At 71.2% G+C, this 460,364-nt stretch carries 391 protein-coding genes and 9 pseudogenes (1 of these 400 running past the window's edge); 221 read left to right on the plus strand and 179 right to left on the minus strand.

Going from position 1 to position 460,364, the window contains the following annotated elements:
* Positions 1-116: the 5' end (the start) of an Hsp70 family protein gene (locus H4W31_RS27285; protein WP_192769252.1), read on the minus strand. It extends 2,095 nt beyond the left edge of the window; only the first 116 of its 2,211 coding nucleotides appear in the window; the start codon lies at positions 114-116; the stop codon falls past the left edge of the window.
* 164 nt (positions 117-280) lie between these two features.
* Between H4W31_RS27285 and H4W31_RS27290 the strand changes: the two genes are divergently transcribed.
* Positions 281-1,153, plus strand: a complete 873-nt coding sequence (locus H4W31_RS27290; RefSeq protein WP_192772425.1) for a pentapeptide repeat-containing protein — start codon at positions 281-283, stop codon at positions 1,151-1,153.
* Between the two features lie 153 nt (positions 1,154-1,306).
* Here the strand turns inward: H4W31_RS27290 and H4W31_RS27295 are convergent, their stop codons facing one another.
* The 4 genes and pseudogenes from H4W31_RS27295 to H4W31_RS27310 all read right to left on the minus strand — a co-directional run bounded on the left by H4W31_RS27295 (position 1,307) and on the right by H4W31_RS27310 (position 5,067).
* Positions 1,307-2,590: a multidrug effflux MFS transporter gene (locus H4W31_RS27295; protein WP_225945709.1), complete on the minus strand. Its 1,284-nt coding sequence runs from the start codon at positions 2,588-2,590 to the stop codon at positions 1,307-1,309.
* Positions 2,591-2,809: 219 nt separating this feature from the next.
* Positions 2,810-3,334 carry a CGNR zinc finger domain-containing protein gene (locus tag H4W31_RS27300; RefSeq protein ID WP_192769253.1) on the minus strand — a complete coding sequence of 175 codons (525 nt, stop codon included), beginning with the start codon at positions 3,332-3,334 and terminating at the stop codon, positions 2,810-2,812.
* Positions 3,335-3,645: 311 nt separating this feature from the next.
* Positions 3,646-3,873 (minus strand): annotated as a pseudogene (locus tag H4W31_RS27305) (sigma factor); the annotation flags it as partial.
* A gap of 54 nt (positions 3,874-3,927) precedes the next feature.
* On the minus strand, positions 3,928-5,067 hold the full coding sequence (locus H4W31_RS27310; protein WP_192769254.1) for a cation diffusion facilitator family transporter: 1,140 nt from the start codon (positions 5,065-5,067) through the stop codon (positions 3,928-3,930).
* 121 nt (positions 5,068-5,188) lie between these two features.
* On the opposite strand from H4W31_RS27310, the gene H4W31_RS27315 reads away from it, so the two are divergent.
* The 5 genes from H4W31_RS27315 to H4W31_RS27335 all read left to right on the plus strand — a co-directional run bounded on the left by H4W31_RS27315 (position 5,189) and on the right by H4W31_RS27335 (position 9,333).
* Positions 5,189-5,545, plus strand: coding sequence for an ArsR/SmtB family transcription factor (locus H4W31_RS27315; protein ID WP_192769255.1), 357 nt, complete (start codon positions 5,189-5,191; stop codon positions 5,543-5,545).
* A gap of 206 nt (positions 5,546-5,751) precedes the next feature.
* Positions 5,752-6,744 (plus strand): sugar kinase, encoded by a 993-nt coding sequence (locus tag H4W31_RS27320; protein ID WP_318783432.1) that lies wholly within the window; start codon positions 5,752-5,754, stop codon positions 6,742-6,744.
* A gap of 14 nt (positions 6,745-6,758) precedes the next feature.
* Entirely contained in the window at positions 6,759-7,511 is a 753-nt protein-coding gene (locus H4W31_RS27325) for an IclR family transcriptional regulator (protein ID WP_192769256.1), read from the plus strand.
* Entirely contained in the window at positions 7,508-8,137 is a 630-nt protein-coding gene (locus tag H4W31_RS27330; RefSeq protein WP_192769257.1) for a bifunctional 4-hydroxy-2-oxoglutarate aldolase/2-dehydro-3-deoxy-phosphogluconate aldolase, read from the plus strand. Before H4W31_RS27325 ends, H4W31_RS27330 begins: the two co-directional genes overlap by 4 nt.
* Positions 8,138-8,226: 89 nt before the next feature.
* Complete coding sequence (locus H4W31_RS27335; protein ID WP_192769258.1) at positions 8,227-9,333, plus strand: CapA family protein; 1,107 nt, start codon at positions 8,227-8,229, stop codon at positions 9,331-9,333.
* Positions 9,334-9,346: 13 nt separating this feature from the next.
* Here H4W31_RS27335 and H4W31_RS27340 read toward each other — a convergent pair whose 3' ends face one another.
* From H4W31_RS27340 to H4W31_RS27355, 4 genes are all read right to left on the minus strand, one after another.
* Entirely contained in the window at positions 9,347-10,426 is a 1,080-nt protein-coding gene (locus H4W31_RS27340) for an ABC transporter permease (protein ID WP_192772428.1), read from the minus strand.
* A 59-nt stretch (positions 10,427-10,485) separates the two neighbouring features.
* On the minus strand, positions 10,486-11,370 hold the full coding sequence (locus H4W31_RS27345; protein ID WP_192769259.1) for an ABC transporter ATP-binding protein: 885 nt from the start codon (positions 11,368-11,370) through the stop codon (positions 10,486-10,488).
* Positions 11,371-11,541: 171 nt separating this feature from the next.
* A complete protein-coding gene (locus tag H4W31_RS27350; protein ID WP_192769260.1) occupies positions 11,542-12,273 on the minus strand; it encodes a response regulator in 732 nt (243 codons plus the stop codon).
* Positions 12,270-13,631, minus strand: a complete 1,362-nt coding sequence (locus H4W31_RS27355; protein WP_450091425.1) for a sensor histidine kinase — start codon at positions 13,629-13,631, stop codon at positions 12,270-12,272. Before H4W31_RS27355 ends, H4W31_RS27350 begins: the two co-directional genes overlap by 4 nt.
* Before the next feature lie 204 nt (positions 13,632-13,835).
* Here H4W31_RS27355 and H4W31_RS27360 point away from each other — a divergent pair, with 204 nt between their 5' ends.
* The 4 genes from H4W31_RS27360 to H4W31_RS27375 all read left to right on the plus strand — a co-directional run bounded on the left by H4W31_RS27360 (position 13,836) and on the right by H4W31_RS27375 (position 17,235).
* A complete protein-coding gene (locus H4W31_RS27360; protein ID WP_225945710.1) occupies positions 13,836-15,053 on the plus strand; it encodes an LLM class flavin-dependent oxidoreductase in 1,218 nt (405 codons plus the stop codon).
* The gene (locus H4W31_RS27365) at positions 15,050-15,664 is read left to right on the plus strand and encodes an FMN reductase (RefSeq protein ID WP_192769262.1); all 615 of its coding nucleotides are present in this window, start codon (positions 15,050-15,052) and stop codon (positions 15,662-15,664) included. The genes H4W31_RS27360 and H4W31_RS27365 overlap by 4 nt, the downstream gene beginning before the upstream one ends.
* A gap of 139 nt (positions 15,665-15,803) precedes the next feature.
* A complete protein-coding gene (locus tag H4W31_RS27370; RefSeq protein WP_192769263.1) occupies positions 15,804-16,274 on the plus strand; it encodes a hypothetical protein in 471 nt (156 codons plus the stop codon).
* Between the two features lie 43 nt (positions 16,275-16,317).
* Positions 16,318-17,235 carry a copper transporter gene (locus H4W31_RS27375; protein WP_192769264.1) on the plus strand — a complete coding sequence of 306 codons (918 nt, stop codon included), beginning with the start codon at positions 16,318-16,320 and terminating at the stop codon, positions 17,233-17,235.
* 77 nt (positions 17,236-17,312) lie between these two features.
* Here H4W31_RS27375 and H4W31_RS27380 read toward each other — a convergent pair whose 3' ends face one another.
* From H4W31_RS27380 to H4W31_RS27390, 3 genes are all read right to left on the minus strand, one after another.
* Positions 17,313-18,152 (minus strand): aldo/keto reductase, encoded by an 840-nt coding sequence (locus H4W31_RS27380; protein WP_192769265.1) that lies wholly within the window; start codon positions 18,150-18,152, stop codon positions 17,313-17,315.
* A 237-nt stretch (positions 18,153-18,389) separates the two neighbouring features.
* Positions 18,390-19,379 (minus strand): FAD binding domain-containing protein, encoded by a 990-nt coding sequence (locus H4W31_RS27385; protein ID WP_192769266.1) that lies wholly within the window; start codon positions 19,377-19,379, stop codon positions 18,390-18,392.
* Positions 19,376-19,951, minus strand: coding sequence for a 2Fe-2S iron-sulfur cluster-binding protein (locus H4W31_RS27390; protein WP_192769267.1), 576 nt, complete (start codon positions 19,949-19,951; stop codon positions 19,376-19,378). Before H4W31_RS27390 ends, H4W31_RS27385 begins: the two co-directional genes overlap by 4 nt.
* A gap of 96 nt (positions 19,952-20,047) precedes the next feature.
* On the opposite strand from H4W31_RS27390, the gene H4W31_RS27395 reads away from it, so the two are divergent.
* The 3 genes from H4W31_RS27395 to H4W31_RS27405 all read left to right on the plus strand — a co-directional run bounded on the left by H4W31_RS27395 (position 20,048) and on the right by H4W31_RS27405 (position 25,454).
* Positions 20,048-23,404, plus strand: a complete 3,357-nt coding sequence (locus tag H4W31_RS27395; RefSeq protein ID WP_225945711.1) for an AfsR/SARP family transcriptional regulator — start codon at positions 20,048-20,050, stop codon at positions 23,402-23,404.
* A 185-nt stretch (positions 23,405-23,589) separates the two neighbouring features.
* On the plus strand, positions 23,590-24,585 hold the full coding sequence (locus H4W31_RS27400) for an ATP-binding cassette domain-containing protein (protein ID WP_192769268.1): 996 nt from the start codon (positions 23,590-23,592) through the stop codon (positions 24,583-24,585).
* Positions 24,586-24,701: 116 nt separating this feature from the next.
* The gene (locus H4W31_RS27405; protein WP_192772430.1) at positions 24,702-25,454 is read left to right on the plus strand and encodes an ABC transporter permease; all 753 of its coding nucleotides are present in this window, start codon (positions 24,702-24,704) and stop codon (positions 25,452-25,454) included.
* Between the two features lie 130 nt (positions 25,455-25,584).
* On the opposite strand, the gene H4W31_RS27410 is transcribed toward H4W31_RS27405, so the two are convergent.
* Entirely contained in the window at positions 25,585-26,160 is a 576-nt protein-coding gene (locus H4W31_RS27410) for a TetR/AcrR family transcriptional regulator (protein WP_192769269.1), read from the minus strand.
* Positions 26,161-26,253: 93 nt separating this feature from the next.
* On the opposite strand from H4W31_RS27410, the gene H4W31_RS27415 reads away from it, so the two are divergent.
* From H4W31_RS27415 to H4W31_RS27425, 3 genes are all read left to right on the plus strand, one after another.
* Positions 26,254-26,955, plus strand: coding sequence for an SDR family oxidoreductase (locus tag H4W31_RS27415; RefSeq protein WP_192769270.1), 702 nt, complete (start codon positions 26,254-26,256; stop codon positions 26,953-26,955).
* A 156-nt stretch (positions 26,956-27,111) separates the two neighbouring features.
* A complete protein-coding gene (locus H4W31_RS27420; protein ID WP_192769271.1) occupies positions 27,112-28,167 on the plus strand; it encodes an SPFH domain-containing protein in 1,056 nt (351 codons plus the stop codon).
* A gap of 25 nt (positions 28,168-28,192) precedes the next feature.
* Positions 28,193-29,107, plus strand: coding sequence for an NAD(+)/NADH kinase (locus H4W31_RS27425; protein ID WP_192769272.1), 915 nt, complete (start codon positions 28,193-28,195; stop codon positions 29,105-29,107).
* A gap of 120 nt (positions 29,108-29,227) precedes the next feature.
* Here H4W31_RS27425 and fmdA read toward each other — a convergent pair whose 3' ends face one another.
* Both fmdA and H4W31_RS27435 read right to left on the minus strand, forming a co-directional pair.
* Positions 29,228-30,478 carry a formamidase gene (gene fmdA, locus H4W31_RS27430; protein WP_192769273.1) on the minus strand — a complete coding sequence of 417 codons (1,251 nt, stop codon included), beginning with the start codon at positions 30,476-30,478 and terminating at the stop codon, positions 29,228-29,230.
* 19 nt (positions 30,479-30,497) lie between these two features.
* A complete protein-coding gene (locus H4W31_RS27435; protein ID WP_192769274.1) occupies positions 30,498-30,791 on the minus strand; it encodes an FmdB family zinc ribbon protein in 294 nt (97 codons plus the stop codon).
* Positions 30,792-31,242: 451 nt separating this feature from the next.
* Here H4W31_RS27435 and H4W31_RS27440 point away from each other — a divergent pair, with 451 nt between their 5' ends.
* The 5 genes from H4W31_RS27440 to H4W31_RS44445 all read left to right on the plus strand — a co-directional run bounded on the left by H4W31_RS27440 (position 31,243) and on the right by H4W31_RS44445 (position 37,149).
* A complete protein-coding gene (locus tag H4W31_RS27440; protein ID WP_318783433.1) occupies positions 31,243-31,839 on the plus strand; it encodes a class I SAM-dependent methyltransferase in 597 nt (198 codons plus the stop codon).
* Between the two features lie 212 nt (positions 31,840-32,051).
* Positions 32,052-33,173 (plus strand): sensor histidine kinase, encoded by a 1,122-nt coding sequence (locus H4W31_RS27445; RefSeq protein WP_192769275.1) that lies wholly within the window; start codon positions 32,052-32,054, stop codon positions 33,171-33,173.
* A 50-nt stretch (positions 33,174-33,223) separates the two neighbouring features.
* Positions 33,224-33,937: a response regulator gene (locus H4W31_RS27450; RefSeq protein ID WP_192769276.1), complete on the plus strand. Its 714-nt coding sequence runs from the start codon at positions 33,224-33,226 to the stop codon at positions 33,935-33,937.
* Between the two features lie 138 nt (positions 33,938-34,075).
* The gene (locus tag H4W31_RS27455; RefSeq protein WP_192769277.1) at positions 34,076-36,172 is read left to right on the plus strand and encodes an MMPL family transporter; all 2,097 of its coding nucleotides are present in this window, start codon (positions 34,076-34,078) and stop codon (positions 36,170-36,172) included.
* Positions 36,173-36,408: 236 nt separating this feature from the next.
* Positions 36,409-37,149, plus strand: a complete 741-nt coding sequence (locus tag H4W31_RS44445) for a D-Ala-D-Ala carboxypeptidase family metallohydrolase (protein WP_318783434.1) — start codon at positions 36,409-36,411, stop codon at positions 37,147-37,149.
* A gap of 264 nt (positions 37,150-37,413) precedes the next feature.
* On the opposite strand, the gene H4W31_RS27465 is transcribed toward H4W31_RS44445, so the two are convergent.
* The gene (locus H4W31_RS27465) at positions 37,414-38,352 is read right to left on the minus strand and encodes a hypothetical protein (protein ID WP_192769279.1); all 939 of its coding nucleotides are present in this window, start codon (positions 38,350-38,352) and stop codon (positions 37,414-37,416) included.
* A 500-nt stretch (positions 38,353-38,852) separates the two neighbouring features.
* On the opposite strand from H4W31_RS27465, the gene H4W31_RS27470 reads away from it, so the two are divergent.
* A complete protein-coding gene (locus tag H4W31_RS27470; RefSeq protein ID WP_225945712.1) occupies positions 38,853-40,154 on the plus strand; it encodes an alpha/beta hydrolase family protein in 1,302 nt (433 codons plus the stop codon).
* A gap of 33 nt (positions 40,155-40,187) precedes the next feature.
* On the opposite strand, the gene H4W31_RS27475 is transcribed toward H4W31_RS27470, so the two are convergent.
* A complete protein-coding gene (locus tag H4W31_RS27475) occupies positions 40,188-40,814 on the minus strand; it encodes a TetR/AcrR family transcriptional regulator (RefSeq protein ID WP_192769280.1) in 627 nt (208 codons plus the stop codon).
* A 52-nt stretch (positions 40,815-40,866) separates the two neighbouring features.
* On the opposite strand from H4W31_RS27475, the gene H4W31_RS27480 reads away from it, so the two are divergent.
* A complete protein-coding gene (locus H4W31_RS27480) occupies positions 40,867-41,316 on the plus strand; it encodes an SRPBCC family protein (RefSeq protein WP_318783435.1) in 450 nt (149 codons plus the stop codon).
* 97 nt (positions 41,317-41,413) lie between these two features.
* Here H4W31_RS27480 and H4W31_RS27485 read toward each other — a convergent pair whose 3' ends face one another.
* Entirely contained in the window at positions 41,414-44,494 is a 3,081-nt protein-coding gene (locus tag H4W31_RS27485; protein ID WP_192769282.1) for an AfsR/SARP family transcriptional regulator, read from the minus strand.
* 303 nt (positions 44,495-44,797) lie between these two features.
* Here H4W31_RS27485 and htpG point away from each other — a divergent pair, with 303 nt between their 5' ends.
* Both htpG and H4W31_RS27495 read left to right on the plus strand, forming a co-directional pair.
* Positions 44,798-46,711 carry a molecular chaperone HtpG gene (htpG, locus tag H4W31_RS27490; protein ID WP_192769283.1) on the plus strand — a complete coding sequence of 638 codons (1,914 nt, stop codon included), beginning with the start codon at positions 44,798-44,800 and terminating at the stop codon, positions 46,709-46,711.
* Between the two features lie 101 nt (positions 46,712-46,812).
* Positions 46,813-47,766, plus strand: a complete 954-nt coding sequence (locus H4W31_RS27495) for a diacylglycerol/lipid kinase family protein (RefSeq protein WP_192769284.1) — start codon at positions 46,813-46,815, stop codon at positions 47,764-47,766.
* Positions 47,767-47,781: 15 nt separating this feature from the next.
* On the opposite strand, the gene H4W31_RS27500 is transcribed toward H4W31_RS27495, so the two are convergent.
* On the minus strand, positions 47,782-48,495 hold the full coding sequence (locus tag H4W31_RS27500) for a hypothetical protein (RefSeq protein WP_192769285.1): 714 nt from the start codon (positions 48,493-48,495) through the stop codon (positions 47,782-47,784).
* Positions 48,492-49,982, minus strand: coding sequence for a helix-turn-helix transcriptional regulator (locus tag H4W31_RS27505; protein ID WP_225947162.1), 1,491 nt, complete (start codon positions 49,980-49,982; stop codon positions 48,492-48,494). The genes H4W31_RS27500 and H4W31_RS27505 overlap by 4 nt, the downstream gene beginning before the upstream one ends.
* A 373-nt stretch (positions 49,983-50,355) precedes the next feature.
* Between H4W31_RS27505 and H4W31_RS27510 the strand changes: the two genes are divergently transcribed.
* Together H4W31_RS27510 and H4W31_RS27515 are read left to right on the plus strand one after the other, a co-directional pair.
* The gene (locus tag H4W31_RS27510; RefSeq protein WP_192769287.1) at positions 50,356-50,652 is read left to right on the plus strand and encodes a hypothetical protein; all 297 of its coding nucleotides are present in this window, start codon (positions 50,356-50,358) and stop codon (positions 50,650-50,652) included.
* A 29-nt stretch (positions 50,653-50,681) separates the two neighbouring features.
* Entirely contained in the window at positions 50,682-51,056 is a 375-nt protein-coding gene (locus H4W31_RS27515) for a VOC family protein (RefSeq protein WP_192769288.1), read from the plus strand.
* Between the two features lie 55 nt (positions 51,057-51,111).
* Here H4W31_RS27515 and H4W31_RS27520 read toward each other — a convergent pair whose 3' ends face one another.
* Entirely contained in the window at positions 51,112-52,131 is a 1,020-nt protein-coding gene (locus H4W31_RS27520; protein WP_192769289.1) for a phosphotransferase family protein, read from the minus strand.
* Between the two features lie 225 nt (positions 52,132-52,356).
* On the opposite strand from H4W31_RS27520, the gene H4W31_RS27525 reads away from it, so the two are divergent.
* The 3 genes and pseudogenes from H4W31_RS27525 (at position 52,357) to H4W31_RS27535 (ending at position 55,372) form a co-directional block, all read left to right on the plus strand.
* On the plus strand, positions 52,357-54,435 hold the full coding sequence (locus H4W31_RS27525; protein ID WP_192769290.1) for a carboxypeptidase-like regulatory domain-containing protein: 2,079 nt from the start codon (positions 52,357-52,359) through the stop codon (positions 54,433-54,435).
* Between the two features lie 97 nt (positions 54,436-54,532).
* Positions 54,533-55,018: pseudogene (gene smpB, locus H4W31_RS27530) on the plus strand (SsrA-binding protein SmpB); the annotation flags it as partial.
* A 90-nt stretch (positions 55,019-55,108) separates the two neighbouring features.
* Complete coding sequence (locus tag H4W31_RS27535; protein ID WP_192769291.1) at positions 55,109-55,372, plus strand: hypothetical protein; 264 nt, start codon at positions 55,109-55,111, stop codon at positions 55,370-55,372.
* A 96-nt stretch (positions 55,373-55,468) separates the two neighbouring features.
* Here H4W31_RS27535 and H4W31_RS27540 read toward each other — a convergent pair whose 3' ends face one another.
* From H4W31_RS27540 to H4W31_RS27595, 12 genes are all read right to left on the minus strand, one after another.
* Complete coding sequence (locus H4W31_RS27540) at positions 55,469-57,211, minus strand: metallophosphoesterase family protein (RefSeq protein ID WP_192769292.1); 1,743 nt, start codon at positions 57,209-57,211, stop codon at positions 55,469-55,471.
* Positions 57,212-57,320: 109 nt separating this feature from the next.
* Positions 57,321-58,004 (minus strand): hypothetical protein, encoded by a 684-nt coding sequence (locus H4W31_RS27545; protein WP_192769293.1) that lies wholly within the window; start codon positions 58,002-58,004, stop codon positions 57,321-57,323.
* An 11-nt stretch (positions 58,005-58,015) separates the two neighbouring features.
* Entirely contained in the window at positions 58,016-59,056 is a 1,041-nt protein-coding gene (locus H4W31_RS27550) for a hypothetical protein (protein ID WP_192769294.1), read from the minus strand.
* A gap of 19 nt (positions 59,057-59,075) precedes the next feature.
* Entirely contained in the window at positions 59,076-60,386 is a 1,311-nt protein-coding gene (locus H4W31_RS27555) for an MCE family protein (RefSeq protein WP_192769295.1), read from the minus strand.
* Positions 60,383-61,843 carry an MCE family protein gene (locus tag H4W31_RS27560; RefSeq protein WP_192769296.1) on the minus strand — a complete coding sequence of 487 codons (1,461 nt, stop codon included), beginning with the start codon at positions 61,841-61,843 and terminating at the stop codon, positions 60,383-60,385. Before H4W31_RS27560 ends, H4W31_RS27555 begins: the two co-directional genes overlap by 4 nt.
* A complete protein-coding gene (locus tag H4W31_RS27565; protein ID WP_192769297.1) occupies positions 61,840-63,114 on the minus strand; it encodes an MCE family protein in 1,275 nt (424 codons plus the stop codon). The genes H4W31_RS27560 and H4W31_RS27565 overlap by 4 nt, the downstream gene beginning before the upstream one ends.
* 54 nt (positions 63,115-63,168) lie before the next feature.
* A complete protein-coding gene (locus tag H4W31_RS27570) occupies positions 63,169-64,158 on the minus strand; it encodes an MCE family protein (RefSeq protein WP_192769298.1) in 990 nt (329 codons plus the stop codon).
* Positions 64,155-65,207: an MCE family protein gene (locus tag H4W31_RS27575; protein ID WP_225945713.1), complete on the minus strand. Its 1,053-nt coding sequence runs from the start codon at positions 65,205-65,207 to the stop codon at positions 64,155-64,157. Before H4W31_RS27575 ends, H4W31_RS27570 begins: the two co-directional genes overlap by 4 nt.
* Before the next feature lie 73 nt (positions 65,208-65,280).
* Complete coding sequence (locus H4W31_RS27580; RefSeq protein ID WP_225945714.1) at positions 65,281-66,606, minus strand: MCE family protein; 1,326 nt, start codon at positions 66,604-66,606, stop codon at positions 65,281-65,283.
* A 4-nt stretch (positions 66,607-66,610) separates the two neighbouring features.
* A complete protein-coding gene (locus H4W31_RS27585; RefSeq protein WP_192769299.1) occupies positions 66,611-67,414 on the minus strand; it encodes an MlaE family ABC transporter permease in 804 nt (267 codons plus the stop codon).
* Position 67,415: 1 nt separating this feature from the next.
* On the minus strand, positions 67,416-68,282 hold the full coding sequence (locus H4W31_RS27590; RefSeq protein ID WP_450091426.1) for an MlaE family ABC transporter permease: 867 nt from the start codon (positions 68,280-68,282) through the stop codon (positions 67,416-67,418).
* A complete protein-coding gene (locus tag H4W31_RS27595) occupies positions 68,279-69,268 on the minus strand; it encodes an ABC transporter ATP-binding protein (protein ID WP_192769300.1) in 990 nt (329 codons plus the stop codon). The genes H4W31_RS27590 and H4W31_RS27595 overlap by 4 nt, the downstream gene beginning before the upstream one ends.
* A gap of 216 nt (positions 69,269-69,484) precedes the next feature.
* Here H4W31_RS27595 and shbA point away from each other — a divergent pair, with 216 nt between their 5' ends.
* The 3 genes from shbA to H4W31_RS27610 all read left to right on the plus strand — a co-directional run bounded on the left by shbA (position 69,485) and on the right by H4W31_RS27610 (position 72,067).
* The gene (shbA, locus tag H4W31_RS27600) at positions 69,485-70,063 is read left to right on the plus strand and encodes an RNA polymerase sigma factor ShbA (protein WP_192769301.1); all 579 of its coding nucleotides are present in this window, start codon (positions 69,485-69,487) and stop codon (positions 70,061-70,063) included.
* Positions 70,060-71,289, plus strand: a complete 1,230-nt coding sequence (locus H4W31_RS27605; protein ID WP_192769302.1) for a hypothetical protein — start codon at positions 70,060-70,062, stop codon at positions 71,287-71,289. Before shbA ends, H4W31_RS27605 begins: the two co-directional genes overlap by 4 nt.
* 562 nt (positions 71,290-71,851) lie before the next feature.
* The gene (locus H4W31_RS27610; RefSeq protein ID WP_192769303.1) at positions 71,852-72,067 is read left to right on the plus strand and encodes a hypothetical protein; all 216 of its coding nucleotides are present in this window, start codon (positions 71,852-71,854) and stop codon (positions 72,065-72,067) included.
* A 610-nt stretch (positions 72,068-72,677) separates the two neighbouring features.
* On the opposite strand, the gene H4W31_RS27615 is transcribed toward H4W31_RS27610, so the two are convergent.
* Positions 72,678-73,067 carry a winged helix-turn-helix transcriptional regulator gene (locus tag H4W31_RS27615; RefSeq protein ID WP_192769304.1) on the minus strand — a complete coding sequence of 130 codons (390 nt, stop codon included), beginning with the start codon at positions 73,065-73,067 and terminating at the stop codon, positions 72,678-72,680.
* A 75-nt stretch (positions 73,068-73,142) separates the two neighbouring features.
* Here H4W31_RS27615 and H4W31_RS27620 point away from each other — a divergent pair, with 75 nt between their 5' ends.
* Both H4W31_RS27620 and H4W31_RS27625 read left to right on the plus strand, forming a co-directional pair.
* Positions 73,143-73,328, plus strand: a complete 186-nt coding sequence (locus tag H4W31_RS27620; protein WP_192769305.1) for a hypothetical protein — start codon at positions 73,143-73,145, stop codon at positions 73,326-73,328.
* A 62-nt stretch (positions 73,329-73,390) separates the two neighbouring features.
* The gene (locus tag H4W31_RS27625) at positions 73,391-74,041 is read left to right on the plus strand and encodes a DsbA family oxidoreductase (RefSeq protein WP_192769306.1); all 651 of its coding nucleotides are present in this window, start codon (positions 73,391-73,393) and stop codon (positions 74,039-74,041) included.
* A gap of 286 nt (positions 74,042-74,327) precedes the next feature.
* On the opposite strand, the gene H4W31_RS27630 is transcribed toward H4W31_RS27625, so the two are convergent.
* Positions 74,328-74,903 carry an RICIN domain-containing protein gene (locus H4W31_RS27630; protein ID WP_192769307.1) on the minus strand — a complete coding sequence of 192 codons (576 nt, stop codon included), beginning with the start codon at positions 74,901-74,903 and terminating at the stop codon, positions 74,328-74,330.
* 360 nt (positions 74,904-75,263) lie between these two features.
* Positions 75,264-75,722, minus strand: coding sequence for a carboxymuconolactone decarboxylase family protein (locus tag H4W31_RS27635; RefSeq protein ID WP_192769308.1), 459 nt, complete (start codon positions 75,720-75,722; stop codon positions 75,264-75,266).
* A gap of 154 nt (positions 75,723-75,876) precedes the next feature.
* Between H4W31_RS27635 and H4W31_RS27640 the strand changes: the two genes are divergently transcribed.
* Positions 75,877-76,749: a sigma-70 family RNA polymerase sigma factor gene (locus H4W31_RS27640; protein ID WP_318783436.1), complete on the plus strand. Its 873-nt coding sequence runs from the start codon at positions 75,877-75,879 to the stop codon at positions 76,747-76,749.
* Between the two features lie 173 nt (positions 76,750-76,922).
* Here H4W31_RS27640 and xylB read toward each other — a convergent pair whose 3' ends face one another.
* From xylB to H4W31_RS27660, 4 genes are read right to left on the minus strand one after another with little or no spacing between them, the layout of a single operon-like run.
* Positions 76,923-78,308, minus strand: a complete 1,386-nt coding sequence (gene xylB, locus H4W31_RS27645) for a xylulokinase (protein WP_192769310.1) — start codon at positions 78,306-78,308, stop codon at positions 76,923-76,925.
* Positions 78,305-78,508 carry a hypothetical protein gene (locus tag H4W31_RS27650; protein WP_192769311.1) on the minus strand — a complete coding sequence of 68 codons (204 nt, stop codon included), beginning with the start codon at positions 78,506-78,508 and terminating at the stop codon, positions 78,305-78,307. The genes xylB and H4W31_RS27650 overlap by 4 nt, the downstream gene beginning before the upstream one ends.
* Positions 78,509-78,564: 56 nt before the next feature.
* Entirely contained in the window at positions 78,565-78,789 is a 225-nt protein-coding gene (locus H4W31_RS27655; protein WP_192769312.1) for a DUF397 domain-containing protein, read from the minus strand.
* On the minus strand, positions 78,789-79,655 hold the full coding sequence (locus H4W31_RS27660; protein ID WP_192769313.1) for a helix-turn-helix domain-containing protein: 867 nt from the start codon (positions 79,653-79,655) through the stop codon (positions 78,789-78,791). Before H4W31_RS27660 ends, H4W31_RS27655 begins: the two co-directional genes overlap by 1 nt.
* A 549-nt stretch (positions 79,656-80,204) precedes the next feature.
* Here H4W31_RS27660 and H4W31_RS27665 point away from each other — a divergent pair.
* Complete coding sequence (locus H4W31_RS27665; protein WP_404825626.1) at positions 80,205-80,510, plus strand: hypothetical protein; 306 nt, start codon at positions 80,205-80,207, stop codon at positions 80,508-80,510.
* A 15-nt stretch (positions 80,511-80,525) separates the two neighbouring features.
* On the opposite strand, the gene H4W31_RS27670 is transcribed toward H4W31_RS27665, so the two are convergent.
* Together H4W31_RS27670 and H4W31_RS27675 are read right to left on the minus strand one after the other, a co-directional pair.
* The gene (locus H4W31_RS27670; protein ID WP_192769314.1) at positions 80,526-81,125 is read right to left on the minus strand and encodes a dihydrofolate reductase family protein; all 600 of its coding nucleotides are present in this window, start codon (positions 81,123-81,125) and stop codon (positions 80,526-80,528) included.
* A 137-nt stretch (positions 81,126-81,262) separates the two neighbouring features.
* Entirely contained in the window at positions 81,263-81,580 is a 318-nt protein-coding gene (locus H4W31_RS27675) for a hypothetical protein (RefSeq protein ID WP_192769315.1), read from the minus strand.
* A 95-nt stretch (positions 81,581-81,675) separates the two neighbouring features.
* On the opposite strand from H4W31_RS27675, the gene H4W31_RS27680 reads away from it, so the two are divergent.
* Positions 81,676-81,822 carry a hypothetical protein gene (locus H4W31_RS27680; protein WP_192769316.1) on the plus strand — a complete coding sequence of 49 codons (147 nt, stop codon included), beginning with the start codon at positions 81,676-81,678 and terminating at the stop codon, positions 81,820-81,822.
* On the opposite strand, the gene H4W31_RS27685 is transcribed toward H4W31_RS27680, so the two are convergent.
* Entirely contained in the window at positions 81,792-82,430 is a 639-nt protein-coding gene (locus tag H4W31_RS27685) for a TetR/AcrR family transcriptional regulator C-terminal domain-containing protein (RefSeq protein WP_192769317.1), read from the minus strand. The two genes, H4W31_RS27680 and H4W31_RS27685, sit on opposite strands and share 31 nt — an antisense overlap.
* Before the next feature lie 260 nt (positions 82,431-82,690).
* Between H4W31_RS27685 and fabG the strand changes: the two genes are divergently transcribed.
* From fabG to H4W31_RS27700, 3 genes are read left to right on the plus strand one after another with little or no spacing between them, the layout of a single operon-like run.
* Positions 82,691-83,455 (plus strand): 3-oxoacyl-ACP reductase FabG, encoded by a 765-nt coding sequence (fabG, locus tag H4W31_RS27690; protein WP_225945715.1) that lies wholly within the window; start codon positions 82,691-82,693, stop codon positions 83,453-83,455.
* A gap of 17 nt (positions 83,456-83,472) precedes the next feature.
* Positions 83,473-84,645 (plus strand): acyl-CoA dehydrogenase family protein, encoded by a 1,173-nt coding sequence (locus H4W31_RS27695; protein WP_192769319.1) that lies wholly within the window; start codon positions 83,473-83,475, stop codon positions 84,643-84,645.
* The gene (locus tag H4W31_RS27700; protein ID WP_192769320.1) at positions 84,642-85,109 is read left to right on the plus strand and encodes a MaoC family dehydratase; all 468 of its coding nucleotides are present in this window, start codon (positions 84,642-84,644) and stop codon (positions 85,107-85,109) included. Before H4W31_RS27695 ends, H4W31_RS27700 begins: the two co-directional genes overlap by 4 nt.
* A gap of 36 nt (positions 85,110-85,145) precedes the next feature.
* Here the strand turns inward: H4W31_RS27700 and H4W31_RS27705 are convergent, their stop codons facing one another.
* From H4W31_RS27705 to H4W31_RS27720, 4 genes are all read right to left on the minus strand, one after another.
* Complete coding sequence (locus H4W31_RS27705) at positions 85,146-85,505, minus strand: MmcQ/YjbR family DNA-binding protein (protein WP_192769321.1); 360 nt, start codon at positions 85,503-85,505, stop codon at positions 85,146-85,148.
* A 120-nt stretch (positions 85,506-85,625) separates the two neighbouring features.
* Positions 85,626-87,854 (minus strand): xanthine dehydrogenase family protein molybdopterin-binding subunit, encoded by a 2,229-nt coding sequence (locus H4W31_RS27710; RefSeq protein WP_192772437.1) that lies wholly within the window; start codon positions 87,852-87,854, stop codon positions 85,626-85,628.
* Between the two features lie 2 nt (positions 87,855-87,856).
* A complete protein-coding gene (locus tag H4W31_RS27715; protein WP_192769322.1) occupies positions 87,857-88,834 on the minus strand; it encodes an FAD binding domain-containing protein in 978 nt (325 codons plus the stop codon).
* Positions 88,831-89,337 carry a (2Fe-2S)-binding protein gene (locus tag H4W31_RS27720; protein WP_225947168.1) on the minus strand — a complete coding sequence of 169 codons (507 nt, stop codon included), beginning with the start codon at positions 89,335-89,337 and terminating at the stop codon, positions 88,831-88,833. The genes H4W31_RS27715 and H4W31_RS27720 overlap by 4 nt, the downstream gene beginning before the upstream one ends.
* Positions 89,338-89,675: 338 nt before the next feature.
* Here H4W31_RS27720 and H4W31_RS27725 point away from each other — a divergent pair, with 338 nt between their 5' ends.
* Both H4W31_RS27725 and H4W31_RS27730 read left to right on the plus strand, forming a co-directional pair.
* The gene (locus tag H4W31_RS27725; RefSeq protein ID WP_192769324.1) at positions 89,676-90,488 is read left to right on the plus strand and encodes a hypothetical protein; all 813 of its coding nucleotides are present in this window, start codon (positions 89,676-89,678) and stop codon (positions 90,486-90,488) included.
* A 168-nt stretch (positions 90,489-90,656) separates the two neighbouring features.
* A complete protein-coding gene (locus H4W31_RS27730; protein ID WP_318783437.1) occupies positions 90,657-91,508 on the plus strand; it encodes an SAM-dependent methyltransferase in 852 nt (283 codons plus the stop codon).
* A gap of 79 nt (positions 91,509-91,587) precedes the next feature.
* Here the strand turns inward: H4W31_RS27730 and H4W31_RS27735 are convergent, their stop codons facing one another.
* The gene (locus tag H4W31_RS27735) at positions 91,588-94,014 is read right to left on the minus strand and encodes a M64 family metallopeptidase (protein WP_225945716.1); all 2,427 of its coding nucleotides are present in this window, start codon (positions 94,012-94,014) and stop codon (positions 91,588-91,590) included.
* A gap of 147 nt (positions 94,015-94,161) precedes the next feature.
* Between H4W31_RS27735 and H4W31_RS27740 the strand changes: the two genes are divergently transcribed.
* Complete coding sequence (locus H4W31_RS27740) at positions 94,162-95,202, plus strand: TRM11 family SAM-dependent methyltransferase (protein WP_192769325.1); 1,041 nt, start codon at positions 94,162-94,164, stop codon at positions 95,200-95,202.
* A 65-nt stretch (positions 95,203-95,267) separates the two neighbouring features.
* Here H4W31_RS27740 and H4W31_RS27745 read toward each other — a convergent pair whose 3' ends face one another.
* Positions 95,268-96,206 (minus strand): golvesin C-terminal-like domain-containing protein, encoded by a 939-nt coding sequence (locus tag H4W31_RS27745; protein WP_192769326.1) that lies wholly within the window; start codon positions 96,204-96,206, stop codon positions 95,268-95,270.
* Between the two features lie 241 nt (positions 96,207-96,447).
* On the opposite strand from H4W31_RS27745, the gene H4W31_RS27750 reads away from it, so the two are divergent.
* The 5 genes from H4W31_RS27750 (at position 96,448) to H4W31_RS27770 (ending at position 102,751) form a co-directional block, all read left to right on the plus strand.
* Positions 96,448-97,554, plus strand: a complete 1,107-nt coding sequence (locus H4W31_RS27750; RefSeq protein WP_192769327.1) for an L-dopachrome tautomerase-related protein — start codon at positions 96,448-96,450, stop codon at positions 97,552-97,554.
* 279 nt (positions 97,555-97,833) lie between these two features.
* On the plus strand, positions 97,834-98,094 hold the full coding sequence (locus tag H4W31_RS27755; protein ID WP_192769328.1) for an acyl carrier protein: 261 nt from the start codon (positions 97,834-97,836) through the stop codon (positions 98,092-98,094).
* Complete coding sequence (locus tag H4W31_RS27760) at positions 98,084-99,313, plus strand: beta-ketoacyl synthase N-terminal-like domain-containing protein (RefSeq protein ID WP_192769329.1); 1,230 nt, start codon at positions 98,084-98,086, stop codon at positions 99,311-99,313. Before H4W31_RS27755 ends, H4W31_RS27760 begins: the two co-directional genes overlap by 11 nt.
* A gap of 43 nt (positions 99,314-99,356) precedes the next feature.
* Positions 99,357-100,502: a beta-ketoacyl synthase N-terminal-like domain-containing protein gene (locus H4W31_RS27765; RefSeq protein WP_192769330.1), complete on the plus strand. Its 1,146-nt coding sequence runs from the start codon at positions 99,357-99,359 to the stop codon at positions 100,500-100,502.
* Positions 100,469-102,751: an AMP-binding protein gene (locus H4W31_RS27770; protein WP_192769331.1), complete on the plus strand. Its 2,283-nt coding sequence runs from the start codon at positions 100,469-100,471 to the stop codon at positions 102,749-102,751. Before H4W31_RS27765 ends, H4W31_RS27770 begins: the two co-directional genes overlap by 34 nt.
* 425 nt (positions 102,752-103,176) lie before the next feature.
* On the opposite strand, the gene H4W31_RS27775 is transcribed toward H4W31_RS27770, so the two are convergent.
* From H4W31_RS27775 to H4W31_RS27800, 6 genes are all read right to left on the minus strand, one after another.
* Positions 103,177-104,040, minus strand: a complete 864-nt coding sequence (locus H4W31_RS27775; protein ID WP_192769332.1) for an ABC transporter permease — start codon at positions 104,038-104,040, stop codon at positions 103,177-103,179.
* A complete protein-coding gene (locus tag H4W31_RS27780) occupies positions 104,040-104,984 on the minus strand; it encodes an ABC transporter permease (protein ID WP_318783438.1) in 945 nt (314 codons plus the stop codon). The genes H4W31_RS27775 and H4W31_RS27780 overlap by 1 nt, the downstream gene beginning before the upstream one ends.
* Complete coding sequence (locus tag H4W31_RS27785; RefSeq protein WP_192769333.1) at positions 104,981-106,105, minus strand: ABC transporter ATP-binding protein; 1,125 nt, start codon at positions 106,103-106,105, stop codon at positions 104,981-104,983. Before H4W31_RS27785 ends, H4W31_RS27780 begins: the two co-directional genes overlap by 4 nt.
* 58 nt (positions 106,106-106,163) lie before the next feature.
* A complete protein-coding gene (locus H4W31_RS27790; protein WP_192769334.1) occupies positions 106,164-107,375 on the minus strand; it encodes an ABC transporter substrate-binding protein in 1,212 nt (403 codons plus the stop codon).
* A gap of 112 nt (positions 107,376-107,487) precedes the next feature.
* Positions 107,488-110,634 (minus strand): glycosyl hydrolase 115 family protein, encoded by a 3,147-nt coding sequence (locus H4W31_RS27795; RefSeq protein ID WP_192769335.1) that lies wholly within the window; start codon positions 110,632-110,634, stop codon positions 107,488-107,490.
* A 256-nt stretch (positions 110,635-110,890) separates the two neighbouring features.
* On the minus strand, positions 110,891-111,814 hold the full coding sequence (locus H4W31_RS27800) for an oxidoreductase (protein ID WP_318783752.1): 924 nt from the start codon (positions 111,812-111,814) through the stop codon (positions 110,891-110,893).
* A 21-nt stretch (positions 111,815-111,835) separates the two neighbouring features.
* Between H4W31_RS27800 and H4W31_RS27805 the strand changes: the two genes are divergently transcribed.
* Positions 111,836-112,141 carry a hypothetical protein gene (locus H4W31_RS27805; RefSeq protein ID WP_192769336.1) on the plus strand — a complete coding sequence of 102 codons (306 nt, stop codon included), beginning with the start codon at positions 111,836-111,838 and terminating at the stop codon, positions 112,139-112,141.
* 10 nt (positions 112,142-112,151) lie between these two features.
* On the opposite strand, the gene H4W31_RS27810 is transcribed toward H4W31_RS27805, so the two are convergent.
* Positions 112,152-113,567, minus strand: a complete 1,416-nt coding sequence (locus H4W31_RS27810; RefSeq protein WP_192769337.1) for an aminopeptidase P family protein — start codon at positions 113,565-113,567, stop codon at positions 112,152-112,154.
* Between the two features lie 403 nt (positions 113,568-113,970).
* On the opposite strand from H4W31_RS27810, the gene H4W31_RS27815 reads away from it, so the two are divergent.
* A complete protein-coding gene (locus H4W31_RS27815; RefSeq protein ID WP_225945717.1) occupies positions 113,971-114,564 on the plus strand; it encodes a class I SAM-dependent methyltransferase in 594 nt (197 codons plus the stop codon).
* Positions 114,565-114,694: 130 nt separating this feature from the next.
* Here H4W31_RS27815 and H4W31_RS44885 read toward each other — a convergent pair.
* From H4W31_RS44885 to H4W31_RS27895, 16 genes and pseudogenes are all read right to left on the minus strand, one after another.
* Positions 114,695-115,303: pseudogene (locus tag H4W31_RS44885) on the minus strand (transposase); the annotation flags it as partial.
* 129 nt (positions 115,304-115,432) lie between these two features.
* Complete coding sequence (locus tag H4W31_RS27825) at positions 115,433-117,094, minus strand: extracellular solute-binding protein (RefSeq protein ID WP_192769338.1); 1,662 nt, start codon at positions 117,092-117,094, stop codon at positions 115,433-115,435.
* Positions 117,095-117,146: 52 nt separating this feature from the next.
* Complete coding sequence (locus H4W31_RS27830) at positions 117,147-118,043, minus strand: carbohydrate ABC transporter permease (protein WP_192769339.1); 897 nt, start codon at positions 118,041-118,043, stop codon at positions 117,147-117,149.
* On the minus strand, positions 118,040-118,957 hold the full coding sequence (locus tag H4W31_RS27835; protein WP_192769340.1) for an ABC transporter permease: 918 nt from the start codon (positions 118,955-118,957) through the stop codon (positions 118,040-118,042). The genes H4W31_RS27830 and H4W31_RS27835 overlap by 4 nt, the downstream gene beginning before the upstream one ends.
* Positions 118,958-119,245: 288 nt before the next feature.
* Positions 119,246-120,115, minus strand: coding sequence for an NAD(P)-dependent oxidoreductase (locus H4W31_RS27840; protein WP_192769341.1), 870 nt, complete (start codon positions 120,113-120,115; stop codon positions 119,246-119,248).
* Between the two features lie 140 nt (positions 120,116-120,255).
* Complete coding sequence (locus H4W31_RS27845) at positions 120,256-123,159, minus strand: ricin-type beta-trefoil lectin domain protein (RefSeq protein WP_192769342.1); 2,904 nt, start codon at positions 123,157-123,159, stop codon at positions 120,256-120,258.
* 70 nt (positions 123,160-123,229) lie between these two features.
* Positions 123,230-125,380 carry a ThuA domain-containing protein gene (locus tag H4W31_RS27850; protein ID WP_225947174.1) on the minus strand — a complete coding sequence of 717 codons (2,151 nt, stop codon included), beginning with the start codon at positions 125,378-125,380 and terminating at the stop codon, positions 123,230-123,232.
* Between the two features lie 254 nt (positions 125,381-125,634).
* Complete coding sequence (locus H4W31_RS27855; RefSeq protein ID WP_192769344.1) at positions 125,635-126,306, minus strand: FadR/GntR family transcriptional regulator; 672 nt, start codon at positions 126,304-126,306, stop codon at positions 125,635-125,637.
* A gap of 180 nt (positions 126,307-126,486) precedes the next feature.
* On the minus strand, positions 126,487-127,524 hold the full coding sequence (locus H4W31_RS27860) for an ABC transporter permease (RefSeq protein ID WP_192769345.1): 1,038 nt from the start codon (positions 127,522-127,524) through the stop codon (positions 126,487-126,489).
* Positions 127,521-129,128 carry a sugar ABC transporter ATP-binding protein gene (locus H4W31_RS27865; RefSeq protein WP_225945719.1) on the minus strand — a complete coding sequence of 536 codons (1,608 nt, stop codon included), beginning with the start codon at positions 129,126-129,128 and terminating at the stop codon, positions 127,521-127,523. Before H4W31_RS27865 ends, H4W31_RS27860 begins: the two co-directional genes overlap by 4 nt.
* Positions 129,125-130,177: a sugar ABC transporter substrate-binding protein gene (locus H4W31_RS27870; protein ID WP_192769346.1), complete on the minus strand. Its 1,053-nt coding sequence runs from the start codon at positions 130,175-130,177 to the stop codon at positions 129,125-129,127. Before H4W31_RS27870 ends, H4W31_RS27865 begins: the two co-directional genes overlap by 4 nt.
* 81 nt (positions 130,178-130,258) lie before the next feature.
* Positions 130,259-131,569, minus strand: coding sequence for an L-fuconate dehydratase (locus tag H4W31_RS27875; RefSeq protein ID WP_192769347.1), 1,311 nt, complete (start codon positions 131,567-131,569; stop codon positions 130,259-130,261).
* Between the two features lie 376 nt (positions 131,570-131,945).
* The gene (locus H4W31_RS27880; protein ID WP_192769348.1) at positions 131,946-133,514 is read right to left on the minus strand and encodes a discoidin domain-containing protein; all 1,569 of its coding nucleotides are present in this window, start codon (positions 133,512-133,514) and stop codon (positions 131,946-131,948) included.
* A gap of 362 nt (positions 133,515-133,876) precedes the next feature.
* Positions 133,877-134,746, minus strand: coding sequence for a nickel/cobalt transporter (locus H4W31_RS27885; RefSeq protein ID WP_192769349.1), 870 nt, complete (start codon positions 134,744-134,746; stop codon positions 133,877-133,879).
* Positions 134,743-135,444 carry a hypothetical protein gene (locus H4W31_RS27890; protein ID WP_192769350.1) on the minus strand — a complete coding sequence of 234 codons (702 nt, stop codon included), beginning with the start codon at positions 135,442-135,444 and terminating at the stop codon, positions 134,743-134,745. The genes H4W31_RS27885 and H4W31_RS27890 overlap by 4 nt, the downstream gene beginning before the upstream one ends.
* A gap of 72 nt (positions 135,445-135,516) precedes the next feature.
* Positions 135,517-137,184, minus strand: a complete 1,668-nt coding sequence (locus H4W31_RS27895; protein WP_192769351.1) for a purple acid phosphatase family protein — start codon at positions 137,182-137,184, stop codon at positions 135,517-135,519.
* Between the two features lie 266 nt (positions 137,185-137,450).
* Here H4W31_RS27895 and H4W31_RS27900 point away from each other — a divergent pair, with 266 nt between their 5' ends.
* Positions 137,451-137,936: a hypothetical protein gene (locus tag H4W31_RS27900; RefSeq protein WP_192769352.1), complete on the plus strand. Its 486-nt coding sequence runs from the start codon at positions 137,451-137,453 to the stop codon at positions 137,934-137,936.
* Between the two features lie 80 nt (positions 137,937-138,016).
* On the opposite strand, the gene H4W31_RS27905 is transcribed toward H4W31_RS27900, so the two are convergent.
* Both H4W31_RS27905 and H4W31_RS27910 read right to left on the minus strand, forming a co-directional pair.
* The gene (locus tag H4W31_RS27905; protein ID WP_225945720.1) at positions 138,017-138,805 is read right to left on the minus strand and encodes an SDR family NAD(P)-dependent oxidoreductase; all 789 of its coding nucleotides are present in this window, start codon (positions 138,803-138,805) and stop codon (positions 138,017-138,019) included.
* Positions 138,806-138,868: 63 nt separating this feature from the next.
* Positions 138,869-141,028, minus strand: a complete 2,160-nt coding sequence (locus tag H4W31_RS27910) for an amylo-alpha-1,6-glucosidase (RefSeq protein ID WP_318783439.1) — start codon at positions 141,026-141,028, stop codon at positions 138,869-138,871.
* 203 nt (positions 141,029-141,231) lie between these two features.
* Here H4W31_RS27910 and H4W31_RS27915 point away from each other — a divergent pair, with 203 nt between their 5' ends.
* Positions 141,232-141,675 carry a PPC domain-containing DNA-binding protein gene (locus H4W31_RS27915; RefSeq protein WP_192769355.1) on the plus strand — a complete coding sequence of 148 codons (444 nt, stop codon included), beginning with the start codon at positions 141,232-141,234 and terminating at the stop codon, positions 141,673-141,675.
* 110 nt (positions 141,676-141,785) lie between these two features.
* Positions 141,786-142,865, plus strand: a complete 1,080-nt coding sequence (locus H4W31_RS27920; protein WP_318783440.1) for a S66 peptidase family protein — start codon at positions 141,786-141,788, stop codon at positions 142,863-142,865.
* A gap of 151 nt (positions 142,866-143,016) precedes the next feature.
* On the opposite strand, the gene H4W31_RS27925 is transcribed toward H4W31_RS27920, so the two are convergent.
* Complete coding sequence (locus tag H4W31_RS27925; protein ID WP_192769356.1) at positions 143,017-143,976, minus strand: methionyl-tRNA formyltransferase; 960 nt, start codon at positions 143,974-143,976, stop codon at positions 143,017-143,019.
* A gap of 210 nt (positions 143,977-144,186) precedes the next feature.
* Between H4W31_RS27925 and H4W31_RS27930 the strand changes: the two genes are divergently transcribed.
* Together H4W31_RS27930 and mptB are read left to right on the plus strand one after the other, a co-directional pair.
* Entirely contained in the window at positions 144,187-145,551 is a 1,365-nt protein-coding gene (locus H4W31_RS27930) for a lysine N(6)-hydroxylase/L-ornithine N(5)-oxygenase family protein (protein ID WP_192769357.1), read from the plus strand.
* A 93-nt stretch (positions 145,552-145,644) separates the two neighbouring features.
* Positions 145,645-147,264: a polyprenol phosphomannose-dependent alpha 1,6 mannosyltransferase MptB gene (mptB, locus tag H4W31_RS27935; protein WP_192769358.1), complete on the plus strand. Its 1,620-nt coding sequence runs from the start codon at positions 145,645-145,647 to the stop codon at positions 147,262-147,264.
* Positions 147,265-147,415: 151 nt separating this feature from the next.
* Here the strand turns inward: mptB and H4W31_RS27940 are convergent, their stop codons facing one another.
* Positions 147,416-147,709 carry a DivIVA domain-containing protein gene (locus H4W31_RS27940; RefSeq protein WP_192769359.1) on the minus strand — a complete coding sequence of 98 codons (294 nt, stop codon included), beginning with the start codon at positions 147,707-147,709 and terminating at the stop codon, positions 147,416-147,418.
* 292 nt (positions 147,710-148,001) lie between these two features.
* Here H4W31_RS27940 and H4W31_RS27945 point away from each other — a divergent pair, with 292 nt between their 5' ends.
* Both H4W31_RS27945 and H4W31_RS27950 read left to right on the plus strand, forming a co-directional pair.
* Positions 148,002-148,241 (plus strand): winged helix-turn-helix domain-containing protein, encoded by a 240-nt coding sequence (locus tag H4W31_RS27945; RefSeq protein ID WP_192769360.1) that lies wholly within the window; start codon positions 148,002-148,004, stop codon positions 148,239-148,241.
* A gap of 168 nt (positions 148,242-148,409) precedes the next feature.
* Positions 148,410-149,063, plus strand: coding sequence for a hypothetical protein (locus H4W31_RS27950; RefSeq protein ID WP_192769361.1), 654 nt, complete (start codon positions 148,410-148,412; stop codon positions 149,061-149,063).
* A gap of 19 nt (positions 149,064-149,082) precedes the next feature.
* On the opposite strand, the gene H4W31_RS27955 is transcribed toward H4W31_RS27950, so the two are convergent.
* From H4W31_RS27955 to H4W31_RS27970, 4 genes are all read right to left on the minus strand, one after another.
* Positions 149,083-150,591 (minus strand): hypothetical protein, encoded by a 1,509-nt coding sequence (locus H4W31_RS27955; protein ID WP_192769362.1) that lies wholly within the window; start codon positions 150,589-150,591, stop codon positions 149,083-149,085.
* A 6-nt stretch (positions 150,592-150,597) separates the two neighbouring features.
* Positions 150,598-150,915 carry a hypothetical protein gene (locus tag H4W31_RS27960; protein WP_192769363.1) on the minus strand — a complete coding sequence of 106 codons (318 nt, stop codon included), beginning with the start codon at positions 150,913-150,915 and terminating at the stop codon, positions 150,598-150,600.
* 127 nt (positions 150,916-151,042) lie between these two features.
* Positions 151,043-151,912: a TIGR03619 family F420-dependent LLM class oxidoreductase gene (locus tag H4W31_RS27965; RefSeq protein ID WP_192769364.1), complete on the minus strand. Its 870-nt coding sequence runs from the start codon at positions 151,910-151,912 to the stop codon at positions 151,043-151,045.
* A 40-nt stretch (positions 151,913-151,952) separates the two neighbouring features.
* A complete protein-coding gene (locus tag H4W31_RS27970; protein ID WP_192769365.1) occupies positions 151,953-152,318 on the minus strand; it encodes a MerR family transcriptional regulator in 366 nt (121 codons plus the stop codon).
* 223 nt (positions 152,319-152,541) lie between these two features.
* Between H4W31_RS27970 and H4W31_RS43880 the strand changes: the two genes are divergently transcribed.
* Both H4W31_RS43880 and H4W31_RS27980 read left to right on the plus strand, forming a co-directional pair.
* Positions 152,542-152,865, plus strand: coding sequence for a DivIVA domain-containing protein (locus H4W31_RS43880; RefSeq protein WP_192769366.1), 324 nt, complete (start codon positions 152,542-152,544; stop codon positions 152,863-152,865).
* Between the two features lie 80 nt (positions 152,866-152,945).
* A complete protein-coding gene (locus tag H4W31_RS27980; protein WP_192769367.1) occupies positions 152,946-153,671 on the plus strand; it encodes a restriction endonuclease in 726 nt (241 codons plus the stop codon).
* Here the strand turns inward: H4W31_RS27980 and H4W31_RS27985 are convergent.
* Positions 153,665-155,068, minus strand: a complete 1,404-nt coding sequence (locus H4W31_RS27985; protein ID WP_192769368.1) for a glycoside hydrolase family 5 protein — start codon at positions 155,066-155,068, stop codon at positions 153,665-153,667. The genes H4W31_RS27980 and H4W31_RS27985 overlap by 7 nt on opposite strands.
* A gap of 8 nt (positions 155,069-155,076) precedes the next feature.
* Entirely contained in the window at positions 155,077-156,207 is a 1,131-nt protein-coding gene (locus tag H4W31_RS27990) for a LacI family DNA-binding transcriptional regulator (protein WP_192769369.1), read from the minus strand.
* A gap of 405 nt (positions 156,208-156,612) precedes the next feature.
* On the opposite strand from H4W31_RS27990, the gene H4W31_RS27995 reads away from it, so the two are divergent.
* The 4 genes from H4W31_RS27995 to H4W31_RS28010 all read left to right on the plus strand — a co-directional run bounded on the left by H4W31_RS27995 (position 156,613) and on the right by H4W31_RS28010 (position 161,986).
* On the plus strand, positions 156,613-157,527 hold the full coding sequence (locus H4W31_RS27995; RefSeq protein ID WP_225945721.1) for a carbohydrate ABC transporter permease: 915 nt from the start codon (positions 156,613-156,615) through the stop codon (positions 157,525-157,527).
* Positions 157,520-158,395: a carbohydrate ABC transporter permease gene (locus H4W31_RS28000; protein WP_318783441.1), complete on the plus strand. Its 876-nt coding sequence runs from the start codon at positions 157,520-157,522 to the stop codon at positions 158,393-158,395. The genes H4W31_RS27995 and H4W31_RS28000 overlap by 8 nt, the downstream gene beginning before the upstream one ends.
* 88 nt (positions 158,396-158,483) lie before the next feature.
* A complete protein-coding gene (locus tag H4W31_RS28005; RefSeq protein ID WP_192769370.1) occupies positions 158,484-159,776 on the plus strand; it encodes an ABC transporter substrate-binding protein in 1,293 nt (430 codons plus the stop codon).
* The gene (locus H4W31_RS28010) at positions 159,773-161,986 is read left to right on the plus strand and encodes a hypothetical protein (RefSeq protein WP_225945722.1); all 2,214 of its coding nucleotides are present in this window, start codon (positions 159,773-159,775) and stop codon (positions 161,984-161,986) included. The genes H4W31_RS28005 and H4W31_RS28010 overlap by 4 nt, the downstream gene beginning before the upstream one ends.
* 18 nt (positions 161,987-162,004) lie before the next feature.
* Here the strand turns inward: H4W31_RS28010 and H4W31_RS28015 are convergent, their stop codons facing one another.
* Complete coding sequence (locus H4W31_RS28015; RefSeq protein ID WP_192769371.1) at positions 162,005-162,670, minus strand: hypothetical protein; 666 nt, start codon at positions 162,668-162,670, stop codon at positions 162,005-162,007.
* Positions 162,671-162,852: 182 nt separating this feature from the next.
* On the opposite strand from H4W31_RS28015, the gene H4W31_RS28020 reads away from it, so the two are divergent.
* Positions 162,853-163,320: a MarR family winged helix-turn-helix transcriptional regulator gene (locus tag H4W31_RS28020; protein ID WP_192769372.1), complete on the plus strand. Its 468-nt coding sequence runs from the start codon at positions 162,853-162,855 to the stop codon at positions 163,318-163,320.
* Positions 163,321-163,392: 72 nt separating this feature from the next.
* On the opposite strand, the gene H4W31_RS28025 is transcribed toward H4W31_RS28020, so the two are convergent.
* The 3 genes from H4W31_RS28025 to H4W31_RS28035 form a co-directional block, all read right to left on the minus strand.
* Positions 163,393-164,202: an ABC transporter ATP-binding protein gene (locus H4W31_RS28025; protein WP_225947178.1), complete on the minus strand. Its 810-nt coding sequence runs from the start codon at positions 164,200-164,202 to the stop codon at positions 163,393-163,395.
* Positions 164,203-164,290: 88 nt separating this feature from the next.
* A complete protein-coding gene (locus H4W31_RS28030) occupies positions 164,291-165,355 on the minus strand; it encodes a FecCD family ABC transporter permease (protein WP_192769373.1) in 1,065 nt (354 codons plus the stop codon).
* Positions 165,356-165,358: 3 nt separating this feature from the next.
* Positions 165,359-166,435 (minus strand): FecCD family ABC transporter permease, encoded by a 1,077-nt coding sequence (locus tag H4W31_RS28035; protein WP_318783442.1) that lies wholly within the window; start codon positions 166,433-166,435, stop codon positions 165,359-165,361.
* A gap of 345 nt (positions 166,436-166,780) precedes the next feature.
* Between H4W31_RS28035 and H4W31_RS28040 the strand changes: the two genes are divergently transcribed.
* From H4W31_RS28040 to H4W31_RS28075, 3 genes are all read left to right on the plus strand, one after another.
* Positions 166,781-167,800, plus strand: coding sequence for an iron-siderophore ABC transporter substrate-binding protein (locus H4W31_RS28040; protein ID WP_192769374.1), 1,020 nt, complete (start codon positions 166,781-166,783; stop codon positions 167,798-167,800).
* Between the two features lie 95 nt (positions 167,801-167,895).
* On the plus strand, positions 167,896-185,358 hold the full coding sequence (locus H4W31_RS43190) for a non-ribosomal peptide synthetase (RefSeq protein WP_318783443.1): 17,463 nt from the start codon (positions 167,896-167,898) through the stop codon (positions 185,356-185,358).
* Positions 185,359-185,411: 53 nt separating this feature from the next.
* Positions 185,412-185,642 carry an MbtH family protein gene (locus H4W31_RS28075; protein ID WP_192769375.1) on the plus strand — a complete coding sequence of 77 codons (231 nt, stop codon included), beginning with the start codon at positions 185,412-185,414 and terminating at the stop codon, positions 185,640-185,642.
* 6 nt (positions 185,643-185,648) lie between these two features.
* Here the strand turns inward: H4W31_RS28075 and H4W31_RS28080 are convergent, their stop codons facing one another.
* From H4W31_RS28080 to H4W31_RS28100, 5 genes are all read right to left on the minus strand, one after another.
* Positions 185,649-186,125, minus strand: coding sequence for a macro domain-containing protein (locus H4W31_RS28080; RefSeq protein ID WP_318783444.1), 477 nt, complete (start codon positions 186,123-186,125; stop codon positions 185,649-185,651).
* A 73-nt stretch (positions 186,126-186,198) separates the two neighbouring features.
* The gene (locus H4W31_RS28085; RefSeq protein WP_192769377.1) at positions 186,199-188,007 is read right to left on the minus strand and encodes an ABC transporter ATP-binding protein; all 1,809 of its coding nucleotides are present in this window, start codon (positions 188,005-188,007) and stop codon (positions 186,199-186,201) included.
* Between the two features lie 80 nt (positions 188,008-188,087).
* Positions 188,088-189,782, minus strand: coding sequence for an ABC transporter ATP-binding protein (locus H4W31_RS28090; protein WP_192769378.1), 1,695 nt, complete (start codon positions 189,780-189,782; stop codon positions 188,088-188,090).
* Positions 189,783-189,871: 89 nt separating this feature from the next.
* On the minus strand, positions 189,872-190,801 hold the full coding sequence (locus H4W31_RS28095; RefSeq protein ID WP_225945723.1) for a hypothetical protein: 930 nt from the start codon (positions 190,799-190,801) through the stop codon (positions 189,872-189,874).
* 135 nt (positions 190,802-190,936) lie between these two features.
* On the minus strand, positions 190,937-192,385 hold the full coding sequence (locus H4W31_RS28100) for a M28 family peptidase (RefSeq protein WP_225945724.1): 1,449 nt from the start codon (positions 192,383-192,385) through the stop codon (positions 190,937-190,939).
* Positions 192,386-192,595: 210 nt separating this feature from the next.
* Between H4W31_RS28100 and H4W31_RS28105 the strand changes: the two genes are divergently transcribed.
* A complete protein-coding gene (locus H4W31_RS28105; RefSeq protein WP_225945725.1) occupies positions 192,596-193,771 on the plus strand; it encodes an ankyrin repeat domain-containing protein in 1,176 nt (391 codons plus the stop codon).
* A gap of 27 nt (positions 193,772-193,798) precedes the next feature.
* Here the strand turns inward: H4W31_RS28105 and H4W31_RS28110 are convergent, their stop codons facing one another.
* Positions 193,799-195,214 carry a WD40 repeat domain-containing protein gene (locus tag H4W31_RS28110; RefSeq protein ID WP_192769381.1) on the minus strand — a complete coding sequence of 472 codons (1,416 nt, stop codon included), beginning with the start codon at positions 195,212-195,214 and terminating at the stop codon, positions 193,799-193,801.
* Positions 195,215-195,745: 531 nt separating this feature from the next.
* Between H4W31_RS28110 and H4W31_RS28115 the strand changes: the two genes are divergently transcribed.
* The gene (locus H4W31_RS28115) at positions 195,746-196,045 is read left to right on the plus strand and encodes a hypothetical protein (RefSeq protein ID WP_192769382.1); all 300 of its coding nucleotides are present in this window, start codon (positions 195,746-195,748) and stop codon (positions 196,043-196,045) included.
* Positions 196,046-196,272: 227 nt separating this feature from the next.
* On the opposite strand, the gene H4W31_RS28120 is transcribed toward H4W31_RS28115, so the two are convergent.
* Positions 196,273-199,065, minus strand: coding sequence for an AfsR/SARP family transcriptional regulator (locus tag H4W31_RS28120; RefSeq protein ID WP_192769383.1), 2,793 nt, complete (start codon positions 199,063-199,065; stop codon positions 196,273-196,275).
* A 760-nt stretch (positions 199,066-199,825) separates the two neighbouring features.
* Positions 199,826-200,818, minus strand: a complete 993-nt coding sequence (locus H4W31_RS28130) for a glycoside hydrolase family 11 protein (protein WP_225945726.1) — start codon at positions 200,816-200,818, stop codon at positions 199,826-199,828.
* Between the two features lie 645 nt (positions 200,819-201,463).
* Here H4W31_RS28130 and H4W31_RS28135 point away from each other — a divergent pair.
* Positions 201,464-201,802, plus strand: a pseudogene (locus H4W31_RS28135) (dihydrofolate reductase family protein); the annotation flags it as partial.
* A 40-nt stretch (positions 201,803-201,842) separates the two neighbouring features.
* Here the strand turns inward: H4W31_RS28135 and H4W31_RS28140 are convergent.
* Positions 201,843-202,427 (minus strand): DUF1707 SHOCT-like domain-containing protein, encoded by a 585-nt coding sequence (locus H4W31_RS28140; RefSeq protein WP_192769385.1) that lies wholly within the window; start codon positions 202,425-202,427, stop codon positions 201,843-201,845.
* Between the two features lie 211 nt (positions 202,428-202,638).
* Positions 202,639-202,765, minus strand: a pseudogene (locus H4W31_RS44890) (flavin reductase); the annotation flags it as partial.
* Positions 202,766-203,379: 614 nt separating this feature from the next.
* Here H4W31_RS44890 and H4W31_RS28145 point away from each other — a divergent pair.
* On the plus strand, positions 203,380-204,156 hold the full coding sequence (locus tag H4W31_RS28145; RefSeq protein WP_192769386.1) for a helix-turn-helix domain-containing protein: 777 nt from the start codon (positions 203,380-203,382) through the stop codon (positions 204,154-204,156).
* The gene (locus H4W31_RS28150) at positions 204,147-204,338 is read left to right on the plus strand and encodes a DUF397 domain-containing protein (RefSeq protein WP_192769387.1); all 192 of its coding nucleotides are present in this window, start codon (positions 204,147-204,149) and stop codon (positions 204,336-204,338) included. Before H4W31_RS28145 ends, H4W31_RS28150 begins: the two co-directional genes overlap by 10 nt.
* A 97-nt stretch (positions 204,339-204,435) precedes the next feature.
* On the opposite strand, the gene H4W31_RS28155 is transcribed toward H4W31_RS28150, so the two are convergent.
* The gene (locus H4W31_RS28155; protein ID WP_192769388.1) at positions 204,436-204,804 is read right to left on the minus strand and encodes a hypothetical protein; all 369 of its coding nucleotides are present in this window, start codon (positions 204,802-204,804) and stop codon (positions 204,436-204,438) included.
* 142 nt (positions 204,805-204,946) lie between these two features.
* On the opposite strand from H4W31_RS28155, the pseudogene H4W31_RS43195 reads away from it, so the two are divergent.
* Both H4W31_RS43195 and H4W31_RS28160 read left to right on the plus strand, forming a co-directional pair.
* A pseudogene (locus tag H4W31_RS43195) lies at positions 204,947-205,174 on the plus strand (ATP-binding cassette domain-containing protein); the annotation flags it as partial.
* The gene (locus H4W31_RS28160) at positions 205,169-206,755 is read left to right on the plus strand and encodes a carboxylesterase/lipase family protein (protein WP_225947183.1); all 1,587 of its coding nucleotides are present in this window, start codon (positions 205,169-205,171) and stop codon (positions 206,753-206,755) included. The pseudogene H4W31_RS43195 and the gene H4W31_RS28160, both read left to right, overlap by 6 nt.
* A gap of 230 nt (positions 206,756-206,985) precedes the next feature.
* Here the strand turns inward: H4W31_RS28160 and H4W31_RS28165 are convergent, their stop codons facing one another.
* Positions 206,986-207,657, minus strand: a complete 672-nt coding sequence (locus tag H4W31_RS28165; protein ID WP_318783445.1) for an HAD family hydrolase — start codon at positions 207,655-207,657, stop codon at positions 206,986-206,988.
* A 174-nt stretch (positions 207,658-207,831) separates the two neighbouring features.
* Here H4W31_RS28165 and H4W31_RS28170 point away from each other — a divergent pair, with 174 nt between their 5' ends.
* Positions 207,832-208,491, plus strand: a complete 660-nt coding sequence (locus H4W31_RS28170; protein WP_192769391.1) for an HAD family hydrolase — start codon at positions 207,832-207,834, stop codon at positions 208,489-208,491.
* Between the two features lie 68 nt (positions 208,492-208,559).
* Here the strand turns inward: H4W31_RS28170 and H4W31_RS28175 are convergent, their stop codons facing one another.
* Positions 208,560-209,540, minus strand: coding sequence for an LLM class flavin-dependent oxidoreductase (locus H4W31_RS28175; protein WP_192769392.1), 981 nt, complete (start codon positions 209,538-209,540; stop codon positions 208,560-208,562).
* A 203-nt stretch (positions 209,541-209,743) separates the two neighbouring features.
* Between H4W31_RS28175 and H4W31_RS28180 the strand changes: the two genes are divergently transcribed.
* Entirely contained in the window at positions 209,744-210,787 is a 1,044-nt protein-coding gene (locus H4W31_RS28180; RefSeq protein WP_192769393.1) for a LacI family DNA-binding transcriptional regulator, read from the plus strand.
* Positions 210,788-210,901: 114 nt separating this feature from the next.
* Entirely contained in the window at positions 210,902-211,501 is a 600-nt protein-coding gene (locus tag H4W31_RS28185; protein ID WP_318783446.1) for a nucleotidyltransferase domain-containing protein, read from the plus strand.
* 55 nt (positions 211,502-211,556) lie between these two features.
* Here H4W31_RS28185 and H4W31_RS28190 read toward each other — a convergent pair whose 3' ends face one another.
* From H4W31_RS28190 to H4W31_RS28200, 3 genes are all read right to left on the minus strand, one after another.
* On the minus strand, positions 211,557-214,256 hold the full coding sequence (locus H4W31_RS28190) for a hypothetical protein (RefSeq protein WP_192769395.1): 2,700 nt from the start codon (positions 214,254-214,256) through the stop codon (positions 211,557-211,559).
* A gap of 195 nt (positions 214,257-214,451) precedes the next feature.
* Positions 214,452-215,846 (minus strand): endo-1,4-beta-xylanase, encoded by a 1,395-nt coding sequence (locus tag H4W31_RS28195; protein WP_192769396.1) that lies wholly within the window; start codon positions 215,844-215,846, stop codon positions 214,452-214,454.
* A 332-nt stretch (positions 215,847-216,178) separates the two neighbouring features.
* A complete protein-coding gene (locus H4W31_RS28200; RefSeq protein WP_192769397.1) occupies positions 216,179-217,354 on the minus strand; it encodes a low temperature requirement protein A in 1,176 nt (391 codons plus the stop codon).
* Positions 217,355-217,795: 441 nt separating this feature from the next.
* On the opposite strand from H4W31_RS28200, the gene H4W31_RS28205 reads away from it, so the two are divergent.
* The gene (locus H4W31_RS28205; RefSeq protein ID WP_192769398.1) at positions 217,796-217,963 is read left to right on the plus strand and encodes a hypothetical protein; all 168 of its coding nucleotides are present in this window, start codon (positions 217,796-217,798) and stop codon (positions 217,961-217,963) included.
* A gap of 38 nt (positions 217,964-218,001) precedes the next feature.
* Here H4W31_RS28205 and H4W31_RS28210 read toward each other — a convergent pair whose 3' ends face one another.
* Positions 218,002-219,084, minus strand: coding sequence for an acetate/propionate family kinase (locus H4W31_RS28210; RefSeq protein ID WP_318783447.1), 1,083 nt, complete (start codon positions 219,082-219,084; stop codon positions 218,002-218,004).
* Between the two features lie 394 nt (positions 219,085-219,478).
* Between H4W31_RS28210 and H4W31_RS43200 the strand changes: the two genes are divergently transcribed.
* The 4 genes from H4W31_RS43200 (at position 219,479) to H4W31_RS28230 (ending at position 227,332) form a co-directional block, all read left to right on the plus strand.
* Complete coding sequence (locus tag H4W31_RS43200) at positions 219,479-220,780, plus strand: cellulose-binding protein (protein ID WP_225945728.1); 1,302 nt, start codon at positions 219,479-219,481, stop codon at positions 220,778-220,780.
* Between the two features lie 64 nt (positions 220,781-220,844).
* Positions 220,845-223,337 (plus strand): glycoside hydrolase family 127 protein, encoded by a 2,493-nt coding sequence (locus H4W31_RS28220; RefSeq protein ID WP_318783448.1) that lies wholly within the window; start codon positions 220,845-220,847, stop codon positions 223,335-223,337.
* Between the two features lie 77 nt (positions 223,338-223,414).
* Complete coding sequence (locus tag H4W31_RS28225) at positions 223,415-226,747, plus strand: discoidin domain-containing protein (RefSeq protein ID WP_192769400.1); 3,333 nt, start codon at positions 223,415-223,417, stop codon at positions 226,745-226,747.
* 192 nt (positions 226,748-226,939) lie between these two features.
* Positions 226,940-227,332 carry a winged helix-turn-helix transcriptional regulator gene (locus H4W31_RS28230; protein ID WP_192769401.1) on the plus strand — a complete coding sequence of 131 codons (393 nt, stop codon included), beginning with the start codon at positions 226,940-226,942 and terminating at the stop codon, positions 227,330-227,332.
* An 11-nt stretch (positions 227,333-227,343) separates the two neighbouring features.
* On the opposite strand, the gene H4W31_RS28235 is transcribed toward H4W31_RS28230, so the two are convergent.
* From H4W31_RS28235 to H4W31_RS28250, 4 genes are all read right to left on the minus strand, one after another.
* Positions 227,344-227,970 carry a GAF domain-containing protein gene (locus H4W31_RS28235; protein WP_192769402.1) on the minus strand — a complete coding sequence of 209 codons (627 nt, stop codon included), beginning with the start codon at positions 227,968-227,970 and terminating at the stop codon, positions 227,344-227,346.
* Between the two features lie 377 nt (positions 227,971-228,347).
* Positions 228,348-229,016: a BON domain-containing protein gene (locus tag H4W31_RS28240; RefSeq protein WP_192769403.1), complete on the minus strand. Its 669-nt coding sequence runs from the start codon at positions 229,014-229,016 to the stop codon at positions 228,348-228,350.
* A 99-nt stretch (positions 229,017-229,115) separates the two neighbouring features.
* On the minus strand, positions 229,116-229,886 hold the full coding sequence (locus tag H4W31_RS28245) for a SigB/SigF/SigG family RNA polymerase sigma factor (RefSeq protein ID WP_192769404.1): 771 nt from the start codon (positions 229,884-229,886) through the stop codon (positions 229,116-229,118).
* A 429-nt stretch (positions 229,887-230,315) separates the two neighbouring features.
* Positions 230,316-231,893: a restriction endonuclease gene (locus H4W31_RS28250; protein ID WP_192769405.1), complete on the minus strand. Its 1,578-nt coding sequence runs from the start codon at positions 231,891-231,893 to the stop codon at positions 230,316-230,318.
* A gap of 285 nt (positions 231,894-232,178) precedes the next feature.
* Between H4W31_RS28250 and H4W31_RS28255 the strand changes: the two genes are divergently transcribed.
* Entirely contained in the window at positions 232,179-232,682 is a 504-nt protein-coding gene (locus H4W31_RS28255; protein ID WP_192769406.1) for a hypothetical protein, read from the plus strand.
* Positions 232,683-232,690: 8 nt separating this feature from the next.
* Here H4W31_RS28255 and H4W31_RS28260 read toward each other — a convergent pair whose 3' ends face one another.
* Positions 232,691-233,485 (minus strand): YcnI family copper-binding membrane protein, encoded by a 795-nt coding sequence (locus H4W31_RS28260; RefSeq protein WP_192769407.1) that lies wholly within the window; start codon positions 233,483-233,485, stop codon positions 232,691-232,693.
* A 239-nt stretch (positions 233,486-233,724) separates the two neighbouring features.
* On the opposite strand from H4W31_RS28260, the gene H4W31_RS28265 reads away from it, so the two are divergent.
* Together H4W31_RS28265 and H4W31_RS28270 are read left to right on the plus strand one after the other, a co-directional pair.
* On the plus strand, positions 233,725-234,909 hold the full coding sequence (locus tag H4W31_RS28265; protein WP_192769408.1) for a monooxygenase: 1,185 nt from the start codon (positions 233,725-233,727) through the stop codon (positions 234,907-234,909).
* A gap of 132 nt (positions 234,910-235,041) precedes the next feature.
* A complete protein-coding gene (locus H4W31_RS28270; RefSeq protein ID WP_192769409.1) occupies positions 235,042-235,980 on the plus strand; it encodes a DUF2726 domain-containing protein in 939 nt (312 codons plus the stop codon).
* Between the two features lie 128 nt (positions 235,981-236,108).
* Here the strand turns inward: H4W31_RS28270 and H4W31_RS28275 are convergent, their stop codons facing one another.
* Positions 236,109-237,278, minus strand: coding sequence for a lytic polysaccharide monooxygenase auxiliary activity family 9 protein (locus tag H4W31_RS28275; protein WP_225945729.1), 1,170 nt, complete (start codon positions 237,276-237,278; stop codon positions 236,109-236,111).
* 170 nt (positions 237,279-237,448) lie between these two features.
* Complete coding sequence (locus H4W31_RS44895) at positions 237,449-237,970, minus strand: hypothetical protein (RefSeq protein WP_404825627.1); 522 nt, start codon at positions 237,968-237,970, stop codon at positions 237,449-237,451.
* 217 nt (positions 237,971-238,187) lie between these two features.
* Between H4W31_RS44895 and H4W31_RS28285 the strand changes: the two genes are divergently transcribed.
* Positions 238,188-238,988, plus strand: a complete 801-nt coding sequence (locus H4W31_RS28285) for a helix-turn-helix domain-containing protein (RefSeq protein WP_192769410.1) — start codon at positions 238,188-238,190, stop codon at positions 238,986-238,988.
* The gene (locus H4W31_RS28290) at positions 238,979-239,170 is read left to right on the plus strand and encodes a DUF397 domain-containing protein (RefSeq protein WP_192769411.1); all 192 of its coding nucleotides are present in this window, start codon (positions 238,979-238,981) and stop codon (positions 239,168-239,170) included. The genes H4W31_RS28285 and H4W31_RS28290 overlap by 10 nt, the downstream gene beginning before the upstream one ends.
* 195 nt (positions 239,171-239,365) lie before the next feature.
* Here H4W31_RS28290 and H4W31_RS28295 read toward each other — a convergent pair whose 3' ends face one another.
* Entirely contained in the window at positions 239,366-240,370 is a 1,005-nt protein-coding gene (locus H4W31_RS28295; protein WP_225945730.1) for a CU044_5270 family protein, read from the minus strand.
* Positions 240,367-241,008: an RNA polymerase sigma factor gene (locus tag H4W31_RS28300; protein WP_225945731.1), complete on the minus strand. Its 642-nt coding sequence runs from the start codon at positions 241,006-241,008 to the stop codon at positions 240,367-240,369. The genes H4W31_RS28295 and H4W31_RS28300 overlap by 4 nt, the downstream gene beginning before the upstream one ends.
* A 221-nt stretch (positions 241,009-241,229) precedes the next feature.
* Here H4W31_RS28300 and H4W31_RS43205 point away from each other — a divergent pair, with 221 nt between their 5' ends.
* The 12 genes from H4W31_RS43205 (at position 241,230) to H4W31_RS28360 (ending at position 254,902) form a co-directional block, all read left to right on the plus strand.
* Positions 241,230-243,056 (plus strand): right-handed parallel beta-helix repeat-containing protein, encoded by a 1,827-nt coding sequence (locus H4W31_RS43205; RefSeq protein WP_225945732.1) that lies wholly within the window; start codon positions 241,230-241,232, stop codon positions 243,054-243,056.
* A gap of 248 nt (positions 243,057-243,304) precedes the next feature.
* Positions 243,305-244,477, plus strand: coding sequence for a cytochrome P450 (locus H4W31_RS28310; RefSeq protein WP_192769413.1), 1,173 nt, complete (start codon positions 243,305-243,307; stop codon positions 244,475-244,477).
* Between the two features lie 5 nt (positions 244,478-244,482).
* Complete coding sequence (locus tag H4W31_RS28315; protein ID WP_192769414.1) at positions 244,483-244,713, plus strand: ferredoxin; 231 nt, start codon at positions 244,483-244,485, stop codon at positions 244,711-244,713.
* 43 nt (positions 244,714-244,756) lie between these two features.
* Positions 244,757-245,254: a metallophosphoesterase family protein gene (locus H4W31_RS28320; RefSeq protein ID WP_192769415.1), complete on the plus strand. Its 498-nt coding sequence runs from the start codon at positions 244,757-244,759 to the stop codon at positions 245,252-245,254.
* Positions 245,255-245,429: 175 nt separating this feature from the next.
* Positions 245,430-246,833 carry a Si-specific NAD(P)(+) transhydrogenase gene (gene sthA / locus H4W31_RS28325; RefSeq protein ID WP_192769416.1) on the plus strand — a complete coding sequence of 468 codons (1,404 nt, stop codon included), beginning with the start codon at positions 245,430-245,432 and terminating at the stop codon, positions 246,831-246,833.
* Between the two features lie 223 nt (positions 246,834-247,056).
* Complete coding sequence (locus H4W31_RS28330) at positions 247,057-247,632, plus strand: CHRD domain-containing protein (protein WP_192769417.1); 576 nt, start codon at positions 247,057-247,059, stop codon at positions 247,630-247,632.
* A 304-nt stretch (positions 247,633-247,936) separates the two neighbouring features.
* Entirely contained in the window at positions 247,937-248,728 is a 792-nt protein-coding gene (locus H4W31_RS28335; RefSeq protein ID WP_192769418.1) for an ABC transporter ATP-binding protein, read from the plus strand.
* Entirely contained in the window at positions 248,725-249,597 is an 873-nt protein-coding gene (locus H4W31_RS28340) for an ABC transporter ATP-binding protein (RefSeq protein ID WP_318783449.1), read from the plus strand. Before H4W31_RS28335 ends, H4W31_RS28340 begins: the two co-directional genes overlap by 4 nt.
* Positions 249,594-251,492 carry an AMP-dependent synthetase/ligase gene (locus H4W31_RS28345; protein ID WP_192769419.1) on the plus strand — a complete coding sequence of 633 codons (1,899 nt, stop codon included), beginning with the start codon at positions 249,594-249,596 and terminating at the stop codon, positions 251,490-251,492. Before H4W31_RS28340 ends, H4W31_RS28345 begins: the two co-directional genes overlap by 4 nt.
* 48 nt (positions 251,493-251,540) lie before the next feature.
* Positions 251,541-252,431: a branched-chain amino acid ABC transporter permease gene (locus tag H4W31_RS28350; protein ID WP_192769420.1), complete on the plus strand. Its 891-nt coding sequence runs from the start codon at positions 251,541-251,543 to the stop codon at positions 252,429-252,431.
* Complete coding sequence (locus H4W31_RS28355) at positions 252,428-253,555, plus strand: branched-chain amino acid ABC transporter permease (RefSeq protein ID WP_225945733.1); 1,128 nt, start codon at positions 252,428-252,430, stop codon at positions 253,553-253,555. Before H4W31_RS28350 ends, H4W31_RS28355 begins: the two co-directional genes overlap by 4 nt.
* Positions 253,556-253,585: 30 nt before the next feature.
* Positions 253,586-254,902: an ABC transporter substrate-binding protein gene (locus H4W31_RS28360; protein WP_192769421.1), complete on the plus strand. Its 1,317-nt coding sequence runs from the start codon at positions 253,586-253,588 to the stop codon at positions 254,900-254,902.
* A gap of 81 nt (positions 254,903-254,983) precedes the next feature.
* On the opposite strand, the gene H4W31_RS28365 is transcribed toward H4W31_RS28360, so the two are convergent.
* Positions 254,984-256,315, minus strand: a complete 1,332-nt coding sequence (locus H4W31_RS28365) for a glycosyltransferase (RefSeq protein WP_192769422.1) — start codon at positions 256,313-256,315, stop codon at positions 254,984-254,986.
* 257 nt (positions 256,316-256,572) lie between these two features.
* On the opposite strand from H4W31_RS28365, the gene H4W31_RS28370 reads away from it, so the two are divergent.
* The 9 genes from H4W31_RS28370 to hpnH all read left to right on the plus strand — a co-directional run bounded on the left by H4W31_RS28370 (position 256,573) and on the right by hpnH (position 267,940).
* On the plus strand, positions 256,573-257,961 hold the full coding sequence (locus H4W31_RS28370) for a glycosyltransferase (RefSeq protein WP_192769423.1): 1,389 nt from the start codon (positions 256,573-256,575) through the stop codon (positions 257,959-257,961).
* 99 nt (positions 257,962-258,060) lie between these two features.
* Positions 258,061-258,903 (plus strand): DMT family transporter, encoded by an 843-nt coding sequence (locus H4W31_RS28375; protein ID WP_192769424.1) that lies wholly within the window; start codon positions 258,061-258,063, stop codon positions 258,901-258,903.
* 229 nt (positions 258,904-259,132) lie between these two features.
* On the plus strand, positions 259,133-260,062 hold the full coding sequence (gene hpnC, locus H4W31_RS28380) for a squalene synthase HpnC (RefSeq protein ID WP_318783451.1): 930 nt from the start codon (positions 259,133-259,135) through the stop codon (positions 260,060-260,062).
* Positions 260,059-260,937: a presqualene diphosphate synthase HpnD gene (gene hpnD / locus H4W31_RS28385; protein ID WP_192769425.1), complete on the plus strand. Its 879-nt coding sequence runs from the start codon at positions 260,059-260,061 to the stop codon at positions 260,935-260,937. Before hpnC ends, hpnD begins: the two co-directional genes overlap by 4 nt.
* A complete protein-coding gene (gene hpnE / locus H4W31_RS28390) occupies positions 260,934-262,283 on the plus strand; it encodes a hydroxysqualene dehydroxylase HpnE (RefSeq protein ID WP_192769426.1) in 1,350 nt (449 codons plus the stop codon). The genes hpnD and hpnE overlap by 4 nt, the downstream gene beginning before the upstream one ends.
* 73 nt (positions 262,284-262,356) lie before the next feature.
* A complete protein-coding gene (locus tag H4W31_RS28395) occupies positions 262,357-263,394 on the plus strand; it encodes a polyprenyl synthetase family protein (protein WP_192769427.1) in 1,038 nt (345 codons plus the stop codon).
* Entirely contained in the window at positions 263,394-265,343 is a 1,950-nt protein-coding gene (gene shc, locus H4W31_RS28400; RefSeq protein ID WP_192769428.1) for a squalene--hopene cyclase, read from the plus strand. Before H4W31_RS28395 ends, shc begins: the two co-directional genes overlap by 1 nt.
* A gap of 29 nt (positions 265,344-265,372) precedes the next feature.
* Positions 265,373-266,854 (plus strand): 4-hydroxy-3-methylbut-2-enyl diphosphate reductase, encoded by a 1,482-nt coding sequence (gene ispH / locus H4W31_RS28405; RefSeq protein WP_192772459.1) that lies wholly within the window; start codon positions 265,373-265,375, stop codon positions 266,852-266,854.
* A gap of 81 nt (positions 266,855-266,935) precedes the next feature.
* Positions 266,936-267,940: an adenosyl-hopene transferase HpnH gene (gene hpnH, locus H4W31_RS28410; protein WP_192769429.1), complete on the plus strand. Its 1,005-nt coding sequence runs from the start codon at positions 266,936-266,938 to the stop codon at positions 267,938-267,940.
* A gap of 69 nt (positions 267,941-268,009) precedes the next feature.
* Here hpnH and H4W31_RS28415 read toward each other — a convergent pair whose 3' ends face one another.
* The 3 genes from H4W31_RS28415 to H4W31_RS28425 form a co-directional block, all read right to left on the minus strand.
* A complete protein-coding gene (locus H4W31_RS28415) occupies positions 268,010-268,771 on the minus strand; it encodes an SDR family NAD(P)-dependent oxidoreductase (RefSeq protein ID WP_192769430.1) in 762 nt (253 codons plus the stop codon).
* A gap of 203 nt (positions 268,772-268,974) precedes the next feature.
* Positions 268,975-269,841 (minus strand): helix-turn-helix domain-containing protein, encoded by an 867-nt coding sequence (locus tag H4W31_RS28420; RefSeq protein ID WP_192772460.1) that lies wholly within the window; start codon positions 269,839-269,841, stop codon positions 268,975-268,977.
* 323 nt (positions 269,842-270,164) lie between these two features.
* Positions 270,165-270,404 (minus strand): DUF397 domain-containing protein, encoded by a 240-nt coding sequence (locus tag H4W31_RS28425; RefSeq protein ID WP_192769431.1) that lies wholly within the window; start codon positions 270,402-270,404, stop codon positions 270,165-270,167.
* 462 nt (positions 270,405-270,866) lie between these two features.
* Here H4W31_RS28425 and H4W31_RS28430 point away from each other — a divergent pair.
* Positions 270,867-271,457: pseudogene (locus H4W31_RS28430) on the plus strand (GGDEF domain-containing protein); the annotation flags it as partial.
* Between the two features lie 200 nt (positions 271,458-271,657).
* Positions 271,658-271,939, plus strand: a complete 282-nt coding sequence (locus H4W31_RS28435; protein ID WP_192769432.1) for a hypothetical protein — start codon at positions 271,658-271,660, stop codon at positions 271,937-271,939.
* Positions 271,940-271,969: 30 nt separating this feature from the next.
* Here H4W31_RS28435 and H4W31_RS28440 read toward each other — a convergent pair whose 3' ends face one another.
* Positions 271,970-272,377: a hypothetical protein gene (locus H4W31_RS28440; RefSeq protein WP_192769433.1), complete on the minus strand. Its 408-nt coding sequence runs from the start codon at positions 272,375-272,377 to the stop codon at positions 271,970-271,972.
* Between the two features lie 190 nt (positions 272,378-272,567).
* On the opposite strand from H4W31_RS28440, the gene H4W31_RS28445 reads away from it, so the two are divergent.
* Positions 272,568-273,509 carry a hypothetical protein gene (locus H4W31_RS28445; RefSeq protein ID WP_192769434.1) on the plus strand — a complete coding sequence of 314 codons (942 nt, stop codon included), beginning with the start codon at positions 272,568-272,570 and terminating at the stop codon, positions 273,507-273,509.
* A 5-nt stretch (positions 273,510-273,514) separates the two neighbouring features.
* On the plus strand, positions 273,515-275,098 hold the full coding sequence (locus H4W31_RS28450) for an asparagine synthetase B family protein (protein WP_192769435.1): 1,584 nt from the start codon (positions 273,515-273,517) through the stop codon (positions 275,096-275,098).
* A 40-nt stretch (positions 275,099-275,138) separates the two neighbouring features.
* Here the strand turns inward: H4W31_RS28450 and H4W31_RS28455 are convergent, their stop codons facing one another.
* From H4W31_RS28455 to H4W31_RS28465, 3 genes are all read right to left on the minus strand, one after another.
* Entirely contained in the window at positions 275,139-276,551 is a 1,413-nt protein-coding gene (locus H4W31_RS28455; RefSeq protein WP_192769436.1) for a hypothetical protein, read from the minus strand.
* Entirely contained in the window at positions 276,541-277,071 is a 531-nt protein-coding gene (locus H4W31_RS28460; protein ID WP_192769437.1) for a SigE family RNA polymerase sigma factor, read from the minus strand. Before H4W31_RS28460 ends, H4W31_RS28455 begins: the two co-directional genes overlap by 11 nt.
* Before the next feature lie 142 nt (positions 277,072-277,213).
* Complete coding sequence (locus H4W31_RS28465) at positions 277,214-278,413, minus strand: aminotransferase-like domain-containing protein (protein ID WP_192769438.1); 1,200 nt, start codon at positions 278,411-278,413, stop codon at positions 277,214-277,216.
* A gap of 201 nt (positions 278,414-278,614) precedes the next feature.
* Here H4W31_RS28465 and H4W31_RS28470 point away from each other — a divergent pair, with 201 nt between their 5' ends.
* The 4 genes from H4W31_RS28470 (at position 278,615) to H4W31_RS28485 (ending at position 282,435) form a co-directional block, all read left to right on the plus strand.
* Complete coding sequence (locus H4W31_RS28470) at positions 278,615-279,988, plus strand: hypothetical protein (protein ID WP_192769439.1); 1,374 nt, start codon at positions 278,615-278,617, stop codon at positions 279,986-279,988.
* A gap of 241 nt (positions 279,989-280,229) precedes the next feature.
* Complete coding sequence (locus H4W31_RS28475) at positions 280,230-280,835, plus strand: response regulator (RefSeq protein ID WP_192769440.1); 606 nt, start codon at positions 280,230-280,232, stop codon at positions 280,833-280,835.
* 222 nt (positions 280,836-281,057) lie between these two features.
* Positions 281,058-281,657 carry a response regulator transcription factor gene (locus tag H4W31_RS28480; protein ID WP_192769441.1) on the plus strand — a complete coding sequence of 200 codons (600 nt, stop codon included), beginning with the start codon at positions 281,058-281,060 and terminating at the stop codon, positions 281,655-281,657.
* A 145-nt stretch (positions 281,658-281,802) separates the two neighbouring features.
* A complete protein-coding gene (locus H4W31_RS28485; protein ID WP_192769442.1) occupies positions 281,803-282,435 on the plus strand; it encodes a TetR/AcrR family transcriptional regulator in 633 nt (210 codons plus the stop codon).
* A 40-nt stretch (positions 282,436-282,475) separates the two neighbouring features.
* Here H4W31_RS28485 and H4W31_RS28490 read toward each other — a convergent pair whose 3' ends face one another.
* Entirely contained in the window at positions 282,476-283,957 is a 1,482-nt protein-coding gene (locus H4W31_RS28490) for a carbamoyltransferase C-terminal domain-containing protein (RefSeq protein ID WP_192769443.1), read from the minus strand.
* Between the two features lie 111 nt (positions 283,958-284,068).
* On the opposite strand from H4W31_RS28490, the gene H4W31_RS28495 reads away from it, so the two are divergent.
* On the plus strand, positions 284,069-284,641 hold the full coding sequence (locus tag H4W31_RS28495; protein ID WP_192769444.1) for a GtrA family protein: 573 nt from the start codon (positions 284,069-284,071) through the stop codon (positions 284,639-284,641).
* Positions 284,642-284,708: 67 nt separating this feature from the next.
* Here H4W31_RS28495 and H4W31_RS28500 read toward each other — a convergent pair whose 3' ends face one another.
* From H4W31_RS28500 to lanKC, 4 genes are all read right to left on the minus strand, one after another.
* Entirely contained in the window at positions 284,709-286,463 is a 1,755-nt protein-coding gene (locus H4W31_RS28500; RefSeq protein WP_192769445.1) for an ATP-binding cassette domain-containing protein, read from the minus strand.
* A complete protein-coding gene (locus H4W31_RS44455) occupies positions 286,460-288,256 on the minus strand; it encodes an ABC transporter ATP-binding protein (RefSeq protein WP_192769446.1) in 1,797 nt (598 codons plus the stop codon). Before H4W31_RS44455 ends, H4W31_RS28500 begins: the two co-directional genes overlap by 4 nt.
* 73 nt (positions 288,257-288,329) lie before the next feature.
* Positions 288,330-288,455 (minus strand): SapB/AmfS family lanthipeptide, encoded by a 126-nt coding sequence (locus H4W31_RS28510; protein WP_192769447.1) that lies wholly within the window; start codon positions 288,453-288,455, stop codon positions 288,330-288,332.
* Positions 288,456-288,470: 15 nt separating this feature from the next.
* Positions 288,471-291,275: a class III lanthionine synthetase LanKC gene (gene lanKC / locus H4W31_RS28515; protein ID WP_192769448.1), complete on the minus strand. Its 2,805-nt coding sequence runs from the start codon at positions 291,273-291,275 to the stop codon at positions 288,471-288,473.
* 490 nt (positions 291,276-291,765) lie between these two features.
* Between lanKC and H4W31_RS28520 the strand changes: the two genes are divergently transcribed.
* From H4W31_RS28520 to H4W31_RS28555, 8 genes are read left to right on the plus strand one after another with little or no spacing between them, the layout of a single operon-like run.
* Positions 291,766-293,163, plus strand: coding sequence for an extracellular solute-binding protein (locus H4W31_RS28520; protein ID WP_192769449.1), 1,398 nt, complete (start codon positions 291,766-291,768; stop codon positions 293,161-293,163).
* On the plus strand, positions 293,138-294,112 hold the full coding sequence (locus H4W31_RS28525; RefSeq protein ID WP_192769450.1) for a carbohydrate ABC transporter permease: 975 nt from the start codon (positions 293,138-293,140) through the stop codon (positions 294,110-294,112). Before H4W31_RS28520 ends, H4W31_RS28525 begins: the two co-directional genes overlap by 26 nt.
* Positions 294,113-294,138: 26 nt before the next feature.
* On the plus strand, positions 294,139-294,966 hold the full coding sequence (locus H4W31_RS28530) for a carbohydrate ABC transporter permease (protein ID WP_192769451.1): 828 nt from the start codon (positions 294,139-294,141) through the stop codon (positions 294,964-294,966).
* On the plus strand, positions 294,966-296,087 hold the full coding sequence (locus H4W31_RS28535) for an ABC transporter ATP-binding protein (protein ID WP_192769452.1): 1,122 nt from the start codon (positions 294,966-294,968) through the stop codon (positions 296,085-296,087). Before H4W31_RS28530 ends, H4W31_RS28535 begins: the two co-directional genes overlap by 1 nt.
* Positions 296,084-297,289 (plus strand): CehA/McbA family metallohydrolase, encoded by a 1,206-nt coding sequence (locus H4W31_RS44460; protein ID WP_192769453.1) that lies wholly within the window; start codon positions 296,084-296,086, stop codon positions 297,287-297,289. The genes H4W31_RS28535 and H4W31_RS44460 overlap by 4 nt, the downstream gene beginning before the upstream one ends.
* The gene (locus H4W31_RS28545; RefSeq protein ID WP_318783452.1) at positions 297,280-298,332 is read left to right on the plus strand and encodes a sugar phosphate isomerase/epimerase family protein; all 1,053 of its coding nucleotides are present in this window, start codon (positions 297,280-297,282) and stop codon (positions 298,330-298,332) included. Before H4W31_RS44460 ends, H4W31_RS28545 begins: the two co-directional genes overlap by 10 nt.
* Positions 298,329-299,498, plus strand: a complete 1,170-nt coding sequence (locus H4W31_RS28550; RefSeq protein WP_192769454.1) for a Gfo/Idh/MocA family protein — start codon at positions 298,329-298,331, stop codon at positions 299,496-299,498. Before H4W31_RS28545 ends, H4W31_RS28550 begins: the two co-directional genes overlap by 4 nt.
* The gene (locus tag H4W31_RS28555; protein WP_192769455.1) at positions 299,495-302,410 is read left to right on the plus strand and encodes a glycoside hydrolase family 38 N-terminal domain-containing protein; all 2,916 of its coding nucleotides are present in this window, start codon (positions 299,495-299,497) and stop codon (positions 302,408-302,410) included. Before H4W31_RS28550 ends, H4W31_RS28555 begins: the two co-directional genes overlap by 4 nt.
* Before the next feature lie 19 nt (positions 302,411-302,429).
* On the opposite strand, the gene H4W31_RS28560 is transcribed toward H4W31_RS28555, so the two are convergent.
* Together H4W31_RS28560 and soxR are read right to left on the minus strand one after the other, a co-directional pair.
* Positions 302,430-302,636: a hypothetical protein gene (locus H4W31_RS28560; protein ID WP_192769456.1), complete on the minus strand. Its 207-nt coding sequence runs from the start codon at positions 302,634-302,636 to the stop codon at positions 302,430-302,432.
* Positions 302,637-302,757: 121 nt separating this feature from the next.
* Positions 302,758-303,198: a redox-sensitive transcriptional activator SoxR gene (gene soxR, locus H4W31_RS28565; protein WP_404825734.1), complete on the minus strand. Its 441-nt coding sequence runs from the start codon at positions 303,196-303,198 to the stop codon at positions 302,758-302,760.
* Between the two features lie 122 nt (positions 303,199-303,320).
* On the opposite strand from soxR, the pseudogene H4W31_RS28570 reads away from it, so the two are divergent.
* The 8 genes and pseudogenes from H4W31_RS28570 to H4W31_RS28600 form a co-directional block, all read left to right on the plus strand.
* Positions 303,321-304,169: pseudogene (locus H4W31_RS28570) on the plus strand (SDR family oxidoreductase); the annotation flags it as partial.
* Between the two features lie 36 nt (positions 304,170-304,205).
* Positions 304,206-304,574: a nuclear transport factor 2 family protein gene (locus H4W31_RS43215; RefSeq protein ID WP_318783753.1), complete on the plus strand. Its 369-nt coding sequence runs from the start codon at positions 304,206-304,208 to the stop codon at positions 304,572-304,574.
* Between the two features lie 3 nt (positions 304,575-304,577).
* Positions 304,578-305,009, plus strand: a complete 432-nt coding sequence (locus H4W31_RS28575; protein ID WP_192772463.1) for a nitroreductase family deazaflavin-dependent oxidoreductase — start codon at positions 304,578-304,580, stop codon at positions 305,007-305,009.
* A gap of 91 nt (positions 305,010-305,100) precedes the next feature.
* Positions 305,101-305,892: a methyltransferase domain-containing protein gene (locus H4W31_RS28580; protein WP_192769459.1), complete on the plus strand. Its 792-nt coding sequence runs from the start codon at positions 305,101-305,103 to the stop codon at positions 305,890-305,892.
* Between the two features lie 80 nt (positions 305,893-305,972).
* A complete protein-coding gene (locus tag H4W31_RS28585) occupies positions 305,973-306,980 on the plus strand; it encodes a hypothetical protein (protein WP_192769460.1) in 1,008 nt (335 codons plus the stop codon).
* Positions 306,977-307,633: a hypothetical protein gene (locus H4W31_RS28590; protein ID WP_192769461.1), complete on the plus strand. Its 657-nt coding sequence runs from the start codon at positions 306,977-306,979 to the stop codon at positions 307,631-307,633. The genes H4W31_RS28585 and H4W31_RS28590 overlap by 4 nt, the downstream gene beginning before the upstream one ends.
* Positions 307,634-307,677: 44 nt before the next feature.
* Positions 307,678-308,592, plus strand: coding sequence for an inositol monophosphatase family protein (locus H4W31_RS28595; protein ID WP_192769462.1), 915 nt, complete (start codon positions 307,678-307,680; stop codon positions 308,590-308,592).
* Between the two features lie 298 nt (positions 308,593-308,890).
* A complete protein-coding gene (locus H4W31_RS28600) occupies positions 308,891-309,940 on the plus strand; it encodes an aldo/keto reductase (RefSeq protein ID WP_192769463.1) in 1,050 nt (349 codons plus the stop codon).
* A gap of 117 nt (positions 309,941-310,057) precedes the next feature.
* Here H4W31_RS28600 and H4W31_RS28605 read toward each other — a convergent pair whose 3' ends face one another.
* The 3 genes from H4W31_RS28605 to H4W31_RS28615 all read right to left on the minus strand — a co-directional run bounded on the left by H4W31_RS28605 (position 310,058) and on the right by H4W31_RS28615 (position 313,268).
* Positions 310,058-310,639, minus strand: coding sequence for a TetR family transcriptional regulator (locus H4W31_RS28605; protein WP_192769464.1), 582 nt, complete (start codon positions 310,637-310,639; stop codon positions 310,058-310,060).
* 114 nt (positions 310,640-310,753) lie between these two features.
* Positions 310,754-312,403, minus strand: a complete 1,650-nt coding sequence (locus tag H4W31_RS28610) for an FAD-binding oxidoreductase (protein WP_192769465.1) — start codon at positions 312,401-312,403, stop codon at positions 310,754-310,756.
* A 268-nt stretch (positions 312,404-312,671) separates the two neighbouring features.
* On the minus strand, positions 312,672-313,268 hold the full coding sequence (locus tag H4W31_RS28615; protein WP_192769466.1) for a TetR/AcrR family transcriptional regulator: 597 nt from the start codon (positions 313,266-313,268) through the stop codon (positions 312,672-312,674).
* Between the two features lie 82 nt (positions 313,269-313,350).
* Here H4W31_RS28615 and H4W31_RS28620 point away from each other — a divergent pair, with 82 nt between their 5' ends.
* The 3 genes from H4W31_RS28620 to H4W31_RS28630 all read left to right on the plus strand — a co-directional run bounded on the left by H4W31_RS28620 (position 313,351) and on the right by H4W31_RS28630 (position 316,313).
* Entirely contained in the window at positions 313,351-314,193 is an 843-nt protein-coding gene (locus H4W31_RS28620; RefSeq protein WP_192769467.1) for an alpha/beta hydrolase family protein, read from the plus strand.
* The gene (locus H4W31_RS28625; protein WP_192769468.1) at positions 314,190-315,359 is read left to right on the plus strand and encodes a YbfB/YjiJ family MFS transporter; all 1,170 of its coding nucleotides are present in this window, start codon (positions 314,190-314,192) and stop codon (positions 315,357-315,359) included. Before H4W31_RS28620 ends, H4W31_RS28625 begins: the two co-directional genes overlap by 4 nt.
* A 105-nt stretch (positions 315,360-315,464) precedes the next feature.
* Positions 315,465-316,313 carry a potassium channel family protein gene (locus H4W31_RS28630; protein ID WP_225945736.1) on the plus strand — a complete coding sequence of 283 codons (849 nt, stop codon included), beginning with the start codon at positions 315,465-315,467 and terminating at the stop codon, positions 316,311-316,313.
* On the opposite strand, the gene H4W31_RS28635 is transcribed toward H4W31_RS28630, so the two are convergent.
* Entirely contained in the window at positions 316,211-317,473 is a 1,263-nt protein-coding gene (locus H4W31_RS28635) for an SLC13 family permease (protein ID WP_192769470.1), read from the minus strand. The genes H4W31_RS28630 and H4W31_RS28635 overlap by 103 nt on opposite strands.
* A 221-nt stretch (positions 317,474-317,694) precedes the next feature.
* Between H4W31_RS28635 and H4W31_RS28640 the strand changes: the two genes are divergently transcribed.
* Both H4W31_RS28640 and H4W31_RS28645 read left to right on the plus strand, forming a co-directional pair.
* Complete coding sequence (locus H4W31_RS28640; protein ID WP_318783453.1) at positions 317,695-323,559, plus strand: WD40 domain-containing protein; 5,865 nt, start codon at positions 317,695-317,697, stop codon at positions 323,557-323,559.
* 126 nt (positions 323,560-323,685) lie between these two features.
* On the plus strand, positions 323,686-324,882 hold the full coding sequence (locus H4W31_RS28645) for a glycosyltransferase (protein ID WP_192769472.1): 1,197 nt from the start codon (positions 323,686-323,688) through the stop codon (positions 324,880-324,882).
* Between the two features lie 106 nt (positions 324,883-324,988).
* Here H4W31_RS28645 and H4W31_RS28650 read toward each other — a convergent pair whose 3' ends face one another.
* From H4W31_RS28650 to H4W31_RS28685, 8 genes are all read right to left on the minus strand, one after another.
* Entirely contained in the window at positions 324,989-326,251 is a 1,263-nt protein-coding gene (locus H4W31_RS28650; RefSeq protein WP_192769473.1) for a nucleotide sugar dehydrogenase, read from the minus strand.
* 172 nt (positions 326,252-326,423) lie between these two features.
* On the minus strand, positions 326,424-327,815 hold the full coding sequence (locus H4W31_RS28655; protein ID WP_192769474.1) for a serine/threonine-protein kinase: 1,392 nt from the start codon (positions 327,813-327,815) through the stop codon (positions 326,424-326,426).
* Positions 327,816-327,979: 164 nt separating this feature from the next.
* Positions 327,980-329,071, minus strand: a complete 1,092-nt coding sequence (locus tag H4W31_RS28660) for an ABC transporter ATP-binding protein (protein ID WP_192769475.1) — start codon at positions 329,069-329,071, stop codon at positions 327,980-327,982.
* A 64-nt stretch (positions 329,072-329,135) separates the two neighbouring features.
* The gene (locus tag H4W31_RS28665) at positions 329,136-329,957 is read right to left on the minus strand and encodes a carbohydrate ABC transporter permease (RefSeq protein WP_318783455.1); all 822 of its coding nucleotides are present in this window, start codon (positions 329,955-329,957) and stop codon (positions 329,136-329,138) included.
* Complete coding sequence (locus H4W31_RS28670; RefSeq protein WP_318783456.1) at positions 329,954-330,877, minus strand: carbohydrate ABC transporter permease; 924 nt, start codon at positions 330,875-330,877, stop codon at positions 329,954-329,956. The genes H4W31_RS28665 and H4W31_RS28670 overlap by 4 nt, the downstream gene beginning before the upstream one ends.
* Complete coding sequence (locus H4W31_RS28675; protein ID WP_192769477.1) at positions 330,874-332,226, minus strand: ABC transporter substrate-binding protein; 1,353 nt, start codon at positions 332,224-332,226, stop codon at positions 330,874-330,876. Before H4W31_RS28675 ends, H4W31_RS28670 begins: the two co-directional genes overlap by 4 nt.
* Positions 332,227-332,345: 119 nt before the next feature.
* Positions 332,346-333,230, minus strand: a complete 885-nt coding sequence (locus H4W31_RS28680) for an SRPBCC family protein (protein WP_192769478.1) — start codon at positions 333,228-333,230, stop codon at positions 332,346-332,348.
* Complete coding sequence (locus H4W31_RS28685) at positions 333,230-333,652, minus strand: ArsR/SmtB family transcription factor (protein ID WP_192769479.1); 423 nt, start codon at positions 333,650-333,652, stop codon at positions 333,230-333,232. The genes H4W31_RS28680 and H4W31_RS28685 overlap by 1 nt, the downstream gene beginning before the upstream one ends.
* Before the next feature lie 134 nt (positions 333,653-333,786).
* Here H4W31_RS28685 and H4W31_RS28690 point away from each other — a divergent pair, with 134 nt between their 5' ends.
* The 4 genes from H4W31_RS28690 (at position 333,787) to egtD (ending at position 338,223) form a co-directional block, all read left to right on the plus strand.
* Positions 333,787-335,016 (plus strand): glutamate-cysteine ligase family protein, encoded by a 1,230-nt coding sequence (locus tag H4W31_RS28690; RefSeq protein WP_192772464.1) that lies wholly within the window; start codon positions 333,787-333,789, stop codon positions 335,014-335,016.
* Positions 335,013-336,347, plus strand: a complete 1,335-nt coding sequence (egtB, locus tag H4W31_RS28695) for an ergothioneine biosynthesis protein EgtB (protein WP_192769480.1) — start codon at positions 335,013-335,015, stop codon at positions 336,345-336,347. Before H4W31_RS28690 ends, egtB begins: the two co-directional genes overlap by 4 nt.
* A 37-nt stretch (positions 336,348-336,384) precedes the next feature.
* Positions 336,385-337,182, plus strand: a complete 798-nt coding sequence (gene egtC / locus H4W31_RS28700) for an ergothioneine biosynthesis protein EgtC (RefSeq protein WP_192769481.1) — start codon at positions 336,385-336,387, stop codon at positions 337,180-337,182.
* Positions 337,183-337,257: 75 nt separating this feature from the next.
* A complete protein-coding gene (egtD, locus tag H4W31_RS28705) occupies positions 337,258-338,223 on the plus strand; it encodes an L-histidine N(alpha)-methyltransferase (protein ID WP_192769482.1) in 966 nt (321 codons plus the stop codon).
* Positions 338,224-338,300: 77 nt separating this feature from the next.
* Here egtD and H4W31_RS28710 read toward each other — a convergent pair whose 3' ends face one another.
* Positions 338,301-338,717 carry a VOC family protein gene (locus H4W31_RS28710; RefSeq protein ID WP_192769483.1) on the minus strand — a complete coding sequence of 139 codons (417 nt, stop codon included), beginning with the start codon at positions 338,715-338,717 and terminating at the stop codon, positions 338,301-338,303.
* Positions 338,718-338,796: 79 nt separating this feature from the next.
* On the opposite strand from H4W31_RS28710, the gene H4W31_RS28715 reads away from it, so the two are divergent.
* From H4W31_RS28715 to H4W31_RS28725, 3 genes are all read left to right on the plus strand, one after another.
* Positions 338,797-339,387, plus strand: a complete 591-nt coding sequence (locus H4W31_RS28715; RefSeq protein WP_192769484.1) for a TetR/AcrR family transcriptional regulator — start codon at positions 338,797-338,799, stop codon at positions 339,385-339,387.
* A 225-nt stretch (positions 339,388-339,612) separates the two neighbouring features.
* On the plus strand, positions 339,613-340,200 hold the full coding sequence (locus H4W31_RS28720; protein ID WP_192769485.1) for a TMEM165/GDT1 family protein: 588 nt from the start codon (positions 339,613-339,615) through the stop codon (positions 340,198-340,200).
* 94 nt (positions 340,201-340,294) lie between these two features.
* A complete protein-coding gene (locus H4W31_RS28725) occupies positions 340,295-340,513 on the plus strand; it encodes a hypothetical protein (protein ID WP_192769486.1) in 219 nt (72 codons plus the stop codon).
* Between the two features lie 17 nt (positions 340,514-340,530).
* Here H4W31_RS28725 and nhaA read toward each other — a convergent pair whose 3' ends face one another.
* Complete coding sequence (gene nhaA / locus H4W31_RS28730) at positions 340,531-341,877, minus strand: Na+/H+ antiporter NhaA (protein ID WP_192769487.1); 1,347 nt, start codon at positions 341,875-341,877, stop codon at positions 340,531-340,533.
* A gap of 311 nt (positions 341,878-342,188) precedes the next feature.
* On the opposite strand from nhaA, the gene H4W31_RS28735 reads away from it, so the two are divergent.
* The 4 genes from H4W31_RS28735 (at position 342,189) to H4W31_RS28750 (ending at position 347,621) form a co-directional block, all read left to right on the plus strand.
* The gene (locus H4W31_RS28735) at positions 342,189-343,664 is read left to right on the plus strand and encodes a polysaccharide biosynthesis tyrosine autokinase (RefSeq protein WP_192769488.1); all 1,476 of its coding nucleotides are present in this window, start codon (positions 342,189-342,191) and stop codon (positions 343,662-343,664) included.
* A gap of 36 nt (positions 343,665-343,700) precedes the next feature.
* Complete coding sequence (locus tag H4W31_RS28740; protein WP_192769489.1) at positions 343,701-344,945, plus strand: glycosyltransferase family 4 protein; 1,245 nt, start codon at positions 343,701-343,703, stop codon at positions 344,943-344,945.
* Between the two features lie 193 nt (positions 344,946-345,138).
* On the plus strand, positions 345,139-346,923 hold the full coding sequence (locus H4W31_RS28745; RefSeq protein ID WP_318783457.1) for a DUF4012 domain-containing protein: 1,785 nt from the start codon (positions 345,139-345,141) through the stop codon (positions 346,921-346,923).
* Between the two features lie 68 nt (positions 346,924-346,991).
* Positions 346,992-347,621, plus strand: coding sequence for a hypothetical protein (locus H4W31_RS28750; protein WP_192769490.1), 630 nt, complete (start codon positions 346,992-346,994; stop codon positions 347,619-347,621).
* Between the two features lie 131 nt (positions 347,622-347,752).
* On the opposite strand, the gene H4W31_RS28755 is transcribed toward H4W31_RS28750, so the two are convergent.
* Positions 347,753-348,709: a zinc-binding dehydrogenase gene (locus tag H4W31_RS28755; protein WP_192769491.1), complete on the minus strand. Its 957-nt coding sequence runs from the start codon at positions 348,707-348,709 to the stop codon at positions 347,753-347,755.
* A gap of 191 nt (positions 348,710-348,900) precedes the next feature.
* Between H4W31_RS28755 and H4W31_RS28760 the strand changes: the two genes are divergently transcribed.
* Both H4W31_RS28760 and H4W31_RS28765 read left to right on the plus strand, forming a co-directional pair.
* Entirely contained in the window at positions 348,901-349,881 is a 981-nt protein-coding gene (locus H4W31_RS28760) for a pirin family protein (RefSeq protein WP_318783458.1), read from the plus strand.
* Between the two features lie 91 nt (positions 349,882-349,972).
* Positions 349,973-350,638 carry a hypothetical protein gene (locus H4W31_RS28765; RefSeq protein WP_192769492.1) on the plus strand — a complete coding sequence of 222 codons (666 nt, stop codon included), beginning with the start codon at positions 349,973-349,975 and terminating at the stop codon, positions 350,636-350,638.
* Positions 350,639-350,883: 245 nt separating this feature from the next.
* On the opposite strand, the gene H4W31_RS28770 is transcribed toward H4W31_RS28765, so the two are convergent.
* Both H4W31_RS28770 and H4W31_RS28775 read right to left on the minus strand, forming a co-directional pair.
* The gene (locus tag H4W31_RS28770; RefSeq protein ID WP_318783459.1) at positions 350,884-351,552 is read right to left on the minus strand and encodes a DUF1345 domain-containing protein; all 669 of its coding nucleotides are present in this window, start codon (positions 351,550-351,552) and stop codon (positions 350,884-350,886) included.
* A gap of 33 nt (positions 351,553-351,585) precedes the next feature.
* Positions 351,586-351,858, minus strand: coding sequence for a DUF2795 domain-containing protein (locus H4W31_RS28775; RefSeq protein ID WP_192769493.1), 273 nt, complete (start codon positions 351,856-351,858; stop codon positions 351,586-351,588).
* A gap of 161 nt (positions 351,859-352,019) precedes the next feature.
* Between H4W31_RS28775 and H4W31_RS28780 the strand changes: the two genes are divergently transcribed.
* Complete coding sequence (locus tag H4W31_RS28780; protein ID WP_192769494.1) at positions 352,020-352,973, plus strand: sulfotransferase domain-containing protein; 954 nt, start codon at positions 352,020-352,022, stop codon at positions 352,971-352,973.
* Positions 352,974-353,008: 35 nt separating this feature from the next.
* Positions 353,009-354,163 carry an alkaline phosphatase PhoX gene (locus tag H4W31_RS28785; RefSeq protein WP_192769495.1) on the plus strand — a complete coding sequence of 385 codons (1,155 nt, stop codon included), beginning with the start codon at positions 353,009-353,011 and terminating at the stop codon, positions 354,161-354,163.
* Positions 354,164-354,197: 34 nt separating this feature from the next.
* On the opposite strand, the gene H4W31_RS28790 is transcribed toward H4W31_RS28785, so the two are convergent.
* Positions 354,198-355,373 carry a CaiB/BaiF CoA transferase family protein gene (locus tag H4W31_RS28790; RefSeq protein ID WP_192769496.1) on the minus strand — a complete coding sequence of 392 codons (1,176 nt, stop codon included), beginning with the start codon at positions 355,371-355,373 and terminating at the stop codon, positions 354,198-354,200.
* A gap of 162 nt (positions 355,374-355,535) precedes the next feature.
* Here H4W31_RS28790 and H4W31_RS28795 point away from each other — a divergent pair, with 162 nt between their 5' ends.
* The 4 genes from H4W31_RS28795 to H4W31_RS28810 all read left to right on the plus strand — a co-directional run bounded on the left by H4W31_RS28795 (position 355,536) and on the right by H4W31_RS28810 (position 359,230).
* Entirely contained in the window at positions 355,536-357,413 is a 1,878-nt protein-coding gene (locus H4W31_RS28795; RefSeq protein WP_192769497.1) for a glycosyltransferase family 2 protein, read from the plus strand.
* Positions 357,414-357,471: 58 nt separating this feature from the next.
* Complete coding sequence (locus H4W31_RS28800) at positions 357,472-358,062, plus strand: molybdopterin-dependent oxidoreductase (protein WP_318783754.1); 591 nt, start codon at positions 357,472-357,474, stop codon at positions 358,060-358,062.
* Positions 358,032-358,796: a ferredoxin reductase gene (locus H4W31_RS28805; RefSeq protein WP_192769499.1), complete on the plus strand. Its 765-nt coding sequence runs from the start codon at positions 358,032-358,034 to the stop codon at positions 358,794-358,796. The genes H4W31_RS28800 and H4W31_RS28805 overlap by 31 nt, the downstream gene beginning before the upstream one ends.
* Positions 358,797-358,936: 140 nt before the next feature.
* Positions 358,937-359,230 carry a DUF6510 family protein gene (locus H4W31_RS28810; RefSeq protein ID WP_192772468.1) on the plus strand — a complete coding sequence of 98 codons (294 nt, stop codon included), beginning with the start codon at positions 358,937-358,939 and terminating at the stop codon, positions 359,228-359,230.
* Here H4W31_RS28810 and H4W31_RS28815 read toward each other — a convergent pair.
* Entirely contained in the window at positions 359,220-360,557 is a 1,338-nt protein-coding gene (locus H4W31_RS28815) for an MFS transporter (protein WP_192769500.1), read from the minus strand. The two genes, H4W31_RS28810 and H4W31_RS28815, sit on opposite strands and share 11 nt — an antisense overlap.
* Before the next feature lie 630 nt (positions 360,558-361,187).
* On the opposite strand from H4W31_RS28815, the gene H4W31_RS28820 reads away from it, so the two are divergent.
* Together H4W31_RS28820 and H4W31_RS28825 are read left to right on the plus strand one after the other, a co-directional pair.
* Positions 361,188-361,601, plus strand: coding sequence for a TrmH family RNA methyltransferase (locus H4W31_RS28820; protein ID WP_225945738.1), 414 nt, complete (start codon positions 361,188-361,190; stop codon positions 361,599-361,601).
* A 92-nt stretch (positions 361,602-361,693) separates the two neighbouring features.
* Complete coding sequence (locus tag H4W31_RS28825) at positions 361,694-364,141, plus strand: DUF4132 domain-containing protein (RefSeq protein WP_192769502.1); 2,448 nt, start codon at positions 361,694-361,696, stop codon at positions 364,139-364,141.
* A gap of 69 nt (positions 364,142-364,210) precedes the next feature.
* Here the strand turns inward: H4W31_RS28825 and H4W31_RS28830 are convergent, their stop codons facing one another.
* Both H4W31_RS28830 and H4W31_RS28835 read right to left on the minus strand, forming a co-directional pair.
* On the minus strand, positions 364,211-365,164 hold the full coding sequence (locus H4W31_RS28830; RefSeq protein WP_192769503.1) for a permease prefix domain 1-containing protein: 954 nt from the start codon (positions 365,162-365,164) through the stop codon (positions 364,211-364,213).
* Positions 365,161-365,502, minus strand: a complete 342-nt coding sequence (locus H4W31_RS28835; RefSeq protein WP_192769504.1) for a PadR family transcriptional regulator — start codon at positions 365,500-365,502, stop codon at positions 365,161-365,163. Before H4W31_RS28835 ends, H4W31_RS28830 begins: the two co-directional genes overlap by 4 nt.
* A gap of 188 nt (positions 365,503-365,690) precedes the next feature.
* Between H4W31_RS28835 and H4W31_RS28840 the strand changes: the two genes are divergently transcribed.
* From H4W31_RS28840 to H4W31_RS28850, 3 genes are all read left to right on the plus strand, one after another.
* Positions 365,691-366,293 carry a TetR/AcrR family transcriptional regulator gene (locus H4W31_RS28840; RefSeq protein WP_192769505.1) on the plus strand — a complete coding sequence of 201 codons (603 nt, stop codon included), beginning with the start codon at positions 365,691-365,693 and terminating at the stop codon, positions 366,291-366,293.
* Positions 366,294-366,682: 389 nt separating this feature from the next.
* Positions 366,683-367,432 carry a glucose 1-dehydrogenase gene (locus tag H4W31_RS28845; RefSeq protein WP_192769506.1) on the plus strand — a complete coding sequence of 250 codons (750 nt, stop codon included), beginning with the start codon at positions 366,683-366,685 and terminating at the stop codon, positions 367,430-367,432.
* A 158-nt stretch (positions 367,433-367,590) separates the two neighbouring features.
* Entirely contained in the window at positions 367,591-368,448 is an 858-nt protein-coding gene (locus H4W31_RS28850; protein WP_192769507.1) for a TIGR03620 family F420-dependent LLM class oxidoreductase, read from the plus strand.
* A 67-nt stretch (positions 368,449-368,515) separates the two neighbouring features.
* On the opposite strand, the gene H4W31_RS28855 is transcribed toward H4W31_RS28850, so the two are convergent.
* Positions 368,516-368,770 (minus strand): hypothetical protein, encoded by a 255-nt coding sequence (locus tag H4W31_RS28855; protein ID WP_192769508.1) that lies wholly within the window; start codon positions 368,768-368,770, stop codon positions 368,516-368,518.
* Positions 368,771-369,323: 553 nt separating this feature from the next.
* Here H4W31_RS28855 and H4W31_RS28860 point away from each other — a divergent pair.
* From H4W31_RS28860 to H4W31_RS28870, 3 genes are all read left to right on the plus strand, one after another.
* Positions 369,324-370,121, plus strand: coding sequence for a helix-turn-helix domain-containing protein (locus tag H4W31_RS28860; RefSeq protein WP_318783460.1), 798 nt, complete (start codon positions 369,324-369,326; stop codon positions 370,119-370,121).
* Complete coding sequence (locus tag H4W31_RS28865; RefSeq protein ID WP_192772469.1) at positions 370,118-370,312, plus strand: DUF397 domain-containing protein; 195 nt, start codon at positions 370,118-370,120, stop codon at positions 370,310-370,312. Before H4W31_RS28860 ends, H4W31_RS28865 begins: the two co-directional genes overlap by 4 nt.
* 75 nt (positions 370,313-370,387) lie before the next feature.
* Entirely contained in the window at positions 370,388-371,251 is an 864-nt protein-coding gene (locus H4W31_RS28870) for a hypothetical protein (RefSeq protein ID WP_192769510.1), read from the plus strand.
* A 192-nt stretch (positions 371,252-371,443) separates the two neighbouring features.
* On the opposite strand, the gene H4W31_RS28875 is transcribed toward H4W31_RS28870, so the two are convergent.
* Positions 371,444-371,776: a DMT family transporter gene (locus tag H4W31_RS28875; protein ID WP_192769511.1), complete on the minus strand. Its 333-nt coding sequence runs from the start codon at positions 371,774-371,776 to the stop codon at positions 371,444-371,446.
* Positions 371,773-372,315, minus strand: a complete 543-nt coding sequence (locus H4W31_RS28880; protein WP_192769512.1) for a TetR/AcrR family transcriptional regulator — start codon at positions 372,313-372,315, stop codon at positions 371,773-371,775. Before H4W31_RS28880 ends, H4W31_RS28875 begins: the two co-directional genes overlap by 4 nt.
* A 73-nt stretch (positions 372,316-372,388) precedes the next feature.
* On the opposite strand from H4W31_RS28880, the gene H4W31_RS28885 reads away from it, so the two are divergent.
* The 4 genes from H4W31_RS28885 (at position 372,389) to H4W31_RS28900 (ending at position 375,828) form a co-directional block, all read left to right on the plus strand.
* Complete coding sequence (locus H4W31_RS28885; protein WP_192769513.1) at positions 372,389-373,360, plus strand: GlxA family transcriptional regulator; 972 nt, start codon at positions 372,389-372,391, stop codon at positions 373,358-373,360.
* Between the two features lie 91 nt (positions 373,361-373,451).
* Complete coding sequence (locus H4W31_RS28890; protein ID WP_192769514.1) at positions 373,452-374,036, plus strand: hypothetical protein; 585 nt, start codon at positions 373,452-373,454, stop codon at positions 374,034-374,036.
* 138 nt (positions 374,037-374,174) lie between these two features.
* The gene (locus H4W31_RS28895) at positions 374,175-374,894 is read left to right on the plus strand and encodes a VOC family protein (protein ID WP_192769515.1); all 720 of its coding nucleotides are present in this window, start codon (positions 374,175-374,177) and stop codon (positions 374,892-374,894) included.
* 307 nt (positions 374,895-375,201) lie between these two features.
* Positions 375,202-375,828 carry a hypothetical protein gene (locus H4W31_RS28900; RefSeq protein WP_225945739.1) on the plus strand — a complete coding sequence of 209 codons (627 nt, stop codon included), beginning with the start codon at positions 375,202-375,204 and terminating at the stop codon, positions 375,826-375,828.
* A 483-nt stretch (positions 375,829-376,311) separates the two neighbouring features.
* Here the strand turns inward: H4W31_RS28900 and H4W31_RS28905 are convergent, their stop codons facing one another.
* Both H4W31_RS28905 and H4W31_RS28910 read right to left on the minus strand, forming a co-directional pair.
* Complete coding sequence (locus H4W31_RS28905) at positions 376,312-376,977, minus strand: response regulator (protein ID WP_192769517.1); 666 nt, start codon at positions 376,975-376,977, stop codon at positions 376,312-376,314.
* Complete coding sequence (locus H4W31_RS28910) at positions 376,974-378,131, minus strand: sensor histidine kinase (RefSeq protein ID WP_192769518.1); 1,158 nt, start codon at positions 378,129-378,131, stop codon at positions 376,974-376,976. Before H4W31_RS28910 ends, H4W31_RS28905 begins: the two co-directional genes overlap by 4 nt.
* Before the next feature lie 185 nt (positions 378,132-378,316).
* Between H4W31_RS28910 and H4W31_RS28915 the strand changes: the two genes are divergently transcribed.
* Positions 378,317-380,440, plus strand: a complete 2,124-nt coding sequence (locus H4W31_RS28915; protein ID WP_192769519.1) for an MMPL family transporter — start codon at positions 378,317-378,319, stop codon at positions 380,438-380,440.
* Between the two features lie 70 nt (positions 380,441-380,510).
* Here the strand turns inward: H4W31_RS28915 and H4W31_RS28920 are convergent, their stop codons facing one another.
* The gene (locus H4W31_RS28920) at positions 380,511-381,962 is read right to left on the minus strand and encodes a M20/M25/M40 family metallo-hydrolase (RefSeq protein ID WP_192769520.1); all 1,452 of its coding nucleotides are present in this window, start codon (positions 381,960-381,962) and stop codon (positions 380,511-380,513) included.
* Positions 381,963-382,135: 173 nt separating this feature from the next.
* On the opposite strand from H4W31_RS28920, the gene H4W31_RS28925 reads away from it, so the two are divergent.
* Complete coding sequence (locus tag H4W31_RS28925; RefSeq protein WP_192769521.1) at positions 382,136-383,434, plus strand: NAD(P)/FAD-dependent oxidoreductase; 1,299 nt, start codon at positions 382,136-382,138, stop codon at positions 383,432-383,434.
* 9 nt (positions 383,435-383,443) lie between these two features.
* On the opposite strand, the gene H4W31_RS28930 is transcribed toward H4W31_RS28925, so the two are convergent.
* A complete protein-coding gene (locus H4W31_RS28930) occupies positions 383,444-384,463 on the minus strand; it encodes a DUF2267 domain-containing protein (RefSeq protein WP_192769522.1) in 1,020 nt (339 codons plus the stop codon).
* Between the two features lie 404 nt (positions 384,464-384,867).
* Here H4W31_RS28930 and H4W31_RS28935 point away from each other — a divergent pair, with 404 nt between their 5' ends.
* Positions 384,868-385,179, plus strand: coding sequence for a hypothetical protein (locus tag H4W31_RS28935; RefSeq protein ID WP_192769523.1), 312 nt, complete (start codon positions 384,868-384,870; stop codon positions 385,177-385,179).
* Positions 385,180-385,205: 26 nt separating this feature from the next.
* On the opposite strand, the gene H4W31_RS28940 is transcribed toward H4W31_RS28935, so the two are convergent.
* Positions 385,206-386,054, minus strand: coding sequence for an aldo/keto reductase (locus H4W31_RS28940; RefSeq protein ID WP_192769524.1), 849 nt, complete (start codon positions 386,052-386,054; stop codon positions 385,206-385,208).
* 158 nt (positions 386,055-386,212) lie between these two features.
* On the opposite strand from H4W31_RS28940, the gene H4W31_RS28945 reads away from it, so the two are divergent.
* The 3 genes from H4W31_RS28945 (at position 386,213) to H4W31_RS28955 (ending at position 387,753) form a co-directional block, all read left to right on the plus strand.
* Complete coding sequence (locus tag H4W31_RS28945; protein WP_192769525.1) at positions 386,213-386,563, plus strand: STAS domain-containing protein; 351 nt, start codon at positions 386,213-386,215, stop codon at positions 386,561-386,563.
* A gap of 113 nt (positions 386,564-386,676) precedes the next feature.
* Positions 386,677-387,123: a response regulator gene (locus tag H4W31_RS28950; protein WP_192769526.1), complete on the plus strand. Its 447-nt coding sequence runs from the start codon at positions 386,677-386,679 to the stop codon at positions 387,121-387,123.
* A gap of 129 nt (positions 387,124-387,252) precedes the next feature.
* A complete protein-coding gene (locus H4W31_RS28955) occupies positions 387,253-387,753 on the plus strand; it encodes an ATPase (protein WP_192769527.1) in 501 nt (166 codons plus the stop codon).
* Positions 387,754-387,983: 230 nt separating this feature from the next.
* Here the strand turns inward: H4W31_RS28955 and H4W31_RS28960 are convergent, their stop codons facing one another.
* Positions 387,984-388,820 (minus strand): hypothetical protein, encoded by an 837-nt coding sequence (locus tag H4W31_RS28960; protein WP_192769528.1) that lies wholly within the window; start codon positions 388,818-388,820, stop codon positions 387,984-387,986.
* 399 nt (positions 388,821-389,219) lie between these two features.
* On the opposite strand from H4W31_RS28960, the gene H4W31_RS28965 reads away from it, so the two are divergent.
* Positions 389,220-390,170 carry an endonuclease/exonuclease/phosphatase family protein gene (locus H4W31_RS28965; protein ID WP_318783461.1) on the plus strand — a complete coding sequence of 317 codons (951 nt, stop codon included), beginning with the start codon at positions 389,220-389,222 and terminating at the stop codon, positions 390,168-390,170.
* A 118-nt stretch (positions 390,171-390,288) separates the two neighbouring features.
* Here H4W31_RS28965 and H4W31_RS28970 read toward each other — a convergent pair whose 3' ends face one another.
* A complete protein-coding gene (locus H4W31_RS28970; RefSeq protein WP_192769530.1) occupies positions 390,289-390,711 on the minus strand; it encodes an OsmC family protein in 423 nt (140 codons plus the stop codon).
* Positions 390,712-390,989: 278 nt separating this feature from the next.
* Between H4W31_RS28970 and H4W31_RS28975 the strand changes: the two genes are divergently transcribed.
* From H4W31_RS28975 to H4W31_RS29015, 9 genes are all read left to right on the plus strand, one after another.
* Positions 390,990-391,130 (plus strand): hypothetical protein, encoded by a 141-nt coding sequence (locus H4W31_RS28975; RefSeq protein ID WP_192769531.1) that lies wholly within the window; start codon positions 390,990-390,992, stop codon positions 391,128-391,130.
* Positions 391,127-391,216 (plus strand): K(+)-transporting ATPase subunit F, encoded by a 90-nt coding sequence (gene kdpF, locus H4W31_RS28980; RefSeq protein WP_192769532.1) that lies wholly within the window; start codon positions 391,127-391,129, stop codon positions 391,214-391,216. Before H4W31_RS28975 ends, kdpF begins: the two co-directional genes overlap by 4 nt.
* Positions 391,217-392,872, plus strand: coding sequence for a potassium-transporting ATPase subunit KdpA (gene kdpA / locus H4W31_RS28985; protein ID WP_192769533.1), 1,656 nt, complete (start codon positions 391,217-391,219; stop codon positions 392,870-392,872).
* Between the two features lie 41 nt (positions 392,873-392,913).
* Positions 392,914-395,118, plus strand: a complete 2,205-nt coding sequence (gene kdpB, locus H4W31_RS28990) for a potassium-transporting ATPase subunit KdpB (protein ID WP_192769534.1) — start codon at positions 392,914-392,916, stop codon at positions 395,116-395,118.
* The gene (locus H4W31_RS28995; protein WP_192769535.1) at positions 395,118-396,023 is read left to right on the plus strand and encodes a potassium-transporting ATPase subunit C; all 906 of its coding nucleotides are present in this window, start codon (positions 395,118-395,120) and stop codon (positions 396,021-396,023) included. The genes kdpB and H4W31_RS28995 overlap by 1 nt, the downstream gene beginning before the upstream one ends.
* 40 nt (positions 396,024-396,063) lie before the next feature.
* Positions 396,064-398,607: a DUF4118 domain-containing protein gene (locus tag H4W31_RS29000; RefSeq protein WP_192769536.1), complete on the plus strand. Its 2,544-nt coding sequence runs from the start codon at positions 396,064-396,066 to the stop codon at positions 398,605-398,607.
* Complete coding sequence (locus H4W31_RS29005; RefSeq protein WP_192769537.1) at positions 398,604-399,284, plus strand: response regulator; 681 nt, start codon at positions 398,604-398,606, stop codon at positions 399,282-399,284. Before H4W31_RS29000 ends, H4W31_RS29005 begins: the two co-directional genes overlap by 4 nt.
* 104 nt (positions 399,285-399,388) lie before the next feature.
* The gene (locus H4W31_RS29010) at positions 399,389-399,970 is read left to right on the plus strand and encodes a TetR/AcrR family transcriptional regulator (RefSeq protein ID WP_192769538.1); all 582 of its coding nucleotides are present in this window, start codon (positions 399,389-399,391) and stop codon (positions 399,968-399,970) included.
* Positions 399,971-399,987: 17 nt separating this feature from the next.
* Positions 399,988-400,809 carry an MBL fold metallo-hydrolase gene (locus tag H4W31_RS29015; protein ID WP_192769539.1) on the plus strand — a complete coding sequence of 274 codons (822 nt, stop codon included), beginning with the start codon at positions 399,988-399,990 and terminating at the stop codon, positions 400,807-400,809.
* Positions 400,810-400,845: 36 nt separating this feature from the next.
* Here the strand turns inward: H4W31_RS29015 and H4W31_RS29020 are convergent, their stop codons facing one another.
* A complete protein-coding gene (locus H4W31_RS29020) occupies positions 400,846-401,787 on the minus strand; it encodes an EamA family transporter (RefSeq protein WP_192769540.1) in 942 nt (313 codons plus the stop codon).
* A 71-nt stretch (positions 401,788-401,858) separates the two neighbouring features.
* Between H4W31_RS29020 and H4W31_RS29025 the strand changes: the two genes are divergently transcribed.
* The gene (locus tag H4W31_RS29025) at positions 401,859-402,851 is read left to right on the plus strand and encodes a LysR family transcriptional regulator (protein ID WP_192769541.1); all 993 of its coding nucleotides are present in this window, start codon (positions 401,859-401,861) and stop codon (positions 402,849-402,851) included.
* A gap of 91 nt (positions 402,852-402,942) precedes the next feature.
* On the opposite strand, the gene H4W31_RS29030 is transcribed toward H4W31_RS29025, so the two are convergent.
* Entirely contained in the window at positions 402,943-404,097 is a 1,155-nt protein-coding gene (locus H4W31_RS29030) for a phospholipase D-like domain-containing protein (protein ID WP_192769542.1), read from the minus strand.
* A gap of 102 nt (positions 404,098-404,199) precedes the next feature.
* On the opposite strand from H4W31_RS29030, the gene H4W31_RS29035 reads away from it, so the two are divergent.
* Positions 404,200-404,889, plus strand: a complete 690-nt coding sequence (locus tag H4W31_RS29035) for a helix-turn-helix domain-containing protein (protein WP_192769543.1) — start codon at positions 404,200-404,202, stop codon at positions 404,887-404,889.
* 23 nt (positions 404,890-404,912) lie between these two features.
* Here the strand turns inward: H4W31_RS29035 and H4W31_RS29040 are convergent, their stop codons facing one another.
* The gene (locus H4W31_RS29040) at positions 404,913-405,317 is read right to left on the minus strand and encodes a VOC family protein (protein WP_192769544.1); all 405 of its coding nucleotides are present in this window, start codon (positions 405,315-405,317) and stop codon (positions 404,913-404,915) included.
* A 264-nt stretch (positions 405,318-405,581) separates the two neighbouring features.
* On the opposite strand from H4W31_RS29040, the gene H4W31_RS29045 reads away from it, so the two are divergent.
* The 7 genes from H4W31_RS29045 to H4W31_RS29075 all read left to right on the plus strand — a co-directional run bounded on the left by H4W31_RS29045 (position 405,582) and on the right by H4W31_RS29075 (position 414,301).
* Positions 405,582-405,731: a hypothetical protein gene (locus H4W31_RS29045; protein WP_192769545.1), complete on the plus strand. Its 150-nt coding sequence runs from the start codon at positions 405,582-405,584 to the stop codon at positions 405,729-405,731.
* Between the two features lie 16 nt (positions 405,732-405,747).
* Positions 405,748-407,217, plus strand: coding sequence for an SAM-dependent methyltransferase (locus tag H4W31_RS29050; protein WP_192769546.1), 1,470 nt, complete (start codon positions 405,748-405,750; stop codon positions 407,215-407,217).
* Positions 407,210-409,399 (plus strand): sulfatase-like hydrolase/transferase, encoded by a 2,190-nt coding sequence (locus H4W31_RS29055; RefSeq protein ID WP_318783462.1) that lies wholly within the window; start codon positions 407,210-407,212, stop codon positions 409,397-409,399. The genes H4W31_RS29050 and H4W31_RS29055 overlap by 8 nt, the downstream gene beginning before the upstream one ends.
* A gap of 293 nt (positions 409,400-409,692) precedes the next feature.
* Positions 409,693-410,976, plus strand: coding sequence for a citrate synthase (locus H4W31_RS29060; RefSeq protein WP_192769547.1), 1,284 nt, complete (start codon positions 409,693-409,695; stop codon positions 410,974-410,976).
* Between the two features lie 240 nt (positions 410,977-411,216).
* Entirely contained in the window at positions 411,217-411,945 is a 729-nt protein-coding gene (locus tag H4W31_RS29065) for an acetate uptake transporter family protein (RefSeq protein WP_192769548.1), read from the plus strand.
* Between the two features lie 193 nt (positions 411,946-412,138).
* Positions 412,139-413,071 (plus strand): SRPBCC family protein, encoded by a 933-nt coding sequence (locus H4W31_RS29070; protein ID WP_192769549.1) that lies wholly within the window; start codon positions 412,139-412,141, stop codon positions 413,069-413,071.
* A gap of 57 nt (positions 413,072-413,128) precedes the next feature.
* The gene (locus H4W31_RS29075) at positions 413,129-414,301 is read left to right on the plus strand and encodes a zinc-dependent alcohol dehydrogenase (protein ID WP_192769550.1); all 1,173 of its coding nucleotides are present in this window, start codon (positions 413,129-413,131) and stop codon (positions 414,299-414,301) included.
* 18 nt (positions 414,302-414,319) lie between these two features.
* Here H4W31_RS29075 and H4W31_RS29080 read toward each other — a convergent pair whose 3' ends face one another.
* Positions 414,320-414,697 (minus strand): transcriptional regulator, encoded by a 378-nt coding sequence (locus tag H4W31_RS29080; protein WP_192769551.1) that lies wholly within the window; start codon positions 414,695-414,697, stop codon positions 414,320-414,322.
* Complete coding sequence (locus tag H4W31_RS29085) at positions 414,694-415,329, minus strand: hypothetical protein (RefSeq protein WP_192769552.1); 636 nt, start codon at positions 415,327-415,329, stop codon at positions 414,694-414,696. Before H4W31_RS29085 ends, H4W31_RS29080 begins: the two co-directional genes overlap by 4 nt.
* 138 nt (positions 415,330-415,467) lie before the next feature.
* Between H4W31_RS29085 and H4W31_RS29090 the strand changes: the two genes are divergently transcribed.
* Positions 415,468-416,433, plus strand: coding sequence for a PrsW family intramembrane metalloprotease (locus H4W31_RS29090; RefSeq protein ID WP_192769553.1), 966 nt, complete (start codon positions 415,468-415,470; stop codon positions 416,431-416,433).
* A gap of 88 nt (positions 416,434-416,521) precedes the next feature.
* Here the strand turns inward: H4W31_RS29090 and H4W31_RS43220 are convergent.
* Positions 416,522-417,340, minus strand: a pseudogene (locus tag H4W31_RS43220) (DMT family transporter); the annotation flags it as partial.
* A 262-nt stretch (positions 417,341-417,602) separates the two neighbouring features.
* Here H4W31_RS43220 and H4W31_RS29095 point away from each other — a divergent pair.
* Positions 417,603-417,992, plus strand: coding sequence for a DUF3817 domain-containing protein (locus H4W31_RS29095; RefSeq protein ID WP_192769554.1), 390 nt, complete (start codon positions 417,603-417,605; stop codon positions 417,990-417,992).
* Positions 417,993-418,030: 38 nt separating this feature from the next.
* On the opposite strand, the gene H4W31_RS29100 is transcribed toward H4W31_RS29095, so the two are convergent.
* Positions 418,031-418,576 carry a hypothetical protein gene (locus H4W31_RS29100; protein WP_192769555.1) on the minus strand — a complete coding sequence of 182 codons (546 nt, stop codon included), beginning with the start codon at positions 418,574-418,576 and terminating at the stop codon, positions 418,031-418,033.
* Between the two features lie 173 nt (positions 418,577-418,749).
* On the opposite strand from H4W31_RS29100, the gene H4W31_RS29105 reads away from it, so the two are divergent.
* From H4W31_RS29105 to H4W31_RS29120, 4 genes are all read left to right on the plus strand, one after another.
* Positions 418,750-419,874: a baeRF2 domain-containing protein gene (locus tag H4W31_RS29105; protein WP_192769556.1), complete on the plus strand. Its 1,125-nt coding sequence runs from the start codon at positions 418,750-418,752 to the stop codon at positions 419,872-419,874.
* On the plus strand, positions 419,867-421,768 hold the full coding sequence (locus tag H4W31_RS29110; RefSeq protein ID WP_225945741.1) for a thiamine pyrophosphate-binding protein: 1,902 nt from the start codon (positions 419,867-419,869) through the stop codon (positions 421,766-421,768). Before H4W31_RS29105 ends, H4W31_RS29110 begins: the two co-directional genes overlap by 8 nt.
* A 357-nt stretch (positions 421,769-422,125) precedes the next feature.
* Positions 422,126-423,529: a hypothetical protein gene (locus H4W31_RS29115; protein WP_192772472.1), complete on the plus strand. Its 1,404-nt coding sequence runs from the start codon at positions 422,126-422,128 to the stop codon at positions 423,527-423,529.
* 314 nt (positions 423,530-423,843) lie between these two features.
* Positions 423,844-424,980 carry a SigB/SigF/SigG family RNA polymerase sigma factor gene (locus H4W31_RS29120; protein WP_192769557.1) on the plus strand — a complete coding sequence of 379 codons (1,137 nt, stop codon included), beginning with the start codon at positions 423,844-423,846 and terminating at the stop codon, positions 424,978-424,980.
* A gap of 31 nt (positions 424,981-425,011) precedes the next feature.
* On the opposite strand, the gene ctaD is transcribed toward H4W31_RS29120, so the two are convergent.
* The 4 genes from ctaD to H4W31_RS29140 all read right to left on the minus strand — a co-directional run bounded on the left by ctaD (position 425,012) and on the right by H4W31_RS29140 (position 429,922).
* On the minus strand, positions 425,012-427,024 hold the full coding sequence (gene ctaD, locus H4W31_RS29125) for an aa3-type cytochrome oxidase subunit I (RefSeq protein WP_192769558.1): 2,013 nt from the start codon (positions 427,022-427,024) through the stop codon (positions 425,012-425,014).
* Positions 427,025-427,153: 129 nt separating this feature from the next.
* Positions 427,154-427,600: a DUF4383 domain-containing protein gene (locus H4W31_RS29130; protein ID WP_192769559.1), complete on the minus strand. Its 447-nt coding sequence runs from the start codon at positions 427,598-427,600 to the stop codon at positions 427,154-427,156.
* A gap of 119 nt (positions 427,601-427,719) precedes the next feature.
* Positions 427,720-428,868 (minus strand): glycosyltransferase, encoded by a 1,149-nt coding sequence (locus tag H4W31_RS29135; protein ID WP_192769560.1) that lies wholly within the window; start codon positions 428,866-428,868, stop codon positions 427,720-427,722.
* Positions 428,869-428,914: 46 nt separating this feature from the next.
* Positions 428,915-429,922 carry a glucosyl-3-phosphoglycerate synthase gene (locus H4W31_RS29140; RefSeq protein WP_192769561.1) on the minus strand — a complete coding sequence of 336 codons (1,008 nt, stop codon included), beginning with the start codon at positions 429,920-429,922 and terminating at the stop codon, positions 428,915-428,917.
* 227 nt (positions 429,923-430,149) lie between these two features.
* Here H4W31_RS29140 and secA2 point away from each other — a divergent pair, with 227 nt between their 5' ends.
* The 3 genes from secA2 to H4W31_RS29155 all read left to right on the plus strand — a co-directional run bounded on the left by secA2 (position 430,150) and on the right by H4W31_RS29155 (position 434,036).
* Positions 430,150-432,444: an accessory Sec system translocase SecA2 gene (secA2, locus tag H4W31_RS29145; RefSeq protein WP_192769562.1), complete on the plus strand. Its 2,295-nt coding sequence runs from the start codon at positions 430,150-430,152 to the stop codon at positions 432,442-432,444.
* Positions 432,445-432,682: 238 nt separating this feature from the next.
* Complete coding sequence (locus H4W31_RS29150; protein ID WP_192772473.1) at positions 432,683-433,420, plus strand: GAF and ANTAR domain-containing protein; 738 nt, start codon at positions 432,683-432,685, stop codon at positions 433,418-433,420.
* 109 nt (positions 433,421-433,529) lie between these two features.
* A complete protein-coding gene (locus H4W31_RS29155) occupies positions 433,530-434,036 on the plus strand; it encodes a DUF2231 domain-containing protein (RefSeq protein WP_192769563.1) in 507 nt (168 codons plus the stop codon).
* Positions 434,037-434,097: 61 nt separating this feature from the next.
* Here the strand turns inward: H4W31_RS29155 and H4W31_RS29160 are convergent, their stop codons facing one another.
* Together H4W31_RS29160 and H4W31_RS29165 are read right to left on the minus strand one after the other, a co-directional pair.
* A complete protein-coding gene (locus H4W31_RS29160; protein WP_192769564.1) occupies positions 434,098-435,051 on the minus strand; it encodes a DUF3500 domain-containing protein in 954 nt (317 codons plus the stop codon).
* Positions 435,052-435,121: 70 nt separating this feature from the next.
* Entirely contained in the window at positions 435,122-435,472 is a 351-nt protein-coding gene (locus H4W31_RS29165; protein WP_225947222.1) for an ankyrin repeat domain-containing protein, read from the minus strand.
* A 244-nt stretch (positions 435,473-435,716) separates the two neighbouring features.
* On the opposite strand from H4W31_RS29165, the gene H4W31_RS29170 reads away from it, so the two are divergent.
* A complete protein-coding gene (locus tag H4W31_RS29170; protein ID WP_192769566.1) occupies positions 435,717-437,177 on the plus strand; it encodes an LVIVD repeat-containing protein in 1,461 nt (486 codons plus the stop codon).
* Between the two features lie 164 nt (positions 437,178-437,341).
* A complete protein-coding gene (locus tag H4W31_RS29175) occupies positions 437,342-437,713 on the plus strand; it encodes a cupin domain-containing protein (protein ID WP_192769567.1) in 372 nt (123 codons plus the stop codon).
* Between the two features lie 100 nt (positions 437,714-437,813).
* On the opposite strand, the gene H4W31_RS29180 is transcribed toward H4W31_RS29175, so the two are convergent.
* Positions 437,814-438,947, minus strand: a complete 1,134-nt coding sequence (locus H4W31_RS29180) for a cellulose binding domain-containing protein (protein ID WP_192769568.1) — start codon at positions 438,945-438,947, stop codon at positions 437,814-437,816.
* A gap of 182 nt (positions 438,948-439,129) precedes the next feature.
* Between H4W31_RS29180 and H4W31_RS29185 the strand changes: the two genes are divergently transcribed.
* Entirely contained in the window at positions 439,130-439,837 is a 708-nt protein-coding gene (locus H4W31_RS29185) for an N-acyl homoserine lactonase family protein (protein ID WP_192769569.1), read from the plus strand.
* Between the two features lie 10 nt (positions 439,838-439,847).
* Here the strand turns inward: H4W31_RS29185 and H4W31_RS29190 are convergent, their stop codons facing one another.
* Both H4W31_RS29190 and H4W31_RS29195 read right to left on the minus strand, forming a co-directional pair.
* Entirely contained in the window at positions 439,848-440,393 is a 546-nt protein-coding gene (locus H4W31_RS29190; protein WP_192769570.1) for an MOSC domain-containing protein, read from the minus strand.
* Between the two features lie 129 nt (positions 440,394-440,522).
* The gene (locus H4W31_RS29195) at positions 440,523-441,410 is read right to left on the minus strand and encodes an aminoglycoside phosphotransferase family protein (protein WP_192772474.1); all 888 of its coding nucleotides are present in this window, start codon (positions 441,408-441,410) and stop codon (positions 440,523-440,525) included.
* A 223-nt stretch (positions 441,411-441,633) separates the two neighbouring features.
* On the opposite strand from H4W31_RS29195, the gene H4W31_RS29200 reads away from it, so the two are divergent.
* The 7 genes from H4W31_RS29200 (at position 441,634) to H4W31_RS43895 (ending at position 448,314) form a co-directional block, all read left to right on the plus strand.
* Positions 441,634-442,473, plus strand: a complete 840-nt coding sequence (locus H4W31_RS29200) for a nitrilase-related carbon-nitrogen hydrolase (protein ID WP_192769571.1) — start codon at positions 441,634-441,636, stop codon at positions 442,471-442,473.
* A gap of 17 nt (positions 442,474-442,490) precedes the next feature.
* Positions 442,491-443,894, plus strand: coding sequence for a dihydropyrimidinase (gene hydA, locus H4W31_RS29205; protein WP_192769572.1), 1,404 nt, complete (start codon positions 442,491-442,493; stop codon positions 443,892-443,894).
* Positions 443,895-443,914: 20 nt separating this feature from the next.
* On the plus strand, positions 443,915-445,396 hold the full coding sequence (locus H4W31_RS29210; protein WP_192769573.1) for a CoA-acylating methylmalonate-semialdehyde dehydrogenase: 1,482 nt from the start codon (positions 443,915-443,917) through the stop codon (positions 445,394-445,396).
* A 6-nt stretch (positions 445,397-445,402) separates the two neighbouring features.
* Positions 445,403-446,428 carry a TIGR03842 family LLM class F420-dependent oxidoreductase gene (locus H4W31_RS29215; RefSeq protein WP_192769574.1) on the plus strand — a complete coding sequence of 342 codons (1,026 nt, stop codon included), beginning with the start codon at positions 445,403-445,405 and terminating at the stop codon, positions 446,426-446,428.
* Positions 446,429-446,536: 108 nt separating this feature from the next.
* Positions 446,537-446,998 (plus strand): cysteine dioxygenase, encoded by a 462-nt coding sequence (locus H4W31_RS29220; protein ID WP_192769575.1) that lies wholly within the window; start codon positions 446,537-446,539, stop codon positions 446,996-446,998.
* A 55-nt stretch (positions 446,999-447,053) separates the two neighbouring features.
* On the plus strand, positions 447,054-447,557 hold the full coding sequence (locus H4W31_RS29225; protein ID WP_318783463.1) for a rhodanese-like domain-containing protein: 504 nt from the start codon (positions 447,054-447,056) through the stop codon (positions 447,555-447,557).
* A 52-nt stretch (positions 447,558-447,609) separates the two neighbouring features.
* Entirely contained in the window at positions 447,610-448,314 is a 705-nt protein-coding gene (locus H4W31_RS43895; RefSeq protein WP_192769576.1) for a winged helix-turn-helix domain-containing protein, read from the plus strand.
* Between the two features lie 21 nt (positions 448,315-448,335).
* On the opposite strand, the gene H4W31_RS29235 is transcribed toward H4W31_RS43895, so the two are convergent.
* Positions 448,336-449,259, minus strand: a complete 924-nt coding sequence (locus tag H4W31_RS29235) for an AEC family transporter (RefSeq protein WP_192769577.1) — start codon at positions 449,257-449,259, stop codon at positions 448,336-448,338.
* 194 nt (positions 449,260-449,453) lie between these two features.
* Here H4W31_RS29235 and H4W31_RS29240 point away from each other — a divergent pair, with 194 nt between their 5' ends.
* A complete protein-coding gene (locus H4W31_RS29240; RefSeq protein WP_192769578.1) occupies positions 449,454-450,068 on the plus strand; it encodes a winged helix-turn-helix domain-containing protein in 615 nt (204 codons plus the stop codon).
* 68 nt (positions 450,069-450,136) lie between these two features.
* Here H4W31_RS29240 and H4W31_RS29245 read toward each other — a convergent pair whose 3' ends face one another.
* Both H4W31_RS29245 and H4W31_RS29250 read right to left on the minus strand, forming a co-directional pair.
* Positions 450,137-450,814 (minus strand): response regulator, encoded by a 678-nt coding sequence (locus H4W31_RS29245; RefSeq protein ID WP_192769579.1) that lies wholly within the window; start codon positions 450,812-450,814, stop codon positions 450,137-450,139.
* A 1-nt stretch (position 450,815) separates the two neighbouring features.
* Entirely contained in the window at positions 450,816-452,066 is a 1,251-nt protein-coding gene (locus H4W31_RS29250; RefSeq protein WP_192769580.1) for a sensor histidine kinase, read from the minus strand.
* Between the two features lie 176 nt (positions 452,067-452,242).
* Here H4W31_RS29250 and H4W31_RS29255 point away from each other — a divergent pair, with 176 nt between their 5' ends.
* From H4W31_RS29255 to H4W31_RS29280, 6 genes are all read left to right on the plus strand, one after another.
* Entirely contained in the window at positions 452,243-453,154 is a 912-nt protein-coding gene (locus H4W31_RS29255; protein WP_192769581.1) for an ABC transporter ATP-binding protein, read from the plus strand.
* Positions 453,154-453,987 carry an ABC-2 transporter permease gene (locus H4W31_RS29260; RefSeq protein WP_192769582.1) on the plus strand — a complete coding sequence of 278 codons (834 nt, stop codon included), beginning with the start codon at positions 453,154-453,156 and terminating at the stop codon, positions 453,985-453,987. The genes H4W31_RS29255 and H4W31_RS29260 overlap by 1 nt, the downstream gene beginning before the upstream one ends.
* Before the next feature lie 138 nt (positions 453,988-454,125).
* The gene (locus H4W31_RS29265; RefSeq protein WP_192769583.1) at positions 454,126-454,764 is read left to right on the plus strand and encodes a nucleoside/nucleotide kinase family protein; all 639 of its coding nucleotides are present in this window, start codon (positions 454,126-454,128) and stop codon (positions 454,762-454,764) included.
* A 127-nt stretch (positions 454,765-454,891) separates the two neighbouring features.
* Positions 454,892-455,290, plus strand: coding sequence for a TraR/DksA family transcriptional regulator (locus H4W31_RS29270; RefSeq protein ID WP_192769584.1), 399 nt, complete (start codon positions 454,892-454,894; stop codon positions 455,288-455,290).
* 65 nt (positions 455,291-455,355) lie between these two features.
* Positions 455,356-456,225: a DUF72 domain-containing protein gene (locus H4W31_RS29275; RefSeq protein WP_192769585.1), complete on the plus strand. Its 870-nt coding sequence runs from the start codon at positions 455,356-455,358 to the stop codon at positions 456,223-456,225.
* Positions 456,226-456,302: 77 nt separating this feature from the next.
* Entirely contained in the window at positions 456,303-456,767 is a 465-nt protein-coding gene (locus H4W31_RS29280; RefSeq protein WP_192769586.1) for a DUF2267 domain-containing protein, read from the plus strand.
* 6 nt (positions 456,768-456,773) lie between these two features.
* Here H4W31_RS29280 and H4W31_RS29285 read toward each other — a convergent pair whose 3' ends face one another.
* Positions 456,774-457,541, minus strand: coding sequence for a DUF72 domain-containing protein (locus H4W31_RS29285; RefSeq protein ID WP_192769587.1), 768 nt, complete (start codon positions 457,539-457,541; stop codon positions 456,774-456,776).
* Between the two features lie 71 nt (positions 457,542-457,612).
* The gene (locus H4W31_RS29290) at positions 457,613-460,156 is read right to left on the minus strand and encodes a beta-xylosidase/alpha-l-arabinosidase (RefSeq protein WP_318783465.1); all 2,544 of its coding nucleotides are present in this window, start codon (positions 460,154-460,156) and stop codon (positions 457,613-457,615) included.
* Between the last annotated feature and the right edge of the window lie 208 nt (positions 460,157-460,364).

A 460,364-nucleotide genomic window follows, 5' to 3' on the forward strand; every position in this document is an offset into this window, starting at 1 on the left:
AGCAGGGGAGAGGCGTCGAACAGCAGTGGTTTGATCCGACCGTCCGGCCAGGCCAACGCGGCGACTGTGGTGGACGTGCCGAAGTCGATGCCCAACCAGTATTCGCCCGTGGCCACCGGTCAACTCTATGAGGTTGGCCAACTCTCCCGCTCGTACCGTTTCGCCCGGCGGGGGTCGGTACCCTTCTACCCAGCTCAACCACCAGGAGACCGATCACTTGTCCGGAAATTCCGAAGCCGGGGCACCGCTGCCCACGCGTCCGCCGCCGGACCCGGGTGCCGTGCCGAGCGGCGGACCGGCCGCCCTGCGCGCCGACTGTGAACGCTGCTTCGGGCTCTGCTGCGTGGTGCCCGCCTTCTCCGCCTCGTCGGACTTCGCGCTCGACAAGCCCGCCGGGCAGGCCTGCCGGAACCTGCAACCGGACTTCCGCTGTGGCATCCACCGCAACCTGCGGGAACGGGGCTTTGCCGGTTGTACGGTCTTCGACTGCTTCGGCGCCGGACAGCAGGTGTCCCAGGTCACCTTCGGCGGGCGGGACTGGCGAACCAGCCCGGAGATCGCGGCCCGGATGTTCGAGGTGTTCCCGGTGATGCGGCAGCTGCACGAGCTGCTCTGGTACCTGACCGAGGCACTGGCACTGCGACCGGCGGATCCGCTGCCGGCCGAGCTGGCCGCCGCCCGGGACGAGACCGAACGGCTCAACGGTGCCGATCCGGAGACCCTCGTCCGGCTGGACGTCGCGACCCATCGCCGGGACGTCAACGCCCTCCTGCTACGGGCCAGCGAATCGGTGCGGAGTCGGGCCGGCCTCAGCGGGAACGATCACCGGGGTGCGGACCTCGTCGGCGCCGATCTGCGGAGAACAGACCTGACCGGCGCCAACCTCCGGGGGGCGTACCTGATCGGGGCCGACCTGCGCGGCGTCGACCTGACGATGGCGGACCTCACCGGGGCCGACCTGCGCGGTGCGAACCTGCGCGGCGCCGACCTACGCGGCAGCATCTTCCTCACCCAAGCCCAGGTCGACGCGGCCAGGGGCGACGTCACCACCGGACTGGCGCCCGCGCTGCGTCACCCCGCGCACTGGCAGCTCTCGATCGCCCCGACCCGGCGCCCGGCCGGCAAGCCCACCCGCAAGCCCCGGCGCCGGTAGGCCGGACCACCGTCGGCCCCCGAACTTGTCGACCTGTTGTCGTTCCGACCGCAACAGGTCGACAAGTTCGGGGGCTTCCACTGTCCGGCGACCGTGACCGGTCACCGCGCGGCGACCGGACCTGCGGTCAGTGCGCGGCGACCGGACCAGTGGTCAGTGCGCGGCGACCGGGGCCACCTCCGGGGTGATCCCGGCGAGGCGGGCGGGCCGGACGACCAGGAACAGGACGGTCAGCGCCGCCACCATCCCGCCGGAGACCACCGTGCCCATCGCGACGCTGCCGTTGCCGAGCACCCCGACCATCGGTGCCGTCACGGCGCCGATTCCGAACTGCACCGCACCGAGCAGGGCGGCGGCGGTACCGGCCGCCTCCCCGTGCCGGCTCAGCGCCAGGGCGGGTGCGTTCGGCATGGCGAGGCCGGAGGCCGCGAGGACCACCCAGAGCGACACCAGGATGGTCGGCAGGCCGCCGAACCCGGTGGCGGCGAAGGCGAGCAGCGCGAACCCCGCCCCGGCGCCGACGGCCAGCGCGGTGATCAGGATCCGCTGCGGCGAGTACCGGCGCAGCAGTCGGACGTTCAGTTGGGAGGCGGCGATCAGGCCGACCGCGCCCGCCCCGAAGACGATCCCGAACTGCTGCTCGTCGAGGCCGTACTGCTCCTGGAAGACGAAGGAGGAGCCGGAGACGTACGCGAACAGCGCGGCCATCGCCAGCCCGGCGACCAGGACCAGGCCGATGAAGGTACGGTCCCGCAGCAGCGAGCGGTAGATCCGGCCGGTGCCGAGTACGCCCCCACTGCGGCGCCGGTGCACCGGCAGCGTCTCGGGAAGCTTGAACACCGCGAGGACGACCAGCACGATCCCGAACACGCCCAGCGCGACGAAGACGCCACGCCAGTCCGTCCAGCCCAGCACCGCGCTGCCCAGCGTCGGGGCGAGCACGGGTGCCGCGCCCATCACCAGCATCAGCCGGGAGAAGATCCGGGCGAACGCGCTGCCGCTGAACAGGTCGCGTACGACCGCCATCGCGACGACCGAGGCTGCGGCGGCACCCAGTCCCTGGAGCACCCGCAGCACGCCGAGGGTTCCGATGTTCGGTGCGACGACGCACAGCGCCGATGCCACCACGTGCAGCACCAGGCCGGCGAGGAGTGGCGTACGCCGGCCGACCGCGTCGGAGACCGGCCCGATCAGCAGTTGGCCGAGGGCGAGTCCGGCGAGGGTTCCGGTCAGGGTCAGCTGGACCGCTGCGCTTCCGGTCTGGAAGCCGGCGGCGATGGCGGGCAGCGCCGGCAGGTACATGTCGATCGTCAGGGGCCCGATCGCGATCAGCGAGCCGAGCACGAGGACGAGCCGTAGCCGCTGCCGGCCGTCCATCAGGTCGCCCGGCGTCGGTGCCGACGCGCGCGTCTCGACGGGCTCAGCGGTGACGGTCATGGGGTCCTTCCGGTGGACGGTCGGTCGTCGTACGTCTGGGCGGGAACTGCGAAGATCACACCAGCCAGCAACCACCGGCGCTCCCGCACATTCCCCGAGGATCGAGAGGTAACCGAGTTCACATCCGCTGCGCGCGTACCGGCCGGGCAGGTTCGGACATCGCGCGGGATGCGGGACACGACGCCGAGCCGGAAGATCGTAAGGCGAGGGCCCGGTGCCCTATCGGCGGCGGGCCGTGGCGCGGTGCCGGCGGACCGCGTCGCGGTTGGCGCAGCGGGGCGAGCAGTAGCGCTGCCTACCGCCCCGTGAGGTGTCGACGTAGACGATCTCGCAGTCGCTTCCGGCGCAGCGGCCCAGGCGATCCATCCCGCGTCCCGCGAGGTGCAGGGCGGTGCCGACGCCGACCAGGGCACGCAGTACCGAGCCCAGCGGGACGCCGTCGTCGCGGTAGTGCAGGTGCCAGCCGGTGCCGCCGTGGTCGGTGAGCCGGGGGTACGCGGACGCCGCCGCCAGCAGCCGGTTGACCAGGGCGGCCCGCTGCGCCGGGTCGGTGGTGTCGGCGACCTCGCACCACCGGTCGACGAGTTCGAGCGCCACGGCCAGGTCCTGCTCCTCGACCGGCATGTCGATGACCAGACCGGCGGCGGCGCACCGGCGTACCAGTTCGGGCAGGGACCGGGGACGGTCGTTGGCCAGCTCGGTGATCAGCCGGACCGCGTCCTGGCCGTAAGGGTTGAGATGCACAATGCCATTACAGCAGGCTTGGTCCATGACCAACGAGAACGGGCACGACTGGCAGACCCGATCGCGGCACTGGACCAGTGACGGGGTCGTGAGCTACCAGTCGTGCCACTGCGGGGTGTGGCGCCTGCTGACCGGGCCAGGTACGGCTGGCGCCGCTGGTTCGGCGGCGGACGGCTCGGCCTCGTGGTTGAAGAACCCGACCGGATCTACTCGTGATGCAGCACCCGGGCGATCGGCAGACGCGCGGCAGACCAGGCGGAGCCCAACGCGCCGAGGACGGCTATGACGACGCCGGCCAGGGCCAGGGCCGGCCACGGTCGTACCGTGCCACGGTCCTCGAACCGTTCCATACCGCGCCAGGCTCGGTCCAGGGTGTCCTGGACGGCGTCCTCCGCGTCGTGGACCGAACCCGGCATCCGGTAGCAGTGTGCCCGCAGTTCGTCCCGCAGCGGCCCGACCAGGCGACCGAAGGCCCCGTCGTCACCGGCGTGGGCCGCGACCAGCAGTTCCGCCACGTCGGACTCTTCCGTCCACCCCACCCCGGACTTCCGTACCGCCGCTTCCTGGTCCGACCTCACCGCAGCCAGGCTACGTCAGGCCGGGGCCGCGGCCCGGGACACCGGATGCGTCCCGTGGCTGTGGCGGCGCCGGTCAGCGTGGTGGGCCAGCGCCGCGTGCGAGTCGACGTCCGCGGGGTCGGTGTGGATCGTCGCGGCAACCAACCGGGGTACGGCGTGCCGCAACCGGTGCTCCGCCTCGACGGCGATGGCGTGGGCGTCGAGGACCGACAGGGTGGCGTCGACCCCGAGGTTGGTCTCGGCGTGGAGTTGGTGCCCGACCCATCGCACCCGCAGCCCGGTCACGGAGCGGACTCCGGGAGTGGTCGCCAACGCCTGTTCGGCCGTGCCGACCAGTTCGGGGTCGACGGCGTCCATCAGCCTCCGGTAGACCTCCCGGGCGGCGCTCCTGAGCACGACCAGCACCGCCACGGTGATCAGCAGCCCGACGACCGGATCCGCCCAGCCCCAGCCGATCGCCACCCCACCGGCGCCCAGCAGTACGGCGAGCGAGGTGAACCCGTCCGTACGGGCGTGCAGCCCGTCGGCGACCAGCGCGGCGGAGCCGATCCGCCGGCCGACGGTGATGCGGTACCGGGCCACCAGTTCGTTGCCGACGAAGCCGACCAGCCCGGCACCGGCGACCGCCCACAGGTTGTGCACCGGTGCCGGGTCCAGTAGCCGGTTCACCGCCTGGTAGCCGGCCAGCGCCGCCGAGACCGCGATGAACGCCACGATCACGATTCCGGCCAGGTCCTCGGCCCGGCCGTAGCCGTAGGTGTAGCGGCGGGTCGCGGGCCGGCGCCCGAGCAGGAACGCGAGGCCGAGCGGGACCGCCGTGAACGCGTCGGCGAGGTTGTGCAGGGTGTCGCCGAGCAGGGCCACCGATCCGGTGAACGCCACCACGACCGCCTGGAGCAGCGCGGTGGCGCCCAACGCGGCCAGGGAGATCCACAACGCCCGGAGGCCGGCCCGGCTGCTCTCCAACGGGGCGTCGACCCGGTCCGCGCTGTCGTGCGAGTGCGGGGTGAGGAGGTGCCGTACCCGCCCCCACCAGTTCCCGGAGCCCGGCCCGTGCTCGTGCTCGGGCCCGTGCTCGTGCTGGTGGTCCTGCTCGTGCTGGTGGGCATGCTCGTGCTGGTGGGCATGCTGATGGTCGGGTGCCGAGGACGCCATGCGTGTGCTCCGGGGTGCTCGTCGGCAGCCGGGGTGTGCGGAGGGCCGCTCCATCCACCGGAGGCGATGAGTGGGGGACCCCGCCTTGCACCCGGGCGGAACACCGCCACAATATGTGCTCATGTACGCACGCGACAACGCGGCAACTGCCGATGATGGGCAACAGCTACCCGGCAGCGCTCAGATCGAGGCGGCGGTGACGGCTCTGCGGATGCTGGCCGACCCCACCCGACTGCGCCTGCTGTGGCTCCTGCGCGACGGTGAGTACGACGTCGGCAGCCTGGCCGCGGAGGTCGGCGCAGCCCGGCCGGCGGTCTCGCAACACCTGGCCAAACTGCTGCTCGCAGGCCTGGTGAAGGTACGGCGCGACGGGCGGCGCGCGCTCTACCGGGCCCGGGGCGGGCACGTGCGCCGGCTGGTCACCGAGGCACTGCACGCCGCCGAACACCATCTCACCGGCGCTCCTGATCACGACTGAGCCGTGAGCCGTGAGCCCGGAACCGGGATCGGGGCGAGCCAAATGCGCCGCTGTGACCGGCCCTGGGCGTGGCCATCGCCACTTAACCGCTCTTGGGGCGGGTCGAGATGTCGCGCTACCGGGACCGCTGATCTAGGGTTGTGCCCCCGACCAGGGGATGCACATCTTGAGCAGCGGTTGCAGCATATGCAACGGATGGGAGCGCCGTGACATCGGTGGCGACGGCCGCTGGGCGGTCCTCGACGCCGCTCGACGCGATCTGCGTCGGCGAGACGATGGTGATGGTTACCCCGACCCCGGGCGGGCGGCTGGACGCGGCGTCGACCTTCGTACTGCGGGCCGGCGGTGCCGAGTCCAACGTCGCGATGTTCCTGGCTGCGCTGGGCCACCGGGCGGCCTGGGCCAGCCGGGTCGGTGCCGATCCACTGGGCGACCTCGTCGTCGAGCAGGTCGCCGCGACGGGCGTGGACACCTCGCTGGTCGAAATCCACCCGGCCCGCCCCACCGGCGTCTACCTGAAGGACCCCGGGCCGGCCGGCACCAAGGTCTACTACTACCGGCGCGAATCGGCGGCGGCCAGCATGGATCCGGCGTACGCGGCGCGGATCAGTGCCGTGCCGTCGGCCGTACTGCACCTGAGCGGCATCACCGCCGCGTTGTCGGGGAGCTGCCGGCAACTCGTCGACCAACTGCTCCTCGCCGGCCCGGACGGTCGCCGGCTGATCTCGTTCGACGTCAACTACCGCCTCGCGCTCTGGGACGGGCGGGCCGGCACCGACCTGCTCCGACTGGCCCAGGCCGCCGACGTGGTCTTCGTCGGCCTGGACGAGGCGGCGCAACTCTGGGACGTCCGGACCCCGCAGGACGTCCGGAAGCTGATCGACCTGCCCGGCACCCTGGTGGTGAAGAACGGCTCCGTGGACGCCGTCGCGTTCCACGGCGACGGCGTCACCGTCGAGCCGGCCCGCCGGGTCGACGTGGTGGAACCGGTCGGCGCCGGTGACGCCTTCGCCGCGGGATGGCTCTCCGCCGCGCTGCGTGGCCTCGACCAGACTGCCCGGCTGAAGCTGGGCCACCTGGTTGCCGGTGCCGCACTCGGCTCCGTCGGGGACTTCGCCGCCCTGCCGCCCGTCGACACCATCTGCGCGGTACTCGGCATCGAACCGGACTTCTGGTACAGCCCCTCCGAAGCGGCCTGACGGAGTTCCCGGCGATGTCACAGACCGTTGAACGCGCACTGAGCATCATCGAGTTCTTCGCCGAGCGGCCGCGCTCACTCGGCGAGGTCGCCGAGCATCTCGGCGTACACAAGTCCACCGCGCTGCGACTGTTGCAGACCCTGGAACGTGCTGGTTTCGCCCGGTCGGTCGACGGCCGGTACACCGTCGGCTTCCGGATGGTGGCGATCGCCCACCAGGCCGTGGAACACCTCGAACTGCACCCCGTCGCCCAGCCGCACCTCGTCCGCCTCGGTGACCGGTACGGCCACACCGTCCATCTCGCCCAGCTGGTCGACGACGAGATCGTCTACCTGGCCAAGGTCGACGGCCGAGGGGCCCTGAAGATGCGGTCCCGGGTCGGCCGGGCGGTCAACCCGCACACCTCGGGAGTCGGCAAGGCGATCCTGGCGCACCTCGACGAGTCGTCCCGGGAGCGGTTCCTGGCGCGGCTCACGTACCAGCGGCACACCGCGACGTCCATCACCAGCCCGGCGGCGTTCCGGGCGGAGCTGGCGCGGATCGCCGAGCGCGGCTGGGCCGAGGACGACGGCGAGTTCGAGGACTTCGTCAACTGCGTCGCGGCCCCGGTCCGCGACGCCCGGGGCCGCGTCGTCGCGGCGGTGTCGATCACCGCGCTGCGGGCCGTCGCCCCGCTGGACCAGCTCCGCGAGCTCCTACCGCAACTTACCGAAACCTGTGCCGCGATCTCCCGGGACCTCGGCTGGACCGGAGATCAACGACCATGAACGGAGCGACGGTGGACAGCCACTCGACGACCTTCTTCAACAACCTCTTCGTCGACCAGCCGGTGATGGCGATCCTGCGCGGCCTGCCGCCCGCACAGACCGTCGCACTGTGCCAGCGGGCCTGGGACACCGGCATCGACGTGGTGGAGGTGCCGGTGCAGAGCGCGGACGCGCTGCCGTCCCTGCATGCGGCGATCGCCGCCGGCCGGGAACGCGCCCGGCCGGTCGGCGCCGGCACGGTCGTCACCCCCGAACAGGCCAGAGCGGTGTACGAGGCCGGCGCGGTCTTCACCGTCGCGCCCGGGTACGCCCCGGACGTCGCGGCCGAGTGCGCGGCTCTCGGCCTGGCCCACCTGCCGGGTGTCGCCACCTCGTCGGAGATCGGCCAGGCGCTGCGGACCGGTCACACCTGGCTGAAGGCGTTTCCGGCCAGCGAACTGGGCACCGGCTGGATCCGTGCCCAGCTCGCTCCCTTTCCGACGGTGAGGTTCGTCGCGACCGGCGGTATCGACGCCGACAACGCGGCCGACTTCCTCGCCGCCGGCTGCCGGGTGGTGGCTGTCGGCTCCGCGTTGCAGGATCCCCGGCAACTCGACCTGCTCGCCGGGCTGACCGCCGCCCGATAGCGGGCAGGGGTGTTAGGAAGGGGCCCTTCTTCTACAGAAAACGATATGCGGGGGCCCTTCCTTGCATCTTGATGCGTACGCTCTGCCGGATGGGTGGCGGCGTGGTGCGGGTCGGGCGGGCGGTACTGGCGGGCGTCCTGGCGGTGGTCGTACTGCTCGGATGTACGGCGGAGCCGGCGGCCGATCCGTCGAGCCCGACGGCGCAACCGGGTACGGCGGGACCGAGTGCGTCGGCCAGCCCGGTCGGTACGGCCTCACCGAGCCCCGCGGCGCCGGCCCTGCTGCGGTTGGCGTTCGCCGGTGACGTGCACTTCACCGGTCGTACCCTGCGGCTGCTGGACGAGCCGGAGAGCGCGTTCGGCCGGATCGCACCGGTGCTGCGGGACGCCGACCTCACGCTGCTGAACCTGGAGACGGCGGTGACCGGTCGGGGCACGCCGCAACCGAAGCGTTTCCACTTCCGGGCACCGAAGAGCACGTACGCGGCCCTGCGCGCCGCCGGGGTCGACGCCGCCTCGGTCGCCAACAACCACGTCCTCGACTACGGACCGGTGGGACTGCGCGACACCCTCGACTCGGCGGCGGCGGCGAAGTTCCCGGTGTTCGGCGCGGGGCCGAACGCCGACGCGGCGTACGCGCCGTGGCTGACCACCGTACGCGGGGTCCGGATCGCCGTACTCGGCATGTCGCAGGTGCACGAACTGTCCGCACAGTGGAAGCCGACCGCGACCCGTCCCGGGGTGGCGATGGCGTTCGACGCGACCCGGGCCACCGCCGCCGTCCGGGCGGCCCGGAGCCAGGCCGATCTGGTGATCGTGTTCATGCACTGGGGGATCGAGGGCAGCTCCTGCCCGAGCGGCGAGATGAAGACCTTCGCCTCGCGGATGTCCCGGGCCGGCGCCGACATCGTGCTCGGTACGCACGCACACACGCTGCTCGCCGACGGTTGGCTGGGCCGGACGTACGTGCACTACGGACTCGGCAACTTCCTCTGGTACGGCGACTCGAAGAGCACCGACTCCGGGGTGCTCCGGCTGACCGTGCAGGGCCGGACGGTGGTCCGCAACGAGTTCCTGCCCGGCACGGTCTCCCGTACCGGGCAGCCGGTGCTCGTCACCGGTGGAGCCAGGGAGCGGATCCAGGACAAGATCGGTGCGGCGAGGCGCTGTACCGGCCTCGCCGCGAAACGACCGTGACCCCAGTCCCCGCTCAGGAGACCCGGGTCTCCCGCTCCCGCCAGGCCGCGGCCAGCGAGGTCTTTCCGTTGGTACGCAGCAGCGAACCCTCGTAGAGCCGGGCGGCGAACATCAGGAACAGCCCGGCGGCGACGAGCAGGATCAGCAGCGCCAGGATCGGCTCCCAGGGGGCGGCGTCGCCGAAGAACAACCGCAGCGGCATCGCCGTCGGTGCCGAGAACGGCACATAGGACAGGATCGTCATGGCCATCGGGTTGTCGTTGAGGAAGAGCACCCCGAAGAACGGCAGCATGATGACGATCTGGGCCGGGCCGGACGCCCCGCTGATGTCCTCCTGCCGGCTGACCAGCGCGCCGGTGACCGCCCACATCGAGGCCAGCAGCACGAAGCCGACGACGAAGAACGGAAGGAACCAGGCGATCGCCGGGCCGAGTTGGCCGAGCAGCCCGTCGGCGCTGTCCACCACCTGCATGGAGACCACCGACACCAGCGCGATCAGGGCCACCTGGCCGAGCGCGAGCGCCCCGTTGCCGATCACCTTCCCGGCCAGCAGCGCCCGGACCGGTACGGCGGCCACCAGGATCTCCACGATCCGGGTCTGCTTCTCCTCGGTGACGCTCTGCGCGATCTGGATGCCGAAGGTCAACGAGGCGAAGAAGAAGATCATCCCGAACGCCATCGGCACCATGAAGGCCAGGACCGGGCTGACCGCGTCGGGATCGAGCAGTTGGACCGGGGGTGGGCTGCTCAGCGACCTGACGACGGAATCCGGCGTACGGTCCATCGCGAGCACCGTGAGTCCGCCGGGTCCGTCTCCCGGTACCACCGCGGCGTCGACCTCGCCGTCCCGGACGAGTTGCTCCGCACTCTGGACGTCGGGGACCGACACCACCTCCATCCCGGCCTGCTCCAACTGGGCGGCGGCGTCGGCCTGCACGACGGCCACGGTGGAACTGCTGGTCGCGAAGAGCGCCGGCAGGATCACACCGGCCATGGCGACCAGCAGGAAGACGACGGTGCTGATCAGGAACGTCTTGTCCCGGAGCCGTACCGTGATCTCCCGGCCGGCGACCAGCTTGGTCGCTCCCCACAGCGAGGGGGCGGTCGCCGCGTCGTCGTGGGTCGGCCGGGTGGTGGGTGGGGCGAGCGTCGTCACTGGGTGACCTCCCGGAAGATCTCGGAGAGCGTGGGGACGATCGGACCGAAGGTGCGGACGGGACCCCGGGCCAGGGCCGCCCGGAGCACCGTCTGGTCGTCGTCGGGGTTGGCGAGTTGGATCACGACCCGGGTGTCGTCGAGGTCCACGATGGTCACCCCCGGCAGGTCACGGACCCAGCCGGCGTCGCCGTCGAGGACGAGTTCGAAGCGCGGCGTCGCGAACTTGGTCCGCAACTCGGTTCGGCTGCCGGAGGCGCGTACCGCACCGGCGGCGATGATGACCAGGTCGTCGCAGAGCCGTTCGACCACGTCGAGCTGGTGGCTGGAGAAGAGCACCGGTACGCCGTTCGAGGCCCGCTCCCGCAGCACCCCGGCGATCACCTCGACGGCGATCGGGTCCAGCCCGGAGAACGGCTCGTCGAGGATCAGCAGCTCCGGGTCGTGCACCAGGGCGGCGGCGATCTGTGCCCGCTGCTGGTTGCCGAGCGACAGCTTCTCCAGGGGGTCGTTCGCCCGCTCGGCCAGGCCGATCCGTTCGAGCAGGTCGTCGACGTTGCGTTGGGCGGCCGAGGTGGTCATCCCGTGCAGCCGGCCGAGGTAGGTCAGCTGCTCCCGGACCTTCATCTTCGGGTAGAGGCCACGCTCCTCGGGCATGTACCCGAAGCGTTGCCGGACGGGCCGGGTGACCGGCTCACCGTTCCACGTCACCGCGCCGGAGTCCGCCGAGAGCAGGCCGAGGATGATACGCATCGAGGTGGTCTTGCCAGCCCCGTTGGCGCCGACGAACCCGGTCATCCGGCCGGCGCTCACCTCGAAGGAAATGTCGTCGAGCACCTTGCGGTCGCCGAATGTCCGGTTCACGGACGAGACGCGCAGCATCCAGCCTCCTCAGCCAGTCCTGCTCTGGGGCACGCTGCTCCAGCGCCGTAGACGCTAGTGCTGGCGCCCGCTGCTGACGTCCGCCGTGCGATGGAACCGCAAGGATGATCCACTCATTGCCCGGCGACGGGTCGCCGCCCCGATGCGGACGGTCCCCGGTTCCCGCCGGGCTCAGCCGCCCGCACCCCGTGGGGTGACCACGCCGTGCTCGTACGCGAAGACCACCGCCTGGGTCCGGTCCCGCAGCCCCAGCTTCATCAGCACCCGGGAGACGTGGGTCTTCACGGTCGCCTCGCCGAGCAGCAGCCGTCCGGCGATCTCCGCATTGGATGCGCCCCCGGCGAGCTGCACCAGGACCTCCCGCTCTCGTTCGGTGAGTTCCGCCAGCCGGCGCCGGTCATGGTCCGGCCGCCCGCTGCCGACGCCCGGCCCCCCGCCCGGCCGGGCAGCACCCGGTACGGCGGCGAATGTCGCGATCACCCGTCGGGTGATCTGCGGAGCCAGCAGCGCGTCCCCCCGGGCGAGTACCCGCACCGCGTCGATGAGGTCCTCGGGAGAGCCGTTCTTGAGCAGAAATCCACTGGCCCCGGCCTGTAGCGCGGCGAACAGGTAGTCGTCGCGGTCGAAGGTGGTCAGGATCAGCACGGCGGGGCCGCCGGTCTCGGAGGCCGCCACGATCTGTCGGGTCGCCTCCAGCCCGTCCACGTGCGGCATCTCGACGTCCAGCAGTACGACGTCGGGCCGGTGGGCCAGGGTCAGCTCGACGGCCTGCCGCCCGTCCGCCGCCTCGCCGACCACCTCGACGTCGTCCTCCGTCTCGAGGATGATCCGCAGGCCGGCCCGGACCAGTTGCTGGTCGTCGGCGAGGAGGACCCGGATGGGGCGGGAGTTCGGCTCGGTCATGCCGACGCCGTCGCAGCGGAGGTGCTGACGGTACCGAGGTCAGCGGGGGCGATCGGGAAGCGGGCGCGTACCCGGAAACCGCCGCCGGTCCGGGCACCCACCTCCAGGCTGCCGTCGTGGGCGGCGACCCGTTCCCGCATGCCGATCAGGCCGAGTCCACCCGCGCTGGGGCGCTGGGCCGGTACGGCGACGGCCCCGGTCCGGCCGTCGTCGGTGACCTCCACCTCGACCTCGCGCCGCAGGTACCGGACCCGTACGTCGACGGCGCTGGCCCGGGCGTGCTTGATGGTGTTCGTCACGGCTTCCTGGACGACCCGGTACCCGGCGAGGGACACCGACTCCGGCATCGGCAACGGCTCGCCGAAGATCTTGTATTCGACGGTGAGCCCGGCGTCCCGAGCGCCCTGAAGGAGGCTGTCGACCTGATCGAGGCCGTACCCGAGGGCCTGGTCGGTCGCGCCCGCGTCGCGGAGTACTCCGAGCATCCGGCGTAGCTCGTCGACGGCGGTCCGGGCGCTCTGCTCCACGGCGGCGAGCGCGGTCTTGGCCTTGGCCGGGTCCTTGTCCATGACCCGCCGGGACGCGCTCGCCTGGACACCCATCACCGAGACGTGGTGGGCGACGACGTCGTGCAGTTCGCGGGCGATCCGGACCCGTTCCTGCGTCACCGCCCGTTCGGCGTTCTCGGCCCGGGACTGCCGCAGCGCCTCGGCCTGCACCTCCAGGAGATGCTGGCGGCGGGCCGAGGTCCAGGTGCTGTTGCCCAGCAGGTACGCGAGCAGGAAGAAGGCGAGGTTGAACAGGATGCTGGTGATGGCGACCGCCAGGAACGGCGGCAGCGGTCCGGCCGCGCCCACGAACTCCGGCTCGCTCGACAGCACGGAGATCGTGGCCGAGAGGGCCAGCCAGCCGAACATCGCGGCGATGACCCCGATCCGGATCTGGGCCGCCAGCCGGCGGTTGCGCCCCCAGGCCCCGAGGCTGTAGATGGCGACGAACAAGGCGGCCGAGGAGGCCAGCGTCTCCGGGCTGGATCGCGCCTGGGCGGCGATGAAGACCACGGCGATCACCAGGGTGCACAGCTCCGGTCGGCTGCGTCGCCAGACCAGTGGCAAGCCGACCGCGACCGCCCAGCCGAGCTGTTCGGGCCAGGACGGCGGTGGCCCGAGCGGAAAGCTTCCCATGCTGTTCGACAGGATGACGCTGAGCAGGGCGGCGGCGGCCATCGACAGACCCAGGTACAGGTCCCGGCGGCGCTGCCGCGGCGTCGGCTCGGCGCGGACCCACGGATCCGGGCAGTCGTCGCCGGGCGCGGGCGTGCGCGGTACGTCGTCGTCCGGTGCTCGGGCTGCCGTCACCTGACATGGATAACGTATCCGCCGCCCGGTGCGCATCCTCGGCGCGCCGGCATGGCGGAGATCACGCACGGTAGTTGGTGCCCCGGCCCCAGCGGGTACCCGTGCACATGACATCGTTCCGGGCGGAATAGTTGACTCGGCAAGTATGTTGTGCGGGGCGTTCCGGGTATCGGGCGTACACCCGGTTTGACGTGAGGAGCTGTCATGCAGTTCGGGGTCTTCACCGTCGGTGATGTGACCACGGATCCGACCACCGGGCGGGAGCCGTCCGAGGCCGAGCGGATCAAGGCGATGGTGACCATCGCCCTGAAGGCGGAGGAGGTCGGTCTCGACGTCTTCGCCACCGGTGAGCACCACAACCCGCCGTTCGTGCCCTCTTCGCCCACCACCATGCTGGGCTTCATCGCGGCGCGGACCAGCAGGCTGCTGCTGTCGACCGCGACGACGTTGATCACCACCAACGACCCGGTGAAGATCGCCGAGGACTACGCGATGCTGCAACATCTGGCGGACGGCCGGGTCGACCTGATGATGGGCCGGGGCAACACCGGACCGGTGTACCCGTGGTTCGGCCAGGACATCCGGACCGGCATCCCGCTGGCGATCAACAACTACGACCTGTTGCGCCGGCTGTGGCGGGAGGACGTCGTCGACTGGCAGGGCAAGTTCCGGACCCCGTTGCAGTCGTTCACCTCGACGCCCCGGCCGCTGGACGGGATACCGCCGTTCGTCTGGCACGGCTCCATCCGCAGTCCGGAGATCGCCGAGCAGGCCGCGTACTACGGCGACGGGTTCTTCGCCAACCACATCTTCTGGCCCAAGGAGCACACCGAGCGGATGGTCGGGCTGTACCGCCAGCGGTTCGCGCACTACGGCCACGGCTCCGCCGACCAGGCCATCGTGGGCCTCGGCGGCCAGGTGTTCATGCGGCGGAACTCCCAGGACGCGGTACGCGAGTTCCGGCCGTACTTCGACAACGCCCCGGTCTACGGTCACGGGCCGTCCCTTGAGGAGTTCACCGAGCAGACGCCGCTGACCGTGGGCAGCCCGCAGCAGGTGATCGACCGGACCCTGGCCTTCCGGGAGTACGTCGGCGACTACCAGCGGCAGCTCTTCCTGCTGGACCATGCCGGGCTGCCGCTGAAGACCGTACTGGAACAGTTGGACATCCTCGGCGAGGAGGTCGTACCGGTGCTACGCAGGGAGTTCGCCGCGCTCCGCCCCGCGCACGTCCCGGCGGCGCCGACGCACGCGTCGCTGCTGGCCGAGCGGAACGCGGCCCCGGCACCCGCCACTACGGAGGCGACCAGCGGTCCCGGGGCGAACAGCGGTCCCGGGGCGAGCAGCGGTCCCGGGGCGAACAGCGGTGCAGAGGCGAACAGCGGTGCGGGGGCGGTCAGCGAGGCGGGGGGCGGACGATGAAGCAGCGCACCCTCGCCGTGGTCTCGGCCGGGCTCCGGCAGCCCTCCTCGACCCGGTTGCTGGCCGACCAGCTCGCCACGGCGACCGGCGACGAACTGGAGCGGCGCGGCGTACAGGTCCGGACCGAGGTGGTGGAACTGCGGGACCACGGGCACGACGTGGTCAACCACCTGCTGGCGGGCTTTCCGTCGGCGGCACTGAAGCAGGCCATCGACACGGTCTCCGGCGCGGACGGACTGATCGTGGTCTCGCCGATCTTCAACGCCTCGTACAGCGGACTCTTCAAGTCGTTCTTCGACGTGCTCGGCGACGACGCCCTGGTCGACCGGCCGATCCTGATCGGGGCCACCGGCGGTACCGCCCGACACTCGCTGGCGCTCGACCACGCGCTGCGGCCGATGTTCAGCTACCTGCGGGCGGTCGTGCTGCCGACCTCGGTCTTCGCCGCACCGGAAGACTGGGCCGGCGGCAACGCCCAGGGCACGTTACGCGGCCGGATCGACCGGGCGGCCGGGGAACTCGCCGAGCAGGTGAGCCGGCGCGAGGCGACCACCACCGCCGATCCGTTCGCCCTGACCGCGAGCTTCGACCAGCTGCTGACCGGAGACTGACCGCTCGGCGTCGAGCGGCTTCCGGCGGATGGGTGTCGGGCCACGGCGCCCGGCGCCAGGGCCCGTCGGTGCGGGGCCGGACCGCCCGGACCCGGATGCCAGCGCATCCGGGTCCGTGGTCGTCCGGTTGAATGTCCGGATGAATTCCGCACGGGTGGCCCGGGCCATCAGCCAGGCCACGACCGGTGCCGTCGAGGCGGCCCGGGCCCAGGATCTGCCCGCGCTCGACCGGGCCGCCGCAGAGCTGGTCGGAAACAGCCCCGAACAGGTCGGGCTGGTGCTCGGGGCGGTACTGCGGATGCTGCTGGAGGAGACACATCCGGACGGCCTGGCCGGCGAGGACGTCCAGGCCGTGCTGGAGCGGTGCGCCCGGACCAATATCGGCTGGTTCGCCGACCTGGACGTCTCGGTGCTGGCGCTGCTGCTCACCGGCGCGCTCGGCGTACACCAGATGGCGGAGGAGATGCCGCCGGCCGATCCGGCGGCGGTGGCCCGGCACGCCCCGCTGCTCGTCGCCGACCTGCTCGCCGTCACCGGCCGCCCGGTCGGCGACTACCTGGACGCCGCGCTGACCGAGATCGCCGTCTCGGAGACCATGGAGCTGCCGTGACGGCTGCGCCGACGCAGCCCGGAGTTGTCCATAAAATACGGCAATGATCAATTTCCGCTATCACATGGTCTCGCTCGCCGCGGTGTTCCTCGCCCTTGCGGTCGGCGCGGTATTCGGCACCACGGCGGCGAATGGTGTCGCGTCGGACGCGCTCAGCGACTCGGTCAGCGCGGCACACAAGTCCAACAGGCAGCTTCGTCAGACGGCCAACGAGTTCCAGGAAGAGGCGGGTCGGAAGGACGACTACATCAACGAGACCGCGCCGGCCCTGTTGCGCGGGACGTTGACCGGCCGCCGGATCGTGGTGCTGACGACGCCGTCCGGCCGCGAGCACGCAGACGGCGTGATCGAGAAACTCGGACTGGCCGGAGCGGCCGTGACGGGGCCCGTCGAGATGCGGGGGACCTTCTTCGACCCGAGGAACAACCTGGATCTGCTCGCCCTGACCCGTACCGTGTCGACCGATACGCTGCCGGCCAACGCCGACGCGGTCGAGACCGCCGGCGCACTGCTGGCCACGGTCCTACTCAGCCCCGATCCGCCCGGAGCCCCGACCGGCGACCGCCGTTCGGCGGTGCTCTCCGGGTACGCCAGGGCCGGATATCTCACCGCACCCGAGCGACTCGACGGCCCAGCCGACGCCGCGCTGCTGGTGACCGGGGCACCATACGTGGAGCAGGGCTCGGCCGAGCGCAACGCCGCGATCCTGACCATGGCCGTACAGCTCGGCGCCACGGGCCGGACCGTGGTGGCGGGCACCGGCGCCGGTGACGGCAGCGTCATCGGGGCGGTACGCGGCGACGACGCGCTCGCCGCGCGACTCTCGACGGTGGACGGGGTGGCCGGTGTGCAGGGCCAGGTCGTCACCGCGCTCGCATTGGTCGAGCGGGTCGTCGCCGACCGGGTGGGCCGCTACGGTACGGCCGCCGGCGCGGACGCTCTCACGCCGCAACGGCGGTGAGACGGTCCCCGGCAGCGGCCGGCCGGCCCGGCGGGTCCCCGGCAGCGGCGGCCGGCCCGGGGCGGTACGTCAGCGGATCAGTGTCCGGTCGTGTCGGAGTCGGTGGCGGCGTCCTCACCCCGGTCGAGCGCGGAGAGCGCGGCGACCTCCGCCGGGGCGAGGGTGAAGTCGAAGACGTCGATGTTGCTCTTCATCCGCTCGGGCGAGGAGGTCTTCGGGATCGGGATGAGCCCGAGTTCGAGGTGCCAGCGGAGGACGATCTGTGCGGGCGTGCGGCCGTACCGGTCCGCGATCTCGGTCACCACCGGCTGGGCGAGGAGTTCGCCGCCGTGGCCGATCGGTCCCCAGGACTGGGTCACGATGCCGTGCGCCTGGTGGTACGCGCGGGCCGCCTCCCGACCCAGCGTCGGGTCGAGCTGGATCTGGTTGACGTCCGGCGTCACGTCGGTCGCGGCGAGAATCCGGTCGATGTGCGCCGGCTTGAAGTTGGACAGCCCGATCGCCCGGACCCGTCCCTCCCGCAGCAGGTCGGTGAGGCCGAGGAAGGCGTCGACGTACCGGTCCTGCCACGGCATCGGCCAGTGGATGAGGTAGAGGTCGAGGTAGTCCAGGCCGAGCCGCTCGATGCTGTCCTGGAACGCCTCCCGTACCGCCTCCCGACCGTGCCACTCGCCGTTCAGCTTGCTGGTGACGAAGAGATCCTCCCGGGAGACCCCGGAGGCGCGCAGCCCGCGACCGACGCCCTTCTCGTTGCCGTACTTATAGGCGGTGTCGACGAGCCGGTAGCCGATGGTGATGGCCTCGGCGACGGCCCGCTCGGCCTCGGCGTCCGACATCGGCCAGGTGCCGAGCCCCAGTCGCGGGATCTGGGCCCCGTTGGCCAGCGGTTGCGTCGGTACGGTCGGCTGCTCGCTCATTCGGCTGATCTCCTGGGATCCGGGACGGCCTGACGTCGGGTCACCAGGCGGCACGGCGGCGCGCCAGGTTCGCCGAGGTCAAACCCTATCCGGCGGCTCAGGTACGGCGCGAACGGCCCGGCACCCGTACCGATCTTCGGCCGGCGGCAGGAGGCGGCGTACCGGACGGCCGCCACGCTTCCCGAGGTCTTCGCGGCACACCCGGCGTTTGCACCGGGACGCTGGGCGGGCTCGTGGTCAGGCCGGCGGTCGGGCCAGATCCAGCAGCGTACGGGCCAGGGTGTTGCGGGCCAGGGGAACCTTGAAGGCGTTGTCCGGCAACGGCCGCGCCTCGGCCAGTTCCGCCTCGGCCGCCGCCCGGAACCGATCCTCCTCTACCGGGCCGCCGCGCAGAAACTCCTCGGCCCGGGTGGCCCGCCACGGTTTGTGCGCCACCCCGCCGAGCGCGATCCGGACGTCCCGGACCACCCCGTCCACCACGTCGATCGCCGCCGCCACCGAGACCAGCGCGAACGCGTACGACGCGCGGTCGCGTACCTTCCGGTAGTGCGAGCAGGTGGCGAACGGCAGCGGTGGCACCTCGATGGCGGTGATCAGCTCCCCGTGCTGGAGGATGGTGTCCCGCTGCGGCTCGTTGCCCGGCAGCCGGTGCAGGTCGCCCATCGGGATGCTCCGGCCGCCGTCCGGGCCCTCGGTGTGCACCACGGCCCCCAGAGCGGTAAGCGCCACCGCGAAGTCCGACGGATGGGTCGCGACGCACTCCGGCGAGGTGCCCAGGATCGCGAGTTCCCGGTGATGCCCGTCGATCGCCGAGCAGCCGGTGCCGGGCTGCCGTTTGTTGCACGGCGTGGTGACGTTCTGGAAGTACACGCACCGGGTGCGTTGCAGCAGGTTCCCGCCGGCCGTCGCGAGATTGCGCAGTTGCCCGGAGGCGCCGGAGAGCAGCGCCTGGGACAGCACCGGATAGCGGCGGCGGACCAGTGGATCCGCCGCGAGATCGCTGTTCGGGGTGGCCGCACCGATCCGGATCCCGCCGCCCGGCAGTTCCTCGACCCGGTCGGAGGTCAGGCGCCGGACGTCGACCAGCAGGTCCGGGGTGACGACGTCGAGCTTCATCAGGTCGACCAGGTTGGTGCCACCGCCGAGGAAGGCACCGCCCGGCGTCCGGGCGAGCAGCGCGACCGCCCCGGGGACGTCGTCGACGCGGGCGTACCGGAACGGCCTCATCGGCGGGCCAGTTCCTGGATCGCCGGGACGATGTTGGCGTAGGCGGCACAGCGGCACAGATTGCCGCTCATCCGCTCGCGGATCTCGTCCGCGTCGAGGATCATCCGGCTCCGGCCGTCGGCACCGCCTCCGTCTCCGTCGCCTCCGTCGCCTCCGTCGCCTCCGTCGCCGTCCGGCGTCACCGCGCTCGGCCACCCCGCCTCGGCCTCGCGGAGCATCGCGACCGCCGAGACGATCTGGCCCGGGGTGCAGTAGCCACACTGGAACGCGTCGTGCTGGATGAAGCAGCGCTGCATCGGGTGCAGTTCGCCGTCGGATCCGAGCCCGGCGGCGGTGACGATCTCGGCCCCGTCGTACGCGACGGCGAGGGCCAGGCAGCTGTTCACCCGCCGACCGTCCAGCAGGATCGTGCAGGCCCCGCACTGCCCGTGGTCGCAGCCCTTCTTCGGGCTGGTGTTGCCGAGTCGTTCCCGCAGGGCGTCGAGCAGGGTGGTCCGGATGTCGACGGTGACCCGGTGCGCGGTGCCGTCCACCCGGATGCTGACCTCGACATCCGTGGTCTCGACGTCCATGGTTCCGGCCCTCCTGTGCGATCGGGTCGCTACGAATACCCACAAAGCTAGCCATAGCAGGACGACAAAGGGTCGAAATGGGCAAAGCCCGCGTCGATGCCGTATGGCATCCCGCCGCCGGATCCGTCGCCGCAGGTGCGTACCGCCGGGTGCCGGTGGCGGGCGGCCGAGTCCGGCTGGGCGACAATCAACGGCATGCGGTTCGGCATCCTGGGCACGACGGAGGTGTACGCGACCGACGGGCGCCGGCTCGTCGTCGGCGGACCGCGCCTGCGCGCCCTGCTGGTACTGCTGCTCCTCGACGCGGGACGACTGGTCTCCACCGACCGGCTGATCCACGGCCTGTACGGCGACACCCCGCCGAGCCGCGCCGCGAACGCCCTGCAGTCCCAGGTGTCCCGGCTGCGTCAGGTTCTGTCGGCCGGGAACGGGCCGGAGCCGCTGCTGGAGTTCCATCCGGCGGGGTACCGGCTGACGGTCGATCCGGAGGCCGTGGACGTGCACCGGTTCACCCGGCTGGTCGGGGAGGGACACCGGGCGCTGGCCGCCGACGACCGGCGGCGCGCCGCCGACCTGCTGGGCGAGGCGCTGGACCTGTGGCGTGGCGAGCCGTTGGCGGACGTCCGCGACGCGTCGTTCGCGCCGCCCCAGGCGGTACGCCTCGACGAACTGCGGCTCTCCGCCGTCGAGGACCGGATCGAGGCGGAGCTCCGGCTCGGGGCGGCCGGAACGCTCCTGGCCGAGCTGCGTGAGCTGGTGGCGGCGTACCCGCTGCGGGAGCGACCGCGCGGCCAGCTGATCCGCGCGCTGCATGCCGACGGCCGGCGGGCCGAGGCGTTGGCCACCTTCGCCGACGTCCGGCGCCTGCTCGCCGACGAACTCGGCACCGACCCGTCCCCGGAGCTGGCCGCGCTGCACGTGGCCGTGCTGCGGGACGATCCGGCGCTGACCCCGGACCGGACCCCCGGACCCGGAGCGCCGGACCGGCCGGCCGCGGGTACGGCCGGCCCCGCCGAGGGCCGCCGATCCGGTCGAGGGGATTCCGCTCCGGTCGTCGCCGGCCCGGTCGGCACCGGCCAGTTGACCGGGTTGCCGGGACAACTCAGCAGCTTCGTGGGCCGGGAGGAGGAGCTGCGCCGGGTCGGCAAGCTGCTCGGCGAGGCCCGGTTGGTCACCCTGCACGGCCCGGGAGGCGCCGGCAAGACCCGGCTGGCGATCGAGGCTGCCGGCCGGCAGGACGGCGAGGTCTGCCTGGTCGAACTGGCGTCGGTGGCCGCCGGCGCGGACGTGACCCAGACGGTGCTCGCCGCACTCCACCTGCGTGAGGCCGTGCTGCGGGCCCCTGGCGGACCCCGGGACGCCGCCGAACGGCTGGTCACGGCGCTCGCGGACCGGCGCCTGCTGCTGGTGCTCGACAACTGCGAACACGTGGTGGCCGACGCCGCCCGGCTCACCGCCCGGCTGCTCGGCTCCTGTCCGAAGGTCCGCGTCCTCACCACCAGCCGGGAACCGCTCGGGCTCACCGGCGAGGCGCTGTGCCCGGTGTCCGGACTGACCCTGCCGCCGGTCGACGCGAGCCCGGCGACGGCCCGGCAGTACGCCTCGGTGCGGCTCTTCGTCGAACGGGCCGCCGACGTGTCGCCGGACTTCGATCTCGACTCCGGCAACGTGGCCGATGTACTGCGGATCTGCCGTACCCTCGACGGCCTGCCGCTCGCCATCGAGCTGGCCGCCGCCCGGCTCCGCGCCCTGCCGGTCGGGCAGATCGCGGCCCGGCTCGACGACCGGTTCCGGCTGCTGACCCGGGGCAGCCGGCTGGCCCAGCCCCGGCACCAGACGCTGCGTGCGGTGGTGCAGTGGAGCTGGGACCTGCTGGACGAGGTCGAACAGCGGTTGGCCCGCCGGCTCACCGTGTTCGCCGGAGGTGCCGACCTGGATGCCGTCGAGCGGGTCTGTGGCCCGCTCGGGGCGGACGTTCTGGACGTGTTGCCATCTCTGGTGGACAAGTCCCTGGTCGAGGCCGGCGGCGGGCGGTTCCGGATGTTGGAGACCGTGCGCGCGTTCGGCGCCGAACGGCTGGTCGAGGCCGGTGAGGCCGAGCGGCTGCGCGCGGCGCACGCGGCGTACTTCCTCGATCTGGCCCGGACCGGCGACGAGCGGCTGCGCGGCGCGGAGCAATTGGACTGGCTACGCCGGTTGGACGCCGACCGCGACGACCTGCACGCCGCGCTGCGTCGGGCGGTGGCCGGCCCCGACACCGGTACGGCACTGCGGCTGGTCGCGGCCCTGTCGTTCTACTGGTGGCTGCGCGGACTGCGGGGCGAGGGTGCCGCGCTGGCCGCCCAGCTCATCGAGCGGCTCGACGCCGGGCCGCCGCCCGGTCTGGAGGAGGAGTACGCGCTCTGCCTCCTGCACGCCTCCCTCGGCGGGTACCGGGCGGCTCCCGACGTCGGCGTCGCCAGTTCGATCCTGTGGAACCTGCGCCAGCCGCCCCGGCAGCCGTTCCTGCTCTACCTGTCGGGGATCGCCAACGGTCCACCGCCGGACATGCCGCTGTCGCTGATGACGACCGAGGGCTGGGCCGGCGTGCTGGGTGCCGATCCGTGGAGTCGGGCGCTGGCGGCGCTCGGCGTCGGGATGATGTGGATGCTCGACCGCCGGTACGACCAGGCCCGGACGCAGTTCGAGATCGCGCTGGCCGGCTTCCGTACCCTCGGTGAGCGCTGGGGCACCATCCTGATCCTGACGAACCTCATGGAACTCAGCTACCGCGATGGCGACCACACCTCGACCGAGGCGGTGGACGAGGCGCTGCGGCTGGCCGACGAACTCGACTCGACGCTGGACATGGCGGAGCTGCTGCGTACCCGGGCGGACGGGCGGATCAGCGTCGGCGATCTGGTCGGGGCGAGCGCCGACTACCAGCGGGTGGTGGAACTCGCCCTGCCGGCCGGGGCGCCGGAACTGCTCGCCGCCGCCCACTTCGGGCTCGGCGAGATCGCCCGGCTCCGGGGCGACCCGGACCGGGCCCGCGAGCTGTGCGAGCAGGCGCTGGCGGAGTGCCCGACCGGCTGGTTCGGTGCCGAGGGGGTTCGGCTCGGCGTACTCGTCACGCTGGGCGGGATCGCCGAGGCGACCGGCGACATCGCGACGGCCCGCCGCCGCTACCGCGAGGTGCTCGTCGCCACCCAGGGAATCTGGGAACCGGCGACCATCTCCGCCGCCGTCGAGGGGCTGGTCGGACCGGTGCTGCGGGACGGCGACGCCGAGCGGGCCGCCCTGCTGCTGGGCGCGGTGGCGGCGCTCCAGACCGGTGTCTCGGCCGCCGCCGCGGCCGCCCCGGTGGCGGACGCCACCCGGGCCCGGCTCGGCGATGCGGCGTACGAGCGGATCCTCGCCCAGGGTTCGGGGATGACCCGCGACCAGGCGCTGGCGGTGTTCGACCCGGCATGAGTGCCCCGGCGGACCGGACGCTTGCCCAGGGCCGTCAGCGCGCGGTGCCGGGGGCTGACGGCGGGCATCGACGGACCCGGCGTTGACCTGGGGCCGTCAGCGCGCGGTGCCGGAAGCCGGGCGTTGACCTGGCGCCGTCAGCGCGCGGTGCGTGCGTCGTCAGGGCCGTCGGCGACCGTCGGGGCATGACAACCGAAACACCAGCCGTCGTCGCCGAGGGACTGCACAAGCGGTACGGCGCGACCAGAGCCCTCGACGGGTTCGACCTCACCGTGCCGGCCGGCACGGTATGCGGACTGCTGGGACCGAACGGGGCCGGCAAGACCACGGCGGTCCGGATTCTCTCCACCCTGCTCCGGTTCGACGCCGGCCGGGCCTGGGTCGCCGGGCACGACGTGGTCCGCCAGCCGGAGCAGGTCCGCGGCGTGATCGGGCTGACCGGGCAGTACGCCGCCGTCGACGAGATCCTCAGCGGCCGGCAAAACCTGATCCTCTTCGGTCGCCTGCACCACCTTCCGGCCCGGGCTGCCCGGCGGCGCGCGGACGAGCTGCTGGAGCAGTTCGGGCTCACCGAGGCGGCGGGCAAGTCGGCGGGGGAGTACTCCGGTGGGATGCGCCGCCGGCTGGACCTGGCTGCCAGCCTGATCATGACGCCCCGGGTGCTCTTTCTCGACGAGCCGACCACCGGCCTCGACCCGCGCAGCCGCAACCAGCTCTGGGCGGCCGTACGCGGTCTGGTCGCCGACGGCACCACCGTGCTGCTCAGCACCCAGTACCTGGAGGAGGCGGACCAACTCGCCGACCGGATCCTGGTGGTCGACGCGGGGCGGGTGGTCGCCGAGGGCACCTCGGCCGAGTTGAAGTCGCGGATCGGCGCAGACCGGATCGAGGTGGTGGTCCGGGACGCGGCGGAGCTGGCCGCCGCCGCCGCGATCGTCGAACGGCTCGCCGCCGGGCCGGTCGCGGTGGACGTCGAGATCCGACAGCTCGGCGCGCCGGTCGTGGACCGGGTCGCCGCGCTCGCCGACATCATGCGGGCGCTGAGCGACGCCGCCATCGCGGTCGAGGACGTCGGTCTGCGTAGACCGACCCTGGACGAGGCGTTCCTGCACCTGACCGGGGAGCAACCGCCCGGTACGCGGTCGGCGGGCCGCCCGGCCGGAGCGGGGGTGGCGGCGTGACCAGCACCCTCCAGCCGCAGTTCCGGACGCCCGACGCCCGTTCCGCCGTACGACCCGATCCCGTTCCGGTCGGCGCGCTGGCCCGGTTCCGCCGGGCCCTGGTCGACGGCGGGGTGATGACCGGTCGCAACATGGCACACGTGATCCGGTCGCCCGAGGAAATCATGATCTATTTCAGTCTTCCGATCGTGTTCGTGCTGGTCTTCGGCTACGTGTTCGGCAGCGGAATGACGGTGTCGGGCGCCGGCTACCGGGAGTACCTCCTGCCCGGGGTCTTCGTGATGACGATGCTGTACGGCCTCGGCGCGACCGCGAGCGGCATCGCCATGGACGTGAGCCGGGGCGTCGTCGACCGGTTCCGTTCGATGCCGATGGCCCGGTCCGCGCTGGTGGTCGGCCGGACCGGCGCAGACCTGCTCCGCGCCCTGCTGGAGATGGCCACCCTGGTCGTCTGCGGGCTGCTGGTCGGCTGGCAGTGGCGCAACGGCCTGGGGTCCGCGCTCGCCGCAGTGGGGCTGATCCTGCTGCTGCGGATCGCGCTCACCTGGGTGGGCATCTTCTTCGGACTGGTCGTACCGAATCCGGACACCGTCGGCGTGATCGTGTTCCCGCTCGCGTTTCCGCTCACCGCGCTCTCCAACGTGTTCGTCGCGCCCGACCTGATGCCGCAGTGGCTCGGCGCGATCGCGGCGTGGAATCCGCTCTCCGCGACGGTGGCGGCGGCTCGCGACCTGTTCGGTAACCCGGGGGCGGGTGGGGACTCGTGGCCGGCCCAACATCCGATGGTGTTGGCGATCGCCTGGCCGGTGATCCTCATCGCGGTCTTCGCGCCGCTGGCCGTCCGTCGCTACCAGCGGTTGAGCCGCTGAGCCACTGGACCGCTGGGACACCGGTGGCGGTCACCGTCGGCTGGGCCGCTAAGACACCGGTGGCGGTCACCGTCGGCTGAACCGGGAGGAGACGGCGGTCACCGTTGGCTGGGCCACCCGTGGCGGTGGCTCAGCCGGCGGCCTGGTGGGCGTCGAGCAGCGCCGTGGCGGTCAGCAGGCTGAGCCCGTCGAGACCGGTGTGCAGCATCACCGACCGGGCGGCCGAGCCGTCGAACACGATGGTGAGCTGGTTCGCCAGCGTCTCGGGATCGCGGGCACCGGCCAGGGCCGCCTGCCGGGCGAAGTAGTCGGTCAGCTGTTGCTTGTGGTCCCGGGCGACCACGCTCGCCGGATGGCTCGGGTCGCGCAGTTCGGTGGCGGTATTGACGAACGGGCAGCCGTGGAACTCCGGCTCGGCCGTGAGTTCCTCCAGGCGCTCGAATACACGCAGAATTCGCTGCCGAGGGGGCATTTCGGAGGTTTCGTCCGGAATGTGAGAGGCGATCGTCGCCGGGCCGTACTCGGCGAGGCTCTCCGCCACCAGTGCGTCCTTGGTCTCGAAGAGCTGGTACATCGTCCGCTTCGAGACGCCGGCCGTCTGGCAGAGCTTCTCGACACCGGTCGTCGCGATGCCCTCCCGACCGAACAGCTCGGCGGCGGCACGCAGCAGGCGTTCCCGCGGTGACGTCCGGGTGGTCGAGGTCATGACGATCAGCGTACCTGCTGGTCTTGCGGTTGGAAACCGATCGGTTTACGGTTGCCGAAACCGATCGGTTTCCAACCCTCCTGGAGAGCCCACATGCAGATCGAAGACGCTGTCGTACTGGTGACCGGTGGCAACCGTGGCCTGGGCCGCGCCATCGCCGCCGAGGCGGTCGCCCGGGGTGCCCGGAAGGTCTACGCCGCCGCCCGCGACCCCCGTACGGTCACGGATCCGGGCGTCGTGCCGCTGGCACTCGACGTGACCGACCCGGAGTCGGTGGCGGCGGCTGCCCGGGTGGCCTCCGACGTCACCATCCTGGTCAACAACGCCGCGAGCTCGGTGAACGCGAACTTCCTCGATTCGGACGTCGAGGGGATCCGTCGGGAGTTCGAGACGAACTTCTACGGCCCGCTCCTGCTCACCCAGGCGTTCGTGCCGGGCATCGTGGCCAACGGCGGCGGTCACATCCTCAACATCAACTCCGTTCTCTCCTGGATCGGGCTCACCGATTCCTACAGCGCGTCGAAGGCGGCGCTCTGGTCGATGACGAACTCGGTCCGCCTGCAACTGCTGCCCAAGGGTGTGGGTGTGACGGGGCTGCACGTCGGCTACATCGACACCGACATGTCGGCGCACGTCGACGCGCCGAAGATCGCCCCGGAGGACGTGGCCCGGCAGGCGATCGACGGTATCGAGGCGGGCGCCTTCGAGGTGCTGGCGGACGGGATCGCCCGGCAGGTGCGGGCCAGCCTGTCGGCTGAGGTGGCCGCGATGTATCCGCAGCTCGCCGCCGCCTGATCCGCCTCGCCGGAGGGGTGGCCGAGGTCCACGGGACATCGCCGAGGTCGGTGCCCGGTGGGCGTCGGCCGCCCCTCCAGCGTTTATCGGCAGCTTGACGCGAAACTGCTTCAGCCTTTATCGTCATCGCGACGAAAATAGGGGAGGTGGCGCGTCATGACCGACGTGACCAGAAGGCTGTTCCTGCGACACCTGCGGGGAGCGCCGACGACCTGGGTGCGACACCAGGCCCGGGGCCGGGTTCGACACGAGGGGATCGGGCAGTCGTTCTGGTACCGCCCGCTGGTCGCCGTACTGAGCGAGGTGCCGATCGACGACCGCGAACTGCCGCTGCTCTTCCACGCCCGGACCAGCGACTTCGCCGACGTCACGGTGCAGGCGACCGTGACGTACCGGATCGCCGACCCGGCGCTCGCCGCGAGCCGGTTGGACTTCTCGATCGACCCGCACCGGGGCGTCGCCCGGGCCAGGCCGCTCGACCAGGTCGCCACGCTCCTCGCCGAGCTGGCCCAGCAGCCGGCCCTCGACCTGCTGGCCCGGGTGCCGCTGGCCGAGGCGCTGACCGACATCGCCGGGGTCCGGGAGGCGGTGTCGGCCGCGTTGCGCGACGAGGCCCGGTTGGCCGACATCGGAGTCTCGGTGGGCAGCGCCCGGGTCGTGGCGGTGCGCCCCGAGCCCGAACTCGAACGGGCGCTCCAGACTCCCACCCGGGAGGCGGTGCAGGTCGAGGCCGACCGGGCCACCTACGCCCGGCGGGCCCAGGCCGTCGAGCAGGAGCGGGGCATCGCCGAGAACGAGTTGCAGAACAAGATCGAGCTGGCCCGTCGGGAGCAGCAACTGGTCGAGCAGCGCGGCGCCAACGCCCGCCGCAAGGTCGAGCTGGAGGCCGAGGCCGAACTCGCGGTGGCGCAGGGCAAGGCCGGGCGGGAGAAGGTGGCCAACGCGGCGGCGGCCGACCGGGCCCGGGTGCTGGCCGCCGCCGAGGCAGAGAAGGAACGCGTCCTCGCCGGGGCCAAGGCCGACGGCGTACGCGTGGTCGGCCTCGCCGAGGCCGAGGCGGAGACCGCCAAGCTCGCGGCGTACCGGGACCTGCCGCCGGCGGTGCTCCATGCGCTGGCGCTGCGGGAGGTGGCCGGCCAGCTTCCCGAGATCGGCCAGCTCACCGTCACCCCGGACGTGCTGACCGGCCTGCTCGGCCGGCTGTCGCGATGAGCGTCGCGGCGGCGAGGCGGCCACGGTGAGTGCCACCCTCGCGCCCCGGGTCGTCCTGGTGAGTCGGCGCAGCGAACTCGACGAGCTGCTGGCCCATCACGGCACTCGGGGTGCCGCCGGCTACTACCTGCGCCAACGGGGCCGGGACCTGGCCGAGGTCGTGGCCCGGCACGACGCGCTCCAGGCGGCGCTGACGATCGTCGGGGCGGCCATCCCGGCCGACTGGCGGCGCGGGCAGGCGGACCGGGAGGACCTGGCCCGGTTTCCGTTCGCCCCGGAGGACATCGTGGTCGCGGTCGGTCAGGACGGCCTGGTCGCCAACGCCGCGAAGTACCTCGACGGGCAGCCGGTGATCGGTATCGACCCGGAGCCGGACCGCAACGCCGGGGTGCTGGTGCCGTTCGCGCCATTGGAGATCGCCCGGCTGCTACCCGAGGTGGTCGCCGGCCGCGCGCCGATCCGCGAACGCACGATGGTCCGGGCCAGGCTGGACGACGGGCAGGAACTGCTCGGGCTCAACGAGATCTACGCCGGCCATCCCGGGCACCAGTCGGCCCGGTACGTGCTGTCGACCGTCGACGGCCGTCGGGAACGGCAGTCGTCCTCCGGACTGGTGGTCGGCACCGGTACCGGCGCCACCGGCTGGTGCGCCTCGATCGCCCGGGAACGGTCCGGCGCCCCACCGTTGCCGGCGCCGGGGGAGCGGGCGCTCTGCTGGTTCGTCCGGGAGGCGTGGCCGTCCCCGTCGACCGGCGCGTCGTTGACGGCCGGCCGGCTCGGCACGGACGAGACCCTGGAGATCGTGGCGGAACGGGAGCGGCTGGTGGTCTTCGCCGACGGTCTGGAGGCGGACCACCTGGCGATGGCCTGGGGACAGCGGTTGACGATCGGCCCGGCCACCCGGCGCCTGCGCCTGGTCGAGCCGGCCGGTGCCGACTAGAGCGGGCCGACCGGCGCCGATCAGGAACGGGCCGATTCGCGGGCCGATCGGCAGCGGACCGACCGGGCACCGATCAGGGACGGGCCGACCGATGCCGATCAGCGGGTCGACCCGGGTGGGTCAGAAGGTCGACTTCGGGGCGCTCGCGCCCGGCTTGATCCTGGTCGGCCCGGCCGCCGACGGGCGTACGTCGACGTCGAAGATCGCGGTCGGCAGGTAGACCGTGGCGCACGAGTTCGGAATGTCCACCACCCCGGAGAAGCGCCCCTCGATCGGTGCCGCGCCGAGGATCAGGTACGCCTGCTCGGGGCTGTACCCGAACTTGGTCAGGTAGTCGATCGCGTGCAGGCAGGCGCGCTGGAACGCCAACTGCGAGTCCAGGTAACGCTGTTCCCCGTCCGTGGTGACGGAGATTCCGGAGAAGGCCAGCCACTGGCTGTACTGCGGCGCGACGTTCCCGGGCAGGAAGATCGCGTTCTCCGACACCCCGTACGTCGTCATCCCGCCCTTGATCACATCCACGTGCAGGTCGATGAAGCCGCCCATCTCGATCGCGCCGCAGAAGGTGATCTCCCCATCGCCCTGGGAGAAGTGCAGGTCGCCCAGGGACAGGTTCGCGCCGGGGACGTACACCGGATAGAAGACCCGGGTCCCCTTGGTCATGTTCTTGATGTCCTGGTTCCCGCCGTTCTCCCGGGGCGGGGCCGTCCGGGCCGCCTCGGCGGCGACCCGGTCGAAGTCGGCACCGGTCAACGATCCGAGGATCGCCCCGTCCGGCAGCGGCGGCAGCGACAGTGGCGGTACCCGGTCCGGATCGGTGGCCCGCAGCGCTCCCTCCCGCTGGTTCCACTTCGCCAACAGCGCCGCCGACGGGGCGGTGCCCATCAGACCGGGATGGATCATTCCGGTGAAGGTCACTCCGGGGATGTGCCGCGAGGTCGCCTGCTGCCCGCTGAAGTCCCAGATCGCCTTGTAGGCGTCCGGGAAGTAGTCGGTCAGGAAGCCTCCGCCGTTCTGCTTCGGGAAGATCCCGGTGTAGCCCCAGCCCTGGCCGGCCAGCGGGCCGGTCTCCTGCGGAATCGGCCCGACGTCCAGGATGTCGACGACCAGCAGGTCACCGGGCTCGGCGCCGCTCACCGAGAACGGCCCGCTGAGCGCGTGCACGATCGGCAGTGGCGCGTCGCGGACGTCGTCGGCCGAGTCGTCGTTGTGGATGGCGCCGTCGAACCACTCCCGGCAGTCCACCCGGAACGACTGGCCGGGCCGGACGGTGGCGACCGCCGGGATGTCGGGGTGCCACCTGTTGTGGCCCACCAACACCTGCTCGGTGAACTTCTTCGTCGAGTCGAGCGGAAACAACACCTCGGGCATCGCGCTTTCCCTTCACCGGTCAGGGTCGTGGCAGCCGGGCATGGCCGGGATGGGACGGCCGGTTCGGCCCGGTCGGCGGCGTACGGCGCCGGCCGGGAATCCGGGACACCACCTCCGGCGCCTCGGCACTGCGGCCGGCCTGGTCGAGTGCCGCGGTCAGCGGGTGTGGCATGGCATTCAGCAGCGGCGCGGAGAAGACCCGGTCGGCCTCCGCGGAGCAGGTCGCGCAGCGCGCCCGCGTCGGGGCCTGCCCGATCGGGTACGTCGCATCGAAGGCGCCGTCGCGCGGACACCGGTACTCGTACGTCGCCACGGCTCAAGAATCGGACCGGAAAGGTCGCCTCCGCAGGTCAACGCGACAAGTAGGGGCCGGTGGTGCGGCAGTGCCCGGTGTGGTTGCCCGGGCACGATGCGCCCGGTCGGCGGGTCCCGGCGCGGAGTTGCCCGGCTGCGGCGCCGGTTAACCGGTTGCGGTTCCGGTGGCGGGCTCGGCAGGATCGGCCGGGTGGCGACATCGATCGACATTCTGGACTACTACCGGCGGGGCGGCGAGCACGCCCGGCTGACCAGGGGAGTCGGACGGCTGGAGTACCTGCGCACGCTGGACGTACTGACCAGGATGCTGCCGCCGGCCCCGGCCGCCGTACTGGACGTAGGCGGGGCCACCGGGGTGTACGCGGAGCCGCTGGCCGCGGCCGGCTACCGGGTGTACCCTGCTGGACCTGCTGCCGGAGCACGCGGCGGCGGCCGCCGGCCGCGCCGGGGTGACCGCCCTGGCCGGGGACGCCCGGGCCCTGCCGGTGCCCGACGGGCGGTTCGACGCGGTGCTGATGCTCGGACCGCTCTACCACCTGCTCGACCGGGCCGACCGGGTCACCGCCTGGCGGGAGGCGGCCCGGGCCGTCCGCCCCGGTGGGGCGGTGGTGGCCGCGACGATCAGCCGGTACGCCTCGCTGTTCGACGGGTTCGCGAAGGGACTGTTCGACGATCCCGACTTCCGGCCGCTGGTGGAACGGGCCCTTACCGACGGGCAGCACCTGAACACCCGGACCGAGCAGACCTGGTTCACCAGCGCGTACTTCCACCACCCGACAGAGCCGGCGAGCGAGGCGACCGAGGCGGGTCTCGCGGTGCGCCGGGTGGTCGCGGTGGAGGGCCCGCTCGGGTTCGCCGGCGGGCGGCTGGCCGAGATCCTGGCCGATCCGGGGCAGACCGATCTGATGCTGGAGCTGTTCCGCCGGGTCGAGGCCGAGCCGAGCCTGCTCGGCGCGAGCGGTCACCTGCTCACCGTGGCCGGCCGGCCGTCCGATCACCACGCCGCGTCCGGCGGACGGGACGGCGTCGCACCCGCCGCCCGATAGTCAGTCGACGACCCGGACGACGGTGTCGGTGCTCTCGGCGACGACCAGGTCGTTCTAGATGGCTTTCGGCGTGACCCCACACTATTCCGGTCCGCCCCGGTCGCCGAGGACCCGGCCGGGGGACGGCGGATATCCGCCCGCCGTGCCCGGGGCGCCCGGAACTCGCTCCCCGGAGGGAGGCGCCGCACGGGTCCGCCTCGGATACTGGGGCGATGCGCGAGCGCCGGAACCGGCTCATCGACTGGGGGCGTACGAGGCCGCCCCTGGTGGTGGACGCGCTGATCGCGATCGTCTGCTACGTGTTCATCGTCGTCAACGCGTTCACGCACCAGCGGACCGAGTGGTGGGTCTTCCTCCTCGCCGGCCTGAACGCGACCCCGCTGGTCTGGCGGCGCAGGTACCCGTTCCGGGTCACCGCGCTGGTCGGCGTCGGCACCACCTGGCTGGCCCTGGAGGGGACGCTGGGCGAGATCCCGACCGCGCAACTCGTCGCCACCTACACGTTCGCCGCGCTCTGCCCGCCGGTGCAGCGGGTCATCCTGATGCTCGGCACCCTCGTCGGGGTGATCGTCTCGGTGCCGCCGGAGAAGCTGCTCGAATTCGGCCCGTCCGGGATCGCGTTCCTGGTCGCGTACGCGATGGGGGTCAGCGCGCGGGCGCGCCGGGACCGGATCGCGATGCTGGAGGAGCGGGCCCACCGGTTGGCCGAGGAACAGGACGCGTCGGCGGCCCGGGAGCGGGAGCGGATCGCCCGGGAGGTGCACGACATCCTCGCCCACTCGATGAGCCTGGTGGTGGTGCAGGCCGAGGCCGGGCCGGTGGTGGTGCGGACCGATCCGGGCAAGGCCGAGGAGGTCTTCGACACCATCTCGGCGACCGCCCGGGAAGCTCTCACGCAACTGCGTCGGACGCTCGGGGTGCTCCGCGCGGAGGGCCCGGTGCGGGCGCCGTTGCCCGACCTCGACGCGGTGCCCCCGCTGGTCGAGGGGGCCCGCAGGGCCGGCCTGGTCGCCACCCTGGAGGAGCACGGCGAACGCCGTCCGGTGCCGGCGGATCTGGGCGTGACGGCGTACCGGATCGTGCAGGAGTCGTTGACGAACACGCTGCGGCACGCCGGAGCGGGGCAGGTCCGGGTCCGGCTGGACTGGGCGGACGCGGTGCTGCGCCTGGAGGTGAGCGACGATGGACGCGGGCGGCCCGGTGCCGGCCGGCCGGACGGACACGGACTGGTCGGCATGCGCGAGCGGGTCTCGGCGGTCGGCGGCGTGCTGACCACCGGTCCGGGGCCGGACGGCACCGGTTTCCGGGTCGCGGCGACCCTGCCACTACGGTAGGAGCGGCCGTCCCGACAGGACGGGGAGGTCGGCGCGGCGGGGAGGGGCAGATGGCCGGAAAGACCGCGCTCCGGGTGCTCATCGCCGACGACCAGGCACTGGTCCGGGACGGGTTCGGCATGATCCTGGCCGCCCAGCCCGACATCACCGTGGTCGGCGAGGCCGCCGACGGAGCCGAGGCGGTCCGGTGGGCCCGCGAGCTGACCCCGGACGTGGTGCTGATGGACATCCGGATGCCGAACGTGGACGGCATCGCGGCGACCGCCCGGATCTGCGCGGAGACCTCCGCCCGGGTGCTGGTGCTGACCACGTTCGACCTCGACGAGTACGTCTACGACGCGTTGCGGGCCGGCGCGAGTGGCTTCCTGCTCAAGGACATGCGCCGGGACGAACTGGTCAACGCCGTCCGGGTGGTGGCCGCCGGGGAGGCCCTGCTGGCACCCACCGTCACCCGTCGACTGATCGCCGACGTGGTGTCCCGGGACCGGCCGGTCCGGCCCGGTCCGGGATCGCCCCGGCTCGCCACCCTGACCGCCCGGGAGTCGGAGACGTTGCGCCAGGTCGCCCGGGGGCTGTCCAACGCCGAGATCGCCGGCGCGCTCTTCGTCAGCGAGCACACCGTGAAGACCCACGTCAGCAACGTCCTGGCGAAACTCGGCCTGCGGGACCGGGTCCAGGCGGTGGTGCTGGCGTACGAGTCCGGCCTGGTGGCGCCCGGCGAGGCCGGCGTACCGGGTGAGGCCGGGCGGTCGACTCAGTCCTGAGAGTGACCCCGGAGGCCGCCGGACACCTCCGGTCGACGGAGTCAGGGTCCCCTCTCGGCGGCGATCCGCGCAGCGGCCCCGGCGGACGACCATCATGGCAGCTCGCGATCGGGCGGGCTATCCACATCGGAGAGTGCCATGTTACGTGCCATCACCGGGTACGCCATCCGGCGACCCGTCGTCGTCCTCACGCTCTGGCTGATCGTCCTGGCCGGTGGATTCGGCGCCGGAGCGGGGATCTTCCAACGGCTCTCGGCGGACGTCGGCGCCGTTCCGGGCAGTGAGTCGGACACCGCCCTGCACCGGTTGGCCGACGCCCCGGACGAGCCGGCCCGGCTGACCGCCCTCGTCCACGGCATGCCGGCCACCGATCCGGCGGTACGCGACAGCGTCGCGGCGGCCGTCGCCGACGTACGGGCGATGCCGGGGATAGCCGCGGTCGCCGATCCTGTTCCGTCGACGGAGACCGGGAAGGCCCTGCTGATCGTGGTCACCCTCCGGCCCGAGCGGGACGCGGACGAGGCGGCCGAGGCCGCGGCCGAGCGGCTGCACCGGATCGAGGCGCCCGAGGTGGTGGTCTCCGGTGGGCCGATCACCGACGCCGAGTTCAACGTGCAGGCGCAGCGGGACGTCGCGCGGGCGGAGATGGTGAGCCTGCCGGTGGTGCTGGTGTTGCTGCTGCTCGTCTTCGGCGGGCTCGTCGCGGCCGGCCTGCCGCTGGTGATCGCCGTCGTCGGGATCGGCTCGACCTTCGGCATCCTGTACGCCTTCAGCCTGGTCTCGGACGTCTCGGTCTACGCCGTACAGGTCACCACGATGCTCTCGGTCGGGTTGGCGGTGGACTACGCACTGCTGATGGTGAGTCGGTTCCGGGAGGAGCGGGCGACCGCTCCGGACGTACCGACGGCGGTCGCCCGGACCGTCGCCACCGCCGGCCGTACCGTGTTGTTCGCCGGGCTGACCGTGACGGTCGCCCTCACCGGCCTGCTGGTCTTTCCGGACCCGTTCCTCCGCTCGATGGGACTCGCCGGGGCGGCGGTGGTCGCGGTCGACATGGTCGCGGCGCTCACCCTGCTGCCCGCCCTGCTGGTGCTGCTGGGCCGGCGGATTCCGGCCGCGAAGCCGCGTACCAGGGCCGGGGTGTTCGCCGCCGTGGCCCGGGTGGTGCAGCGCCGGCCGGTGCTGACCCTGGTCGCCACCGTCGGGGTGCTGGCCACGCTGGCCATCCCGGTCCTGGACCTGCGACTGTCCCCCGGGGACGCGCGACTGCTGCCCACCAGCACCGAGACCCGCCGGATGTGGGACGCGTCCACCGTCCACTTCCCGGAACACACCGCGCCGAACGACATCGTGGTGGTGGCGTCCACGCCGTCGGACGACCCGGAACTGGCCAGCCTGCGGGACCGGGTCGCGGCCGTCGCGGGGGTCACCGGGGTCGAGGTGGTGTCGGCGGGGCCGGAGCTGACCGTGCTGCGGGCGGCCCCGGGGGCGCGACCGGAGCAGGACGCGGCGGCGGAGACGGTGGCCGCGATCCGGGCCCTGCCGGCGCCGTTCGAGGTCGTGGTCACCGGTGAGGCCGCCCGGCTGGTCGACTACCGACAGATGCTCGCCGAGCGGCTGCCCTGGGCGATCCTGGTGGTCGTGCTCGCCACCCTGGTGCTGCTGTTCGCGCTCACCGGCTCGGTGCTGCTGCCGGTCAAGGCGGTGCTCACCAACGTGCTGAGCCTCGGCGCCGCCCTCGGGGTGGTGGTCTGGGTCTTCCAGCAGGGCCATCTGGCCGGCCTGTTCGGCACGGTACGTCTCGACGCGACCCACCTGACCATCCCCGTACTGGTCGGCGCCATCGCCTTCGGGCTCTCCGTCGACTACGAGGTCTTCCTGCTGTCCCGGATCCGGGAGCGCTGGCTGGCCGGGGCCGATCCGCAGCAGGCGGTGGCGGAGGGCCTCCAGCGGACCGGCGCGATCGTCACCTCGGCGGCGCTGTTGCTGGTGGTGGTCTTCGCCGGATTCCTGATCGGCGGGTTCGCGCCGATCAAGGCGATCGGTCTGGGACTGGTGCTGGCGATCGCCCTGGACGCCACCATCGTCCGGATGCTGCTGGTGCCGGCGACGATGACGCTGCTGGGCCGGTACAACTGGTCCGCGCCGGCCCCGCTGCGCCGGTTGCACCAGCGGTTCGGCACGCGGGAGGACGAACCGGCGGCGCCCCGGCCGGCCCCGGTGCCCGTCCGTTAGCCGGCGGCCCACGCCCGCCCGACGTTCACCGTCCCGTCGTTCACCGTCCCGTCGTTCCCCGTCCCGTCGTTCCCCGTCCCGTCGTCCCTCATACCGGGCGGCGGGGCGGTGAACGTCGTCCGCCGAACAGGTGAAGAAAACCGCCGTCACTGAAAAGGACGCTGGTAAATATTGACACGCGATCGAGGGACAGCCATCCTCGTCGATATTCACCCCCGCTCGGTATGGAGGACCCCTTGTTCAGACGTACCGTCAGATTCGTCGCGGCGCTCACCCTCGCCGCCGCCGCAACGCTCGTCGCGACCGTGACGACCGCCGCCCCCGCGCAGGCCGACGGCTGCTACACCTGGGGCCGGCAGCTCTCCGAGGGCATGACCGGCGAAGACGTCCGGCAGTTGCAGATCCGGGTCGCCGGTTACCCCGGCAACAACGCCGTACTGGGCATCGACGGCGCCTTCGGACCGGCCACGCGCTCCGCCGTCATCCGCTTCCAGCAGGCCTACGGTCTCGGCGCGGACGGCATCGCCGGGCCGCTGACGTTCAACCGGATCTACGCTCTCCAGGACGACGACTGCACGCCGATCAACTTCAACTACGCCGAGTTCAACGACTGCAACTCGGACTGGTCCGGCGGCGCGGTCTCGGCCTCGACCGCCCGGTTCAACGCCCTGGTCAACATGTGGAAGCTCCAGGCCATGCGGCACGCCCTCGGCGACCAGCAGATCCGGGTCACCAGCGCGTTCCGTAGCCACGCCTGCAACAACGCCGTCGGCGGCTCGGCCAGCAGCCGGCACCTCTACGGCGACGCGGTCGACCTCGGCGCCAGCCCGCACAGCCTGTGCCGGCTCGCCCAGCAGGCCCGCAACCACGGCTGGCGGGAGATCCTCGGCCCCGGCTACCCCGGGCACAGCGACCACACGCACGTCGCGCACAAGTCCAGCCGTACCTGGTCGGCCAGTTCCTGCGGCGTCTCCTGACCCATGCGCGGGTGCCCGTCGGCGGCGGGGCGGGCACCAGCCGCAGGTGTCAGGGTGTCTGCGGGGTCAGGGTGTGGTGGCGAGCCACCTTTGACCGGCGTTACGAACGCCCCTCGGTCATGGGCAGACCTCGACGAACGGCGCGTCGTCGGTGACGAGCTCCACTCGTACTTCACCGCGTACACCGTTCCGTGCTATCCGGACGGCTACGCCCGCGGACCAGGATCGGTCGGCGGGCGTAGCGGACTACGGGATCGGACGGGGTCAGCCGGTGCAGTTGGGTACTGCTGGAGCGCTGCCGACACAGTTGCTCAGGGTGTTGGCGCTGATCGGTGAACTGGTGGTGGTCATGGTGCCGTTCTGGCGGCTGACGCCCCCGGCACCGAGCACCGCATGGTTGGTGGTCACGGCGGTCTGGGTGAGGGTGGTCGCGGTGGAGTTGAGCGCGGCAATGCCGCCGCCGCTGACCGCCGCGGTGTTGCCGGTGATGAACATCGGACTGCCGGAGACGCCGGTCGTGGTCAGGGTGCCTCTGCGGCCGTTGTAGATGCCGCCGCCGTTGAGTAGGGCGCTGTTGTTGGATACCGGAGACCTGGTAAAGGTCGCAGCGGGCGCGGTGCCGGAGGGGGTGTCGACGTTGGCCAACCCGCCGCCGTTGAGCGTCGCGCTGTTGCCATACAGACTGCTTCCGGTGAGGGTTACCGCACCGCGGTTCAGGATTGCGCCGCCATTACCGACCGCACTGCCGTTGGTAAATGTCACCGCCGTCGTGAGCGTGAGATTTCCAGTGGTAGCCACCTCCGCGATGCGGAATGGCAGCAGTGATACGCGGGCAACGGTCGCGGGCCCGATCATCTCGATCGGAGTGGTGATCACCGGCAACGCGTTGGTGAGCCCGCCATGGCTGGAGGTCATCCGGTAGGTACAGCCGGACGCCAGGACGAGGGTGTCGCTGGTCGGGGTGGAATTGGCCAGGTTGATCGCCGTGACGAGGGCGTTCTGGCTGCATGCCACGGGAATCGTGGCAGCCCACGCCGCGGGGGTGAGGGTGGCCAGGCTCCCGGCCACAACGGCGACGCCGAGCAGGGCCTGGCTGATGATACGTGTGCGTCTGATGACGCCTTCTCTCCTGATACAGGATAGGAGCGGCCCGCGAACAATGCGGTGCGCCCGGAAGAACATGCCGCGATGCCAGCTTTCCATCAGTATCGCGAAGTACTCCCGACTCGTCGATCAAGGCGGACATTCTTCCGCCATCGAGGTCTGGGATGACAATATGTCGACCCTACCGTTCCTTCATAAAAAGGTCAACCTGCGATTTTCGGATGAGTGGGTATTGGAAAGTGGTCAGGTAAACAGGTTGGTCCCATATTTATTTGCAAAAGCCGCGTTGCGGCTGGTCAGGCAATTGCGTGCTGATCACGGTGACCCGAAAAGCTCGCGTCGGGAGCGAAGGAGGGCCAGGGTTGGGGTGCGCGCTGCTGTCACCGCTGCCTGGCCGGGCCGCCGCACTGTACGGGTGCCGCACGGCGGGCACGAGGACCTCCCCTACGGGGCGGTTGAGCTGTTGGTCGGGTGGCTCGATGACCGTTTCTCGGCGCCACCTGGCGGGCTCGCGCTCCACGCCCCTGAGATTTCTCCGGGTCCGACCGGCCACCTTCGACAGATGTGGCCGGTCGGGCCGCCGCGACAGGCTTCCGGGTATGCGAACACTTTCTCGACGATGGCTACTGGGCGGGCTCGCGGCGCTGGTGGCGGTGTCGGCGACGTCCGCCGCACCGGCCGCGCTCGCCCGTACCGGGCCGTCGGCCTCCGGCCCGACCGGCTCGTCGGCGCCCGACCGCATCCCGCCGCTGCGGCTGAGCCTGCCCGAGCCGACCGGCCGGTACCCGATCGGCACCACCGAACTGCACGTGGTCGACACCGACCGGCCCGATCCCTGGGTCGACGGCCGGCCCAGGGAACTGATGCTGACCGTCTGGTACCCGGCCTCGTCCTCCACCGGCGGGAGGCTGGCGCCGTACCTGTCGCCGTCGGCGGCACCTCGGCTCGGGGAGCGGATCGCCGGGCTGCTCGGACTCCCCGCCGACCAGGTCGACTGGGCGGGGGTCAGCACGCACGCCCGGTCCGGAGTGCCGGTACGGCCGCGTCCGGGTGGGCATCCGGTCGTCCTCTTCTCGCCCGGCGGGGAGGAGCCCCGGGCGGGCGGCACGATCCTGGTCGAGGAGCTGGCCAGCCAGGGGTACGTCGTGGTGACCGTGGACCACACGTACGAGACGCCGGCGGTCGAGTTTCCGGGAGGTCGGGTCGAGACGCAGCAGTTGCCCGAGATCGATCCGACCGAACTCAACCACCGGGTGTTGGGAACCCGGGTGCTGGACACCCGGTTCGTTCTCGACCAACTCGCGGTCCTCGCCGGTGGCGGCAATCCCGACGCCGGAGGGCGGCACCTACCGCGCGGTCTCGGTGCCGGGCTCGACCTGTCCCGGGTCGGGATGTTCGGCCACTCTGCCGGCGGCTTCACCTCGGCCGAGACGATGCTCGTCGACCGGCGGCTCGACGCCGGAGCCGATCTGGACGGCAGCATGGCGTACAGCTTCTCCGCGAACGACTTCGGCGACGTGGTCGAACGCGGGCTCGACCGACCGTTCCTGTTGATGGGCGCGGGGCTGAGCAGCGGCGTTCCGCACACCCACCAGCACTCCCGGGACTGGGCGGGCTTCTGGGCGAACTCCACCGGCTGGCAGCGGGACCTGTACGTAGCCGACGGCGAGCACTTCAGTTTCACCGACTACCAGCACCTGGTGCCGCAGCTCGGTGCGGTGTTCGACCTGCCGCAGGAGGTCGTGACCGGTGCGATCGGCACGGTCGACCCGGACCGCCTGGTCGGATCGCTGCGGGCGTACCTCACCGCGTTCTTCGACCAGCACCTGCGGGGTCGGCCGCAGCACCTGCTCCAGAACCCGTCGCCGCGACACCCCGACATCACCTTCGTCCGGCCGTAACCCGTCCGGACCGGGCGATCCGGATCCGGACGGTCAGGACCGGGCGCGTCCGGTCGTCGGCGGTGAGTCGTCGGCGACCGGACGTACCCGGGTCGGGATCGGCAGCCCGGCCTCGTATCCGACGGCGAACGTCTCCAGCGCCGCGTCGGTGCCGGCCCGGTCGCCGGTGGCGAGCAGGTCGAGGAGCAGTCCACGGATCACCGCGAGGCCGAGCCGGGCGTGGGTCCGGGCCACCTCGGCGGGTACCTGCCAGCGCGCGGCCAGCTCGACGTTGAGGTCGAGCCAGTTGTCCACCAGGCCCTCGAGCAGTGGCGCCGTGCCGGGGTGGCCCTGCACCGCCTGGCCGTACATCTCGAAGAACAGCCGCTCGTACGGCCACAGCGCCGGGTCGGCCAGCCGGTGCCACATCGCCCGGATGGTGTCGGCCAGCGAGGTGGCCGGATCGAGGTCCAGGGTGGCCAGGGCGGCCCGCTGTCGGGCCTCCACCTCGCGGACCACCTCGACGAGGAGTCCCTCCTTCGAGCCGAAGTGGTAGATCAGCATCCGGTGGCTGGTACCGATGCCGGCGGCCAGTCCGCGCAGGGTCAGCGCGCCGACGCCGTGCTCCGCGATGTGGTCGACGGCGCGGGACAGCAGGTGTCCTCGAAGCTCTCCAGCCATGTACCATACGGTACATGTACCACCTGGTACAGGAGCGGGAAGAGGTGCTGAGGTGGGGCGTCAACAGATCGACGTACGGGTGCGCAGTGCGGCCAGCCCGGCCGCGGTCCACGCGTTGCTGCGGGACGGGGCGGGCTGGCCCACCTGGTCACCGATCGATTCCTTCGAACTGGAGCGGCCGGGCCCGGACGAGCCGGAGGGGGTGGGTGCGATCCGGATCTTCCGCACCGGCCGGACGACCAGCCGGGAACGCGTGGTCGAGCGGGTGCCGGACCGCCGGTTCAGTTACGAACTCCTCTCCGGACTGCCGATCCGCGACTACCGGGCCGACGTCGACCTCACCCCGGACGACGGCGGCACCCTGATCCGTTGGCGCTCCTCGTTCTCGGCCACGGTGCCCGGCACCGGCTGGATCTACCGGCGGGCGCTGGGCCGCTTCATCAGGCAGACCGCCGAAGGCCTGGCCAGCCACGCCGCCGCCCGCGCCGCCCATCCCGCCTGACCGGACCAGCCCGCCCGGCGATCCGCCTCGGGGCGCCCGGACCCTCCGGCCCAGCCAGCCACCGCCGCTCCCGCCCGGACGTGTCCGCGTTCCGCGCTCAGGTGGGGGCAGGCTGGGCCGGCAGCTTGGGCAGCAGCACGGCGACCCGGGCCGCGGCCGGTTCGTTGTCGAGCTGGCGGAACAGCGCGTACGCGCCGGACCACGCCGTCCCGGCGGCAGCGTGGTCGCCGACGCTGGCGTAGGCGTGCCCGAGCACGGTCAGCGCCCGGGCCCGGAGGAAGTGGAACCGTAGGTCCCCGAGCAGTTGGAGAACCCGGCGGAGCAGCGCCACGGCCCGCGCCGCCCGGCCGTCGATCAACTCCAGTTCGCCGAGCCCGGCCAGGGACACCGCCTCACCGAATGCCAGACCGTCGACCTGACTGCGGGCCAGGGCCGTCTCCAGGGTGTGCCGGGCGGACGGGTGGCCGTCCAGGGCGTAGACGTGGCCGAGCCGGGCCAGCGCGTACGTCTCCTGGACCTGGTCACCGGTCTCCCGGGCGACGGCGACCGCCTGCCGCAGGTACGTCCGGCCGGGCTCGGGCCGCCCCAGCTCACGGTAGGTCAGGCCGAGCAGGGTGAGCGCGGTGCTCTCGTCGCGGCGGGCGCCCATGCTGCGGGCCAGGTCGAGATAGCGGTGGCCCAGGTCCCGGGTGACATCGTCGAGTCCCTGTTCCCGGCTGATGATTGCGCGCTGTGCCAGGGCGTGGCACTCGCCGAGCCGGTAACCGGCGGCGGCGGAGATGGACAGCGCCTCGGCGAGCAGCGGCGCCGCCTCCCGGTGCCGACCGGTGATCCGGTACACGTCGGCGCACAGCCACAGCGAGTCGGCCACCCCGCGCGGCTCGTCGACCAGCCGGAAGATCCGTAGGGCCGCCTCGGCGGCGTCGAGCTTCTCCCGCAGTTCGGCACCGCGCCGCGAGGTCCACAGGTCGGCGAGGTTGCGGAGCAGCACCGCCTCGCCCCGGCGTTCCCCGGCGCGCCGGCACGCGCGGAGCGCCGCCTCGTGCGCCTGCCGCGCCTCGTCGTGCATTCCCCGCAGCTCGTAGAACACCTGCGCCGACGCGGCGAGGTTCCAGGCTATGCCGGTCAGCTCCAGATCGGCCGCCTGGTAGATCGAGGCGACCAACGCGACCCGCTCGCGCTCGAACCAGGAGACCGGGTCGCCGACCGACCCCACCTCGGGCGTCGGTCGCCAGCGCCGGGCGGGGCCACGGATCGGCGCCAGCGTCCGGGTCGGCAGCAGGGCGTCGGCCGCCTCCGCCTCGGCCAGCCAGGCGCCGAACGCCCGTTCCAAGGCGGCAAGCCGGACCTCCTCCGGCTCCTCCTCGGCGGCGCGTTCCCGGGCGAAGAGCCGGACGAGGTCGTGCATGCCGTACCGGGGCCCGTCGGCGGCTGGATCGGCCACCGACGGGAAGTCCGTGGGTGTCCCCGGCAGCAGTTCCAGCAGGGACGCGTCGACCAGCGACTCCAACAGTCTCTCGGCCTCAGGCGGCGGCACGTCGAGCATCGCCGCACCTATCCAGGCCGGTACGTCGGGGGCGTCGAGCAGGCTCAACAGCCGGAGCATCCGCCGGGCCGGCTCGGCCAGGGCCCGGTAGCTGAGGCCGAGGCTGGCCCGTACCTCCAGGTCGTCGGTGGCGAGTTCGTCGAGCCGGTTCAGTTCGTCACGCAGTCGTTCGGCGAGCTGGGCGAGGCGCCAGTGCGGCCGCGCGGCGAGCCGGGCCGCCGCGATGCGTACGGCGAGCGGCAGGTACCCGCACAGCCGGGCGATCTCGGCCACCGCCTCCGGCTCGGTGGCGACACGTCCGGAGCCGACGATCCGGTCGAGCAGCCCGACGGCCTCGGCCGGCTCGAACGTCGCCAGTCCCAGCTGGGCCGCACCCTCCAGCCCGGTCAGTCGCTGCCGGCTGGTGACGATGACCGCACCCGCCGCACCCCCAGGCAACAGCGGGCGGACCTGGGCAGCCGATCTGGCGTCGTCGACCACGACGAGCAGCTCCCGGTCGTGGACCGCGTCGCGGAACTGGCCCGCGCGCTCCTCAACGGTGTCGTAGTGCAGGTTGTCGGGCACCCCGAGCACCCGCAGGAAGCGCCCCAGCACGGCGAGCGGGTCGACCGGGTCCGGCCAACTGCCCCGCAGGTCGGCGTAGAGCTGGCCGTCCGGGTACCGCTGCCGCAGCCGGTGTGCCACGTACCAGGCCAGGCTGGACTTGCCCACTCCGGCCGGGCCGGAGAGCGCGATGACCCGGAGCCGCTCGGACGGCCCGGTGAGGCTGCTCTCCAGCCATCCGACGGCCCGGCGCCGGCCGGTGAAGTCGGCGACCGTCGGCGGCAGTTGGTGGGGCCGCTGCGGCTGCGGTTCGGCCGGGCCCGCCGTCCCCCGGCCGGTGCCGGCCGGGCTGGTCAGCCCGGGATCGTTGTGCAGCATCCGCAGGTGTAGCTGTTGTAGTTCGGGGCCGGGATCGACGCCCAGGGTGTCGGCCAGGCGGTGTCGCAGTCGGGCATAGTGGTCCAGCGCGTCGGCCTGCCGTCCGCTGCGGTAGAGGGCGAGCAGGAGCTGCCCGGCCAGGCGTTCGTCGAGCGGCTGTTCGGCTGCCCGCCGGGTCAGCTCCGGGAGCAGTTCTCCGTGCAGGCCCCGCCGGAGCGCGATGTCGCACCGGTCGAGTTCGACCGCGAACCGCTCCTGGCCGAGCGCCTCCCGCAGCGCACTGAGCCAGGGGGTCTCCAGATGCGCGAACGCCTCGCCCCGCCACAGCCCCAGCGCCTCGTCGAACAGCGGCAGCGCCGCGGCGTCGTCCTCGGTGTTCCGGGCCTGCCGGACCAGCCGGCGGAAGCGGTGCAGGTCGACGGCGTCCGGCGGAACGGTGAGCAGGTACCCGCCCGAGCGTCGGGTAACCGTCACCCCGGCGGCGGGGGAGAGGCGCTGCCGCAGCCGGGACAGGTAGCTGTAGAGGCTCTCCCGGGCCCTCTGCGGTCGACGGTCGGCCCAGACCCGGTCCAGGAGCTGCTCCACCGAGACGATTTCGTTCGCGTCGACGAGGAGGGCCACCAGGACACACCGCTGCCGGGCGGGCCCCGACTCGACCCGGACTCCGTCGACCTGGACGTCGACATCGCCGAGCAGCCGAAACTCCAGCACCGTCTGCGAACCTCCACCCGGTCAGGGCGAACCTGCCCTCTAGTCGCTCGGCGAGCGGATTCCAGGATCACACAATGCCAGCGGGCGGAAGATCGACGGGGCGGGTCGTCCCACATGGCAATCGTGGCACATCGACGCCGGAGCGTCGGATCACCGTCCGATCAACCGAGTACCGGTGTTCGTGGTTGTCGCACCCGGTCAATTACTATGGCGCCGGCTAAGGCGCCAGCGCAGGTCCGGTACGGGTCCTGATCGGGGCGTCGGGCCGTTGTCGGCGACGAGGGCACTTTGTGGAGGAGTCACATGAGCACCGGGACTGAGACTTTCGAGTTCCAGGCCGAGGCGCGTCAGCTTCTGCAGCTGATGGTTCATTCGATCTATTCGAACAAGGACATCTTCCTGCGGGAACTCATTTCGAACGCCTCCGACGCGCTGGACAAAGTGCGGCTGGCCGCCTTCGCCGACAAGGATCTGGCGGTCGACACCTCCGACCTGCACATCGACCTGGAGATCGACTCCGAGGCGCGTACGCTCACCGTCCGGGACAACGGGGTCGGCATGTCCCGGGACGAGGTGATCATCCTCATCGGCACCATCGCCAAGTCCGGTACGGCGGAACTGATGCAGAAGATCAGGGAGTCGAAGGACGCGGCCGGCTCGCAGGAACTGATCGGGCAGTTCGGCGTCGGCTTCTACTCCAGCTTCATGGTCGCCGACAAGGTCACCCTGCTGACCCGGCGTGCGGGTGAGGACACCGCGACCCGGTGGGAGTCCGACGGCGGGGCCACCTATGTGATCGAGACGGTGGACGACGCCCCGCAGGGCACCGCCGTCACCCTGCACCTCCGGCCGGAGGACAAGGACGACCAGCTGTTCGACTACACGGCCGGCTGGAAGGTCAGGGAGATCGTCAAGCGCTACTCCGACTTCATCGCCTGGCCGATCAGGATGGCCGTCGAGCGGACCGACAACGACGGCAACACGACGTCCGAGATCCAGACGCTCAACTCGATGAAGGCGCTCTGGGCGCGGTCGAAGGACGACGTCAAGGAAGACGAGTACAAGGAGTTCTACCGGCACCTGAGCCATGACTGGTCCGACCCGCTGGAGATCATCCATATGCGGGCCGAGGGGACGTTCGAATACGAGAGCCTGCTCTTCATTCCGTCCCGCGCCCCGTTCGACCTGTTCACGCGCTCGGCCAAGCGCGGCGTCCAGTTGTACGTCAAGCGGGTGTTCATCATGGACGACTGCCAGGAACTCATGCCGGAGTACCTGCGCTTCGTCAAGGGTGTGGTGGACGCCCAGGACCTGTCGCTCAACATCTCCCGGGAGATCCTCCAGCAGGACCGGCACATCCAGCTGATGCGCCGCCGCCTGGTCAAGAAGGTGTTGTCGACGGTCAAGGGCATCATGGCCAGTGACGCCGAGCGTTATCAGACGTTCTGGTCCGAGTTCGGTCGTGCGGTCAAGGAAGGGCTGCTCGACGACCACGACAACCAGAAGACGATCCTCGACATCAGCTCCTTCGCCTCGACCCGCGACCAGGACGAGTTGACCACCCTCGCGCAGTACGTCGAGCGGATGAAGGACGGCCAGACCGAGATCTACTACTCGACCGGCGAATCGCGCTCGACGATCGAGAACTCGCCGCACCTGGAGGCGTTCCGGGCCAAGGGCTACGAGGTGCTGCTGCTCACCGACCCGGTCGACGAGATGTGGGTCCAGTCGGTCCAGGACTACGACGGCAAGCGGTTCCAGTCGATCGCGAAGGGCCAGGTCGACCTCGACACCGAGGAGGAGAAGGCCAACGCCGGTCCGGAGCGCGAGCAGCAGGAGAAGGACTTCGCCGAGCTGCTCTCCTGGATGACGGACCAACTCGGCGAGAACGTCAAGGAGGTACGGCTCTCGTCCCGGCTGACCACCTCGCCGGCCTGCATCGTCGGCGATGCCCAGGACATGACTCCGACCCTGGAGAAGATGTACCGGGCGATGGGGCAGGAGATGCCGACCGTCAAGCGGATCCTGGAGCTGAACCCCACACATCCGCTGGTGACCGGGCTGCGGGAGGCACACGGGCAGCGCAAGGAGGACGCCTCGGTGGCCGAGACCGCGGAGCTGCTCTACGGGATGGCGCTGCTGGCCGAGGGCGGCGAACTGAGCGATCCGGCCCGGTTCACCCGGCTGCTCGCCGACCGGCTGGCCCGTACCCTCTGATCTTCGCCGACGGGTCGGCCCCGCACACCGGGGCCGGTCCGTCGCGGCGGTCGGCCCGGTCCCGGCGTGGAAGGCCCGACCGCTGGGTATAGATCCCAGCCATGAGCACCCTGCTGACCGACTCCTCCGCCACCGCTGCGACCCCGGGACCCGAACCGACACCCGTGCCGGTCGGCCGGGTCGCGGTCGTCGCCCATCGCAAGAAGGTCCTCGGCGGGGGCCTGGACGAGCTGCGTTCCCGGTTGCGCGGCGCCGGGGTCGAGGATCTGCTCTGGTACGAGGTGCCGAAGAGTCGCAAGGCGCCGAAGAAGGTCCGTAAGGCGCTCAAGGAGGGCGCCGAGCTGATCTTCGTGTGGGGCGGGGACGGGATGGTGCAGCGCTGCGCCGACGCGCTGGCCGGCTCGGATACCACCCTGGCGATCCTGCCCGCCGGTACGGCGAACCTGCTCGCCACTAACCTGGGCATTCCGGCCGATCTGCCCGAAGCACTCCAGATCGGGCTGACCGGGCCGCGTCGGGCGATCGACCTCGGCCGGCTGAACGGCGAGCACTTCGCGGTGATGGCCGGCGCCGGCTTCGACGGCGAAATGATCCGGGACGCGGACCGTGAACTCAAGGACAAGCTCGGCCGGCTGGCGTACGTCTGGACCGGGCTGCGGCACGTCCGGAGCGAGACCACGCGGCTGCGGATAACGGTGGACGGAGACGAGTGGTTCGACGGCGAGGCGAGCTGCGTGCTGTTCGGCAACGTCGGCACGGTCACCGGTGGGATTCCCGCGTTCGACGACGCCCGTCCCGACGACGGCTGCCTGGAGGTGGGTGTGGCGACCGCCAGCGGGGTGCTGGAGTGGGCCCGCACGCTCGGCCAGATGGCCGTGGGCCGGTCCGACGAGTCGCCGTTCGTCCGGATCACCCGGGGGCGCAAGATCGACGTCAGGTTCGCCGAACCGATGACGTACGAGCTGGACGGGGGAGCGCGGGACCGGGTGAAGCGGCTGAAGGCCCGGGTCGTACCGGCGGGGTTGACCCTCTGCGTACCCGAGCGGCGTCCCTGATCCGCCGCCCGCCGGCTACAGCCGTCTGACCTCGGCGCTCGCCGCCAGCATCTTGGCGCTCGTCTGGAGGCAGAGGCCGTACGCGCAGAAGAACGAGTCCTCCAGGCCCGCGTTCAACCGACCCGTGTCCCGGGTACGGGTCATCGCGACGAAGTCGTCGATGTCGGCCCACACGAGTGGGTTGTACGACGCGGTCAACGCCGGGACGTGGTCGTCGCCCTTTCTCAGCCGTACCAGGGCGTTGAACATGGTCAGGCTCTCGGTGACCGCGCTTCCGTCGGTCTGCTCGCCGATCACGCTGATGCCCTGGAAAGCGGTGAGTGCCTCCACGTCGAAGTGGACCTCACCGCGCTCCTGGGCGTCGGAAAGGCCCAACTTGCGGCTGAAGATGTTCGCCACCTCATCCCGAAGATCGTGTCGTCCGGGGGTGGACGAGCTTCGGTAGGTCCGGAGGTGCCACAGCCAGCTTCTCGCGATCGCCGGTTGTACCCGCCGCGTCGGCACGCTCGCCACGTTCTGGTGTGTCCGGTTGGCCTTCGGGTCCCGAACCCCGACCAGGATCTCGGGGCGACTCTTCGACTCACGCAGCACGGTCAGCGCGAGAACCGGCGGATAGCTGCCGAGGGGCCGGTGGAGCCCGGGCAGGAGCTTGCTTCCGCCCCAGGTCTGCGCACCGGGCCGGGTGGCGGCGAACCTGAGCCGGGAACGGATGCCTTCGCCGACCATCATCGCCCCGCCACTCCCAGACTCTCCATCAGTGGGAGGAGGAAGCCACCGTCCCGGGCCATCACGAGGAAGCTGTTCAGGCGTGAACTCTCGGCGATGTCGTCGATGCCGATGACCTCGCTGTCGGCGGTCGCGGAGAGGACGTCCAACTCCGGCTCCGCGCCAGTGGGATCGAGTTCGAGGGCGAAGACGTGCGGAGCCACGGCCGCGCGGGGCCGTCCACCCGCCGCCGGTTTATGGATCAATCGCAGGTCGGTGGGGAGTTGTATCGGCCGCAGGCGCTCCGGCGCCACGTCCAGGCCGAACATCGCGAACTCGCGGGCAGCCGCGATCTGAAAGGCGAGGTCGGGTATCACGCCATCCTTGCCCCTCAGATAGTCGTTGATGTCGAGGGTCGCCGCCAGGGCGCCACGCGTCGAGCGAGCCACCTCCGGGTCGGTGCCCGCCTCGATCGACCGGGCGGCCCGGATGTCGGCATCGTCGACGTTGTTACTGAACAACGACAGGCGGCCCCGGTCGTGTCTGGCACTCGGCCGCTTGTACATGATCACCCTCGGCGCCACGCCGTAGTGCTTGCGCGGGCAGAGCGCGACGGCCAGGACGAGCGCCACGGCGAATCCTTCGTCCTCCGCGACGTCCTCCTCCTGGTCCGTACCCACCGCGAAGTAGCGGGTGAATCGCGGCTTGGTCGTGGCCTCGTCGACCCGGCACAGTGCCTCGTTGGTGCGCAGGGGCTCACGACCGGCCAGTAGGTGTGCGACATGAGCCTCAAGTCGTCCGTTGGTGTAGGTGTCGACGGTCGACATGACCGGCAACTTGCCGCCCTGCACCTTGGTCGCGATCGGCAGCGGCGGCCAGTACGCGCACTGGGTACCGGTCCTCGTACTGGCGATCACACAGGAGGTGAGGACATCGTCCGACTCGAACACCCGCAAGCTGCCGAACGGGCGGTACTCCGAGCCCTGCAGGTCTGCCAGGTGCTTGATCTGGTATTCGATGTGCCCGTACAACGGTTGGCCGCCGAAGAGCTGGCGTTCCCGTTCCACACTCGGAAAGATGATGTTGACCTCGCGGGCGTCCAACCGGGGCGAGTCGCTGCTGCTGTCGTAGATCGTTCCGAAGACGTCCAGGTCGTCCGCGACGACGATCGTGACCGACTCCAGGGCTGGCGTTTCGCGCAGCAGCCTTCGGACCACCGGGTCTCGCTGGTTGTCCGCCGTGGTTCCGGCGGTGTCACCGAGCCGGCGGACCAACGCCGCCAGTTCGGTCGTCCCCAGCACCTGGTCGAGCTGTTCGGCCTGGTCGAGCGTGAGGTCCTGCTCGCCCTTCTCGATCCGGATGATCAGGAAGCGGTTCTTGCCGATGGCGCTGCCCAGATCGGCCTGGCTGATCTTCCGCTGCTGCCGGGCTTCCCTGATCAGTTCCCGGATCTGTAACCGGAGTTCGTTGGCGCGGCCATCCCTGGGGGACGGAACGTCCGCCGTTAGCATCTCGGACACCTCGACCACCTCGGCTGACGCGGCTGGTATGTGCGGCAGGGTGTGCACGCGTACACATGCTAGCCCAGATGTTCTCGGTGGACGGTCCACTTGACGACGACTTACGGACGGCATAACGGGAGCTGGCGACGGTAGCGCAGGTCATGGACGGCAGCTGCGGGATCTTGTGATTCGAGATCGACAACGCGCGGCAGGATCGGTGACGACGTGAGTGATTTTCCGTGACTGTTGACCGCATGTGCAACGCCGCGCACACTTGACATGAACGTGCACACCTCTTCGCACAGTTGGAGATGGCCCCGTTACCGAACGGGGTGACCTCCTTCCCGCGCAGTGCCTGTGACTCAGGGCGGTGATCGCACCGATGGTGACAGACTTCGTCGCCCACCTGCCGCAGGCGTTGTCCTGGCCCTTCCTGATCGCGCTCCTCATCATGATCGTTCCGCGGGTGCTCGACCGGATCCCTGGAATCATCCGGGCCTGCACACTCCGGCGACTCGGCAAGGCTGTCGACGAGAAGGCGGACTGGCAGCGGGAGGAGACCGTCGCGCGGGTGTTGAAGCTGATGAGCGAGTTTGACCGACAGCCGGTCTCGGGCGAGCCGGACGATGCCGGAGCCGATCAGAGCGGTACTGCCGACGGGACGCCACCGAGCCCGTGACGTGCCCCCGGTCCCCTATGGTTGGCGGCATGTTGCTGCGCCACGTGACCATTGACTGTGCCGATCCGTACGAGCTGGCGGGATTCTGGAGCAAGGTGACCGGTTGGCCGGTGTCCGATGTGGACAAGCCGGGTGACGACGAGGTGCTCGTCGAGGCACCCGCACCCGTGCCGGGCCTCCTGTTCATCCGGGTTCCGGAGGCCAAGACGGTGAAGAACCGGGTCCACTTCGACTGGGTGCCGACCGAGCTGACCCGGGACGAGGAGGTGGAGCGCATCGTCGCCCTCGGTGCCAAGCTGCACGAGGACCACCGCACCGCCGAGGGGCGTGGCTGGGTCACCCTGCTCGACCCGGAGGGCAACGAGTTCTGCGTCGAGCAGGGCAAGCCCACGCCCGTCGGCTAGTCGCCGCCGTCGGCGACGACCTCGTCGGCAGCTGTCCGTACGCCTCACGAGAAGGCTAGCCGGGCTCGGGTTCGGGCTCGGTGAGCCTCTCCAGCCAGGCGCCGACCGCGCTCGCGTGCTCGGGCGCGATCCGGGGCGGACCGCCGAGGGCAGCCTGCCACCCCGGGTCAGTCGCGCCCGCCAGCGCCCGCCGCCAGGAGAGGGCCCGGCCCACCTTCGCCACCCGCAGCGCGAGCCGAACCGACCGGAGCAGTCCGGCCCGGCCACACGGTCCGGTCCACGGCTCCAGGTAGGCGTCCCGGAGCCGGGCCAGCTCCGGTCCGGTCGGATCGAACCCGAACCGGTTGGCGGCGGCGTTCAGCGTCACCAGCAGGGTGCCGAACGGATGGGCGAGACAGGCGTCGCCCCAGTCGAAGAACCGCAGTCTCTCGCCGCCGACGAAGACGTTGTCGTCGTGCAGGTCGTCGTGCTGGATCGACGGCGGCAGTCCGTCGGCGGCGAGTTCGGCACACCAACGGTCGTACTCGGGGATCAGCGCGACCAGCGCGGCCCGGACCGGCGCGGCCAGGATGACCGTCGGGTCGGCCAGCAGGTCGGCCAGGGCCGCCGGCATCCGGCCGGGCCGCAGGTCCGGTAGGCCGAGACCGACCAGCCGGTCACCGTGCGGGGCCACGAGGCGCTGCAATTCGGCGTACCTGGAGAGCAGTTCCGCCCAGCGGTCCGGGTCGGGCCGGTCGGCCATCGCCGCCCGCAGCGTCGGCCCACCATCGGGGGAGAGCAGCCAGCCCCGGTCCGGGTCGACCGCCAACGGAGGTACGACGAAGTCCGGCGCCCAGCCCGCGAGCGCCTCGACCACGGCCGCCTCGAACCCGTTGCCCGGTACGTTCGCCTTGAACCACACCACGCCGGTGCTGGTCGGCACCTGGCGCAGAATCGACCAGGCCCGGACCCGGACGGTCCGCACCGGCCCGGTGCTCCTGCCGCCGAGCGCCGCCAGCCGTTCCGCCATCCACGAGTCGCTCTCGGCACGCCAGTCCGGGGCGAGGCTCTCGTCGGCCCGAGCATCAGTTGGCACCACGTCACGCTAGTGCCCCGCTCCGGCACCGCCCAGTGATTTCCCGTCGCCATCGCCCTCGGCGGCGCCCCGACCGACGACATTGGACGGTCCGGGCGAATATCCGGGAAACCGTCGTAGCGATGATCTACTATCCCGGCGTCGGTCTGGCCGCGGGACGCGGACCGGCGCGGTCATCCACCGAAATCGGGGCGTCCCGCCTTCCACCACCACTGAGGAACCGCCATGACTTTCGTACGCCTGAGACGCGCCGCCCTGAGCGGTGCGGTCCTCGGGGCTCTTGTCCTGTCGGCCGCACCACCTGCGCTGGCCGCCGCCCCCACCGGATCGATCACCGGCCAGGTCACGACGGCCGCCGGTCAGCCCGCCGCCGACACCACCGTGGCGCTCTACTCCGGCGGTGAGAACCTGCGGGACTTCATCGGCACCACCGTCACCGAACCCGACGGTAGTTACCGGTTCGGCGGGTTGAAGACCGCGCCCTACGTCCTGAGCTTCACGCCATCCGGCGGGCCGGAGCAGTTCTACCACCGCAAGAGCGACCTCGGGGCGGCAGACGACATCGCCGTGACCGACGGGGTGGCCACGACGGTGGACGAGCAACTGCTCGCCAGCGGCACCATCACCGGGCAGATCCGCGACGCGGCGGGCACCGGGGTCCCCGATCTCCTGCTCTCCTTCACCCGGCACGACGAGTCCGGCTTCAGCTACCGCCTGACCGACGCCGACGGCCGGTATACCGTCGCCGTCCTGCCCGGCACCTACACCGTCTCCTTCCGGCCGCTGGCCGACTCGAACCAGCAGCAGTTCGTCCCGGGCAGGCTCGACGAGGAGGAGGCGAAGCGGTTCGAGGTGCCGGCGGATGGCGAGGTTGTCGCCGACGACACCGTGCTCGGCACCGGCAGCCTCGCCGGCCGGCTCAGCACCGCCGCGGGCACACCGGCGGTCGGCGCCGACGTCAGCCTCTACAGCTTCCGGGGAAATCCTGCCGGCAACGCGAGCACCGACAGCGCCGGTGACTTCAACATCACGGGGTTGCTGGCCGGCTCCTACCAGTTGTCGTACTACCACGGCGGCCTCAGCCAGTACTACAAGGGCAAGCTCGCCCCGGAACAGGCCGATCCGGTCGTCGTGACCGCGGGCGAGGAGACCCGGGTCAGCGACAGTCTGTTGGCCACCGGCTCGGTCCGGATCACGGCCGTGGACGCCGTAACCGGCAGCATCATCGGCAGGTTCTGCGTCGAGGACTGGTGCAGCAACGGCACCGGCCGGGTAACCATCCCCAACCGTCCGACGGTGCCGCAGCAGTTTCGCGTCTATACCGACAGCCCTACCTACCTGATGACCGACACCGAGTGGATCACGCCGGTGCCGAACCAGACGGTGAACATCACCGTCGCGCTCCACCGGGCAGCCCGGGTCACCGCCACGGTGCTGGACCGGGAGACCCGGCTGCCGCTGCGTGGCGTCTGCGTCACCGCGCTGTCGGTGCGGGACCCCCGGCTCCCCGACGGGCACGGAGACTGCTCGAACAGTGCCGGCGTGATGACGCTCGGCGCACTCAAGGCCGGTTCGTACCACCTGTTCGCCGACCCCATCGACGACCGCTCGTACGGCCGGCAGTGGGTGGGACCGTCGGGCGGCACCGGTGACCAGCGCTCGGCGGCGACCGTGGTGGCTGTCGCCGGAACCACCGTGGCCGGTCCCACCGTGCTACTCGACCGGGCCGGTGCGATCGGTGGCCGGGTGACGAACGAGACCGGTGCTCCGGTCGCCGACGTCCGGGTCAACCTGCTGGGCTACCAACCGGGCAGCGGTCCGCCGGACGACATCGTCACCGACTCCGACGGCCGGTACGAGGTGACCGGGCTCGGCCCGTACGCCTGGCCGTTGCTCTTCCAGCAGGACGGGTTCGGGCAGTGGTCCGGCGGCGTCGCCAACCGCCACGACGCGACTCCGGTCACGGTCACGGCCGGCGGCACCAGCGGCTACGACCTCGCTCTCCGGCCCGGGATCGAGCTGCGGGGCACGGTGCGGAGCCAGGACGGCCGGCCGCTGGGCGGCGGGCACCTGATGGTGCACAACACCGGCACCGGCGACATCATCAGTTTCACGTCGATCGGGAACGGCGCGTTCAGCCTGCCGGTGCTGCCGAACCAGTCGGTCCAGCTCAGCTACGGCATCTCCGACGGCGGACGGTATCTCAGCGGCCCGTACGTCCCGTGCTCCGGCACCGAGCCGGCGGTGTTCGCGCTGCCGGAAACCGGTCCGTTCACCATCGACATGGTGATCTGCACTCGCTGACCGGCGAGCGCACGTGAAGGGTCGGTGGCCGGTGCCACCGGCCCTTCGTCGTAGCATGGTGTGACGGCGAAGGCGACGTGATCGGGAGGCAGCCGCGTCCAGGGAAGTCGGTCGTAAGCTCATCGCCTCGAACAAGAAGGCGCGACACGATTTCGCGATCCTGAAGACGTACGAGGCGGGCCTCGCGCTGCGCGGGACAGAGGTCAAGTCCCTGCGGGCCGGCCAGGCTTCGCTGGTGGACTCCTTCGCCCAGGAGCGGGACGGGGAACTCTGGTTGTACGGGCTGCACATCGCCGAGTACGCGTACGGCACCTGGACGAACCACCAGCCCCGGCGGCTGCGGAAGCTGCTGCTCCGCCGCGTCGAGATCAACAAGATCCTGGACCGGGTACGCGATCCGGGGCTGACACTCGTGCCGCTGTCGATGTACTTCGAGAACGGCTGGGCGAAGGTCGAGCTCGGCATCGCCCGTGGCCGGCGGTCGTACGACAAGCGGCAGGCCCTCGCCGAACGGGACGCGAACCGCGAGATCGCCCGGGAGATGGGCCGCCACCTCAAGGGCATGCCGAGGCGAGACGGCTGATCGGTCTCGTCATCGATCCTCTGGTACCACGGCGGTTCCAGGTGGCCGCCGACGCGTAGCGGGCGTCGGCGGCGGGTATGGACCCATGCCATGAGCGAAGACACCAGTGATCGGGTCGAGAACCGGGCCGCCCACCTGCTGCCGGAGGAGCGGGCGGCGGGCAGCGACGACCCCAGGGAGCAGGCGGCGGCCATCCTCGCCGACTCCGACCGACGGGAGGCGGGCGGCGTCGCGGTCGCCGAGTCCGAGCGGCACTCCGTCGACTCGGCGACGGCCGACGAGGCCGCCCCCGACTCGTTTCTGGAACGGCGCACCTCGGAGCAGACGGTGACCGCGCAGGAGCCGCCGGACTGACTCCGGCCGCCCCGCCGCCGAACCGCGCCGGTGGTGTGCGGTTCAGGCTGCGGTTCACGCTGCGGTTCAGGCTGCGGCGAGGAAGCGGACGAGAGCTCAGGCGAGCGGGAACTCGTCGAACAGCACCACCGGCGAATCGGGATCCCGGGTGTCGAACCGGTACGACCGGACCACCCCGGCCGCCGAGTCCAGAATCGTGAAAACCGTGATGTCGTTACTGGCCACGTACGGCAGCGGTGCGCCGGCCGGTCCGGTCAGCGGTGCGATGGTCGGCACGATCGGTACCAGTCCGCCCGGATCACCCTGCCGGACGTAGTCCGGACCGTCCGGCAGGGTGCGCGAGACCCCGGACGACGTGTCGTACGCGCCGTAGCTGTTGCCCACGTTCGAGGTCTCCAGCCAGTTGACCCCGGCCGGGTTCCGGAACCGGTTCCACAGGTGGGCGTGCCCGTTGTGCACCAGGTGCACGCCGGTGGCGGAGAAGAGTGGTTCGAGATCGCGCAGGATGTGGTCCTCGGCGAGCGGATAGGCGTACTCGACGGAGCGGACCGCGCCGCTGTCCGGGTCGCGGCGTACGGTCGGGACCGGATCGGTGAACGGCGGTGTCGAGTTGTCGCCGAGCCCGTGACCGGGCTGGTGGAACATCACCACCCGGAACCGGGCCCGACGCGCCTGTGCGGAGGTCAGTTCCCGCTCCAGCCAGCGGTACTGCGCCGAGTCCCGGTGGACCGGCTCGAAGATGAACTGGCCGTGTCCCCACCGGGTCGGATCCGCCCGCGTGGCGGCGCCCTCGGAGAACATGCCCCGCCCCGGCGTCACGCCCGGCCGCCAGATCGTCGCCACGAAGAGCGTGATCAGGTGTACGTCGCCGATGGTCCGGGACCACCAGCGCGGCCCGCCCGCCGCACTGCGCGGGTACGGGAACAGTTCCTCGTACGTCGTGACGTCCCAGGACCGATCCGCCAGCCAGGCATCCCCGGGTGCGTCCTGCCCGGATCCGTCCCCCTCGGACCAGCGCTCCTCGGCCACTCTCCGGGGTTGCGGGTCGGTGAACTGACTCTCCAGGCTCTCCGTCTCGGACCACCGGCCCATCACCTCGTGGTTGCCGATCGCCGGATAGATCGGCGTGTGCTGGAGCAACGGGGTACCCCGGTAGGTGCGGCCGGCGATCGTGTGCTCCGCCCGCCCGGACATGCTGGCGAAGAAGGCGAGCCCGCTGTCGCAGTCGAACCAGTCGCTCGCCCGGTCCGAGACGTTGACCATGTCGCCGGCCATCAGCACCCCGTCGAGCCGGAACCCCACCGTCTCGGCGACCTTCTCCAGATTGGCCGGCGTCATCCCCTTCAGTTGGTGGTCACTGGTCAGCAGCAGCCGTACGCCCGCCTCGCCGGGTGCCGCCGCGGCGACCGAGTACGCCGCCGTGACCGTGCCCCGGCCACGATCGTCGACCGACACCACCCGGTACGGCGTACGCCCGGCGGGCAGCTCGGTGACCTGGACGAGGTGCCGGTACACCGGCCGGGGCGCCACCGCCGGGAAGTTCTGTCCGGGCACCCGTGAGTCGGCGTCCTCCCGGGTACGGGTCAGCCGGTGGGTGTCGGCCGTGAACCGCCGCCAGTCCGGCCCGGACTCCTGGTCTCCGGTCGCGGCGTCCACCGCCTGCCGTTCGGTCATCGCGGTCACCCCGGCACCGAGCAGCACGTACTGGCCCATGCCGGGCTCCTCGGTGTGCCACACGACGTACGCGCTCGACGGGCCGGGATCGAGCAGATAGGGCTCGCAGAGCAGGGGACGGCCCCCCGTCCGGTCGGCGGTTCCGGATTCGGGATCTTGCGTCATGGCAGGAGAGTCAACCAGCGCCGGATGTCGCGGCGGCACCCGGGCGGTGTCGGCACCGTCCCCGGCCCGAGATCTGCCCCGACCCGGCACCCTGACCGGGCGGGGTGGGTCAGATGGCGGTGGCCCGGAAGACCTTCCACTCCTCGCCGACCCGGCGCAGTTCGAGGACGACCCGGTTCTGGTCGACCTTCTCGCCGTCGGTGTTGACGTTGCGCCGGTACTGGTTCAGGTAGACCAGCAACTCGACCCGCTCCGGATCGGCCCGGACCACTCCGCTGGCGGACACCTCGGCGAGCACCACCGCCTGCTCGGTGACGGCGGTCGACTTCAGCGCGGACGTCGTCTCCGCGTACTCGTCGGCGAACGGGCCGGTCACGAACGCCCGACCGTTCGCCACGCTGGCGTCGAAGCTGCGGTAGTCGTAGGAGAAGATCGCCTTGGCGGCCGGGCCGGCGGTGGCCAACGCCTGACGTACCGCCGAGTCCCGCTCGCCGGTGCGGTGGTGGGCGTACCCGGCGGTGCCGGCGACACCGGTGGCCAGCACGGTGGCCACCACGAGGACGAGGTGCAGGCGGTTGCCGGCGTACCGGCGCCGGCGCGGCCCGGTACCGTCCGGCTCCGGGCCGCCGGCAGCATCCCCGGTCGGGCTCTCGCCGGCCTCGGTCGGGCTTTCTCCGGTCCCGGCCGGGTTCTCCGAGGTCCCGGCCGGGTTCTCCGAGGTCCCGGCCGGGCCTTCTCCGGTACGGCGCCGTAGGCGCAGTCGTCGGGCCAGTGCGGCGGCGGACGATCGCATGAGGGCTCCTCTCAGCCGACGAACTGTAGGCGGGACACCAGCCAGGCGCCGGAGTCACGGTCCCGGGTCAGGTCGACCTGGATGCGGTAGTGCGCGGGTCGCCCGTCGGGGGCGTGCACGTTCTTCACGGTCGCGTCCACCGCCACCAGCGCCACCGCCGAACGCAGGTTCCCGGAGACCAGGCCGGCGCGCAGCACCGTACCCGTGGACTCGACCTTGTTCTCGATGACCGCCGCACGGACCTGGGCCTGGCCCCGGGTGAACTCCTCCTTGAAGTCTCCGGCAGCGCCGGCCGTGATCCGCTGGAGGTCACTGTCCACGCTGGACGCACTGACCGAGACGAAGTTGACCGTCGTCTGCCTCGCGGCGGCCAGGGCGTGCGCCCGTGCCTGTTCCACCGCCCGGTCCTGATACCACTGGTAGCCGAGCAGACCGGCCAGGGCCAGCGCCACACAGAGCGCGGCGGCGAGTGCGACCGTGGTTCCCGGCCGTCGCTCCTGCGGTCCGGGCCGAGCAGCCGGCCGCCGAAGACGCCCGCCGAGTCGGATCCACCGTCGAAGACGGCGTCGCGGCGCGTCCGGGCCGGCCGTCAACGTCTCGTCCACGGAGTCGGAGTCGGAAGCGGCGTCGGTACCCAAAGCGTCGGCGGCAGGGGTCTCGGTGGTGGGAGTTTCGGTGGTGGGAGTTTCGGCGGTTGCCACCTTGGCGGACCGGGCCGACGATGTCGGGTCGGGACCGGCCGGCTCCTCAGGGACGATCCGCGCCTCGGAATCGATCGGCTCCTGGTCGGGATCGGCCGGCTCCTGGTCGAGCCGTTTCAGGATCGATTCCACCGGATCCCTGGGCTCCGGGACCCGACGGGTCACGGTACGGCGAGCGGGCTGTCGCCGACGGCGGGCCGGCGCCCGTATCTCGTCGGCCGGCGCCCGTACCCTGTCGGCCGGCGGTCGTGCCTCGACGCGCAGAGGCTCCAGGTCGTCGCCGCCGGAGGTCGGCTCGACGATCGGTGCGGCCTTGACCAGTTTCAACCTGCGTTCCTCGCCGGTTGGCATGGGTCGGCTCCTCGGATGATCAGGGCGCTAGGCCGGCGAGCAGGAGTTGCTTCCAGGACTGGTCACCGGCGAGCTGGTACTGCCCGCCGGTCGAGCCGAAGGTCAGCGGGGCGCCACCCGGCCCGAGGACCACGCCGGTCGCGGGGTCGTAGCCGGCGACCGGGCCACCCAGGACCGGCAGCACCGACTCGTCGTCGGTGGCGCCGGTGTCGGCGTTGTCGTCCGACTCCGGTGCCGGCGGCCGTGCCGGGTCTGGGGGAGCGGGATCGCCGCCACCGGGTCGGGGAACGTTCCCGATGCCCCGCACGTTCGAGCCGCGAGCGGTCTCCGCGCCGGTGCAGCGGGCGTTCGACCCGGCGTACACGCACGACGGGGGATCGCCGATGTTCACCACCAGCCCGAAATGCGCCGTGCCGTCCCCCGGGGCGACGGTGAAGCCGCCGTCGACCACCAGCGGGTAGACCACGAGGAGGTGTTCGATGCCGGGCAGCCGCCGGGCGGCCACCCCGTTCACCGAGACCAGGTTGCCGAGCAGGGTGCCGATCGACGGGTCCAGGTCGCGTACCAGTCTGACCAGCTCGGTCGCGGCGGGCGGTCCGTCGGCGAGGATCCGGCGCAGGTCGGGGTTGGCCGCCCGGAGCGTCGCGGCGAGCCGGGCCAGCCCGTCCGCCCAGCGCCGCAACGCGGCGGCGGACTCCTCCTGGGTACGCAGCACCGTCCGGCCGTCCCGGATCAGCGCCACCGTCTCGGGCAGCCGGGCGGTCGCCTCGGCCAACAGGTCGCCGCCGGCGTCGAGGATCCGGCGCAGCGCCTCCTCGTTGCCCTCGAACGCCACTCCCAGCTCGTCGATGACCACCGCCAGGTCGTCCGGGTCGATCGACCGGACCAGCGCGTCCAGGTTGGCCAGCAGGGTCTCCGGGGCCAGCGGTACCCCGGTCCGGTCCGGCGGGATCACCGAGCCGTTCCGCAGGTACGGGCCGTCGTCGCGCTCGGGGCGCAGGTCGACGTACTGCTCGCCGACGGCGGAGCGCTGCGACACCACCGCCCGCAGGCCGGCGGGCACCCGGACCTTTCCGTCCAGGCGCAGGTCCACCCGGACCGCACCGGCGCGCAGGGTCACCTGCTCGACCCGTCCGACCGGTACGCCCCGATAGCTGACCGACGCGTTCGGGAAGATGCCGCCGGCCTCGGCGAAGTCGGCGTGCACCAGGTAACCGGCGCCGAACAGCCGGTCGCCGAGCCCGACGTAGCGCACCGCCACGTAGCCGACCGCGAGCAGGCTCACCACGAGGAAGACCAGGACCTGTAGTCGCGCCGTACGTCCGATCATTCGAGCAGCCCCCCGCCGAGTACGTCGAGCAGCCCGCCGGTCCGCCCGTTCGTCGCCCCGTCCGGTGGCGGCAGCAGGCAGCCGGGGGTCAGGATGGTGCCCAGCGGCAGCCGGGTACCGGGTGGGAAGACGGTCCCCGGCGGCACCACACCGCCCGGTGGCAGCAACCCGCCCAGTGGCAGCAGGGATCCCGGTCCCAGCAGCTTGCACTCGGGCGGCAGTTTGCACTCCGGCAGCAGCGGCGGCAGCCAGTCCAGCGGAAGCAGGCCGCCGACCGGCAGACAGATCGCGGGCAGTACGCCGGGCAGCAGCGGCCCGATCCCGTCCGGCCGATCATCGGTCCCGCCGGGACGCTGGCCACCGCCCGACGGGTTGGACGGGTTCCGGCCGGAGCTGCCGGACCGGGATCTCGGCGGCGGCTTCGCGACCGGTTTCGCCGAGAACAGGTTGGCCAGGATGGTCGCGGCGTCCAGGTCGGCGGTCAGCGACATGTTGATGAAGTCCCCGACGATCGCACCGGTCACGTTGGGCGGGAACGGGTACGACAGCATGAAGTCCAGCGACTTCGGCAGGGCGTCACCGGCCCGGACCAACTGGTCCAGGATCGGTTGCAGGGCCCGGAGGCTGGCGACGGTGTCCTCGCGGCTCTCGACGACGACCCGGCTGCCGACCCGGCCCAACTCACCGAGCGCGGTCACCGCGTCGCTGAGCTGGTCCCGCTCCGCGGCCAGTACCCCGAGACCGGGGTCGAGTGCCGCCAGCGCGTCGCCGAGCACCGCACGTTGCCGGGACAACCGGCCGGTCAGCCGGTCGAGCGCGTCCACCGCCCGGACCAGGTCGGCCCGCTGCCGGTCGAGTCCGCCGACGAAGGCGTCCAACTGGCGCAGCGCGTCCTTGGCGGTCGACTCCCGCCCTTCCAACGCCTTCGACAGCTCCTCGTTGATCGTCTTGAGCTGGGCCAGGCCACCGCCGTTGAGCAGCAGCCCGAGCGCCGCCAGCACCTCTTCGACCTCGGCGGACCGCTTGGTCCGGGACAGCGGGATGACGGCGCCCTCGCCGAGCTGCCCGCTGGCGGACTCGGTGACCGGGGCGGCGACCGCGACGTACTTCTCGCCGAGCAGGCTGGTCTGCCGGACCGCCGCGGTGGCGTTGGCGGGCAGCCGTACCGCGCGGTCGATCCGTAGCCGGGCCCGGGCGGTCCACCCGGACAGGGAGATCTCCTCGACCGAACCCACGGTCACGTCGTTGACCTTGACGGCGGCCTGCGGCACCAGGTCGAGCACGTCGGTGAACTCCACCGTCACCCGGTACGCCGGACCGGACGGCGCGCCGCCGGGCAGCGGCAGGTCGGCCAGTTCCGGCATGCCACAGCCGCCGACCGCGACCGCCGTCGCCGTCAGCACCGCCGCCAGCGCGGCCGGCGCCGATCGACGTACCCCGGACCTGGGAGCGCTCATCGGATGCCTCGCAGGATTCCGCCGAGGGTGCGGTCGAGCGACACCTCCGGGCCCGGCGCCCCCTGGCTGGGAGCGGGGGCCGGTGGGTTCGCCCCCGACGGGCCGGGCGTCGCCGGTTTCGGGGTCGCCGGTCCGCGCTTCGTCGTGGGCGGCAGGTTGAGCAGCTTGCGCAGCTCCTCCGGCAGCGGAAGCCGTTTCAGGTTGAGGGTCTGGGCCAGTTCGAAGCAGCGCCGGGGCACCTTCGGCGCCGGCAGCAGGTCGGCCAGCACGGCGCAGACGTAGGCGGCCGGGTCGTACGGCCCCAGGATGTTGTCCCGGGTGTCCAGGGTGCCGGACCGGGCGTTGTAGCCCAGGTTCATGTTGGACAGCGCCAGCGGCGCCACGTCCAGGATCTTGATGATCGCCTTCTGCTGCCGGGCCAGCACGCCCGTGACGTCGGCCAGCGCGTCCACGTTGGACTTCAGCAGGCTCCGGTTCTGCCGGATGAACCCGGTGACGTCGGCCAGCGCGGCGGCCAGGTTCCGCAGCGCGGCGGCGAGGTCGTCCCGTTCGGCGGCGAGCTGGCCGGCGACGTCGGCGAGCTGCTGATTGAAGCTGCGTACCTGCTGGTCGCTGCGGGCCAGCGCGGTGGTGAACTGTTGCAGGTTCGCCACCGTGCCGAAGAGGTCCTGCCGCCCCTCGGCGAGGGTGGCCAGGGCCCGGGACAGCCCGTCGAGGGTGTCGTGCAGCTCCGCGCCGCTGCCGGCCAGGTTGGCCCGGCCGGTCTCGAGCAGGTCGGATAGGGCGCCGTCGGCGTTCGCGCCCGTCGGGCCGAGCGCCCGGTTGAAGTCGTCCAGCGCGCGGTAGATGTCGTCGATCTCCATCGGCGCCGCCGTCCGCCGCACCGGCAGGTCCGCCCCGTCGGGCAGCCGGTCGCCGCCGGAGTAGGCCGGGGTGAGCTGCACGTACCGGTCGCTGACCAGGCTCGGGGGGACGATCACCGCCGACGCGTCCGCCGGGATGTCGTGCTTCGCGTCGTACCGCAGCTCGATCCGGACCGTCCGTCCCTCGGGTACGACCGCGACGACCTCGCCGATCCGGACCCCGAGCACCCGTACGTCCGAGCCGACGTACACCCCGACCGCCCGGGTGAAGTGGGCGACGAGGCGCCGCTGCGGCGTACCCGGGTACGGCACGGCGACCGCCGCCGCCGCGACAACCAGCACCGCCAGTACGGCGGCGAGCAGCGCCCTCCGCCGTTTCGCCGAGCTGGGCAGGGTCGGCCGGCGCATCAGCGTCCTCCCGTCGTCGGCGACATCAGCGTCGCTCTCCCGTCGTCGGCGACATCAGCGTCGCTCTCCCGTCGTCGGCACGTACGGCTGGAGCAGTCCGCGCAGGTATGAGTCGAACCACCGCCCGTTGCCGAGCACGTTGGTGAACGAGTCGAGGAACGGCCCCATCCGCTGCAACGTGCGCTCCAGGTTGTCCCGGTTGCGTTGCAGCGTGGCCACCACCCCGCGCAACTGCCGCAGCGTCGGCTCCAGCGTGCTCCGGTTGTCGGCGACCAGTCCGGAGAGCTGGCTCGCCAGGTCCCGGGTGCCGACCAGCAGATCGTGGATCGCGTCGCGCCGCCGGCTCACCTCGGCCAGCAGCAGGGTCCCGTCCGCGACCAGTCGCCGGAACTCCTCGTCCCGGGCGGCCAGTACGTCGGTGACGTCCCGGGCCCGGCTGAGCAGTTCACGCAGCTCGGTGTCCCGGCTGGCGACCGTCCGGGACAGCCGGGAGAGCCCGTCCAGCGAGGACCGTACGTTCGCCGGGGTGTCCGCGAAGGTTTCCGACAGGGCGGTGAACGCCGTCGCCAACTGCTCGGTGTCGATCTCGTCGAAGGTGCCGGCGAGGCCGGTGACCGCCTGCATCACGTCGAACGGTGAGGCGGTGCGGGTCAACGGGATCTCGGCGTTCTCGGGCAGCCGGCCCGATCCCGCTGGAGCCAGCGCGAGGTACTTCTGCCCGAGCACCGTCTTGATCCGGATCGTCGCCCCGGTGTCCCGGCCGAGCCGTACGCCGTCGTCGTCGAGCCGGAACCGCACCCGGACGTACGGGCCGGTGTCGCCCCGCGCCAGGTCCACCTCGGTCACCTTGCCGACCCGTACCCCGGCGACCCGGACCTCGTTGCCGACGGCCAGGCCGCTGGCGTCCCGGAACGCCGCCTGGTACGGCCGGTCGCGCAGCGCCACCAGGTCGTCGAGCCGGAACGCCGCCAGCAGCACTCCGGCCAGTACGGCCAGCCCGACCGCGCCGACGACGGCGGGGTTGCGTTCCCGGAACGGCTTCATCGGGCACCTGCCGGTCCGGCGCACCGGGCTGCCGTGGAGCTGAACGTGGCCGGGTTGATACCGCCCTGACCGGCCAGGGCGACCCGACCGTCGAAGTCGCACACGAAGAAGTTGAGCCAGGATCCGTGCGAGGCGGTCCTGGTCAACGCCTCGTACCGGCCGGGCAGCCGGCCGAGCGTCCCGTCGAGCACCGCCGAGTTGCGGTTCAGGGTGCCGGCCAGTTCGCCGAGCGCGGTCACGTCGGCGGCGATCGCCGGCCGGGCGTCGGCGAGCAGTCCGGCGGTCGTGCCGGTGAGTTTGCCCAGGTTGACCAGTGCCTCGCCGATCGCCTCCCGGTCACCGGCCAGGCCGGAGACGAACTGCTGCAACGAGCGGATCGTCTGGTCGAGTTCGTCGTCCCGGTCGGCCAGGGTGGCCAGCACCGAGTTCAGGTTCGTCACCACCCGGCCGATCACCGCGTCCCGGTCGGCCAGGGTGTTGGTCAGCGAGGCGGTGTGCGCCAGCAGGCTGGAGACCGTACCGCCCTCGCCCTGGAGGACCTGGATGATCTCGTACGCCAGCTTGTTGACGTCGTCCGGAGTCAGCGCGGTGAACAGTGGCCGGAATCCGTTGAAGAGGGTGGTCAGGTCGAGCGCCGGGGTGGTCTGGGTGAGCGGGATCAGCCCGTCCGGGCGCAGTGGCGGGCCGGCGCCGGCTCCCTCGGCGAGCGCGACGTAGCGCTGGCCGATCAGGTTGCGGTACCGGATCTTCGCGAGGACGGTCGAGGTCAACGGCACCTCCTCGGTGATCGTCAGCGATACCTCGGCGACGCTGTTGTCGACGACTCGGATCTTGTCGACCCGGCCCACCCGTACTCCGGCGATCCGGACGTCGTCGCCGGGAAGCAGGCCGGTGACGTCGGTGAACCTGGCCCGGTAGTCGGTGCCGCCGAACGAGACCGAGCCGAGGGCCTGGCCGAGCAGCGCGGTGAGCAGCAGCGTCACCACGGCGAAGGCGACGAGCTTGACCAACGACGCGACCGGAACCCGGGTAAGACTCTTCATGGTCATGCCGTCTCCTCGCTTCGCTCGTCGGCGTCATGACCCGATTGGCTGAGCTGGCTGATGCCCTCGCTCCGCTCGGTCAAGGGAGGTTCACCACCGCTCCGCGTAGCAGCGGGCCCCAGAGCAGCACCGCGATGTCGGGGACCTCCACCGGCAGGGTGTTGGTGGCGGCGCCGATGATCGGTTTGATCAGGTCCTGTTCCTCGGCCGTGCCGGCGTACCCCATCGCGGGCGCGGAGCCGGTGGCGGGGCCCGACCCGGCTGCCGGTGGGATTCCGACCGGCAGCTTCACCGGACCGGGCCGGGAGCCGCCGTGGTCGTAGCCGTCATTGACCTGGACCTCCGGGGCCGGCGGCGACGGGTTGGGCAGTTCCCGGCACTGCGGACCGGTCCGCGCGCCGTACACCGGGTCGTCCCGGCCGGGCTGGTACGCCCCGTTGTCCCGGGTGACCTCCAGGGTGATGTGCATCCTGCCGTTCCGGAACACCTCCTCGACCCGGGGTTGCAGCGCCACCAGCCCACGCATCAGGCACGGATACTCCGGGGCGTAGGTGGCCAGCAGTTCCAGCACCGGCCGGGTCACCTCGCCGAACCGGATGAGCTGGTCGTCGTGCCGGTCGAGGAAGATCCGGGTCACGTCGGCGGCGTCGGTGGTGTCGGCGAGGAACGCGGCGAGCTGGGTGCGCTGGTCGGCGATGGTGGTCGCCGTGGGCACGACGTCCCGCAGGATGTCCAGCAGGTCCGGCAGTGCCGCGTCGTACGCGTCGAGGACGGCGGCGAGCCGGCGTACGTCCTCGGTGATCGTCGGCAGTTCGCGGTTCAGTTCCCTGAGGTAGCCGTCCAGCGCCTCCAGGTTCTTTCCGAGTTGCTCGCCCCGGCCGTCGAGCGCGGTGGCCAGCGCGGCCAGGGTGCTGGCCAGCTTGTCGGGTCGGATCGACTGGAGCAGCGGCAGTGCCGCGTCGAGCACCCGTTCCAGCTCGACCCCGTTGCGGCTGCGGTCCTGGCTGATCACCGCCCCGGCCCGGATCGGTCCGGCGGTGGAGTCGGGTGGGGCGAGCAGTGCGACGTACCGCTCGCCGAAGAGGGTCTTCGGCAGCAGTCGGGCGCTGACGTCGGCCGGAATCCGTCCGATCAGCGCCGGGTCGAGCGCGAGCCGGAGCCGGGCCTGGTCGCCGTCGCTGTCGATCTCGCGTACCTCGCCGACCGGCACACCACGCAGTTTCACGTCCGCGCCGGGGCTGAGCTGCATTCCGGTCGCTCCGGTGTAGAGGGTCACCCAAGCGACCGGGGTGAACACCTTGCGGTACTGGAGGACGGCGAGCGACAGCGCCGCGGCCAGTACCACCACGAAGACGACGCCGAGTACCCGCCGACCGGCGACCGATCCACGATGTTCCATGCTCATCCGTTCACCCCGCGATCCGGACGGTCGTGGTCGCGCCCCAGATGGCCAGCGACAGGAAGAAGTCGACGATGTTGACCGAGACGATCGCCGTGCGTACGGCGCGGCCGACGGCCACTCCGACGCCGGCCGGTCCGCCGCTGGCGGTGTAGCCGTAGTAGCAGTGCACCAGGACGACTATCAGGCTGAACACCATCACCTTGCCGAACGACCAGAGCACGTCCACCGGAGGCAGGAAGAGGTGGAAGTAGTAGTCGTAGGTGCCCGCCGACTGTCCGAAGTAGAAGATTGCGATGGTCCGGGTGGCGAGGTAGCTGGAGAGCAGGCCGAGCACGTACAGCGGGATGACCGCGACGAAGCCGGCGATCATGCGGGTGGTGACCAGGAACGGCAGCGACGGTACGCCCATCACCTCCAGGGCGTCGACCTCCTCGGAGATCCGCATCGCCCCGAGCTGGGCGGTGAACCCGCACCCCACCGTCGCCGACAGCGCCAGCGCGGCGACCAGTGGCGCGATCTCCCGGGTGTTGAAGTACGCCGAGACGAAACCGGTGAAGGCGCTGCTGCCGAGCTGGTTGAGCGCCTGGTAGCCCTGTAGCCCGACCTCCGTGCCGGTGAAGAAGGTCAGGAAGCAGATCACCCCGACCGTGCCACCGGTCACCGCCAGCGCGCCCCGACCGAAGCTGATCTCGGCCAGCAGGCGGACCACCTCGCGCTTGTACCGGCGCAGCGTGCGCGGCGCCCAGGCGAACGCGCGCAGGTAGAAGGCGAGTTGCCCGCCCAGGTCGTCGAGGGTACGCAGTACCGGCATCTCACATCCCCCGCTGCGGTACGAGTTGGAAGTAGACCGCGGTGATGACGAAGTTCAGCGCGAAGAGCAGCATGAATGTGATCACCACGCTCTGGTTGACCGCGTCGCCGACCCCCTTCGGCCCGCCCTTCGCGGTCATCCCGTGGTACGACGCCACCAGCGCCGCGACCGCACCGAACAGCAGCGCCTTCACCTCCCCGACGATCAGGTCCGGAAACTGGCCCAGGGCCTCGAAACTGGCCAGGTACGCGCCCGGGGTGCCGCCCTGGAGGACCACGTTGAAGAAGTAGCCGCCGGCCACGCCGACGACGCTGACCAGCCCGTTGAGCAGTACGGCGACCAGCATCGAGGCCACGATCCGGGGTACGACCAGCCGGTGCACCGGATCGATCCCGAGTACCTCCATCGCGTCCAGTTCCTCGCGGATCTTCCGGGCGCCCAGGTCGGCGCAGATCGCCGAACCACCGGCACCGGCGATGATCAGCGCTGTCACGATCGGGCTGGCCTCGCGTACCACCGCGAGCACGGAGGCGGCACCGGTGAACGACTGGGCGCCGAGCTGACGTACCAGGGAACCGAGTTGCAGCGCGATCACCGCGCCGAACGGGATCGCCACCAGCGCCGCCGGCAGGATCGACACCGAGCTGATGAACCAGGCCTGCTGCACGAACTCCCGGACCTGGAAGGGACGCCGGAACATGCTGCGCAGCGCGTCCAGGCAGAACGCGAAGAAGTGCCCGGGGCCGCGCAGCCCGGCGGCGAACCGGCCGCCCGCCCACTCTCCGCCCGCCGCCGGCCCGGCCATCGTCGGCCCGTCCGCCGCCGGCCCGGCCGTGGTGGGCTCGTCCGCCCTCGGCTCGCCGCTCACCGCAGCACCTCGTCGGGTTGCCACCCGCCGGGTTGCCAGGCGCTGCCGTCCGCGTTCCGGAACGATCCGGTCGGCGGGTCGACGCCGTGCTCCGCGCACCACTGCCCGGGTGGTTGCTCCGCCCGTCGGGGACGCCCGTCGGAGGGGCGGAGTTGCAGCGGGATCGGCGGCAGTGGTGGGAGTTCCACCCCGGCCTCGGCCTCGGCCCGCAACTCGTCGGAGTCCTTCTCCTCGGCCATCCCGATCGGACCGATCCGCTGTGCGTTGAGAAACTGCCGGACCACCGGCTCGGTGCTGGAGAGCAGCATCTCGCGCGGCCCGAACATGGCCAGGTGGCCGTGGTAGATCAGCCCGATGTTGTCCGGCACCGTACGCGCGGTGTTGATGTCGTGCGTGACGATCAGGAAGGTCGCCCCGGTCTGCTGGTTGAGGTCGATGATGAGTTGGTTGAGGTACGCGGTGCGGACCGGGTCGAGTCCGGAGTCGGGCTCGTCGAAGAGGATGATCCGGGGGTCCAGCACCAGGGCCCGGGCCAGCCCGGCCCGTTTACGCATGCCGCCGGAAATCTGACCCGGCAGTTTCCGCTCCGCGCCGAGCAGCCCGACCATCTCCAGTTTCTCGTGCACCAAGGCCCTGATCTGGGACTCCGACTTGCGGGTGTGCTCACGCAGCGGAAAGGCGACGTTGTCGTAGATGCTCATCGAGCCGAACAGTGCGCCGTCCTGGAACAGCACGCCGAAGAGCTTGCGGACCTCGTACAGGGCGCGTTCGGAGAGCCGGGGGAGATTCTGGTCCTCGATCCAGATCGCGCCCCGGTCGGGCTTCAGCAGTCCGACGAGCGTCTTGAGGAACACCGACTTGCCGGTGCCGGACGGGCCGAGCAACACCGAGATCTCGCCGGCCGGCAGGGTCAGACTCACGTCGGACCAGACCGGCTGACCGCCGAAGGACTTGGTCAGCCCTTCGACGCGCACCTCGACGCCCATCCGTGCTCCCGCCCGCCGCACTCCGCTGGACGTCTCCGTCCACCGCCGTCTGTGGTGGACATCGCGCCAACCCCGTCCGGCGTAACAGCGATAGCGGGTAATTCTTCGATTACTTTGTGTTCTGTGGTCGGTGGTCCGGACCCCAGCGGTGGTGTGAACTCCAGGGTGCCGATACGGTGCGGTCAACCCACCGGTAACGAAGGTGCAGCCGCATAGATGACCGCAGCACCCGAGACAGATCTCGTCGCTCGGGCCGCCCGTCGCGACCCCGAGGCGACGGCGACGCTGCTCGCCGAGGTCCGCCCCGGTCTGGTCCGATACTGTCGGGCCCGGCTGGGCCGCATCGGCGGCGCGTACGCCACCGCCGACGACGTGGCCCAGGAGGTGTGCCTGGCCGTGCTGCGCGCGTTGCCGCGCTACCGCGACGAGGGCCGCCCGTTCTCCGCCTTCCTGTACGGGATCGCCGCGCACAAGGTCGCCGACGCCCAGCGGGCCGCCATCCGGGACTCCGCCGTCACGGCACCTGCCGCACTGCCCGACGGCCCGGACGCCGATCCCGGCCCCGAGCAGCGGGCCGTCGCGACCGATCTCGCGCGCCGGCTCTCCGCGTTGCTGGCCCGGCTGACCGAGGTGCAGCGGGAGATCGTCCTGCTCCGGGTGGCGGTCGGGCTGACCGCCGACGAGGTGGGCGTCATCGTGGGGATGTCGGCCGCCGCCGTCCGGGTGACCCAGTCGCGTGCCCTCGCCCGGCTGCGCGCGCTCGCCGGCACCGCCCTGGACGAGGTCGCCGCATGAGTAACCTGCGGGACGGTGCAGAACGAGGCGACGGCGTGGGGGAGCGGAGCGGTGACGTGACCGGACGGGACGGTGACCTGGCCCGGCCGGGCCGCACCCCGGCCGAGCTGTTGCCGGAGAACCCGGAGCTGGTCGAGCCGTTGCCGGAAGACCCGGATCTGGTCGAGCCGTTGTCGGATCTGGCCGGGCCCGGGGAGCGGCTGCCGGACGAGTCGGTGGGCCCGGACGGCAGTGCCGGGGACCTGGTCGGAATCGCGTTGATCGAGCCGGATTTGGCCGTACTCGTCGCCGACGACCTGCTGCTCGACGCCCTGGGCCGGGGCGAGGCGGCGCCGGCCGACGACCCGCTCGCCGCGCTGCTGGCGGCCTGGCAGACGGACCTCGACGCCGAGCAGCCGGCCGGCCCGGTCGACGATCCCGCGGTGGTCCGGACGATGCCGTCCTCGGTGGCCTCCCGCCGTCCGGGAACGCCGACCGGAGCCCCTTCCGGCCGAGCCTCCGCGGCGGACAGGACGCCGACCCGGGTACGCCCACCTCGACCGGGGCCGCCCGAGGGTCCCGGCCGGCCCGGTCGACTCCGCCCCGATCCGCCGCGACCCGTGCCGGGGCTCCGACCTCGGCGGAAAGGGCTGTTCCGGCGACTGGCGCTCGCCGCCGTGGTCGTGATCGTCGCCACCGCCCTGCTGGGGCTCGGCGTCAACCGGGCGGGGCCGACGAGTCCGTTGTGGCCGATCGCGTCAGCGGTCTATCCCGACCGGTCGGCCGTCCGCGTCGTCGAGCACACGCTCACGCTCGCCGAGGACGCCGTGGCCGCAGGCCGGTACGACGACGCACGTCAGCGGCTGGACCAGGCTCTCGCCCAGGTCGCGGAGGTACGTCATCCGGCACCGGCGGAACGCCTGCGGGCCGACATCGAACGGATCCGGCGCGGGCTGCCCGGTACGGGGCCGGACGAGGTGGAGCCGGACGGGAGTACGACGTCGGGCGCTGTCCCGGCCGTACCCGTGCCGGCGACCTCACCTCCGGGTGGCCGTCCGACGCCGACGCGTACGCCGGCCGGAGTCGAGTCCTCGGCCGGGCGGCCACCCGCTGCCTCGGATCCGCCGGTCAATCCGTCACCCCGGCAGTTGCTGCCGTTGCCCGTACCGGTGCTGCCGTCGTTGCTGCCCTCGGGGCTTCCGGTGCTGCCGAGCGGCGGTTGCCTGCTGATCTGCCCACGGGACTGAACAGCCGAGATGAGTGCACTCTAAAAATCGCCCTCACAACGCGCAGCCCCGTCTAGAGACCTTTCGGGTTGGGGTCTGTGTCTGGTCCACCTTGAAGCTTTCGGGTGATCGTCTCGGCAGGGGTGTCGAGTTGTGCTGATCGCATGTGGTACGGCGGTGGCGTGGACCAGGTAGAACGTGGACGACAGGGCGGGTGCGGCGGTCGCTCGGGTCCGGCGGTGGCCAACAACTGGAAGCGGAGTTGGAGTTCGGCGAGCGACAACGCGCCAGTACTTGCGTGTAGGGGAATCCTCCGCGTTGCGACCTGCGAGTGGTGACTGCAGCCGGCAACACGGCCGGCAGGTAGCTCGCCGACTGACCGGCGAGCAGCGCGGCCAAGCCGAAGAGGGTGCGATCGCGTGCCGGAGCGGCCCAGTCTGCGGCCCGTACGACCAGAAACGGGAGCAAGACGGAGTCGATGGCCGCCACCTGTCATCCGGGCTCTCGAGGCAGGCGGGTTGTGGTGAGTGCATCGTTGGGTGATGTCCGGCAAGCTTTGCTTCCAAGGCTTAGGTTGCACGCTATGAATAGACGAGCGCAGATCGGCTATCTGTTGGTCATCGTCGGCTTGGCGGTGGCCGGGTTCTTCCTGGAGGTTCTGCCCTGGTGGGGGCTCATCCTGATTGGCGTGATCGCCATGCTGCCGGTGGTCGTGGCCGACTGGGTTGTCTCGGCCCGTCGGAAGAAGCGCAGCGTCATCCAGCCGGACGAGTCTTGCCGCCGTCCCATCAGCCACTGACGCGCACCCGAGCATCGAGCCTGTCCTGGGTGACATAGCGAAGGTGCTACAAGTCTCGATCGCCGAGTTGAATGCGCCGCTAGTTCCGCCGATTACGGCTGGCTTGTCGGCCACAATCCTCGGCGAACGAGGCGATCAAGGTAGTCGAGCAGCCTGACCTCGCTGCGAACGAGCCTCTCACGCTCGGGCCTCGGCAGATCGGCAAGCAGGTCCGGAAAGTGTTCATGCTGCGGTACAAACACCAGGGAACCAGAGTAATCGCGGCAGTTCGAGCACCACACCAGTCCAATGCAGCGCTCGTTGAGGCTGTCGCCGGAGGACGCGTGGAAGCGGTACCTGTGGGAGTAGGTTTCACCGGCACACGCGGCGGCACCACCATCATGGACCCCGTGAATCGTGCTGACCTTTGACCATGACCACTTGGCAGATGCGCGCCCCATGACCCTTATTCTTCCCTGGCCAAAACGTCCCCACCGCCATCCGGATCTGGTAGCCGCCGTCCGTGCGCGCTGCCCCAGCCGTAGTCGTCACGCTTCGTAACCGGGTTGCCGTGCCGGTCGACATCCGGAACTGACGCAGCCGTTGCCCGCCCGGTATGGCCCGGTCCGGTTCAGCCGGCGGCGGCGTCCTGGTCGTGCCGCTGGCGCGCCGCCCGGATGTCGTCTCGGTGTGTGCTGGCCCACTCGTCCAGGGCGATGAGGGGGACGAGCAGGGTCCGGCCGAGGTCGGTCAGCTCGTAGTCGACCCGGGGTGGCACGCTCGCGTGCGCCGTACGGCTGACCAGGCCGTCGCGGACCAGGGCACGAAGGGTCAGCGTCAACATGCGTTGGCTGATCCCGTCGATGGCGCGGTGCAGTTCGGTGAAGCGGTGCGTACGCCGACCGAGGAGCACCACGATCGACACGCTCCACTTGTCGCCCACCCGGTCCAGCACCTCACGAACCGGGCAGTCGCCGTCCGCGTCCGGGGTGAAGGGAACACGGGTGTTCGTAGCTGACATGTATGTGCCTCCTGACGGTCGTTTCCATGCTGACGCATAATTGGGCTACGAACAATTAGTAACTAAGGAGACCTGATGAGTGCGTCCAGTCCGGAAGGGGAGTTGACGGCGGAGCAACGGGACATTCCGGTCGAGAGTTCGCCGGTCGATCTGTCGCCGGCCGCCGTGTCGCCGGCTGCGACGCCGCTTCCGGCGGTCTCCGGCCTGGTGTTCCTGGGCGCCGAGGACGCGCAGGTGTGCGCGGACGGCACCTGCCTGTGAGCGCGTCCGGTGAGCGTTCGGTGAGTGGTTCGATGAGTGGTTCTGTGAGCGAGGAGATAGCGGTGAGAGTCGAAGTCTGGTCCGACGTCGTCTGCCCGTGGTGCTACATCGGCAAGCGGCGGCTGGAGACGGCGCTCGCGCAGTTCGAGCACGCCGACGAGGTAGAGGTGGTCTGGCGCAGCTTCCAACTGGACCCGACGTACCCGAAGGGCGACCCGCAGCCGGTGCACGAGCAGTTGCAGAAGAAGTTCGGCGGGTCGCTCGGCCAGGTCCGCGCGATGACCGACCATGTGACGGCGCTGGCCGCCGAGGAGGGTCTGACGTACGACCTCGGGCGGTCGATCATGGTCAACACCGTTGACGCCCATCGGGTCACCCACCTGGCGAAGGCGCACGGGTTGGGTGGGGAGATGCACGAGCGGCTGCTCCGGGCGCAGTTGGTGGAGGGCGAGACGCTCGACGACGCCGAGACGCTCGTCCGACTCGGCGCCGAGGTAGGGGTGCCGGCCGACGAGGCCCGCCGGGTACTGGCCGGTGACGAGTACGCCGGGGAGTTCGCCGAGGATGTCCGGGAGGCGCGGGCGCTCGGTGTGACCGGTGTCCCGTTCTTCGTGCTCGACCGGAAGTACGGCATCTCCGGAGCACAGCCGGCCGAGGCGTTCCTGTCCGCGCTGCGTACGGCGCACGGCGAGGCGCGTACGCCGGCCGGCTGAGTCGTCTAACCGCTGTCCTACCGCGCGGAAGAACCCGGGCGTCGGGACGAGGGGCGTTCCTGGCGGGTCACTTCCTGGTGCCCCGTCGGTGCAGGAGAGCCCAGATCGTGCCGGCCCCGGCAGCCGCGAGCGGCAGCAGCAAGCAGAGGACAGCTACGAACAGATGCCACGGTCTGATAGCGCCCATGGCGGGCGACAGTAGTTGTCGATCGTAATTTCCGCTGTCCCGGGTCCCGGCTTCTGCCAGTGACCCGGGACAGCAGTTTTGTTCGGTTCGGCAACGGGTTCAGTTGGCCAGGGACCAGTTCTGGTTGGTCCAGCCGTTGCAGGCCCACAACTGCACCCGCGAGCCGTTGGCGGGGATGGTGGTCCGATCGCCGTCGAGGCACTGGCGGCCGTAGTAGTTCCGGAACTGCGCGCCGTTCCAGATCCAGACCTGGTTGGTCCAGCCGTTGCAGGCCCACAACTGCACCCGCGAGCCGTTGGCCGGAATGGTGTTCCGGTCACCGTCGAGGCACTGGCCGCCATAGTAGTTCTGAATCCGGTAGTAGCCGACCGGATATCCACTCGCCGACGTGAGAATCCAGCCCTGGTTGGTCCAGCGGTTGCAGGCCCACAACTGGACCTTCGAGCCGTTGGCCGGAATGGTGGTGCGGTCACCGTCGAGGCACTGGCCGTAATGGCCGTTGCGGACGTACTGGAAGAAGTAGCTGGCCTGGATCCCGGACCTGGATTCGGTCGCGCCGGCCTTGGGAAGCTGGGACAGGTCGGTCAGCGTCAGGGTGACCGCGCTGGTCGACGCCGGATCCGTCACCTCGGCTCCCGATCGACCCGGTGCGGCGTACGCGGTGCCGGCGGTCATGGCCAGTACCACGCCGATCGCCGTGAGCGTTACAGTGAGCCGGCGGCCGAGGCGGCGTCTGGCACCAGCCTCCGAATGGTGTGACAACGGTTTCATATTCGTTCCCCGATCTGTTGCTGGTTCCGTGCCGTGCATGCACTGTCGAATGTCGACGACGGTAGCCAGAAATCGGGTGGGGGGCTGTCGCCAAAGGGACTGAGCTGGCAGTCGGCTTATGGCCGGAAATACTGAAACAATTTCGAGATGACCGCGTTCCTTTTCGGGTTCAGCCGTCGATGTCGGATGGCGGTGCTTCTCAGGTGACGACGAGGTCGCCGCCACCTGAGAAGCGTTCGGCTACCGGGCGCAGGGGTGCTGCGGTCAGCCCCAGTTCTGCGGAGCGAGTTGCCGGGTCGTGGCGTTGATCCGGTTGAAGAGGTTGGTGGTGGCGATCCATAGCACCAGCGCCGCGAGTTCCTTCTCGTTGAAGTGCCGGGCCGCGTCGGCCCAGATCTCGTCCGGTACCGGGTCCGGCCGGTCGGCCAGCCGGGTGGCCGCCTCGGCGAGGGCGAGTGCGGCCCGTTCGGCGTCGGTGAAGTACGGCGTCTCCCGCCAGACCGCCACCGCGAACAGCCGCTCGTCGGTCTCGCCGTTCTTCTTGGCGCTCCGGGCGCCACCGTCCACGCACGCGCTGCACCCGTTGATCTGGCTGGCTCGCAGGTGTACGAGTTCCAGCGTCGAGGCGGGCACCCCGGCCGAGTGGCTCTCCTTGTAGAGGATGTTGACGGCCTTGACCGCCTCGGGCAGGAGCGCTGCCGGGTTGTTGATCCGTGCCTGCATGACTGTCTCCTTCTGGATCCTGGTGAGGGCCGGTGTGTCGCCGTCACATCCGCGCCGTTGTGTTCGTCGCTGCTGTGACGGACCGGGGCGGGGGCTTGTGACAAAAGTGGTATGGCTCACAAATGCGGATGAAGATGCGAAGCGAGGGTGCTGGGTGAGTGAGAAGGACGTGCTGGCCGAGCGGTTCGAGGCGAACCGGTCGAAGCTGCGGGCGGTGGCCTACCGGATGCTCGGCTCGACCGCCGAGGCCGACGACGCGGTCCAGGAGGCGTGGCTGCGGCTGAGCCGTACCGACACGACCGGGGTCGACAATCTCGCCGCCTGGTTGACCACCGTCGTCGGCCGGATCTGCCTGGACATGCTCCGGTCACGCGGGTCGCGGCACGAGGAATCGCTCGACGCCCGTACGGTCGAACCGGTCGCGACCGCCGATCGGACCGACCCGGAGCAGCAGGCGCTGCTGGCCGACTCGGTCGGTCTCGCGCTGCTCGTCGTCCTGGAGACCCTGAACCCGATCGAGCGGCTCGCCTTCGTACTGCACGACATGTTCGCCGTCTCCTTCGACGAGATCGCCCCGATCGTGGGGCGCAGCCCCGCCGCGGCGCGGCAGCTCGCCAGCCGGGCGCGCCGCCGGATCCAGGCCGACGCCGCGACCCCGGAGGCCGACGTGTCGCGCCAGCGGGCGATCGTCGACGCGTTCCTGACCGCCGCCCGGGGCGGCGAGTTCAGTACCCTGCTCACCCTGCTCGACCCGGACGTTGTCGTACGGGCCGACGGCGCCGCCGTCCGGATGGGCGCCACCGCCGGGGTACGGGGCTCGGAGGCCGTCGCCGGCTTCTTCGCCGGCCGGGCTCCATCCGCACGGCTGGCCCTCATCGACGGCGCTCCGGGTGCCGTGGTGGTGCGGGGCGGCCAGACCCGGATCGCCGTCAGCTTCATCGTCACCGAGGGCCGGATCATCGGTCTCGACGTGGTTGCCGACCCCGAACAGTTGGGCGAACTCGACATCGCGCTGGTGGACGGCTGACCGGCCACCGCCGCCGTAGCCACCGCGGCGGCGCGGAAGGTGTGCACCAGCTGACCGGAGACTGGCTGGCCCAGCGGCGGGGACGAAGAAGCGTTACGCGGGTGGTGGGGGTGCGGCGCCGGGTACTGGGTGGGGACCCGCCGCCGCGTTCGACCCGCCGCGCTCCGTCGGCGTTACGTCAGCAGCCGTAGCGCCCGTTGGCGGACGTCGACGTAGCGCTCGTGCACCTCCGGGGTACCGGCGGCGGCGACCTCCTCGGCCGCGACCGGCCACTGTGGCGGCTCGGCACCGCCGGAGAGCGCCCAGGCCGCCTGACGCGCCGCGCCGAGCGCGACGTACTCGACGGGGCTCGGCACGCTCACCGGCGCGTCGAACAGCGCCGGCGCGACCGCCCGTACCGCGCGGGACTTGGCCGCGCCGCCGATCAGCAGCACCCGGTTGACCGGGGTGCCCTGGGCGCGGAGCGCGTCGAGGGCGTCGGCGAGGCCGCCGAGCATGCCCTCCACCGCGGCCCGCGCCAGGTTCGCCGCCGACGCGTTCGCCCGGGTCAGCCCGGCGAGCAGACCGCGCGCGTCGGGCAGGTTGGGGGTACGTTCCCCGTCCAGGTACGGCAGGAGCGTCAACCCGCCCGCGCCCGGCGGAGCCGAGAGCGCCAACTCGTCGAACTCGGCCAGCGACCGTCCCAGCAGGTCGGCGACCGTGCCCAGCACCCGGGCCGCGTTGAGCGTGCACACCAGCGGCAGGAACCGGCCGGTCGCGTCGGCGTAGCCGGCCACCAGCCCGCTCGCGTCGGCGATCGGGACCTCACTCACCCCGAACGCACACCCCGAGGTACCCAGCGACACCACCACGTCGCCGGGCCGCAGGCCGACGCCGAGCGCCGCGCCCATGGTGTCACCGGTGCCGGCCGCGAGAAGCGCACCGGACGCGGTCTCGCCGACCGTCTCGGCGGGCCCGGCGACCCGGGGCACCGCCAGGTCCCGGCCGAAGGCGAGCTTCAGCAGGTCCCGGCGGTACTCCCCGGTCGCCGGCGACCAGTACCCGGTACCGGAGGCTTCGCCACGGTCGGTCGTCGGCTCTCCCCCGTCCGCGCGCAGCCGATGGGTGAGCCAGTCGTGCGGCAGCAGCACGGTGCTGGTCCGGGCCGCGAGTTCCGGCTCGGCGCGGGCGAACCAGCGCAGCTTGGTGACCGTGAAGCTGGCCACCGGCACCAGCCCGACCGCGTCGGCCCACGCCTGCGGGCCGCCGAACTCGCCGGCGAGGTCGACCGCGGCGCGCGCCGAGCGGGTGTCGTTCCACAGCAGGGCGGGACGCACCACCTCGCCGGCCTCGTCGAGGCACACCATGCCCTGCTGCTGCCCGCCGACGCCGATCGCGGCGACACCGTCCAGCAGCCCGGCGCTGGCCTGCTCGTACGCGGCCCACCACAGCCGCGGATCGACCTCGGTACCGTCGGGGTGTGCGGCGCGGCCCTCGCGGAGCACCTCGCCGGTGTCCGCGTCGCACACCACGACCTTGGTCGACTGGGTGGACGTGTCGACCCCGGCAACCAGAGTCATCGCACGCCCAGCAGGTGTTGCATGGCCAGTTGGTCGAGGCGCTCGAACGTTGTGCCGGTGGCCGTCAGGCTGTCCATCTCGATCTCCTCCGCGCGGATGTCGGCCAGGGTCTCGCCGGCCGCGAGCGTCGGCTCGCGCAATTGTGGCACCCGAGCCGACGCCTGTGCCCCGACGACCTCCGGGTCGGCGCGGTACGCCACGGCCGTCTCCTTGGGGATCAGATGGCCGACCGCAGACCTCGCCCGGGAGCGGGCGGTCAGGCGGGCGGGGTGAAGTCGAACTCGCCGTCCTTGGCACCGGCCAGGAACGCGTCCCACTCCGCGCGGGTGTAGACGATCGTCGCCGCGTCCGGGGCCTTGCTGTGCCGTACGGCGACTCGGCCGGAGCCGTCCAGCACCGGACCGGCCTCGACACAGCTTCCGCCGTTGCTGTTGCTTCTGGTGCTGATGTGCCAGGCCACCGCCGGCAGAAACTCGTCCATCACAGCTCCTCCGCGATCGTCGCGATCAGCTTTGCCGACCCGGACGGGTCGAGTGCGATGTGCTGCAACTGAGCGTACGCCTCCGCGTACCGCTTGGACTTCGGCGATTCCATGAAGAGCCGGCCGCCGAGGGTCTCGGCGTAGGCGACCTCGGGATTGGGCTTCGGCATTCTGAACACGACGAACGAGCCGTCCAGGCCGGGGTGCAGGCCGACGGTGGCGGGCAGGATCCGGACGTCCACGTTGGGGCGGCGGAGCAACTCGCCGAGGTGCTTCAGTTGGCCGCGCATCAGGGCCGGGCCACCGACCGGGCGGCGCAGCACGCTCTCGTCCAGCACCGCCGAGATTGTGACGCCGAACTCCGGCTCCAGCACCCGCTGCCGATCCAGTCGCAACTGCATCCACTTGCCGACCGAGAACGGGGTGGCCCGCCTACCCTCGGCGTTGCGGATCACCGCCTCGGCGTACTCCGGGATCTGCATCAGTCCCGGCATCAGCATCGCGTCGAACGAGCAGATCTGCTCCGCCCGGGTCTCCAGCCATGGGAAGTCGATGAACGAGGAGTCGACGATCTCGTCGTAGTCGTCGTCCCACCGGTCGGTCCGCCAGGCGTCCTCGGCAAGCTGGATGAAGTGCGCCCGGGTACGCGGATCGTGCTCGCCGTAGAGGTCGAGCAGGGAGACGACGACCCCGCGCCGGAACGGCCATTCGGCGCGCTCCCAACGGGCGACCGAAGAGAAATCGCGTTCCAGGAACTCGGCGGCCCGCTTCAGGGTGAACCCGCGCTGCTCGCGCAGTTCCCGCATCTGCTGACCGAGCCACTGGGCGCGCAACGTCTGCACAAAGGATTCACTTTTCGTCGGCATACTCCACCTCTCGGACGCGTTGGATCCCAGCCAGGGAATTGGTGTCTCTTGCACCAAGACCGGAGCCACTGGAAACGTGGTCTCCGGATGAAGGGTGATCACCGGCCCCCGGGAAAATCCGGTGCAAGCACGGCAACCGCGGCTGGGCCAACAGCCGAGAAGGTGACGAGGACGGGCGTCGCGGGTGGCAGCCGCACTACCGGACCTCGTCGGGTCTCAACTGGAGCATCGGGATCCTCGTGGACCCCGGCTCCGAACCGACTTGTCGAATACTTATCACGGAAAGGCGCCATCGCGCGACCCTGCGCTTTACTCAACCCACCGGTTTCCGCCCCGAAACTGCTCTGGTGCCGTACTCGCCGAGGGAGGCTGCGGTGTCAGGGCGGGGCGATCCGGCCCGGATCCGGCAATCGGGCCGGGTCGCCCCATCCAGAAGACGGGCAGATCATGTGAGAGGAATCAGCCGTGGACCCAGTTCCCCGAACGAGAACAGTCGGAAGCTTCGCTCCGGAACGGCGGCGGACAACGCCTAATCAGATCGCCGATCGGGTGTTCGACGCGCTGCCCCGGGCCGCCGTGGAGGCGATCGCCGGGCGGGACAGCCCGGTGCCCCGGTACGTCATTCACCTTCCCGCCAGCAGCGCCGACCTGGCCGGGGCGGTGGAACTCGCGTACGCGCTGGTCCGGTCGCTCGACTTCCTGCCGGAGATCGACGCCGGGGAGACGACGGTGTCCGAGGAGGACGCGCAGTACGTACATCATCGGGTTTGCTGTGACCGGTTGTTGCCCGGACGCCGCCGCTGCGCCCTGCGGGCCGGGCACGACGGGACGTGCGACACCGAGTCTCCCGGTTGACGCCGACCTCGTCGGTCACCTCTTGACGCGGTAGCGGATATGGGTGACGCCCGTGCCCTGGATCAGCCTGATCGGGCCTTCGAACTGCGCGGGTGTGCCGCCCAGGCCGGCGAAGAGCGGAGTACCGCCGCCGAGCACCACGGGTACGAGTTCGATGCCGATCTCGTCGAGCAGGCCGGCTTCGAGGCACTGCCGGGCGATCTGGCCCCCGTTGACGACGACGTCCCGGTCACCGGCGATCGCCTTCGCCCGCGCGACAGCGGCGGCGACGCCCTCGGTGACGAAGACGAAGTTCTCGTCGGCGGCCGGCCGGTCCTGCGGCGGGCGGTGGGTCAGCACGACCGTCGTGACATCCATGGGATGCCGGCCGCCCCACGCGTTGGTCATGTCGTAGAGGTGCCGGCCGACGACCAGGGCACCGGTGTTCCCCCACTCCTCCTTGAGGAGCTTCGCGCTCACGGCCGACATCCGCATCGGCGGCACGTCCGGGCTCGCGGTCGGAATCTCGACATCGCCGTTGCCGTACCACTGGAACAGCAGGTCGAATCCGCTCTCGTCGGGCCCGGCGATGTAGCCGTCGAGCGACATCGACCCACCGGTGATGACCTTGCCCATCTCACTGCTCCCGTCGTCGGGGTGTCCGGTAAACGCGTCGTCCGGCCGAGTATCGGTAGGCTTGAGCGCCGCGTCGAGCAGTACACGCCATCGAGCGGGGTCCACGCCACGGTCGCGGTGCCGGGGGCGTTGCCGGGCTAGCCGGGGGCATTGCCGGGCCAGGCGGGCTCGTCGACCAGGGTGCCCTCCTCGGAGCTGATGATCTCGCCGATCAGCTCGAAGAAGGCCTGGATGCCGGGCCGGTTGCCGCCCTTGGCCCGGGACGCGGCGAGGTCGGCCGAGGACCGCCAGGAGACGATGTCCAGCCACTCGTCGTCGGCCAGCCGAACCAGCTGGGCGTCGAGAAATCCGTCGCGATCGAGCCGGAAGTCGCGCAGCATCGCCGATCGCGTGGCGACCAGCGCCTCGCCCAGGGCGGGCGACACGCGGAAGCGCGTCAGTTCTACGGTGGTCACCGGCCATCTCCTGTCTGGTCGTGGGTGCTGGTGGTGTCGTTGCTGGCGATGGCGGAGGTGGACGGTCCAGGCGGCACAGGCAGGATATCGGCACCATGCCGGATATCGACACCAAGCCGGATATCAGCGTCAACCCGGATATCGGCGTCAAGCCGGACAAATTCGGAAGCCTCGGTGACCCGGGTCGGCGTACCCCGTTCGCCGTCCAGGGTTACGGCAGCGGGCCGACGATCCGCTCGTAGGTCTGCGCCAGGCCATCGATGAGCGCGTCCAAGCCGAGCGCGAACGCCCCCTCGTCGACGCTCTGCTGATGCTCCGCGAGCCGGTGCGCCTGGCGCAGGTGTGGATAGTGCGCGGCGTACAGCTGCGGGTCCTCGACGAAGCCCCGGGCGAACGACCCGAGCGCCGAACCGGCCACGAAGTAGCGCATCAGCGCGCCGATGTGGGTGGCCCGGGCCGGTGGCCAGCCGGCCTTGACCAGGCCGCCGTACACCGCATCCGCCATCGCCAGCGCCGCCGGCCGGCGGCCGGGCCCCTGTGCGAGGTACGGCACGATGTTGGCGTGGGTCGCGAGCGCCTGCCGGTACGACAGTCCCCACATCCGCAGGGCGTCCCGCCAGTCGTGGGTGGCGAAGAACGAGACGTCGACCTTTGCGGTGATGGCGTCGGCGACCGCGTCGAGGATCTCGTCCTTGTTGGCGAAGTGGTTGTAGAGCGACGGGCCACGTACTCCCAGTTCGGTGGCGAGGCGGCGGGTGGAGAGCGCGTCCAGCCCCTCGGCGTCGATGAGCGCGGCGGCGGCGTCGACGATGCGCTGCCGGCTCAACAGGGCCTGGCGGGGTCGGGGCATGCTCACTCGCCTCTCTACTCGGGCTCCCGGTGCGCCGGCGCCCTTCCGGGCTCGGTGCGCCGCCTTCTCGGGCTCCCGCCTTCTCGGTGCACCAGGACTGGCGCCAGAAAACTTCCAGCGCTAGTTTAGCGGGCAGTGACCTGGTTCCACGGCCGGCGGCCCGAAGCCCGTCCGGGTGTTAGGAAGGGGCCCTTGTTCTACAAAAAGCGATAGGAAGGGGCCCTTCCTTGCACCAGCGGCCAGGCATGACGAGCGAGGAGATGCACGTGGGTAGATTCGCCGACCGGGTCGCCGTCGTCACCGGCGGGGCCCAGGGGATCGGCTCGGCCACCGCACGCCGGCTGGCCGCCGAGGGAGCCAGCGTGGCGGTGGTCGACCTGGATGCGCAGCGGGCCCAGGGGACGGCCGACGAGATCGTGGCGGCCGGGGGGCGCGCGAGCGGGTTCGGCTGCGACGTCACCGACGGCGCGGCGGTGTCCGCGACGATCGACCAGGTCGTCGAGGCGTACGGGAAGCTCGACATCCTGGTGAACAACGCCGGGATCACCCGGGACAACCTGCTGTTCAAGATGCCGGCCGCCGAGTGGGACTCGGTGATCACCACGAATCTGACCAGCATGTTCCACTGCTGCCAGGCGGCGCAGCGGCACATGGTGGCGGCCCGGTACGGCAAGATCGTCAACCTCAGCAGCCGGTCCGCGCTGGGCAACCGGGGCCAGGTCAACTACGCGGCGGCGAAGGCCGGGGTGCAGGGCCTGACCGCCACTCTCGCGATCGAACTCGGCCCCTTCAACATCAACGTCAACGCCGTCGCGCCCGGCTACATCGCCACCGCGATGACCGCGGCCACCGCCGAGCGGATGGGCGCCAGCCCGGCCGACCACCAGAAGTACGCCGCCGAGCAGACACCACTGCGCCGGGTCGGCCAGCCCGAGGAGATCGCCTCGGTCGTCGCGTTCCTGGCCAGCGACGACGCGTCGTACGTCAGCGGTCAGACGCTCTATGTCAACGGTGGTGCGCGCTAGGCGGGGGAGGGAACACGATGGACTTCTCGATCAGCGAGGAGGAGCGGGCGATCCGGGACACCGCCCGTGCCTTCATCCGTAACGAGGTCATGACGCTGGAGTCGGAGGTGCTGCGCCGGGAGCGGGCCCACGAGCCGGGGCTGCGCCGCGACGAACTGCGGGAGCTGCAACTCAAGGCGAAGGCGTTCGGCTTCTGGGGCCTGGACACCCCGGAGGAGTACGGCGGAATGAGCCTGCCCGCCGTGACGCAGTCGCTGATCTGGACCGAGATCGGCCGCAGCTTCGTGCCGTTCCGGTTCGGCGGCGAGGCGGACAACATCCTGTTCCACGCCGACGAGGCGCAGCGGAAGGAGTTCCTGCTGCCGACGATCGCCGGCGACCGGATCTCCTGCTTCGCCATCACCGAGCCCGGCGCGGGATCGGACGTGGCCAACATCAGGCTGCGGGCCCGGCGCGACGGCGACGACTGGGTGCTCAATGGTGAGAAGACGTTCATCACCAACGGCAACGACGCGGACTTCGCCATCGTCGTCGCGATCACCGACCCGGACCGGAAGGTGCACGACGGAGGCGCGACCGCGTTCCTGGTCGACCGGTCGATGGGCTGGCGGTCGGAGCCGATCCAGACGATGGGCGAGGGCGGACCGGCGGCGCTGGTCTTCACCGACGTACGGGTACCGAGCCGCAACATCCTCGGCGAACTCGGCCAGGGCTTCACCCTCGGGATGAAGTGGATCGGCAAGGGCCGGTACCTCATCCCGTCACACGCGCTGGGCATCGCCGAGCGGGCCCTGTCAATGGCGATCGAGTACGCCAACACCCGGGAGACGTTCGGCAAGCCGATCGGCACCAACCAGGCGATCCAGTGGATGATCGCCGACTCCGAGACCGAGTTGGAGGCGGCCCGCTGGCTCGTGCTCCGGGCGGCGTGGACGGTCGACGCCGGGCTCGATCCCCGGCACGCCTCCTCGATGGCCAAGCTGTACGGCGCGGGCATGATCAACCGAGTCGTCGACCGGGTGCTCCAGATCCACGGCGGCATGGGCTACACCCGGGAGCTGCCGATCGAACGCTGGTACCGGCAGGTCCGGCTGCTGCGCATCTTCGAGGGCACCGACGAGATGCAACGACTCATCATCTCGCGGGACCTGCTCCGCGGTTACACGAAGCTCGGAGGGCACCTGGAATGAGGACGTTCGCCTCCATCGCGGAACTGGCCGGGGCGGTCGGCGAGGTCATCGGGCCCGGCCCGTGGCACCGGGTCGAGCAGGACCGGGTCAACGCCTTCGCCGACGCGACCGGTGACCACCAGTGGATCCACATCGACCCCGAGCGCGCGGCCACCGGCCCGTACGGGACCACGGTGGCGCACGGCTACCTGACGCTCTCCCTGCTCCCGGCCCTGATGCGCGACGTCTACCAGGTCGAGGGTGTACGGATGGGCATCAACTACGGGCTGAACCGGGTGCGGTTTCCCGCGCCGCTGCGTACCGGCGACTCGATCCGGGTGAGCGCGGAGATCGTCGCGGTCGATCCGGTCCCCGGTGGGGTGCAACTGGTCGCCCGGGTCACCGTCGAGCCGGACCGGGGCGGCAAGCCCTGCTGCGTGGCCGAGACTGTCTCCCGGCTCTACGCCGAGGAGGAGTCGGGCTGAGTCGCGCCCACCCGCCGTCGACGGTCCCGCCGCTGGTCACTGCGGTGGGGCCGTCGGCCGTTCCCGCTTCGGCAGTTTGCTGACCACGGTGTCGTAGGAGGCGTCCACGGCCTCCAGTAGTTCGTCGTCGGGGATCGCACCGCCGATCCGCAGCCTGTTCCAGCCCGACCGCCCGATGTAGGCCATCACCGAGGCGTCCTCGGGGAACCGCAGCAGCCACTCGTCGGCCGCCTCCCGGTTCTGGCCGCACTTGACGCCGACGCCGGCTTCCGACTCCTGGCCGAGGAAGGCGAAGATCTTGCCGCCGACCTTCACCACGACGTCGCCCTCCCACGGCTCGTCCTGCCACGCGCCGGGCTTTGCCAGGCAGTGGGCGAGCATGTCCTCCCAGGTCACCGACGGCTCCTTCCGGATCGGTGGGTGCTTCGGGGAACACCCTGCCAGACCCTCCGGCCGCGCCGGGTCGAACTCCCCGGCCGGCCGGTGACAGTCCGGGCGCGTCGTCCGGCACCGGCGTCAGTCGAGGAGCTTGTCCAGGGTGATCGGCAGGTCGCGGATCCGGCGTCCGGTGGCGTGGTGGATCGCGTTGCCGATCGCGGCGGCGACGCCGACCGTGCCGACTTCGCCGATCCCGCGCGCACCGAGCGGGTTGAACAGGGTGTCCGGGTGGTCCAGGAAGTGGACGTCGATCGGCGGTACGTCCGCGTTCACCGGCAGCAGGTACTCGGCGAGGTTGGCGTTGGCGATCCGCCCGGTCGCCGGCTCCACCTGGGCCCCCTCCAGCAGCGCCTGCCCGATGCCGAAGATCACGCCACCGCTGATCTGGCTGCGGGCGGTCTTGGCGTTGACGATGGCGCCGCCGTCGATGACGGTGGTGATCCGGGTGAGCCGGGGCTCACCGGTCCACCGGTTGACCCGGACCTCGCAGAAGTGTGCCCCGAACGAGGTGAAGGCGTGCTGCCCGTGTTCCGGGCCGGGCGCCGCCGAGCCGGTCGCCTCGACGCCGGTCACGCCGACCGCCTGGAGGAGGGCGGCGAATCCGATCCGCCGTTCCGGGGCGACGAGGTCGCCGCGGTCGTACCGGACGTCGGCGGCGGGTACGCCGTGCAGCGGTGAGCGCTCGTGCGTGACGGCGAGGGTGATCAGCTCCGTCCGGGCCGCCTCGGCGGCGACGGCGACGGCCGGCCCGGTACTGGCGGTGGCGCCCGAGCCGAACGCCCCGATGTTGGTGGCCAGGGTCGAGTCGCCGAGGTCGGTACGGATCCGGGCGACCGGCAGGCCGAGCGCTTCGGAGCCGAGTACGGCCAGCACCGTCCACATCCCGGTACCGAGGTCGGCGGTGGCACTGGACACCGCGACGTCCCCGTCGGCCTGGAACCGCACCTTCACCGACGCCGGAAAGCGTTCCGCCGGATACACGGCGGTGGCCATCCCCATCCCGACCAGCCATTCGCCGCGTACGACGGACCGGGGTGCCGGATCGCGTCGGTCCCAGCCGAACCGCTGCGCCCCGACCCGGTAGCACTCGTCGAGGTGTTTGCTGGACCAGGGCACGTTCCGCCCGGGGTACACCGTCGCGTTGTTCCGCAACCGCAGGGCGACCGGATCCATCCGCAGCTTGACGGCGAGTTCGTCCAGGGCGGTCTCCAGGGCGAACGAGCCGGACTCCTGACCCGGAGCCCGCATCCAGGTCGGTGGCGGTATGTCCAGCGTCACGATCTTCTGGTCGAGGTGGATGTTCTCCGACCGGTAGAGATAGCGCGAGGTGGTGTGCGGCGAGGCCTCGAACGTTCCGCCCGAGGTCGACTGGCTGGAGTACGCCTGGTGTTTGACGGCGACCAGGGTGCCGTCGCGGCGGGCGCCGAGCGTGACGGTCTGCTGCACCGCCGAGCGGTTTCCGGTGATCGTGAAGGTCTGCTCCCGGGTCAGCACGATCTTGACCGGCCGACCGAGCGTACGGGCGGCGGCCGCCGCGAGCAGCGGATGTGCCCAGGTCGCGATCTTGTTGCCGAAGCCGCCCCCGACGTGCGGGCTGATCACCCGTACCCGGGCCGGTTCGACGCCGAGCGCGGCGGCGATGGTGCCGAGGGTCAACGACGCGCTCTGGGTGCCGTTGTGGAGGGTGAGTTGGTCGTCCTGCCAGACCGCCACCGTGGCGTGCGGCTCCATCGCGCTGTGGTGCTTGAGCGGCTGGGTGTAGGTGCCGGAGACGGTCACCTCGCTGGCGGCCAGCGCCTCGTCGATCGTGCCGACGCCCTCGGCGAGCAGGTCCAGCACCGACGGCTCGCCGTTGACCCGGCCCGGGTCGGTGGCCTGCGCGATCCCGTCCGGAAGCGACGCCGCCGGTGGGCGTACGTCGTAGTCCGCACTGACCAACGCGGCGGCATCCCGGGCCTGCTCGAAGCTCTCCGCCACGACCAGTCCGATGGCCTGCCCGTGGTAGCGCACCTCGGCGTCCTGCAACGGCAGCCAACTGTGGCCCACGCTGAACGGGTTGCCGCCGCCCTGTAGCTCCAGCTTCCGGAACGGGGTGTACACCGCCAGTACCCCGGGGGCGCGTTCGGCGGCGGCGACGTCCATCGACCGGATCGTGCCCCGGGCCACCGTGCTGAGCAGCAGGTAGCCGTGCGCGGCCCGTTCGGCGAGATGGTCGGCGGCGTACCGGGCCCCGCCGGTGACCTTGAGTCGGCCGTCGACCCGGCTCACCGACACCGTCCGGGCCGCGCCCGGTGCTGCGTTCTGCATGGTCAACCCGCCAGGCTCGTCAGGGCGCGCACGATGGTGCGCCGGAGCAGCGTCATCTTGAACCGGTTGTGTGCCAGCGGCCGGGCCTGCGCAACGGCCCGGTCGGCGGCCGCCTCGATGACGTCCGGACGCGGCGACTTTCCACGCAGTGCCTCCTCCACCTCCGGCAGCCGCCAGGGTCGGGTACCCACACCGCCGACCGCCAGCCGTACGTCGCGGATGACGCCGTCGCGCAGGTCCAGGGCCACGGCGGCGGAGGCGAGGGCGAACTCGTACGACTGCCGGTCCCGGATCTTCAGGTACGCCGACCGGCGGGCCCACTCCAGTGCCGGCACCGTGACCCGGGTGACCAGTTCCCCCGGGCGTAGGTCGTGTTCGAGCTGCGGTGTGTCGCCGGGCAGCCGGTAGAAGTCGGCGAGCCGGACGTCCCGGGTTCCGCCCCGGCCGACCAGCCGGACCGAGGCGTCCAGCGCGACCAGCGCCACCGCGAGGTCGCTGGGATGGGTGGCGACGCAGGAGTCGCTGGTGCCGAGGATGGCGTGGCCCCGGTTCTCGCCCTCGATCGCCGGGCAGCCGGAACCGGGTTCCCGCTTGTTGCACGGCGTACTGGTGTCCCGGAAGTAGCCGCAGCGGACCCGTTGCAGCAGGTTGCCGCCGATGCTCGCCATGTTGCGCAGTTGCGGCGACGCGCTGCGGGCCAGCGCCTGCGCGATCACCGGGTAGCGCGAGGTGACCAGCGGATGGACGGCCACGTCGCTCATCCGCTCCAGCGCGCCGATGTGCAGGCCGCTCCGGTCGGCCGAGACGCCGCGCAGCGGCAGGCGGTTGATGTCCACCACCTGGCGCGGGCTCATCACCTCGAGCTTCATCAGGTCCACCAGCGTGGTGCCGCCGGCCAGGTAGGCGGAACCGGTACCGCCGCCGGACCGGCTCAGCGCCTGGTCGAGGGTCTCCGCGACCGCGAAATCGAACGCTCTCATCGGTCCGCCCCGTCCCGCCGGGCCGTCCGGACCGCGGCCACGATGTTGTCGTACGCCCCACAGCGGCAGATGTTGCCCGACATGTTCTCGCGGATCTCGTCGTCGGAGTGGATGTGCCCCTCCTCGACCAGCGCCACCGCCGACATGATCTGGCCGGAGGTGCAGAATCCACACTGGAACGCGTCGCAGTCGATGAACGCCTGCTGCATCGGATGCAGCCGGTCGCCGTCGGCCAGTCCCTCGACCGTGGTGACCTGCCGGCCGGCGGTGGCCACGGCCAGGGTCAGGCAGGACAGCACCCGGCGGCCGTCGACGTGCACGGTGCAGGCCCCACACTGGCCACGGTCGCAGCCCTTCTTCGACCCGGTCAGCGCCAGTCGCTCGCGCAGCGCGTCCAGCAGGGTCACCCGGGGATCGATCCGGAGCCGCTCGGTGTCGCCGTTCACCACCAATCGGACCTCGACCAGTGAAGTTCCGACCGCCTCCGGTGCGGGCGCCGCCATTGCCGGTTCGGCGCCGACCGTCGGGCCGGCGGTCGCACCGACGGCCAGCCCGGCCGACGCGGCGGCGGTCCCGCGCAGGACACCACGCCGGGACAGCCCGGGTGGTGGAAGCACGGTCGGGGGCGAGTCCGGTTCGGACTCACGGGTCATGGCACACCTCCGGGCGTGGCCGCCGGCCGGTACGGGGCGAGTCCGAGGACGCGCGGTGCGGTGGGCACCGGAGCACGGCCGGGACGCCCAGTAAACCAAAGAAGATCCTCTATGTCGACCCTCCGTGCGGTGGTGGTCGGCAGTCGGTGACTGGCGCCATCCATCGACATCTGTCATGCTCTTGCGCCATGGCCCGGCTTCCGAAACGGTTCCCCCTCATCCTGCTGACCGTCGCCGCGGTGCTGGCGAGCGGCGGTGCCGCGCAGGCCGGCGACGGCGGGGCCGAGGCCCGGCACGGCTCCGGTCACGGCGCCGCCTGCGGCAACCGGGCCCTGCTGTTCTGTGAGGACTTCGAACGGTTGCCCGTCGGCGGGGCCGCCTCGCTGGCCTGGGGAATCGACACCAAGGACGGCACCCTGACCGTCGAGCGGCAGCGGTCGGACAAGGTGCTGCGGGTGCACACCGAGGGCAACGGCCGGGCGTTCCTCCGGGTCGACGACTTCGCCGCTCCGGAGAACAGTTTCCACGGCCGGATGCGGCTGAAGGTCGACGCCTTCCCGACCGCGCCCGACTGGGCGCACTTCACCCTGGTCGAGGCGACCGGCTCGGGCAGCTCCGAGGTCGTCCGGCCGATCGGTGGGCAGTGGGCACCGCCGTTGGGCGCGTCGTACTGGGGTGTCGGGGCCGACGGTGGTCCGACCGGTGACTGGACCAACTGGCGCGAGTCCGCACCCACGGTCGAGGACCGGTGGCAGTGCTTCGAGTGGCGGTGGGACGCGTCGGACAACCGCATCGCGGTGTGGATCGACGGCGTGGCCCAGCCGGACATGACCGTCACGACCACCGAGCACGGCGGCAACCCGGTCGACTTCGTCCTGCCCCGGGCCGACACGGTGAAGATCGGCTGGCAGCTCTACCAGGGCGGCCCGACGCCGGACCACTTCGACCTGTGGCTGGACGACATCGCGCTCGCCCCGAACCGGATCGGTTGCGGTCGCTGAGGCCGTACCAGGTCCGGGAACCGGTCAGCGGTCCTGGAAGAGGCCGCCGGATCGGGCCCGCGACGGGTCGGTTTTTCGGCCCGTTTTCGGCGGTACTCGGGAAGGGGGCGTCGGGCGGAAACCGCTACCCTGGTAGTCCGTTCCCCACGACAGTACGGAGCTGATCTCGTGACCGCGCCCAACGACGGAGGGTATCCCGCCTTTCCGATCGACGTCCCGACCTCGGCCCGGATGTACGACTACTCGCTCGGCGGGAAGGACAACTTCCCGGTCGACCGGAAGGCCGTGCTGCACGTGTGTTCGCAGCAACCGGCCAGTTTGGACGTCACCCGGGAGAATCGCCTCTTCCTCTACCGGGCGGTCCGGTTCATGGCCCGCGACCTCGGAATCCGACAGTTCATCGACCTGGGCAGCGGCCTGCCGACCCAGGCGAACGTGCACCAGGTGGCGCAGGAGTTCCAGCCGGGCGCCCCGGTGGTCTACGTCGACTTCGACCCGATCGTGCTGGCGCACGGGCGGGCCCTGCTGGCCGACGACGAGACGACCACGGTGATCGCCGCCGACGTCACCGTGCCGGAGAAGATCCTCGCCGACGAGCAGGTACGTCGGATGATCGACTTCTCGCGACCGGTGGGCGTACTGCTGCTCTCGGTGACCCACTCCATTGTCGACGACGCGGCCGTGCACCATCTGCTCGGCGCGGTCCGGGAGGCACTCGTTCCGGACAGCTACCTGGCGTACTCGCAGTTGGCCGGGACCACCCAGGAGGGTGTGGACGAGGGCAACGCGATGGTGAAGAAGATGGGCATTCCCTGGAAGAACCGCACCCTGGCGGAGGTGGCGGAGTTCGTGCGCGGCTTCGAGCCGGTGGAGCCGGGAATGGTCGACGTGAAGACCTGGCGTCCCGACCCCACCCAGCCGCCGTTGTCGCCGGTCGACGAGGCGCTGCGCCCGTACCTCGGCAGGGGCGCGGAGGAGACCCGGTTCTACGAGTACGGCGGCGTGCTGCGCCGTCCCTGACACCAACGCGTCATCCGCGAGTGGCCGGTGGTGGAACGGCTGACGACACCGTCCCACCACCGAGGCCCAACACCACAGGTCAGAGCGCCGCGCACTCGCCACTGCGCTGGCCGCGCAGCTCGTTGCGGACCCCGAAGTCGGAGACCGGACCTCCGGTACAGCTGAGCAGACCACTGATCCGGTTGCCGACCAGTGCCAGCCCGTGCTCGCCGGAGGCGTTGCCGGCGAGCCGGACCGCGCCGCTGAAGGTGCTGCCGACACTCGTCACGGTGCCGGTCGTGCCGGAGATCTGGACGGAGCCACTGACCGTGGCGCCGAGCAACTGCACCACGGCGGCCCGGTCGGCCCGGACCCCGCCCGCGATCGCGCCGCCGGAGACGACCAGCGAGGCGCCGGGTCGCACCGTGACCAGGCCGGCCACCCGGGCGTCACGCAGGCAGGTCACCCCGGCGGCGACGACCAGGTTGCCGGCGTACGGCCCCGAGAGCGTACGGGTGCAGGACGGTGACGCCCCGGGCAGTACGGTCGCCCGGAACTCGTCGGGGCTGCCGATGTTCCCGGCGGCGTCGATGCCCCGGTGCTCGACGGTGTGCGTACCGTAGCCGGGCTCGGTCTCCTCGAACACCGCCTTCGAGAGCCCACCCGAGCCCAGGTTCCCGTAGACCAGGGACTTGATCACCGTTCCGGTCGGGGTGAACAGGAACGGCGTGCCGGCCGGCGCGTCCGGCCAGCCGAAGTAGTTGAACCAACCGTCCCGGTCGAGGCGGAACTCGCCCACCGTGAACCCCGGACGGTCGTCGACCGGGTCGAGGCCCATGGTGAACCGCTCGAAGTACACGTTGTGCGGCACGTTGCCGGCCAGCGTGGTGAGCGGCGGGGAGAGGGTGGCGGTGGTACCCGCCTCGACGTTGTCGACCGTCCAGGTACGGCTGTCGGAGTCCCCGCCCGGGTCGGCCGGGTCGGTCACCGTCGCGGTCAGCTGGTGGCTGCCGGCGGGCAGACGTAGGGCGCCCAGGTCGAGGTTGCGGCTGTTGTGCGGGTTGGGCACGACCGCGCCGTCGAGTCGCCAGGTCACCTCCAGCACCCGGTCGGTCGGGTGGGTGGTCTCGACGTAGACGACGTCCTGGCCGCCCACCGCACGCCCGTCGGTCTGGGTCGACGCGGTGATCGCCACCTGCACCGGTGCCGGAACGGTCGGCTCGGCGCCCACCGTCCACTGCCGGCTCTGGGTCAGGGCGGGGCCGGTGCGGATCGCCGGGTCCCGGACGAACCCGGTCGGATCCTGGACCGTCACCCGTACGACGTCGCCGGGGCGGACGTCGAGGGTGGCGAGGTCGAGGTTGCGGCTGTTCGCCGTGTCGGGGACCGGTGCACCGTTCACCGTCCAGCTCACGTCGAGTTCGTGGTACCCGGGATGCTGGGTCTCCACCCAGAGCACGTCCGTCCGGCCGACGGGCCGGTCGGTGGGGCGGGCGGAGAGGGCCATCGCGTTGGTGTCCCGGCGACCGGAGATCCGTTGCGTCATGATCTCGCGGCTGACCTGGTCGTAGTGGAAACCGATCCAGCGCATGATCGAATGCTCGCTGGGCCGCCAGACGTTCGACGTCGAGTACATCCCGCTCTCGTACCGGCCGATGACGCCGCCGGACTCGCTCTCCTCGCCGAGCCAGCGCCACCACTTGGCCTGCTGGGCGATCATCTGCTGCTCGGTCAGCCGGGTGTGGTGCCGCGACGTCGGCTCGGTGCAGTTGCTGGTGCAGTACGGGCCGCCGGGCACGGGCCGGTCCGAGTACGGGTACTCGTCCTGGAGTTGGCCGAGCGAGTGCCCCAGCTCGTGCGGGCTGATCAGTGGTCCCTGCGGGGCGCCGCCCGAGGTGGTCGCGTTGGTGCCGCCGATCCCGCCGTAGGTGTCGGTGTTGGCGATCGCCAACACCTGCCGGTTACTGGCGGTGACGCCCAGCGGTGCCACCAGGTCCCGCAGATAGCCGTTGAGCGCCTGGGTGCCGTAGCTCTGGAAGGTGATGCCCCGGGCGAGCGGGTTCGTGCAGCCGTCCGCGTAGTGCAGGCCGAGCGGCGTGATCCGGTCCGGGTTCGGCGGATCGTCGTCGGGATCGCAGCGGATGCCGGACTCGCCGGAGACGATCTCGATGACGTACACGTTGAAGTAGTTGCGGTAGCTGCGGTACGGCTCGATGCTCCACTGCACGTTCATGTGCCGGTCCACGTCCGCGTGGAACTTTCCGAGTTCGGCCGCCGTGTAGCCGTCGCCGAGGACCACGAGATTGAGTCGCTCGCTGGCCGGGCCGGTGACCTGGAGCGGTACGAGTCGCGCGCTGCCGACCTCGGGGCCGGCGGCCTGGGTGGGCTGGGCCACGGCGAGCAGCGCGGCGACGAGGGCCAGGGAGCCGAGGGCGGCGAGGGGGCGCCGGATCGACCTTCCCGGACCCGATCGGGGGTGGTCGTCGCCGGCAGGACGCCCGGCGATCCAGTGGTCGGCATCGATCATCGGCCGAGGCTAACCCGGGCCGGCCGGTCGGGATACCCATCAACTGCCGTAACTCTCCGCCGGGCTCGCCCTACAGGCGCCGGAGGGCCATCTACGATCTAGCCGGTTGCCTGAACCGAATTGTCATCGTTGGCCCCGGAAGGATATATGAGCGAGTACGCGTTGTTGATTCTGCCGTCGTCGAACCGCGTCTACGCGGAGGCCTCGGTCGCCCTGACCCGGGCCGAGCTGGCGGTCTTCGACCGGGCCGTACTCGGCGGTCGGCTGTCCGACGTCTCGGAGACGACCATCGGCGGCGTCCGGTACGTCACCTTCGCGGCCGACCGGCTCGACGAGCGGGACACGGCGTACCTGGCCAACCTGTCGTCGATCTACGCGTTGTTCGAGGTCACCGGCGAACTGCTCCGCCCGGTCGAACTGCACCGGCTCGACCGGTTCGACGACGACCTGCTGACCATTCCCAAGTATCCGGGGAAGACCAACGAGCAGTTCACCAAGCTGCTGCTCAACGTGACGCTGCTCGCCTCGGACTTCGCGCCGGAGATGCTCCGCCGGAAGTTCACCGTGCTGGATCCGCTCTGCGGCCGGGGCACCACCCTGAACCAGGCGCTGACGTACGGCTTCGACGCCGCGGGGATCGACCGGGACCAGAAGGACTTCGAGGCGTACTCGACGTACATCCAGACCTGGTTGAAACGGAAGCGGGTCAAGCACCGGGTGGAGTCGTCGGGGCTGGTACGCCGGGAGCGGAAGGTGGTGGGTCGGCGGCTACAGGTCACCCTGGCGGCCGACAAGGAGGCGTACAAGGCGGGGGAGACACAGCGGCTGGACGTGGTGAACGCGGACACCACCCGGAGTCTGGAGTTCTTCCGGCCCGGCACCGTGGACCTGCTCGTCGCGGACGCCCCGTACGGCGTACAGCACGGCAGCCGGACCGCCGAGAAGGGGCTGGCGCGTAGCCCGCTCGCCCTGCTCGACGAGGCGGTACCCGTCTGGGCCGAACTGCTGCGTCCCGGTGGGGCGATCGGCATTGCCTGGAACACCCACGTCGCCCGCCGCGAGGAGGCGGCACAACTGCTCGCCGACTCCGGCCTGGAGGTGCTGACGACCGGCCCGTACCTGGAGTTCGCGCACCGGGTCGACCAGTCGATCGTCCGGGACGTCCTGGTCGCCCGCCGCCCCCGCTAGGTATTTCGGTTAGGAAGGGCCCCTTCTTCTACAGAAAACGATAGGAAGGGGCCCTTCCTTGCACGTCAGTAGCTGCAGCCGGAGGTGGGGAGGCTGGTTGCCGCCGGCGGGGTGACGCCGTCGTAGAGGGCCAGCAGGAAGTTCTGCGGGCACCGGAGAGTGCCGCTGGTCCGGATGCCGAAGTGCAGGTGTGGACCGGTGGAGTTGCCGGTGTTGCCGGTCGAGCCGATCCGCTGACCGGCGGTGACGGTGGCGCCACTGGCGACCGACCACGCGGAGAAGTGGCAGTAGGTGTAGACCGCGCCGTCGGTGCCGGTCAGGTTGATGCCCTGGCCGCAACTGCTGTCGTTGACCCGGGCCACGGTGCCGGCCCGGACGGCGTACGCGGCGGTGCCGCTCGGTACCGGCAGGTCGATGGCGGCGTAGTCGTGGTGCGGGTCGTCGTACTCGCTGCGCGGCAGGGCGGTCCGGGGCAGTGGCATCGAGTACGTGGTACCGCCACCGGTGGCGGTGGTGACCCGTACGGCGTCGGCGATCACGTAGCCGGTGCCGCTGGTCCACCGGCTGACCCCGACCGCGTTGTAGTCACCGGCGGCGAGGGAGAAGGTGCCCAACGCGACCCACCGGCCACCGTTGGCCCGCTGGTTGACCGGGATGCTCTGGGTGCCGCTGGTGGTGACCACCATGAACGGGGTGGCGTTGTTGTACCCGGGATCGGCGGGGTACCAGACCTCGACGAGATAGCTGCCGGCGCTCGGCACGTTGACCTTGAACCAGGCGGCGTCGCTGGCGGTGGTGTCGGGGTCGGCGAACCGGTAGTCGGCGCCCTGCTTCTGGCTGGAGTAGCTGGAGGTACCCCAGCTCGCGCTGCCGGTGAACCGGTCGGCGGTGGCGTTGTCGACGGTCACCGTCGCGGCGGCGGCCGGGGCGCTCGGCAGCAGGACCGTGGTGGCGAGTGTGGCTGCGACGAGGACGGTCCAGCTACGTGCGTAACCGATCTTCATGGAGGACCCTTCGCGACTCGGGCGGGGCACAATGTGAAGGTATTTAACCAACCAGCGCTAAGTTTGGAAAGACTTCTACATAGGTCCGGCTGGATGGTTCGAATCGACGTGACGAGCGGTTTGCCGGGCTAATCCGGCTATTCGAGTATTAGGGGGCTCAGCCCCGATTTAGAGTGACCTGGTCGGACGAGCTGACCGCCAGCGGTGCCGGTCGCCCCGACGTACCACGGAGGGGTCCGGAATGACTGACCAGCTGACCAGCGACGAGCCCTGCGGCGCGCTCGAACTGGTCTGCGCCTTCACCGGGGCCATGCCGACCGGGGTCGGCGTCTCCCGGCGCGGTCGGATCTTCGTGACCTTCCCGAAGTGGGGCGACGAGGTCGGCGCCACCGTCGTCGAGCTGCGCGACGGCACCTGCCAGCCCTATCCCGACCAGGCCTGGAACGACCCGAGCGGAAACGACGACGCCGAGTCGTTCGTCTCGGTGCAGAGCGTGGTCGTCGACCCGTCGGACCGGCTCTGGGTGGTGGACACCGGCAGCCCGATGCTCCAGCCGACCCGCCCCGGCGGACCGAAGCTCGTCTGCGTCGACCTCGACACCGACCGGGTCACCCAGACCATCCTGTTCCCCGCCGAGGTGGCGCTGCCGACGTCGTACCTCAACGACGTCCGGTTCGACCTGCGTCGGCGCTCGGCCGGGGTCGCGTTCGTCACCGACTCGACCAACTCGGGACCGAACGGGATCATCGTGGTGGACCTGGCCAGCGGTACGTCCTGGCGACGCCTGCACGACCATCCGTCCACCAAGGCCGAGTCCCTGGTCGACTTCCGGCCACTCGTCGAAGGGCGCCCCTTCCTGATGCGGCCGCCCGACGCCCCGCCCAGCCCGGTCAGCTTCGGCTCGGACGGCATCGCGATCTCGGCAGACGGCAGCCGCCTCTACTACTGCCCGTTGATGTCCCGCCGGCTCTACAGCGTCGACATCGACGCGCTCGTCGACCGGTCGATGGACGACGCCGAGGTGGCCGCCACGGTCTGTGACGAGGGGGACAAGGGCAGCGGCGCCGATGGTCTGGAGACCGACGACGCCGGCCGGATCTACGTCACCGCGTACGAGCAGAACGCCATCCTGCGCCGGAACCCGGACGGGGCGTACGAGACGGTGGTCCGCGATCCACGGCTGCTCTGGCCGGACACCATGTCGATCGGCGCCGACCGGTACCTCTACGTCACGGCGAACCAACTCCACCGCCAGCCGGACTACTCCGGCGGGATCGACCGACGGCGCCGCCCGTACGCCCTCTTCCGGTTCGCCATCGACGCCGGCCCGGTTTCACTCGTGCCCTGACGTCGCTGAGATCAATTGAACCGAATCATTAGCGCCAATATCAACATCAGAACAGGTCATCGTCTGACACCGGCTGATCGTTCGGCGGCGATATCGGTTTCTTGGCACTGAATCAACCTGATCGGGCTGCGGTAACGACCTATTCGGTCGGCGCGATCGAGCTCTTTGGTCGCATCTTGAACGATTCCCGCCTCGTTTCCTTCCTGGAAAACTTCACTGGGAGCCCACCCGCAACTTCCACGGAAACGTGGCGCGCGGGGATCGGGAGAGGAGCCGGACTTGGCACAGACGGAGGCGGTGTCGGCCGCAGGGCTGCGCGACCTGGCGGCCGAGATTTTCGAGGTCAGCCCGGACGAGGTCACCGATGCGGCGGCGTTCTACGAGGACCTCGGGATCGACTCGGTGCAGAAGGTCGAATTCGTGGTCCGGATCGAGCGGCAGCTGGGCGTACGGCTGACGAACGAGGAGGCGGCGGGACTCCAGGACTTCGGTGACGCTCTCGCCGTACTCCGGGATCGGGGTATCTCCATTGAGCCGTGACCGGATCAGCGACCGGCGCCGAGCCGTGGCGATCTCGGGCGTCGGCGCGGTGTCCGGGGCCGGACTCGGCAGCGAGGCACTCTGGACGGCGGTGACCGACCGGCGGGTCCTGACCGGCCCGGTGACCCGGTTCGACATGTCCCGGTACCCGGCGCGCTGCGGCGTCGAGGTGCCGTCCGCCGCCGTCGCCGCGCTCGACTCGGTGGTACCCGGGCACGAATCCCTCGCCGCCCGCTACCTCGCGGCCGCCGCGCTGGAGGGACTCCGGCACGCCGGCCTGCCGGCGCACGGACCCAAGCAGCGGCTGGGCGCGTTCGTCGGCACGGTGATGGCCACCCGGCCGATCCTGGACCGGGGCATCGGGCCGGGCCGGCTCGCCGTTCCCGGGCTCGGGTGGGCCCGGCCCGACGGTGTGCTGGACACGCTGCGGGAGACGGTCCAGGTCACCGGACCGACGGTGCTGCTCGCACCCGGCTGCGCCGCCGGGAACAGCGCGATCGCCGCCGGCTGCCGGGCGATCGCCGCCGGTGAGGTCGACGTGGCCGTCTGCGGCGGGGTCTCCGAACTGTCCCTGGAGATCCTCGCGATGTTCACCTCGCTGCGGGCCCTCGCGGTGGACATGGTCCGGCCGTTCGACGTCAACCGCCGGGGCACCATTCCGGGGGAGGGGGCCGGGGTGCTGGTGCTGGAGCCGGCCGACCGGGTCGTGGCCCGGGGGCGACGCCCGTTGGCCCGGGTGCTGGCCTGTGCAGCCGCCGCCGACGCGCACAATCCGACCCAGCCGCATCCGGACGGCAACGGTCTGGTGTCGACGGTGCACGGCTGCCTGGACCAGGCCGGACTGACCGCCGACGACGTCGACTGGGTCTGCGCGCACGGTACCGGCACGCCGGCCAGCGACGGGATCGAGGCGCGGGCGGTGGCGAAGGCGTTGGCCGGGCGGCGCCGACCGGTGGTCTCGTCCCTCAAGGGACAGTTCGGGCACGCCGAGGGCGCCGCGGCTGCCCTGGAGGCGGTGGTCGCGGTCCGGGCCCTCGCGGAGGACTTCGTGCCGGGCAACGTGACGCTGATCGAGCCGGATCCCGTGTGCGGGGGCATCGATCTGGTCGAGCCCGCGGGCCGCCGGACACCGGTGCGGTCCGTGCTCAGCCAGGCCTTCGGATTCGGTGGCGGCGTGTCGACCATACTGCTGGGAAAGGGCGAGAGTGCTGCCGGTTAGCGAGTGTCTGTCCGTTCGTGGCCTGGGGCTCCGGCTGCCGGGCATGACCGGGCCGGAAGACCTGGCCCGCCTGGTCGGCGGGGCGTCGGTGGCACCGTCGGAGGTACGGCGGTTCGAGGCCCCGTACACCGATCTGGATCCGGTGGACCGGCTGGCCGCCGGTCCGGTCGAACCCCGGATGCCCCCGGGCGTCGCCGTCCGAGGGCTGCGGGCGGTGCCCCGCGAATCGCTGCTCGCGCTCGCCGCGGCGGTCACGGCGGAGGACGCCGCCTCGACGATCGGCACGCCGGTGACCGGTGCGCCGGTGACCGGGGTCGGCACACCGTCGGTCGGCGCGGCGTCGGTCGGCACACCGCCGGGCGGTACGCCGGTCTTCGCCGCCGATGTCGGTCCGGTCGCAGTGCTCTGGGCCAGTTCGAGTGCCGGGCTGGCCGAGTACGCCACCATCTGCGTCGAGGCCGCCGTGCTGGACCCGGGCCTGAGCAGCCCGATCATCGGTCCCGCGTCGGCGTTCAACGGACCGGCGGCGACGGTGTCCATCCGGCTCGGACTTGACGGACCGAACGAGACGGTCACCGGCGGTACGACGGCCGGGCTGACCGCCCTGATCGAGGCGGGTCGGTTCGTGGCCGACGGCGCGGCGACGCGGGCCCTGGTCGGCGCCTCGGCGACGGTGAGCCGGTGGAGCCTGGCCGGCCTGGCCGAGAACTTCGTCGCGGCCGAGGGCGCCGGATGTCTCGCGGTCCAGCCGTGGCGCGACGGCGACCCTGGCGTCCGCCTCGGGCGGTTCCGCCGGGTGGGCCTGGACCGGTCCCGGCTGGCGGCCGAATGCCACGACCTGGTCCGCACCGCGCTGCTCACCGGCGGTGTCCGGGACGGAGCGCCCGGCGCCGGAGCGACGGCCGACGGGGGAGGCGGCGGCCTGGCACCGTTGATCGTCTCAGCGCTCGACGTCGACCTGGTCGACGCGCTGACCCAGGAGTACCCCGGGCCGGTGTGGCACCTGGAACGGTCGCTCGGCGACTTCGGTGCGGCCGGCGGCTTCATGGCGGTGGCCTGTGCCGTCGCGTACTGCGCCAGCGTTCCGGCGCCGACGAGCATGCTCGCGCTGGCGATCGAACCGTCCGGAAACACCGCCATCATGGAGGTCTTCACATGGGAAGCGCCAACCTCGTCGAGCGGCTGGTAGGGCGGCAACTCGCGCTCGGCCGGGGTGAGCGGGTCGCCTACCTGGACCCGGACGGGCAACTCAGCTACGCGGAGTTGTACCGCGCGGTGCGCTGGTACGCGGCGCGGCTGGCCGGAGCCGGGATCCGACCCGGAGTCCGTGGGTTGATCGTCGCCGACGACGCCATTCCGACCGTGGTCGCGATCCTGGCACTGTGGTGGCGGGGCGCGGTCGCGGTTCCGGTGAGCCCGATGCTGACCGAGGCGGAGCTGGCGTTCATCGCCGAGGACTGTCAGGCCGGCTTCCTGCACGCCGACGAGCGCGGCGGCGAGCTGGCCACCCGGGCCGGCCTCGCCGGGCTGCCCCGGGGCGACGCGGGTTGGTCGGAGCACGGCAGTCCGCCGGCGCCGCCGCCGGTCAACCAGGACCCGTCCGAGGTGCTGCTGATCCAGTACACCTCGGGCAGTACCGGCAAGCCGAAGGGCGTGCTGCACAACGGATCCGGAGTGGAGGCCGTACTCGCGGGCTTCGGCCGGGTCCTCGACCTCCGGCCCGAGGACACCGTGCTCTCCACCGCCAAACTTCCCTTCGGGTACGGCTTCGGCAACTCGCTGCTCTTCCCGCTCGCCACCGGGGCGGCGGTGATCCTCAACCAGGGTCCGCCGGACGTCTACCGGCTCGCCGCGACGATCGCCCGGCACCGGCCGACCGTGCTCTGCGCGGTGCCCCGGATCTACGCCGCGCTGCTCGACCGGGCCCGCGCCGCGACGACTCCGACGGCCGCCGCGACTCCGACGGCCGCCGGGACTTCGACGACAGCCGGGACTTCGACGGCCGCCGCGAGCCCGACGGTGGGGCAGGCGGACGGGGCCGGCCCGCCCGACCTTCGCTCCGTGCGGCTCGCCGTATCGGCCGGCGAGCACCTGCCCGGGGCGCTCTGCGACGGGTTCACCCGAACCTTCGGGGTGCCACTGGTCAACGGCCTCGGCGCGACCGAGGTGCTGCACATCGTGGTCGCCACCCGGGGCAGCCGACCCGGGTCGACCGGGACCGCCGTGCCCGGCATGACGGTCAGCGTCCGGGACGACGCCGGTCACCCGCTGCCGGTCGGATCGGAGGGGCGGCTGCACGTGGCGGGCCCGTCCGTCGCCGCCGGCTATCTGGACCGTCCCGAGTCGCAGGCCCGTACCTTCGCCGACGGCGGGGCGTACACCGGTGACATCGTCGCGCAGCAGCCGGACGGCGAACTCCGGTACCTGTGTCGGCACGACGACCTGATCAACATCGGCGGGTACAAGGTGTCACCCCTCGACGTGGAGGCGGCGGTGCGGGACCTGGCCGGGCTGGCCCAGTGTGTGGTGGTCGGGTCACGGGACCAGAACGGACTGGAGCAGGCGGTCGCCTACCTGGTACCGGCACCCGGGGCCGATCCGGTTCCGCTGCGCCAGAGCGCCCGGGCCGCCTTCCGGGCCGGGCTGCCACCGTTCAAGCGCCCCGCCGTCGTCGAGGTCGTCGAGCACCTGCCGACCACCTCCACCGGCAAGCTCGCCCGGTACAAGCTCCGGGCGGCGGGTACGGCGCCGGCGGTGGTCCGGATGCGGGTACTACGCGACGGTCCGGGACGGACCCTGGTCTGCATCCCGTACGCGGGCGGCTCGTCCGGGGCGTTCACCCGGTTGGCCCGGCACCTGCCCGGCTCCTGGCGGGTGGTGGCGGGCGAGGCGACGTACCGGGACGGCGTCACCATCGCCGACGCGGCCCGTGCCTGGTGGCAGGCGGGTACGCCGTACCTGTCCGACGGGGCGGTCCTGTTCGGACACAGCCTGGGCGCCGTGCTTGCCGCCGCGGTCGCCGACGCGGCCGGGGAGGGGCTGGCCGGTACGCAGGTCGTACTCTCCGCCCCGCCGCTGCTGCCCGGAGCGGAGCGCCCGGCGCTGGTCTCCGACGACGACGAGACGCTGCTGGCCGGGTTGCGCAGCACCGGGCTGCTGCCGACCAGCGGGCTGACCTCGGAGGAGATCATCCGGCTGCTGCTGCCCCGGTTCCGTCGGGACATCGCGCTCGCGCCGAACGGGTTCGAGGGCGTACGGACCCGGGCGGTGCACGTGCTGCTCGGTACCGACGACGGACTCTGTACCCGGGAGGCGCTGGCCGCCCGGATCCCCGTCGACCGGATAGCCAGCCTGCACCTGATCACCGGCGACCACTACTTCGTCACCACCAATCCGGTGCAGACCGCCGAAGTGCTGGCCGGGATGTTCCAGGACTGACGCCCCGCCTCGGCGGCGGTCACTTCGCCTTGACGACGTGCGGGAACTGCTCGCCGCGGGCGGTGGCGTTCCGGGCGGGGCGCCATCGAGGTGATGCGACACGGATACTCCTGGCGTGGAGAGCGGGACAGATCTTCCGTTTACTAGGTGATTTGCCCCACCCAGCCGTCGCCAGGCCACCTGCCGGTGGATCCGCCAGTGGGTGTACGCGAACGTGCTGAGGAACAGCGCGGTCAACTGGATCACCGCGAAGAGGAAGGTCAGGTCGAAGAAGAGCTCTTCCCAGGTCACCCCCCTTGTCCGACTGCTGGTGCTGCACCGCCTCAACATACCGATCACCATTGGTGGTTTCGCCGGCTCGACGGATCCGGCGGGGGCGGTACGGAACCCGGGGCAGCCGACGGTGCCCCGGGTCCCGTACCGCGTCAGTCGACGTCCTCCCGGACCCGGGCGACCAGTTGGGTCGGATTGACGAACCGCAACGCGATCACCAGGAGCACCAGCATCATGGCGGTGTACATGACCGCCATCGCGTCGATGGACTGTTGGGCCCGGATACCGGCCGCCGACATCGAGTAGTACAGCGCCACGACCAGGGTCTGCGAATCCGGCCCGGCCGTGAGGAAGGTCAACTCGAACATCCCGACCGTACGCACCAGGACCAGGATCGAGGCGGCCAGGATCCCCGGGGTCAACAGGGGGGCGAGGATCCGGACGAAGATCTGCCGGGTACCGGCCCCACACATCCGGGCCGCCCGCTCCACCGCCGGGTCGATTTGCTCGATGAACGGCGTCATGGTGAGGATCACGAACGGCACCGAGGGCACCAGGTTCGCCAGCACCACCCCGGACAGGTGGCCGGCGAAGCCGTACTTGTAGAGCACCGTCGCCAGCGGAATGCCGTAGGTGATCGGCGGCATCAGGATCGGAAGCAGGAACAGCAGGTAGAGCAGCCGCCGGCCGGGGAACGAGCGACGGGCCAGCACGTACGCCGCCGGCACCCCGACCAGCACCGAGATGCCGACCACCAGCAGCGACACCTCCAGGGTCACCACCAGCACCTGGAACAGGCCGAACTCCTGCCAGGACTGGCCGTACCACTTCGTGGTGAACTCCTGCGGGAACCAGGTGTCGAACCAGCGGTTGCCGAAGGAGCTGACCAGCACCGAACCGATCACGCCGGCCAGGTTGACGAAGAAGAACGCCACCACGCCCCAGATCAGCCAGGCGGCCGGCCTGGCGACCAGACGTCGACGGCGGCGCGCCAGAGTCGTTCCGGACGACGTCATCAGCCCTTTCCTCCCGCCGTCGCACCGGTGTAGAGCAGCGCCCGCCAGCCGAGTACGGCGGCGATCACCAGCAGTTCGACCAGCCCCATCAACACCGCGATGGTGGCCGCCATCGGATAGTCGTACTGCACGTACGCCGCGTCGTACGCCGCGATCGAGATGACCCGGGTCGTACCGGCCGGGTCACCGACCAGGATGGCCGACGGGAAGACGCTGAACGCCAACACGAAGGTCAGGCAGAACGTGGTGGCGAGCCCGGGCGCCAGCAGCGGCAGCGTGATCCGGCGGAACCGCTGCCACCAGTTCGCCCCGAGGGTGGCGGCGGCCCGCTCCAACGTCGGGTCGATCCCCGACAGGTACGACAGCACCAGCAGGAACGCGAACGGGAAGCCGGTGATGACGATGGAGAAGAACACGCCCCAGTAGTTGTTGGTGAGCCGGATCGGATCATCGGTCAGGCCGACGGCCAGCAGGGTCCGGTTGAACCAGCCGGTCGGGCCGAGGAAGTTGAGCAGCCCCTGTGCGGTCAGCACGGTGCCGAGGGTGATCGGCACCACCAGCACCGTGGTGAGCAGCCGCTTGCCCCGGAACCGGCCGCGCATCCGGTAGGCGATCGGCACCGAGGCCGCGACGTTGAGCAGGGCCGCCGGCAGCGACAGCTTCAGGGTCGTCCAGATGGTGTCCCGGAGGTACGCGTCGGAGAAGAACTCCTGGTACGCGGCGAACGGGCCGCCCTCGGCCGGCTGGAACGACAGCCCGACGCCGTACCCGAACGGGTAGATGAAGAGCACCAGGATGAAGACCGCGGCCGGGACCAGCAGCAGGAGTTGCCGGTCGATGCCCCGCTCGGCCAGCCGGTGCCGGAGCGCCACCCGCGTCCCGACCCGCGACCGGCCGTCCGGTGCAGGGTCGTCGGTGCGTGGTGGCGTCGCCGTGGCGCTCACCGGGCACCCTCGACGGCCGGTCCCGGAGACACCGTGTCGACGGGCTCGTCCAGCAGGCCGGCGTCGGCCTCGTCCGTCGGAAAGACCAGCAGTCGTACGGGATCCACCGCGATCCCGATCCGGTCACCGAGGGTCGGACGCACCTCGGTACGCAGGTTGAACTGCACCCCCTCGGCGGTGCGGGCCTCGACCGCCACCTCGCGGCCCTGGTACTCGACCACCTCGACGACGGCCGGTACGCCCTCCTCCGGACCGGTGATCCGCAGGTCCTCGGGGCGGACTCCGGCGACCACCTCGGCCCCGGCGGACACCGGCCCGACCGGGGTGCCGACCAGCCGCAGCCCGTGACCGGTCACCACCACCTCCGAGCCGGTACGCTCGTCCGCCCGCAACCGCAGCAGGTTGCGGTATCCCATGAAGTCGGCGACGTGCCAGTTCACCGGCCGGGTGTGCAACTCCTCCGGGGTGCCGATCTGCTGCACCCGGCCGGCGCGGAGCACCACCAGCCGATCCGCCAGAGACAGCGCCTCCTCCTGGTCGTGCGTGACGTACACCGTGGTCAGCCCCAGCGACTGGTGCAGCCGCCGGATCTCGGTACGCATCTCCAGCCGCAACTTTGCGTCTAGATTGGACAGCGGCTCGTCCATCAGTACGAGCGAGGGTTCCAGCACCACCGCGCGGGCGATGGCGACCCGCTGCTGCTGCCCGCCGGAGAGCTGTCCGGGCAGCTTGGTCGCGTGTTCCTCCAGCCGGACCAGCCGGATGGCCTCCTCGGTCCGGCGCCGGACCTCGGCCCGGGGCAGCCGACGCATCTGCAACCCGAAGGCGATGTTGCGACGTACCGACATGTGCGGGAAGAGCGCGTAGTTCTGGAAGACCATCCCGAAACCGCGTCGTTCCGCCGGCACCGTGTCGAGCCGGGTGTCGTCGGACCAGATGCTGCCCCGGGTCAGTGGGAGCAGGCCGGCCAGGCAGTTCAACGCGGTGGACTTACCGCAGCCCGACGGTCCGAGCAGGGCGATGAACTCCCCGCTGCGGACCGTCAGGTCGAGGTCGGTCAGCGCGTCGTGGCCGGCGAAGCTCCGCGTCACACCGTCCAGCCGCAGTTGCGCGAACTTCACTTGTTCCTGTCCTCTGTTCGTGACTGCGGGGCTCGCAAACCCGGCTCACTCCTCGCCCTCACTTGCTCACCTTTGCGCCGCCGATCTCGCGGTCCCATTTGCTGAACGCCTCGACCAGCGCCTTGGCGTCGAGCGGCACCTCGAGGGGGTTGTTGGCGATGAGTTGCTCGTACTCGGGCCGGCCGAACTGCTCGATCGCCTTGCGGCTGGCCTCCGGCGCCATCGACAGCGGCACGTCCTTGATCGCCGGCCCGGGGTAGAAGTAGCCCTGGTCGTACGCCTTGGCCTGCTGCTCGGGGGTCAGCATGTGGTTCAGCAGGGCCAGGATGGCGGCCTGCTTGTCCGTCGACACTCCCTTGGGGACGACCGCGTAGTGCGCGTCGGTGACCCAGTGGAAGCCCTCCAGCGTGCCGACCTTCGCCTCCTCCGGCACGGTGCCGAGCACCCGTGGGTTGATGTCCCAGCCGGTGGTGCTGACGATGATCTTCGCGGATCCGTTGGCCAGGTTCTTCATCGTCTCGCCGGTACCGGACGGGTAGAGGGTGACGTACTTGTTCAGTTCGGCGAGGTACGCCCAGGTCTTGGCCCAGCCGTTCACCGGGTCCTTCGGGTCCGTGTCGCCCAGCAGGTACGGCAGGCCCATCAGGAAGGTCCGGCCCGGTCCGGAGTTGGACGGCCGGGCGTACTGCACCGCACCCGGGTTGGCCTTGGCGTAGTCGAGCAGCGCCTGGGCACTGGTCGGCGGGTTCGGCACCTTCGCCGGCAGGTACTCGATCAGCGGCCCGGACGGGTAGTAGGTGACCGTCACGCCGTGGTCGCGGGCCAGCTTCTGCATCGCCGCCGCGCCGGGCAGGTAGTTCGCCATCCCGGACAGCCGGTCGGCATGGGTGGGCAGCAGCGGCGTCCACAGGTTCTGCTCGATGCCGGCCGCCAGCCCGTCCACACCGGTCAGCACCAGGTCGATCTCGACCCGGTTGGCGTCCTGCTGGGCCTTGACCTTGCCGACCAGCTCCGGCGAGGGCGACTTCGAGTACGTCACCTTCGACACCGTGTCCGAGTTCTTCGAGACGAAGTCGTCGATCATCGTCTGGGTGAGTTGCAGGTTGCCCGCGACGTCGAGAATGTTCAGCACGACCGGTGAACCGGGCTTGTCGGGGACCGCGCCTCCGCTCGGCCCGGGTTGCGCGGCCTCGGGCGCACCGCAGGCGGCGACCAGGCTCAGCGCGGTCAGGGCCGTGGCGGCGAACAGTCGGCGTTGGCTTCGACGCATGGCATTCCCCTCTCTCTATGCTGCTACATGATGTCTCTCTATGCGGTGGCGGTCCGCGCCGGCCCCCGGGAAGGGCTGACGCGGACCGCCACCGGTTGGAGGATGTCGGGGATCAGTGACCGATCCTGGTGCTCTCCGGTGGCCCCAGATAGCTCGGTCGCAGTCCGCCGGTGTCGACGACGAGCTGCTGCACCACCACTGTCGGGTCGACCATCCAGAACTTGAGCGTGTGTACGCCCGGCCGGTCGACGGTGTGCAGAGTGGTCGTGACGTTGACGTTGTCGGAGGTGTTCCGCTCCCACTGCCGGTTCATCGTCGTGTCGTTCGCGCCGGTGCTGGTGGTGGCGTTGACGATCTGTGGAGCCCCGCCGTCGATCGAGACCGCGTACCGGAGTCCCTCGGTCGGCAGCACGTTGTTCCGGGGGGACAGGTACGCCGACACCTTCACCGGACCGGGCGTGGTCAGGGTCATCTCGTACTCCAGGCGCGGGGTGTTGCCGCCCGGCGTACGGCTGGCGGCGGTGACCGGGAACGGCGTCAGGCCGTCACCGGTCCGGCCGAGGTCGGGGATCCGCTTCCAGTACACCCCGCCGGTGTTCACCGCCCGGGTGTAGTGCGCGGCCGGAATCGAGACGTAGCCGTTCGCCTCGACGTGCCCCTTCGGGCGCAGCCCCTGCGGGTTATCAACCTTTGCCTGCACCACGACGCTGGCGCCGTCCGGGCCGGTGACCGTGATGGGCACCGTGGTGCTGCCCTTCGGGGCGCGCCGCCAGTCGACCCGGACCTCGATCCGGACCTGGTCGTCGACCCGGCCGCCGCGCCGGTCGAGCTTCAGCCAGGGCGCGTCGGCGCGGACCGTGTAGTCGAACGGGACGCTGCCCCGGTTGAACACCTCGAGGTACTGCCCCGGCTGGCTCTGGTACGGGCTGAACGTCGGCAGCACCGCCGGCCCGGTCTCGGCCGGCCACCACCTGTCGGAGCCGTCGATCGCGACACCCAGTTCGGCCGTTGCCGGCACCTCGATCCGCTTCAGGTGCGGGTAGAAGGCGTCGGGCAGCGCCTGGTAGTTCAGTTCCGGCTGCTGCCAGGGCGCGTTCGGGCCGTACCGGGCGATGTCGCCGTACCCGATCTTGGGTTGGGTCTGGAAGCCGCGCCACTTCCCGCCGGCCAGGGTGTTGTTGTAGTAGTCGGACATCGCCTGGTCCTCGGCGAACCGCTCCTCGGCCTCCTCGGCCACGGCGTTGGTGGCGGCCCGGCCCTGGGCGGCGTAGAGCAGGTTGGTGAACTGCGCCTCCCGCAGGGCGTAGAGGTTCGCCGTCGCCGCCACCTGGTAGTGGACGAGCTGGTAGTAGGCGTCGTCGTAGCCGTCCGGAAGCCGGCCGCGGACCTGTTCGGCCCGCGCGGCGAGCTGCCGCCACTCCTGTACGACCCGGCGCGTCTCCTGGTAGTCGGTCAGGCTGTACGGGCTGGTGTCGGTGTAGACCACCGCCGAGGAGTCGGTCGCCGGGTCCTTGGCCGGGTCGAGGGTGATCCTCCGGTTCAGTAGTTCCGGCTTGCGCCGGGCCTGGAGCTGGCCGTACTCGTGCAGGATCTCGCCGATCTCCCCGGCGTACCGGTCGGGGAAGTTCTGCGCCGCGTACGCCTGCTGCCATTCGTCGAGCTTCTCGATCGGGATGCTTCCCGGATCCCAGGCGTAGTCGAGGAAGAGCTGGAGCGGCAGCTCCTCGTTCTTCATGTCACCGACGTTGACCACCCAGAGCTTGTCGACGCCGTACGTGTACGTCAGGTTCAACTGCTCCCAGGTGCTGGCCAGGTTGATCGTGTCGACCCACTTGTAGTTCCGGCCGCCACCGACGTAGTCGAAGTGGTAGTACATCCCGTACCCGCCGCCGCGGGCCGGCAGGCTCTGGTCCGGCAGCTTCCGCATGTTGCCCCAGTTGTCGTCACAGAACACCACCGTGACGTCGTCCGGCGGGCGCATGCCCCGGTCCCAGTAGCGCTGGACCTCCTTGTAGAGGGTGAAGACCTGCGGGATGTCCGGCAGTTCACGGTCGCTGACCTCGTCGAGGATCTGGCGCTGGCTGGCGATGATGCTCTCCATCAGCTCGATGCCGTCCCCGTCGGGCAGGCTGACGTCGCCGTTGCCGCGCATGCCGAGGGTGACCACGCCCTCGAAGTCCTGCTCCTCCATCCGTTCGATGCCGTCCCGCCAGTACCCCTTGAGCGCATCGGAGTTACGCCGGAAGCTCCACTCACCGGTGCCGCCGTACGGGTCGGTGCCGCCTCTGGCGTGCCGGTTCCACTCCTCGATGCCCCGCATCATCGGCGCCTCGTGCGAGGTGCCCATCACCACGCCGTACTCCTTGGCGGTGGCATGGTTGGCCGGGTCGTCCTCGGCGAACGCCCGGCCCCAGACCGCCGGCCAGAGGTAGTTGGCCTTCAGCCGCAGCATGGTCTCGAAGACCTTGGCGAAGAAGTGCCGGTTGAAGCCGCCCTCGAAGCCCGGCGCGAGGCCGGGGCCGAAGAAGTTCGGTGCCCAGGTGCCCAGGGCCGGGTTCTCGTCGTTGATGAAGAAGCCGCGGTACTGCACCGCGGGCGTGCCCTGGGTGTGCCGGCCGGGCAGGACGTGCAGCGCGTCGCTGGACCGGGCCGGGACGTCGTCCCACCAGTACCAGGGGGAGACGCCCGCCTGTTTGGACACCTCGTACGTCCCGAAGATGGTGCCCCGCTGGTCGCTGCCGGCGATCACGAGGGCGCGACGGACGCCGGGCAGCGGGTTCTGGACGATCTGTTGCAGCGAGGTCTCCCACTTGCCGGCGATCCCAGTGACGTTGAGCTTGCGACTGGCGACGAGTTGGTCGATCAGCGGGCTCTTGCCGATGGTGCCGACGAGCACGACCTCGCCCTGCCGGGGCACCCGGTCCACCGAGACCGTGGGGCGTACCTCGGTGACCCGCTCGATGTCGGCCTGCAGGTCGCTCACCACCCGGACCACGCCGGGGTGGTCGCTGGCGCTCACCACCAGCGTCGCGGCCCGGCCGCGCTCGACAAGCGGCAGGCTGCCCGGCTTGGACCGGGTCGAGATGAAGCCGGCGGGATCGGACCTGTCGTCGGGTCCGGAGGCCCCGGCCGAGGACGCGGCCAGGGCGGGCGCCGCCGTGACGGCGACGGTCAGGGAGAGCAGGGCCCGGCAGAGTTTCGCGCCGGTGGGTCTGCTGCGGAGGAAAGCCGGCAGGCCGGCAGGGGTGGACCTTCTCATCTCGCGCTCCGGGCCTAGGAGGAGGTGGGGGAAGGTGCGCGGTGCGAAACTTCTCGGAAGTGTTCCGGAAAGGAAATCTAAGCGCATCCCTAGTGAAGGTCAAGGCGGTCGTCGATACGCAGCGCGCCCGGAGCGGTACGGAATACGACGAGCCGACGGCTGTCCCTGACCAGCGAATTCCGCTCAGCCCGTGGTTGCCTTGGTCATCCAATCTACGGGCGGTGAAACATTTTGGACCCGTCTCCGGAAATTTTCATCAGCGTTCTGGGTTGCTGCGATTCCCGCCCGGCCATAGGTCACCGAGGAACTGGTATTCGACCCGGGTCAGTCCTTCCGAGAGCTCCCACAGCCGGCGACCGATCTCCGGGTCGGTGGCGGTGCTCGGCAGCCGTACCGGTCCGGGTGCGCCACGCCCCTCGCCCCGCCCGGTCGGCCCGATGAACTCTCCGCCGGTGAGACCGGGGTGGGTGGCGGCGTACAGCGACGGCAGCGCCGCCCGGTCGGTGCTCTGGAACAGGATCGGTCGGAGTAGCAGGTTGATCGCCGCCAGCGCGCGCGGGACCTCGCGGGTGAGGTTGGTCTGGCTGACTCCCGGATGTGCCGCCACGGCGACGAGGCCGGTGTCCCCGCCGCGCCGGGCCAGTTCCTGGGTGAAGACGACGTTGGCGAACTTCGACATCGCATAGGCGCGCATCGGTCGGTACGTCTGCTCGCTGGCCACGTCCACCAGTTCGCCCGACCGCCAGCGCGAGGCGATCGCGCTCACCGTCACCACCCGGGCGGCCTTTGCCCGAAGCAGGGCCGGCAGCAGCCGTCCGGTCAGCGCGAAGTGCCCGAGGTGGTTGGTGCCGAAGGTGAGTTCGAAGCCGTCCGCGGTGGTGCGCCGCTCCGGGATGGCCATCACCCCGGCGTTGTTGATCAGCAGGTCGAGCGGGCGGTCGGCGGTCAGTACGCCGTCCGCCGCCGCGTTGATCGATTCGAGGTCGGCCAGGTCGAGTCGCCGGGTTTCGATGACGGCATCCGGCGACTCGGCCTGGATCGCCGAGGCGGCGTCGGTCAGCCGCGCCAGGTCTACACCTACTTCGGCGGCAAGGACGACCTCTTCGACGCGGTCTTCGACGCCATCGTCGAGCAGGCACTCGCGGAGACCCCGATCACTCCCGAGGACCTGGCCGGTTATGCCGGACGGCTCTTCGACGCCATGGAGGCCTACCCGGACGTCGCCCGGATCGCCACCTGGTACCGGCTCGAACGGACCGGGTCCGGGCGGACCATCCCGGCCATCACGGCGGCCAGCAAGGCCAAGGCGGACGCGATCCGGATCGCCCAACGGGCCGGCACGGTCTCGGGCCGGTTCGACGCCGAGCAACTGCTCGCCCTGGTGCTCACCCTCGCGTCGATGTGGTCGTCCCTGTCGATCGAGGCCGTCGAACTGGCCGCCGCCGCCGACCCGGACCGGCGTCGCGCCACCGTCACCGCCGCCGTCCGCCGTCTCGTCGAGCCCTGACCACCGCCGGCTAACCGGCCAGGGCGGACATCCACCCCTCGATGTCGTCGGCGGTCCGGGGCAACGCGGCGGACAGGTTCCGACTGCCGTCCTCGGTGATCAGCAGATCCTCCTCGATCCGCATCCCGAGTCCCCGCAGCTCGACCGGGACCAGTTCGTCGTTGGGTTGGAAGTACAACCCCGGCTCGACCGTGAGCACCATGCCGGCCTGCAACTCGCCCTCGACGTACCGGGCGGAGGTGGCCCGGCCGCAGTCGTGCACGTCCAGCCCGAGCATGTGCCCCGAGCCGCAGAGCGTCCAACGGCGGTAGAGCTGCCGCTCCGGGTCCAGCGCCTCGTCGACCGAGCAACGCAGCAACCCGAGGTCGACCAGGCCGGCGGCGAACACCGCCATCGCGGCCCAGTGGTAGTCCCGGAACATCGCGCCCGGACGAAGCTGCCCGATCGCCGCGTCGTTGGCCCGCCGGACCAGTTCGTAGACGTCCCGTTGCAGCGGGCTGAACCGGCCGTCCACCGGCAGCACCCGGGTGATGTCGGCGGTGTAACGGGACCCGACCTCGACCCCGGCGTCCAGCAGCAGCAACTCGCCGGGACGTACCGGACCGGTGTTGCGGTTCCAGTGCAGGATCGCCGCGCGGGCTCCGGACGCGACGATCGGCTGGTAGCCGACCTCCTCACCGTCGGTACGGGCCCGTCGCGAGAAGCTGCCCTCCAGCCAGCGTTCGCCACCGCCGGCGAGCGCCTCGGGGATCGCCCGCACCACGTCCTCGAAGCCCCGCACGGTGACGTCGACGGCGTGCTGGAGCTGTCCGACCTCCCACTCGTCCTTGATCAATCGCAGGTCGGCCAGTGCTACCACCAGATCCGTGTCGGCGATCGGATCGGTACGCGGCACCAGGGCGTCCACCCCGGCGTCGACCGTACGCAGCAGCCGGGCCCGGCCGGCCGCGTCGAGTGCACCGGGCAACTCGGCGAGCGAGCGGCAACGGAGCTGCAACGCCTCGCCCAGCGCGGCCAGGTCGGCCCGGGGACCGTTCCAGACGATGCCTGCCGCGCGGTCGGTCCAGTACGGCGCCGTACCCGGCCGGGGCGGCTCGTCCGAGTAGAGCGTGGCGTCGCCGGACGGATCCAGCACCAGCACGCCGCCCCGGTCCCCGTCACCGGTCAACCAGGTGTAGTCCGAGCCGGGCCGGAACCGGAAGTACTGGTCGTTGCTGCGTACCGGTGGCGCGCCGGCCGGCACGACGAGATGCTCGCCGGGGAACATGCCGGTCAGCCGGGCACGGCGCTTGGCCGCCCAGCTCGCGACCTCGGGATGCACCCGGACCGGCGCCTCCACCGGGGCCCAGCCGTCGAGCATGAACTCCGCGAGAGCCGGCGGCACCGGCAGATCGTGACTACTGGTGGCGGGGGCGCTGTCGGACATGCGAGACCTTTCACCGCCGGGTCGGCAATCCCGGACGGAGAATCACACCATGGCCGCCAACCGGTTCACCCCGCAAGGTCGCGCCGCGAAGTACCGACAGGAGTACGCCTGCGGCCCGACACGGTTCCAGCAGCTGTCCGAAGACCCGGCATCGGTCGACGTGCCGGGTCGGCGACACCGGGGTCAGGAAGCCGTCTGCGATCTCCTGACCCGGGTTCCGGCCGGTGCCTGATCGTCGGCCCTAGGTCGTGTCTCGAAGTACTTGCCCCGGTTCGCTGCCCGTGACGACCGGGATAGCTGCTTCGGGCCGCTCGACTGCGCGGGCTACCTCACTGCTGTGCCGGGCCGGGAAGGCCGGCCGCGTCGGCGTGCTTCAATGGCGACCGGGGGAGGTGGGAACTATATGACGAACTACGCCCGCATGTACCGCTGGGGAATCACCCCTTGGGAGGGTTACGAAAGGGCCACCGCCGGCAGCATCGCCACGCTGCTGGACCGGGAGGAGGTCGAGCGCTCGCGCCCGCTGGGTCGGGCGCTCGACGTCGGTTGCGGCCGGGGCCAGTACACTCCCGAGCTCGCTCGCCGGGGCTGGGAGGCCACGGGCATCGACTACGTACCGGCCGCGATCGAAGCGGCCCGCAGCAAGGACGTCGACGGCGTGACCTACGTCGTGGCGGACGCGACCAACCTGGGCGGGGCCGGTCTAGGGACGTTTGACTTCTTCTTCGACGTCGGCTGCTTCCAGGGCTTCGACGCCAATCAGCGACAGGCGGTGGGACGGGGCATCACGGCGATCGCCAACCCCGGGGCCACGCTGCTGATGTTGGCCTTCGGCCCGACCTGGTTCCGAGCGCTGGCGGGTGGTGTCTCGCAGGACGAGGTGACAGCGGCCTTCCCGGGCTGGACGCTGCTCGCTGTCGACCCGGCGCCGACCGGGGGGCTCGGCTGGCCGATGAACAGGACCTCTCCGCGCTGGTACCGGCTTCGTCGGTCCTAGGCAGTGTGACGAAGTCGGTCACAGCCAGCCGTTGATCGCGGCGATGTGCAGTGTGGCTTCGTAGCGCACGGCGAGCTTGTCGAACCTGGTGGCGACGCCGCGGTTGCGTTTGAGCCGGTTGATGCCGCACTCCACGGCGTGACGCTGTTGGTAGGTCTCGGGGTCGAAGGCCGGTGGGCGGGCCGCCCTTCGACCCGAGTTTGCGGCGGTTGGCGTCCTGGTCTGTCTTGGACGGGATGCAGGCTTTGATCCCACGACGGCGGAGATACCGCCGGTTGGCGCGGGACGTGTACGCCTTGTCGGCCAGGACCCGGTCCGGTCGGGTCCGGGGCCTCCCACCGTGCAGCCGGGGTACCCGGATACCGTTCAGGACCACCGTGAACTGTTTGCTGTCGCCCCGCTGGCCAGCGGTCAGCACCAGCGACAACGGTTTCTGGCCCTGCTCACACCCCAGGTGGACCTTGGTGGTCAGCCCGCCACGGGACCTGCCGAGGGCATGGTCGGCCGGCTCGTCCCGCACACCGCCGGGCGGCTCGGCCTGCAGACCACGACCCGTAACAGGTCGTACGTCCCGCCACGGGGCGCCAACACGGACCCGCCACCGGATCCCATCGATCAACTGCCGCTTACTGAACAACGACGGCCGACCCGACCGTTTCGGCTTGGGCAGCAACGGTTCCAGCGCTGCCCACTGCGCGTCGGTCAGGTCATGCCGCCGTGTCACCGCAATGGTGTCCACGAGGTCTCCGGTGCAGGTTCTTCTTGGTCGATGAACCAACTACCGGAGACCTCACTCGTTGTCGATCTCCGACCCGCACCCAATCACGTCAGGCCAGGTCAGACCACACATCCGACTTCGACACACTGCCTAGTCGCCGCTGTTCTTGATCCCGTCCTCGAACTCGGTACGGCACTGGTCGCCGCCGGTGTTCCGCCACTGCTTGACGATGTCGTCCCAGGCCGAGACGGGTTTGCGGCCACTGAGGATGTCGTGGTTCGCGTCGTTGACGATCGTGCCGAGCTGGCCGGACTTGCGGGACCAGGTGTCGGAGAAGACGCCGAGGGTGGGGTCCTTGATCGCTGTCGGGATGATCGACGCCTGGTACTCGTACGACTTCCGGGTCGCCTCGGCCTCGCCCGGTACGAAGATCACGTCGGGCGCGTCCACGATGTACCGGACGCCGAGCACCGTCTGGCTGACCCCGGCCTGGGTCAACGTGGGTCCGCCACCGCGCATGTTGTAGTGCTTCCCGGCGACGCCGTACCGGCGCAGCAGCCACTCCTCGGTGCCGAACGGAGCCGCCAGCCAGTTGCAGACCTTGAGCAGCGCCCGGATCCGACCCTCGTCGGCCTTCTTGAAGGCGGTGAAGTTGTTGGTCGCCTGGGCCTGCCAGGTGGCGGCGAAGCCTCCACCGCCGTGCACCGGCGGACGCATGCCGCCGATCTCGAACGTCGGCCCGGCGACGTTCTCGGCGAAGAACTGCGGCCAGGCGGTGTACCGGTCGGTGATCAGCAGGGCGCTGCCGGAGTTGAACCACTTCTTGAGCGGCGCGTTGTTGCTGAAGCTGTCCGGATGGACCACGCCGTCCTTGACCAACTGGGTCGCGTCGGCGAGTGCCTGCTTGTACTCCTCGCCCTCGTACGCGCTGACCAGTTGGCCGCCCTCGAGCCTCCACCGCCACGGGTTGCCGAGCATCTGCCGGATGAAGTCCAGCGGCGACGAGGCGAGCGCCCAGCGGTTCGCCCGGGCGTCGGTGACCTTCCGGCAGAGCTCCCGGAACTCCGCGAAGCTGCCTGGTTGAGGATCGACGCCGAGCTGCTTGAAGACGTCGTCGCGGCGCATCATCAGGGTGCCGCCGACGCCACGCGGGACCGGCAGGCCGTAGATGCCGCCGTTGTAGCGGCAGTCCCGCCAGGCGTCGGCCGGGAGGTTGGCCAGGAACGGGTAGTCGTTGACCGCGTCGCCGGACAGGTACGGGGTGAGGTCCTGGCACTTGGCGGCGAGCCAGGCCGGCAGGTTGGCGGTGCCGGCCGGCAGGCCGTTGGGGGTGAACAGCGCCGGCACGATGAGGTCGGGCAGGTCGTCCCCGGCGACCAGGGTGGCGAACTTGGTCGGCATGTCGGCGCTGGGCACGATGGTCAGTCGCAGGTCGGCACCGAGCCGCTTGTTCAACTCCTGCCAGAACGGGTTCTGCCCGAGCGCGGGCGGTACCGGGGAGTTGGTGAGCACGAAGGCGGAGACCGGACCACCGTCGCCGGGCGCGGCGTTGGTCGCGCGGACGGCCGGCTCGGGGTATTTGAGGAAGGCGTCCAACAGGCCCTGCGGGTTGCCCCGCAGGTCCGGGGTGACCCCGGTGTACGGGGTGTAGTTCGGCAGCCGGACCGAGCCGCTGGCCTGGTTGTTTCCGCCGCCGGTGGGACCGCCGCCGCCACCGCAGCCGGCGAGCAGGCCCGGGGTGGCGACCGCGGCGGCGGTGCCGAGCGCACCGGTGAGGAATTGCCGGCGGCCGATCGACGAAGAACTGGTCATCGTTGCTCCTTGGCGTAGCGCCGGAAGGCATCGGATGGGGGATGAGCGGGGTTCAGCCCTTGACCGCGCCGATCAGCACGCCCTTCGTGAAGTGCCGTTGTACGAAGGGGTAGACGACGAGGATCGGGACGATGGAGAGCACCAGGATGGCCATCTGGATCGCCTCCTGGGGCGGCAGTGCGACGCCGGCGGCACCGAGCTGGTCGACACCGATCTGCGTCTGGTTGATCACGTACGTGCGTAACACAAGTTGCAACGGCCACTTGGCCGTGTCGTTGAGGTAGAGCAGGGCGCTGAAGAACGCGTTCCAGTACGCCACCGCGTAGAACAGGCCGATGACCGCGAGGACGGCCTTGCTCAGCGGCAGGATGATCCGGAACAGGATAGCGACATCTCCGGCGCCGTCGATCCGGGCACTCTCGATCAACTCCCTCGGCAGCTCCATGAAGAACGCGCGCAGGATGATCACGTTGAATGCGTTGACCGCGACCGGCAGAATCAGCGCCCAGTACGTGTCGAGCAGGCCGAGATTCTTCACCACGAGATAGCTGGGGATGATGCCCGGCGTGAAGAGCAGTGCGAACAGGACGATCATCAGCACCGGCCGGTGCGCGACCGACCTGGGTCGACTGAGCCCGTACGCCAGCAGGATGGTGGTGGCCATGCTCAACGTCGTACCGGCGATGGTGATGAAGAGGCTGACCAACGTCGCCCGGGTCACCACGCCACCGGAGAGAATCGCCTGGTACGCGGCGAAGCTGACCTGGTCGGGCAGAAGCACGAAGCCGCCGTCGCGGGTGATCTGCTCCCGGGTCGAGAGGCTGGTGGAGACGATCCCGACGAACGGCACGATCACGGCGGCACAGCAGGCGGCGAGGATGACGCCCTTCAGCGCGCGTACCGGTTTCGAGGCGACCGTGACCCCGGCGATGGTGGTTCGGCTGCTCATCTCTGGTAGACCCCCTGCTCTCCGAACCGGTGCGCCAGTTTGTTGGCGCCGAGCACGAGCAGCAGCCCGATGACGCCCTTGACCAGTCCGACGGCGGCGCTGACTCCCCAGTCACCGGCGAGGATGCCGTTGTTGTAGACGTACGTGTCGAGCACCTCGCTCGCGTCGGCGCCGACCGCCTGCTGCTGGAGCACGATCTGTTCGAACCCGACGGTCAGCGCGTCGCCGAGCCGCAGGATCAGCAGCAGCACGATCAGGCTGCGCAGTCCGGGCAGGGTGATGTGCCACAGTTGCCGCCAGCGGCTGGCCCCGTCGACCGCCGAGGCCTCGTAGAGGGTCGGATCGATCCGGGAGAGCGCGGCCAGGAAGAGAATGGTCGCCCAACCGGCGTCCTTCCACAGCACCTGCCCGGTGACCAGCGCGAGGAAGGCGTCGGGGTTGCTGATGATGCTGACGGTGCCGAGGTCGTGCTCCCGGAGGAAGTTGTTGAGCAGGCCGCCGTCGCCGAGCAACTGCATGAAGATCGCGACCACGATCACCCAGGACAGGAAGTGCGGCAGGTAGAGGATGCTCTGTACGGCCCGCTTGAGCCGTTCGGACATCAGACTGTCCAGCAGCAGGGCCAGGGCGATCGGGGCGGGAAAGACGATCAGCACCTGGAGCAGGGTGATGATCAGCGTGTTGGTCAGTGCGTTGAGGAACGCGGGATCTCCGTTGACGATGACCCGGAAGTTGGCGAAGCCGGTCCAGGGGCTGTCGAAGATCCCGATGTACGGCTGGTAGTCCTTGAAGGCGATGACATTGCCCAGCCAGGGCAGGTAGTGGAATATCAGTAGGAGTGCCACGCCGGGCACTGCGGCCAGCAGCAGGATCCGGTCCCGCCGTACCCGATCCCACCACGTCAACCGGCTCACCCCATTCTGTTCGGCCGGGTGCGAACTTCCGTCCGCGCGAACAGTACGTGCGACGCGCGGGCATTTGAACACGATGGATCGCGAAAATTCCGGAAGTTCTCCGTTAGGTGGAGGTAAACTTATGTTCGATCTTGAATGGCGTCAAGACGAGGGTTAATGGCTCGGTCCGGCAGCCCGCCGGACAATTGGCCCTCTGGAAGCCGCCCGAAAGATCTGCGCCGTCGCGCCCGGCCCGCCGAACGGTACGGCTTCGGAACCGGTGCCGCCAGCCCTGGCCGGTCGGCGGGATCAGTGCTGGAGTGCCCGGGTGATCACGGTGAGGTCCTCGTCCCCGAGGCCCCGCTCCACCGCCCGTTGCCACTGCGCGGCCAGGCTGTTGGCGACCGCGAACCGGTCGATGTCGACCTCGCGGAGCGCCAGGTTGACGTCCTTGAGCGCGAGGGAGAGCGGATACTGCGCCGAGTACTCGTCCTGGCCGATCCGCTGTAGCTTCTCCTGCGCCCAGGGGGAGACCAGGGGACTGCCCTGGAGCGCGCCGAGCACCGCGTCGCGGTCCAGGCCCAGCGAGTGACCGAGGGCGATCGACTCGGCGATTCCCTCCGCCACGAAGGCCAGCAGCATGTTGTTCACCAGCTTGAGCCGGGAACCCGCGCCGGCCGGTCCGGCCCAGACGGTCCGCTGCCCGATCGCGTCGAAGACTGGCGCGATCCGGGTGCGGGCCTGCTCCGGGCCGGAGGCGAGGATGACAAGTTGACGCTGCTGCGCCGGACCCCGGCTGCCGGCCACCGGCGCGTCGAGCAGGACGACGTCGGGCCGCTGCGCTTGGACCAGCCCGGCGATCCGTTCCGTCTCGGAGACGCCGATGGTGCTCATCTGGGCCCAGATCGCGCCCTCCGGCATCGCGGCCAGCATGCCCTGGTCGACGGCGATGGCGCGGACCGCCTCGGCGTCGGTGACCATCGTGATCACGACGTCCGCCCGGCGCGCCGCGTCCGCCGGGCTGTCGGCCACCTCGGCGCCCTGCTCGGCGAGCTGCCGGGCCGGCCCCGGGCGGCGGTTCCAGACGACCGTGGGCAGGCCGGCCCGGACGATGTTGGCGGCCATCGGCTGCCCCATCCCGCCGAGCCCGAGTACGGCGACCCGTCGCGCTTCCGCCATCGGAACTTCCCCCCGTAGCACACTGTCCCTGTCCGGCAGCGTAGGTCAGTAGCGGGCAGCGCCGACTCGGAATGCGGCCCACTCACCCGGGCCGGGGTCCCCGCCCTGCCACATTAAGCGGGGACCCCGGGGCCGTCCCCCTAGGGCAGGGTCCAGTTCTGTGCCCCGGTGCCGTTGCAGTCGTAGATCTGCAACTGGGTGCCGTTGGCGGTGTTGGAGCCGGGGATGTCCAGGCAGCGGCCGGACTGCGGGTTGCGCAGCCCGCCGTTCGCCGCACCGACCCACTGCTGCGCGCCGCTGCCGTTGCAGGTCCACAACTGCACCTTGGTTCCGTTGGCCAGCCCGCTGGCCGCCACGTCGAGACACTTGCCGAGCCCTCGGACCGTACCGTCGCCGGGCAGCGTCCAGGTCTGCTGCGGCTGGCCGCCGCAGTCCCAGACCTGCACCCTGGTGCCGTCGGCGGTGCCGGCCGCGTTGATGTCGGCGCACTTGCCCAGCGCCCGGATGGGCCCGGTCCGGCCGGGGCCGCCGGAGTCCGGAGTGCTGACGCCGGCTCCGGTGAAGGTGTAGCTGTCGAGGTCGAGCAGTGCCCCGTTGCCGCCGGTGAAGACGACGTAGAGGTCGTGGGTGCCGTCGTCCGGCCTGCTGACCGGTGCGCTGACCTCGGTGTAGTTGTCCCAACCGCCGGTGTTCGGCACGGTCACCCGGGCGACCTCGGGGCCGGTCGGCGAGTCGTACCGGAACGAGACCACGTTGCCGGCCTTGTCGGACGACACTCGGGCCCGTACCCCGGTGATGCCCTTCAGGCTGACGCCGTGGTGGCGTACCCACTCGCCGTTCTGGATGTCACCGAGCCGGAAGCCGCCCTCGGCGCCGGCCGCGTTGATCACCTGCGGCCCGCTCAGCTGTACGTAGTGCTCGGCCTGCCACTGCTTCGGCCAGAGCGTGATCTCCCGCTCCCCGGTCAGCGGCACCGCGCCGGTGGCGCCCCGGTCGGTGTAGCCGCCCCGGATCACGAAGAAGAGCACCGAGTCCGGGCCGGCGTGCACCGGGCCGGTGTCGAAGGTGGCCCCGCAGCCGGTGCCCTGCCCCTCCTCGTGGGCGTGTTCCTGGTGCCCGAGCGCGGCCCGGACCACCACGCTGGCGCAGGGGATCGTGCCGTCCTGCGGGTCCGTCGCCGACGCGGTCGCGGTCAGGTTCTCGTCCCAGCTGAACAGGCCGCCGTTCGGCAGCCCGCCGACGGTGACGGTGGGCCGGTTGTTGCCGACCACGATCGGCACGACCGTGGTGCCGGACCTCCCGGTGCCGTCGTGGACGGTGAGTCGGGCCCGCTTGTCGCCGACGGTGGTGTACGTGTACGACGGGTTCGCCGCCGTCGAGTCGACACTGCCGTTGTTGTCGAAGTCCCAGGCGTAGCTGAGCGGATCGCCGTCCGGGTCGGTGCTGCCGGCCGAGGAGAAGTTCACGGTCAACGGGGCGAGGCCGTTGTCGACGTTGGGCGTCGCCCTGGCCAGGGGTGAGCGTCCGCCCTGGATGTAGTTGATTTTGTACAGCCCGGCGTCCGGGGCGCCGGAGAAGTAGCCGCTGCCGTACTCCAGCAGGTAGAGCGAGCCGTCCGGGCCGAACTGGAAGTCGATCGGATGGACGAAACTCATCCCGCCGAGCACCGGCTCGATGACCGTGGGCGTACCGGTGGCCGGGTTGCCGTTGTTGAACTGGACCTCCTTGAGCCAGTTCCGGCAGTACTCCGAGATGATCCACGTGTTGTCGTAGTACTGCGGCCACTTCACGTCCGAGACCAGGTTCGCGTTGTAGTGGTAGACCTCGGTGTGCGCGGGTGAGCCGCAGCCGCCCGGGTTGTCCAGGGCCGGCCACTCCTTGCTGCCGCCGTGCTGCTCCCACACCGTCGCCGGTTTCGTCGGCGGCAACTGCTGGAGGCCGGTGTTCCGGGGCGAGTTGTTCACCGGACCGGTGCTGCCGCCGCAGGGGAACCAGCCCCGGGGCGCGTTCGCCGCGAAGTCCCAGTCGTTGTACGCGACGTTCGGCCCGCCGCAGTACGGCCAGCCGTAGTTGCCCGGCGCGGTGGCCCGGTTGAACTCGTCGTACGCGGCCGGACCCCGATTGGCGAGCGTCGTACCCGCATCCGGGCCGACCTCGCCCCAGTACAGGGTGTTGCCGGCCTGCTTGTCGACCCAGATCCGGTACGGGTTGCGCAGCCCCATCACGTAGATCTCGCCCCGGGTCCCCGAGGTGCCGGCCGGGAAGAGGTTGCCGGCCGGGATCGTGTAGGTGCCGTTGTCCTCGGGACGGATCCGGTTGATCTTGCCGCGCAGGTCGTTGGTGTTGCCGGAGGTCCGTTGCGCGTCGTACTGCGGGTTCCGGCCGGTCCGCTCGTCGATCGGCGCCATTCCGGCCGAGTCGCCACCGGAGTTGGTGTTGTCGCCGACCGCGAAGTAGAGGTTGTTGTTGCTGTCCCAGGTCATCGAACCGGCCGAGTGGCAGCACAGCTCCCGCTCGGTGGGCCACTCGATGACCATGTCCTCCGACGCCGGGTCGAGCAGGTTGGTGCCGGGGTTGAAGGTGAACCGGGAGATCCGGTTGACCAGCGGGGACACCTTGGGCGAGTAGAACAGGTACACCCAGCGGTTCGTGGCGAACTGCGGATGGATGGTGATCCCGATCAGCCCGTCCTCGTGCCGGGCGTCCAGGGCCAGGGTGAGCGCCACGGTGGTGGTCTGGGTACCCGGATGGTAGAGCCGGACCTGACCGCCGCCGTTGGTGGTGCCCCGGTTGATGTAGAGCACCTTCTGGTCCGGCAGTACGGCCAGTTCGATCGGCTCGCCCATCGACAGGCCGCCGTCGAGCTTGACCTTCTCGAACAGTCCGGTGGCCGGGGGAGCGGCGGCGGCTCCGGCGGGTCGTGCGCTGCTGTCCTGCGCGGTGGTGCTGGTGGCGGCGCCGGCCTGCGGTATCCACCCCGCGACGGCCACGACGGTGGCCAGTGCGGCGGTGACAGCGAGACGCCGACGGGAGGTGTGTGACACGGGTCCTCCAGTGCAGGTGGTGGTGGGGGATGCCGGGGTGGGTACCGGCCAGGTGTCGGGCGCGCCGGGATCAGCTGCCGTAGACGTCGAACTCCCAGAGCGAGCAGCCCCAGGTGGTGGCGCGCGCGGTGGCGTACATCCGCAGGTAGCGGCCGGTGCCGGTGAGGGTGATGTCGTCGGTGCCGCCGTCGCCGGTGGTGGTGTTGTGCACGGTGGTCCAGGTGCTGCCGTCGGTCGAGGTCTGGATCTGGTACGCCCGCGCGTACGCCGCCTCCCAGCTCAGCCGTACCCGGTCGACGGTCCGGACCGCGCCCAGGTCGACGGTGATCCACTGTGGATCGGCGTACAGGCTGCCCCAGCGGGTTCCGCCGTTGCCGTCGACGGCGTTCGCGGCGACGTGTGCGCTGCCGCCCTCCACACTGGACGCGCTGACCGGCCGACCCCGGGACAGCAGCGTGCCGCCGGTACCGGCCGGGTCGCCGTAGACGTTCAGGTCCCACAGCGAGTAACCCCAGGTGGTGGCGCGCGTGGTGGCGTACATCCGCAGGTGGCGGCCGGTGCCGGTGAGGGTGATGTCGTCGGTGCCGCCGTCGCCGGTGGTGGTGTTGTGCACGGTGGTCCAGGTGCTGCCGTCGGTCGAGGTCTGGATCTGGTACGCCCGCGCGTACGCCGCCTCCCAGCTCAGCCGGACCCGGTTCACCGCGTACGTCGTGCCGAGGTCGACGGCGAGCCACTGCGGATCGGCGTGCGCGCTTCCCCAACGGGTGCCGGAGTTGCCGTCGACGGCGTTGGCCGGCAGGTGGGTGCTGTCCGGCTCGGTGCTGGACGCGGTGACCGGTCGGTTCCGGGCCCGGTCGACGGGACCCGGGTTGCCGGCCGCCCGGATCCGGATGTTCCGGTAGTTGATGTCGAGCCCGGCGCCGTCGTTCTGCACCCCGAGGTAGCCGTCGGCGATGGCCCGGCCACTGACGTACTCGTTGATCTTCACGCCGTTGAGCCAGATTTCGACCCGCTGCCCGGTCACCGCGATCTCGTAGCTGTTCCACGCGCCCGGCGGGTTCAGCGCGGCGTCGCGGAGCGCGGCGTCCGGTGCCTTGAAGCTGTAGACGCTGCCGGTGGTCCGGGACGGGTCGGCGTCGGTTGCGTCGATCTGGATCTCGTGGCCGGTGTCGACCGGCCGCCACGGGTCGCCCTGCGGATCGGGGAACCCGATGAACACCCCGCCGTTGTCGTCGCCGGGCATCATCCAGTCGAGCTTGAGCGAGTAGTTGCCGAAGGTGCGGACCGGATACCAGAGCAGGCCCATCCCGCCGACCGAGCTGAGCGTCCCGTCGGCCAGGGTGAACCCGCCGGGTCCGGCCTGCCGCCACTGGTCCAGGCTGGCCTGGGAGCCGTCGAACAGTGCGGCGTAGCCGGACTCGGTCCGGCAGTCGGCGGCGGTGGCCCCGGCGGCGATCCGGATTCCGCCGAGCAGCATCCGGGTGAAGTTCGGATCGGCGTACGTCTGCTCGGTGTGCCCGAGTCCGGTGTACCAGGACCGGCCACCGGCGTAGTTCTGGCACCAGGTGATCGGGTGGTCGCCCATGTTCCCGCCGCTGTATGACGACTCGTCCAGGCTGGCCAGCACCTTCACCGCACCACGCGGGTTGGTCCGGTAGTTGTACCACTCGTCGGTCCGGGTCCAGGTCGGCGGCAGGTGTGCGGTGGAGGCGTTGCCCCGGTCCTCGACCCGGATCGTGGCCGACTGGGTGGCCGGATGCGAGTCGAACCATGCCCCGACCAGTCCGCCGTACCAGGACCAGCCGTACTCGGTGTCCGCCGCCGCGTGTACGCCGACGTAGCCCCCGCCGGCCCCGACGTACGCCTGGAACGCCGCCTGCTGCGCGTCGTCGAGTACGTCGCCGGTGGTCGAGAGCCAGACCACCGCCTGGTACCGGGCGAGATTCGCGCTGGTGAACGCGCTGGCGTCCTCGGTGGCGTCCACGGTGAACCCGTTGGCGGTGCCGAGCTGCCGGATCGCCGCGATCCCGGTCGGGATGGCCGAGTGCCGGAATCCGGCGGTCTTGGAGAAGACCAGGATCCTGGAGAGTGGCGCGGCCGAGACGGCGTTCGGCGGTGGCGCGGCCGAGGCGGCGTCCGGCGCCGCCACGACTGTGCTCGGGGGCACCGCGACGGTTGCCACCACGGTCATGGCCACGGCCAGCACGGCGCGGGTCAGCATTCGCACGATCTACTCCTCCGGGGGACGGACCGGTAAGGAGAGGAGCGCGCCGACGCACCTTCCAAAGCCTTCGGTGGACGCCTGCCCGCGCCCACCGCTTGACCGCACTTTGCCACGCCGGACCGAAGGCGTCAATACATTTGGATCTTTAGACATCCTATCTATTGTGCCGCCTCAACGCGTTCTACCGCCCGACAAGCCCATGTCATCGGCCTGGGGGCAAGAAACATCCAATGTTCGCTCGGCGGCCGGGCTCAGAGCGCGCGCCGGAGCCAGTCCTCCACCCCGGCGACGTGCACGGTCGCCCAGGACCGGGCCAGCTCGGGCTCCCGGGCGACGATCGCGTCGACAATGGACTGGTGCTGCTCACGGGTCTTGGTGACCGCGCCCTGCTGGGTCAGGCCGCGCCAGATCCGGGCCCGGGTGGTCGGCCCGGAGAGGCCGTCGATCAGCGAACAGAGCACCGTGTTGCCGGCGCCCGCCGCGATCTGTCGATGGAAATCCAGATCGTTGCTGACCAGTGCCTCGATGCTCGGGCTGCTGCCGAGGCCGTCGAGCGTCGCCTGGAGTTTCACGATCCCCTCCTCCGGCATCCGCTGCGCGGCGAGCGCGGTCGCGGCCGGTTCGAGGATCCGGCGTACCTCCAGGAACTGGAGCACGGTGTCGTCGCGGTGGAAGTCGACCACGAAACTGAGCGCGTCGAGCAGCAGTGGCGGTTCGAGGCTGGTGACGTACGTGCCGTCGCCCTGCCGTACGTCCAGCACCCGGATGATGGACAGCGCCTTGACGGCCTCCCGCAGCGAGTTGCGGGACAGCCCCAGCCGTTCGGCGAGGTCGGCCTCCTTGGGCAGCCGGTCGCCGGGACCCAGCTCACCCGACGTGATCATCCCTTTGATCTTGTCGATGGCCTCGTCAGTCAATGCCATGTCCACCTCCGCAGGGGTTCATTGTCCGCCGTCGGTCCCGGTCCGGACCGGTGGCCCCGACCGGGGTGTCCGCCCCGGGGCCGAACGACCCGGGTGCCGGCCGTGTCGCCGAGACGCCGGACGACCCGGGTACCGGCCGTGTCCGCCGGTACCCGGGCCGCGCCGAGGAGTCGCCGAGGGTCAATCCTGTGCCTTGCCGGTGGTGATCCGGGCGAGCATCAGGGCGACCAGGATGATCACGCCGTAGATCGCCTGGATCCACTGCGCGGAGACGCCGGCCAGGGTCAGGATGTTGTTGATCAGGCCGAGCACGACCACCCCGCAGAGCGCGCCGAACAGCGTTCCCTTGCCGCCGTCCATGCTCACCCCACCGATCACCGCCGCGGCGAAGACCGTGAAGATCATGCCCTGGCCCTGGGCGGCGGCGACCGAGCCGAGCCGGCCGGTCATCAGCAGCCCGGCGAGTGCGGCGAGCACCCCGGCGACCATGAAGACGATCCAGACGACCCGGTCGGTCCGGATGCCGGCGGCCCGGGCCGCGTCGGCGTTCCCACCGATCGCGTAGATCGACCGGCCGTGCCGGAAGAACCCGAGTACGACGATCGCCACCGCGAAGAGTGCCGCGCACAACCAGATCGACGCGGGCAGCCCGAACCAGAGCGCGTTGCCCAGGTAGAGCACCGACGGCGGCAGCTCGAAGAGGTTCTGCCCACCGGTGATGCCGATCTGTACGCCCCGCAGCACGATCAGCATGCCGAGCGTGACGATGAACGCCGAGAGCCCGAGACGCAGGATCAACATCCCGTTGAACGCGCCGATGGCGAGGCCGATGAGCAGGCAGATCGGGATCGCCAGCGTCGTCGGCCAGTCGGTGCCGAGCCCGTTGCTGGCCGCCGGGATCACCAGCGCGACCGCGAGCGCCGGGGCCAGCCCCACGGTCGACTCCAGCGACAGGTCGAACTTTCCGCCGATCAGGATGATGGCCTCGGCCAGCACCAGCAACGACAGCTCGGTCTGCTGCTGGAGCACGTTGATGATGTTGGCGGTGCTGAGGAACACCGGGTCGACCAGCGCGCCGACCACCACCAGCACCAGGATCGCCGGCACCAGCGCCAGGTCACGCAGCCCGGCCAACCGCAGCCGGGGCCGGAACGGCCCACCCGGCGGTAACGGCGTCTTCGCCACGCCGGCCGGGCTGGCGGTGCTCGTTCCGGTCATTTTCCGGCTCCTTCCGGGGCCCCGATACCGTCGGTGGCCGAATCCCGCGTGGCCCCGATCCGCTCGGCGGCCACTCCCTCCACCGCGGCTACCACCTCGGCGTCCTCCCAGTCCCGTCCCAGTTCGGCGGTGACCCGCCCGTGGAACATCACCAGCACCCGGTCACAGGCGCGTAGGTCGTCGAGTTCGTCCGAGACGAGCAGCACCGCGGTGCCGTCGTCGGCCGCCGCCCGGACCGCGCCGAGCAGCGACTCCTTGGACCGTACGTCCACCCCGGCGGTCGGGCCGATCAGCACCAGTACCCGGGGACCGGTGGACAGCGCCCGGGCCAGCACCACCTTCTGGGCGTTGCCGCCGGAGAGGCTGTTCACCGGGGCGTACGGGCTGGACGTCTTGATGTCGTACCGCGCGATCATCTCCTCGGCGACGGCGGTCCGCCGCTTCGGCACGATCGCCCCGGCCGGACCGAACCGGTCGGCGATGGGCAACGTGGCGTTCTCCTCCACCGAGAGCAGCGGCACCAGGCCCTCCCGGTGCCGGTCCTGCGGCACGAAGCCGATCCCGGCGGCCAGCGCCGCCGGCACGCTGCCCGGCGACACCGGTTTCGCGCCGACCCGGATCTCGCCACCGTCGGGCCGGCGCAGCCCACTGAGCGTCTCCGCCAGCGACACCTTGCCGCTGCTGCCCGAACCGGTCACTCCGACGATTTCCCCGGCCCGTACCTCCAGATCGACGTCCGTGTAGGCGTCGGCCAGCCGGAGTCCGGTGGTCCGCAGCGCGACCGGCGTCTCGGCGGTGACCGGAGGCCGGGCCGGCCACTCGGTCAGCCCGACCGCCTCGCCGGTCATCGCCTCGACCAGGGCGGCGTGCCCGACCTCGGCGACCGGCCGGGTGAGGATCCACCGGGCGTCCCGGAGCACGGTCACCGTGTCGCACACCTCGTAGACCTCGTGCAGGTGGTGCGAGATGAACAGCAGCGTCACCCCGGACGCCGCGAGCGCGCGCAGCCGGGTGAACAACCGGTCGATGGCGGTGGCGTCGAGCCGGGCGGTCGGCTCGTCGAGGATGATGAACCGGCTGCCCAGGGAGAGCGCTCGGGCGATCTCCACGAGTTGCCGCTGTTCCACGTTCAGCTCACCGGCCGGCGCGCCGGGATCCACCGCCACGCCGTAGTCGTCGAGCAACTCGCCGGCCCGCCGACGCAGCCGGGCCCAGCCGATCGGCCCCCGCCCGGCCTGGCGGTTGAGGAACAGGTTCTCCGCCACCGTCAGGGTGGGGATGATGGTCGAGCGCTGGTAGACGCAGGCCACCCGGCGGCGCCAGGCGTCCCGGTCGGCCAACGCGGGGGCGGGTTCGCCGTCGAACCGGACCGTGCCGCTGTCCGGGCGGTGCAGCCCGGTCAGGATCGACACCAGGGTGGACTTGCCGGCCCCGTTCCGCCCGACGAGTGCGTGCGTGCTGCCGGCGGCGATCGAGATGCCGGCGTCGGCGAGCGCCGTGGTGGCGCCGAACCGCTTGGTGACGGCGGTCGCCTCGACCGTCGTACCGGGCGCCGTGCCCGGGGCGGGTGCCCCGGGCACGGCGATCGAGTCGATGCTCATCATCCGCCGATCTGGTTGCCCCACAACGTCTTGTCATCGACGTTGGCGGCGGTGACGAGCGGGGCCGGCAGCTGGTCCTCCAGGATCCCGTTGCCGACGTCGACGATGTTGCTGCCGTGGTCGGTCGGGCCGGGCTGGAAGGTCTTGCCGTCGACCGCCGCCTTCGCGTAGAACAGCGCGTACTTCGCGTACAGGTCGGCCGGCTGGGAGACGGTGGCGTCGATCTCGCCCTTGCGGATCGCCTCGAACTCCTGCGGGATGCCGTCGTTGGAGACGATGAAGACGTGCTTGGGGTCGGCCGCCGGCACCAGCAGGTTACGGGAGCGCAGCAGTTGCAGGGTCGGGGCCAGGAACACCCCACCCGCCTGCATGTAGATCCCCTTGATGTCCGGGTGCTGGGCCAACCGGGTCTGCAACGCGGCCGACGCCTTGGCGCCCTCCCACTCGGTCGGCTCCTCGAACACCGTGATGCCGGGGAACTTCGACTTCATGCACTCGGCGAACGCCTCCGAGCGGTCCCGGCCGTTGACCGAGGAGAGCGAGCCCTGGAACTCGACGACCTTGCCCTTGCCGCCGAGCTTCTCGCCGAGGAACTCGCACGCCTTCTGCCCGTACGCCCGGTTGTCCGCCCGGACCACCATGAACACCTTGCCCTTGTCGGGGCGGGTGTCCACCGAGACCACCGGGATCTTCTTCTGCCCCAGCTGGGCGAGGGTGGTGGCGATCGCCCCGGTGTCCTGCGGCGCCATCACGATGGCCTTCGCACCCTGGCTGCTCAGCGCCTGCGCGTTGGCGACGAGCTTGGCGATGTCGTTCTGCGAGTTGGTCGGGGTCATCAGGTTGATGCCCTGCTCCTGCGCGAACTGCGGAATGTACTTCGCGTAGGAGTTCCAGAAGTCGGAGTCGGCCCGGGGCAGGTCGACCGCGATCTGTGAGTTGGCGGAACTGCCCTCGCCGCCCGACGGGGACTCGGCGGAGTTGCAGGCGGCGGTGGTGGCGACGAGAGCGGCGACGATCGCCGCACCGAGGGTGGCGCGTCTGGTGAGTTCCATGCTGATCCTCACTGTGAACGGTTCAGGTGGGGGGTGGTGCGTTACCGGGTGGAACGGGGGAGTCGGGTGGTCGTGCGGGGGTCACGGCGTGGCGTCGCGCCACACCGGACCGTCGGGGAACGAGTAGTTGACCAGGCTGGCCCGGCGCATGGTGGAACTGAACCCGGGGGCGGTGGGAGCGAGGTAATTGCCGTCGCGGATCCGTACCGGATCGGTGAAGTGCTCGTGCAGGTGGTCGACGTACTCGATGACCCGGTCCTCGATGGAGCCTGAGACGGCCACGTAGTCGAACATCGCCAGGTGCTGGACCAGCTCGCAGAGCCCGACCCCACCGGCGTGCGGGCAGACCGGTACGCCGAACTTGGCGGCCAGCAGCATGATCGCGATGTTCTCGTTGACCCCGGCGACCCGGGCCGCGTCGATCTGCACGAACGACACCGCGTCGAGTTGGAGCAGCTGCTTGAACACCACCCGGTTCTGCACGTGCTCGCCGGTGGCGACCCGGACCGGCGCGATCCGCCGGGCGATCGCCGCGTGCCCGAGTACGTCGTCCGGGCTGGTCGGCTCCTCGACCCACCACGGATCGAACGGGGCCAGGGCGGTGATCCACTCCACCGCCGGGTCGACGTCCCAGCGTTGGTTGGCGTCGACCGCGATCCGGATGTCGGGACCGCACGTCTCGCGGGCGATCCGCAGTCGCCGGATGTCGTCGTCGAGGTTGCCGCCGACCTTGAGCTTGATCTGTCGGAAGCCGTCGGCCACCGCCTCCCGGCAGAGCCGGCGCAGCTTGTCGTCGTCGTAGCCCAACCAGCCCGGCGAGGTCGTGTAACCGGGGTAGCCCTCGGCCAGCAGGCGCGCGACCCGTTCCTCCCGGCCCTCGGCGCGGGAGCGCAGGATCGCCAGGGCCTCGTCCGGGGTGAGCGCGTCGGTCAGGTACCGGAAGTCGACCAGGGCCACCAGATCCTCCGGCGGCATCGAGGCGAGCAGCTGCCACAGCGGAAGTCCGGCCCGCTTGGCCTTCAGATCCCACAACGCGTTGACGACGGCGGAGATGGCCATGTGCATGACCCCCTTCTCCGGGCCGAGCCAGCGCAGCTGCGAGTCGTGCACCAGCTCCCGCCACATCCCGCCGAGGTCGTCCAGGACGTCCTTGACCAGCCGGCCGAGCAGGTACGGCCGCAGCGCGTCGATCGCCGCCGACTGCACCTCGTTGCCCCGGCCGATGGTGAAGGCGAAGCCGTGCCCCTCCTGACCGTCCGGTGAGTCGGTCCGGAGCACCAGGTACGCCGCCGAGTAGTCCGGGTCGGGATTCATCGCGTCCGAGCCGTCGAGTTCACGGGAGGTGGGGAACCGGATGTCGTAGGTGTCGACGGCGATGAAACGGCTGCTCATGCCACGACCCCCCGCTGCCGCCACCCCGGTACGCGGGGATCCGGCACGAGCCGGCGAATCGGGACCGCCAGGTCGAGGATCGGTTGTATCGCGCTGCCGCTGTGGCGCACCGGGTCGGTCCTTTGCGTCGGGGAAACCTTATACATCGGATGTTTACCAGAGCCATCGGGTGCGCAGCAAGGCCCGTGGGGACCACCTCGGATCACCATTTGGCAACGCTGCTCCGTCGTTGCGGCCCACAGCGTTCGATCGACGATGGTGTTGACGAGGGGGATACATCCAATGTTAACTGCGATGCCGGGCTCCCCGCGCCGCCGTTTCCGCCGACACGGCGGCGCGGGGTCGTCCCGGCGGACCGCGCCGGTACCGTTACCGGTCAGGCGCGGTAGACCTCCAACTCGTACACCCGGGTCGCGGTGTTGCCGTCGCTGGCCGGCGCCAGCACGTTCAGCCGGACGTACCGGGCGGTGACCGGGGCGACGGGATGGGTGCTGACGTCGGCGGTGTTGCCGCGTACGGCCGCGACCGTCGTCCAGGTCGTCCCGTCGATACTGGTCTGCAGGTCGAAGTCCCGGGTGTTCCAGGCCGGGTTCTCCCCACCCGCACCCGAGTGCCGCAGCACGAACCGGCCGACCTGGGTGTTCGACTGGAGGTCGACGCGGAGCCAGCGGGTGTTGCCGAGCACGCACCACTTGTCGGACAGCCCACCGGACCAGGTGCCGTTGACTGCCTTGCCGGCCGCCTCGCCGACGGCGCACTGGCCACTGGCGGTCGCCGGGCGGTTCAGCGCCAGGTTGCCCTCCGGAACGCCGGTGCCCGGGTCGAACCGGTTCACCCAGTAGGCGGTCCGGTCGAGGTACGCGGTCTCGGCGGCGGCGCCGGTACGGCCGTAGGCGCCGGTGTAGGTCAGGTAGCCGTGCCCGGCCGGCGGGTTGGCCCGGGCCGGTTCGATGCTGGACCCCTCGTGCCACTCGTTGAACGAGGTGACCGAGACCCAACTGGGCGTACCCCCGGTGGCCGGGTTGAGGGCGTTGTTCCACTGCTGGTCGTACATCGCACCGTTGGCCCGGTCCACGGTCGGCGTGGTGTTCCCGACAACCGCCCGGTCGTCGATGTACCCGGGGGCGACGGACGGGGCCCAGACCAGCCCGTTCGCCTTGGCGTACGCGGCGGCCTGCTGCCAGCCCGGTGCCGTGGCGCCGGCGATGCCGTCATAGGTGTAGATGCCACCGAAGTCGCCGACCAGCGACGTGTTGGTGGTCTGCGCCAGGATGATGTTGTTCGCCTTCAACGGCGCGATCGGCGACCAGTCGGTGATCCGGACGCTCTCGAAGACGTAGAACGCCGGGCGGTTGCCGTGCTCCGGGTCGCGGAAGAAGGCGGGACTGCTGCCGTACCGCTGGTTGATGTAGTTCACGTCGGCCACGGTCGAGGCGGCGGTACGCCCCTGGTAGGGCTCCAGATGCCAGGCGACCTTCACGCCCTGCCGGGCGGCGGCGTCGAGTACCCCGGCCGCGAGGTTGTCCTCGAAGGAGCCCTGACCCCACCAGCTGTAGACGATGACGCCCGCGCCGGACTGTCGTACCCAGGCCATGTGCTGGGCCACGGCGCCGGCGTAGTCGCCCGAGTCGTACGCGCCGAGCGAGGGGTAGAGGTCGGCGCCGATGTCGTCCGGCGGGGTGTGCCCGCCCTGCTGCCAGTGTCGCCACTGGCCGGAGGTGGCCGGGTTGCCGTACCAGGAGTAGTAGAACAGGTGGACCTTGTTCGACAGCTCGGCCGCCGCGACGGCCGGAGCGGACCCGGTGGCGCCGTTCGTGGCCGGCGCGCCGGACGAGCCGGTTCCGGCGCTGGCCCGGTCGGGCGCCGGACCGATGGTGGCGGCGAACAGCCCGAGTAACAGCAGTGGGGTCGCGAGCAGACGGATGCTGCGCGGGGACGGTGACATGCGGGCTCCTTCTTCCTGAGCTGGAGAGGGGCAGCCAGGCAAGGCGCGCGCCGCCGCGCTTGAGGCCGGTGTGCGGTGGTCACCAGGTGCCGTGCCCGGTGGCGTTCGGACGTCTCGGTACTGGTACCGATGCCTACGAGAGAATTGTCCGACGTGCTAGAGAATTAACCACAGACGGCGACGGTAATCAATAGGAAACATCCGAGGTCATCGCTGCCCGATGGCCGAAGGACGGTCGCCAGGACGGATCGTCGCGAGCGCGGCCGAGGGCAGCGGCGCTGGTCGTGGCCGTGCTTCCGGCATCCCGCTCGGTGCCTGACGCCGTGCCTGTCGTGGAAAACATTGGACGTCATGGCCGACGGTCAGCCGGACAGCACCGAGATCGCCGCGGCCAGATAGAGGCAGCCGCCGAGGCTGACCGCCACCCCGGCGATCACCGGGGCCCAGGCCGTGGCGACCGCCGCGATCGGCCAGCGTCGGGTACCGCCGCTCAGCAGCGCGAATCCGCGGATGGTGACCAGGCCGACGGCGGTGAGCGTGGCCGCCATGCCGACCCCGAAGGCGAGGACGAGGAGCAACGCGTCGGCCGCCCGGCCGGTCAGCAGACCGCTGACCAGCACCAGGAACGCGGACGGCGAGGGCAACAGGCCACCGGAGACCGCGAGTACGGTCAGCCCGCGCCGGGACCACGGATCCGTCGGCGCCGCGACCTGGTGGGTGTGTTTGCGTACGCCCGCACGGATGCCTCCGTGTCCGTGCTCGTGGTCGTGGTCGTGACCCTGCTCATGCTCGTGCCCGCCGTCGGGGCCGGGACCGTGGTCGTGGCTGTGTCCGTGGTCGTGGCTGTGTCCGTGGTCGTGGTGGTGTCGATGGCCGCCGCGCAGGTGCCGCCAGGTCAGCTGGGCACCCACACCGATCACGAGCAACCCGGCCGCCACCTGCATCCACGCGGTCACCGTCCGGGTGCCGAGGCTCGCCGCACCGCTGAGTCCGACCCAGGCGAGCGCCAGCACCAGGACCGAGAAGGTGTGCATCACCGCCACGATCACTCCGAGTCGGATCGCGTCGCGGTACCGACCCCGGGTGCCGAGCAGGTAGGCCGCGGTGATGGCCTTGCCGTGGCCGGGCGCCACCGCATGGGCGGCCCCGACCCCCAGCGCGACCAGCAGGGCCAGCCAGAAGACCGCTCGGCCGTCGAAGAGCGACACCAGCCGGCTGTCGAGGCCGTTCACGACCGGCTCCGACCGCGGCGACGCCGCCGGACCGCGACCAGCACTGCCACGGCCGCGACCAGGGCCGTACCGGTGCCGGCCAGGGTCCGAAGCGTCGTACCGGAAAGGCCACCCGCGCCCGGCGCGAACCGTACCCGATGGGTCGTCTCGGCGGCGGTGAACAGAGTCCGGCCCGGCGTCGCCGGGGTCTCGCTGGTGAGCATGGTCCGGTACGCCTCGTTCAGGTCGGTCAGCGCGCCCACGGTGACGTCGAGATCGACCACGTTGACCGGGCAGTCGAAGTCGAGTCGGGCGCCCTGGCTGACCAGCCGGTCCAGGGTGGCGAGCCGTCCGGGACACGGGGCGCCGTCCTGCCGCACCGTGATCCGCTCCAGCAGGTAGTCGTGTACCCGGGTGGACCGCTGGAGCTTCTGCTCCCCGGTCAGTTCGGTCGCCACCGCACCGGACGCCGGATTCTCGAAGGCGCCGAGGGACTGGCCGAGGGCCACCCAGTCGTCCTCGGCGGCGAGCCAGGTGATCGCGACCCCGGAGCCGTCGACGCTGATCCGCGCGGTGGACGGTGGGCCGAACGGATGTGCGGCGGCCGGAGTCGCCGGAGCCGCCAGGGCCACCACGACGGCGGCCAGCGCGGCGGTGGCGGTGACGCGGGCCGCGCGGGCAGCGTGGGCCGCGACCGGCGGCGGAATGCGGAGGGGCACTGGGGAAGTCTCCTGAGGTACGGACCGGGCGCGGACCAGCCACGGCTGCGGCTGCTCCGCGCCCGGCGGGAACTACTTCGTCACGGTGATGACCGGACTGGTGATCTTCTGGTTCTCGCTGGTCAGGTACACCACGTGGGTGGTGTTCTTCTTCGCCGAAGGTGGCAGCGCGAAGGTGTATTCGAGCCGGCCCAGTTCGTCGGCCTTCTTGTAGCCGATGAAGACGCCGTTCTTGCCGGCGCCGTCCTTGGTGCCGCGCAGGTAGACGGTGACTTCCTCACCCGGGTCGTAGCCGTACGCGGAGACCTTGACCTTGCCCTTGGCCTCGACGATCGCCTTGTTGACCTTGGCCTGCTCGCCGACGGTGTTCTCCGGGGTACGGAGTTCGTTGACGGTACGCTCGCCGGCCGCGTTCTTCCGGATGACGACGCCGTCGTGGTGCTGGCCGTTGGCGTAGCGGGCCTCGTAGCGGATGCTGTCGCCGGTGACGTCGATCAGCTGGTAGAGCTGCTTGTCCTCGGCCTTGCTCATGATGTCCGCGCCGTTGTCGGTCCAGACCGAGCCGTCGACCTCGTACATCTTGCCGCCGGACACCGACACCGCGTAGACGGTGCTGTCGTGCACGGAGAGCGACTTGCGGGAGGTGCCGACGCTACCCCGGCCGTAGCTGTGGTCGTGGCCCTGGAGGACCAGGTCGACACCGTACTTCTCGAGCAGCGGTCCCCACTGCGCCCGGATCAGCGGGTTGTCCCGGCCCTCGGCGGTCGAGTAGACCGGGTGGTGGAAGGTCACCACCGTCCACTTGTTCGGGTTGTTCTTCAGCAGGCCCTCCAGCCACGCGGTCTGCGCGGCCATGATGTCGGGGATGCCCTGCACGTTGGTGTTCAGGCCGATGAACCGGACGCCCTGGTAGTCGACCGTGTACGCGGTCCGGTCCAGCTCCGCCGGCCAGTCCGCCGGACCGTTGTCCGGGTACGGGAACTGCGGTGCCCAGAACGAGGAGAGCGAACTGCCGCTGTACTCGTGGTTACCGGGGATCGAGATGTTGTTGATCTGGCCGTCGATGAAGCCGCCGGCCTGGTACCACTGGCCCCACTGCTCCTCGCTGTTCGCCGAGTCGATGAGGTCACCGGCGTTGACGATCATCTTGGCCTGCGGCCGGTCCGCGAATGCCTGCCGGAACACCCGGGGCACGGCGGAGTCGATGTAGTTCTGGGCGTCGCCGTAGTAGATGAACGAGAACGGCTCGGCGTCGGCGGTGGCCGTGGTGAAGTCGGTCCAGGCACTCCAGTTGGTGCCGTCGCCGACCCGGTAGGAGTAGCGGGTCCCGGGCTTGAGGCCGACGAACTCCGCGGTGTGGTAGGTCGAGGCGTACCCGAGGGAGGTGTTGACCGAGGTGGTCGACTTCGCCTTGACCGCCGAGACGGCGCCCTCGGGCGGCGCCACGCCGCCGAGCGCGGCGGGGGCCTCGAGGATCTCCGCCTGGGCCCACTCCGGGGTGGCCTCGGCGCGCCAGGTCACCCGCTGCGAGGTGGCCGGCGTGGTGGTGGGGGTCAGGATGATGCGGTCCGGCATCGGCGACGGCCGGTGGATCTCGGCCGCGGGGTACTTGCCCGGCGCGGCGTCACCGAACGCCACCGGGCTCAAGGCGAAGCCACCGACGAGCATCGCCGCGGCACCGATCGCCGTCAGCTTCGCCCGCCGGGAACCCACGATCCAGGGTCTCTTGACGTTACTCAACGAGAGTCACCTTTCAGGTGATAGTGAACTGTGCCCCCGGTCGTCGGCCGACCGGTGAGCCAAGCGCATTCACCCAGAGATGATCAAAGAGTGATCGGCGGTTGACTGACCAGGAGGTGAACTGCTGGCCCCGCTCGGGTCATCCGCCGAGCCTTCACCGCGTGGCGGTCGGCCGGCCATCCGGTGGTGCCCGCTCGTTCACCCCGGCCGACCTAGCATGCCGACGTCGCGTCCACGCCGGTCGCCGTCCGCCGAGAGTTCGGAGCATGATGAACCTGCCGTCCCGCCGCTGGGCGGTGGCCGCCACCGTCGGCACCCTCGCGGCGATATCCGCGATCGACCCGACGGTCTCGCCGCCGCAGGCCAAGGACGACACCTTCATCAGTGCGCAGACGGGCGGAATCCTCAACATCGAGGGCGGCGAGTGCTTCGCCGATCCGGCGTACTCGCGGCAGGCGGCCGAGGTGGTCGTCCGGTACGAGCCCTGCGAGGAGGGCGCGGACAACCAGTCGTACGGCTTCCTGCGTGCCGCCGACGGGCCGTGGCAACGCCCGGAGCTGGCATCGTTCGCCTGGCAGGGCTGTGGGGACTTCTTCGAACGGCGCTGGCCGGACCGGTCCGGCGGCAGACTGGACTTCTATCCGATCCTGCCGACCGAGCAGACCTGGGCCGACGGCGACCGGATGGTGATGTGCGTCGTCTACCGTCCGCGCGGCCGGCTCACCGACTCGGTGCTGCCGCAGCTGCGCTGAGCCCCCCTTCTCGGTGCTGCCGCAGCCGCGCTGAGCCCCCCTTCTCGGTGCTGCCGCAGCTGCGCTGAGCCCCCTTCTCGTCAGGCGCGTAGACCACCGTCGACCGGCAGGCAGACGCCGGTGACGAAGGAGGCACGGTCGCTGAGCAGCCAGGCGGCAGCCTCGGCGATCTCGTCCGGTTCGGCGGCCCGGCGTAGCGGGGTGAGCGAGTTGAGCCGGTCGACGGCGGCGGGCTCCTCCTCCGCCCAGGTGCGGATCACACCGGTCATCGTGGTGCCGGGCGCGATCGCGTTCACCCGGATGCCCTCCGGGCCGTGCTCGACCGCCGCCGTCTCGGTGAGGCTGTTGACCGCCCGCTTCGCCGCGGCGTACGGCCCCAGTCCCGGCGAGCCCCGGAAACTGCCGACGCTGCTGTTGTTGACGATCGCCCCGGTTCCGGCGGTCGCCCGGATGGCCCGGATCTCGGCGGTCATGGAGAGGAAGACACCCTTGTAGTTGACGGTGGTGACCAGGTCGAAGTTCTGCTCCGTCCCACTCACCAACGGGCTGTGCGGCACCGACACACCCGCGTTGTTGAAGGCCACGTCAATCCGGTTGTGCAGCCGGATGACGGTGTCGACGGCAGCCTGGATGCTGGCCGCGTCGGTGAGGTCGGTGAGCACGTAGTCGGCCGTACCGCCGGCGCTCCGGATCTCGTCGACCACGTCGGCGAGTTGGGACTCCGTCCGCGCGGCCAGCACCACCGCGGCGCCCTCCCGGGCGAACAGCCGGGCCGCCGTGGCGCCGATGCCCCGGCCCGCGCCGGTGATGAACGCGACCTTGTCACTGAGCAAGCCGGGTCGGGCGCCGACGGCCTTCGAACCTGTCATGGACTTCATCCTCATCACGCGACGACGACCCGGGGTACGACGAGTGCCCCCGGGGGGTTCCGGTCAGTCCGAGAGCCATACGTCTCCCCGGGTACCGCTGGCCTCCAGGTCCCAACGCTGGCCGAAGGCCTGCAGGTGGAGGAGTCCGACCCGGCCGAATTCCGGGGGCAGGCAGGGGTTCAGGACGAGCCGACCGTCCCGGGCGTCCAGACCGAGCAGGGTCCGCAGGAAGAGCATCGGTGCGGCGCTCGCCCACGCCTGCGGCGTACAGGCGGTCGGGTACGGCACCGGCTTGCGTCCGTACGACCGGTCGTATCCGGCGAACGCCTCGGGCAGCCGGTGTTCGGAGAAGTCGGCGGCCTCCATCATCCCGACGATGATCCGGGTGGCTTCCGCCTGGAATCCGTACCGGCTCAACCCGTGCGCGATCAGCGAGTTGTCGTGCGGCCAGACCGTGCCGCTGTGATAGCCGATCGGATTGTAGCAGATGTCGCCGGTGGACGTGGTCCGGACGCCCCAGCCGGAGAACATGTGATCGGACAGCAACTGGTCGGCGAGGATCCTGGCGCGTTCCGGCGGCACGATCCCGCTCCAGAGCAGCTGCCCCATGTTGGAGGTCATCGAGTCGATCGGGCGCTTGTCGCCGTCGAGGCCGACGGCGTAGTAGCCGCCCCGCTTGTCGATCCAGAAGTCCTGGTTGAAGCGCTGCTGGAGCCGGTCTGCCTCGGCGCGCAGCCGCTCGGCGAGTTCCGGATCCGCCAGCGGCCCGTCGGCGAGTTCGGCGACCCGCAGCTTCGCGTCGTAGGTATAGCCCTGGACCTCGCAGGTCGCGATCGGCAACACCGGGATCGTGCCGTCGGAGTAGGCGATCCCGTCGGCCGAGTCCCGCCAGCAGTGGTTGCCGAGCCCCTGCGGGGAGCGGGTGGCGTACTCGACGTATCCGTCGTTGTCCAGGTCACCGTAGTGGTCGATCCAGCGCACCGCGGCGTACACGTTGTCGCGGTACTGCCGGACGAAGTCGTCGTCGCGCGTCCAGCGCCAGTACTCGGAGAGCAGGATCAGCCACAGCTGGGTCGCGTCGGAGGTGCCGTAGTACGGGTTGTGCGGCTTCTCGCCGGTCCGGGTCAGCTCGCCGCTGCGTATCTCGTGGAGGATCTTGCCGGGCTCCTCGTCCCGGAAGTCGTCCAGCTTCGTGCCCTGGTAGTTGGCGAGCATCCGGATGGTGCCGCGGGCCAGGCGCGGTCCGAAGCAGACCGTCTGGTACGCGGTCAGCAACGAGTCGCGGCCGAAGATGGTGAGGAACCAGGGCAGCCCGGCGGCCGGCAGCACGATCGTCTCGTTGCCCACCCGCTGCGCGATCCGGAGGGCGACCAGGTCCAACTTGGACTTCTCCAGCACCCGGTTGATCAGATCGGATTCGACGGCCTGGATGGGGCAGTCGCTGTGCCAGGCCACCGTGGGATCCTGGCCGACCAGGTCGAACCCCTTGCCGAACTGGCGATGCAGCGATGGCATCTCGTTGGGCCTGCGGGGCAGTGCGACGGTCAGCTCGGCCCGCCACTTGAGTCCGGGCTCCAGCCGGAGGTCCCAGATCAGGTCGTTCTCCTCCACCCGGTCCGCCGGAGGCGATGCCTTGATGTCGGTGACGGCCTCGAAATCGTCGTTTCGGTAGGTGAAGGTGAGGCCCGAGCCGTCCGTGGAGTGGTTGCGGGTGATGTTGGTTGAGCGGTCCCGTACGCACTGCTTGATCTCGAAAAGGTCCGCGAAGTCGGTACCCACCCGCAGGCGCAGCTGCACCGACTGCACCTCGTTCGCGAAGCACTCCAGCTCGATGCGCTCCTGCATGGCCTCGCTGATGAAGCGCTGCCGGCGGACCCCGACACTGTTCGTGGGAACGTGTGGCAGGTCCGCGTTGGTGAGGAAGAAGGCCGCCGAGTCGTCGTCGATGGTGCCGGAGCTGAGCAGGAGCAACGAGGCACCGCCGAGGGTCAGCTCCCACTGGCTGAGCAGTCGGGTGTCGTCGTGCACCAGGCCACCGATCGTGCCGACCGGCACGTCTCCGGTGGCGTTGCTGACCATGAACGATCGGCCCTCCACCACCGCGACGGCGTCCGGGCCCAGTTCGGGCGGCTGGGTACGTTGGACCGAACTCGGAGTGTCGGCGCTGACCGCGAGACCCGGAGTCGGGTCGGCCGGGGTGGGACGCCGGACAACATTCGTCACGGCAGCCCCTTTACCGGACGAGAAGCATGGCCATCCTGTCGCTCGCCAGCCTAGGCAGTTCCGGCCCGGCGGCGGTGCTGAATCCGGGAACCCGGGCCCCGAAAGGCGCAGGTCGGAGCGGGATGCGGTTTCCTCGGCCCGGACAGGCATGGTGGGGGCGGCGGCGGGCAGGAGGGGGTGGAGCAGTAGGCGAGGAGGACGGGATGCGGGACGTCGAACTGGCCGACAGCGGCCGACGGGTCGTGGTGATCGCGGTGGAGCGGGGCGAGGAGGCGGTCGCCGCCGTGAACGAGGTGGCCCGGCGCCGGGGGATCCGCGCGGCGGAGGTCACCGCCGTGGGCGGCTTCCAGGACGCAGAGGTCGGCTACTTCGACCGGGAGGCCCGGGAGTACGTTCCCATCCCGGTGTCGGAACAGGTCGAGGTCCTCTCCCTGGTCGGCGACATCGCCGAGGTGGACGGGGAGCCGGCGCTGCACGTGCACGCCGTACTCGGTCGTCGGGACGGCAGCACGGTCGGCGGTCACCTGCGCCGTGGCGAGGTGTGGCCCACCCTGGAGGTGGTCGTCACCGAGGTCGCGGCGGCGCTGGCCAAACGGGTCGATCCGGAGACCGGGGTGGCATTGCTGACCGGGACCGCCCGGACCTGACCGCAGGTCGCTCGGGACGAGCCTCCTCTGTGGACGCCTTGCGTCGATGATCCACGATGTCGTTACCGGCTCGAGACGCCGGTGACAGAGTCGTCGACGGAAGGACGTCCGTGGAAAATTCCAGAGTAGATCCCATCCCGGCCCCGAGAGCCGGCGGTGGAGCGCTGTCCCGGCGGCACATGCTGCGTACCGGAGCGGTGGCGGCCGGCGGTGCGCTGCTGGTCGGCGCGGCCGGTACGGCGGCGGAGGCGGCGCCGCGTCGTGGCGGAACGCCGCTGCGTGCCCGGGCGTTGGTCCCCGGCGACCGGGTCCGCGTCGTGTCGCCCGGCAGCACTCCGGATCCGGTCCTGATGAACCGGGGAATGGAGATCCTGCGGAGCTGGGGCCTGGAGGTGGAACTCGGGCAGCACGTCTTCACCAGGTACGGCTACCTCGCCGGCACCGACGCCCAGCGGCTGGCCGACCTGAACGACGCGCTGAACGACCCGGATGTCCAGGCGGTCTTCGCGGCCCGTGGCGGGTACGGCACCCAGCGGATCGTCGACCAGATCAAGGTCGCCGGTATCCGCCGCAGCCCGAAGGTGGTGGTCGGATTCAGCGACATCACCAGTATCCACGGCAAGCTGTGGCGCGACACCGGACTGGTGACGTTCTACGGCCCGATGGTCAACTGGACCGACAGCCGGACCGGGCCGGACTCGGCCGAGGCGCTGCGCCGGGCGGTCATGACCACCGCCCCGGTCGTCGTTCAGCGGGATCCGGCCGAGACCGCGGCTCCGGTCATGGTGCCGGGTCGGGCCAGCGGCCGGCTGCTGGGCGGCTGCCTGACGCTGCTGTCCACGTCGCTGGGCGCGGGTGACGCCCCGGACTTCGACGACGCGATCCTGTTCTTCGAGGACGTGGACGAGGCGCCGTACAGCATCGACATGATGCTGACCGAGTTGCGCCGGGTGGGCGTGCTGCGCCGGGTCGCCGGTGTGGCCATCGGTCAGATCACCAACAGCGTCGGCGAGCCCGGCGAGTGGGACGCGGCGGCGGTGCTGAAGGACCGTCTCTACGACCTTGGCGTACCGGTGCTGGGTGGGCTTCGACTCGGGCACGGCAACGGGCAGCTCACCGTTCCGCTCGGCGCCCGGGCCACGATCGACGCCCAGGCCGGGACCCTGACCGTGGAGCCCGGCGTCAGCTGACCGACACCTACGCTGGCATCGCACCGAACTGACGCCGGAGCACAGGTAACCGACCCGGGAGAAAGCAGGGGGCTGCTCTCGCCGACACGGTGAGGGCAGCCTCCCGGGCTGGTGACTTTCCGTGCGGATGGCGGTGCTTCTCGGATGCGGCCTACAGGCGACCGTCGGGGTGGCGGGTCAGGTAGCCGCCCATGGTCCGGAAGTAGTCGGTCGCGGCGTGGTCCTGACCGTCGTCGGTGCGTACCCGGGTGATGGCCAGGCCGTGTTCGCGGCCGGTGCGCGCGTCGGGCCCGGCCACGATCACCACGCCGTCGCCCTCCCGGTAGAAGATCCGGCCTGGGGTGCCGCCGTACCGGTTCTGCGAGACCCGGGCGGCCAGGATCCGCAGCCGCCGGCCGTCGTGGTGGGTGAAGGCGTTCGGGTACGGGTCGGACTGCGCCCGGACCAGCCGCTCGATCTCGTCGACCGGCCGGGTCCAGTCGATCCGGATGTCCTCGACCGACCGCTTGTGGAAGAAGCTCGCCTTGGCCCGGTCCTGCTTCGGCCAGTCCGTCCGGCCGGACGCGATCAGGGCCAGCCCGTCCACGGTGATCGGGCCGAACAGCTCCAGCGTCCGGTGGAACAGGTCGGTGGCGGTGTCGGTCGGGCCGACCGGTACGGCGCGTTGCAGCACGATGTCGCCCGCGTCGAGGGTGTCGTCCATCAGATGGGCGGTGACCCCGACCTCGCGCTCGCCGTTGAGCAGGGCCCAGATCAGCGGCGAGAAGCCGGCGTACGCGGGCAGCAGCGAGTCGTGCACGTTCAGCGTCCCGCGCGGCGGCAGGTTGAAGATCTCCGGCGGGATCCAGGTACGCCAGTTGGTGGCGACGATGACGTCGGGCTCGGCCTGCCGGAGCCGCTCCATCAGCTCGGCGTCGCCCGGACGCTTGCGGATCAGCACGGGTACGTCGTGCTTCTCGGCCAGGTCGGCCACCGAGTCGTCCCAGATCTTCTCGTACGCGTTCTCGCTCTTCGGATGGGTGACGACGAGGCTGACCTCGTGCTCGGAGTTCAGCAGCGCCTCCAGGGTGCGATGCCCCCAGGTCTGATAGCCGAACATGACAACGCGCATCGACGCCTCTCCTCTTCGCCTCGCCCGCGGTCGCTTCCGTTCGCCGCGAGAGCAACTGCCAAGCGGTCCATATTGTCCTTGACCAGGGTGTAGGTTAGCCTAACCTAAATGCCACGGATGGTCGACCGTCCGCGCCAGCCGCACCGGGTCCGTACGGATCCAGTCCTCCACCAAGCCGGCCGACCGGCCCGGCAGACTGATGGGACAGGTATGTCACCAAGCAATCGCAGCGATGATCCCCAGGTCCACGACCTCCTCGGCATCGGATTCGGCCCGTCGAACCTCGCCCTGGCCATCGCCATCCGCGAGGCGAACGCGGAGTCCCGCACGGGACACGTCGGCAGCGCGGTCTTCCTGGAACGCCAGCCCCGCTTCGGGTGGCACCGGGGGATGCTGCTCGACGACACCACCATGCAGGTGTCGTTCCTGAAGGATCTGGTGACGCTGCGCAATCCGGCCAGCGAGTTCAGCTTCCTCTGCTACCTGCAGAGCCGGGGCCGGTTGATCGACTTCATCAACCACAAGAACCTCTTCCCGTCCCGGGTCGAGTTCCACGACTACCTGGAGTGGGCGGCGGCCCAGGTCGACGACCTGGTCCGGTACGGCCACGAGGTCGTCGACGTGCGGCCGGTGTGGCAGGACGGCCAACTGGTCGGCTTCGACGTGGCGGCCCGAACCGGTGCCTGTGCCACCCCGCCGGTCGTGCACCGGGCCCGCAACCTGGTGCTGGGCGCCGGCCTGCGGCCCCACCTGCCCGAGGGCGTCACCCTCGACACCCGGATCTGGCACAACCGTGACCTGCTGCCGAACCTCCGGAACCTGGTGCCGGCGGCACCGGCCCGCTTCGTCGTGGTCGGTGCCGGGCAGAGCGCGGCCGAGGCCGTCGACCACCTGCACCGCGAGTTCCCCCAGGCCGAGGTCTGTGCCGTCTTCTCCCGGTACGGCTACAGCCCGGCCGACGACAGCGCGTTCGCCAACCGGATCTTCGACCCGGCGGCCGTCGAGGAGTACTTCGAGGCGCCGCGCGGGGTCAAGGAGATGATGCTCGCCTACCACGGCAACACCAACTACTCGGTGGTCGACCAGGAGCTGATCGACGCCCTGTACCGGCGCGTCTATCAGGAGAAGGTACGCGGCATCGAGCGACTGCGGATGTTCAACCTGTCCCGGGTGGTGGAGACGGTCCGTACCCCGGAGGGGGTCCGGACGGTGGTGGAGTCGCTGGTGACCAACGAGAAGACGGTGCTCGACGCCGACGTGGTGGTCTTCGCCACCGGCTACCGGCCGGTCGACCCCTTCGAGCTGCTCGGCGAGGTGGCGCAGGTGTGCCAGCGGGACGAGGCCGGGCGGGCGTTGGTGGACCGCGACTACCGGCTGCGTACCGGGCCGGAGGTACGGGCCGGGATCTACCTCCAGGGCGGCACCGAACACACCCACGGCATCTCCTCGTCGCTGCTGTCCAACACCGCCGTACGGGCCGCCGAGATCCTCGCCTCGATCTCCGCCCGGGCCGTCGCCTCGGACCCGTCGCCCGACCGGCAGCCCGAGTACGCCTGCGCCCCCGGCCCGGCGTGACGGCTGCCGGCCGCCTCGGACGGTTCGCCGATGTTCGTCCGCAGGTAGCGCGGAGCGCGGTCGACATTCACCTGTGCTGGCCACGATGCCCGCATGCAGGGCTCGTACTCGCCGAACCGGCTCCGGTGGCTGGGCCTCGCCTGCTCGGTGGCCATGGCGGCGAGCGCCTACCTCGCCGGGGAGCCGTCGCAGCGCGGCCCCGGGTGGGGCGTCGGCGTCGCACTCTGGGCGGTCGGCGCCGCCGGGCTGGCAGCCGTCTGGTGGCGACTGCGCAACGTCGCCGCGCCGGGATGGCTGCTGGTCACCGGGGCGCTCTGGGCCCTGCCGCTGCTACTGGCACCACCGCTGGGCAGCCACGACGTCTACGCGTACGCCTGCCAGGGTGAACTCGTCGCGGCCGGACTCGACCCGTACGTCGCCGGGCCGGACGCGCTGCCGTGTCAATGGCTGGACCGGGTCTCGCCGACCTGGCAGGGCACACCGGCGCCGTACGGTGCGCTCTGGCTGGTGGTCGAGCGGTTCGCCGGCGCCGTCGCGTACGGGAGTCTGCCGTTCGCGGTGACGGTGCTCCGGCTGGCGGCGATCGGCGGCGTCCTGCTGGCCACCATCGCCGGGGCCCGACTGGCCCGCCACTGCGGCGCGGAACCGGCCCGGGTGGTCTGGCTCGGGGCGCTGGGCCCACTGACCCTGGTGCACGCCGTCTCCGGCGCGCACAACGACGCCCTGCTCGCCGGGCTGATCGTGGCCGGCCTGCTGGCCGCAGTCGGTCCACTGCCTGTCGTTGCTCCACTGGCTGTCGCCGATTCGTCGGCCCGTGCGGGACGGCTGGCTGCCGCCGGTCCGTTGGCCCGTGCCGGACAGTTGGCTGCCGCCGGTCCGTTGGCCGTCGTGGAACGGCTGGCTGTCGCCGGACCACCGGCCGGCACGGACCGGCGGATCGCCGTCGCCCGGCTCGTCCTGGCCGGGGCCGCGTTCGGGGCGGCCGCCTCGATCAAGGCCACCGCATTGGTGGTCGTGCCGTTCGCGGTCGCCGTCGTGCCGTGGGCCCGGACCGGTCGACGTCGGATCGCGGCCGGCGGGGTCCTGGCCGTCGCGACCGTCGGCACCGTCGTGCTGCTCGCCGGCCTGACCGGGCACGGCTTCGGCTTCGTGCAGAGTTGGCCGGCGACCGCCGGCAACGTCCAGTGGTCGTCGATCCTGACCGGCGTCGGCATGGCGGTCGGATACGGGCTGCGGATAGCGGGCCGGCCGGAGGCGTACGCCACCGCCGTCGAGGTCGCCCGGCTGGCCGGACTGTGCGTGCTGGCCGCCGTCCTGGTGGCGGTGTGGCGGCGGGCACTGCACGGGGGAGTAGCGCAGGGCGTCTCCGCCGCAGGCGTGGCACTGCTCGCCACCGCGCTGCTCGGTCCGGTGTTCTACGCCTGGTACGCCCTCGCCGGAGTCGCCGTGCTGGCGGCCACCGCACCCCGGGGCCGGGCGGCGACACTGCTCCATGCCGGTGCCGCCGCGCTGGTCTTCCTCACCCTGCCGGACAGCCTCGGCCTGGTGACGAAGACGAAGGTTCCCGGGGCACTGTTCGACGTACTCCTGGTCTGTTGGGTGATCGCCTGGCGGGTCGCCGGGGCCCGTCGGGCCAGCTCGCACTGGTCCCAGTCAGGCGGCCGGACGGCGGCGGACCTCGTCGGCCGATCCGCGTCGTTCGGCCGGCGCTGACGAGTGGACCCCGACCCCGAGGATTCTGGCCGATTCCATTTGAGGAATCGGCGCTGAGACCGTTCTCGAAACAGCAACGCGCGGTGGGCGGGCGAACTGCACCAAGCCCGGCCAACCACCAGGAGCTCGTCGCCGGGCTTCCGCTACACGGTTACCAGTGGCCTGAATTGCCTCGTGGCGGCTGTGGCCGGTTGCAGGTGCGGGCGTGCGTGGTCTGCCAGTCGCGTAGTACTCGCCGGAGGCGGGCGTTCTCCGTCCTGGCCATCGTCAGCTCTCGCACCAGGACGGACAACTCGTCGGCCAGGCGGAGTTGGAACGCGCGTACCTGCTCGCCGTCAACGCCCAGTCGTCGAGGCGCGAATCGCCGGGTGCGTACCTCGTGCGGGGTCAACCAGTCCGGCGAGCCTCCGCTGAAAGCCCGGCCACCGCGATACACCTCGGCCACGTCAATCCTTTCCAGAGCGTGGAAGCGTCTCCGGTACGCCTGGATGGGCGGACCGTCCACCTGCCGGCCGCGGACGATCCGCCCGCACCTGCCACCGCAGCCTCAATCGGCGGTACGCCGGCAGGGCAACTTGGCAGGTCGGGGCGGTGCACCCGCCCCGACCGGGTCACCTCGATCCCCGGTGCCACGCAGGGAGGAGGCTTCCTGCAACTTAGCTGTCCCAGTCATCAAACAAAGAGTTGTTGCCGGATGCCGTTGCGTGATCGAATTGGCGTGCCACGCAGGGAGAGCCATGCCAATCGCCGCTGACTACATTCGCATTGCTGACGAGATCACCGCCGAAGTGAGAGGTGGGAAGCTCAAGGCAGGAGACAAGCTGCCACCGATCACCGCGCTTGCGGCGAAGTACAAGGTCAGCCCGTCAACGATCAAGCAGACCTACGTGCGCTTGGAAGCGCTGCGAGTCATATGGCGGCACCAGGGCAAGGGAATCTTCGTCAACGATCCAGCTCTCTGGATGCGGGAGCCCTGACCCGGGAGTCGGGCGAGCAAGATCTGTGGGAGCAGCCGACGCGGCCCAGAGGGTGCACGCTCGGCTGCGCTGCGGATATGACCATCACTGGAGCCGCCGGAGCGGCTGTGGGGGTAGTCGTGGCCCGGCGGGCCCGTTCGGCTTGGCCGGATGCGGCACGATGGGCCGGTGCTTGTCGACGTGGCCAACCGGGCCGCCCGGATCGCCGGGGCGGTCCTGCTCGTCACGGCGCTCGCCGGCTGTCCGGGACGACCGGGGGAGAGCCAGGTCGAGCAGGAGCGGGTCGACCTGCTGCGCGCCGATCCGGTCCTCGCCGACGCGCTCGAACCGCCCGACGCGTACCCCGGCTGGGAGATCAACGACGGTAGCTGGAACCGTTCCGAGGTGAGCGCGCCGCTGGGGCTGTGGCGCTCGCCGGTGCCGGGCGGCATCGCGGCCACCGAGGCCGAGGGCCGGATCGCCGAGATCCTGGCGACGGTACGGGACAGCGGTTGGACGGTACTGCACGCCCGCTGCGTGACCGGATCGGATGGTTGGCGGTGGGCCGTCGTCGGCTACAAGGTGGCGGCCGGGGTGGGGATCTGGTTCCATCTCGTCGCCGAGATCTGGCCCGACGGCAAGGGCAGTTCCTCGATCCTGCTGCGGGCACCGAACCGGCGTGACGACGTCAATCCGTTCGCCGACGCACCGGCCGGGCTGCCGGCCGGGCAGTCCTGCGTCGAGCGGCCCGGGGTGGTGGCACCCGCCGAGGAGGACGGTGTCTACCTGGAGCTGGCCTCGTCGTACACCGAGGGTGCGACTTCCGATCCGTCGCACCGCTGAGTCCGGTCCGGACCCACGGTCAGCCGGGCAGGGCCACCCCGTTGGCGTGGGCGAAGCCGGCCGCCGCACCCAGGTTGCCGTTGCGGAAGTCGTCCTCGTCGACCCGGCCGACGACACCGCTCCCCGGGTTGTAAACGACCAGGTCCGAGCCCTCGTGCCCGACGAGCAACACATAGTGGGCCGGGTACGAGTCGCCGGCCAGCACTGGCACGGTGTGCCCGGCGTCGACGGCGGCCACCGCGTCGCGCAGGGCCGGATTGACGCTGCCGGCGTCGGTGTCGTCGACGAGCCGGAACTCGTACTCGGTGCCGAGGGTGCCGGCGTGGTCGTTGAGTTCCCCGACCAGCCCCCAGGGCGGGGTGCCGAGCTGGTCCGGCCAGTTGCGACTGGACCGTTCGTAGGTGGCCTGCTGCTCGTCGGCGAGCCGTTGCAGCACCGCGTCCCGGTCGACGGCCTTCGGGTCGTCCGGCTCGCCGCCGGTGGTCAGGTAGAGCGCGTACAGCGGGTCGGCGATCGAACGGAGCACGACCGTGGTCATCGAGCCACAGGTCACGTCGTTGAACTGGCGCAGCCGTCCGCCGTCGTACGTCGCCGAACCGGTCTGGCCCGGGTCGACCAGGCTGAGGTGCCGGTGCAGCCAGGCCTCGTCCCGACCGTTGATGGTCCGGCCGAACGCGACCACGTCGTCGAGTGGATGTCCGGCGGCCAGCGCCTTGAGCAGGTACGCCCGGTGGGCCTGGCTGGGTGCCTGGGCGAGCAGTTCGTCGACGCGTCGGCGGTCCTCCGGACCGAGCTGGTCGTACCGGTCGGCGGCCCGGCTGGCCTGGGCTCCGGCGAGGACGGCGTTGTCGCCGGCCAGGTTCCCGTCGATGCCGATCCCGGTGGTGAGGACGATTCCGGCCGGCGGAAGGGTCGAGTCGGCCATCGCCCCGGCCCGGGCCTTTCCGGTGACGTCGCCGAGCACGATGGCGAGGGCGTCGGCGGCGACGATGCTCCGGTCGTACACCTCGATGCATCCGGTGACGAGCCGGGTCAGGCCGCGGACCAGGTCGTCCAGGGCGGTCGGGTCGGGAAACGGGAGCCCGGCGACGTGCGTCGCGTCGTGCCAGGCGTCGCGGAGCGCCCCGTGCAGTTCCTCGTGTCGGCCGCGCAGTGCCCGGACCTCGGTCGCGTAGCTGTCGAGGGCCGCGCGTACCCGGATGAACTGTGGGCCGGTCGCCTCGATCAGGCCACCGGTCGCGGTGACCAGCTCGGCGGCGCTCGCTCCGGCGACCCCCTGCCAGATCTCCGGCAACCGCCCGGTGCCGAGCCGTCGTACGTCGGCGGCGATCGGCCCGACGTCGCCGGCGGCCACCCCGAACGCCACGGCCAGCTCCTCGATCCGGTCCGGGTCGCCGGGCGGCGGTTCGGAGATCATCTGCAGCACCGTGCTGACGGTGCCGACCGCGTTGGCCGGGTTGAGCGCCGACAGGAGCTGGCGTAGCCGGTTGATCAGCGTGCTGAGCTGGGCGTAGTCGGTGGAGGTCATGAGTGGTCAGCCCGCCTTCACCGGTCCGTCACCGCCGAGTCGGGTGGCCGCCGTCGCGTCGCTGGTCGCGTACCCGTCGGCGGACAGCACCACGCCATCGCACAGTTCCGCCAGCAGTCGGACGTGGACGGAGAGTTCGCCGTGCCACCGCTCCTGAAGTCTGGTGAAGGCGGTGGTCACCTCGGCGACGCCGAGCGCGTCACCCGGATCGGCGGTGACGCCGTCCCACCGGTCCCGCACTCCGCACAGTTCGGTGGCGAGTTCACACGGCACCTGGCCGGCCACCCGCAGTGCATCGGGTTCGACCCGTACCGACTCCGTCATGGCGACCCCCAGCGTTCGAGTGCCTGAACGGTAACAATGTGTTGCCATCGGCGGTGTACCCGAACGAGGAGTTTTCGCGGTCGCGCACGGTGGCGGAGCCACTCGGGTCGGGCTGCTGACGGCCGGGCTACCCGGGTTGCCGGTCGACCAGTCCGAACCGCTTGGCGAAGGCGGACATCTCGTCGCGTTGCTCGTCGGGGTCGGTGGCGCTGGTGCTCACGACGATTCGGGTCACGCCCTCCGCAGCGAGCGCCTCGACCCGTTCGCTGGTTATGTCGATCGATCCCCAGCGGGTGTACTCCAGGGCTTCGGGACTGCGGCCGGCCGCGACGGCGGTCGACCTGGCCAGGTCGAGCTGGGCGGCGCGTTCGGCGGGACCGAGGGCACCGCCGGGAAAGTAGCCGTCACCCCGCCGTCCGGCGCGCCGGGCGGCAGCCCGACTCGATCCGCCGACGTGGATCGGGAGCTGGGTGCTGTCGTGGGGCTTCGGGAAGCTGCACAGGTTGTCGAAGCTGAAGAACTCCCCGTCGAAGCTGACGCCCTCCTCACCGCCCGCCCAGAGCAGTCGCAGTACGTCGATCGCCTCGTCGGTACGCCGGCCCCGGGTGCTGAAGTCCACTCCGACCGCGCGGGCCTCGCCCGGCAGGGTGCCGAGTCCCACGGTCAGCAGTCGCATCCGCCCCTTGGACAGCACGTCGATGGTGGCCAGCCGCTTCGCGAGGACCACCGGATGGTGGTACGGCAGCAGCAGAACCCCCGTGCCGAGCAGGATCCGTCGGGTGGCCGCGGCGACGAAGCTCAGGGTGTCGAGCGGATCGGCGTAGGGCAGCGACGGTGGGATCTCCCAGCTTCCCAATGTCGCGCCGGGGTACAGCGCGATGTGCTCCGGCAGGTACAGCGCCTCGAAGCCGTGGTCCTCGGCGTGTCGGGCATAGGCAACAATTTTGTCCGGGTCGACGCCGTAGAAGGGCGTGCTGTAACTGATCGCGAACTTCATGTTCATTCTCTCGGTCGGCCCAGTGCGTCGGTCAGCGTGGTCAGTGCGGTGACCGCCTCGCGATCGCCTGGGTGAGCTGGGTCTGCAACTGCCGCCGTACCGTGCCGAGCCGGTCGATCCGGGCGTCGACCTCGGCCAACTTGCGGCGCAGCACGATCACCGAATCCGGGCAGACGTCTCCGGACGTGTTGCCCGCGCGTAGGCAGGCGACGAACGGGCGGATGTCGTCGAGGTTGAACCCCACGGCGAGCCGGGCCCGGATCTCGTGTACGACCCGCAGCTCCGCCTCGTTGTACTGGCGATAGCCGTTCGGGGAACGCTCGGCGCGTACCAGGCCGTTGGCCTCGTAGTACCGCAGCGTGCGGGTGGTCGTGGCAGCGCGTTCCGCCAGCTCGCCGATCAGCATTCGCCCTCCCCGCACCCGGTTCGTTCGTGGCAACGGTAAACCTTGTCGCCAGCGTCAAGGCAACGTGCGCCCGGTCACGTGTGCGCCCGCGAGGTGGCGTTCACCGGGATACCTGCCGGCGGCGGGGCAGGTGGCGACGGCCCGAGCCCGGAACGCGTCCGGTCCGGGATCTTGTCAGGCGCCGATACCATCGGGCTCCATCGTGGAACGGGAGGCCCGGCCGATGTCCAACCTGACTCCGTCGGACGTGCGGAACATCGCCTTCAAGAAGCCGGCGCTGGGCCGGCGCGGGTACGACGAGCAGGAGGTCGACGAGTTTCTGGAGGAGGTCGAGAGCACCATCGCCGCCATGACCGAGGAGATCGCGACGCTGCGCGCGCAGTCGGGTCCCACCGGCACTCCACCATCGGCGATCACCGCACCACTCGACCAGCAGGGCGTGGTGCTCGCCCAGCTCGAGGAGATCAAGGCCCAGCTCGGCCGGATCGAGTCCGCCGTCGGCGGGGGCCCGAGGTATCCGTTCGGGGATCCGATTTTCCGGAGTTGAGCGACGGCGTCGAGCCGACCGACCGGGAAGTGTCGCACCCGATAGTCACACTGGGGCTACCCCTCGTCACAGGAGTGTCGATGCCGCGAGTCAGTTCGTACCGACGCCGGGACGGTACCCGGGTCAGGGGCCACTACCGGTCCCGGCGTCCCGGCGGTGGCCGGTCCCGGCGGCCGTACGCCCGACGGCGCTCGTCCCGACCGGCCGCGCCGGACCGGTCCGGCTGGTGGCTCGCCGGAGTCGGCGGCGCGCTGGCCGCCGCCTGGGTGATCACCGAGTTCGTCCAGCGGCATCCGGTCTGGTCGACCCTCATCGCGATCGGGCTGGTGGCCGGCGGAATCGCCGTGCTGACCCTCGTGCTCAAGGCCCGCGCCCGGCGGGCGGCACAGGACCGGGCGCGGGCCCGCCACGTCGAGGCGACGGACGCGATGACCGGGCCGGAGTTCGAGGACTGGGTCGCCGGGGTGCTGGTCCGGTCCGGCTTCTCCGGGGTGCGGGTGTGCGGGGGCTCGGCCGATCGCGGCGCGGACATCACGGCGACCGCGCCGGACGGCCGCCGGGTCGTCGTGCAGTGCAAGCGACACGGCCCGACGAACCGGGTGGGTAGCGCGGCGATCCAGAAGTTCGCCGGAACCTGCCGCAGCATCCACGGTGGCGAGATCTGCGTGATCGTGACCAACGGGTTGTTCGCGGCCGGCGACGGGCTCCGGCTCGCCCGGGAACTGGACATCGGCCTGGTCGACCGGTCGGCCCTGGCAGTCTGGGCCTACACCGGCTCGGCGCCGGCGGCCATCGGCCGCTACTGAGGTCGTCGCTCCGCCGCCAGGTGCGCGCGCAGCGTCTCGACCAGGGCGTCCCGCCGGGTGCAGTCCCGCAGCGCGAACGAGGCGGCCAGTTCTTCGGCCTGGTCGGGAGTCACCCCCTCGAAGCACCGGCCGAAGTCCCGGACCATCGGCTCGGCGAGCAGGATGTGCCGGACCAGCAGGTGGATCCAGGCCCGGCGACCCCACGGGTACGGCTCGAAGTCCGGGTACTCCCGATCGAAGAGTTCCTCGATCGGGTCGAGGATCTGTCGGACCTGCCGATCGGTACCGCCCCAGGAGTCCACGCCGAGCCGGGCCTTCTTCGCCACCACCGGTGCGATCCGCTGCCGGTACGGGCTCTGCTCGGCCGCGTACACCAGCCCCTGCAACCCGACGTCCTTGTACGTCCACAGTGCCCAGCTCGCGCCGTGGGACCGGTAGATGTCGAGCTGGTCGCCGAGCAGCCGCAGCCGGGAGGCGTCCCGTTCCGGCTCACCGGTGTAGACCGGACCGAACTCGCCGATCCAGATCGGCGTACCGGTGCGCCGCATGAACTCGGTGCGCCGCAGGAACGATCGCTCGACCGCCGACCTGTCGAAGTACTCGCCCCGGGTGATCCCCGGATACTCGCTGCCGGCGGCGATCCCCGGGAGCGCGTAGTCGTGCGCCGTGTAGACCGTGTCGGGAAACGGTTCGGTGAACATCGAGAAGTCGGTGGAGTAGCGGTTGCCGTCCAGGAACAGCACGTGCCGGGGGTCGACCTGACGGATCGCCCCGACGAGGCGTTCGTAGAAGGGCCCGATGACCTCGCCGGACGGATCGGCGGGTTCGTTGACCGGGTTGTAACCGGCCACCGCCGGGTTGTCCCGGTACCGGTCGGCGATCGCCTCCCACAGGTGCACGACCCGGTCCTGGAAGTGCCGGTGGGTCCAGAAGTGCGCCCAGTGGGTGGGGTTGTCACTGTGCCAGTTCTGGTTCTGGTGTCCGGGCACCGCGTGCAGGTCGAGGATGGTGTAGAGGCCGGCGTCGGCGCACTGCTCGACGACCCGGTCCAGCCAGTGGAATCCCTCCGGCTTGAGTACGAACGGACGGTCGTCGTCCTCGAAGTGCCGGTAGTTGAACGGCACCCGTACCGAGTTGAAGCCCAACGAGGCGAGGTAGCCGGCGTCCTCGGCGGCGAAGAAGTCGGTCAGGAACCGCGCGAAGAAGCGCTGGTAGCCCTCGTCGCCGAGGGCCGCGCGCAGGGCCTGGCGCTGCTGGGACTCGGTCCCCGGGTAGCCGGTGATGAAGTTCTCCATGTTGAGCCAGCCGCCGAGGCCGACTCCGGCGAGGGTCACGACCGTTCCGGTGGCGTCGACGAGCCGGTCGCCGTCGACCCGGATCCAGGGCAGCTTCTTCATGTCGCCTCCTAACTGCGTTGCGCACTCCGTCCCGCCGGAACCGGACCGGTGCTCTCCCGGACCAGCAGGCGGGGCTGGAATGCGACGTTGTGCCCGGCCGGTCCGCCGTTCATCAGCGTCCAGAGCCGGTCCCAGGCCTGCCGGCCCAGTTCGTTGCGGGGAATCGATGCCGTGGTCAGCGGCGGGGTGGTGTAGCGGGCGAAGGGGATGTCGTCGAAGCCGGTGACGGAGATGTCCTGCGGCACCGCGACCCCCAGCTCGTGCAGCCCGCTCAGCGCGCCGAAGGCCACCATGTCGTTGAACGCCACCACCGCGGTCGCGTCGGCGTCGCGTACCGCCCGGGCTGCCGCGTGTCCGTCGTCGAAGGTGGCGCCGCAGGCGAGTTCGACGAACGTACAGGCCGGTTCGCTGGCGCAGGCCGCGCGCAATGCGGCCCGGCGGTCCCGGTTCGACGTACTGGCCGCCGGGCCGGCGAGGTAGAGCAGCCGCCGATGGCCGAGGGATCGCAGATGGGCCACGATCGCGGCGATTCCGGCGGAGTAGTCGACCGACAGCGACGGCACGCTGCTGCCCGGCAGGTCCCGGTTGAGCAGTACGAGCGGCGCGAGCCGTTCGCTGAGGGCCCGCAGCTCGGCCTCGGGCACCCGGGGCGCGGCGAGTACCAGGCCGTCGGAGCGGCGTCGGGCCTCCACCGCCAGGATCGCCTCCTCGGCGGCGTTCTCGTTGGACTCGGCGACCAGCAGTCGGTGCCCGTGGGTGCCGGCGGCGTGGCTGAGTCCCCGGAGCACGTCCTGGAACATCGGGTTGGCCAGGTCCGGCACGATCAGCGAGACCGTGCTGGTCCGGCCGAGCGCGAGGCTGCGGGCGACCAGGCTGGGCTCGTAGTTCAGGGCCTCGGCGGCGGCGCGGACCCGGGCGGCGAGTTCGGGCGCGACGGTGGGACTGCCGTTCATCACCCGCGACACGGTCGCCCGGGACACTCCGGCCGCCTCGGCGACCCGGCCGATCGTGGCGGCGGGGCGGTCCGGGCGGCTCCGGGCGCGCCGAGTGCGGCGGCCGGGCTGCCCGTCCGGCTCCGCGCCGGTCCGGTGGTCGGCGGGGGACGGTGCTGCGCTGCGGTGCTCACCGGTCGGGCTCATCTCGTGTCTCCCCTGCGCGGCCGACCGTGCTTTCCGTCCGATCAGGACGGACGAACTCGCGGGCGGCGCGGCCACGTCCGCAGGGAACCCCCGAGTGGCACCTCGGTGGCCGCCGCGAAGGCGTGGGAGCGCACGGTAACCGCTCGTTGACGTCCTGCTGACTGCCTGGCGGGCCTCGAAGATACCGGTTACCCGATCTTGATAGCAACCGGTTTCTTTGATCTTCGCTTCGACCTGCGCCGGAATGTTTCCACAGGTGGACGGCCTACATTTGTCTCGTTGACAGTTGATGTTGGCTTTGTTAGAAACTGGTTACTCGGCCCAGAACCGGGCCCTGCGGGCATGATGGGCATGACGGGCATGGTCGACGCTCCACTCGCGACATCTCCGGCGAAGGGTGCTCTGATGAGCGATCGCACGGGCACACCTGCACGACGGTCGGGTCCTCGACGCCGCGACAACCGGGTGGCGTACGGCTTCCTGGCGCCGTGGATCGTCGGGATGCTGGTCTTCACCATCGGGCCGATCCTGGCGTCGCTGTATCTCTCCTTCACCGACTACACGCTGCTCAGTCCACCGCAGTGGTTGGGGCTGGAGAACTACCAGCGGATGCTGGAGGACTCCCGGCTGCACAAGTCACTGCTGGTCACCTTCCAGTACGTCTTCGTCTCGGTTCCTCTCCAACTGGTCCTGGCCCTCGGGCTGGCGCTGCTGCTCAACCGTGGGGTACGCGGGCTGAGCATCTACCGGTCGGTGTACTACCTGCCGTCACTGCTGGCCGGAAGCGTCTCCATCGCGATCCTGTGGCGCCAGATCTTCGGCAGCGAGGGACTGATCAACCAACTGCTCGCCCGGGTCGGCATCGAGGGTGTGAGCTGGGTGTCCCACCCCGACTTCGCGCTCGGCACGCTGGTCGTGCTGAACGCCTGGACGTTCGGGGCGCCGATGGTCATCTTCCTGGCCGGCCTGCGCCAGATACCCGCCACCTACTACGAGGCGGCCTCGGTCGACGGCGCCGGCCGGATGTCGCAGTTCTTCCGGATCACGATCCCGCTGCTGACGCCGATCATCTTCTTCAACCTGATCCTCCAGATGATCGGTGCCTTCCAGAGCTTCACCCAGGCCTTCGTGGTCAGCGGCGGTTCGGGTGGCCCGGCGGACTCCACGCTGCTGTACACGCTCTACCTCTACGAGCGGGGCTTCGGCTCGTTCGAGATGGGGTACGCGTCCGCGATGGCCTGGACGCTGCTGGTCATCATCGCCGGCCTGACCGGCGTCAACTTCCTCTTCGCCAAGCGATGGGTGTTCTACGGTGACTGAGCCGACGACCACGGCCGGGGTCCGCCCGGCGTCCCGAGCCGATCCGCCGGCCCGACGGATCTCCAAACACGCCCTGCTGATCATCTTCGGCGTGGTGATGATCTACCCGTTGCTCTGGATGGTGTCGAGTTCGGTAAAGCCGACCGAGGTCATCTTCCGGGACCCGTCGATCTGGCCGCGCCAGTTCGATCTGGGCAACTACACCGACGGCTGGACGGCGCTGGCCCAGCCGTTCCACCACTACCTGTGGAACTCCGCGGTGATCGCGGCCGCCTCGATCGTCGGCAACCTGCTCTCCTGCTCACTGGCGGCGTACGCGTTCGCGCGGCTGGAGTTCCGGGGTCGCCGTACGCTCTTCGCCGCGATGCTCGCCACGATGATGCTGCCGATCCACGTGCTGATCGTGCCGCAGTACGTGCTCTTCTCGCAGCTCGACTGGATCAACACCAGCCTGCCGCTGATCGTCCCGAAGTTCCTCGCCACGGACGCCTTCTTCATCTTCCTGATGGTGCAGTTCATCCGGTCGCTGCCCCGGGAACTGGACGAGGCCGCCCGGATGGACGGCTGCGGACACCTACGGATCTACTGGCGGATCATCATGCCGCTCTCCGTACCGGCGCTCGCGACCTCGGCGCTGTTCACTTTCATCTGGACCTGGAACGATTTCTTCAGCCAGCTCATCTTCCTGACCAACCCCGACCTCTACACCGTGCCGGTCGCTCTGCGGTCGTTCATGGACGGACAGGGTGAGACGGCCTGGGGCCAGTTGTTCGCGATGTCCATCGTCGGGTTGGCGCCGATCTTCGGCTTCTTCCTGGCCGGCCAGCGCTACCTGACCCAGGGCCTCGCCACCACCGGCCTGAAGTAGTTCCACCTGCGGTACCCGCACCATCGAGATCGGTCAGTGAACCGTTTCACACCTCCTGCCGACACCCACCGTCCGACAAGGAGTTCCGATGCGAGCCAGATCCACCCGACACCGCCTGACGGCGGTCGCTGTCTCGGCCGTCGCGCTGCTGGCCGTCTCCGCCTGCGGAGACTCCGGGGGCGACGACGGCCCCGTCCAGTTGCGTTTCTCCTGGTGGGGAAATAACGACCGGGCGGCGGCCACCCAACGGGTCATCGACGCGTTCCAGACCGCGAATCCGGACATCAAGGTGACCGGTTCGTCGGCCGACTTCAACGCCTACTTCGACCGACTCGCCACCGAGGTCGCGGCGGGCGACGCACCGGACGTGATCACCCTGGGCGGGGCCTACCCCCGGGAGTACGGCGACCGGGGTGCGCTGCTCGACCTGGCCCGGGTCTCCGCCGAGCTGAAGACCGACAAGATCGATCCGGCGGCGCTGGGCAACGGGCGTTTCGAGGACAAGCAGTTCGGGGTCCCGACCGGGGTCAACACCTTCGCGATGGTGGTCAACCCGACCGTGTTCTCCAAGGCCGGCGTGCCGCTGCCCGACGACAGCAAGTGGACCTGGGACGACTTCAGCCGGATCGCCCGGGAGATCTCGGCGAAATCCCCGAAGGGCACCTACGGGGTGGCCGACCCGACCAGTGCCGACATGTTCGACCTGTACTCGCGGCAGCGCGGCGAGGCGCTCTACACCCCCGAGGGCAAGGTCGCGATCAGCCGGCAGACCGTCACGGACTGGTGGACGATGACCACCGGACTGCGGGACTCCGGTGCCACCCCGCCCGCCTCGGTGACCACGGAGCTGGAGGGCCAGCCGGCGCCGGAGCAGACTCTGATGGGTCGCGGCCTGGCCGGGATGCAGTTCGACTGGAGCAACCAGCTCGGTGCGCTGCGCAAGGCGTCCGGGCAGCCGCTGGAACTGCTGCGCGCGCCGGGGGAGAGCACCCAGAAGCCCGGCATGTGGCTCCAGGCCTCGCAGATCTACACCATCAACGCCCGGTCCGAGCACCCCAAGGAGGCGGCGAAGTTCGTCGCCTTCCTGGTGAACAGCCCGGAGGCGGGGAAGATCATCCTGACCGACCGGGGCATCCCGGCGAACTCGGAGGTCCTGACCGCCGTGGTGCCGGCGCTCAACCCGGACCAGTCCGCCCAGGCGAAGTTCATCGAGCGGGCGACGCCGCAGGCCGGCCCGCCGCTGGTGATCGGGCCGACCGGCTCCACCGACACCCGGCTCATCGTGCAGCGGCTCAACGCCGAGGTGCTGTTCAACCGCAAGTCCCCGGCCGACAGCGCGGCCGAGTTCATCAAGCAGGTCGAGGCGGCGATCGGGAAGTGACGGTGGCGGGCGGCGGTCCGGTCCCGGACCGGAACGGAAACTCATCCGGGATCGACCGCCGTAGCCTCGTCGACCGGCACACGGTCGAACTCGCCGGGATCCTGCCGGAGTCCCCACTCTCCGTGGGCAACGGCGAGTTCTGCTACACCGTCGACGTCACCGGGTTGCAGACCTTTCCGGACCGCTACCCGGTCGAGAACCCCGGGGGCGCCGGAACGCCCGGCACGCTGCTGGGCACCCAGTCACAGTGGGGCTGGCACAGCGTGCCGGGCGAGCGGCCGTACGACCTGTCCGCCACGAGCCGGACGTACCGGACCCCTCGGGGCCCGGTCGAGTACGTCGACATGCGCGGCGAACTCTCCGGCACCGGGGAGGCGCCGGAGTCGGCCGCCGAGTCCTGGCTGCGGAACAACCCGCACCGGCTCGACCTCGGGCGGATCGGACTGGTGCGGTCGACCCGGACGGCCAGCGCCGGAATCGTCGCCCGGCCACCGGACCCGGCCGAGCTGGGCGACGCGCACCAGCGGCTGGACCTGTGGACCGGCACCATCTCCAGTCGCTTCCGGCTCTCCGGTACGCCCGTGCGGGTCAGCACCGTGTGTCATCCGGAGCGGGACGTTCTCGCCGTACGGGTCGAGTCGGCGCTGCTGACCGAGGGCCTCGCCGTACGGGTCGCGTTTCCGTACGGGTCGGAGGCGTGGAGCAACGCGGCGGACTGGTCACGACCGCAGGCCCACTCCTCGACCATACGGCCGGCCGTTCGCGGCTGCACCGTGCTGCGGGTGCTCGACGACACGACGTACTCGGTCGGGATCGGGGTCACGGACGGCGCCCGGATACTCCACATCGGACGGCACGAGATCATCGTCACCAGCGAGCGGGCCGTGGTCGAGGTGGTCGTCGGATTCGCGCCCGGCGACGTGCCGCTCGGCCGGTCCAGCGGGCTCGGGCTGCCCGTCGCCGACCGGACCGGCCCGCCGAGCGTGGCCGAGCTGCCGTCGTTCGCCGACGTCGCGGCGGCGTCGGGCCGGCACTGGCCCCGGTTCTGGGAGGCCGGCGCCGCCGTGGAACTGGCCGACAGCCGGGACGGCCGGGCGGTGGAACTGGAACGTCGGGTCGTGCTCTCCCAGTACCTCACGGCGGTGCACTGCGCCGGGTCGCTTCCGCCGCAGGAGACCGGCCTGATGGCGAACAGCTGGCGGGGCCGGTTCCATCTGGAGATGCACTGGTGGCACGGGGCGCACTTCCCGCTCTGGGGCCGGGCCGAACTGCTGGAACGGAGCCTCGGCTGGTACGCCGGCATCCTGCCGAGGGCCCGGGAGACCGCCCGCCAGCAGGGTTACGCCGGCGCCCGGTGGCCCAAGCAGGTCGGCCCGGACGGACGGGAGAGTCCCAGCCCGATCGGACCGTTCCTGGTGTGGCAGCAGCCGCATCCGATCTTCCTGGCCGAGCTGGTCCGGCGCAGCACGGACTCCGACGCCGCGCTGCACCGGTACGCGGACGTGGTACTCGCCTCGGCCGCGTTCATGGCCGACTTCGTCTCCGGCGGCGACGGCGGCTACCGGCTCGGTCCGCCGCTGGTGCCGGCGCAGGAGTCGTACGCCTCGATGCGGGAGACGGTCACCAACCCCACCTTCGAGCTGGCCTACTGGTCCTGGGGACTACGCGTCGCGCAACGCTGGCGGGCCCGGCTCGGCCTGCCCGTCGAGCCGTCCTGGGCGGAGGTGGCCGCCAACCTGGTCCGCCCGCCCGTCCGGGACGGGGTCTACCCGGCGATCGACGTTCCGCCGTACACGCTGGCCGAGGACCATCCGTCGATGCTGTACGCATGGGGATTCGTCCCGCCGACCGACCTGATCGATCCGGACGTGATGCGGGCGACCCTGGGCGAGGTGCTGGGAACCTGGGACTGGGACTCCACCTGGGGCTGGGACTATCCGGCCATCGCGATGACCGCGACCCGGCTGGGCGAACGGCAGACCGCGATCGACGCGCTGCTGCTGCCCTCGCCGAAGAACGGGTACCTGCCGAACGGGCACAATCGGCAGACCCGGTCGCTGCCGGTCTACCTGCCGGGCAACGGTGGCCTGCTGGCCGCCGTCGCGCTGATGGCCAGGGGCTCGGACACCGACGCCGGCCGCCCGACGCCGGGCTTCCCCGACGACGGGACCTGGACGGTCCGCCACGAGGGACTGCACCCGATGCCGTGACGGCGTCGGGCTCCCCGGTCAGTACTGCATGACGCAGTAGACGACGGTCGGGTACGTGAACCGGTACCAGCGGTTCCACTTGCGGTCCCGCGTGCACTTGTTGCCGTTGGAGGCGCCCGGGACTATGTCGATGAGATGGACCGTCCCCTTCGCCTTGCACTTCGGCGCGTGTACGACCCAGCCCTCGTCCTTCGGGAACTTGTAACAGAAGAAGCGCACCAGATGGTGCTCCAGACAGAGCCGGTACCCATTCTCGGTGATGTACGGCATGCCAGGTTCGGCGCAGCCGCGCCGGTCGTAGTCGACCGACACCACCCGGTAGGTGCCGCTGCTGCCGTTGCAGTTGCCGACCCCGAGGAAGCCTCCGCCCGCGTCGACGCCGATGCACTGCCCGATCCGGGCCGGCGCCGGTGGGGGTGCCGGCGTGGTCGTCGGGAGCGGCTCGGGCGGTGCGTAGGTGCTTCCGGCAGTGGTCCGGGTGTTGTCCTTCCGGTTTTCGATCGCCATGCCCACCGCCACGACGCCGCAGACTCCGATCAGGCACAGGGCCAGGAACCCGGCGACCAGTCCGATGATGAGTGGCCCGTTGCTCTTCGGTGGTGCCGGCGGCGGCACGACCATGCCGGGTCGCGGGGGGAGCATCCCCGGATAGCCAGCCGGGCCCGGTGGTGGAGGCGACGTCACGCGACGAGTGTCACACACGCCGACATCGGCGTAGCGACCGTCCGTCCAGATCGGACCAGGCCGGACAACTGGTCCGGATCAGCATGCAATGGGCGTCCCGTTCCGCGGCCTTGACCTCAACCAGAATCGAGGTTCTATGTTCAGTCGGTCGGCGATCTTCGAGACGACGGGGGACAACAGGCATGACGACGCAGCAACTTTCCGATGCCCAGCTCGCAGCCCAGCCGGCTGCGTACTGGACCGGTGTGGCCTACGAGGCCCTGATCGCCTTCATCCGTGCCAGGCAGGCCGAGTTCGGGTTCACCCAGCCTCAGTTCTGGCTGCTGCGAAACCTGTCGAGGAACGACATCTCGACCGATGGGCACGGCATGACCATCCCCGAGCTTGAGCGGGCGATGAGCACGTACCTCAGAGCCGAGGACGACCTGGCGGCGGAGGCGGAGGTCCTGCTGGAGCGGGGCTGGCTCACCCGGGACGGCGAGGGACGGTGGTGGATCACCGAGGCGGGGGAGGAGGCGCGGGTGGACCTCAAGAAGCACGCTCCGGCGATCGGCGCTCGCATCCACCACGGCATCGACGACGCGGACTACGTCACGACCCTGAAGGTGCTCCAGCAGATGATCCGGAACACCGGCGCCCCGACGAGCTGACCCGCCGGTCCCTAAGCCGCACCGCCGACCAGCGCCCCGGACGGACCGGTCCGCGTACCGCTCGCCGACCGGTCAGCGGGGACCGGCGGCGGTCACCCCGGACCGGGGATGGTGCCGGCTGGTGGGGATGACCAGCGGGGTACTGGTCAGTGGGTCGACGGTCACCTCGCACCGGACATCGAAGACCTCGTCGACGAGGTCGGTGGTGATCACACTGGCCGGCTGACCCTGGGCGACGATCCGGCCGGCCTTCATCGCGATGACGTGGTCGGCGTACCGGCACGCCTGGTTGAGGTCGTGCAGCACCATCACCACGGTCCGGCCGTCCCGGCGGTTCAGGTCGACGACCAGGTCCAGCACGTCGATCTGGTGGGACAGGTCGAGGAAGGTGGTGGGCTCGTCCAGCAGCAGCACCGGGGTCTGCTGGGCGACCGCCATCGCGATCCAGGCCCGCTGCCGCTGCCCGCCGGAGAGTTCGTCGACCGGGCGTTCGGCCAGGTCGGTGACGCCGGTCGCGGCGAGCGCCTCGGCCACCGCCCGTTCGTCGGCCGGCGACCACTGCCGCCACCAGGTCTGGTGCGGGGAGCGGCCCCGGCCGACCAGATCGATCACGGTCAGCCCGTCGGGTGCGACCGGTGCCTGCGGCAGGATGCCGACCTGCCGGGCGACCTGCCGGGTGGGCAGGGAGTGAATCGCCCTACCGTCGAGCTGGACGCTGCCGGCCTCCGGGTTGAGCAGCCGGGCCAGCGCCCGGAGCAGGGTGGACTTGCCGCAGGCGTTCGCCCCGACAATCACGCTGATCCGTCCGGGCGGAACCACCAGGTCCAGGTCGTCGACGACGACCCGGTCGCCGTACGCCAGCCGGAGCCGTTCGGCCCGCAGTTCCGGGTGGCCGGCGCCCGGGGTCGGGGCGGGCGGCGGGACTCCGATCTCGGAATCTGCGATGGTCAGGGTCGGATTCACGGTCACGTCAGCCTCCAGAACCGGCGCGGTTGGCCCGGATGAGTAGCCAGAGCAGGAACGTCGCGCCGAGCGCCCCGGTGACCACTCCGACCGGCAGGTCGACGTCCGGGATGAGCCAGCGGGCCACCAGGTCGCTGGCCGAGACCATCAGCGCCCCGGTCAGCGCGGAGGCCAGTACCGGCGGCGCGGGCAGTCGGGCCAGCCGCTGGGCGATCTGTGGTGCGGCGAGCGCCACGAAGAGGATCGGCCCGGTGGCCGCGGTGGCGAACGCAACGAACGCGACGCCCACCAGCACCAGGCTGAGTCGGGCCGTCTGGACCGGGGTGCCAAGGCCACGGGCCACCTCGTCACCGAGTTGCAGGGTACGGGTCCAGCGCCCGAGCAGCAGGGCCGCCGGAAGCAGTACGGCGACCGCGGCGGCCAACGGTCCGACCGCCTCCCAACCGCGCCCATTCAGGTTCCCGACCAGCCAGCCGACCGCTGCCTGTGCCTCGACCAGTTGGGCCCGGGTCAGCAGGTAGTCGGTGGCGCTGGAGCACATCCAGGAGACCGCGATGCCGACCAGCACGATCCGGTACCCGGTCGCGCCCCGGCGCCAGGCGAGCAGGTAGATGACGGCGGCGGTGGCGAGCCCGCCGGCCAGCCCGAGCGTCGGCAGGCTGAGCCCGGTGCCGCCGATCACGATCCCGGCCACCACGGCGGTGGTGGCGCCGGCGTTGATGCCGATCATGTCGGGGCTGGCCAGTGGGTTGCGGGTGATGGTCTGGAACACCGCTCCGGAGACCGCGAACGCCGCACCGGCCAGTACGGCGGTCAGCGCCCGGGGCAGCCGGAGTTCCCGCACGATGAAGACCTGACCGGCGTCGCCGGAACCCCAGAGCGCCGGCACCACCCGCAGTGGGTTCATCGGGTAGTCCCCGGTCGCGATGCCGACGCAGAAGACCACGAACAGCGCGACGGTGAGCCCGAGGCAGCAGAGCAGCAGCCGGGGCCGTACCACGCCGGAGACCGGTGGCTTGGCGATCCGGAAGGCGGTCCGCCGGCCGGTCCGGTTCAGTTCGACCAGAGACACGGCTCAGAGCTCCGCGAGCCGGCGTCGGCGTACCAGGGCGATGAAGAACGGGCCGCCGATGAAGGCGGAGATGATGCCGACCCCGACCTCGCTGGGGCGGGCGATGACCCGGCCGATGACGTCGGCCAGCAGCAGCAGGCTCGGCGCGAGCACCATGGTGAACGGCAGCAGCCAGCGGTGGTTCGGTCCGGTGATCAGGCGGGCCACGTGTGGAACCATCAGGCCGACGAAGACGATGGAACCGGCGACCGCGACCGCCGCGCCGGCGAGCAGGGTCACCGCCAGGGTGCCCTGTAGGCGTACCAGACCGACCCGCCGGCCCAGGGCGGCGGCGACGTCGTCACCGAGGGCGAGGCTGTTCAGGGCCGGGGCGGTGGCGAGGGCCAGTACGATGCCGACGGCCAGGAACGGCAGCAACTGGAGCACGGTCTCGGTGCCCGGTCCGGAGAGCGAGCCGGCCGCCCAGAACCGGTAGCGGTTCAGCGCCTCCGGGTCACGGAGCACGACGGCGCTGGTCACCGAGTTGAGCAGGAAGGTGATCGCCACTCCGGCGAGCGCGACCTTGACCGGGGTGGAGCCGCCCCGGCCGAGCCCGCCCAGCAGGTACACCACGATGCTGGCGACCAGCGCGCCGACGAAGGCGAACCAGATGTAGCCGTAGAGCGTGGCGATTCCGAACCAGGCGATGGCGATGACGATTCCGAGCGCGGCCCCGGCGCTGACGCCGAGCAGACCGGGGTCGGCGAGCGGATTGCGGGTCAGCCCCTGCATCAGTGCGCCGGAGAGGCCCAGGGCCATTCCGACGAGCAGGCCGAGCAGCGTACGGGGCAGGCGTACGCCCCAGACGATCGCCTCGACCTGCGGATCGGTTCCGCGCATTCCGGCCCGGTCGAGCAGGGCCTGCACCACCTGGTCGAGTGGGATCTGCCGGCTACCGACGGCGATCGACACCAGCGACAGGACGATCAGGACGGTCGTGGCGACCAGGAACAGCCCGACCGGCCTGCCGGGTCGGAACCGCCTTGCCCGGCCCGGCCGGGGTTGGACCCGGCGCGCCGGGGTTGCCTGCTCCGTTGACACGCGTCCTCACGTTCTCCTGTTTGGGCGGTAAGGGCAGCTCCCGACCGGTGGGTACCGGGAAGCGAAGATCTTTCTTAGGATAGGTATACCTTAGTTCAGAACTTCGTTGCTGGGGAGTCTCCGTCGCCGAGGTGGTTGAGGTTAGGTAAGGATTACCTTACTATCACCGGGGAGCGGAGCCGATGTCGGTGCCGCGCCGATCGGGGTCGACGCCGACCCGACGTCTTCGCACCGCCTTCCGATCGCCCGGACGTGATCTGCGGACCCGGGGTCCGCCGGAACCGAACCCAGCCGACCGCCCGGAATCCGCCGCACGGGGCCCGGAGAGAATTCGAAGAGGAGCCGATGTCCAGCACACCTGCCCGCGCGACCCGCTTGGGGCCCGTCGCCCGACTGGCGGCAGCCCTGGTCGTCCTCGCACTCGGCCTCGCCGGCTGCGGTGACACCGGCGGCGACGACCCGGCGCCCGCGGCCACCTCCGGTGCCTTCCCGGTGCGGATCGACCACAAGTACGGCGCCACCGAGATCACCAAGCAGCCCACCCGGGTAGTCACGCTCGGGCTCAGCGACCAGGATCCGGTGCTCGCCCTCGGGACCGTGCCGGTGGGCGCCATCGACTGGTTCCTGGAGCGGCCGTACGGCAAGTGGCCGTGGGTCCAACCGCTGTGGGGCAGCACCCCGCCGGAGATCGTCGGCGAACGCGACGACTACAACATGGAGAAGATCGCCGCCCTCCGACCGGATCTGATCATCGGGCTCTACTCCGGGATGACCCAGGAACAGTACGGGCAGTTGTCCAAGCTCGCGCCGACCGTCGCGCAGCCCAAGGGCTTCGAGGACTACGCCGCGCCCTGGCAGGACATGACCCGGCTGGCCGGTCGGGCGCTCGGCCGGCCCGAGCAGGCCGACAAGCTGATCGCCGACGTCGACGCGCGGTTCGCCAAGGCTCGGCAGGAACACCCCGGGTACGCCGGCAGGACCGTCGCGGTGGTCGACCCGTACGAGGCCGGCAAGTACGCGGTGTTCGCACCGAGCGACCCGAAGGTGGTCTTCATGACCCAGCTCGGATTCACCGTGCCGGACACCATCGTGCAGGCCGTCGGCAAGGAGTACGCCGCCGAGATCGGCTCCGAACGGCTCGATCTGGTCAACGTGGACAAGCTGCTGTTCCTCACCTCGGACGGCAGCGCCGAGCCCCGGGTGAAGGCGGACAAGGTGTACTCCAGCCTCGACGTGGCCAAGCAGAACCGGGCGGTCTTCCTGCCGTACGAGAACCCGCCGCTGGGTGGCGCACTCTCGTTCAGCACCGTGCTGAGCGTCCCGTACGCCCTGGACCAGATCCTTCCGCTGCTCGGCGACGGCTGACCCCTGCGCACCGGTACCACCCGGCCACCGGGACAACTTCCGACCACCTCGTGCCACCCGCTCCTTCCACCCGCTTCGAGAGGCGGTATTTCGTCGTGCCCAAGAGTGACCTGAACAGCGCGGACGGCGAGCTGAACACGGTGGAGCGGCAACGGATCCTCGTCGAGTGGAACGACACCGTCCGCCCCGCGGCCCCGGCGACCTGGCCGGAACTGTTCGCGCAGCAGGTCCGGCGGGCACCCGCAGCGGTGGCGGTGGTCTGCGAGGACGTCGAGCTGACGTACGCCGAACTGGACGCCCGGGCCGACCGGCTGGCGCAGGTCCTGCTCGCCCGGGGCGTCGGCCCGGAACGGGTGGTGGCGCTCTGCCTGCCCCGCTCGGTGGAGATGATCGTGGCCGAGGTGGCGGTCCTCAAGGCCGGCGGCGCCTACCTGCCGGTGGACCAGGACTACCCGGCCGAGCGGATCGGCTTCATGCTGGCCGACGCCAGGCCGGTCTGCCTGGTCAGCACCGCCGCGCTGGCCGGAAGCCTGCCGGACACCCCGGACCTGCCCCGACTGCTGCTCGACGAGCTGTCCGACGGTCTTGCGCTCGACGAGCTGTCCGACAGCGATCAGCCCGATCGTGAGCCCACCGACGCCGACCGGGGTACCTGGTTGACGCCGGAGAACGCGGCGTACGTCATCTACACCTCCGGCTCGACCGGCCGGCCCAAGGGCGTGGTCGTCTCGCACGCCGGAGTGGCCAAACTGGTGGCCACCCAGGCGGCCCGGCTCGGCGTCGGGCCCGAGAGCCGGGTCCTGCAGTTCGCCTCGCCCAGCTTCGACGTGGCGTTCTGGGACCTCTGCCTCGGCCTGCTCTCCGGCGGCCGGCTGGTGATCGTGCCGGCCGAGCGCCGGGTGCCCGGCCCGGCGCTGACCGAGTACGCCCACCGGCACGGCGTGACCTTCATGATCCTGCCGCCCGCGCTGCTGGCCGCGATGCCGAGGGACCTGACCCTGCCGGCCGGGGCGACCCTGCTGGCCGGCACCGAGCGGGTCTCCCCGGAACTGGTCGCCCGGTGGGCCCGGGACCGGCCGATGTTCAACGCGTACGGGCCGACCGAGGCGACCGTGAACTCGACCCTCGGCGAGTGTGACCCCGACACGTCTCCGGGCGGAGTGGTGCCGATCGGGCGCCCCGATCCGGGTACCCGCTGCTACGTGCTCGACGCCGCCCTGCGACCGGTGCCGGTGGGCGCGAGCGGCGAGCTGTACCTCGGTGGAACCGGCCTGGCCCGGGGCTACCTCGGTCAGCCGGGACTGACCGCCCAGCGGTTCGTCGCCGACCCGTACGGCCCGGCCGGCGGGCGCCTCTACCGGACCGGTGACCTGGTGCGCTGGCTGCCCGACGGGCGACTGGAGTTCCTCGGCCGGGCGGACGACCAGGTGAAGATCCGTGGTTACCGGATCGAGCCGGGGGAGATCGAATCCGTACTTTCGCAGCATCCGGCGGTCGGCCAGGTCGCCGTACTGGCCCGGGAGGGGCGGGCGGGTGACCAGCGGCTCGCCGCGTACGTCGTACCGGCGCTGGACGGGGAGCGGACGCCGAGCCGGGACGCCGACGCCGAGTCCGACCGGGTGGGGGACTGGGAGCGGCTGCACGAACTGCTCTACACGGCCGGGCGTACCGAACGGTTCGGGGAGAACTTCACCGGCTGGAACAGCAGCTACGACGGCCAGCCGATTCCGCTGGACCAGATGCGTGACTGGCGGGACCAGACGGTACGGCGGATCCTGGCGCTGCGCCCGCGTCGGGTGCTGGAGCTCGGTGTCGGCAGTGGCCTGCTGCTGGCCCGGGTGGCGCCGGAGGTGGAGTCGTACTGGGGCACCGACCTGTCCCGGGCCGCGGTCGACGCGCTGCGCGGCCAGGTGGCCGAGGTCCCCGAACTGGCCGGCCGGATCGAGTTGCGGGCCCAGCCGGCGGACGTGACCGACGGGCTGCCCACCGGCTTCTTCGACACCATCGTGCTGAACTCGGTGGCGCAGTACTTTCCCAGCGTCGACTACCTGGTCGACGTGCTGCGCCGGGCGGTCGGCCTGCTGGCGCCCGGCGGTGCCGTCTTCGTCGGCGACGTGCGCAACCTGCGACTGCACCGCCCGCTGCGCGGGGCGATCGAGGCGGGGCGCCGCCGGTCCGGGAACGACGGCACGGACGCCGCGCTGGCCGCCGTCGAGCAGGGCCTGCACTGGGAGGGTGAACTGCTGCTCGATCCCGACTTCTTCGCGGCCCTGGCCGGCGCGCTGCCGGCGGTCGGCGGGGTCGACCTGTGGGTGAAGCGGGGCCGGGACCACAACGAACTGACCCGCTACCGGTACGACGCCGTGTTGCGGACCGGCACCGACCCGGCGTCCGGAGCCCCGGGCGGCGGCGAGGACGTCGTCGAGCTGCCCTGGACCGCCGAGCCGGCCGGGCTGACCGGGTTGGCCGAGCGGCTGGACCGGGAGCGGCCGGTGGCGCTGCGGGTCACCGGGGTACCGAACGCGCGGCTGGGCACCGACGTCGCCGCCTACCGGGAGCTGTCCGGCGATGCCGGGTCGCCGGACCCGGCGGGGGTTGACCCGGAAGCGGTGTACGAGCTGGCCGGTCGGCTCGGCTACGACGTCGCCGTCACCTGGTCCGGTACGGCCGACGACGGCAGCCTCGACCTGATCCTGCGTCACCCGGCAGCGGCGGTGTCCGGCCCGGCGTACCGCCCCGGCTCGGTGCGGCCGGCAGAACTGGCCCGGTACGCCAACCGGCCGGCGCCGTTCCGGGACGTGGCCGCGCTGATGGCGGCGCTGCGGACGTACGCCCGGAGCTGGTTGCCCGACCACATGGTGCCGGCGGCGTTCGTGCCGCTGCACCGGCTGCCGGTCACCCCGAGCGGCAAGCTGGACCGGGCCGCCCTGCCCGCCCCCGACTTCGCGGCCCTGACCACCGGCACCCGACCCCGGGACGCCCGGGAGGAGGTGCTCTGCGCGCTCTACGCCGAGGTGCTCGGGCTGCCCGAGGTCGGTGTCGACGACGACTTCTTCGCCCTCGGCGGTGACAGCATCGTCTCGATCCAGCTGGTGATCCGGGCCCGGCAGGCCGGCCTGGTGATCACTCCGCGCCAGGTCTTCCAGCGGCGTACCGTCGCCGAACTGGCTCCGGCGGCCGAGCCGCTGCCCCGGGCGGGCGAGGACGACCCCCGGGCCGGGGTCGGCGAGTTCGCGCTGACCCCGATCATGCGCTGGCTGGACGAGTGCGGCGGGCCGATCGACGCGTTCAGCCAGTGGCTCGCGGTCCGGGTGCCCGCCGACGCGACCGCCGAGCGGTTGACCGCCGCCCTGCAGACGGTGATCGACCGGCACGACGTGCTGCGGTCCCGGCTGGTCCGGGCCACGCCGGAGGTACCCGGCCGGCTGGTGGTGTCGGCACCGGGCACGGTGCCGGCGGCGGACCGGCTGCACCGGCTCGACGTGGCGGGGCTGACCGACGAGGCGCTGCGGGACCGGATCGAGGTTGCCGCCGAGTCCGCCGGTGCCCGGCTGTCGCCCGAGGCCGGGGCGATGGTCCAGGCGGTCTGGCTCGACGCGGGCCGGGAGCGGACCGGCCGACTGGTCGTGGTCGTGCAGCACGCGGTGGTCGACGGGGTGTCCTGGCGGATCCTGCTGCCGGACCTCGCGGCGGCCTGGGCCGACGTGTCCGCCGGCCGGCCACCTCGGCTCGACCCGATCGGTACGCCCCTGCGGCGCTGGTCCGAACTGCTCGACGCCGACGCGTCGTCGGACCGGCTGACCGAGCTTCCACTGTGGATGGAAATGCTGCGCGGTCCCGACCCGGCACTGGCGGACCGCCCGCTGGATCCGGTCGGTGACCTCGGCACCGTCCGGCGGCTGACCCTCCGGCTGCCGGTCGAGCAGACCGCGCCGCTGCTCACCACGATCCCGTCGGCGTTCCATGCCGGGGTGAACGACGTGCTGCTCACCGCGCTCGCGCTGGCGCTGGCGCACTGGCGGCGCCGCCGGGGAACCGGGGAACCGGTGCCGGCGCTGGTGGCGCTGGAGGGACACGGTCGGGAGGAACAGATCGCCGACCGGGTCGACCTGTCCCGCACCGTCGGCTGGTTCACCAGCATCTTCCCGGTCCGGCTGGACCCCGGACCGATCGACCTGGACCGGGCGCTGGCCGGTGGCCCGGACGCCGGCCGGGCGCTGAAGCGGATCAAGGAGCGGCTGCGGGCGATTCCCGACCACGGTCTCGGGTACGGGCTGCTCCGGCACCTCAACCCCGACACCGCCGCCGTGCTGGCCGAGCTACCCGGACCGCAGCTCAGCTTCAACTACCTCGGCCGGTTCGGGGTGGACTCCTCGGCGGACGGCTGCTGGACCGCGTTGCCCGGGATGGGCCTGCTCGCCGGGGGCTTCGACGCGGGAATGCCGGTGGCGCCGTACACCCTGGAGGTCAACGCCTTCACCGAGGACCATCCGGACGGGCCGGGGCTCGGTGTGACCTGGGCCTGGCCGGACGCACTGCTCCGGGAGGCCGACGTACGCGAGCTGGCGCAGGGCTGGTTCGCCGCCCTCGACGCGCTCATCCGGCACGCCGCACAGCCCGGAGCCGGCGGCCCCACCCCGTCGGACTTCCCGCTGCTGGAGCTGGACCAGGACGACGTCGACGAGTTGGCCGCGAACGGGCCGGCGATCGCCGACCTGCTGCCGCTGACCCCGCTCCAGGAGGGGCTGTTCTTCCACGCCGTCGCCGCCGGCCCGGACCGGGATCCGTACCGGGTCCAGCAGGTGCTCGACCTGCGTGGCCCGCTCGACGCCGACGCGTTGCGCCGGGCCGCTCAGGACGTCCTGGACCGGCACGCACCACTGCGGACCGGCTTCCCGCAACTCGCCGACGGGCGGGCGATCCAACTCGTCGCCGACCGGATCACCCTGCCGTGGCGCGAGGTCGACCTGACCGGGTACGCCGACGAGGCGCGGGCGGCCGAGTTCGAGGGCCTCGCCGAGGCCGAACGGGCCGCCCCGTTCGACCTCACCCGTCCGCCGTTGCTGCGCTGCGTACTGGTCCGCCGCGAGCGGGACCGGCACACGCTGCTGCTCACCCACCACCACATCGTCACCGACGGCTGGTCGGCCGGGGTGACCCTGCGGGACCTGCTCGACCGGTACGCCCCGGCGGGTGAGCCGGCCCGACTCGCTCCGGTCACCCCGTACCGGCGCTATTTCGAGTGGCTCGCCGGCCGCGACCGGGCGGCGGCCCAGGACGCCTGGCGTACCGCGCTGGCCGGTCTGGACGGCCCGACCCGGCTCGGCGACGAGCCCGGCCCCGAAGTCGAGTCCGATTCCGGTCCCGGAGTCGATTCCGATTCCGGAGTCGAAGGCCTGTTCCAGCCCGAGCGGGCCGAGGTGGTCCTGCCGGCGACCGTGGCCACCGGTCTCGCCGGCCGGGCCCGGGCCGCCGGGCTGACTGTCGGCAGCATCGTGCACGCCGCCTGGGCGATCGTGCTGGGCCGGCGTACCGGCCGACGGGACGTCGTGTTCGGCAGCACCGTCTCCGGCCGACCGGCCGAACTGGACGGCATCGAGTCGATGGTCGGGCTGTTCATCAACACCCTGCCGGTACGGCTGCGCTGGGCCCCGTCCGAACCCCTGGTCGACCTGGTCGCCCGGCTTCAGCGCGAGCAGTCCGAACTGCTCGACCACCAGTACCTCGGGCTACCGGCGATCCAGCGGCTGGCCGGCGGCGGCGAACTGTTCGACACCCTGGTCGTGGTCGAGAACTACCCGGCCGACGCCGCCGGGCGGAACCGGGCCGGCGGCCTGGAACTCGCCGGGGTCGAGTTCCGCGAGGCCACCCACTATCCCGTCACGCTGCTGGTGTCGCCGGCCGGTCAGCTCGACCTGACCATCGAGTACGACCCGGCCCGGATCGACCCCGGGACGATCGGTCAACTCCGGGCCGGCCTCACCGAGATCCTCCGCACCGTCGTCACCGAGCCGACCCGACCGGTCGGCCGGATCGACCTGTTGTCGGCCGCCGACCGGGCATCGGCGCTGGTCCGGCTGGCCGGCCCGACCGTCGCGGTGCCGTCGCTGACGCTCGGCGGGGCGGTGTCCGCGCAGGCCGCCCGTACCCCGGACGCGATCGCGCTGATCGACGGCGAGCGGCAGATCTCCTACGCCGAGCTGGACCGCCGGGCCGGCGTCCTGGCCCGACGCCTGACCGAGCGCGGGATACGGCCGGGCGAGATCGTCGCGGTGGCGGTGCCCCGGTCGGCGGAACTGGTGGTGGCGCTGCTCGGCGTGCTCCGCGCGGGTGCGGCGTACCTCCCGCTGGACCTCGGACACCCCCGGGACCGGCTCTCCGCCGTGCTGGCCGACTCCGGCGCCCGGGCGATCCTGTCCACGGTGGACGCCATGACCCGGCTGCCCCACCCGGACGGCGTCACCCTCCTGCTGGTCGGTGAAAGGAAGGGCCCCTTCTTATCGCATTCTGTAGAAGAAGGGCCCCTTCCTAACATCCTGTCGCCCGAGCAGGCGGCGTACCTGATCTACACCTCAGGGTCGACGGGGCGGCCGAAGGGAGTGTTGGTCAGCCACCGGGCGATCGTCAGCCAGCTGGAGTGGTCGCAGCGGCAGTTCGGGCTCGGCACCGGGGACCGGATGCTGCAACTGGCACCGGCGGCCTTCGACACCTCGGTCTGGGAGATCTTCTGGCCGCTGTACGCCGGCGCCGCCGTCGTACTGCCCGAGCCGGACGCCGCCGGAGACCCGACCCGGCTCGCCGGACTGATCCGCCGGCACCGGGTCACCACGGTTACCTTCGTACCGTCGATGGTCGAGGCGTTCCTGCTCGCCGACGAGGTCACCGCCGATCCGGGCTGGGCGGCCACGCTGCGCTGGGTGTCCAGCGGCGGCGAGGCGCTGACCCCGGAACTCGCCCGGCGCTGGCACGCCCTGACCGGCACCGCGCTGGACAACTTCTACGGGCCGACCGAGGCGGCGGTGCAGGTCACCTGGTGGGCGAACGACGGCGGATCCAGCCGTACCGTGCCGATCGGCCGGCCGGTGGCGAACACCCGGCTGTACGTCCTCGACGACTGCCTCCGTCCGGTGCCGGCCGGAGTACCCGGCGAGTTGTACGTCGCCGGGGCGCAACTCGGGCACGGGTACCACCATCGCCCCGGGCTGACCGCGGAGCGCTTCGTCGCGGATCCGTACGGTGCGGCCGGGCAGCGGATGTACCGCACCGGTGACGTCGTACGGTGGCGTGCCGACGGCGTACTGGAGTACGTCGGCCGGACCGATCACCAGGTCAAGATCCGTGGCCACCGGATCGACCTCGGCGAGGTCGAGAGCGTGCTGCGGGACGTACCCGGAGTCGCCCAGGCAGTCGTCCTCGCGCGCGCCGACGGGCCGGGCCGGTCCCGCCTGATCGGCTACCTGGTGCCGGCCGCCGGGACCCGGTTGGACGTGCGGGCGGTCCGGACGGCGGCCTTCGCCGCGCTGCCCGAGCCGATGGTGCCGAGCGGATTCGTGCTGCTCGACGCGCTGCCGCTGACCCTCAGCGGCAAACTCGACCGTGCCGCCCTGCCGGCGCCGGACGCCCCGCCGTCCTACGTGGCCGGCGGCGGCGCCGGTTCGGCTGGTGCGGTCTCGGGGCGGCCGGCCGGTTCGGATCCTGCGGTCTCCGGTGGGCCGGATGGTTCGGATCCTGCGGTCTTCGTTGGGCCGGCCGGCTCGGGTGCCGGCATCGCCGACGGTTCGGGCCGCGGGTCAGGGCCGGGCTCCGACCCGGCTGGCGGCTCGGCCGGGCCGGACGGTGCCGTGGCGGGACCACGCTCTGGCGCCGAGCGGATCCTGTGCGAGGTCTTCGCGGCGGTGCTCGGGGTGCCAGAGGCCGGCGTCGACCAGGACTTCTTCGCGCTCGGCGGTGACAGCATCCTGTCCATTGCGGTGTCCAGCCGGGCCCGCCGGCAGGGTCTGGAGGTTGCCCCCGGGGACGTACTCCGGCACCGGACGCCTCGGGCGCTCGCCGAAGCGGCCGAGGCCGCCGAGGCCGCGAAGCGGGTCCGTACCGGGGGCGCGTCGCCGTCGACGGGCACCGCACCCGCCGCGCTGCCGATCGGCACCGGGAGCACCGGGCCCGCCGGGGCCGGTGCGCCGATGCCGGCGCCGCCCGCCGTTCCCGGCGAGGTGGTGACCGCCTCGGACGGGGTGGGCGACGTACCGCTGCTGCCGGTCGTGCACTGGCTCCGGGAGACCGGTCTGCCGATCGACCGGTTCACCCTCGCCAATCTGCTCGTCGCGCCGGCGGGAGCGGACCTCGACTCGCTGACCGAGGCGTTGCAGGCGGTACTCGACCACCACGACGGGCTCCGGCTCCGGCTGCGCCGGATCGCGTCGGTGCTCTGGTCGCTCGAGACGACCCCGGCCGGCACGATCCGCGCCGCCGATCTGGTACGCCGGGTGGACGTGACCGGGCTGGCGGACGCGGACGTACGCGCACTGCTCACCGCCGAGTCCGTCGCCGCCACCGAGCGGCTCGCCCCCGACGCCGGCACGATGCTCCAGGTCGTCTGGTTCGATGCCGGTGACCGGCCGGGCCGGCTGCTGCTCACCGCCCACCATCTCGTGGTCGACGGCGTCTCCTGGCGGATCCTCTTCGAGGACCTGGCCGCCGCCTGGACAGCCGTGACGACCGGCCGTGCCCCGGAACTCGCCCCGGTGGGTACGTCGCTGCGCCGGTTCGCCCGGGTACTCGGCGAGCAGGCGCACCAGCCGGAACGGTTGGCCGAACTCGCGCACTGGGCCGAGACCCTGGCCCCGGGTGCGGAACTACTGCCGCCGGTCACGTTGCCGGCCGGGTCGCCCAGCGGCGGCGTACCGGCCCGTCAGCACGTCGTACGACTCGACCCGGTGGACACGGCGCCGCTGCTCACCGCCGTACCGGCGACGGTCGACGGGGACGTGACCGCCGTACTGCTCGCCGCCCTCCGGCTCGCCGTGACCCGGTGGCACCGACGGCACGGCCGGGACGCCGACGTCGAACTCCTCGTCGACCTTGAACGGCACGGCCGGGAGGACATCCGACCCGACCTCGACCTGTCCCGTACGGTCGGCTGGTTCACCAGCGTGCAGCCGGTACGCCTGGCCGCCGGGGCCGACCCGGCCGACGTACTGCGGGCGGTCGGGGCACGGCTGCGGGCCGTACCGGACCGTGGGGTCGGGTACGGCATGCTGCGGTACCTCAACGCCCAGGCGGCGCCGATCCTCGCCGGTCTCGCCTCGGCCCAGGTGCTGTTCCACTACTACGGCCGGTTCCCCGGTGGATCGGGTGCGGACTGGACGCCCGCTCCGGAGTCCGACGCCATCGCCACCGTCAACGGTGGGCTGGACCTGGCGCATCTGCTCCAGGTCGACGCGGTCAGCACGGAGACTCCGGCCGGGCCGGAGTTGACCGCCACCTGGACCTGGCCCGATGGGCTGCTCGCCGAGCCGGATGTCACCGAGCTGAGCGCCGAGTGGATCGCGGCGCTGCGCCAGCTCACCGCCGCAACCGGCGGGCCGGAGACGGGGACCGCCGGACTGGACGGCGCGGTCGCCGGGCTGAGTCTGAGCCGGGCCGAGATCGACCGGATCGTGCGGACCAGCCCGGTTCCGGTGGCGGAGATCTGGCCGCTCTCGCCGTTGCAGGAGGGGCTGTACTTCCACGCCAGCTACGACACCGCCGCGCTCGACGTCTACACCGCTCAGGACGCCTTCGACCTGGACTACCGCCTGGACCTGGCCCGGCTGCGCCGGGCCGGCGCCGCGCTACTGGCCCGCAACCCGAGCATGCGGGCCGGGTTCACCAGCGAGGGACTGGCCCAGCCGGTGCAGTTCATCGGGGTGGCTCCGGAGTTGCCGGTGACCGAGGTGGACCTCTCCGGGCTCGACCCGGAGCACCAGCGGGTCCGGATGACCGAGCTGATGGCCGCCGACCGCCGCCGCCGGTTCGACCTGACCAGCCCGCCACTGTGCCGACTGCTGATCATCCGGCTCGGCGACGACCGGGACCGGTTGATCGTCAGCCACCACCTGGTGCTCTGGGACGGCTGGTCCGAGGAACTCTTCGTCGAGCAGTTGTTCACGCTCTACGAGCGGGACGGCGACGACCGGGAGCTGCCGCCGGCCGGGTCGTACCGGGACCACCTCGACTGGATCGCGGCCCAGGACGCCGAGCTTGCCGGCCGGGCCTGGCGGGACGCCCTCGCCGGGCTCGCCGAGCCGACCCTGGTCGCACCCGAGGCGACCCTGGCGCCGGTGGTTCCGGAACGCCGTCGTACCCAACTGCCGGCGGTGCTGGGGGAACGGCTGCGCGGCCTGGCCCGCCGACACGGGTTCACCCTCAACACGGTGCTCAGCGCGGCCTGGGGCCTGGTGCTGGGTGGACACCTCGGCCGGACCGACGTGGTCTACGGGATGACGGTCGCCGGACGGCACGGCGACATCCCGCACGTGGAGAACATCATCGGGCTGTTCCTGAACACCGTGCCGGTACGCGTCACCGCGGACCCCACCGAGTCGGTGCTCGGCCTGCTGCGCCGGCTACAGGAGCGGCGGATCGAGCTGATGCCGCACGATCACCTCGGGCTCGGTGCGGTGCAGCGGGCGACCGGGCACGCCCGGCTCTTCGACACGCTCTACGTGTTGCAGAACTTCGTCGACGAGGGCGAGTCGGCCCGGCTCCGGGACCGGCACGGGATCGCGGCGGTGGACGGCGTGGACGCCACCCACTTCCCGCTGACCCTGGTGGTCACCCCGGCGGAACGGATCCGGATCGCGCTCGACCACCGTCCCGACGTGGTTCCCGGCCCGGTGGCGCAGGCCCTGCTCGATCGGTTCGTCGGCCTGCTGGTGCGGCTGGTCGCCGATCCGGAGACCCCGGTCGGCCGGCTCGACCTGCTCACCGAGGCCGAGCGTGCCGAGCTGACGCAGGAGTGGGACGGTACCCGGCACGAGGTCGGCACCGAGTCGGTCGCGGACCTGCTGGCAGCCCAGGCGGCCCGTACCCCGGACGCGGTGGCGTTGGTCAACGCCTGCCGGACCCTGACGTACGCCGAGTTCGACGCCCGGATCAACCGGCTGGCCCGGCTGCTGATCGCCCGGGGTGCCGGCCCGGAGCAGGTGGTGGCGCTCGCGTTGCCGCGCTCGATCGAGATGGTGGTGGCGCTCTTCGCCGTGTTGCGGACCGGCGCCGCGTACCTGCCGCTGGAGCTGGACCATCCGGCCGAGCGGCTGGCCTTCGTGCTCGGCGACACCGAACCGATGTGCCTGCTGTCGGTGACGTCGGTGCTGCCCACGCTGCCGGGAACGGCCGCCCCGGTGGTGTCGCTGGACGGATCGGCGGTGCTCGCCGAGCTGGCCGAGCTCTCCGGTGCCGAACTCGGCGACGCCGAACTGCCGGCCGGGTTCGCCCGGACCGATCCGGACCGGTTGTCGCACCCCGCCTACCTGATCTTCACCTCCGGCTCCACCGGCCGGCCGAAGGGTGTGGTGACGCCGTACAGGGGGCTGACGAACATGCAGCTCAACCACCGGGAGGCGATCTTCGACCCGACGGTGGCAGCGGCCGGTGGGCGACGGCTGCGGATCGCGCACACCGTCTCGTTCGCCTTCGACATGTCCTGGGAGGAACTGCTCTGGCTGGTCGAGGGGCACGAGGTGCACGTCTGCGACGAGGAGCTGCGCCGGGACGCACCGGCCCTGGTCGCCTACTGTGACCGGCACCGGATCGATGTCGTCAACGTCACCCCGAGCTACGCCCACCACCTGATCGAGGAGGGACTACTCGACCGGGACGACGACACCGACGAAACCGGGGGCGCAGGCGACACCGGCGAGATCGGGGACGCCGGCCGGCACCGGCCGGTGCTGGTGCTGCTCGGCGGCGAGGCGGTCTCCGAGGCGGTCTGGAGCCGGCTGCGGGACACCGACGGAACGCTCGGATACAACCTGTACGGGCCGACCGAGTACACCATCAACACGCTCGGCGGCGGCACCACCGACAGCGCCACCCCGACCGTCGGCCGGGCGATCTGGAACACCCGCGCCTACGTGCTGGACGCCCACCTGCGGCCGACGCCGCCCGGTGCGCCGGGTGAGCTGTACATCGGCGGCATCGGGCTGGCCCGTGGCTACCACCGCCGGTACGCGTTGACCGCGCAGCGCTTCGTCGCCGACCCGTACGGCGCACCGGGGGAGCGGATGTACCGCACCGGTGACCTGGTCCGGCGCCGGCCGGACGGGAACCTGGACTTCCTCGGGCGCACCGACGACCAGGTGAAGATCCGGGGCTACCGGATCGAGTTGGGCGAGATCGAGGCGGCGCTGGCCGAGCACCCCCGGGTGGCGCACGCCGCCGTGCTGGTGGACTCGTCGGCCGGCAACGGCGTACGTCGGCTCGCCGGCTATGTCGTACGCGGTGCACAGTGGACGGAAGCGGACGACGACGACGTACTGGTCGCGGTGCGGGCGGATCTGAAGCGGCGGCTGCCCGACTACATGGTGCCGGCGGCGCTGGTGCCGCTGGACCGGCTGCCGCTGACCGTCAACGGCAAGCTCGACGTGGCGGCGTTGCCGACGCCGACCGTCCGGACCGGTACGACCAGCCGGCCTCCCCGCTCACGGCGGGAAGAGGTGCTCTGTGCCCTCTTCGCCGAACTGCTCGGGGCGCCACAGGTCGGTGTCGACGACAACTTCTTCGACCTCGGCGGCCACTCCCTGCTGGCCATCCGGCTGATCAGTCGGGCCCGGGTGGCGCTCGGCGCCGAGTTGGCGATCCGGGACCTGTTCGAGGCCCCGACCGTCGCCGAACTTGCCGAGCGGCTTCCAGGAGCGTCCGACCCGACCGATCCGACCGGCACCGGACCGGACGGCGCCGGACCGGACAGCGGCACCGAAGCCGTCCGGGCCGAGCTGGTGCGTACCGAGCGCCCCGCCGAGTTGCCGCTCTCCTTCGCCCAGCAGCGGCTCTGGATGATCCAGCAGTTGGCCACCGAGTCGGCGGCCTACAACTTCCCGATCACGGTACGGCTGCGCGGGGCGCTGGACGTCCCGGCGCTGCGTGCCGCGCTCGCCGACCTGACGGGCCGGCACGAGACCCTGCGGACGGTCTTCGGGGAACGCGACGGTCGCCCGTTCCAGCGGGTGGTTCCGGTCGCCGACGCCCGACCGGTGCTGGAGACAGTTCCCGCCGCTCCGGCCGAGGTGGCCGGGATCGTCCGGAACGCCGTACGGCGCCCGTTCGACCTGACCACCGAGCTGCCACTGCGGACCACGCTGATCGCGGTCGCCCCCGGTGACGCCCCGTCGGGCGGGGTCGACGAGCACGTGCTGGTGCTGCTGCTGCACCACATCGCCACCGACGAGTGGTCGGACCGGCCGTTCCTGCGCGACCTCGGCACGGCGTACGCGGCCCGGTCGGCGGGACGGGCGCCGGACTGGCCGCCCCTGCCGGTCCAGTACGCCGACTACACCCTCTGGCAGCGTCGACTGCTGGGCGATCCGGCGGACCCGGGCAGCCTGTCCGCCCGGCAGCTCGACTTCTGGCGTACCGCCCTGAGCGGAGCGCCGGAGGAGTTGGTGCTGCCGACCGACCGGCCCCGCTCGGGTCAGCCTGACCCGTCCGGTGCGGAACTTCCCGTCGAGCTGCCCGCCGAGGTCGGCGCGGCGCTGCGCCGGCTCGCCCGGAACACCGGAACCAGTCTGTTCATGGTGGTGCACGCCCTGGTGGCGGCGTTGCTGCACCGCCTCGGCGCCGGTACGGACATCCCGCTCGGTGCGCCGATCGCCGGCCGGGGCGATGCGGCCCTCGACGACCTCGTCGGCTTCTTCGTCAACACGCTCGTACTCCGGGCGGACGTGTCCGGCGACCCGACCTTCACCGAACTGCTCACCCGGATCCGGGAGACCGACCTGGCCGCGTTCTCCCATCAGGAGGTGCCGTTCGAGGCCGTGGTGGAGGCGGTCAACCCGGCCCGTTCGGTGTCCCGCAACCCGCTGTTCCAGGTGATGGTGGTGCACCGGAACCGCACCGCCGACTGGTCCGGCCTGGCCGGTCTGACCGTCGTCGACGAGCCGGTCGAGACGCCGGCCGCAAAGTTCGACCTGGTCTTCGACATCGCCGAGGGCGCCCGGCACCCCGATGCCGGCCCGGACGACGATGACCGGCTGACCTGCCTGCTCAAGTACCGTACCGACCTGTTCGACCGGAGCACGGTCGAGCTGCTCGGGGCCCGGCTGCGCCGGCTCGCCACGGCGGTCGCCGCCGATCCGGTGCTGCCGCTGAGCGGGGTCGACGTCTTCGTCGGCGACGAGCGGACCCGGGTGCTGGGTGACTTCAACGCGACCGGGCGGGAGGTGCCGGAGGAGACCCTGCCGGCCCTGTTCGCCCGCCGGGTCGCGCAGACCCCGGACGCGGTCGCGCTGGTCGACCGCGAGCGGACCATGTCGTACGCCCAGTTGGACGCCGAGGCGGCCCGGATGGCGCGGCGGCTGGCGGCGTACGGGATCGGTCCGGAGACGGTGGTCGGCGTCGCCGTGCCGCGCTCGATGGAGACGGTGGCGGCGGTGCTCGGCGTACTGCGGCTCGGTGCCGCGTTCCTGCCGCTGGACCTGAGCCACCCGGCCGACCGGCTGGCGTTCATGGTCACCGACTCCGGCACCGGCGTGGTGGTGACCACCCCGGAGACTACCGAGCGGCTGCCGGAGCTGGCCGGCGTGTCCCGGCTGCTGGCGTACCCGATCCGCCCCGAACCGGTTCAAGCCGGCGGACCGGCGACGGACGAACCGGTCCCGGCGGCGGTGCCGGTCGGGCTGGACCACGCGGCCTACGTCATCTACACCTCCGGCTCCACCGGCCGGCCGAAGGGCGTGGTGGTGCCGCACGAGGGGATCGCCAGCCTGGTCGCGACCGCCGAGGACCGGATGAGAGTGGACGCGACCTCCCGGGTGCTGCAGTTCGCCTCGACCGGGTTCGACGTCTTCGTCTTCGAACTGGCCATGGCGCTCTGTGCCGGAGGCCGACTGGTGATCGCGCCGGACGAGACCCGCTCGCCCGGCCGGCCGCTGATCGACCTGCTGGAGCGGGAGCGGGTCAGTCACGCCATCCTGCCCCCGTCGCTGGTCTCGGCGCTGCCGGCGGACTGTCCGCTGCCGGCCGGGCTGACCGTGCTGGTCGGCACCGAGACCGTGCCGCCGGACGTGATCGGCCGGTGGGCGGAGCGGCTGCGGCTGTTCGCCGCCTACGGGCTGACCGAGGCGACGGTGAACTCCACGCTCTGGCGCGCCGAACCGGACTGGCGCGGGCCGGTGCCGATCGGGCAGCCGGATCCGAACACCCGGGCGTACGTCCTGGACGAGCGGCTGCGCCCGGTGCCGCCCGGTGTGGTGGGGGAGCTGTACGTCGCCGGCCGGGGACTGGCCCGGGGCTATCTCGGCCGCCGCGGGCTGACCGCCCAGCGCTTCGTCGCCGACCCGTACGGCCCGGCCGGCGGCCGGATGTACCGCACCGGTGACCGGGCCCGTTGGCGCGCCGACGGGATCCTGGACTTCCTCGGCCGGGTCGACGACCAGGTGAAGATCCGGGGGTTCCGGATCGAGCTGGGCGAGATCGAGGCCGTGCTGGCCCGACACCCGGGGGTTCGGCAGGCGGCGGTGGTGGTGCACCGGAGCGCCGACCTGACCCGTCTCGTCGGGTACGTCGTACCGGCCGATGCCCCGGTCGACCCCGCCGAGGTACGGGCACACGCGGCCGGACTGCTGCCGGACTACATGGTCCCGGCCGTGGTGCTGGCCCTGCCCGGACCGCTGCCGCTGACCGCGAACGGCAAACTGGACCGGCGGGCGCTGCCGGCCCCGGACTGGTCCACACTGGCCGGCGAGGAGCGCCCGGTCACCCCGACCCAGCGGGCGCTGGCCGGACTCGTCGCCGAGGTCCTCCGACTGCCCGAAGTGGGGATCTCGGACGACTTCTTCGCCCTCGGCGGCCACTCGATGGCGGCGATGCGGCTGCTCGGCCGGATCCGGGCGGCGCTCGGGGTGGACCTGGCCGTCCGGGACATCTTCGACGCGCCGACGGTGGCCGGACTGGCGGAGCGGGTCGCCGGGGCCGGTGTGGACCGCCCGGCACTCCGACCGGCGGCACCGGGTACGACCCCGCTCGCCGCACCGGTGCAGCGCGGCTGGTGGGAGCGGCACCGGACGTCGGCGGAGCCGGCCCGGTGGGACCTGGCACTGGTGATCACCGCCGAGGGGCACCCCACCTTGGACGTGCCGGCGCTGACGGCGGCCCTGCGGGACGTGCGGGACCGGCACCAGCCGCTGCGTACCGTCCTGGCGGTCGGCGACGCCGGGGAACCGGTGCCGGTGTCGGCCGCCGACCGACCGGTCCTGGAGGTGCTGCCCGACAGCGGCGAAGCACTCGACGTCCGGATCGGCGAACTGGTCCGGACCGGTGTCGACCTGACCCGGGAGCCGCCGCTGCGGGCCTGGCTGCTGACCGGTCCGGCCGGCGACGCCGAGGCGCTGCTGCTGACGATGCACTACCTGGGTGTGGACGAGTGGTCCGTGGTGCCGCTGGTCCGGGATCTCGGCACCGCGTACGCGGCCCGGCTGGCGGGACGGGCCCCGGACTGGGTGCCGCTGCCGGTCGGCTATCCGGACTATGCGCACTGGTCCCGGGAACTGCTCGGCGATCCGGGCGACCCCGGCAGCCGGTACGCCCGGCAGCTCGACTACTGGCGGGTGGCGCTCTCCGGCGTACCGGAGCGGTTGGTTCTGCCCACCGACCGGCCGCGACCGGCGTTGCCGGGCGGGCGGGGCGACCGGGTCGAGTTCGTGCTGGACGCGGCGTCGCACCGGGCCGTCGACGAGTTGGCCCGGCAGACCGGCACCAGCATGTTCATGGTGTTCCACGCGGCGATCGCGGCGCTGCTGCACCGGCTGGGCGCCGGCCCGGACATCCCGGTCGGCACGCTGGTGGCCGGCCGGACCGAGGAGGAGCTGGCCGATCTCGTCGGCTGCTTCGTCAACCCGGTCGTGCTCCGGACCGACACCGGCGGGGATCCGACCTTCGTCGAGTTGCTGGCCCGGGTCCGGGAGGCGGACCTGAGCGCGTTCGACCGTCAGGAGGTGCCGTTCGACGCGGTCCGGCAGGTGCTGCCGGCCGGCTGGAGCGGGCCGCAGGTGATGCTGGTGCACCACGAGGAGGCGCGGCTGGCCGGCCCGGACGGGGCCGCGGCGCTGCGGATCGAGCCGGTGCCGACCGGAGCGACCCGGGCCGAGTTGACGGTCAGCTTCTACGAGCCGCTCGGCGACGGTCCGGTGCACGGCGAACTGGACTACGCCATCGAGCTGTTCGACCCGGAGACCGCGCGGCAGCTCACCGACGGCCTCCTCGACCTGCTCGCGGCGGCGGTGGCCCGGCCCGACACGCCCCTGTCGGCGCTCGGCGCCCGAACCCCGTCACCCGGTGCCGACGCGACACCCGTCCATCCCTGACCTGACCTGCACTGCGGCGATTACGCCGACCGAGGAGAGGAACGAGACAGACCATGACCACCAATCCGTTCGAGGACCCCGAGGGGCAGTACGTCGTGCTCGTCAACGACGAGGCGCAGCACTCCCTGTGGCCGTCCTTTGTGGAAATCCCAACCGGCTGGTCGGTGGCGTTCGGTGTCGACGGGCCGCAGTCCCGGGACGACTGCCTGGCGTACGTGGAGAAGAACTGGACCGACCTGCGACCGCGCAGCCTGCGGGAGCGGATGGAGGACGTGACCGGCTGACGGTGTTCAGTCGTGGTCGTAGACGGTGACGCGCACGTCGCGTTGCCCCAGCGTGGCGACGACGATCGGCTCGATCCGTTCCCAACGCCCGCCGGCCAGACCGCAACCGATCCGGGGCATGTGGACCGAGGCGCCGAGTTCCCGGGCGTGGTCGGCCAGGATGGTCAGGCACCGTTCGACCGCGTCGTACCGGACCGGCGGCCCGGCCGACCCGTGCCGGGTGCCGCGCTGCCCGACCATGTTCGCCACCCAGATGTCGGGACGGACCCGGACCAGACGGACCGCGCCGAGCCCGAAGTCGTTCTCGGCGCGGTGGCGGTGCCACTGCCGGTAGTCGCGTTCCGGCTCCGGCCAGCGTCGGGACAGGGCCAGCACGAAACCCTTGCCCCAGCCGCCGATGTCGTTGCAGAGGTGGGCGATTATCTTCGGCCCCTTGGCCTGCGGGTTGGTCGCGTCCCCTCGGATGATCTGCGGCGGCGTCACCCGTGCAGCATGCCAGCCGGGTACGACGGGGCAGGGCGAGAGCGTGCGCGCGGCAGGTCGCCGATCGTGCGCCCTACCGACCGTCGTGCTCCGGCGTCGACCCGTTCTGACGGGTGCCGGCCCAGGCGGCCCAGAGTTCGGCGTACCGGCCACCGGCGGCGACGAGTTCGTCATGGGTACCGGTCTCCGCCACCCGTCCGGCGTCGAGCACGATGATCCGGTCCGCGCTCACCGCCTGGGTCAGCCGGTGCGCGACCACCAGCCCGGTACGCCCGTCCAGGGCCCGGGCGGCGGCGGTCTCCAGCAGGCGTGCACCCGCGCTGCCGGCCTCGGCGGTGGCCTCGTCGAGGATCGCCACCGGCGGCGCGGCCAGGGTGAGCCGGGCCAGCGCGAGTTGCTGGGCCTGGGCCGCGGTGAGCCGGTGTCCACCGTCGCCGACCACCGTCGCCAGCCCGTCCGGCAGGGCCCGTACCCAGCCGAGCGCGCCGACCCGGTCGAGGGCGGCGAGCAGATCGTCGTCGGTGGCGTCCGGCCCGGCCAGCCGCAGGTCCTCGGCGAGCGGCCCGGCGAAGACGTGCACCTCCTGGCTGATCAGCGCCACGGTCCGGCCGGCCACGGCGGCGCCGAGGTCGTCGATCGGTACGCCGCCGAGCCGGATGGTGCCGCCGCTCGCCTGGTGGATGCCGGCGATCAGCTTCGCCAGGGTGGTCTTGCCGGCGCCACTGGCTCCGACCAGCGCGACCCGTTCGTTCGCCGCGACACTGATCGTCACGTCGTGCAACACGTCGTGGCCCGGCGTGTACGCGTGCCGCAGGTCCTTGGCCTCGATCGTGCCGTCCACCGGCACCGGCCGGCCCTCCTCCCGACGTGCGGCGGGCAGCCGGGTGACCCCGACCAGCCGGACCAGGCTCGCGGCGGCCGACTGCGCGTCGTCGACGAGACTGAGCGCGGCGTTGAGCGGACCGAACAGGTTGTGGAAATACAGGGCGGCGGCGGACGCCGTGCCGACGCTCACCGCGTCCGCGCGGACCAGTAGGAAACCGGTGACGAGGACGGCGCTCAGCCCGATGAACTCGGCGATGTTGAGCCGGCCGAAGAACCGGGTCATCAGCCGGATCCCGCGCAGGGTGAGGTCGACGGCGGCGTTGGACCGTCCGGCGACCCGCTCCAGGTGCGGTTCGGTGAGCCGGAAGGCGCGTACGGTGCCGGCCCCGGCAACCGTGTCGAGCAACTGCTGCTGCTGGACTCCGAGCGCGACCCGCTGGCTGGCGTACAGCGGGGTGGCGTGTTTGGCGTACCACCGGACGGTGTGCAGCTGCACCGGCACCGCGAGCAGGGCGGCGAGCATGAACCGCCAGTCCAGCACGGCGAGCCCGACCAGGGTCAGGCCGATGGTCAGCAGGGACCGGGCGAGCTGGGGCAGCGCGTTCCGGACCGCCTCGGCGATCACCGTGACGTCCCCGGTGACCCGTGCGGTCAGGTCGCCGGACCCGGCCCGCTCCACCTGCTCCAGGGGCAGGTCCAGGACCCGGTCGATGAACCGTTCCCGCAGCTGTGCGAGCATCCCCTCGCCGAGCCGGGCGACGAGGGAGAGGCCGAGCGCCAGCGACGCCCCCTGGACGAGCGCGATCAGTCCGAGCAGCAGCGCCGGTCCGGTGATCGCGTTCGCCGGTCGGCCGTCGACGACCAGGTCCACGATCCGGCCCAGCACCGGGGCGGTGAGCAGGCCGACCGCGGTCGATGCGACGAGCAGCCCGAAGGCGCGTACGGCCAGGAACCGGCGCCCGCGCATCAGCTCGGCCAGCGTGGCGCGGACCTGCCGTCCGGTCGCCGTCGGCAGCAACTCGCGCTGCGGCTGGCCGGGGTTGGCGCTGGGGCTCATCGGGGGAACTCCTCCTGAGGACCGGTCCGGTTGGGCTGGTGCTGCGGTACCGGTCATCACGTCTTCGGGGGTACGGGTCGTCACGTCAGCACCGAGGCCCGGTAGTCGGCGTGGTCGCGTACCAGGTCCGGATGGCTGCCCTCGGCGCGGACCGTGCCCTCGTCGACCAGGACGACCCGGTCGGTGATCGAGAGCAGCGCCGGGCTCGTGGTCACCAGCAGGGTGGTCCGGTCCTGTCGCAGCGAGCGGAGTCCGGCCGCGATCCGGGCCTCGGTGGCCGCGTCGACCGCCGTGGTCGGGTCGTGCAGGACCAGGACCGGCGCCTCGGCGGCCAGGGCCCGGGCCAGCGCCACCCGCTGGCGCTGTCCGCCGGACAGCGACCGTCCGCGCTCGGCCAGTGGGGTGTCGACACCCTGGGGCAGGGTCCGGACCAGCTCGTCCACGTCGGCCGCGGCCATCGGCCGGGTCACGTCGCCCCCGGCCGGGGCGGCCGCGCCCACGTTGTCGAGCACGCTGCCCTCGAACAGGTCGGCGTCGTGCGGCGCGACCAGGATCGCGGCCCGCAGGTGTGCGGGGTCCAGGGTGTGCAGCGCGACGCCGTCCAACTCCACGGTGCCGGTGTCCGGGTCGACGTCGCGGCCGAGGCAGCGCAGCAGGTCGGCCGCGACGGCCGGATCCGTCGCCACGATTCCGAGCAGCTCGCCCGGCGCGCTGTGCAGGCTGACCCCGCGCAACGTGCCGGACCGGACGTCGCGCAGGTCGATCCGGCCGCGGACCGGGGTGGCCGGTCGGCCGGTGCCGTCCGGGGTCGCCTGCGGGGCGCCGAGCACCGAGGCGATCCGGGCGGCCGAGGCGCGACCCTGGGCGAACTCCGCGTTCACCCAGCCGAAGGTGGAGAGCGGGCCGAGCAGGAACAGCGCCAGGCCCACGGCCGCGACGAGTTGACCGACGGTCAGCTCACCCTGGGCGGCGAGCCGGCCACCGAGCAGGCCGACCGCCGCGACGAAGAGTCCGGTGACGGCGAGGATGGTGCCGTCGTACCAGGCCTGGGCCCGGGCCGCCCGGATGGTGGCGGCGAGGGAGTCCTGACTGGTCCGTCGGTAGCGGTTGGCTGCGGCGGGGGCCGCGCCGAGCCCTTTGAGTACCCGCAGCCCGGCCACCAGGTCGGCGGCGACTCCGGAGGCGTACGCCGCACGTTCCTGCTCGGCGTGGCTGCGTCGCTCCAGCGGACGGCCGAGGAGGTGGGCCAGCCAGAGCAGCAGCGGCGCGCCGATCAGCACCAGCAGGCCGAGCGGCACCGAGACCACCAGCAGTGCCGCACCACCGACCAGGAGACCGGTGAGCGCCCCGATCCCGACCGGCAGCGCCCGGTTGACCGTGCCGACCCGGTCGGCGTCGCCGGTGGCGATCGAGACCAGCGCACCGGGTAGCTGACCGGCCTCGGAGCCGCCACGATGGTCCAGGATCCGTCGGGTCAGTGCGATTCGGAGCTGGTGTGCGGCCTGCTCGACCGCGCGTTCCCCGGTCCGGGCGCTGAGTCGGAAGCTGACCGAGAGCACCGCGAACATCCCGGCCAGTACGCCGATCCAGCCGATCAGGTCGGCGATGCCGCCCCGGCCGACGGCCCGGTCGATGACCACTCCGATCAGCACCGGGATGAGCGCCTCGCCGGCCTGGTGTCCGGCGCTGAGCGCCGCGCTGGCGGCGACGTGCCGGGTCTGGCCGGTGATGGCCCCGACCAGGACCGTACGCGCCGAGGGACTGCCGGTGGTCACGCGCGGTACTCCTCCGTTAGCTGGGGTGCAGGTTAGGCTAACCTAAACCGGAAGCGGTGGCGAGTCCGCCCGTCCCGTACCGGGTCCGGCTAGGCCAGGAAGATGATGCTGATCCCGATCACCGCGTCGACCACGGCGCACCACTCCGAGAAGCCGCGCGGCACGACCCGGTTGGCGCGGTGGTGGGCGAGGTCCCAGAACGAGTGGGCCAGCCAGCCGGCCCCGATCAGGTACCGGGCCAGGTCGTCGGAGGCGTTCGCGGCGGCCACCGCCAGCCCCAGGTACCCGACCAGGCCACCGAGTTGCAGTGCCAGCATCCACGGGTTGCCCAGTTGCCGCCGTACGGCGCCGATCAGGAGGTAGCCGATCGGCAGCACCAGCATCACCCACGGGCCGAGGACGAACGGGTCGATCCAGTTGTCGATGGTGACGACCAGGGCCAACCAGGTCGGCCAGCGGTGTTTCAGGATCGCGACGATCCGCCGGGCGGTACGGCCGACCGCGCCGTCGCCGGAGGACGCCGCATCCCATTCGGAGGTGCCGGTCGCGGCGGCGGTGGTGTGGTGCCGGGTGTACTCGTCGCGGCGCAGGAGCATCGCCAGCACCATGGCCGGGAGCATCAGCAGGTGCCCGGCCATCAGCAGGATCTCCCCGGAGACCGCCCCGAGCCAGTACGCCGGCAGGAAGAGCAGGAACGGGACGTACATCGCCGCGCCCATCTGCGCGACCGGGCCCCACCGGTGCCCCCGGTGACGCATCCAGATGGACATTCCCAGGGTCATGTTGGTCGCCATCACCAGCGCGTCGACGTCGGGGCGTCCGAGCACGTCGGCGCGGCCCAGCCCAGTGGCGATCACCTCCCAGACCGGACCGAGCAGCAGCATCCCGAGCAGCATCGCGACGGTCATCTCGGCGAGGTGCCGGAGGAAGTGGCGGAGGCGGCGTCGGCGCGTACCGGAGGGTTCGTGGTCGGGGCCGGCGGCCTGGACGGCGGTGGTGGGCAGCGTGGTGTCGTTCATGGCTCCAGGCTGTCGGCGTCGCCGCTCAACCGGCAGGCGCGCGACGCACGGATCACCCATGCGGATCGCACGAGTGATCCGTGCACCCGGCCGGCCCCGATGTCCGGCCGGGCCGGACTCAGGACCGGCCGGCGGTCACGGCCGGCGGGCCGTCGCGTACGCCGCCGAGCCGATCAGCTCCATCGACACCTGGAGCCGGGACAGGCTGATGTTCTTCTCGATGGTGTCCTCGGGGCTGTGGTACGGCGGTTCGAGCAGCGCCGGGGACTCCTCGCCACGCCAGGAGAAGTTGGCGCTGGCGATGCCGACCTCCTGGAACGACTGGTGGTCGCTGGAGCCGCGCAGGGTGACCGGTGAGATCCGTGGCTGGTAGCCGAGCCGGGTCGCGGCGGCGGCGACCTCGTCGGTGGCCCGGTTCGCCAGTCCGTCGAAGGAGAGCAGCCAGTAGCGGGTCGCCGGGTCCCAACTCGTCGCCACCATGTCGTTCTGGTAGACGGCGACGATGCGGTCGCGCTCGGCCTGCGGCAGTTGCGCGACGTAGTAGCGGGAGCCGATCAGGCCCTGCTCCTCCGAGCCCCAGAGTCCGAACCGGATGGTCGCGTCGAGCGGCAGGCTGCGCAGCACCCGCGCCACCTCCAGGCACAGTACGGTGCCCGAGCCGTCGTCGTTGGCGCCCGGGGCACCGATCACGGTGTCGTAGTGCGCGCTCACCATGACCACCGGGCTGTTCCGGCTGTCGCGGCGTGGTGCCCGCTCGGCCAGCACGTTGTGCGAGGTGAGTCCCCGGTGTGCTTTCGTGGCGACGGTCAGCGTGAGGGAGCGGTGGGCGAGCCGTTCACGCAGCCGGTGCTTCTGCGCCTGGGCCACCCCGACCACCGGGATCGGTACCGGCGTGCTGGCCGAGCCGGGCAGGCTGGGCGAGAAGGCCGAGGCCCGGCGCGGCTCCACGAGGTCGGCCGGCAGGAAGACGACCGCCGCCGCCCCGCGCGCCACGGCGGTGGCGACGAGCTGCTCGCGCTGCGCCGCGACGTAGTCGACCAGGACGATCTTGCCCCTGACGTCGGCCGGGTAGTTCTCCACCGCTCCGGCGGCGACGTCCACCACCCGTGCGGTGACCTTGGTGTCGAGGGCCGCCTGCGGCGACGCGCCCACCTGCCAGTTCAGGTCGTCCGGCAGGCCGGGCCAGGAGCTGCTGAGCTGGCCGATGAACTTGTCCGCGACCGGGAACGGTTGCAGCGTCGTCCGGTAGCCGAGATCGTCGAGCACCTCGGCGAGGTAGTTGGCGGCGGACCGTTCCGAGGAGGTGCCGCCGATGCGGGGACCGATCCGCTCGGAGAGGTGGCGCAGGTGGGGGAGGGCCCGCTTGGCCGAGACCCGGCTGGCGACGAGCCGGTCGTTGTGGGTCAGCGCGGGTGGGCGTACGGCGCCGGGGCGCTGGTCCGTCACCGCCCAGGCCGGAGTGGCGGCGGCGACGGCGGCCGCGGTGCCGAGGCCGAGCGCGAGGGCGCCCCGTCGGCTCAGCGGGGACTTCGTGCCGCCGGTCGACGGCTGGTCGGCGTTCGGGGACTCAGGACGACTATCCAATGTGGTTCCTCCTGGCTGCGCCGGTCCGGGCCGAGATCGCCGGCGTGGACCGCGGGGGGCGGACACCGTGGAGTGAGCGTGATCACGGTGCAGAGAATGTAGCCTTGGCCGGCGGCCGAATTCAAGATCATTTTGTTTCGCGTGAATTGACGGTCGGTTCACACCGGACCGGCGGAACCGGACGTCCACCGACCGCGGCACGGAGGAACGATGGATCACCACCAGGATCAGCGGCTGGTAGCCGCGGTAGCGGCCGGCGACGAGGCGGCCGTCGCGCAGGCGCTCGCCGCCGGGGCGGATCCCGATGCCTCGGCCGGCCAGCTCCGTGGTTCCGTGCTGAGCGAGGCCGCCGGCAGTGGTCGGTCGGGCGTCGTACGGATGCTGCTGGAGGCCGGCGCCCAGCTGAGAACGGTCCGGCCGCACACCCCGTCGGCGTTGCGTGCCGCCGTGGTCGGTGGACACCCCGACGTGGTACGGGAGTTGCTGGCCCATGGCGCGCTCGCGGCGCAGCCAGGCAGCACACCGAGTGCGCTGACGGAGGCGATCTCACAGACCTCGTTCCAGCCGGGGCCGGCGACCCTCCAGACGTTGCGGCTGCTGCTGGCGGCCGGAGCGACCCCGGGCACCACCGAGGAGGCGCCGCTGATCAGCGCCATCAGGAGATCGGCCTCCCCGGTGGTGCTCCGCATCCTCCTCGAACACGGTGCGCCCGTGGACCAGCGGCGCTCCGACGACACACCGGCGGTCGTGCTCGCCACCCGCCGAGGCGATCACGCTGCCGTGGACGTACTCCTTCAGGCCGGCGCGGACCCGGACGCCCGCGACCCGCGGGGACGTACGGCGCTGATGCACGCGGTGGAGCGCGACGAGCGCCGGGTGGTCGCGGCCCTCCTGCTGGCCGGCGCCGCCACCGACGCGGTGAGCCCGGACGGCATGACGGCCCTGCTGCTGGCCCAGGGCTGGCAGCGGCAGACCGTCCAGTTCATGCTGGGCGAGCGGAGGGTCGGACTGGACAACGTGCAGATCAACCGGACCGCCGTGGAACTGGTGCCGACCGGTCTCCGGATCGCCGGAGACCCGCAACTGTTCCGCCTGCTGGCGAGCGCCATCGACATCGCCCTCGACGATCTCGGCGAGCCGGAGTGGCAGGCCCGGACGGGTAGGGATCCGGAGGTGGCGCGGGCATTCGCGCAGCGGCTGCGCGACGACGTCGTTCCGGCCGCCAGTGGCTCCTGGCACGAGCTGGACGCCACCGTGGACGAGTTCCGCAGCGCGAGATCGGCGCTGGCCGAGATTGCCTACGGCACGACCCCGGTGACGCCGGACGGCAGCAGCCGGGCGGACATCGTCGACCTGCTCCAGGAACTCGACCGGCAGCCTGGCTGATCGCCGGACGGCTGTCCGCCCGGTGCGTCACCGGCCCGGGCGCCGCCCCGTCGACGTCCGGTCCAGCGCCGGAACTGCCCTGTGGCGCCTCCGGCGCAGGTACCGCAGGAGGAACTGCCCCGTGGCACCGACGATCGCGACGAGGACCGCTCCCGCCGCGACGAGCCAGAGCGGTGCCGGACCGAAGTCGGGGCGCCCCGATTCGCGTACGGCGCCGTCGACGGCGAGGCTGGCGGCGACCGTCAGCTCGGTGATCCCGGCCGGGGTGCGGAAGAGCACCTCGGGGGTGGCCGCGCCCCGACGCAGCAGCACCAGGTGCACCGCCACCGTTCCGTCCTCCTGGTACGGGCTGCTGGCGATGTCGTGGGTCTGCGGGCGGTCCACCGCCGTCGGGCCGGGTACGCCGACCAGCGCGACCGCCTCGTCCGCCGAGCGCCATCCGACGAGGTGGACGTAGCTGGCGGAGCGCACGTCGGGGAAGGCGGACCCGGGGACGACCGTGCCGTCGGCCACGGTGCGGGTCTCCAGCCGCCAGCTTCGCGGGTACGACGGTATCGGGCAGTCTGTGCAGGTCGACCGGGTCAGCGTGGCCACCGCCCGGCCGTCCGGCAGCCAGGACCCGGCCCCGGGCAGCCGTCCACCGTTCAGCGGCAGCCGCCGGTACGGGTCGGCGGTGCCGTCGGAGTCGGCGTCGGCGACCCGGGTCAACCACACCTCGTCGCGTACCTGCACGGCCAACTCGGCACCGTCCGGCGACACCGCCGCCTGCCCCGGGGGTACCCAGGCGGTGTCCACCCGTACCCGCAGCACGTCGGCGCGGCGCTCCCGGTCGTACAGCCCGACGTACGGGGTGGCGTAGGTGTTCGGCGGGGTGAAGGTGTCGGGCTCGGCGTAGGCGAGACGCTTGCCGTCGGGCGCGAAGGCGAGCGGATAGCCGTCCATGCCGGCCGGGGTGGACCGGCCGGACGTCAGGTCGTACAGCGACCCGCCGGCCCAGACGTACCGCCCGTCCGGGGAGAGCAGCGCCCCGAACCCCGCCGTCTGGCGCTCCGAAGGCGCGAGCGCGCGGTACCGGTCGGCGTCGGCGGCCAGCACCCCCATCCGGTTCTCGTTCCAGCCGTCGCGCACCATCGGGCCGCCGAAGAGCATCGCCGCCGCACCGGGCGCCGACTCGGCCACGGTCGCGGTGCGCAGCGGCGGGTCGACCAGCCGGGTGGGCAGACCGGGAGCGGTGGAGTCGGCTGCCGCGGACCACGGGACGGCCGTCGGGCGCAGCGCATACCCCGTGCCGAGCAGCAGAACTCCGACGGCGATCGTCCCGGCCACGGCGGCCCGGCGACGCCGGTGCCGGGCCCGCGCCCGGTCGAACGACCCCTCGGGTACGGCGGCCGCCGGCACGCCGTCGGCGAGGTCGTGCGGCGCCTCGCTGAGCCGGCTGGTCATCCGGTCACCTCCTGTGCGGCCCGGCCGACGAGTTCGGCCAGTGCCCGTCGATCATGCCGGCTCGGTGCCGGCGGCGCTGCCCGTGTTCGCCGCGTCGGTCCGGCGGGACGAGGGGCTGAACCCGTGAGCAGCAGTCGCCAGGTCACATGCGGACCGAACCACTAAATCCTCCATAGAAGCAATTGCATTACTCGAACGGTTCCATCATGTTGCGAGCCGTCGAACCGGTACGACAACGCCGGCATACCGCCGGCATACCAGCAAGAAACCACTCATCGACATCATTGTCGTACCGGTCGGGCAACGGGGGCATGCGGGGCAACCCGCGTACGTCGCCCAGAAGCCCAAACGCGCAGTCAGGAAAGGAGCACCAGATCGCGAGCAACTGACATTCGGCTGTCGTACGCGGCGGTTTCCGGCGCTGGTGAAGGCTGTCACCAGCTCACACATGCGCACGACGAAATCGCAGTGACGCAGTCCCTACAGCTGACCTTTTGGCCGCAATAGATGTCATTTGAAAGGGAACCAGCCATGAGAATCAAAAAGGCCATTGTGCGCGCCTCGGTTGTGGCGAGCATCGGTGCGATGGCTGCCATCGCGCCAGCAGCACCGGCCCTCGCCGGAACGCCCCCCACCTGCATGCAGACCGTGAAGCACGCCTACAACTCGGTCACCGTCTACAACCGGTGTGGACTGACGAGCTTCAACATCAGGATCGTTTGGCGTGCCGCGCCCGACTCCGGCTGCTACACGATCTCCCCGGGTTCTTCCCGCGCCTACAACGCGTTCGGCGCCCCGCTCGGCTCGTACGACAAGACGGTCACCTGTTAGTCCGGGGCTGGTCCGCCCGCCCGGTCCGGATCGGAGCGATCGCCCCAGGGTGAGTCCGTAGGTCACGACGGTGCTCCAAAGTGGCTGGTCGCGCCGGCCCGGTGGGCAGGCCGAACACCGGCCACATTCGGAAAAACGTGGCAGATGCGTGCACCAGGGACGGGGAGGGCGTCGCGTCAGGCGGCGCCCTTCCACAAGGGTTGATCGACAGTTTGCGAGACTGAGGCCTAGGTGGAGCGCCGGAGCCGCTCGCGGATTCGGTCGGCGGTCGGGTGCATCATCTCCTCCATGATGGTCAGGGCCTCTTTCAGGGCCTGGTCGCCCGCGTCGGCGTCGCCGGTGGCGTGGTGGGTGTCGGCGACGTGGGTCAGCACGACGGCGTAGAAATACCGGTCGCCGAACTCGCGGTAGAGCTCAAGCGCACGCTGGTAGGCGGCGAGCGCCTCGGCGTGTTCAGCGAGGTGGTGGTGCGCATAGCCCACGCTGTCCCAGGTGGCGGCCTGCCTGAGACGGTCGCCGATCGCGTCGAGGACATCCAGCGCCTCCCGGCAATGCGCAAGGGCCGCCCGGTGATCGCCGAGGAGTGCGTGCTCCCATCCGATGATGTTGAGCGCTTCCGCCTCGCTCGCCTGCGGCGCCGACGATCGGTCAGCCCGCAAGAGGTGCAGGGCGGCGGTGGCGTGTTCCAACGCGTCGCGGACCCGGTCCTGCTGCTCGAGCACGGTCGTCAAGTTCAGGTGCGTGGTGGCGAGGCGGCGCGTGTCGCCGAGTGTGCCGTACAGCTCCAGGGCCGCGCCGAGGTGCCGGCCGGCCTCGTCGAGGTCGCCGCCGCGACACAGCGCGGCGCCCAGCAGCCGGTGGCAGACCGCCTGTCCGTGGACGTCCCCGGCCCGGCGTGCCGCGTCGAGCCCGGCACGCTGTGTGTTGACCCAGGCGTGCCGGTGGCCCCGCCTGTCGAGGTAGTGCGACATCGCCCAGGCGAGCTGCCACGCGTGCCCGTGGAGGCCGGCGCCGTCGGCGAAGCCGACAGCGGCGCTCAGGGCGGGGAGTTCGGTGTCGAACCAGGCGATCGCCTCGCCGTAGTCGGCTGGGGTGCTGACCGTCACGTCCGGTGCCGGGGGCAGCAGCGCCACCTGGTCGCGGTTGGGGTCGATCCGCAGGTCGGCGGCGTGGGCAGAGCACAGGTAGTGGTCCAGCAACCGCACCACGGCCGCCTTCCGCTGCTCGTCGGGGTCGTCGGCGGCGCACTGTTCCCGCGCGTACCGGCGGAGCAGATCGTGCACCGCGTACCGCCCCGTGCTCTCCTCGGTGACGAGGTGGGCGCCCGCCAGCTCGGCGAGCAGAGGCCGGGTGCGACCGGCCGGGAGGCCGGCCAGGCTGGCCGCCGCCGACACCGGCAACGCCGCGTCTGGGGCGAGGCCGAACAGGCGGAACAGCCGGGCCGCGTCAGCGCCGAGGCTGCGGTATGACCAGGAGAAGACCGTCCGCACGTCCGTGTGGTCCTCGTCGGTGGTCAAGGCGTCGAGCACCGGCCCGTCGCGCAGCTCGCTGGCGACTTCGGAGAGTGACAGCCTGCGGCGGGCACCGGCCCGGGCGGCGAGTACTGCGAGCGCCAGCGGCAGCCCGCCGGACACCGCGATGATGTCGTCGACCGCACCGGGCTCGGCCGCGACCCGTTCCCTTCCGAGGCGCGCGGCCAGTAGATGCCGTGCGTGGCCGCTGGAGAGCACCTCGAGCGCGACGTGTTCGGCGCCCGAAGTGGCGACGAGCCCGGTCAGCTGATTCCGGCTGGTGACCACCACGACGCAGTCCGGCGCACCGGGCAGCAGGGGACGCACATGCGCGCTGTCCCGCGCGTTGTCCAGCACAATCAGAACTTTCCGGCCGGCCAGGACGGTGCGGTACAGCGCCGCCCGGGCCTCCGGGTCGGCGGGCTTCGCCCGGGACGCCACCCCGAAGGCGGTCAGGATCCGGTCGAGCGCGTCCTGCGGCTGTACCACAGACGCGGCCGGGCCGAACCCGCGCAGATCCACGTACACCTGTCCGTCGGCGAACGCGTCGGCGACCCGCTGCGCCCAGTGCACGGCGAGCGCGGTCTTGCCCACGCCCGGCGCACCGGTGATCGCGCACACCACCGCGCCGGCCAGGTGCCGGTCGAGCGCGCCGGTCAACCGCGCCAGCTCCGGATCGCGGCCGACGAACCCGCGGACGTCGATCGGCAGCTGGGAGACCGGTGCGGAAGCCGGCCGGTCGGCCGGCGCGACGATCGTCCCGACGGGCGGTTGCGGCACCGGCTCGCCGTTGAGGATCGCCCGGTGCAGCTGCTGGAGAGTGGGCGACGGCTCGATGCCCAGCTCGTCGATCAGGTGCCGGCGGGCGTCGAGGTACGAGCGCAGCGCCTCCGCCTGCCGGCCGGACCGGTACAGCGCCAGCATGTGGATGCGGCGCAGCCGTTCCAGCAGCGGATGCTCCCGCACCAGCACGCCGGCCTCGGCGGCGACCTGGGCGTGCAGGCCCATCGCCAGCTCCGCGTCGAGTTTCTCCTCGATCGCCAGCCACCGGCGCTCGACCAGCCGCGACGACAACTCGCGGACCACGGCGAGGTCGGCGAGGTCGGCGAATGGCACGCCTCGCCACAGCTCCAGCGCGCGGGCGAGCAGCGCCGCCGCCCGAGCCGGTTCGCAGGCGGCACCCGCCCGCAGCGCCTGGTCGACCATGTCGTCGAAGACGTCGGCGTCGAGCTCGCCCGCGCCGACCGCCAGCCGGTAGCCGTGCGGGTGGCGCACGATGCGCTCCTCGCCCAGAAGGCGGCGCAGCTGGTGGATGTTGACCTGCAGGTTCTTGGCCGCTGTCCGGGGCGGGACCGCACCCCAGACGGCCTCGACGAGCGCGTCGGCGGTCACCGCCCGGTTGGTCTGGCAGAGCAGCGCCGCCAGCAGAGACCGCACCCGGAAGGCGCGGACGTGCACGACGCCGGCGCCCTCGACCACGGTCAGCGGACCCAAGATCCGGAACTCCATCTCACTCCTGTCGCGCGGGTAACCTCGAGTTTGTCGAACAGGACAGGCAGCCGGACTCGGTGTTGGGCAGCGGCGCGTCGGGCAACCTGCCGCCGTCCGGGGCCAAACCGACCGCGTGGTGATCGCCTTTGTCGACGTCCAGCCCCGGGAAGGCCTGGTAATCACCGTGCACCCGCCGCCTCCGGTACCTCGTGCGTGGTCTCGGCCGCAGTCTCGGCGTCGGACTCCCGGCAGTCACGTTGCGAGGAGACCTACCCCAAACGGGGCGGCCCGGTCCCTATCAGCGGTCCGCCGACGCCACCCGATCCGGCGACACCCCCCCGGATCGTGTGTACGACAGGGGCAGTAAGTCATACCGGGCCGGACGACCGCAGTCCCCAGCCGGGGACTGATGAAAGAAGGTAACGGGTCGGCGCGGACAATGCGTTGCCCGCTGTCGAGCGTGTCGGGGCGGTACGCGTTCCCGCAGGCTGCGGGTGGGACATCGAGTCCGAGTTCGTAGTGTCCACGTCGGAGGTTCCGCACGAAGATGCCAGTGGTCCGCGACCTGCAACACATGGGGCCGGGCGCGGCGGATCGCTTCGGCACAGGCGCCGGCGGAGTCCCGGCACACCACCTCGACGCCGGGGAGGGGCGCCACGGGGGAACTCCGCTGCTCTTCTTCCTCGATGGGTGTGGGACGTCTGTGTCGCGGACAGCAGTGTGGCGCGGCGGCCGAGGGCCGCCGCGCCACAGGTGCGGTGTCAGGAGTTGCTTCGGGTCAGCCTGTTCGGCAGGTGATCGTCGGCCAGGTCGTGTTGCCGTTGGCCATGATCGTTATCCCGAAGTTGTTGCCGTTGCCGTTCGGTCTGGCGGTGACGGCTCCGCTCGTGCCGCTGACGGAGGCGTTCCAGCTGTTCTGCACGCTCTGGCCGCCGTTGAGGTTGAGGGTGACGACCCAGTTGCTGACGCCGCTGACCGCGACATTGAGGTTGAACCGGTCGCTCCAAGTCTGGCCGGCGGAGAGTGTCGCGGTGCAGTTGCCGCCGCCCGGGTTGCCCGGGTTGCTGGCGGTGGGCTGGGGGTTGCCGCCGCCGCCACCACTGCCCTCCCGGACGGTGATGTCGGAGCTTCCGCTGCTCTGGTAGCCCTCGGTGGCCATGACCTGGTAGGCCCAGCTCGTGCCGAGGTTCAGACCAGCGCGGGCCCAGGCGTCGAAGTGGTTGGCGGTGGTGATGGTGCCGCTGCTGCGCTTCTGCTGGCGGACGCTCCAGAACTGGTAGAACGTGGCGGTGCCGTCGATCGACGGCTGGTTGACTCGCTGACTGCGGAGGATGTCGTAGGTGCCGCCGTCGGTGGTGACGGATCCCATCCGGGTGGCGCCGCTGCTCGGGTTGTAGCTGCCGAAGTTCTCCACCACGTAGTACTCGATGAGCGGGCTCCGCGTCCATCCGTACAGGGCGAGGTAGGTGTTGTTGTTGCCCGGGTTGTAGGTGCCCGAGTAGCTGACCGTCCGTCGGGAGCCGGTGGCCCAGCCCTTGCCGCCGACCCAGTTGTTGGTGCTGTTGCTCCACTGGCTGGAGTAGCGGCCGTTCTCGCGCAGCGTCATGCTGGCGTTGCCGCTGTCTTTCCAGAACGAGAAGTAGAACCCGTTGTGCGTGCCGGTGGTGTTCGAGCTGACGGTCCGGTCCGCCTCGGCGTACGCGCTGGTGGCCATCACCGTGCTGCCGACGGCCAGCACTGCGGCGAGGGAGGCGCCGAGGAGCAGCCGCATGCGGCTGCGCCTTCTCGGTCTGGTGGGGATCTCGTTCATGTACTTACTTCCTCCTCGGGACGGCTGGCGGGACGCCAGTCGTGCGGTACGGGCCGGCGAGCTGCCGGTGACCAGGTCATGGCCGCCAGACACGGCGTCGCACCACGCGGTGGGGGTGTGCCGGTCGCCTGCACGACGACCGGAGGAGTGGGTCGCGGTGGACCGCTTTGACGGTCATTGAGCCCCGTCGATGGCGACGGTATTGGACCTGCCGTAACCTTGTCAACATCTTCCAGAAATATTTCGGAATCTGCCTATGGTCGCCGGACTGCCCTGTCGGGAGCCACTTGTCCTAGCCAGCGCTACTATCCGGCCGAGCTGGATCCGGAACGATCACATCGGAGCCTTGGTCGACGGATCAAGACTCAGTCAGATGTTCCCGAGAGTTTCGGAGATCTTCCGGATAGTAATCATGTGGACCGGCGATGGTGACCACGAGCCCGGGACCGACGCGTTGGCCACCACCGGCAGGTGTCGCCGCACCCACGCAACCGGATGCGTTAACGTCCGCACCAGTCGCAGAACGCGACCGGTAGCGACGAGGACGGGCCAGTCCGAGGGGAGTGGGACCTCGACTGGACGGGGTGGTGGGGCGAGGATCCGCCGTACCACGCCCCGGTGTTCGTGCTCACGCACCACCCGCGCGAGCCGCTGACCATGAAGGGTGGCACCACGTTCACCTTCGTGACCGACGGCATCGACTCCGCCCTCGCTCAGGCGCTCACGGCGGCAGGAGAGCAGGACGTCGCCATCGCCGGCGGGGCCGCCACCGTCAACCAGTACCTCGCCGCCGGGCTGATCGACGAGCTCCGTACCCATGTCGCCCCGTTCACCCTTGGGGCCGGGGAGCGCCTCTTCGACGGCGCACCGGTGCTGAATCTCGAACTCCTCAGCGCCCGGTACGCCTCGCTGGTCACGCACATCGGCTACCGCGTCGTGCGCTGACCCCGACCGGGTACCGCGCGGAGCAGCCGTTGTCGCCCCGCTACCAGCGCCAGCGCCAGAAGCGGCGTTCGTAACGCACCAGTAGCGTGCCGGCGGCGGTACTGCCGGTGATGACGATGTGCGGGGCGGTCGAGCCCGGCTCCGGCATCGACGGGACCTTGATCGTGGCGGTGCCGGCGGTCGTGGTGACCGCGTCAATGTTGGCGGTTGCTTCCGGCGGCAGCACGATGGTCGTCGAGCCGGCCTGGGTCGCCAGCTCGATCTCGACCGTCCGGTGACTGATGACGGCGTGTCGCAGGTCGAGCTTGACCGAGCCGGCCTTGCTGCGCACCACGAGCCGCCGGGGTACAGCCCATCGGCCGGTGCGCTCGATGTTCCCGGCGTGACCGCGTAGCTCGACGACGTCGGCGGGTGCGACGGCTGGAGCGGCGGCGGGCAGGTCGGCGACGAAGGGCTCCGTTTCGCCGTAGGTGCGGGCGCTCAGCACGCCGCCAATGCGCTCCTCGAACTCGGGCAGGGTCAGCCGGCCCTCGGCGACCGCCGTGTTCAACCGGGCGACAACGCTCTCTCGCTCGGCGTCGGAAATGCGTACCTCCGGCCTCGACGGGACCACATCACCACTCATCCGACAACCCTACGTCCCGCCCATCGGGTACAGAAGCCCGGCCGCCCGGCGGAGACGTAGCTTGCACGGTCCTAATGGGGGTCGGACGGGCTATCCGGGGGTAGCCAGCCGAGGAACCGCGCCGTAAGGCGGAACCGGTCCTGGCGGGGCTGGTCTTCGATCGCGGTGAATAGGCGGTCGGACAGATAGCCGATCAGGCCCTTCGGGTCGTTGCGGTATGCGACCAGCAGTGCCAGCCGGGCGGGGGAGCACGGCCAGTTGGCGCCACACTCGCGACAGCGGAACAGCGGTCGGGTCGGGGTGTGCGCCCGGAACCGGGCATGAGGCCGGCGGGTCACCGCGCGGCCTGACCGGGTGTGGCGACCGGGCGGTCCACCGTCGGTTCGCGCACGTCGGCGGGACGTACCCCGGTCACCGCCGGACGCCCGGAGACCGCTCAGCCTGCTGCGCCACCCCGGGTGGCAGCCAAAGCCCGGCATTCCGCCTGGCCGGCGCGGTTCCCGCCGGACGTTGGTTCGTGGCCGGCCGCCGGGTCGGCGAGGGTGGCTGGTCGGTTGGTACGACCACGGCGGCCGAGCGGCTCTCCGGCGGCGGTGGTGGATAAGGCATCGGTACGAGTTCGATCGAGTCCGGACAGCGCCAGCGGTACCCGCATCGGCAGCGCAACCAGAGCCGGCGCCAGTCCCGACGATGGCGTGGCTTGATCCGGCGTAGCCATTTCATTGCGACCTCCCTTGGGTTGAATTGGAACGGGGGCGACGCGATATTCCGTCCAGACCCCGCGCCGCCCCCGCTGGCAGCACCCGCCCGTCCTTTCGGATGTCTTGCCGTGGTTTGGATCCGAGCGGGTACGCCTGACTTCCACTCTGGACGGCGGGTGAGATACGGCGGAAGATAGGCGAAAGGCACTGTGACCGGATAACAGGTTGCGATCAATATCCAGGAGTACTAAGTGAGCGATCTCCGGGAAATTCTCAGAAAACAACGAGCCGACAGGGGAATGACGCAGGATCAGACCGGATCGGCGATCCAGGTTTCGGGCAGCCTGATCGCGGCGATCGAGAGCGGCCGGCTGATCCCGCAGCCGGATACCGCCACCCGGCTTGACGAACTCTTCGGCACCGGCGACGAGATCCAGCGCGCGGCGGAGGTGGCCCGGGATGAGGCGCGCGCCCCATGGCTCCGACCGTGGACAGACCACGAGGAACGCGCAACGATGCTGCGATGCTTTGAGCTGGACGTGATTCCCGGCCTGTTGCAGACACCCGACTACGCCCGGCGGCTACTCACCGATGTCGGACCGGTATCGGACGTTGATGGGACCCTGGCGGCTCGGCTGGCCCGGCAGGACGTCATCACCCGCTCGGCGGCCCCGGCTCGGCTGGTGGCGGTCGTCGACGAGGACGCGCTGCGTCGGCAGGTCGGCAGCCCAGAGGTGATGGCCGAGCAGTTGCAAGCGGTGCTCGCAGCGTGTGAGCTGCCGAACGTCTGGTTGCATGTGGTGCCGGCGCACTCCGGCGCCTACGCCGGACTCAACGGGCCGTTCGTGTTGGGCACGGTCAATGGTCGGGTGCTCGGCTTCCTGGACAGCCATCTCGGCGGGCAGGTGATCGACCAGGCTGACGCCATCCGGGTCTTGGAGGAAGCCTGGGAAGGAGTGCGGAGCTATGCTCTGCCCACAGGGCAGTCCCATGACCTGATTGCGAAAGTGGCCGAATCATGGACCTGAGTACCGAACCACGTTGGCGCAAGTCGAGCCGCAGTAACGGGGCCGGTGGGAACTGCGTAGAGGTCGCCGATAGCCTTCCCGGCCGGGTGTTGGTCCGGGACAGCAAGGACCAGGCTGGACCGGTGCTGGTGTTCGGCCCGTCCGCCTGGCACGCGTTCGTCCAGGACGTCACGACCCGCTGACCCGACGCGAACCGCCCCCGTACCCACGCGCTGCGTGGTACGGGGGCGGCGTGCTTCCGAAGCCGACTCGGGCGATCCTCGGGTGGATCCGCTCCGGTCAGCTCGCTCGGCGCTCGGGGAACTGCTCCACGTCGAACAGCGACGTTTCGTCGACCAACTCTCCTCCGTCCACGTAGGAGTCGATCAGCTGTGTCGAGGCGCCGGCTTCGAGGAGCAGGTCGACCGCGTTGATCGCGTACCAGTTGTCGGCGACGGCATGTATCGCCGCTGCCTGGGCGAGCAGGTCGGGATCGGCGGCGAGGTCGGCAAGTTCGGCAAGGGCTACGGCCCGGACCAGGCCCTCCCGGTAGCCACCGGCGTAATCCGTCGCGATCCGGTGCACCCGGGCGAGGATGAGGCGGCGGTCGGCGGACTGGTAGGCGGCGATTCGGGCGGGGCCGCTCGTCTGGTCTCGGCTGTCATACACCTCGATATTCTATCGTACATGTGTACTAATCGGTGGGACGCTGCGGTGCTGAAGATCCACCGAACGGTGGAGGCGCGAATCAACCCAAGCTCAGACGCGACGGTCGACGTGGCGGGGTGCGGTCCGCCCCTAGCTTCGCAGTATGAGCGCGCCAGAAGTACGAAATCCGCACAAGCGCTACGGGGAGCACGTTGCCGTCGACGACGTCTCTTTCACCATTGGAGAGGGGGAGATCTTCGGCATCATCGGGCCCAACGGCGCCGGCAAGACGACAACCGTCGAGAGCATCGCCGGCCTGCGAACGCCCGACTCGGGCTCGATCTCTGTGCTGGGACTTGACCCGAACGCGCACAACGTCGAGGTCATGAGACCTTTGGTCAAGGCGTTGATCGCCGCGCTCGTTCTGGGTACCGCGCTGGTGGCCGGGCCCAACGCGGCCGCGGCCGAGACCCGCCACCCCATCGCGCGCACCGATGCCGGTTGGGTGAAAGGCACTGCCGCCCAAGACTATCGACTTTTCCAAGGCATCCCGTTCGCCGCCCCGCCGGTCGGCGAATTGCGTTGGCGCTCACCGCAACCGGTTACACGATGGCAGGGTTTCCGTGACGCGACCGCAGCCGGTGACCGCTGCGCGCAATCAACTGACTTTGCCGGGCTGCCCCGCAGCGAAAGCGAAGACTGCTTGTACCTCAACGTCACCGCACCAAGGTCGGCTTCCAGCCGTCACCTCAAGCCGGTCATGGTCTGGCTGCACGGCGGTGGTCTGACCACGGGTGGCGGCGACGTGTACAACCCGAGCAGGCTGGCCGTACGCGGTGACATGGTCGTGGTGACCGTCAATTACCGGCTTGGCGTGTTCGGTTTCTTCGGCCACCCCGGGCTGGAAGACGCTGGGGCGCTTGGCCTTGAAGACCAGCAGGCGGCCATGCGATGGGTGCAACGCAACGTGGCGGCGTTCGGCGGCGACCCACGCAAGGTCACCCTTGCCGGCGAGTCCGCGGGCTCGCAGTCCGTGTGTTCCCAGCTGGTTTCGCCGCCAGCGGCCAGCCTGTTCCAGCAAGCCATCACGCAAAGCGCCTTCTGCTCGCAGGGCGCCTTTGCCGCAAGCGCCCTCCGTCCGGTCATCGATTCTCCTTCGTGGGTACCGCGAGCACGGCACGTCGCGCACGGCCAGACCGTCGCGGCCGGGGTGGGCTGCGCCGACCCCGCGACAGCAGTGGAGTGCTTGCGGCGCAAGCCAGTTGCCGACCTGCTCGCGCAGCAACCGTTACCAATTCCGGCTTTCGGCACCGCAGTGCTGCCCGAAGACCCCGCGGTAGTGCTGGCACAGGGCCGCTTCCAACGGATGCCGATGCTGACCGGGATCACGCGCGACGAAGGTACCTACTTCGGGCTGCTCCTCTTCCCCGGCCTGACCGAGCAGCAGTACCGTGACACGGTCGCCCAGATCTTCGGCGACCAGGCCCCTCAAGTGTTGGCCGAGTACCCGTCATCGGCGCACGGCTCGCCCGCACAGGCCGCCGCGGCGATCACCAGCGATCTCGACTGGGCGTGGGCGGCTCGCTCGAACGACCGGCTCTTCGCCGCTCACATGCCGACATTCGCGTACGAGTTCACCGACCGTTCCGCGCCCGCCCTGTTCCCCTTCCCGCCCGGCCTCGATTCGCTGGCCTCGCACGGCTCGGAGCTACAGTTCCTGTTCGACATCACGTATGACGTACCCCCGCTGACCGAGGAGCAGCGGCGGCTGGGCGACACGATGATCGGGTACTGGTCACGCTTCGTGGCGACCGGCAAACCCAACGGCCGCGACCTCCCATCGTGGCAACCGGTACGGGCAACCGCGATTGACCCGTATGTGCAAGAGCTCGGTATCGGCCGCCGCCACGTTGGCCCGTACGACCGCGCCACCGCCCACAACTTCTCCTTTTGGGACAGCCTCGCCGACTAGCAAGCAACAGCCCCCAGGGGCAGCCGGCCGCCCCTGGGGGATTTCCCGCAGCTCGTCTTGCCGGACGACGATGAGGCTGCGCGTCCGCTATCCGCAACCTTCATCCAGACGCGACATCTGCATGGGTAGCGTGGCTGCCAGCGTCGCGACCGCGCAGCTGCTGAGCGCCACCTACGTGGCGACGCTGCTGCGGATCAGGCGGAGTCCGCGCACCGCGGCCGGGCCGCGCGTCACAGGCCCGGGTCGGAGCCACTTCCCGCGTTGTGCTTCGCCACCAGGGTCGGGAGTTCGTCCAGCGAGTCGATGCGGAACAGGCATCGCTGTGCCACGACCGGGATGTCGAGGATGTGACCCCAGGGGCCGCGCCGGATCAGGCACGTCTTCATACCGGCCTCCTCGGCCGGGCGTACGTCGTTGTCGGGCCGATCGCCGACGTACAGGATCGAGGACGCATCGCCACCGCCTTCGCGGATGACCCGTTGGAAAAAGGCCGGCGACGGCTTCTCCACGCCCCAACCGTGCGACGTGCCGATCACGTCCACGGGAAGGTCGAGAGCCCGGAGGATGCTCTCCGCATGAGCTGGCTGGTTGCCGGCCAGGCCCACGAACAGGCCCTGATCCTGCAAGGAGGTCAGGCACGGTCGCGCGTCGGGGTAGAGGTCCTCTTCGCCGAACGACTCCGGCTTGTCGGCAACCGCCCTGCGCTCGCGCTCGGCCGCGAGGTCGAAGTCGGGCCGGAAGACCCGGAACGTCTCCTGATAGTCCAGACCCCGGGCGATCACCGAGCCGAAGACGGCCGAGAACGTGTGCCGTGGAACGCCGAGCCAGTCCGCCCAGGTCTCGAACTCGCGGGACTCGTCGAGAATCGTCCCACCGACATCGAAAAAGATCGCGTCGATCACCTGCGGTCCTCCGTCACGGTCGCGCTGCGGGTGGATCATAGGCGGGATCGTCGGGACTCGCCTCCGAGCGCCGTCGCCACGGCTCCACCAGCTCGCCGAACCGCTCGACGGCGGCGGCACCGGATCTGGGCGGCACCGTCAAGGTCCGCCACTCGTCCTCGCTACTCTCTCCAGATGATCAACCCGATCGAGCTTGTCATCTTCGACTGCGATGGAGTGCTGGTCGACAGCGAACGCATCGCGGTCCGGGTCCACGTCGCGGCGGGCGCCGACCTGGGCTGGCCACTTACCGAGGCGGAGGTGATCGATCGGTTCGTCGGCAGGTCCAGGACCTCGATCGGCGAGCTGATCGCCGCCCGCCTCGGGCCCGATGTCGCCGCGACCTGGGGGGAGCGGTTCGAGTTGGCGCACCGCCAGGCGGTGGACACCGGGCTGACCCCGGTCGACGGGATCACCGACGCGCTCGACGGGATCAGCCAGCAGACGTGTGTGGCCTCCAGCGGAACGCACGAGAAGATGCGACACACCCTGGGCCGCACCGGGCTGTACCACCGTTTCGAAGGCCGTATCTTCAGCGCGACCGAGGTCGCCCACGGCAAGCCCGCCCCCGACCTGTTCCTGCACGCGGCGGCGACCATGGGTGTCCCGCCTGCGGCCTGCGTCGTAGTCGAGGACAGTCAGTACGGTGTTCAGGCGGCCCGCTCCGCCGGCATGCGCTGCTTCGGTTATGCCGGTGGACTGACCTCCGCCCGCCAGCTCGAAGGCCCCGATACGGTGATCTTCGACGACATGCGAAAGCTGCCGGCCCTGCTGGACAGCGCACTACTCGCCTGAAGTCCGGGGCGACGACCCTGTCGGTGGTCGACGCGGTATGCACACCCTCGACCGCTCGCCACGGCTGGTCAACGTCGGCGCAGCCGCTCCACGAACTCGCCGAACCGGTCGACGGCGGTGGCACCGTCGGGCGCCGCCACCTGGAACGCGAACACGTCCGGCCGGAGCCGATCGAGGACCAGTTCGCAGAAGTCGAGGAGCTGGCGCGGCTGCGCGACCCGTCGGTACCGGGCCAGCACCCAGTCCCGGCCCAACCGGTCGGCGTTCCGTTGCAGCCGGGCCGGGCTCGACGCGACCAGGCGGCCGGGCGTACGCAGCCCACGCCAGGGCCGTAGCGCCCGGACCGCCTCGTCCTCGCCGTCGGCCAGTACGACAAAGCTGGTCAACACCACGGCCGGCGGCGTACGCCCGGCGGCGGTCGCGGCGGCGCGGGCCACGTCCACCACCTTGCGGCCGGCCTCCTCGGGATCCTTGACCGAGGTGACCACCCCGTCGGCGAGCCGTCCCGCCGTGGCCGCCGAGCGGGGACCGGCCGCGGCCAGGTACACCGGAACGGAGGTCAGCGGCGGACTGTGCAGTCGCAGTGCGGAGACCGGATAGTACGGGGCCTCGGGGCATTCGACGGTGGCGCCGGCGAGCAGGGGCCGGAGCAGTCCGAGCGCCTCCGTCATCCGGGCCAGCCGCTCGTCGTACCCGGGAAACCGGCCCAGCGGCGCCTCGTTGATCCCCTCCCCGGTACCCACGCCCAGCGCGAACCTCCCCCCGGAGAGCCGGTCGAGCGTGGCGGCGGCCTGCGCGACCAGTACCGGATGCTGGCGGAACAGCGGGCAGGCGACCGCCGACATCAGCCCGACGGTACGGGTGGCCGTCGCGATCGCGCCCAGGGTGGACCAGCCGAATCCGGCCGCGCCGACGTCGTTGACCCACGGCTGCAGGTGGTCGGAGACGAGCAGTGTGTCGAAGCCCGCCTCCTCGGCCCGCCGGGCATGTGCGACCAACAGCTCGGGCTGCCACTCCTCGTGGCCCAGGAACCAACCGAACCGGGTCACCGGGCTCCTTCGCATGGTCCGTCCCCGACACTTCGGACCGGTCGGCCGGGACCGGCGAGCGGGTTGGAACTCTATCATCATCGATGTAACAAGCCTTGGTGAGCGGGCTCGGCGACGTGATCCATCGACCGGACACGGGGGTCCGGCCGACACCGCCTACCCTGGAGCCCACCGCGTGCCGACGTAGTTCCCGGGAGCACACCATGAGATCCCACCGCCGCGACCCCGGACGTCCCACCCTGAGCGAGGTCGCGGCCCGGGCCGGTGTCGGGCGGGGGACCGCTTCCCGGGTGGTCAACAACTCGTCCCAGGTGAGCCCGACGGTCCGGGCCGCGGTGTGGGCGGCGGTCCGGGAACTCGGGTACGTGCCGAACCGTGCCGCCCGGACCCTGGTGACCCAGCGGACCGACTCGGTCGCGCTGGTCATCTCCGAGTCCGGTGAGCGGGCGTTCGGTGAGCCGTTCTTCGCGGGCATCGCCCGTGGGGTCAGCGCCGGCCTGGCCGACACTCCGCTGCAACTCTGGCTGTCCTGGATCCAGTCGCCCGGCGGCCGGGAGAAGATGGAGCACCAGCTCACCGACCAGCACGTCGACGGCGTCATGCTGATCTCTCTGCACGACGCGGACCCGTTGCCGGGACTGCTGATGGAGCGCGGACTGCCGACCGTCCTCGGTGGACGGCCGGCCCAGATGCTCGGCCCGGACGCCCAGCCGGCGTATTTCGTCGACGTGGACAACACCGGGGGTGCCCGGCAGGCGGTCGAGTACCTGCTCTCCATCGGACGGCGGGCGGTGGCCACCGTCGCCGGCCCGCAGGACATGGGCGCCGGAGTGAACCGTCTGGTCGGGTACCGGCAGGCACTGGCCGCGCGGGGCCGGCCGACCAACGAGAACCTGATCGCGTACGGCGACTTCAGTGCGAGCAGCGGGGTCGAGGCGATGCGTCAACTGCTCGCCCGATGTCCCGATCTGGACGCGGTCTTCGCGGCCTCGGACCTGATGGCGTTGGGGGCGATCAAGGCGCTGCACGACGCCGGCCGGCGTGTCCCGGAGGATGTCGCGGTGGTCGGATACGAGGACTCGTCCCTCGCGTTGCACGCCAATCCGCCGTTGACCTCCGTACACCAGCCGGTCATCACGATGGGTCGGGAGATGGCCCGGCTGCTGGTCGCGCAGATCCGTGGCGACGAGATCCCCTCGCCCGCCATCTTCCTGGACACCCACCTGGTCCGCCGGCAGTCCGCCTGACCACCGGCCGAGCCGACCACGGCCCAGGCCGGCCGGAGCCCCCCGGCGACCGCTTCGGGCGACCGCTTCGGGCGACCCGTGGATCCGGTCGGTGCGGTCCGCTACCGTCGGCTCGTGACGCCGGATATCGACGCCTGGGACGCCTGGACCCCACGGGTCGTCGCCGAGCGGCTGGCCGGGCTCGACGTCCCGTGGTGCGTGGCCGCCGGTTGGGCCGTCGAGCTCTTCCTCGGCGTGCCGGGCCGCCCGCACGCCGATCTGGAGATCGCCGTTCCGGCCGACCGGTTCGGCGCGGTTGCCGAGCGCTTCCCGGACTGCGACTTCCACGTCGCCCACGACGGCGGGCTGCTGCCGCTCTCGCCCGAGGCGATGCGGACGGGTCATCAGACCTGGGCCTGCGAGCGGGCGAGTGGCCTTTGGCGGTTGGACGTGTTCCGCGAGCCGCACGACGGAGACGTCTGGATCTGCCGCCGGGACGCCCGGATCCGCCGGCCGTACGCCGAGATCATCCGCCGGGACCCGGACGGCATTCCCTACCTGGTGCCGGAGGTGGTGTTGCTGTTCAAGGCGAAGGCCGTCAGGGAGAAGGACCAGGCCGACTTCGCCGCCGCGCTGCCGCTGCTGGACGAGGCGGCCCGACGCTGGCTCGATGACTCGCTCGCGCTGCTCGATCCGACGCACCGCTGGCGGAGCCAGTTGTCGACCTCGTACTGAGCCGGCGAGGTCCGGGGCCGCGTCCGCCGGTACGACTGGCGGAACCGGAGCCGGCTCAGCCGCCGGTCACCACGCCGGTCAGCGCCGCGTTCGGCACCGGCCCTTCCGGCAACTCGACGAAGTGCAGCTCGACCACCTCGTCCGGCTCGGTCAGCGAGTCGGTGATCGTGGGTACGGTGAGTTCACCGATGGTCGCGCCCGCCTCGATGAAGAGGTACGGCGTCCGCCAGGTCTGGGACAGCGGCCGGGACGGCTCCGCCGGCTCCCCGGTGTCGACGGCGAGCCAGTCCGGGTCGACGTCCGTGCTGGACAACTCCACGCCGGTGCTCGGCGCGTGTGGCTCGGTGAGCAGGAAGATGCCCGTCTCGGTCAGCGCGGACGAGGAGACGCGCCAGGTCAGTGCTCCGCCCTCGGCGACCCGGACGGTGGCGGACTCGACGGAGAGCGTCGGTTCCGGATCGTCGTTGACGGTGGCGACTCCGCCGACGTAGCTGCCGATCACGAAACCCTGTTCCGCCTTGGCGGTCAGCCGCTGATTCTCGGTGTAGTTCCACAGCGTGTCACCGGTGACCTCGACCGGTACCCGGACCGTCTGCTGGCCGGGCCGGACGGTCGCCAGCCAGGTACGGCTCGTGTGCGTCACGTCGTCGGAGAGGTAGAACCGCACCAGTCCGTCGCCGCTTCCGGTGACGGTCACCGGGACCTCGTACGTCTTCGTGCCGGAGTCGCCCTCGGAGACCCGCAGGCTGCCGATGTCGAGTCGTGGCAGGCCGGTCGCGCCCGGGTCGGGTGTGCCCGGCTTCCAGCCCCACACGTCGAGCAGCCAGGCCCGGCCCGTCTCCGTGCGTGGGGTGAGTTCGATGGCGGCCAGCCTCGCGGGCGCGCCCCGCAGCGGCACCCGCACCTCCTGAGCCCAGTACGAGGTCGTGTTGCCGGTGCCGGGCAGGCCGTCGACCCGGATCTCGCCCAGCGCGGTGCGGCGGCCGTCCGTGCCGACGACGGCGACGTCGAACCGGGTACCGGTCGTGTTGGGCGGGACGATGACGCGCAGCGCCAGGTCGCGAGCGTCGGCGACGGTGACGGGGCGGGCCGGGGCCAGCCGGATCGGGCGGCCGGCGGTGGACCAGTCCAGCGCCGCCGCGTACCGGTCGGGCTCGGGGATGGTCCAGACGAACGGCGTGAAGTGCCCCAGCACGGCGTTCCGGTCGTCCGGGTCGATACAGGACCGCTCCGCGTCGTAGGTAACCTGGTCGCAGATCCGCGCTCCGCCGGACACCGTGGTCGACGGGTCCGGGGTGATCAGCGGCGTACGGTTGCCGCCGAGCGCGTGGCTGAGCACCCGGGCCGGGTCGGCCGAGGGCGCCCGCAGGCCACTGCCGTCGAGCAGCGGTCGGACCCGGTCGTCGCCGTCGACGAAGAGCCGCGCGGCGGCGGCGATGTAGGTCGCACCGACGGTCTGCTGCTGTGTCGCGGTGAGCCGGGTCGGGGCGCCGGGTGAACAGACCGCGTCGTCACTGATCGAGAAGTCGTCGATGGACGGTGCCACCGACTGTCCGGGTGTCCACTCGGTGTTGAAGAAGTTGTGGTTGGCGCCGACCACGTACAGCGCGCTGTGCAGCGCCCGGCTGCGGCTGACATCCCGGGTCTCGTCCACGAACATCTGACCTTGCAGGTCGAGGACGTCACCGTCGCAGCCGGGCAGGATCGTCGCCGACGGAACGTTCGGCACCGGGTCGTGGCCGAAGATGGTGGGACCGATCAGCAGCAGGCCACGGATGGTCCAGCGGACCCGGCCGTGGTAGCCGTCCCGGGCGGCCGGCGGCGGGGTGAGCGAGTCCATCGCGGCACGGCTGACGCCCTCGCCGCCCCGGGAGTGGCCCATCAGGAACACTCGGGACAGGTCGGCGGGCGGCGCGGCGCGGACGATCGCCGGCGCGGCGGCCCGTCCGGCACCCGCCGCCCAGTCGGCCCACTGCGCCAGGTGCAGCCGGACGAGCGAGGAGCGGGCCTGGGCGCCGGCGTCCTCGACGTCCGAGTCCTGGCCGTTGACACCGTTGGCCGAGATGGACACGGTCAGATAGCCCTGTGAGGCAAGTAGCCGCTGGGCCTGGAGGTAGCCACGGTGGCTCGGGATCGGGTCGGTGCCGGCCGGGCAGGGCCACTCCAGGGGCACGTCCTCGTCGCCCCGGTAGCAGAAGGCGTGGCGACCGTGCAGGAAGAGCGCGAGGGGCCGGGTACCGGATGCACCCTGCGGCGCGACCACGACGGCCCGCATCTCGACCTTCTCCGGGAAGTCGGGCAGCGTGACCGCGGGCAGGTCGTACTCCCCGATGACGGACCGGTAGGGCCCGGGGACGCCGGGGTCGACGGCGCCGGGTGGCTGTGCTGCCGGCGCGGCGGCGACCGGGGCGGAGCGGCGGGTGCTGCGCGGTGGGGGCTGGTCGATCCGCCTGCCGCCGGCCCGCACCGTCAGTTCGTCGAACCGGACGGGGCCGCCCAGCCCGAGGCTGAAGGTCCGGCCGTCCGGATGGGGGTGAGCCCGGCCGAGCCGCCTGTCGCCCGACCAGAACTCCACTGCGGCGTCGCCCATCGGCACCCGCTGGTCCGAGCGCCAGGTCAGCTTGCCGTCGGTCACCGACCAGCCGCCGGTCGCCGACTGCGGTGACGGGCTTGCGGGGGGAGCGGCCGTCGCCTGCCCGGCCGCCCCCGTCACCAGCGCCAGGGCCAGGGTGGCCGATATCAGGAATCTACGCATGTGATCGTGTCTATCCCATGGTCGCAAGGTGCTGAGCTGGTGACGAAGCGGGAGCCGGCCGGCCCGTCGCCCGGCTGCCAGGTCCGGCCGGCCGTTGCCGGTACGGCTCGGGCGCCGGCGCGGCGACCACGAGGGTCGCCGCGCCGATGGTCCGATCGCGGTGGTGCGGGTCGTCGGATCGGTCCGCCCGAGCAATCACCCGGCGGTGCAGGACCTGATCTGCGGTCGGGCGCCGGAGTTGCCGTTCGTCATCGTGGTGAAGCCGAACGTGCTGCCGCTGCCGTTGGAGCGCATCGTCAGCACGGTGCCGTTGCTGGCCAGACTGGCGCTGCCGCTCCAGGTGGTGGTGATCTGCTGCGGCGAGGTGACGGCCACGACCACCGTCCAGCTGCTGGCGCCGCTGACCGTCACCGAGGTGTTGTACCGGTCGCCCCAGACCGTGCCCGGGGTGATCGACGTGGTGCAGCTACCGGCGGGCGGCGGGGTCGTGGTCGGCGGCGGGGTGGTCGGGTTGCCGCCACCCGGCGGGGTGGTCGTCGGGTTCGGTCCGGTGCCGCTGTTGAGGGCGGCCAGTACGGCGTCGTACGCGGCCTTCTTTCCGCCGCTGCCGTTGAACAGCAACGGGCTCTCGCCGGAGCGCCACGAGTCCGAGTCGCGGATTCCCCACACGGTGATGCCCTTGCAGCGGGCCACGGCGAGGCAGTCGTTGGTCACATTGCGGTACGCGTCGGCCGGCGCATTGCGGATGTCCAGCTCGGTGATGTGCACATCCACGCCGAGCGCGGCGAAGCTGGAGAGTGTGGTGCGGTAGTTGCTCGGGTAGTTCGAGCCACCGGTGAAGTGCGACTGGAGACCGACGCAGTCGATCGGTACGCCGCGCTGCTTGAAGTCCTGGACCATCCGGTAGACAGCCTGGGTCTTGGCGTCGTTCCAGTTGTCGGTGTTGTAGTCGTTGTAGCAGAGCTGGGCGTTCGGGTCCGCGGCGTCCGCGGCCCGGAACGCGGCCTCGATCCAGTCGTTGCCGGTGCGTTGCAGGTTGGAGTCGCGCCGGGCGCCGCTGCTGCCGTCGGCGAACGCCTCGTTCACCACGTCCCACCAGGTGACCTGGCCCCGGAAGTGGGTGGCGACCTGGGTGACGTGGTTGAGCATGGCCTGGCGCAGGGCGCTGCCGCTCATGTTCTGCATCCAGCCGGGCTGCTGGGAGTGCCAGGCGAGGGTGTGGCCGCGTACCTGCATGCCCTGGCTGCGGGCGTGGCTGACGATCCGGTCCGCGTTGCCGTACGAGAACTGGCCCTGCTGCGGTTCGGTCGCGTCGATCTTCATTTCGTTCTCGGGCGTGACCTGGTTGAACTCGCGGTTCAGGATCGTCGTGTACGCGCTGTCGCTGAGCTTGCTCGCGGCGACGGCCGTGCCGAAGTAACGCCCACGCTCGGCGGCCGACGCGCCCAGCGTCGTCGCGGCGCTGGCGGTGTTGGGCAGGGCCATGGCACCGGCGGCGGCGAGGACGGCCACCGCGCCGATGACCACCGCATAGCGGCCTCGGAGTCGTGCTCTCCGGCCGGCATCGCCACCGAGGGAAGTCCTGATCATTTGTGCCCCTTCTTACGAGGGCCGGACGGATCATTGGTGGTGGAACCGTCCCGGCGTCACGGTGTGGGACCAGTCGAGGCGCCAGCGGCCCGCCGCACGGCGGTACGGCGGGCGGCGGTACGGCGATCGATGGCAGTGGATAGAAAGTCTTGCATCGCTCGATGGAGAGGTCAACTTTCTCCGGAAAAGTTCCGAGCTGGTTCCTCGGTCCGTTTCTTCGGAATCTCGGTGTTGAGCAGCATCGGAGTGAGCCGACCCGGCAAGCCGGGCGATGACGATCTCGGAACGTCGACGACGTACGGCGAAATCTTTCGGTGTTCCGGCCGTTCCGGTCAGCGGTTGGTCGGTTCGCGGTGCGTCACCACGAACGTGCTGTGGGCGGCGGTTGCCGCCACCACCAGGGTCGCGAGGCAGGTCAGGGTCATCGGATCGACCACCATGCCGAGCGGAGCCATCGCGAGGAGTACGACGATCGCGACGAGGTGCGTCTTCGGGCGGCTGCCGAAGATGGCCTTCTTGAACAGCACGTACCCGATCAGGAACAGCACCGGGCCGCCCAGCACGCTGGCGACGACGGCGGGATCGGCGGCCCCGGTCGGATGCTTCAGCGTGAGGTCGTCGGCGACCGCCGTGACAATGATGCCGGCGACCATCGGAATGTGCGAATAGGTGTACGCCGACCGACCGAGCCGACCCGGCTCGTCGGACTCGTCGATGACCCGTTGGGCGGCGTCGGCGCTGCGGTCGAAGTAGATCCACCACAGCGCCACGGTGCCGAGGAAGGCGGCGGCGAACGTGGTGAGGGTGGGCGGGTCGTGCGGCAGGTCGGCGAAGACCGAGCCGGTGACCAGGATGGACTCGCCGAGCGCGATGATGATGAAGAGTCGGGCCCGTTCGGCCAGGTGCGAACCGCTGATGGACCAGTCGGCCGGCCTGGACCGGCCCACTTTCGGTATGTAGAACCCGACGACCGCCGCCGTGGTGTCGATGGCCAACGCCGTCGCCCACAGGGCCAGCCGGGCCGACCCGTGCACCACCCCACCGGCCAGCCAGAGCGGGGCGGAGGTCACCCGCCAGATCAGCATCCGCCGGAAGTTGTCGCGTAGCCCCGGATCCTCGCCGAGGGTCGCGACGACGAAGATGCACCGGCCGACCTCGAGCGTGACGTACGCCCCGGCGAACCAGAGGCCCCGTTCGCCGTACGCCTCGGGAATGGCCGAGGACATCACCAGGCTGATCCCCATCAGCGTGACCAGCATGCCCCGGACCAGGGGGCGGTCCGGATCGAACCAGTTGGTGATCCAGGCGGTGTCGACCCAGGCCCACCAGACCGCGAGCGTGAGCAGTGCGACCTCGACCGCGCCGAGGGGCGTCAGCCGGCTCAGCAGCAGTTCGGTCAGCTGGGTGACGGCCAGGACGTAGACCACGTCGAAGAACAGCTCGATGTGGGTGACCTGGGTCGCCTCCCCCTGCCGCAGGACGCTGCGCCGGTTGTCCCGCCTGGTCAACCTGGCCTCCACCCCGGGTCGGTCCGGCTCCCCGTGGACCTCAACTGGGCGATAAGCCGTGATACGTGCTAAAGGCGTGCTCTAGTATAAATAATCCAACGTAGCGGGGATGCGGGACGATACGGACATCGGGCGATCCGTCGTTCGAGGCGTACGACCGGCCTCTCCGGCGTTCCGTGGGGCCGCCCGGCCGCTCCACCGGAGCTGTTTGCGGGTCGGTCAGGACGGGGATGCGAAGCACTCGATCGCCGGTTGGCCCGTACCGGGCCGGGACCGACGGTTCGCCGGACGAGTGGGCGGAGCGGAGGTCGGGCCGATCGAGGGCGGTACCCGACCGCACGGGCTCCTCGCGCCGGCGGAGCGGATCCGGCCGTGCCAGCTCTCGTGACACCGAAGTCATCCAGGTCGTACGAGACGGGGGATTGCCCCGGCGGAGGAAAGATGCCCGTTCTTGCCAAGAAGATTCTGACCTGGCTGTTCGTGGGGTTCCTGGTCTTCTTCATCGCCTTCCGGCCGGACGGTGCCGCCGACCTGGTCGAGACGATCGGAGGACTGCTGATGGCGATCGCCCAGGGAATCGGCGATTTCCTCACCCGGCTGATGGCCTGACGGTCTGCTCTGATGGCCTGACCGTCTGCCGAGCGGAGTCAGCGCAGCGCGGCGACGGTCTCGGCGGCCACCTGGAGGTCCTCCCGAGGCTCGACGACCAGCACCGGTACGCCGGCCCCCTCGGCCGAGACCACCGAGTCGACCTCCCGGTTGCCCCCGTCGGGTGGTTCGACGCCGAGCAGGCGGAGCCCGGCACAGATGTCGTGGCGCACCTCGGGCTGGTCCCAGCCGATCTCACCGGTGAAGACGAGGGCGTCCAGCCGGTCCAGGCTGGTCGCGGCGGCGGCCAGCTCCCGGCGTACCCGGTGGGCGTAGACCGCCAGCGCGAGCGCCGCGGCGGGGTCCTGCGGCGCGGCGGCGACCAGGTCCCGGGTGTCCGAGGACCGGCCGTCGGAGAGGCCGAGCAGCCCGGCCCGGTGGTTCAGGCCCTCGCTCAGCTCGGCCAGACCGAGCCGGTCGTCGTCGAGCAGCCAGAGCAGCATTCCCGGGTCGACCGCGCCGGAGCGCTTCGACATCGGTATCCCGTCCAGCGGGGTGAATCCCATCGAGGTGTCGACGCTGCGGCCGTTCCGGACGGCGCAGACCGAGGCGCCGCCGCCGAGGTGGGCCAGCAGGAGCTGGAGCCCGTCGACCGGGCGGCCGAGCAGTTCGGCGCTCCGGCGCAGCGCGTACGCGTAGGAGAGGCCGTGGAAGCCGTAGCGGCGCAGCCCCCAGCGTCGGCGCCACTGCGCGGGCAGCGGGTAGGTGGCGGCGGCGTCCGGCAGGTGCGCGTGGAAGGCGGTGTCCGGGCAGAGCACCTGCGGCACGCCGGGAAGCTGGTCCCGGATCCGGTCGAGCAGCCGCAGCGCGGGCGGCAGGTGCAGCGGGGCCAGGGTGTTCAGCCGGTCCAGGTCGGCGCGGACCGCGTCGTCGAGCCGGGTCGGGGTCCGGACCAGGTCGCCGCCGTGCACCAGGCGGTGGCCCACCGCGTCGGGCGGTTCGTGCGCGCCGATGAACTCCTGTACGGCCCGGTCGGCCCCGGCCGAGCCGGGCGGCTCGGAGCGTTGGAGCCCGTCGACGACCTCGCCGTCCCGGACGTAGTCGAGCCGGAGGCTGGCTGAACCCGCGTTGACGGTCAGCACGACCGGGAGTTGCGGGGACCGGTCCGCTGGTCGGTCGGGTGCCGCGGCCGACATTCGCCGCCCCCTTCCCACGCGTCGTCGCCCGCGACCGTCCGTCGCGCCGGTATGTCGCCTTACCCGCCACCCGCCCGGTCCACTCCTTCCTGCCGGTCTATGCCTCGGCGCCGAAACGTTTCGTCAACGTTTTCGGATGTAAGGCAGTGATCAAAGCTGGTGGCGGGCATGACCGTCGATCGAAGTTACACCGCCGCAATGCACGCAACATCTTGCCGAAAACCTTTTCGTACGCCATCGTGTGCTGAACGCCGACTCCCACCACGCCGCTGATCCCTTGGCGGTCCCGGCGCCGAGAAATTGATCTTTATCAATCCCTTGAGTGAAGGAGGAACTGACGATGAGGCGATGGTGGCCGGCCATGGTGCCGCTACTGGCGGCGGGCCTGGTGATGACCGGGATAGGGGTCGCACAGGCCGCTCCCGGCGACAACCTGGCCTGGACCGCGACCGCGACCGCGTCCTACACCTCGGCCTGGGAGAACGTGGGAGCGATTCGCGACGGGATCGACCCGACCCAGTCGAACGACACCCAGAACCCCCGCTGGGGCACCTGGCCCAACACCGGTGAGCAGTGGGTGCAGCTGACCTGGAGCCAGCCGCAGACGATCCGGGCCGCCGAGGTCTACTTCTTCGACGACAACGGCGGCGTACGGCTGCCGGCGTCGTGGCGGGTGCAGAGCTGGAACGGCAGCGCCTACACCGACGTCGCCGGGGCCAGCGGGTACCCGGTCGCGGCCAACCGCTACAACCTGGTCACCTTCAACGCGGTCAGCACCAGCCAGCTGCGGGTGGTGCTACAGAGCGGCGCGGGCTCGGTCGGGCTGCTGGAGGTCAAGGCACACGCCCAGGCACCGGGCGGCGGCCCGACCACTCCACCGACCACTCCGCCGGCCTCCGGCTGGAACCCGCCGTCGAACCTGGTGACACCGCTGGACGAGGTGTGGCGACACCAGGAGCAGACCTACAACAACGGCAACCTGTACGGCTTCCGCAACTACGGCTGGGACCAGCTCTTCGCCAACGGCGGCTACGTCAACTACTGCGTCCGCTGGGACTCCTCGGCCAACGTCACGACGGCTCAGCGCGACCAGATCCACGCGGCCCTGGCCCGGCAGCACAAGAAGTGGATGGACGTGATGGTCGGACACAACGCGTTCCCGTACACCAATGTGCCGATCCGGGTGGTCGGCTGGGCGGTCCGCAACCGATCCCAGTTGCAGTGGTCGGACACCTCGGTCGACATCTACGTCAATGACATCCGGGAGAACGCACCGCAGTGCGCGGCACCCTGCGGCCGGTTCTTCAACCAGAGCGGCCAGTACCCGAACTGTCCCGGCGGCCCGTCCCGACACTACGACCAGTCGCTCTGGTTGACCGACGGGTTCGGCGGCGGTGCCGGCGGCGACTGGGGCCAGCGAATGGGCCGCGAGTACTTCATGAACAACATCAATGCCGAGAACATGACCATCCTGCTGCACGAGATCGGCCATACCTACGGGTTGGACGACTTCTACGACTGGACCCCGACCGGCGTGAACAGTTTCATCATGAAGGCCGGCAGCGCCAGCTCGATCACGGAGTTCGATCGCTGGATGTTCCGGGACTGGTGGCGGCACCTGAAGAGCCGCTACGGCTACTGATCCGGCCGCTCGACTTCACCCGGGGTCGCCCGGTCCGCACGCCGGGCGACCCCCACCCCCGGAGGTGACCACCACCATGCACCACCCCGCCCTGTCCCGTAGATCCCTGTTGCAGACCGGCGCCGCCGCCGTGGTGGGCGCGACGGTGGCCGGCGCGCTGCCGGGCCAGCCGGCCGTCGCGGCCCGGCCCGACGTCGGCGTCTCCGCGTACGCCTTTCCGCTGTCCGCGGTCACCCTGCTGGCCGGCCCGTTCCAGGCCAACGCGGGCCGTACCCAGGCCTACCTGAACTTCGTCGACGCCGATCGGCTGTTGCACACCTTCCGGCTCAACTACGGCCTGTCGTCCTCGGCGACCGCCTGCGGGGGCTGGGAGTCACCAACGACCGAACTGCGCGGACACTCCACCGGACACCTGCTGACCGCGCTGGCCCAGGCGTACGCGAACACCGGTTCGGCCGCGTTCAAGACCAAGGGGGACTACCTCGTCGCGCAGCTGGCGATCTGCCAGAACCGGGCCACCACCGCCGGCTACAACACCGGCTACCTCTCGGCGTACCCGGAGAGCTTCATCGACCGGGTGGAGGCCCGGCAGCAGGTCTGGGCGCCGTACTACACGCTGCACAAGATCATGGCGGGGCTGCTCGACATGCACCAGCTCGCCGGCAACGCCCAGGCGCTCGACGTCCTCGTCCGGATGGCGGCCTGGGTCAAGTTCCGCAACGACCGGCTGACCCAGACCCAGCGGCAGAACATGCTGGACACCGAGTTCGGCGGGATGAACGAGGTGCTGACCAACCTCTACCAGCTCACCGAGAACCCGGACCATCTCGCCACCGCCCGCTACTTCGACCACGCCGAGATCTTCGACCCGCTGGCGGCGAACACCGACGCGCTGAACAACTACCACGCGAACACCCAGATCCCGAAGGCCCTCGGCGCGATCCGGGAGTACCACGCCACCGGCACCACCCGGTACCGCGACATCGCCGTCAACTTCTGGGACATCGTCGTCGGCCGGCACACCTACGCGATCGGCGGCAACTCCAACGGCGAGTACTTCAAGGCGCCGAACCGGATCGCCAGCGAGCTGTCCGACAGCACCTGCGAGTGCTGCAACACGTACAACATGTTGAAGCTGTCCCGGCAGCTCTTCTTCACCAACCCGGCCCGGCTGGACTACCTCGACTACTACGAGGCGGCGCTCTGGAACCACCTGATCGGCGCGCAGAACCCGAGCTCGTCGCACGGCTTCCACAGCTACTACATACCGCTGCGGGCCGGTGGGATCAAGACGTACAGCAACGACTACAACAGCTTCTCCTGCTGCCACGGCACCGGGATGGAGACGCACACCAAGCTCGCCGACAGCATCTACTTCCACAACGGCGACATCCTGTACGTCAACCTCTTCGCCGCCTCCCGTCTGGTCTGGCCGGGCCGGGGCATCACGGTCCAGCAGGACACCACCTTCCCGGAGGCGCCGTCGAGCCGGCTCACCGTCACCGGGTCCGGCGCGATCGACCTGCGGATCCGGATTCCCCGCTGGGCCACCGGCGCCGAGGTACGACTCAACGGCACCGTGCAGTCCGGCGTGACGGCCGGCAGCTTCGCCCGGATCAACCGCACGTGGGCCTCCGGTGACGTGGTCGAGATCAGCCTGCCGATGGCGCTGACCCGGGAGGCCACCCCGGACAACAGCACCGTGCAGGCGGTGAAGCACGGACCGATCGTGCTCGCCGGGGCGTACGGCAGCACCAACCTCTCCGCGCTGCCCACCCTCGACCCGGCCAGCCTGCGGGCGACGTCGACCCCGTTGCAGTACACCGGGACCGCCAGCACCGGTTCGGTGACCCTGCTGCCGTTCTACAAGATGCACGGGCAGCGGTACACGGTCTACTGGACGGTGACCGGCGCCCCGCCGGCGCCGTTCGTCGCGCACTACCGGCTCGACGAGACCGCCGGCACCTCGGCCGCCGATGCCACCGGCAACGGCCGGACCGGCACCCTGACCGGCGGCGCGACCTGGACGACCGGCCGGACCGGGAGCGCGGTCAACCTCAACGGCACCGGCGCGCACGTCGGGCTGCCGGCCGGGCTGCTCGCCGGCGCGACCGCGTTCACGGTCGCGACCTGGGTCCGGCGGACCGCCGCGACGGCCTGGGCCCGGGTCTTCGACTTCGGCTCGGGCACCGGGCAATACCTGTTCCTCACCCCGCAGAGCGGCACCGGCACCGCGCGGTTCGCCATCACCAGCGGCGGGGCCGGGGCCGAGCAGCAGATCAACGCTCCGGCCGCGCTGCCGGTCGGGGCCTGGACGCACGTCGTGGTCACCCAGACCGGCAACCTCGGCGTGCTCTACGTCAATGGTGTCGAGGTGGCCCGGAACACCGCGCTGACCACCCGGCCGTCCGGGCTCGGCAGCACCACCCAGAACTGGATCGGCCGCTCGCAGTACTCCGGCGACCCGTACCTGGCCGGCGCGGTGGACGGCTTCCGGGTCTACGCCCGGGCCCTGAGCGCGGCCGAGGTCGCCGACCTCAACGCGACCGGCCTGTGACCGTCGTTCCGGAGCGGACCCACCCCCGTCCACGCCGGACGTGCCCACCTCACCACAACCCCCTTGGAGGTGACCCGATGCGGTTCGCACCGGGCAGAAAGCGGCGATTCCGGGCGGCCGGGCTGGTGGTCGTACTGGCTGCCACCGGCGCCCTGGCGGCACCCGGAACGCCGGCCATGGCCGCGCAGACCATCGGCTTTCCCACGTTCTCCGGACCGGCCGTTCCGGCGCCACCGGTCGGCTACGACACCGGCAACACCATGCAGGCGATCTACAACGCCGAGAGCGGCGGCACCGACTTCTGGATGGACCGGCTGCTGGGCCGGCCCGGCAACGACCCGGCCGGAACCTGGCTGATGAGCCGGGGCCGAGGCATGTTCATGTACACCCACAACCCGTCCGTGATCGGCTTCGGCGGCAACGCCGCGTACTGGGACAACATCAGCGGCCAGAACGCGTACGCGGTCGCGGTCACCCCCGGCACCTTCACCGAACAGGTGTCCAGCCGGTGGCAGTCGCCCAGCCACTGGCGCGGCGTCTACACCAGCGGCTCGGTCCGGGTCGAGGTGTCGAAGTTCATCACCGGACAGAACGTGGCGGTGACCAACCTCAACGTTGTGAACACCGGCTCCGGCTCGGCGACCGTGCAGTTGCGGGCCACCTCGCCGTACGCCACCACGGGCAGCGGCAGCGAGCTGACCGGTACCCGGGCGGTGAAGAACGGGCTGACCACGCTCTACCCCCGGCTGTCCGGAGACGGCTTCACGGTCAGCTCCGGCGGGCTGAACCGGTCGGTGACGCTCGCCGCCGGGGCGAGCCTGCGCACCAAGGTGCAGCTCGGGTTCGTGGCCAACGAGATCCCGGAATCGCTGGCCGAGTACAACGCCTACCAGGGCTACACCCCGGCGACCGCGTTCGCCACGCACGTCCGGGCGTACAACCGGTGGTGGGCGGAGAACATCCCGTACATCGACGTGCCGGACGCGGCGATCAAGAAGAACGTCTACTACCGCTGGTGGTTGATGCGCTTCAACTACCTGGACGTCGACATCCCCGGCCAGGACTTCCAGTTCCCGACCTCGGTCGAGGGGGCGCTCGGCTACAACAACGCGATCGTGCTGACCCAGCCGATGCACATCGACGACCTGAAGTACCTGCGGAACCCGATCTACTCGTACGGGCCGTGGACCTCGATCGGGCAGGTGTCGCGCAACGGGCGGTTCATGGACAACCCCGGGGACCCGGAGAACTGGTCGAACTCCTACACCCAGTACGTCGCCGAGGCGGCCTGGCGCAGCTACCAGATCCACGGCGGGCAACCGGCGATCGCGGCCAACCTGGCCCGGTACGCCGAGCAGGACGTCAAGGGCCAGCTCGCGACGTACGACACCAACAACAACGGCGTGATCGAGTACGACTGGGGCGCGATGACCGGCAACGACGCCGACGCGGTGTCGTTCCACTGGCGGTCCGGCAACCTCGACCGCGCCGAGGGGGCGTACGTCTGGAGCAACGCGATGGCGGCGGTGCAGGCGTACACGCTGCTCGGCAACACGGCCAAGGCGAACGAGATGCAGACGATCGCCAACCGGATCCGGGACGGCATCGTCAACGTGCTGTGGAACCCGTCCCGGCAACTGCTGGAGCACAAGCACGTCTCGACCAACACGCACGTGCCGTGGAAGGAGATCAACAACTACTACCCGTACTCGGTCGGGCTGATGCCGAACACCGACCAGTACCGGCAGGCGCTGCGGCTCTACGACGACCCGGCGGAGTATCCGATCTTCCCGTTCTTCACCGCGAACCAGCGGGACAAGGCGGCGGCTGCCGCCGCCGGCCAGCCGGGCAGCAACAACTTCTCCACGATCAACTCGACGGTGCAGTTCCGGCTCTACTCCTCGGTGCTGCGCAACTATCCGAACCAGTGGATGACGGCCGAGAACTACAAGCAGCTCCTCTACTGGAACGCCTGGGCGCAGTACATCGGTGGCAACACCCAGTGGCCGGACGCGAACGAGTTCTGGGCCGACTGGAACGGTTCCAGCCGGACCATCAACTACCGGTCCTGGATCCACCACAACATCCTGGGCAGCAGCAACTGGACCGTGGTCGAGGACGTCGCCGGGCTGCGCCCGCGCAACGACAACCAGATCGAACTCTCCCCGATCAACATCAACTGGTCGCACTTCGCGGTGAACAACCTGAAGTACCGCAACATGGACCTCAGCGTGGTCTGGGACGACCCGGCCGACGGGGTGACCCGGTATTCCGGGGTTCCGCAGGGCTACTCGGTCTACCTGAACGGCACCCGGGCGTTCACCGTGGACCGGATCACCCGGGTGCTCTACAACCCGGCGACCGGCGCGGTCACCCTGCCGGCCGGTGGCACGACCAGCTTCAGCACCGCCGTCGCCGGGCTGCAACTTCCGCAGCAGGTGGTGCAGAACAGCGCCCGGATGGTGGACATGTTCGCCAAGGCGGGCGCGGACCTGACGTCCACGACCGCGAACCTGGCCCAGGGGGCGACGGCGACCGCGTCGTACACCGCCTCCGGCACCTCGACCGGGGCGGCGATCGACGGCTTCCCGATCAACGAGCCGATCTGGGGCGGCTACGGCTCGCCGAACGCCGTCGACTCGTACGAGGTGAACTTCGGGCAGTCCCGGGCCGTCGACGAGGTACGACTGTGGTTCCGCAACGACCGGGCGACCAACCGGTACCGGCCACCGGCGTCGTACAACGTGCAGTACTGGAACGGTACGGCCTGGGTCGACGCGGCGGCCCAGGCGAAGTCCCCGGGCACCCCGCAGTCGAACTACAACCGGGTCGGATTCACCCCGGCCAGCACCGCCCGGCTCCGGGTGCAGTTCACCCACGCCTCCGGGGCGGCGAAGACCGGGCTGACCGAGATCAAGATCTACAACCGGGGCGGCACGAACCCCGACCCGGACCCCGATCCCGATCCCGAGCCGGAACCCGGCGGCAACGTGGCGGGGGCGGCGACGCCGTCCGCGTCGTACACCTCGACCTGGGAGAGCGTGGCCGCGCTCAACGACGGGATCGACCCGCCGAGCTCCAACGACACCGTCAACCCGCGCTGGGGCACCTGGCCGAACACCGGCGCCCAGTGGGCCGAGCTGACCTGGCCGGCGGCCCGGACCCTGACCTCGGCCGAGGTCTACTTCTTCGACGACAACGGGGGAGTACGGGTACCGGCGTCCTGGAAGCTCCAGTACTGGACCGGCAGCGCGTACGCGGACGTGCCCGGTGCCAGTGGCTATCCGACCGCGTTGAACCAGTACAACCGGGTCACCTTCCCCAGCCTCGGCACCTCCCGGCTGCGGGTGGCGCTGACCAGCGGAGCGGGTTCGGTCGGGCTGCTGGAGGTCAAGGCCTACAGCCCGTGACCCCGACCGTCGGGTACGGCGGCCCGGACCGCCGTACCCGACGATAGGCCCGGCAACCCGTCCGGCCGGCGGCAGCCCCCTCGACTGTCGCCGGCCGGACGGACACATGCCGGCCTATCGCCGGTCTTCAGGGGTGACCAGGCGCTACCGGGCCCGTGGTGGGATCATGGGGCCGGTAAGGAGGGCGCAGCCATGTCCCAGCCGAACACGCAGGAGTCCTGCCAGGCCGAGCACACCAGCGCCTGTACGGTTCGTGAGGTTCTCGACCGGGTGGGCGGTAAGTGGAGTATCGGGATCATCATCGCCGCCAGCGACGGTCCGGTCCGGTTCACCGAACTGGAGCGGTCCATCGAGGGAATCAGCCGACGGATGCTCACCCTTACCCTCCGTCACCTCGAACGGGACGGCCTGCTGACCCGTACCGTCTTTCCCACCGTGCCGCCGAGGGTCGAGTACGTCGCCACCGAGATGGCCCGGGAACTCTACGAGTCCCTGGTCAGCCTCACCGGCTGGGCGCAACGCCATCGCGAGGCGATCGCCGCCGCCCGGGACGCGTACGACCGCGAGCGCGGCCTTGCCGGCTGAACCATGCTTCCTCACCATGACGGCGAGGACACGTCTGCCGCGGATGCCCGTTTGCGGAGAACCAGGTAGGAGGTTCTGGCCGGCTGGTGCTGGCACCCCAGGACGACGCCGAGAGCTTGTCGGATGAGGTCGCGAACCTGGAGCGCCGCGACGAGCCCGGTGATGAGTTGTTCCCTGCCGGCATCCGCGGCGGCGGGCTGTCCGGCCCGGGTCGGGTCGACGTCGTAGGCGATCCGTACGCCACTGGTGAAAGATGCCATCGGGTCGGGACTGCGGCCGTAGAGGTTGAGGGCGGCGATCGCCACGGTGCCATCGGCGAACAGCGGGATCGACAGTGACGCGGGTATGCCGAGGCGTCGGGCCATGTCGCGGTATCCCGGCCACGTCGCGGTTGCCGCGATGTCCGGGACGTTCACCGCCTTGCCCGAGGTGAGGGCGTCGAGGCAGGGGCCGGCGGCATCGGCGTACTGGGCCAGGTCGACGGCCAGTGCGACGTCGCTGCTGGTCGCCACGGTCGTCAACGAGCCAGCGCGCGGTGCGGTCACCGACGCGTAGCTGACCTGCTCGGCAAGGCTCACGGTGATCGAAGCGATGGCGACGAGATGGTCCTCAAGGGAAGCGGTGCCATCGGTGGCCACAGACCGATCATCTGGTCGGACCCCGGCACAGTAGCCCGACTCACTGTTTCGGGACACCGTGCATCCCGGTCAGCCGTGGTGTGGTGGCGCGGTCGACGACCAGCGCGGCATAGCTCTCTGAGGTAGGCAACCAGTGCTCCCGGTGATGCGCCTGTGGCCAGGACACCGCCGGGGACTGGGGCGGTTGCGATACGTTCCTACCCTATGTCATCAACCGGCTCGTACGCGTGACTGAAATTGTGCCATTCTCATCGTTACCGACGATCCGGGCCGGTCGCAGAGCGGAGCCGGCCGGTGCGGCCGCGTTGCCGCACCGGCCGGCTCCGGCCAGGGAGTGGAGCGGTGGAGCCGTCAGGGACGGCGGGTGGGATCTGGGCTCAGGCGGTGACGGTGAGGTGGTTCTGCACGCCGGTCACTCCGAGGCCCGACCACGCCACGTTCTCGGACTGACGGCGCTCGGCCCACGATCGGACGGACCCGCGCAGCGTCACCTCCGCGCCGTTGACCTCGGTCCTGATCTGGGCGGAGTCGAGTTGCGCGTTGCGCAGGATGGCCGCGTCGATCGCGGTCTTCAGGTCGGACGCCGGCGTGGCCGGGGACAGGACGATGGCGTTGGTGACCGCGGTGACACCCTTGAGGTACATGACGGCGCGCGCGGCGGCCTCCCGTTGGTACTGACGGGTGGCGGTACCGGACAGGGTGACGATGTGATCGCGGACGTCGGCCGTGATCGTCTCGGACGGTACGTCGACCGCCCAGCTGAGCATCTGGTTCGCCGCGTCGGCGATGTCACCGTCCCTGGTGCCGGCCGCGTCCGGGTCGCGCACCACGATGTCGATCGTGACGGCCTGGACGCCGGCCACCCGCATGGCTGCCCGTTTCGCCGTGTGCCGCTCGGGCAGGCTGCCGACGTCGCCGGAGAGCGTCACCACGCCAGCGTTTGCCAGCACCACGAGATGTGCGGCGTCGACGCTGGAATCGAAGAGCAGTTCGTCGGTGACGTTGGTCTGCAGGTCCTTGTCGCTTCTCCGGATCGTCTGTGTCATAGGCCAACCATGACCCCTCCGGCTGCCAACGGACGAGTTGATTTGGTCAATATTCGAATGAATCTTGATTTTCATTCTAAATTGCACCTGTTTAACAGGTTATGCCGGCCTATTCGGTGCGGCATTGTTCGTCACCCGCCCCGGAGCGACCTTCAGTCGGGTGAGCGCCTGTTTCAGCAGTCGGGATACGTGCATCTGGGACACGCCCACCTCGGCGGCGATCTGGATCTGCGTCAGGTGGCCGTAGTACCGCAGGGTGAGGATGCGGCGTTCACGTAGGGGCAGCGCGGCCAGGAGTAGTCGTACGGTCAGACGGTCGTCCACGTGGGAGTAGTGCGGGTCGACGCCGCCGAGCAGGTCGATGCGGTCGACGCCGCCTCTCGCGGAGGACGGCGTGTTCAGGGACGCCAGGTGGTAGACCTGCCCCGCGCCGATGACGGCCTGTAGGGCATCGATGGTGACGTGCAGGTGATCGGCGAGCTCTTCGGGGGTCGGGGCACGGCCCCACCGCTGGCTGAGTTCGCCGGTGGCGGTGCCGACCTCGCGGGTCAGCTCCTGGGCCGAGCGCGGCACCCGCATGCCCCAGGCGGTGTCCCGGAAGTGCCGCTTGAGGGCGCCGAGAATGGTCGGGACGGCGTAGGCGGCGAAGGGGCTCTGCCGGCCCGGATCGTAGCCGTCGACGGCCTTGATCAGGGCGAGCGCGGCGACCTGGCGCAGGTCGTCGAGGAGTTCACCGCGTCCGGCGTAGCGGCGGGCCAGTCGGTTGGCCATCGGCAGGTTCTCCTCGATGGCCCGGGTGCGCAGTCTGGTGCGGCCGGGATGCCGGGCGGGCAGGTCGGCGCGTTGGCGTAACAGTTGTTCGGTGTTCATCGGCGGGTAGGCCGGTCGGGTGCCAAGGACCGGGGCATCGGCGTGGACCCTCGGAAAGGGCTGTCGAGGGCGGCCGGCGACCGGCATCGTCGATTCGGCGGGACGAACCGACGTGGCGGTGCCCAGGTCAGGTCCGGGAAGAATGCTCACGGTGATCAACGCCCTTTGGGATGTCGCCGCAGCGTGCCGGCGGAAACGGCACCTGGTGATCGAGGCGCCGAAAGTCGCTGGGTGCGACCGCGGGGTCCGGGCGGCGAAGGAATGCCAGCGTTGACGCTGACTGGCGGATCAGTGTGAAAGGCCGATCTGCAATTATTCTACGCCCCGATCGGGTCGGCACGACCGGCTCGGCACGGCGGGATCGAACCGGGCCTCGGCCCACTGGCCGACGCCGCCGCCGGCTGGCCCTCGCCGCCCCGGTCTGGAAGATCAGCTCTCGTGCGTGTCGATCCGGGCCCGGACCTCGGCATGCTCGGCGAGCAGGTGCAGCAGGTTCGATCCGTCGATCAGCTCCAACGGCTTGCCCGAGGCGAACTCGAACGACTCCGGACCGTAGCCACTGGTCGTGACGAGGATGCCCTTGGTCGCCCCCTCGCCCAGCACCGTGCCGAAGAGATCCCGGACCGCCGAGACGTCCATCGGGCCACGGTGCCGTCGCGCCTGGATGACCACCTTGCCGCCGAAGATCGGCCGAGGATCGAAGGCCACGAAGTCGACGCCGCCGTCCGGCGCCGCCCGGGTCGTCCTGGTCTCCAGACCGAGCCTGCCGAACAGGTCCCGGATCACCTTCTCGAACTCGGCCCGGCTCATGGTGAGCAGATTGGCCCGCTGGTCCAGGTCGGCCAGCACGTCGACCTCGTCGACGAAGCGCTTGTCGACGACGTCGAACTCCAGCACCGGCCGGACCTCCACCAGATCCTCGGGCCGGGACGACATCGTGGCCCGCAGGTGCCGCAGGCAGGCCGCCGGAAGCACCTTGCCGAGGTTGATCGCGGTGAACGAGTCCCGGCTGGTCCGCAGCGTCACCAGGCACGGGCGCACCGACTGTCCGGTGCCCGGATGGGTGGTGTCGACGATGCCGTTGAAGACGATCGTCTCCACCAGTCGGGTCCGGTCGGCCTCGAACAGCTCGTGCACCGTACGCAGCGCCACCTGGGTTATCAGGTCGGCGTACCGGCGGTGGATGTCGTCGGCCGGCCGGGCCGTCACCTGCACCTCGTCCCGCGCCTTGACGTACCGGTACTCCTGGATCGTCGGAACGACGTCGACGGTCGGCAGCAGGTACTCGACGACGATCAGCCGGGAGTCCGGAACGTACGCGAGCCGGTAGCGCTGCGGGAAGTCGTCCGGGTAGACCGAGTTGCCGAGTACCAGCCCGAAGTACTTGACCACGGCGTTCGGCTCGGCGGCGGCCAGTGCCGCGCCGAACTCGTCGATCTCGGTGTTGTGGCCGGCCACCTGCGCGTCGAGCTGCTGGCAGTGCAGGTCGTACTTCCGCCTGGCCTGGGTGAGCCGCTGCTCCCGGGCCTTCTCGGCGGCGCTGTACTTCGCCTTGGCCTTCTCGAACGCCTGTTCCGCCTCGGTCAGCAACTGCTGGTACCTGGTCTCGCCGCCGAACATCTTGCCCAGGGCCTTCGGCTCGGGCGGCGCGAACCGGCGCCAGTCCGGCGCCCGCAGCGGCATGCCGAGATCACCCGGCTGGAACTGCGGATGGTTGGCCCGCTTCTTCAGCCGTTCGAGGTCGATGTGGTCGTCGATGTCCAGCGTCGTCTGCAACAGGGTGTCGAGCTCGTCCAGCTGGGACTGGAGATTCGCGTTTGCGGCAGCCACCCGTGCCGACCGGGCCTCGACGTAGAGCCGCTTGCGATCGCGCTCGTCCGCCTCGGCCGCGCGCTCGGCGGCCCGTCGCGCGTGTTCGGCCTCCCAGAGCATCTGTTGGTGCTGCTGGTACGGGGTGGTCGACGCCCGTTGCTGCGCGTGCACCTGCTGCGCGTGCGCCCGCTGCATCTGCCCCATGATGCCCATGTGCGTCCCCGATCACCGTCCGAGCACCGGTTACCGCGAGTTACCGGTGGCATCCCTTCCCCCGAATTGACGCTCCTGCCCCCGGCCTGACGTCAACCGTCGTCCCACGACTCATGCACATTTTCGTCCCAAGGTGACGGGTCCGTCCAGCGGGGACCTCAGGGTAGCGCCACGGGGCGAAGCGGTCGTGCCGGAAGCGGAACGCCCCAGGTGGCGCCGGGGGTGGCCAGTCCCCGGGCCGGGTCGGGCGGTGCTAGGGTGCCGCGCGTGACCGACGCAGACGTGCACCTCGTCGCCCAGCCGCGCCTCGACACCGTCGTGACGGAGTTCCAGACCGACACGCGGCGGCTACGCAGCGACTATGCCGGGATGGCCTGGCTCGGCGACCGTCCGGATTCCGAGAGTGGCCTGCTGGGCCCGGACTACCGGCAGCGGAACGTGGACTCGCAGTTGTTCCTGCCCGACACCCACTGGTACGACCTGGACGCGCTCGACGACGTCGAGGTGCAGGTCACCGTTGGTCTGCTCCAGGTGGCCAGTACGGCGCTGCGGACCCAGGGACTGGTCGGTGCCGTCGCCGAACCGGTCGTCGAGTTCTTCGAGCACCCCGAGGGACTGCCGGGGGTGGGACTCTGCCTGGGCCTGCGCGGTCAGATCTTCTCCAACCTCGGGCTGAGCTACCGGGTGACCGTGCTGTCGGGTCCCGAAGCGGTACTCCGGCCCGGCGAGGTCGACCGGTCCGAGGACGAGGACACCGCCACCGAGGAGTGACTGGTCGGTCACTCCCGTAGTCGCCAGCCCTTTCCCCGTTCCGAAGTCCGTGCCGGCGTCGGGTCAGGGTCCGTACCCGGGTCTGGCGTACCCGGATTCGACCCGGCGGTCGCGGCGACGACCGTCGGACGGCGGAGGTACAGCCAGCCGGCGACCGCCAAACCGCAGAGCAGCCCGATGGCCAGTCCGACGGCCAACGGACCAAATCCGCTGTCGTCGTCGGCCGGGGCGGCGCTGTCCTGCGCCTGCGCTCCGTTGGCTCCGGTGCCCTCCGCGCCGGTCTGACCCGGCGGGGTGGCCGGCGGTGCCAGGGTCAGCACCGGGGCCGGGAACTCCGGTCGCGGGACCTCGGCCGACGGCGGCTGGTTCCAGTTCGTCACGTGGCCGTCGGAGTACGTCTGCACGACGCCGAAGGTCATCTGGTCGGTCTGTGGCATCGGCCCCAGCGAGATGATCAGTTCGGCTCCGCCGCTGCCGGCCGCCGGGGCGCCGGACCGGGTCCAGACGATGCTGCCGACCACCTCGGTCACCTGACCGTGGTGAATCGCGCCGAGCGTCTGGTCGACCTTTCGCATGGTTATCCGGGGTGCCCAGTCGGGAACCGACATCGGGTACGTCTCCGCGACCGGCGCCGACTCCGGCATCAGCAGTTCGACCTTGGTGGTGTACGCCGATGCCCGGTCCTCGCTCACCCGGAACGTCAGCTTCGCCGAGTCGCCCTGTACGGCCTGCCCCGGTGTCATCGTCACGTCCGCCATCGCGGGCGCGGCACCGAGGGTCGCCGCCGCGATCGCTGACGTCACGACGCCGAGAACCCAGCACAATGCCCTGTGACCCACTGAGAAGTCCCTTCGTCCGGCCGACACTCCAGGTAGTTCGGCCCCGGGGCGGAAAAGGTTCAACTGACGGGCCGGTATGTTACGCCGTCGCTTTCGACGGGCATTTGCGGCCGGTCGCGAGATATCCTCGGATTGTTCCGACTTTCATCGGACAGTTCCCGATGAGCCCGGATCCTGCCTGAAGGCTCGGCGTTAGGAAGAACGTGCATCGACGCGTACGCAAACTCCTCATCGCGGCCGTCCCGCTGGCGGTCGTCGTCTCGACCACGTCCTGCGCGAGCGGGACGGAGCCCGGAGCGGCACCGTCCGTCTCCGCCTCCGCCAGTTCACATGGCGGACACGGTGCCCCGCTCGACATACCGGCGGCGGCGCCACTGCGCAGCGGTGAACGGTTCGTCAACCTGACCATGCCGCAGCCGTACCGGCCGGTGGCGCCCAACGGCGGCACCGACGAGTACCGGTGCTTCCTGGTCGACCCGAAGCTGACCGAGCAGGGCTTCCTGACCGGCAGTCAGTTCCTGCCGCAGAACACGGACATCGTCCATCACGCGATCTTCTTCCGGCTCGACCCGACCGACGCGGCACCGGCCCGCCAGCTCGACGCGGAGACCCCGGAACCGGGCTGGACCTGCTTCGGGGACGCCGGCATCGGCGACGCGGCCTGGGTCGCGCACTGGGCGCCGGGGGCGAACGAGACCCTGCTCGCGCCCGGAATCGGCTATTCGATGCCACCCGGCAGTCAACTCGTGATGCAGGTGCACTACAACCTGCTCGGCGGCGAGGGCGGCGCGGTCGGCAGCGACCAGTCCGGCATCCGGCTGCGGATGCTCGCCGGCACCGCCAAAGTGGATCCGCTGGTCACCGAGCTACTGCCGGCGCCGGTCGAACTGCCGTGCGCGGAGAACGAGCGCGGTGAGTTGTGCGCGCGCGACGCCGCGGTACGGGACGTGGGGCGCCGGTTCGGTGCCGAGTCCGGCGCACAGGCCGAACAGCTCGACAGCTACTGCAACCGGGGCCGGGGCCCGGTCGCCGGCAACACCCAGCACTGCGACCACGAGATCCGCGAAGCAGGTCTGATCCACGCGCTCGCCGGGCACATGCACCTGCTCGGCCGCTCGATCAAGATCGAACTCAATCCCGGTACGCCGAAGGCGCGGACCCTGCTCGACATCCCGACGTACAACTTCGACGAGCAGGCCACCCGGCCGCTGGCGGCGCCGGTGGCGGTCAAACCCGGCGACGTCTACCGGGTAACCTGCACCCACGACGTCACGCTGCGCCAACGGGTGCCGCAGCTACGTGCCCTGCCACCCCGGTACGTCGTCTGGGGCGAGGGCACCAGCGACGAGATGTGCCTCGGGCTCGTCATCCTGTCCCAGCCGTCCTGAGCGGGCTCGTTCATACTCGACACCCGGACCGGCGACACGCCGTTCGACAGAGGTTCCTAGCATTGTGACGGCTCTCCGCCCGACTGGCGGTGGAGGGCGGCGAGCGGCGCGACGTTACGGACCAAGGGACAGATGGCAAAGACCGGTAACGACGGGAGTACGTCGGCGCGATCCATCCGACTTCCCGATCAGCACGGCGCGACGGGCCGTGGCGCGGCGGATCACGGGGCTGCGCCGGTCGGCGGGATCATCGAGCGGGCCGGTCGGGTCGCCCGGCCGAACCAGCGGCTCGGCCAGGTCGTGCCGCGTCGTCCCGAGGGAATCACCGGCAACCAGTGGAACTCGGCCAGCCGAAGCGCCTTCGACTTCCTGGTGTCGGACCCTGCCGGCCGCGCGCCGTCGTACGCCGTCGAGTTCGTCGACCCCGGCGACCAGACGGTGCAGGCACGGCGGGGCGACCGGATGAAGCACGCCGTCTGCGAGGCGGTCGGGCTGGAGCTGTTCCGGATCGAGTCCTCGACGCTGCGTCCCGGCACACACGGCCGGCGGATCGTCGAGTACGTCATCGACGCGCGGGCCTTCCTGGAGGCGACCGGCGATCCGGCCGAGTTCGCCGAGCTGTCGCCGGGCGGACCGATGAGTTACCGGGACATCGTCGGGCGGCTGCCGGACGGGCGCGACGGCCACGTCAACGATCTCGGCGCGATGGCCCGGGCGGCGGCGGTGGACGCGTACGTGAACCGGGAACTGGTCGACCCGATCCTGCGCAGCCTGCAACTGGAGTGGAAGAACGGCCCGGCCGAGGGCTGGGCGTGGCTCCAGGTGCGGTCCGGGGCGTACCTCTTCGAGCGGGTCCGGATCTGGCAGCACCGGTTCACCTGCGGCATCGAGCCGGCTCGGCTGGCCGAGGATCTCGCAACCCTGGCGGTGGGGGAGCGCCTGCGACAGCGGGACGGTGCCGAGGCGCCGCTCGTCGACCGGGAGCGGCTGACCGGCGAACTCGACGTACTCCGGCAACGCCGGGACGAGCTGGAGAATCCGTACGCCTTCGACCACGTCTCGTTCGACTGACCGTCGGCGCGGGCGGCGGGCCGCCCCGAGTCCGATCCGGCGGGCGGCCCGGGATGCGATCCGGACAGCCTGGAGCCGGACCCGCGCGGACGCGGGCCCGGCCCAGGTGTCTGACCTCCGCCGAAAGGTCAGACCGCGGCGCAGCTCAGGGTCGGTACGGCATTACTGCCGGACTGCGACCCGACGAACCCGAAGGTGGTGCTGCCGCCGGAGCCGAGGCTGCCGTTGTAGTCGACGTTACGGGCGGTGATACTCGATCCGCTTGAGGCGATGTTCGCACCCCAGGTCGAACTGACCGCCTGACCGTTGGCGAAGGTCCAACTCACCGTCCAGCCGCTGATCGCCGTACTGCCGGCGGTGACCCGTACGTCGGCCTGGAAGCCGCCGTTCCAGGTACCGGTGACCGCGTACGTCGCCGAACAGCTCCGCGCGCCACCGGGCGGAGTCGTCGGCACCGGGGTACGCGTCGGGGTGGCCGTCGGAGTGCGGGTCGGCGTCGCCGTCGGAGTGGGGGTCGGGGTACGCGTCGGCGTGGCGGTCGGCGTCGGGTTGCCGCCCCCGCCGCCCGGGAAGTTCACGTCACTGCACCAGTAGTAGTTCTGGTCCGAGTGGCTGGCCTTCCAGATCACGAAGACGATGTGCCGCCCGGTACGTCCCGGCGCGCTGATCGCGATCGAGTTGGAGACGCCGTTCAGCACCGGATCGCCGTTCTCCCGGGTGCCCGCGCCCGGCGCGTACCGGCCGGTCTCCTTGAGCAGTTCGAGGTTGCTCCAGCCCAGCCGTTGGGTGAGCGGGTTGAACCCCTGTCGGGTGACGTAGATCAGGAAGTAGTCCGCACCGTGCAGCGCCTGGTCGTGGACGGTGACGTTGAAGTTGTTGCTGATGTTCGCGGCCTGCCAGTTGCCCGGGTTGTCCAGCGCGGCGTACCGGACGCCACCGGTCTCTCCGGCGCTGCAGAGTTGTCCACTCGGGACGTGTCCCTGGTGGTCGCCGGCCACGCCCTCCCGGTACAGGCCGTTCCAGTTCCACATCGCGCTCGGGTCGGCCTGCCAGGCCTGCCAGCACATCGGGTCCTGGGTGGCCATGTTCGGGTTCTGGAAGTCGTTGCCCCAGCGCTTCCAGCAGCCGTAGTTGCGCGAGGCCGGGTTGATCGTCGAGCCGTGGGCGCTGGCGCTGTCCCGGGTGACCGCCAGGACCGTGGCGACGAGGACGACCACGGTCGCCGCGAGAGCGAGGACCCGCAGGACCATCGGGGCGCGGCGTCGGGCCGGATTCAGAGATTGGGCGGAAGAAGACATGGGATCCCCAGACGTCGATTGCACGAGCGAGTACGCGGAAGGCTGCCCGGCGCTCCCACACCGACCACCCGGCTCCGGCGGCGGTGTCCCTGGACAGAGATTCACACCGATGGATAGTGCTTGTCAATAGTTTGGAAGGACAACAAACTGTCGTCCGTCGGGTTGCCGGGTCATCTCGGAACCCAGCCGATGAACCGGCGGTACAGGTCGCGTGGTGTGGGCCGATCGACCGGCTGGAGCGGGTGCAGATCGGCGGTGGCGTCGTACAACGTCGTACAGAGGTAGACGGAGAGGCCGACGCGGTCGTCGGCGTACTCGGTCAACAGGATCTTCCGGGCGGTCCGGCACGGCCAGGCGGCGGCGCAGGCCCGGCACCGCCACGACGGACGTCGCGGCAGGTGCGGCCCGTCGCTGGTCACGACCGATATCGGGGTACGTCGTGCCGCCCGGCCGCCGTCACCCCGCAGTCCCGCTGTCCGGGCCGACCCGGTCGACCCGCCCAGCGATCCCAGCGCTGGTTCGTCGGCCAGAGTCGGGGCGACAGCGGCGGGGGATAGGGCAGCGGCGTCGGCGGGGCGGCCCGATCCGGACAGCGCCAGCGGTGACCGCAGCGGCAGTACCGCCACAGTCGACGCCAGTCCCGGAAATGCCGGGGCGCGTACGGCACGGGTGTGGGCTTCCGGCGTGGCCATCGCATCGTCGGGACCTCCCTGGCTCGGGTCCGGGGCGGGCCGTCCCGGCACGCTGCTTCCGGGACGGCCCAGCGGCGGCGCCCGGGGGATATCGGGGAGAAATCCGGACGGTGCCGCTACGGACAGTGTGGTGACGATGCCGCTACTCTCGGAACGATTTATCCGCCGACCGCCCGGCGGTACGGCGCCGGGGGCTTTCCTGTGTAGAGGTGTGCAGATGGCCCATCCGCCCACGTTGGAGCTGTTCGCCGAGGAGCTGCGGTTGTCCCGGACGTCAGCCGGGATGTCGCAGGACGCCCTCGGCGCCGAGATCAGCTTCTCCGCGTCCCTGGTAGCCGGCGTGGAGCAGTGCCGCCGGATACCGCAGCCCGAGTTCACCGCCCGCTGCGACAGCGTGCTCAAGACCGGCGGCCGACTGGAGAGAATCCGACTCAAGCTGGGCCGGGACGTCGTACTGCCGTGGTTCCGCGAATGGATCCTGATCGAACGCGAGGCCACGATGCTCTGCTCGTACGAGGCTCTGGTGGTGCCGGGGCTGTTACAGACCGAGGGGTACGCCCGGTCGCTGTTGGAGGGTGCCAGCCGGTTCACCGAGGAAGAGATCGAGCAGCAGGTCGCCAGTCGACTGGAGCGGCAGGTCGTGCTGGATCGGAACCCGCCGCCGCTGTTCGTCGCGGTACTGGACGAATACATCCTGCGCCGCCCGGTCGGAGGGCTTGAAGTGATGACGGCGCAACTCCGGCACCTGGTGGAGGTCGGTCATCGCCCCCGGGTGCACCTGCACGTGGTACCGGCCGGCGCCGGTGCCTACCCCGGACTGAACGGCGCTTTCGTGCTGGCCACGCCATCGGAGGGGGATGACCTGGCGTATCTGGACAACCAGCTCCAGGGTCACATCGTGCAGCGGCAGGCGGACGTACTATCGCTGCGGGAGACCTGGGAGTCGGTGCGCGCACGAGCGCTGCCGCACGAGCGCAGCATCGAGCTGATCACGGAGGCGACACAGGCATGGAGCTGAGCGGCGCCAACTGGCGCAAGAGCAGCCGGAGCAGTGGAAACGGTGGCAACTGCGTGGAGGTCGCCGACAACCTTTCCGGGGTGGTCGGGGTACGGGACAGCAAGGATCCGAGCGGTCCGGTGCTCACCTTCGCTCCGTACGCCTGGCGGGCCTTCGTCCGCAACGCGGCCCGGTCCCGCTGACCGCTGGACCCACCCGAGTAACGGCCGGAGCCTGCATGGTCGGGGTGACCATGCAGGCTCCGCGAACGATGACCCGCTGGGATGACTACCGGAATGCCGACCCCGGTCGGATTCCGATCCGGGTGGACCTTGACGACTTCTTGTCGTGTGCGCTACCAGAAGTCATCAAGATCTGTGCGATCCCATTCAGGGGCGTTACTTGGGTAGGTTGTTCGTCCACTCTGCCGTCAGCTTGTAGGAGCTGTCGGCGGCGTGGTCGCCCGCGAACCCGGCGTTTCCGCCGTCAGGCGTGACGTACCAGCTGGTTTCGCGGATCTGCGAGTTCTTCAGATCGACAACCAGGCGGGCCGGCGTCTGCTGGGCGACGAGCGTGATCTCCAGGACTTGGCCGCCGTCGACCTTGCCGAGGCTCTTCACGTTGGGGTACAAGGCGATCGCGCGGAAGGCGGCGGCGCGGACCTTCGGCGGGGCCGGCAACTGCGAGACCAGGGAGATCAGCCCCTCGAACGTGAGTTGCTGCTGCTGGCCGGGGGTCAACTTGCCGTCGCTCGTCCTCACGTCACTGTCCAGGAGGGCATCCTCGAGCCACTTCTTCAAGGCCTCCGGCTGGCTCGGCAGCTTCTGAAGCTCGTCGATGCTGATGTCCGAGCCGCCCAGGCTGAGCGCGACCGGCTGAGGGATCTTGAACATCTTGCCGTTCGTCTTGACACCCCGGAACCAGCTCTGGCCATCACGGCCGTGCCAGCTCTCGTACTGCTGCGGTGTCCCGTTCTTGCCGTACGTGGACACGGTCTTGGTGTACCAGTAGGTGCCGGAACCCTCGGGGGCCTCTTCCGCGGCGGTGGCGGCGGCGAGCAGGATCTGCGACCCGGACATCTCGGTCACGACGGGCGGCGCCGCGCCGTCGTTCACCGCGCCGTCGTCCACTGCGCCGCCGACGCCGCCCACTCCGATCACCACCGCTGCGGCGGTCGCTGCGGCGGCGCCGGTCAGCGCCGAGGTCAGCCAGATCCGGCGCCGCTTCGGTGCGTGGCGCGGGGCCTGCTCGGCCGTCCGCAGGTCCTGGTCGATGTGGCTCATCACGAACTCCTGGAGTAGCTGGTGACGGTCGCTCGGAAGATCCCGCTCCACCGGCTCCGGCAGCAGCCGGGCCAGCTCTTCACGGTCGTTCGCGTCGGGCTGGATCGGGGTGGGATTCATCGGGCGTTCTCCTGAGCGAGCAGGACCGCGATCTCGCGGTCACCTATTACCTGTCCGGGTCCGGGAACGGGTTCCCGATTTTCTTCGGGTGGTCGGAGCTTTCCGGTGGCGACGAGCTTCTGTAGCTTCTTCCGCGCCCTGGACAGCCGGGACCGCACCGTGCCGACCGGTACGCCGAGCGCCTCGGCGGCCTCGGCGTAGTCGAGCCCGGACCACACACAGAGCGCCAGTACCTCGCGCTCGGGCTTGCGGAGCGCCTCCAACGCGGTACGCACCAGGGCGAGCCGTTCACGGTCGTTGATCCGGTTGGTGACCTCGTCGGCGAAGTCCGGCACCACCTCCTCCCTCGGCAGTCTGGCCAGCACACCGTCGTACCGTCGCGCGGCCCGGCGTACGTTGCGGGCCACGTTGGTGGCGATGCCCAGCAGCCACGGGCGCAGTGAGCCGCCCTCGGCATCGACGTCGACCCGGTCGCGCAACCGCCATGCCTCAAGGAAGGTCAGCGACACCACGTCTTCCGCCACCGACCAGGTGCCGGCCAGCCGGAAGGCGTGGTTGTAGACCGAGCGGACGTGTTCGTCGAAGAGTTCCCTGAACGCGTCCGGATCCCCGGCGTGCACGCGGGCACGCATACTCATCTCCACATGTTCTGTCTGTCCGGCCGGTCGGGATGAGTTCCCATTAGCCACCTCACATTCGCCGGGTCAGATTCCGGGCGGACGAGCCATCGACGACTGTCCCTTGATTTCGTCGTCCGGAGACCGTAGCTTGCGAGAAAGCGCTTTCCAGCAGATCCGACGGCCTCTGGCCGTGGGCATGCCCGCGTCCCACGCGGCCCGCTGAAAGGGGTACGACAACGATGAGGCGCCTCCTGGCAACCACCGGACGGATTCCTCGGACCGCGTGGCGGGTCGGCGCCGTCGTCGTCGCCGCGCTGACCGCGATCGGGGCGGTGGCGGTCGGCGCCTCTGCGGCCACGCTGTTCGCCGACGACTTCGAGGACGGCAACTCCAACGGGTGGTCCAAGTCCGGTGGCGCCTGGTCGGTCGGCACGGACGGATCGAGGGCGCTGCGTCAGACCAGCGCCGGTACGGACCTCGCCCGGGTCTTCGCCGGTCAGACGAGCTGGACCGACTACGCGGTGCAGGCACGGGTGAAACCGGTCGGCTACGGCGCGACGGGCTTCACCGGCATCGCCGTACGCTCCACCGCGTCCACCAGCTTCGACCGGCTCGTCCTGCACGCCGACCGGGTCGAGTTGCAGGCGGTACGCAGCGGTGCCGCGGCCGTCCTCGGCGTCACACCGCTGGCGGTGGCCCCGGGCACCTGGGCCACGCTGCGGATCGAGGCCAGCGGCGGCACCGTACGCGGCCTGGTCAACGGCGCCGTCGTGGGTACCGGGCCGAGTTCGTCGACGAAGGGTCGGGTGGGTCTGCAAACCTATCGGGCGACGGCGTCCTTCGACGACGTCACCGTCGATACCGGCGGCACCCCGGAGCCGACCCCGACCACCGCGTCGCCCTCTCCGATACCGTCGGAACCACCGACTCCGACCCCGACGCCGACTCCCAGTGACCCGCCGACGGGCGGGGCTGAGCTCTTCGTCGCACCGACCGGCGACGACGCCAACCCCGGCAGCATCGACCAGCCATTGGGCACCCTGCACCGGGCGGTCGAACTGGCCACCCCGGGCACCACGATCCAACTGCGTGCCGGCACCTACGCACCGGCCACCAATATCCGGATCATGAAGGACGGTACCGCCGCGACGCCGTACACGATCACGGCGTACCGGGGCGAGAAGGTGGTCCTGGACGGCGAGAACATGCCGCACACCCCGGCGCCGCTGGACGGGAGCATTCCCAACCTCGAACGGGGTGCGCTGCACATCGAGGCGGACTACTGGCGCGTCGTCGACATCGAGATCGCGAACGGGCCGTACGCGATCTTCTGCCGCGACTGCAGCAACAACGTCTTCGACCGGCTGACCACCCGGGACAACTACGAGTCCGGCCTGCACATCCAGGCGGCCTCCAGCAACAACCAGGTGCTCAATCTGGACAGCTACGGCAACCGGGACCCGCGCAAGAACGGCGAGAGCGCCGACGGCCTGGCCATCAAGGAGGGCTCCGGCTCGGGCAACGTCGTACGCGGCGCCCGGCTGTGGAACAACTCCGACGACGGCTTCGACGCCTGGGAATTCCTCTCCCCGATCACCATCGAGGACTCGGTGGCCTGGGGGAACGGAGTCAACCGCTGGAACCTGCCCGGCCACACCGGCGACGGGAACGGCTGGAAGCTCGGTGGCGGCGACGAGGACCTGCCGGCCGGCCACGTCGTACGCAACTCGATCGCCTTCGACAACGCGGTCGGTGGCTTCATCGACAACGCCAATCCCGGCCAGCTCGTGCTCGACCACAACACCGCGTGGCGCAACGGCGGCACCGGATTCGACGTCGCCGACGCGCAGGCAGAGTTGACCAAGAACCTGGCGGTGGAGAACGGAACGCAGGTCGCGCTCGGCTCGTCGACCAGTGTCGGCAACTCGTGGGACCTGGGCGGCACCTGGACGCTGGCCGACACGGATCCGTCGATCATCACCGGGCCACGGACGGCCGGCGGCGACATCCCGCCGTCGAACTTCCTGCGGCCCGCCAACGGCGCCGACGTGGGTGCCCGGATCTAGACCCGAGACCGGTGCGTCGAGCGGTTCGGGTGTCCGCAGCCGCAGCCGCAGCCGCAGCCGCAGTCGCAGCCGCAGCCGCAGTCGTGGGCAACCGGCATCGGTGGATCGGTGCGGACGCGGGCTGCTACGCCGTGCCGGGGTGGGTGCGTAACCGCCTAAGTGGACGGAATCCTTCCATTTCGCGGTAGGCTCGTCGGCGGAGGAACCTTCCGTCCGCGTGAGTAACGTTTGAGTTGGGAGATGACGCGATGACCGAGTCTCCGGTGCTTCCCCTGACCCGTACCTGCCCGTACGCACCGCCGGCCGAGCACGTCCAGTTGCAGCAGGAGCCGGTGGCCCGGGTGACCCTGCCCGATGGCTCGCAGGCATGGGCGCTGAGCCGACTCGAAGACATCCGGGCGATGCTGGCCGATCCCCGGTTCAGCTCCGACCGCCAACGCGAGGGGTTCCCTCTCCAACCGCCCGGACCGCGACCCGCTCCCCCCAGGCAACCCATGATCGGGCTCGACCCGCCGGAACACGGTGAGGCCCGGCGCGCGGTCCTCGGCGAGTTCACCATCCGGCGGATGAACGCGCTGCGCCCACGCATCCAGCAGATCGTGGACGAGCACGTCGACGGGTTGCTCGCCGGGCCGCGCCCGGCCGACCTCGTCTCGGCGCTGGCGCTGCCGGTGCCGTCGCTGGTCATCTGCGAGTTGCTCGGCGTGCCCTACGCCGACCACGACTTCTTCCAGACCCGCTCCGCCAACCTGCTGGACCGGACCATTCCGGCCGAGAAACGTTATGCGGCGGCCAACGAGATCCGCGAATACATGGCCACGCTGATCATCCAGAAGGAGAAGCAGCCGACCGACGACCTGATCGGCCGCCAGATCGCCAAGGGAGCCGACCGGGAGGACCTGGCGGGACTCGGCTTCCTGCTGCTCCTCGCCGGGCACGAGACCACCGGAAACATGATCTCCCTCGGAGTGATGACGCTGCTGGAGCGGCCTTCGGCGCTGGCCGCGCTGAAGCAGGACCCCGCCGTCACGCCGGAGGTCGTCGAGGAACTGCTTCGCTACTTCACCATCGCCGAGTACGTCACGTCCCGGGTCGCCCGCGAGGACGTCGAGATCGGCGGCGTGGTGATTCCCGCCGGCGACGGCGTCATCACGCTCGGCAACGTCGCGAACCGTGACCCGGCCGCGTTCGCCGACGGCGACACCTTCGACATCGGGCGTGGCGCCCGCCACCACATCGCGTTCGGCTTCGGCCCGCACCAGTGCCTGGGTCAGAACCTCGCCCGGGTCGAACTCCAGATCGTCTTCGACACCCTGTTCGCCCGCATCCCCGACCTGAGACTGGCCACGACGACCGACGAGCTGTCGTTCAAGGACGAATCCACCGTCTACGGTCTGCATTCCCTCCCGGTCACCTGGTAGCGGAGATGCTCCAGGTGATTGCGGATCTGGACCGCTGTGTCGGCGCCGGCCAGTGCGTACTGACCGAGCCGGGCGTGTTCGACCAGGACCAGGAGGACGGCACCGTGGTCATCCTCGACGACACCCCGGAGGACGAGAGGACCATCACCCGGGTACGCGAGGCGATCCACATCTGCCCCAGCCGGGCGCTCGCCCTCGCCGAGTCCGGTGCTTCCGGTCGTACCGACACGCCTTGACAACCAGCTGAGCCGCCCGCCGGCAGGCCGGTAGGGTGGGGATGTGCGCCTGCTGATGATGGCGGACACCCATGTACCGAAGCGGGCACGCGACCTGCCGGCGCGGCTGTGGGCCGCCGTCGACGAGGCCGACGTGGTCATCCACGCCGGGGACTGGGTGCACGAACCCCTGCTCGACGTCCTCGAGGCGCGCGGACCCCGGCTGATCGGCGTGTACGGCAACAACGACGGACCCGAGCTGCGGGCCCGGTTGCCGGAGATCGCCCAGGTGGACCTGGCCGGCCTGCGGGTCGCGGTGGTGCACGAGACCGGCCCGGCAGCCGGGCGGGAACGCCGCTGCGCGGAGCGGTTCTCCGGGTACGACCTGCTCGTCTTCGGCCACTCGCACATCCCCTGGGACAGCGAGGCTCCGGGCGGCCTGCGACTGCTCAACCCCGGCTCGCCGACCGACCGGCGACGTCAGCCCCACGCCACGTACCTCACCGCCGAGATAACCGGCGGTCGGCTCGACGACGTGGTCCTGCACAACCTGCCGCGCTGACTCCGGGGTCCGGTCTGTGTGGTCCGGTCTCCGCAGGGCGGGCGACGAACCCCGGTGCCGAGGTGACGCGTGCGAGCTGAACTGGTTACGCCGCGTACGGCCGGGCGGTGGCAGCCCTGCGGTACCGGCCGTTCGGACCGGAGCGTTCGGATCAGGGTGCTGCCAGACTGTGGGGGTGCATGATTTTGACGTGCTGGTGGTGGGCTCGGGTCCGGGTGGTCAGAAGGCCGCGATCGCCACGGCGAAACTCGGCCGCCGGGCGGCGGTGATCGAGCGGCAGCACATGGTCGGTGGCGTCTGCATCAACACCGGAACCGTGCCGTCGAAGACCCTGCGGGAGGCGGTGCTCTATCTCACCGGGCTGAGCCAGCGCGAGGTCTACGGTCAGAGCTACCGGCTCAAGGACGACATCACCGTCGCCGACCTGACCGCCCGGACCCAGCACGTGATCGGGCGCGAGGTCGACGTGGTACGCAGCCAGCTGGCCCGGAACCGGGTCCGGCTGCTCACCGGGACGGCCCGGTTCCACGATCCGAACACGCTGACCGTGACCGATCCGGCCGGGCGTGAGTCGAAGGTGACCGCCGAGAACATCATCATCGCCGCCGGCACCCGACCGGCCCGACCGGCCAGTGTGGACTTCGACGAACGTACGATCATCGACTCGGACGGCATCATCAACCTGGAGAAGGTGCCGAACTCGATGGTGGTGGTCGGCGCCGGGGTGATCGGCATCGAGTACGCCTCGATGTTCGCGGCGCTGGGCACCAAGGTCACCGTCGTGGAGCGCCGCGACCGGATGCTGGAGTTCTGCGACCTGGAGATCGTCGAGGCGCTGAAGTACCACCTGCGGGACCTGGCGGTGACGTTCCGGTTCAGCGAGGCGGTGGCCGCGGTGGAGCGGCACACCCGGGGCGCCATCGCCGTGCTGGAGAGCGGGAAGCGGATCGCCGCCGACACGGTGATGTACTCGGCCGGCCGGCACGGGATGGCCACCGAACTCGATCTGGAGAACGCCGGGCTGGCGGCGGACGACCGTGGCCGGATCCAGGTCGATCCGCAGTTCCGGACCACCGTTCCGCACATCTACGCGGTCGGTGACGTGATTGGCTTCCCGGCGCTCGCGTCGACGTCGATGGAGCAGGGTCGGCTCGCCGCGCACCACGCGTGCGGCGAACCCGTCCGGGCGATGCCGGACCTGCAACCGATCGGCATCTACACGATCCCGGAGATCAGTTTCATCGGCCGGACCGAGGACGAGCTGACCCGGGACAAGGTGCCGTTCGAGGTCGGCATCTCCCGGTACCGTGAACTCGCCCGGGGCCAGATCAGCGGCGACTCGTACGGGATGCTCAAGTTGCTGGTCGCGCCGGACAACGGTCGGCTGCTCGGGGTGCACATCTTCGGCACCGGGGCCACCGAACTGGTACACATCGGGCAGGCGGTGATGGGCTGCCTCGGCAGCGTCGACTACCTGGTCGACGCGGTGTTCAACTATCCGACCCTGGCTGAGGCGTACAAGGTCGCCGCGTTGGACGCGATGAACAAGATGCGGCACATCGCCCGGCTGCGCGACTAGGCCGCGTTTCACACCCGTCACCGTTCGCGACGCCGAGCCGGAGCAGAACCACGCGCCGGCCGCGACGCGTACCCGGCTCGCTGACGGCGGCCTCGATCCCCACAATGTCATTCATTACTCTTTGTCCACGATCCGTCACTGTTCTGTCGTGCCCCGTGCGGCGCCGATCCCGTTGACCAGGGTGACGAGCACCGCCTGGCACGGACAGAGGGGGGCCGGGACGATGATGATCGGACGATGGCGTGGACTGGCGGTCACCCTGATCGCCGTACTGGCCGCCGCCGCCGGAACCGCCAGACTGGCGTACGGGCATGCCGAGCGGCAGGGCGACGACGACGAGAACCGCCGGTGGAGCATTCAGCGCGAACGGTTGTCCGGCTACCAGGAGACTCCGCTGACGTTGTCCACCACCGGCACCGGCCGGTTCACCCTGACGATCGACGAGGACGCCCGGGAGATCACCTACCGGCTCAGCTACGACGCGCTGGAGGGTGACATCACCCAGGCGCACATCCACTTCGGTGGCCGGGCCCAGAGCGGTGGGATCAGCGTCTTCCTCTGCACCAATCTCGGCAACGGACCGGCCGGCACCCAGGCCTGCCCGGCCGACCCGGCCACGGTGACCGGCACGATCCGGCCGGCCGACGTGCTCGGCCCCGCCGCCCAGGGGATCGCCGCGGGCCAGTTCGACGAGGTGCTGGCCGCCCTCCGGGTCGGCGCCACCTACGTCAACGTGCACAGCTCGCTCTATCCCGGCGGCGAGATCCGGGCCCAGGTGGGCCGGCACCACTACCACTGACGTCCCGGGTAGCCACCAGTTCCGGTTTCCGAGCAGTTGCATGGCCGCCGGTACGAGCACCAACCGGACGATCGTGCAATCCACGAGGACGGCGGTGGCGAGGTACGCCCCTACCGCCACCGCCGTAGGAGCGGTGCCCCGAAACCCGTACCGTCCACAAGCGACTCCTTCGGGGTGGCGGGCATCCACCGATCCGGCGGAATTGTCCGCCGCCACCACTGGTGCTCTTGACGGGACGTTGCGCCGTGGTTAATGTCCGGTAACTTTGTGATCCGCGCCACAACCACGACCGGGGGTGCCCGGGATGCTGCAGGTGCGCAATCTGGAGGTCGTCTACGACGACGTGATGCTGGTACTGCGCGGGGTGAGCCTCGCCGTACCGCCGGGTGGGATAGTCGCGCTGCTGGGTGCGAACGGCGCCGGAAAGACCACTCTGCTCCGGGCGATCAGCGGCCTGCTCGACGTGCACGACGGTGCGGTGACCAAGGGATCGGTCACGCTGGACGGCGACCCGATCCACCGGCTCCGGCCGGCCGCCGTCGTACGCCGGGGCGTCTGCCAGGTGATGGAGGGGCGCCGGATCTTCGCCGAACTGACCGTCGAGGAGAACCTGCGGATCGGTGGGCACACCGCCCACCGGCAGATCCCGGCCCGGCTCGACCACGTCCTCGGGCTGTTCCCGGTGCTCGCCCAGCGCCGCCGGCACACCGCCGGCTACCTCTCCGGCGGCGAGCAGCAGATGCTCGCGATGGGCCGGGCACTGATGGCCGAGCCCCGCTACCTGCTGCTGGACGAACCGAGCCTCGGCCTCGCGCCCCGGCTCGTCGAACAGGTCCGGGAACTGATCGCGACGATCAACTCCGGGGGTGCCGGAGTGCTGCTGGTGGAGCAGAACGCGACCATGGCGCTGTCGCTGGCCACCCACGGCTACGTCCTGGAGACCGGACAGGTGGTGCTCGACAAGCCGGCCGAGCAGCTGCTGGCCGACGACGACATCCGGGAGTTCTACCTCGGCCTGGGCGCCGCCGCCGGTGCCGGCCGCCGGTCGTTCCGGGACGTGAAGCACTACCGGCGGCGCAAGCGGTGGTTGTCGTGACGCTCACCGAGCCGGACCCCGGGACCGGCACCGCGCCGGACCGGCGCACCGATCCGGTCGACACCGATCCGGACCGGCAGGGCGATCCGGTCGGCGCAGACCCGATCCTGCGGTTCGAGGACGTCCGGCTGCACTTCGCCGGGGTACGCGCCATCGACGGGGTCAGCTTCACCGTCGGCCGGCACGAACTCTTCGCGATCATCGGTCCCAACGGCTCCGGCAAGACGTCCATCTTCAACGTGCTCTCCGGGGTCTACCGCCCGCAGACCGGCCGGGTGGTCTTCGACGGCGCGGATCTGGTCGGCCGCCGGCCACACGTGATCGCGGCGCTGGGCATGGCCCGGACCTTCCAGAACGTCGAACTGTTCGCCAACCTGACCGTGCTGGACAACCTGCTGCTCGGCCGGCACCACCACCTCGGGTACGGCACGCTCGCCGCGCTTGGCTGGCTCGGCCGGGCCCGCCGCGCCGAGATCGCGAACCGGGCGGCGGTCGAGGAGATCGTGGACTTCCTCGAACTGGAACGGTGGCGGCGGATGCCGGTCGGACTGCTGCCGTACGGGGTGCAGAAGCGGGTCGAGCTGGGCCGGGCGCTGGCGATGGAACCGAAGTTGCTGCTCCTGGACGAGCCGGTCGCCGGGATGAACCTGGAGGAGACCGAGGACATGGCCCGGTTCATCCTCGACATCCGCGACGAACTCGACATCCCGATCGTGCTGGTGGAACACGACATGGGCCTGGTGATGGACCTGGCCGACCGGGTACTGGTGGTCGACTTCGGGCAGGTGGTCGCGACCGGCAACCCGGCCGAGATCCCGCACCATCCGGACGTGGTCCGCGCCTACCTCGGGGAGGTGCGTCCGAGATGACCGAGGCCGGTACTACCCCGTCCCCGGCCGCCACGGTTCCGCCCGTCGGGACACCGGCGCTCACGATCGCGGCCCGGATCCGGGAACGTGCCCGGACCACCCCCGACGCGGTGGCGATGCGGGAGAAGGACCGGGGGATCTGGCAGGAGGTGACCTGGGCCGGGTACTGGGACACCGCGCTGACGGTGGCGCACGGGCTGCTCGCCCTCGGGGTACAGCCCGGGGACCGGGTCGCGATCCACGCCGAGAACCGCCGCGAGTGGCTCTACGCCGACCTGGCGACGGTCGCGCTCCGGGCGATGACCGTCGGGCTCTACCCGACGAATCCGCCGGCCGAGGTCGGGTACCTGCTGGCGCACTCCGGCGCCCGGGTGCTGGTCGCCGAGGACCAGGAGCAGGTCGACAAGGCGCTGGAGGTCCTCGACCAGTGCCCGGAGCTGCACCGGATCGTCTACCTCGAACCGCGCGGCATCCGGCACCGGTACCAGCATCCGGCGCTGCTCGACTGGGCGGAACTGCTCCGGATCGGCGCCGCGCACCGGGCCGCCGAGCCCGACGCGGTCGACGGGCGGATGGCGGAGGCGACCTCCGACGACATCGCGACGCTGATCTACACCTCCGGCACCACCGGCCCACCCAAGGGCGTGATGCTGAGCGTCTCCAACGTGGACTTCGCGATCCGGACGCTGGTCCAGGCCGGCGGGTTCACCGATCCGCCACCGGGGCCGTCCGACGTGCTGCTGTCGTACCTGCCGCTGTGCCACGTCGCGGAACGGATCTTCACCACCTGGTTCAACGCCGGTGCGGGAGTGCAGATCGCGTTCGCCGAGTCGATCGACACGGTGCAGGCCAACCTGCGGGAGGTGCAGCCGACCATCCTCTTCGGGGTGCCCCGGATCTGGGAGAAGATCCTCGCCGGGGTGACCATCCGGCTGGCCAACGCGTCCCCGGTCAAGCGGTGGAACGCCCGGCTGTGGCTCGGGGTCGCCGACCGGATCGCCGAGACCCTGGTCCGGACCGGCGGCCGACCCACCGCCGGCACCCGGCTGGCGTACGGGATCGGGTGGCTGTTCTGCTACCGCGCGCTGCGGGTACGGATCGGGATGCGCCGGGTCCGGTACGCCGCCTCCGGTGCCGCCCCGATCGCCCCCGACGTGCTGCGGTTCTTCATGGGGATCGGCATCCGGATGCACGAGGTGTACGGGATGACCGAGAACACCGCCGTGGCCACCGGCAACCGGCCCGGCCGGATCCGGCTCGGTACGGTCGGCGAGCCGCAGCCCGGGATCGAGCTGCGGATCGACGAGGCGACCGGGGAGATCCTGACCCGGCATCCCGGCGTCTTCACCGGCTACTACCGCGATCCGGCGGCCACTGCGGCGGCGTTCGCGCAGGACGGCTGGCTGCGGACCGGTGACATCGGCGAGTGGATCGACGGCACACACGTCAGGATCACCGACCGGGCCAAGGACATCATGATCACAGCGGGTGGCAAGAACGTCGCTCCGTCCGAGATCGAGAACGCGCTGAAGGCGTCGCCGTACCTGAAGGAGGCCATCCTGGTCGGCGACCGCCGGCCCTACCTGACCGCGCTGATCGGAATCGAGCTGGAGACGGTGGGGGAGTGGGCGCAGCGCCGGGGCCTGCCGTACACCACCTATCGGGACCTGTCGGAGAAGCCGGAGGTACGGGCCCTGGTCGACGAGGTGGTCGAAGCGGTGAACGCCCGGCACGCCCCGGTCGAGCAGGTCCGGCGGTACGCGCTGCTGCCCAAGGAACTCGACCACACCGACGGTGAACTGACCGCGACCCAGAAGGTACGCCGGTCCGCCGTCGCCGACCGCTTCGCCGAGCTGGTCGAAGAGCTGTACGCGCGTCGGGACCCGGCGCCGTGACCGCGCCCGGCGGGGAAGCGGCATGACCGAGCGCAGCGGGGAGGTGGCATGACCGAGTTGCTGGAGAGCGTGTTGCGCGGGCTCGGCACCGGCAGCGTGTACGCCCTGCTGGCCCTCGGCTTCGTCATCATCTACAAGGCGACCCGGGTGATCAGCTTCGCCCAGCCCGCGTTCATGCTGGCCGGCGCGGTACTGGTCACCTACCTCGCCGGGCCGGTCGGGTTCTGGCTCGCGGTGCCGGTCGCCGCGCTGCTCACCGCCGGGCTGGCGCTCGGGGTGGAACGGGTCGCGGTCCGCCCGATGGTCGGCCGCCCGGCGTTCGTGGTCGCCATCATCACTCTCGGGGTCGACGTCGCGGTCCGGGTCGTGGTCAACGGGTTCATCGGGCTGGACGTCCGGCACGTCGGCGACCCGTGGGGGCTGCGTACCGTGGCCATCCCCGGCACCGGCGTCGACCTGCAACAGCGGCACCTCGGCGCGCTGCTGGCCACCACGGTGCTGATCGCGGCCCTGTTCGCCTTCTTCCGGTTCACCCGGATGGGCCTGGCGATGCGGGCGGCAGCCTACGACCAGGAGGCGGCGCTGGCCCAGGGCGTGTCGGTCGGCGCGGTCTTCGCGCTCGCCTGGGGGCTGGCCGGTGGGCTGGCCGCCGTCGCCGGAACCTTCGCCGCCGCCGGGGCGAGCGTCGACGCGGGGTTGTGGCTGATCGCGCTGACCGCCCTGCCGGTGATCATCCTGGGTGGACTGGACTCGCTGCCCGGCGCGGTGGTCGGCGGGCTGGCCGTCGGCATGATCCAGGAACTCGCCGCCACCTATCAGCAGCACGCGCCCTGGCTCGGCGGCAACGTCTCGGTGATCACCCCGTACGTGCTGATGCTGCTGGTTCTGCTGGTCCGGCCGTACGGGCTGTTCGGCACCAGGGAGGTGGAACGGGTATGAGCGCCACCGGACGGCGTACCCGGCTGCGGGGGCGGCCACTGCTGCACACCTCGTACGCCAGCGACCTGGCCCTGTTCGACACCCCGGCCAAGCGGACCTCGGTGGGGGCGCTGCTGGTCCTCGCCGTGGGCCTGCCCTTCCTGCTGCCCGACGAGGTGCTGCAACTGCTCGCCGTCTGCTGTGTGGCGGCGATCGGGGCGGTCGGGCTCGGCCTGGTCACCGGGTACGCCGGTCAGGTGTCCCTGGGCCACGCGTTCTTCCTGGCCATCGGCGCGTACACGGCGGCGGCGATCAGCGGCGACCCGGACGGCCGGGTGATCGGCCTCGGAGTCACCAACATCCTGGTCTGGCTGCCCGCCGCCGGTCTGCTCGCCGGACTGGCCGGGGTGCTGGTGGCCCCGCTCGCCACCCGGCTGCGCGGGCTGTACCTGGCGATCGTCACCCTCGGTCTGGTCTTCATCGGCCAGCACGTCTTCAGCGAATGGTCGGCGCTGACCGGCGGGGCGGGCGTCGGCCGGCCGGCGGCCACCCTGGAGTTCTTCGGCCAGCCGCTCGCCGCCACCGGGGCGCTCGGCACCCGCGACCAGAAGCTCTACTGGCTGATGCTGCTGTTCCTGCTGGTCTTCGCGCTGGCCGCGGCCAACCTGGCCCGGTCCAAGGTCGGGCGGGCGTTCACCGCGATCCGGGACCGGGACATCGCGGCCGGGGTGATCGGGGTCAACCTGGCCCGGTACAAGACGATCGCCTTCGCCGTCTCGTCGGCGTACGCGGGCTGCGCGGGCGCCCTGCTCTACACCGTGACCGGCTTCTTCGACCCGAGTTCGTTCAGCCTGCTGCTGTCGGTGCAGTACATCGCAATGGTGCTGATCGGTGGTGCGGGCACCATCTCCGGCGCGATCGCCGGGGCGTTCTTCATCACCCTGCTGCCCCGGCTGACCCGGGAGATGCAGGCGTGGGTGCCGTTCCTCAGCGCCCAGCCGAACGAGGTGCCCAACGTCTTCCAGGTGGAGACGATCCTCTACGGCGTACTCATCATCGTCTTCCTCATCTTCGAGCCCCGGGGCCTGTTCGGGATCTGGGTCCGGGTCCGCAACTACTGGAAGGCATGGCCGTTCTCCTACTGAGCTGCTCCCTACTGACCCTGTGAGGTAGCCATGGGAAGGCACAGATCGTCCGCCGCCGTCGTACGCCGGATCGCCTCCGGAACCATCGCCCTGCTGCTCTGCGGCGCGGCCGTCGCCTGCCGGGGCGGCGACACCGAGACCGACGAGTCCGGACTGAAGACCGACGTCGGCGTCGCCTCCGAGCCGTGCCCGGAGGCGGTGGACAAGAACAAGGGCTGCATCTACCTGGGCATCATCTCCGACCTCACCGAGGGCCCGTTCCGGGCGCTCGCGGTGCCGATCACCGATGCGCAGAAGGCGTTCTGGAAGCGGGTGAACACCGCCGGCGGAATCGGCGACTACGAGGTCGACGTGACCCGGTACATCCGGGACAACAAGTACAACCCACAGACCCACAACCAGGTGTACCAGGAGATGAAGCCGAACGTGCTCGCCCTGGCCCAGACCCTCGGCTCACCGACCACGGCCGCGATCCTGGCCGACATGAAGGCCAGCAACGTGGTCGCGGCCCCGGCGGCGTGGACCTCGGCGTACGCCTTCGAGGACGTCATCATCGAGTCCGGCGCCAACTACTGCCTGGAGTCGATGAACGCGCTCGACTACGCCAAGGAGGCGCACGGCGTGAAATCGGTGCTCGCGGTGCACCTCGCCGGAGACTACGGCGACGACGCCGCGGCCGGGGCGAAACTCGCCGCGCAGAGCCTCGGGTTGACCTTCAACGCGGTGAAGACCGACTCGGGTGCGGACAAGCAGGCCGGCGCGATCCAGGCCATCCTGTCCGGTCGGCCCGATCTGGTGGTCCTCACGATGGGGCCGGCCGACGCGGCGTCGATCGTCGGACAGGCCGCCGCCCGGGGCTTCGCCGGCCGGTTCATCGGTACCAGCCCGACCTGGAATCCCGCGCTGTTGCAGAGCGCCGCCGCGCCCGCCCTGCTCTCCCGGTACGAGCAGACCTCGCCGTGGGACTCCTGGGGCACCGACACGCCCGGTCACCAGGCGCTGCGGGCGGCGCTGGGCGGGGTGACCCCGAACGACGGGTACACCTCGGGTTGGGTGTGGTCGTACCCGATGAAGGCCGCGCTGACCAAGGCGGTGGCCGACGGTGATCTCACCCGGGCCGGGTTGCTCGCCGCGGTCAAGTCCCTGACCTCGGTGGACTACGAGGGGATGCTGCCCTCGGGGGCGGGCAACTACGCCGCCGGCCCGAACGACGGGGCGGTACGGGTGTCCGCCGTCTACCGCCCGGACCGGGCCGCCCCGACCGGGGTGAGCCAGGTACGGCCGTTGTCCGCCGGCCCGACCGCGAAGGCGTACGCCCTGGACGGACCGTGCTACGCGAAGCTCTGAGGTTCCCGCCACGATCACCCGGCCCGGCGGCGCGGTACACCGTCGCCGACCCGCCGGGATGAGCCGGCCGCGGTCGACCGGTCAACGGGCCAGCCGGTCGACCGCGGTCACCACCGCACCCGCACCGTCCTCGGCGGCCAACCGGTCGGCGAGGAGCCGGGCCCGGTGCCGGAAGGCCGGCTCGGTCACCGCGGCCCGGATCGCGGTACCGAGCCGGTCGGAGGTGAGCCGGTGGAACGGGATCACCTCCGGGCTGACCCCGAGCGCGGCCAGCCGGGCGGCCCAGAACGGCTGGTCGGCCAGGATCGGCACCGGCACCGCCGGTACTCCGGCCCGGAGACCGGCGGCGGCGGTACCGCAACCGGCGTGGTGGACCAGGGCGGCCATCCGGGGGAAGAGCCAGCCGTGCGGCACGTCCCCGACGGTCAGCACCTGATCCGATCCGGTCCCCGACTCCGGGCCGACCACACCCGCCGGGTCGCCGTCGGCCAGCGGTCCGGTGCCGATGCCCGGCACCGCACCGCCGCCCGGCTCCGGCCCGGCGCCGATTCCCTGCACGACACCGCGTACTCCGGCGCGGCGGAGCGCGCGGATGACCAGGGTGTGCAGCTCCCCACCGGTGTCGGCGAGGCTGCCGAAGCCGACGTATACCGGTGGCGGGCCGGCGGCGAGGAAATCGAGCAGCGCGGCGGGTGGCCGCCAGTCCGGCGCGGACAGCGGCCACCAGTAGCCGACCACGTCCAGGCCGGAGCGCCAGTCCGGCGGCCGGGGCAGCACGGCCGGGCTGAAGCCGTGGCTGATCGGCCAGCCGGTGGTCTCGGCGTGCCGCTCCAGGCCGGCGATGTCGGCCGGCGGCAGGCCCAGGCGGGCGCGGAGCCGTCGCGAGGCGTCGGCGTAGATCCGGCGACCCAGCCGTTGGCCGAGCCAGCCGGCGGCCCGGTTGCCCCAGTTGCCGAGCGACCGTACGCCGAGCAGGATCGGCGGAAACGCGCCGGTCGGGGAGAGCGGCTGGAGGAAGACGCCGAGGCTGGGAATGCCGTGGTGCTCCGCCACGGAGTAGCCCAGCGGCGCGGTGGTGCTGGAGAGCAGCAGCAGGTCGGTGCCGTCCTCGGCGGCGGTGGCGATGCCGGTGCCGAGGTCGCCGACGAACCGGCCGCCGAGCCGGAGGAACTCGACCAGTCCCGGTGCGCCGGGCAGGGACGACGGTCGCCGTCGCCCGGAGGCGGCGGTCCGGAGCGCCGGAAGGTCGCCGGGGATCGGCCGGAACTCCAGCCCGCTTCCGGCCACCAGACCCGCGTACCGGGGCGGCGCGGCGAGCGTCACCCGGTGGCCGGCGGTCCGCAGCCGGGCACCGAGGCCGGTGTACGGGGCGACGTCCCCCAGGGAACCGGCGGTGACGATCAGAACCCGCATCCGGACCTCCCGGCGGGCCGAAGAGGTGTTCGCTGGTGGCCCGGAGAATGTCCGATTCCGCTGGTGAACCCGGGGTATCCGGAGTCTACGCCGGGTCGTCCCCGTTGGTCGGCGTCGACGCGAACCGGGGCAGCGGGCAGAGCACTCCGGTCGGCGGGTGGCCCCCGGGCGGGTCGGCGGGTGGGCTCGGGGGTCGAAAAGTGGCAGGACGGCGGTGCCCCGAGGATTCTTCGCACTTTCTCCGGGTAGATGGCCGGATGACGTTCAGTCCCGGGCGGTACCAGGTCAGCCGTAAGGAGGCGTCCGAGCCGCCGAGCGGCGGTTCGGGAGGGCGACGTCCACGCGTGATGATCATCTACGCCAGCGCGGGCGCCGGGCATGACGGTGCGAGCCGCGAACTCGCCCGCCGGCTCCGTGAGCGCGGGCTACGGGCGGACTGCGTGGACCTGGCCGACATCTTCCCGTGGGGACTCGGACGACTGCTCCGGGGCACCTACCACGGCATGTTGAGCCGGCTGCCCTGGATCTACGGGCTGCTCTTCTCCATCGGGGGCAACTTCAGCCGGGCCGCGCCGATCACCCGGGCGTTGCTGCGACCGGTGTGGCCACGGGTACTCCGGATGCTGCCGCCGGACACCCGGGCGGTGGTCTCGACGTACCCGGTGGTCAGCCAGATCGTCGGGCCGCTGCGCCGCGAGGGCCGGCTCGCCGTACCGGTGATCACCTATCTGACCGACTTCGCGGTCAACCCGATCTGGGTGTCCCCGGGCATCGACGTGCACTGCGCCGCGCACGACACCACCCGGGCCGAGGCGCGGGCGCTCGGTGCGGGCGAGGTCCGGGTGGCCGGCCGGCTGGTCTCCGCCGGCTTCCGTCCCGGGGCCGAGGAGGACAAGCGGCGTGCCCGCGAACGGCTCGGACTGCCCCTGGACGCGCGGCTGGCCCTGCTGGTCGCCGGCTCCTGGGGAGTCGGCGCGGTGGCGCGGACGGCAGCCGAGATCGCCCGGACCGGGGTCGCGGTCCCGGTGGTGGTCTGCGGTCGGAACACCGCGCTGTACCGCCGGCTGACGCGCAAGCGGATCGGGCCCGTCTTCGGCTGGGTCGACGACATGCCCGAGCTGCTCCGGGCGGCGGACGTGCTGGTGGAGAACGCCGGCGGACTCACCGCGCTGGAGGCGATGGCCTGCGGACTGCCGGTGGTCACCTATCGACCCATTCCCGGCCACGGCAGGGCGAACGCCGGCACCATGACCCGGGCCGGGGTGGCGACCTGGGTACGGCGCTCCGCCGACCTGGGCCCGGCCCTGGTCCGACTCGCCGACGGTGCCGAGGGCCAGCGGCAGCGGGCGGCCGGGCTCGCGCTCTTCGACACCGACCCGGCGGCGGTGGTCGCCGACGTCGCCCACGGCGTCGAGGCAGTCTCGTCGGCCAGGAAGCCGGTGCCGGTCGACGATCCGGCGTTGGTCGAGAACCCGGTGGCGGTGCCGGCCGAGGTCACGACGGGGCTCGCCGCCGCGCCGCCGCGCCGGACGCTGACCCGCTGGGTGGGGCTGCGGGCGAGCATGGCGAAGAAACGGATCGGCGCGGACGAACCAGGGGCCGATGGTGGCAACCGCCCGGCCAACCGACCGGACCGGCAAGGCTGAGGTGCGGGTCGCGGGCGCACACCCCGTCCCCGGCGGCGACGGGACCAGGGCGGTGTTCCGCCGGTCCGGCGTTCCGTCCCCGGTGCCGGAGGTGGCGCGGTGAACACCCTCGCCATCGTCCTGGGGTTGGCCTCGGCCGCCTGCTTCGCGGTGAGTTCGGTGCTGGAGCAGCGTGCCGCCAAGCGGGAGCGGCCGACCCGGACCATCGACCCCCGACTGCTGATCCGGCTGCTGCACCGCCGGCTGTGGCTGCTCGGCTGGATCCCGGACGCCTTCGGCACCCTCCTGCAGGCGTTCGCACTGCGCTTCGGTGCGCTCGCCCTGGTCGAACCGCTCCTGGTCAGCGGGCTCTTCATGGCGATCCCGCTGGAGGCGGCGCTCGAGCGCCGCCGGCCGCACCGGCGGGACATGCTGGTGGTGGTCATCGGGGTCATCGGCCTCACCGGCTTCCTGGTCGCCGCCAACCCACGGGGCGGCGTGCAGGAGCCGAAGGCGTTGGCCTGGATCGGCGTCGGCGTCGCCATCGGCGTACTGGTGACGATCTGTCTGCTGGTCGCCTGGCGTACCCAGGCGGCGACCCGGGGACTGATGCTGGGAATCGCCACCGGCCTGCTCTACGCCGCCGCCGCGGCCCTGCTCAAGAGCGTCATCGAGAAGCTGCCGGACCATCCGGCCGAGGTCTTCACGGACTGGCACCTCTACGCCCTGGTGGTGGTCGGCGGCGCGGCGTTGACCCTCAACCAGAACGCCTTCCAGGGCGGCCCGATCGCCGCTCCGCTGACCGCGATCGCGCTGCTCGACCCGTTCACCAGCGTGCTGATCGGCGTCACCGCGTTCGAGGAGGACCTCTCGCTCCAGGGGCCACGCCTGATCGTCGGCCTGGTCGCGGTGGCGGCGATGTGCACCGGCATCTGGATGGCCCGGCGTACCCAGTCAAGCTGACACGCCGGCCGGGCATGGGTGGCCGCCCGGCCCGGCCCGACCCGGCGGGGGCGCTGGTCATCAAGGGGGCGAACACGCCGAGAGGAATTCGGCGGCCCGCACCGCCGAGGGTGGGAAGTTGGGTACGCTCGGTGAAGATTACTTAGCGCGAGCGATGGGTTACTACCAATCCGGCGCGGCGGTCTGGCTGGGCTCGGGCTGACAGATTGACCTCGCGAGAGGCGGCAGGGTGCTTGATCTGACCGACGATGTTCCCGGCCGTCCATCCGCGGATCGGCCGGGCGGACGCCGCCAGCCGGACACCGTGGTGACCGGGGAGAACTTTCCGGTCGCGCTCCGGGTCCTACCGGCGCGGATCCGTCGGCACCTGCTCGCCCTCTACGGCTACGCCCGGTTCGTCGACGACCTCGGCGACGAGCCGGACGACACCGGTCGGGACGAGCCCCCCGCCGTCCGACTCGCCGCACTCGACCGGTTCGAACGCCAGGTACGCGCGCTCTACGCCGGCCATCCGCCACGGCATCCGGTACTTGTCCGACTGGCGCCGACCGTGGTCGACCGGCGGCTGCCGATCGACCCGCTGCTCCGGCTGATCGAGGCGAACCGCCGCGACCAGGCGGTGACCCGCTATCCGACGTTCGGCGCCCTGGTCGAGTACTGCCACTTCTCCGCCGACCCGGTCGGCGAACTGGTGCTGCATGTCTTCGACTCTCCGACACCGGCCCGGATCCAACTGTCCAACCGGGTCTGCACGGCGCTACAGATCATCGAGCACCTCCAGGACGTGGCCGAGGACCGGCGCCGGGGCCGGATCTACCTGCCGACCCAGGACCTTGTGGCCGTGAAGGTGTCGGAGGAGGACCTGGACGCGCCCCGGGCCGGTGCGGGGCTGCGCACCGTCGTGCGCCGGCAGGCCGTACGGGCGGAGGAACTGCTCGACACCGGCTCGGCGGTGGTCGGCGAACTCTCCGGCTGGGCCCGGCTCGCGGTCGGCGGGTACGTCGCCGGTGGCCGCGCCGCCCTCGCCGCCCTCGCCCGTGCCGACTACGACCCGCTGCCAGGTCCACCCCGGCCGACCCGTGCCGGAATCGCCACGGCATGGCTCAGGACCTGGCTGGCACCACCGGCCGCCCCGGCCCGGAGCGGAGTACGGCGATGAGTGGCGACGACGAGCTGGGGCGCGCGTACCGGGAGTGTGCCCGGGTCACCCGCAGCCAGGCGCGCAACTTCTCGTACGGCATCCGGCTGCTCCGCCCCGACCGGCGCGCCGCCCTCTGCGCCGTGTACGCGGTCGCCCGGCGCATCGACGACATCGGCGACGGTGACCTGCCGGCCGCCACCAAGCTGGCCCGGCTGGACCAGATCCGGGCCGCCCTGCACCGGCTTCCGGACGCCGGGACCGATCCGGTGCTGGTGGCGCTGGCCGACGCCGCGGCCCGGCTGCCGATTCCGCTGGCCGCCCTGGACGAACTGGTGGACGGCTGCGTCGCCGACGTCCGGGGCACCCGGTACGACACGTTCTCCGAACTCGTCGGCTACTGCCGCTGCGTCGCGGGGTCGATCGGCCGGCTCTCCCTCGGCGTGTTCGACCTGCGGGCATCGGCGGACCGGAGCACGGCCGGCGAACTCGCCGACACTCTCGGCATCGCGTTGCAGCTGACCAACATCCTCCGCGACATCGTCGAGGACCGCGGGATCGGGCGGATCTACCTGCCCCGACATGACCTGGACCGGTTCGGGTGCGGCCTGGAGGTCGGCGCCGACGGCGGGTTCACCGATCCGCCGGACCGGCTGGCCGCGCTGGTGCGCTGGCAGGCCCAGCGCGCCGAACGGTACTACCAGAGCGGGCTGCGGCTGCTGCCGCTGCTGGACCGGCGCAGCGCGGCGTGCGTGGCGGCGATGGCCGGGATCTACCACCGGCTGCTGGCCAGGATGGTCGCCGACCCGATGGCGGTCACCCGGCGCCGGATGTCCCTGCCCGGCTGGGAGAAGGCGTACGTCGCCGCGCGGGCGATGACCCGGAGCGCACCATGACCACCGAACGGGTCTGCGTCGTCGGTGGTGGCCTGGCCGGTATCGCCTCGGCGGTACGCCTGCTCGACGCCGGACACCAGGTGACCCTGGTCGAGGCCCGCCCGGCCCTCGGCGGCGCCACCTACTCGTTCCGGCGCGGCGAGCTCACGGTCGACACCGGCCAGCACGTCTTCCTCCGCTGCTACCAGCAGTATCGGGAACTGCTGGTCCGGCTCGGCAGCGCCGACCGGGCCGCCGTCCAGGACTGCTTCGCGGTGCCGATCCTGCGGGTCGGCGCGCCGCCGCACGTACTCGCCCGGAACCGCCGGCTGCCCGCCCCGGCCCACCTGCTGCCGGCACTGCTCAACTACCGCCCGCTGCGCTTCGGGCAGCGGCTCTCGGCGGTCCGGGCCGCCGCCGCGCTGCGTGGTGTCGAGCCGGACGATCCGGCCGCCGACCGGGTCAGCTTCGGTGCCTGGCTGGCCGCACACGGTCAGGACGCGCCGACGATCCGACGGCTGTGGGAGCTGATCTGCATCGCGGCGCTCAACGCACCGCCGGACCAGGCCTCGCTCGCGCTCGCCGCCCGGGTGTTCCGGACCGGGCTGCTCGATCGGGCCGATGCCGCCGACATCGGCCGGCCCACCGCGCCCCTGGGCGAACTGCACGGCTCCCCGGCCGCCGCCCTGCTACGGCAACGCGGCGCCTCGGTCCGCACGGGGGTACGCGTCCAGGGGATCCGGGTCGACCAGGGACGGTTCCGCGTGGTGGGCGAGGGCGTCGACCTGACCGCCGATGCCGTGGTGCTGGCGGTACCACATCCGCAGGCGGCCCGGTTGGTACCCGTGGAGGCCGCCCCGGACCGGGCCCGCTGGGCGCGGCTGGGCGCGGCGCCGATCGTCAACGTGCACGTCCACTACCAGCAGCGGATCACCGAGTTGGAGTTCGCCGCGGGGCTGGACACGCCGGTCCAGTGGGTGTTCGACCGCACGCCGCCCGGCGCGTCCGGCCAGTACCTGGTGGTGTCCATCTCCGCCGCCGAGCAGGTGCTGGCGGTCCGGGCGGGCACTCTGCTGCGGACCTACCTGGCCGCGCTGGCGGAGGTCTTTCCGGCGGCCCGGCAGACCCGGGTCCGGGACGCGTTCGTCACCCGGGAGCCCCGGGCGACGTTCCGGCAGGGTCCCGGCTCACGTCTGGCCCGGCCACCGGCCCAGACCCGGTCACCCGGGCTGGCCCTGGCCGGCGCATGGACCGACACAGGGTGGCCGGACACGATGGAGGGCGCGGTACGCAGCGGCCAGCGGGCCGCCGACGTCGTACTCGCCCACCTCGGGTCGACTTCGAGCGCGACGGAGGCGACGACATGACGGAGCGGAGCGAGGTCATCGGCAGGCTCGGTCGACCAGGTCACGGCGACGACGAGCGGAGCGAGGAGACGACATGACCACGATGCTGCCCAGCGTCCTCTCCCAGGTGGACGAGCTCGTCCAGCCCGAGATCCGGGTGGCGCTCGAGCGGATCGACGAGCGCACCCGGCTGGTCGCCGGATACCAGTTGGGCTACTGGGACGCGACGGGCGAGCCCACCGGCCGGAGCGGAAAGGGGCTGCGGCCGGCTCTGGCGCTGCTCTCGGCCCGGGCTGCCGGCCAGGACGTACGGCGTGGGCTGCCCGCCGCGGTCGCGGTGGAACTGGTGCACAACTTCTCACTGCTGCACGACGACGTCATCGACGGTGACCTGGAACGCCGGCACCGGCCGACCGCCTGGGCCGCGTTCGGGATCGGACCGGCGATCCTGGCCGGTGACGCGATGCTCAGCCTCGCCGACGAGGTGCTGTCGACCGGATCCGACCTGGACCTGGTCCCGGGACTGTCCACCCTGCACACGGCGATCCGGCGGCTGATCGCCGGGCAGGCGGCCGACGTGGCGTTCGAGGCCCGCGCCGACGTGACCCTCGACGAGTGCCTGGCGATGGCGCGGGACAAGACGGCGGCGCTGCTGGCCTGCTCCGCGACGCTCGGCGCGGTGCTCTGTGGTGCCCCGCCGACGGTGGTCGACGGCCTGGCCCGGTACGGCGAACGCCTCGGCCTGGCCTTCCAGCTCGTCGACGACCTGCTCGGCATCTGGGGCGAGCCGGCGGTGACCGGCAAACCGGTGCTGTCCGACCTGCGGGCCCGGAAGAAGTCGGTGCCGGTGGTCCGGGCCCTCACCTCGGGCGGCCCGGCCGGTGACCAGCTCGCCGACCTGTACGCGAGCCCCGGTGAACTGTCCCCCACGGACCTGGCCCTGGCCGCCACCCTGATCGAGGAGACCGGCGCCCGGGACTGGACCGAGAAGCAGGCCGACCGGCTGCTCACCGAGGCGCTGGCCGAACTGGACCAGCTGGGCGAGCCGGGTACGGCCACCGGGACCGACCTGTCCGAGGTGCACGCCGACCTGGTGGCGATCGCGCACTTCATGACGGGACGGGACCACTGATGGCCCGCCTCCTCTCCACCGACGGGCATCGGTTAGCCGGGGGCCCTTCATCTACCGAAGGCGATAACAAGGGGCCCTTCCTTGCGGCCCGGGCGGCGCTGGACCGCGCGCGCGACCTGTTGCTGTCGCGGCAGGATCCGGCGGGGTGGTGGCAGGGCGAGCTGGAGACCAACGTCACGATGGAGGCCGAGGACCTGCTGATGCGGGAGTTCCTGGGCATCCGTACCTCGGTGGAGACCGAGCCGACGGCCCGGTGGATCCGGTCGAAGCAGGGCGCGGACGGCGCCTGGGCGAACTTCCACGGCGGTCCCGGCGACCTCTCCACCACCATCGAGGCGTACGCGGCGCTGCGGCTGGCCGGCGACCCGGCCGAGGCGGAACACCTGTGCCGGGCCCGGAAGTTCGTGCTCGCCCACGGTGGTATCGAGCGGAGCCGGGTCTTCACCCGACTCTGGCTGGCGCTGTTCGGCGAGTGGCCGTGGCAGCGGCTGCCGGCGATCCCGCCCGAGGTGGTGCTGCTGCCCTCGTGGTTTCCGCTCAACGTCTACGACTTCGCCTGCTGGGCCCGGCAGACCATCGTCCCGCTCTCCATCGTCCGGTCGCTGCGCCCGGTACGTCCGCTCGGCTTCTCGCTCGGCGAACTGCGTACCGGCCGGCCACCGGCACCGGCACAGTCGCTGCGTCGGCGCGGCGGTTGGATGCACCGGCTCGACGGAGCGTTGCGCGGGTACGAGCGCCATCCGGTCGGCCCCCTCCGGCGCAACGCGCTGCGTCGGGCCGCGGAGTGGATCGTGGCCCGTCAGGAGGCCGACGGCTCGTGGGGCGGGATCCAGCCGCCCTGGGTCTACTCGCTGATCGCGTTGCACCTGCTCGGTTATCCGCTGTCCCATCCCGTGCTGCGCAGTGGACTGGCCGGACTGGAGCGGTTCACCGTCCGCGAGGAGACTCCGGACGGCCCGGTACGCCGGTTGGAGGCGTGCCAGTCCCCGGTCTGGGACACCGCCCTCGCGATGGTCGCCCTCGCCGACGCGGGGCTGCCGGCCGAGCATCCGGCCCTGGCCAGCGCGGCCGATTGGCTGCTGACCGAGGAGATCAGGGTGCCCGGGGACTGGGCGGTACGCCGACCGGGCCTGCCACCGGGCGGTTGGGCCTTCGAGTTCGACAACGACGGCTACCCGGACACCGACGACACCGCGGAGGTGTTGCTGGCGCTGCGACGTACCGGCGCGGATCCGGCGGTCCGGGGGGCGATGGAACGCGGCGTCGCCTGGCTGCGCGGGATGCAGTCGCGGGACGGCGGCTGGGCCGCCTTCGACGCGGACAACACCCGGGCGATCGCCCGCAGCCTGCCGTTCTGCGACTTCGGCGAGGTGATCGACCCGCCGAGCGCGGACGTCACCGCGCACGTCGTGGAGGCGCTCTGTGCCGAGGGGCTGACCGGCTCGGCGACGGTGCGCCGGGGAGTGGGCTGGCTGCTGCGCAACCAGGAGGCGGACGGCTCCTGGTTCGGCCGGTGGGGTGCGAACCACGTCTACGGGACCGGCGCGGCGGTGCCGGCGCTGATCGCCGCCGGGATGCGGCCGGAGCACCCGGCGATCGTCCGGGCGGTGTGCTGGCTGCACCGCCGGCAGAACCCGGACGGCGGCTGGGGCGAGGACATGCGCTCGTACCGCGATCCGGCCTGGCGCGGGCAGGGTGTCTCCACCGCATCCCAGACCGCCTGGGCGTTGCTGGCCCTGCACGCGGCCCGGTCCGACGACGCGGCCTCGGTCGGGCGGGGGATCGGGTGGCTGGCCCGGACCCAACGCCCGGACGGGGGCTGGGACGAGCCGCAGTTCACCGGCACGGGCTTCCCCGGCGACTTCTACATCAACTACCACCTGTACCGGCTGGTGTTCCCGATCAGCGCCCTCGGTCGGCTGCTGCGAGACTCGGACGCGTCCCGTTGAACGACGCCGACTGGGTGCTCTTCGCACCGATGCGAGTCGAGGCCCGGGCGCTGCGCCGGGGCCTGCCGCCGGACGCCCCGCTGCGGCGTACCGGTCGGGGACCGGCCCGGGCCACCCGGGTCGCCGCCGGCTACCGCGACACCGCCGCGCTGGCGGTGGCCGGGATCGCCGGCGGCCTGGTGCCGACGCTGCGCACCGGGGACGTGGTGGTGGCCACCGAGGTACGTCGGGCCGGCGTGCAGGGCGGTGCCCCGGTGTTCTGTCCGGCGGCCCCGATGATCGCCGAGGCCCTTCGCCGACGCGGCCTGACCGTCCACACCGGACCCGTGGTCACCAGCCGGCGGCTGGTCGACGGCCGGATGCGGGACCGGTTGGCGGCCACCGGCGCCTTGGCGGTGGACACCGAGTCGGCGGCGTTGCTGGCCGGAGCGGCCGGCCGGCCCACCGCCTGCGTCCGGGTGGTCGCCGACGTGCCGCCGCATCCGCTCTACCGGCCCGCGACCCTGGGCCGGGTCGCCGCCGCCCTCCGGGTCCTTCCGGAAATCGCCCCGGCGCTCGTCGAATGGGCCGAGGCGACCACCGCCCGGCAGGTGGTTCTGGCCTCGCCGCGCTCGTTCTGCGCCGGAGTGGAGCGGGCGATCAGCACGGTGGAGCAGGCGCTGGACCGGCACGGCCCACCGGTCTACGTGCGCAAGCAGATCGTGCACAACGCGCACGTCATCGCCGACCTCCAGCGCCGGGGCGCGGTCTTCGTCGACGAGCTGACCGAGATCCCCGAGGGTGCGCTCACGGTCTTCTCCGCGCACGGGGTGGCACCCGCGGTCCGGGGCGCCGCCGCCGAGCGGGGACTGCCGGTCATCGACGCCACCTGCCCGCTGGTGAGCAAGGTGCACAGCGAGGCCCGCCGGTTCGCCGGGCGGGGCAACACCGTGCTGCTGATCGGACACGCCGGCCACGAGGAGACCGAGGGCACCCTCGGCGAGGCGCCGGGCCGGATCGCCCTGGTCGAGACCGTCCGGGACGCGGAACGGATCGAGGTCGCCGACCCGGACCGGGTCTCGTACCTGGTGCAGACCACCCTCGCGGTCGATGAGGTCGCCGGGGTCCTGGACGTGCTCCGGCGCCGCTTCCCGGCGCTGACCGGGCCGTCCTCCGACGACATCTGCTACGCCACCACGAACCGGCAGGCGGCGTTGCGCGAGGTGGCCGCCGTCGCCGACGTGGTGCTGGTACTCGGCTCGGAGAACTCCTCGAACTCCCGGCGGCTGGTGGAGGTGACCGAGCGCGGCGGGACCCCGGCGTACCTGGTCGACGACGTCGACGCGGTCGACCTCCGCTGGCTCGCCGGGGTACGGACGATCGGCGTGACCGCCGGTGCCTCGGCGCCGCCCCGACTGGTCGACCAGACCGTCGCGGCGTTGACCGGGCTCGGCGCCGACTCGGTACGGGAGCACACCACCCGTACCGAGGACGTGCATTTCACCCTTCCCAAGGAGATCCGAACGCCATGACGGGGAGCATTCGGCAGGGCATTTCATCAGATCGCATGACCGGCGGCAGGGCGGCCGGACCGACCGGGACGGGGTGCTGAGATGGGTATGCCACTGCGGCAGAGCATTCGGGTGGGCCGCTATCTGCTGGAGCAGAAGCTGCGCCGCCGGACCCACTTCCCGTTGCTCGTCGAACTGGAACCACTCTTCGCCTGCAACCTCGCCTGCGCCGGCTGCGGCAAGATCCAGCATCCGGCGGACGTACTGAAGCGGCGGATGCCGGTGGAGCAGGCGCTCGCGGCGATCGAGGAGTGCGGGGCGCCGATGGTCTCGATCGCCGGCGGCGAACCGCTGATGCATCCGGACATCGACAAGCTGGTCGCCGAACTGGTCCGGCGTCGCAAGTACGTCTTCCTCTGCACGAACGCGGCGCTGCTGCGCAAGAAGCTGCACAAGTTCACCCCGTCCCGCTACTTCTCCTTCGCCGTGCACATCGACGGCCTGCGGGAGCGGCACGACGCGTCGGTCTGCAAGGACGGCGTCTTCGACGAGGCGGTGGAGGCGGTACGCGAGGCGAAACGGAAGGGCTTCCGGGTCACCAGCAACACGACCTTCTTCTCCACCGACACCCCGCAGACCGTGATCGAGGTGCTCGACTACCTCAACGACGATCTCGGCGTCGACCAGATGATGCTCTCCCCGGCGTACGCCTACGACAAGGCGCCGGACCAGGAGCACTTCCTGGGGGTGACGGAGACCCGGGCGATGTTCAAGAAGGCGTTCGCCGAGGGGCGCCGGAAGAAGTGGCGGCTGAACCACTCGCCGCTGTTCCTGGACTTCCTCGAGGGCCGGATCGACTTCAAGTGCACCGCCTGGGCCATCCCGTCGTACTCCCTGTTCGGCTGGCAGCGTCCCTGCTACCTGCTCGGGGACGGGTACGCGCAGTCGTACAAGGAGTTGGTCGAGACCACCGAGTGGTCGGCGTACGGCCGGGGCAAGGATCCGCGCTGCGCCAACTGCATGGCCCACTGCGGGTACGAGCCGACGGCGGTGCTGGCCACGATGTCCTCGCTCCGGGAGTCACTCCGCGCGGTCCGCGCCAACTGAGGGGTGTAAGGAAGGGCCCCCTATTAGCGTTTTCAGTAGAAGAAGGGCCCCTTCCTAACACATCCGCCCTCAGCCGAACCGGTCGGCGAGCCGCCGGTAGGTGGCCGGCAGGGTGGCCCGGACGGCGATCGGCAGGTACATCCAGCGCGGTAGGCACACCTCGTGCCGGCCGCTGAGCATCCCACCGACCAGGGCGGCGGCGGCACGGTCCGGTGGTACGGGCCGGGGACGTCGACGTGGGTACGGGCGACCCCGGCGAAGGAAGAACGGGGTGTCCACGACCGCCGGAACGAGTTCGGTGACCACGATTCCCCGACCGGTCACCTCCTTGCGCAGGCTGTCGGCGAAGACGCTGAGTCCCGCCTTCGTGCCCGCGTACACCGCCTCTTCGCGTACCCCGAGTCGGCCGGCGATCGAGCCGACGAAGCCGAGATGGCCGGTGCCCCGGGACAGCATGCCGGGCAGCACGGCCCGGGACAGCAGCATCGGGGCGGTCAGGTTCGCGGCGACCAGGGACTGGATCTCGGCGTCGGTCATCCCGGTGATCGGACCGGCCCAGCCCTGGCCCGCGTTGTTGACCAGGATGTCCACCCGACCGGCGAGGTCGAGGACCCGGGCGGCCAGGTCGGCGGTCCGGTCCGGGTCGGTGAGGTCGCAGGGGATCGCCGTACCGCCGGAGAGTTCGGCGGCCTCCGCGAGGCGCTCGGCGTCCCGGCCGCTGAGGTAGACCCGCGCGCCGGCATCGGCCAGTCGTCGGGCCGCCGCCGCGCCGATCCCGGACGAGGCGCCGGTGACCAGGGCGACGGCACCGTCGAGCCGGCGCGATTTCATACCGGTAGTGTGGCCCATCCGGTGCCGGCGTACGCCTCGGAGCGCCGAATGCGCCCGGACGGCATCGGGCCGGACGGCATCCCGCCGCGCCGGACCCTCGGGGTTTGCTCGGACGGCATCCGCTTGGTGCGCCCGGGCGGTAGCCGGGTGTTGCTGCGCCCCGGACGGCATCCGGTTGTTGCTATGCCGGCAGACGGCGTTGGTCAGGAGCCGGTGGATTCCAGGGCGCGCTGGGTGGCCCGGAGGAACGTCGGGGTGTCGGCCGGCGAGTTGGCCTCGACGCACAGCCGCTCCATCGCCGCGGCGTAGTAGTCCACGTCGTCGCGCTTGTCGAGGTAGAGCGCGCTGGTGAGCTGTTCCATGTAGACCACGTCGGGCAGTTCCTGGTCGGGGAACCGGAGCAGGCTGAACGCGCCTCCGGCCGCGGCGTGCCCACCGGCCAGGAAGGGGATCACCTGCACGGTGACGTTGGGCAGCTTGGCTACCTCGATGAGGTGCGCGATCTGGCCCCGCATCACGTCGAGGCCGCCGATCGGTCGGCGCAGCGCCGCCTCGTCCACCACGACCCACAGTTGCGGGGCGCCGGGTCGGATCAGCACCTTCTGCCGGTCCATCCGCAGCTCGACCCGACGGTTGATCTCCTCTTCCGGGGCGCCGTCGTGGGCGAGCAGCACCACGGCACGGGCGTACTCCCGGGTCTGGAGCAGACCGGGGATGTACTGGACCTCGTACGTCCGGATCAGGGCGGCCGAGGCCTCCAGCCCGAGGTACGACTGGAACCAGTGCGGCAGGACGTCGCCGTACCGGTGCCACCATCCCGGGGTGTTGGCCTGGCGGGCGAGGGCGAGCAGCGAGGCCCGCTCGGCCTCGTCGGTGACCTGGTAGAGGGTCAGCAGGTCCGCGACGTCGCGCTCCTTGAATCCCACGCGGCCCAGCTCCATCCGGCTGATCTTGGAACCGGACGAGCGGATTTCCCAGCCCGCGTCGTCGCGGCTGACGCCTCGGGCCTCACGCAACTTGCGTAGCTGGCTGCCGAGCAGGATGCGCAGCACGGTCGGGCCGCCGGCCATCGCGGCGTCGGCGGCAGCCCCACCCGCATAGACCGGCCCGTCGCCGAGGGCTGACGCGGTGTCGGCCACCTCGCCGTCCGGGACGGAACCATGGCCGGATGGAGCCATTGTCACGTGTTGCCTCCGCATGCTCGACGCAGCCCGCCGGGGGCTGGGCCCAAATCCGTCGGTAAGCATGCCATGGCATGACGGTGAGGAGGGTAGACCGACCGCGCTATTTTTCTCGACCGTCGTCCAGCCGGTGGGCCTGAAGGTGTGGAGTAGAACGGGGCCGGTGTCGGCGGCCGGGGTGCGGGGGCACCCTGGACGCCGAGGAACCGGCGCTACTGGATGAGGTGATCGAAGTCGCCGTCCCGGGCGCCGAGGATGAAGGCGGCGATCTCGTCGGTCGTGTAGATCAGCGCCGGTCCGTCGGGGTCGCGCGAGTTCCGGATGGCGATGCCGGCGCCGCCGGGCAGCTCGGCCATCTCGACGCAGTTTCCGCTTGGGTTGCTGCGCCGGCTCTTCTTCCACGCGACAGCGGGTAGCTCGCCGGTGGACATGCCGTTGTAGGTCTGATTCATCGGAGTCTTTCTGGAGATCCCGGATGGCTGGTGGTGGGCGTCGCGTAGGCCCGGCTGTGCAGATCCCTCCCCGTGGACGCGTCCTCAGCCGTGACGGTGGGTGGCACCGTCGTCAGGCCACGTCTGCATGACCATCTGCACGTGCATTCGCTCTTGCGCCTGCACCTGACAGCGAGCATGATAGCGCTTGTAAGGGTGTGTCCGTTTGTTCACTTTTCGTGACGGAGGCGGGGAGCCATTGCCAGCGCAGCGGCAGTGTTGGAGAGCAGGTGGGAGCGCCTTTATGCCCGCCGGCCTGGGCAGATGGTCGCCAACACATCGCAACGAAGCGGTTCCGGCCCGTGCTGGGGTAGGCGAACTTCGATCACGGACAGTCATGAACGCGACCCCGCTACCAGCCTTCGGACAGGGTGGCGGTCCGTCCCGCGACCCGTCCCGGGCCTCCTGAAGGGACACACCACAGTGGACCCCTTCACCCTCGCGGCCGGCGCTGCCGCGGTAGCGGGATTCGGCGCGGCCTGGCGGATGCGCAGCCGGGTCCGGACGGCAGAGGCCGAGGTGGTGCGACTCCGCGAGGAACTCCAGGCGGAGCGGCACGCGGCCAGCCACGATCCGCTGACCGGGCTGCCGAACCGACGGGCCTTCTACCAGATCGGTGCCGCCCTGGTCGCCGACCCCGGCCGGCCGCCACTGGTCGCGGTGGTCCTCGACCTCGACGACTTCAAGCAGATCAACGACCGCTTCGGCCACGCCGCCGGCGACCAGGTGCTGATCGCGGTCGCCTGGCGATTCGCCGCGTACGCCGGCAACGACAACCTGGTCGCCCGGCTCGGCGGCGACGAGTTCGCCGGACTGCTGACCGGGGTCCGGAGCGACGGGCGCTGGCTGCACCAGGCCGCGCGACGGTTGGCCGAGGTCGTGTCGGCGCCGATCCAACTCGCCGAACGGGATCTGCGGGTGACGGCCTCGATCGGCCTCGCCCCGGTGCACGGTTGTGCCCAACTGGCCGAGGCGCTGAACCTGGCCGACGCCGCGATGTACCGGGTGAAGACCGGCCGGGGCCGGCTGTCCCGGGTCGACGACAGCGGCTCGGTCGCCGTCCGGGCCGCCGGGCCGCTGCCATCCCGCTGTGCGCCGGCCACCGCGCCGTTCAGCTTGCCGGGCACCCTGGCCGGCCGGCTACCGGGTACGTCAACCGTGCCGCGTGAACTGATTGAGACGACACCGGGCGCCGAGTCAGGAGGGCAGTGAATATGCCAGTACCCACCGTGGATCCGCACCGACGCGACCCGGCCGAAATCGATTCCGCCGCCAGTTACCGACCGACCGACCCGGTCTGGGTCTACCGGTCCGGCACCTGGCGGGCCGGCGTGGTCGAGGCCGCGTCGGCGCTCGCCGCCACGGTCACCTACCGACCGAACAGCGCCCGGGGAACCGGCGTCGACACGCTGACCGCCCAGTACATGATCCGCCGGGCCGACCCCGACCCGTTGCTCGACGGCGAGTCGAACATCCAGACCGTCGGGAGGCGCTGAGCGGCGCGTCGTCGGGCGGCGGTACGGGCATCAGCGTGCCCGGCGTCGCCGCCCCAGGAGAGCGCCGATCCCGGCCACCACGCCGGTACCGAACAGCGAACCGATCGCGACGAGTGCGGTGCCGATGGGCCAGAGCCCGTCGCTGTCCGCGTCGGTCGCGGCGTCCACTCCGAACGACACGGTGAGTACCACCGACACCACCAGGCTGGCCAGCAGGGGCCGGCCCCGTCGACCGGCCTCGAAGACGAGCAGGGCCAGCACCAGCCCGAGGCCGATGACCTGCCAGGCCTGATAGGGCCCGGTCTGCGCTCCCGTCACCGGATCGATGTCCTTGTGCTGGTCCCAGCCGAGAAACGCCCAGTAGACGAGCGCGGTGGCACCGGCGAGCGCCACCGTCCAGAGGGGCGCGGACGGGCGTGACTGCCGTACGTCGGTCATGTCGTCGACTCTTACCCAACCCGGCCGTCCTGGCACGAGTACGCCTACTCAGCCTGAGCCCGTAGCGTTCGGCGTGAATCGTTTCATCACGCTCTAATAGGAATAATCCCCATCTTCTTGATGTATCGGGTGTTACGGTCCAACTCAGTAGCGCTCTCTGCATCGAGTCGAACCTGGGGAGAGGCCGGACATGCCTAGCCAAGAGGTCGCCCGAGACGTCAAATCTCCGTCCCGGACCAGAGGAAAGCGCCCCGATCCGACCTCCGGTGTATCAGTGCCGGATCTGGTCAGGTACCGGGCGGCGGTGGCGGATCTGCTGATCGAGGTGGCGGGACACGCCGGCCCCGACGACCTGCCCAAGCTCGAGACGATCCTGACCGACCGGATGACCGGTCCCGAACTCGGTACCGTGCTCGGCACCCTGCCCGGCGGTGCCGCCGAGGCCGCCGCGCGGCTGCGCCTCGAGGTCCGCGACTACCGCCCGAACAACCGCAGCTCGGCCCGGGACCTGTCCGCCCTGATCAGGATCTACCTGCTGTCCCGGATCGACATCATGTGGTGGGGACACCTGCCGGGCTACCCGACCGACGCCACGCTCTGGAACTCGCCGGACCTGGTCGACCTCGACGCGCTGCGACGCAGCGGACTGCTCCGGTTCCGGTACCGCCGGCAGGCCGAGGGACTGGTCAGCCGGGCTGCCCGGGCGGTGGAACGCCGGGTCTGGCCGCACCGGACACCACACACGGCGGGACTCCGGTTCGCCCGTACCCGTCCGGAGGTGGTCGCCCTGCTGAACCAGCTCGCGGTCGACTTCGCCCGACGACGTACCGGCCGTACGCCGCCGCTCTGGGTGACCAGCCTCGCGCGCAGCCTCGAACACCAGCACCGGCTCCGCGCACTCGGGTACGCGGCGATGCTGCCGAGTGGACACTGCCTTGGCTACGCGGTGGACATCGAGATGTCGTGGTTCCGCCGGTTCGACGCACACGGACTGCTGGCCGCCCTACTGCTGGAACGGCAGGGCTGGGGCGACGTGAACGTGATCGACGAGGGACAGGCCTGGCACGTCTGTGTCAGCCCGCGCGCCGCCAGCCGGCTCCGGCGCGACTTCCGTACCGCACTGGGGGGTTGATCGTCATGTGTGGACTCGCCCTCGTCCTCGGCCCCGGCGCCGACCGGCCCACCTTCCACCGGATGATGGCGGCGCTCGCGCCGCGCGGAGACCTGGCGGAGACCCGGCTCGACAGCGATCTGCTGGCCGGGGTCCAGCGGTTGCGAATCGTCGACCGGGAGCACGCGGTGCAGCCCTGGCGCTCGGCGGACGGCCGCTGGCTGCTCTGCTACAACGGCGAGATCTTCAACCACCGCGAACTCGCCGCCGAACTCGACCGGCTCGGCCGCCCGCTGCGGACCGCGAGCGACACCGAGGTCGTCCTGGAAGCCTTCCTGGCCTGGGGGCCGGACGCGGTCACCCGGTTGCGCGGCGAGTTCGCCTTCGCGATCGCGGACACCGCGACCGCACGGGTCTACCTGGCCCGCGACACGCTGGGAGTGAAACCGCTCTACTGGTCACGCCACCTCCGTCGGCTGCACGTCGCCTCCGAGGTCAAGGCCCTGGTGCCGGTCGGCGCCCCGATCACCGAGGTGCCACCGGGGCACCACGGCTGGGCCGACGCCGTCGCCGGGCCGGACCTGGTGCCCTACGTGGACCTGTCCCGGCTCGGCTCGGGACCACGGATCAGCGATCCCGAGGAGGCGGCCGGGCTGGTCCGCGAGGCCCTGGCGGAGAGCATCCGGGTCCGGGTCGACACCGACCTCACCGTCGGGGTGATCCTCTCCGGCGGGCTGGACAGCACCCTCGCGCTGCTGCACGTCCGGCAGATGCACCACGACTGCGTGGCGTTCACCATCGGCACCCCCGACAGCGAGGACCTGGGCTACGCCCGTCGGCTCACCGCCGACCTCGGGGTGCACCACGAGGTGATCGAGCTGAACCCCCGGACCATCCGGCTCGAAGAGGTCCGGGAGGCCATCCGGATCTCCGAACTCACCGAATACGGCGACATCATCAACGCGGTGGTCTCGGTGCCGCTGTTCCGGCGGGTGCGGGACCTCGGCGTCCGGGTGGTGCTCACCGGCGACGGCTCGGACGAACTCTTCGGCGGCTATCCGATGTACCACCAGGTCGGCCCCGAGGCGGCCCGCCGGCTCTTCCTCCACAAGATCCGCAACCTCTGTCGTACGGAGTTGCAGCGGGTCGACCGGGCCAGCCTCGGGCACGGGGTGGAGACCCGGGTACCGTTCCTCGACCCCGCGCTGGTGGAGTTGGCGATGCGGATGCCGGTCGACCTGAAGATGCGGGACGGCCAGGAGAAGTGGATCCTCCGGCACGCCTTCGCCGACATGCTGCCGGACTACATCCGCGATCGGCCGAAGAATCCGATGTCGTACTCGTCGGGTCTGCACGAGCGGGCCCGGCTCTACAAGCCGCTCTTCGCCCGCCAGTACCGCTCCTTCGGCTACGAACTGCTGGAGCCGGTACGCCGGGACTTCGACACCGTACTGATGCGCTGCGACCACGACCTGGACCGGGCCGTCGCCGAGGGGGCCGCCCGGCCGGACTACACGGTGTTCGAACACGCCCGGGACCTGGCCGGAGCGGCAAAGTGGAACGTCGCTCCGGCGCTGCGCCGGCTGACCGGCTCCGGCCGGCAGAGCTGACGCCCCACCGGCCGGAGTACGTCCCGACAGGACCGACCGCTCAGTCCTCGTCCCAGTTGTCGATCTCGCCGCTGGGCGCCCCTGGGTCGGCGATCTCGCCGGTGCCGAGGATCGCCCCGGTGCCGTCCACCGCCTCCAGGACCAGCCCATCGGCGCCCGGCACCGTCAACTGCACGCCCCCGTCCCGCACCTGGACCCGGGACACCTCGCGGCCGTCGCGCATGGCGCGTACCTCGGTGGCTCCGGACGGGGCGACGACCAGCAGTCTGGTGCTGTCCCGCCCGGGTGCCGGTTCCTGGTCGAGGTGGACCCCGAGCACCCGGCCCGCGCCGCCGGGGTCGGTCCGGGCGTGGAAGTGCACCGTACTGGTGATGACGCCGTCGGGCGTCGGCGCGTCGTGGACGACCGCGACCAGGCCCAGCCATCCGCCACCGACCGCCGGGGCGGTCAGCACCATGGTGTCGCCCTCGCCGGCACCACCGACTCCGGTCGTCCGGCCGATCCAGAGCACGGTGGGCAGTGCGGTGACGGTGTATCCCCAACTGCCGACGGCGCTGCTCAACTCTCCCCGGGCCTTCGCCTCGTCCATCTTTCCCCGGACCCGGGACATCGCGGTCGCGAACTGCTCGTCGGTGACACCCTCCGGCGCCGTCGAGCCGGGACTGGGAAACTGCTGTCGGATCACGCCGTCGCAACTCACCCGGAACCACTCCGGCCGCACCGCACCGGGAGGTCGGACCAGGTAGGAGCCGGTCGGTTCCGGTGTCCAGGTATCCAACGAGGTCATCGGGGCGGCGGCGAGGACACAGCCCTCGGGTGCGACGCCGACGTATCCCAACTCGTCCGGCTTGTCGAGAAAGCCGAGCGTGAGGCTCTCGTAGGGTGCCAACCCGTCGCCAGCACCCCGCTCGGCGGCGGTCCGGCCGAGCTCCTGCGCACCGGCACCCTGGTCCGCCACCATCCAGGTCAGGTCGTTCGGCCAGTCGCCGCGGGGTACGGGCTCGGCCCGGACGAACGCGGCGAGCGCGACCCGGTGTGGGCCCACGTCGTCGACGAACAGCACCCGTACCTCCTGGACCGGTTCGGTCAGCCGGTCGAACCGGCCGGCGCGCTGCTCTGCCATCAGGGTGTCGGCGAGTGTCGCGACGTAGCCGGCGTCGGCGCCGACCGTACCGCGCGGTTCGGACCGGGCCAGCCGATCTCCCCAGGCCAGCGTGTTCTCCCAGGGCTCCTGGGTGGCGGCCGGCGGTGCGTCGGACCAGCCGCCCGGCCCGGTACCGGCAATGGCCACCCCGGTGGCCGCGACCAGGACCACCGCGCAGAACGTACCGGTGATCGCCCGCCGCCGGCCCCGGCGGTGCCGGGCCAGCACCCGGCCGTACGGATCCGGTCGCGGTGTCAGGTCCTCGGTCATCTCGGTCAACAGCCGACCGATCCGCTGGTCAGGCACCATGATTCCCCCTTGCCGGCATTGCCGCGCCGTGCGGCACCACGTGCGGTGGTGTCTCCAACGCCGCGCGCAACCGGGCCAGTCCCCGGGACGCGCGGCTCTTGACCGAGCCGACGGAGCAGCCCAACGTCTCGGCGACCTCCGCCTCCGGCAGGTCGGCCACGTAACGCAGCACGATCACCGCCCTGGTACGCGGCGCCAGCGTCCGCATCGCCTGGTGCAGCGCGTGCCGCTCGGCGACCCCGTCCGCCAGGTCCCGTACCGGCCGATCCGGCAGTACGGCGGTGACCACCTCGCGGGCGCGGTACCGGCGCCACACGCTGATGTGCTGATTGACCATCACCCGGCGCAGGTAGGCCATCGGCTCGTCGACCCGCCGCCATCGGCGCATCACCTTCACCAGGGCGGCCTGCACGAGGTCCTCCGCCTCGTCCGCCGACCCGGTCAGGTGGTACGCCATCCGCAACAGGTCCGGGTAGCGCGCGTCGACGAACTCCCGGAATCCGTCGTCGTCCGATGCCATCTGTTCTCCGCTTCCGTCGACTACCCATCAGGACCCGGGCCAGGGGGCGAAGGTTGACCGGTGGCGACGAATTTCTTCCCGGCCGATCAACCGGTACGGCTGGTCGAGCCGGACGGCGCGGAGGTCAGCCCGGGCGGCGAGGTCAGTCGGGCGGCGTGCCGGACCCGGACCGCAGCCCGGCGGCCTGGTACGCCTCGCCGAGCCGGCGCACCCCGGCGGCCAGCGTCTCCGGATCGAACAGTGAGAAGGACAGCCGCAGGTGCTGGTGCCCGGTCTCGGCCACGAAGAACTGCCGTCCGGGCAGGTAGGAGACTCCGGCCGCCGCCGCGTAGGGCAGCAGTTCGGTGCCGCCCCTCGGCGCGGGAAGCCGTAGCCAGAGGAACCATCCGCCGCCCGGTACGGTGAACTCGGCCTGCGGCAGGTCCCGACGTACGGCGGTGACCAGCTCGTCGCGCTGTCGACGGTACCGGGACCGGATCGCCTCGACGTGTCGCCGGTACGAGCCGGCTGCCGCGAACTCGGCCAGCGTCAGCGCGTTGGCGTGGTTGACCCCGCCGCCGCTGTGCACATAACCCCGGGCCGCGAGCGCGTCGACGACCGGCGCGGCGGCGTTCAGCCAGCCGAGCCGGAGTCCGGGCGCGACGCTCTTGGCGAACGATCCGATCCGGACCACGCTGCCGATCTCGGCGCTGCCGAACAGCGAGGCCGGCGCCGGCGCCGGGTACGCGAGCTCCCGGTAGGTGTCGTCCTCCACCAGCGTCATTCCGGTCCGTTGGGCCGCCGTGACCAGCGCGGACCGGCGTTCGGCCGGCAGCGACCGCCCGGTCGGGTTGTTGAACGTCGGCACCAGGTAGAGCATCGGCACCCGCCGTCCCTGCCGGCCGATGGCCCGGACCAGTTCGGCGGTGGCGGCCGGATCGATGCCGTCCGAGTCGACCGGGGCCGGCACGATGTCGACCCGATGGTCCGCGATGACCCGCAGGGCGAGGTGGTAGGTCGGCGAGTCGACCAGGACGACGTCCCCCGGTCGGCAGAGGATGGACGCGATCAGGTCGAGCGCGTGCGACGCGCCCGCGGTGACGAACGTCTGGGTGGGATCGGGTGCGGCGGTGTCCACCTCGCCGAGCCGCCCGCACAACCACTCGATCAACGGCCCCGGCCCGGTCGGATGGCCGTAGGTCAGCGCCGATGCGCCGTACCGGCGGAGCGCGGCCCCGGTCGCCTCGCCCCAGGCGTCGACGGGCAACGAGGCCGGATGTGGATGCCCCCAGCCGAGGTCGATCGTGCCATCGCCGGTCCGGAACTGCACAGTGGGCAGTGTCGTCGGGCCCGGTGCCGTCATCCGACCACCATAGCCAGACGTCGGTGGACGGAGCCGGTCCGCCGAACCCCGACGGTCGGCGAGGACACGTGAGTGAACGGGGCGCTCACCGGTGCTCCCGCGAGCCGGAGGACGCCGCACCGCGTGCGGCGTGATAAACACTGCGTTACGATTTCGTTCCTGTCCGCCTATTCGAGGGAGCGCCTTCGCGAGATGGCCGCGGTGACAGCAGTCCGGCGCGTGCCGGGTTCGGCCTGGCCGAGCCCGGCGGTACGCCTCCTCCGGCTGCTCGCCCGGCTGGCCCTGCTCGGCGGCGGTGCGCTCGTCGGATACGTCGTGCTCACCATGCTGGACGGCCCGGCGTTCGCGGACGGCCGCAGTGGTCCGGAGAGCCGGCCGGGACTGCTCGGCTCGCTGGCCGGAGCAGAGTCACCGCTGCCGCGCAGCCCCCTGGGCGATCACACTCCGTCCGGTGCGAAGGCGCCGCCGGTACGGGACCGGCTGGCCGCCCGCCCCGAGCGAACGTCGACCCGCCCCGAGCGAACGTCGACCCGCCCCGAGCGAACGTCGACCCGCCCCGAGCGAACGTCGAACGGACCGGACCGGACGGCACGGGGCCGGACCACTCCGGATCGGACCGCTCCGAGCCGGGTCGAGCCGATCCGGACCGCTGCGCGCGGGGCCGACCGGACCCGGAGCGTTCCGAGCCCCGTCGACCAGGTCCGGTCCATCGCGGATCAGCACGTTCGGGACCGGAAGACTCCTGTCCGGACGGTGCCGGCCCGGGGCGGACCGGATCGGGTCGTTCCCCTCCGGGCGGCCGCCGTTCGGGCACTACCGGACCAGCGCACGTCCGCCCGGGACCCGGCGACGCCGGAACGGTTGCTGGACGTGGTTCCGGCGGTCGTGGGCCAGCTGCCGACGGCCCGGGGTGTGGCTCCGGCGCTCGTGGAGCGGGCGCCCGTCGCCGCGGCGGCGTTGCCGGACCTGGCCGGGGCGCTGCCCGAGGCGCTGCCGGCCGCGGTCGAGGCGCTGCCGGCCGCGGCCGGGGCAGTGCCCGAGATCATCGGTCGGGTGCCGCCGCTGGCGGGTGCGGTACCCGGCGTGGTCGAGACCGTCCCGGCGGTGATGAACGTCGTGCCCGAGCGCAGGAGCGGCGGTGCGGTGTTCCCGTCGACGGCGCGGACGGCGCAGCCCGTACATCCGCTCCCGCTGACCGATCCGGCGCCGTCCCAGCCCCCACTGCCAGGGTCGGATCTGGCGGCGACGGCCGTACCGGCCCTGACTCCCGCGTCCGGCCCGACGGGCTCACCGGCACCGGAGGGCGATCGGATCTTCGAGACCGGAGCGGCGAGGGCCACGAGCCGAAGTGCCGCCCGGGTCGCCGACCCCACTCCGCCGTTCGGGCCCAGTCCGCCGTACGGCACCGGGCCGGCGGGTCAGCAGGCGACCCCGGTGCTCGTGCACAGCGGCCAGTCGATCACCATTCCGGCCGCGGTCGCCTGGCAGTCCCCTTCTCGGTTCCACCCGACGTTCTCCTCCGGGGACGTCCTCCGCGCCGGCCGTTGGCCCGGCGTGCCGGCTCTGCCCGGCTGACCCCACTCCGTCGGCCTGTTCTCCAGGCCATTCTCGGCTCCCGTCGGGTCCGTTCCCTGCCTGGGCGGCCGACGGAAGCCTCCCGTCGGTCCATTCCACCGTCGCCGTGCTCGCCGAGACACGGCGCCCGGGTGGCTGACGGTGCCGTACTCAATCGTGCTCGTGATCGGATTCGGTCGGGTACTTCCGGCCGGACGCCGAGGTTGTCGTTGAGTTGTGTACCCGAGATCGGAGTGACTTCGTGATCCGCATTGTGATCGTGGAGGAGATGGGTTTGTTACGGGGGGCCCTGCGCGCGGTGCTGTCGAGTGAGGACGACCTGGACGTGGTGGCCGACCTTCACGAGTCCGGCGAACTCGTGGCGGTCGCCCGGGCGCGGCGACCCGATGTCGTCGTCGTCGACCTGGAACTACCGGGCGTCGACATGCTCGCCGTGGTCGCCCAGCTTGCCGAGGTGGCACCCCGTAGTGCGGTACTGGCGCTGAGCACGCAGCTCACGCCGGAGGCCCTGCAACGGGCCATCAGAGCCGGGGCGCGGGGATTCGTGGACAAGAACCTGCCGCCGGCGGAACTGGCCCGGCTCGTCCGCGCGGTGGCGGTCGGGGAGCGGGTGTTCGACCCGACGGCCGCCGTCGCCGCGCTCAACCCGCCGGACAGTCCGTTGACCGGCCGTGAACTGGAGGTGTTGCGGATCGTCGCCGAGGGCCTTCCGCTGAAGGAGATCGCCCGGCGGCTCTTCCTGGCGCACGGCACCGTGCGGAACCACCTGTCGGTGATCATGCGCAAGACCGGAACGCGTAACCGGTTGGAGGCGGTGCGGCAGGCCCAACGTGCCGGTTGGCTCTGAGTGACTGCCAATCATTGACAGTGCCAACCGTTCGTTCGGCTCCCAGATGGCCGAACCCACCCCTCGGCACCCCGTTCGACCAGGGGTCGGAGCCCCGCTCGCGGTGCCGTCGGCGCGTTAGCCGCGCCGACGGCACCGGCCGCTTCAACGGGCGTACTCGGCGGGTTCGTGTTTGAATGTTCACGCGGGGTGATCTAGCGATGACGTGTAGCAGGGGGGAACGTGATTCGGACGCTGCTCGCTCTGAACGGCGCTCTCATCCGTGGCGCTCTGGCCTTCGTGCTGACCACTCAGGAGGACATCGAGGTCGTGGCGGAGGTCGAACGGGCCGAGGACATCGGTACGGCGTTGCGGACGCAGCGGCCCGACGTGGCCGTTGCCGACGCCAAGCTCTTCGGGGCCGGCGTGCTCTCCGCCGGGGACGCGCCCTCGGGCCCGCCCCCGGTGCTCGTGCTGGTGGACCCGCGTCGTCCGAAGGCGCTCGGTGACGCGTTGCGGGCCCGGTGCCAGCGGCTCGGCTTTCTGGGCAGCGACGTCGCACCGGAGCGGGTGGTCGAGGCCGTACGCCGGCTCGCCCACGGCGGCTCCGTAGTGGACGCCGACCTGGTGGTCGCGGCGCTCAACCGCGACAACCCGTTGACCGTACGGGAGGTGGATGTGCTGGAGATCGCCGCCGAGGGATGGCCGGTGGTGGACATCGCCAGCAAGCTCTCGCTGTCGCCCGGAACCGTGCGGAACCACCTCTGCCGGATCGCGGGCAAGACCGGTGCCCGGACCCGGATCGAGGCGGTCCGGATCGCCCGCGAGCGCGGCTGGATCTGACCGGTCCGGCCGTGGACCCTTCTCGCGGCCCCGCTGGTCGCTGTTCCGGACCGATCGCCGGGCGGCCGGCGGGCGAGGTCCGACCATCGGGTCGGACACCGTGTCTGGGGAACTGCCGCCTGGTCCGCGACCTAGACTTCCTGGCATGCCATCGGTAACCCGGCGTCGTGCCCCGAACCCTGATCATCGCGCCTCGGTCGAGGCCCAGGTGCTGGCCGCGACCGAGCGGCTCCTGGTCGAGGGGGCGAGTTTCACCGACCTCGGGGTGCAGCGGATCGCCGCCGAGGCCGGCGTGGCCCGGTCGACCTTCTACACCCACTTCAAGGACAAGTCCGAACTGCTCATCCGGCTGGCCGGCACGATGCGGACGGCGGGCTTCGACATCGCGAGCGCCTGGGAGCCGGTCACCGGGCCCGGTGCCCTGACGGAGGCCTTCGGACAGGTCGTCGGGATCTACCGGCAGTACGCCGCCGTGCTCGCGGCGGTCAACGAGGTCGCCGCCTACGACGCCGCCGTACGGGAATTCTGGCGGAACGGGCTCAACCGGTTCATCGAGAACACGGCCCGGGTACTGACCGCCGAGCAGCGCTCCGGTCGCGCTCCGGCCGACGTGAACGTCGTACATGCCAGTCGGGTGATCGTGATCGGCGGCGATGTCGCCATCGCGGACCACGTCGCGACGTTTCCCGACGACACCAGCGGCGACGCGGCGTTCGCCCGTGAACTGGCGGCGATCTGGTGGCACGGGGTGTACCGGCGGGACCTTCCGACCGGTTGACCGCGCGGGCGCTGCCAGCTCACCGGCGAACGCCGGGGGTTCAGAGCACGGGCACACCCGTCCGGGCACTGAACCGGGCGGCGTCGTCCCGGTCGTTGACCAGTGGCTCACCCTTGAGGTTGAGGCTGGTGTTGAGCAGCATCGGACAGCCGGTACGCCGTTCGTACTCCCGGAGCAGGTCGTACAGGCCCGGGTGCTGGGCGCGGGTCACCGTCTGGACCCGACTCGTTTCGTCCACGTGCACGATGCCGGGGAACGAACGGGGATCCCGGCACCGGGCGGTGAACTGCATGTAGGGCGACGCGCCGACCGGCATGTCGAAGTACCGGGCAGCGACCTCCTGGCGGACCACCGGAGCGAACGGCCGGAACGGTTCCCGCCCCTTCACCCGGTTGACCCGGTCCCGGCTGTCCGGGCCGCGCGGGTCGGCCAGCAGCGACCGGTTGCCCAGCGCGCGGGGACCGAACTCGGCCCGTCCCCGGGCCACCCCGACCACCCTGCCGGCCGCCAGCGCCTCGGCCAGGCCCGCGACCGGGTAGTCACCCCGGATTCGGGTGCCCAGGTACGGCCCGGTCCAGTTGAGCTGACGACCGAGTACGGCCGCGGCCGCCCCGAGGCTCGACCCGGCGTCCCCGGGGTTCGGCAGCAGGGTGATCCGGTCGAAGCCGCTGCGCCGGGCGAGCAGCTCGTTGGCGACACAGTTCAGGCCCAGCCCGCCCATCACGGTCAGGGTCGAGGTGTCGCCGACCCGGGTGCGCAGCCAGCGCGCCGCCGCGAGCAGCACCTCCTCCGTCACCACCTGGATGCTGGCCGCCAGGTCGGCGAGGTCGGCGTGGGGCTGCCAGTCGCCGATGCCCCGATGGACGTTGCGGCGGAGCCGGAAGGTGGGCGGGGTGAACTCGATCAGTTCGCTCCTGATCTGGTCGACGTACCGGGGGCGGCCGAGTGCGGCCAGCCCCATCAGGATGTACTCCTCCTCGTTGGGGGTGAAGCCGCACCGCCGGGTGAACGCGCTGTAGAGCAGCCCGAGACTGTGCGGATAGCGGCAGCGGTCGAAGACCCGGTAGCGGCCGTCCCGGAACTCGCCGAGCGTCAACGTCTCGAACTCGCCGATCGCGTCGGCGGTGAGGACGGCGGTGGTCCGCTCGCCGCTGGTGAAGTGGCCGGCTGCGGCGTGCGAGTGGTGGTGGCCGACGTACCGGATCGGTACGCCCCGCAACTCGGGCAGGTCGAGCCGGGCCAGGTAGCGCCGGGGCAGGTCGTCGATCGCCGTCGCGTGCCGGTACTGCCCGGCCCGGAGGTGCCGGAGTTTCTTGCGCAGCGGGTGCTCGTACCAGGCGATCAGGTCCGGCCGGCCCCAGGAGAGCGCCTCGGCGAGCAGGCCGCCGCTGAGTTCGGGATCGTTCTTCCGTCGCGAGTACCGTTCCGCGTGCCCGGCGAAGAGGATCTCGTCACCCCGTACGACGCACGCGGACGCGTCGTGCGACAGCGCGCTGAGTCCGAGAACATGCCTGGCCACCATCGAGGACACTCTATCTATTCGCCGTCCGGGCGGGGCAACCGGCGGGCCATTTTCTTCGGCTCCGACCTGCGGAAATGTGCTCTGTCGCCGCCGTGATCTAGGCTGGCTGGAATGTGGCTCACCGGTTTGTTGCGCAAACACCATGAAGCGGCGAAGTTCCTCGTGGTGGGCGGTGTCTGTTTTGTGGCGACAACCGGTGTCAACTACACGCTCAAGTTGACCGTCCTGCACCAGAAGCCGGTCACCGCGCTCGCTGTGGCCACGATCGTCAGCACGGTCCTGTCGTACGTGCTCAACCGCGAGTGGTCGTTCCGGACCCGGGGCGGTCGGGAACGACATCACGAGGCGGCCCTGTTCTTCTCGGTCAGCGCGGTCGGCATCGTGCTCAACCTCATTCCGCTCTACGCCTCCCGGTACGTGTTCCTGCTCCGGGTCCCCGACGTGAGCCGGCCGGTGCAGGAGGTCGCCGACTTCGTCAGCGGCATCATCGTCGGCACATTGATCGCGATGTGTTTCCGGCTCTGGGCGTTCAAGCGGTTCGTCTTCCCCCAGCCGGAGGCGCGCCCGCGCAGTCGCGGGCGACGGGCGGGGGCGGGACCGCGCAGCCGGGTGGTGCAGCACGAGTCCGTGCCCGCGCCGTCCCTGACCGCCAGGCCGGCGACCCGGACGGATCCGCGCGAGTGACGGGGCGCGAATCGCGGCGTTGCCGGGCGCACTGGTTCACCTCCACCCGTCGCCGGTCCGGCGGGGGTTATCCGCCCAACGGCAACGGTCGGGCCGGCTGGGCGGTCGCGGGTTCGCCCCGCCAGTGGCCGACCAGTTCCCGGTAGGTCGCCGAGCGGGCGAGCAGCTCCTCGTGCCGGCCCAGCATCGGGCGACCGTCCGCGAGGATCAGCACCTGCCGGGCGCGCAGTGCCGAACTGATCCGGTGCGCGACCACCACCAGGCAGCCCGGCCGGGCGGCGAAGGCGAGTTCGACGGTCGCCTCGGCCGTCGGGTCCAGATGACAGGTCGCCTCGTCCAGGATCGCCAGCGGGGCGGGGGAGAGGTAGGCGCGGACCGCCGCGACGAGCTGCCGTTCCCCGGCGGAGAGCGCGCCCGGCTCCAGCGTCGCGGCAAGACCGCCGAGCCGGTACGCCAACGGGCCCAGGCCCAGTCGCTCCACCGCCGCCGCCACCCGGTGCTCGTCGGCATCCGGACACAGGTAGCGCAGGTTGTCCAGGAGCGTGCCGGTGAAGACGTACGCCTCCTGCGGGATCAGCACCCGGTGCCCGGCCAGTACGGCGGGATCGCCGTCGACCGGTACGCCACCGAGCCGGACCGTACCCGCCTGTGGCTGGAGCAGTCCGGCCAGCAGCGCGGCGAGGGTCGACTTCCCGGCCCCGCTCGGCCCCACCACGGCCAGATGCGTCCCGTCGGACAGGGTGAGGTCGAAGTCGTCGAGGACCGGCCGGGCCTGGGGCCCGTACCGGAAGGTGACCCCACGCAACCGGGCGCGCGCCGGGTCCGCCTGGGCCGCCACCGCGCGGGGCGGGGACACACCCCCGGGCGGTGGCGGAAGTGCGGTGGAACTCAGGATCCGGTCCAGGGTCACCGCGAAGCGCAGGCCGCCACCTGCCACGCCCTGCACCAGCGCGTGCAGCGCAGGTTGCAGCCCGGTGGCGACGTACACCAGGGCGCCGAGCACGGCACCGGCGGTGAGCCCGCGCCGGACCAGCCACGGGGCGGTCAGCAGCAGTACGGCCAGCGGCAGCCAACCACCGACGGCGAGACTCAGGCTGCGTAGCGCGGCCATCCTGGCCAGGGCCCGCTCGGCGGCGGCCTGCCGGTCCACCTGCCGGCCCACCTGGTCCGCGACAACCTCCTGCGCGCCGCAGGCCACCACGTCCCGGTGTCCGGTCAGCGCGGCGCTGGCCGTCTCGCCCAGCCGTTCGTCGGCCCGTACGTAGCTCCGCTGCCGGTCGACCATTGCCGGCAGCGCGGCGGCGAACAGGATCAGCCCGGCGGCCAGCGGCACCGCGACCACGCCGGCCACGACCGGGGTCAGGGAGAAGAGTCCGAGCAGCGCCGCCCCGGCGGTGAACAGGAATCCCCGGACGACCATGACGAGGCCGGCGAAGGTGTCCCGGATGATCTCCACCTGGTGGGTCAGCCGGGCCACGGCGGCCGTGTCCGGCCGGGCCCCGGCGGCCGTCGAGCGGTGCAGTGCCCCGCTCACGACCCGGTCCGCCAACTCGTCGCGGAAGGGCTCGACGACGTCGCCGAGCCGGGCGTACGCCCGACCGGTGCCGATCGCACCGATCACGACCGCGCCGGCCAGCCCGCCGAGCCAGGCCAGCCCGACCTCTGGCCGGCCGGCCAGGAAACCGTCGTCCAGGGCGCGGGCGGTCAGTTGACCGGCGAGCAGCGCCGGCAGCGCCTCGGCGGCGGACCATCCGGCGAGCCGGCCGAGTGGGCGGGCCCGGCGGCGCAGTGCGGCAGCGGTGAACCGGACGACGGCCTTCACCGTACCGCCTCGACCGGGTCGCCGGCCGGCGCGTACCCGGGCACCGCCGACGGCTGGAAGACGGCCCGGTAGTCCGGGTCCCGCCACAGGTCCCGGTGCCGCCCCACGCCGCGCAACCGGCCGCCGTCCAACCACGCGACCAGGTCGGCGTCGGCGGCGGTGGCCACCCGGTGGGTCACGATCATTCGGGTACGCCGGTCCGCGTGCGCCGCGATCGCTCCGGCGATCCGGTGTTCGGTGGCGGTGTCCACGCTGGACGTCGCGTCGTCGAGGATGAGCAGCCGTCCGGCGTGCAGCGCGCGGGCCAGGCCCAGCCGCTGCGTCTCACCGCCGGACATCGGCGCGGCGTCGAGCCGGGTCCGGTATCCGTCCGGCAACCGCTCGACGAACTCGTCGATCGCCGCCGCCCGAGCCGCCGTCACGAGTTCGCGCGGAACCGCGACGTCCGGTGGGACTGCGACGTCCGGCGGATCCGCTACGTCCGGCGGGACTGCTACCGGCTCGGCGGACCGGCCCAGTGCGATCACCTCTGCGATGGTGTCACCGATCAGAATCGGTCGCTCGAAGCCGTACCCGACGGCGTTCCGCAGGGCGGTCCGGCTCAGCCGGCGCAGGGGGACGCCGTCGAGCAGCACCTCGCCCGCGTCCGGGTCGCGGAGCCGGCCGGCGACCGCCGCGAGGGAGGACTTGCCGGATCCGGACGGGCCGACGACGGCGATCGTGGCGCCGGCGGGTACCCGCAGGTCGACTCCGTCCAAGACCGGCCGCCCGTCGTCGGCCCGTACGGTCACGCCGCACAGCACCAGCCGGCCGGTACCGGGGGGCAGCGTCGCCCCGCCGTACGTCCGGACCGGTTCGGCGAGCGCGGCGGCGACCCGTTGCGCACCGGCCCGGGTCCGGACCAGCCGGTTGAGCGTCGCGAGCACGGCGCCGAGACCGGCGCCGAGCGCGGCGTACTGCACGGCGGCGAAGAGCTGCCCCGGGGTGAGCCGTCCCTCGGTCACCGACCAGCCGCCGACCGCGACGATCGTCAGTTGCAGCATGGGTGCCACGGCGGCGGTCCGGGCCGAGGCGCGGGCCAGGGTGGTCCAGGTGCGGGTGCCGTGCGTACGCAGCTGGGGCAGCGGGGCCAGGATCCGGCCGATCTCGGCGGCTACGGTACCGGCGGCGGCGATGGTCCGGGCCCCGTGCAGCGCCTCGGCCAGCCGTCCGGCGATCCGCCCCTGTACGCCGAGGTAGTCCGAGGCGGCGGCGGAGGCGTCGGTCACGAAGGCGCGCATCAGGACGGCGAGCAGCAGCAGCCCGACGCCGAAGGTGACGGCGAGGCGCCAGTCGAGCAGCAGGAGGGCGAGCACACTACCCACCGAGGGGAGTACGGCGGTCAGCCCGAGTACGACGGTGGCGCCGGCCTGACCCGCGTCGGCGGCCTGCCCGACCAGCCGTCCGATCAGGTCGCCCACCGGACGCCGGGCGGCGTGCCGCGGGTCGAGGGCGAGCAGGTGCCGCAGCAGTTGGTGCCGGAGCCGGGCGGTGGTCCGGGCGGTGCCGGTCCCGCTGGCCAGGGTGGCCAGGGTGTCGGTGGCGACGATCACCACCACGAGTCCGCAGGCGGCCACCGGCCACCAGGGGTCGGCGCCGCCGAGGGCCGCGTCCACGGAGAGTCCGAGCGCGGCCGGAAGGAGCAGTTCGGCGACCGCGCCGAGCAGCGCGGCGGCCCCGAGGACGATGGTCCAGCCGCCGCCGTAGGTGATCGCCTGTCGGAGTAGCCGGTCGCCGTCGGCGGGCACGGGCACCACCCTCCTGATCACACGGGGTTGCCCTGGGTGAGGACGTCTGCCCACCCAGGGCCCCGGATTACTGACCTGATCAGTTACAGGTCGTCACGGACAGCGAGCTGTCGCCGCAGAGCAGCAGGCTCGCCCGGCTGCCACCGCCGCCACCACCACCGGTGCGGTCGGCCAGCTCCATCCCCTGAAGGTCGAGAAGCGCCATGTTGTTCACCTCCTCCTAGTTCTTGGTCCGATAAGCCCCACGCGGCAGCGAGGGGAGCTTTGTCGCGCCGGAGAGCGGCGCGAGGAAGGGCAGGGTCACCGGCTCGTCGTGCAGGGCCGCACCCGTGGCGAGCAGGACGCCCGCCGTACCGGTGGCCAGGTCCATCGACAGCCGCAGCAGCTGCTCGCCGGGGAAGGCGAGGAAGCCGCGGTACGGCAGCGCGTGCCAGGCCAGTCGCGACACCTGGACGGCCAGTTCGGCGCGGTCGGCGTCCCGGGACGCCCCGTCGGGGTCCTCGGCCGGGCCGTCGGAGCCGTCGGTCGCCCGCGCGGCGAGGTACGCGATGATGCCGGCCCGGCCGGCGAAGAGGCCGGACTGCGCGTAGAAGGGTGCCCGGGCGCCGCGCCGGATCGCCGCCGCCGCCTCGGCGAGTTCGGCGTCCGGCCGGTGCCGGAGATACTGGTCGAGTACGAGTCCGATGCCGACACTGCCGTGTGCCAGGTACGGCATGGTCCGCCAGCCCTCGTTGACCTCCAGCGCCCCGTCCGGCCGCAGTACGCAGCGGCGCAGGTCCTGCCGCAGCGCGTCGGCGGCCCGGTCGAGCAGCGCGCCGTCGCCGGTCAGCTCGTAGAGCCGGAGGAACATCAGGGCGGGACCGCTGCGGCCACGGGTGAGTCCGGCGTACGGGTGCGTCCCGCCGCTGATCTCCGACCCGGACCCAAGGGTCGCGGGGCCGCCGTCGCCGTTTCCGGCCGGCGTCCGGTCGCCGGCCAGCCGGTCGGCGACCAGCTCCGCGGCCCGCCAGGCGGCCTGCCGCAGGGTTGGTTCGCCGGTCCGGCCGGCCAGCTCGGCGAGGTTGAGCGCGATCCCGGGCAGCCCACTGACCAGGTCCTCGCCGAGATCCTCCCAGGGTTCGCGGAGGCAGATGTCGAGTACGTCGAGGGCGTCGGACCGGCGGCCGAGGCAGTCCAGCGCGAAGGCGACGCCGTGCAGTCCGTCGTAGAAGCCGCAGCGGGTTCCGGACGGCGGGTCGAGGGCCCGCTTCACCAGCCAGTCCTCGTGGTCCGGGAACCGGCCCGCCCCGGTGGCGTGCAGCGCGTGGAGTACCCCCGCGGCGCCGTACCCGAGGTTGAGCCCGCCGGTGCGGAACTGGTCGATGTCGCCGGGGAACAACCGGTCGTCCCGCTCCGGCGTGGCGGTGCGGAGGATCGCGCCGGCGAGCTGGTTCCGCAGCCGTGGCCAGGCCGACCGGCCGGCGGCGAAGTCGGCCGTGCCCGCGATCGGGTCCGCCGTGCCGCTGCGCCGGGTGCCGGCACTGGCGACCCGTCGGGTCCCGGTGCTCACGGCAACGGCGGCAGCGGGTCCGGTAGCGCCGGACTCGGCACGGTCGGCGGTGGCACCGCCGGCCAGGGCGTCGCCACGGATCTCGGCGACGGCGGGCAGGAGGAAGTCGCGCGGCACCGGGAAGTGCGCGGCGATGACGTCGGCGAGGTGGGCCGCCTTGGCCGGGGCCAGCCGGACCATCTGGGTCAGCGGCAGGAACAGGGCCAGGCGCAGGCAGGCCAGGGCGTACCGGTCCACGGCGAGGCCGGTCCGGTCGCGCGGCGCGGCGAACGCCTGGTTGCGGAGCGCGGGTCGGCTCGCGTCGGCGACCGGGGCGGCCACCTCGAAGTCGACCAGGGTGACCCGGTCGTCGGGGCCGACCATCACGTTGAACAGGTGCAGGTCGCCGTAGACGATGCCACGGTCGGCGATCGCGCCGATGATCTGCTCCACCTGCTCGTGGATCCGCATCGCCCAGGCGGTGTACCCGGACAGCTCGGCGGGGGTGGCGTCGGCGTCGATCAGCGGGTACCGCTCGACCAGCACCTTGTTGAGCGCCTGGCCCTCGATGAACTCCAGGGCGAGGAAGTGGTGGTCGCCGAGGACGAACTGGTCGTGGACCTGGGCCACCTGCGGCACGTCGGCGAGCTGGCGCAGCACCTCGGCCTCGCGGGTCAGCCGGGTGATCGCGTCGGCGCCGGTGGCGTCCAGACCGGCGTGCGGGCGGGCCTCCTTGAGCACGACCTGGGTGTCGGTACGGGTGTCCCGGCCGACGTAGAGTCCGCCGCCGTTGGAGAAGTGGATCACCCGTTCGATCCGGTACGGCAGGTCGGTGGTGGTGGTGGCGTTGCGGGCGTCGAGATGCGGGCGGAGGAACTCGGGCAGGGCCACCCAGTCCGGTACGTGGAAGATCGGGTCGCGCCGGTCCGGTACCAGGGTGCCGTTGTCGTCCTCGACGGCCGGCACCACCTGGCCGTCACCGCTGACGCAGTAGCGGGCCGCGAAGCCGCCGTAGCGGACGTAGACCGGGCCGGCGCCGTACCGCAGGTCGCTCAGGATGTACGGTCCCGCCTCGCCCTCCAGCCGGTCCGAGAGTTCCTTGCAGGCGAGCTCGAGTTCGGCCTCGTCCCGGGGGTAGATGGTGACGAACTTGCCGCTGGAACCCCGGCGGGCGTACTTCGAGTTGCGCATCAGCAGCATCCGGGGGCCGCGGAGGAACTTGAAGGAGATCCCTCGCGGTATGCAGTAGTCCCACACCGTTCCCAGGACCCGCTCCGCGTTGTCCAGACAGGCCGAAATGTGGATCTTCCAGCCCTGCTGCGGGAGCTTGCCGTCCTCGGGGCCGTAGATCAGCCAGTCGTCGTTCGGTTCGCGTTCCCAGCCGGTCGGCAGGGGACGGTCGGCTGCGGTGAACCCGGTGGCGGGGGCGGAGACGTTGGTGAGCGAATCGTAGAACAGCGGATCGACTGCGCAGTACGCGTCGTAGCGTTCGTCCATCGTCGCGGCTCCTCGGGTGTCCCTGAGCGACCGTGCCTCATCGATGCATCCGAGTCTCCTTTCAGATCCGAGGTGTTACTAGTGTGTTAAGTCATCCCCTACGGTGCGTCGCGCACGGGTACTTATGACAAATGTCAGGGCCGGACGGCGCTTGACAGCCATCTATATGGCTATATCCGGATGTACGAATGGCCGATGTCCGGGCGAGGTTTGTCCCGGACAGATCCGGGCTGAGAACCGCGATCCGACCGGCCCGCGCGGCACGGTCGGGCCGGCCGTGACCGCGCGGACGGACGAGCGTCGACAGCCCCGACCCCGACCGGACGGGACGACCGGGGCCGCCCCGGCACGGAACCCGAGCACGGCACCAGCCAGGCCGGATCCCGGTTACCGGCGGATTTCGTAAAGATCTATTTACGTCGTCAGGCTGTCATGACATTCTGCCAAAGGTGAGTCTCTTCGAGATCGATCGTTCCGAAGGGAAGCAGACATGTCAGTTCGACGCACGCGCACGGGAGGCGCGCTCGCCGCGGTGGCCACGCTGGTGCTGGCCGCCACCGCCTGCGGGGACTCCGCGGAGCCGGCGGGCCGGGACGCCAAGGACATCACCCTGACCATCAGCGACAACGCGATCGCCGGTGGCAAGAACTCCCGCAGTGCCGACTGGATTCAGAACTGGGTGATCCCGAAGTTCGTCGAGGCACAGAAGGCCAAGGGCGTCACCGCGAAGGTGACCTTCGTGCCCAGTGGGGTCGACGACGAGCAGTACAAGACCAAGCTCGCCCTGGACCTGCGGGCCAGGTCCGGCAGCGACGTGATCTCCATCGACGGCATCTGGGTGGGCGAGTTCGCCCAGGCCGGCTACCTGAAGCCACTGTCCGAGGTGGCCGGTGCCGAAACCGACGGCTGGGCGGGCTGGGCCCAGATCCCGGAGACGGTGCAGGGGCTGGGCAGCTTCGAGGAGAAGCGGTACGCCATCCCGATCGGCACCGACGGCCGGCTGCTGTACTACAACAAGAAGCTCTTCGCCCAGGCCGGCCTGCCCGCCGACTGGCAACCGCGCAGTTGGCAGGAGATCCTCGACGCGGGCGCGAAGCTCAAGACACTGTCCGGCGTCACGCCGATCCAGATCAACGCCGGTACGGCGATGGGTGAGGCGACCAGCATGCAGGGCGCGCTTCCCCTGCTGGCCGGGGCCGGCGGCGAGGTCTTCGCCAACGGCAAGTGGACCGGCGCCAGCCAGCCGACCCGGGACATGCTCGACTTCTACGCCAGGGTCTACGGCGGCGGGCTCGGCGACCCGCTGTTGCAACAGGAGGCGAAGGGGCGGGACAAGTCGTTCCAGCGGTTCGCCGAAGGCAAGATCGGCATCCTCGGCGAGGGTGACTACTTCTGGCGCAGCGTGATCGAGCCGAAGGCCGGGATCGCCAAGATGGCCGACCGGGACAGCGCGGTCGGGTACGCGCTGATTCCGGCCAGGACACCGGGCGCGGGCATCCGGGGCCAGGACTTCGTCAGCATGTCCGGCGGCAGCGTACGGACGCTGAACCCGAACTCCAAGTTCCCGCATCAGGCGTTCGAGCTGCTCAGCTTCATGCACTCGGCCGAGGCGGTGAAGGCCGAGTTGGGTGACGTACCCCGGCTCACCGCCCGGACCGACGTCAACACCGAGATGCTGGCCGGCGATCCGATGCTCCGGTTCGTGGCCGAGAAGATCCTGCCGATCACTGCCGCCCGGCCACCGCTGGCGGTCTATCCGCAGGTGTCGGTGGCGCTTCAGGAGGCCACCGCGGCGGTGGTCGGGGGCACGGCGCCGGACGCCGCGGCTGCCGCGTACCAGAAGAAGTTGGAGGGTCTGGTCGGTGGCGCGGACAACGTCACCTCCTGATCGGAGCACGGCGGCGGCGGACGAACTGCCGGCGCGCCCGGCGGACCCGGGCGCGCCGCTGGGCCGCCGGTCCGACGCCGCCGGTCTCGGCCGGGCCCGGGCGGGCGGGTTCGTCCTGCCCAGCCTGGTGCTCATCGTGCTGTTCCTGGTCGTACCGGCGGTGTGGACCCTCTACCTCGGGGTGACCAACTACCGGTTGACCGGGCTTGCCGCGGCCGATCCGCAGGTGGTCGGGTTGGACAACTACGTCGCCGCGCTCGGCGACGAGCGGTTCCACACCTCGCTCTGGCTGACCCTCCAGTTCGTGCTCGGTTCGGCGGTGCTCGGCCAGGCCGGGCTGGGTTTCGCCATCGCCTGGTCGCTGCGGGACCGGCGCGGGCCGGTACGCCGGGTGGTGGAGGCCCTGGTGCTGCTGGCCTGGATCCTGCCCAGCTCGGTGGTCGCGTTCCTCTGGATCGCGCTGCTCGACCGCGACGCCGGCACCCTCAACGCGCTGCTCGGGCTGCCCGGGACGGCCTGGCTCCTCGATCATCCGATGCTCTCGGTCATCCTGTTCAACACCTGGCGGGGTACGGCGTTCTCGATGATGCTCTACGCCGCCGCACTGCAGAACGTGCCGCCGTCGCACCTGGAGACCGCCCGGCTGGCGGGGGCGTCCACCTGGCAGCAGCTCCGCGATGTCGTCTTTCCGCGCATCCGGGGCCACATCCTGACCAACCTGCTGCTGATCAGCCTCTGGACGTTCAACGACTTCACCCCGTTCCTGATCACGGCGGGTGGCCCGGAGCAGCGCTCCGAGATCCTTCCGGTGTACGTCTACAAGATCGCCCTCTCCGGCGGTGAGCTCGGCTTCGGCGCCGCGATCTCGTTCCTGATGCTGTTGATCAACTTGGTCATCGCCCTGGTCTACCTGCGCACCCTCGGCGAGCGGCGGAAGGCCCGGCGATGACGGGTCCGGCGGCGGAGGGAGCGACCATGACGGGCAGCTGGCGGGGTGCGCTGGCCCTGATCGGCCGCTACACCTTCGTCTCCGTGGTGCTCGGCTTCTTCGCCCTGCCGCTGCTCTGGCTGGCCACCGCACCGTTCGACCGGACACCGACGATCACCACCTCGCTGCCCGAGTTCACCCTGGACAACTTCCGGGCCCTGCTGGACAACCCGTACGCGGTCCGGTCCCTGTGGAACTCGATCGTGCTGGCCGGCGGTACGGCAATCCTGGTGGTGACGTTCGCGGCGCTGGCCGCGTACGCGCTGAGCCGGGTCCGGATACCGGGCCGGGACGCACTCCTGTACGGCCTGCTGCTGCTCTCCTCGATCGTCACCGGTACGGCGACCATGGTGCCGCTGTTCGAGCTGGCGTTCCGGCTGAACCTGATCGACTCCCAGTTGGGCGTGATCCTGATCCTCAGCGGCGGGCTGCTGCCGGCGGCCATCTTCATCCTGAAGGACTTCATGGACTCGACCCCGACGTCGTACGAGGAGTCGGCCCGGGTCTTCGGGGCGAGCCCGTTGCAGATCGTCCGGCACATCGTGCTGCCGGTGGTCCGACCCGGCCTGGCCACGGTGGCGGTCTGGGCGGTGGCCGGCGTCTGGGGCAACTTCCTGGTGCCGTTCCTGCTGCTGCGTAGCCCGGACAAGGCTCCGGCAGCGGTGATCATGTACACCCTCTACACCGAGGGGGGCCAGGCGAATCTCGCGCTGCTCTCCACCTTCTCGCTGCTCTACTCGCTGCCGGTCGTGCTCATGTTCGTCTTCGTGAGCAGTCGGTACGGCTTCCGGTTCCACGGAGGGATCAAGCGCTGATGTCCGCGATCACCCTGAGTCGACTGACCAAGGTCTACCCGGGCGGCGTCCGGGCCCTGGACGCGCTGGACCTGTCCATCTCCGACGGCGAGTTCTTCGCGTTGCTCGGGCCGTCCGGCTGTGGCAAGACCACGTTGCTGCGGACGATCGCCGGCCTGGAGGTGGCCACTGGCGGGACCGTCGAGATCGGCGGGCGGAACGTCACCAACCTCCAACCGGGCGTCCGCGACGTGGCCATGGTCTTCCAGGACTACGCCCTGTTCCCGCACATGACGGTCCAGGACAACATCGCCTACCCGCTGCGGATCAAGAAGGTGGGCCGGGCCGCCCGGCAGGACAAGGCCGCCGAGACCGCCGCCGAACTGGGCCTGTCCGCACTGCTCGACCGGCGTCCCGCCCAGCTCTCCGGCGGTCAGCAGCAGCGGGTCGCGCTGGCCCGGGCGATGGCCTGCCATCCGCAGGTGTTCCTGCTCGACGAGCCGTTGTCCAACCTGGACGCCCGGCTCCGGCTGGAGGCCCGGACCTTTCTCAAGCGGTTGCAGCGGGAACTCGGGGTCACCTGCGTCTTCGTCACCCACGACCAGGCCGAGGCGCTGGCCTTGGCCGACCGGATCGCGGTGATGGACGGCGGCCGGATCCGTCAGGTCGGCACCCCGGTCGAGGTGTTCCGGCGGCCGGCGAACACCTTCGTGGCCGGGTTCATCGGCTCCACCCCGATGAACCTGCTCGACGCCGAGGTGACCGGCGACGGGATCACCGTCGCCGGGGTCCGGCTCGCCGTGCCCGAGGCGGCCCGTGGCCTGGTCGCCGACGGCGACCAGGTCGTCTACGGAGTACGCCCGGAGTACCTCGACCTGCACGCCGAGGCGGTGGACGGCGCCCTGGCCGGCCAGGTCGTAGTGGTGGAGAACCTGGGCAGCAGCTCGCTGGTCTCGCTGGACCTTCCCGGTGCCGACGGATCGGCCGGCGTCAGCTGTCAGGTCGTGGTGCCGGAGGGCCGGGAACCGTCGCTCGGGGCCACCGGCTGGGTGCTGCCCCGGGAGGGACGTTCGCTGCTCTACCGGGACGGGGAACTCCTCGGTGCGCCCCGACCGGCTCCGGTGGCCGGGGTGCCGGCGTGAGCGCCCGGCGTACGGTGCACCGAGGGCGGTGGACCCTCGACGACCGGGCGGCCGAGGTGCTCCGGTCGGTGCCGGTGGAGGTCCCGGCCGGTACGGCTGCCCTGACGGTACGGCTGGACTATCCGCGTACCGCCGGAGTCCTGGATCTCGGCTGCCAGGGAGCGGCGGGCTTCCGGGGCTGGTCGGGCGGCGCCCGGGACGGCTACACCGTGGCCGTGGACTGGGCGACCCCCGGCTACCTGCCCGGCGCCCTGGAGCCTGGGCAGTGGCAGGTGCTGCTGCGGCTGCACCGGATCCCGCCGGAGGGCCTGGCGTACGAGCTGACCGTGACGACCGATCCGGATCGCCCGGCGCCACCCGAGGTCCCCGCCGTGCCGCCCGTCCCCGATCGCCCGGCCGGCCGGTCACTTCCGACCGTCGACGGGCTGCGCTGGCTCGCCGGCGACCTGCACGCGCACACCGTGCACAGCGACGGGACCAGCACCGTTCCCGAACTCGCCGCGCTGGCCGCCGGCCGGGGACTGGACTTCCTGGCGGTCACCGACCACAACACGGTGAGCCACCATCCGGAACTACCTCCGGCCGGCGCCCGATACGGCATCACGCTGCTGCCCGGCCAGGAGGTGACCACGGACCGGGGTCACGCCAACGTCTTCGGGCCGGTGGGCTGGATCGACTTCCGGGAGCCGCCGGACGAGTGGGTGGTCGCGGCGGAGCGGGGCGGCGGGGCGATCTCCATCAACCATCCGCTCGGCGCCGACTGCGCGTGGCGGCATCCGCTGCAGAACCGGCCCCGGCTGGCCGAGGTCTGGCACTCCGGCTGGTGGGACCGGACCTGGGGTGCGCCGTTGGCCTGGGCCCAGTCCTGGCGGCCCGATGTCGTACCGGTGGGCGGCAGCGACTTTCACCGTCCCGGGGACGGTCCGGTGATCGGCTCGCCCACCACCTGGCTGCTGGCCGAGCCCGACGACCTGCTCGGCGGGGTGCGGGCCGGTCGTACCGCCGTGTCGGCCGGGCCGGACGCACCGCTGCTGCTGCGGGTCGGCGACGAGTTTCTCGCGCTGGACGCCGACGGCACCGTCCTGGTACGCCCCGACGGCGGTCGCCGGGTGGTGCACGGTGACCGGGTGCTGCTGCCCGGGGCCGACGGGTTGCACCTGCTCGAGTCGTACCGGACGGAGGTGGTCGCGCTGTGCGCGTGACGACGGACGTGCCGGAGCCCGGCGACCGACTGGTGGCCTTCGGCGCCTCGACCCCGGGCGCCCGCGGATCCGGTGCCGTACCGGCGATCGACATGCCGGTTCCGCTGGCTTCGGCGAGGCCCGTTCCGGTGGCTTCCGACTGGCGGGTCCGGGTCGCGAACGCACCGGTCAGCTTCGGCATCTACCGGGCGGACTCGGCACCGCTGGGCCCGGAAGACCTGCTCGCCGGACTCGCCGGGGCGGGATACCGGGGCGTCGACAGTGGACCGATCGGCTACCTCGGCACCGGCGTACGGCTCGCCCGGCGGCTGGACCGGGCCGGGCTCGGCCTGGCCGGTGGCTGGGTCGACCTGCGGTTCGCCGATCCGGACGGGTTCGCCGCCGACCTGCCCGGCCTGGACGCCGCGCTGGACGTCTTCGCCGCCGTGCCCGTCGACGACGACCGGTTCGCGCCCCGGCCGACGCTGGCCTGCCCCGGCACTCCGGCCCGGTTCGCCCGGCCCGGCCTTCCGGTCGACCCGGCCCTGGCCCTGCCGGCCGGGATGTGGCCGGACTTCGCCACCCGGGTGCAACGGGCCGCCGACCGGTGCCGGGAGCGCGGGTTCGAGCCGGTGTTCCACTACCACCTCGGCACCGACGTGGAGACCGGGGCGGAGGCGGACCGGCTGCTGGAGCTGACCGACGTCTCGGTGTGCCTGGACACCGGTCACCTCTGGTTGGCCGGCGGCGACCCGGTGGCGGCGGTACGTCGCTGGGGCGCACGGATCCGCCAGGTGCACGTCAAGGACGCCGATCGGACCACGCACGGCCGGGTCCGGGCGGCCGGCGGTGGACTGGCCGAGGTGGTGGCGGCCGGCGGGTTCTGCCGGCTGGGCGCGGGCGGGGTGGACGTCGCCGGAGTGCTCGCCGCGCTGCGCGAGGTCGGCTACACCGGCTGGCTGGTGGTGGAGCAGGATGCTCCGGCGGGGCGCCCCGACGTGCCCGCGATGCTGGCCGAGCAGCGGGCCAACCGGGCGTACCTGCGCGGGCTGGGCCTGCCATGACCTCGGCGGAGCGGATCAGGGTGGCGGTGGCCGGGCTGGGCGTGATCGCGCGGACGGTGCATCTGCCACTGCTGGAACGCCGCCGCGACCTGTTCGACCTGGTGGCCGTCGCCGACCTGTCGGCGCAGCGCACCCGGGAGCTGGGCCAGCGCTACGGCGTACCGGCGGAGCGCCGCTTCCGGGACGGCGCCGAACTGCTCGACGCCGGTGGATTCGACGGGCTGCTGCTGCTCACCTCGGGCTCGCACGGAGCGCTCGCCGCGGCGGCGCTGCGCCGGGGCGTACCGGTGTGCTGCGAGAAGCCGCTCGCGTACACCCGGGCCGAGACGGTCGAGCTGGCGGCGCTGACCGAGCCGGCCGGTCCGGCCGGCAGCGCCGAACGACCCGGGTTGATGGTCGGCTACATGAAGCAGTACGACCCGGCCGTCGCCGAACTGGCACGCCGGCTCGACGATCTGGGCGGCGCGGCGGCGGTGCACTCGGTCGAGGTGACGGTGCTGCATCCGAGCGGGGAGCGGCAGCTCGACTACCGCCGGCTGCCACCGTCGCCGGCCGACGTGGACCCGGACCGGGTCCGGGCGCTCCGCGACGCCGCCGACGGGCTGTTGCGGGCCGCGGTCGGGTCGGATCCGTCCGCCCAGGCGCTGTACCGGATCATGATCAACAGCATCTCGCACGACCTGTCACTGCTCCGGCTGCTCACCGGCGGCCCGTCCACGGTGGACCACGTGGCGCTCTGGCCGGCCGAGCCGGCGCCGGGGCGGGAGCCGTCGGTGGAGATCAGTGGTCGGCTGCCGGCCGGCGGGCGGTACGCCATCCGCTGGTTGTACCTGCCGGAGCATCCGGAGTACCGGGAGACGTTCACCCTGCACCACGCCGGGGGCTCGGCCGAACTGGTCTTCGGAACGCCGTACCGGTTCGACCTGCCGACCACCCTGACGCTGCGGGACGGGACCGACGGCGTGCGGCAACGGTCCGGATTCCCGGGTACGGCCTCGGGGTTCGAGCGGGAACTGGTCGCCTTCCACGCGATGGTCACGGCCGGCACGCCGCCCCGGACCGGTGTGGCCGGCGGCGCGGCCGACATCGCGACGAGTCAGCAGGTGGTCCGTCGGTTCGGGGAAGGAACTCCGGCGGCGGTGGGCGGAGAGGCGGCGAGCGGATGACGGCGGAGAGACGGGCGACGGCGGCCGAGCGGCTGACCATCGTGGTGGTGCCGCACACCCACTGGGACCGGGAGTGGTACGAGCCCTTCCAGCGCTTCCGGCTTCGGCTGGTCGCCCTGCTCGACGAGGTGTTCGAGCGGATGGAACGCGACCCGCGCCAGCGGTTCACCCTGGACGGGCAACTGGCCGCGGTCGACGACTACCTGGAGGTACGTCCGGAGCGGCGGGACCAGGTCGCCGCCCTGGTCGCCGACGGCCGGCTGGCGGTCGGACCGTGGCAGATCCTGCTGGACGAGTTCCTCTGCTCCGGCGAGAACATCGTCCGCAACCTGGAACTCGGGTTGCGCCGGTCGGCCGGGTTCGGCGGCGCCATGCCGGTCGGCTACCTGCCCGACATGTTCGGTCACGTCGCCCAGATGCCGCAGATCCTGGCCGGTGCCGGGCTGGCCCATGCCTGCGTCTGGCGGGGCGTTCCGGAGCGGGTCCGTACCTCCGCCTTCGCCTGGATCTCGCCGGACGGCACGGCGATCCGGACCGAGTACCTGCACGGCGGCTACGGCAACGCCGCCGGCCTGGTGGACAACCCGGCGCTGGTGACCCGACGCGCCGCCGAACTGGCCGAACGGCTGTCCGGTTGGCGGCCCGAGGGCGGCTCGGCGACCCCGATGCTGGCGATGTACGGCGCCGACCACGGCGCCCCGGCGGCGAACACCCCCGACCTGCTCGCCGGGGCGGCCGAGCAGACCGGCCTGCGCCTGCGGGTCGGCACCCTGGCCGAGTACTTCGCCGACCAGCCGACGGAGGTGACCGGCCTGCCGGAGGTACGCGGCGAACTGCGCTCGCACGCCCGGGCCAACATCCTGCCCGGGGTCTACTCGGTCCGGGCACACCTGAAGCAGGCGATGGGCCGGGCCGAGCGGTGTGTCGAGCGGTACGCGGAGCCGATGGCCGCACTCTGGTACGACTCCTCCGCGCAGCGCTTCCTGGACATGGCCTGGGTACGGCTGATCGAGGCGAGCTGCCACGACTCGGTGACCGGCTGCGGTTGCGACGAGACGGCCGAGCAGGTGGCCACCCGGATCGCCGAGGCGGAACAGCTCGGCCGGGCGGTGCACGACCTGGTCGGCGCCCGGCGTGCGGCCCAAACTCCCCGGGACGGCCACCTCGTGTTCAATCCGACGCCCCGGCCCCGGACCGCCCTGGTCCGACTGGACGTGGCGCTGCCCTCGGTCGGGGCACCGGTGGCGTTGGAGACCGGGGCCGGTGCGGTCGTACCCACCCAGCGGCTCGGGGTGACGCCCACGGTGCTCGCCGACGACTGGTACGACGAGCCGGCCCTGCCGATGGTGCTGGCCCGGGTACACGGCGTCGAGCTGTACGGACAGGAGATCACCAGGTGGTCGGTGTCGTCGCCGGAGGAGGAGAACGCCGGCAGCCCGGCTTCCCCGCACCCGGCCTCGTCGAGCGGCCGCCCTCCCCGGTCCGGAACGCTCACCTTCCACGTCGCCAGCCACGGCGACCCGGAGTTCGACGTCGCCCAGGTGCGCGCCGCACTGGCCGCCGCCACGGCGGCCCCGGACGGTGCCGCCCGGGACGAGGTGTCCGGTCCGGACCGCGGCGTGCCCGGCCGGGACCGGCGCTGGCGGGTACGGATCCTCGCCGAGCCACGGGCGGCGGTCGCCGCCCTGGTCGAGCTGCCCGCGCTGGGTTGGACCAGCGTACGACCGGTGCCGGTGCCCGCATCGATCATCGCTTCGCCGTCGTCGGTGGTCGCCCGGGGGCGGATGCTGGACAACGGCCTGCTCCGCGTCGACGTGGCCGACGACGGCACCCTGCTGCTGCGCACGCCGGACGGGCTGCGGGTCGACGGGATCGGTCGGATCGTGGACGGTGGCGACGTCGGAGACAGCTACAACTACGCGGCACCGGCGACGGACGCGCTGATCGACAAGCCACAGTCGGTCCGGACCGCGATCCTGCACGAGGGGCCGATCGTCGCGGTGCTGGACGTGCTGCGTACCTACCGGTGGCCGGTGGGCGCGGAGCCGGCGGCGGGGACCCGGTCGGTGCGTACCGAGTCGGTCACCGTGGCCACCCGGCTGGAACTGCGGGCGGGTGAGCCGTTCCTGCGGGTGGCGACGAGTTTCGACAACCGGTCGGAGGACCATCGGGTACGGCTGCACCTGCCGCTGCCGTCCCGGGCCGACACGTCGTACGCCCAGGGGCAGTTCGCGGTCGTCGCCCGGGGACTGACCAGCGAGGGCGGGGGTGGTGAGGTGCCGTTGCCGACCTATCCGGCGGCCGGGTTCGTGGCGGCCGGCGGACCGGACGGCTCGCTGGCGGTGCTGTTGACCCAGCCGAGCGAGTACGAGTTGGTCGACGGCGGACGTGAACTGGCGCTGACCCTGCTGCGGTCGATCGGCATGCTGTCCCGGAACCGGAACGCGATGCGGGACGAGCCGGCCGGGCCACAACTGCCGACGCCGTTGGCGCAGTGCCGGGGGGAGCGGACCGCCGAGTTCGCCCTGCTGCCGTTCCGGGGAGGCTGGCACGCCGCGGGGGTGTCGGCGGCGGCCGAGGCGTACCGGCACGAGGTGCTGGCGTTCGCCGGTGCCGGACCAGCGGGTGGGGAGCTTCCGCCCGACCGCGCCGGCCTGTGGGTGGACGGCGACGGCGTGGTGCTGACCAGCGTCCGGGACCGGGACGGCCGGGTCGAGGTACGGGTGGTGGCGGAGCATCCCCGGGACACGACGGCGATCGTCGGCGCCGGTCGCCGGCTGTCGGCGGCGCGCCGGGCCGACCTGTTGGGTCGACCCGGCGCGATCCTGCCGATCGGTGCCGACGGCGCGGTACGACTGCCGCTACGGGCCTGGGAGATCGCCACCGTGCAGCTCGATCTCGACGCGCCGTAGCCGGCCTCCGCTGGCAGGGTCACTTCGAGGGTTGGGGCACGTCACACTCGAGTTCGGGGTTCAGGCCGACGTAGTTCAGCGGGCCCGCGATGACCGTCACGACGGTGGTGCCGACCTCGGCGCAGTTGTCGTTGTCCCGATCGAAGTATCCGCGTTGTCCGGCCGCGATCGCGCCGATGATCAGCCAGATCAATACGATGACGCCGCCTACCGATCCGTACCGCATGAGAGCCTCCCAGCTAGGGAATGGGTTCGAGCCCGGCGTGGGGATCCACCGGGTTCGAGGACCCTGATACCCATTCCCGGATCACGCGCAAACGCCCGTAGCCGGCGGCGTCCGGTCCGGCTCAGCCGAGCCGGTGCGGCCCGGCCCCCTCCGTGCCGAGGACGTCCCGGGGGTTGACCAGTCCGCACTGCTCGAACGAGAGGCAGCCGCAGCCGATGCATTCGGTGAACAGGTCGCGCATCCGTTCCAGCCGGGCGATCCGGCCGTTGAGTTCGGTGCTCCAGCACTCGGAGGCGCGGAGCCAGAACTCCCGGGTGGGTGCGACGTCGTCGGGCAGGAAGCCGAGGACCTCCCCGATGACCGAGAGCGGGATGCCCACGCTCTGCGAGGCCCGGATGAAGGCGACCTTGCGCAGCGTAGTGCGGTGGTAGCGCCGCTGGTTGCCGGAGGTACGCCGGCTGCCGATCAGCCCCTGCCGTTCGTAGAACCGCAGGGCCGACGCGGGTACGCCGCTGCGCTCGGCCAGTTCGCCGATCGTGAGCTCTTCCGCCCGCCAGGAAATTGTCGTCACCGGTCCAGGCTAGCTTGACTTGAACCTTTGTTTAAGTCCGAGCCTTGGGGTTGGTTCCGTCGGAACCAGCCGGCGACGGAAGAGCCGGCACCGTTCCCACAAGGGAGGAAACAGTGACGACCGAACGAGTCACGATCCTGGTCACCGGGGCGACCGGCAACATCGGCCGACACGTGGTGCGCGGACTGCTGACGGCGGGTGTCGCCGTACGGGCGCTGGTGCGGGATCCGGGTGCTGCCGAGCTGCCCGACGGCGTCGAGTTGGTACGCGGCGACCTGACCCGCCCGGCAGAACTGGCCGCAGCGCTGGCCGGGGTCGACGCGGTGTTCCTGCTCTGGCCGTTCCCCACCGCCGAGGGCGCCGCGCCGGTGCTGGACGTGATCGCCGCGCACGCCGGACACGTCGTCTACGTCTCCTCGATGTCCGTTCGGGACGACCAGGAGCCGGCCCTGAACGGCGTCTGGGGCGAGATCGAGCAACTGATCGAGAAGTCGGGGCTGACCTGGACCTTTCTCCGCCCCGGCGGCTTCGCCACCAACACCCTGGAGTGGGCGGGTCAGATCCGCGCCGACGCGACGGTCCGCTGGGTGTACGGCGGCGCCGGCCGGTCGTTGATCCACGAGCGCGACATCGCGGAGGTGGCGGTCCGGGCGCTGACCGGGCCGGAACACCTCGGGATGCGGTACGTCCTCACCGGCCCGGAGGTGCTGACCCAGGAGGAACAGGTACGGATCATCGGCGAGGTGATCGGCCGTCCGGTGCGTTGGCTGGAGATCCCGGTGGCGCAGGCGCGACAGATCCTCGTCGACGTGTGGGCAAATGCCGACTTCGTGGACGGGGCGTTCGGGTACTGGGCGACGCTGGTCACCGATCCCGAGCCGGTGACCCGGACGGTCGAGGAGGTCACCGCAGTGCCGGCGCGGAGCTTCCGGGACTGGGCCGTCGACCACGCCGACGAGTTCCGGCCGCTCTCCGTCCCACAGGTCGCGGACCGGTACGTGTCGCTGATCCGCAAGGGCCGGTTCGACCTCGTCGGCCAGTTGATGGCGCCGGACGTGCTGCGGGTCGCGCCGATGGAGACCGGGGGAGCGCCGGTCGAACTGCGCGGAATGACGTCGATCATGGACAATAGCCGGCGACTGACCGCCGACACCGAGATCCACCGCGTCGAGGTGGACGGTCCGTACCTGCGCGGCGACCGGTTCGCCGTCCGGTTCACCTTCGACGAGACGCATCTGCCGACCGGGGTACGCGGCACGACCAGCAAGATGTCGCTCTACACGGTGAGCGGCGGACTGATCGGGCGGGAAGAGGTCTACTACCTCGACCCGCCGCGGATGTTCGGACAGCAGGGGAGGGGCGACTAGGTGATCGAGGACGAGGTACGGGACAGTCCGACCGCGTGGGTCTCGGCGCACATCCGTCGGTACCTGGAGAGCGACGGGCGCGACGGGCACGACTACAACGGCTTTCCGACGCTACTGCTCACCACGCGGGGCCGGAAGTCCGGCACGCCGCGCAGGACCGCCCTGATCTACGGTCGGGTCGACGACGACCGGTACGTCGTGGTGGCCTCGAACGGCGCCGCCGTAAACAACCCGCAGTGGTATCTGAACCTGACGGCGGATCCCGAGGTGCGGGTGCAGGTCAGGGCGGACCGGTTCACCGCCCGGGCCCGGCTCGCGGACCCCGACGAACGCCCCCGGCTCTGGGAGTTGATGGCCGGGATCTTCCCCACCTACCAGACGTACGCCGCCAAGGCACCCCGACAGATTCCGGTGGTGGTGCTGGAGCGCTCCTGAGTCGATCCGCCGCCACGGCCGCTCCCCGTGTTTCGATGATTCCAGGCGGGCACGCCGGGGCTGTCGGGCCGGCGGAGACAGGGGAGGTGTGATGGACGGTTCACCTTCCGGATCCGCCCCACGGACCGCGGAGGCGTACGGGCGGGCGGCCAATCGGCACCGCTACGGCGACGGGGCCGAGGTACGCCGGTACGTCGCCGATCCGTACCACCGGATCCGCCGGCAGATCGCCGTCCGGATGCTGCTCGACGGGGTCGCCCCGACCTCCCGGGCGAACCCGTCCGGCGTCGGTGGATCGGGGACGCCACCGGGCTGCCCGCCGCTGCTGGAGCTGGGTTGTGGCTCGGAGAGCATGCTGGCGGACGTACCCGATCCGCCCTGGCCGACCGTTGTCGCGGACCTGGCCCTCGACGCGTTGGACCTGGCCCGGCGGCCGTCGGTCGGGAGCCTCTGTCTGGACGCGACCCGGCCGCTGCCGTTCCGGGACCGCTCGCTCGGCGGTGTGCTGATGGGCGAACTGATCGAGCACGTCTACGATCCGGTCGCGCTGCTGCGGGAGTGCCGGCGGGTGCTCGCGCCGTCCGGCCTGCTGGTGCTGACCACGCCGAACCTCGCGGCCGTGCAGGACCGGGTCGGGTTCCTGGTCGGCCGGGCGCCACGGCAGGTGGATCCGTTGCACCCCTACCTCTGGCTGCACATCAGACCCTTCACGGTCTCGCTGCTCCGCGAGGTGTTGCGCCGGGCCGACCTGGAGCCGGTCCGGGTGCGGTCCAACTACGTCGGTTGGCGGCTGCGCGGGGGCCGGTGGGTGAAGTCGCGTACCCTGGCCCGGCTGTTGCCGGGTCTGGGTGGCTCGCTGGTGATCGCGGCACGACCCCGGTGAGGTCGTCCTCGATCCACATTGGCGGGTCTGATATCTACTTAGGGCTACTATGAGCGAATCGCCGTCGGCGGGGAGTTGAAATGGCACGCCTTCTCAGCTGGGTGGCCAGCAATCTCGATGCCGTCTTCGGGCTGGTCGTCGCGATCACCGTCAGCATCCTCGGGATAACCGACGATGCCAGTGAGGACGTGGTCAACAGCGCGATCCTGTTGATCCTCGCACTGCTGGCGCAGGCCCTGCTCCGCGAGCGGTGGCGCCGGGACAACGCCGAGAAGGCGACCCGGAAGATGCTGAACGAGAGCGCCGCCCGGATGGACGCGCTGCTGCCGCACCTCGCCGCGATCTCCGCCGAAGACGGCGTACTCGCCCGGGCCCGGACCGCGATCGACAGCGTGTCGATGGTACGGGTGCTCAACGGCGCCGAGGTCGGCCACGCACACGCCGAGGCCCGGTCCCAGACCGACCGATGGCAGTTCAAGGGCGGCACCGGCACCTTCACCCGGGCGGTCACCCTGCCGGAGTGCATCGAGCACGCCCGGCGGCGCAACGGCACCCTCGATTTCGGCATCGAGATCATCGACCCCACCGACGAGCAGGTGTGCGAGCGCTACGCGCAGTTCCGGCGCAGCCTGTCGCCCCGGTCCGACGTCGCCGGCGAGCGGTGGACGGTGGACCGGACCCGGAAGGAGGCGTTCGCGACCGTGCTCGCCGCCTGCTGGCACCAGCAGCGGTCCGGCCTGCTCAACATCGAGGTACGACTCTCCACTCAGATGAGTACGTTCCGCTTCGACCTGTCGTCGAGTTGCGTCATCATCACCCAGGAGAATCCGCAGACTCCGGCACTCCGGATAGATCGCCGCGAAATCTACTACCATCGTTATAGCATCGAGTTGCAGTACAGCCGCGAGCAGAGCCGTCGGGTCCCGATCGAGCAGGCGAAGCAGGTGCCGCTGGATGACGAGCCGTCGGTCGAGCAGACCCGGAGACTCTTCGCGGCGCTCGGTGTCCCCCTACCGCGAGCCTATGGCGATCGGGAGGTATCGGACATCATCGTCAAGGCGATCCAGGCGAGGAATCTGTACGAATGATGAACTATCCCGAGCTCTACCGGGAGATCGGTCGCGGCACCGGGAGCCCCCTGGTGCACACCTGGGTGATCGACGTACTGACCGAGATCGCCGAGGGTCGACGCCCGCTCAGGGCGGTACGCCACCCGCTCGGTTTCACCTGCCTGCCGGTGGACCGCAGCGGCGACGACGGCATCTGCGTACACCTGTGGGCGGCCGACCGTCCGGCCGCGCACCCGGTCACCTCGGCGATCCACTCACACAGCTGGGATCTGCTCAGTCAGGTGCTCTACGGCGAGGTACGCAACGAGATCATCGACGTGACCGACTCCTCCGCCGAACCGACGCACCGGATCCACGAGGTGCACAGCCGGGGTGACCTGGACGAGATCCGGCCGACCGCCCGGCTGGTCCGGGCCGGCGTCGGCACCGTGGAGCGGCATGCCGCCGGTGCCACCTACGCCCTCGGGGCCGGCAGCTTCCACACCTCCGAGGTGCCCGACGGGCGGGAGGCCGTCACCGTCGCGCTCGGCCGGACCGCGCCCGGCGCCTGGGACCTCAGTCTCGGGCCGCTGCGCGGGTGCACCGAGCAGTCGCGGCGGGATCGCTGCGACGCGGCCGAGACCGCCCGGGCGGCCCGGGCGATCGCTGAACGGGTGGCGGCACACGCATGACAGGTGACGATCGGTAGTTACCGCGGAGAGCTGGAGGACTGGCGATGGAGCGCACGTGGACCGTGGCGGGGACCTCGCTCGACCTCCGGGAGGCTCAGGGGTTCGCCGTGCAGGCGGCCGAGGCGGCGGGCCGGGTGCTCTGGGAGGGCTCCCGGGGCGACCTCAACATCCGGGTGAAGGGCAGCGCCGGTGACCTGGTCACCGATCTGGATCTCGCGGCCGAGCGGCTGATCGTGGACCGGATCCGGGGACGCTTTCCCGACCACGAGATATTCGCCGAGGAGGGCGGCCGGTACGCCGCCGAGGACGGCGTCTGGACCTGGCTGGTCGACCCGCTCGACGGCACCAACAACATCGCGATCGGCCTGCCCGCGTACGTGGTGGGGCTGGCACTCTGCGCGGACCGGGTCCCGGTGCTCGGCGTGGTGCACGACCCCGTCTCCGGGCGGACCTGGTCGGCGGTGCGCGGCCACGGTGTCTCCGTGTACTCCGCCCCGGGCGCCGGTCCGGTGCCACTGCGGGTGCCGCCCCGTCCGGTGCCGGCGGCCCCGGTGCTGGCCTGGACCCAGGGACACGAGGTACGCCGGGACGACAGCACCCTGCGCGCGCTGAAGGTGGTACTGGACAGCACCGCCCGGCGGGTGCTGCAACTCTGGGCGCCGCTGCTCTCCTGGGTGATGCTGGCCCGGGGCGACATCGACGGGATCATCGGCTACCGGCCGGAGGCGGTGGACCTGCCGGCCGGGGTGCTGCTCGCGACCGAGTCCGGCATGGTGGTGCGCAGCCTCGACGGTACCGAGTTCGATCCCCGGATCGGCAACCCGGCGGACCGGCGCAGCTTCGTGGCCGGCCCACCGGAGAGCATCGACCGACTGGTCAAACTCGTCACCGCCGCGCAGTGGATCGAGCCCGAGGTACGCCGGCTGACCCCGATCAGCCTCTCCAGCGTCGGCTGGTGACCACTGCGGGACCGGCGGCCTGATCGGTCGACCGAATCGGCTCAGACGGCTGGTCGATCGGCACCTGAATCAGCGATGTCCTCGGGTTGGGCGACGCCACCGCACCTCCCGTGCACCTCGCTGGTCCCAATTTCCTCGTGCGTCACAGGAGACGACCACCACAGGTTGAAACCAACTGTCTGGTTGGCAACTGCTCGCTGGGCACCTACAGTTGGGAGCCCAACCATCCGGTTGGATTTATTGGCGCCCGTGGCACCACCGGCTTCGCCGAACCCCGACCCTGGAAGGCAACACCACCGTGAACCTGACCGACTTCCGCACCCTCGGACGTAGCGGCCTGCGGGTCAGCCCGCTGGCGCTGGGCACGATGACGTTCGGTGACCCGTCGTGGGGCGCCGACGAGCAGACGTCGACCGAGATCATGTCCCGCTACCTCGAGGCCGGCGGGAACTTCATCGACACCGCCAACGCGTACATGGGTGGCCGTTCCGAGCAGGTGATCGGCTCGTACCTCGGCCGGCACCCGGGGCTGCGCGACCGTCTCGTCATCGCGACCAAGTTCGCCCTGAGCATGGACCCGACCGACCCGAACAACGGCGGCACGGGCCGCAAGGCCATCCGGCGGCACGTCGACGGGTCGCTGAGCCGGCTCGGCACCGACTACATCGATCTCTACTGGCAGCACAACTGGGACCAGCACACGCCGCTGGAGGAGACCATCTCCACCCTGGACGACCTGGTCCGGGCGGGCAAGATCCGCTACGTCGGCCTCTCGGACACCCCGGCCTGGGCCGTGGCCCGGATGGCCACCCTCGCGCAGTGGCGCGGCTGGACCCCGATCGCCGCCATCCAGGTCGAATACTCGCTGCTGGAACGCACCTCCGAGGGCGAGCTGTTCGGTGCCGCCCGGGAACTCGACCTCGGCGTTTTGCCGTGGAGTCCGCTCGCCAACGGCATGCTGACGGGCAAGTACACCCGCGACAACCAGACCCCGGCCGGATCCGGGCGGGGCATCTTCGTCGGCCAGCACCTCAACGAGCGCACCTTCCAGATCCTCGACGCGCTACGACGCATCGCCGACTCCCTCGGGGTCACCGTGGCCGGGGTCGCGCTGGCCTGGGTACGGCAGCAGCCGCTCGTCAGCTCGACGATCATCGGTGCCCGTACGGTGGCGCAGTTCGAGGCCAACCTCGCCTCGCTCGACGTGAATCTCGGACCGGAGCACCTCGCCGAACTCGACGGGCTGACCGCCCCGACGCTCAACTTCCCGGCGGCCTTCCTGCGGAACTTCGGCGTACCCGCACAGCAGGGCGCCACGGTGATCAACGGCGTACGGGCCAGCGTCTGATCTGGTCCGTACGGCCGACCGCCGGCACCGCCTCCCGTCGTAGTACGCGGGGAGCGGTGCCGGCGGTCGTTTCCGGCGTTTCCGGATCGCGGCTTCCGCACGGGGGAGCCGACATGATCAGTTGTCGGCGGTGCGACTGGTGAGGGAATCGACGAGGGCGGCGACAGCGGCCACCACGACGGCGCGGTGGGCCCGCTGCCGCTTGGCGATGTCCTCGTCCCCGACCGCCTTCAGTTCGGGGACGATGTCGGTCCAGGCGCCGCTGATCGCGATCGTGATCTCCAGGACGTCGATCGCGGTCGCGTCGTCGGACAGGCCCATCGATGCCCGCAGCTCGCGCGCCTTCGTCAGGTGGGACTCGACCCCACCGGGCAGCGAGTCGTCACGCTCCAGCGCACGCCAGCGGGTCAACCGCATCAGCTCGGGCGTGGCGTGCAGCGCGTCGAACAACGCTCCCGCGTAGCCGGGCAGGTCGTCGGCGGTGAACGGTACGGACTCGAACAGCATGCCCAGGCGGTCGCTCAGCATCGCGTCGAACAGCTCGTCCTTGGAGCCGAAGTAGGCGTAGATCGCCTGCTTGTTCGCCTGGGCGGCGGCCGCGATCCGATCCACCCGAGCCCCGGCCAGCCCGCGCTCGGCGAACTCGTGGAACGCCGCGTCCATCAGACGGGCGCGGGTGGCGGCGGAGTCGTACGGCACGTCAGCCAGGATATCAATCCAACCAGATGGTTGCCAACCGAGTGAACTCTTGCCGGAGCCGGAGCCGGAGCCGGAGCCGGAGCCGGCGACGCCGGTGATGGCGCGGGTGCCGCGTTACGCGGGCTGGATGGACAGCGCGTGCCGGAAGACGTTCCGGGGATCCCAACGGGACTTCGCCCGTTGCAGCCGGGGATAGTTCGCCCGGTAGTACAGGTCGGACCAGGGCACCCCGGAGGTGTTCCAGGCCGGGTCCGCCAGGTCGACGTCCGGATAGTTGATGTAGGAACCGTCGTTCGCGTCGTCCGCTACCGGTACCCCGCCGGTGTCGGCGTACATGTCCCGGTAGAACTCGCGGATCCAGGCCAGGTGCTGGGCGTCCTCGGCCGGATCGACCCAGCCGGCGAGGTAGAAGAGCTTGATCACCGAGTCGCGTTGGGCGGTGGCCGTCGCCGTCGACGGGACGGCGTTGATCCGCCCGCCATAGGTGTTGAGGCTGAGAGAGCCGGCCGGGTTGGCATAGTCGGGCCGGGTCAGGTGGTGGTAGGCGGCGGCGAGTTGCCGGTCGGTGAAGGCCCTGCGCAGGTACCCCGCCTTGGTCTTCAGCCGCCACCGCTTGCCGTCGTCGCCGTTGCCCCGGAGCACCGAGGCCAGCCACGGCAGGTCTTCCTGGGTACGGACCGGCGTGACGCCGACGCCCTCAGCCAGTGCCGCGACGTGCGCGTCGAGCAGCCGTACGGCATCGGCACCCCCGGCGACCTGGCCGATCAGCGAGTGGCTGCCGGCGGGGCGACGGGACAGCAACAGTTCGCCGTACAGCCTGGCCTCGGGCGTACCGGGCCGGCCGTACCGTTCGCACCAGGTGCCGAAGTTCCGGGCCAGCCGGCGGAAACCCCGCTCGTCCATGCCCTCCCACGGCCACTGGACGGTGAAGCTGAGCACCGACCCGGGCGGCCGGGGCAGCAGCTCGCCGGGATCGTTCCCCCGGGCTCCCGGCGACCGGAACCAGTACCGGGTCACGATGCCGAAGTTCCCGCCGCCGCCACCGGTGTGCGCCCACCACAGTTCCCGGTTCGGGTCGGCCGGTTCCCGGCTCGCGAACACCGTACGGGCGGTACCCGATGGGTCCACCGTGACCACCTCGACGGCGTACAGATGGTCGACGATGAGCCCGTGCGACCGGGACAGCGGGCCGTAGCCGCCGCCCGCGACGTGCCCGCCGGCGCCCACTCCCGGGCATGAGCCGCCGGGGAGCGTCACGCCCCAGCCGAGATACAACCGGCGGTAGACCTCGCCCAGCGTGGCGCCGGCCTCCACTGCGAACGCGGCGCGGAGCGGGTCGTAGTAGACCCCGGTCATCCCGGACAGATCGATCACCATTCGGACCGCCGGGCCGTCCACGAAGTCCTCGAAGCAGTGGCCGCCACTCCGCACGGCGACCCGCCGCCCGGCCCGTACGGCGTCCTGCACGGCGGCGGCCACCTGCTCGGTGGAGCCCACCACCCGGATCTCGTCCGGCGTCCCCACGAACCGTCGGTTGCCACGTCGGGTCAGGTCCGGATAGCGCGGATCGTCCGGACCGACCCGCACCGGACCCAGCGGTGGCGGCCCGCCGGCGATCGGCGGGCTGCTGCTGATCGGCGGACCAGCGGTGATCGGTGGGCCAGCGACTGCGGGCCGGGGCCGGAGTCCTCGCTGGAGGGTCAGTCCGGCGGCCGTCACCGCGGCCGCGCCCAGCAGGACGTCTCGGCGGCTGTGTGCACTCATCTGATGGTCTTCCTTCGAGGTCGACTCGCCCTGCGAACCAGGGCCGTCGATCACGGTAGGAAGATCTCGGCGCTCCCAGAATCCGGCTGGCAACCGGCTTCCGGGTCCGGCTGGCCGCCGAACCGTCCGGGGGACCTCCGCACCGACGAAAAGTAACCACCTCGCCGGCTCAGGGGTGTTAGGAAGGGCCCCTTCTTATACAAGAAACGATAAGAAGGGGCCCTTCCTTACAGGCCAGGGCAGGTAGGCGGGCGAGTCGTTCGCGGTGCTACGCCGCCGGGGTCGCGCGGGCAGACTGGAGTAGGGCGAGCGCTGCCTGCTTGGCGAGGCGGGCGGCGTCGGCGTCGGCGTGGTGGTCGGCGAGGACCGTGGCGCCCACCCTGAGGGCCAGCATCTGCTTGGCGACGCTGACAGCGTCGGCGGCACCAGCACGGCGAGCGATACCGGTCAGCAGGTCGAGCTGGCGGTCCAGGTGCTGTCGGGCCACGGCGTTTGCCGGGCCGTCGTGGTGTTGGGCGGCCGCGTTGAGGATGGCACAGCCCCGGAAGGTGGGTTCGTCATGCCACCGTCCAAGCGCGTCGAAGACGGCGGCGAGCTGATCGATCGGTTCCTCGCCAGCCGCTGTGACGGCGTCGTGCAGCCAGCGCAGGATGCTGTCGCTGCGCGCCTCCAGAACCGCCTGCACCAGCCCGTCCTTCGAGCCGAAGTGGCGGTAGAGAGTTTCCTTGGACACGCCGATCGTCGAACACAGCTCGGCCACCCCGATGCCGTCAAGGCCGCGCTGGTACAGCAGCCGGGTGGCCGCGCGCAGGATGCCGGCGCGAGTCTGGGCGGGATCGAGTGTCGCGCCTTTGGCAACGGGCATGACGAAGATAGTACCGATCGGTTCGAAGTATCTGCTAGCCTCTCGCCCAATCGAACCGATCGGTTCCATCTGCGAGGTGATCATGACGGCCGACTTCCTGGTGACCGACCCCTTGAGTACCGCCCCGCCGGCCAGCACGCCAGCGGTGACGGTCACCAGCGGCGGCGAGGCGCTGCTGGGTGTGCTGCACATACCGGCAGGTGCCGGACCTCATCCGGTCGTGGTGCTGCTGAACGGGTTCCCGGGCAACGAACGCAACTTCGACCTCGCCCAGGCGCTACGACGCGCTGGATACGCGACGCTGGTGTTCCACTACCGCGGCTCGTGGGGCGTGGGTGGTTCCTGGTCGTGGCGCAACGTGCTCGACGACGCCATCCGGGTGGTGGCCGCCGTCCGCGAGGACGCCTTCTCCATCGCCCACCGGCTGGACCCGCGGCGCTTGGCCGTGGTTGGGCACAGCCTCGGCGGGTTCGCGGCGCTGATGACCGCCGCCGCTGACCCGGGGGTGGGCGCGGTCGTCTCGGTGGCCGGATTCGACTTCGGCCCCGCGTCAGTGGCGAGCCTGGCCGACCCGGAGGTCCGATCCGCGTACGTGGAGGCGTGGGACGGCGAGCTGCTACCGCTGCGGGGCACCAGCGGCGAGGCGCTCGTCGCCGAGATGGAAGCCGCCGGGCAGGCGTGGAGTCTGGCCCGACTCGCACCGCGTCTGGCGGACCGGCCGGTGATGCTCGTCGGGACCGGCCGGGACACGGTCACTCCCGCCGACGTGCATCACCGGCCGTTGGTAGAGGCGTACCAGGCGCACCCGGTGCATCGGCTGGAACACCGGCTCTTCCCGACCGACCACGCGCTGTCCGACCACCGGGTGGCGCTGGCCCGCACCATCGCGGACTTCCTCGACCGGCGCCTGCGGACACCGGTGTGACCACGTGGCGGTGGCGGTCGGCGCGCCTCGCGCTGGGCACCGCGTCGGCGCTCGGCCTCGGCCGGTTCGCCTACGGGCTGGTGCTGCCGGCCATGGCCGAGCAACTGCGTTGGGATCTGGCCCGTGCCGGCGCGATGACCACCGCGAACGGGCTCGGCTACCTCGTCGGGGCAACGGCCACCGCCGCGCTCGCCCGCCGGCTGGGCGTCGCGGCGACGTTCCGACTCGGCATGGTGCTCTGCACCGTCGCCCTCGCCGCGACCGCCATCAGTGCCCACTATCCCGCACTTCTCGCCGCCAGGGCGGTGGCCGGGTTCGCCGGAGCCATGGTGTTCATCGCCGGAGCGGTCCTTGCCCCGACCACGGTCTACTTCGCCGGTACCGGGCTCGGGATCGTGCTCAGTGGTGCGGTTATCCCGCCTCTGCTGGACCAGCATCCGCAACGCTGGCCGCTCGCCTGGGCGGGTCTCGCCGTCGCCGCCGGCGTGGCGGCGGCGGTGAGCTGGACCGCCGCCCGACCGACGACCGCAGTCAGCGGCGGCCAGCCGGCCAGCTCGGTCCGTCGGCTGTGGCCGGTCGCGGTCGTCTACCTGCTGTTCGCGGCCGGCTACATCGCCTACATCACGTTCCTGTCGGCGTACCTCGCCGACCGGCACGCCTCAACGACGCAGACGACCCTCACCTGGGTCCTGCTCGGACTTGCCGTCATGGTCGCGCCAGGTCTGTGGCAGCGCCCGATCAGATACTGGCCGGGCGGCCGGATCCTCGCTGTGCTGCTGGGCACTATCGCCGGTGCCGCCGCGCTCGTGCTGCTCCAACCCGTCCCCGCGGTCGTGATCGTCTCCGCCCTCACCTACGGCGCGACCTTCATGGCCGTACCGGCCGCGGTCACCGCGCTGGTCCGTGCCGCCACGCCGCCGGAAAAGCTGACCAGCACATTGTCGACCTTCACCGTCATCTTCGCCGTCGGGCAGATGGCCGGCCCCTGGCTCGCCGGGGCCCTGGCCGACCAGACCACCGCTGGCGCCATCCTCGGCTGGACCGCCGCGCTGTGTGGCACAGGCGCTGTCCTGGCCGTCACCACCGTGACACCGACGCATCGATCCTCCCCGGATCGAACGGCCCGCTCCCGGCTCCACCGGCCGCCGGGTCCGTCGGTCCGGTGATGCGTTTCGACTGCACCGGGCTGGTGCGGCAGGGAGCCGTGTGTTGATGGCGTACCCGGTCACAGGCTCGGGCCCGGGTAGCAGCGCTCGGGCATGCTCGGTGTCATGGCTACTACTTCCGGGACCGGGGTGGACCGGTGGGAGCGCCGGACGGCCGGCCTGCTGACGACGCTCGCCGTGCTGTTCATCGTGGCGTACGCGGTGCCCATCCTCCAGCCGGACCTGCCCCGGGGCTGGCGGGTGGCCTGCGAAGTGGCCGACGCGGCCATCTGGGCCCTGTTCGGCGTCGACTACCTCGTCCGGCTCGGGCTCAGCGTCGACCGCTGGCGATTCCTCCGGTCCCACCTCTTCGACCTCGCCGTACTGGTCCTGCCCGTGCTGCGACCGCTGCGGATGCTGCGCCTGGTGACCGCGCTGCTGGTGCTCAACCGTCGGACGGAGGTGTGGACCCGAGGCCGGTTGGCCGTCTACGTCGGCGCCACCACCGTGCTGCTGGTCGGCGTCGGGGCCCTGGCGATCCTCGACGCCGAGCGGGGCAGCCCGGACGGCAACATCTCGAGCTACCCGGACGCGCTCTGGTGGGGCGTCGTCACCATCACCACCGTCGGGTACGGCGACTTCTATCCGACGACGGGCTCGGGTCGGCTGGTCGCGATGAGTCTGATGATCGGCGGGATCGGGCTGATCGGGTTCGTCACCGGGTCGCTGGCCACCTGGATCGTCGAGCGGATCTCCACCACCGAGAGTTCGACCGAGGCGACCAAGGCCGACGTGGCGGCCCTGCTGACGGAGATCCGACACCTGCGGGCCGAGGTGACTGCGCTGCGGCGGGCCGACGACGCCGGGGCCGATCAGGAGACGAGCAGCAGGGCGCCGACGGTGGCGGAGGTGCAGCAGACCGCCAGCACCAACCCGGTCGCCATGAACCTGCCCAGCGGCACCCGTACGCCGTAGGCGGCGCAGCGCTCGTACCAGATCAGGGTCGCCAGCGAGGCCCACGGGGTGGCCAGCGGACCGACGTTGGTGCCGATCAGCAGCGCGAGCAACTGGGTGTGGTTGGCCACCGGCACCACGGCCTCACCGGCGAGGTACGCGGGGAGGTTGTTCACCACGTTGGACAGGACCGCACCGGTGGCACCGGCCCGGAAGGCGCCGGTCGTGCCGGGGTCCGTACCGACCAGCGCGCCGACCAGGTCGTCCAGCCCGTACCGGCCGACCGTCTGGAGCACCAGGAACAGGCCGGTGACGAAGACCAGCAGCCGCCACGGAACCAGGGCCAGGGTCAGCCGCTCGCGGGCGCGTACCGCGAAGCCCACGATGACGATGGCGGCGGCCACCGCCGAGGCGAGCCCGATCTCCACCCCGAACAGGATGCCGGCGACGAAGAGCAGACAGGCCGCGAAGGCCGTACGGTAGAGCACCCGGTCGGCCGGGGGCTGTGGCGTCGGCGGCTCGAACCGGTCGGCCCCGCGCTGCCCCCGCCGCCAGTACCAGATCCACAGCGCGGCCATGGTGACCGTGATCGCGACGAGTTGGGGCAGCCACATCCGGCCGGCGAACGGTACCGGCTCCAGATCGACCCGCCCGGCGGCGAGAATGTTCGTCAGGTTCGACACCGGGAGCAGCAGGCTCGCCGTGTTGGCCAGCCAGACAGTGGTCATCGCCAGCGGCAGCGCCGGGATGCCCAGCCGGGCGGCCAACGCCAGCATCACCGGGGTGAGCAGCACGGCCGTGGTGTCGAGGTTCAGCGCGATCGTGGTGACCGACGCGAAGAGCACGCAGAGCAGGAAGAGCGCCAGGTAGCTGCCCCGGGCGACGCTGGCCAGGCGACCGGCGATCACGTCGAACACCCCGGCGGTGGCGGTCAGCTCGGCCACGATCACGATCGTGCCGAGGAAGAGCAGGATCGGCATGATCCTGCCCATCGTGTCGTCCGCCTCCGGCGCCGGCAGCAGACCGGTCAGGACGCAGATCAGCCCGACGGCCAGCAGCCCGACCGAGATCCAGTCGAGCACGCCGAGCCGGCCCAGCCACCGCCGCCACCTCGGGCCACCGTCGTTCGTCGGCGGAGTTTCGGCGGCGGCGAGCGGTGTGCCGCCGTTCGTCGCGGGCATCGTGGCGGCGGAGCCGGCACTTCCGGGTGACGCGGGCGGGCCGCCGGACGGTCTCGACTGGCGGCGGCTGGCGGAGGGGGGCGGGCTGCCCGGATCGATGCCCACAGGGCAGGATCTTCGCACACGGCGCCACCGGGGACCGACGGCCGATCACGATGTGCCGGTCGCGGCGGTACGGGAGGAGAGCCCTCGGCCGGCATACTGTCCGGGTGGTAGGTCGCGTGCAGCCAGTCCGGGCCGAGCGGTCCATCGATTTCTTCATCAGCTACTCCCCGGCGGACGAGCGCTGGGCGACCTGGCTCGCCTGGGAGTTCGAGGCGGCCGGCTACCGGACAATGTTGCAGGCCTGGGACTTCGTGCCCGGCACCAACTTCATCGACTTCATGGACCGGGGTGTCCGGGAGGCGGCCGTGGTCGTCGCCGTCCTCTCCGAACGCTACCTGCGGTCCACCTACGGCAAGCTGGAGTGGCAGGCCGCGCTGCGGGCCGACCCGACCGGCACCGGCAACAAGCTGGTGACCGTCCGGATCGAGGACTGTCCACTGGACGGGCTGCTGGCCACCATCACCTACGTGGACCTCGTCGGTGTCGCCGATCCCGCCCAGGCCCGGTCCCGGGTGCTGGACCGGATCCGGCAGGCACTCGACGGTCGGGCCAAGCCGGACCAGCAGCCGGTCTTCCCGCAGCCCCGGTCGGCGACCACCGGGCCCGGCCAACTGCCGGAGCCGGTCGCGGCCGGCCTCGGCCGCCGACCACGGTCCCGGCGTACGCCGATCAACCCGCCGCAGTTCCCGCCGGCCGCCGGCTCCGGACCGGGTACCCGGAACGCGCTGACCGTGCTCCAGGTGGCCGGACCCCGCTTCGGCCGGGGAGTGATCGAGCCCGGGGCCCCGGTCACCCCCGGCGAGCTGCAAGAGAACATCATGGGCGAACTGACCCTGCTGATGAACGACGGAGTGCCCCGGCCCGACCTGATCGTGGTGGCCGGCAACCTCACCGAGTCGGGGAGCGCCCGGGAGTTCGAGGATGCGCTGAGCTTCCTCACCGGACTGCGGGTACTGGTCGGACTGGAGCCGCACCGGCTGGTGGTGGTCCCCGGGGCCCGGGACATCACCCGGGCCGCGAGTCGGGCCTACTTCGCCACCTGCGAGGCCGACGACATCGACCCGCAGCCGCCGTACTGGCCGAAGTGGCGGCACTATGCCCGGCTGTTCGACGAGATCTACCAGGGGCTGGAAGAACCGATCTTCGACAGCGAACAACCCTGGACCCTGTACGCCGTACCGGACCTGCAGGTGGTGGTGGCGGGGCTCAACTCCACCATCGCGGACAGTCACCGCGACGAGGACCACTACGGACACCTCGGCGAGGCCCAGGCGAGCTGGTTCGCCCAGTGGCTGCGGCCGTACCAGCAGACCGGCTGGCTCCGGCTCGGGGTGATGGCGCACGACCCCGGCGAAGCCGGCCCGTACGCCGGAGGCCTGCTCACCGGCCCGGAGTCGCCGCTGCGTGACGGCGGCACCTTCGGCCGACTGGTCGCCCCGATGCTGAACCTGCTGATGTCCGGGGCCGCGCCGTCCGGCGGGGTGACCGACCCGGCGGGGCCGGTCGCGCCGCCCGTGACCGACGGACGCGCCCAGGTGCTCCGCCTCGGCCCGACCGGCCTGACCCGCTGGGTGCTCGGCCGGCACGACCGGTACGACGCCGGCGAGGAGATCCCGCGCCGCTGGTCCCGGGTCGAGGCGACCTTCGGCACCACCGGTCCGGCCCAGGTGCCCGGCCAGCGGGTGTCGGGGCTCGACGAGGGCCCGGCCCAGGGTTCCGGGTCGACCGGTCCGGGTCAGGGCATCGACGACCGGGTGGAGTTCGGGACCGACGGCCCGGACCAGCGGCCCGACCCGGTCGAGGAACTGCTCGACCGGCTGGCCGAGGTCTGCGAGGCGCGGCACGACCGGGTGTTGATCCGGCGGGTCGGCGGGCAGCGGACCGGGGGACAGCCGAACGGCGAGGGCGCGGGTGGGCTGCCGCACCTGTTCCTCACCTACCGCGAGGACGGGGTGGTCCGGCAGCAGCGGGTCGGGGTGAGCCTCGGCCAGCCGAGCCCGGCCGAGGTCGACGCGTTCGCCCGGCGGGTGCACGCCGCCAACCCGGAGATCGGTTCGGAGCTGGTCTACGACGGCCCCCGGCTGCCCCGCGCCCAGTACGACGACGCGCTGCGCCGGGGTGTCCGGGTGCTCAACCTGACCGAGTTCCAGGGCCTGCTGGACCTGCGTGACTACGTCGCGACGCAGACCGCGCGGTTGCAGGCCGACCAGCTCTACCCACCCGGCCTGTACGTGCCGCAGCGTTACCGCCACCTGGTCGGCGGGGAGCAGGGCGTCCAGGAGGACGTGGTCGAGGAACTGCTGCGGATGATGACCGCCCCGGACGGCCGGTTCGCCCTGGTGCTCGGCGACTTCGGCCGGGGCAAGACGTTCGCCATGCGCGAGCTGGCCCGGCGGCTGCCGACCGCCGCGCCGGACCTGATCCCGATCCTGGTGGAGCTGCGGGCCCTGGACAAGGCGCACTCGGTCGACGGGCTGGTCGCCGCCCACCTGGCCAACCACGGCGAGCAGGTGATCGACCTCAAGGCGTTCCGGTTCATGCTCCGGCAGGGGCGGATCGTGCTGCTCTTCGACGGCTTCGACGAGCTGGTCGCCCGGGTCACCTACGATCGCGCGGCGGACCATCTGGAGGCGCTGCTCCAGGCCGCCGACGGCAACGCCAAGGTCGTGGTCAGCAGCCGTACCCAGCACTTCAAGACCAATTCGCAGGTGCTCACCGCTCTCGGCGAGCGGGTCGGGCTGCTGCCGCACCGCCGGGTGCTCAACATCGAGGACTTCACCCCGGGGCAGATCCGTACCTACCTGCGGCACCGGTACGGCGGCGACGAGCAGGCCGCGCAGGACCGGATGGACCTGCTGCGCGGCGTACAGGACCTGCTCGGGCTCTCCCGCAATCCCCGGATGCTCGGCTTCATCGCCAACCTGGACGACCGCCGGCTCGCGGCGGTGGCCGGTACGAGCGCCACGTTCAGCGCGGCGGCGCTGTACCGGGAGATCCTCCAGTCCTGGCTCGACTTCGAGGAACGGCGGACCCAGGGGGTGCCGGGTGCACCGGTCAGCCTCGGTCAGACGGAGCTCTGGATCGCGGTGACCCGGCTCGCCCTGCGGCTCTGGGAGAGCGGTGAGTCCTACCTGCGGCTGGCGGAGATCGCGGAGGTCGCCGAGACCCTGACCGACCTGGCCGAGTTCCGGCTGTCCCGGCAGCAGGCGGCGCACGCGGTGGGCGCGGGCAGCCTGCTGGTCCGTACCGACGAGGGGTTGTTCGGCTTCATCCACGCCTCGGTGGTGGAGTGGCTCGTCGCGAACGACCTGGCCGAGCGACTGAATCGGGGCGAGTCGCCGCAGGCCCTGACCCGCCGGCCGCTGTCCCAGCTCACCGTCGACTTCCTCTCCGATCTGGCGAACGCGGCGCGCTGCGAGCAGTGGGCCGGCCGGATCCTCGGCGACGAGACCGCCAACGAGACGGCGCGGGCGAACGCGCTCCGGCTCAGCGCCCGGCTGCGGCTGCCGTCCCGGGCCGACCTGCGCGGGGCGTCGCTGCGCGGCGAGGACCTCTCACATCGGGAGCTGGCCGGCGCGGACCTGAGCGACGCGGACCTGGGCGACGCCCGGCTGGTCGCCACCAACCTGCGCGGGGCCAACCTGCGGGGTGCCCGGCTGGTCGGCGCCCGACTGGACCAGACCAACCTGGTCGACGCCGACCTGCGCGGCGCGGACCTGACCGGTGCCCGGTTCCTCCGGGCCGACCTGCGCGGGGTCGCGGTGCAGGGCAGCAGGTGGCACCGGGCCTCGTTGATCGACGTGGAGGCCGACCGGACGCTGCTGGTCGCCCCGGAACTGCGCGGCGCGGTGCTGGCGCCGGGCCGGCCGGTGGTGCCCGGGCTGGCCCCGCCGGCGGTCGGCGTCGCCTACGGCTTCGAGGTGGGACGCATCCCGGACCCGGTCGGGTACGGCCCGGACGGTACGACGCTCGCGGTGGGCAGCGACGACGGCGGGGTGCTGATCTGTGACACCGCCTCGGGGCTGCCGGTCCGGACCCTGCAGGGGCACCGTGGCCGGGTGTACCTGGTGGACTACGACATCGCCGGGCACCAGTTGGTGACCGCCTCGGCCGACCTGACGGTCCGGCTCTGGGACGCGGACCACGGTGACCTGCGGCACGTGCTGGAGGGCTTCCGGGACTGGGTCTGGCCGGTGACGGTGGACCGGTCCCGGGGGGCGCTGGCGGTCGGCGACGCGGCCGGCACGGTCCGGGTCTTCGACACCGGCACCGCCGAGCCCCGCTACGAGTTGACCGGTCACGCCCCGCCGATCTGGACCGCCTCGTTCAGTCCGGACGGGACGCTGCTGGTGGTCGGGGACAGCGCCGGGGTGATCCGGGGTTGGGACCTGGGCACCGGTGCGCTGCGCTACGCCAGGCACGACCCGGAGGTCGGTTACCGGCTCCAGATCAGCCCGGACGGCGCCCTGCTCGCCGTCGCCGGGCAGGGCGGCAGGATCCGGCTCAGCGACACCGGTAGCGGGCAGGAGCGGTTGGTGCTGCGCGGGCACGAGGCGGACGTCTACGCGCTGGACTTCGATCCGACCGGGGCGCTGCTGGCCTCCGGGGACATCCAGGGGTCCGTACGGCTCTGGGAACCGGCGACCGGCCGGGCGGTCCGTACCCTCGCCCGGCAGACCGGGGCGATCTACAGCGTCCGGTTCAACGGTGCCGGTGAGACGCTGGCCGCCGCCTCCAGCGACGGTGGGGTGCGGCTGTGGGACGTACCGACCGGACAACTCGGGCACGAGTTGAGCCGGCACCGGGGTTCGGTGTGGCCGGTCGCGTTCCATCCCACCGAGGACCAGTTGGTCACCAGCAGCAACGACGGCACCACCCGGCTGTGGGACGTCCGCTCCGGCCAGTGCCAGCACACCCTGCGCGGACACGGCCGGCGGGTCACCTCGGTGGCGTTCCGGGAGGACGGCTCGACGCTGGCCAGTTGCGGCAACGACGGTGTGGTCCGGTTGTGGGACCCGCGGGGCGGGCGCTGCGTCCGGCAGATCGCGGGTACGTCGGACCGGCTGATCTCCGCCGTCTTCTGCCCCGGTACGCCGATTCTCGCCGCCGCCAGCGGCGACGGTGGCGTGCACCTGTGGAATGTGGAGACCGGCGTCGACGAGCGGGAACTCGACGTGGACACCGACCACGTCTGGGCCGAGGCGTTCAGCCCGGACGGTGACGTGATGGCGACCGCCAACGACGACGACACGGTACGGCTGTGGTACCGCACCACGGGCCGGCAGATCGGCACGCTGAGCCCGCACCGGGGCCGGGTCCGCTCGGTCGCGTTCAGCCCGGACGGTACGACGATCGCGACCGGCTGCGACGACCGGCTGGTACGACTCTGGGACGCCGCGACCGGTACCTGCCGGCACAGCCTGGAGCAGCACACCGACCGGGTCTACGCGGTGGTGTTCAGTCCGGACGGTGGCCTGCTGGTCAGTGCGAGCAACGACGGCACGGCCGTGCTCTGGGACACCGTCACCGGTGCCCGGGTGCGGGTGTTCACCGAGCACACCGGCCGGCTCTGGTCAGCGGCGTTCAGTCCGGACGGCAAACTGCTGGCCACCGCCGGTGACGACCTGGCGATCCGGCTCTGGGACCCGCGTACCGGGCGTCGGCACGGCTCGCTGGGCGGGCACAGTCGACGGGTCTGGTCGGTGGCTTTCAGTCCGGACAGTACGCTCCTGGCCAGCGCCGCGGACGACGGCAGCGTACGGCTGTGGGACGTGGCCGACCCGGAGCACGCGCAGCCCCGGCTGACCCTGCTCGGCCTGCCGGACGGCTGGGCGGCGCTGAGCCCGGACGGGCGGTACAAGTTGGAAGGTGACGCCGCCGGCCAGTTCTGGCACACGATCGGCACCTGCCGGTTCGAGACCGGTGAACTCGACGCCTATCTCACCCAGGTTCGCCGGTTGCCGGCCGACGCACCCTTCTAGACGGGTTCACCTTCCTGATTCTCCGGACTGTCGGCACACTCGGATGAATGGCGGTATAACGGGACAAGTAGTGAATTTCCGGCGTGGCCGGTCCTCGGCGTGCCGCGACTCGCGAAAGGCTCGACCATGCGACCGCTTCGGGTGCTGCGGATCATCTCGCGGATGAACGTCGGTGAGGCTGCGCCGCAGGTCAGCGCGTTGATGCGCGGCCTGGATCCGGACCGGTTCGAGCAGCGGCTCTACGCCGGTCCGGTCGAGACGGGTGAGGGTGACTACCGGCGCCTGGGCGCCGCCGACGTGCCGGTCCGGGTGCTGCCCGCGCTCCGGCGTTCGGCCCGACCGGCGGACAACCTCCGGGCCCTGACCGCCCTGGTCGCGGCGATCCGTCAGTTCCAGCCGGACCTCGTGCACACCCACGACCTGCGCGGTGGGGTGCTGGGCCGACTCGCGGCGGCGTCCTGCCGGGTGCCGATCCGGGTGCACAGCTTCCATGGTCATCCGCTGCCCGGCCCGCTGTCTCCGCGAGGGCTCGCCCGGCTCGTCGGCGGTGCCGAGGCGACCCTGGCCTGGACCAGCCACGCCCTGGTCGCGGTGAGTGCCCGGGTACGGGACGACCTGCTCGCCGCCCGGATCGGCCGACCGCACCAGTACACCGTGGTGCCGCCGGGGACGAGCCTGTCGCCCGTACCGGACCGGGACCTGGCCCGGCGGGCGCTCGGGCTGGACGGGACCGGGCCGGTGGTGGCGTACGTCGGCCCGGTCACCGCGGTCAAGCGGCTCGACCGGATCCTGACGGTGGCCCGGGCGGTCCGGCGCACGATGCCCGGCGTCCGGTTCGTGGTCTGCGGCGACGGTGACCGGCTGGCCGAGACGACGGCCCTGGCGTTGGCCGACGGGCTCGACGTCATGTTCCTGCCCTGGCGGCCGGACGTGGAGACGGTCTACGCGGCGGCCGACGTGGTCCTGCTGACCTCGGACCAGGAGGGAACCCCACTGGCGCTGATCGAGGCCGGGCAGGCCGGTCGGCCCGTGGTCGCCACCGACGTCGGCGGCACCGCCGAGGTGGTCCGGCACGGTCGGACCGGACTGCTCTGCGATCGCCGGGACCTCGACGGACTCTTCCGGGCGGTGCTGCAACTGCTCGGTGACGACGACCTGCGCGCCACGATGGGCCGGGCGGCGCTGGCCGAGACCCGGGAGGCGTTCGGCACGCCCCGGCTGGTGGCGGCCACCCGCGACCTGTACCACCGGCTCGCCATGGCCCGGGGCTGTTGGCCGACGGAGCAGGTCGAACCGGTGGCCGCGCTCGCCCGGGCCCGCTGACCCGGCACCGCCGTTGGAGGGGTCGGGCGCCGCGGCGCCGTCGGCGTCGCTCCCCGGGTGGGCGCCGCGGCCGGGATCGGGGTGAGCGCCGTCCGGAACCGCCGGCTCAGAGCTGTTCGACGTTCGGCCCGGTGCACCGGTTACGGCTGTCGAAGACGTAGGCGGCGGTGCGGGTGATCGACTCGTAGTCGAGGTCGTCGTGATCGGTGACCACCACGACCGCGTCGGCGGCCCGGACCTCCGGCTCGGTCGGATCCACCACCGCCACCCAGGCCGGGATCTGCTGCGGATCGGCGTGCGGCTCGACCGCCCTGACCCGCGCGCCGAGGGCGTGCAGCCGATTGGCCAGGTCGACCGCGGGCGAGTCCCGGAGGTCCCCGGTGTTCTTCTTGTACGCCAGACCGATCATCAGCAGGGTGGCGCCGTTCAACGGCCGGCCCCGGGTGTTGAGGCCGGCCATCACCCGTTGGGCCACGTACTCGGGCATGGTGTGGTTGATGTCGCTGGCCAGCTCGATGAACCGGAACTGTCGGCCCAACCGCCGCTTGACCTGCCAGGAGAGGTAGCAGGGGTCGATCGGCAGGCAGTGCCCACCGGTGCCCGGTCCGGGAGTGAACGACATGAAGCCGAACGGCTTGGTGGCCGCCGCGTCGATGGCCTGCCAGATGTCGATGCCGAGCTGGTGGCTGAACACCGCCAGCTCGTTGACCAGCGCGATGTTGACCTGGCGGAACGTGTTCTCGATCAGTTTGGTGAGTTCGGCGACCCGGGTCGAGTCGACCGGTACGGTCCGCTGCACGATCCGGCGGTAGAAGGCGTCGACCCGGGCCAGTGCCGCCGGGTCCATCCCGGAAACCACCTTGGGGGTGTTGTCCAGGCGCCAGGTCGGGTTGCCGGGGTCGATCCGTTCGGGGCTGTAGCCGAGGTGGAAGTCACCCGGGCTGCGCAGTCCGCTGCCCTGCTCCAGCAGCGGCAGCAGCAGTTCCTCGGTGGTGCCGGGATAGGTCGTCGACTCCAGGATCACCGTGGCGCCGGGCCGCAGGTGCGGGGCCAGCGCGGTGCCGGCCTGCTCGACGTAGCTGAGGTCCGGCACGCCGTCCCGCAGCGGGGTGGGCACGCTGATCACGCAGACGTCGAAGTCCCTGGCGTCGGCGTAGTCGCTGGTCGGCAGGTAGCGCCCGGTCGCCAGCGCCTGACCGAGCCGGGCGTCGGAGATGTCCTCGACAAAGGACTCCCCGATGCCGAGCCGCTTGACCCGGGTGGTGTCGAGGTCGAGCCCGACGACGTCCAGGCCGGCCTCCACCGCCGAGACCGCGAGGGGGAGACCGACGTACCCCTGACCAACGACAACCAGCTTTTCCCTGCTCATGCGGGCTCCCACCGTACAGAAAAGACGTGGTGCACACCTTAGGGCGGTTTATCATTGATCACCGTGGAAACGGGGATAAAGGTAAGTATTTCGTCGTCTTTCCACCAGGAAGGACTATGGGTAGTGGAGACACTACCAATAGTGAATGGCGAAGCGGGGGTTGCCGGGCCGGTCAGCCCGCGTCCGGATCGACCGGGCCGCCGCTCGGCGGGTCCTCGGGTCCGTCCGGAGGGGTCGTCGGCACCGGATTGGTGGGCTCCGCCGAGCCGGTCGGCTCGCCCGACGGTTCGTCGTCCGGCTCCGGATCCGAACTCGGCGTAGCGGACTGGGTGGGCCGGCGAGTGTTGGTCGGCCGGGGTGGCGGGACGTTTCCACCGCCGCTCGGGATGGTGGCCGTGGCCTCCGGCACGCTCGGTTCTACGGTCGTGCTCTGGCTGACGGTCGGCGAGGGCGTCGCCCCCGTCGCCGGTGACCGGTCGTCCGCCCGGAACGCGATCAGGGCCGTCACGGCCGCCGCGGCCAGCCCGACGACGGCGGCGATCCCGGCCAGGGTCAGGACGCCGAGGCCGGGCTCCCGGGACCGGTCGTCCGACCGTACGGCGGGATTGTCGGCGAGGGTCCCGCCACCGCCTCCCCGGCGGGCCGAACCGGTCCGGGCCGCGCCCGCACCCACGGCCGTCCGCCGGGGGGTGCCGGGCTCCCCGGCCTCGTCCGCCGCGTCCGCGGCGGCGACGTCCGGATCGCGGGCGGCGGCCCGGGCCGCCGCCGCCAGCGCGGCGGCGTCCGGATAACGGTCCGCCGGATCCTTGGCCAGGGTCCGCTCGATCAACGCGGCAACCGACGCGGGTACGTCGTCGGGCAGCGGCGGCGCCTCCTCGTGCAGGTGCTTCACCGCCACCTGGAGCGGGTTGTCCCCACTGAACGGCGGCTCGCCGACGATGCACTGGTACGCGACCGTACCCAGCGCGTAGATGTCGGTGGCCGCCGAGACGGGCCGGCCGGCCGCCTGCTCGGGAGCCATGTAGAGGGCCGTACCCGGCACCGCGTTGGCGCTGGTGATGCTGGTGATGTTCACCGAGCGGGCGACACCGAAGTCCAGCAGCCGTACCCGGCCGTCGGTCTGGATCAACAGGTTGCTCGGCTTGACGTCCCGGTGCACGATCCCGCCCCGGTGCGCGGCGTGCAGGGCGTGTGCGACCTGCGCCACCACCCGGAGGGTCTCGGCGACACTGAGCCGGCCCGCCTCGCGGATCCGCGCCGACAGCGGCTCGCCGTCGGCGTACTCCATCACCAGGTAGTCGGTCCGACCGGTCGGCAGTTCGTCCTCACCGAAGTCGTAGACCTGGACGATGCCGGGATGGTGCAGAGTGGCCAGCATCCGCGCCTCGGCACGGAACCTGGCGATGAAGTCGGGATCGGCCAGCAGGGCCGGCAACAGCACCTTCACCGCGACCCGGCGACCGAGCACCACGTCGGTACCGCGCCACACGTCACCCATTCCACCGGTGGCGACACGGTCCTCGAGGCGGTACCGCCCACCCAGCACGACTCCGGATTCCAGCACGTGCTCACCGTACCCAGCGGGTGGATCTCGTACCCAATCGCGGCGGTCTCTTCTGCGAGGCCTCCCCGACGGGCGCGTCGGCCACCTTACCGGCCGGCGTCGCCCGGGTACCCGATGGGGGACGCGGCCCGCCGGGCGCCCCGGGTCCGACCGTCGGCCGCCAGCTAGTCCGCGAGTCGGATCGCCGTCGAGTCCTCGGCCCGGTAGAACCGCATCCGGCCCGGGTCGACCGAGAGCCAGACCGGGCTACCGGGACCGATCCGGAAGCTCGGCGGGGTCTGCACCTTGAGCTGTCGACCCTCCAGCTCCACGGTCAGCAGGATCGCGGCCCCGGTCGGCTCGACCACCTCCACCCGGGCGGCGAGCCGGTCCGGACCGTCGGCGTCGAAGACCTCGATGTTCTCCGCCCGCACGCCCACCGTCAGCTCCTCGGACCCGTGGCCGGCCAGCGCCGCCGGGGCCGTGATCCGCTGGTCGCCGAACCGCAACCCGGGCCGGTCGCCCGTGCGGTCCAGCCGGGCCGGGAGGAAGTTCATCGGCGGGGCACCGAGGAACCCGCCGACGAACTCGTCGGTGGGTGCGTCGTACACCTCGAGCGGCGGCCCGACCTGGGCTATCCGGCCCTCCCGGAGCACCGCCACCCGGTCGCCGAGGGAGAGCGCCTCGGCCTGGTCGTGGGTCACGTAGACGGTGGTGGTGCCGAGCTTGCCGACGATCCGCTTCAGCTCGGTCCGGAACTCCATCCGGAGCAGGGCGTCCAGATTGGACAACGGCTCGTCCATCAACAGCACGTCGGCGTCCACCACGATGGCCCGGGCCACCGCGACCCGTTGGCGCTGGCCGCCGGAGAGCTGGGCCGGATAGCGGTCCAGGTACTCCGTCAGGTGCAGCAGTTCGGCCGCCTCGCCGACCCGCCGGTCGACCTCCGCCTTCGGGGTCTTCCGCATGGTCAGCCCGAACGCGATGTTCTGCCGGACCCGCAGGTGCGGAAAGATGGCGTACGACTGGAAGACCATGGAGAGCCCGCGCTGCCGGGCCGGCAGGTCCGTCACGTCCCGGCCACCGATGTGCACGGTGCCCTCGTCCGGTGACTCCAACCCGGCGATCATCCGGAGCAGGGTCGTCTTGCCGCAGCCGCTGGGGCCGACGAGCACCAGGAACTCGCCGTCGCGTACCTCCAGGCTGATGTCGTCGGTGGCGGGCGTCCTGGTTCCCGGATAGGTCTTCGCCAGATTCCGCAGCACGATCTCGGCCAACGCTCGTCCCTTCCTCGGTGCCGCTCCTGAATGTCGCCGCCTCGATGTCGCGTCGTCGGCGGCGTCAGCGGATCGTGGTTCCCCACATGTTCAACAGGTATCGGCGCATGAACGCGATGAAGACCAGGGCCGGTACGACGAGCGCGAAGCCGCCGGCGAACCGGAAGGCCAGTGGCGAGTCGGCCAGCGTCGAGAGCACCTGGGCCGGCAGGGTACGCCGGTTGAGGGTGAGCACCGCCGCACCCAGCACCTCGTTCCAGGAGGTGACGAAGGTGAAGATGGCGGCGGCGGCGATCCCGGGCAACGCCTGCGGCAGCACCACCCGGGCGAATGCCTTCGGTGCGCTCGCTCCGAAGATCATCGCCGCCTCCTCGTGCTCGACCGGCACCGCGACGAAGATCGCCGACGTGATCAGTACGGTGGTCGGCAGGGCCAGCGCGGTGTGCAACAGTGCCACCGCGTACGTCGTGTCGTACAGCCCGCTGGCCAGGAAGACCCGGGCCAGCGGCACCGAGAGCACAACGATCGGCAGTGCCCGGGTGAGCAGCAGGAAGAGTTGGTACGGCTCCCGCCCGCGGAACGCGTACCGGGCCACGGCGTACCCGGCGGGCACGCCGAGTGCCAGCGACAGGACCAGACTGAGCAGGCCAACCTCGACGGAGTTCTGGAATCCGCCGATCACCCCGGTGCTGTCCAGGAAGACCCGCATCGTCTCGGTCGACAGGTCCCCGGGCAGCAGGGAGAGCGGGAAACGGTTCAGCGACTCGCGACTGGAGAGTGCGGCCAGCGCGATCAGGTAGATCGGTACCCCCATGAAGAGGGTGACGGCGACACAGGCGAGGTGGATACCGACGGTGCGGCGCCGCGCCGCGCTCCGGCGGCTCACCGGACGCCACCGGTCGACGGGTCGCGCAGCACCCGCAGGTAGACGACGGCGGTGCCGAGCGACATCAGCAGGATGACCAGCGCGATCGCCGCCGAGACGTGTTCGTTCTGGAGCGTCACGTACCACTGGTAGGTCTCGCCGACCAGCAGCGGGAAGCTTCGGCCGGTGAGTGCCTGGGCGACGGCGAAGGTCTGGAGTCCGAGGATCGTCCGGAGGATGAGCGCGACCTGCAGGCTCGGCCGCAACTGGGGCAGGATGACGTACCGCAGCCGCTGCCAGTACGTCGCGCCGAAGACCGCCGCCGCCTCGTCGTAGTCGCGGGGGATGTTCTGCAGCCCGGCGACCACGATCACCAGGACCAGTGAGGTGGCCCGCCACAGCTCGGCCAGCAGCACCGCGACGAACATGGTGGTCTGGTTGTCGTACGACAGCCAGGCGAAGCCGTCACCGAGCCCGAGCCAGGCCAGCGTCGAGTTGAGGTACCCCCGATCGGCGAAGATCGACAGCCAGACCAGTCCGGCCGCGAGATCGCTGATCGCCAGCGGTACGCACCAGACGTAGAAGTAGAACGAGGAAAGCCGGGGGCGCTCCCGCAGCAGCAGCGCCATGGTCAGCGCGAAGGCGAACTGCAGCGGGATGAGCACGACGATCAGCAGGGCGGTGTTCCGGGTTGCGGTCCAGAAGTAGGGGTCGTCGACCATCCGGCGCAGGTGGGCCAGCGTGGGCCCGTCGGCGCCGGTGAACGCCTGCCCGACGCCGACCGCGATCGGCCAGAGGAACAGCGCGGCCAGGAACACCACGGAGGGCGCGACGAGCAGGGCGGCGGTCGGCACCCGGGACCGCCGCCGCCGACGGGCCGGCCGGGGCGGGACCGCCGCCGGCGACGGCTCCGACGGTGCCGGGTCGGGCGCCGTCGTCACTGCACCCGGCACGTCTGTCCCGCCACGACCGGGTCCGGGCGCCAGCACGGCACCTTCGCCTCGTCCAGAATGGTGTTCAACTGCTGGGCCTGGCGGTCCAGGACCTGCTGCACCGGCCGGCCGTCCAGGCAGATCTCCTTGAAGCAGTTCTTGAAGAGCTGCGACACCTCGCCGTCCTTGGCGCCCAGCCCCACCGGCGGCAGTGCGAGGACGGCCCCTTCGGCACTCTGCTGCCGGCGTACCGCCTCGGCCTCGAGGGCGACGGCGGGCGGCAGGTCGGTCGGCAGCGTCGCGTTGACGACCGGGAAGAACGCGTTCCGGCGCAGCACCTCGAGCTGCACGTCCGGGGTGGTCAGCGCCTCGATCACCTCGCGGGCCCGGTCCGCCTCCGGCGCGCCGCGCGGGATCGCCAGACCGGCGACGACCAGCATGTAGCCGAGACCCTTCGGGCCGCGGGGCGCGGGTGCCATCAGCCAGTCGTCCGGCTTGTCGGCCGGGGCGTTGACCAGGCGGGCGACGTGGTCCCAGGCGATCAGCACCTCACCGCGTTGCAGCGGCTCCTGCATGTTGTCGAAGTTGGTCGACGCCGGTGCGGTCTGGGCCCACAGTTCCAACATGTACTGCCAGGCGGCGGCCGCCTCCGGGCTGCGGAAAGTGGTCATCTGACCGCCGGTGAAGCTCGGCAGCAGGTAGCCCTGGAAGAACCGGTGGTAGAGGCCCTTCGGACCGCAGGGCAGGCCGAAGACCGGCTTGTTGCCGTTGCCCCGCCGGGCGGCGGTGACCCAGTCCAGCAACTGGTCGTACGTCAGGTTCTGCACGTCGGCCCCGGCGGGCAGCCACTGCAGGGCCCGCTTGTGCACCGCGAGCACGTACGACGCCTGCATCCACGGCAGGTACGTCGTGGCGCCGCCAGCCAGCTTGCCGAGGTTCGCGATCTCCGGCGGGAACTGGCGGTCGGTGAGCTTCGCGGCCAGGTCGTCGAGGTTCTCGAACTTGTCGGCGTGCGGGGCGAAGTCCCCGTGCAGGCCACCGGCGAGGCTCACCTGGACCCGGCCGGCCGCCACCTGGGAGGTGATGGTGGAGGAGAAGACGTTCGGCTCGACCGTGTTGTACGCGACCGCGCCGGCCTTCACCCGGTCGCGGAGGATCTGCTCGAACCGCTGCCGCTCCTCCACCGGAGTGAACTGGGTGGAGATGAAGGTGATCGCACCTTCGGCGTCCGAGCCGGTGGTCGAGGCCCCGCCGCACGCGGCGAGCAGCGGAGCGGCTCCGGCGGCGAGGCCGAGGCCGAGCAGTCGGCGACGGTCGAGCCGGAGGTCTGGGGTGCCTGGGCCTGCGGATGGTGCCATCGTGCCTCCCCGTGCGGTGGCGGGCCGGCCGGGTCACCTGCTGCGGGCACCGTTGCCGGCTTGAGCGGAGTGTCACAAGTGCACATATTCGCAAGCGTGGTGTCAAGTCGAGGGACTTCTCAGTCGGCGTTCCGATCCGACTCCTCGGCGAGTCGTCGGGCCAGTGGCTCGATCCGGTCCCGCCAGGCGGTCAGCGCGGTCACCTGCGCCCCGGTCGTATCGGCCGGACCGGTCTGGACGAGAACGAGCCGGGCACCGTGTCCGGTCCCGGCGGAAAGTTCCCAGCGGATCCGTCCGGCCGGCTGCCCGGCGGACTGCCAGGCGTACTCCAGCAGGGACGGTGCGTCCAGCGCGGTGATCACCCCGGCCGGGAACGCGTCCGTGGTGAACCCGGACGGCGGGGTCGCGCCGATCGTGGCCGCCGGGCAGTGGTCCGGGTCGGCGAGTGCGGCCCAGACCGCCTCGATCGGCCGGGTCAGTTGCCGCTCGAAGCGCACCTGCCAGCCGTCCGCGGTGGTGTCGGCGGTCCCGTCGGCCAGCCCGAACGCCTCGACGTACGACTCGTGCAGCCGGCCCGAGGGGCGTTCCGGCGGTACGTCCGGCCGGCCGTCCAGCAGCCGGTCGAGTCCGTCCAGGCAGTTGCGCCAGCCGGAGGCGTAGCTCGCCGCCGCGGGGCGGTCGTCGAAGGTGTGGCTGAACACCAGCAGGCAACCCGGGCCGTCGGCGCGCAACTCGATCCGGAACAGGTCGCCGTCCCAGTCGAAGGCGAACAGCCGGGGCGGGTCGTACGCGCTGATCGAGCCGGCGGACGCGGCGTCGCCCGGACCGAAACTGAAGGTGATCCGTCCGTCGACGCGGGGCTCCAGGCTCACCTCGGCCGGGAACCACCGGCTCAGGTGCTCGGGCTCGGTGACGGCCGGCCAGACCTTCTCCGGCGGGTGCGCCAGCCGCCGCTCGATGCGCAGCCGTTGGCGTCCCGCCACGCTGTCCAGGCTCTCCTTCATTACCGGTCCTCCGATCTCGTGCGTCCCCGCCGCCCCGGGTCCGCGCCGTCGCCGTCCGCCGGTCGCGGCGGGCCGGGGACGGACGGGTCGTCGCGGGCGGCGGAACTGTCGGACCCACTTGGCATGGTGTTCAGATGTTGTTCAAGCGCGTCGAGCCGACCGGCCCACATCCACCGATACGGTGCGAGCCAGGCGTCGAGTTCGGCGAGTGGTTCGGGACAGAGTTCGTACCAGCGACGTTGCGCGTCCGGGCGCACCCGGACGAGCCCGGCTTCGCGCAGCACCCGCAGGTGCTTCGAGGTGCCCGGCTGGGTCAGACCCAACTGCTCGGTCAGTTCGCCCACCGAGCGTGGGCGCTCCCGCAGCAGGTCCAGGATCCGGCGTCGGGTCGGCTCGGCGAGTACCTCGAACGGGGTGGCCACGGAGGCGAACATACCAACCCAGTAATATGCCAAGCAAGTTATGTAACTGCTGTTTCCCGGGAGGTTGGTGAGGGTTGTCCGTCGGAAAACCGGGTAAGGCACAACGATCGTGGCGGAGGGAGGCTTCCCAGGTGATGTCGTCGGACCTGGACAGCGGCACGATTTTGCACGCCGTGGATGATGCCGCGGGATACATCGCGAAGATCTGCTTCAAGACCGGACCACCCCGGCTGCACGGCGTAGAGCTGGAATGGACCGTTCACGACGCAGCCTCGCCGAGCCGGCCGATCGAGCCGGACCGGCTTCGGAACGCCCTCGGACCCCACGCACCGCCCACCCTCGATCCGGACAGTCCCGCCGCACCGTTGCCCAGTTCCGGCACGGTCAGCGTCGAGCCCGGGGGTCAGGTGGAGATATCCACCGCCCCGCGTCGCTCGCTCGGCGAACTGCACGAGAGCACCACCTCGGACATCGCCCACCTCGACAGCCTGCTCGGCGCCGCCGGGCTGGTTCTCGGCGGCACCGGCATCGATCCGTACCGCGCGCCGGCCCCGGTGGTCGACACCCCCAGATACCGCGCGATGCGCTGCGCCTTCGACCGGCTCGGGAACGCCGGCCGGACGATGATGTACAGCACCGCCGGGCTCCAGGTCTGCCTCGACGCCGGTACGGCCGACCAGTACCCGGAGCGCTGGGCCACGGCCCACGCGGTCGGGCCCGCGTTGCTCGCCGTCTTCGCCACCGCCCGGCGGCACGCCGGTCGGGACACCGGCCGGGCGTCCGCCCGGATGGCCGCCTGGCACCGGATCGACCCGGCCCGGACCCGGCCGGCCTGGATCCCGGACGCCGGTACGGCCGATCCGGTCGCCGCCTGGGTCGGTTACGCGCTGGCGGCGCCGCTGCTCTGCGTACGCCGGGACGGCACCGACTGGAGCGTTCCACCCGGGATCACCTTCGCCGACTGGATCGCCGGAGCCCTGCCCCAGCGGCCGAGCACCGACGACCTCGACTACCACCTCAGCACCCTGTTCCCACCGGTACGTCCGCGCGGCTATCTGGAGATCCGCTATCTCGACGCCCAACCGGCGGGGGAGTGGATCGCCCCGGTCGGGGTGCTCACCGCCCTACTCGGCACCCACCGGACCCGGTCCGCGGCCCTGGAGGCATCTGAACCGGTGGCCGGCCGGTGGACCGAGGCGGCCCGGTCCGGGCTGCGTGACCCGGAGCTGGCCCGGGCCGCCGGGACCGTGCTGGACCTGGCTCTCCGGGCACTGGACCGGACCGGCCTGCCGCCGTCGACCTGCGAGGAAATCGCCCGGATAGTGGCGCGGCGGCTCGCCGTCGCGCGGGGAGGACCGTCATGACCGACCTGCGCCAGCAGAGTCAGCCGCCGGAGGTGTTGCGGGACCGGATCGCCGCCGTGCTCGGCCGGGCCCGCGACCGCAGCATCCTGCTCACCGAGGCCGTCGACGACGACGATCTGGTGCGGCAGCACTCGCCGATCATGTCCCCACTGGTCTGGGACCTCGCCCACGTCGGCAACCAGGAGGAGTTGTGGCTGGTCCGCGACGTCGGTGGCCGGGAGCCCGTACGGCACGACATCGACGAGCTGTACGACGCGTTCAAGCACCCCCGCAAGGACCGGCCGGCGCTGCCGCTGCTGGGCCCGGGGGAGGCCCGGACCTACGTGGCGACGGTCCGGGACAAGGTGTTCGACCTGCTCGACGGCATCCGGTTCGACGGGCGCCGGCTGGTCGCCGACGGATTCGCGTTCGGCATGATCGCCCAGCACGAGCAGCAGCACGACGAGACGATGCTCGCCACCCACCAGCTCCGCACCGGGCCGCCGGTGCTCTCCGCGCCCCCGCCGCCGGCCGCCGCCGTACCGGTGACCGGGGAGGTGCTGATCCCGGCCGGGCCGTTCGTGATGGGCAGCTCGACCGATCCGTGGGCGCTGGACAACGAGCGCCCCGGCCATCTGGTGGACCTGCCGGCGTACGTGCTGGACGCGGCACCGGTGACCAACGCGGAGTACCTGGCCTTCGTCGCCGACGGTGGCTACACCGAGCCGCGTTGGTGGAGCGGGCCGGGGTGGCGGCACCGGTCGTCCGCGGGGCTCTCGGCGCCGATGCACTGGCGCCGGGACGGTACCGGCTGGGGCTACCGGCGATTCGGTCGGTTTGCCCCGCTGGTGCCGGACGAACCGGTGGTGCACGTCGGCTACCACGAGGCCGAGGCGTACGCGGCGTGGGCCGGAAAGCGGCTGCCCACCGAGGCCGAGTGGGAGAAGGCGGCCCGCTGGGACCCGGTCAGCGGCCGGTCCCGCCGGTACCCCTGGGGCGACCAGGACCCGACGCCGGAGCACGCCAACCTCGGCCAGCGGCACCTGGCGCCGGCGCCGGTCGGGGCGTACCCGGCGGGTGCCTCGCCGCTCGGCGTACACCAGTTGATCGGTGACGTCTGGGAGTGGACGTCGAGTCCGTTCCAGGGCTACCCCGGGTTCACGGCGTTTCCGTACCGGGAGTACTCCGAGGTCTTCTTCGGTCCGGACCACCGGGTGCTGCGCGGCGGGTCCTTCGGCACCGACCCGGTGGCCTGCCGGAGCACCTTCCGGAACTGGGACCTGCCGATCCGCCGGCAGATCTTCAGTGGCTTCCGCTGCGCGCGGTACGCCCGACCGGACGAGGTCGGGTGAGCCGATCCGGCCGCCGCGAGCGGGCAGCGGAGGGCTGATGTGTCGTCATCTGGCCTACCTCGGCCCACCCGTGCCGCTCGGCGCACTGCTCTTCGACCCGCCGCACTCGCTGGCCCGGCAGTCCTGGGCACCGCGCGACATGCGCGGCGGGGGCACGGTCAACGCCGACGGGTTCGGGGTCGGCTGGTACGCCGCCGCCGCCGAACCGGTGCGCTACCGCCGGGCCGATCCGATCTGGACCGACCTCACCCTGCCGGCGCTGGCCGCGTCGACGGTCTCCGGCGCGGTCCTGGCGGCGGTGCGCTCGGCGACCGTCGGGATGCCGGTGGTCGAGACGGCGGCGGCGCCCTTCGCCGAGGGGCCCTGGCTGTTCAGCCTGAACGGGGTGATCCGTGGCTGGCCGGACTCGGTCGCGGAGTTGGCCGCCCGGTTGCCGACCCGGGACCTGCTCACCCTGGACGCCCCGACCGACGCGGCCCTGCTCTGGACGCTGGTGCGGCACCGGCTGCGGACCGGGGCGGCGGGGCCGGAGGCGGTCGCCGAGACCGTCCGGACGGTCGCCGCCGCCGCGCCCGGCTCGCGGCTGAACGTGCTGCTCACCGACGGACGTCTGCTGGTGGCCACCGCGGCCGGGCACGCGTTGTCGGCACGGGTCACCGGCAGTTCGGTGCTGGTCTGCTCCGAGCCGTTGGACGACGAGCCCGGCTGGCGGCCCGTTCCGGACGGGACTCTCCTGCTGGCCACCGCCGGTCGGGTCGACCTGCGCCCGATCGAGGGCACCGGTTCGACGCGGCGGGGGAGCCGGGACGCCGGATCGACGGGGCCGGCCCCCTGAGCGCACCCGCGTACCGCACCGAGCAGGGGCCGCCATCGCAGCGGCGACGGATGTCGACCGGAGGGGAGAGCACGCGTGACCGCGGATCCGTTGGAGATCTACCTGGAGGAAGAGGACCTGGCTCGAGCGTTGCGGGCGGACGTCCGGGCCGGGCTCACCGACGTACCCAGATGGCTGCCGCCGAAGTGGTTCTACGACGCCCGGGGCAGTGAGTTGTTCGAGCAGATCACCCGGCTGCCCGAGTACTACCCGACCCGGGCCGAGCGGGCGGTCCTGGCGGAGCACGCCGCCGAGATCGCCCGGCTCACCGACGCGAAGACCCTTATCGAGCTGGGTTCGGGCTCGTCGGAGAAGACCCGCCTGCTGCTCGACGCGCTGACCGCGCACGGCAGCCTGGGCACCTTCGTGCCGCTGGACGTCTCGGTGAGCGCGCTGCGCCAGTCGACCGCCGAGATCGCCTCGGCCTACCCGGGCCTGCGGGTACGGGGCATCGTCGGCGACTTCACCCGGCACCTGGACCGGCTGCCCACCGGTGGTCGGCGGCTGGTGGCGTTCCTCGGCGGCACGATCGGCAACCTCCTGCCGGCGGAGCGATCCAGCTTCCTGGCCGCGATGCGGGCGGCGTTGGAACGGGGCGACTGGCTGCTGCTCGGCACCGACCTGGTGAAGGATCCCGGGGTGCTGGTCCCGGCCTATGACGACGCGGCCGGGGTGACCGCCGAGTTCAACCGGAACGTGTTGCGGGTGCTCAACCGTGAGCTGGACGCGAACTTCGACGTGGCGGCGTTCGATCACGTCGCGATCTGGGACGCCGATCAGCGGTGGATCGAGATGCGGTTGCGGGCCCGGCGGCCGATGCGGGTACGCGTGCTCGACCTCGATCTCGCCTTCGCCGCAGGGGAGGAGCTGCGGACCGAGGTCTCGGCGAAGTTCCGGCCGGCGGACGTGGACCGGGAGCTGACCGCAGCGGGCTTTGCCGTCCAGGCCCGGTGGACCGACGACGACGGTCTCTTCGCGGTGACCCTCGGCCAGGCCGTCTGACAGGGTCCCCGTCGCCGAGGTTCCGTCACCGGGATCCCGGCCACGGGGACCCCGGCGCCCGCCACCGGGACCTCCGGTCATCCGGTCACGTACTGCTCCGCGTAGGCGCCGGTGGGCGGGATCGGGGTGATCACGTCGATGAGCACTCCGTTGGGGTCGGCGACGATGAAGTGGCGCTGCCCGAAGTCCTCGCTGCGCAGCGCCAACTCGGCCGGCAGCCCCTCGGCGAGGACGAGGCGCCGCCACTGCGCGTCCACGTCGGCGACCTCGAAGTTGAGCAGCAGGCCCCGCACCGGGCTGCGGTACGCCTCCGGCAGTGTCGGGTGCTCGTGGTCGAGCAGTGCGAGTTCGTACGTCGGTGGGCCGGGGCGCCGCAGGCTGACGTACCAGTCGGCCTCGAAGGTCGTCTCGAAGCCCAGTAGCCGGGTGTAGAAGTCGCGGGTCTCGGCCAGTCGGGAGGTGCAGATGACCGGATAGAAGCTGGTCAGCTCCATGAGTGCTCCTTTCGCATACCGTCGGTATGTGAAAGGTAAGCTACTGACGTACCCTGGGTATGTCAACGGACGGAGTGCGATGCCGAACCTGAGCCGGGAACAGCAGCGGGAGCAGACCCGACGCACGCTGGTACGCGAGGGCAGGCGCCTGTTCGCGACGCAGGGGTACGCCGCGGTGGGGCTCTCGGAGATCGTCGCGGCGGCCGGGGTGACCAAGGGTGCCCTCTACCACCACTTCGACGGCAAGGCCGCGCTGTTCCACGCCGTACTGGCCCAGGTGCAGGAGGAGGTCGCCCGGCGCGTCGCCGCGACCGCCGACGCCCAGGACGATCCGTGGACCCAGTTCACCGCCGGTTGCCAGGCCTTCCTCACGGCCAGCACCGACCCCCAGGTGCAGCGGATCATGCTCGTCGACGGTCCCGCCGTGCTGGGCTGGGCACAGTGGCGGGCCCTGGACGAGGCCGGATCGGCCCGCCACCTCAGCGACGCGCTCGGCGCGCTGATCGAGGCCGGAGCCATCGCGCCGCAGCCGGGCGCGCCGCTGGCCAGGCTGCTCTCCGGGGCGATGAACGAGGCGGCGCTCTGGCTGGCGGCGTCGGGACGCCCGCAGGACATGGCGGACACCCTCGCCGCGCTGAACCGGATGCTGACGGCGCTGCGCGTCCGGTGACCTCCCTCGCAGTCCGGGGGAGGTCCCGGCGGGCCCGACCTTGATCAGGTAGGGTCGTCCGCAGCGAAGGGGAGTAGCTCCCAATGTCGTGGTCGACACACTGGCGCGTTCCGCGCCCGGCCACGCGGCCTCACCCAGGTGGGGCGGGCGAGACCTTCGACTCAGGCAGAGATGCCGGGTCGAGGTCGCCCATGCCCCCGGCCCGGTACGACCGGGAAGGGTGTCATGGAGGATTTCAACACGGCCTTGGCGATCAGCTTCGGCGTCATCTTCGTCGCCGAACTGGGCGACAAATCGCAGCTGATGGCGTTGACCTTCGCCACCCGGTTCAAGGCGATACCGGTCATCATCGGCATCACGGTGGCGACCTCGGTGGTGCACCTGGCCTCGGTGGCCCTCGGCGTGGGAGTGGGCGCGGCGCTGCCCACGGGCTGGATCGCCCTGGTCGCCGGGCTGGCGTTCCTGGGCTTCGGAGCCTGGACCCTGCGCGGGGACAAACTCACCGACGAGGAACGACGCAAGGCGGAGCGGACCACCAGGTCCGCGATCATCGCCGTCTCGATCGCCTTCTTCCTGGCCGAACTCGGCGACAAGACGATGCTCGCCACGATCACCCTGGCCACCCAGCACGGCTGGTTCGGCACCTGGCTGGGCTCCACCCTCGGCATGGTCGCCGCGGACGCGCTGGCCATCGGCGTCGGTCGGGCACTCGGCCGTCGAATGCCGGAAAAGGCCATCCGGTACGGCGCCAGCGCGCTGTTCGCGATCTGCGGCCTGTGGCTGCTGCTGGACGGGATCCGGCAACTGGCCTGACCCGATCCGGTGTGCAACGGCAGCTTGCGGGTAGCCGTTCCGGTGGCCGACGGGTCGGCGGACCCGGCTCGTGGCTGGAACGGAGGATCACCGCATGACCAGGCACGATGAGCCGAACGAGTACGGATTCGCCGGCGAGGTCGCCCTCCCCGAGCCGGAGCCGCCGCACAAGCGGGACGCGGTCGCGGAGGAGGCGGAGGAGACCGCGGTGCCGGGCTCGGATCTGTCCCGCGAGTTCCAGGAGGCACTCGCCGACTCGGACCACTACGAGAACGCGGACGACGACGACCCGGCGCCGCCCCGGCCCCGCTAGGCCGGGGCGGCGGGAGCTCAGTTCGCCGTCCCGGGGCGCCGGTCGTCGGGATCCGGCCGCTGGTAGACGTCCGGCACCCCGTCGGCGTCCTCGTCCCGGCTCTCCTCCTCGGAGAGCCGCCGATACTTCGCGTTCCGCAGGGTCAGCACCAGCGACGCCAGTACGGCCGAGGTCAGCGACCCGGCCAGTACGGCGGCCTTGACGAACCGGTCCTGCTCGCCGCCGGCACCGAAGGCGAGTTCACCGATCAGCAACGAGACCGTGAACCCGATTCCGGCGAGCAGCGCGACGCCGAACAGGTCGGGCCAGCCGATGTTCTCGTCCAGCTCGGCCCGGGTGAATCGGGACAGCAGGTAGGTGGCACCGAAGATGCCGAGCGTCTTGCCGACGATCAACCCGGCGGCCACGGCGAGCACGATCGGTTCGCGGATCAGACCGCCCAGGTCGGTGCCGCGCAGCGCGACCCCGGCGGCGAAGAACGCGAAGACCGGCACCGCGAACCCGGCCGAGACCGGGCGCCAGCGGTGCGCGAGGTGTTCGGCCAGCCGGCGGCGCTCGCCCGGACGGGTCAGCACCGGAACCGTGAAGCCGAGCAGCACACCGGCGACGGTCGCGTGCACCCCGGAGGCGTGCATCAGCACCCAGCTCAGTACGCCGAGCGGCAGCAGAACCCACCACCGGGTCAGGCGTCGCTGCACCAGCAGCCCGAAGACGCCGATCGTGGCGAGCGCGCCGAGCAGCGGCGGCAGGCTGAACTGGTCCGTGTAGAACAGCGCGATCACCAGGATCGCGATCAGGTCGTCGACCACCGCCAGGGTGAGCAGGAAGGCGCGCAGCCCGTGCGGTAGGTGGGAGCCGATGACGGCGAGTACGGCCAACGCGAACGCGATGTCGGTGGCCATCGGGATCGCCCAGCCGGCGTACGCCCCGCCTCCGGAGATCGCCGTCACCGAGACGTAGACCAGCGCGGGCAGCGCCATTCCGCCCAGCGCGGCCAGTACCGGCACCACGGCGCGACGCGGATCACGCAGGTCCCCGACGACGAATTCGCGTTTGAGTTCGAGGCCGACCACGAAGAAGAAGATCGCCAGCAGGCCGTCGGCGGCCCATTCGGCGAGACTGAGATCCAGGTGCAGGTCCTCGCCGGCCGCCCAGGGGACGTACCGGCCGAGGGCGAGGTAGCTGTCGGCCCAGGGCGAGTTGGCCCAGCCGAGTGCGATCACCGCGCCGAGCAGCAGCAGCCCCCCGCCGACGGTCTCGGCACGCAGCACGTCGGCGACGAATCTGGCCTCGGGCCAGGAGCCGCGCTGGAAGAACCGCCGTACGGCACCGGGCGGCGAAGCGGGGCGCTGGTGATCGGTCATCCGGCGTGGTCACCTCGATCTGGGCAGTGTTGATCAACCTGCCGACCAGACTTCCCGGCGCACCTGGTGATCACCTTACCGGGATCCACCGACTGTTGCCGGGCGCAGAGTTATCGACCCGGCCGCCACCTCTGGTACTTGTCGCGTCGTGTTGCGCCGAGTGCGACTACTGAGGGCGCTCAATCATCTACATTCGGTAGGAACTGTCGAGTGACAAGTGTGCACTTTTCATACTGTTGCATTTTTTGTGATCACTAGAGGTCTTTAGCACCCCGAGATCGGTTTGGTGCTGAGACGGGAGGCCTGGCCTGATGGATCTGCACAGCTACCTGCGCGCGCTGCGCCAACGCTGGTGGGTGGTACTCGCGACCATCATGGTCGCGCTGGGGGTGACCGGACTCGTCACGGTCCGGGCGACGCCCCAGTACGCCTCCTCGGTGACCTTCTTCGTCACCTCACCCGGCCAGGGAATGTCCGATGCGTACCAGGGCGGTCTCTTCCTCCAACAGCGGGTCAAGTCGTACGTCGACCTGCTGACCAGTGACCGGTTGGCGCAGACGATCGCGGGGGAGGAGCAGATCGGACTGACCGCAGATGAGGTGCGGACCCGGATCGCCGCGCGGGTGGAGGCGGACACCGTCCTGCTGTCCGCCACCGTCACCGACACCGACCAGGCCCGGGCGTTGCGCCTGACCGAGGCGGTCGCCGCGCATTTCGTCACGCTTGTGCACACCATCGAGACGCCGCCGGGCGCCAAGGACGCGCCGATCAAGATCGAGGTCGTCGGCGGTCCACGGGTCGACGCCGAACCCGTCTCACCCAGACCGGTCCGCAATCTCGTCCTCGCCGGAGTGTTCGGGCTCGTCCTCGGTGTCGGGCTCTCGGTGCTGCGCGGGCTGACCGACACCACGTTCCGGGACGGCGAGGCGCTCCAGGAGGCGACCTCGGCGCCGTTGCTCGGCACCATCCCCTACGACGGACAGGCCCGGTCGAGTCCCTTGATCGTCGGCGCCGCCGGGCAGTCGGCCCGGGCCGAGGCGATGCGGAAACTGCGGACGAATCTCCGGTTCGTGGACGCCCAGGAGCCGGCCCGGGTCATCGCGGTAACCAGCGCCGTCCAGGCGGAGGGCAAGTCCACGCTGGCCTGCAACCTGGCGATCACGCTGGCGGAGGCGGGCTGGCAGGTGCTGCTGGTCGACGCCGACCTGCGACACCCCCGGGTGGCGAACTATCTCGGTCTCGGCTCCGGAGCCGGTCTGACCGACGTGTTGATCGGCGAGGTCGCGGTGGAGGACGTGTTGCAGCCGTGGGGGGACAGGTCGCTGCTGGTGCTGCCGGGCGGCTCGGTTCCGCCGAATCCGAGCGAACTGCTCGGTTCGAAGGCCATGGCGGACCTGCTGCTCTCGCTGCGCGAACTGACCGACATCGTCATCATCGACACCCCGCCTCTGCTGGCGTTCACCGACGGGGTGGTGGTCGCGGTGCAGGCCGACGGCGCACTGCTGGTCACCCGCCAGGGGAAGACCCCGAGCGCGCAGACCGCCGCCGCCGCCCAGGCGTTGCACGCGGTGGCGGCCCGGGTGCTGGGCTGCGTGCTGAACATGTCGAAGGAAAACCAGATCGACGTCGAGCAGTACCGGGCGTACCAGAAGGGCACGCCGGTCGAGAAGCCTCCTCTGGCGCACGGCGAGCAGATCGAGATCACCGACCCCACGCGGCTCCCCCCGCGCAACAACGGTGTCCGGGTACCGGAGGACACCGCGGAACTCAGCCGGGTGCCGCGATGACGTGGCGCCGACTGTCGGGTGATCGGGGGATGGGACATGAAGATCGGAGTTATCTCGTACTGGTTTCCGCCGGAGCCGGCCTTCATACCGGGGTGTCTGGCTGAGGAACTGGCCGCCCGTGGGCACGAGGTCCGGGTACTCACCGGGTTTCCGAACTATCCGACCGGACGGATCTATCCGGGGTACCGGCAACGCTGGCGGGACCAGACCGACGAGGGCGGGGTGACCATCCGGCGGGTGCCGATGTACGCCAGCCACGACGGCAGCCCGGCGCGGCGGGCAGCCCGGCAGCTCTCGTACGCGATGACCAGTGCGCTGGCCGCGCCCGGCTATCTGGCCGGGGTCGACGCGCTCTACGTCTACTTCCCGCCGGCCGGCGCCTACGCGGCGGCGGCGCTGCTCCGGTTGCTGCGCCGGGTTCCGGCCGTGGTGCACGTTCAGGACGTCTGGCCGGAGGCGGTGACCGAGCCGGCTGTCGAGGGCCGACCCGAGGGCGGGCGGATGATGCACGGGCTGCTGACCCGCACGATGCGCGGCATCTACCGATCGGCGGCCGGAATCGCGGTCATCGCGCCGTCGATGCGCGACGTGGTGATCGAGCGGGGAGCCCATCCGGACAAGGTGCGGGTGGTGCTCAACTGGACCGACGAGCGGCTGTTCCGGCCGATCGGGACCACTCCGGCGGGCCGCCGTGCGATCGGGCACCGTGGTCACACCACCGTGATGCACGCCGGCACCATGGGTCCGTTCCAGCGGGTCGACACGGCTGTCCGGGCGGCGGCGGCGGTCAACGGGAGGGTGGACCTGGACCTGGTGCTGGTCGGTTCCGGCCCGGAGGAGCGGCAGAGCCGGCAGCTCGCCGAGGAACTCGGCGCGACCAACGTCCGGTTCCTCGGTTGGCACCCGCCGGCCGAGATGGCCGACCTGTACGCCGCCGCCGAGTACCAGCTCGTGCTGTTGCGGGATCTGCCGGCGTTGCACGGGGCCGTGCCGGCCAAGTTGCAGGCCGCGCTGTCGGCCGGAGCGCCGGTCGTCGCGTCCGCCGGAGGCGACACGGTCGACCTGGTGGAACGGGCCCGTGCCGGCCTCTCCTGTCCGGCCGAGGACTGGCAGGCCCTGGCGGACCGGTTCGCTCTGGCCGCGGTGATCCCCGGTACGGCGCGGGCGGAGATGGCGCAGCGGGCGAGGGACAGCTACCTGGCCCAGATGTCGCTGCGGACCGGGGTCGACCAGATGGAGCAGATGTTGGCCGAGGCGGCGGCGAGCCGGCGCCGGCGGTAACCGGGGCCCGGCGGCCGGGAACGACTGCCGGGCCAATCCGGGCGTTTTATGAGTGTTTCTCACTGTAAATGCATAAAAGAACCCTAAGAGGCCTTGAAATCCCTACAACGGGCTGCTAGGCGTGCTATAGAGATATAGGACACAAACGACATTCTGTCTTATTCGTTCCAATTAGTCGAGAGTGGTGGTGGCAGTGGGGGATGTTTCCCCGACACGACGGCGGACGAGCCGTCGGGCGTTCCGACGCAACCTGCGTCGGGCCCTGCTCACCGCACTCGTGGTCGTCTGCCTCCTCGGCCTCGTCGGTGGTTGGCTGGGGCTGCGCGGTTGGCAGGCGAGGGGGAACCTGGACAACGCGGCGAGCCTGGCCCGCGAGCTGAGCCAGCAGGTACTCGACGGCGAGACCGTCCAGGCCCGCCGGACCCTCGCCGCGCTGCAACAGCAGACGGCGGCGGCCCGGTCCCGTACCGGCGATCTGGGCTGGCGGGCGGCCGGAAACACCCCGTACGGCGGCTCGACCCTGTCCGCCGTACGGGCCCTCGCGGTGGGCGTCGACGAACTCGCCCGCCGGGCGTTCCCGCCGCTGGTGGAGCTCGACCTGAGCACGCTGCTGCCCAGCACCGGGCGGCTGGACCTGGCCGCACTGCGGGCCGCGATGCCCGCCGTCAGCCAGGCGGACACCGCCGCGCAGGAGGTACGGGAGCAGATCCGGACCGTACCGACCGACGGGCTCCAGCCCGCGGTCCAGGAGGCGGTACGGCTGCTGCGTACCGAACTGGATCGGCTGGTCACCCTCACCTCCGCCGTACGGCGCAGCGGCGCCCTGCTGCCGGTGCTGCTCGGCGGCAGCGGGACCAGGACGTATCTGGCGGTCTTCCAGAACCTCGCCGAGCCCCGCGCGACCGGTGGGATCTTCGGCGCCTACGCCGTCATCCAGGCCAGCGCCGGCCGGGTGAAGATCGTCAAGCAGGGAGCGGCCAGCGAACTGAGGAGCTTCGAGCGGCCGGTGCTGCCGCTGTCCCGGGAACAGCGGGCGCTCTACACCGACCTGCTCGGGATCTACCCCGCGGACGTGAACCTCACTCCGCACTTCCCGACGGCGGCCACGCTCTTCCGGGAGATGTACCGGCGAGCCGGCGGCGGCGCCGTCGACGGTGTGCTCGCCACCGATCCGGTGGCGCTGTCGTACCTGCTCCGAGCCGTCGGCCCGGTACCGGTGCCGGGGCATCCGACCCTCACCGCGCCCACGGTGGTCCGGACCCTCCTCTCGGACACCTACCGCCGACTCGACGCGCCGGCCGAGCAGGACGACTACTTCGCCGCGTCGGCCAAGGCGGTCTTCAACGCGTTGCTGAACCGCGCGGTCAACCCGCGGGCCGTGGCGGAGGCCCTCGGCACGGCCGTGGCCGAGCGCCGAATCCTGTTCTGGAGTGCCCACGCGGCCGAGCAGCGGGAACTCGTCGACAGCCGGCTGGCCGGTGTGCTCCCGGACCGGGAGACGGTCAACAACGTCGGCGTGTTCCTCAACGACGGCAGCGGTGCCAAGCTCGGCTACTACCTCAAGGGCGCTGCCGACCTGACCGTCGGCGACTGTCGACCCGACGGCCGCCGCGAGATCCATCTGCGCCTCACCCTGCGCTCGACCACGCCCTCCTCCGGGCTCAGCGAGTCGGTCCGGGGCCTGGCGATGTCCGGTGATCCCTACACGATGAGGGTCCTGGTCTACGTGTTCAGCCCGCTGCGCGGATCGCCGCTCGGTGCCCGGTTGGACGGCAAGCCGGAACCGGTGGGCGGCGGCATGGAGCGGGGGCGCCGGGTCGGCGTACTCGCCGTCGACATCAAACCCGGACGTACCCGCGTGCTGGAGGTCAGCCTGCTCACCCAGGAGAAGGCCAGCGGCGCGGCGGAGTTGTGGCTGACCCCGGGCCCGACGCCATGGACCACCCGCATCAGTCCCGCACCCGCGTGTGATCAGTAGATCGCCGCATCAGAAGAACGTCATCCGCTCCGATGTGAACGGCATGCGAACAGTAGAGAGGAACCATCATGCGGCTATCCCGCATCATCGGCTCGGCCGTGGCGACGCTCGCCACGGTGGGCGCGTTCGCCATCGCGGGGATGCCCGCGGCGGCCCAACCACTACCGCAACCGCCCTACCCGCCGGTGCCACCGTCGCTGACCGTCAGCGATCCGACGGTGGTCGCCGGGACGGCGTTCACCGTGTTCGGCCGCGGCTACGGCGGAAACGAACTCGTCCGGCTCGACTTCGCGTTCGGGCCGATCGCCCTGGGCGCCCAGCCGGCGGCGGACACCGGCGGTGTCGGCGCCATGCTGCCGGTCGCGCGCCAGGCGGCGCCGGTGCACACCGATCCGCGCAGTGGACTCACGGTACGGGCCAACGTGACCGGTGAGTTCTCGGTCCGGCTCCGGTTCAACCGTACGGGCACGCTGACCATCACCGGAACCGGCCTCACCACCGGACGGGTGGCCAGCACCACGGTCACCATCGTCTTGGCGCAGCCACCGCTGCCGGTCACCGGTAGCGAGACCGGATCACAGATCGCGGTCGGCACCATGCTGCTGATCGCCGGTGCGCTGCTCGTACTGGTGGCCGTGGTCTGGCGGAGCCGGAGCCGTCGTACCGGACGGTCGCGGCAGTTGACCTCGGTCGGCTGACCTCCGCCTCCGACCGGTCGACGACGTCGCCGGTCACCCGGTTCGTGGACGACGCGCCTGCCGGACGAGTTCGCTCGTCCGGCAGGCGCGTCCGGCTTTTCCAGACCTCGCAGCTCGTGGGCCCGGAGCGGTCAGATCGTGAGCAGTGTCTTGCCCACCGTGGCCCGCGACTCGATGGCGGCGTGCGCCTCCGCCGCCCGCGCCAGCGGAACCCGCTGCCCGATGACCGGGCGTAGCCGACCGGCCAGCGCCTCGGCCAGCGCGGCCCGGGTGAACTTCCGTAGCTCGGCCGGGTCGGCCCGGGGAACCCGGACGATGGTCGCCCCCCGTTGCCTCGCGACCTCCTCCGGGATGTCCGTCCACGCCCCACTGGCCAGACCGAAACTGACCATCCGGCCGTTCCGGCCGAGCAACTCGAACGCCGACCGCCCCACCGCGCCGCCGACACCGTCGAACACGACGTCGACCGTGCCGGCGGCGTCGCGTACCCGGTCCGTCCAGTCCGGAGCCCGGTAGTCGACCGCCACGTCGGCGCCCAGTTCGCGGGCCAGTTCGCTCTTACGGCCGCCCCCGGTCGCCGCGACAACCGTGGCGCCGGCCGCCTTGCCGAGCTGGACCAGCAGACTGCCCACGCCGCCCGCCGCAGCCTCGACCAGGATCCGTTCACCTTCGCGGATCCGGGCCGCCCCGATCAGCAGGATCGCGGTACGGCCGTCGGCCAGCAGCGCCACCGCGCTGTCCAGCGGCAGCCCGTCCGGCACCTCGATCAGGTCCTCAATGTTCACCACCGCGCGCTCGGCATAGCCCCCCGAACCCCCGGTGCCGCTGATCACCCGCCGGCCGACCAACGTCGGATCGGCGCCCGGACCGACCGAGGCGATCCGACCACCGACGCCGTTGCCCGGGATCACCGGCAGCTCCGGCCTGTACGGGATGCCGCCACCGGCGCGGAGCTGGGTCTCCACGAAGGTGATGTTGGCGAACTCGACGTCGACCACGACCTGCCCCGGGCCGGCCACCGGATCGGGGCGCTCGGTCGCGACGAGCACCTCCGGCCCGCCGAACTCCGTCAACCACACCGCGTGCATGTCAGCCCCTTCCGGCCCGGTGGCACGTCCGGGGCAAGTCAACAACCTGAACCTCGGTCGAGGTCAACCGTTCGGCACGGTGAACTCCGGATCCTTGCGGGGGTCGGGGCTCTCCGCCCCGCCGCCGGGATGGCCGGTGCCGGTCGCCGGTCCTGGTCAGGCGCCCGGGACGGCGGCGTAGGCTCGGCCGGGTGAGTACTGCGGAGCCGATGCCGGGACAGACCCTGCGACCGGGTACGGCGGCGGCGGTCGCCGAGCCGACCAACGTGCTGCTGCCGGGCCACGACGTACCGCTGGGCCGGTACACCACGGTGCGTCGCCTGCTGCCGCAGCGACAGCTCCGTACCGTCGGCGCCTGGTGTTTCGTCGACCACTTCGGTCCGGACAACGTCGCCAACCGTCCCGGAATGGGCATCGGTCCTCATCCACACACCGGACTACAGACCGTCACCTGGCTGGTGCACGGCGAGATCCGGCACCTGGACAGTCTCGGTAGCGACCAGCTCATCCGGCCCGGTCAGCTCAACGTGATGACGTCCGGGCACGGGATCGCGCACTCGGAGTACTCGCCACCCGACCATCCGCCCACTCTGCACGGGTTGCAGCTCTGGGTGGCGCTGCCCGACGCCGCCCGTTCGGACCCGCCGGGCTTCGCCCACCACCCGGACCTGCCGGTGCTGGCCGAGCCGAACCACTCGGTGACCGTACTGGTCGGGGAGTTCGGTGGGGTCCGGTCCCCGGCGGTGGTGCACTCGCCGCTGCTCGGCGCGCAGCTCTGGCTACCGGACGGCGGCGAGGCCCGGCTGCCGCTGGAAGCCGGATTCGAGCACGGGGTGCTGGTGATGTCCGGAGCCGCCGAGGTCGCCGACGTCGTGCTGAGCCCGGGCTCGCTGCTCTACCTCGGGATCGGCCGTCGGGAGCTGACGGTCCGGGCCGCCGGTCCGACCCGGCTGATGCTGCTCGGCGGCGAGCCGTTCGACGAGTCGCTGGTGATGTGGTGGAACTTCGTCGGACGGTCGCACGAGGAGATCACCGAGGCGCGGGCGGACTGGATGGCCGGCGGTGCCCGGTTCGGCCGGGTGCGGGGCGACGACGCGGATCCGCTGCCGGCGCCGGAGATGCCGACGACCCGGCTGAAGAGTCGCGATCGGCACGGCCGCACCGTCGGCTGAGCATCGGCCGCACCGTCGGTTGAGTGTCGGCCCGGCGAAACCTCCGGAGCCGGACAGCTTTGGTCCGACCCGTCGCGGGTAGTCGCCCGGCATGGCGACTACTGCGACGACGAGCGTCGAGGAGCGCAAGCGGCTCGTCCGCCGGCTGGTGGGGCGGAGCCGGGGCTTCGCCGAGGAGTACGGACTCCAGGTGACCAACAACCCGGCGAGCCTCTTCCAGGTGCTCTGCCTGTCGATCCTGTTGCGGCGGAGCCCGGACGTCCGCCGGGCGGTGGAGCCGGTGTTGGCGCTGCGGAGCCAGGGGTGGGGAAGTCCGGCCCGGATGGCCCGGTCCCAACCGGAGGCACGGGCCGGGTTGCTCCGCGACCACGGCCGGCGCGGTGACGCGGACCGGCTCGCCGACACCCTGGGTGACCTCGCGGTGGCGCTCGTCGAGCGTTACCAGGGCGATCTGCGACGCCTGCGGGCCGGGGCCCGGTACGCGCCGGCCCGGGAGCGGACCATGCTCCGCGAACTACCCGGAGTGGACGCCGAGGTCGTCGAGCTGTTCCTGCGTGAGGTCCAGGCGTTGTGGTCGGAGACACCGCCGGTCGCCGACCGGGACGCCCTGATCGCGGCGCGGAAGCTCGGTCTCGGACGGACGGCAGCCGACCTGGCGGTACTCGCCGGTGGTGGGGAATCCGAGAAACTGGCCTGGTTGGTGGGTGCCCTGGCCAGGATCGAAGTGGAGAACACATACGACGAAATCGCCCGTTGAGTGGCGAAACAGCGTGCTTTCGCGCACAGTTTTCGCGAATTCTGACCGGTCGGCCAATCCCAGATCATAAGATAGGTCAGCGGCGCTTGCTCGCCCGGTTCGGGCTGGCAGCCGCTGCCCGGCAACGGTCCGTGTCCGGTTCGGACGCGTCGACCGGGTCGGGGCAATGTCGGACGTGGCGCCCGGTTCGCGTCCAACCGCGAATGGGGCGCCTCGTCCGGTGCCTCGGTTCCGTCCGGCAGTGACTACGCGGCCAGTCCGGCCAACAGGTTGATGGTCGCCGCGATGATGACCGCGCCGAAGAGGTACGACAGCAGCGCGTGCCGCAGCACCTCCGCCCGCATCGGCTTCGAGGTGAGAGCGGTGTCGGCGACCTGGAAGGTCATCCCGATCGTGAACGACAGGTACGCGAAGTCGGTGTACCGGGGCGGCTCCGTCTCGTGGAACATGATGCCCCCGTCGTCGCCGGTGTAGTAGAGCACGGCGTACCGGGCGGTGAAGACCGTGTGCACCACCGTCCAGGACAGCAGCACGCTGACGATGCCCAGTCCGATGTGCACGTCCTGGTCGAGACCCCGTACCGACTGGTCGGTGGCGAGCAGGATGCCGATCGCCAGCAGGCTGGCCAGGCCAGCGGTCAGCAGCACCGCGTCCCGGACGGGGCGGCTCGGGTCCTCCCGTACGGCCAGTGCCGCCGTCTCCTGCCAGGTCCGGGGCCACAGCACCCGCCAGGCCCAGACCAGGTAGGTGACTGCCGCCGCGTCCCAGCCGATCAGTGGTCCCAGCACCGGCGAGAGCAGCAGCGTCACCGGGACACCGACCAGCACCCCGATGGTGGTGAAGACGGCCGCCTGGACGGAGGCCCTGGGCGGCTCGCGCCGGGGCCGGCGTGGCTGCCCGCCCTGGGAACTCACCGGATCACCGGGGCCGTGTCCGAGGGCTTGCCGTCAGAGCTGACGCATGTGCCGGGCGACCCGCTGATGGGTACGGTTGCGCGCCTTCGCCGCCAGCTCCGCGGGACTGGCGTCCGGGGCCAGGTCGGTCGCGGCCGACCGGGCCACCTCCTCGGTGTTGTGATAGTCCACCGGCGGCATTCCGCGCAGCGCCTGGAGCACCTCGCGCGGCGCTCCCGCGCGTTCGGCCTCCCGGACGATGTCCTCCTTGGGGGCCGGGAAGTCCATCGACTCCAGGTACCGCAGTACGTCCGCGTTGGTCACCATGAGATCCCGCTCCTCGCCGGTTGTCTGAGTCCACCGGCCGGCCGGATACCCGTTGCGGGGACACTCACGCCTGCCTCGGGACCCGGATCCCCGGTGGCTCCGGCCCGGCTCGCGGGATAATCGCCTCGCCGGGCCGTGACGGCGGGACTAACCTCGTCCGGATGCCTTCCGATCCCGTCCGTTACCGGTCAGATGACGAGGACAGCGCCCGCTGGGCCGGGTTCCCCCACCGCCCGGGGGACGTGGTGATCAGCACCCGCTCCAAGAGCGGCACCACCTGGATGCAGATGATCTGCGCCCTGCTGGTGTTCCAGGACCCGGACCTGCCGGCGCCGCTGGCCGACCTGTCGCCGTGGCTCGACTGGCTCGTCGAACCCCGGGACGAGCTGTTCGCCCGGCTGGCCGCGCAGCCGCACCGCCGGTTCATCAAGACGCACACCCCGCTCGACGGGATCCCGCTCGACACCCGGGTCGACTACATCGTGGTCGCCCGGGACCCGCTGGACATGGCGGTGTCGCTCTACCACCAGGTCGACAACCTCGACCGGGAACGCATCCGGCAACTGACCGGCCGAACCACCTCCGACGGGCCCGTACGGCCCCGGCCCCCGCTGCGCGAGTGGCTGCTCTCCTGGATCGATCGGGACGTCGCGCCGGCCGACGCGCTCGACTCGCTGCCCGGGGTGCTGTGGCACCTCTCCGATGCCTGGGCCCGACGCGCCGAGCCGAACGTGCTGCTCGTGCACTACGGCGACCTGGTCACCGATCTGCCGGGCGAGATGCGCCGGATCGCGGAGCGGCTCGAGATCGGGGTGCCGGAGCGGCGCTGGCCCGATCTGGTCGAGGCGGCCACCTTCGCGCGGATGCGGGCCAGGGCGACCCGGCTGGTGCCGGACCGGACCGGGGTGCTCAAGGACCGGTCGGCCTTCTTCCGGCGGGGCAGTTCGGGGGCCGGGCGGGAGGTGCTCGACGCCGACGAGGTGGCCCACTACCGACGCCGGGTGGCCGGGCTGGGAGCGCCGGACCTGGTGCGGTGGCTGCACCACGACGATGGTCCGACGGCGGACGCCCACCGTTCATCTGCGTCGATACGGCTGGTCACCGGGCCGAATTAGGTTCATCGACATTCACGACGGCGTGGAGGTCTCCGATGGATCGACGTACCCTTTTGCGTGTCGCGGTGGTGGGCGGTGGCGGCACCGCGTTCGCCGGTAGCCTCTGGTCGGCGGCCTTCGCCGATCCGGCCCAGCCGGGCGGTGGCCCGTACGGGTCGCTGCGGGCGGCCGACGGCAACGGCCTGCAACTGCCCTCCGGATTCACCTCTCGGGTGATCGCCCGGTCCCGACAGCGGGTCGGCGGCACGACCTACCTCTGGCACGACGCGCCGGACGGCGGCGCCTGTTTCACCGCCGGCAGCGGCTGGGTGTACGTCTCGAACTCGGAGATCTCCGGCACCGGCGGCGCGTCCGCGGTGCGGTTCAACGCCGACGGGAGCATCGCGTCGGCGTACCGGATCCTCAGTGACACCAACGTGAACTGTGCCGGCGGGGCCACCCCGTGGGGTACCTGGCTATCCTGCGAGGAGACCAGCCGTGGGTACGTCTACGAGACGTACCCGCTGGGCGGCACCACGGCGGTCCGGCGGCCGGCGATGGGGCGTTTCAAGCACGAGGCCGCCGCCGCGGATCCGGTCCGGCGGGTCGTCTACCTGACCGAGGACGAGACCGACGGCTGCCTCTACCGCTTCCGGCCGACCTCCTGGGGCGAGCTCGGCAGTGGAACGTTGGAGGTGCTGGTCGCGGGCTCGGCGACCAGCGGACCGGTGAGCTGGGCCCGGGTGCCCGATCCGGACGGCAGCCCGACTCCCACCCGAAACCAGGTCTCCGGCGCCAAGCGCTTCAACGGTGGCGAGGGCTGTTACTACGCCGACGGCGTCTGCTGGTTCACCACGAAGGGGGACAACCGGGTCTGGGCGTACGACGCGGTGAACCAACGGATCGCGCTGGCGTACGACGACTCGCTGATCTCCGGCACCCCGCCGCTGACCGGGGTGGACAACATCACCGGTTCGCGCGGCGGGGACCTCTTCGTCGCCGAGGACGGCGGCAACCTGGAGATCAACATCATCACGCCGGACGACGTGGTCGCGCCGTTCCTGCGGATTGCCGGCCACAGTGGTTCGGAGATCACCGGGCCGGCCTTCTCGCCCGACGGCACCCGGCTCTACTTCTCCTCGCAGCGGGGGAGCAGTGGATCGTCGTCCGGCGGCATCACCTACGAGGTGCGCGGCCCGTTCCGGTCCTGACCTCGACAAACGGCGGGGGTCGGGCGACGGGGGATCAGGCGACGGCGCCGTCGCCCCGAAGTCGCCCGATCCGGTCGGCGTCGAGACCGAGTTCGGCCAGCACTTCGTCGGTGTGCTCGCCGGGATGCGGCGGCGGCCGGCGGATCGCCCCGGGGGTACGGCTGAACCGGGGTGCCGGGGCCGGCTGCTCGGCCCCGGCGTGGGTGACGAACACACCCCGGGCGGCGAGGTGCGGATGCCGGGGTGCCTCCCGCCAGTCGAGCACCGGAACCACGCAGGCGTCGGTGTGCTCCAGCAGGCCGGCCCAGTCGTCCCGGCTCCGGGTCCGGAACAGCCGCGCCCACGCCTGGCGCAGCGCCGGCCAGTTCGCGGGGTCGGTACGGTCGAGCGCCTCGTCCGGGGCCAGCGGAAATCCGGTGCGTCGGACCAGTTCGGCGTAGAACTGCGGCTCCACGGCGCCGACCGCCAGGTACTTCCCGTCGGCGCACTCGTAGGTGTCGTAGAACGGGGCGCCGCCGTCGAACATGTTGACGCCGCGGGAGTCCTGCCACATCCCCATCCCGCGCAGGGAGTGGATCATCGTGGAGAGCAGCGCCACTCCGTCCACCATGGCGGCGTCCACCACCTGCCCGGTTCCGCCGCCCCGGACGTCGAACAGTGCGCAGACCACGCCGAGTGCCAGCAGCATTCCACCGCCACCGAAGTCGCCGACCAGGTTCATCGGCGGTACGGGTGGCCCGTCGGCCCGACCGATGCCGTGCAGCACGCCGGTCAGCGCCAGGTAGTCGATGTCGTGCCCGGCGTACGGGGCGTTCGGGCCGTCCTGCCCCCAGCCGGTCATCCGGCCGTACACCAGCCGGGGGTTCACCGCGAGGCAGTCCTCCGGTCCCAGGCCGAGTCGCTCCGTCACGCCCGGCCGGAACCCCTCGACGAGTACGTCGGCGGCGCGGACCAGGTCGCGTACCACCTCCCGGCCGGCGGCCGTCTTGAGGTCGACGGCCAGCGACCGCCGTCCCCGGTTCAGCAGGTCGGGATGGGGCGTGCCGAACCGTTCCGGTCGGACCTCCGCGACCCGGTCGACCCGGACCACGTCGGCACCCAGGTCGGCCAGGACCATCGCCGCGAACGGGCCCGGCCCGATGCCGGCGAGTTCGACGATCCGGACGCCGTGCAGTGGGCCCCCCGGGGCCGCCGGTCGGGGTGCGGTCATCCGTGCACGATAGGACAGTGCCGGCCGCCGGTCGAGCGGTGATCTTCCTGCCTCGCGGGGTTGGCGCGCGTCGTCCGCGCGCTTGCCGACCAGGGCGGTCAACAGGGCTTATCGTCGGCCCAGGCGCCGCTCGTCGTGGCGGGAGAGAACGGACCGACCGCTATGCGTACGGGCGAGGTGGGCCACCGGAGCACCGGTCACGATGCCGCAGGCCGTACCGGTACCGGCCAGGACGGGCGGCCGGCGCGGCTGCGGTACTGGCGGCTGGTCGGCGCCCCGCCGCCCACCCGCGCCGAACGGCTCGGCCGCCTGGTCGGGCTGCGGGTGCTCCGGATCCCCGTCGTACGGCGGATGCTGGTCGTCGCCGGCTCGCTGGACCGGCTACGCGACCTGTTGGCCCTGCCCGTGTCGCTGGCGGCGACCAGCTCGGCCACGATCGTGGTGGCGTACTGGCGGGCGCCCCGGCGGGGCTGGTCCGGCGGGATGGGGCCGCTGGAGCACCTTCGCGGGCACCGGGTGTCGTTGCCCGGTCGGGGGCGGGGCGTCGCCACGGTCACCGTCCGGCTCTCCCGACCGGCACAGTTCCGCGATGTGCTGGCTGCGGTGCTCCACACGCTGGCGCCGGGTCGGCCGCTGCCCGCGCCGGCCGGTCCGAACCTGACCGGCCAGGACACCCTGCCGGCGTACCTGCCGACCCAGCCGGCCGCCTCGGTGACCCGGGGCGCGCTGCCGGACAGCCCGGAGATCCGGGCCCACGACGTGGTGCTGCGGGCGTCCGGCACGTCGGGCTCGGCGTCCGGCGCGGCGGCGTACGCGGTGAACTGGGAGACGAGCCGGCACGGACCGCGCCTGGCCGGTGGCCCGGCCGTGCTGGTGGACGCGCGGCGGATCAATCCGCGGGGCCGCCGGGCCGGTTGCTACCAGCCGGACGCCCCCCGGGTACGGCTGGACTTCGGCCCGGCGCCGGGGTGGCGCCGGACCGGGGCCGCAACCCGGCCGCAGCCGCTCGACGGGCCCGGGGTGACCGCCCCGGTGCTGGCCATGCTGCGCCAGGTCGGCGTGGTCGACTGCCCGGACGTCCCCGACAGCGCGGCGGTGGAGGTGGCGGCGCTGCTGGTCCAGGTGGCGATGACCGGGGCACTGGTGTCCGCCCCGACCCTGCCGGACCGGGTGGCCGACCTCATCGTCCCGGAACTGCGGACCCTGCTGGCCGGTACGGTGACCGAGACCGGGCCGCTGGCCCGGGAGGCGCGCAGCGTACGACAGCGGCGGGCCGCCCTGCGCGGCCACGCCACCGCGTTCGCGCTGCCGGGGCTCACCTCGGCGGTCTTTCCCCAGCTTCCCGTCTTCCCGTCGGTGAGCGTGCTGCTGGCCACCCGGCGTCCGGAGCGGCTGCCGGCGGCGCTCCGGATGATCGCCGAGCAGACGTATCCGGAGCTGGAGATCATCCTCTGCCTGCACGGCGTCGAACTGCCGGAACCACTCCGCGCCACGCTGGCCCGGTGCGGGCGGCCGTACGAGATCGTCCAGGTGCCCGGCACCGCCAGCTTCGGTGAGGCGCTGGGCGCCGCGACCGGACGGGCCCGGGGGAGCCTGGTCACCAAGTTCGACGACGACGACAGCTACGGCACCGAACACGTCTGGGACCTGGTACTGGCCCGGCACTACTCCGGCGCGACCCTGGTGGGCAAGGGGTCCGAGTTCGTGCACCTGGAAACGCTGGGCATCACCATCCGTCGACCGTCGGGCGCGGCCGAGAGCGACGGCGAGGTGGTGGCCGGCGGCACGATGTTGATCGCCAAGGGGGATCTCGAGTCGGTCGGCGGCTGGCGTCCGGTGCCCCGATCCGTCGACTTCGGACTGCTCGACCGGGTACGCCGGGACGGCGGGGTGATCTACCGGACGCATCCGCTCGGCTACGTCTACCACCGGCGGGCGGCCGGACACACCTGGGACCCCGGCCAGCCGTACTTCCTCGACAGCGCGTACGCCCGCTGGACCGGTCTGCCGGCCGAGGTGCTCGGCGAAACCGCCCCCTGAGATTCGAGGTTGTCGCCTGCGATCCCCGGCGAGGTGGTAGGACTAGCGGGTGGGCATCGTGTCTCCAGGCTTCCAGGGTCGGCGTCGAGCGGCCGAGCCGAACCTGCCGCCCGGGCAGTACCTCACCGAGGACTTTCCGGTGCTCTCCGCCGGCCCCACCCCACGGGTGTCGCTGACGGACTGGGAGTTCGTGCTCAGCACCGAGACGGGTGCCGAGTCCCGCTGGTCCTGGGACGAGATGTGGGCGCTGCCCACCGAGACGCCGATGGTGGACATCCATTGCGTGACCCACTGGTCGAAGCTGGGCACGAACTGGCGCGGCGTCTCCATCGACACCCTGCTGGACGGTGTCGACACCGCCGCCGACTACGCCCTGGTGCACTCGTACGGCGGCTACACCACCAACCTGCCCCTGGACGACCTGCGGGACGGGCAGGCCTGGATCGTCCACCAGTACGACGGCGCCGACCTGCCGGCCGAACACGGCGGCCCGGCCCGGCTACTGGTGCCCCACCTGTACTTCTGGAAATCCGCGAAGTGGGTGCGGGGCATCCGCCTCGGCCTGACCGACGAGCCCGGTTTCTGGGAGACCGCCGGCTATCACGACTACGGTGACCCATGGCGCGAACAGCGATACCAGGGAGACTGACCAAGCGGGCCGGCTGGTGGGTCGCCCGCCTGGTCGAGCGCCGGGAGGAGACGGCCACCGCCTGCACGCTGGTGCTGGAGGTTCCCGACTGGCCGGGGCACCTGCCCGGCCAGCACGTCGACCTGCGGCTGACCGCCGAGGACGGCTACCAGGCGGCCCGCAGCTACTCGGTCTCCGCCCCGGCCGACGGCGAGCGGATCGAGGTGACCGTCCAGCGGGTGCCCGACGGAGAGGTCTCGCCGTACCTGATCGAGGGCCTGTCGGTCGGCGACCAGATCGAGGTCCGGGGTCCGGTCGGTGGCTATTTCATCTGGCGGATGACCGAACCCGCACCGGTGCTGCTGGTCGGGGGCGGCTCGGGCATCGCGCCGCTGATGGCCATGATCCGGGCCCGGCGGGCCGCCGGGAGCCGGGTGCCGTTCCGGCTGATCTACTCGGTCCGGAGCGAGCGCGACATCTACTTCGCCGACGAACTGCGCCGCCGGGTCCGGGACGACCAGGGGCTCGACGTGGCCTACGTCTACACCCGGGAGGTGCCGGAGAGTTCGCCCGCCCGGGCACACCGGATCGCGGTCGCCGACCTGAACACCCACGGCTGGCCGCCCCAGCTCGAACCGACGAACTTCGTCTGCGGCCCGACCGGGTTCGTGGAGGCCGTCTCCGACATCCTGGTCGCGCTCGGTCACGAGCCCCGCCGGGTCAAGACCGAGCGGTTCGGTCCCACCGGGGCCTGACGGCGCCGACGAGCGCAGCGAGGAGTGGACGTGACCGAGCGGAGCGAGGGAACCGGGCAGCTCAGTTGGCGGGGTCATGGCGATGACGAGCGCAGCGAGGAGACGACGTGACCGAGCAGTTGTATCCGGAGCAGCCGAGGATGGACTACGTGGACGGCAACATGCTGGCCGGCCCGTTGCAGGAGGTGTTCGCGGTGGACCTGACCACGGCCACCGGCCGGTGTGCCTCATGTGGACAGACCGGCCCGGTGGCCGCGTTGCGGGTCTACTCGAACGCACCTGGCGTGGTCGCCCGCTGCCCGTCCTGCACCGAGGTCATGCTCCGGCTGGTGCGTACGCCGAACAGCGCATGGTTGGACCTGCGCGGTGCGACCTTCCTGCAGATCCCGATGCCGGCGGAGTCGTTCACGACACCGGGGCCGGTCACGATGTAGCCTCCGCCGGCCCGGTGCCGTCGAACGCCGGCCCGGTGCCGTCGAATCTGCCGGTCGCGCCGAGCCGCCGCCAGAAGCCCAGGAGCAGTAGCGTCGTCGCCACCGCCGCTGTCCAGAACGGCACCGTGAGGCTGTCGGTTCCGGCCGCCAGGATTCCACCGAGCAGCGTACCGATCGCGGCGCCGCCGAGGTCGAGCAGCGAGTAGACGCTGTTCACCCGGCCACGCAGCTCATCGGGTACGAGTCGGGCCCGCAACGACATCACCAGCGCGCCCCAGACCATGGTGTGCACGCCGAACAGTGCCATGATCGTGCCCGCCAGCCACGGTTCGCGGGTCGCCGCCAGCACCGTGTGGGTGGTGATCTCGACGATCAGGCCCGCCCGTAACAGTGCCGGTGTCCCGAATCTCCTCCGTAGTCGGGGACTGAGCCAGGCGCCGAGCAGTCCGCCGACGGCGGAACTGGTCAGCAGTACGCCGAAACCGATCTCGTCCAGCCCGAGCCGCTGCCGGCAGTAGAGGACGAAGACCGCGAACGCGGCACAGAACACCACGTTCATCAGACAGAGGCAGACGGCCAGCATCCGCAGCACGGCCGACTCCCACATGGCCCGAAGGCCGACAGCGATCTCCGCGGCCAGGCTTCGATCAGCCCGCCGGCCCGCGTCCGGCTTCTCGGCCGGAGTGGGCCGCCAACGCAACGCGGTGAGCAGCAACGCGGCGACCACGAAGGTGACCGCGTTGAGCCCGAACGGCGACGCCACCGCCACCACGAAGAGGTACGCGCCGAAGGGTTTGGCGATGAACTGGTTGCCCACCACGAAGGTCGCCTGCAACCAGCCGTACGCCTGCTCCAGGCGTTGCTCGGGCACGATGTTGGGCAGCACCGACACGGCGGCGGTGTCGGCGAGGGTCTCGGCGACGCCGAGCAGGAAGAAGGCCACGTACACGGTCGGTACGGTGACGACCCCGGCCAGCGCGAGGCAGGCGAGGGTGCCGAGCACGACGGCCCGGCCGAGGTCGACCGCGATCATCACCCTGCGGCGGTCGAGCCGGTCCACCAACGCCCCGCCGGGCAGCGAGAACAGCAGCCAGGGCAGTTGTTGGACGAACGCCGCCCCGGCGATCAGGGCCGGATCGTCGGTCAGCGAGGCGACCAGGAGCGGGCCGGCCACCGCCGTGACTCCGTCGCCGATGTTGGAGATCGCGCTGGCGGACCAGAGCTTGCCGAACTCCCGACCGAGCCGGGGCACCGGCCGCTCGGAGATAGGACGGTCAGGGGCGGATTCTTCGGGTACGGACTGGTTCGGCGTGGCGGCGGCGGTCATCGGTACCACCGCCGGTGGGCCGGGCAGGAACACTCTCTCCACGTGCGCGGGCACGCGGAGTTGACGTACGGGAACAAGGAAGTCTCCTCGGAAGCGATGAGGTGGCGCCGGATGGAGGCGCCGGAAATCGGACCGTCGGGATCGGCGGTCGATGGATCGCTCCGAGGCGGAAGCCCGGGGTGGACGGATGGCGCCGGCCTGGTCAGTTACCAGTAGAGATGCCCGGTCACCAGGACGGCTGCCCGGTCACCAGGACCGGGTGCGACGTCAGCGAGCGGTGGACTTCCGCGTCGAAGCGGAGATCTGCACCGTGCCGAGGAGAGCAATGCTCATGATCAGCCTCCTGATGTCGCCGATGAATGTCGGACGCTACCCGCGGCCGACCGCGACCGGCAAGCCTGCGGCGGGCGGCTAGACTGGGCCGCAACGGTTTCCCGTCGATGGCCCGTGTGCGCCGCGAAGCACATCTCAGATGATTGAAACCTGTCTGATTGACACCTGTCGCGGCGGAGCCGCCGTCCTCCGGTGAGCCCGGCGATCCGGGTCCGCCCCCGTCGTGAGTTGACCGCCGCACGTCGTCCCCGGGCCCACCGCTGCTGGGGCCACCTCGTCGCGGCTCCACTGTGGCCAATGCACGGCGCCAACCTCGGCACGTTGCTGCGGACCTGCGACGCGGTGGGCGCGTGTCTGGCCGTACCGCCCTGGCGCTGGGTCGACGAGGCCGTGGCACGTGGCAACACGTTGCGCCGGCCGAGTTGCGTCCACCGGGTCGGTAACCCGCTGAGCTGGCTGGCCGCGCAGCGGTCGGCCGGGGCGCGGATCCTCGGCGTCGAACTGGCCGAGGAAGCGGTCCGACTCGCCGACCTGCCGCCGGCCCGGCACCGCACCATCGTGGTGCTCGGGCACGAGGCCACCGGCATTCCGGCGGAGGCCCTCGACACCCTCGACGCGGCGGTGGAGATCCCGATGGTCGGCACCGGGCTGAGCCTGAACGTCGCGGTGGCCGGTTCGCTGGTTCTCTACAAGCTGGCCGGTTTGCTGTGACGGCGGGGTTGATCGGCTGTGTCGCGGCTGCTACGGAACGAGCCCGACGCCGGACCGCGCGGTGTCGGACGCCGGCCCTACACTCCGGCGGCATGACGGACGTAACCGCCGAAGTGCCCGAGGCACCATCGACGACGGTGATGTCGGTGCCGCTGTCGCCGTACGCGACCGAACTGCTGCGCGTGTTGACCAGTACGGCGGACGAGCCCGATCCGGCCGCCCGACGGGGCGTCGACCTGTCCCGGATCGACAATCGGGAGCTCGGGGTGCTGCTCGCGGTCGCCCGCGAACGACCCGCCCACGAACTACCCGCCCTGCATCCCAGCCGGGAGCTTCGCTGGGCCTTGACGACCGCACTGGAGAACCGGCAGACCCGCTTCACCCCCGAGTCGTGCGCCGCGGTGCTGGCGGCGCTGGTGAAGGAGTCCCAGGCCGACCGGGCCACCGGCAATCCGCTGCTGGCCGTCAGCGCACTGCTCCGGTGCGACGGTGAATGGCCGGCGAGCGCGGCGCGGTCGGCGGGAGCCATCGTCCGGGCGATGATCGCGCGGGCTCGGTTCGAGCAGCCGTACGCGATGGCGGCGCTGACCGGGCTCGCCGGTGGCTTCACCCGGGCGGCGCTGAACACGGTGTTCCGTTGGTCGCTCGGCCCGATCGCCCGGGACGAGGTGGACCTGCTGGTGAAGCTCGGGATGCCGGCCCAGGCGCTGGTGGCCGAGGTCTGCCGGGACCGGCCGTACCCGTCGATGCCGCAGCTTCCCGACGCGTGGCAGCGGCTGGCGGCCATCACCGAGTACGCCGACTTCGCCCGTCGGGCGCTCGACGCCGCGCAGGCCCGGGTCGCCGCGATCCAGGCCGGTGAGCTGCCGTACGTCGCGGACAAGGCGTTCGCCCCGGACGAGGTCGAGGTGCTGGCCCGGGCCGTCCGGATCGCGTTGTCCCGCAACGAGACGTGGCTGCCGGAGCTGCTCCGGTCGCTGCTACCCGGCATCGCGGTCGCCCCGACCAGCGCGAAGACGCTGCCGTCGCAGGCACTGCTCTACGAGGTCGCCCGGGCGGCCGGGGACTTTCCCACCCCGGAGGCGCTGGCCGCGCTGGTCGCCGTCCGGGGCGTGGTTCGGCACAAGGGCGTGCCGAGGCATCTCGACCGGTTGTGCAAGCGGATCGAGCGGGCGCTCGCGGAGCGGCAGGACACCGTGCTGACCCTGCCCGATCTCGGGTTCGACTCCGCCGGGACGCGTGCCGTCGAGGTCGGCGGCCACCCGGCGGTGCTGGTCGCGTCGGACGAGGTCGTACTGCGGTGGCGGCGCGGGGACGGAACGCTGACGGCGACGGTGCCGGCGGCGGTACGGCGGGACCACCCCGACGAACTCAAGGAGCTGCGCGGTCGGGTCAAACAGGCCCGGGACCAGGTGTCGGCACTCGTCCGGACCCTGGAGGCGGGATATCCGGCGGCGTCGGCGCGGCCGTACGCGGATTGGCGTGCCGGGTTGGCGACGAACGGCCTCGGCTGGCAGATCGCCCGGCGACTGATCTGGGAGGTCCAGCACCCCGACGGCGGACAGTGGCAGGCGGTCCTGCCGGACGGCGATGCCGACGACGAGCGGTTCGTGGACGCGTCCGGGGTGTCGGTGGCCCGGCCGGAGCCGGACGCCGCACTTCGACTGTGGCACCCGATCCGGTCCAGTGCCGACGAGGTCCGCGCCTGGCGGGACCTGCTCACCGAGCGGCAGCTGCGCCAGCCGGTACGCCAGGCGTTCCGCGAGGTGTATCTGCTGACCCCGGCCGAGGAGGCGACCGGGACCTACTCGCTGCGGTTCGCCGCGCACGTCGTGCACTACCGCCAGCTGTATCCGCTGCTGCGCTCGCGTGGCTGGACGACCCGGATGCTCGGACCGTGGGACGGCGGCGACGAGGCGCAGGCGTACCGGGTGCTGGCGGCGGGGACGTGGCGGATCGGCTTCCACCACGACTACCTCGGCGAGGAGGATCTGGAGTGCGCCAGCACCGGCCGGGTGTGGTTCGAGCGGCCGATCGAGGGGGCCTGGCGGACCGAGCCGCTGACCGAGGTGCCGATCGTCGTGTTCAGCGAGGCGATGCGGGACGTGGACCTGTTCGTCTCGGTGACCTCGATCGCCGCCGATCCTTACTGGACGGACCGCCGGACGGAGTACGTCGACTACTGGCGTGCCGAGAGTCGTCGGGAACTCGGGATGACGGCTCAGGTACGACGTACCGCGCTGGAGCGGATCCTGCCCCGTACGAAGATCGCGGACCGGTGCACGTTGACCGATCGGTATCTCGTGGTCCGGGGGGAGCTGCGGACGTACAAGATCCATCTGGGTAGCGCGAACATCCTGATGGAGCCGGACGACGCGTACCTGTGCATCGTGCCGTCCCGGCGGAAGGCGCCCGGCGACATCTTCCTGCCCTTCGAGGAGGACCGGCTCGGTCTGATCCTCAGCAAGGCGTTCCTGCTCGCCGAGGACACCCGGATCACCGACGAGTCGATTCTGCTGCAGTTGCGTACCCGGCTCTGACCGCCGCCGGACCGGTCGAGGCCCGGCACGCGGGGTGCGTGCCGGGCCTCGGCCGGTCGTCAGGCGTGGTCAGCCGCGCTGTTGGCCCATCGAGCGGACGCCGTCGATCACGTCCCAGATCACGATCACGGCCATGACCACGGTGCTGACGGTGGCGACCGTTCCGAGGTTGTCGCCCTCGCGGAACCACTCGAAGTGCTGGACGAACGCCGGGTTGAACAGCCGGTCGGAGAGGATCAGCCAGGCGGCCGGCACCGCGAACGCCAGGTGCAGCCCGACGTTGACCCCGATCAGCGGCCAGGTCCAGCGCCCGACGCGGTATTTGACGATCTCGAAGACCACGCTGGCTACCAGCGCGGCGATAAGGACCGGTAGCCAGGAGGTCCACAGCGCCGGGTCGATGATCGGGATGTTGGTGCCGTCGGCGGTCTCCACCCACGAGCGGAAGTGCTGGAGGGGGAGGTACGCGATGGCGAAGAGGAGCCAGGCGACCGCCGTGGCGGTGCCCGCCAACGAGATCTCGCGGTCGACCGGGGCGTTGGGAAGCTCGTCGACGTTCCAGTCGGCGAGACCCTGCACCGGTGTGGTGCGTTCGAGGATGGCGAAGGTCAGGGTGAGCCAGAAGGCGACGTGCACCGCCACCTCGATCGCCGTGCCGATCCCGGACCCGATCGCGCCGCCCACCCCGACGCTCCCGTCGGCCGCGCTGGAGACGGCGTCCACGGTGCCGACGATCGCCGGGACCAGGGAGAGCAGGAGTCGCAGCAGCCGTCGCCAGATCAGGTAGTAGGCGGGGCCGATGAGCTGCAACCGGCGGTCGGCGTACCGGGCGGCGAGCCGCTCGGGGTTGCCGAGTTCGGTGAGCACCTCTCGCTCGGCGGTGACGGGGTCCTGTCCGTTGCCTGTCCGGTCTTCGATCATGTCCTCGATCGAGCCGCGGAGTTCGGCGGCGATCTCCTCGCGGCGGGCGGCAGGCACCGAGGGCAGGGTGGCGGCGAGGTAGCGGTCGGTCAGGGTGTTCATCGGTCCATTCCTTCGGTCAGCCCGGTCACGGAAATCTGGATGGCGGCGAGGTCGTCGAGGAGTAGTCGCAGGATCGACTCGCCCTCGTCGCTGGTGCGGTAGAACTTGCGCGGCCGGCTCTCTTCGGTGTTCCACTCGCTCGTCACCAGGCCCTGCTCCTCGAGCCGGCGCAACAGCGGGTAGAGGGTGTTGGCGTCCACCGGAAAGCCGTGCTTCGTGAGGCGTTGGAGCAGCGCGTATCCGTAGTCGGGTCGTCGTAGCGCCACGAGGCTCGCCACGACGACCGTGCCTCGTCGTAGCTCCTGGAGGTGTGTCCGCAGGAGGTCATCGCTAACCATGCGTCGTACTTTACTGTGTGAGACACACTATTGTCTAGCGGGACAGCATTGCGCCCGACAGGGGTATGGGCGTACCTGGGGAACTAGGGCTATCTCGGGATGAAGTGCGACATCCGGCTCGGTCCCGGGTGGCCGGCGGGCGTGTATTTTAGTAATGGCTATAAATCCGACCGAACCGGAAGGCGATCATGGCAGGAGGACGGCCCCGCACCTTTGACAGCGACACGGCTCTCGATCGGGCGCTGGAGGTGTTCTGGCGCCAGGGCTACGAGGGCACGGGAATCTCCGACCTCACCAAGGCGATGGGCATCAACAACGCGCCCAGTCTCTACAACGCCTTCGGGAACAAGGAGCAGCTGTTCAGCAAGGTCCTCGACCGCTACGCCGACGGGCCCGCCCGGTACATCCGGGAGGCGTTCGACCAGCCGACGGCACGGGCGGCGGTGGAGGCCCTCCTACATGGCGCCGCCGACGCGACGACGGATCCCGACCACCCGCGCGGATGCATCACGGTGCAGGGCGCGCTGGCGTGCTCGCCGGGTGCGGAGACCGTACGCGACGAACTGGTGGCACGCCGGGCGGCCGGCGAAACGGCCCTGCGCGAGCGGCTCCAGCGGGCCGATGGCGAGGGGGAGCTACCGGCCGGCACCGATGCTGACGGGCTTGCCCGCTACTTCGCCACCATCTACCAGGGCATCGCGGTCCAGGCCGCCGGCGGCGCGAGCCGGGAGCAACTGCACCAGATCGTGGACACGGCCATGACCGTCTGGCCGCAGCGGGCAGGCGCCTGACCGGAGATCACGAATCTCCACCTCCGGCTTCGGTGGGGGCAGTTGCACCCTAGGTGACGAGGCTTCCCGGTGGCCCCGGCCGGAACCGGCCCGCGATGGACCGCCGCGCCGAGTCTGGTGCCCTGTCGAGTGCGGGTGAGACGCCTCACGTCGGTTCTGCCCTTCCCTGTGTGATGCGGGCAGCCCGCTGGGCCGCGATCGGCCGTTGAGGCCCCGGTCAGAGAGCAATACGCGTGACATCCATTTGACAGGTGACCTCGGCCGAGCTAGTTTTTTAGTGATCGATAAAAAACAGCGCGGGTTGGGTGAGTGGGGCCGGACAAAGGCCACAAGTTTCCCACCGGCCGCCCGTGCAAATTACCCTCAACGGGATAAAGGGAGCACACATTATGGGGCAGCTTGACGGCAAGACGGCGATCGTGACCGGAGGCACCGGCGGAATCGGCCTGGCCACCGCGGAGCGTTTCGCGGCCGAGGGCGCACACGTCTATGTCACCGGCCGTGGTCAGGCCGCGCTCGACGCCGCGGTGGCCAAGATCGGTCACAACGCGACCGGCGTACGCGGCGACGTCGCCGTTCCGGCCGACCTGGACCGGCTCTACGAGGCCGTGGCCAAGCAGAACCGGCGCATCGACGTGCTGTACGCCAACGCGGGCGGCGGCGAGTTCTCCACCCTGGAGCAGGTCACCGAGAAGCATTTCGACGAGACGTTCGGCCGCAACACCAAGGGACTGCTGTTCACGGTCCAGAAGGCGCTGCCGCTGCTGAACGACGGTGCGTCGATCATCTTGCAGTCCTCGAACGCCGGCACCCTCGGCAACGAGGCGTTCGGCGTGTACGCGGCCTCGAAGGCGGCCGTACGCTCCTTCGCCCGTACCTGGGCCGCAGAACTCAGGGGCCGTTCGATCCGGGTCAACGCCATCAGCCCCGGGACGATCGACACTCCCGGCATCGACGGCCTCATGCCCGACCAGGAGCAGGCCGACCAGCTCAAGTCGTACCTGGCCAGCACGATTCCGATGGGACGTGTCGGGCGCCCCGACGAGGTGGCGAGCGCCGTTCTCTTCCTCGCCTCGGACCAGAGCAGCTTCATCACCGGCATCGAGCTCTTCGTCGACGGCGGCCGGAACCAGATCTGACCGTCGCCCGTACCCCAGCGTCGGCTGGGCGTCGGCCATCGCGGACCGACCGACGCGGCAAGGGCGCCTTGCCTCCTGGGTCGCCAGGAGGCAAGGCGGCGTCCGCGTACCGCACCACCTTCACCCACGAATCCACCTGCACAGATGGGAACCGAGCCATGGATCTGGGATCGACCGGCATCTGGAGTATCGAGCTGAGAACGGCCGATCCGGACGAGATCGCCGACGCCGCCGCCGAGCTGGACGAACTGGGCTGGGGGACCCTGTGGATCCCGGGTCTGGGCGGCGGTGACATCCTCGGCGACTCGGAACGGCTGTTACGGGCGACCCGCACGGCGAAGGTGGCCGTCGGCGTCGCGAGCATCTGGCGACACCAGGCCGCCGAGATGGCGGCAGGGCACGCCCGCCTCCAGGCCGCCCACGGCCGCCGGCACCTGCTGGGCCTGGGCGTCAGCGACCCTGCGGCCGCACAGAACGCGGGACACCCGTACCGGCCACTGGCGGACATGGGCAGTTACCTCGACAAACTCGACCAGGCTCCCGTACCGACGCCTCCGGCGGAGCGACTTCTGGCGGCACTCGGCCCCAGGATGACCGAACTGGCGGGACGACGCACCGCCGGCGTCCACCCGTTCATGGTCACGCCGGAGTACTCGGCCGGGGCGAGAAAACAGCTGGGCGAGGGACCGCTCATCGCTCCCTACCAGGCCGTCGTACTCGAACGCGACCCCGCTGCGGCCCGTGCCGCGGCCCGCGACTTCCTCGGCGCATTCCTCGGCATGGACCACTACGCCCGAAGCCTGCGCCGCCAGGGGTTCGCCGAGGAGGACCTGACCGCCGGAGGAAGCGACCGGCTCATCGACAGCGTCGTGGCCTGGGGGGACGTGGAGGCCATCGGCGCGCGCATCCAGGCACACCGGCAGGCCGGCGCCGACCATGTCTGCCTGCATGTCGTGGGCGCCGGTCCAGGCATGCCGCTGTCCCAGTGGCGCGAACTGGCCCCGCTCACCACCTGAGCACAGCTCCGGCACCGGTGCCGGTGGGCGTCAGCGTCGCCGGAGTCCGTCGGTGACCCGAGTCGGGTCAGGGGGAGGTGCGGACCCAGCCGAGGAAGCGCGTGCTCAGATCGCGTGCCTCGGGGGCCGTGTCGGGATTGAGTGTGTGCAGGTCCCGGAACGCCTCGGCCAGCGAAGTGCCGAGGTAGATGGTCAGCGCGGCGCGCTGACCGGCGTACCCCCGGGTGAGGGTGAGGCGCGCGGACCCGCACGGCCAGGGCTGCCCGTCGGTCCGGCACAACCAGAGCGGCCGGAGCGGCGTGTGCGGCGCGGGCGCGTTCACCGGCCCGTCGTCTCGGCCCGCGCGCCGCGCCGCCGTTGGCCCATCGGGTACGCGGCTTCGGCGTTGACCAGGGGCGGGGTGTTCCGACCGAAGCGGTTGCTGCGGTTGCCGTTGTACGGCCGGGGGCGAGGAGTGAGGCCGTCCGCTCTCGCGAGTTGAGGCGGGATGTCGGGCCTCGGTGGAACCCGGTGCGCCAGCACTGAGCGGCCACGGTCCGGACAGGAGCGCCACCACAGCCCGCATCGGCAGCAGAGCCACCAGTGGCGCCAGTATCGACGGTGACGTACGACGAGTGATCGCGTCTGTCGGCCGGTCGTTCCCATCACGCCTCCTGATGTTCGTTCGCTGGATGGGGGTCACCCCATTACGGGGGGAAGTGGGGTGACCCCCTCGGTTCCGCCCTGGCGGTCTGGCCGGTCCTGAGCGGTCCCGCTGGTGACACTCTGCTGTGGCATCATTACGGTCGACAGTGGATAAGCCGCATTCCGGAGCAATGGGTGGAACTTCTGGGTGTTCTGGAATCGGCGAGATGACCTTGGGGAGGCGTGGAGGCGTGGGCATCTCACCTTCGGAGTACCTGCTCCGGGAACTGCGGCGGCGCCGCAAGGCCGCCGGTGTTTCGCAGGAAGTGTTGGGCGGCAAGTGTTTCTGCTCGGATTCGCAGGTTTCCGCCATCGAGACCGGTTCGACTCCGGTCACACTGAAGCACCTGCGCCTGGTGGACAAGGCGCTGGAAACCGGCGGCTACTTCGAAACACTCTGGAACGAGCTGGTCAAGGACGATGCGGCGCCCGTCTGGCTGCGCGAATGGCTGGAGTACGAGCGCGAGGCGCGCACGTTCCGCTGGTACGAGCCGGCCTTCGTGCCAGGACTCTTCCAAACCGAGGCGTACGCCCGCGCGCTGTTCTCGCTTGGCCGGCTGTCAACGGCCGCGATCGAACAGAAGGTTACTTCCCGGATGGAGAGGCAAGCTGTTCTCGACCGTGACGAGCCACCGCAGTTCTTCGTCGTGGTGGACGAGATGGTGATCCGTCGGCTCTGCGGGAGCCGGGAGGTGGTCGTCGCGCAGCTGGAGCACCTGATGGACCTGGCCGAGCGTCCCAACATCAACCTGCACGTCATTCCGACCACCCTTGGCCTGTACTCGGGCCTGGCTGGCGCGTTCATCATCGCGGACCTTCCCGATCACAACCGGGTCGGCTATGTGGACAATCAGCTCGCTGCGCAGGTCGTCACTCGGGGCGAGGACGTTGCTAACCTTGGGCTGTCGTGGGATGCCGTGCACGGCGAGGCGCTGCCGCGCGTGTCGAGCCTCGATCTTCTGAAGGAAGTGACCAAGTCATGGACATGACCGGCGCACAGTGGCGGAAGTCGGCCCGCTCGTCCACCAACGGTGGCGCGTGTGTGGAGGTCGCCGACAACCTGGCCGGCGTCGTCCTGGTACGCGATACCAAGGACCGCGACGGCGGCACCCTGGCCTTCGGCCCGGCGGGCTGGCAGGCGTTCGTCGACCTCGCCAAGCGGACCGGGCCGGTCGGCTGACGGCTGCGGCTCGGCCGGTCAGCGACACCAACTGGTCCGTGTCGCAGCTTGGACGCCATGTGTAAGAGTCGATGCATGTCGACCTCGCCGGATCCCAGAATCGATTCGCGCTCGAGAGCAACAGCCGTCTCCAGCGTCACGAGCAGGCTGGGACGGGATCTGCGGCAGGGCCGGAATCTTGATCTCTACATCGCTGTCGGGGTCGCGGTCGTCATCGCCACGCTGGGTGTCTTCGGTGTCGTCGATGCGAAAGTCCTGGCGGCCGCCACGCTCGCGGTCCTGGCCGTCATGGCGATCTCCGGACTCAGCAGTCGGCACGAGGTCGATGGCGTTCGGACGGCACTGAACCGAATCGCAGCCGGCGAATCCGGCGAGGTCGCAGCGGAGCGCTTCTTGTCGTCGCGTCCGCCGGCCGTCGACACGGAGATCGCGACCGCGACCGACGTCGCCATCGTCGGCGTGACGCTGACCCGTACCGTGCGTGACATGCTTCCGGTGCTGGACCGTCGGCTGCGGGCCGGCGCACGCGTACGGGTCATGCTGATCGACGCGGACAGCGCGGCCAACGTAGAGGCGGTGGCTCGGAGCAGGAAGGCCGACACGCCCGAGTTCTACCGGCATCGGGTGTCGGCCACTCTCGACCTCCTGCGCGTCCTCGCATCCTCGGGATCGAGTGAGACAGCCCTGCAGATCCGCCTCCTGCCGTTCGTACCGACCTTCGGGTTGTGCCTGGTGGACGCGGATGATGTCCATGGGCGCATCCGCGTGGAGATGTATCAGCATCGGACACTTGAGCCCAATCCGACGTTCCGCCTGCGCGCGGACCGTGACGCCTGGTGGTACGCCCTGTTCAGGGGACAGTTCGAGACAATGTGGGAGAGTGCTCGCGAGCTTCGACCGGGGACGGGTAGTCACGCTGTGGGCAGTGGCGAACGCTGACCGTGCGGCGTGCTCTGCCGTTCGTCGAAGGCGGGGCGTGCGTACCTTGCCGCAGCTGGTCACCAGGTCGGCCGCGTGCCCCGGGTCGATGTACCGCAGCAGGAACCGGCCGAGGGACAGGTCTGGACGGTGCTCGATCAGGCGTAGTTCCGGGTCGACGACCACGACACCCCACCGGTCCGGACCCGTCGGTCAGCCGTGGGTGGTGGCTCCGGAGGTAGTGAGCACGACGACGCCGATGACGATCAGCACGATCCCACCGATGGCGGTGAGGTTGAGGTGTTCGCCGTAGACGAGGGCTGCGATGGCGGCGACACCGGCGGTGCCGACGCCGGACCAGACGGCGTACACGACGCCGACGTTGAGGGTGCGCAGTGCGTACGCCATCAGCGTGAACGAGGCGACGTATCCGATGACGACCGCCGCGATGTTCAGGGGGCGGATTCCGCCGGCGGTACCCCGTAACGCGAGGGTCGCGGCGACCTCCGAGACGATCGCCACGGCGACCAGGAACCAGGCCATCATCGTGCCTCCTCGATCAGGGCGGTCAGGGTCGCGTACACCCGCTCGTGAAGTCCGGGTGGTGGCGGTGCCAGGTCGACCAGCTGGGCGAGCCACCAGCCGTCGACCGCCAGCCGGACGACGGTGGCCACGGCGGGATCGATGCCGTCGTTCTCCAGCCGCTGTTGCCATGCCTGGTAGGCGGTACGGAGCGGGCTGAGCGCGCCGGGATCGACGAGAGCGGCGGCGAACAGCGCGACCGTGGTCCGGTCGGCGGCGGTGCTCGTGGCCGTGGGGGTCGGCGGGGTGACGCTGGCGGCCAGGTAGGCGCGGGTGGCCGCCCCGGGTTCGTCGCCGGCACCGTCGAGGGCGGCGTCGTACTGGGCGACCAGCCGGTCGACCAGGCCGGCGATCAGCGCCTGCTTGCTGGCGAAGTGGTAGAAGAGGGCACCCTTGCTGACCTGGGCCTGCTTGGCTATCGCCTCGAGGGTGAGCGCCTGTGCGCCGTCGCGCAGCAGCACCAGCGCCGTGGCGTCCAGCAGCTTGTTCCGGGTGTCCGTCATGAAGTTACTGTACCGGCCAGCCGGTACAGTAACCTAATGTCCACCCCCTGCCCCACGGCACTACCGTGGAGGCATGTCGGAGAAGGTGATCCTCGTCGTGGGGTACGACGGAGCGGAACTGCTCGACATCGCCTGTGTCACCTCCAGCCTGGACATCGCCAACCGGATCGGCGCCAACCCGCCGTACCGGACGGTGCTCGCCACACCCGGCGGGCACAGCATCACCTGCGACTCGGGGTTGCGGTTGCACGCCCAGGCGGCCCTGGAGCGGTTCAACGCCCCACTCGACACGCTGCTGGTCTCCGGCGGCCTGGGTCATGCCGAGGCCGCCTCGGGTCAACTCCTGGTCGCGCACGTCCGACGGCTGTCCACGCTGGCCCGCCGGGTCGCGTCGGTCTGCACCGGGGCGACCGTACTGGCCGAGGCTGGTCTGCTGGAGAACCGCCGCGCCACCACCCACTGGATGTACGCCGAGCAGCTCGCCCGTAGCTATCCCGCCGTACGGGTCGATCCGGATCCGATCTACATCCGTGACGGCGACCTCGCGACGTCCGGCGGCGTCACCAGCGCGCTCGATCTGACCCTCTCCTTCATCGAGGAGGACCACGGGATGGCACTGGCCCGCGGTGTCGCGCTGGGCACGGTCGCCTACCTGCAACGGCCCGGCGCTCAGGCACAACTGAGCATGTTCCTGACCCGCTGCTCCTCCGACGATCTCGTAGTACGCCGGACCAGCAACCACATCGTGAGCCATCTCGGCGACGACCTGAGTACGGCCACACTGGCCAGGATCGCCGGGGTCAGCGAGCGGCACCTGTCCCGACTGTTCCTGACCTACGTACACGAGACGCCCGCGCAGTACGTGCGGCGGGCCCGGACCGAGGCGGCGGCGTACCTGTTGACGTCGACCGCGTTGCCGGTGGCCGCGGTGGCACGGCGGTCCGGATTCGGCACCACCGAGTCACTGAGACAGGCGTTCCTCGCCCACTACTCCGTTCCGCCGTCGCGCTACCGGCTCGAGCATCAGCCGTCCGACACTCGTTGATCCCAGGAATCCGGCGCCGCCGGGCAGGAATCCGGACGTGATCGGTTCCGGGTCTGCGTCGGGGTCGCGCGTTCCGGGCACGATCGACGCCATGACGGAGACGGCATTGCCACCCCGGAGGGAACTGGCCGATCGTTGGCCGACAGCCGTTGCGATGGTGGCGATAGCGGTCGCGGTCGCGGTTATGGTCCTGCTCGATGGCGAGGCGGAGCTGTTCGGCCCGGCCATCGCCGTGATGGCCGGCATCTACCTGATGGCATACGCGCTCGGCCGCCCGTCGACCGCCTGGCTGGCCTTTGTCGTGCTGAGCGCCGTGGTGTCGGTGTTGCACATCCTGGACGGCCGGCAGGTGTCGGGGGTCGATCCGGCGGTCGGCATGACGATCGTGCTGGTCCTGTTGTGGCTGTGGACGGTGGCGCGGCGTCGTTTCACCGAGGCCCGGACGTTCTCGATCCAGACTGCCGGCATGGTGGGTTTCGGCGTACTCACGCTGCTCTGCACGGCGGTCGCGCCCCGACTGGGCATCGTGCTGGCCGGGGTCGGGTTTCTCGCGCACGGTGCCTGGGACGCGTACCACTTCAGGGTGAACCGGGTGGTGAACCGGCCGTGGTCGGAGTTCTGCGCGGTCGTCGACCTCGGGGTCGGTGTGGCCCTGATCGTCGTCGCGACGGCATAGCGGCCGGACCGCATCGGCCCGGCGGCCCCTGGCCGAGCGGCACGCCGACTGCGGTCGCATCGGCCGATCGGATGGGACCAGGCGCTGATCGGCTATTTCCATGTGCGACGGACTGTCCGCGACGACTAGGAAAGAGCCATGACCAACGAGGTGACCGTTCCCCTGCTGCCCTGCGCGTCGATTGACGACATCGAAACCTTCTACGGGGTTCTCGGCTTCAGCACCACGTATAAGCAGCGCAAACCCAACCCCGGCCTGGGACTGCAACGTGAAGACCTGAACCTGCACTTCTTCGAGATTGCCGGGTTCGACCCAGAGCAGTCCTACGGCTCCTGTCTCGTGATCACCTCGGACATCGCGGAACTGCACCGGGCTTTCGCTACCGGCATGCGGGCCGCATACGGCAAAGTCCTGGTGTCCGGAGTACCGCGGATGACCCGGCCCAGGGCTCGAAAGAACGCCGACGGGGTGGGCGGATTCAGCGTCATCGACCCGGGCGGCAACTGGATCCGCGTCTTCCAGAACACCGCCACGATGCCCACGCCAGCACCCGCACCCGCCGGACGACTCGCCAAAGCGCTGGCGAACGCCGTCGTGCTAGCCGACTCCAAGGGTGACGCCGGCCAGGCAGTCCGCGTTCTCGACAGCGCGTTGGCTCGCCCGCAGGCCGACGACGACCCCGTCACACACGTAGAGGTTCTGGTGTACCGCGCAGAACTGGCGATGGCACTCCATGACCGGGACACCGCAACGGAGATGCTGGCCCGCGTCGAGCACATCGCGCTGAACCCAGACGAGACCGCAAGGGCGGCACCGACCTTCGAGATCGCTGCCGACCTCACAGCGGCGCTGCGATGAGTTCGGGGCGCAGTGGAGGTGTAGGCGATGCTTTCTCTCGGCTAGAAGCGCGCGTCGACGTTTGGTCCAGCATCACGATCGGCGTCTACGCAGGGCGACGTAGCGGCCCTCTCTGTCAAGCTGGCCGCTGACTCCCGATAGTCAAGAAAGTGGCGCTCGTTCTGACGAACATCCGCGGGGACCGGGAGCGCGAGGTGGCGCCGAAGTGGCGAACATCTGGCTCCGGTTCTCGCGGACAAAATCAGGTTGCCCTCTTTCCTCGCGATACGGTGCTGCCATGTCTCGATCAGTCGAACCCGGATCAGTCTTGTCTCCCGTCACCGCGGACGACGTCGACCTTGCCGTGCGGCTCGCCGTGGGCATCCTTCGGGACGCACCCCCGCAGGGGTGGGGCGGTAAGGCCGGTTCGCTGGAGTGGGACTGCTGGGAGACCGCCGAGCACCTCGCCAACGACCTGTTCTACTACGCCGTGCAGCTGGGGCCGCAGAGCCCGCCGCTGGACACCCATGTGCCTTTCGCGTTGAGCCAGAAGAGGCCGGCCGCACCCGCGAAGTTCCTCTATGCGGACCGTGCTGCGGGTCCGGCCGGCCTGGTGCAGGTGCTGGAGGCGTGCGGCGCGCTGCTGGTCGCCATGGTGCGTACCACTCCGCCCCGGGTCCGCGCCCACCACGCCGCCGGGGTGTCGGACCCCGAAGGCTTCGCGGCGCTGGGGATGCAAGAGACGCTGGTACACATGCACGATCTGGCGGAAGGCTTCGGGCTTGCCTGGACCCCGCCCTCCGCTCTCTGCTCGCGGGTGCTCGCCCGCCTGTTTCCAGAGGCTCCGGGCGGCGCGGATCCCTGGCTCACCCTGTTGTGGGCCACCGGCCGCGCCGAACTGCCGGGGCACCCTCGTCTCACCACGTGGCGCTCGGACAGCACACCACGGTCATAGGAGGAGATCGGCTTGACCACGGCCAGGCCGATGATCGTGCCCTTACCGCGGCGAGAGCGGGCCGGGCCACCCGTCCCAACCGGCAACCCGGCGAACCCATGCGGTCACGGCACTAGATGGTCGTGCTGACCGGTGTCGGCCGGCCCGTGGCGGCCGCGGTCAGGCGCCAGGCCGCCGAGATCAACCCGATATGCGAGAACGCCTGCGGCAGGTTCCCCAGTCCACCGAGCCGTCGCGGCTGACCAGGGCCCCGGACCGGCCATCGGCGAGGTAGCCGTAGTCGTCAATCCGGCAGGCGCACACGGCACGCCATCCGAGGGCGGTCAGTTCTCAGCAGCCGAGCCACCTGGTGATCATCCTTTCGGTGCTTGCCGACGGGCAGCCAGGCGGCGGATCCCGAACAGCGTGACCCGGGACGCACCGAATCGCCTGGGCGCCCGCTTACCCCGGCCCGGGTGGCTTAACCCGCCGACAGGGCTCGGATCAGGCGTACCGGCCCGGCACGATGCCGGCGTCGTAGGCGTGGATGATGGCGCCGGCCCGGTCGCGGACGCCCAACTTGAGGAATATCGCCGAGATGTGCCCCTTGACGGTCCGTTCGCTGAGATGGAGCGACCCGGCGATCTCGGTGTTGTTCGCGCCCGAGGCGACGAGGCGGAGCACCTCCAGCTCACGGTCGGTCAGCGCGTCGACCATCGGCGTCGGCGTGTTCGCGCGTCGCTGCCGGACCAGTCCCATGACCCGCTGGGCGACCTGAGGATCGAGCCAGGAGCCGCCGCGCGCGGTTACCCGGATGGCGCCGACGAGATCGACCGCGGGCGCGTCCTTCAGGACGAAACCGGCCGCGCCGGCCTCGATGACCCCCCACAGCACCTCGTCGTCCTCGAACGTGGTGAGGGCCAGGACGCGCTGCGGCGTACCCGCGTCGGGGCTGGCCTGGACCAGGCGACGGGTCGCCTCGATCCCGTCGAGGACCGGCATCCGGATGTCCATGAGTACGACATCTGGCTTCAGCAGCCGCGCGGCGTCGACTCCGGCCTGCCCGTTGGCGGCCTCGCCGACGATGACGAGGTCGTCATGGGCCGACAGGATCAGTCGCAGTCCCGCCCGGACGAGTTCCTGGTCGTCGACCAGCACGAGCCGGATCATCGGCCGACCGTCGCGCTGGCGTGCCGCAGCGGGAGCGACGTCTCGACCAGCCAGCCATCGCCGTCGGGGCCGGCCGACAATGTTCCGCCGAGCGCGGAGACCCGCTGGCGCATGCCGTCGAGGCCGGTTCCGCCGCCACGACCGCGCTGCCGCACGGGGGCCCGACGCGCGGCGCCGTTGCGTACCGAGAGAACGAGGTGTTCGGGGTCGTGGACGATGCGCACGACGACCTCGGCGCCCGGGGCGTGGTGCTCCACGTTGCTGACCGCCTCCTGCACCACCCGAAAGGCGGCGAGCCCGGTGTACGTGTCGACGGCATCGAGATCGCCGGACACCTCGCTCCGCACCGGCAGGCCCGCCGCCGCCACCGATTCCAGCAGGTCGACGATGTCCGACGCGCCGGGTATCGGTGGCTGCGCCCCGGTCTCGCCGGGATCCCTGAGCAGGCCGACGATCGCCCGTACGGATTGCAGACTGTCCCGTCCCACCTGCTCGGCCCGGTCGAGTGCCTCGGCCGCCGCCGCCGGATCGCGGTCGAGGACCTGTCGGGCACCGACCAGGTTGAGCAGGACGACGGTGAGGCCGTGCCCGACCGCGTCGTGGACGTCGTGGGCGATCCGTCGCCGCTCGGCCGCCGCGGCGGCGACGTCGAGCCGGTCGTGTGCCTCGGTCAGTGCCGCGACCAGTTGGCGCTCCCGACGGAGGATGCGGCCGATCAGCCAGCTGAAGAACGCACCCGTACCGAAGAAGACGACGCCGACGTAGTCCTCCCGCCACTGTCCGAAACGCAAGATGTCCGCCGCCGGGCTGGCCACCGCGCCGACCAGCGCCGCCGTCTCCGCCGGCCACGACTCGCCCATGGCGGCCAGCCACGCCACAGCGAGCAGGGCCAGGAAGGTGGCACCCGGCGCCCGGTAGGAGAAGCTGACGACCGCCGGAATGCCGACGCCCGCGAGGGCCATCACCCACGGCCCGACCCGGACCTGGCCCGCCAGCAGCGCCCAGGGTACGAGCGCGAGCACGAGCGTTCCGACCAGACCGATGGTGATGTCGGTGGTCGCGAAGACGAGCAGGGCCGCCGCCAGGGCCGCGATCGGAAAGGCCAGTCCGGTGGTGAACGAACCGCCCCATGCCCGTAGCCCCGTCGCTTCCACGATCGCAGGGTACCGCCGTCCCGGAGCCGGGCGACCCGTCCTCCGGTACCTGTCCACCCCGGCCTCCGGTACGGCCCCGGGCCCGGCCCTGGACCTGACGGATTGCGGTCGGCGGTCCGATGTGGGCGGTGGGGCTCCGCACAGAGGATTCAGTCACCTCATTCGCGCGGACATCGGAGCGTCTCGTGTTCACTGAAATCGGCCGTTTCACCATCCGGTGGCGCCGTCTGGTGCTGGCCCTGACCGTCCTGTTCGTCGTCGCCGCCGGTGCGGCCGGCACCGGCCTGTTCAGCAAGCTCGGCGATGGCGGTTTCGCCGATCCGGCCGCCGAGTCGACCCGGGCCGGCGCCTTCCTGGCCGAGATCGGCGCCCCCGATCCCGAGATGGTCCTGCTCGTGGAGGCTGTCGGCGGCAACGGCGTCGACGATCCGGCCGTACGCGCGGCCGGCGACGAGCTGACCAGATCCGTCGCGGGCGAGCCCGCGGTGGCCACCGTGACGTCCTACTGGTCGACCGGCGGGGAGCGGGCGCTGCGGTCGACCGACGGCCGATCGGCACTGGTGGTGATCGACCTCGCCGGCACCGAGGACCAGGTCGACGACGCGGCCGCCGCCATCGAGGAGAGCTATGTCGGCAGCCGTGGCCCGCTCACCGTTGAAGTGGGTGGCGGCTACGCGATCGACAACGCCATCGGCGAGCAGCTCAGCGACGATCTGGTCAACGCCGAAATCTTGGCGGTTCCCGCGACGTTGGTCCTGCTGCTCCTCGTCTTCGGCGGAATCGTCGCGGCCGGGCTGCCGCTGATCATCGCGCTGGTCGCGGTCGTCGGCGCACTCCTCGCCCTGTTCGGGATCGCGCAGGTCACCGACGTCTCGGTGTACTCGATCAACCTGATGACCGGGCTCGGGTTCGGGCTGGCGATCGACTATTCCCTCTTCATCCTCAGCCGGTTCCGGGAGGAGCTGGCCGCCGGCCGTACGACGGAGGCGGCGGTGGTCCGCGCCGTCGAGACCGCCGGACGTACGGTCGCGTTCTCGGCCCTCACCGTCGCTGTCTCCCTGTCGGCGCTCCTGGTCTTCCCCCTGTCCTTCCTGCGGTCCTTCGCCTACGCCGGTGTGGCGGTGGTCGTCTGTGCCGCGGCAGCCTCGCTGCTGACCCTGCCGGCCCTGCTGGCGACCCTGGGGCCCCGGGTGAACACCTGGTCGATCCGGCTCTTCCCGCGTACCGCCCGGCCGGCGGGGACCGGGTTCTGGCGCCGGCTCGCCACCGTGGTCATGCGCCGGCCCGTGCTGGTCGCGACCGGCGTCATCGTCTTCCTGCTGGCGCTGGGCAGCCCGTTCCTCGGAGTCAACCCGGGACTGCCGTCGTACCAGGCGCTGCCGCCGGGCAACGAGGCTCGGCAGGTCGCCGAGTCGATCAGCGCCGGATTCGCCGGGAACCGGACCGCGCAGTTCGGTGTCGTCCTGCCCGGTGTCGAAGCCCAGGGCGCGGACGCCGAGGCGGTGGCGACCTTCGCGGGGCAGGTCGGCGCGGTCGACGGGGTCACCGACGTGGCGGTGCACTCGGCGGCGGCGGGCTCGTGGCTGACCGTCGTGCCGTCCGTCGTACTGCGGTCCGCCGAGGGCGAGCGGCTGGTCAAGGAGATCCGGGCGTTGAATCCGCCGTTCGAGTTCGGCGTGGAGGGTGACGCGGCGGAACTCGTCGACGCCAAGGCCGCCATCTACAGTCGACTGTTGCCGGCGTTGGCCATCATCGCGGTGGCCACCTCGGTACTGCTGTTCCTCGTGTTCGGCAGCATCCTCGTACCGGTCAAGGCGATCGTGCTGAACCTGCTGTCGCTCACGGCGACGTTCGGGGCGATGGTCTGGATCTTCCAGGACGGCCATCTGTCCGGGCTGCTCGGCTTCACCGCCACCGGGCAACTCGACGTGTCGATGCCCATCCTGATGTTCTGCGTCGCCTTCGGCCTGTCGATGGACTACGAGGTGTTCCTGCTGTCCCGGATCAAGGAGGAGTACGACCGTACCGGCGACAACACCCGGTCGATCGCCGCCGGACTCGAGAAGACGGGCGGGCTCATCACCGCCGCGGCCCTGGTGTTGGCGATCTCGTTCGTCGCCTTCGGTACGAGCGGCATGAGCTTTCTGAAACTGATGGGGATCGGCCTGGCGCTGGCGATCATCATGGACGCGACCGTCATCCGGGGTCTGCTCGTCCCGGCCGTCATGCGCCTCGCCGGAAACGCCAACTGGTGGGCACCCGGCCCGCTCCGGCGGCTCCACCAGCGCTGGAATCTCCAGGAGCGCTGAGCCGGCGCACCCCGTCCCGCCCGGGAGCGGCATCTCCCGGGGCGGGACGGGGTGGCGATCCGGTAGCCGCTCAGCTACCGGGGCGGGGGAAGGCCACCGGGCTGCGGTGCCCGGCCGTGTCGACGGCCCGTACTCCGAAGAAGACGTTGTCCTTGGACAGGTCGATGGTGACCGTGCTGACGTCACCGACCTCGATCACGTGGGTCCACTCGGGCGAGGTGGTCTCCCGCCAGACGACCTCGTAGCCGGCCAGGTCGGGCTCGGTGCCCCGGGTCCACCGCAGTTCGGTGTCGTTGGTCAGGTTGCTCGTGACGATGATGGCGCCCTTCGGCGTACCGGGGCCCTGGGCGAGGGACCACAGTGCCGCGCCGTTCACCCTGGCCACCCGGGTGATGTACTCGAAGTCGCAGAACTCCGGCAGGTCGCCGTACTGCTTGCCGTCGACCACCCGGACGTCCTGGTGCTGGTGCGCGAAGTCCTCGTTCGGCTCGGTGAACCGACCCGCCGGATAACCCTGCTCCAGGAACGAGATGTGGTCGCTGCCGCGCAGGTAGCGGTCCCGGCGGTAGATCACCCGGATTCGCATCCCGGTGCTGTCGTTCTCCGCGACGTCACAGACGAACCGGGCCAACTGGCGGCTCGGCGAGTCGTTCTCGCCGCCCACGGAACGCCGGGTGTTCCCCTCCGCCGGGGTCTCGGCCGTCGGCACCCCCTCGGCGAAGAGCCGGACGGTCCGCCGGTCCCGGGTACCGTCGTCCGCCGTGCTGCTGCCCACGATGTCGTCGCTGAACATCCCCTGCACGTCGGCCCCGGCCGCCTTGTACTGCCGGGCCATGTACCCCGACCCGTACAGGCCCTGTTCCTCGGCGGCCACGGCGGCGAAGACGATGGTCGCCTCGCTGCGCCGGGTCGCCATCACCCGGGCCAGTTCCATCAGCACCGCCACCCCGGAGGCGTCGTCGTCCGCACCGGGCGAGTCGCTGGTCGCGTCCATCACGTCGGTGCACCGGGAGTCGTAGTGTCCGGTCACCACGTAGATCCGGTCCGGCGACGACTCTCCGCGCAGGGTGGCCACCACGTTCGTGATCCGGGTCGGCACCGGGATCCGGGAGGCCGGCTCCTGGACGTACGACTGGAGTTCCACCGTCATCCGCCCACCGGAGCCGGCGGCGTAGCCCTGCATCTGCTGGTGGATCCAGTCCCGGGCGGCGCCGATCCCGCGCTCCGGGTCGTCCTGGCTGGACAGGGTGTGCCGGGTGCCGAACGCGGCAAGCCGCCGGACGATCGCCTCGATCCGGCGCTGGTCGACCTCGCGGAGCAGTTCCCGCAGTTCACGATCTGGGGACTGCGGCCGGACCGGTCGACCCGGACCCGAGCCCCCGCTCTGGGCGCTGGCCGCGGCGGACCCGGCAACGACCACCGGTACGGCGACGGTCGCGGCCGCGGTGACCGTGGCGGCGGACAGGAACGTGCGGCGGCTGGACTTCGTGGGTCCATCGCCTCGGAGCTCATCGGCTGTCATGCCAGGCATCGTCATCAATGTGTGCTCCGGCTGTCAACGGGGCGGGATCACCGCCGCCGCCCGGTTTGCGATCCTCGGGCCCGTCCTGCCGGTCCCCGCCTCTTTCGCGCCCGTCCCACCGGTTGACGGCCGGACCGTGGTTTGCCGAGCCGATGTCCGGGAACGGCGGGGCCATGACGAAACCGCGCGTTGTGATCGTCGGGGCCGGGTTCGCTGGCTATCACGCGGCGAAGAACCTGTCCCGGATCGCCCGTGATCAGGCGGAGATCGTGCTACTGAACCCCACCGACTACTTCCTGTACCTCCCGCTCCTGCCCGAGGTGGCCGCCGGGATCCTGGAACCCAGCCGGGTCTCGGTATCCCTCGCCGGCACGCTGGACGGGGTACGGATCGTCATCGGCGAGGCGAGCCACATCGACCTGAACGCCAAGCGGGTCGACTACACCGGCGCCGAGGGCGAGCCGGGCGGCATCGGTTACGACCGGCTGATCGTCGCCGTCGGCAGCGTCAACAAGCTGATGCCGATCCCGGGGGTCACCGAACACGCGCACGGGTTCCGGGGTCTGCCGGAGGCGCTGTACCTGCATGACCACGTGGTCTGCCAGATCGAGCTGGCCGAGGCGACCGACGACCCGGCCGAGCGGGACGCGCGTACGACGTTCGTGGTCGTCGGCGCCGGCTACACCGGTACGGAGGTGGCGGCACACGGCCAGTTGTTCACCGACGCGCTGGCCGCCCAGCATCCCCGACTGGGCGTACGGCCGAAGTGGCTGCTGCTCGATCTCGCCGAGCGGGTCCTGCCCGAGCTGGACCAGCGGATGTCCGAGACGGCCAAGCGGGTGCTCGACGGCCGGGGCGTCGACGTCCGGATGGGCACCACGGTCAAGGAGGCGACGGCCGACGGCGTACGGCTCAGCGACGGCGAGTACGTCGCGACCCGGTCCCTGATCTGGTGCGTCGGGGTGCGCCCCGATCCACTGGTGGCCGACCTCGGCCTGCGTACCGAGCGGGGGCGGCTCGTGGTCGACGAGTTCCTCGGGGTGCCCGGGTTCCCGGACGTCTTCGCGTGTGGTGACGCCGCCGCCGTACCCGACCTGACCCGGCCGGGGGAGGCGACCGCGATGACGGCACAACACGCCCAGCGGCAGGGGAAACTCGCCGCCCACAACGTCGCCGCGTCGTACGGGCAGGGCCGGCGCCGGCCGTACCGGCACCACGACCTCGGGTTCGTGGTGGATCTCGGTGGCACCGACGCGGCCGCGAACCCGTTGCACGTGCCGCTGGCCGGGCTGCCGGCGAAGGCGGTCACCCGGGGCTACCACCTGTTGGCGTTGCCGGGCAACCGGGCCCGGGTCAGCGCCGACTGGCTGCTCGACGCGGCGCTGACCCGGCAGGCCGTACAGCTCGGTCTGGTGCCGGCGAACGCCGTACCCCTGGAGAGCGCGTCCCCGGAGCTGCCGGCCCGACACTAGAAGCCGTGCTCACGGGCCCGGTCGTGGCCGGCGTGATCGTTCCGCTCCAGTGGCCATGCCGCCGCCGACCTCGTCGATCGCGTCGTCGATCTGGTGCGCGAGTGCCACGTCGAGCGCGCTGACCGCGTCCAGGGACCGGGTCCGGACGGTGAGCACGGCGGTGTCCGGCGTCTCCCGGCCCACCATCGGGCCCCGCCCGGTGTCCGGGCGCAGCCGGGCCAGCCGGCCCAGCACCCGGTCCAGGTTCTCCGCCGGCAGTTCGATGGTGCGGGTCAGCCGGCCTCGATCAGCGGACCAGTACGGCAGCGTGGCGAGCGCGTCGCGCAGCTCCTCGTCGGTCAGCGCAGCGGCGCCGCCGGTCGGATCGACGAGACCTCCGCCGGCCGGTGGCGGCCCGAGCAGGTCGCGGAGATACTCCGGCAGGTCGAGCGACTCGACCAGACCCTGGTCCTGCTCGGCGAGCGCGCTCAGGGTCGCCTGTGCCTGGTAGCGGGCCTGCTCCGGGCTGCGGTGGCTGAGCCGGGCGACCTCCTCGAGGAAACCCGCCAGGTCCCGGCGCCGGTCTGCGGAGGCCAGCGACCGTTCGTCACACAGCTGACCGGGTACGGCGTCGAGCAGGCGCTGCCGGTCGGCCTCCTCCAACGCTCGGGCCAGCGCGGTCACCGTGGCTCCGGCGGCGGCACGGGCCTGTTCGAAGTCCACGCCGGCCCGCCGCCCGACATCGGAGACGAGATCCCGGTACGCGATGACGGCGACGTCCGTGCCGACGGTGCCGCCGATGTCGTCGGGCAGCGGCATGGGACGCCCGCCCGGTGCGGGCGCCGGGGTGACCGGCCCGGCCCGCTCGGCGTTCGGCTTGCGGCTGCCGGCCGGCGGCGGCCCGTTCCGGCGGCCCCGGTCCAGGCTTTCGAGCTGCTTGTCGGCCCCGAGGGTGGCCCCGACCTCGCTCGGCCGCCGACCCTGCTCGCGGGCCTGCCGGGCCAACGCACGACGTCGTTGATTGTCACCCTCCATCTGCTTCCCGCTCATGCCGTCTCCTCGCTGCGCTCGTCATCGTCATGAGTTTCAACCTGGGCTTGCTGGTTCACTCGCTGCGCTCGCTTACGCCGTCTCCTCGCTGCGCTCGTCATCGTCATGAGTTTCAACCTGGGCTTGCTGGTTCACTCGCTGCGCTCGCTTACGCCGTCTCCTCGCTGCTCGCTCACGCCGTTTCCTTGCTGCGCTCGTCACGGGCAAGAGCCAGATCAACCGCCTTCCCGTGCGGCGATCCCCGAAACTCGCGGGTGAGCCGGCCCAGATCGACCGGCTCGCTGTCCCGTCGGGGCCCGGACGGCGGCAGGTCTCATCTCCGCGGGGTGAGGAGCGCTCACCCCACCGCCGTCCACGATCAGTTCGACCGGTGAGACCTCCGTGCTTTCGGAAGGGACGTCGCCATGAAGAGGATCGTCGAGATCGTCCCCGCCCGACCCGGCTGGTACGCCCGCTGGCGTCTCGACCCGGACACCACCCGTTCGTACCCGGTTTCGGTGTGGGCGTTGCTGGAGGAGACCGACGAAGGCGGCCGAGAGGTCATCGGGGTCGATTCCGTCGGCCAGTGGCCGGGTTCGGAGCAGAACGAGGCGGGCGGGGACTTCGTCCGGTACCTCTTCCAGCCGCCGGACAGCGGAACTCCGGAGGACGCGGCCCGACCGGAGGAACTGGGTGCCGAACCCACGAACCGGCCGGCGCGGCTCGAACCGGCCTGATCCGCCGGGAGCGCGGTCGTACGCGGTCAGAGCAGTTCCAGCGGCCTCGGTCCGCTCGGCGGCGGGAACGCCCGGTCGAGTTCGGCGAGATCGTCGTCGGTGAGGGTCAGCTCGATGGCGGCCCGGTTCTCCAACACCCGGGCCGGGGAACTCGCCTTGGTCACCGTGCAGACTCCCGGCTGAGCCAGCAGCCAGGCGAGCCCCACCTGCCCGGGGGTGGCGCCGTGCCGCTGCGCCACGGCGGCCAGCGCCGGATGGTCGAGCATCCGGCCCCGTTCCAGCGGCGAGTACGCCATCACGGGCAGGCCCGCCGCGCGGCAGCGGGGGAGCAGGTCCCACTCGATGCCCCGCCGGGTCAGGTTGTACGGGATCTGATCGGTCTCGACCGCCGTACCGCCGGGGATGCCGGTCAGTTCGACCACCTCGGGGACGTCGAAGTTGCTCACGCCCCAGTGCCGGATCAGCCCCTGGGTCATCAGATTGGTGAACGCCTCGACCGTCTCCGCTAGCGGCGCGGACCCCCGCTGGTGCAGGAGGTACAGGTCGATGCGATCGGTGCCCAGCCGTTCCAGGCTCCGTTCGCAGGCCGCGGCGGTGCCGGTTCCGGTCGCGTGCTCCGAGGAGATCTTGCTGATCAGGAAGATCTCCTCGCGTCGGTCGCCGAGCGCCTCACCGACCAGTTTCTCGGCTGCGCCGTCGGCGTACACCTCGGCGGTGTCGATGACGGTAAGCCCGACGTCCACTCCCGCGCGAAGTGCCGCGATCTCGGCGTCCCGCCGTCCAGGGTCCTCCGCCATTCCCCAGGTGCCCTGGCCGAGGGCCGGGATCGCCTCGCCGGATGGGAGTGTCACCACCGGAACCTGCTGTTTCGTCATGGCCAACCTCTTTCTGACCGGTCCGTGCTGGGCACCTTCCCGTGCCCCTGTCCGACAAACCGCAGCCTCGGTGCCGGCCTCTCGATGTCGATCTAGGGGTTGCGTATACTTGCCTGACTGCAAGTATCGGCCGGTCAGGGGTGCGGAGGGGGCGGGACGTGGCGTTCTCCGTCAGTTGTACGCAGCATGCCGACTTCGTACGGCTGCACCTGAATGGTGAACTGGACATCGTGACGGTGCCCGACCTCCACGCGGCTCTCGACCGGTTACTCGAGGACGGTCAGCGACGTTTGCTGGTAGACCTGACGGAGCTGACCTTCTGCGACTCCAGTGGTTTGGCCGCGTTCGTCCGGGGGGATGACGAGGCCGGTTCTCGGGGCGGCTGGCTGCGGCTGACCGGCGCGACCGGCCGGGTCGACCGGGTGCTGCGGATCAGCGGACTGGCCGAGTTGTTCCGGTACGACCAGGAACACGACCGACATGACCCCGCGCCCCTTAGTGACCGCTGATCGGCTACAGTTCCCTCGCCCGTTGACGGTCGACTGATCCCGAACCAGCTTGCCCTCGCCTGCTGACGCCGGTGGCGGCCATCCCATCCCAACCGACCCGAGGCAGGTCTCCGATGGACGCAGCCGAGTCGAAGCCCGTGCGGATCCTGGTCGTCGACGATGATCCGGGCGACGTGCTGATGATCGAGGAAGCGTTGGCCCATTCTGGCGTGCCGAAGTCGATCGACGTGGTCGGCGACGGCCAGGAGGCGATGGAGTTCCTGTACCAGGAGGGTCGGCACGAGACCGCGCCCAGGCCGGACATGATCCTGTTGGATCTCAACATGCCCCGGATGGACGGTCGGCAGGTGTTGACCAAGGTCAAGAGTGACGACAGCCTGCGTACGATCCCGATCGTCGTGCTGACCACGTCGAACGCGGACACCGACATCATCGGCAGCTACAACTTGCGCGCCAACGCGTACGTCACCAAGCCCATCGGCCTCGACGACTTCAACGACGTCATCCGGCGGATCGACGAGTTCTTCGGTCAGATCGTGGTGCTGCCCCGGCGGGCCTGACCGTTCCCCGGTGCCCGATCGACCAAGGGGCCCGGATGCTGAACAATTTTTCCGATTTGCCCCTTGGTAGGTCTACCGACTGACGAGGATTTCAGGTGGCAAGAGACAACGGCTGCCTGGGGGCGAAGCATGGAATTCTCCGTCGTGGAAATCGGCTATGACCAGAAGCAGGTCGACCGCTGCCTGGAGCATCTGGGTGAGCGACTGGGCCGGTTGGCGGTGCGGACGGACGCCGTCGCGAAGAACGATCCCGAACTCGCCCAGATCCGGGCGGAAATCGATCGAATGAGCGGCCTGCTGGCCGCGCCGCCACCGTCGCACGACACGTCGGACCGGGTCCGGCAGTTGTTGCTGACGGCCGAGCGTGAGGCGGCCGAGATCCTGGCCCGGGCCCGAGCCGACCTGGCGGCGGCGCGCGAGGAGGCCCGGCAGGTACGCGACCAGGTCTACGCCGAGGCGGTGCAGGCCCGCCGTGAATTCGAGGCGGCCCTGCAGGCGCGTCGGATCCGGGCCGAGCAGGTGGACGAGATCCTCCGGGACGTCGTGATCAGTCGGATGCCGCGTCCCGACGCGGATCGACAGGACCATGCCGACCCGGTCGACGAGGTCGTTCCGGCCTCAGCCTCCTGACTGGGCGAACCTCCTCCGAGCCAGCGTCCTCCGAGCGAACCTCCTCGGAAGCTGATCTTCCGGCGGCGGCGACGGACGACCGATCGGAGGTGATCGTCCGTCGCCGCCGGTCCCACTTCCGATCACGAGCTATCGGCGGCGTGCACCTGCTTGTTACCGTCGGCGCCCAACGGGATCGAATGGCGCCGGTAATGAGCCGGGGAGACCGGTCGGCTCGACGGCCCGACGGCTCAGACGAGAGCGCCGACCACGGTGGTGGCCCGGTCCTCGTGCTGGGCGTAGGCGTCGGGGAACGCGGAGATCTGCACCGCCTGTGCCGCCCCGGTCACGCTCATCTCCTGCCAGCCGGGGACGGCGAGCAGCGCCTCGTAGAAGCGCTCGGCCGCGTAGGCCGGTCGCATCAGGTCGGCGACGGTGCCCCAGCCGGAGCTGGGCCGCTGCTGGAAGAGCCCGACCGAGTCGTGGTCGTACCCGACGCCCTGGTTCGGCAGGTCCAGCGATTCCGGCAGTACGCCGCTGGCCAGGTTGTAGAGGTTGCTCTCCTGCATCGAGGTGGCGATCGCGACCACCAGTCCCCGGCGTGGGACGTCCATCTTCACACCGACCTGGACGATCGTGTGCGCGTTGTCCATCTGGGCCTGGGTGAGGCCGGCGACCGGACTCGGCCGGACCGGCCGCTTGGTCGCCCGGGTTACCTGGGTACGGGCGACGATGGGGCGGGCGGTCGACGGGCTGGGGGCCGGGGTGGCGGTGACCGGGGGCGTCGGAGCGGGCGTCCGCTCGTGCGCCCGGGACGCCGGGTCGCGCTCGACCTCGGCGGCGCGCTCGGCCAGCAGGCTCGCCGAGGGGGCCGGCTCGGCCGGGGTGGTGGCCGCCCGCGACTCGACGAAGACGGCGACGCCGAGGCAGCAGGCGAGCGCGGCGACCGACCCGAACCGGACCGGGCCGGATGCGAGCAGCGATCGGATCCGCCCTGGCCGGGGTACGGCCCGAGCTCGGTGACGGCCGACCGGCGGGTCGACCGATCCGGGATCCTCCGAATGGCCAGCCTGCGTTCCGGTGTCCACTTCCTGATCCGCTTGTTCCTTGTGAGGCACCCGCCGAGGTTAGGTAAAGCCGAGTCGAATGGGGCGGGTCGAACAGGTGGCCTGCGCCACACTTTTGCCTGGTCAACCGGGCAGTCGTCGACAGTCGCGGGCGGCATTGCCGGGACCCGGCAATGCCGACATGTCCGTCTTGTCTGGCAGGTGGTGGCGACGGGTGACGTCGCGCCCCGCTCGTCCCGGTCCAAGGTGGAGATCATCCGGTTGGGTCGTTCGGCCCAGCTCGACTGGCCCGGAAGGCTATGCCCGGACCTGGTCCGAATGGTCCGTCGTCGGAACCGGCCCGTTCCGGACCCGGGTACCGGCGTCGCGGTCTCACCGGTCCTGGAACCCGTCGTTGGCTGCTTCGATAGGATGCCTTCGGTGGCCGAAAGCAAGATCGAGCCGGCGGGCGGCGGGTCGGCGGGTCGAAGGCGGCGTCGCCGCGACACGCTGATCCTGATCACGGCTGCCCTGCTGACCGGGCTGATGGCCGGCCACCGCCTGATCCCCAACGTCCGAGGTCTGGGCAGTCTGCTGGACAGCGGCGTCCCGTTCCTCGGTCTCGGCGTGCCGCTGCTCGCGGTCGCCGCCCTGCTGGTCCGGACCCGGATCGCGCTCGCCGCCGTGCTGGTGCCGGCGGTCGTCTGGGCGGTGCTGTTCGGCACGGCGTGGGTACCCGGCGGGAGCGGCGGCCCGGTGCAGTTGCGGGTGGCCAGCCAGAACCTGCGGGAGGGAAATCCCGACCCGACCGCCACGGTGCGCACTCTGGCCGACACCGAGGCCGACCTGATCGGCCTACAGGAGCTGTCCGGGGACACCGACGGGTCGGTGACCAGAACGCTGCGGGAGCGGTATCCGCACCGGGCCCTCGTCACCACGGTCGGGCTCTGGAGCAGGTTCCCGATCCGGGACGTCGTCGGCGTCGACACCGGGCTCGCCTGGACCCGGGCCCTGCGGGCGGTGGTGGCCGCCCCCGGCGGCGACGTCGTCGTCTACGTCGTGCACCTCGGCTCGGTCAGGGCCGGCGACACCGGTACCCGGGACCGGACGGTCTCCGCGCTCGCCGACCAGATCCGTCAGGACTCCGCCGAACGGCTGATCGTGCTCGGCGATCTCAACACCGCGACCACCGACCGGAAGATCGAACCGCTGACCGAGCTGCTCAACGACGCCCAGGCCGACGCGGGCCGGGGACCGGGTTTCACCTGGCCGGCCGCGTTGCCACTGACCCGCCCCGACCACGTGCTGTACCGGGGGCTGACGGCGGCGTACGCCAAGGTCGTCCGGACGCCGGCCAGCGACCACCGTGCGGTGACGGCAGGCTTCCGCTAGATGGGTACGGGCGTCCGGACCGTCAGCCAGTCAGGTACGGCGTCCCGGACCGTGCCGTCGGTCGGCTTCCGGTGCCGGCCACGTCCTTAACGGCTGGCGGCGGGTGGCCGCGCCGTGATCAGCGTCGGCGCGGTTCGGCCGGACCGACGGTGAGGGTGTGCCGGCCGCTGCCGCTGGAGAACGGCCAGAGCTGGTCGGCGTACCGGGCCAGGTCGGTCAGCTGGTCCCGGTTCAGGCCGACCGACGCGATGCTGGCGCGTACGTCGGCCCGGTAGAGACCGTCGGAGTCCCGGGCGAGCCGGGCCTGGGCGCGTACCTGCACGGTGTGTGCCTCGTCGGTGATGCCGGTGGCCGCCTCGACCGCCGCGTGGTGCAGGCAGGAGGCGAACGCGGCGGCGAGCAGCTGTTCCGGGGCGAGCCCGGTGCAGTGCGGCGCCAGCGGCGAGGCCAGGCTGGTCGACAGTTCCCCGTCGTCCGTATGCAGGTGACCTCCTTCAGCGGTAGCGGTGGCCTCGTGCACCCAGGAATCCGAATCCGGCATTGCTTACCCCCCGTGTGGCTCTGCGGCGGGCTACCCGGCGGGCCGGTCGTGAAACCCGGAACGACGTCCCGGAGCCGATCGGCTCGCCGGAAACCGCGCCGGAGTGGCGCCCGACCGGGTAGGTTACGACGGTTCGGCCTCCCAAACGCGACAAACAGCCCACAATGTCGCCCGCTCGGTGTGTCCCTTCCGGAGCCGTCAAGCCGACGTCAAGAACGAGATGCCCGGCGTAGCCGAAACGTCAGAACGCTGCATGCCCGTCCGGCAACCGGGCTTTCATGGTCCTGACGGCCGAAGACGGTCGTGAAGAACGCGCGTGCTGGAGAGGACGTTCGGTGATCGACGTCGTGTTCGTGCTGCTGACGCTGGGGCTCTTCGCGGCCCTCGCCCTGGTCGCCCGGGCGGTGGAACGGCTGTGAACCCAGTCAACCTGATCGGCCTGGTCGTCGCGGCTGGGCTGGCCGTCTTCCTGCTGTTCGCACTCCTGTTCCCGGAGCGTTTCTAGATGAGTACGACGACCGCGGGCATCATCCTCATCGTCTCCCTCGTGGTGGCGCTGGTGGCGGTGTACAAACCGTTCGGCAACTACATGTACCGGGTGGTGTCCGGCGACCGGCACTCCCGGGTCGAGCGCGTCATCTTCCGACTGATCGGCGTGGACACCAGGGCCGAGCAGTCCTGGGGCACGTACGCGCGCAGCGTCCTGGCGTTCTCCCTGCTCTCACTGCTCTTCCTGTACGGCTTCCTTCGCCTGCAGGACAAGCTGTGGCTCTCGCTCGGGTTCGACCCGGTGACCAACCACATCGCCTGGAACACCGCGGTCAGCTTCGTGACCAACACGAACTGGCAGGCGTACTCGGGTGAGTCGACGATGGGCCACCTGGTGCAGATGGCCGGGCTGGCCGTCCAGAACTTCGTCTCCGCCTCGGTCGGCATCGCCGTGGCGGTGGCCCTGATCCGGGGCTTCGCCCGGAGCCGGTCGGAGCAACTGGGCAACTTCTGGGTCGACCTGGTCCGGATCACGCTGCGGATCCTGCTGCCCATCGCGGTGCTCGGCGCGATCGTGCTGATGATCGGCGGGGTGGTGCAGAACCTGTCCGGCGGCACCGACGTCGGCACGGTGGCCGGTGGAGCCCAGACGATCACCGGTGGCCCGGTCGCCTCGCAGGAGGTGATCAAGGAACTCGGCACCAACGGCGGCGGCTTCTACAACGTCAACAGCGCGCACCCGTTCGAGAACCCGACCACCTGGACCAACTGGATCGAGATGTTCCTAATCCTGCTGATCCCGTTCAGCCTGCCCCGGGTCTTCGGCCGGATGGTCGGGCAGAACCGGCAGGGCTACGCCATCGTCGCGGTGATGGCGATCCTGGCGATCGCCAGCGTGACCCTGACCAACGTCTTCGAACTGACCGGCGACGGCACCGTGCCGCAGGCGGTCGGCGCGGCGATGGAGGGCAAGGAGGCCCGGTTCGGGGTCTCCAACTCGTCGACCTTCGCCGCGGTCACCACCCTCACCTCGACCGGTGCGGTGAACTCGTTCCACGACTCGTTCACCCCGCTCGGCGGGATGATGCCGCTGGTCAACATGATGTTGGGCGAGGTGGCGCCGGGTGGTGTCGGCGCCGGCCTGTACGGCCTGCTGATCCTCGCCGTGATCACGGTCTTCGTGGCCGGGCTGATGGTCGGGCGGACCCCCGAGTACCTGGGCAAGAAGATCGGTGCCAGGGAGATCAAGTTTGCCTCGCTGTACTTCCTGATCACCCCGATGCTGGTGCTGATCGGCACGGCGGCGGCGTTCGCCACCGGCAACAACGGCACGGCGCTCAACGTCGGACCACACGGCCTGACCGAGGTGCTGTACGCCTTCACCTCGGCGAGCAACAACAACGGATCGGCGTTCGCCGGGATCACGGTGAACACGCCCTGGTGGGACACGGCTCTCGGGCTGTGCATGCTGCTCGGCCGGTTCCTGCCGATCATCTTCGTGCTCGGCCTGGCGGGTTCGTTGGCCCGGCAGAAACCCGTACCGGCCTCCGAGGGGACGCTGCCGACGCACCGGCCGTTGTTCGTCGGAATGCTCGTCGGCGTGACGGTGGTGCTGGTGGCGCTGACCTTCCTGCCCGCGTTGGCGCTCGGCCCGCTGGCCGAAGGGTTGTGAGCGCGGTGAGAGTCCTGAACGACATGGTGAGGAAAGGGAAAATGACTGTCAGCCCGGTGGTGCCCGCCCCCTCTGGTGGGCTGCCGTCCTCCGGCTCCGCCAGTGGCGGCCGGGTCGGTGGTGGGCTGTTGGATCCCCGGCAACTGTTCCGCTCGCTGCCGGACGCGGCCCGCAAGTTGAATCCGGTGACCCTGTGGCGCAACCCGGTGATGCTGATCGTGGAGATCGGCGCGGTCTTCACCACGGTGCTGGCCATCGCCGACCCGTCCGGCTTCGCCTGGGCGATCACCGTCTGGCTGTGGCTCACGGTGGTCTTCGCCAACCTGGCCGAGGCGGTCGCCGAGGGCCGGGGAAAGGCGCAGGCGGCGACGCTGCGGCAGGCCAAACGGGACACCGTCGCGACCCGGCTGACCGGCTGGTCGCCCGGTGCCGCACCGAACGCGTACCGCGACGAGGCGGTCGCCGCCACCGAACTGCGGCATGGCGACGTCGTGCTGGTCGAGGCCGGACAGATCATCCCCGGCGACGGTGACGTCGTCGAGGGGATCGCCAGCGTGGACGAGTCGGCCATCACCGGTGAGTCCGCGCCGGTGATCCGGGAGTCCGGCGGTGACCGCAGCGCGGTGACCGGCGGCACCAAGGTGCTCTCCGACCGGATCGTCGTGCGGATCACCCAACAGCCGGGGCAGAGCTTCATCGACCGGATGATCGCCCTGGTGGAGGGCGCCAACCGGCAGAAGACCCCGAACGAGATCGCCCTCAACATCCTGCTCGCGGCGCTGACCGTCATCTTCCTGATGGCGGTCGTCACGCTCCAGCCGCTGGCGATCTTCAGCAAGGCGTTCCAGGCGGCGGCGCCGGACACCGCCGCGATCAACTCCGACGGGGTCACCGGGATCGTGCTGGTCTCCCTGCTGGTCTGCCTGATCCCGACCACGATCGGGGCACTGCTCTCCGCGATCGGCATCGCCGGGATGGACCGGCTGGTGCAGCGCAACGTGCTCGCGATGAGCGGCCGGGCGGTCGAGGCCGCCGGGGACGTCAACACCCTGCTGCTGGACAAGACCGGCACGATCACCCTCGGCAACCGGCAGGCGGCGGAGTTCGTACCGGTCGACGGGGTCACCGCCGAACAGGTCGCCGACGCCGCCCAGCTCTCCAGCCTGGCCGACGAGACCCCGGAGGGCCGCTCGGTGGTGGTACTGGCGAAGAACGCGTACGGGCTGCGGGAGCGGGAGCCGGGCCTGATGCCGCACGCCACCTTCGTACCGTTCACCGCGCAGACCCGGATGAGCGGGATCGACCTGACCCCGGACGCCACGGTCGACGGGGGAGCCAGCGGCCCGACCCGACGGATCCGCAAGGGCGCCGCCTCGGCGGTGATGAAGTGGGTCCGGGACAACGGTGGGCATCCGACCGAGCAGGTCGGGGACATCGTCGACGGGATCAGCGGCGGTGGCGGCACCCCGCTGGTGGTGGCCGAGCACGTCGACGGCGCACCGGCCCGGACGCTCGGGGTGATCCACCTCAAGGACGTGGTCAAGTCCGGCATGCGGGAGCGGTTCGACGAGATGCGCCGGATGGGCATCCGGACCGTGATGATCACCGGTGACAACCCGCGTACCGCCAAGGCGATCGCGGACGAGGCCGGGGTCGACGACTTCCTGGCCGAGGCCACCCCGGAGGACAAGCTCGCGCTGATCAAGCGCGAGCAGGAGGGCGGCCGACTGGTCGCGATGACCGGAGACGGCACGAACGACGCGCCGGCGCTGGCCCAGGCCGACGTCGGGGTGGCGATGAACACCGGTACCACCGCGGCCAAAGAGGCCGGCAACATGGTCGACCTCGACTCCGACCCGACCAAGCTGATCGAGATCGTCGAGATCGGCAAGCAGTTGCTGATCACCCGGGGCGCGTTGACGACCTTCTCGATCGCCAACGACATCGCCAAGTACTTCGCGATCATCCCGGCCATGTTCGCCGGGATCTACCCCAGCCTGGACACCCTCAACATCATGCGGCTGTCCAGCCCGGAGTCCGCGATCCTCTCGGCGGTGGTGTTCAACGCGATCATCATCGTGGTGCTGATCCCGCTCGCCCTGCGTGGCGTCCGGTACCGGCCCAGCAGCGCCAGCAAGCTGCTGACCCGCAACCTGTGGGTCTACGGCCTCGGCGGCATCGTCGCCCCGTTCATCGGCATCAAAATCATCGATCTCATCATCTCGCTCATCCCAGGGATCTCGTGATGCGCCTACCTACCTGGCTCGCCCAACACCTGGCCGCGCTGCGGGCCGTACTGGTCTTCACCGCGCTGCTCGGGCTGGCCTACCCACTGGTTCTGGTCGGGGTCGGCCAGATACCCGGCCTGGACGGCCGGGCCGAAGGCTCGCTGGTCCGCGACGCCGGCGGCACCGTCGTCGGCAGCCGGCTGATCGGCCAGCTCTTCACCGACACGGACGGCAACCCCATCCCGCGCTACTTCCAGTCCCGTCCGTCGGCGGCCGGCGACGGCTACGACCCGACCTCCACCTCGGCCAGCAACCTCGGCCCGGAGAGCGTCGAGGACACCCTGCCGGTGCCCGGCGCGGTCGACCCCGAAGGCAACCCCGACGAGGGTACGCAGAGCCTGCTGACCCAGGTCTGCACCCGCAGCAAGGACGTCGGCGCCCTCGACGGCGTCGACGGGCGGCGCCCGTTCTGCACCCCGGACGGCCTCGGCGCGGTGCTCCGGGTCTTCCACCGCGACGGCCTGACCGGGCCGGTGACCCGGGCGGTCAGCGTCAACCAGGCCTGCCCGGCCACCCCGTTCGTCGCCAGCTTCGGCGGGGTGCCGGTGGAGTGCGCCAAGCCGGGCGAGGACTACTCGGGCGGACTGGTCACCCCGATCCGGGGCGACGCGCCGGACGAGCCGGCCGTACCGGCCGACGCGGTCACCGCCAGCGGCAGCGGGCTCGACCCGAACATCAGCCCGGCGTACGCCGAGTTGCAGGTGAACCGGATCGCCCGGGAGCGGAGCGTGTCCCCGGCCGACGTGAGGCGGCTCGTGGCGGAGCACACCAGCGGGCGGGACCTCGGCTTCCTCGGCGAGCCCCGGGTCAACGTGCTGGAACTCAACCTCGCCCTGGACCGCGCGTTGCCGGCGAGCGGCTGAGGCGGACGGCGGCCCCGAGAGGATGAGGCAGGATCAACAGGTGACACGCGGTCAACTGCGCATCTATCTCGGGGCCGCCCCCGGTGTCGGCAAGACGTACGCGATGTTGGAGGAGGCGCACCGGCGGGCCGCGCGCGGTACGGACGTGGTCGTGGGTCTCGTCGAGACCCACGGCCGCCGGCACACCGCGGCCATGCTCGGCGACCTGCCCGCGGTACCACGCCGGACGATGCGCTACCGGGACGCCGACTTCACCGAGATGGACACCGACGCGGTACTCGCCCGCCGGCCCGAGGTGGCGGTGGTGGACGAACTGGCCCACACCAACGTGCCGGGGTCGCGCAACGCCAAGCGCTGGCAGGACATCCAGGAACTGCTGGACGCCGGGATCGACGTGCTGTCGACGGTGAACGTCCAGCACCTGGAGTCGCTCAACGACGTGGTCGAACAGATCACCGGGGTCACCCAGCGGGAGACCGTGCCGGACGGGGTGGTCCGCGCCGCCGAGCAGGTCGAACTCGTCGACATGACGCCGGAGGCGCTGCGCCGGCGGATGGCGCACGGCAACATCTACCATCCGGACAAGGTCGACGCCGCCCTCGCCAACTACTTCCGGATCGGCAACCTCACCGCACTGCGGGAACTCGCCCTGCTCTGGCTCGCCGACAAGGTCGAGGACCAGCTCGACCGCTACCGGGCCGACCAGGGCATCGCCACCGTGTGGGAGACCCGGGAACGGGTGGTGGTCGGGCTCACCGGCGGGCCGGAGGGCGACACCCTGATCCGCCGGGCCGCCCGGGTCGCCGCCCGGAGCAAGGGCGCCGAGCTGATGGCCGTACACGTCGCCCGCAGCGACGGGCTCGTCGGCGCCGACCCGGCGGCGCTGACCCGGCAGCGGGTACTGGTGGAGCGGCTGGGCGGTACCTACCACCAGGCGATCGGCGCCGACATCCCGGCGGCGCTGCTCGACTTCGCCCGGGGCGTCAACGCCACCCAGATCGTGCTCGGAGCCAGCCGTCGGGGCCGGTTCGCCCGGATCATGTCCCGGGGGGTCGGTGCGACCACGGCCGCACTCTCCGGCCCGATCGACGTACACCTGGTGACGCACGAACAGGCCGGACTGGGCCGTCGGCTCGGGACCGCTCCGGCGGCACTCTCGGCACGGCGCCGGCTGATCGGTCTCGGCCTGAGCGTGGCCGGTATTCCGCTGCTGACGTACGTGCTCTGGCTGCTCGCCGACGAACTGTCGCTCACCAGCGACCTGCTGCTCTTTCTCGGCGCGGTGGTCGGGGTGGCGCTGGTCGGCGGGTGGTGGCCGGCCCTGCTCGCCGCCGTACTCAGCTCGGTTCTGATCAACTTCTTCTTCACCCCGCCGCTGCGGCAGTTCACCATCGCCGAGACCGAGAATCTGTTGGCGCTGGTGGTCTTCCTACTGGTCGCGGCGGCGGTCAGCGGAGTGGTGGACCTGGCTGCCCGGCGTACCCGGGAGGCGGCCCGGGCGAGCGCGGAGGCCCAGTTGCTCGCCGCGGTCGCCGGCAGTGTGCTGCGCGGGGCCCGGCCGCTGACGGCGCTGCTGGAACGCCTGCTGGAGACGTTCGGGCTGAGCACGGTCAGCCTGCTGGAACGCCTGCCGGGGTCACCGGACCGGCCCGACCAGCAGCGTGATCCGCGCGCCTGGCGGGTGGCCGCCAACGTCGGTGCCGAACCGTGTGCCACCCCGGCCGCCGGAGACGCGGAGGTACGCCTCGACGACGACCTGACGCTGGTACTGCGCGGTCGGGTGCTGCCGGCGGCCGACCGGCGGATCGTGGAGGCGTTCGCCGCCCAGGCCGCCGTCGCGCTGCGGCAGGAGCGGCTCTCCGAGGAGGCTGCCGCCGCCAAGCCGATCGCCGAGGCGGACCGGCTGCGTACCGCGTTGTTGGCTGCGGTCAGCCACGACCTGCGTACCCCGCTCGCCTCCGCGATGGCGGCGGTGACCAGCCTGCGCAGTGCGGACGTGGAGTTCGACGAGGCGGACCAGGAGGAGCTGCTGGCCACCGCCGAGGAGTCGTTGGACCGGCTCGGTCGGCTGGTGGCGAACCTGCTGGACATGAGCCGGCTCCAGGCCGGCGCGCTGGGCCTGCGACCGGCCTCGCTCGGGCTGGAGGACGTGGTGCCGTCGGCCCTCGACGAGTTGGGCGAGCCGGCCGAGCGGGTCCGGGTCAGCCTGCCCGCGCACCTGCCGGCGGTCCGGTCCGATCCGGGCCTGCTGGAGCGGGTGCTGGTGAACCTCGTCGCCAACGCGCTGCGGTTCAGTCCACCGGACCAGCCACCCACGGTCAGCGCCAGCGAGCACGGCGGATTCGTCGAGCTGCGGGTCACCGACCGGGGCCCCGGCCTGCCCCGGGACCAGTGGGAGCGGGCGTTTCTGCCGTTCCAGCGGCAGGGCGACCGGGACAATCATGCCGGGGTCGGTCTCGGCCTGGCACTGTCCCGAGGGCTGGCCGAGGCGATGGGCGGCAACCTGGAGCCGGAGGAGACCCCGGGCGGCGGCCTGACCATGGTGCTGCGGCTCCCCGTGGCGGACGAGAGGGGTGCCGGATGACCCGGGTGCTGGTGGTCGACGACGAGCCGCAGATCCTCCGTGCGCTGCGGATCAACCTGCGGGCCCGGCGGTACGACGTGGAGGTCGCCGGGGACGGCGCCGCCGCGCTGCGGCTGGCGGCCAGCCACCGACCCGACATCGTGGTACTCGACCTCGGCCTGCCGGACATGGACGGAGTGCAGGTGATCCGGGGGCTGCGCGGCTGGACCAACGTGCCGATCATCGTGCTCTCCGGGCGGGCCGGCAGCCAGGACAAGGTCGCCGCGCTGGACGCGGGCGCGGACGACTACGTGACCAAGCCGTTCGGGGTGGACGAGTTGCTGGCCCGGGTCCGGGCGGTGACCCGCCGGGCGGCCGGAGCCGGCGAGGAGGTGCCGGCGGTCGGGATCGGTCGGCACACCGTGGACCTGGCCGCGCATGCCGTCCGGACCGGCGACGGCGACGAGGTCCGGCTCACCCCGACCGAGTGGCACCTGCTGGAGATCCTGGTACGCAATCCGGGTCGACTGGTCAGCCAGCGCCAACTGTTACAGGAGGTGTGGGGTCCGCAGTACCAGTCGGAGACGAACTACCTGCGGCAGTACCTGGCACAACTGCGCCGGAAGCTGGAGGACGACCCGGCCCGGCCCCGGCACCTGTTGACCGAGCCGGGAATGGGCTACCGCTTCCAGCCCTGAGGTCGGGCGCGGGGAGAACTGCTGGCTGCGGTCGGCGACCCCACAGCACCAGCGCTGCCGAGGCTGACTTGTATTCACTAGACCGGTCTGCATATTCTTTGCTCATGGCGAAGGGACAGGAGACGCGGCAGCGGATGGTGCGTACGGCGGCCGAGCTGTTCCCGCGGCAGGGCTACCACGCGACCGGGCTCAACCAGTTGCTCAGTGAGGCCAGGGCGCCGAAGGGATCGCTGTACTTCCACTTTCCCGGTGGCAAGGAGCAGGTGGCCGTTGAGGCGATCGGCATGTCCGGCGTGAACCTGCTCGCCGACCTGCGTGACGCGCTGGACGAGGCGGCGGATCCGGCCGAGGGGATCGTCCGCGTCGTCGAGTTACTTGCCGCCCGGCTGGCCGCCTCCGGATACCTCGACGGCTGCCCGGTCGCCTCTGTCGCACTGGACGCGGCCGGCAGCAGCGAAGCGATCCGCGTCGCCTGCACCGAGGCGTACGACGGGTGGTTGGGTGTGATCGAGGCTGCGCTGCGCCGATGGGGTGTTCCCGCCGCCCGGTCCGGGGTCTTGGCGACGGTGTTGCTGTCCGCAGTGGAGGGCGCGCTGCTGCTTGCCCGGGTGCGGCGTGACACCCGCCCGCTGCACGCCGTCGCCGACGAACTGGAGCCCCTCGTTTCGTCAGCCGTGCCGGCCTGAACCATCGGGAGACTCTCGTGCGGGTACACCACCTCAACTGCGCCACCATGCGGCCGGCGAGCCGCCGACTGATCAACGGTACCGGTGGGCTGTTCGAGCCAGGCCTGCTGGTATGCCACTGCCTGCTCGTCGAGACCGAGCAGGGGCTGGTGCTCATCGATTCCGGAATCGGATCGGCCGACATCCGCGATCCGGTCGCTGCCCTGGGCGAGCAGTGGCTCCGCCGTACCAGGCCGCGACTCGAACTCGACGAAACAGCGGTACGGCAGGTTGCGCGGCTCGGATACCGGCCGCAGGACGTACGGCACATCGTGCTGACCCACCTGCACCGCGACCACGCCGGCGGAATCAGCGACTTCCCGTGGGCCACGGTGCACGTTCTCGCCAGCGAGCACGAGGCAGCCCTGCACCCGGGCACCCCCGCGCAGCGCCTCCGGTACCGCCCGAGTCAGTGGGCACACCAGCCGACCTGGGCGACGTACGCCAACACCGGCGAGCGTTGGTTCGGCTTCGACGCCGTACGCCAGCTCGACGGGCTACCACCCGAGATCCTGCTGGTGCCGCTGCCCGGGCACAGCCCCGGGCACACCGGGGTGGCGGTGGACACCGGGGCGAGGTGGCTCCTGCACGCCGGCGACGCGTACTTCTTCCATCGGGAGACCGATCCAGAGGGACCGCGCTCGACGCTCGGCCTTCGGCTGTTCCAGCGCAAGGTACAGGTTGACGGCTCGGCTCGCCGCCACAACCAGGTACGGCTGCTCCAGCTACGCGCCGCGCACGGCGAGCGGATCGATATCTTCTCAGCTCACGATCCCGTGGAGCTGGAGCGCCACCGGTAGCGCCGGTCCGCCGATCCCGCGAGGTCCGCGTTCGGCTCATGAGTGACGTGCAGCGGCGGAGACCGATGCCGTGACGGCATCGTTGCCGGTCGGATCGGGCGTCGGCGCCGTGGCGGCGTCCCGGCGACCCGGGGTACGCACCACCAGCACCAGCCCGACCAGGACGACAGCGCCGGCCACGATCTCCGTACCGGTGATCGGCTCGCCCAGCAGCAGCGCGGCGGCGGTCAGCCCGAAGATCGGCACGAGCAGGCTGAACGGGGCGACCCGGGCCACCGAGTAGATGCCGATGAGCCGATTCCAGATGCCCCAACCGACCAGCGTGGAGAGATAGCCGACGTAACCCACTGCCAGCAGGGCGGTCCAGGACATCCCGGTGATCGTGTCGAGCACCACCCGGGGGCCGTCCACGACACCGGCCAGGCCCAGCAGCGGAATCGGCGGTACCAGGCTCGACCAGACCAGCAGTGAGAGCGGCCGGGTCTCGCCGCTGGCCCGGACCACCACGTTCGCCACCGCCCAACTGCCGGCGGCGGCGAGGGTGAGCGCGAAGCCGACGGCGGTGGCGTGCCCGCCGGCGCCGATCGCGAGCAGGGCGATTCCGGCCGAGCCGGTGAGCACGCCGGCGAGTTGGGTACCGCTCGGCCGCTCGCCGAGGAGGGCGGTGGCCAGGATGACCGAGACCAGCGCCTGGGTCTGCAACACCAGCGAGGCGAGTCCGGGCGGCATTCCGGCGTCGATGGCGACGAACAGGACGCCGAACTTGAACACGCCGAGGATCACCCCGTAGCCGAGGACGTACCGGAGCCGGGCGGTCGGGCGGGGGACCAGGAAGACCAGCGGCAGCGCCGCGGCCACGAACCGGAGCGCGGTCAGCACCAGCGGGGGCAGATCGCGGAGGCCGACCTCGATGACGACGAAGTTGAGCCCCCAGAGGGCGGCGACGAGGACGGCCTGCATCCGGTGCGGGAATCTCATCCGGTAACCGTGTCAACCTGTTGGTTTAAGGTCCAGTTCAAGATTCTTAAGTACTCGTGTAGCGTTGCTACATGGACCTGGACGTCCGGCGGCTACGCGTACTGCACGAGGTGGCCCTGCGCGGCGGAGTCACCGCTGCGGCGGCAGCCCTGCACGTCACCCCGTCGGCCGTCTCCCAGCAACTCGGCCAGCTCGCCAAGGAGGCCGGCTACCCGTTGGTCGAGCGCTCCGGCCGGGGCGTGGTGCTCACCGCGGCCGGGCAGATTCTCGCCACCCACGCGGAGCGCATTCTCGGCGCCGTCGAGCAGGCGGTGACCGGGCTGGCCGTGGCGCACCGGCAGGTCGCCGGAACCGTCCGGATCGGCGCCTTCCCGTCGGCGGCCGGCGCGCTGGTGGTGCCGGCGGCGGCCCGGGCGATGGCGGCCCATCCGGGCCTCGACGTCCGGGTGGTGGAGGCCGAGGACGAGCAGAGTCGGCTGGACCTGCGGTCCGCCACGCTCGACATCGTGGTGCTCCAGGAGTACGACCACGTGCCCGGCACCGTCACCGCCGAACTGGACCGGCATCCGATCACCACCGACCCGATGCACCTGATCACCCCGGTCGGCTGGGGGCGCCACTCGGGACGGCTCGCCGACCTCGCCGACGTGCCCTGGGTGACCAGCGCCGTGCACACCCCGTGCGGGCGGTCGACCCTGCGCGCCTGCCATCTGGCCGGCTTCGAGCCCGACATCCGGCACCGGGCGATCGACTTCGCCCTCACCCTGGACATGGTGGCGGCCGGGCTCGGCGCCGCGCTGGTACCCGGGATGGCGCTGCGCAACGTACCGCCCGGCGTACACATCGAGCCGCTGGTCCGGCCGGTCACCGGTCGCCGGATCTTCGCGGTGACCCGCCCGCGCGGCGCCGGCCCGGTCCATCCGGCGGTCGCCGCGGTGTTGACCGCGCTGGCCGAGGTGCGGCCGCCAGCGGAAGCACCTGCCCGAGTTGGCGGCGGCTTGCTCGGCCACGAGGCCGGTCAGGCACCGGCGGACGATCAGCGGCGGGACGCCTTCGCCGTCTGATCCCACGCCCGGCCGTCTGGTCGGCGTGGATCGCGAGACGCTGCTTCATTCCAAGATCTGTCGATCGGCCGGCGCCCCGGGCCGCGCCGTGCTAGCGCCGACCGCTGAACCGCTGGCCGGCGACCTCGATCCGCTCGATCTCGGCCCGGAAGAAGGCGCTGATCTCGGCACACCGACCGAGGTTGGTCGGTCCGCCCTCCCGGCGCGACAGATCGGCGTACGGGCTGCCGATCACGAAGATGTTCTCGTCGTTGTACTGGTTGGCCGGCGCCGTGTAGTTGAACGAGCCGGCGATCACCACCGCCTCGTCGACCACCATCAGCTTGTGGTGCAGCTTGCCGAAGGCGGGGGAGCGGACCGGGACGTACAGGGCGATGTTGGCGCGGTCGAGTTCGTGCGTGGCGGCCCACTTCTGCACGCCCTGTCCGGGATCCACCGCCCCGGTCACGGTACGTCCGGCGGCGGCCAGCGCGATCATCGCGTCGTCGATCCCGGACGAGCCGGAGAAGGTGAAGATGGCGAAGTCGACCCGGGCGGTCGCCTTCAACATCTGCTTCATGATCTCCAACTCCGGGGTGTGGTCCGGCGCGAACAGCACCTTCACCGGCACACCCCCGACGCTGTACGCGTTCGGGACCCGGCCGTGCTCGCCGCGCCCGAACCGGCCCTGCCGGATCCGGCCGAACTCGTCGGCGTACTCCTGGCAGATCCGGGCGTCGTGGAAGACCACGACGTGGTTCAGGTTGCGGTGGCAGTCGGTGTCGGTGAAGTTCGCCGACCCGGACAGCACCGCCGCCCGGGCCCCGGCCCGCTGCCGGTAGTCGCGGACCGCGAACTTCTGGTGGAAGATCGCCGGGTTGTAGTCGGCCTTGACGTCGACGTTGCAGCGCAGCAGGGCGGCCACGATCCGACGGTTGGGCTCCAGGCTCCGGGTGCCGGGCTCGGGCTCCCACTGGACCCGGTGCCGCGCGTCCGCCTCCGGCTCGCCCGCGCGGGCGGTCACCCGGGGCAGCTTCGCGGTCCGCAGGTAGTCCTGCTCCAGCACCATCCGTACGTCCACGCCCCGGAACCGGGCATCGAGGATGGCCTGGGCGATCGGCTCGGAGTCGAGTTCCTGTACGGCGATGTCCAGGCTCTCCCGGGCGCCGCCGATGAAGTCGACCACGACCTGTTCGAGATCGTCGGACGCACCGAGTTCCCGGGGTCCGACAAAGGCGTCGATCTTGTTGCCGGCGAAGCTCGCCATGCCGGACAGGCTCGCACCTCACAGCCCGGCAGGGTGTCGGCTTGGCTACATCCCGACCGGCCCCCGGGCAGTCGTGCCCGTTCGGCTGGCACCCTGGTAGCCGTGTATCGGGAGCGGATGTCCGGGCTGACCGGAGCCACGGTCTGGACGGTCACCCGGGCGGCCGGCGCGAAGCCGGGCCGGGTGCTGCCGGACGGCTGCATGGACCTGATCTGGTCCAGCCGGAGCGGCCTGCTGGTGGCCGGCCCGGACACGGTGGCGCAGGTCGCGGCCGACCCGGACGAGGTGCGGTACGTGGGCCTGCGGTTCCCGCCGGGGACCGGGCCGGCGGTATTCGGCCTGCCGGCGTACGAGCTGCGGGACCGGCGGGTTCCGCTGGCGGACCTCTGGCCCGGCGCGACGGTGACCGAGCTGACCGAGCGGATGGCGTCGCACGAACATCCGGGCCGGCTGCTGGAGTCGCTGGCCTCCGCCCGACTCGCGTTCTCGGGCGGCCCGGATCCGATCGCCGCGGACGTGGTCGCCGGGTTCGTCGCCGGGCGGGACGTCGCGGACACCGCCGACGCGGTAGGCCTCGGCACCCGGCAACTGCACCGGCGCAGCCTGGCGCTGTTCGGCTACGGCCCGAAGACGTTGGCCCGGATCCTGCGGATGCGCCAGGCGCTGGCGCTGGCCCGGGCCGGCACGCCGGCCGCCGAGGTGGCCTTCCGGACCGGGTACGCCGACCAGGCGCACCTGTCCCGTGAGGTCAAGAGCCTGGCCGGCGTACCGCTACGCGGCCTGGTCGGCTGACCGGGGTAGCTGGCCCGCTCGGGTCAACTGGGCTGCTCGCCCAGCGGTGCGAAGAGGTCCACGCCGTTGCCGTCCGGATCGAGCAGCGCCGCGTACCGCTGGCCCCAGAACGCGTCCCACGGCCCCAGATGTCCCTCGTACCCGGCCTCGGTCAGCGCCGCGTACGTGGCGTCCACCTCCGCCGGGTCGGCGCAGAGGAACGCGAGGCCGGTCCGGCCGGGTCCGGTGGGATGGGTGTAGCTCGGGTCGAACGAACGGATCGTCTCGACCGTGTCCCAGGCCAGGCGGAGGCCGCCGGGCAGCGTGCACTCCACATGCGGCTCCGTGTCCGCCTCTGCAGGGATCTCCAGCCCGAGCCGTCGGTAGAAGGCGAGCGTGCGGGCCATGTCGGCGACGACCATGCCGAAGACGTCCAATCTCGGTGTCATTGCGCCAGGCTAGGTGGCGGGCCCGGTGGGAGTCTTGAAGGAATCGGACCTGTCCGGCCGGGGTCGCAGGTGCCCATGCGATTAGCCGATCATCGGCGTACGGTGTACTTAACGGCAGCTGAACCTCCGCTTTCCGCCGATTGACTAGCGGACTACGGAGTTCTGGCGTGTCGTGTGGCGTACGGTCCGGCGGTCGGTGTGTGCGGCTGGACACGGCGCTCTTTTTTCGGGCGCGGGGGCTAGAGAGAAGGGAGGAGGCCGGCGATGAAGGACCTGGCCTACCTGGATGCGGGATCTGGCAGCCTGATCGTGCAGGCGGTGGTCGGTGGCGTGGCGGGCGTCGCGGTGGCCGCGAAGCTCTACTGGCGCAGACTGACGAGCCGCTTCCGCAAGCAGCCCTCTGAGCAGGACTGAGGGCGGTCCACAACCGATGGTTCCACCGTCTTCCGTTCCGGCACCGTCCACCACCCCCGACACCGATCTCCGAGCCGATCCCGGCTCCTTCCGTGACCCGGCCAACCGCGTCCTCTACGCCGACGGACAGGTGCTGCGCGGGCTCGGCCCCCAGGCCGCCGAGGACTGGCAGGCCCTCATCGGAACCGAGTTCTTCCCCCGGCTGATCGCCGAGGGCAAGGTCTGCGGCACCGAGGCACTCGACCCGCAGGCGGTTCCGGCGAGCCAGACCGGACAGTGGAGCACGGTGCTCCGGCACGAGCGCATCCCCTTCGTGTCGTACCCGTACGAGTGGTCGTTCGCGATGTTGCGCGACGCCGCACTGCTGCACCTGGAGATCCTCCGTACCGCCGTACCGGCGGGGTTCACCACCAAGGACGGTTCGGCGTACAACCTCCAGTGGCGGGGCGCCGAGCCGGTCTTCATCGACATCGGTTCCTTCGAGCCGGCCCGGGACGGGGAGCCCTGGGCCGGCTATCGGCAGTTCTGCCAGACGATGCTCTATCCGTTGCTGATGCAGGCACACCTCGAGCTGGACTTCCAACCCTGGCTGCGGTCCCGGATCGACGGTCTGGAGGCGGGACAGCTGCGCAAGCTGTTCGGCGGGACCCGACGCTTCCGGGCCGGGGTGCTCAAACACGTCCACCTGCACGACGCGATGCAGAACAGGTACGCCGGTGCCAGCAGCGGCGCGGTGCGGGAGCAGCTCCGGGACGCCGGCTTCTCCCGGGAGCTGGTGCTGGCCACCCTCCGGGCGATCGACAAGCTGGTCCGGCGGCTGGACTGGCAGCCTCCGCAGAGCCACTGGTCGGGATACCGGGAGACCTGTACCTACTCGGACGCCGACCGGGAGCAGAAGGAGCGGTTCGTCGCCACGGCACTCGACGAGGCGGGACGGCCGAAACTGGTGCTCGACCTCGGGGCCAACGACGGTACGTACTCGCGGCTCGCCGCCCGGCACGCCGACTACGTGGTGGCGGTGGAGAGCGACCCGGCCGTGGTCGACCGGCTCTACCGCCAGCTGTCGGCCGAGGGGGAGCGGCGGATCCTGCCGTTGGTGATGGACCTGGCGGATCCCTCGCCGGGTGGCGGCTGGCGCGGTGTGGAGCGGGCCTCCTTCGCCGCCCGGGCCGACGCGGACGCGGTGCTCGCGCTGGCGGTCGTCCACCATCTCGCCATCGGGCGCAACGTGCCGTTGCCGGAGATCATCGACTGGCTGGTCGGGCTGATGCCGACGGCCGGTCCGGACGGTCGGCTCGTGGTCGAGTTCGTCCACCCCGACGACCCGATGGCGGTACGCCTGCTGGCCAACAAGCCGGCCGGTCTCTTCCCCGACTACCACCGGGACGAGTTCGAGCGGCTGCTGGCGCAGCGGTGCACGATCGTGCGGCGGACGGAGTTGCCGTCGGGTACCCGGACCCTCTACGTCGGGACGCCGCGTGGCTGAGGCTGAACCCGGCGCAGCCCTGACGGACGACCCCGCCTCGACCGACGGCGCCTCGACCGACCCCGCCTCGACCGACGGTGCCGCGTCGACACAACCCGGCGAAGGGGGTACGTCGGAGCCGGGCGTTGCGTCGTACGGACGGACGGAGTTGCGGGCGTTGGTGGAGGTGCTGGCGCTCTGCGGCCTCGTCATCACCCAACCGCTGCTCGACGTCACCGGAAAGAGTCCCGACTTCTTCCTCTTCCACGGTGCCGGCAGGGTGGACATCCTGCTGCTGGTCGCGGTCTACACCCTGGTACCGCCGCTGCTGCTCTGGGGCGTCGGCGCGGTGACCGGGCTGCTGGTCCGCCGGATCGCCGGTGCGGTACCCGGCCGGGTGGTCCGAACCGGGGTGCACACGGTGACCCTGGCGCTGCTGCTCGCCGCGTTGGCGATCCAGGTGGGCAAGCAGCTGTCCGGCCTGCGGGGACTGCCACTGGTGCTGATCGCGGTGGCGGTCGGCGCCGCCGGGGCGTACGTCTACCGGCGCTGGCAGGTGACCGGTCAGGTGCTCCGGGTCGCCGCGGTCGGGCCGCTGGTCTTCGTACTGCTCTTCGTCTTCGCCTCGCCGGCCTCGGCGGTGGTGCTGCCGGGCGCCCGCTCGACGGCCGGGCCGGGCGGTGCCGGGGCCGCGAACGCCCACCCGCCGGTGGTGATGATAATCCTGGACGAGTTCCCACTGGTCTCATTGCTGGACGCCGACGGTGCGATCGACGCCCGCCGGTACCCGAACTTCGCCAGGCTGGCCGGGGAGTCGACCTGGTACCGGAACGCGACCGGGGTGAGCGGCTACACCCCGTACGCGCTGCCGGCGATGTTGACCGGTCGGTACCCGGCGGAGAAGCAGGCGCCACACCACTCGAGGTACCCGGACAACCTGTTCACCGCCTTCGGCGGCCCATACGAGATCCAGGCGCAGGAGAGCATCACCCAGCTCTGCCCGCCGAGGCAGTGCCCGGACCGGGACGGCTCGGCCCGAGGCGGCCTGCCGACGCTGCTCCGGGAGAGCGCCACCCTGCTGGAACAGATCGTCTCGCCGAGCGAGGTCGGTCAACGTGACCCGGAGGATTCGTACCGGGAGGTCACCCGACGGGAGGTCGGCGCGGACGACAGGCCGGTCGCCCCGACGGACCCGCAGTTCCGGTGGGGCGCCCTGGACGAGAACCAGCCGGCCCGGTTCGCCGACTTCCTCGACACCCTCCGCCCCGCGCAGCGGCCGACGCTGCACTTCCTGCACCTGCTGCTGCCGCACTCGCCGTGGAACTACCTGCCGTCGGGAATCCGGTACGAGTCCCCGGACGGGATGCCCAACGACGGTCAGGGCTGGGTCGAACTGGCCCACCGGCGGCACCTGCTCCAACTGGAGTACACCGACCGGCTGCTCGGCGAGACGCTGCGCCGACTCGACGACACCGGCCTGTACGACGACGCCCTGGTGGTGCTCACCGCCGATCACGGTGTCAGCTTCACCCCGGGGTCGCAGGGGCGCGGTCTCGGCGCGGTGAACCGGGCGCCGGGCGAGGTGCTCTGGGTTCCCATGTTCGTCAAGCGGCCGGGTCAGCGGGCCGGTGCGGTCGACGACCGGAGCTGGGAGCACGTCGACCTGCTGCCGACCGTGGCCGACATCGCCGGGGTCGAGGTGCCGTGGCGTACCGACGGGATCTCGGCGCTGCGGACCACCCGGGAGCCGGGCGACAAGCACTATTACGACCAGCCGGGCGATCCGCAGCTGGTACCCGGCGGCGTCTTCGCGGACGTGGTCGGCGGGCGGGCGCGACCGGTCCTGCCGGCACAGCCGCTGCCCGAACTGATCGGTCGGAACGTCGCCGAACTGTCCGTCGGTCCGGCGGCCGGATCGGTGACGGTGCGGAACCGGACCGATTTCGATCAGATCGAGCAGGGCGGCGGACGGTTGCCGGCGCTGGTCTACGGCACGGTGCCGGACGCGGTGCCCAACGGCACCCTGCTCGCGGTCGCGGTCAACGGCCGGATCGGCGCGGTCGCGCCGGTGGTCGCCCCGGACCCGGGCGGGCAGCGGTTCGCGGCCCTGTTGCCGGACGAGTCGCTGTTCACCCCGGGCCGGAACACCCTGCAGGTGTTCCAGGCCGCCGAGGGATCCGTGCTGCGCCCGCTGCGCTTCTGACGTCGACGAGCCGAGCCGCCGGGACCGCAGGAGGTTCCGGCGGTGCCGGGTGCCGGGTGCCGGCCCTGCCCGCCCGCGCCCGTTGCTTCCGGTCCGTTCGTGGGAAGACCAGATTCGGGTACGCGCCCGGCTGGTTGATGCCCCGACTAGCAGGTTGCGGCGAGGTCGCAAACCTGTGTCCGGCGTGATGCATCACTCACCGGACGACCACCCCGGGTGCTCCGCTACCCTGCACGATTACCGTAAAAAGTGAAGGCAATTCAGCGTAGATTCGCCGGCGAAGCGAGGATCACATGACGGATGTCAAACTCGACCACCCGGGCGGGCAACTGTCGATACCGGTCAAGCCCGCGGTCGATGGCCCGTCCGGCATCGCAGCGGGCAATCTGTTGAAGGAGACGGGTTTCGTCACCTACGACCCCGGTTTCGTCAACACAGCCGCCTGCTCCTCGGAGATCACCTACATCGACGGTGACGCGGGCATCCTGCGTTACCGTGGCTACCCCATCGAGCAGTTGGCCGCGAACTCCTCCTTCCTGGAGGTTTCCTACCTGCTGATCTACGGCGAGCTGCCGACCGCGCAGCAACTCGCCGAGTTCGACGAGTGGATTCGCCGGCACTCCCTGCTGCACGAGGAGATGCGCCGGTTCTTCGACGGTTTCCCCCGTGACGCGCACCCGATGGCGGTGCTCTCCTCGGCGGTGAGCGCGATCTCGACGTTCTACCAGGACAGCCTCGACCCGTTCGACCGGGAGCACGTGGAGATCTCCACGGTCCGGCTGATGGCCAAGGTGCCGACGATCGCCTCGTACGCGTACAAGAAGTCGATCGGGCAGGCGATGCTCTACCCGGACAACTCGCTCGGCTACGTGGACAACTTCCTCCGGATGACCTTCGGGGTTCCGGCGGAGCCGTACGAGGTCGACCCGGTGGTGGCCCGCGTCCTGGACATGCTCTTCGTCCTGCACGCCGACCACGAGCAGAACTGCTCCACCTCGACGGTCCGGCTGGTCGGCTCGAGCCAGGCCAACCTGTTCGCCTCGGTGTCGGCCGGGGTGAACGCGCTGTTCGGCCCGCTGCACGGCGGTGCCAACCAGGCGGTGCTGGAGATGCTGGACGAGATCCGGGTGGGCGGCGGTGACGTGCCGGGCTTCGTCCGGCGGGTGAAGGCCAAGGAGCCGGGCGTCAAGCTGATGGGCTTCGGACACCGGGTCTACAAGAACTACGACCCCCGGGCCGCCATCGTGAAGAAGGCCGCCCAGGACGTCCTGGCCCGGATGAACAAGCCGGACCCGTTGCTGGACCTCGCGATGCAGTTGGAGGAGATCGCCCTCGCCGACGACTACTTCGTGTCCCGTCGGCTCTACCCGAACGTCGACTTCTACACCGGGCTGATCTACAAGGCCATGGGGTTCCCGACCAAGATGTTCACCGTCCTGTTCGCGCTCGGCCGGCTGCCCGGCTGGATCGCCCAGTGGCGCGAGATGATCTCCGACCCGGAGACGAAGATCGGTCGCCCTCGGCAGATCTACACCGGCGCGGCCGAGCGGGACTACGTACCGGTCGAGAAGCGCTGATCTGATCCGGGCCCGTTCGGGTCTGGCCGTCCGCCGGCCGTCGACGCGTATCGCGCGTCGGCGGCCGGCGGTTTTGTTGTGCCAGGTGACCGGTGCCGCGCTCTGGGTCGGACGGGCCGACGTGGGCGATGAATCGCTTTCCGTGTAATGGCGCTCACCTTGGGTAGTCGGCGGCTACGTGTCAGACCGCGTCGACGCGGTGCGAAGGCGGTGGAAACCGCCGCGTAGAAGGAGCCTGTGATGACCCAAATGTCACGATCGGCACAACCCAGCCACGACGGCGAGTTCGAATTCTGGCGCAATCACGCACAGATTTCGCTCCAGCCGGTGGCCGCGCCATCAATTCTGGGACTCTTCGGCTACGCGGGAGCCACCTTCGTCGTCGCCACGAACCTCGCCGGCTGGTACGGCGACGTCGGCACCCAGACGTTCCTGTTTCCGTTCGCCGCGCTGCTGGGCGGACTCGCGCAGTTCCTCGCCGGGATGTGGGCGTACCGGGCCCGGGACGGGCTGGCCACGGCCATGCACGGCATCTGGGGCGCGTTCTGGCTCGCCTACGGGCTGCTCTACCTGCTGATCGCCATCGGCGTACTGGTCCAACCGACGCCGTTCGTGGCGCTCGGCTTCTGGTTCGCCGCGCTCGCCGCGATCACCTGGTCGGGGGCATTCGCCGCGTTGGCGGAGAACATCGGCCTGACCCTTGTGCTGGCGACGCTCGCCGCCGGATCCACCTGCCTGGCGGTCGGCCAGATCGCCGACATCTCCGCCTGGCGGACGGCCGGTGCCTACATCTTCATCGCCTCCTCGGTGATCGCCTGGTACACCGCCACGGCGATGATGCTGGAGGGCACCTTCCGCCGGGTCATCCTGCCGATCGGCAAGATGCGCGGCCCGAACGTGCCGGGCCGGGAACCGCGCCAGGTCATTCAGTTCACCGCCGGCGAGCCGGGCATCAAGGTCGGCCAGTAGCCGGTCCGGCCGTGGGCGGCACGGGTTCCGGGCCATCCCGGCCCGAGCCCGGCCCGTCCCGGCCGGTGGCATCCGGGACCACGGGCCCCGGCGCTTTGAATGCGTCTTGTGTTCGTCTCGATACGGTGAGTCTGGATGGCGTCCGCGACGGGACCAGGCGAGGGCGACGGTGAGGACAATGCGTGGAACACCGATGGAAATCCCCGACGAGAATGGTCGTCGCCTTCTGCCACGGTCGCTCGGCCTGCTGAGTCTCGGACTCGGTGTCGCCGCGATCGGCGCGCCGTCCCGGCTGAGCCGCCTGATCGGGATGGACGACTCGGTGGCCGCCCGGACCGTCGTACTCCCCGCCGTCGGCGCCCACGAACTGCTCTCCGCCGTCGGGCTCCTGGCCAGTCGCCATCCGTCCGGCTGGGTCTGGACCCGGGTCGCCGGGGACGCCATGGACCTGGCCGCGCTCGCCAGGGCTCTGCGGGACGGGCGGGGGCAGCGGCGGCAACGGATCGGGGCCACCATGGCGGTCGTCGCCGGCATCACGGCGATCGACGTACTGGCAGGGGTGCTGAGCAGTCGGGCCGCCGGGGCGCGGCGCCGGGCCGTACGGGCCAGTGCGACGGTGACGATCAACCGGCCGGCGGACGAGGTCTACCGGTTCTGGCGGGACTTCGAGAACCTGCCCCGATTCATGTACCACCTGGAGTCGGTCCGCTCCGACGGGGACGGGCGATCGCACTGGGCCGTCAAGGCTCCGGGGGGCCGGCGGGTCGAATGGGACGCCGAGATCCTGGAGGACCACCTCAGCGAGATGATCACCTGGCGTTCGGTCCGGGGCGCCCGGGTGCCCAACGCGGGACGGGTGCGGTTCGCCCGCGCGGCGGGCGGCCGGGGAACCGAGGTCCGGGTGGAACTGGTGTACGCCCCGCCGGGCGGCGCGGTCGGCCGGGTCATCGCGAAGCTCTTCGGCGAGGAGCCCGAGCAGCAGATCCGGGACGACCTGCGCCGGTTCAAACAGGTGATGGAGACGGGCGAGGTGGTCCGGTCGGACGGCAGCCCGGAGGGGATCTCCACCCGAGGGCAGGTGCTCCAGAAGCCGGCGCGCCCACCGGCCGCGGGGCAGCTCCGTTGATCCCACCCTCACCGTGCGCGACCTCGCGGTCCGGGCCTGACATCCCTGGAGGAGACGATGAAGGCGAACTGCTGGCAGGGCCGGGAGAGCCTCGCGGTGCGGGAGGTGCCCGATCCGAAGATCATGAACGCCCGGGACGCCGTCGTACGGGTCACCAGCTCCGCCATCTGCGGCTCCGACCTGCACCTGTTCCACGGATACATCCCCACCATGAAGAAGGGCGACGTGCTCGGGCACGAGTTCATGGGCGAGGTCGTCGAGGTCGGGCCGGAGGTGCACAACCTGCGGATCGGTGACCGGGTGGTGGTGCCGTTCCCGATCGCCTGCGGCAACTGTGCCGCCTGCCAGTCCGGCCTCTACTCGGTCTGCGAGAACTCCAATCCCAATGCCGGGATCGCCGAGCGGCTGCTGGGGCACGCGCCGGGCGGCATCTACGGCTACTCGCACATGCTCGGCGGGTACGCCGGCGGTCAGGCGGAGTACGCCCGGGTGCCGTTCGCCGACATCGGCCCGATCAAGGTCGAGGACGACCTGCCGGACGAGAAGGTGCTCCTCCTCTCCGACATCTTCCCGACCGGGTACATGGGCGCCGAGATGTGCGGGATCTCCGGCGGCGAGATCATCGCGGTCTGGGGCGCGGGTGCGGTGGGCCAGTTGGCGATGCGCAGCGCGTACCTGCTCGGTGCCGAGCGGGTGATCGCGATCGACCGGATCCCGTACCGGCTGCGGATGGCCCAGGAACGGGCCGGTGCGGAGCCGTTGAACTACGAGGAGGTCGACGTCATCGAGGCGCTCCGGGAGATGACCGGCGGTCGGGGGCCGGACGCCTGCATCGACGCGGTCGGGATGGAGGGGCACCACTCGTCGGCGGTGCTGCACGGCTACGACCGGGCCAAGCAGTCCCTCCGGCTGGAGACGGACCGGCCGCACGCGCTCCGCGAGGCGATCATGAGTTGCCGCAACGGTGGAACGGTTTCGATCATCGGCGGGTACGGCGGGTTCGTGGACAAGTTTCCGATCGGGTCGCTGATGAACCGGTCCCTGACCCTGCGCGCCGGGCAGTGCCACGTCCAGCGCTACAGCCGGATGCTGTTGGACCGGATCCGCCGGGGCGAGATCGATCCGAGCTTCGTCATCACGCACCGGCTGCGGCTCGAGGACGCGCCGATCGGGTACGAGATGTTCCGGCAGAAGCAGGACGACTGCACCAAGGTGGTGCTGAAGCTCTGAGTCCGGCCCTGTCGGACCTCAGCCGGGGCGCCGGGACGGCGGGTCCGGGCCGTCCGCCCCGGGCGCCGGCACCGGGTCGGCGGTGGCACCGAGCCCGGCCGGGCGGGCCCGGGCCACGATCTGGTTCAGCGCGGCGACGTGTCCGTCGAACGCGGTCAGGCCGGCGTCGGTGAGCACGACCCAGGTGCGCCGGATGCCCCGCCCCCGGTTCTCCTTGTGCACGTTGACGTAACCCGCCGCGCCCAGGGCGCTGATCTGCTTGGACAGGGCCGAGTCGCTGAGCCCGAGTTGTTCGCGCAGGTAACCGAACTCCACGGCGTCGGCGGGTGCGAGCAGGGCGACGAGGGAGAGCCGGGTCGGTGCGTGGATCAACTCGTCGAACCGGGGCTCGGTCATCGGGTCCCGGTCTGCGGAGGGGGCATGGTCCCGCCGGTATCGGTCCGGGCCGGAGCCGGTCCCGGACCGGTCTGCGCCGAGACCGCACCGGCGGCCGGGGGCGCTCCGTAGACCGTGCGGTACTGCCAGCGAATCATGGCGGCGAGGACCAGGGTGGACGGAACGGCGGCGAGGACCGAGGTCATCCCCTCCGCGACCACGGGTCGGAGCAGCAGCCGGGTCACGGCGAACACGGCCGCCAGGGCGACCAGCCAGGCGGCGGTGCGCAGCAGGTTGCCGGGCCGCCAGGACTCCCGGCGGTACCGGACGTTGTCGCCGACCGACCTCCTCGAGATGACGACGTGGCCGGCGATGAAGAGTGCGGCGCCGACCGCGAAGGTGAGGGGCACGGGGAACGGGAAGTCCAACCCGGCCATCGCGAGGTAGTAGCCGGCGAGCATCATCAGGGTCGCCGACCGGCCGGGGCGCTGCCGCGCCAACTCGACCCGGACCTGTCGGTCGCGGTCACGGATCTCGTCGAGCGCGATCCGGGCGTCGTCGGGTTCCACGGTCTCGTCCTCCTCGTCCGTCGACCGGTGCGGGCAGTTGACCGCACCTACTTTCCAGATAAGAAAGTAGCACCTGCTTTCCATCAAGGAAAGTAGCTCCGGCGGCGGATACCCGCACTCGTGGCCGGGCCCGGACGGCCGGCGGCGGGCGGCGGCACGTTCGACCGCACCGGCAACGGGTACGCGCGGAGCCCGGACCCCGATCGATGCGGCGGAGGTGTGATGGACGGCGTCGGCAGGCAGTGGACGGCGGCGGTCCCGGTCACTCCGCGCCGGCAGTGGCTGCGGATCTTCCTCGGCGGTCTGGGGCTCTGGCTCGCCACGGTCGGGGCCATCTTCCTGACCGGGAACCCGACGCTGCTACCCACGCTGGTACTGCTGGGCAGCTTCCTGGTTCCGGTGACCTTCGTGGCCTGGGCCTTCCAGCGGCGGGACACCGGCGAGGTCACCGTCTCGCTGGTCTTCGGCACCTTCCTCGCCGGCGGGGTGCTCGGGGTACTCGCCTCCGCCGTGCTGGAGTCGTACCTGCTGCGCCCGTCGGTGCTGCTGTTCCTGGGCGTCGGCCTGATCGAGGAAGCCGCCAAACTGGCCGCCCTGGCCCTGCTGACCCGGCACCTGGCAGCCAAGACCGTACGGGACGGCATGATCCTCGGCGCCGCCGTCGGCTTCGGCTTCTCGGCGCTGGAGTCGGCCGGGTACGCCTTCATCGCGCTCTTCACCGTGCAGGGGCTCTCGGTGGTGCAGGTGGTGCAGACCGAGATTCTCCGGGGCCTGGTGGCGCCGGTCGGGCACGGGCTGTGGACCGCGATCCTCGGCGGCGTGCTCTTCTCCGCGAGCAGCCGGGACCACTTCGTGGTCGGGATCCGGCTCCTGTTCGCCTATCTGGGGGTGGCGGCGCTGCACGCGCTCTGGGACGCGATGCACGTCATCGCCCTGTTCCTGACCCTGTTCCTGACCGGGACCCGGGACAACCGGGTCACCCTGGACGGTTCCCTGGGGGAGCCGACCCCGACCCAGGGGGCTTTGATGCCGGCGTTGGAAGGGCTGGGCATGGCGATCGTCGCCGTGATCGGCGTCGTCTGGCTGGTGGCGCTGTGGCGATCCGCCCAGCACGGGTCGGGGAAACCGAGGACCGGATGGCGGGTGCCGACCGGTTCCTCGTCCAGGGAAGCCGTACTGCGCCCCTGAACCGTGCCCCGGCCCGGGCGGCCCGACGCCGGGCCCGGCCTCGGCGGCCGGTCGGGGTCGCCCGGTCGGCGGCGGCGAGCAGCAGTACGCCCCAGGCGGCGAGGCCGGCCCCGGCGAGCGCCGCGAGCGCGCCCAGGCCGCCGCCGGCGGTCCGCTCGCCGAGCAGCAGCATCGCGATCGCCGCCGAGGCGACCGGGTTGGCCAGGGTGACCGTGGCCAGCGGCGCGCCGAGACCCGCGCCCCGGTAGGCGACCTGGGACAGCAGCAGCCCGGCCGTTGCCATGCCGGCCAGCGCCACCATCAGACCGGCGGTCGACCAGAGCGGCCCGGCCCCGCCGACGAGCTGGGACACGAGCTGGGTGAGCGCGGAGGCGACCGCGAAGGCGATCCCGGCCGCAGTCGCGGTGAGCAGGCTGCGCGGCAGTGCGGACCGGCGCGTCCGCCCGGCCAGCACCAGCCCGGCGACCAGGACGGTCGCCACGCCGGTCAGGAGCCAGCCATGGCCGGTCGCGAGTTCGTGGTCGCCGGCCCCGGGCAGGGTCAACGCCAGCAGCAGGGCCAGGCCGGCGACGGTCGCGCCGGCACCGAGCCACTGCCGGCCGGTGGCCCGCCGGCCGATCGCCGCCGCCCCGATCGGCAGTGCGAGGACCAGGGTGAGGACGCCCAGCGGCTGCACCACGGAGAGCGGACCGTAGGCCAGCGCGGCCACGTGCAGGGCCGCACCGGTGCCGTTCAGGGCCACCGAACCCCACCAGCCGGCGCGACCGAGAACGGTGGCGAGGTAGCCCCGTCCGGCGGTCGTCGTCGACCCCGCCTGTGCGGCGAGTCGTTCCTGTAGCACCGCGGCGGCCGCGTAGGCCGCGGCCGAGGCCACCGACAAGGCAATCGCCAGTACCAGCGCGATCACGGTCGGCCCCCGAGACCATGAACCGTCATGACATCCATGATCCGCCCCAAATGCCGTTCTGACGTCACCCGGTGGTCGGCATCACCTGTACTCCTCCAGGCGTAGACCAGCCCCTTCCGCTTCCCCCGGAAGAGTTAGTCCCTCCGGCCATCGACCCCGGTCCGTCCGGCCGGCGGACCGGGGTCGCCTAAGCTGTCAGCCGGAATGCCGGCTGTTCCGGACGGCCAGTGCCGACCCAGCCGGACCTGCGGAAGGGACGCGGATGCACCGTACGGCGGCGAGACTCTTCGTCCTGGCGGCGATCGCCGAGGCGATCTCCTGGTTGGCGCTGCTGATCGGGATGGCGGTCAAGTACGGCCCGCCCGGCAACGAGATCGGGGTGCAGATCTTCGGGCCGGTGCACGGCGGCCTTTTCGTCGCCTACGTCGTACTGGTCCTGCTGGTCTCCCGGTTGTACCGCTGGAGCTGGCTCACCGTCCTGGCCGCGTTGGTCTGCGCCGTACCGCCGTTCGCCACGGTGGGCTTCGAGCGGTGGGCCCACCGTCGCGGCCTGCTGGGCCGGCCGTTCGGTGTACCGGTCCCGGCGGGTGCGGATGCCGGTGCGGTCCAGGCCGAGGCCGATCCGGTCCTGCCCGGCTCCGTCCGGCGCTGACGCCCGGCGCCGACGGATCGCACCGGCACCCGGCGGCGCTACCGCGTGATCAGCACCCAGGCGATGATCCCGCCGAGCAGCAGCACCCCGAGTCCGGCCTGGAGCAGCAGCGCGGGCCCGAGATGCGACCAGAGGGTCGGGGTACGCGGCGTGAGCAGCTGCCCGGTGGTGAGGTTGACGATCCGCTCGACCCGGGGCGCCAGGCCCTCGGCCTGCTGCGACCGTACGGTCACCTGGACGTGGTCGGCCGGCTCGAGGGCGCTCTGCGGCAGGTGCCCGTGGATCTCCATCTCACACAGCAGGCCGCCGCCGTCGCGCAGTCGCAGCGGGGTCACCAGGAACTCGGGACCCTTGCGCAGTTCCCTCCACCGCCTGCGGGCACCGCCGGCGGCACCGGCCCGGAGCACCGATGCCAGCAGCAGTAGCACCACCTTCACCAGTGCCGCCGTACTGAGAACGGCGACGAGGATCGGCTGCCCGATCCGCACCTCCCGGGAGTAGCCCTCCATCAGTCGTACGACGTGACCGGTAATGATCGGGCCGCTCCGCCAGGCGACCCGCTCGGGAAACAGTTCACCATCCATGCGCTCACCACCGAGAGTCGGCCCCCCGTGACGAAGTGTATCGATCATGGCTGATGAAAGCGGAGTGAGTGAATCGGTTCACCACAGCGTGACGATCGGCCTACCGCCGGAGGCCGAGGTGACAAGCCGATCGGCGTGGGTATGCCCGGGACGACTTGGAGAGGGGACGACCCATGCAGCTGTCCTTCCTGCGTCCGATCTGTGCCCATTCCGGCCCGTGGACGTCGGTCTACCTGGACGCTTCCCGGGACACCCACGACGCCCATCCCGCGCTGGAGTTGCGCTGGCGCGCCCTACAGGAGCGCCTCGCGGAGCAGCGGGCCGATCCGCGTACCGTGGCGGCCCTCGACGACGTGGTACGCGGGCACGAGCCGATGCCCGGCGACTACGGCCTCGCGGCGTTCGCCACCGGGGGCGAGGTGGTACTGACCGAGTACCTCTCCGCGCCGCCGATGAAGGACCTCGCCGCGCACGGGCCGCTGCCACACACGATGCCGCTGGTCGCCCAGCGCCGTGAGCAGGTGCCCTGGGTACGGGTGCTGGCCAGTCGTACCGGCGCCGACGTGGACGGGGTGAGCGCCGGAGGCGTACCCCGGCACGCGCACGTCAAGGGCGGCAACCAGTACCCGCTGCGGCGGGTCCAGGCGGGTGGCTGGTCCCACTCGCACTGGCAGCGGGACGCGCTGGTGTCCTGGCGGCGTAACGCGGGCGACGCCGCGGCGGCCACCGCAGACCTGGCCGACCGGGTCGGCGCGGAGGTGATCGTGGTGGCCGGCGAGACCCGGGCCCGGCAGTTGCTCGCCGCCCAGTTGCCGGCGTTCTGGCAGGACCGGGTGGTCCAGACCGACGCCGGGTTCCCCGCGGCCGGGGCCAAGCAGTTCGCCTTCGACGACGTCACCGTGCAGGCCATCGCCGAGGTCGCCGCCGCGCACACCGACGAGGCGTTGGACCGGTTCGGCGCGCAGCAGCAGGTCGGTGAGGGACTGGACGCCGTGGTGACGGCGCTGCAACGCGGTCAGGTCGACACGATGCTTCTGGTGGACGATCCGTCGTCGACCGAGCGGCTGTGGATCGGCCCGGAGCCGACCGAGATCGCCACCGGGCCGGAGGAACTCGTCGCGATGTCCGTCACGCGGCCACAGCAGGTACGCGCCGACGCCGCGCTGGTCCGGGCGCTGGTCGGCACCGACGCGGCGCTGACCGTACTCGATTCCGACCAGGCGCCGGACCTTTCCGACGGGGTCGGCGCGGTCCTGCGGTACACCGACGCCAGCACCCCGGCACGCGGCGATGGCTGAGCCGGGGCGGGCCGGGACGGGACCGGGCGGGATGGCGCGGGCCGGGTCGGACCGGACGGTCGCCGATCTCGTGGTCGAGCGGCTGCGGGCCTGGGGGGTGCCCCGGGTCTTCGGCCATCCCGGCGAGGGGGTGGCGCTGATCGTCGAGGCACTGCGCCGAGCCGGCGGCGATCCCGCCTTCGTACCGTCCCGGCAGGAGGAGGCGGCCGGGTTCATGGCGTCGGGGCACGCCCGGTACACCGGAGGTGTCGGGGTCTGCCTGGCGACCCAGGGACCGGGCGCCCTGCACCTGCTGGGCGGCCTGTACGACGCCAAGCTCGACGGCAAGCCGGTGGTCGCGATCATCGGGCAGCAGACGTTCAGCGCGCTGGGCAGCGCGTACCAGGAGATCGAACTGCCCCGGCTGTTCGGCGACGTGTGCGCGCAGTTCCTGCGTACGGCGGCGGTGCCGGAGCAGGTGCCGTACCTGGTCGACCAGGCGATCCGTACCGCCGTGTCGACCCGGAGCCCGACCTGCCTGGTGGTGCCGCACGACCTGCTCGACCAGGCCGTACCCGACGGCCTGCCGCACCCCGACGGCGGTGCCGTCATCGCGGCCGCGCCCGGACTGCCGCCGGCCCGGGTCGTGCCGCACGACCAGGACCTCGGCGCGGCGGCCCAGCTGCTCAGCGCCGGCCGGCGGGTCGCGATCCTGGTCGGCCAGGGCGGGTACGGCGCCGAGAACGAGATCATGGAGTTGGCCGACCGGCTCGACGCCGGAGTGGCGACGTCGCTGCTGGGCAAGCCGGTGCTGGACGAGCGGCTGCCCTACCACACGGGGGTGCTGGGCCAGGTCGGCACGGCGGCGAGCGCGCAGTTGATGGCCGGCTGCGACACGCTGCTGATGATCGGCACCAACGACCCGTGGACCGGCTACTACCCGATGCCCGGTCAGGCCACCGCCGTCCAGATCGACATCGACGGCAGCCGGCTGGCCAGCCGGTACCCGATCGACATTCCGCTGATCGGCGACGCCCGGGAGACCCTGCGCGCCCTGCTGGCCCAGGTGCCGCAGCGCCGCAACCGGGACTGGCGCGACATGATCGAGGCGGCCGTGGACCGGGCCCGGATCGAGTGCGACGCCCGGGCCGAGGCGCCGGGCGAGCGGCTCAACCCCCGGCTGGTGCTGCGGGAACTCTCGTCCCGGCTGCCGCAGTACGCCTCGGTGGCGGTCGACGTCGGCTCGGTGACCTACTGGTACGCCCGGCACCTGCAACTGCCGCCGGGCGTACGGGCCCATCTGTGCGGAACCCTGGCCTCGGCCGGCTCCGCGGTGCCGTACGCCATCGCCGCCAAGCTGGCCCGTCCGGGCGAGCCGGTGTTCGCCCTGCTCGGCGACGGCGCGATGCAGGCCGGCGGACTGGCCGAACTGATCACCGTGGCTCAGCACTGGCCGGAGTGGCCGGATCCGCGTTTCGTGGTGCTGGTGCTCAACAACGCCGACCGGGGTGGCCGGGGTGGTGAGCCGGAACGGGGGCCCGCCACGGAGCCGGTCCGGGCGGTGGGTGCCGAGCCGGACCGTCCGGCGGGTTCGGGGCTGCCGTCACCGGAAGAGGTCCGGGCCGGCAACATCCCGTACGCCGGCTGGGCCCGGCTGCTCGGCATGCACGGCATCCGGATCGACCGGCCCGAGCAGGTCGGTGCGGCCTGGGAGGAGGCGATCGCCGCCGATCGGCCGACCCTGATCGAGGCGCTGGTCGACCCGGCGATTCCGCTGGATCCGCCGGAGCAGCCCTTCGCCGACCTGCGCGGGCTCTCGGCGGACGGGGTCGCGGCGGGCACCGGCACGGCGGCAGTGCGCGGCCGGGCCCAGACCCTGCGGGAACACGCCGCCCAGGGCGCCGACCTGGTCTGACCTCCTGGCCGGGCCGTTCGACGCTTACCCTCGGCTCCCGCCGTCGCCCCGAGCATCTCGGTGGCGAGTTCGGTGCCTTCCTGCGCCACTATGGACAGCCCAGGGCCGCAACCAGAGCGACGGCTGGGGCCTGGCGCTACCGGCCGCCCGTGCGCTCCGGCCGCTCGACGCGGCTCCGCCGGTGCGGATACCCGCCGTGTTGCGACGACCAGCGGGAACGGCACCGTTTCACCCGGTGGGGAGATTGGTGGTCGGTACCCCGGATTGGCCCTGCGACGTTGCTGACCGCCCGTTTGAACCCGATTCGGACGGGAACGCCGGGGCAGCGATCGAGGGAAGGTGGGCCCCGTGCGGGAGATGCAGGAGTGGCTGGCCGCGGGCGGGCCAGGACTTCCCGGACCGGACCGGATCGTGTCACCGGAGAGCGCCGGTCGGGTACTGCTGGCGGTGGCGTCCCGAGCGGTCCGGGGTCGCGACTGCGCCGACCTCGGATACCACCCGCTGCTGTCCAGGTTCCGGGGTGCCCCGGAGACCGTCCGACGCACCGCGCTGGCCCGAGCCGGTGCCCGCGCCGCGGTCACCGCCGAGCAGGCCGGCACGCTCGACGCGGACCAGGTCGCCCGGTGGATGGTGGAGCACTATCCGGCGGACCGGTACCCCGGCATCGTGCTCGGCTCACCTCACGGCGGGGCGGTGCACCTGGCCACCGCGATGGGGGTGCCCTGGCTACCTACCGCGTTCGACGTGGCGGTGCAGTGGCCGGGCGGCGCCGTGACCGACCCGGCCGGCGCGTTGGCGTACGGCGCGCGGGTGGCCGGGCGGCTGCTCGGCGCCAATCCGGCCGTCCGGGTACGCCAGGTGCACGATCCGGCCGGACGGGGCGTACTGGCCGGTTCGACCGTCTCGCTGGTGGTGCGCTGGCACCGGCTGTCCGACCCGTACCGGGAGTTCCTCGGCAACCGGCTCGAGCCCGGAGCGCCGGTACTGCTGCTTCGTGACGTTCGGGGCTGGCCGGTCCTGGAGTACGCCGACGGGCACAGTTTCCAGGTCGGTGGGCCGACCAGCGGGTTGGAGCCGGCCGACTTCCGGCCGGACAGCGAGGTCCTCGGACAGGTTCTGCGCGGTGCCGGCGGGGACGGGGCCAGTTGGGACGCCCCCGATCCCGGCCTGCCCGGGTACGCCGAACACGGCGTCGAACCGGGCTTCGAGGCGGGCCTGCTCGACTGGGCCGAGGCCGCCGGCAGTCCGGTGCACCGGGTGCTGTTTCCCGGGCCGCACGCGCTCAGCGCCGCCGCCGCCGACGTGTACCGGAACTGGTTGCGGGCGGCCGGGAAGACCGGGGACCGGTGCGTGGTGGAGTGCGGCCGGCTGATCGACCCCTGGCAGGTGGTCCGGGCCGGTCTGGTGCCGTACTGGTGCGAGAGCGCGACCGAGCGCAGCGTGACCGGTGCCGAGTGGTGGCTCGCCGGCAGTACGCCGTTCAGCTCGCTCGACGTCCTGCCCGAGCCTCCGGGGCTGCGGTCACCGGCGCTCGCCGGGCTGCCGCAGTGGCTCGCGGTCGCCTCGTTCGGTCGACGTCGGCGGGCGGTGGACCGGATGGCGGCCCGGGGCTATCCGGTGACCTCGGTGGCCACCCGACACGCCACCGAGGTGCTCCGCGGGCAGCCGTACGACCTGCCGGCACCCGCGCCGCTGCGGGTGGTCGAGGCACTGGCCGGACTGCGGGCCAGCGGTACGCCCCAGGGCCTGCTCGTCTGTTGATCGGTGCTCCGGAGCTGAGCCATCGCTCCGGAATCGCCGATTGCGGCGCGGTGCCGGAATCGGGCCGGGCCGGCAGCTCCGGCCGGCCAGCCGGGCGCCGCCAAAACTCCTCGAAGAAGTCACGTCCCGTGGTTGAGTACCTACAGGGCGGGAAGAAACGCTGACTGCAACTGGCCAACAACGCTGCATTACCTGCGGTGGGCGTTCGCTCGCCAACATTCGGCTACGTGTTCGCTTCCGGCTTGGTTGCCGTCGATGGGCACCGATGACCGGATACGCATTCCGGGCGGGGGACCTTCCTGAGGGAGGCGCGGATGTTCGGACAGACCACCACTACAGCACCGGCGGAACGTGGACTGGAAGACCTGGACGCGGCCGCACTGGCGTACGCGGCCAGGATCGCCGGCCTGCCACCGGAGCGTCGGCAGGAGGCGCGCGACGACCTCGTACGGTTCGCGCTGCCGTTCGCCGGCCGGCTGGCGCGGCGCTACCGAGGCCGTGGTGAACCCCTCGAGGACCTCGAACAGGTCGCCCGACTGGGCCTGGTCAACGCGGTCGACCGGTACGACCCGGAACGGGGTTCGTTCACCGCGTACGCCGCGATCACCATCGTGGGGGAGATAAAGCGCCACTTCCGGGACCGCACCTGGGGGGTGCACGTGCCGCGCCGGCTGCGGGACCTGATCCTGGAGGTCGGGCAGGCCACGGCGGCGCTGACCAGTGAGCTGTCCCGCTCGCCCAGCGTGGCGGAACTCGCGGCCCGGCTGGAGACGCCGGAGGAGGAGATCCTCGCGGCGCTCGAATCGGCGGCCGGCTACAGCCCGGCGTCGCTCAACGCGCCGGTCGGCGGGGAGAGTTCGGCGGAGTTCGGTGACCTCGTCGGCGAGTCCGACTCGGACCTGGAGTCGGTCGACGACCGGGTGACGGTCAGCGGACTGCTCGGTCGGCTGCCGTGGCGGGAACGGCGGATCCTCGCGATGCGGTTCTACGGCAACCAGACCCAGGCCGAGATCGCCGCCAGGTTCGGCATCTCGCAGATGCACGTCTCCCGGCTGCTCTCCCGGGCGCTCATCTGGCTGCGGCAGGCGATGCTCGCCGACACACCCGCGCCGTGGCAGACCGGCGGCGCCGACTCGGCGGGTCAACCGGCCCGGCTCTCGGTGCGCGAGGTGGGCGACCGGGTCGTGGTCGAGGTGACCGGGGAGGTCGACCGGGACACCGCCGAGCAGCTGCGCCAGGCGGTCGTGGAGGCGGTCTCCTCCGGGCATCCGGCGGAGGTGGCGATCGACCTGACCGACGTCGCGAGGCTCGACGGCCCCGCCCTGGCCGCGCTGGTCGCGGGTCGGGACGCGGCGCATCGCACCGGCGTACGGTGGCGGCTGGCCCGGGCTCAACCGGAGGTCCAGCATTCGCTCAGCTCCGCGGGTCTGGTGGCGCTGCCGGCGGACTGACCCGCCGGTCGCCATCCGCGTCCGGTCGTTCTCATCGTTGTTCCTCGTCGTCGTCCCCGGACGACCGGCCGGTCCGCCAGCGACGGCTCCGTTCCGGTCCACCCCGGTCCTCGCTGGAGATGTTCTCGTCCGGCTGGCTCGGCGGGAAGTGCGGCCGGAGTACGTCGTCCGGCTCCGGGACCTCAATCGGGCGGGCACCGGACTGCGCCGGTGGATGGTGCGCGACGGCCGCGTCGGCACCGTGTGCCCCCTCGGCGGTGGGAACCTCCTCGTGGAAAGGGGCCGGCTGGTGCAGTTCGTCGCGGATCAGCTGCGGCGGCAGGGTGGAGCGCTGCGGCAGGTCGCGGCCGAGGTCGGCGACGAGTGGGCCGTACTTGTCGTCGAAGGCGGGCCGCTCGGAGCGGATCCGGGGCATCCGGTCGAAGTTGCGTAGCGGTGGCGGGCAGGTCGTCGACCACTCCAGCGAGTTCCCGAAGCCCCACGGGTCGTAGACCTCCACCGACCGGCCGAATCGCCAGGACTTCCAGACGTTGTAGATGAAGAACAGGGTCGACGCGCCGAGCACGAACGAGCCGATCGTGGAGATGGTGTTCAGCACGGTGAAGCCGTCCGTGGGCAGGTAGTCGACGTACCGGCGGGGGAATCCCTCGTTGCCCAACCAGTGCTGGACCAGAAAGGTGGTGTGGAAGCCGAGGAACATGGTCCAGAAGTGGACCTTGCCGAGTCGTTCGTCCAACAGTCGGCCGGTCATCTTGGGAAACCAGAAGTACACCCCGCCGAAGGCGGCGAAGACGATGGTGCCGAAGAGTACGTAGTGGAAGTGGGCGACCACGAAATAGGTGTCGGTGGTGTGGAAGTCGACCGGCGGGCTGGCCAGCAGGACGCCGGTGAGGCCACCGAAGAGGAAGGTGACCAGGAAGCCGACGGAGAACAGCATCGGGGTCTCGAAGGTCAGCTGTCCCTTCCACATCGTGCCGATCCAGTTGAAGAACTTCACCCCGGTCGGCACCGCGATCAGATAACTGAGCCAACTGAAGAACGGCAGCAGCACCTGTCCGGTGCCGAACATGTGGTGCGCCCAGACCGTCATCGAGAGAATCGTGATCGCGATCGTCGCGGCGACCAGCCCCTTGTAACCGAAGATCGGCTTTCGGGAGAAGACCGGAATGATCTCGGTGATGATGCCGAAGAACGGCAGCGCGACGATGTACACCTCGGGATGGCCGAAGAACCAGAACAGGTGCTGCCAGAGCAGCGGTCCCCCGTTCGCGGGATCGTAGACGTGGGCGTTGAGTCTTCGGTCGGCGTAGAGCGCGAGCAGGGCGGCGGCCAGCAGCGGGAAGACCAGGATTATCAACAGTGCGGTGAAGAGCATGTTCCAGGTGAAGATCGGCATCCGGAACATGGTCATGCCGGGCGCCCGCAGGGTCAGGATCGTGGTGATCAGGTTGACCGCGCCGAGGATCGTGCCGAGCCCGGAGAGGACCAGCCCGATCACCCACATGTCCGGGCCGATGCCGGGGGAGTGCTGGTCCCGGCTCAGCGGCGCGTAGGCCGTCCAGCCGAAGTCGGCGGAGCCGTTGGGGGTGAGGAATCCGAGCAGCACCAGCGAGCCGCCGAGCAGGTACAGCCAGTACGCCAGCGCGTTGAGCCGGGGGAACGAGACGTCGGGAGCGCCGATCTGCAACGGCACCACGAAGTTGCCGAAGGCGAGCGCCAGCGGCGTGGCGAAGAGCAGCAACATGATCGTGCCGTGCGCCGTGAACAGCTGGTTGTACTGCTCGTTCGAGAGGAACTGCAGTCCCGGACGGCCCAGTTCGGCGCGCATCAGCATCGCCATCGCGCCGCCGACGAGGAAGAAGCCGAAGGCGGTGCTCAGGTACATCAGGCCGATCTGCTTGGCATCGGTGGTGCCGAGCATCTTGATCAGCCTGCTGCCCCGGATCGCCTGCCGGATCGGTCCCGGATATCCACCGGAGCGGGCGGGGGCGAGGATCAGCGGCCCGCGCTCCTGCCCCGGTTCGGTAACCACCCGTTTCGGCATTCCACTCACCCCGCATACGACCCAACTAGGACGAGCGGGTGGCTACCCGGGATCTCAGTGACAAAACACGGCAGCTACGGAAAATCCGGTTTTCTTGCCCCGAAAAGGTGAAACCGGGCGATCGGCGGCCTACCGGCGTCGACTGGCGAGTACGCCGAGTCCGATCATGGCGATGCCGAGCCCGAGGTGCAGCCAGTTGTCGGCATCGTTGACCGGAAGGAAGTTCGCCGCGCTGTCCTGCTCGATCGCCAGGCCGTACACCCAGAGCACCAGGTAGACCGCGCCGCCGCCGATCAGGAAGGTCCGCGCCCCGGTCGCCGTACGGGCCAGCGCCAGCCCGGCCACCCCCGACACCAGGTGTACGAGGTTGTGCAGCACCGACACCTCGAAGACGCCGAACAGCCGGGCACCGGAATGCTGCCCGGCCAGACCCAGGTCGTCGTATCGGGAGGTGACGTCCGGGATGAAGCCCAGCACGCCGAGCGCCAGGAAGACGACGGCGACCGCGACCGCGGCGCCGCTCACCGGCCCCCGCCCGGTTACCGGCCGGCTGACCGTGGAACTGGATCTGTGCACTGCGGCACCACCTCAACGACGCTGGACGGACCTGGGCGGCTACCCGGCGACCACTCCGGCAAACGCACCGACTTCCGGCCGGAACGAACGGGAACGGTCAGCTCGCGCTGGCCGGATGATCAGCTGGCGCTGGCGACGGCCGCTCGGCGTACCTGCTCGTACAGGTCCACGTACCGCTGCGCCATGGTCGCCGGAGTGAACCGCCGGGCGGCCTCCTGCCGGCACTCCCGCTCGTCCAGCCCGGACGCCTCCGGCACCAGGTCGGCCAGCCCGTCCTCGTCGTCGGAGAGCAGCCCGGTACGGCCGTGCTCGATCAACTCCGGCAGGCAGCCCCGGCCGATCGCCACCACCGGGGTACCGACGGCCAGCGACTCGATCACCGCCGTGCCGCCCGGCTCCTCCCAGCAGAGCGGAAAGAGCGTCGCCCGGGCGCTCGCCACCAGATCGTCGCGGGCGGCTCCGGCCACCATCCCGACCCAGCGCACCCGTACGCCGTCCACCAGCGGCGCCACCTGCTCCCGCCAGTACCGTACGTCCGGGTTCTGCCCCGCCTCCGGTCCGGCCGCCGCGAGGTCCTCGGGACGGCGGTACGGCCCGACCGGCCCGGCCAGGACCAGGTCGAACCCGGCCTGGTGGGCGAGCCGGGCCCCGAGGTGCTGGCCCTTGCCGGGCGTGATCCGTCCCATGATCACCAGGTGGTCGGACTTCTCGACCGGCGGTCGCAGGTCCGCGTCGACGGCCAGCGGGGTGGCGAGGTGGACGTGCCCGACCGAATGGTCCCGGAGCGCCTGTGGTGCCCGGGCGAGCTGCGAGGCCGACACGCCGTTGACCCGGACCCGGTCGCCACCGTCGACGTATCCGTAGAGATCGGGATGCTTGCCGAGGTCCCAGTGCAGGGTGTGCAACGCCGGACCGGCGCCCGGGCCCATCGCGGTGAGCACGGCCAGCCCGACCGCCTCCACGTGGTCGTGCACGAGATCGATGTCGTCGCGCTCCCGCAGCGCCCGGACCACTCCGTTCAGGTGCGCGTGGGAGATCCCGCACACCTGGTTGTACGGCCGTTGCAGGGCGCCGAACTGCCCGTCGGGAAAGACCGACAGCAGTTCGTCGACCGGGAGCGTGCTGTCGGCCGTCGAGGCGAGCACCACCCGTACGCCGAGTCGCCGCAGTTCGGGCACCAACGTGGCGACGACGTTCTCGATCCCGCCGTAGCCCGGTGGCGGCACCGGCAGCCAGGGGCCGGCGTTCATCAGCACGGTGAGGCTCATCGGTCCCTCCGGCCCCGCTCGGCGATCCGTCCGCTCGCGACGGCGGTCATACCGGCGCCCCGCGCAACGACTCGCGGAGTTCGACCAGTGGCGGCCGCTCCCGGACCGAGACGTCACTGACCACGATCTCCCGGTCGAGGTTCGGCAGGGCGGTGTTGCCGTCCCGGCGGAACTGTACGAGCAGGTTCCCCGGAGGTTCGGTCTCGTCGACCAGGCCCCGCCGGCACAGCCGCTGCCACACCGTGTGCAGGATCTGTCCCGACATCCGGCCGAGCGCCTCGGTGTCCTGGTGCCGGTGCAGGCGCTCACCCAGGTCGACCTGGGCCAGGGCGTCCAGGCCGCACATCTCCAGCAGGTCGATCAGCATGGCCGTCTCGACCCCGTACCCGGAGACGAAGGGGACCCGTTCCAGCACGTCCCGCCGGCCGGCGTACTCACCGGCCAGGGGCTGGACGAAGCCGGCCAGCTCGGGCCAGAAGAGGTTGAACAGGGGGCGGGCGACCAGTTCGGTGACCCGGCCACCGCCCTCCACCTCGACGCCGGTGGAACCGACCAACGGCCGGTGGTAGAAGCCCTTGACGAAGGCGATGGACGGATCGGTGAGCAGCGGCCCGAGCAGGCCGGTGACGAAATGCGGCTGGAACTCCCGCAGGTCGGCGTCGATGAAGGCGACGATGTCCCCGTCGGATCCGGCGAGTCCCGCCCAGAGCGCGTCACCCTTGCCGTCCAGCCGGGGGAGTCCGCGGGTCATCTCGTCCTGACTGATCACCCGGGCGCCGGCCGCCGCCGCGACCGAGGCGGTCCGGTCCGAGGACCGCGAGTCGACGACCACCAGCTCGTCGACCAGGGCGACCTGCTCGACCAGGCAGGCCCGGATCGCCGCCACGATCGCACCGACGGTGGCCTCCTCGTCCCGGGCCGGGATGACGACGCTGATTCTGCGGCCCCGCTTGGCGTGGGCCAGCTGCCGGGCGGTCCACTGGTCGGCCACGCCGCTACGGTGGGTGGACCACGCCTCCAGCGCAGGTGACACGGCCGATCGCGAGCGCCGCATGGAACCAACCTCCCCGGATGCCTCCGCCCAGAGCCCTCGACGGTCTCCGGTGCAGTCCCACGGCTTTCCCCGCCCGCCCCGGTCTAACCGGTACCAGCATCCGGACAGATGGTTAGGAAGGGCCCCTTCCTATCGCTTTCTGTATAAGAAGGGGCCCTTCCTAACCTGGCGTCCCACCGGCCGGGCGGGCAGCACTTTGTGGGTGAGTTCGCGTACCGTTGCGCGTCATGGGTGTGTCGCAACGGTTGAAGACAAGGGTCCGGCGTTTCCTCCAACGGCCGGGCACCACAGTTGATCTGGCGCCGCTGGAGAAGCTGCTGCCCACGATCGAGGCGCGCGAGGAGGAACTCACCGAACTCGACGACGCCGAGCTGACCGAGGCGGCCGGCCGGGCCGAGGAATTCGTGGAGATCTGCGCGGTGGGTCGTGAGGCCGCCCGGCGCGGGCTCGACCAGCGGCCGTACGACGTCCAGCTGCTGGGCGTCATGTCGCTGCTGGCCGGCAAGGTCGCCGAGATGGCCACCGGTGAGGGCAAGACGCTGACCGCGGCGATCGCCGCGTACGGGCACGTCCGGCGTGGCAACGGGCCGGTGCACGTACTGACCGTCAACGACTACCTGGCCCGCCGGGACGCCGAGTGGATGAAGCCGGTCTACCAGTTGCTGGGCCTGAGTGTCGGCTGGGTGACCGAGGCCTCCACCCGGGACGAGCGGCAGGAGGCGTACGCCTGCGACGTCACCTACGTCTCGGTCAGCGAGGGTGGCTTCGACTTCCTCCGGGACCAGTTGGTCACCGACATCGACGACCGGGTGCAGCCGCCACTGACCACGGCGATCGTGGACGAGGCCGACTCCATCCTGATCGACGAGGCGCGGGTGCCGATGGTGCTGGCCGGCGCGGTCCCCGGCGAGCAGGACCCGGTGCACGCCGCCGCGGCGGTGGTCCGTGGGCTGCGCCCCGGGCGGCACTACCTGGTGGCCGACGACGGTCGCAGCGTCGCCTTCACCGACGCCGGGCTGGTCGAGGTCGAGACCCGGCTCGGCGGGGTCGACCTGTACGACGACGAGCACGTCGAGCAGCTCTCGGCGGTCAACGTCGCCCTGCACGCGCACGCCCTGCTGCACCGCGACGTCGACTACATCGTCCGCAACGACGGGGTCGAGCTGATCGACGAGATGCGCGGCCGGGTCGCGCAGCGCCGCCGCTGGCCCGACGGCCTACAGGCGGCCGTGGAGGCGAAGGAGGGCCTGGACGCCACCGCCGAGGGCGAGGTGCTCGGCACCATCACCGTCCAGGCGTACGTCGCGCTCTACGGCACGGTGTGCGGAATGACCGCCACGGCCGTGCTGGTCGGTGAGCAACTACGCGAGTTCTTCTCCCTCGAGGTCGCGGTGATCCCGCCGAACACCCCGTGTGTACGGGTCGACGACCCCGACCGGATCTACGCCACCCGGGCGGAGAAGGAAGAGGCGCTGATCCAGGAGATCCAGGAGCAGCATGAGACCGGCCGGCCGGTGCTGATCGGCACGCTGGACGTGAAGGAGTCGGAGCGCCTCGCCGAGGCCCTCCAGGACGCCGGAGTGCCGTGCACGGTGCTGAACGCGAAGAACGACGCCGAGGAGGCGGCGATCATCGCCGAGGCCGGCGCGCACGGAGCGGTCACCGTTTCCACCCAGATGGCCGGCCGAGGCGTCGACATCCGGCTGGGCGGCAGTGAGGGGACCGATCGGGACCAGGTGGCCGACCTCGGTGGCCTGTTCGTGATCGGCAGCGGCCGGCACGACAGCCGGCGGGTCGACGACCAGTTGCGTGGTCGCGCCGGGCGTCAGGGCGACCCGGGCCGGTCCGTCTTCGTCGTAAGCCTGGAGGACAACCTGGTCATCCGGCACGCCCCGGACGCCATCCCGGCCTCGCCGAGGATGAACGCCGACGGGTTGGTCACCGACGAGCAGGTGGACTTCGCCGTCGAGCACGCCCAGCGGATCGCGGAGGGCGTCAACCACGAGATCCACCGCAACACCTGGCGGTACAGCGTGGTGATCGAGCAGCAGCGCAAGGCGCTCGCCGAGCGCCGGGAGCGTCTGCTCACCACCGAGGTCGCCGCGCAGATGCTGACCGAGCGGTTCCCGGACCGGGCCAAGGAGATGGACGAGGACCTCCTCTCCCGGGTGGGCCGCTCGATCGCCCTCTACCACCTCGACCAGCTCTGGGCGCACCACCTGGCCGAGCTCTCCGAGGTACGTGAGGGCGTACACCTGCGGGCGCTGGGCCGGCTCGATCCGCTGGACGAGTTCCACCGGTCCGCGGTGCCGGCGTTCAACGCGCTGGTACCGGAGATCGAGACCCGGACGGTGGAGACCTTCGACGAGGCCGAGTTCACCGACGACTGGGAGCCGGACGCGTCCGAGCTGGCGCGGCCGAGTGCCACCTGGACCTATCTGGTCCACGACAACCCGTTCGGTTCCGAACTCGACCGGTTGATCGCGGCGGTCGGACGGAGGCTCAGTTCGGCTCCGCGCTGACAAGTACCACGTTCCGACCACGGGGTTGCCGTCCGGTAGTTGACGGCAACCCCGTGGCGTTCGGGATCGTTCTCTCCTTGGAAACGGGTGGTTTGTCCACCCGGCGCTCGGGTAGTAGCGCAGGTCCGTACCGGCACGGGATCGGTATCGGCGGGGGAGAGGCGACCATGACACAGGCGACGGCACGAACCGGACGTACCGCGGCAGCCGCGGTGGTGGCGGGGGTCCCGGCGCGGTGGTGAGACTGGGGACGACGGAGGTAAGGGCCGAGGCCCCGGGCGTGCTGGAAACCGCAGCCCTGCTCCGCGAGGTGACCGCGGGGCTCATCGCGAGCAGTGACTTCGATACGGCGTTGGACCGGCTGGTGGGTACCGTCCGGGACGCCATTCCGGGAGTGACCTGGTGCGGGGTGACCGTGCTGCGGGCCGGGGCGCCGGCCTCGGTCGCCGCCTCCGAGCCGCGGCTCGGCGACCTCGACGACGTCCGGTACGGCGCCGACGGTCCGGCGATGGTCGCGATCCGTACCCGGGAACTGGTCTGGTCGGCGGACCTGCGGACCGAGACCCGGTGGCGTCCGTGGACCGGCCGCGCGATGGAGTTCGGGGTACGCGGGGTGCTGGCGGTGCCGGTGGACATCGACGCACACGTGGTCGGCGCGATCAGCCTGTACGCCCGCGAGCCCGGCGTGCTCACCGCGAGCCAGCAGCTCACGGCGATGCTCCTCGCCGAGCACGCCGGACTGCTGCTCGGCGCGGTCCGGGACCGTGCCGGGGCCGACCCGACCGGCGAATCCGACGAGACGCTCTCCGCGGGGCAGGTGATCGACCAGGCCGTCGGGGTTATTATGACCCAACGTGGCTGTCCGGCCACGGAGGCGCTGCGGGTGTTGCGTTCCGCCTCGGCGGCTCTGGCCATCCCACTCCGGGACGTGGCCGAGCGGCTGGTCACCTCGGTGGCCCGCCCTCGGGACACCTGACCACCCGCCGTCGCCGTCCGGCGCCCGTACGTCGTCGCGTCGTTTCGGCGCGGCGGCCCGGGGGTAGCAGGCGAGAGCTGGTCGAGGAACGAGCCGGGGAGGCGCCACCATGCAGAGCCGCCTGCGGGTGCACGGACATCCGATCCAGCCGATGCTCGTCACCTTCCCCTTCGGACTCTTCGTCTGTGCGACGGTCTTCGACCTGACCGACGTCCTCGGTGGACCGGCGATGCTGGGCCTGGTCGGCTACTGGACGGCGGTGGCCGCACTGTTCGCGGCCGGACTCGCCGTGGTGGCGGGGATGGTCGACCTGTGGGACGTGCCGGAGGACCGGACCCGTCGGACGGCGGTGACCTTCAACCTGCTGAATGCCTCGGTCGCGGTGCTCTTCGTCTTCGGCTGCCTGATGAGGTCCGGGGTGCCCGAGCACGGGGCGACGGGCGCGCTGGTGCTGGTCGAGTTGCTGGGCCTGCTGGTCGGCGCGGTGGGCGTACGCCTGGGCGCCAGCCTGGTGCGCCAGTTCGACCCGCGGAACACCGAGCCGACCAGCTTCGACGGCTTCGGCCCACCGGCCACCTCGGTCGCCGGTGGATTCGGCCGGCGACGGTCCCGCTGAGCCGTTCCGGCGCAGTCGCGCCGGTGGCCCCCCGCCACCGGTGGATGTCGGCGTTCCGGTGTCAGGAGTGGGCGCTCGCCCGGTGCGCGGCGAGCACGTCGTCACCGAAGTCGCTGTGCGGACGGCGGAGTACGGAGTGCGCGTGGTTGCCGTCCTCGCTGGTGTTGTCGTACTCGATCAGCAGGTCCTCGCCCTGGATCCGGTAGTAGTGGCGTCGTCCGGGCACGGTCGGGCCCTCCCAGGCGAAGTGCAGTTCGCCGGTACCGATTCGGGCGGCCTCCTGAGCGGCGAGTTCCGGCGGAAACCGGTCGAGGTACAGCGCGACGAGCTGGTCGAGCAGCGCCCGCGGTGTCGGTCCGAGCGTCGCGGCGGTCAGGCCGGCCGGCTCGATCCGACTGGCGAATCGGGGTCGGGTGCCGCTGCGGATGTCGGCGGGCGCCTGGTCGGAGACGATCGCGGCGGCGCGGCCGCCGGGGCCGAGCGCGTCCAGCAGCGCCCGGGCCAGGTCCTCCTCGGGTGCGAGTGGACGGCTCACCGCGCGGCCGGCGTAGCTCACCGTGGCCGGGTTCGCGCCGAGGAAGACGGGCGCGGGGGAGACCCGGTCTCCGGCGACCGTCATGGTCACCGAGAGGTGGTGCCCCTCGAACCGCCACGACCAGGCGTCGTCCCGGGCCGGGTCGCCGAAGACCACGATCCGGTAGTCGTCGCTGTGCCGGCCCCGCTGCCAGTTCTCCTGCCGGTCGAGCACCTCTTCCAGGGCCATGATCGTGGCGGCCTGGGCGTAGGCGTGCGGGCTCAACGCCGTCGCCAACAGCCGGTGTGTCACCTTCCGGGCGGTCCGGTCGAGGTCGGCGAGGCAGGCGCCGGGACGGGGCAGCGGGCGGTATTCGATCCAGCGCCGGCCGGCCTCGTCCGCGAACGGGCGTGCGGCGAGTTCCCGGACCGGGCCGGGTAGCGCGTCCAGCAGAGCGGTGGCTGCGGTCCGCATCTGCCCGGCCAGCGTGGTGTTTCGCATCCTCCCTGTATACCGGCTGGTGATCCGGCCCCGGCGCGGAGGTTTCGGGTGTTCCAGCCAGCGCGACCGGCTAGGCTCCGGGCCGGAGCAGGGCGAGCATGTCGGAGAGGTCGAAGAAGACGGCCGTCTCGATCGCCGACGGGCTGCCGTGGGCGGGGTCCGCCCCGGCGCGTACCAACGCGGTCACCGCGTCGGTCGAGCTGCGGAACGCGGCGGCGGCGAGCGCGGTCTGCCCCCGGTCATTGGTACGCGCATGGTCGGCGCCCCGGTCGAGCAGGGCCGCCACCGTCGCCGGGCGCGCGTGGTACGCGGCCAGGATCAGCAACGTGTCGCCCTTGTCGTTGGTCATGTTGACCGGAAGTCCGGCGTCGACGTACCCGATCAGTTCCTCGGTACGGCCGGCGCGCGCGAGGTCGAACATGCGGTGCGCGAACGCCAGGGTCTCCTCGTCCAGTTCCTCGGCCACCGAATCAGCCTAGGTCTGCTCATCGTCGCTGGGTGCGGCTGTTCGGAACCCCGTTGCGGGACGGTCGGTGACGGGCCCGTCGCCGCCGCTTGAAGATCAGTTCCAGGAAGCCCAAAATGTGATCGGGGTCACATCGACGTCCGCTGAGTCCTAGGTAAGGTCTGCACAACCGTCAACCCCTTTCGAAGGGTGCCGCCAGATGTTCAAACACTCCCCACAAGGGTCGCGGCGACTCCGGATCGTCGGGCTCGCCGCATCAGCTTTCCTGGTGGTGACCGTTGCCGTAGCTCCGGCAAGCAGCGCCCAGACACCACCGGTCACAACGGACCCGACCACAGCGGACGTTGCCGCGTTGCCGGGCGTGGACGAGATCTCCAGCAGTCGCAACCTACGCCAGATCGCCAACGTCCCCAAGCAGGGACCTTTCGACAACGAGGGTGCGCTCGGCTCCGACCTGGCGTTCCAGGGGCGTTACGCGTTCGTAGGAAACTACGAGGGGTTCGTCATCTACGACATCAAGAACCCGTCGCGGCCGTCCATCGTGTCCCAGGTGCTCTGCTCGGGCTCGCAGAACGACATCTCCGTCTACGGCGATCTGCTGTTCCTCTCCACCGACTCTCCCCGCAGCGACGACTCGTGCGCCAGCACGGGCGTGCCGAGCAGCGGGACGGTCTGGGAGGGCATGAAGATCTTCGACATCAAGGACAAGGCCAACCCGAGGTACATCAAGTCGGTCAAGACCGCCTGTGGCTCGCACACCCACACCCTGGTGCCGGCCAAGGACCGCAACTCGGTCTACGTCTACGTGTCGTCGTACGGGCCGTCGGCCAGTTACGCCGGCTGCGCGCCGCCGCACGACTCGATCTCCATCATCAAGGTTCCGCTGAAGAAGCCGACCCAGGCCGCCGTGGTGGCCGTGCCGAACCTCTTCCCGGACGGCGGTAACCCGGGTAGCAACGGCAGCTCGACCACGAGCGGCTGCCACGACATCACCGTCTACCCGAGCAAGGACCTGGCCGCCGGTGCCTGCATGGGCGACGGCGTCCTGCTCAACATCGCCAACCGGGAGGCGCCGCGGGTGATCAACCGGGTCCGGGACACGGTGAACTTCTCGTTCTGGCACTCGGCGACGTTCAACAACGACGGCTCGAAGGTGGTCTTCACCGACGAGCTCGGCGGTGGTTCCGGTGCGACCTGTGTCGAGACGGTGGCGCCCACCCGGGGCGCCAACGCCATCTACGACATCACCGGCCGGGGCGACAGCCGCAGCCTGGTGTTCAAGAGCTACTACAAGATCCCGCGCCTGAACACCACGCTGGAGAACTGCGTGGCGCACAACGGCTCGCTGATCCCGGTGCTCGGTCGCGACATCATGGTCCAGGCGTGGTACCAGGGCGGCATCTCGGTCTGGGACTTCACCAACTCGGCCCGACCGGTCGAGCTGGGCTACTGGGAGCGCGGCCCGCTCTCGGCGGACCGGCGGGTCATCGGCGGCTCGTGGTCGGCGTACTGGTACAACGGCAACATCTACTCCAGCGACATCCAGAAGGGTCTGGACGTGCTGGAGATGAACGACTGGCGGATCTGGACGGCGCACCTGACCAAGGTCAAGGAGCTCAACGTGCAGAGCCAGCCCGGCTACCTGGGCAGCAACTGGTAGACGGACCCGCACCGACGAGCGGCCCGGTTTCCCTGGCAGGGGAACCGGGCCGCCTCGCGTTCGGCATCAGCAGCGGCTCCCCGAGTCCGGAAGCCCGTTCCCGGGCCGGCCGGCGGGTGTCGACGGGGCGCGTGATAGCTTGCCCGACCGGTGAAGGGAGGGCCGTGGACGAGAGTGTCTACGTGGGCAACGCGGGTGTGGACGGCGCGGACAACGGAGGCTGGCTGCTCGGCCACTTCATGCCGCCCGGCCTGGATCCCCGGCACAGCGCCGATGTCGAGGTCAAGTGGGGCGTGCACCCGCCCGGTGACACCCGGGCGGAGTGGGTGACCGGCGAACGGCGTACCGCCCTGCTCGTACTGGTCTCCGGCCGGTTCCACGTCGAGCTGCGGGACCGTACCGTCGTACTGGCCAAGCCCGGTGACTACGTGATCTGGGGGCCCGGCGTGGACCACTCGTGGCTGGCGCCGGAGGAGGCGGTGGTGTTGACCGTCCGCTGGCCCTCGGTCGCCGGCTACAAGGTCGTACCACGCTGATCTCTTGTGGGGTGTCTCCGGACTGCCCCGGTGGCCGGGCCGACCGCCGTGCCGACGGCGCGGCGGGCCGGTCCCCGGGCACCGGGGCGGACGGCGCTGGTCAGCCGAGGGTGCAGCCGACCGTCGGTGCCGGATTGCTGCCGTTCCAACTGCCGATGAAGCCGAACGTCGCCGAGCCGCCGGGGGCGAGCGCACCGTTCCAGCCCGCGTCGCGGGCGCTGGCGGTGGCCCCGCTCTGGCTGAGCTGGGCGTTCCAGGCCTGGCTGACCTGCTGGCCGGCGCCGAAGACCAGTTGCGCGGTCCAGGTCCGGCTGGCCGAGGTGCCGTTGTTCCGGACCGTGACCTCACCCTGGAATCCGCCCTGCCACTCGCCGGCGGACCGGTAGGTGGCCGTACAGCCGCCGGTCGTGGGCGGAGTGGTCGTCGCCGGTGGGGTGCGGGTCGGGGTAGGGGTGGGAGTCCGGGTCGGGGTGGGCGTGGGGGTGGGAGTCCGGGTCGGAGTCGGAGTCGCGGTCGGGGTGACGCCGTTCAGGGCCGCGACCAGCGCCGGGTACCACCGGTCGGACATCTTCTGATCCCCGGCGGCGTTCGGGTGTACGCCGTCGTAGGTGTCGCTGCCGGTGCTGAAGCCCGTCCACTGGTCCACGACCACGACCGGCGACGCGCTGGTGGTCTTCGAGGCTGCCCAGCCGGGTATGGCGTCGTTGAGCGCGACCACCCGCTGGGCACACTCGGCACAGGTGCTCGGCGCCATGGGAATGATCTTCGCGACCAGTACCTTCATGCCGGCGTTGCTGGCCCGCATCTGGTCCACCAGTTTCCCGTACGCGGCCAGGATGGTCGCCGGAGCCCGGTTGCTCCAGACGTCATTGGTGCCGAAGTGCATCAGCACGATGTCCGGGCGGGTGGCTGCCAGCCAGGGCGGCAACTGGTTCTGGTCGGCCACGTTCGTCACCAGCGCGCCGCCGTGGCCTTCGTTCTCCCCGTCGTACGGCTGTCCGCAGCCCTGTGGTCCGAGTGTTCCGACGAAGTCGACGTTGGTGTAGCCGGTGCTCTGCAACCGGTTCCAGAGCATGGAGCGCCAGCAGCCGGGGGAACCGGTGATCGAGTCACCGAGCGGCATGATGCGGACGGGCGCGGGTGCCGCCGGTTGTGCGGGCTGCGCGATGACGAGCGTCCCGAGGGCCACGACGAGCGCGGCGAGGACGGCGTTGAGCAGGGGCCTGCGGAGCATGATCGTCTCCTGTCACGGTGATGGGTGTTACCTGCCCGGCCCTTGCTCCCGGGATATTGAAGCAGGTAACTGTGCTTCAACTCAACCGGTCAAGTCGGCGGAACGCTGGCCGGGCCGGTGCCGGCCTTCCGCTCGTGGTGAACCGGTCTTGACGCGGTGAGGACGCCGACGAGGATGAGTTGATGTCTGAGCGAGCTGCGGCGGTACGCCGGCTGGACCTTGGTTACTTCGTCCGCCCGGCCGTGGAGGTGGGCGGGCCGGAACCGAGGGTCGAGCCGGCGTACGGCTATCTGGTCCGGCGGCCCGAGGGACTGCTCCTGTTCGACACCGGCATCGGTACGGTGGACCCGGACACCGAGGCCCACTACCGGCCGCGCCGCCGTCCGCTGATGACCGCACTGGACGCCGCCGGGGTGGGACTGGACGAGATCACGATGGTGGTCAACTGCCACCTGCACTTCGACCACTGTGGAGGAAACCCGGCGCTGGCCGGGCGCCCGATCGTCGTGCAGCGTACGGAACTCGCCGTCGCCCGCGCGCCGGGCCACACGATCCCCGAACTTGTCGACTTTCCGGATGCCCGGTACGAGGAACTGGACGGCGAGGCCGAGATCTGGCCGGATGTCTGGATCATTCCTACCCCCGGGCACACCGCCGGACACCAGTCCCTGGCCCTGCGCCAGTCTGACGGTACGGTGATCCTCGCCGGACAGGCCCGGGACTTCGCCACCCAGTACGGCTCGGACGAGCTGGCGCTGCGGGCCGCGCGGGACGGGGTGGCCGACCCACTGCCGCCGGTGCCGGAGTGGCTGCCCCGGCTGGTCGACCTCGACCCGGCCCGGGTCCTCTTCGCCCACGACGGCGCGGTCTGGGAGCCGGCCACGTGGTAGGGCAGACGGGTCAGACCTGGTCGAGGGGGCGGTGCGGCTCCGCCGGCAGTTCGATCCGGATCTCGTCGCCGGGTCGGATCTCGCCGCCTTCGCGTACCACGCCCATCACGCCGGCCAGGCGGACCAGCTCGCCCGCCTCGGTCCGGCCGACGACCCGCTTCAGCAGCCCTGACTGGAAGTTGTCGATCTGCGCGCACGGGTTGCGCAGCCCGGTCACCTCGACCACCGCCGCGTCGCCGAGCCGGAGCAGGGTGCCGACGGGCAGGCCGAGCAGGTCCACGCCCCGGGTGGTGACGTTCTCGCCCATCTCACCGGGCATGACCTGGTGACCGGCCGCACGGAGTTCGTCGTGCAGTTCGGAGTGGATCAGGTGCACCTGACGCAGGTTGGGCAGGTTCGGATCCCGGGCCACCCGGGAGCGGTGCTTGACGGTGACGCCGAGATGCGCGTCACCCTCCACGCCCAGCCCGGCCAGCAGCCGGATGCTGGCCCGGGTCGGTTTGCTGAAATGGTGCCCCTCGTCCCGGGCCACCGCCGTCACCACCGCCGCGCTCATCCGACCTCCCCGTCGACCGGTACGTCGCGTCCACCTGGGCGGTCGCGACCACCCGCCGATCGTAATCGGCCGGCGTCCGGCGTCCGATGCCGGTTATGTCGTCGGCCGGGACCCCCTTCGGTCGGGACCTCAGTCCCGCAGGAGGGCGTCGAGGGTGTGCCGGGCCGTGTCGGCCATCACGGGATTGGTGTCGACGTAGTACGGCAGGGCCGCGATCGCCTGGAGCAGGGCCCAGCCGCGCCCGCGTTCCCAGGTCGCGTCGTCGACGCCGAGCGCGCGGCGGTAGGTCGCCCGTGGGCCGGGGGTCAGCAGGTTCCACGCCGGCATGAGGTCCACCGCCGGATCACCGATCCGGACCGTCTCGAGGTCGATGACCGCCGCGAGCCGGCCGTGGCGTACCAGGAGGTTGCCCGGCATGAGGTCGGCGTGGATCCAGGCGTCGGCGGCGTCCCGGGGTGGCGCGTCGAGACAGCGGGTCCAGATCCGGGCCAGCCGGGTCGTGTCGGTGAGGTGGTGGCTCTCGGCGAGGCAACGGCGTACGTAGTCGTCGTGTACGTGCAGCGGGCCGCCTCGACCACGCCCGTGCCCCGTCCGGCCCTCGGTGTCCACCGCGTGCAGGGCGTTGACGAATCCGGCGAGATCGCGGGCGAACCCGTCCAGGTCGCCGATCCGCCGCGCGTCCACGGTCTCCCCGGGAATCCACCGGTACACCGTCCACGGACCGGGGTAGCCGTCGCCCGGCTCGCCGAAGCCGAGTGGCTCCGGCACCGCGAGCGGCACCCGCGGGGCGATCCGGCGTGCGTTGTCCTGTTCGGCGAGCAGTTCGGCCCGCAGGTCGGCGTCGAGGCTCGGTTGCAGCGGAAACCGCAGGACGATCTCGTCGCCGAGCCGGAAGAGCGCGTTCACGGTGCCGTGCGAGCGGAGCGGAGACACCGGGCGGCCACGCCACTGCGGAAACTGGGCGGCGACGAGCGCGGCCACCACCTCGGCACCGACGTCGACCTGATCCGCGTGCATCCTCACGCGTGGATCATTCCATCCAGGGCGACGGGTGGCGCGAACAGGTCGCTCCGCGATGAGTTGCAGCATGTTACTTCTCCGAACAGATCAGTAACGAATTGGCCATTGTCCGCCCCGACCTGTGTCACTAAAGTCCTACGCCATCCGGCCCGAAAATCACAAGGTCAGCAAGCTCCACACCGACGGGCACCGCCCAACCCGGTGCCGAGGAGGTACGACCATGGCAGAGATCATTCGCGCGGCCCTGGTGCAGACGAACTGGACCGGTGACAAGGAATCGATGATCAAAGCACACGAGGAGTACGCCCGACAGGCGGCGACCCAGGGTGCGAAGGTCATCTGCTTCCAGGAGCTCTTCTACGGCCCGTACTTCTGTCAGGTGCAGGACCAGGGCTACTACGCGTACGCCGAGTCGATCCCCGGGCCGACCACCGAACGGTTCGCCGCGCTCGCCGCCCAACTCGGGATGGTGATGGTGCTGCCGATGTACGAACAGGAACAGCCGGGCGTGCTCTACAACACCGCCGCCGTGATCGACGCCGACGGAACCTTTCTCGGTAAATATCGGAAGACGCATATTCCACAGGTGAAGGGATTCTGGGAGAAGTTCTACTTCCGGCCCGGAAATCTGGGTTATCCGGTCTTCGACACCGCCGTCGGCCGGATCGGCGTCTACATCTGCTACGACCGGCACTTTCCCGAGGGCTGGCGGGCACTCGGCCTGGCCGGCGCCACGGTGGTGTTCAACCCGTCGGCGACCAGCCGGGGTCTGTCGGCGTACCTGTGGAAGCTGGAGCAGCCGGCCTCGGCGGTGGCCAACGAGTACTTCGTCGGCGCGATCAACCGGGTCGGGGTCGAGGACCTCGGCGAGAACGACTTCTACGGCACCTCGTACTTCGTCGACCCGGAGGGGCAGTTCGTCGGGGAGGTCGGCGTCGACCACGCCCCGGAGCTGATCGTCCGGGATCTCGACCTCGGGCTGCTCGCCGAGGTCCGCGACCGGTGGGCGTTCTACCGGGACCGCCGCCCGGACGCGTACGACAGCCTGGTCCGGCCGTAGCCAGGGGAGGGCGAACCATGGGACTGCTGATCAGCGGTGGCACCGTCGTCGGGCCGACCGGGACGCACCGCGCCGACGTACTGGTCGAGGGCGAGACGATCGCCGCGCTGTTCGCCCCCGGCCGGGCGCCGGACGGCGACCACGGAACGATCGACGCGACCGGGAAGTACGTCATCCCGGGCGGCGTCGACGTGCACACGCACATGGAACTGCCGTTCGGCGGTACGAACGCCAGTGACACCTTCGACACCGGCACCCGGGCGGCCGCGTACGGCGGCACCACCACAATCGTCGACTTCGCGGTGCAGCGGACCGGTGAGGTGGTACAGGACGGGCTGGCCGCCTGGCACGCCAAGGCCGACGACAACTGTCACGTCGACTACGCGTTCCACATGATCCTGGGCGGGGTCGACGACGACGCGCTCAAGGCGATGGACCAGCTCGTCGCCGACGAGGGGATCAGCAGCTTCAAGCTGTTCATGGCGTACCCGGGGGTGTTCTACTCCGACGACGGCCAGATCCTCCGGGCGATGCAGCGGGCCCGGGAGAACGGCGCCATGATCATGATGCACGCCGAGAACGGCATCGCGATCGACGTCCTCGTCCAGCAGGCGCTGGCCCGGGGCGACACCGACCCGATCCATCACGGCCTGACCCGGCCGGCGGCCCTGGAGGCCGAGGCGACCCACCGGGCGATCCGGCTCGCCGAGGTGGCCCGGGACTGCCCGCTCTACATCGTGCACCTCTCCGCCAGCCAGGCCCTGGAACAGGTCGCGGCGGCCCGGGACGCCGGCCGGAACGTCTTCGCCGAGACCTGCCCGCAGTACCTCTACCTGACCCTGGAGGACCAGCTCGGCGCGCCCGGCTTCGAGGGCGCCAAGTGGGTCTGCTCGACCCCGCTGCGCAGCGGGCGCGAGTCGCACCACCGGGACCTGTGGCAGGGGCTGCGTAGCAACGACCTGGCGGTGGTCTCCACCGACCACTGCCCGTTCTGCTTCAAGGACCAGAAGGAACTCGGCCTCGGCGACTTCTCGAAGATCCCGAACGGGATCGGTGGGGTGGAGCACCGGGTCGACCTGCTCTACCAGGGCGTCGTCGACGGCAAGCTGACCCTGGAACGGTGGGTGGAGACCATCGCCACCACTCCGGCCCGGATGTTCGGGCTCTATCCACGCAAGGGGATCCTCGCGCCGGGCTCCGACGCCGACATCGTGCTCTACGACCCGACCGGCCGGACCAGCATCGGCGTCGGGACCCACCACATGAACATGGACCACTCGGCGTACGAGGGCTACGAGATCGCGGGACGGGTCGACACGGTCCTGTCCCGGGGCACCGTACTGCTCGCCGACGGGACGTACCACGGGCGGCGCGGCCACGGCCGGTTCCTGCGGCGCGGCCTGTCGACGTACCTGAGCTGAGGCGGGAAGGAGGTGGCGTGATGCGGGAGATTCCACACTGGATCGACGGGACCGAGGTTTCCGGCACCGGCGACCGGCGGCTGCCGGTCTACGACCCGGCCACCGGCGAGCGGCAGGCCGAGGTGGTCGCCGCGACCGGTCCGGAGGTACGGGCCGCCGTCCGGTCGGCCGCCGCCGCGCAACCGGGCTGGCGGGCGGCGTCGCTGTCCCGGCGTGCGGAGGTGATGTTCCGGTTCCGCGACCTGGTGGACGGCAACCGGATCCAGCTCGCCACCCTGCTCTCCGCCGAACACGGCAAGACGGTCGCCGACGCGGCCGGTGAGGTGGCCCGGGGCCTGGAGAACGTCGAGTTCGCCACCGGCGCCCCACACCTGCTCAAGGGTGGCTACAGCGAGCAGGCGGCGACCGGGGTCGACGTGTATTCGATCCGTCAGCCACTCGGCGTGGTCGCCGGGATCACCCCGTTCAACTTCCCGGCCATGGTGCCGATGTGGATGTTCTGCACCGCGTTGGTCGCCGGGAACACCTTCGTGCTCAAGCCCAGCGAGAAGGACCCGAGCGTCTCGTTGCTCCTGGCCGACCTGCTGCGCCGGGCCGGGCTGCCGGACGGGGCGTTCAACGTGGTCCAGGGGGACCGGTCGGCGGTCGAGGCGCTGATCGCCGACCCCGACATCGCGGCGCTCTCCTTCGTCGGCTCGACCCCGGTGGCCCGATCGGTCTACGAGGCCGGAACCCGGGCCGGCAAGCGGGTCCAGGCGCTCGGCGGCGCCAAGAACCACATGGTGGTGCTGCCGGACGCGGATGTCGACGCCGCGGCCGACGCCGCCGTCTCGGCCGGCTTCGGCTCGGCGGGGGAGCGCTGCATGGCCGTCTCGGTGGTGGTCGCGGTCGGTGCCGTCGCCGACCGGCTGGTCGAGGCGATCGCCGAGCGGATCGGCCGGATCCGGGTCGGCCCGGCCAGTGATCCGGACGCCGAGATGGGACCGCTGATCACCGGCGAGCACCGGGACCGGGTGCGGTCGTACCTCGACCGGCCAGGTGGACAGGTGGTGGTCGACGGGCGGACGCTGCCGGCCGCCGACGGGCCCGGCTTCTTCCTCGGTCCGTCGCTGGTCGACCACGTGGCGACCGACTCCGCCTACTACACCGACGAGATCTTCGGGCCGGTGTTGTCGGTGGTCCGGGCGCGGACCTACGACGAGGCCGTGGCCCTGGTGAACACCTGCGAGTACGGCAACGGGACCGCGATCTTCACCCGGGACGGCGGAGCGGCCCGCCGGTTCCAGTACGACGTCGTCTGCGGGATGGTCGGGGTCAACGTGCCGATCCCGGTTCCGGTCGCCTACTACAGCTTCGGCGGCTGGAAGGCGTCCCTCTTCGGCGACCTGCACGTGTACGGCCCGGACGGGCTGGCCTTCTGCACCCGGACCAAGGTGGTGACCTCGCGTTGGCCCGATCCGGCGACCAGCGGGGTCGACCTCGGCTTCCCGAAGGTGCGGTGAGCGGCGGTGGACATCGGCGTCGTCTTCCAGTGCGACCCGCCGGCCAGCGAGGTGGTGGAGCTGGCCCGGCGGGCCGAGGCGGCCGGGTTCAGTCACGTGTGGACGTTCGACTCGCACCTGCTGTGGCAGGAGCCGTTCGTGATCTACTCCCAGATCCTGGCCCGGACCGAGCGGGTGATCGTGGGGCCGATGGTGACCAATCCGGGTACCCGGGACTGGACCGTCACCGCCTCCCTCTTCGCCACCCTCAACGAGATGTACGGCAACCGGACGGTCTGCGGGATCGGCCGGGGCGACTCGGCGCTGCGTACCCTGGGCCACCCGCCGACGACCATCGCCGAACTCCGGGACTGCGTCACGGTGATCCGGGAACTGGCGCACGGCCGGACCGCCGACTACCGGGGGCGCCCGGTGAGCTTCCCGTGGGTCTCCGGCGGCGCGCTGGAGGTGTGGATCGCCGCGTACGGCCCGCGGGCGCTGGCCCTGGCTGGTGAGCTGGGGGACGGCTACATCCTGCAACTCGCCGACCCGGACATCGCGGCCTGGATGATCGCGGCGGTACGCGACGCGGCGGAACGGGCCGGCCGGGACCCGGCGGCGATCCGGTTCTGCGTCGCCGCCCCGGCGTACGTCGGCGACGACCTGGCGCACCAGCGCGACCAGTGCCGGTGGTTCGGCGGCATGGTGGGCAACCACGTCGCCGACATCGTCGCCCGGTACGGCACCGGTACGGGTGCCGCCGCCGTGCCGAAGGCGCTCACCGAGTACATCGCCGGCCGCCGGGGGTACGACTACGCCGAGCACGGCCGGGCCGGCAACCGGCACACCGACTTCGTGCCGGACGGGATCGTCGACCGGTTCTGCCTGCTCGGTCCGGTCTCCGCACACCTGGACAGGCTCGCCGCGCTGCGGGAACTCGGCGTCGACCAGTTCGCCCTCTATCTCCAGCACGACGACAAGGAGCACACGTTGGCCGCGTACGGCGAGTCGGTCATTCCGGCGCTGGGCGGGTCGGTACCGGCCGGTTCCTGAACGACCACGTCCGTACCGGGCCGGAGGGTTGTGGGATAACCTATAAAACAGGTAGGTTTTATGGGCTACTCTTCTCGGTAGTCGAACGCCTGCCACGAGGACCCACAAATGATCTCCATTTCTTCGGACCCGCTGACCATCGCTCGCCGGTACGCCACAGAGGCGGCCGGCCCGACGGGCTGGCCCGTCCCGCTCCAGTTCGATCCGGCGGAGCGCTGGTACCACCGGCTCGCCGCCGCCACCGACCACGAGGTCTGGCTGCTGACCTGGCTGCCCGGTCAGCACACGGACCTGCACGACCACGGCGGATCGGCGGGAGCGTTCCTGGTCGCCGCCGGGACGCTGACCGAGGAGACGGTGGTCGGTGCTGGACTGCGCCCGCGCGCACTCGCCACGGGCGCCGGTCGCCGCTTCGGCGCCCGGCACGTGCACCGGGTGAGCAACCGGGGTGACCGGCCCGCCGTGAGCGTGCACGTCTACCGCCCCGCGCTGCGCAGCATGACCCGCTATCACCTCGACGGCGGGCGGCTGCGGGTCGCCGAGGTGGCCGAGGCGGGAGTCGCCTGGTGAGCGGAACCACCGCGCGGTGCGGGACCGAGGCCCGATACGACGGAAGGACAGTACGGTGAACCTGACCAACCTCCGAGAGCCACTCGGCGAGTGTGCGGGAGCGCAGGCCCCGGTGGGTTCGAGGAGCATAGACGAGATCCTCGGCGCCGCCCGGGTGCGGCTGCGTCGCCTGGAGCCGGAGGCGGCGCACCTCGCCGCCCGTGCCGGCGCGGTGCTGGTGGACATCCGTCCGGCCGCCCAACGGGCCGCCACCGGATCCGTCCCCGGCGCGCTGGTCATCGAACGGAACGTCCTGGAGTGGCGACTCGACCCGCGCAGCGCCGCCCGGCTGCCCGTCGCCGACCGGTACGACCTGCCCGTCATCGTCCTCTGCCAGGAGGGCTACACCTCGTCGCTGGCCGCCGCCGCGTTGCAGGACCTCGGTCTGCGGCTGGCCACCGACGTCATCGGCGGGTTCGTCGCCTGGCGAGGGCTCGGACTGCCGGCCTTCGGGCCGACGGACGTCTACGCCCAACCCACCCCCGCGCCGCTGGAAACCGTCCGGCGGGCGTTCACCTGACCCGCGCGCCACCGCGTGCGGGGACCGGACCGCGTCCCACGAAGGAGCTCCCATGTCCGTCGTCGCCATCCACCCCCGCACGCACCCGCCGGCCGCGCCGCCCCGGGCCGGATCGCCCCGGCGGCGGCCCCCGTCCGCCGGGGACGTGCCGGTCCTGCGGGTCACCGTCGACGTACCACTGGTCGGCGAGCGGCTCACCCCGGAACTCTCGCTGCTCCTCGATCTGGTCCGGGACCTGGTCGACCGGGGCGCGGGCGTCGCGGCGGTGACCGGAGTGACCGGGTCGACCCGGGCGGCGGCGGTCGGCGCCGAGCCGGCCCCGGCCGGGCCGGTCGGGGAGGTCGACCCGGCCGGCGCCCCCGGCGACGCGTCGGGCCCCGCGGGTACGGGCGACGCGCCGGCCCTGCGGGTGCTGACCGGGCCCCGGGTCGTGCTCCGGGGCGGAACCCCCGTTCCGTTCACCCGCCTCGAGTTCGACCTGCTGGTGTTCCTGGCCCGACATCCCCGCCGGGTGTTCACCCGGTTGCAGTTGCTCAGCAACGTCTGGGGCTACGAGCACGCCGTGGCCCGCACCGTCGACGTGCACGTACGTCGGCTGCGGGCCAAGGCGGGCGACGCGACCCCGCTGGTGACCACGGTGCACGGGGTGGGTTACCGGCTCGCCGACGATGCCCGGGTCCGGATCGACGACGGCGACGACGGCGACACCGGTGATGGCGTCGGCGACGGCTGGGGCCCCGGCGTCTCGTTGCTGTGAGCGGTGCCGGTACCCGGGCTCTCAGTTCAACAGTGCGGCGACCACCGTGAGCGAGACCGCGGCGGCGATGGTGGAGAGCACCACGGCGTCCCGGGCCAGCGACTGCGCCCGCTCGTAGTGCGTGGCGTAGACGAAGACGTTCTGCGCGGTCGGCAGCGCCGAGGTGACGACGGCGGCCAGCAGTGCCGGCCCGGCCAGGCCGAGGGCGTACCGCGCGATCAGGTACGCCAGGACGGGCTGCACCAGTATCTTGAGCACGACCGCGACGACGCGCTGCCCGGCGTCGGGACCGGCCGCCAGTGGCCGGCTGCCGGGTAGCGACATGCCCAGGGCGAGCAGGGCCAACGGAACGGCCGCCGATCCGACGAGTTCGAACGGCCGCAGTACCTCGATGGGCGGATGCCAGCCGGAGACCGAGATCAGCAGTCCGCCCGCGCAACCCAGCATGATCGGGTTCCGGGCCGGCAGCAGCGCCAGTCGACGTACCGAGGGGCGGCGGCCGGCGGCGCTGGAGTCGAGCACGGCCAGTGCGACGGGCGAGGCCACCAGCACCTGGAAGATGAGTACGGGAGCGACGAACGAGACGTCACCCAGCACGTACGCGGCGACGGGCAGGCCGAGGTTGGCCGCGTTGACGTACGACGCGCAGAGGGCGCCGACGGTGGCCTCCCCGGTCCGGCGGTGCCAGACGTACCGGGCGAGCAGCAGGTAGCCCGCCGCCACGATCAGCGTACTCAGCACGAAGGCGGCCAGGGCCGGGCTGAACAGATCGGCCACTGTGGACCGGGCCAACGTGCTGAGCAGCAGTGCCGGTGCGGCGATCAGGAAGACGAGCCGGGCGATCACCGCCGTACCGTGCGGACCGAGCAGGCCGTACCGGCCGACGAGATAGCCGACGAGGGTGACCGACCAGATCACGCCGAACCCCGTCAACACTCCCCGCATCTTGACCATCCTGCCGGGTGCACGGCGGAAGCCAAGATCTGGTACTAAGAGCAAGCAAGTGATTCCGTTGAGTTTGTCGATTGTCACATTCATGCATCGCCGTGTCCCCTTGACCCTCGCCCCGGTGGCCGGAAGCATCGAGTCAGCGGCGGTTCGGGCCGTGCGGGGAACACCCGGAGTAGCCAAGGAGGACCATGTCGGTCAGCCCCGCCTCGCCGCGTGCCGGATGGCACACCGCTCAGCCTGCTGGACCAGGCCGACCTCCGGGCGCGTCGCGCCGGCCCGCCGGTTCGGCCTCGCCCACGCTGACGGTGACGCTCTCCATCCCGCTCGTCGGCTGCGAGGAGACCCTCACCCCACCGGCCCGCCGGCTGCTCGAAGCCGCTCGCGAACTGGTGGAACGGGGCGAGGCCACGATCAGCGGCGGGACCGTCGGCACGGCCGAACGCCGGGCCGAGAATTCGCCGGTCCGACAGTCCACCCGCTCCTCGACCGGCACCGGTCATCCCGGGCTGCACATCCTCGCGGCGTCCCGGTCGGTGCTGCTCGGCGGGGACCTGCTGCCGCTCACCCGCCTCGAGTTCGACCTGCTGATGCATCTGGTCGCCCATCCGCGCCGGGTCTTCACCCGACTCCAGTTGCTGGCGGCCGTCTGGGGTTACGAGCACACCGGCGTACGGACCGTGGACGTGCACATCCGGCGGCTGCGCGGCAAGGTGGGCGCCGACGTACCACTGGTCACGACGGTGTACGGGGTGGGCTACCGGCTCTCCGACGAGGCGGTGGTGACGATCGACCGCAACAGCTGAAGTACTGGCCCCGGTCGGAAGAGGCGCCGGAGGATTCGCCCCCGGTGGCGAGGATCGCCGGTCCGGGATCAGGTGCCGGTCCGGGTGGCGGGTCCGGGAGCCGGCACCTCGGCGTCCCGGACCAGCAGGGCCGCCTGGACCCGGTTCGTGCAGTCGAGTTTGGTCAGGATCCGGCTCACGTAGGTCTTGATACTCGCCTCGCTCATCCTCAACCGCCGACCGATCTCGGCGTTGGACAGACCCTCGGCGACCAGGCCCAGGACGTCCGACTCCCGTGGGCTGAGCGCCGTCAGCCGGTTGGTGGCCTCGCGTCGGCGTTCGACCGCCACCGGAGTGAGCATGCCCAGCAGCAGCCGGGTCACCGCAGGGGACAGGTAGGCGTCACCCTCGTGCGCGGCCCGGACCGCGCGGATCAGTTCGTCGGGCGTGCAGTTCTTCAGGACGAAGCCCGCCACCCGGTGCTGGACCGCCCGGAGCACGTTGGGCTCGGCGCCGAAGGAGGTCAGCAGGACGACCCGGAGTCCGGGTAGCAGCCGGTGCAGCTCCTCGACCGCGCCCAGCCCGTCGAGGACCGGCATCTTGATGTCGAGCAACGCCACGTCCGGCCGGCGCCGAACCGCCTCGTCCACCGCAGCCCGGCCGTCCGCCGCCTCGGCGACGACCGTCATGTCGCCGGCCGATTCGAGCACGGTGCGGATGCCGGCCCGGATCAGCGGCTCGTCGTCGGCGAGCAGGACCCGGACCATCTCAGCGGGCTCCGAGGAGCATGCTGCCGGGTAGCAGCAGGAACATCACGACCGCGGTGGCGAGCCCGAGTCCGAGGGTACGGATCCGGCCGGCCGGGACCGGCTCCGGTTCGGGCTCCGGCCGGGTGGTCAGCCCTGCCGGTTCGGGCTCGGCAAGGTCGCCGGGGTCGGCCGCGACGGGCAGCATCGCGACAAGGCGCCAACCGTCCCCGGTCGGCCCGTGTTCGACGAACCCGCCGACCGGAACCATCCGTTCGCGCAGTCCCGCCAGGCCGTGCCCGGCGTCGTCGGCGCCCGGGGCGACGTCCGGCAGCGGGTTGACCAGCGTGATCAGCAGAGCGTCCGGCTCCCACGTCACCCGTACCGACACGGGCCGGCCCGGAGCGTGCTTGGCGGCGTTGGTCAGCCCCTCCTGCACCACCCGGTACGCCGCCTGCGAGGCCGCCGACCCCAGCGGGCGTGCCGGTCCGGACCGGCGCAGTGTCACCGGTACCCCGGCCGTCCGGAACTGCGTCACCAGGGTGCCGACGGACTCCACCCCCGGCGACCGCCGATCGGCCCCCCGCTCGCTGCGCAGCGCCCCGACCAGTCCGTACAGCTCGTCCATCGCGTCCCGGGTGGCGCGGGCCAGGTGCCCGACGGCCTCGCGTTGCGGTGCCGGCAGCGCCGACACCTCCAACGCCGCCGCCTGGACCGAGACCAGACTGAGCCGGTGGCCGAGCGAGTCGTGCATGTCCCGGGCGATCCGTAGCCGCTCCCGCAGCTGCTCCTGCTCGGCGACGAGTTCCCGCTCCCGGCGGAGTTGCCGGTTGTGCCGGTCGAGCGTCGACACCAGCCGTTCCTGCTGGGCCAGGTACCGGCCGACCAGCACCGGCAGCGCCACGAAGACGAGGTACGTCCCGAGCAGGCTGGAGACCGCCCCCGGCCACGCGGGCAACCCGACGAGCTGGACGGCCAGCGCCCCGAGCGCCGTACCGACCAGCATCGCCGTACCGGACCGGGACACGGCCGCCCGACCGGCGTGGTAGGCGGCCCAGAGCAGCAGCACGTACGCCGTACCGGTCAGCGGGGTGAGGACGAGCGCGACCGCGAACGCCGCCAGCGGAACCCGCCGGGACAGCGCGATCACCAGCGCCACGACGAGGGCGTACGCCGGAACCGCCGCCAGCGGCAGGTCGGCGCCGTGCCGGGCCGCCAGCAGCGCGGTGTCCGCCGTGAGCACGGCGGCGGCGAGAAGATGTCGGCGCATCATGTGGTGCAGGCTACGTCCTGGTTCCCATCCGTCGCGTCCACCGCAGCGCGGAGCCGGTCGGCGTCGGGTCGACGTCCTCGCCCGGTCGGGGTCGAACCGGCCCGTTGACATTCGTCGCCGGGTTCGGCGACTTTCGAGGACTGTTCCGTCCGCCGTCGGTGCCTAGCGTGACGGGCGTGATCGACGTAAGAAATCTCAGCAAGCGGTACGGGGGCACGTTGGCGGTCGACGGGCTCTCGTTCACGGTGCACCCCGGGCAGGTGACCGGCTTTCTCGGCCCGAACGGCGCCGGCAAGTCCACCACCATCCGGATGATGCTCGGCCTCGACCGGCCCAGCGCCGGAGAGGTCCTGATCGACGGCCGGCCCTACCGTGAGCAGGCCTCGCCCCTGCGCCGGGTGGGCGCCCTGCTGGAGGCCAGATCCGTGCACGGCGGCCGGAGCGCGTACCACCACCTGCTGTGGCTGGCGCAGAGCAACCGGATACCCCGGGCCCGGGTCCGGGAGGTGCTGACAATGGTCGGCCTGGAGGGCGTGTCGAAGCGGCGGGTGGGTGGTTTCTCCCTCGGGATGGTCCAGCGGCTCGGTGTCGCCGCGGCGCTGCTCGGGGACCCGCCGGTGCTGCTCTTCGACGAGCCGGTGAACGGGCTGGACCCGGAGGGCATCCGGTGGATCCGTGACCTGATGCGAGGTCTCGCCGCACAGGGCCGGACAGTCTTCGTCTCCAGCCACCTGATGAGCGAGATGGCGCTCACCGCCGACCATCTCGTGGTGATCGGCCGGGGCCGGCTGCTCGCCGACACCGGCGTACGGGACTTCGTCGAGGCGCACTCCGGCTCCCACGTACGGATCCGTACCCCGGAGCCGGAGCGGATGCGGGACGTCCTGACCGCCGCCGGGCTCCGGGTCAGCACGGCCGGGGACGGCGCTCTGGAGGCGTACGGGGTGGAGGCCGCCCGGATCGGCGAGCTGGCCTCGGCCCATCGGCTGACGGTGCACGAGGTCAGCGCGCAGGGCGCCTCACTGGAGGAGGCGTTCATGCGGCTCACCGGGGACGCCGTGCAGTACCGGGCGGAGGGTGGGCGTTGATGGACAGCATCGGTGACGTCTCCACCGTCCAGCCCGGCCCGCTGGGAAGCCGGCCGAGCCGGGCCGCGACCGGAGCGGTCCTGCTGGCGGAACTGACCAAGATCCGGACCGTCCGGTCGACGATCTGGACCCTGCTGCTGACCTTCGGCGTCAGCGTCGGCCTGAGCCTGCTGGTCGGACTCAGCTTCGCCAACCAGCCACCCGAGCAACAGCGGACCGCCGTCGATCCGCTGTTCGCCGCCTTCTACAGCCTGACCCTCGGCCAACTCGCCCTGGTGGTGTTCGGGGTGCTGGTGCTGGGCAGCGAGTACAGCTCCGGCACGATCCGGGCCACCCTGGTCGCGGTGCCGCGGCGCGGCCTGGGGTACCTCGGCAAGGTGCTCGCCACCGGGCTGCTGGCCCTCGCGGTCGCGGTGCCCACCGTGCTGGCCAGCTTCTTCACCGCCCAGGCGGCGCTGGGCCGGTACGGCGTTTCGCTCGGCTCCGACGGGGCGTTGGCCGCCGTCGTCGGCGCCTGCCTGCATCTGACCCTGCTCTGCCTGTTCGCCCTCGGGGTGACCACGATGCTGCGCGGTTCGGTGCGCTCGCTGGGTGTCCTGTTGCCGCTGTTCTTCCTCGGCTCCCAGGGGCTCGGCAACATTCCGAAGGTCCGGACCGTCACCCAGTTCCTGCCGGACCAGACGGGTTGGGTGATCATGCACCTGGCCGGTCCACAGGACGAAGCCCGCTGGGTCCGGGACTACGGCCCGTGGACCGGGATCGGCATCCTCGTGCTCTGGACGGCCGCCGCCCTGCTCGGTGGCTACCTGATGCTGCGCCGCCGCGACGCCTGAGCCCGCCGGGGGCGGGCCTGGCGTAACCGAGCCCGCCCCGGCGGGTACGACGTAACCGAGCCCGCCCCCGGCGGGTACGGCCCGACCGAGCCGGCCCCGGACGGTCGGCCCGTTGGCCGGTCCGGGCACGATGGTCGGATGAGGGTCCGACCGATCACCCCGGAACTGCTGGTGGACGAACTGGCCGAGCGGCTGGCCGGCGCGGGGGGCGGGGGATGGCTGCGGGTGGCGGTCGACGGACCGCCGGCCGCCGAGCCCGGCCGGCTCGCCGACGCGCTCGTCGACCCGTTGCGGGTCCGGAGCCGTCCGGCGGTACGGGTCGACGCGGCGGACTTCCTGCGTCCGGCGTCCCTGCGGTACGAGTACGGCCGGACCAATCCCGACGCCTACTACACCGGCTGGCTCGACGAGGCGGGACTGCGCCGGGAGGTACTCGATCCGGCCGCTCCGGGCGGCTCGGGCCGGGTCCTGCCGTCGCTGTGGGACGCGGCGACCGACCGGGCCACCCGGGCCGGCTACCTCACCCTGCCGCCCGCCGGAGTACTCCTGGTCAGCGGATCCCTGCTGCTCGGCGGGGCCCTCCCGTTCGACCTGACGGTCCATCTCGTGCTGTCACCCGGCGCGCTCGCCCGGCGTACCCCGGTGTCGGCGCGCTGGACGCTGCCTGCCTTCGCCCGCTACGCCGAGGAGGTCGGACCGTCGATGTTCGCCGACGTGGTGGTCCGGATGGACGACCCGCGCCACCCCGCGATGGTCGACCCGGAGAACATCGGCTGACCGGTGGAGGAATCGGCGGTTTGCCCGCGCCGGCGACTGGGTAATCGCGCTGCTCATGACGGACCGCACTCGGACATTACCGTCCAGGAGAGCGGATCCGTCTCATCGACGGAAAGGCAGGCAGCGCATGCTCGTCAACGAGGCAATCGGCACTCGCCGTTCTGCGACGGACAGTGACCAGATCCGTCGCGCCCTGCGGGCTCGCTACGACGAGCTGTCCGTCGAGTACGACGAGGCGTTGACGCAGAGCCAGGTGCTCCGGCTGGTCGAGGTCGGCGACACGGCCGGCGACGACCAGGCGGACAGCGGTACGAAGACGGCCGAGCGGGACACCGCGCAGTCGCTCCTGCGTACCATCCTCGACCGCCGGGCGCAGTTCGAGCACGCGTTGACCCGGCTGGACGAGGGCGCGTACGGCTGGTGCGAGGGCTGTGGCGACTCGATTCCGGTGGAGCGGCTGGAGATCTTCCCGTCCGCCACCACCTGCGTGGGCTGTAAGCAGTCCCGGGAACGCCGGGCCGCCTGAGCCGGGCCGTGGCCGTACCGCGCGCCCGGCTTGCCCGGCCTGGCCGGGGCGGGTGAACTGGAGTCATGGGCGAGATCAGGGTCGGCACGGCGTCGTGGACCGACAAGACGTTGCTGGAGTCGGACTGGTACCCGGCGAAGGCGGACACGGCGGAACGCCGACTCGCGCACTACGCCACACACTTCCCGCTGGTCGAGGTCGACGCCACCTACTACTCACCACCGGCGGAACGGACCGCGGAACTCTGGGCGGGACGTACGCCGGACGACTTCACCTTCAACGTGAAGGCGTTCAGTCTGCTGACCGGGCATCCGACCCGGGTCTCCGCGCTGTACAAGGACCTTCGACCGGAGACCGACAAGAAGAACATCTACCCGGGTGACCTGGAGCCGCAGGCGTACGAGGAGGTGTGGACCCGGTTCCTGTCGGCGCTGGAGCCGCTGGCCGGGGCCGGCAAGCTGGGTGCGCTGCTGTTCCAGTTCCCGCCGTGGTTCACCATCCGGCGGGACAACAAGCAGTACCTGTTGGAGGTGCGGCGACGCTGCGATCCGATGCGGGCGGTCTTCGAGTTCCGGCACGCCTCCTGGTTCGCCGACGACAACCGGGACGAGACGCTGGAGTTCCTGCGCCAGCACGAGTTGCCGTACGTCTGCGTGGACATGCCGCAGGGCCATCGTTCTTCGGTGCCGCCGGTGCTGGTCGCCACCGCCGACCTGGCGGTGGTTCGCTTCCACGGCCACAGCGAGAAGTGGACCAGCAAGAACATCTACGAGAAGTTCGGCTACCGGTACTCGGATCGGGAGCTGGCGGACTGGGCGCCCAAGCTCCGCCGGCTGGCCGACGACGCGGCCCAGACCCACGTCCTCTTCAACAACTGCTACCGCGACTACGCCCAGACGAACGCGGACCAGCTGACGGATCTGCTGCGGGGCTGACGCCCGGGACGGAGTTTCACCCGGGACGGAGTTTCACCCGGGTCGGGTGAACGGTCCTCACCCGCCTGTCGGCGAGCATGGCGCAGGTGGGCAGTAGGAACGGGGGATCAGTCGTGCCGAACAATTCGTACTCGGTCTTCGAGTCGTCGTTGGATAAGACCAACCTCATCCTCAAGGACATCGAGCAGGCGTACGGATGGCCGAAGGAGCGCCGCAACCAGTCGTACGCGGCGTTGCGGACGGTTCTGCACCTGCTGCGGGACCGGCTGCCGGTGCAGGAGAGCGTGCACTTCTCGGCCCAGTTGCCAATGTTGGTACGGGGAATCTATTTCGAGGGCTGGGATCCGAGCATCGTCCCGGTCAAGTTGAATCGGGAGGAGTTCCTCTACGAGGTCCGGGCCGGGTTCCCGTTCGACGTCGAGGGTGGTCCGGGATCCGTGGTGACCACGGTATTGAACGCGCTTCGCCGGCACATCACCGAGGGCGAGTGGGACGACGTCAAGTCCACCATGCCGAAGGACCTGACCCGGATCATGCCGTAGCCCGGGTCATCCCGTGGTCGACGGCGCCGGCGCGCGGCTGATCGGGATGTTGCGGCGGCGGGCGGTGCCGGCCAGCGCGGCGGCGTCGGCGATCGCGGCGCCCCCGGGGTCGTTGTTGAAGAAGACGAAGGTCGTCTCGTCGCCGGTGAACGTCGAGCCGATCCGGTCGAGCCAGGAGCGCAGTGCGGCGCGCCCGTACCGGGGGTGGGGACGGGCGCGGCCCTCGTGCAGCCGGAGGTAGCCGAAGTCGGCGGTACGCCACAACGGGGTGACCGGCCGGCCGCCCCGGTCGGCCCAGCACAGCGCGGCGCGGTGCCGCTCCAGTACCTCTCGCGTCTGGTCGGTCCACCAGGACGGGTGTCTCGGCTCCACCGTCACCCGTACGTCGGCCGGGAACCGGGACAGCGTCCGGTCCAGGGCCGGTACGTCGGCGGGCAGGTTCGGCGGTAGTTGCAGCAGCACCGGGCCGAGCCGGTCGCCGAGCGCGGTCGCCCGGGACAGGAACCGGTCGACGGGTTCGTCGGGTTCCCGCAGACGCTTGATGTGGGTCAGATAGCGGCTCATCTTGACGGCGACGCAGAAGTCGTCGGGGGTACGGCCGCGCCACCGCGCGAAGATGTCCCGCTCGGGCAGCCGGTAGAAGGCGTTGTTCACCTCCACCGTGGCGAACCGCTCGGCGTAGTGCTCCAGCCAGCGTGTCTGCGGCAGACCGGCCGGATAGAACCGGCCACGCCAGTCGCGGTACTGCCATCCGGAGGTGCCGAGCAGAATCATCTCCGGGCCAGTATGCCGGCCGGTCCGGTCCACCGCCCGGCGAAGGCGCGGGGTGGACCGGACCGGCGCCGCTACCGGATCGTCACCTCGGCGGTGAGCTGGCGGTGGTGGTCGACCCGGCGTTCGTCGCCGACCAGGCGCACGGCGACGGTGTGTCGGTGGTCGTCGCTGGAGGCGGAGAGCCGCAACTCCAGGTCGCCGGACTCGACCACCCGGTGGCCGAGTCGTCCGGTGAACGAGGAGAGGTCGGCGTGCACCCGGAAGTCGACCGTCCGGGTCTGGCCGGGCGCGAGCGGCAGCCGGGTGTAGCCGGTCAGCCGGACCACCGGCCGGGTCACCTGCGCCACCGGATCGTGCAGGTAGAGCTGGACCACCTCGGTGCCGCTGCGGTCGCCGTCGTTGCGGACCGTGACCGAGACCGTCACCTCGCCGTCGGTCGGCACCTCCACCGGCCGCCCCGGCGTCGGTACCGCGCCGTTGACCCGGACCTCCGGCCAACTGAACTCGGTGTACGACAGGCCGTGGCCGAATGCAAAGAGCGGGGTCGGGTCGACGCTGCTGACCTCGGTCCGGTGCCCCAGCGCCGGGCTGAGGTACGTGTTCGGCTGGCCGCCCGGCCCCCGGGGCACGCTCACGGGCAGCCGGCCGGACGGATTGACCCGGCCACTGAGCACCCGGGCCACCGCCGGTCCGCCCTCCTCGCCGGGGAAGAACGCCTGCACCACCGCAGCCAACCGGTCGATCCAGTCGCCGAGGGCGTACGGCCGGCCGGCCAGCAGGACCAGCACCACCGGGGTACCGGTGTGCAGCAGTGCCTCCAGCAGTTCCGCCTGCGCGCCGGGCAGCCGCAGATCGGCGGCGTCGGACCCCTCGCCGGAGGTGCCGTGGCCGAACAGCCCGGCCCGGTCACCGAGCACCGCGACGCAGACGTCGGCCTCGGTGGCCGCCGTCACCGCCGCCGCGACCGGGTTGTCGGGGGTGTCGGTCGGGCCGTCGATCGTGCCGCCCGGGGCGTGCCGGATCGGAACGTCCGGCAACTCGGCCCGCAGCGCCGCGAGCAGGGTCGGGATCTCGATGCCGTCCGGCAGTTCGGGGTGCTGCCCGCCGACGTGGCTGGGAAAGGTGTAACAGCCGAGCATCCCCTCGACGCTGTCGGCCAGCGGTCCGACCAGCGCGATCCGGCCGCTCGGGCGCAGTGGCAGCGCCCCGCTGTTGGCCAGCAGCACCACCGACTCCTCGGCCAGTTCCCGGGCGAGTTCCCGGTTGGCCGGCGGATCGAGGTCGATGCTTCCTTCCCGGGGGCCGGGGATGTCGCCGTTGCCCTGTTCGGTGGTGCCGGCGAAGGCGGCCGGTCGCGGGGACCAGTCGGCGTCCAGCAGCCCGAGTTCGCACTTCTGCCGGAGTACCCGGGTCGCCGCCCGGTCGATGAGGGACTCCGGCACCGTACCGGCGCGGACCGCGTCGATCAGCGGATCGCTGTAGCAGTGCCCGGCCGGCAGTTCGACGTCCACCCCGGCGACCAGGGCCAGCGCCGCCGCCTCGCCGAGGTCGGCGGCGATGCCGTGCAGCCGCTGGAGGAAGCTGATTCCGAAGTAGTCGGCGACGACCGTACCCGAGAATCCCCACCGCTCCCGGAGCAGCCCGGTGAGCAGTTCGGGGTCGGCCGCCGGCGGAACGCCGTCGATCTCGGAGTAGGCGTGCATGATGGAGCCGGCGCCGCCGTCCCGGATCGCCATCTCGAAGGGCGGCAGCAGCACGTCGGCGAGTTCCCGGGGGCCGATCCCGACCGGGCCGAAGTTGCGGCCGGCCCGGGAGGCGGAGTAGCCGACGAAGTGCTTGAGGGTGGCGATCACCCCGGTCGACTGGAGGCCGCGGACGTAGGCGGTGCCGACGGTGGCCACCAGGTACGGGTCCTCACCGATCGACTCCTCGGTACGCCCCCAGCGCGAGTCCCGGATCACGTCGAGCACCGGCGCCAGCCCCTGGTGCACGCCGACCTGACGCAGCCCCGAACCGATCTGAGCGGCCATCCGTTCGACCAGTGCCGGGTCGAAGGTGGCGCCCCAGGCCAGCGGGGTGGGATAGACGGTCGCCCGCCAGGTCATGAAGCCGGTGAGGCACTCCTCGTGCGCGATGGCCGGGATGCCGAACCGGTTGGCGGCGACGACTTCCTCCTGCATCCGGGCCAGTGCGCGGGCCCCGAGGGCGGGATCGATCGGCGCGGTGCCGAACGGCCTGGTGAGCTGACCGAGACCAATATTGATCAGATCGCGCCAGTCGGGTACCTCGGCGACCATCTCGTGTTGGTGCGGCGCCATGTCGTCGCCGGTCGAGTTGCCACCGATCCAGACGCCGTAGAGCTGCGCGATCTTCTCCTCGAGCGACAGCCGGGCGAGCAGGTCCTCGACCCGCCGCGCCACGGGCAGGCGCGGATCCTGCCACCGGGGCGGGGCGTCGGGAGTGCTGGCGGGTGAGGTGTCATCCGCCGGGACGTCAGCCGCGATGCCGGCGAGCTGTCCATCGTGTGGATGCCCGTCGTGCACCCCCGTGACCTCAAGCCGCCCCACCCCGGTGGTTGTCCGAGGGGTATCGGCGGCGTTGCGGTTGCTGCTCACGAGCAGCCTCCTGTCGCTTGTTCCTGGGCCTCTTTCGCCAGCCGCCGCACGTCGCGAGAAGTGGGTCGGCTGCCGGCGCGCGTACTTCCGACATGTTTCCGGAAGGAACGGCCCGCGTCGAGAGGGTAGTTCGACGGAAAGTAGCTCGCAAGTTCCCTTGCCGGGAAGCCCTTGACCGTTTGTTCACGGAGTCGTAGCGTGCGCCGCA

Origin of the sequence: Plantactinospora soyae (assembly GCF_014874095.1) — a bacterium.
GTDB classification, from domain to species: Bacteria; Actinomycetota; Actinomycetes; order Mycobacteriales; family Micromonosporaceae; genus Plantactinospora; species Plantactinospora soyae.

Bases quoted from the DNA above. Each gene is read 5' to 3' on its own strand.
- H4W31_RS28130 (WP_225945726.1), bottom strand. From the start codon at position 200,818: ATGCGGCTGCTCCTCGGCGCCTCCCTCGCCGCAGTGCTGGCCGTCGGC.
- H4W31_RS27655 (WP_192769312.1), bottom strand. From the start codon at position 78,789: ATGGACGAGTTTCTGCCGGCGGTGGCCTGGCACATCAGCACCAGAAGC.
- H4W31_RS27715 (WP_192769322.1), bottom strand. From the start codon at position 88,834: ATGAGAGCGTTCGATTTCGCGGTCGCGGAGACCCTCGACCAGGCGCTG.
- H4W31_RS27875 (WP_192769347.1), bottom strand. From the start codon at position 131,569: ATGAGCAGCCGTTTCATCGCCGTCGACACCTACGACATCCGGTTCCCC.
- H4W31_RS28995 (WP_192769535.1), top strand. From the start codon at position 395,118: ATGCGCCTACCTACCTGGCTCGCCCAACACCTGGCCGCGCTGCGGGCC.
- H4W31_RS29030 (WP_192769542.1), bottom strand. From the start codon at position 404,097: ATGGCGAGCTTCGCCGGCAACAAGATCGACGCCTTTGTCGGACCCCGG.
- H4W31_RS29260 (WP_192769582.1), top strand. From the start codon at position 453,154: ATGGACAGCATCGGTGACGTCTCCACCGTCCAGCCCGGCCCGCTGGGA.
- H4W31_RS27420 (WP_192769271.1), top strand. From the start codon at position 27,112: ATGACCGACGTGACCAGAAGGCTGTTCCTGCGACACCTGCGGGGAGCG.
- H4W31_RS29070 (WP_192769549.1), top strand. From the start codon at position 412,139: ATGGAAATCCCCGACGAGAATGGTCGTCGCCTTCTGCCACGGTCGCTC.
- H4W31_RS29100 (WP_192769555.1), bottom strand. From the start codon at position 418,576: ATGGATGGTGAACTGTTTCCCGAGCGGGTCGCCTGGCGGAGCGGCCCG.
- secA2 (WP_192769562.1), top strand. From the start codon at position 430,150: ATGGGTGTGTCGCAACGGTTGAAGACAAGGGTCCGGCGTTTCCTCCAA.
- hpnD (WP_192769425.1), top strand. From the start codon at position 260,059: ATGAGTGGCGACGACGAGCTGGGGCGCGCGTACCGGGAGTGTGCCCGG.
- H4W31_RS28925 (WP_192769521.1), top strand. From the start codon at position 382,136: ATGACGAAACCGCGCGTTGTGATCGTCGGGGCCGGGTTCGCTGGCTAT.
- H4W31_RS28560 (WP_192769456.1), bottom strand. From the start codon at position 302,636: ATGCGGTACGGATCGGTAGGCGGCGTCATCGTATTGATCTGGCTGATC.
- H4W31_RS27470 (WP_225945712.1), top strand. From the start codon at position 38,853: ATGCGAACACTTTCTCGACGATGGCTACTGGGCGGGCTCGCGGCGCTG.
- H4W31_RS28970 (WP_192769530.1), bottom strand. From the start codon at position 390,711: ATGCCGGATTCGGATTCCTGGGTGCACGAGGCCACCGCTACCGCTGAA.
- nhaA (WP_192769487.1), bottom strand. From the start codon at position 341,877: ATGACCGATCACCAGCGCCCCGCTTCGCCGCCCGGTGCCGTACGGCGG.
- H4W31_RS29020 (WP_192769540.1), bottom strand. From the start codon at position 401,787: ATGAGATTCCCGCACCGGATGCAGGCCGTCCTCGTCGCCGCCCTCTGG.
- H4W31_RS27720 (WP_225947168.1), bottom strand. From the start codon at position 89,337: ATGGCGGCGCCCGCACCGGAGGCGGTCGGAACTTCACTGGTCGAGGTC.
- H4W31_RS28825 (WP_192769502.1), top strand. From the start codon at position 361,694: ATGACGGACGTAACCGCCGAAGTGCCCGAGGCACCATCGACGACGGTG.
- H4W31_RS27815 (WP_225945717.1), top strand. From the start codon at position 113,971: ATGACGAACTACGCCCGCATGTACCGCTGGGGAATCACCCCTTGGGAG.
- H4W31_RS28120 (WP_192769383.1), bottom strand. From the start codon at position 199,065: ATGGAGTTCCGGATCTTGGGTCCGCTGACCGTGGTCGAGGGCGCCGGC.
- H4W31_RS28880 (WP_192769512.1), bottom strand. From the start codon at position 372,315: ATGACGGACACCCGGAACAAGCTGCTGGACGCCACGGCGCTGGTGCTG.
- H4W31_RS28740 (WP_192769489.1), top strand. From the start codon at position 343,701: ATGAAGATCGGAGTTATCTCGTACTGGTTTCCGCCGGAGCCGGCCTTC.
- H4W31_RS29085 (WP_192769552.1), bottom strand. From the start codon at position 415,329: ATGGAAAGCAGGTGCTACTTTCTTATCTGGAAAGTAGGTGCGGTCAAC.
- H4W31_RS27865 (WP_225945719.1), bottom strand. From the start codon at position 129,128: ATGATGAGCATCGACTCGATCGCCGTGCCCGGGGCACCCGCCCCGGGC.
- H4W31_RS29140 (WP_192769561.1), bottom strand. From the start codon at position 429,922: ATGCGGCGCTCGCGATCGGCCGTGTCACCTGCGCTGGAGGCGTGGTCC.
- H4W31_RS27450 (WP_192769276.1), top strand. From the start codon at position 33,224: ATGGCCGGAAAGACCGCGCTCCGGGTGCTCATCGCCGACGACCAGGCA.
- H4W31_RS27735 (WP_225945716.1), bottom strand. From the start codon at position 94,014: ATGATCGATGCCGACCACTGGATCGCCGGGCGTCCTGCCGGCGACGAC.
- H4W31_RS27360 (WP_225945710.1), top strand. From the start codon at position 13,836: ATGCAGTTCGGGGTCTTCACCGTCGGTGATGTGACCACGGATCCGACC.
- H4W31_RS27970 (WP_192769365.1), bottom strand. From the start codon at position 152,318: ATGCTGATCGGCGAGCTGGCGGAACGCGCTGCCACGACCACCCGCACG.
- H4W31_RS27870 (WP_192769346.1), bottom strand. From the start codon at position 130,177: ATGGAACTCACCAGACGCGCCACCCTCGGTGCGGCGATCGTCGCCGCT.
- H4W31_RS28550 (WP_192769454.1), top strand. From the start codon at position 298,329: ATGACCTCGGCGGAGCGGATCAGGGTGGCGGTGGCCGGGCTGGGCGTG.
- H4W31_RS28245 (WP_192769404.1), bottom strand. From the start codon at position 229,886: ATGAACACCGAACAACTGTTACGCCAACGCGCCGACCTGCCCGCCCGG.
- H4W31_RS28440 (WP_192769433.1), bottom strand. From the start codon at position 272,377: ATGACCGACGTACGGCAGTCACGCCCGTCCGCGCCCCTCTGGACGGTG.
- H4W31_RS28180 (WP_192769393.1), top strand. From the start codon at position 209,744: ATGAGATCCCACCGCCGCGACCCCGGACGTCCCACCCTGAGCGAGGTC.
- H4W31_RS27930 (WP_192769357.1), top strand. From the start codon at position 144,187: ATGTCACCAAGCAATCGCAGCGATGATCCCCAGGTCCACGACCTCCTC.
- H4W31_RS28445 (WP_192769434.1), top strand. From the start codon at position 272,568: ATGCCTAGCCAAGAGGTCGCCCGAGACGTCAAATCTCCGTCCCGGACC.
- H4W31_RS28870 (WP_192769510.1), top strand. From the start codon at position 370,388: ATGTCGACCTCGCCGGATCCCAGAATCGATTCGCGCTCGAGAGCAACA.
- H4W31_RS28170 (WP_192769391.1), top strand. From the start codon at position 207,832: ATGATCAACCCGATCGAGCTTGTCATCTTCGACTGCGATGGAGTGCTG.
- H4W31_RS28455 (WP_192769436.1), bottom strand. From the start codon at position 276,551: ATGGTGCCTGACCAGCGGATCGGTCGGCTGTTGACCGAGATGACCGAG.
- H4W31_RS29010 (WP_192769538.1), top strand. From the start codon at position 399,389: ATGGCGAAGGGACAGGAGACGCGGCAGCGGATGGTGCGTACGGCGGCC.
- H4W31_RS29250 (WP_192769580.1), bottom strand. From the start codon at position 452,066: ATGATGCGCCGACATCTTCTCGCCGCCGCCGTGCTCACGGCGGACACC.
- H4W31_RS28885 (WP_192769513.1), top strand. From the start codon at position 372,389: ATGTCGGAGAAGGTGATCCTCGTCGTGGGGTACGACGGAGCGGAACTG.
- H4W31_RS28580 (WP_192769459.1), top strand. From the start codon at position 305,101: ATGGACGGTTCACCTTCCGGATCCGCCCCACGGACCGCGGAGGCGTAC.
- H4W31_RS27960 (WP_192769363.1), bottom strand. From the start codon at position 150,915: ATGACGGAGTCGGTACGGGTCGAACCCGATGCACTGCGGGTGGCCGGC.
- H4W31_RS28365 (WP_192769422.1), bottom strand. From the start codon at position 256,315: ATGCGGGTTCTGATCGTCACCGCCGGTTCCCTGGGGGACGTCGCCCCG.
- H4W31_RS28650 (WP_192769473.1), bottom strand. From the start codon at position 326,251: ATGAGCAGGGAAAAGCTGGTTGTCGTTGGTCAGGGGTACGTCGGTCTC.
- H4W31_RS28950 (WP_192769526.1), top strand. From the start codon at position 386,677: ATGGACGCAGCCGAGTCGAAGCCCGTGCGGATCCTGGTCGTCGACGAT.
- H4W31_RS27395 (WP_225945711.1), top strand. From the start codon at position 20,048: ATGCCGTATGGCATCCCGCCGCCGGATCCGTCGCCGCAGGTGCGTACC.
- H4W31_RS29045 (WP_192769545.1), top strand. From the start codon at position 405,582: ATGAAGGACCTGGCCTACCTGGATGCGGGATCTGGCAGCCTGATCGTG.
- H4W31_RS28775 (WP_192769493.1), bottom strand. From the start codon at position 351,858: ATGGTGACCAACGCGGACGTACTGCGGTACCTGGAGTCGATGGACTTC.
- H4W31_RS27500 (WP_192769285.1), bottom strand. From the start codon at position 48,495: ATGATGGTCGGCGAAGGCATCCGTTCCCGGCTCAGGTTCGCCGCCACC.
- H4W31_RS27390 (WP_192769267.1), bottom strand. From the start codon at position 19,951: ATGGACGTCGAGACCACGGATGTCGAGGTCAGCATCCGGGTGGACGGC.
- H4W31_RS28835 (WP_192769504.1), bottom strand. From the start codon at position 365,502: ATGGTTAGCGATGACCTCCTGCGGACACACCTCCAGGAGCTACGACGA.
- H4W31_RS28355 (WP_225945733.1), top strand. From the start codon at position 252,428: ATGAGCGCCACCGGACGGCGTACCCGGCTGCGGGGGCGGCCACTGCTG.
- H4W31_RS27580 (WP_225945714.1), bottom strand. From the start codon at position 66,606: ATGAGCATGGAACATCGTGGATCGGTCGCCGGTCGGCGGGTACTCGGC.
- H4W31_RS28315 (WP_192769414.1), top strand. From the start codon at position 244,483: ATGCTCCAGGTGATTGCGGATCTGGACCGCTGTGTCGGCGCCGGCCAG.
- H4W31_RS28680 (WP_192769478.1), bottom strand. From the start codon at position 333,230: ATGAAGGAGAGCCTGGACAGCGTGGCGGGACGCCAACGGCTGCGCATC.
- H4W31_RS28535 (WP_192769452.1), top strand. From the start codon at position 294,966: ATGTCCGCGATCACCCTGAGTCGACTGACCAAGGTCTACCCGGGCGGC.
- H4W31_RS27880 (WP_192769348.1), bottom strand. From the start codon at position 133,514: ATGTCACCGTCCCCGCGCAGCATCCGTCTGCTCGCGACCCCACTGCTG.
- H4W31_RS29050 (WP_192769546.1), top strand. From the start codon at position 405,748: ATGGTTCCACCGTCTTCCGTTCCGGCACCGTCCACCACCCCCGACACC.
- H4W31_RS28595 (WP_192769462.1), top strand. From the start codon at position 307,678: ATGGAGCGCACGTGGACCGTGGCGGGGACCTCGCTCGACCTCCGGGAG.
- H4W31_RS28875 (WP_192769511.1), bottom strand. From the start codon at position 371,776: ATGATGGCCTGGTTCCTGGTCGCCGTGGCGATCGTCTCGGAGGTCGCC.
- H4W31_RS27375 (WP_192769264.1), top strand. From the start codon at position 16,318: ATGATCAATTTCCGCTATCACATGGTCTCGCTCGCCGCGGTGTTCCTC.
- H4W31_RS27345 (WP_192769259.1), bottom strand. From the start codon at position 11,370: ATGCTGCGCGTCTCGTCCGTGAACCGGACATTCGGCGACCGCAAGGTG.
- H4W31_RS28935 (WP_192769523.1), top strand. From the start codon at position 384,868: ATGAAGAGGATCGTCGAGATCGTCCCCGCCCGACCCGGCTGGTACGCC.
- H4W31_RS29090 (WP_192769553.1), top strand. From the start codon at position 415,468: ATGGACGGCGTCGGCAGGCAGTGGACGGCGGCGGTCCCGGTCACTCCG.
- H4W31_RS28850 (WP_192769507.1), top strand. From the start codon at position 367,591: ATGGATCTGGGATCGACCGGCATCTGGAGTATCGAGCTGAGAACGGCC.
- H4W31_RS28865 (WP_192772469.1), top strand. From the start codon at position 370,118: ATGACCGGCGCACAGTGGCGGAAGTCGGCCCGCTCGTCCACCAACGGT.
- H4W31_RS28735 (WP_192769488.1), top strand. From the start codon at position 342,189: ATGGATCTGCACAGCTACCTGCGCGCGCTGCGCCAACGCTGGTGGGTG.
- H4W31_RS27525 (WP_192769290.1), top strand. From the start codon at position 52,357: ATGACTTTCGTACGCCTGAGACGCGCCGCCCTGAGCGGTGCGGTCCTC.
- H4W31_RS28615 (WP_192769466.1), bottom strand. From the start codon at position 313,268: ATGCCCGTTGCCAAAGGCGCGACACTCGATCCCGCCCAGACTCGCGCC.
- H4W31_RS27860 (WP_192769345.1), bottom strand. From the start codon at position 127,524: ATGACCGGAACGAGCACCGCCAGCCCGGCCGGCGTGGCGAAGACGCCG.
- H4W31_RS28240 (WP_192769403.1), bottom strand. From the start codon at position 229,016: ATGACACAGACGATCCGGAGAAGCGACAAGGACCTGCAGACCAACGTC.
- H4W31_RS29185 (WP_192769569.1), top strand. From the start codon at position 439,130: ATGTCTGAGCGAGCTGCGGCGGTACGCCGGCTGGACCTTGGTTACTTC.
- H4W31_RS28830 (WP_192769503.1), bottom strand. From the start codon at position 365,164: ATGAACACCCTGACCGACCGCTACCTCGCCGCCACCCTGCCCTCGGTG.
- H4W31_RS28530 (WP_192769451.1), top strand. From the start codon at position 294,139: ATGACGGGCAGCTGGCGGGGTGCGCTGGCCCTGATCGGCCGCTACACC.
- H4W31_RS28765 (WP_192769492.1), top strand. From the start codon at position 349,973: ATGGCGACTACTGCGACGACGAGCGTCGAGGAGCGCAAGCGGCTCGTC.
- H4W31_RS28845 (WP_192769506.1), top strand. From the start codon at position 366,683: ATGGGGCAGCTTGACGGCAAGACGGCGATCGTGACCGGAGGCACCGGC.
- H4W31_RS43880 (WP_192769366.1), top strand. From the start codon at position 152,542: ATGTCCAACCTGACTCCGTCGGACGTGCGGAACATCGCCTTCAAGAAG.
- xylB (WP_192769310.1), bottom strand. From the start codon at position 78,308: ATGACTCTGGTTGCCGGGGTCGACACGTCCACCCAGTCGACCAAGGTC.
- H4W31_RS27325 (WP_192769256.1), top strand. From the start codon at position 6,759: ATGTCACAGACCGTTGAACGCGCACTGAGCATCATCGAGTTCTTCGCC.
- H4W31_RS28590 (WP_192769461.1), top strand. From the start codon at position 306,977: ATGATGAACTATCCCGAGCTCTACCGGGAGATCGGTCGCGGCACCGGG.
- H4W31_RS29270 (WP_192769584.1), top strand. From the start codon at position 454,892: ATGCTCGTCAACGAGGCAATCGGCACTCGCCGTTCTGCGACGGACAGT.
- H4W31_RS28085 (WP_192769377.1), bottom strand. From the start codon at position 188,007: ATGAGCCCCAGCGCCAACCCCGGCCAGCCGCAGCGCGAGTTGCTGCCG.
- H4W31_RS43200 (WP_225945728.1), top strand. From the start codon at position 219,479: ATGAGGCGATGGTGGCCGGCCATGGTGCCGCTACTGGCGGCGGGCCTG.
- H4W31_RS27700 (WP_192769320.1), top strand. From the start codon at position 84,642: ATGAGGACGTTCGCCTCCATCGCGGAACTGGCCGGGGCGGTCGGCGAG.
- H4W31_RS27545 (WP_192769293.1), bottom strand. From the start codon at position 58,004: ATGCGATCGTCCGCCGCCGCACTGGCCCGACGACTGCGCCTACGGCGC.
- H4W31_RS27515 (WP_192769288.1), top strand. From the start codon at position 50,682: ATGTTGCTGCGCCACGTGACCATTGACTGTGCCGATCCGTACGAGCTG.
- H4W31_RS28230 (WP_192769401.1), top strand. From the start codon at position 226,940: ATGTCCCAGCCGAACACGCAGGAGTCCTGCCAGGCCGAGCACACCAGC.
- H4W31_RS27370 (WP_192769263.1), top strand. From the start codon at position 15,804: ATGAATTCCGCACGGGTGGCCCGGGCCATCAGCCAGGCCACGACCGGT.
- H4W31_RS27595 (WP_192769300.1), bottom strand. From the start codon at position 69,268: ATGGGCGTCGAGGTGCGCGTCGAAGGGCTGACCAAGTCCTTCGGCGGT.
- H4W31_RS27750 (WP_192769327.1), top strand. From the start codon at position 96,448: ATGACTGACCAGCTGACCAGCGACGAGCCCTGCGGCGCGCTCGAACTG.
- H4W31_RS27945 (WP_192769360.1), top strand. From the start codon at position 148,002: ATGCCAATCGCCGCTGACTACATTCGCATTGCTGACGAGATCACCGCC.
- H4W31_RS27775 (WP_192769332.1), bottom strand. From the start codon at position 104,040: ATGACGTCGTCCGGAACGACTCTGGCGCGCCGCCGTCGACGTCTGGTC.
- shbA (WP_192769301.1), top strand. From the start codon at position 69,485: ATGACCGCAGCACCCGAGACAGATCTCGTCGCTCGGGCCGCCCGTCGC.
- H4W31_RS29265 (WP_192769583.1), top strand. From the start codon at position 454,126: ATGAGGGTCCGACCGATCACCCCGGAACTGCTGGTGGACGAACTGGCC.
- H4W31_RS27535 (WP_192769291.1), top strand. From the start codon at position 55,109: ATGAGCGAAGACACCAGTGATCGGGTCGAGAACCGGGCCGCCCACCTG.
- H4W31_RS28415 (WP_192769430.1), bottom strand. From the start codon at position 268,771: ATGAAATCGCGCCGGCTCGACGGTGCCGTCGCCCTGGTCACCGGCGCC.
- H4W31_RS27365 (WP_192769262.1), top strand. From the start codon at position 15,050: ATGAAGCAGCGCACCCTCGCCGTGGTCTCGGCCGGGCTCCGGCAGCCC.
- H4W31_RS29200 (WP_192769571.1), top strand. From the start codon at position 441,634: ATGGCAGAGATCATTCGCGCGGCCCTGGTGCAGACGAACTGGACCGGT.
- H4W31_RS28630 (WP_225945736.1), top strand. From the start codon at position 315,465: ATGGCTACTACTTCCGGGACCGGGGTGGACCGGTGGGAGCGCCGGACG.
- H4W31_RS29180 (WP_192769568.1), bottom strand. From the start codon at position 438,947: ATGCTCCGCAGGCCCCTGCTCAACGCCGTCCTCGCCGCGCTCGTCGTG.
- H4W31_RS28150 (WP_192769387.1), top strand. From the start codon at position 204,147: ATGGACCTGAGTACCGAACCACGTTGGCGCAAGTCGAGCCGCAGTAAC.
- H4W31_RS28465 (WP_192769438.1), bottom strand. From the start codon at position 278,413: ATGACGGCACCGGGCCCGACGACACTGCCCACTGTGCAGTTCCGGACC.
- H4W31_RS28075 (WP_192769375.1), top strand. From the start codon at position 185,412: ATGACCACCAATCCGTTCGAGGACCCCGAGGGGCAGTACGTCGTGCTC.
- H4W31_RS28725 (WP_192769486.1), top strand. From the start codon at position 340,295: ATGACCAGGCACGATGAGCCGAACGAGTACGGATTCGCCGGCGAGGTC.
- H4W31_RS29060 (WP_192769547.1), top strand. From the start codon at position 409,693: ATGACGGATGTCAAACTCGACCACCCGGGCGGGCAACTGTCGATACCG.
- H4W31_RS28450 (WP_192769435.1), top strand. From the start codon at position 273,515: ATGTGTGGACTCGCCCTCGTCCTCGGCCCCGGCGCCGACCGGCCCACC.
- H4W31_RS29115 (WP_192772472.1), top strand. From the start codon at position 422,126: ATGCAGGAGTGGCTGGCCGCGGGCGGGCCAGGACTTCCCGGACCGGAC.
- H4W31_RS29165 (WP_225947222.1), bottom strand. From the start codon at position 435,472: ATGTTCGACCTCGCGCGCGCCGGCCGTACCGAGGAACTGATCGGGTAC.
- H4W31_RS28285 (WP_192769410.1), top strand. From the start codon at position 238,188: ATGGCCCATCCGCCCACGTTGGAGCTGTTCGCCGAGGAGCTGCGGTTG.
- shc (WP_192769428.1), top strand. From the start codon at position 263,394: ATGGCCCGCCTCCTCTCCACCGACGGGCATCGGTTAGCCGGGGGCCCT.
- hpnH (WP_192769429.1), top strand. From the start codon at position 266,936: ATGGGTATGCCACTGCGGCAGAGCATTCGGGTGGGCCGCTATCTGCTG.
- kdpB (WP_192769534.1), top strand. From the start codon at position 392,914: ATGACTGTCAGCCCGGTGGTGCCCGCCCCCTCTGGTGGGCTGCCGTCC.
- H4W31_RS27415 (WP_192769270.1), top strand. From the start codon at position 26,254: ATGCAGATCGAAGACGCTGTCGTACTGGTGACCGGTGGCAACCGTGGC.
- H4W31_RS28330 (WP_192769417.1), top strand. From the start codon at position 247,057: ATGATGATCGGACGATGGCGTGGACTGGCGGTCACCCTGATCGCCGTA.
- H4W31_RS28510 (WP_192769447.1), bottom strand. From the start codon at position 288,455: ATGGCGCTTCTCGACCTTCAGGGGATGGAGCTGGCCGACCGCACCGGT.
- H4W31_RS27565 (WP_192769297.1), bottom strand. From the start codon at position 63,114: ATGCGCCGGCCGACCCTGCCCAGCTCGGCGAAACGGCGGAGGGCGCTG.
- H4W31_RS27540 (WP_192769292.1), bottom strand. From the start codon at position 57,211: ATGACGCAAGATCCCGAATCCGGAACCGCCGACCGGACGGGGGGCCGT.
- H4W31_RS28715 (WP_192769484.1), top strand. From the start codon at position 338,797: ATGCCGAACCTGAGCCGGGAACAGCAGCGGGAGCAGACCCGACGCACG.
- H4W31_RS29280 (WP_192769586.1), top strand. From the start codon at position 456,303: ATGGCGCAGGTGGGCAGTAGGAACGGGGGATCAGTCGTGCCGAACAAT.
- H4W31_RS27405 (WP_192772430.1), top strand. From the start codon at position 24,702: ATGACCGGTCGCAACATGGCACACGTGATCCGGTCGCCCGAGGAAATC.
- H4W31_RS28105 (WP_225945725.1), top strand. From the start codon at position 192,596: ATGGATCACCACCAGGATCAGCGGCTGGTAGCCGCGGTAGCGGCCGGC.
- H4W31_RS29220 (WP_192769575.1), top strand. From the start codon at position 446,537: ATGATCTCCATTTCTTCGGACCCGCTGACCATCGCTCGCCGGTACGCC.
- H4W31_RS28190 (WP_192769395.1), bottom strand. From the start codon at position 214,256: ATGCGTAGATTCCTGATATCGGCCACCCTGGCCCTGGCGCTGGTGACG.
- H4W31_RS27575 (WP_225945713.1), bottom strand. From the start codon at position 65,207: ATGACCATGAAGAGTCTTACCCGGGTTCCGGTCGCGTCGTTGGTCAAG.
- egtB (WP_192769480.1), top strand. From the start codon at position 335,013: ATGACCGACCTGCGCCAGCAGAGTCAGCCGCCGGAGGTGTTGCGGGAC.
- H4W31_RS27840 (WP_192769341.1), bottom strand. From the start codon at position 120,115: ATGGCGGAAGCGCGACGGGTCGCCGTACTCGGGCTCGGCGGGATGGGG.
- H4W31_RS27740 (WP_192769325.1), top strand. From the start codon at position 94,162: ATGAGCGAGTACGCGTTGTTGATTCTGCCGTCGTCGAACCGCGTCTAC.
- H4W31_RS28205 (WP_192769398.1), top strand. From the start codon at position 217,796: ATGCCCGTTCTTGCCAAGAAGATTCTGACCTGGCTGTTCGTGGGGTTC.
- H4W31_RS28435 (WP_192769432.1), top strand. From the start codon at position 271,658: ATGCCAGTACCCACCGTGGATCCGCACCGACGCGACCCGGCCGAAATC.
- H4W31_RS28795 (WP_192769497.1), top strand. From the start codon at position 355,536: ATGCGTACGGGCGAGGTGGGCCACCGGAGCACCGGTCACGATGCCGCA.
- H4W31_RS28095 (WP_225945723.1), bottom strand. From the start codon at position 190,801: ATGAACGACACCACGCTGCCCACCACCGCCGTCCAGGCCGCCGGCCCC.
- H4W31_RS28610 (WP_192769465.1), bottom strand. From the start codon at position 312,403: ATGAGTGCACACAGCCGCCGAGACGTCCTGCTGGGCGCGGCCGCGGTG.
- H4W31_RS27825 (WP_192769338.1), bottom strand. From the start codon at position 117,094: ATGACCAGTTCTTCGTCGATCGGCCGCCGGCAATTCCTCACCGGTGCG.
- H4W31_RS29240 (WP_192769578.1), top strand. From the start codon at position 449,454: ATGTCGGTCAGCCCCGCCTCGCCGCGTGCCGGATGGCACACCGCTCAG.
- H4W31_RS28345 (WP_192769419.1), top strand. From the start codon at position 249,594: ATGACCGAGGCCGGTACTACCCCGTCCCCGGCCGCCACGGTTCCGCCC.
- H4W31_RS28270 (WP_192769409.1), top strand. From the start codon at position 235,042: ATGGCAAAGACCGGTAACGACGGGAGTACGTCGGCGCGATCCATCCGA.
- H4W31_RS28370 (WP_192769423.1), top strand. From the start codon at position 256,573: ATGACGTTCAGTCCCGGGCGGTACCAGGTCAGCCGTAAGGAGGCGTCC.
- H4W31_RS28395 (WP_192769427.1), top strand. From the start codon at position 262,357: ATGACCACGATGCTGCCCAGCGTCCTCTCCCAGGTGGACGAGCTCGTC.
- H4W31_RS27770 (WP_192769331.1), top strand. From the start codon at position 100,469: ATGGGAAGCGCCAACCTCGTCGAGCGGCTGGTAGGGCGGCAACTCGCG.
- H4W31_RS28195 (WP_192769396.1), bottom strand. From the start codon at position 215,846: ATGATCAGGACTTCCCTCGGTGGCGATGCCGGCCGGAGAGCACGACTC.
- H4W31_RS27830 (WP_192769339.1), bottom strand. From the start codon at position 118,043: ATGAGCAGCCGAACCACCATCGCCGGGGTCACGGTCGCCTCGAAACCG.
- H4W31_RS28275 (WP_225945729.1), bottom strand. From the start codon at position 237,278: ATGTCTTCTTCCGCCCAATCTCTGAATCCGGCCCGACGCCGCGCCCCG.
- H4W31_RS29210 (WP_192769573.1), top strand. From the start codon at position 443,915: ATGCGGGAGATTCCACACTGGATCGACGGGACCGAGGTTTCCGGCACC.
- H4W31_RS27630 (WP_192769307.1), bottom strand. From the start codon at position 74,903: ATGACCGCCGGCACCGCGTACGCCGCACCGGGTCGATCGGGAGCCGAG.
- H4W31_RS29245 (WP_192769579.1), bottom strand. From the start codon at position 450,814: ATGGTCCGGGTCCTGCTCGCCGACGACGAGCCGCTGATCCGGGCCGGC.
- H4W31_RS27635 (WP_192769308.1), bottom strand. From the start codon at position 75,722: ATGCAGGCACGGATCAACAACCCGGCAGCGCTCCTGCCCGAGGCGGTC.
- kdpA (WP_192769533.1), top strand. From the start codon at position 391,217: ATGAGTACGACGACCGCGGGCATCATCCTCATCGTCTCCCTCGTGGTG.
- H4W31_RS27555 (WP_192769295.1), bottom strand. From the start codon at position 60,386: ATGATCGGACGTACGGCGCGACTACAGGTCCTGGTCTTCCTCGTGGTG.
- H4W31_RS28460 (WP_192769437.1), bottom strand. From the start codon at position 277,071: ATGGCATCGGACGACGACGGATTCCGGGAGTTCGTCGACGCGCGCTAC.
- H4W31_RS28620 (WP_192769467.1), top strand. From the start codon at position 313,351: ATGACGGCCGACTTCCTGGTGACCGACCCCTTGAGTACCGCCCCGCCG.
- H4W31_RS28675 (WP_192769477.1), bottom strand. From the start codon at position 332,226: ATGGCACCATCCGCAGGCCCAGGCACCCCAGACCTCCGGCTCGACCGT.
- H4W31_RS27710 (WP_192772437.1), bottom strand. From the start codon at position 87,854: ATGCAGAACGCAGCACCGGGCGCGGCCCGGACGGTGTCGGTGAGCCGG.
- ispH (WP_192772459.1), top strand. From the start codon at position 265,373: ATGCGAGTCGAGGCCCGGGCGCTGCGCCGGGGCCTGCCGCCGGACGCC.
- H4W31_RS27995 (WP_225945721.1), top strand. From the start codon at position 156,613: ATGAGCGATCGCACGGGCACACCTGCACGACGGTCGGGTCCTCGACGC.
- H4W31_RS27400 (WP_192769268.1), top strand. From the start codon at position 23,590: ATGACAACCGAAACACCAGCCGTCGTCGCCGAGGGACTGCACAAGCGG.
- H4W31_RS28140 (WP_192769385.1), bottom strand. From the start codon at position 202,427: ATGAGTGGTGATGTGGTCCCGTCGAGGCCGGAGGTACGCATTTCCGAC.
- H4W31_RS27620 (WP_192769305.1), top strand. From the start codon at position 73,143: ATGAGTGCGTCCAGTCCGGAAGGGGAGTTGACGGCGGAGCAACGGGAC.
- H4W31_RS27350 (WP_192769260.1), bottom strand. From the start codon at position 12,273: ATGACCGAGCCGAACTCCCGCCCCATCCGGGTCCTCCTCGCCGACGAC.
- H4W31_RS29235 (WP_192769577.1), bottom strand. From the start codon at position 449,259: ATGCGGGGAGTGTTGACGGGGTTCGGCGTGATCTGGTCGGTCACCCTC.
- H4W31_RS27445 (WP_192769275.1), top strand. From the start codon at position 32,052: ATGCGCGAGCGCCGGAACCGGCTCATCGACTGGGGGCGTACGAGGCCG.
- egtC (WP_192769481.1), top strand. From the start codon at position 336,385: ATGTGTCGTCATCTGGCCTACCTCGGCCCACCCGTGCCGCTCGGCGCA.
- H4W31_RS27505 (WP_225947162.1), bottom strand. From the start codon at position 49,982: ATGCTAACGGCGGACGTTCCGTCCCCCAGGGATGGCCGCGCCAACGAA.
- H4W31_RS43895 (WP_192769576.1), top strand. From the start codon at position 447,610: ATGTCCGTCGTCGCCATCCACCCCCGCACGCACCCGCCGGCCGCGCCG.
- H4W31_RS27465 (WP_192769279.1), bottom strand. From the start codon at position 38,352: ATGGAAAGCTGGCATCGCGGCATGTTCTTCCGGGCGCACCGCATTGTT.
- H4W31_RS28690 (WP_192772464.1), top strand. From the start codon at position 333,787: ATGTCGTCGGACCTGGACAGCGGCACGATTTTGCACGCCGTGGATGAT.
- H4W31_RS27905 (WP_225945720.1), bottom strand. From the start codon at position 138,805: ATGACAGGTTCGAAGGCCGTCGGCGCCCGACCCGGCTTGCTCAGTGAC.
- H4W31_RS27685 (WP_192769317.1), bottom strand. From the start codon at position 82,430: ATGCCCCGACCCCGCCAGGCCCTGTTGAGCCGGCAGCGCATCGTCGAC.
- H4W31_RS27410 (WP_192769269.1), bottom strand. From the start codon at position 26,160: ATGACCTCGACCACCCGGACGTCACCGCGGGAACGCCTGCTGCGTGCC.
- H4W31_RS27915 (WP_192769355.1), top strand. From the start codon at position 141,232: ATGCGGGACGTCGAACTGGCCGACAGCGGCCGACGGGTCGTGGTGATC.
- H4W31_RS28310 (WP_192769413.1), top strand. From the start codon at position 243,305: ATGACCGAGTCTCCGGTGCTTCCCCTGACCCGTACCTGCCCGTACGCA.
- H4W31_RS29005 (WP_192769537.1), top strand. From the start codon at position 398,604: ATGACCCGGGTGCTGGTGGTCGACGACGAGCCGCAGATCCTCCGTGCG.
- H4W31_RS28755 (WP_192769491.1), bottom strand. From the start codon at position 348,709: ATGCACGCGGTGTGGTTGACGGAGTTCGGCGGGCCGGAGGTGCTCGTC.
- lanKC (WP_192769448.1), bottom strand. From the start codon at position 291,275: ATGGACGAACGCTACGACGCGTACTGCGCAGTCGATCCGCTGTTCTAC.
- H4W31_RS27560 (WP_192769296.1), bottom strand. From the start codon at position 61,843: ATGAGCGCTCCCAGGTCCGGGGTACGTCGATCGGCGCCGGCCGCGCTG.
- H4W31_RS27805 (WP_192769336.1), top strand. From the start codon at position 111,836: ATGGAGGCCTACCCGGACGTCGCCCGGATCGCCACCTGGTACCGGCTC.
- H4W31_RS28750 (WP_192769490.1), top strand. From the start codon at position 346,992: ATGCGGCTATCCCGCATCATCGGCTCGGCCGTGGCGACGCTCGCCACG.
- fmdA (WP_192769273.1), bottom strand. From the start codon at position 30,478: ATGCCCGAGGTGTTGTTTCCGCTCGACTCGACGAAGAAGTTCACCGAG.
- H4W31_RS27790 (WP_192769334.1), bottom strand. From the start codon at position 107,375: ATGCGTCGAAGCCAACGCCGACTGTTCGCCGCCACGGCCCTGACCGCG.
- H4W31_RS29110 (WP_225945741.1), top strand. From the start codon at position 419,867: ATGGCTGAGCCGGGGCGGGCCGGGACGGGACCGGGCGGGATGGCGCGG.
- H4W31_RS27385 (WP_192769266.1), bottom strand. From the start codon at position 19,379: ATGAGGCCGTTCCGGTACGCCCGCGTCGACGACGTCCCCGGGGCGGTC.
- hydA (WP_192769572.1), top strand. From the start codon at position 442,491: ATGGGACTGCTGATCAGCGGTGGCACCGTCGTCGGGCCGACCGGGACG.
- H4W31_RS28335 (WP_192769418.1), top strand. From the start codon at position 247,937: ATGCTGCAGGTGCGCAATCTGGAGGTCGTCTACGACGACGTGATGCTG.
- H4W31_RS27380 (WP_192769265.1), bottom strand. From the start codon at position 18,152: ATGAGCGAGCAGCCGACCGTACCGACGCAACCGCTGGCCAACGGGGCC.
- H4W31_RS28295 (WP_225945730.1), bottom strand. From the start codon at position 240,370: ATGAATCCCACCCCGATCCAGCCCGACGCGAACGACCGTGAAGAGCTG.
- H4W31_RS29080 (WP_192769551.1), bottom strand. From the start codon at position 414,697: ATGACCGAGCCCCGGTTCGACGAGTTGATCCACGCACCGACCCGGCTC.
- H4W31_RS28115 (WP_192769382.1), top strand. From the start codon at position 195,746: ATGAGAATCAAAAAGGCCATTGTGCGCGCCTCGGTTGTGGCGAGCATC.
- H4W31_RS28840 (WP_192769505.1), top strand. From the start codon at position 365,691: ATGGCAGGAGGACGGCCCCGCACCTTTGACAGCGACACGGCTCTCGAT.
- H4W31_RS28005 (WP_192769370.1), top strand. From the start codon at position 158,484: ATGCGAGCCAGATCCACCCGACACCGCCTGACGGCGGTCGCTGTCTCG.
- hpnE (WP_192769426.1), top strand. From the start codon at position 260,934: ATGACCACCGAACGGGTCTGCGTCGTCGGTGGTGGCCTGGCCGGTATC.
- H4W31_RS28790 (WP_192769496.1), bottom strand. From the start codon at position 355,373: ATGACCGCACCCCGACCGGCGGCCCCGGGGGGCCCACTGCACGGCGTC.
- H4W31_RS28225 (WP_192769400.1), top strand. From the start codon at position 223,415: ATGCGGTTCGCACCGGGCAGAAAGCGGCGATTCCGGGCGGCCGGGCTG.
- H4W31_RS27695 (WP_192769319.1), top strand. From the start codon at position 83,473: ATGGACTTCTCGATCAGCGAGGAGGAGCGGGCGATCCGGGACACCGCC.
- H4W31_RS28555 (WP_192769455.1), top strand. From the start codon at position 299,495: ATGACGGCGGAGAGACGGGCGACGGCGGCCGAGCGGCTGACCATCGTG.
- H4W31_RS28710 (WP_192769483.1), bottom strand. From the start codon at position 338,717: ATGGAGCTGACCAGCTTCTATCCGGTCATCTGCACCTCCCGACTGGCC.
- H4W31_RS29075 (WP_192769550.1), top strand. From the start codon at position 413,129: ATGAAGGCGAACTGCTGGCAGGGCCGGGAGAGCCTCGCGGTGCGGGAG.
- H4W31_RS27680 (WP_192769316.1), top strand. From the start codon at position 81,676: ATGCCGGATATCGACACCAAGCCGGATATCAGCGTCAACCCGGATATC.
- H4W31_RS28495 (WP_192769444.1), top strand. From the start codon at position 284,069: ATGTGGCTCACCGGTTTGTTGCGCAAACACCATGAAGCGGCGAAGTTC.
- H4W31_RS28815 (WP_192769500.1), bottom strand. From the start codon at position 360,557: ATGACCGCCGCCGCCACGCCGAACCAGTCCGTACCCGAAGAATCCGCC.
- H4W31_RS44895 (WP_404825627.1), bottom strand. From the start codon at position 237,970: ATGGCCACGCCGGAAGCCCACACCCGTGCCGTACGCGCCCCGGCATTT.
- H4W31_RS28905 (WP_192769517.1), bottom strand. From the start codon at position 376,977: ATGATCCGGCTCGTGCTGGTCGACGACCAGGAACTCGTCCGGGCGGGA.
- H4W31_RS27810 (WP_192769337.1), bottom strand. From the start codon at position 113,567: ATGTCCGACAGCGCCCCCGCCACCAGTAGTCACGATCTGCCGGTGCCG.
- H4W31_RS28420 (WP_192772460.1), bottom strand. From the start codon at position 269,841: ATGGCCGGCGGCCCGACCGTGCTGCGCATCCTGCTCGGCAGCCAGCTA.
- H4W31_RS28890 (WP_192769514.1), top strand. From the start codon at position 373,452: ATGACGGAGACGGCATTGCCACCCCGGAGGGAACTGGCCGATCGTTGG.
- H4W31_RS28780 (WP_192769494.1), top strand. From the start codon at position 352,020: ATGCCTTCCGATCCCGTCCGTTACCGGTCAGATGACGAGGACAGCGCC.
- H4W31_RS27550 (WP_192769294.1), bottom strand. From the start codon at position 59,056: ATGCCAACCGGCGAGGAACGCAGGTTGAAACTGGTCAAGGCCGCACCG.
- H4W31_RS29095 (WP_192769554.1), top strand. From the start codon at position 417,603: ATGCACCGTACGGCGGCGAGACTCTTCGTCCTGGCGGCGATCGCCGAG.
- H4W31_RS29275 (WP_192769585.1), top strand. From the start codon at position 455,356: ATGGGCGAGATCAGGGTCGGCACGGCGTCGTGGACCGACAAGACGTTG.
- H4W31_RS28350 (WP_192769420.1), top strand. From the start codon at position 251,541: ATGACCGAGTTGCTGGAGAGCGTGTTGCGCGGGCTCGGCACCGGCAGC.
- H4W31_RS28485 (WP_192769442.1), top strand. From the start codon at position 281,803: ATGCCATCGGTAACCCGGCGTCGTGCCCCGAACCCTGATCATCGCGCC.
- H4W31_RS27955 (WP_192769362.1), bottom strand. From the start codon at position 150,591: ATGACCTCCACCGACTACGCCCAGCTCAGCACGCTGATCAACCGGCTA.
- H4W31_RS29190 (WP_192769570.1), bottom strand. From the start codon at position 440,393: ATGAGCGCGGCGGTGGTGACGGCGGTGGCCCGGGACGAGGGGCACCAT.
- H4W31_RS29120 (WP_192769557.1), top strand. From the start codon at position 423,844: ATGTTCGGACAGACCACCACTACAGCACCGGCGGAACGTGGACTGGAA.
- H4W31_RS28425 (WP_192769431.1), bottom strand. From the start codon at position 270,404: ATGAATCAGACCTACAACGGCATGTCCACCGGCGAGCTACCCGCTGTC.
- H4W31_RS27570 (WP_192769298.1), bottom strand. From the start codon at position 64,158: ATGAAGCCGTTCCGGGAACGCAACCCCGCCGTCGTCGGCGCGGTCGGG.
- H4W31_RS28290 (WP_192769411.1), top strand. From the start codon at position 238,979: ATGGAGCTGAGCGGCGCCAACTGGCGCAAGAGCAGCCGGAGCAGTGGA.
- H4W31_RS27670 (WP_192769314.1), bottom strand. From the start codon at position 81,125: ATGGGCAAGGTCATCACCGGTGGGTCGATGTCGCTCGACGGCTACATC.
- H4W31_RS27725 (WP_192769324.1), top strand. From the start codon at position 89,676: ATGGCCCGGCTTCCGAAACGGTTCCCCCTCATCCTGCTGACCGTCGCC.
- H4W31_RS27475 (WP_192769280.1), bottom strand. From the start codon at position 40,814: ATGGCTGGAGAGCTTCGAGGACACCTGCTGTCCCGCGCCGTCGACCAC.
- H4W31_RS27660 (WP_192769313.1), bottom strand. From the start codon at position 79,655: ATGCCGACGAAAAGTGAATCCTTTGTGCAGACGTTGCGCGCCCAGTGG.
- H4W31_RS28920 (WP_192769520.1), bottom strand. From the start codon at position 381,962: ATGACAGCCGATGAGCTCCGAGGCGATGGACCCACGAAGTCCAGCCGC.
- H4W31_RS28930 (WP_192769522.1), bottom strand. From the start codon at position 384,463: ATGAGCGGGAAGCAGATGGAGGGTGACAATCAACGACGTCGTGCGTTG.
- H4W31_RS27980 (WP_192769367.1), top strand. From the start codon at position 152,946: ATGCCGCGAGTCAGTTCGTACCGACGCCGGGACGGTACCCGGGTCAGG.
- H4W31_RS27925 (WP_192769356.1), bottom strand. From the start codon at position 143,976: ATGCGCGTTGTCATGTTCGGCTATCAGACCTGGGGGCATCGCACCCTG.
- H4W31_RS27455 (WP_192769277.1), top strand. From the start codon at position 34,076: ATGTTACGTGCCATCACCGGGTACGCCATCCGGCGACCCGTCGTCGTC.
- H4W31_RS28490 (WP_192769443.1), bottom strand. From the start codon at position 283,957: ATGGTGGCCAGGCATGTTCTCGGACTCAGCGCGCTGTCGCACGACGCG.
- H4W31_RS27510 (WP_192769287.1), top strand. From the start codon at position 50,356: ATGGTGACAGACTTCGTCGCCCACCTGCCGCAGGCGTTGTCCTGGCCC.
- H4W31_RS28360 (WP_192769421.1), top strand. From the start codon at position 253,586: ATGGGAAGGCACAGATCGTCCGCCGCCGTCGTACGCCGGATCGCCTCC.
- H4W31_RS29105 (WP_192769556.1), top strand. From the start codon at position 418,750: ATGCAGCTGTCCTTCCTGCGTCCGATCTGTGCCCATTCCGGCCCGTGG.
- H4W31_RS27900 (WP_192769352.1), top strand. From the start codon at position 137,451: ATGATGAACCTGCCGTCCCGCCGCTGGGCGGTGGCCGCCACCGTCGGC.
- H4W31_RS27610 (WP_192769303.1), top strand. From the start codon at position 71,852: ATGAATAGACGAGCGCAGATCGGCTATCTGTTGGTCATCGTCGGCTTG.
- H4W31_RS27295 (WP_225945709.1), bottom strand. From the start codon at position 2,590: ATGACCGTCACCGCTGAGCCCGTCGAGACGCGCGCGTCGGCACCGACG.
- H4W31_RS28585 (WP_192769460.1), top strand. From the start codon at position 305,973: ATGGCACGCCTTCTCAGCTGGGTGGCCAGCAATCTCGATGCCGTCTTC.
- H4W31_RS27990 (WP_192769369.1), bottom strand. From the start codon at position 156,207: ATGAGCCCGACCGGTGAGCACCGCAGCGCAGCACCGTCCCCCGCCGAC.
- H4W31_RS28895 (WP_192769515.1), top strand. From the start codon at position 374,175: ATGACCAACGAGGTGACCGTTCCCCTGCTGCCCTGCGCGTCGATTGAC.
- H4W31_RS29285 (WP_192769587.1), bottom strand. From the start codon at position 457,541: ATGATTCTGCTCGGCACCTCCGGATGGCAGTACCGCGACTGGCGTGGC.
- fabG (WP_225945715.1), top strand. From the start codon at position 82,691: ATGCACGTGGGTAGATTCGCCGACCGGGTCGCCGTCGTCACCGGCGGG.
- H4W31_RS29025 (WP_192769541.1), top strand. From the start codon at position 401,859: ATGGACCTGGACGTCCGGCGGCTACGCGTACTGCACGAGGTGGCCCTG.
- H4W31_RS28635 (WP_192769470.1), bottom strand. From the start codon at position 317,473: ATGCCCGCGACGAACGGCGGCACACCGCTCGCCGCCGCCGAAACTCCG.
- H4W31_RS27315 (WP_192769255.1), top strand. From the start codon at position 5,189: ATGTACGCACGCGACAACGCGGCAACTGCCGATGATGGGCAACAGCTA.
- H4W31_RS27585 (WP_192769299.1), bottom strand. From the start codon at position 67,414: ATGCCGGTACTGCGTACCCTCGACGACCTGGGCGGGCAACTCGCCTTC.
- H4W31_RS27745 (WP_192769326.1), bottom strand. From the start codon at position 96,206: ATGAAGATCGGTTACGCACGTAGCTGGACCGTCCTCGTCGCAGCCACA.
- H4W31_RS27765 (WP_192769330.1), top strand. From the start codon at position 99,357: ATGACCGGGCCGGAAGACCTGGCCCGCCTGGTCGGCGGGGCGTCGGTG.
- H4W31_RS28300 (WP_225945731.1), bottom strand. From the start codon at position 241,008: ATGAGTATGCGTGCCCGCGTGCACGCCGGGGATCCGGACGCGTTCAGG.
- H4W31_RS28955 (WP_192769527.1), top strand. From the start codon at position 387,253: ATGGAATTCTCCGTCGTGGAAATCGGCTATGACCAGAAGCAGGTCGAC.
- H4W31_RS29195 (WP_192772474.1), bottom strand. From the start codon at position 441,410: ATGCACGCGGATCAGGTCGACGTCGGTGCCGAGGTGGTGGCCGCGCTC.
- H4W31_RS29170 (WP_192769566.1), top strand. From the start codon at position 435,717: ATGTTCAAACACTCCCCACAAGGGTCGCGGCGACTCCGGATCGTCGGG.
- H4W31_RS28785 (WP_192769495.1), top strand. From the start codon at position 353,009: ATGGATCGACGTACCCTTTTGCGTGTCGCGGTGGTGGGCGGTGGCGGC.
- htpG (WP_192769283.1), top strand. From the start codon at position 44,798: ATGAGCACCGGGACTGAGACTTTCGAGTTCCAGGCCGAGGCGCGTCAG.
- H4W31_RS28040 (WP_192769374.1), top strand. From the start codon at position 166,781: ATGTCCAGCACACCTGCCCGCGCGACCCGCTTGGGGCCCGTCGCCCGA.
- H4W31_RS27795 (WP_192769335.1), bottom strand. From the start codon at position 110,634: ATGAGAAGGTCCACCCCTGCCGGCCTGCCGGCTTTCCTCCGCAGCAGA.
- H4W31_RS27335 (WP_192769258.1), top strand. From the start codon at position 8,227: ATGGGTGGCGGCGTGGTGCGGGTCGGGCGGGCGGTACTGGCGGGCGTC.
- H4W31_RS29040 (WP_192769544.1), bottom strand. From the start codon at position 405,317: ATGACACCGAGATTGGACGTCTTCGGCATGGTCGTCGCCGACATGGCC.
- ctaD (WP_192769558.1), bottom strand. From the start codon at position 427,024: ATGCCGAAACGGGTGGTTACCGAACCGGGGCAGGAGCGCGGGCCGCTG.
- H4W31_RS28250 (WP_192769405.1), bottom strand. From the start codon at position 231,893: ATGCAGCGGGCGCACGCGCAGCAGGTGCACGCGCAGCAACGGGCGTCG.
- H4W31_RS27605 (WP_192769302.1), top strand. From the start codon at position 70,060: ATGAGTAACCTGCGGGACGGTGCAGAACGAGGCGACGGCGTGGGGGAG.
- H4W31_RS28810 (WP_192772468.1), top strand. From the start codon at position 358,937: ATGGACTACGTGGACGGCAACATGCTGGCCGGCCCGTTGCAGGAGGTG.
- H4W31_RS28110 (WP_192769381.1), bottom strand. From the start codon at position 195,214: ATGACCAGCCGGCTCAGCGAGGCGCCGCACGACCTCGCCGACGGCGTG.
- H4W31_RS29065 (WP_192769548.1), top strand. From the start codon at position 411,217: ATGACCCAAATGTCACGATCGGCACAACCCAGCCACGACGGCGAGTTC.
- mptB (WP_192769358.1), top strand. From the start codon at position 145,645: ATGCAGGGCTCGTACTCGCCGAACCGGCTCCGGTGGCTGGGCCTCGCC.
- H4W31_RS28820 (WP_225945738.1), top strand. From the start codon at position 361,188: ATGCACGGCGCCAACCTCGGCACGTTGCTGCGGACCTGCGACGCGGTG.
- H4W31_RS28160 (WP_225947183.1), top strand. From the start codon at position 205,169: ATGAGACCTTTGGTCAAGGCGTTGATCGCCGCGCTCGTTCTGGGTACC.
- H4W31_RS28520 (WP_192769449.1), top strand. From the start codon at position 291,766: ATGTCAGTTCGACGCACGCGCACGGGAGGCGCGCTCGCCGCGGTGGCC.
- H4W31_RS29135 (WP_192769560.1), bottom strand. From the start codon at position 428,868: ATGAGCCTCACCGTGCTGATGAACGCCGGCCCCTGGCTGCCGGTGCCG.
- H4W31_RS43205 (WP_225945732.1), top strand. From the start codon at position 241,230: ATGAGGCGCCTCCTGGCAACCACCGGACGGATTCCTCGGACCGCGTGG.
- H4W31_RS28020 (WP_192769372.1), top strand. From the start codon at position 162,853: ATGACGACGCAGCAACTTTCCGATGCCCAGCTCGCAGCCCAGCCGGCT.
- H4W31_RS27310 (WP_192769254.1), bottom strand. From the start codon at position 5,067: ATGGCGTCCTCGGCACCCGACCATCAGCATGCCCACCAGCACGAGCAT.
- H4W31_RS27855 (WP_192769344.1), bottom strand. From the start codon at position 126,306: ATGGCATTGACTGACGAGGCCATCGACAAGATCAAAGGGATGATCACG.
- H4W31_RS27985 (WP_192769368.1), bottom strand. From the start codon at position 155,068: ATGAAGAAGCTGCCCTGGATCCGGGTCGACGGCGACCGGCTCGTCGAC.
- H4W31_RS27965 (WP_192769364.1), bottom strand. From the start codon at position 151,912: ATGAAGTTCGCGATCAGTTACAGCACGCCCTTCTACGGCGTCGACCCG.
- H4W31_RS27615 (WP_192769304.1), bottom strand. From the start codon at position 73,067: ATGTCAGCTACGAACACCCGTGTTCCCTTCACCCCGGACGCGGACGGC.
- H4W31_RS27495 (WP_192769284.1), top strand. From the start codon at position 46,813: ATGAGCACCCTGCTGACCGACTCCTCCGCCACCGCTGCGACCCCGGGA.
- H4W31_RS27850 (WP_225947174.1), bottom strand. From the start codon at position 125,380: ATGCTGACCCGCGCCGTGCTGGCCGTGGCCATGACCGTGGTGGCAACC.
- H4W31_RS28805 (WP_192769499.1), top strand. From the start codon at position 358,032: ATGGCGCGAACAGCGATACCAGGGAGACTGACCAAGCGGGCCGGCTGG.
- H4W31_RS29155 (WP_192769563.1), top strand. From the start codon at position 433,530: ATGCAGAGCCGCCTGCGGGTGCACGGACATCCGATCCAGCCGATGCTC.
- H4W31_RS28940 (WP_192769524.1), bottom strand. From the start codon at position 386,054: ATGACGAAACAGCAGGTTCCGGTGGTGACACTCCCATCCGGCGAGGCG.
- H4W31_RS28720 (WP_192769485.1), top strand. From the start codon at position 339,613: ATGGAGGATTTCAACACGGCCTTGGCGATCAGCTTCGGCGTCATCTTC.
- H4W31_RS29160 (WP_192769564.1), bottom strand. From the start codon at position 435,051: ATGCGAAACACCACGCTGGCCGGGCAGATGCGGACCGCAGCCACCGCT.
- H4W31_RS28645 (WP_192769472.1), top strand. From the start codon at position 323,686: ATGCGACCGCTTCGGGTGCTGCGGATCATCTCGCGGATGAACGTCGGT.
- H4W31_RS27330 (WP_192769257.1), top strand. From the start codon at position 7,508: ATGAACGGAGCGACGGTGGACAGCCACTCGACGACCTTCTTCAACAAC.
- H4W31_RS28975 (WP_192769531.1), top strand. From the start codon at position 390,990: ATGGTCCTGACGGCCGAAGACGGTCGTGAAGAACGCGCGTGCTGGAGA.